391 protein-coding genes, 1 tRNA gene, 1 other RNA gene, 11 pseudogenes and 1 riboswitch (2 of these 405 running past the window's edge) are annotated in these 461,373 nt (G+C 59.5%); of the genes and pseudogenes, 175 read left to right on the forward strand and 229 right to left on the reverse strand.

The genetic code is table 11. The annotated features are described in order from the left end of the window. Positions 1 to 461: the start of a histone deacetylase family protein gene (locus ACRWA7_RS28585; protein ID WP_060856081.1), read on the reverse strand. It extends 463 nt beyond the left edge of the window; the window shows 461 of its 924 coding nt (coding positions 1–461); it begins with the start codon at positions 459 to 461; its stop codon lies beyond the left edge, outside the window. A gap of 321 nt (positions 462 to 782) precedes the next feature. On the opposite strand from ACRWA7_RS28585, the gene mltB reads away from it, so the two are divergent. Next, complete coding sequence (mltB, locus tag ACRWA7_RS28590) at positions 783 to 1,967, forward strand: lytic murein transglycosylase B (protein WP_060856160.1); 1,185 nt, start codon at positions 783 to 785, stop codon at positions 1,965 to 1,967. Between the two features lie 78 nt (positions 1,968 to 2,045). Here mltB and cysM read toward each other — a convergent pair whose 3' ends face one another. From cysM to gyrA, 17 genes are all read right to left on the reverse strand, one after another. After that, a complete protein-coding gene (gene cysM, locus ACRWA7_RS28595; RefSeq protein WP_060856082.1) occupies positions 2,046 to 2,948 on the reverse strand; it encodes a cysteine synthase CysM in 903 nt (300 codons plus the stop codon). Between the two features lie 169 nt (positions 2,949 to 3,117). Continuing rightward, a complete protein-coding gene (locus tag ACRWA7_RS28600) occupies positions 3,118 to 3,471 on the reverse strand; it encodes a ComEA family DNA-binding protein (RefSeq protein WP_060856083.1) in 354 nt (117 codons plus the stop codon). Positions 3,472 to 3,545: 74 nt separating this feature from the next. After that, entirely contained in the window at positions 3,546 to 4,538 is a 993-nt protein-coding gene (gene rfaD / locus ACRWA7_RS28605; protein ID WP_438393805.1) for an ADP-glyceromanno-heptose 6-epimerase, read from the reverse strand. A gap of 18 nt (positions 4,539 to 4,556) precedes the next feature. Further along, positions 4,557 to 5,540, reverse strand: a complete 984-nt coding sequence (gene rfaE1, locus ACRWA7_RS28610; RefSeq protein ID WP_060856085.1) for a D-glycero-beta-D-manno-heptose-7-phosphate kinase — start codon at positions 5,538 to 5,540, stop codon at positions 4,557 to 4,559. Beyond that, a complete protein-coding gene (locus ACRWA7_RS28615) occupies positions 5,518 to 6,909 on the reverse strand; it encodes a UDP-glucose dehydrogenase family protein (RefSeq protein ID WP_438393806.1) in 1,392 nt (463 codons plus the stop codon). Before ACRWA7_RS28615 ends, rfaE1 begins: the two co-directional genes overlap by 23 nt. 143 nt (positions 6,910 to 7,052) lie before the next feature. Continuing rightward, a complete protein-coding gene (gene lapB, locus ACRWA7_RS28620; protein WP_060856087.1) occupies positions 7,053 to 8,228 on the reverse strand; it encodes a lipopolysaccharide assembly protein LapB in 1,176 nt (391 codons plus the stop codon). Between the two features lie 78 nt (positions 8,229 to 8,306). Then, positions 8,307 to 8,600: a LapA family protein gene (locus ACRWA7_RS28625; RefSeq protein ID WP_060856088.1), complete on the reverse strand. Its 294-nt coding sequence runs from the start codon at positions 8,598 to 8,600 to the stop codon at positions 8,307 to 8,309. 278 nt (positions 8,601 to 8,878) lie between these two features. Further along, positions 8,879 to 9,220: an integration host factor subunit beta gene (locus tag ACRWA7_RS28630; RefSeq protein WP_060856089.1), complete on the reverse strand. Its 342-nt coding sequence runs from the start codon at positions 9,218 to 9,220 to the stop codon at positions 8,879 to 8,881. Between the two features lie 20 nt (positions 9,221 to 9,240). Beyond that, a complete protein-coding gene (gene rpsA, locus ACRWA7_RS28635) occupies positions 9,241 to 10,956 on the reverse strand; it encodes a 30S ribosomal protein S1 (RefSeq protein WP_047844853.1) in 1,716 nt (571 codons plus the stop codon). 199 nt (positions 10,957 to 11,155) lie between these two features. Beyond that, positions 11,156 to 11,836: a (d)CMP kinase gene (gene cmk, locus ACRWA7_RS28640; RefSeq protein ID WP_060856091.1), complete on the reverse strand. Its 681-nt coding sequence runs from the start codon at positions 11,834 to 11,836 to the stop codon at positions 11,156 to 11,158. A 55-nt stretch (positions 11,837 to 11,891) separates the two neighbouring features. Then, on the reverse strand, positions 11,892 to 13,196 hold the full coding sequence (aroA, locus tag ACRWA7_RS28645; protein ID WP_438393812.1) for a 3-phosphoshikimate 1-carboxyvinyltransferase: 1,305 nt from the start codon (positions 13,194 to 13,196) through the stop codon (positions 11,892 to 11,894). 16 nt (positions 13,197 to 13,212) lie between these two features. Further along, positions 13,213 to 14,193 (reverse strand): prephenate dehydrogenase, encoded by a 981-nt coding sequence (locus ACRWA7_RS28650; RefSeq protein ID WP_438393815.1) that lies wholly within the window; start codon positions 14,191 to 14,193, stop codon positions 13,213 to 13,215. Between the two features lie 27 nt (positions 14,194 to 14,220). After that, positions 14,221 to 15,336 carry a histidinol-phosphate transaminase gene (gene hisC / locus ACRWA7_RS28655; protein ID WP_438393817.1) on the reverse strand — a complete coding sequence of 372 codons (1,116 nt, stop codon included), beginning with the start codon at positions 15,334 to 15,336 and terminating at the stop codon, positions 14,221 to 14,223. A gap of 27 nt (positions 15,337 to 15,363) precedes the next feature. Next, the gene (gene pheA / locus ACRWA7_RS28660) at positions 15,364 to 16,446 is read right to left on the reverse strand and encodes a prephenate dehydratase (RefSeq protein WP_060856095.1); all 1,083 of its coding nucleotides are present in this window, start codon (positions 16,444 to 16,446) and stop codon (positions 15,364 to 15,366) included. 60 nt (positions 16,447 to 16,506) lie between these two features. Then, complete coding sequence (serC, locus tag ACRWA7_RS28665; RefSeq protein ID WP_438393819.1) at positions 16,507 to 17,589, reverse strand: 3-phosphoserine/phosphohydroxythreonine transaminase; 1,083 nt, start codon at positions 17,587 to 17,589, stop codon at positions 16,507 to 16,509. Positions 17,590 to 17,791: 202 nt separating this feature from the next. Next, the gene (locus ACRWA7_RS28670) at positions 17,792 to 18,397 is read right to left on the reverse strand and encodes a DUF2059 domain-containing protein (protein WP_060856161.1); all 606 of its coding nucleotides are present in this window, start codon (positions 18,395 to 18,397) and stop codon (positions 17,792 to 17,794) included. Between the two features lie 133 nt (positions 18,398 to 18,530). Further along, positions 18,531 to 21,209 (reverse strand): DNA gyrase subunit A, encoded by a 2,679-nt coding sequence (gene gyrA / locus ACRWA7_RS28675; RefSeq protein WP_060856097.1) that lies wholly within the window; start codon positions 21,207 to 21,209, stop codon positions 18,531 to 18,533. A gap of 675 nt (positions 21,210 to 21,884) precedes the next feature. Here gyrA and ompA point away from each other — a divergent pair. The 5 genes from ompA (at position 21,885) to ACRWA7_RS28700 (ending at position 27,286) form a co-directional block, all read left to right on the forward strand. Beyond that, the gene (ompA, locus tag ACRWA7_RS28680; RefSeq protein ID WP_060856098.1) at positions 21,885 to 22,544 is read left to right on the forward strand and encodes an outer membrane protein OmpA; all 660 of its coding nucleotides are present in this window, start codon (positions 21,885 to 21,887) and stop codon (positions 22,542 to 22,544) included. 158 nt (positions 22,545 to 22,702) lie between these two features. After that, positions 22,703 to 23,401, forward strand: a complete 699-nt coding sequence (gene ubiG / locus ACRWA7_RS28685; protein WP_060856099.1) for a bifunctional 2-polyprenyl-6-hydroxyphenol methylase/3-demethylubiquinol 3-O-methyltransferase UbiG — start codon at positions 22,703 to 22,705, stop codon at positions 23,399 to 23,401. 95 nt (positions 23,402 to 23,496) lie between these two features. Then, on the forward strand, positions 23,497 to 24,213 hold the full coding sequence (gene gph / locus ACRWA7_RS28690) for a phosphoglycolate phosphatase (protein WP_438396815.1): 717 nt from the start codon (positions 23,497 to 23,499) through the stop codon (positions 24,211 to 24,213). A gap of 74 nt (positions 24,214 to 24,287) precedes the next feature. Further along, positions 24,288 to 24,656, forward strand: a transfer-messenger RNA (tmRNA) gene (gene ssrA / locus ACRWA7_RS28695). 209 nt (positions 24,657 to 24,865) lie between these two features. Beyond that, positions 24,866 to 27,286, forward strand: coding sequence for an FG-GAP-like repeat-containing protein (locus tag ACRWA7_RS28700; RefSeq protein WP_438393820.1), 2,421 nt, complete (start codon positions 24,866 to 24,868; stop codon positions 27,284 to 27,286). 79 nt (positions 27,287 to 27,365) lie between these two features. Here the strand turns inward: ACRWA7_RS28700 and ACRWA7_RS28705 are convergent, their stop codons facing one another. From ACRWA7_RS28705 to ACRWA7_RS28715, 3 genes are all read right to left on the reverse strand, one after another. Then, complete coding sequence (locus ACRWA7_RS28705) at positions 27,366 to 28,442, reverse strand: glycosyltransferase family 4 protein (RefSeq protein WP_060856100.1); 1,077 nt, start codon at positions 28,440 to 28,442, stop codon at positions 27,366 to 27,368. Between the two features lie 470 nt (positions 28,443 to 28,912). Continuing rightward, positions 28,913 to 29,179 (reverse strand): hypothetical protein, encoded by a 267-nt coding sequence (locus ACRWA7_RS28710; protein ID WP_060856101.1) that lies wholly within the window; start codon positions 29,177 to 29,179, stop codon positions 28,913 to 28,915. 198 nt (positions 29,180 to 29,377) lie between these two features. Then, positions 29,378 to 30,469, reverse strand: a complete 1,092-nt coding sequence (locus tag ACRWA7_RS28715) for a substrate-binding domain-containing protein (protein WP_060856102.1) — start codon at positions 30,467 to 30,469, stop codon at positions 29,378 to 29,380. 130 nt (positions 30,470 to 30,599) lie between these two features. Between ACRWA7_RS28715 and ACRWA7_RS28720 the strand changes: the two genes are divergently transcribed. From ACRWA7_RS28720 to ACRWA7_RS28735, 4 genes are read left to right on the forward strand one after another with little or no spacing between them, the layout of a single operon-like run. Then, on the forward strand, positions 30,600 to 31,106 hold the full coding sequence (locus ACRWA7_RS28720) for an NAD(P)H-dependent oxidoreductase subunit E (RefSeq protein ID WP_438393822.1): 507 nt from the start codon (positions 30,600 to 30,602) through the stop codon (positions 31,104 to 31,106). Continuing rightward, a complete protein-coding gene (locus tag ACRWA7_RS28725) occupies positions 31,103 to 32,659 on the forward strand; it encodes a formate dehydrogenase beta subunit (protein WP_438393824.1) in 1,557 nt (518 codons plus the stop codon). Before ACRWA7_RS28720 ends, ACRWA7_RS28725 begins: the two co-directional genes overlap by 4 nt. A gap of 16 nt (positions 32,660 to 32,675) precedes the next feature. Next, the gene (gene fdhF / locus ACRWA7_RS28730) at positions 32,676 to 35,585 is read left to right on the forward strand and encodes a formate dehydrogenase subunit alpha (protein WP_060856105.1); all 2,910 of its coding nucleotides are present in this window, start codon (positions 32,676 to 32,678) and stop codon (positions 35,583 to 35,585) included. A gap of 2 nt (positions 35,586 to 35,587) precedes the next feature. Further along, the gene (locus ACRWA7_RS28735; protein WP_060856106.1) at positions 35,588 to 35,830 is read left to right on the forward strand and encodes a formate dehydrogenase subunit delta; all 243 of its coding nucleotides are present in this window, start codon (positions 35,588 to 35,590) and stop codon (positions 35,828 to 35,830) included. A 4-nt stretch (positions 35,831 to 35,834) separates the two neighbouring features. On the opposite strand, the gene ACRWA7_RS28740 is transcribed toward ACRWA7_RS28735, so the two are convergent. The 3 genes from ACRWA7_RS28740 to ACRWA7_RS28750 form a co-directional block, all read right to left on the reverse strand. Next, positions 35,835 to 37,541, reverse strand: a complete 1,707-nt coding sequence (locus tag ACRWA7_RS28740) for an FAD-dependent monooxygenase (RefSeq protein ID WP_438393826.1) — start codon at positions 37,539 to 37,541, stop codon at positions 35,835 to 35,837. A gap of 74 nt (positions 37,542 to 37,615) precedes the next feature. After that, entirely contained in the window at positions 37,616 to 38,635 is a 1,020-nt protein-coding gene (locus ACRWA7_RS28745) for a cation diffusion facilitator family transporter (RefSeq protein WP_438393829.1), read from the reverse strand. Then, a complete protein-coding gene (locus ACRWA7_RS28750) occupies positions 38,636 to 38,977 on the reverse strand; it encodes an ArsR/SmtB family transcription factor (RefSeq protein ID WP_060856109.1) in 342 nt (113 codons plus the stop codon). It abuts the gene before it with no gap. A 129-nt stretch (positions 38,978 to 39,106) separates the two neighbouring features. Between ACRWA7_RS28750 and ACRWA7_RS28755 the strand changes: the two genes are divergently transcribed. Beyond that, positions 39,107 to 40,972, forward strand: coding sequence for a tetratricopeptide repeat protein (locus ACRWA7_RS28755; protein WP_438393832.1), 1,866 nt, complete (start codon positions 39,107 to 39,109; stop codon positions 40,970 to 40,972). A 77-nt stretch (positions 40,973 to 41,049) separates the two neighbouring features. Here ACRWA7_RS28755 and ACRWA7_RS28760 read toward each other — a convergent pair whose 3' ends face one another. Further along, positions 41,050 to 42,348: an MFS transporter gene (locus tag ACRWA7_RS28760; RefSeq protein ID WP_060856111.1), complete on the reverse strand. Its 1,299-nt coding sequence runs from the start codon at positions 42,346 to 42,348 to the stop codon at positions 41,050 to 41,052. Between the two features lie 376 nt (positions 42,349 to 42,724). Between ACRWA7_RS28760 and ACRWA7_RS28765 the strand changes: the two genes are divergently transcribed. From ACRWA7_RS28765 to ACRWA7_RS28775, 3 genes are all read left to right on the forward strand, one after another. Next, positions 42,725 to 43,213, forward strand: coding sequence for a GNAT family N-acetyltransferase (locus tag ACRWA7_RS28765; protein WP_060856112.1), 489 nt, complete (start codon positions 42,725 to 42,727; stop codon positions 43,211 to 43,213). Positions 43,214 to 43,568: 355 nt separating this feature from the next. Continuing rightward, complete coding sequence (locus tag ACRWA7_RS28770) at positions 43,569 to 44,807, forward strand: hypothetical protein (protein ID WP_438393836.1); 1,239 nt, start codon at positions 43,569 to 43,571, stop codon at positions 44,805 to 44,807. 90 nt (positions 44,808 to 44,897) lie between these two features. Further along, complete coding sequence (locus ACRWA7_RS28775) at positions 44,898 to 45,593, forward strand: DUF2968 domain-containing protein (protein WP_082850489.1); 696 nt, start codon at positions 44,898 to 44,900, stop codon at positions 45,591 to 45,593. Positions 45,594 to 45,680: 87 nt separating this feature from the next. Here ACRWA7_RS28775 and ACRWA7_RS28780 read toward each other — a convergent pair whose 3' ends face one another. The 5 genes from ACRWA7_RS28780 to ACRWA7_RS28800 all read right to left on the reverse strand — a co-directional run bounded on the left by ACRWA7_RS28780 (position 45,681) and on the right by ACRWA7_RS28800 (position 53,178). After that, positions 45,681 to 47,177: a gamma-glutamyl-gamma-aminobutyrate hydrolase family protein gene (locus ACRWA7_RS28780; protein ID WP_438393839.1), complete on the reverse strand. Its 1,497-nt coding sequence runs from the start codon at positions 47,175 to 47,177 to the stop codon at positions 45,681 to 45,683. Positions 47,178 to 47,298: 121 nt separating this feature from the next. After that, complete coding sequence (locus ACRWA7_RS28785; protein ID WP_438393842.1) at positions 47,299 to 49,056, reverse strand: cation:proton antiporter; 1,758 nt, start codon at positions 49,054 to 49,056, stop codon at positions 47,299 to 47,301. Between the two features lie 225 nt (positions 49,057 to 49,281). After that, complete coding sequence (locus ACRWA7_RS28790; RefSeq protein WP_056355876.1) at positions 49,282 to 49,620, reverse strand: P-II family nitrogen regulator; 339 nt, start codon at positions 49,618 to 49,620, stop codon at positions 49,282 to 49,284. Between the two features lie 193 nt (positions 49,621 to 49,813). Further along, positions 49,814 to 51,865 carry an NAD(+) synthase gene (locus ACRWA7_RS28795; protein ID WP_060856164.1) on the reverse strand — a complete coding sequence of 684 codons (2,052 nt, stop codon included), beginning with the start codon at positions 51,863 to 51,865 and terminating at the stop codon, positions 49,814 to 49,816. 173 nt (positions 51,866 to 52,038) lie between these two features. Continuing rightward, positions 52,039 to 53,178 (reverse strand): GNAT family N-acetyltransferase, encoded by a 1,140-nt coding sequence (locus ACRWA7_RS28800; RefSeq protein ID WP_060856117.1) that lies wholly within the window; start codon positions 53,176 to 53,178, stop codon positions 52,039 to 52,041. A gap of 156 nt (positions 53,179 to 53,334) precedes the next feature. On the opposite strand from ACRWA7_RS28800, the gene ACRWA7_RS28805 reads away from it, so the two are divergent. Next, positions 53,335 to 53,646, forward strand: a complete 312-nt coding sequence (locus tag ACRWA7_RS28805) for a GIY-YIG nuclease family protein (protein ID WP_060856165.1) — start codon at positions 53,335 to 53,337, stop codon at positions 53,644 to 53,646. Between the two features lie 70 nt (positions 53,647 to 53,716). On the opposite strand, the gene ppa is transcribed toward ACRWA7_RS28805, so the two are convergent. Further along, a complete protein-coding gene (gene ppa / locus ACRWA7_RS28810) occupies positions 53,717 to 54,244 on the reverse strand; it encodes an inorganic diphosphatase (RefSeq protein ID WP_060856118.1) in 528 nt (175 codons plus the stop codon). Between the two features lie 316 nt (positions 54,245 to 54,560). On the opposite strand from ppa, the gene ACRWA7_RS28815 reads away from it, so the two are divergent. From ACRWA7_RS28815 to ACRWA7_RS28910, 20 genes are all read left to right on the forward strand, one after another. After that, complete coding sequence (locus tag ACRWA7_RS28815) at positions 54,561 to 56,000, forward strand: aldehyde dehydrogenase family protein (RefSeq protein ID WP_438393844.1); 1,440 nt, start codon at positions 54,561 to 54,563, stop codon at positions 55,998 to 56,000. 21 nt (positions 56,001 to 56,021) lie between these two features. Beyond that, entirely contained in the window at positions 56,022 to 56,780 is a 759-nt protein-coding gene (locus ACRWA7_RS28820; RefSeq protein ID WP_438393846.1) for an SDR family oxidoreductase, read from the forward strand. A 127-nt stretch (positions 56,781 to 56,907) separates the two neighbouring features. After that, positions 56,908 to 58,227 carry an MFS transporter gene (locus tag ACRWA7_RS28825; RefSeq protein WP_060856121.1) on the forward strand — a complete coding sequence of 440 codons (1,320 nt, stop codon included), beginning with the start codon at positions 56,908 to 56,910 and terminating at the stop codon, positions 58,225 to 58,227. A gap of 357 nt (positions 58,228 to 58,584) precedes the next feature. After that, positions 58,585 to 59,886, forward strand: coding sequence for an urea ABC transporter substrate-binding protein (gene urtA / locus ACRWA7_RS28830; RefSeq protein ID WP_438393848.1), 1,302 nt, complete (start codon positions 58,585 to 58,587; stop codon positions 59,884 to 59,886). Positions 59,887 to 59,999: 113 nt separating this feature from the next. Further along, positions 60,000 to 61,619 (forward strand): urea ABC transporter permease subunit UrtB, encoded by a 1,620-nt coding sequence (gene urtB / locus ACRWA7_RS28835; protein WP_060856123.1) that lies wholly within the window; start codon positions 60,000 to 60,002, stop codon positions 61,617 to 61,619. Between the two features lies 1 nt (position 61,620). After that, complete coding sequence (urtC, locus tag ACRWA7_RS28840; protein ID WP_060856124.1) at positions 61,621 to 62,811, forward strand: urea ABC transporter permease subunit UrtC; 1,191 nt, start codon at positions 61,621 to 61,623, stop codon at positions 62,809 to 62,811. Positions 62,812 to 62,867: 56 nt separating this feature from the next. Next, positions 62,868 to 63,686, forward strand: coding sequence for an urea ABC transporter ATP-binding protein UrtD (urtD, locus tag ACRWA7_RS28845; protein ID WP_244164064.1), 819 nt, complete (start codon positions 62,868 to 62,870; stop codon positions 63,684 to 63,686). Between the two features lie 23 nt (positions 63,687 to 63,709). Beyond that, on the forward strand, positions 63,710 to 64,402 hold the full coding sequence (urtE, locus tag ACRWA7_RS28850; protein WP_438393851.1) for an urea ABC transporter ATP-binding subunit UrtE: 693 nt from the start codon (positions 63,710 to 63,712) through the stop codon (positions 64,400 to 64,402). A 43-nt stretch (positions 64,403 to 64,445) separates the two neighbouring features. After that, positions 64,446 to 65,321 (forward strand): urease accessory protein UreD, encoded by an 876-nt coding sequence (locus ACRWA7_RS28855; RefSeq protein ID WP_438393853.1) that lies wholly within the window; start codon positions 64,446 to 64,448, stop codon positions 65,319 to 65,321. Positions 65,322 to 65,518: 197 nt separating this feature from the next. Continuing rightward, the gene (locus ACRWA7_RS28860) at positions 65,519 to 66,322 is read left to right on the forward strand and encodes a transporter substrate-binding domain-containing protein (protein WP_060856127.1); all 804 of its coding nucleotides are present in this window, start codon (positions 65,519 to 65,521) and stop codon (positions 66,320 to 66,322) included. Between the two features lie 48 nt (positions 66,323 to 66,370). Beyond that, on the forward strand, positions 66,371 to 67,048 hold the full coding sequence (locus tag ACRWA7_RS28865; RefSeq protein ID WP_438393857.1) for an amino acid ABC transporter permease: 678 nt from the start codon (positions 66,371 to 66,373) through the stop codon (positions 67,046 to 67,048). Beyond that, positions 67,045 to 67,695 (forward strand): amino acid ABC transporter permease, encoded by a 651-nt coding sequence (locus ACRWA7_RS28870; RefSeq protein ID WP_060856129.1) that lies wholly within the window; start codon positions 67,045 to 67,047, stop codon positions 67,693 to 67,695. Before ACRWA7_RS28865 ends, ACRWA7_RS28870 begins: the two co-directional genes overlap by 4 nt. After that, positions 67,682 to 68,401 carry an amino acid ABC transporter ATP-binding protein gene (locus tag ACRWA7_RS28875; protein ID WP_056355909.1) on the forward strand — a complete coding sequence of 240 codons (720 nt, stop codon included), beginning with the start codon at positions 67,682 to 67,684 and terminating at the stop codon, positions 68,399 to 68,401. Before ACRWA7_RS28870 ends, ACRWA7_RS28875 begins: the two co-directional genes overlap by 14 nt. Before the next feature lie 79 nt (positions 68,402 to 68,480). Beyond that, positions 68,481 to 68,783 (forward strand): urease subunit gamma, encoded by a 303-nt coding sequence (locus ACRWA7_RS28880; RefSeq protein WP_060856130.1) that lies wholly within the window; start codon positions 68,481 to 68,483, stop codon positions 68,781 to 68,783. A gap of 19 nt (positions 68,784 to 68,802) precedes the next feature. Next, on the forward strand, positions 68,803 to 69,108 hold the full coding sequence (locus ACRWA7_RS28885; RefSeq protein WP_060856131.1) for an urease subunit beta: 306 nt from the start codon (positions 68,803 to 68,805) through the stop codon (positions 69,106 to 69,108). Between the two features lie 22 nt (positions 69,109 to 69,130). Beyond that, a complete protein-coding gene (ureC, locus tag ACRWA7_RS28890; protein WP_438393861.1) occupies positions 69,131 to 70,837 on the forward strand; it encodes an urease subunit alpha in 1,707 nt (568 codons plus the stop codon). A gap of 7 nt (positions 70,838 to 70,844) precedes the next feature. After that, a complete protein-coding gene (gene ureE / locus ACRWA7_RS28895; protein ID WP_438393864.1) occupies positions 70,845 to 71,447 on the forward strand; it encodes an urease accessory protein UreE in 603 nt (200 codons plus the stop codon). Then, positions 71,434 to 72,114, forward strand: a complete 681-nt coding sequence (locus ACRWA7_RS28900; protein ID WP_438396817.1) for an urease accessory protein UreF — start codon at positions 71,434 to 71,436, stop codon at positions 72,112 to 72,114. The genes ureE and ACRWA7_RS28900 overlap by 14 nt, the downstream gene beginning before the upstream one ends. Before the next feature lie 9 nt (positions 72,115 to 72,123). Then, positions 72,124 to 72,774, forward strand: a complete 651-nt coding sequence (gene ureG / locus ACRWA7_RS28905; protein WP_060856135.1) for an urease accessory protein UreG — start codon at positions 72,124 to 72,126, stop codon at positions 72,772 to 72,774. 219 nt (positions 72,775 to 72,993) lie between these two features. Then, positions 72,994 to 74,184 carry a glycosyltransferase gene (locus ACRWA7_RS28910; protein WP_438396818.1) on the forward strand — a complete coding sequence of 397 codons (1,191 nt, stop codon included), beginning with the start codon at positions 72,994 to 72,996 and terminating at the stop codon, positions 74,182 to 74,184. Between the two features lie 27 nt (positions 74,185 to 74,211). Here the strand turns inward: ACRWA7_RS28910 and waaA are convergent, their stop codons facing one another. From waaA to ACRWA7_RS28930, 4 genes are all read right to left on the reverse strand, one after another. Then, positions 74,212 to 75,567, reverse strand: coding sequence for a lipid IV(A) 3-deoxy-D-manno-octulosonic acid transferase (waaA, locus tag ACRWA7_RS28915; RefSeq protein ID WP_438393866.1), 1,356 nt, complete (start codon positions 75,565 to 75,567; stop codon positions 74,212 to 74,214). 55 nt (positions 75,568 to 75,622) lie between these two features. Further along, positions 75,623 to 76,507, reverse strand: coding sequence for a Kdo hydroxylase family protein (locus ACRWA7_RS28920; RefSeq protein ID WP_060856137.1), 885 nt, complete (start codon positions 76,505 to 76,507; stop codon positions 75,623 to 75,625). A 227-nt stretch (positions 76,508 to 76,734) separates the two neighbouring features. Continuing rightward, a complete protein-coding gene (waaC, locus tag ACRWA7_RS28925) occupies positions 76,735 to 77,730 on the reverse strand; it encodes a lipopolysaccharide heptosyltransferase I (protein ID WP_438393869.1) in 996 nt (331 codons plus the stop codon). An 801-nt stretch (positions 77,731 to 78,531) separates the two neighbouring features. After that, on the reverse strand, positions 78,532 to 79,947 hold the full coding sequence (locus tag ACRWA7_RS28930) for a phosphomannomutase/phosphoglucomutase (RefSeq protein ID WP_438393872.1): 1,416 nt from the start codon (positions 79,945 to 79,947) through the stop codon (positions 78,532 to 78,534). A 565-nt stretch (positions 79,948 to 80,512) separates the two neighbouring features. Here ACRWA7_RS28930 and ACRWA7_RS28935 point away from each other — a divergent pair. From ACRWA7_RS28935 to ACRWA7_RS28955, 5 genes are all read left to right on the forward strand, one after another. Next, complete coding sequence (locus tag ACRWA7_RS28935; RefSeq protein ID WP_438393874.1) at positions 80,513 to 81,769, forward strand: oligosaccharide flippase family protein; 1,257 nt, start codon at positions 80,513 to 80,515, stop codon at positions 81,767 to 81,769. Then, the gene (locus ACRWA7_RS28940) at positions 81,766 to 82,566 is read left to right on the forward strand and encodes a glycosyltransferase (RefSeq protein WP_438393877.1); all 801 of its coding nucleotides are present in this window, start codon (positions 81,766 to 81,768) and stop codon (positions 82,564 to 82,566) included. Before ACRWA7_RS28935 ends, ACRWA7_RS28940 begins: the two co-directional genes overlap by 4 nt. Before the next feature lie 29 nt (positions 82,567 to 82,595). Next, positions 82,596 to 83,762 carry a glycosyltransferase family 4 protein gene (locus tag ACRWA7_RS28945; RefSeq protein ID WP_438393879.1) on the forward strand — a complete coding sequence of 389 codons (1,167 nt, stop codon included), beginning with the start codon at positions 82,596 to 82,598 and terminating at the stop codon, positions 83,760 to 83,762. A gap of 24 nt (positions 83,763 to 83,786) precedes the next feature. Beyond that, positions 83,787 to 84,821, forward strand: a complete 1,035-nt coding sequence (gene galE, locus ACRWA7_RS28950; protein ID WP_438393880.1) for a UDP-glucose 4-epimerase GalE — start codon at positions 83,787 to 83,789, stop codon at positions 84,819 to 84,821. Between the two features lie 74 nt (positions 84,822 to 84,895). Continuing rightward, positions 84,896 to 86,005, forward strand: coding sequence for an MraY family glycosyltransferase (locus ACRWA7_RS28955; protein ID WP_060859091.1), 1,110 nt, complete (start codon positions 84,896 to 84,898; stop codon positions 86,003 to 86,005). A gap of 61 nt (positions 86,006 to 86,066) precedes the next feature. Here ACRWA7_RS28955 and ACRWA7_RS28960 read toward each other — a convergent pair whose 3' ends face one another. Next, positions 86,067 to 86,888, reverse strand: coding sequence for an alpha/beta fold hydrolase (locus ACRWA7_RS28960; protein ID WP_060859090.1), 822 nt, complete (start codon positions 86,886 to 86,888; stop codon positions 86,067 to 86,069). Between the two features lie 695 nt (positions 86,889 to 87,583). On the opposite strand from ACRWA7_RS28960, the gene ACRWA7_RS28965 reads away from it, so the two are divergent. Then, positions 87,584 to 88,981 (forward strand): L-lactate MFS transporter, encoded by a 1,398-nt coding sequence (locus ACRWA7_RS28965; protein WP_060859089.1) that lies wholly within the window; start codon positions 87,584 to 87,586, stop codon positions 88,979 to 88,981. Positions 88,982 to 89,010: 29 nt separating this feature from the next. Beyond that, entirely contained in the window at positions 89,011 to 89,157 is a 147-nt protein-coding gene (locus tag ACRWA7_RS28970) for an MFS transporter small subunit (RefSeq protein WP_438393884.1), read from the forward strand. 87 nt (positions 89,158 to 89,244) lie between these two features. Here the strand turns inward: ACRWA7_RS28970 and ACRWA7_RS28975 are convergent, their stop codons facing one another. Both ACRWA7_RS28975 and ACRWA7_RS28980 read right to left on the reverse strand, forming a co-directional pair. Continuing rightward, positions 89,245 to 90,324, reverse strand: coding sequence for a glycosyltransferase family 4 protein (locus ACRWA7_RS28975; RefSeq protein WP_438393885.1), 1,080 nt, complete (start codon positions 90,322 to 90,324; stop codon positions 89,245 to 89,247). Beyond that, positions 90,324 to 91,571 carry an oligosaccharide flippase family protein gene (locus tag ACRWA7_RS28980; protein ID WP_060859097.1) on the reverse strand — a complete coding sequence of 416 codons (1,248 nt, stop codon included), beginning with the start codon at positions 91,569 to 91,571 and terminating at the stop codon, positions 90,324 to 90,326. The genes ACRWA7_RS28975 and ACRWA7_RS28980 overlap by 1 nt, the downstream gene beginning before the upstream one ends. 359 nt (positions 91,572 to 91,930) lie before the next feature. Here ACRWA7_RS28980 and ACRWA7_RS28985 point away from each other — a divergent pair, with 359 nt between their 5' ends. After that, a complete protein-coding gene (locus ACRWA7_RS28985) occupies positions 91,931 to 93,136 on the forward strand; it encodes a glycosyltransferase (RefSeq protein WP_438393887.1) in 1,206 nt (401 codons plus the stop codon). Between the two features lie 6 nt (positions 93,137 to 93,142). Here the strand turns inward: ACRWA7_RS28985 and ACRWA7_RS28990 are convergent, their stop codons facing one another. Together ACRWA7_RS28990 and ACRWA7_RS28995 are read right to left on the reverse strand one after the other, a co-directional pair. Continuing rightward, positions 93,143 to 94,321 carry an acyltransferase family protein gene (locus tag ACRWA7_RS28990; protein ID WP_438393889.1) on the reverse strand — a complete coding sequence of 393 codons (1,179 nt, stop codon included), beginning with the start codon at positions 94,319 to 94,321 and terminating at the stop codon, positions 93,143 to 93,145. Positions 94,322 to 94,488: 167 nt separating this feature from the next. Then, positions 94,489 to 95,637 carry an acyltransferase family protein gene (locus ACRWA7_RS28995; RefSeq protein ID WP_438393892.1) on the reverse strand — a complete coding sequence of 383 codons (1,149 nt, stop codon included), beginning with the start codon at positions 95,635 to 95,637 and terminating at the stop codon, positions 94,489 to 94,491. Positions 95,638 to 96,286: 649 nt separating this feature from the next. Between ACRWA7_RS28995 and ACRWA7_RS29000 the strand changes: the two genes are divergently transcribed. Together ACRWA7_RS29000 and ACRWA7_RS29005 are read left to right on the forward strand one after the other, a co-directional pair. Beyond that, a complete protein-coding gene (locus ACRWA7_RS29000) occupies positions 96,287 to 97,741 on the forward strand; it encodes a hypothetical protein (RefSeq protein ID WP_438393894.1) in 1,455 nt (484 codons plus the stop codon). A gap of 55 nt (positions 97,742 to 97,796) precedes the next feature. Beyond that, on the forward strand, positions 97,797 to 99,002 hold the full coding sequence (locus tag ACRWA7_RS29005) for a glycosyltransferase (protein ID WP_438393895.1): 1,206 nt from the start codon (positions 97,797 to 97,799) through the stop codon (positions 99,000 to 99,002). 193 nt (positions 99,003 to 99,195) lie between these two features. On the opposite strand, the gene ACRWA7_RS29010 is transcribed toward ACRWA7_RS29005, so the two are convergent. Next, entirely contained in the window at positions 99,196 to 99,498 is a 303-nt protein-coding gene (locus ACRWA7_RS29010) for a hypothetical protein (protein ID WP_157766733.1), read from the reverse strand. A gap of 1 nt (position 99,499) precedes the next feature. After that, a complete protein-coding gene (locus ACRWA7_RS29015; RefSeq protein ID WP_438393897.1) occupies positions 99,500 to 100,396 on the reverse strand; it encodes a hypothetical protein in 897 nt (298 codons plus the stop codon). 565 nt (positions 100,397 to 100,961) lie between these two features. Between ACRWA7_RS29015 and ACRWA7_RS29020 the strand changes: the two genes are divergently transcribed. Continuing rightward, complete coding sequence (locus ACRWA7_RS29020) at positions 100,962 to 102,032, forward strand: IS30 family transposase (protein ID WP_438393106.1); 1,071 nt, start codon at positions 100,962 to 100,964, stop codon at positions 102,030 to 102,032. A gap of 235 nt (positions 102,033 to 102,267) precedes the next feature. Here the strand turns inward: ACRWA7_RS29020 and ACRWA7_RS29025 are convergent, their stop codons facing one another. Together ACRWA7_RS29025 and ACRWA7_RS29030 are read right to left on the reverse strand one after the other, a co-directional pair. Beyond that, on the reverse strand, positions 102,268 to 104,013 hold the full coding sequence (locus ACRWA7_RS29025) for a GMC oxidoreductase (RefSeq protein WP_060857041.1): 1,746 nt from the start codon (positions 104,011 to 104,013) through the stop codon (positions 102,268 to 102,270). Between the two features lie 344 nt (positions 104,014 to 104,357). After that, positions 104,358 to 105,011 (reverse strand): DapH/DapD/GlmU-related protein, encoded by a 654-nt coding sequence (locus ACRWA7_RS29030; RefSeq protein ID WP_060857042.1) that lies wholly within the window; start codon positions 105,009 to 105,011, stop codon positions 104,358 to 104,360. A gap of 250 nt (positions 105,012 to 105,261) precedes the next feature. On the opposite strand from ACRWA7_RS29030, the gene ACRWA7_RS29035 reads away from it, so the two are divergent. Then, a complete protein-coding gene (locus ACRWA7_RS29035; protein WP_060857043.1) occupies positions 105,262 to 105,738 on the forward strand; it encodes a hypothetical protein in 477 nt (158 codons plus the stop codon). 89 nt (positions 105,739 to 105,827) lie between these two features. On the opposite strand, the gene ACRWA7_RS29040 is transcribed toward ACRWA7_RS29035, so the two are convergent. The 9 genes from ACRWA7_RS29040 to ACRWA7_RS29080 form a co-directional block, all read right to left on the reverse strand. Then, positions 105,828 to 107,177, reverse strand: coding sequence for a glycosyltransferase WbuB (locus tag ACRWA7_RS29040; RefSeq protein WP_063493241.1), 1,350 nt, complete (start codon positions 107,175 to 107,177; stop codon positions 105,828 to 105,830). 149 nt (positions 107,178 to 107,326) lie between these two features. Next, positions 107,327 to 108,469: a glycosyltransferase family 4 protein gene (locus ACRWA7_RS29045; RefSeq protein ID WP_060857044.1), complete on the reverse strand. Its 1,143-nt coding sequence runs from the start codon at positions 108,467 to 108,469 to the stop codon at positions 107,327 to 107,329. 62 nt (positions 108,470 to 108,531) lie between these two features. Then, a complete protein-coding gene (locus ACRWA7_RS29050) occupies positions 108,532 to 109,488 on the reverse strand; it encodes a GDP-L-fucose synthase family protein (RefSeq protein ID WP_060857045.1) in 957 nt (318 codons plus the stop codon). Between the two features lie 6 nt (positions 109,489 to 109,494). Then, positions 109,495 to 110,613 carry a GDP-mannose 4,6-dehydratase gene (gene gmd, locus ACRWA7_RS29055; protein WP_060857079.1) on the reverse strand — a complete coding sequence of 373 codons (1,119 nt, stop codon included), beginning with the start codon at positions 110,611 to 110,613 and terminating at the stop codon, positions 109,495 to 109,497. A 70-nt stretch (positions 110,614 to 110,683) separates the two neighbouring features. After that, a complete protein-coding gene (locus ACRWA7_RS29060; RefSeq protein ID WP_060857046.1) occupies positions 110,684 to 112,915 on the reverse strand; it encodes a polysaccharide biosynthesis tyrosine autokinase in 2,232 nt (743 codons plus the stop codon). A gap of 87 nt (positions 112,916 to 113,002) precedes the next feature. Next, positions 113,003 to 114,184: a polysaccharide biosynthesis/export family protein gene (locus tag ACRWA7_RS29065; protein WP_438393903.1), complete on the reverse strand. Its 1,182-nt coding sequence runs from the start codon at positions 114,182 to 114,184 to the stop codon at positions 113,003 to 113,005. 16 nt (positions 114,185 to 114,200) lie between these two features. Then, a complete protein-coding gene (locus ACRWA7_RS29070; protein ID WP_060857047.1) occupies positions 114,201 to 115,577 on the reverse strand; it encodes an undecaprenyl-phosphate glucose phosphotransferase in 1,377 nt (458 codons plus the stop codon). 44 nt (positions 115,578 to 115,621) lie between these two features. Next, a complete protein-coding gene (locus ACRWA7_RS29075) occupies positions 115,622 to 117,097 on the reverse strand; it encodes a mannose-1-phosphate guanylyltransferase/mannose-6-phosphate isomerase (protein WP_438396820.1) in 1,476 nt (491 codons plus the stop codon). A gap of 167 nt (positions 117,098 to 117,264) precedes the next feature. Next, on the reverse strand, positions 117,265 to 118,266 hold the full coding sequence (locus ACRWA7_RS29080) for a GlxA family transcriptional regulator (RefSeq protein ID WP_060857081.1): 1,002 nt from the start codon (positions 118,264 to 118,266) through the stop codon (positions 117,265 to 117,267). A 1,356-nt stretch (positions 118,267 to 119,622) separates the two neighbouring features. Between ACRWA7_RS29080 and ACRWA7_RS29085 the strand changes: the two genes are divergently transcribed. From ACRWA7_RS29085 to ACRWA7_RS29095, 3 genes are all read left to right on the forward strand, one after another. Beyond that, positions 119,623 to 121,860, forward strand: a complete 2,238-nt coding sequence (locus ACRWA7_RS29085; RefSeq protein ID WP_438393908.1) for a hypothetical protein — start codon at positions 119,623 to 119,625, stop codon at positions 121,858 to 121,860. Positions 121,861 to 122,364: 504 nt separating this feature from the next. Next, complete coding sequence (locus tag ACRWA7_RS29090; RefSeq protein ID WP_157766662.1) at positions 122,365 to 122,505, forward strand: hypothetical protein; 141 nt, start codon at positions 122,365 to 122,367, stop codon at positions 122,503 to 122,505. 69 nt (positions 122,506 to 122,574) lie between these two features. After that, positions 122,575 to 123,057, forward strand: coding sequence for a GDP-mannose mannosyl hydrolase (locus ACRWA7_RS29095; RefSeq protein WP_060857049.1), 483 nt, complete (start codon positions 122,575 to 122,577; stop codon positions 123,055 to 123,057). 221 nt (positions 123,058 to 123,278) lie between these two features. Here the strand turns inward: ACRWA7_RS29095 and galU (ACRWA7_RS29100) are convergent, their stop codons facing one another. Then, entirely contained in the window at positions 123,279 to 124,220 is a 942-nt protein-coding gene (gene galU, locus ACRWA7_RS29100) for a UTP--glucose-1-phosphate uridylyltransferase GalU (protein ID WP_438393912.1), read from the reverse strand. A gap of 493 nt (positions 124,221 to 124,713) precedes the next feature. Between galU (ACRWA7_RS29100) and ACRWA7_RS29105 the strand changes: the two genes are divergently transcribed. Together ACRWA7_RS29105 and ACRWA7_RS29110 are read left to right on the forward strand one after the other, a co-directional pair. Then, positions 124,714 to 125,724: a helix-turn-helix domain-containing protein gene (locus ACRWA7_RS29105; protein WP_060857083.1), complete on the forward strand. Its 1,011-nt coding sequence runs from the start codon at positions 124,714 to 124,716 to the stop codon at positions 125,722 to 125,724. A gap of 100 nt (positions 125,725 to 125,824) precedes the next feature. After that, positions 125,825 to 126,415, forward strand: coding sequence for a phosphatase PAP2 family protein (locus ACRWA7_RS29110; RefSeq protein WP_438393913.1), 591 nt, complete (start codon positions 125,825 to 125,827; stop codon positions 126,413 to 126,415). Positions 126,416 to 126,474: 59 nt separating this feature from the next. Here the strand turns inward: ACRWA7_RS29110 and galU (ACRWA7_RS29115) are convergent, their stop codons facing one another. After that, positions 126,475 to 127,404 (reverse strand): UTP--glucose-1-phosphate uridylyltransferase GalU, encoded by a 930-nt coding sequence (gene galU / locus ACRWA7_RS29115; protein ID WP_438393916.1) that lies wholly within the window; start codon positions 127,402 to 127,404, stop codon positions 126,475 to 126,477. A gap of 89 nt (positions 127,405 to 127,493) precedes the next feature. Beyond that, positions 127,494 to 127,637: a hypothetical protein gene (locus ACRWA7_RS29120; RefSeq protein ID WP_167353931.1), complete on the reverse strand. Its 144-nt coding sequence runs from the start codon at positions 127,635 to 127,637 to the stop codon at positions 127,494 to 127,496. A gap of 283 nt (positions 127,638 to 127,920) precedes the next feature. Here ACRWA7_RS29120 and ACRWA7_RS29125 point away from each other — a divergent pair, with 283 nt between their 5' ends. After that, positions 127,921 to 129,099: an acyltransferase family protein gene (locus ACRWA7_RS29125; protein ID WP_438393919.1), complete on the forward strand. Its 1,179-nt coding sequence runs from the start codon at positions 127,921 to 127,923 to the stop codon at positions 129,097 to 129,099. Positions 129,100 to 129,188: 89 nt separating this feature from the next. Here ACRWA7_RS29125 and ACRWA7_RS29130 read toward each other — a convergent pair whose 3' ends face one another. From ACRWA7_RS29130 to ACRWA7_RS29140, 3 genes are all read right to left on the reverse strand, one after another. Next, the gene (locus ACRWA7_RS29130; protein WP_438393922.1) at positions 129,189 to 131,696 is read right to left on the reverse strand and encodes a glycosyltransferase family 4 protein; all 2,508 of its coding nucleotides are present in this window, start codon (positions 131,694 to 131,696) and stop codon (positions 129,189 to 129,191) included. Positions 131,697 to 131,711: 15 nt separating this feature from the next. Then, positions 131,712 to 133,205: a flippase gene (locus tag ACRWA7_RS29135; RefSeq protein ID WP_438393925.1), complete on the reverse strand. Its 1,494-nt coding sequence runs from the start codon at positions 133,203 to 133,205 to the stop codon at positions 131,712 to 131,714. A 696-nt stretch (positions 133,206 to 133,901) separates the two neighbouring features. Beyond that, a complete protein-coding gene (locus ACRWA7_RS29140; protein WP_438393926.1) occupies positions 133,902 to 136,103 on the reverse strand; it encodes a hypothetical protein in 2,202 nt (733 codons plus the stop codon). Positions 136,104 to 136,828: 725 nt separating this feature from the next. Here ACRWA7_RS29140 and ACRWA7_RS29145 point away from each other — a divergent pair. Further along, positions 136,829 to 137,797, forward strand: coding sequence for a GDP-mannose 4,6-dehydratase (locus tag ACRWA7_RS29145; protein WP_060857053.1), 969 nt, complete (start codon positions 136,829 to 136,831; stop codon positions 137,795 to 137,797). Here ACRWA7_RS29145 and ACRWA7_RS29150 read toward each other — a convergent pair. The 11 genes from ACRWA7_RS29150 to ACRWA7_RS29200 form a co-directional block, all read right to left on the reverse strand. Beyond that, positions 137,787 to 138,788 carry a LysR family transcriptional regulator gene (locus ACRWA7_RS29150; RefSeq protein ID WP_438393928.1) on the reverse strand — a complete coding sequence of 334 codons (1,002 nt, stop codon included), beginning with the start codon at positions 138,786 to 138,788 and terminating at the stop codon, positions 137,787 to 137,789. The two genes, ACRWA7_RS29145 and ACRWA7_RS29150, sit on opposite strands and share 11 nt — an antisense overlap. Before the next feature lie 802 nt (positions 138,789 to 139,590). Beyond that, positions 139,591 to 140,757, reverse strand: coding sequence for a glycosyltransferase family 4 protein (locus ACRWA7_RS29155; protein ID WP_060856802.1), 1,167 nt, complete (start codon positions 140,755 to 140,757; stop codon positions 139,591 to 139,593). A 53-nt stretch (positions 140,758 to 140,810) separates the two neighbouring features. Next, positions 140,811 to 142,013: a glycosyltransferase family 4 protein gene (locus tag ACRWA7_RS29160; protein ID WP_438393930.1), complete on the reverse strand. Its 1,203-nt coding sequence runs from the start codon at positions 142,011 to 142,013 to the stop codon at positions 140,811 to 140,813. Further along, positions 142,010 to 143,539 carry a glucose-6-phosphate isomerase gene (locus tag ACRWA7_RS29165; protein WP_438393933.1) on the reverse strand — a complete coding sequence of 510 codons (1,530 nt, stop codon included), beginning with the start codon at positions 143,537 to 143,539 and terminating at the stop codon, positions 142,010 to 142,012. The genes ACRWA7_RS29160 and ACRWA7_RS29165 overlap by 4 nt, the downstream gene beginning before the upstream one ends. A 3-nt stretch (positions 143,540 to 143,542) precedes the next feature. After that, positions 143,543 to 144,682: a glycosyltransferase gene (locus tag ACRWA7_RS29170; protein WP_060856907.1), complete on the reverse strand. Its 1,140-nt coding sequence runs from the start codon at positions 144,680 to 144,682 to the stop codon at positions 143,543 to 143,545. Positions 144,683 to 144,738: 56 nt separating this feature from the next. Continuing rightward, the gene (locus ACRWA7_RS29175; RefSeq protein ID WP_438396822.1) at positions 144,739 to 145,725 is read right to left on the reverse strand and encodes a glycosyltransferase family 2 protein; all 987 of its coding nucleotides are present in this window, start codon (positions 145,723 to 145,725) and stop codon (positions 144,739 to 144,741) included. Positions 145,726 to 145,752: 27 nt separating this feature from the next. Continuing rightward, the gene (locus tag ACRWA7_RS29180) at positions 145,753 to 147,978 is read right to left on the reverse strand and encodes a polysaccharide biosynthesis tyrosine autokinase (RefSeq protein WP_438396824.1); all 2,226 of its coding nucleotides are present in this window, start codon (positions 147,976 to 147,978) and stop codon (positions 145,753 to 145,755) included. A 32-nt stretch (positions 147,979 to 148,010) separates the two neighbouring features. Continuing rightward, positions 148,011 to 149,186, reverse strand: coding sequence for a polysaccharide biosynthesis/export family protein (locus ACRWA7_RS29185; RefSeq protein WP_060856798.1), 1,176 nt, complete (start codon positions 149,184 to 149,186; stop codon positions 148,011 to 148,013). Beyond that, on the reverse strand, positions 149,180 to 149,635 hold the full coding sequence (locus ACRWA7_RS29190) for a low molecular weight protein-tyrosine-phosphatase (protein WP_438393937.1): 456 nt from the start codon (positions 149,633 to 149,635) through the stop codon (positions 149,180 to 149,182). The genes ACRWA7_RS29185 and ACRWA7_RS29190 overlap by 7 nt, the downstream gene beginning before the upstream one ends. A gap of 127 nt (positions 149,636 to 149,762) precedes the next feature. Beyond that, a complete protein-coding gene (locus ACRWA7_RS29195; RefSeq protein ID WP_438393940.1) occupies positions 149,763 to 151,154 on the reverse strand; it encodes a UDP-glucose dehydrogenase family protein in 1,392 nt (463 codons plus the stop codon). Between the two features lie 51 nt (positions 151,155 to 151,205). Then, positions 151,206 to 152,576 (reverse strand): undecaprenyl-phosphate glucose phosphotransferase, encoded by a 1,371-nt coding sequence (locus ACRWA7_RS29200; protein ID WP_438393941.1) that lies wholly within the window; start codon positions 152,574 to 152,576, stop codon positions 151,206 to 151,208. Positions 152,577 to 153,043: 467 nt separating this feature from the next. Here ACRWA7_RS29200 and ACRWA7_RS29205 point away from each other — a divergent pair, with 467 nt between their 5' ends. Further along, positions 153,044 to 154,549 (forward strand): mannose-1-phosphate guanylyltransferase/mannose-6-phosphate isomerase, encoded by a 1,506-nt coding sequence (locus tag ACRWA7_RS29205; RefSeq protein WP_438393944.1) that lies wholly within the window; start codon positions 153,044 to 153,046, stop codon positions 154,547 to 154,549. An 80-nt stretch (positions 154,550 to 154,629) separates the two neighbouring features. On the opposite strand, the gene ACRWA7_RS29210 is transcribed toward ACRWA7_RS29205, so the two are convergent. The 4 genes from ACRWA7_RS29210 to ACRWA7_RS29225 all read right to left on the reverse strand — a co-directional run bounded on the left by ACRWA7_RS29210 (position 154,630) and on the right by ACRWA7_RS29225 (position 161,884). Continuing rightward, the gene (locus ACRWA7_RS29210) at positions 154,630 to 155,589 is read right to left on the reverse strand and encodes a transposase (RefSeq protein ID WP_060856792.1); all 960 of its coding nucleotides are present in this window, start codon (positions 155,587 to 155,589) and stop codon (positions 154,630 to 154,632) included. A gap of 385 nt (positions 155,590 to 155,974) precedes the next feature. Beyond that, a complete protein-coding gene (locus ACRWA7_RS29215; protein WP_438393945.1) occupies positions 155,975 to 156,997 on the reverse strand; it encodes an ADP-heptose--LPS heptosyltransferase in 1,023 nt (340 codons plus the stop codon). Between the two features lie 1,265 nt (positions 156,998 to 158,262). Beyond that, positions 158,263 to 160,296 (reverse strand): PAS domain S-box protein, encoded by a 2,034-nt coding sequence (locus ACRWA7_RS29220; RefSeq protein WP_438393948.1) that lies wholly within the window; start codon positions 160,294 to 160,296, stop codon positions 158,263 to 158,265. 871 nt (positions 160,297 to 161,167) lie between these two features. Beyond that, on the reverse strand, positions 161,168 to 161,884 hold the full coding sequence (locus ACRWA7_RS29225) for a FadR/GntR family transcriptional regulator (protein WP_438393951.1): 717 nt from the start codon (positions 161,882 to 161,884) through the stop codon (positions 161,168 to 161,170). A 142-nt stretch (positions 161,885 to 162,026) separates the two neighbouring features. On the opposite strand from ACRWA7_RS29225, the gene ACRWA7_RS29230 reads away from it, so the two are divergent. Next, entirely contained in the window at positions 162,027 to 163,553 is a 1,527-nt protein-coding gene (locus ACRWA7_RS29230) for a UxaA family hydrolase (protein WP_438393952.1), read from the forward strand. Positions 163,554 to 163,611: 58 nt separating this feature from the next. Here the strand turns inward: ACRWA7_RS29230 and ACRWA7_RS29235 are convergent, their stop codons facing one another. Both ACRWA7_RS29235 and ACRWA7_RS29240 read right to left on the reverse strand, forming a co-directional pair. After that, entirely contained in the window at positions 163,612 to 164,301 is a 690-nt protein-coding gene (locus tag ACRWA7_RS29235; protein ID WP_438393954.1) for an MBL fold metallo-hydrolase, read from the reverse strand. Then, complete coding sequence (locus ACRWA7_RS29240) at positions 164,298 to 164,990, reverse strand: GntR family transcriptional regulator (RefSeq protein ID WP_438393956.1); 693 nt, start codon at positions 164,988 to 164,990, stop codon at positions 164,298 to 164,300. The genes ACRWA7_RS29235 and ACRWA7_RS29240 overlap by 4 nt, the downstream gene beginning before the upstream one ends. A 226-nt stretch (positions 164,991 to 165,216) precedes the next feature. On the opposite strand from ACRWA7_RS29240, the gene ACRWA7_RS29245 reads away from it, so the two are divergent. The 7 genes from ACRWA7_RS29245 to ACRWA7_RS29275 all read left to right on the forward strand — a co-directional run bounded on the left by ACRWA7_RS29245 (position 165,217) and on the right by ACRWA7_RS29275 (position 172,645). Next, positions 165,217 to 166,017, forward strand: a complete 801-nt coding sequence (locus ACRWA7_RS29245; protein WP_438393957.1) for an alpha/beta fold hydrolase — start codon at positions 165,217 to 165,219, stop codon at positions 166,015 to 166,017. 23 nt (positions 166,018 to 166,040) lie between these two features. After that, positions 166,041 to 166,799, forward strand: coding sequence for an SDR family NAD(P)-dependent oxidoreductase (locus tag ACRWA7_RS29250; protein WP_438393960.1), 759 nt, complete (start codon positions 166,041 to 166,043; stop codon positions 166,797 to 166,799). After that, positions 166,792 to 168,321 (forward strand): sugar ABC transporter ATP-binding protein, encoded by a 1,530-nt coding sequence (locus ACRWA7_RS29255; protein ID WP_438393961.1) that lies wholly within the window; start codon positions 166,792 to 166,794, stop codon positions 168,319 to 168,321. Before ACRWA7_RS29250 ends, ACRWA7_RS29255 begins: the two co-directional genes overlap by 8 nt. Continuing rightward, entirely contained in the window at positions 168,318 to 169,337 is a 1,020-nt protein-coding gene (locus tag ACRWA7_RS29260) for an ABC transporter permease (RefSeq protein WP_438393964.1), read from the forward strand. The genes ACRWA7_RS29255 and ACRWA7_RS29260 overlap by 4 nt, the downstream gene beginning before the upstream one ends. After that, the gene (locus tag ACRWA7_RS29265; RefSeq protein ID WP_438393967.1) at positions 169,334 to 170,413 is read left to right on the forward strand and encodes an ABC transporter permease; all 1,080 of its coding nucleotides are present in this window, start codon (positions 169,334 to 169,336) and stop codon (positions 170,411 to 170,413) included. Before ACRWA7_RS29260 ends, ACRWA7_RS29265 begins: the two co-directional genes overlap by 4 nt. Continuing rightward, on the forward strand, positions 170,385 to 171,674 hold the full coding sequence (locus ACRWA7_RS29270; RefSeq protein WP_438393970.1) for a sugar ABC transporter substrate-binding protein: 1,290 nt from the start codon (positions 170,385 to 170,387) through the stop codon (positions 171,672 to 171,674). Before ACRWA7_RS29265 ends, ACRWA7_RS29270 begins: the two co-directional genes overlap by 29 nt. Before the next feature lie 89 nt (positions 171,675 to 171,763). Next, positions 171,764 to 172,645, forward strand: a complete 882-nt coding sequence (locus ACRWA7_RS29275; RefSeq protein WP_244164102.1) for an amidohydrolase family protein — start codon at positions 171,764 to 171,766, stop codon at positions 172,643 to 172,645. A gap of 111 nt (positions 172,646 to 172,756) precedes the next feature. Here the strand turns inward: ACRWA7_RS29275 and ACRWA7_RS29280 are convergent, their stop codons facing one another. The 8 genes and pseudogenes from ACRWA7_RS29280 to ACRWA7_RS29315 form a co-directional block, all read right to left on the reverse strand. Beyond that, entirely contained in the window at positions 172,757 to 172,915 is a 159-nt protein-coding gene (locus ACRWA7_RS29280; RefSeq protein ID WP_438393973.1) for a hypothetical protein, read from the reverse strand. 190 nt (positions 172,916 to 173,105) lie between these two features. Beyond that, positions 173,106 to 173,339, reverse strand: a pseudogene (locus ACRWA7_RS29285) (IS6 family transposase); the annotation flags it as partial. Between the two features lie 239 nt (positions 173,340 to 173,578). Then, positions 173,579 to 174,466, reverse strand: coding sequence for an aspartate dehydrogenase (locus ACRWA7_RS29290; protein WP_082850529.1), 888 nt, complete (start codon positions 174,464 to 174,466; stop codon positions 173,579 to 173,581). 10 nt (positions 174,467 to 174,476) lie between these two features. Next, the gene (locus ACRWA7_RS29295) at positions 174,477 to 175,559 is read right to left on the reverse strand and encodes a porin (RefSeq protein WP_438393974.1); all 1,083 of its coding nucleotides are present in this window, start codon (positions 175,557 to 175,559) and stop codon (positions 174,477 to 174,479) included. Positions 175,560 to 175,638: 79 nt separating this feature from the next. Continuing rightward, positions 175,639 to 176,829, reverse strand: coding sequence for an LLM class flavin-dependent oxidoreductase (locus ACRWA7_RS29300; protein ID WP_438393976.1), 1,191 nt, complete (start codon positions 176,827 to 176,829; stop codon positions 175,639 to 175,641). Between the two features lie 41 nt (positions 176,830 to 176,870). Then, positions 176,871 to 178,016 (reverse strand): MFS transporter, encoded by a 1,146-nt coding sequence (locus ACRWA7_RS29305; protein ID WP_438393979.1) that lies wholly within the window; start codon positions 178,014 to 178,016, stop codon positions 176,871 to 176,873. A 207-nt stretch (positions 178,017 to 178,223) separates the two neighbouring features. Beyond that, positions 178,224 to 179,525, reverse strand: coding sequence for an NtaA/DmoA family FMN-dependent monooxygenase (locus ACRWA7_RS29310; protein ID WP_438393980.1), 1,302 nt, complete (start codon positions 179,523 to 179,525; stop codon positions 178,224 to 178,226). Between the two features lie 41 nt (positions 179,526 to 179,566). Next, positions 179,567 to 179,983: an OsmC family protein gene (locus ACRWA7_RS29315; RefSeq protein WP_438393982.1), complete on the reverse strand. Its 417-nt coding sequence runs from the start codon at positions 179,981 to 179,983 to the stop codon at positions 179,567 to 179,569. A gap of 276 nt (positions 179,984 to 180,259) precedes the next feature. Between ACRWA7_RS29315 and ACRWA7_RS29320 the strand changes: the two genes are divergently transcribed. Beyond that, positions 180,260 to 181,657, forward strand: coding sequence for an aminotransferase class I/II-fold pyridoxal phosphate-dependent enzyme (locus tag ACRWA7_RS29320; RefSeq protein WP_438393985.1), 1,398 nt, complete (start codon positions 180,260 to 180,262; stop codon positions 181,655 to 181,657). A gap of 288 nt (positions 181,658 to 181,945) precedes the next feature. On the opposite strand, the gene ACRWA7_RS29325 is transcribed toward ACRWA7_RS29320, so the two are convergent. Next, complete coding sequence (locus ACRWA7_RS29325; RefSeq protein WP_438393987.1) at positions 181,946 to 182,473, reverse strand: hypothetical protein; 528 nt, start codon at positions 182,471 to 182,473, stop codon at positions 181,946 to 181,948. Between the two features lie 345 nt (positions 182,474 to 182,818). Here ACRWA7_RS29325 and ACRWA7_RS29330 point away from each other — a divergent pair. Then, positions 182,819 to 182,992, forward strand: a pseudogene (locus ACRWA7_RS29330) (IS5/IS1182 family transposase); the annotation flags it as partial. Between the two features lie 587 nt (positions 182,993 to 183,579). Further along, positions 183,580 to 184,731 (forward strand): porin, encoded by a 1,152-nt coding sequence (locus ACRWA7_RS29335; protein WP_438393989.1) that lies wholly within the window; start codon positions 183,580 to 183,582, stop codon positions 184,729 to 184,731. Between the two features lie 212 nt (positions 184,732 to 184,943). On the opposite strand, the gene ACRWA7_RS29340 is transcribed toward ACRWA7_RS29335, so the two are convergent. The 4 genes from ACRWA7_RS29340 to ACRWA7_RS29355 all read right to left on the reverse strand — a co-directional run bounded on the left by ACRWA7_RS29340 (position 184,944) and on the right by ACRWA7_RS29355 (position 189,737). After that, positions 184,944 to 185,486 (reverse strand): DUF2889 domain-containing protein, encoded by a 543-nt coding sequence (locus ACRWA7_RS29340; RefSeq protein WP_438393991.1) that lies wholly within the window; start codon positions 185,484 to 185,486, stop codon positions 184,944 to 184,946. An 86-nt stretch (positions 185,487 to 185,572) separates the two neighbouring features. Then, the gene (locus ACRWA7_RS29345; RefSeq protein ID WP_438393994.1) at positions 185,573 to 186,532 is read right to left on the reverse strand and encodes a D-2-hydroxyacid dehydrogenase family protein; all 960 of its coding nucleotides are present in this window, start codon (positions 186,530 to 186,532) and stop codon (positions 185,573 to 185,575) included. Further along, positions 186,529 to 188,454 (reverse strand): ABC transporter permease, encoded by a 1,926-nt coding sequence (locus ACRWA7_RS29350; protein ID WP_438393997.1) that lies wholly within the window; start codon positions 188,452 to 188,454, stop codon positions 186,529 to 186,531. Before ACRWA7_RS29350 ends, ACRWA7_RS29345 begins: the two co-directional genes overlap by 4 nt. Before the next feature lie 20 nt (positions 188,455 to 188,474). Then, positions 188,475 to 189,737 carry an ABC transporter substrate-binding protein gene (locus ACRWA7_RS29355; RefSeq protein ID WP_438393999.1) on the reverse strand — a complete coding sequence of 421 codons (1,263 nt, stop codon included), beginning with the start codon at positions 189,735 to 189,737 and terminating at the stop codon, positions 188,475 to 188,477. A gap of 120 nt (positions 189,738 to 189,857) precedes the next feature. On the opposite strand from ACRWA7_RS29355, the gene ACRWA7_RS29360 reads away from it, so the two are divergent. Continuing rightward, complete coding sequence (locus tag ACRWA7_RS29360) at positions 189,858 to 190,691, forward strand: ABC transporter ATP-binding protein (RefSeq protein ID WP_438394002.1); 834 nt, start codon at positions 189,858 to 189,860, stop codon at positions 190,689 to 190,691. Next, entirely contained in the window at positions 190,684 to 191,376 is a 693-nt protein-coding gene (locus ACRWA7_RS29365; protein WP_438394004.1) for an ABC transporter ATP-binding protein, read from the forward strand. The genes ACRWA7_RS29360 and ACRWA7_RS29365 overlap by 8 nt, the downstream gene beginning before the upstream one ends. Positions 191,377 to 191,424: 48 nt before the next feature. Here ACRWA7_RS29365 and ACRWA7_RS29370 read toward each other — a convergent pair whose 3' ends face one another. Together ACRWA7_RS29370 and ACRWA7_RS29375 are read right to left on the reverse strand one after the other, a co-directional pair. Beyond that, the gene (locus ACRWA7_RS29370) at positions 191,425 to 192,285 is read right to left on the reverse strand and encodes an oxidoreductase (protein WP_438394006.1); all 861 of its coding nucleotides are present in this window, start codon (positions 192,283 to 192,285) and stop codon (positions 191,425 to 191,427) included. A gap of 174 nt (positions 192,286 to 192,459) precedes the next feature. Then, the gene (locus ACRWA7_RS29375) at positions 192,460 to 193,176 is read right to left on the reverse strand and encodes a FadR/GntR family transcriptional regulator (protein ID WP_438394008.1); all 717 of its coding nucleotides are present in this window, start codon (positions 193,174 to 193,176) and stop codon (positions 192,460 to 192,462) included. A gap of 169 nt (positions 193,177 to 193,345) precedes the next feature. On the opposite strand from ACRWA7_RS29375, the gene ACRWA7_RS29380 reads away from it, so the two are divergent. Continuing rightward, positions 193,346 to 194,476 (forward strand): thiolase family protein, encoded by a 1,131-nt coding sequence (locus tag ACRWA7_RS29380; protein WP_438394010.1) that lies wholly within the window; start codon positions 193,346 to 193,348, stop codon positions 194,474 to 194,476. A gap of 2 nt (positions 194,477 to 194,478) precedes the next feature. Continuing rightward, a complete protein-coding gene (locus ACRWA7_RS29385; RefSeq protein WP_438394011.1) occupies positions 194,479 to 194,889 on the forward strand; it encodes a Zn-ribbon domain-containing OB-fold protein in 411 nt (136 codons plus the stop codon). Between the two features lie 54 nt (positions 194,890 to 194,943). Here the strand turns inward: ACRWA7_RS29385 and ACRWA7_RS29390 are convergent, their stop codons facing one another. The 10 genes from ACRWA7_RS29390 to ACRWA7_RS29435 form a co-directional block, all read right to left on the reverse strand. Beyond that, positions 194,944 to 196,143: an acyl-CoA dehydrogenase family protein gene (locus ACRWA7_RS29390; RefSeq protein ID WP_438396825.1), complete on the reverse strand. Its 1,200-nt coding sequence runs from the start codon at positions 196,141 to 196,143 to the stop codon at positions 194,944 to 194,946. Positions 196,144 to 196,189: 46 nt separating this feature from the next. Then, on the reverse strand, positions 196,190 to 197,572 hold the full coding sequence (locus tag ACRWA7_RS29395; protein WP_438394014.1) for an MmgE/PrpD family protein: 1,383 nt from the start codon (positions 197,570 to 197,572) through the stop codon (positions 196,190 to 196,192). Positions 197,573 to 197,596: 24 nt separating this feature from the next. Next, on the reverse strand, positions 197,597 to 198,655 hold the full coding sequence (locus ACRWA7_RS29400) for an amidohydrolase family protein (RefSeq protein WP_438394016.1): 1,059 nt from the start codon (positions 198,653 to 198,655) through the stop codon (positions 197,597 to 197,599). Position 198,656: 1 nt separating this feature from the next. Continuing rightward, positions 198,657 to 199,964, reverse strand: a complete 1,308-nt coding sequence (locus ACRWA7_RS29405) for an MFS transporter (RefSeq protein ID WP_438394018.1) — start codon at positions 199,962 to 199,964, stop codon at positions 198,657 to 198,659. Between the two features lie 130 nt (positions 199,965 to 200,094). Then, positions 200,095 to 201,621 carry a UxaA family hydrolase gene (locus tag ACRWA7_RS29410; protein WP_438394020.1) on the reverse strand — a complete coding sequence of 509 codons (1,527 nt, stop codon included), beginning with the start codon at positions 201,619 to 201,621 and terminating at the stop codon, positions 200,095 to 200,097. 367 nt (positions 201,622 to 201,988) lie between these two features. Beyond that, entirely contained in the window at positions 201,989 to 202,642 is a 654-nt protein-coding gene (locus ACRWA7_RS29415; protein WP_438394022.1) for a GntR family transcriptional regulator, read from the reverse strand. Between the two features lie 474 nt (positions 202,643 to 203,116). Continuing rightward, complete coding sequence (locus ACRWA7_RS29420; RefSeq protein WP_438394023.1) at positions 203,117 to 203,554, reverse strand: Zn-ribbon domain-containing OB-fold protein; 438 nt, start codon at positions 203,552 to 203,554, stop codon at positions 203,117 to 203,119. Between the two features lie 20 nt (positions 203,555 to 203,574). Beyond that, the gene (locus ACRWA7_RS29425; RefSeq protein WP_438394026.1) at positions 203,575 to 204,759 is read right to left on the reverse strand and encodes a thiolase family protein; all 1,185 of its coding nucleotides are present in this window, start codon (positions 204,757 to 204,759) and stop codon (positions 203,575 to 203,577) included. After that, positions 204,756 to 205,973 carry a CaiB/BaiF CoA transferase family protein gene (locus ACRWA7_RS29430; protein ID WP_438394028.1) on the reverse strand — a complete coding sequence of 406 codons (1,218 nt, stop codon included), beginning with the start codon at positions 205,971 to 205,973 and terminating at the stop codon, positions 204,756 to 204,758. The genes ACRWA7_RS29425 and ACRWA7_RS29430 overlap by 4 nt, the downstream gene beginning before the upstream one ends. Positions 205,974 to 205,982: 9 nt before the next feature. Continuing rightward, positions 205,983 to 207,128 carry a CoA transferase gene (locus tag ACRWA7_RS29435; RefSeq protein ID WP_438394031.1) on the reverse strand — a complete coding sequence of 382 codons (1,146 nt, stop codon included), beginning with the start codon at positions 207,126 to 207,128 and terminating at the stop codon, positions 205,983 to 205,985. A gap of 216 nt (positions 207,129 to 207,344) precedes the next feature. On the opposite strand from ACRWA7_RS29435, the gene aldA reads away from it, so the two are divergent. The 4 genes from aldA to ACRWA7_RS29455 all read left to right on the forward strand — a co-directional run bounded on the left by aldA (position 207,345) and on the right by ACRWA7_RS29455 (position 213,176). Next, positions 207,345 to 208,778 carry an aldehyde dehydrogenase gene (gene aldA / locus ACRWA7_RS29440; RefSeq protein ID WP_438394032.1) on the forward strand — a complete coding sequence of 478 codons (1,434 nt, stop codon included), beginning with the start codon at positions 207,345 to 207,347 and terminating at the stop codon, positions 208,776 to 208,778. A 137-nt stretch (positions 208,779 to 208,915) separates the two neighbouring features. Further along, positions 208,916 to 211,528 (forward strand): CoA transferase, encoded by a 2,613-nt coding sequence (locus ACRWA7_RS29445; protein ID WP_438394035.1) that lies wholly within the window; start codon positions 208,916 to 208,918, stop codon positions 211,526 to 211,528. A 34-nt stretch (positions 211,529 to 211,562) separates the two neighbouring features. Then, the gene (locus ACRWA7_RS29450) at positions 211,563 to 212,201 is read left to right on the forward strand and encodes a flavin reductase family protein (RefSeq protein ID WP_438394036.1); all 639 of its coding nucleotides are present in this window, start codon (positions 211,563 to 211,565) and stop codon (positions 212,199 to 212,201) included. Between the two features lie 63 nt (positions 212,202 to 212,264). Continuing rightward, on the forward strand, positions 212,265 to 213,176 hold the full coding sequence (locus tag ACRWA7_RS29455; protein ID WP_438394038.1) for an SMP-30/gluconolactonase/LRE family protein: 912 nt from the start codon (positions 212,265 to 212,267) through the stop codon (positions 213,174 to 213,176). A 55-nt stretch (positions 213,177 to 213,231) separates the two neighbouring features. On the opposite strand, the gene ACRWA7_RS29460 is transcribed toward ACRWA7_RS29455, so the two are convergent. The 12 genes from ACRWA7_RS29460 to ACRWA7_RS29515 all read right to left on the reverse strand — a co-directional run bounded on the left by ACRWA7_RS29460 (position 213,232) and on the right by ACRWA7_RS29515 (position 225,919). Further along, on the reverse strand, positions 213,232 to 213,843 hold the full coding sequence (locus tag ACRWA7_RS29460; protein WP_438394039.1) for a dihydroxyacetone kinase subunit L: 612 nt from the start codon (positions 213,841 to 213,843) through the stop codon (positions 213,232 to 213,234). A gap of 2 nt (positions 213,844 to 213,845) precedes the next feature. Next, on the reverse strand, positions 213,846 to 214,847 hold the full coding sequence (locus tag ACRWA7_RS29465) for a dihydroxyacetone kinase subunit DhaK (RefSeq protein WP_438394041.1): 1,002 nt from the start codon (positions 214,845 to 214,847) through the stop codon (positions 213,846 to 213,848). Positions 214,848 to 214,872: 25 nt separating this feature from the next. Beyond that, entirely contained in the window at positions 214,873 to 215,583 is a 711-nt protein-coding gene (locus tag ACRWA7_RS29470) for an ABC transporter ATP-binding protein (RefSeq protein ID WP_438394043.1), read from the reverse strand. After that, positions 215,561 to 216,343, reverse strand: coding sequence for an ABC transporter ATP-binding protein (locus ACRWA7_RS29475; protein WP_438394045.1), 783 nt, complete (start codon positions 216,341 to 216,343; stop codon positions 215,561 to 215,563). Before ACRWA7_RS29475 ends, ACRWA7_RS29470 begins: the two co-directional genes overlap by 23 nt. Further along, on the reverse strand, positions 216,340 to 217,371 hold the full coding sequence (locus tag ACRWA7_RS29480; RefSeq protein WP_438394048.1) for a branched-chain amino acid ABC transporter permease: 1,032 nt from the start codon (positions 217,369 to 217,371) through the stop codon (positions 216,340 to 216,342). Before ACRWA7_RS29480 ends, ACRWA7_RS29475 begins: the two co-directional genes overlap by 4 nt. Continuing rightward, positions 217,368 to 218,237 (reverse strand): branched-chain amino acid ABC transporter permease, encoded by an 870-nt coding sequence (locus ACRWA7_RS29485; RefSeq protein WP_438394050.1) that lies wholly within the window; start codon positions 218,235 to 218,237, stop codon positions 217,368 to 217,370. The genes ACRWA7_RS29480 and ACRWA7_RS29485 overlap by 4 nt, the downstream gene beginning before the upstream one ends. Before the next feature lie 80 nt (positions 218,238 to 218,317). Continuing rightward, complete coding sequence (locus ACRWA7_RS29490) at positions 218,318 to 219,496, reverse strand: ABC transporter substrate-binding protein (RefSeq protein ID WP_438394052.1); 1,179 nt, start codon at positions 219,494 to 219,496, stop codon at positions 218,318 to 218,320. Positions 219,497 to 219,544: 48 nt separating this feature from the next. Then, positions 219,545 to 220,444 (reverse strand): MBL fold metallo-hydrolase, encoded by a 900-nt coding sequence (locus ACRWA7_RS29495; protein WP_438394055.1) that lies wholly within the window; start codon positions 220,442 to 220,444, stop codon positions 219,545 to 219,547. Between the two features lie 234 nt (positions 220,445 to 220,678). Then, complete coding sequence (locus tag ACRWA7_RS29500) at positions 220,679 to 221,992, reverse strand: MFS transporter (RefSeq protein ID WP_438394057.1); 1,314 nt, start codon at positions 221,990 to 221,992, stop codon at positions 220,679 to 220,681. A 521-nt stretch (positions 221,993 to 222,513) separates the two neighbouring features. Further along, positions 222,514 to 223,221 (reverse strand): LysR family transcriptional regulator, encoded by a 708-nt coding sequence (locus ACRWA7_RS29505; RefSeq protein ID WP_438394060.1) that lies wholly within the window; start codon positions 223,219 to 223,221, stop codon positions 222,514 to 222,516. Between the two features lie 559 nt (positions 223,222 to 223,780). After that, positions 223,781 to 224,425 carry a hypothetical protein gene (locus tag ACRWA7_RS29510; protein WP_438394061.1) on the reverse strand — a complete coding sequence of 215 codons (645 nt, stop codon included), beginning with the start codon at positions 224,423 to 224,425 and terminating at the stop codon, positions 223,781 to 223,783. 339 nt (positions 224,426 to 224,764) lie between these two features. Next, on the reverse strand, positions 224,765 to 225,919 hold the full coding sequence (locus tag ACRWA7_RS29515; RefSeq protein WP_438394064.1) for a mandelate racemase/muconate lactonizing enzyme family protein: 1,155 nt from the start codon (positions 225,917 to 225,919) through the stop codon (positions 224,765 to 224,767). Positions 225,920 to 225,974: 55 nt separating this feature from the next. Here ACRWA7_RS29515 and ACRWA7_RS29520 point away from each other — a divergent pair, with 55 nt between their 5' ends. Next, positions 225,975 to 226,955: a LysR family transcriptional regulator gene (locus ACRWA7_RS29520; RefSeq protein WP_438394066.1), complete on the forward strand. Its 981-nt coding sequence runs from the start codon at positions 225,975 to 225,977 to the stop codon at positions 226,953 to 226,955. Here the strand turns inward: ACRWA7_RS29520 and ACRWA7_RS29525 are convergent. Further along, the gene (locus ACRWA7_RS29525) at positions 226,941 to 228,272 is read right to left on the reverse strand and encodes an MFS transporter (RefSeq protein ID WP_438394069.1); all 1,332 of its coding nucleotides are present in this window, start codon (positions 228,270 to 228,272) and stop codon (positions 226,941 to 226,943) included. The two genes, ACRWA7_RS29520 and ACRWA7_RS29525, sit on opposite strands and share 15 nt — an antisense overlap. Positions 228,273 to 228,613: 341 nt before the next feature. Here ACRWA7_RS29525 and ACRWA7_RS29530 point away from each other — a divergent pair. After that, positions 228,614 to 229,105 (forward strand): annotated as a pseudogene (locus ACRWA7_RS29530) (IS701 family transposase); the annotation flags it as partial. On the opposite strand, the gene ACRWA7_RS29535 reads toward ACRWA7_RS29530, so the two are convergent. Further along, a complete protein-coding gene (locus ACRWA7_RS29535) occupies positions 229,048 to 229,200 on the reverse strand; it encodes a hypothetical protein (RefSeq protein ID WP_438396873.1) in 153 nt (50 codons plus the stop codon). The pseudogene ACRWA7_RS29530 and the gene ACRWA7_RS29535 sit on opposite strands and share 58 nt — an antisense overlap. A gap of 640 nt (positions 229,201 to 229,840) precedes the next feature. Between ACRWA7_RS29535 and ACRWA7_RS29540 the strand changes: the two genes are divergently transcribed. Next, on the forward strand, positions 229,841 to 230,269 hold the full coding sequence (locus ACRWA7_RS29540; protein WP_438394072.1) for a PRC-barrel domain-containing protein: 429 nt from the start codon (positions 229,841 to 229,843) through the stop codon (positions 230,267 to 230,269). Positions 230,270 to 230,631: 362 nt separating this feature from the next. On the opposite strand, the gene ACRWA7_RS29545 is transcribed toward ACRWA7_RS29540, so the two are convergent. The 3 genes from ACRWA7_RS29545 to ACRWA7_RS29555 form a co-directional block, all read right to left on the reverse strand. Further along, the gene (locus ACRWA7_RS29545; protein WP_438394073.1) at positions 230,632 to 231,258 is read right to left on the reverse strand and encodes a nuclease-related domain-containing protein; all 627 of its coding nucleotides are present in this window, start codon (positions 231,256 to 231,258) and stop codon (positions 230,632 to 230,634) included. Between the two features lie 156 nt (positions 231,259 to 231,414). After that, on the reverse strand, positions 231,415 to 232,629 hold the full coding sequence (locus ACRWA7_RS29550; RefSeq protein WP_438394076.1) for an integrase domain-containing protein: 1,215 nt from the start codon (positions 232,627 to 232,629) through the stop codon (positions 231,415 to 231,417). A 1,759-nt stretch (positions 232,630 to 234,388) separates the two neighbouring features. Then, positions 234,389 to 234,682 carry a hypothetical protein gene (locus tag ACRWA7_RS29555; protein ID WP_438394078.1) on the reverse strand — a complete coding sequence of 98 codons (294 nt, stop codon included), beginning with the start codon at positions 234,680 to 234,682 and terminating at the stop codon, positions 234,389 to 234,391. A gap of 1,013 nt (positions 234,683 to 235,695) precedes the next feature. On the opposite strand from ACRWA7_RS29555, the pseudogene ACRWA7_RS29560 reads away from it, so the two are divergent. The 3 genes and pseudogenes from ACRWA7_RS29560 to ACRWA7_RS29570 form a co-directional block, all read left to right on the forward strand. Continuing rightward, a pseudogene (locus ACRWA7_RS29560) lies at positions 235,696 to 236,606 on the forward strand (IS110 family transposase); the annotation flags it as partial. Between the two features lie 16 nt (positions 236,607 to 236,622). After that, positions 236,623 to 236,919: pseudogene (locus ACRWA7_RS29565) on the forward strand (transposase); the annotation flags it as partial. Between the two features lie 2,179 nt (positions 236,920 to 239,098). Continuing rightward, complete coding sequence (locus ACRWA7_RS29570) at positions 239,099 to 239,554, forward strand: hypothetical protein (RefSeq protein ID WP_157766713.1); 456 nt, start codon at positions 239,099 to 239,101, stop codon at positions 239,552 to 239,554. Positions 239,555 to 240,300: 746 nt separating this feature from the next. Here ACRWA7_RS29570 and ACRWA7_RS29575 read toward each other — a convergent pair. From ACRWA7_RS29575 to ACRWA7_RS29595, 5 genes are all read right to left on the reverse strand, one after another. Next, positions 240,301 to 240,480 (reverse strand): hypothetical protein, encoded by a 180-nt coding sequence (locus tag ACRWA7_RS29575; RefSeq protein WP_157766714.1) that lies wholly within the window; start codon positions 240,478 to 240,480, stop codon positions 240,301 to 240,303. A gap of 1,381 nt (positions 240,481 to 241,861) precedes the next feature. Continuing rightward, the gene (locus ACRWA7_RS29580) at positions 241,862 to 243,730 is read right to left on the reverse strand and encodes a polysaccharide biosynthesis protein (protein ID WP_438394080.1); all 1,869 of its coding nucleotides are present in this window, start codon (positions 243,728 to 243,730) and stop codon (positions 241,862 to 241,864) included. Further along, the gene (locus tag ACRWA7_RS29585; RefSeq protein WP_438394083.1) at positions 243,720 to 244,745 is read right to left on the reverse strand and encodes an MraY family glycosyltransferase; all 1,026 of its coding nucleotides are present in this window, start codon (positions 244,743 to 244,745) and stop codon (positions 243,720 to 243,722) included. The genes ACRWA7_RS29580 and ACRWA7_RS29585 overlap by 11 nt, the downstream gene beginning before the upstream one ends. Before the next feature lie 9 nt (positions 244,746 to 244,754). Beyond that, positions 244,755 to 245,714 carry a UDP-glucose 4-epimerase family protein gene (locus ACRWA7_RS29590; RefSeq protein ID WP_438394084.1) on the reverse strand — a complete coding sequence of 320 codons (960 nt, stop codon included), beginning with the start codon at positions 245,712 to 245,714 and terminating at the stop codon, positions 244,755 to 244,757. 213 nt (positions 245,715 to 245,927) lie between these two features. Next, positions 245,928 to 247,073: a glycosyltransferase family 4 protein gene (locus ACRWA7_RS29595; RefSeq protein ID WP_438394087.1), complete on the reverse strand. Its 1,146-nt coding sequence runs from the start codon at positions 247,071 to 247,073 to the stop codon at positions 245,928 to 245,930. An 878-nt stretch (positions 247,074 to 247,951) separates the two neighbouring features. Here ACRWA7_RS29595 and ACRWA7_RS29600 point away from each other — a divergent pair. The 8 genes from ACRWA7_RS29600 (at position 247,952) to ACRWA7_RS29635 (ending at position 257,992) form a co-directional block, all read left to right on the forward strand. Further along, entirely contained in the window at positions 247,952 to 249,367 is a 1,416-nt protein-coding gene (locus ACRWA7_RS29600; RefSeq protein WP_438394089.1) for a mannose-1-phosphate guanylyltransferase/mannose-6-phosphate isomerase, read from the forward strand. A 54-nt stretch (positions 249,368 to 249,421) separates the two neighbouring features. Beyond that, complete coding sequence (locus ACRWA7_RS29605; RefSeq protein WP_438394092.1) at positions 249,422 to 250,264, forward strand: ABC transporter permease; 843 nt, start codon at positions 249,422 to 249,424, stop codon at positions 250,262 to 250,264. Continuing rightward, the gene (locus ACRWA7_RS29610) at positions 250,254 to 251,699 is read left to right on the forward strand and encodes an ABC transporter ATP-binding protein (protein WP_438394095.1); all 1,446 of its coding nucleotides are present in this window, start codon (positions 250,254 to 250,256) and stop codon (positions 251,697 to 251,699) included. Before ACRWA7_RS29605 ends, ACRWA7_RS29610 begins: the two co-directional genes overlap by 11 nt. Then, positions 251,696 to 253,009, forward strand: a complete 1,314-nt coding sequence (locus ACRWA7_RS29615) for a hypothetical protein (protein ID WP_438394096.1) — start codon at positions 251,696 to 251,698, stop codon at positions 253,007 to 253,009. Before ACRWA7_RS29610 ends, ACRWA7_RS29615 begins: the two co-directional genes overlap by 4 nt. Positions 253,010 to 253,034: 25 nt before the next feature. Next, positions 253,035 to 253,871, forward strand: coding sequence for a class I SAM-dependent methyltransferase (locus tag ACRWA7_RS29620; RefSeq protein WP_438394099.1), 837 nt, complete (start codon positions 253,035 to 253,037; stop codon positions 253,869 to 253,871). Beyond that, complete coding sequence (locus ACRWA7_RS29625; RefSeq protein ID WP_438394101.1) at positions 253,868 to 255,484, forward strand: methyltransferase domain-containing protein; 1,617 nt, start codon at positions 253,868 to 253,870, stop codon at positions 255,482 to 255,484. Before ACRWA7_RS29620 ends, ACRWA7_RS29625 begins: the two co-directional genes overlap by 4 nt. An 88-nt stretch (positions 255,485 to 255,572) precedes the next feature. Beyond that, positions 255,573 to 257,141 carry a glycosyltransferase family 4 protein gene (locus ACRWA7_RS29630; protein WP_438394103.1) on the forward strand — a complete coding sequence of 523 codons (1,569 nt, stop codon included), beginning with the start codon at positions 255,573 to 255,575 and terminating at the stop codon, positions 257,139 to 257,141. Beyond that, positions 257,138 to 257,992, forward strand: a complete 855-nt coding sequence (locus tag ACRWA7_RS29635; RefSeq protein ID WP_438394106.1) for a glycosyltransferase family 2 protein — start codon at positions 257,138 to 257,140, stop codon at positions 257,990 to 257,992. Before ACRWA7_RS29630 ends, ACRWA7_RS29635 begins: the two co-directional genes overlap by 4 nt. A 1,874-nt stretch (positions 257,993 to 259,866) precedes the next feature. On the opposite strand, the gene ACRWA7_RS29640 is transcribed toward ACRWA7_RS29635, so the two are convergent. Continuing rightward, positions 259,867 to 261,138: a class I SAM-dependent methyltransferase gene (locus tag ACRWA7_RS29640; RefSeq protein ID WP_438394108.1), complete on the reverse strand. Its 1,272-nt coding sequence runs from the start codon at positions 261,136 to 261,138 to the stop codon at positions 259,867 to 259,869. 1,135 nt (positions 261,139 to 262,273) lie between these two features. Between ACRWA7_RS29640 and ACRWA7_RS29645 the strand changes: the two genes are divergently transcribed. From ACRWA7_RS29645 to ACRWA7_RS29665, 5 genes and pseudogenes are all read left to right on the forward strand, one after another. Further along, positions 262,274 to 262,708: a hypothetical protein gene (locus ACRWA7_RS29645; RefSeq protein WP_438394110.1), complete on the forward strand. Its 435-nt coding sequence runs from the start codon at positions 262,274 to 262,276 to the stop codon at positions 262,706 to 262,708. A 318-nt stretch (positions 262,709 to 263,026) separates the two neighbouring features. After that, complete coding sequence (locus ACRWA7_RS29650) at positions 263,027 to 265,084, forward strand: hypothetical protein (protein ID WP_438394112.1); 2,058 nt, start codon at positions 263,027 to 263,029, stop codon at positions 265,082 to 265,084. A 148-nt stretch (positions 265,085 to 265,232) separates the two neighbouring features. Continuing rightward, on the forward strand, positions 265,233 to 265,412 hold the full coding sequence (locus tag ACRWA7_RS29655; RefSeq protein ID WP_438394114.1) for a hypothetical protein: 180 nt from the start codon (positions 265,233 to 265,235) through the stop codon (positions 265,410 to 265,412). Between the two features lie 50 nt (positions 265,413 to 265,462). Continuing rightward, positions 265,463 to 266,188 (forward strand): transposase, encoded by a 726-nt coding sequence (locus ACRWA7_RS29660; RefSeq protein ID WP_438394117.1) that lies wholly within the window; start codon positions 265,463 to 265,465, stop codon positions 266,186 to 266,188. Between the two features lie 872 nt (positions 266,189 to 267,060). After that, a pseudogene (locus ACRWA7_RS29665) lies at positions 267,061 to 267,267 on the forward strand (IS3 family transposase); the annotation flags it as partial. A gap of 233 nt (positions 267,268 to 267,500) precedes the next feature. Here the strand turns inward: ACRWA7_RS29665 and istB are convergent. Together istB and istA are read right to left on the reverse strand one after the other, a co-directional pair. Further along, the gene (istB, locus tag ACRWA7_RS29670; RefSeq protein WP_438394119.1) at positions 267,501 to 268,271 is read right to left on the reverse strand and encodes an IS21-like element helper ATPase IstB; all 771 of its coding nucleotides are present in this window, start codon (positions 268,269 to 268,271) and stop codon (positions 267,501 to 267,503) included. Continuing rightward, positions 268,268 to 269,903: pseudogene (istA, locus tag ACRWA7_RS29675) on the reverse strand (IS21 family transposase). The gene istB and the pseudogene istA overlap by 4 nt, the downstream one beginning before the upstream one ends. 248 nt (positions 269,904 to 270,151) lie before the next feature. Here istA and ACRWA7_RS29680 point away from each other — a divergent pair. Next, entirely contained in the window at positions 270,152 to 271,171 is a 1,020-nt protein-coding gene (locus ACRWA7_RS29680) for an IS110 family transposase (protein ID WP_438394121.1), read from the forward strand. Between the two features lie 374 nt (positions 271,172 to 271,545). Here ACRWA7_RS29680 and ACRWA7_RS29685 read toward each other — a convergent pair whose 3' ends face one another. After that, positions 271,546 to 273,933 carry a hypothetical protein gene (locus ACRWA7_RS29685; RefSeq protein ID WP_438394123.1) on the reverse strand — a complete coding sequence of 796 codons (2,388 nt, stop codon included), beginning with the start codon at positions 273,931 to 273,933 and terminating at the stop codon, positions 271,546 to 271,548. A gap of 478 nt (positions 273,934 to 274,411) precedes the next feature. On the opposite strand from ACRWA7_RS29685, the gene ACRWA7_RS29690 reads away from it, so the two are divergent. Next, positions 274,412 to 276,385, forward strand: a complete 1,974-nt coding sequence (locus tag ACRWA7_RS29690; RefSeq protein WP_438394126.1) for a radical SAM protein — start codon at positions 274,412 to 274,414, stop codon at positions 276,383 to 276,385. Here the strand turns inward: ACRWA7_RS29690 and ACRWA7_RS29695 are convergent. From ACRWA7_RS29695 to ACRWA7_RS29705, 3 genes and pseudogenes are all read right to left on the reverse strand, one after another. After that, positions 276,363 to 278,060: an aminotransferase class III-fold pyridoxal phosphate-dependent enzyme gene (locus tag ACRWA7_RS29695; protein WP_438394128.1), complete on the reverse strand. Its 1,698-nt coding sequence runs from the start codon at positions 278,058 to 278,060 to the stop codon at positions 276,363 to 276,365. The two genes, ACRWA7_RS29690 and ACRWA7_RS29695, sit on opposite strands and share 23 nt — an antisense overlap. Beyond that, complete coding sequence (locus ACRWA7_RS29700; protein ID WP_438396827.1) at positions 278,033 to 279,583, reverse strand: aldo/keto reductase; 1,551 nt, start codon at positions 279,581 to 279,583, stop codon at positions 278,033 to 278,035. The genes ACRWA7_RS29695 and ACRWA7_RS29700 overlap by 28 nt, the downstream gene beginning before the upstream one ends. 520 nt (positions 279,584 to 280,103) lie before the next feature. After that, positions 280,104 to 280,365: pseudogene (locus tag ACRWA7_RS29705) on the reverse strand (ATP-binding protein); the annotation flags it as partial. 754 nt (positions 280,366 to 281,119) lie between these two features. Between ACRWA7_RS29705 and ACRWA7_RS29710 the strand changes: the two are divergent. After that, a complete protein-coding gene (locus ACRWA7_RS29710) occupies positions 281,120 to 281,404 on the forward strand; it encodes a hypothetical protein (RefSeq protein ID WP_438394131.1) in 285 nt (94 codons plus the stop codon). Positions 281,405 to 281,624: 220 nt separating this feature from the next. Here the strand turns inward: ACRWA7_RS29710 and ACRWA7_RS29715 are convergent, their stop codons facing one another. The 8 genes from ACRWA7_RS29715 to rfbG all read right to left on the reverse strand — a co-directional run bounded on the left by ACRWA7_RS29715 (position 281,625) and on the right by rfbG (position 291,533). Further along, positions 281,625 to 283,064, reverse strand: coding sequence for a hypothetical protein (locus ACRWA7_RS29715; RefSeq protein ID WP_438394133.1), 1,440 nt, complete (start codon positions 283,062 to 283,064; stop codon positions 281,625 to 281,627). Positions 283,065 to 283,225: 161 nt separating this feature from the next. Continuing rightward, the gene (locus ACRWA7_RS29720) at positions 283,226 to 285,316 is read right to left on the reverse strand and encodes a hypothetical protein (RefSeq protein WP_438394136.1); all 2,091 of its coding nucleotides are present in this window, start codon (positions 285,314 to 285,316) and stop codon (positions 283,226 to 283,228) included. Positions 285,317 to 285,327: 11 nt separating this feature from the next. Then, positions 285,328 to 286,683: an NAD(P)/FAD-dependent oxidoreductase gene (locus tag ACRWA7_RS29725; RefSeq protein ID WP_438394139.1), complete on the reverse strand. Its 1,356-nt coding sequence runs from the start codon at positions 286,681 to 286,683 to the stop codon at positions 285,328 to 285,330. 26 nt (positions 286,684 to 286,709) lie between these two features. Beyond that, a complete protein-coding gene (locus ACRWA7_RS29730; RefSeq protein WP_438394140.1) occupies positions 286,710 to 287,756 on the reverse strand; it encodes a lysylphosphatidylglycerol synthase transmembrane domain-containing protein in 1,047 nt (348 codons plus the stop codon). Then, a complete protein-coding gene (gene rfbF, locus ACRWA7_RS29735) occupies positions 287,756 to 288,532 on the reverse strand; it encodes a glucose-1-phosphate cytidylyltransferase (RefSeq protein ID WP_438394143.1) in 777 nt (258 codons plus the stop codon). Before rfbF ends, ACRWA7_RS29730 begins: the two co-directional genes overlap by 1 nt. A gap of 18 nt (positions 288,533 to 288,550) precedes the next feature. Further along, positions 288,551 to 289,519 carry a glycosyltransferase family 2 protein gene (locus ACRWA7_RS29740; protein WP_438394144.1) on the reverse strand — a complete coding sequence of 323 codons (969 nt, stop codon included), beginning with the start codon at positions 289,517 to 289,519 and terminating at the stop codon, positions 288,551 to 288,553. 20 nt (positions 289,520 to 289,539) lie between these two features. After that, positions 289,540 to 290,451 (reverse strand): NAD-dependent epimerase/dehydratase family protein, encoded by a 912-nt coding sequence (locus ACRWA7_RS29745; RefSeq protein WP_438394146.1) that lies wholly within the window; start codon positions 290,449 to 290,451, stop codon positions 289,540 to 289,542. Continuing rightward, positions 290,448 to 291,533, reverse strand: coding sequence for a CDP-glucose 4,6-dehydratase (gene rfbG, locus ACRWA7_RS29750; RefSeq protein WP_438394148.1), 1,086 nt, complete (start codon positions 291,531 to 291,533; stop codon positions 290,448 to 290,450). The genes ACRWA7_RS29745 and rfbG overlap by 4 nt, the downstream gene beginning before the upstream one ends. A gap of 669 nt (positions 291,534 to 292,202) precedes the next feature. Here rfbG and ACRWA7_RS29755 point away from each other — a divergent pair. Genes ACRWA7_RS29755 through ACRWA7_RS29765 form a run of 3 tightly spaced genes read left to right on the forward strand, consistent with a single transcriptional unit; the run spans position 292,203 to position 295,034 of the window. Then, complete coding sequence (locus ACRWA7_RS29755; RefSeq protein WP_438394151.1) at positions 292,203 to 293,156, forward strand: GDP-L-fucose synthase family protein; 954 nt, start codon at positions 292,203 to 292,205, stop codon at positions 293,154 to 293,156. Between the two features lie 11 nt (positions 293,157 to 293,167). Continuing rightward, positions 293,168 to 293,917, forward strand: coding sequence for a glycosyltransferase family 2 protein (locus ACRWA7_RS29760; RefSeq protein WP_060858436.1), 750 nt, complete (start codon positions 293,168 to 293,170; stop codon positions 293,915 to 293,917). Position 293,918: 1 nt separating this feature from the next. Continuing rightward, positions 293,919 to 295,034 (forward strand): glycosyltransferase family 4 protein, encoded by a 1,116-nt coding sequence (locus tag ACRWA7_RS29765; RefSeq protein WP_438394155.1) that lies wholly within the window; start codon positions 293,919 to 293,921, stop codon positions 295,032 to 295,034. Between the two features lie 2 nt (positions 295,035 to 295,036). Here the strand turns inward: ACRWA7_RS29765 and ACRWA7_RS29770 are convergent, their stop codons facing one another. Together ACRWA7_RS29770 and gmd (ACRWA7_RS29775) are read right to left on the reverse strand one after the other, a co-directional pair. After that, the gene (locus tag ACRWA7_RS29770) at positions 295,037 to 295,630 is read right to left on the reverse strand and encodes a hypothetical protein (RefSeq protein ID WP_438394158.1); all 594 of its coding nucleotides are present in this window, start codon (positions 295,628 to 295,630) and stop codon (positions 295,037 to 295,039) included. 11 nt (positions 295,631 to 295,641) lie between these two features. Beyond that, the gene (gene gmd, locus ACRWA7_RS29775) at positions 295,642 to 296,679 is read right to left on the reverse strand and encodes a GDP-mannose 4,6-dehydratase (RefSeq protein ID WP_438394160.1); all 1,038 of its coding nucleotides are present in this window, start codon (positions 296,677 to 296,679) and stop codon (positions 295,642 to 295,644) included. 847 nt (positions 296,680 to 297,526) lie between these two features. Between gmd (ACRWA7_RS29775) and ACRWA7_RS29780 the strand changes: the two are divergent. From ACRWA7_RS29780 to ACRWA7_RS29790, 3 genes and pseudogenes are all read left to right on the forward strand, one after another. Continuing rightward, positions 297,527 to 298,010, forward strand: a pseudogene (locus ACRWA7_RS29780) (adenylyl-sulfate kinase); the annotation flags it as partial. A gap of 5 nt (positions 298,011 to 298,015) precedes the next feature. Further along, positions 298,016 to 298,207 (forward strand): adenylyl-sulfate kinase, encoded by a 192-nt coding sequence (locus ACRWA7_RS29785; RefSeq protein ID WP_438394161.1) that lies wholly within the window; start codon positions 298,016 to 298,018, stop codon positions 298,205 to 298,207. A gap of 554 nt (positions 298,208 to 298,761) precedes the next feature. Further along, positions 298,762 to 299,616, forward strand: a complete 855-nt coding sequence (locus tag ACRWA7_RS29790) for a symmetrical bis(5'-nucleosyl)-tetraphosphatase (RefSeq protein WP_438394162.1) — start codon at positions 298,762 to 298,764, stop codon at positions 299,614 to 299,616. A gap of 35 nt (positions 299,617 to 299,651) precedes the next feature. Here the strand turns inward: ACRWA7_RS29790 and rfbD are convergent, their stop codons facing one another. From rfbD to ACRWA7_RS29840, 10 genes are all read right to left on the reverse strand, one after another. Then, entirely contained in the window at positions 299,652 to 300,554 is a 903-nt protein-coding gene (gene rfbD, locus ACRWA7_RS29795; protein WP_438394163.1) for a dTDP-4-dehydrorhamnose reductase, read from the reverse strand. Between the two features lie 8 nt (positions 300,555 to 300,562). Beyond that, on the reverse strand, positions 300,563 to 301,114 hold the full coding sequence (gene rfbC / locus ACRWA7_RS29800; protein ID WP_438394164.1) for a dTDP-4-dehydrorhamnose 3,5-epimerase: 552 nt from the start codon (positions 301,112 to 301,114) through the stop codon (positions 300,563 to 300,565). Then, positions 301,099 to 301,992 carry a glucose-1-phosphate thymidylyltransferase RfbA gene (rfbA, locus tag ACRWA7_RS29805; RefSeq protein WP_438394167.1) on the reverse strand — a complete coding sequence of 298 codons (894 nt, stop codon included), beginning with the start codon at positions 301,990 to 301,992 and terminating at the stop codon, positions 301,099 to 301,101. The genes rfbC and rfbA overlap by 16 nt, the downstream gene beginning before the upstream one ends. After that, the gene (gene rfbB / locus ACRWA7_RS29810) at positions 301,982 to 303,049 is read right to left on the reverse strand and encodes a dTDP-glucose 4,6-dehydratase (RefSeq protein WP_438394169.1); all 1,068 of its coding nucleotides are present in this window, start codon (positions 303,047 to 303,049) and stop codon (positions 301,982 to 301,984) included. The genes rfbA and rfbB overlap by 11 nt, the downstream gene beginning before the upstream one ends. A 1-nt stretch (position 303,050) precedes the next feature. Then, positions 303,051 to 303,854, reverse strand: a complete 804-nt coding sequence (locus ACRWA7_RS29815; RefSeq protein ID WP_438394170.1) for a lysophospholipid acyltransferase family protein — start codon at positions 303,852 to 303,854, stop codon at positions 303,051 to 303,053. A gap of 18 nt (positions 303,855 to 303,872) precedes the next feature. Next, positions 303,873 to 305,174, reverse strand: a complete 1,302-nt coding sequence (locus ACRWA7_RS29820) for a dihydroorotase (protein WP_438394171.1) — start codon at positions 305,172 to 305,174, stop codon at positions 303,873 to 303,875. A 3-nt stretch (positions 305,175 to 305,177) separates the two neighbouring features. After that, the gene (locus ACRWA7_RS29825) at positions 305,178 to 306,209 is read right to left on the reverse strand and encodes an aspartate carbamoyltransferase catalytic subunit (RefSeq protein ID WP_060858447.1); all 1,032 of its coding nucleotides are present in this window, start codon (positions 306,207 to 306,209) and stop codon (positions 305,178 to 305,180) included. Between the two features lie 77 nt (positions 306,210 to 306,286). Beyond that, positions 306,287 to 306,802, reverse strand: coding sequence for a bifunctional pyr operon transcriptional regulator/uracil phosphoribosyltransferase PyrR (gene pyrR, locus ACRWA7_RS29830; RefSeq protein WP_060858448.1), 516 nt, complete (start codon positions 306,800 to 306,802; stop codon positions 306,287 to 306,289). Then, the gene (ruvX, locus tag ACRWA7_RS29835; protein ID WP_438394174.1) at positions 306,799 to 307,263 is read right to left on the reverse strand and encodes a Holliday junction resolvase RuvX; all 465 of its coding nucleotides are present in this window, start codon (positions 307,261 to 307,263) and stop codon (positions 306,799 to 306,801) included. Before ruvX ends, pyrR begins: the two co-directional genes overlap by 4 nt. After that, on the reverse strand, positions 307,260 to 307,838 hold the full coding sequence (locus tag ACRWA7_RS29840; protein WP_060858450.1) for a YqgE/AlgH family protein: 579 nt from the start codon (positions 307,836 to 307,838) through the stop codon (positions 307,260 to 307,262). Before ACRWA7_RS29840 ends, ruvX begins: the two co-directional genes overlap by 4 nt. Before the next feature lie 29 nt (positions 307,839 to 307,867). Between ACRWA7_RS29840 and ACRWA7_RS29845 the strand changes: the two genes are divergently transcribed. Further along, positions 307,868 to 309,352 (forward strand): cryptochrome/photolyase family protein, encoded by a 1,485-nt coding sequence (locus tag ACRWA7_RS29845; protein ID WP_438394177.1) that lies wholly within the window; start codon positions 307,868 to 307,870, stop codon positions 309,350 to 309,352. Between the two features lie 3 nt (positions 309,353 to 309,355). Here ACRWA7_RS29845 and ACRWA7_RS29850 read toward each other — a convergent pair whose 3' ends face one another. Together ACRWA7_RS29850 and ACRWA7_RS29855 are read right to left on the reverse strand one after the other, a co-directional pair. After that, positions 309,356 to 310,711 (reverse strand): hypothetical protein, encoded by a 1,356-nt coding sequence (locus ACRWA7_RS29850; RefSeq protein WP_060858452.1) that lies wholly within the window; start codon positions 310,709 to 310,711, stop codon positions 309,356 to 309,358. Between the two features lie 403 nt (positions 310,712 to 311,114). Further along, positions 311,115 to 311,285, reverse strand: a complete 171-nt coding sequence (locus ACRWA7_RS29855; protein WP_025527884.1) for a rubredoxin — start codon at positions 311,283 to 311,285, stop codon at positions 311,115 to 311,117. Between the two features lie 351 nt (positions 311,286 to 311,636). Here ACRWA7_RS29855 and ACRWA7_RS29860 point away from each other — a divergent pair, with 351 nt between their 5' ends. From ACRWA7_RS29860 to ACRWA7_RS29870, 3 genes are all read left to right on the forward strand, one after another. Further along, positions 311,637 to 312,506 carry a hydroxymethylpyrimidine/phosphomethylpyrimidine kinase gene (locus ACRWA7_RS29860; RefSeq protein WP_438394179.1) on the forward strand — a complete coding sequence of 290 codons (870 nt, stop codon included), beginning with the start codon at positions 311,637 to 311,639 and terminating at the stop codon, positions 312,504 to 312,506. Between the two features lie 103 nt (positions 312,507 to 312,609). Next, positions 312,610 to 313,350 carry a DUF72 domain-containing protein gene (locus ACRWA7_RS29865; RefSeq protein ID WP_438394182.1) on the forward strand — a complete coding sequence of 247 codons (741 nt, stop codon included), beginning with the start codon at positions 312,610 to 312,612 and terminating at the stop codon, positions 313,348 to 313,350. Between the two features lie 55 nt (positions 313,351 to 313,405). Beyond that, positions 313,406 to 313,765 (forward strand): hypothetical protein, encoded by a 360-nt coding sequence (locus tag ACRWA7_RS29870; RefSeq protein WP_438396828.1) that lies wholly within the window; start codon positions 313,406 to 313,408, stop codon positions 313,763 to 313,765. A 127-nt stretch (positions 313,766 to 313,892) separates the two neighbouring features. On the opposite strand, the gene groL is transcribed toward ACRWA7_RS29870, so the two are convergent. The 4 genes from groL to vapB form a co-directional block, all read right to left on the reverse strand. Continuing rightward, complete coding sequence (gene groL, locus ACRWA7_RS29875; RefSeq protein ID WP_060858456.1) at positions 313,893 to 315,536, reverse strand: chaperonin GroEL; 1,644 nt, start codon at positions 315,534 to 315,536, stop codon at positions 313,893 to 313,895. Positions 315,537 to 315,642: 106 nt separating this feature from the next. Then, positions 315,643 to 315,933, reverse strand: coding sequence for a co-chaperone GroES (locus tag ACRWA7_RS29880; protein ID WP_031362728.1), 291 nt, complete (start codon positions 315,931 to 315,933; stop codon positions 315,643 to 315,645). A gap of 206 nt (positions 315,934 to 316,139) precedes the next feature. After that, positions 316,140 to 316,565: a type II toxin-antitoxin system VapC family toxin gene (locus ACRWA7_RS29885; protein ID WP_438394187.1), complete on the reverse strand. Its 426-nt coding sequence runs from the start codon at positions 316,563 to 316,565 to the stop codon at positions 316,140 to 316,142. After that, positions 316,562 to 316,825, reverse strand: coding sequence for a type II toxin-antitoxin system VapB family antitoxin (vapB, locus tag ACRWA7_RS29890; RefSeq protein ID WP_060858472.1), 264 nt, complete (start codon positions 316,823 to 316,825; stop codon positions 316,562 to 316,564). The genes ACRWA7_RS29885 and vapB overlap by 4 nt, the downstream gene beginning before the upstream one ends. Positions 316,826 to 316,989: 164 nt before the next feature. Between vapB and ACRWA7_RS29895 the strand changes: the two genes are divergently transcribed. Then, entirely contained in the window at positions 316,990 to 317,709 is a 720-nt protein-coding gene (locus tag ACRWA7_RS29895) for a DUF2242 domain-containing protein (RefSeq protein WP_438394190.1), read from the forward strand. 8 nt (positions 317,710 to 317,717) lie between these two features. Here ACRWA7_RS29895 and ACRWA7_RS29900 read toward each other — a convergent pair whose 3' ends face one another. The 3 genes from ACRWA7_RS29900 to ACRWA7_RS29910 all read right to left on the reverse strand — a co-directional run bounded on the left by ACRWA7_RS29900 (position 317,718) and on the right by ACRWA7_RS29910 (position 321,251). Next, positions 317,718 to 319,838, reverse strand: coding sequence for a D-(-)-3-hydroxybutyrate oligomer hydrolase (locus tag ACRWA7_RS29900; RefSeq protein ID WP_438394192.1), 2,121 nt, complete (start codon positions 319,836 to 319,838; stop codon positions 317,718 to 317,720). Between the two features lie 249 nt (positions 319,839 to 320,087). Continuing rightward, positions 320,088 to 320,450 carry a BON domain-containing protein gene (locus ACRWA7_RS29905; protein ID WP_060858460.1) on the reverse strand — a complete coding sequence of 121 codons (363 nt, stop codon included), beginning with the start codon at positions 320,448 to 320,450 and terminating at the stop codon, positions 320,088 to 320,090. 450 nt (positions 320,451 to 320,900) lie between these two features. Next, positions 320,901 to 321,251 (reverse strand): hypothetical protein, encoded by a 351-nt coding sequence (locus tag ACRWA7_RS29910; RefSeq protein ID WP_438396874.1) that lies wholly within the window; start codon positions 321,249 to 321,251, stop codon positions 320,901 to 320,903. On the opposite strand from ACRWA7_RS29910, the gene ACRWA7_RS29915 reads away from it, so the two are divergent. The 6 genes from ACRWA7_RS29915 to ACRWA7_RS29940 all read left to right on the forward strand — a co-directional run bounded on the left by ACRWA7_RS29915 (position 321,172) and on the right by ACRWA7_RS29940 (position 327,427). Next, positions 321,172 to 322,635, forward strand: coding sequence for a TAXI family TRAP transporter solute-binding subunit (locus tag ACRWA7_RS29915; RefSeq protein ID WP_438394195.1), 1,464 nt, complete (start codon positions 321,172 to 321,174; stop codon positions 322,633 to 322,635). The genes ACRWA7_RS29910 and ACRWA7_RS29915 overlap by 80 nt on opposite strands. 74 nt (positions 322,636 to 322,709) lie before the next feature. Beyond that, positions 322,710 to 323,360, forward strand: coding sequence for a 2-hydroxychromene-2-carboxylate isomerase (locus tag ACRWA7_RS29920; protein WP_438394196.1), 651 nt, complete (start codon positions 322,710 to 322,712; stop codon positions 323,358 to 323,360). 133 nt (positions 323,361 to 323,493) lie between these two features. Continuing rightward, complete coding sequence (locus tag ACRWA7_RS29925; RefSeq protein WP_438394198.1) at positions 323,494 to 324,447, forward strand: LysR family transcriptional regulator; 954 nt, start codon at positions 323,494 to 323,496, stop codon at positions 324,445 to 324,447. Between the two features lie 199 nt (positions 324,448 to 324,646). Further along, positions 324,647 to 325,861, forward strand: a complete 1,215-nt coding sequence (locus ACRWA7_RS29930) for an MFS transporter (protein WP_438394199.1) — start codon at positions 324,647 to 324,649, stop codon at positions 325,859 to 325,861. Between the two features lie 131 nt (positions 325,862 to 325,992). Next, positions 325,993 to 326,574 (forward strand): DinB family protein, encoded by a 582-nt coding sequence (locus tag ACRWA7_RS29935; RefSeq protein ID WP_438394201.1) that lies wholly within the window; start codon positions 325,993 to 325,995, stop codon positions 326,572 to 326,574. A 106-nt stretch (positions 326,575 to 326,680) separates the two neighbouring features. Next, positions 326,681 to 327,427 carry a GntR family transcriptional regulator gene (locus ACRWA7_RS29940; protein ID WP_060858466.1) on the forward strand — a complete coding sequence of 249 codons (747 nt, stop codon included), beginning with the start codon at positions 326,681 to 326,683 and terminating at the stop codon, positions 327,425 to 327,427. Positions 327,428 to 327,439: 12 nt separating this feature from the next. Here ACRWA7_RS29940 and ACRWA7_RS29945 read toward each other — a convergent pair whose 3' ends face one another. After that, positions 327,440 to 328,843: a CoA transferase gene (locus ACRWA7_RS29945; protein ID WP_438394203.1), complete on the reverse strand. Its 1,404-nt coding sequence runs from the start codon at positions 328,841 to 328,843 to the stop codon at positions 327,440 to 327,442. A gap of 173 nt (positions 328,844 to 329,016) precedes the next feature. On the opposite strand from ACRWA7_RS29945, the gene mdtD reads away from it, so the two are divergent. Both mdtD and ACRWA7_RS29955 read left to right on the forward strand, forming a co-directional pair. Further along, positions 329,017 to 330,465, forward strand: coding sequence for a multidrug transporter subunit MdtD (mdtD, locus tag ACRWA7_RS29950; RefSeq protein ID WP_075643363.1), 1,449 nt, complete (start codon positions 329,017 to 329,019; stop codon positions 330,463 to 330,465). A 968-nt stretch (positions 330,466 to 331,433) separates the two neighbouring features. Further along, positions 331,434 to 332,708 (forward strand): EAL domain-containing protein, encoded by a 1,275-nt coding sequence (locus ACRWA7_RS29955; RefSeq protein WP_060858069.1) that lies wholly within the window; start codon positions 331,434 to 331,436, stop codon positions 332,706 to 332,708. Between the two features lie 44 nt (positions 332,709 to 332,752). Here the strand turns inward: ACRWA7_RS29955 and ACRWA7_RS29960 are convergent, their stop codons facing one another. Further along, the gene (locus tag ACRWA7_RS29960) at positions 332,753 to 334,810 is read right to left on the reverse strand and encodes a response regulator (protein ID WP_438394206.1); all 2,058 of its coding nucleotides are present in this window, start codon (positions 334,808 to 334,810) and stop codon (positions 332,753 to 332,755) included. 2 nt (positions 334,811 to 334,812) lie between these two features. Continuing rightward, positions 334,813 to 336,321, reverse strand: a complete 1,509-nt coding sequence (locus ACRWA7_RS29965; RefSeq protein ID WP_060858067.1) for an ATPase domain-containing protein — start codon at positions 336,319 to 336,321, stop codon at positions 334,813 to 334,815. Positions 336,322 to 336,747: 426 nt separating this feature from the next. Between ACRWA7_RS29965 and ACRWA7_RS29970 the strand changes: the two genes are divergently transcribed. From ACRWA7_RS29970 to ACRWA7_RS29980, 3 genes are all read left to right on the forward strand, one after another. Beyond that, positions 336,748 to 337,686, forward strand: coding sequence for a sterol desaturase family protein (locus ACRWA7_RS29970; protein WP_438394208.1), 939 nt, complete (start codon positions 336,748 to 336,750; stop codon positions 337,684 to 337,686). Positions 337,687 to 337,791: 105 nt separating this feature from the next. After that, on the forward strand, positions 337,792 to 338,541 hold the full coding sequence (locus tag ACRWA7_RS29975; protein ID WP_438394209.1) for a YqcI/YcgG family protein: 750 nt from the start codon (positions 337,792 to 337,794) through the stop codon (positions 338,539 to 338,541). 209 nt (positions 338,542 to 338,750) lie between these two features. Further along, positions 338,751 to 339,809: a methyl-accepting chemotaxis protein gene (locus ACRWA7_RS29980; RefSeq protein ID WP_438394212.1), complete on the forward strand. Its 1,059-nt coding sequence runs from the start codon at positions 338,751 to 338,753 to the stop codon at positions 339,807 to 339,809. Between the two features lie 200 nt (positions 339,810 to 340,009). Here ACRWA7_RS29980 and sodB read toward each other — a convergent pair whose 3' ends face one another. Both sodB and xseA read right to left on the reverse strand, forming a co-directional pair. Next, on the reverse strand, positions 340,010 to 340,591 hold the full coding sequence (gene sodB, locus ACRWA7_RS29985) for a superoxide dismutase [Fe] (protein WP_060858063.1): 582 nt from the start codon (positions 340,589 to 340,591) through the stop codon (positions 340,010 to 340,012). Positions 340,592 to 340,842: 251 nt separating this feature from the next. After that, positions 340,843 to 342,231 carry an exodeoxyribonuclease VII large subunit gene (gene xseA / locus ACRWA7_RS29990; protein ID WP_438394215.1) on the reverse strand — a complete coding sequence of 463 codons (1,389 nt, stop codon included), beginning with the start codon at positions 342,229 to 342,231 and terminating at the stop codon, positions 340,843 to 340,845. A 499-nt stretch (positions 342,232 to 342,730) separates the two neighbouring features. Between xseA and lpxK the strand changes: the two genes are divergently transcribed. From lpxK to ACRWA7_RS30015, 5 genes are all read left to right on the forward strand, one after another. Continuing rightward, positions 342,731 to 343,747, forward strand: coding sequence for a tetraacyldisaccharide 4'-kinase (gene lpxK / locus ACRWA7_RS29995; protein WP_438394218.1), 1,017 nt, complete (start codon positions 342,731 to 342,733; stop codon positions 343,745 to 343,747). Beyond that, complete coding sequence (locus ACRWA7_RS30000; RefSeq protein WP_060858061.1) at positions 343,728 to 343,934, forward strand: Trm112 family protein; 207 nt, start codon at positions 343,728 to 343,730, stop codon at positions 343,932 to 343,934. The genes lpxK and ACRWA7_RS30000 overlap by 20 nt, the downstream gene beginning before the upstream one ends. Before the next feature lie 7 nt (positions 343,935 to 343,941). Beyond that, a complete protein-coding gene (gene kdsB, locus ACRWA7_RS30005; protein WP_438394220.1) occupies positions 343,942 to 344,751 on the forward strand; it encodes a 3-deoxy-manno-octulosonate cytidylyltransferase in 810 nt (269 codons plus the stop codon). A 298-nt stretch (positions 344,752 to 345,049) separates the two neighbouring features. After that, positions 345,050 to 345,712 carry an adenylate kinase gene (adk, locus tag ACRWA7_RS30010; protein ID WP_060858059.1) on the forward strand — a complete coding sequence of 221 codons (663 nt, stop codon included), beginning with the start codon at positions 345,050 to 345,052 and terminating at the stop codon, positions 345,710 to 345,712. Positions 345,713 to 345,827: 115 nt separating this feature from the next. Beyond that, a complete protein-coding gene (locus ACRWA7_RS30015; RefSeq protein ID WP_438394223.1) occupies positions 345,828 to 346,586 on the forward strand; it encodes a 3-hydroxyacyl-CoA dehydrogenase in 759 nt (252 codons plus the stop codon). 53 nt (positions 346,587 to 346,639) lie between these two features. On the opposite strand, the gene ACRWA7_RS30020 is transcribed toward ACRWA7_RS30015, so the two are convergent. After that, entirely contained in the window at positions 346,640 to 347,485 is an 846-nt protein-coding gene (locus ACRWA7_RS30020) for a SirB1 family protein (protein ID WP_060858057.1), read from the reverse strand. After that, entirely contained in the window at positions 347,485 to 349,035 is a 1,551-nt protein-coding gene (gene murJ, locus ACRWA7_RS30025) for a murein biosynthesis integral membrane protein MurJ (protein ID WP_060858056.1), read from the reverse strand. The genes ACRWA7_RS30020 and murJ overlap by 1 nt, the downstream gene beginning before the upstream one ends. A 438-nt stretch (positions 349,036 to 349,473) precedes the next feature. Between murJ and rpsT the strand changes: the two genes are divergently transcribed. Next, a complete protein-coding gene (rpsT, locus tag ACRWA7_RS30030) occupies positions 349,474 to 349,749 on the forward strand; it encodes a 30S ribosomal protein S20 (RefSeq protein ID WP_047845158.1) in 276 nt (91 codons plus the stop codon). A 174-nt stretch (positions 349,750 to 349,923) separates the two neighbouring features. On the opposite strand, the gene ACRWA7_RS30035 is transcribed toward rpsT, so the two are convergent. Further along, on the reverse strand, positions 349,924 to 350,250 hold the full coding sequence (locus ACRWA7_RS30035; protein WP_060858054.1) for a DUF3579 domain-containing protein: 327 nt from the start codon (positions 350,248 to 350,250) through the stop codon (positions 349,924 to 349,926). A gap of 542 nt (positions 350,251 to 350,792) precedes the next feature. On the opposite strand from ACRWA7_RS30035, the gene argF reads away from it, so the two are divergent. After that, positions 350,793 to 351,722 (forward strand): ornithine carbamoyltransferase, encoded by a 930-nt coding sequence (gene argF / locus ACRWA7_RS30040; protein WP_438394225.1) that lies wholly within the window; start codon positions 350,793 to 350,795, stop codon positions 351,720 to 351,722. A 122-nt stretch (positions 351,723 to 351,844) separates the two neighbouring features. Beyond that, positions 351,845 to 353,074 (forward strand): argininosuccinate synthase, encoded by a 1,230-nt coding sequence (locus tag ACRWA7_RS30045; protein WP_438394228.1) that lies wholly within the window; start codon positions 351,845 to 351,847, stop codon positions 353,072 to 353,074. 113 nt (positions 353,075 to 353,187) lie between these two features. On the opposite strand, the gene murB is transcribed toward ACRWA7_RS30045, so the two are convergent. Beyond that, positions 353,188 to 354,207 (reverse strand): UDP-N-acetylmuramate dehydrogenase, encoded by a 1,020-nt coding sequence (murB, locus tag ACRWA7_RS30050; RefSeq protein WP_438394229.1) that lies wholly within the window; start codon positions 354,205 to 354,207, stop codon positions 353,188 to 353,190. Between the two features lie 123 nt (positions 354,208 to 354,330). Between murB and ACRWA7_RS30055 the strand changes: the two genes are divergently transcribed. Beyond that, positions 354,331 to 354,816, forward strand: a complete 486-nt coding sequence (locus tag ACRWA7_RS30055) for a YajQ family cyclic di-GMP-binding protein (protein WP_060858079.1) — start codon at positions 354,331 to 354,333, stop codon at positions 354,814 to 354,816. A gap of 76 nt (positions 354,817 to 354,892) precedes the next feature. Here the strand turns inward: ACRWA7_RS30055 and plsY are convergent, their stop codons facing one another. Both plsY and ybaK read right to left on the reverse strand, forming a co-directional pair. Next, positions 354,893 to 355,513, reverse strand: coding sequence for a glycerol-3-phosphate 1-O-acyltransferase PlsY (gene plsY, locus ACRWA7_RS30060; RefSeq protein WP_060858050.1), 621 nt, complete (start codon positions 355,511 to 355,513; stop codon positions 354,893 to 354,895). 50 nt (positions 355,514 to 355,563) lie between these two features. Next, on the reverse strand, positions 355,564 to 356,055 hold the full coding sequence (ybaK, locus tag ACRWA7_RS30065; RefSeq protein ID WP_438394233.1) for a Cys-tRNA(Pro) deacylase: 492 nt from the start codon (positions 356,053 to 356,055) through the stop codon (positions 355,564 to 355,566). A 125-nt stretch (positions 356,056 to 356,180) separates the two neighbouring features. On the opposite strand from ybaK, the gene ACRWA7_RS30070 reads away from it, so the two are divergent. After that, positions 356,181 to 357,332 carry an acyl-CoA dehydrogenase family protein gene (locus tag ACRWA7_RS30070; protein WP_438394236.1) on the forward strand — a complete coding sequence of 384 codons (1,152 nt, stop codon included), beginning with the start codon at positions 356,181 to 356,183 and terminating at the stop codon, positions 357,330 to 357,332. Position 357,333: 1 nt separating this feature from the next. Next, the gene (locus ACRWA7_RS30075) at positions 357,334 to 358,854 is read left to right on the forward strand and encodes a class I adenylate-forming enzyme family protein (protein ID WP_438394238.1); all 1,521 of its coding nucleotides are present in this window, start codon (positions 357,334 to 357,336) and stop codon (positions 358,852 to 358,854) included. 17 nt (positions 358,855 to 358,871) lie between these two features. Here the strand turns inward: ACRWA7_RS30075 and xerD are convergent, their stop codons facing one another. Beyond that, positions 358,872 to 359,795 (reverse strand): site-specific tyrosine recombinase XerD, encoded by a 924-nt coding sequence (xerD, locus tag ACRWA7_RS30080; protein WP_099050600.1) that lies wholly within the window; start codon positions 359,793 to 359,795, stop codon positions 358,872 to 358,874. A gap of 23 nt (positions 359,796 to 359,818) precedes the next feature. Beyond that, positions 359,819 to 361,063: a tRNA epoxyqueuosine(34) reductase QueG gene (gene queG / locus ACRWA7_RS30085; protein WP_438394240.1), complete on the reverse strand. Its 1,245-nt coding sequence runs from the start codon at positions 361,061 to 361,063 to the stop codon at positions 359,819 to 359,821. 17 nt (positions 361,064 to 361,080) lie between these two features. On the opposite strand from queG, the gene tsaE reads away from it, so the two are divergent. Together tsaE and ACRWA7_RS30095 are read left to right on the forward strand one after the other, a co-directional pair. Beyond that, entirely contained in the window at positions 361,081 to 361,635 is a 555-nt protein-coding gene (gene tsaE, locus ACRWA7_RS30090; protein ID WP_060858045.1) for a tRNA (adenosine(37)-N6)-threonylcarbamoyltransferase complex ATPase subunit type 1 TsaE, read from the forward strand. Then, positions 361,617 to 363,161, forward strand: coding sequence for an N-acetylmuramoyl-L-alanine amidase (locus ACRWA7_RS30095; RefSeq protein WP_438394243.1), 1,545 nt, complete (start codon positions 361,617 to 361,619; stop codon positions 363,159 to 363,161). The genes tsaE and ACRWA7_RS30095 overlap by 19 nt, the downstream gene beginning before the upstream one ends. A 16-nt stretch (positions 363,162 to 363,177) precedes the next feature. On the opposite strand, the gene ACRWA7_RS30100 is transcribed toward ACRWA7_RS30095, so the two are convergent. Both ACRWA7_RS30100 and ACRWA7_RS30105 read right to left on the reverse strand, forming a co-directional pair. Then, positions 363,178 to 364,059: an EamA family transporter gene (locus ACRWA7_RS30100; RefSeq protein ID WP_438394245.1), complete on the reverse strand. Its 882-nt coding sequence runs from the start codon at positions 364,057 to 364,059 to the stop codon at positions 363,178 to 363,180. A 232-nt stretch (positions 364,060 to 364,291) separates the two neighbouring features. Beyond that, the gene (locus ACRWA7_RS30105; RefSeq protein ID WP_438394246.1) at positions 364,292 to 364,567 is read right to left on the reverse strand and encodes a hypothetical protein; all 276 of its coding nucleotides are present in this window, start codon (positions 364,565 to 364,567) and stop codon (positions 364,292 to 364,294) included. 178 nt (positions 364,568 to 364,745) lie between these two features. On the opposite strand from ACRWA7_RS30105, the gene ACRWA7_RS30110 reads away from it, so the two are divergent. Beyond that, a complete protein-coding gene (locus tag ACRWA7_RS30110) occupies positions 364,746 to 365,645 on the forward strand; it encodes a pirin family protein (RefSeq protein ID WP_438394249.1) in 900 nt (299 codons plus the stop codon). 13 nt (positions 365,646 to 365,658) lie between these two features. Here the strand turns inward: ACRWA7_RS30110 and ACRWA7_RS30115 are convergent, their stop codons facing one another. Further along, entirely contained in the window at positions 365,659 to 366,393 is a 735-nt protein-coding gene (locus tag ACRWA7_RS30115; RefSeq protein WP_063493277.1) for an AraC family transcriptional regulator, read from the reverse strand. 245 nt (positions 366,394 to 366,638) lie between these two features. Between ACRWA7_RS30115 and ACRWA7_RS30120 the strand changes: the two genes are divergently transcribed. The 6 genes from ACRWA7_RS30120 (at position 366,639) to trxA (ending at position 375,328) form a co-directional block, all read left to right on the forward strand. After that, positions 366,639 to 368,873: a TonB-dependent siderophore receptor gene (locus ACRWA7_RS30120; protein WP_082850621.1), complete on the forward strand. Its 2,235-nt coding sequence runs from the start codon at positions 366,639 to 366,641 to the stop codon at positions 368,871 to 368,873. A 31-nt stretch (positions 368,874 to 368,904) separates the two neighbouring features. Further along, a complete protein-coding gene (locus tag ACRWA7_RS30125) occupies positions 368,905 to 369,822 on the forward strand; it encodes an iron-siderophore ABC transporter substrate-binding protein (RefSeq protein WP_438394250.1) in 918 nt (305 codons plus the stop codon). Next, positions 369,819 to 371,825: a Fe(3+)-hydroxamate ABC transporter permease FhuB gene (fhuB, locus tag ACRWA7_RS30130; RefSeq protein ID WP_438394251.1), complete on the forward strand. Its 2,007-nt coding sequence runs from the start codon at positions 369,819 to 369,821 to the stop codon at positions 371,823 to 371,825. Before ACRWA7_RS30125 ends, fhuB begins: the two co-directional genes overlap by 4 nt. Positions 371,826 to 371,902: 77 nt before the next feature. After that, a complete protein-coding gene (locus ACRWA7_RS30135) occupies positions 371,903 to 373,561 on the forward strand; it encodes a cyclic peptide export ABC transporter (RefSeq protein WP_438394253.1) in 1,659 nt (552 codons plus the stop codon). 18 nt (positions 373,562 to 373,579) lie between these two features. After that, positions 373,580 to 374,365 carry an ATP-binding cassette domain-containing protein gene (locus tag ACRWA7_RS30140; RefSeq protein WP_438394255.1) on the forward strand — a complete coding sequence of 262 codons (786 nt, stop codon included), beginning with the start codon at positions 373,580 to 373,582 and terminating at the stop codon, positions 374,363 to 374,365. Between the two features lie 114 nt (positions 374,366 to 374,479). Continuing rightward, entirely contained in the window at positions 374,480 to 375,328 is an 849-nt protein-coding gene (gene trxA / locus ACRWA7_RS30145; protein WP_060858035.1) for a thioredoxin, read from the forward strand. Between the two features lie 135 nt (positions 375,329 to 375,463). Here the strand turns inward: trxA and ACRWA7_RS30150 are convergent, their stop codons facing one another. Next, positions 375,464 to 376,336, reverse strand: coding sequence for a tRNA threonylcarbamoyladenosine dehydratase (locus ACRWA7_RS30150; RefSeq protein ID WP_060858076.1), 873 nt, complete (start codon positions 376,334 to 376,336; stop codon positions 375,464 to 375,466). A 287-nt stretch (positions 376,337 to 376,623) separates the two neighbouring features. Here ACRWA7_RS30150 and pdxH point away from each other — a divergent pair, with 287 nt between their 5' ends. The 3 genes from pdxH to ACRWA7_RS30165 all read left to right on the forward strand — a co-directional run bounded on the left by pdxH (position 376,624) and on the right by ACRWA7_RS30165 (position 379,855). Then, on the forward strand, positions 376,624 to 377,280 hold the full coding sequence (gene pdxH / locus ACRWA7_RS30155; RefSeq protein ID WP_060858034.1) for a pyridoxamine 5'-phosphate oxidase: 657 nt from the start codon (positions 376,624 to 376,626) through the stop codon (positions 377,278 to 377,280). 233 nt (positions 377,281 to 377,513) lie between these two features. Next, the gene (locus ACRWA7_RS30160; RefSeq protein ID WP_060858033.1) at positions 377,514 to 378,728 is read left to right on the forward strand and encodes an SAM-dependent methyltransferase; all 1,215 of its coding nucleotides are present in this window, start codon (positions 377,514 to 377,516) and stop codon (positions 378,726 to 378,728) included. A 92-nt stretch (positions 378,729 to 378,820) separates the two neighbouring features. Further along, entirely contained in the window at positions 378,821 to 379,855 is a 1,035-nt protein-coding gene (locus tag ACRWA7_RS30165; RefSeq protein WP_438396829.1) for a DUF72 domain-containing protein, read from the forward strand. A 33-nt stretch (positions 379,856 to 379,888) separates the two neighbouring features. Here the strand turns inward: ACRWA7_RS30165 and msrA are convergent, their stop codons facing one another. Continuing rightward, positions 379,889 to 380,449, reverse strand: a complete 561-nt coding sequence (gene msrA / locus ACRWA7_RS30170; RefSeq protein WP_060858032.1) for a peptide-methionine (S)-S-oxide reductase MsrA — start codon at positions 380,447 to 380,449, stop codon at positions 379,889 to 379,891. A 270-nt stretch (positions 380,450 to 380,719) separates the two neighbouring features. Between msrA and ACRWA7_RS30175 the strand changes: the two genes are divergently transcribed. Beyond that, positions 380,720 to 381,229, forward strand: a complete 510-nt coding sequence (locus ACRWA7_RS30175; protein WP_438394256.1) for a flavin reductase family protein — start codon at positions 380,720 to 380,722, stop codon at positions 381,227 to 381,229. 3 nt (positions 381,230 to 381,232) lie between these two features. Here the strand turns inward: ACRWA7_RS30175 and ACRWA7_RS30180 are convergent, their stop codons facing one another. Then, positions 381,233 to 381,721, reverse strand: coding sequence for an Lrp/AsnC family transcriptional regulator (locus tag ACRWA7_RS30180; protein ID WP_060858030.1), 489 nt, complete (start codon positions 381,719 to 381,721; stop codon positions 381,233 to 381,235). A 96-nt stretch (positions 381,722 to 381,817) separates the two neighbouring features. Further along, a complete protein-coding gene (locus ACRWA7_RS30185) occupies positions 381,818 to 382,633 on the reverse strand; it encodes an IclR family transcriptional regulator (RefSeq protein ID WP_438394257.1) in 816 nt (271 codons plus the stop codon). A 98-nt stretch (positions 382,634 to 382,731) separates the two neighbouring features. On the opposite strand from ACRWA7_RS30185, the gene ACRWA7_RS30190 reads away from it, so the two are divergent. Continuing rightward, positions 382,732 to 383,922 carry an acyl-CoA dehydrogenase gene (locus ACRWA7_RS30190; protein ID WP_438394259.1) on the forward strand — a complete coding sequence of 397 codons (1,191 nt, stop codon included), beginning with the start codon at positions 382,732 to 382,734 and terminating at the stop codon, positions 383,920 to 383,922. Positions 383,923 to 384,034: 112 nt separating this feature from the next. Here the strand turns inward: ACRWA7_RS30190 and ACRWA7_RS30195 are convergent, their stop codons facing one another. Continuing rightward, positions 384,035 to 384,673 carry a peroxiredoxin gene (locus ACRWA7_RS30195; protein ID WP_060858027.1) on the reverse strand — a complete coding sequence of 213 codons (639 nt, stop codon included), beginning with the start codon at positions 384,671 to 384,673 and terminating at the stop codon, positions 384,035 to 384,037. Positions 384,674 to 385,074: 401 nt separating this feature from the next. On the opposite strand from ACRWA7_RS30195, the gene ACRWA7_RS30200 reads away from it, so the two are divergent. The 3 genes from ACRWA7_RS30200 (at position 385,075) to ACRWA7_RS30210 (ending at position 386,534) form a co-directional block, all read left to right on the forward strand. Then, a complete protein-coding gene (locus ACRWA7_RS30200; RefSeq protein WP_056355014.1) occupies positions 385,075 to 385,377 on the forward strand; it encodes a DUF883 family protein in 303 nt (100 codons plus the stop codon). Positions 385,378 to 385,580: 203 nt separating this feature from the next. Then, positions 385,581 to 385,961 carry a phage holin family protein gene (locus ACRWA7_RS30205; protein WP_438394263.1) on the forward strand — a complete coding sequence of 127 codons (381 nt, stop codon included), beginning with the start codon at positions 385,581 to 385,583 and terminating at the stop codon, positions 385,959 to 385,961. A 75-nt stretch (positions 385,962 to 386,036) separates the two neighbouring features. Then, the gene (locus ACRWA7_RS30210; RefSeq protein ID WP_060858025.1) at positions 386,037 to 386,534 is read left to right on the forward strand and encodes a DUF3318 domain-containing protein; all 498 of its coding nucleotides are present in this window, start codon (positions 386,037 to 386,039) and stop codon (positions 386,532 to 386,534) included. A 23-nt stretch (positions 386,535 to 386,557) separates the two neighbouring features. Here the strand turns inward: ACRWA7_RS30210 and ACRWA7_RS30215 are convergent, their stop codons facing one another. The 7 genes and pseudogenes from ACRWA7_RS30215 to glyA all read right to left on the reverse strand — a co-directional run bounded on the left by ACRWA7_RS30215 (position 386,558) and on the right by glyA (position 391,167). Continuing rightward, the gene (locus tag ACRWA7_RS30215; protein WP_438394265.1) at positions 386,558 to 387,004 is read right to left on the reverse strand and encodes a type IV pilin protein; all 447 of its coding nucleotides are present in this window, start codon (positions 387,002 to 387,004) and stop codon (positions 386,558 to 386,560) included. Beyond that, entirely contained in the window at positions 387,001 to 387,492 is a 492-nt protein-coding gene (locus ACRWA7_RS30220) for a pilus assembly PilX family protein (RefSeq protein ID WP_438394267.1), read from the reverse strand. Before ACRWA7_RS30220 ends, ACRWA7_RS30215 begins: the two co-directional genes overlap by 4 nt. A gap of 41 nt (positions 387,493 to 387,533) precedes the next feature. Continuing rightward, positions 387,534 to 388,328: pseudogene (locus tag ACRWA7_RS30225) on the reverse strand (PilW family protein). Continuing rightward, a complete protein-coding gene (locus ACRWA7_RS30230; RefSeq protein WP_060858021.1) occupies positions 388,325 to 388,732 on the reverse strand; it encodes a type IV pilus modification PilV family protein in 408 nt (135 codons plus the stop codon). Before ACRWA7_RS30230 ends, ACRWA7_RS30225 begins: the two are co-directional and overlap by 4 nt. Further along, entirely contained in the window at positions 388,729 to 389,280 is a 552-nt protein-coding gene (locus ACRWA7_RS30235) for a GspH/FimT family pseudopilin (RefSeq protein ID WP_060858020.1), read from the reverse strand. The genes ACRWA7_RS30230 and ACRWA7_RS30235 overlap by 4 nt, the downstream gene beginning before the upstream one ends. Positions 389,281 to 389,433: 153 nt before the next feature. Beyond that, entirely contained in the window at positions 389,434 to 389,916 is a 483-nt protein-coding gene (gene nrdR, locus ACRWA7_RS30240) for a transcriptional regulator NrdR (RefSeq protein ID WP_060858019.1), read from the reverse strand. A 3-nt stretch (positions 389,917 to 389,919) separates the two neighbouring features. Further along, positions 389,920 to 391,167 carry a serine hydroxymethyltransferase gene (gene glyA / locus ACRWA7_RS30245; RefSeq protein ID WP_438394270.1) on the reverse strand — a complete coding sequence of 416 codons (1,248 nt, stop codon included), beginning with the start codon at positions 391,165 to 391,167 and terminating at the stop codon, positions 389,920 to 389,922. Between the two features lie 158 nt (positions 391,168 to 391,325). Continuing rightward, positions 391,326 to 391,425: riboswitch (ZMP/ZTP riboswitch) on the reverse strand. A gap of 305 nt (positions 391,426 to 391,730) precedes the next feature. Between glyA and ydfG the strand changes: the two genes are divergently transcribed. The 9 genes from ydfG to ACRWA7_RS30290 all read left to right on the forward strand — a co-directional run bounded on the left by ydfG (position 391,731) and on the right by ACRWA7_RS30290 (position 398,557). Next, entirely contained in the window at positions 391,731 to 392,477 is a 747-nt protein-coding gene (ydfG, locus tag ACRWA7_RS30250; protein ID WP_438394271.1) for a bifunctional NADP-dependent 3-hydroxy acid dehydrogenase/3-hydroxypropionate dehydrogenase YdfG, read from the forward strand. Between the two features lie 117 nt (positions 392,478 to 392,594). Next, complete coding sequence (gene ybgC / locus ACRWA7_RS30255; RefSeq protein WP_060858016.1) at positions 392,595 to 393,077, forward strand: tol-pal system-associated acyl-CoA thioesterase; 483 nt, start codon at positions 392,595 to 392,597, stop codon at positions 393,075 to 393,077. A 213-nt stretch (positions 393,078 to 393,290) separates the two neighbouring features. After that, complete coding sequence (gene tolQ, locus ACRWA7_RS30260) at positions 393,291 to 393,968, forward strand: protein TolQ (RefSeq protein WP_060858015.1); 678 nt, start codon at positions 393,291 to 393,293, stop codon at positions 393,966 to 393,968. Between the two features lie 10 nt (positions 393,969 to 393,978). Further along, positions 393,979 to 394,425, forward strand: coding sequence for a protein TolR (gene tolR / locus ACRWA7_RS30265; protein ID WP_060858014.1), 447 nt, complete (start codon positions 393,979 to 393,981; stop codon positions 394,423 to 394,425). Then, positions 394,425 to 395,522, forward strand: a complete 1,098-nt coding sequence (gene tolA, locus ACRWA7_RS30270; protein WP_060858074.1) for a cell envelope integrity protein TolA — start codon at positions 394,425 to 394,427, stop codon at positions 395,520 to 395,522. The genes tolR and tolA overlap by 1 nt, the downstream gene beginning before the upstream one ends. 138 nt (positions 395,523 to 395,660) lie before the next feature. Beyond that, positions 395,661 to 396,956 (forward strand): Tol-Pal system beta propeller repeat protein TolB, encoded by a 1,296-nt coding sequence (gene tolB, locus ACRWA7_RS30275; protein WP_060858013.1) that lies wholly within the window; start codon positions 395,661 to 395,663, stop codon positions 396,954 to 396,956. Between the two features lie 44 nt (positions 396,957 to 397,000). Next, complete coding sequence (gene pal / locus ACRWA7_RS30280; RefSeq protein WP_047845194.1) at positions 397,001 to 397,507, forward strand: peptidoglycan-associated lipoprotein Pal; 507 nt, start codon at positions 397,001 to 397,003, stop codon at positions 397,505 to 397,507. A gap of 27 nt (positions 397,508 to 397,534) precedes the next feature. Continuing rightward, a complete protein-coding gene (gene ybgF, locus ACRWA7_RS30285; RefSeq protein ID WP_060858012.1) occupies positions 397,535 to 398,284 on the forward strand; it encodes a tol-pal system protein YbgF in 750 nt (249 codons plus the stop codon). 197 nt (positions 398,285 to 398,481) lie between these two features. After that, positions 398,482 to 398,557, forward strand: a tRNA-Lys gene (locus tag ACRWA7_RS30290). Between the two features lie 63 nt (positions 398,558 to 398,620). Here the strand turns inward: ACRWA7_RS30290 and proX are convergent. The 9 genes from proX to ACRWA7_RS30335 form a co-directional block, all read right to left on the reverse strand. After that, positions 398,621 to 399,658 (reverse strand): glycine betaine/L-proline ABC transporter substrate-binding protein ProX, encoded by a 1,038-nt coding sequence (gene proX / locus ACRWA7_RS30295; protein ID WP_060858011.1) that lies wholly within the window; start codon positions 399,656 to 399,658, stop codon positions 398,621 to 398,623. 86 nt (positions 399,659 to 399,744) lie between these two features. Next, positions 399,745 to 400,692 carry an ABC transporter permease gene (locus tag ACRWA7_RS30300; protein WP_060858010.1) on the reverse strand — a complete coding sequence of 316 codons (948 nt, stop codon included), beginning with the start codon at positions 400,690 to 400,692 and terminating at the stop codon, positions 399,745 to 399,747. Next, positions 400,685 to 401,878, reverse strand: coding sequence for a quaternary amine ABC transporter ATP-binding protein (locus ACRWA7_RS30305; protein ID WP_438394275.1), 1,194 nt, complete (start codon positions 401,876 to 401,878; stop codon positions 400,685 to 400,687). Before ACRWA7_RS30305 ends, ACRWA7_RS30300 begins: the two co-directional genes overlap by 8 nt. Beyond that, positions 401,875 to 402,231, reverse strand: a complete 357-nt coding sequence (locus tag ACRWA7_RS30310; protein ID WP_060858008.1) for an NIPSNAP family protein — start codon at positions 402,229 to 402,231, stop codon at positions 401,875 to 401,877. Before ACRWA7_RS30310 ends, ACRWA7_RS30305 begins: the two co-directional genes overlap by 4 nt. Then, entirely contained in the window at positions 402,228 to 403,052 is an 825-nt protein-coding gene (locus ACRWA7_RS30315) for an alpha/beta fold hydrolase (RefSeq protein ID WP_438394278.1), read from the reverse strand. Before ACRWA7_RS30315 ends, ACRWA7_RS30310 begins: the two co-directional genes overlap by 4 nt. A gap of 3 nt (positions 403,053 to 403,055) precedes the next feature. Continuing rightward, complete coding sequence (locus tag ACRWA7_RS30320; RefSeq protein ID WP_438394280.1) at positions 403,056 to 404,150, reverse strand: LLM class flavin-dependent oxidoreductase; 1,095 nt, start codon at positions 404,148 to 404,150, stop codon at positions 403,056 to 403,058. Between the two features lie 52 nt (positions 404,151 to 404,202). Continuing rightward, on the reverse strand, positions 404,203 to 405,714 hold the full coding sequence (locus ACRWA7_RS30325) for an aldehyde dehydrogenase (protein WP_438394283.1): 1,512 nt from the start codon (positions 405,712 to 405,714) through the stop codon (positions 404,203 to 404,205). Positions 405,715 to 405,731: 17 nt separating this feature from the next. Then, positions 405,732 to 406,712 (reverse strand): flavin reductase, encoded by a 981-nt coding sequence (locus ACRWA7_RS30330; RefSeq protein WP_438394285.1) that lies wholly within the window; start codon positions 406,710 to 406,712, stop codon positions 405,732 to 405,734. Positions 406,713 to 406,804: 92 nt separating this feature from the next. Then, on the reverse strand, positions 406,805 to 408,634 hold the full coding sequence (locus tag ACRWA7_RS30335) for a helix-turn-helix domain-containing protein (RefSeq protein ID WP_438394287.1): 1,830 nt from the start codon (positions 408,632 to 408,634) through the stop codon (positions 406,805 to 406,807). Positions 408,635 to 408,778: 144 nt separating this feature from the next. Here ACRWA7_RS30335 and ACRWA7_RS30340 point away from each other — a divergent pair, with 144 nt between their 5' ends. The 4 genes from ACRWA7_RS30340 to ACRWA7_RS30355 all read left to right on the forward strand — a co-directional run bounded on the left by ACRWA7_RS30340 (position 408,779) and on the right by ACRWA7_RS30355 (position 411,617). Continuing rightward, a complete protein-coding gene (locus ACRWA7_RS30340) occupies positions 408,779 to 409,378 on the forward strand; it encodes an amino acid synthesis family protein (protein ID WP_438394290.1) in 600 nt (199 codons plus the stop codon). A 368-nt stretch (positions 409,379 to 409,746) separates the two neighbouring features. After that, positions 409,747 to 410,691: a 2-hydroxyacid dehydrogenase gene (locus ACRWA7_RS30345; protein WP_438394291.1), complete on the forward strand. Its 945-nt coding sequence runs from the start codon at positions 409,747 to 409,749 to the stop codon at positions 410,689 to 410,691. 27 nt (positions 410,692 to 410,718) lie between these two features. Continuing rightward, complete coding sequence (locus ACRWA7_RS30350) at positions 410,719 to 411,186, forward strand: Lrp/AsnC family transcriptional regulator (RefSeq protein WP_062876909.1); 468 nt, start codon at positions 410,719 to 410,721, stop codon at positions 411,184 to 411,186. Positions 411,187 to 411,269: 83 nt separating this feature from the next. After that, positions 411,270 to 411,617 carry a DUF3293 domain-containing protein gene (locus ACRWA7_RS30355; protein ID WP_438394293.1) on the forward strand — a complete coding sequence of 116 codons (348 nt, stop codon included), beginning with the start codon at positions 411,270 to 411,272 and terminating at the stop codon, positions 411,615 to 411,617. Positions 411,618 to 411,659: 42 nt separating this feature from the next. On the opposite strand, the gene ACRWA7_RS30360 is transcribed toward ACRWA7_RS30355, so the two are convergent. The 5 genes from ACRWA7_RS30360 to ACRWA7_RS30380 form a co-directional block, all read right to left on the reverse strand. After that, the gene (locus ACRWA7_RS30360) at positions 411,660 to 411,983 is read right to left on the reverse strand and encodes a DUF4148 domain-containing protein (protein WP_060857998.1); all 324 of its coding nucleotides are present in this window, start codon (positions 411,981 to 411,983) and stop codon (positions 411,660 to 411,662) included. A gap of 202 nt (positions 411,984 to 412,185) precedes the next feature. Beyond that, positions 412,186 to 412,584 (reverse strand): hypothetical protein, encoded by a 399-nt coding sequence (locus tag ACRWA7_RS30365; protein WP_438394296.1) that lies wholly within the window; start codon positions 412,582 to 412,584, stop codon positions 412,186 to 412,188. Between the two features lie 26 nt (positions 412,585 to 412,610). Next, entirely contained in the window at positions 412,611 to 413,165 is a 555-nt protein-coding gene (gene bamE / locus ACRWA7_RS30370) for an outer membrane protein assembly factor BamE domain-containing protein (protein ID WP_060858073.1), read from the reverse strand. A 32-nt stretch (positions 413,166 to 413,197) separates the two neighbouring features. Continuing rightward, positions 413,198 to 414,160, reverse strand: coding sequence for a peptidoglycan DD-metalloendopeptidase family protein (locus ACRWA7_RS30375; protein WP_438394299.1), 963 nt, complete (start codon positions 414,158 to 414,160; stop codon positions 413,198 to 413,200). A 425-nt stretch (positions 414,161 to 414,585) separates the two neighbouring features. Next, positions 414,586 to 415,245 carry a VTT domain-containing protein gene (locus ACRWA7_RS30380; protein ID WP_060857994.1) on the reverse strand — a complete coding sequence of 220 codons (660 nt, stop codon included), beginning with the start codon at positions 415,243 to 415,245 and terminating at the stop codon, positions 414,586 to 414,588. Positions 415,246 to 415,488: 243 nt separating this feature from the next. Here ACRWA7_RS30380 and mutL point away from each other — a divergent pair, with 243 nt between their 5' ends. Further along, complete coding sequence (gene mutL, locus ACRWA7_RS30385) at positions 415,489 to 417,483, forward strand: DNA mismatch repair endonuclease MutL (protein WP_438396832.1); 1,995 nt, start codon at positions 415,489 to 415,491, stop codon at positions 417,481 to 417,483. Next, positions 417,480 to 418,424, forward strand: a complete 945-nt coding sequence (miaA, locus tag ACRWA7_RS30390; protein ID WP_438394302.1) for a tRNA (adenosine(37)-N6)-dimethylallyltransferase MiaA — start codon at positions 417,480 to 417,482, stop codon at positions 418,422 to 418,424. The genes mutL and miaA overlap by 4 nt, the downstream gene beginning before the upstream one ends. Positions 418,425 to 418,592: 168 nt before the next feature. On the opposite strand, the gene ACRWA7_RS30395 is transcribed toward miaA, so the two are convergent. From ACRWA7_RS30395 to mpl, 18 genes are all read right to left on the reverse strand, one after another. Next, positions 418,593 to 419,726 (reverse strand): hypothetical protein, encoded by a 1,134-nt coding sequence (locus ACRWA7_RS30395; RefSeq protein WP_438394303.1) that lies wholly within the window; start codon positions 419,724 to 419,726, stop codon positions 418,593 to 418,595. Then, a complete protein-coding gene (locus ACRWA7_RS30400; protein WP_438394306.1) occupies positions 419,726 to 420,484 on the reverse strand; it encodes a Cap15 family CBASS effector in 759 nt (252 codons plus the stop codon). Before ACRWA7_RS30400 ends, ACRWA7_RS30395 begins: the two co-directional genes overlap by 1 nt. Before the next feature lie 163 nt (positions 420,485 to 420,647). After that, entirely contained in the window at positions 420,648 to 421,463 is an 816-nt protein-coding gene (pyrF, locus tag ACRWA7_RS30405) for an orotidine-5'-phosphate decarboxylase (protein ID WP_438394308.1), read from the reverse strand. 75 nt (positions 421,464 to 421,538) lie between these two features. Continuing rightward, on the reverse strand, positions 421,539 to 422,672 hold the full coding sequence (locus tag ACRWA7_RS30410; RefSeq protein ID WP_438394310.1) for an aldose 1-epimerase: 1,134 nt from the start codon (positions 422,670 to 422,672) through the stop codon (positions 421,539 to 421,541). A gap of 142 nt (positions 422,673 to 422,814) precedes the next feature. Beyond that, a complete protein-coding gene (locus tag ACRWA7_RS30415; protein ID WP_438394312.1) occupies positions 422,815 to 423,681 on the reverse strand; it encodes an SMP-30/gluconolactonase/LRE family protein in 867 nt (288 codons plus the stop codon). Next, on the reverse strand, positions 423,678 to 424,469 hold the full coding sequence (locus tag ACRWA7_RS30420; protein ID WP_438394315.1) for an SDR family NAD(P)-dependent oxidoreductase: 792 nt from the start codon (positions 424,467 to 424,469) through the stop codon (positions 423,678 to 423,680). Before ACRWA7_RS30420 ends, ACRWA7_RS30415 begins: the two co-directional genes overlap by 4 nt. Before the next feature lie 15 nt (positions 424,470 to 424,484). After that, a complete protein-coding gene (araH, locus tag ACRWA7_RS30425; RefSeq protein ID WP_060857987.1) occupies positions 424,485 to 425,477 on the reverse strand; it encodes an L-arabinose ABC transporter permease AraH in 993 nt (330 codons plus the stop codon). A 26-nt stretch (positions 425,478 to 425,503) separates the two neighbouring features. Next, the gene (gene araG, locus ACRWA7_RS30430) at positions 425,504 to 427,021 is read right to left on the reverse strand and encodes an L-arabinose ABC transporter ATP-binding protein AraG (RefSeq protein WP_060857986.1); all 1,518 of its coding nucleotides are present in this window, start codon (positions 427,019 to 427,021) and stop codon (positions 425,504 to 425,506) included. A gap of 76 nt (positions 427,022 to 427,097) precedes the next feature. Continuing rightward, positions 427,098 to 428,108 carry an arabinose ABC transporter substrate-binding protein gene (locus ACRWA7_RS30435; protein ID WP_438394319.1) on the reverse strand — a complete coding sequence of 337 codons (1,011 nt, stop codon included), beginning with the start codon at positions 428,106 to 428,108 and terminating at the stop codon, positions 427,098 to 427,100. A gap of 111 nt (positions 428,109 to 428,219) precedes the next feature. Beyond that, on the reverse strand, positions 428,220 to 428,990 hold the full coding sequence (locus ACRWA7_RS30440; protein ID WP_438394320.1) for an SDR family oxidoreductase: 771 nt from the start codon (positions 428,988 to 428,990) through the stop codon (positions 428,220 to 428,222). Next, on the reverse strand, positions 428,987 to 429,667 hold the full coding sequence (locus tag ACRWA7_RS30445) for a 2-dehydro-3-deoxy-6-phosphogalactonate aldolase (protein ID WP_438394322.1): 681 nt from the start codon (positions 429,665 to 429,667) through the stop codon (positions 428,987 to 428,989). Before ACRWA7_RS30445 ends, ACRWA7_RS30440 begins: the two co-directional genes overlap by 4 nt. A 13-nt stretch (positions 429,668 to 429,680) precedes the next feature. Next, the gene (locus tag ACRWA7_RS30450; RefSeq protein ID WP_438394324.1) at positions 429,681 to 430,664 is read right to left on the reverse strand and encodes a 2-dehydro-3-deoxygalactonokinase; all 984 of its coding nucleotides are present in this window, start codon (positions 430,662 to 430,664) and stop codon (positions 429,681 to 429,683) included. Beyond that, entirely contained in the window at positions 430,661 to 431,581 is a 921-nt protein-coding gene (locus tag ACRWA7_RS30455) for an IclR family transcriptional regulator (protein ID WP_438396834.1), read from the reverse strand. Before ACRWA7_RS30455 ends, ACRWA7_RS30450 begins: the two co-directional genes overlap by 4 nt. A gap of 355 nt (positions 431,582 to 431,936) precedes the next feature. Beyond that, entirely contained in the window at positions 431,937 to 432,659 is a 723-nt protein-coding gene (mtgA, locus tag ACRWA7_RS30460; RefSeq protein ID WP_438394326.1) for a monofunctional biosynthetic peptidoglycan transglycosylase, read from the reverse strand. Positions 432,660 to 432,710: 51 nt separating this feature from the next. After that, entirely contained in the window at positions 432,711 to 433,580 is an 870-nt protein-coding gene (aroE, locus tag ACRWA7_RS30465) for a shikimate dehydrogenase (RefSeq protein ID WP_438394328.1), read from the reverse strand. Then, the gene (locus ACRWA7_RS30470; RefSeq protein WP_438394329.1) at positions 433,577 to 435,667 is read right to left on the reverse strand and encodes a ribonuclease catalytic domain-containing protein; all 2,091 of its coding nucleotides are present in this window, start codon (positions 435,665 to 435,667) and stop codon (positions 433,577 to 433,579) included. Before ACRWA7_RS30470 ends, aroE begins: the two co-directional genes overlap by 4 nt. Positions 435,668 to 435,773: 106 nt before the next feature. Continuing rightward, positions 435,774 to 436,361 (reverse strand): YqiA/YcfP family alpha/beta fold hydrolase, encoded by a 588-nt coding sequence (locus ACRWA7_RS30475; protein WP_060857978.1) that lies wholly within the window; start codon positions 436,359 to 436,361, stop codon positions 435,774 to 435,776. Beyond that, complete coding sequence (gene mpl / locus ACRWA7_RS30480) at positions 436,358 to 437,758, reverse strand: UDP-N-acetylmuramate:L-alanyl-gamma-D-glutamyl-meso-diaminopimelate ligase (RefSeq protein WP_438394331.1); 1,401 nt, start codon at positions 437,756 to 437,758, stop codon at positions 436,358 to 436,360. Before mpl ends, ACRWA7_RS30475 begins: the two co-directional genes overlap by 4 nt. A gap of 811 nt (positions 437,759 to 438,569) precedes the next feature. On the opposite strand from mpl, the gene ACRWA7_RS30485 reads away from it, so the two are divergent. The 10 genes from ACRWA7_RS30485 (at position 438,570) to ACRWA7_RS30530 (ending at position 447,317) form a co-directional block, all read left to right on the forward strand. Next, entirely contained in the window at positions 438,570 to 439,217 is a 648-nt protein-coding gene (locus ACRWA7_RS30485) for a hypothetical protein (RefSeq protein WP_060858329.1), read from the forward strand. Next, complete coding sequence (locus tag ACRWA7_RS30490; protein ID WP_438394333.1) at positions 439,214 to 439,762, forward strand: TlpA family protein disulfide reductase; 549 nt, start codon at positions 439,214 to 439,216, stop codon at positions 439,760 to 439,762. Before ACRWA7_RS30485 ends, ACRWA7_RS30490 begins: the two co-directional genes overlap by 4 nt. A gap of 202 nt (positions 439,763 to 439,964) precedes the next feature. Next, the gene (aroQ, locus tag ACRWA7_RS30495) at positions 439,965 to 440,417 is read left to right on the forward strand and encodes a type II 3-dehydroquinate dehydratase (protein WP_060858331.1); all 453 of its coding nucleotides are present in this window, start codon (positions 439,965 to 439,967) and stop codon (positions 440,415 to 440,417) included. Between the two features lie 155 nt (positions 440,418 to 440,572). Beyond that, positions 440,573 to 441,061 (forward strand): acetyl-CoA carboxylase biotin carboxyl carrier protein, encoded by a 489-nt coding sequence (gene accB, locus ACRWA7_RS30500; protein ID WP_060858332.1) that lies wholly within the window; start codon positions 440,573 to 440,575, stop codon positions 441,059 to 441,061. 172 nt (positions 441,062 to 441,233) lie between these two features. Then, a complete protein-coding gene (accC, locus tag ACRWA7_RS30505; RefSeq protein ID WP_060858333.1) occupies positions 441,234 to 442,613 on the forward strand; it encodes an acetyl-CoA carboxylase biotin carboxylase subunit in 1,380 nt (459 codons plus the stop codon). A gap of 17 nt (positions 442,614 to 442,630) precedes the next feature. After that, positions 442,631 to 443,542 (forward strand): 50S ribosomal protein L11 methyltransferase, encoded by a 912-nt coding sequence (gene prmA, locus ACRWA7_RS30510; protein WP_438394336.1) that lies wholly within the window; start codon positions 442,631 to 442,633, stop codon positions 443,540 to 443,542. A gap of 45 nt (positions 443,543 to 443,587) precedes the next feature. After that, positions 443,588 to 444,886, forward strand: coding sequence for a DUF3426 domain-containing protein (locus ACRWA7_RS30515; RefSeq protein WP_438394338.1), 1,299 nt, complete (start codon positions 443,588 to 443,590; stop codon positions 444,884 to 444,886). A gap of 122 nt (positions 444,887 to 445,008) precedes the next feature. Then, complete coding sequence (gene tpx, locus ACRWA7_RS30520; RefSeq protein WP_060858336.1) at positions 445,009 to 445,509, forward strand: thiol peroxidase; 501 nt, start codon at positions 445,009 to 445,011, stop codon at positions 445,507 to 445,509. Positions 445,510 to 445,757: 248 nt separating this feature from the next. Continuing rightward, a complete protein-coding gene (locus ACRWA7_RS30525; protein ID WP_438394340.1) occupies positions 445,758 to 446,693 on the forward strand; it encodes a carbohydrate kinase family protein in 936 nt (311 codons plus the stop codon). A gap of 147 nt (positions 446,694 to 446,840) precedes the next feature. Further along, positions 446,841 to 447,317, forward strand: a complete 477-nt coding sequence (locus tag ACRWA7_RS30530; protein ID WP_060858338.1) for a glycine zipper 2TM domain-containing protein — start codon at positions 446,841 to 446,843, stop codon at positions 447,315 to 447,317. Positions 447,318 to 447,529: 212 nt separating this feature from the next. Here ACRWA7_RS30530 and ACRWA7_RS30535 read toward each other — a convergent pair whose 3' ends face one another. From ACRWA7_RS30535 to ACRWA7_RS30545, 3 genes and pseudogenes are all read right to left on the reverse strand, one after another. Beyond that, a complete protein-coding gene (locus ACRWA7_RS30535; RefSeq protein WP_438394342.1) occupies positions 447,530 to 448,243 on the reverse strand; it encodes a histone H1-like repetitive region-containing protein in 714 nt (237 codons plus the stop codon). 30 nt (positions 448,244 to 448,273) lie between these two features. After that, positions 448,274 to 448,587, reverse strand: a pseudogene (locus tag ACRWA7_RS30540) (hypothetical protein). A gap of 178 nt (positions 448,588 to 448,765) precedes the next feature. Continuing rightward, a complete protein-coding gene (locus ACRWA7_RS30545) occupies positions 448,766 to 450,037 on the reverse strand; it encodes a ribonucleotide-diphosphate reductase subunit beta (RefSeq protein ID WP_438394344.1) in 1,272 nt (423 codons plus the stop codon). Between the two features lie 307 nt (positions 450,038 to 450,344). On the opposite strand from ACRWA7_RS30545, the gene ACRWA7_RS30550 reads away from it, so the two are divergent. Then, positions 450,345 to 450,668: a hypothetical protein gene (locus ACRWA7_RS30550; protein ID WP_438394346.1), complete on the forward strand. Its 324-nt coding sequence runs from the start codon at positions 450,345 to 450,347 to the stop codon at positions 450,666 to 450,668. Between the two features lie 74 nt (positions 450,669 to 450,742). Here the strand turns inward: ACRWA7_RS30550 and ACRWA7_RS30555 are convergent, their stop codons facing one another. Continuing rightward, the gene (locus ACRWA7_RS30555) at positions 450,743 to 450,961 is read right to left on the reverse strand and encodes a DUF3820 family protein (protein WP_060858398.1); all 219 of its coding nucleotides are present in this window, start codon (positions 450,959 to 450,961) and stop codon (positions 450,743 to 450,745) included. Positions 450,962 to 451,096: 135 nt separating this feature from the next. Here ACRWA7_RS30555 and ACRWA7_RS30560 point away from each other — a divergent pair, with 135 nt between their 5' ends. Beyond that, on the forward strand, positions 451,097 to 452,494 hold the full coding sequence (locus tag ACRWA7_RS30560; protein ID WP_060858341.1) for an MFS transporter: 1,398 nt from the start codon (positions 451,097 to 451,099) through the stop codon (positions 452,492 to 452,494). A 181-nt stretch (positions 452,495 to 452,675) separates the two neighbouring features. Here ACRWA7_RS30560 and ACRWA7_RS30565 read toward each other — a convergent pair whose 3' ends face one another. From ACRWA7_RS30565 to ACRWA7_RS30580, 4 genes are all read right to left on the reverse strand, one after another. After that, a complete protein-coding gene (locus ACRWA7_RS30565) occupies positions 452,676 to 455,696 on the reverse strand; it encodes a ribonucleoside-diphosphate reductase subunit alpha (protein WP_438394350.1) in 3,021 nt (1,006 codons plus the stop codon). A gap of 544 nt (positions 455,697 to 456,240) precedes the next feature. Further along, on the reverse strand, positions 456,241 to 456,825 hold the full coding sequence (ampD, locus tag ACRWA7_RS30570; RefSeq protein ID WP_438394353.1) for a 1,6-anhydro-N-acetylmuramyl-L-alanine amidase AmpD: 585 nt from the start codon (positions 456,823 to 456,825) through the stop codon (positions 456,241 to 456,243). After that, positions 456,822 to 457,118, reverse strand: a complete 297-nt coding sequence (locus ACRWA7_RS30575; RefSeq protein ID WP_438394356.1) for a PP0621 family protein — start codon at positions 457,116 to 457,118, stop codon at positions 456,822 to 456,824. Before ACRWA7_RS30575 ends, ampD begins: the two co-directional genes overlap by 4 nt. Positions 457,119 to 457,151: 33 nt before the next feature. Next, positions 457,152 to 458,075, reverse strand: coding sequence for a cytochrome C assembly family protein (locus ACRWA7_RS30580; protein ID WP_438394359.1), 924 nt, complete (start codon positions 458,073 to 458,075; stop codon positions 457,152 to 457,154). A 126-nt stretch (positions 458,076 to 458,201) separates the two neighbouring features. On the opposite strand from ACRWA7_RS30580, the gene ffh reads away from it, so the two are divergent. Together ffh and ACRWA7_RS30590 are read left to right on the forward strand one after the other, a co-directional pair. Further along, the gene (gene ffh, locus ACRWA7_RS30585) at positions 458,202 to 459,569 is read left to right on the forward strand and encodes a signal recognition particle protein (protein ID WP_060858346.1); all 1,368 of its coding nucleotides are present in this window, start codon (positions 458,202 to 458,204) and stop codon (positions 459,567 to 459,569) included. Between the two features lie 141 nt (positions 459,570 to 459,710). Then, entirely contained in the window at positions 459,711 to 460,262 is a 552-nt protein-coding gene (locus tag ACRWA7_RS30590; RefSeq protein WP_060858347.1) for a hypoxanthine-guanine phosphoribosyltransferase, read from the forward strand. 100 nt (positions 460,263 to 460,362) lie between these two features. Here ACRWA7_RS30590 and ACRWA7_RS30595 read toward each other — a convergent pair whose 3' ends face one another. Next, the gene (locus ACRWA7_RS30595) at positions 460,363 to 460,974 is read right to left on the reverse strand and encodes a MarC family protein (protein ID WP_060858348.1); all 612 of its coding nucleotides are present in this window, start codon (positions 460,972 to 460,974) and stop codon (positions 460,363 to 460,365) included. Continuing rightward, positions 460,975 to 461,373: the final stretch of a proline--tRNA ligase gene (locus ACRWA7_RS30600; protein WP_438394363.1), read on the reverse strand. Its footprint extends 1,350 nt past the window's final position; the window shows 399 of its 1,749 coding nt (coding positions 1,351–1,749); its start codon lies off the right edge, out of view — the gene reads right to left on this strand; the stop codon is at positions 460,975 to 460,977.

Genomic DNA, 461,373 nt, shown 5'->3' on the forward strand with positions numbered 1-461,373 from the left:
AGGCCATGCACCTCGAGCGCGTGACGCGCTGCAATGGCTATGTTGTTGAAGAAACAAAAGCCCATGGCGCGCGCCGGTTCCGCGTGATGTCCGGGCGGGCGCACGCTGCAAAATGCGTTGTCATAGGTGCCGGCGATCACGGCGTCGGTGGCCGCCACCGCCGCGCCCGCTGCGCGCAGAGCCGCGTGATATGAGCCGGGCGACATCAGCGTGTCGGGATCGATCTCCGCGTAGCCCGTCAATGGCGCCGTCTGCTTCACGAAGTCGATATGCGCCTGTGTGTGAACCCGCGCCAGATCCTCGACGCTTGCGAACGGCGCTTCTTCGCGCTCGATCAACGAATCGATACGGGCTGCAATCAACTGGTCCTCGATTGCCTGAAGACGGGCGGGACACTCGGGATGCCACGGCCCCATGTCGTGAAGAAGGCAATCTGGATGGGTATAGAAGCCGGTAGCCATGATGGTTTGCCGCGCCGGACGGCCGCGCGTGTCTCTCGAAACGTTCAGATGTTTTTGTCATACGCGATGCGGGACTTCGATTGCCTTTCGATCTGTCCTTCGACCTGCCCAAGCCATGGCAAGAAGCGATATCGCGCGGTTTCCCGTTAAGTTACCACACTGAAACCAATACGCATGTTGGATACGGGTTTGCGGACTCCCGCGCGTGAGCCGGCTTTCGGGATAGCCTTGAAAACACGTCGGTTATACTGACCCGAATCTTGTATGCACTGTGCGCATTTCCCGCGCGCCTCGCGTTATTCCGCCATAACTTCGCTCACTATGACCTTCAAGTTTGCTTCGATCAGCTTGCCTCTTTCGGCGCGAACCACGCGCCGTGCGACCGCGCGCTTCATCTCAATCGCCTGTCTTGCTGGTGCGCTCGGCGCGTTAAGTACTGGCCGGGCAGCGGCGCAAGGCTCGCCGCAACCCGCGGTGCCGCAAGGGCAAGACTTCGAAGAAGAAATTGTGCCGCAGCGCTACGCGAACAATCCGAATGTAGACGCGTTCATCAACGATCTCGTCGCGCGTTATGACTTCGATTCCGGCTCGCTGCACGCACTCTTTAACCGCGTGAGCTACTCCGCTACCGCCGTCAAGCTGGTCTTGCCCTCGCCCACGCCCGCCACCAAGAACTGGCGTGCCTATCAGGCGCGTTTCATCGAGCCGGTACGCATAGCCGCCGGCGTGAAGTTCTGGCGCGCGAACCAGGCCGCGCTGCAACGTGCGTCGGATCAATATGGCGTGCCGCCGGAGGCGATCGTCGGGATTATCGGCGTGGAGACCATCTATGGCCGTTACATGGGCAATTTCCGCGCGCTCGACGCATTGACCACGCTGACCTTCGATTACCCCAACACGCCGAATCGCGAAGAACGGCAGGCGACATTCCGCAAGAATCTGGAGGATCTGCTGGTCTGGACACACGATCAGCAAATCGATCCCACCACGGTGCTGGGCTCGTACACCGGCGCTATCGGCATTCCGCAATTCCTGCCTAGCAGCATCGTGAAATACGCCGTCGATTTCGATGGCAATGGCCATATCGATTTGCGAACGAGCAGCGCGGACGCCATTGGCAGCGTGGCGAATTACCTGAAACAGCATGGCTGGGAGTCCGGACGCCCGGTGGTCTGGAAGATCGCCGGCGATGTGGGCAGTCAGGGAATTGCGCAAGCCGCAGCCGACGGCCAGCCCGAGCCGCACTGGTCGCTCGCGCAGCTCACGAAAGCGGGCATGCTGATGGGTGAGCCAGGGCTCAATACTTCCGCAGAAGCGGGAACGCCCGTAACGGTCGTCGATTTGCCGACGCCGGGCCGCTTGACGGAATACACGCTTGGACTAAAGAACTTCTATGTGCTGACCCGGTATAACCGCAGTTTTTTCTACGCGCTCGCCGTGTATCAACTGGGCGAAGCGGTCAAGGCGCAAATGGCAGCGGGTGGAGGAGTATCTGCTTCGCAATGAACGACGCCTCATTCAGACGTTAAAAAGCCCGGACTTTTCCGGGCTTTTTAACGTCCTTTCTTCGGCTAATACCAGGCATCAGGCCGGAAACACGCCTGTCGACAAATAGCGGTCGCCACGATCGCAAACCACGAACACGATGGTCGCGTTCTCAACCTGACGCGCCACGCGCAGCGCTACTTCGCATGCGCCGGCGGCGGAGATTCCACAGAAGATGCCTTCCACCGATGCCAACCGCCGCGCCATGGCTTCGGATGCTGCCTGACTGACACTTTCCGTTCGATCCACGCGGCTACGATCGAAGATCTTCGGCAAATACGCTTCAGGCCATTTGCGAATGCCAGGAATACGCGAACCCTCTTCCGGCTGCGCGCCGACAATCTCGATCTTTTCGTTCTGCTCCTTTAAATACTGCGATACACCCATGATCGTGCCGGTCGTGCCCATTGCGGAAACGAAGTGGGTAATGCGCCCTTCCGTATCGCGCCACAATTCCGGACCCGTGGTCTCATAGTGAGCGACCGGATTATCAGGATTGGCAAACTGGTCAAGGATCGTGCCTTTGCCGTCGCGCTGCATTTGCTCGGCCAGATCGCGCGCGTATTCCATGCCGCCCGTCACCGGCGTGAGCACGATTTCCGCGCCGTATGCGGCCATGCTCTGGCGGCGTTCAATCGACAGATCCTCCGGCATCAGCAGCACCATCTTGTAGCCGCGAATAGCGGCCGCCATGGCAAGTGCAATGCCCGTGTTGCCGCTGGTCGATTCGATCAGCGTGTCGCCGGGCTTGATACGGCCACGCTCTTCCGCCTTCTTGATCATGGACAGCGCCGGGCGGTCCTTCACCGAGCCCGCCGGGTTGTTGCCCTCCAGCTTGCCGAGGATCACGTTGTTTCGCGCGCGGATTTCGTCGTCCGGAATCCGGACCAGTTGCACCAGCGGCGTATTGCCAATGGTGTCTTCAATAGTTTTGTAAGCCATAGCGGTCTTGTCTGCTGCGAAACGTAGAGCTTTTGATTGTAGCCCACGGGTTCTTTTGATGCCGCCGGCCCTATTGGGCTCAGGGGTGCACAGGCATTGAGAGCATGCGCTCAAAAGCTGCGCGAAAAACCGCATCGGCCGACCGGCGCGCCGGCCGATGCGTACGGCACTACTTCTTCACGACAACCGCGCCGGCAGCCGGCTTGGCTAAGGTTCCCCCAGCGGGTTTGCCAGCGGCTCCCGCCGCAGCTACCGCTGCCCCGCCCGAGCCGATGGTCAGCCCTTCGGCCTGCAGTCTCTCGACCGTCTTGCCGCCCATTCCCTTGACGCGCTTACTGAGCTCGGCCGCGTCCTTGAAAGGGCCGTGCGCCTCGCGTTCGTCGAGAATGGCTTTTGCCTTTGCCGGGCCGATGCCCTTGATACCGCGCAAGGCGTCGGAATTGGCCGCGTTGATATCGACGGCAGCGAACGCCGACGCCATTGATACAGCCAGCGCAAACGCGGCAACAAATTTCTTGATCATGTGAGTCTCCCTTGAAAACCGGTCCGCGCTGATCGCTGACCGGGAGACCCAGTGTAGAAAAACGGCAAGCGCTTTTATAGCTGACCGAATAGCCAACGCACGTAGCGATCGACGCCTTCCTGTACCGTCAGGAACGGTGCGTCGTAGCCTGCATTGCGCAGCTTCGACTGGTTCGCCTGCGTGAAGCATTGATACTTGCCGCGCAGTGCGTCGGGAAACGGAATGTATTCGATCAAGCCGCGCTGCACGAGCTCGGCGAGCGACAGCGGCGGCTCGCCGTTGATTGCGCGCAACGAGTTCACCACCGTCGACGCAATGTCGTTGAACGGCTGCGCGCGCCCAGTGCCGAGATTGAAGATTCCCGACTTCTCCGGATGATCGAAGAAGTGCAGGTTCACCTTGGTCACGTCTTCCACGGAAACGAAATCGCGCGTCTGCTCGCCCGCGCCATAACCGTTGTATTCGCCGAACAGCTTCACTTTGCCATCGGCACGAAACTGGTTGAAGTTGTGGAACGCTACCGAAGCCATGCGCCCTTTGTGGGTCTCGCGCTGACCATACACGTTGAAGTACCGGAAGCCCGCAATCTGGCTTTTTGCGGTCGGCAGGATCTGGCGAATGATTTGATCGAAGAGGAATTTCGAATAGCCGTATACATTCAGCGGCTTCTCCAGTTCGCGGTTTTCCACGAATTCGCTCGATCCGCCATAAACCGCCGCCGACGATGCATACAGAAACTGCACGCCATTTGCGAGGCAAGTATCCAGCACGTCTCGACTGTAGCGGAAGTTGTTTTCCATCATGTAGCGGCCGTCCGTCTCCATGGTGTCGGAGCACGCGCCTTCGTGGAAAACGGCTTTCACCTTGCCGAAATCGCCGCGTTTGAAGCGCGCGACGAACTCGGTTTTATCGAGATAATCGTCGATCTCGCAATCGACCAGGTTCTTGAATTTATCGGCGCGCGTCAGGTTGTCGACCGCGATCACCCGTTGTTCGCCACGCTCGTTGAGCGCCTTGACGATATTGCTGCCAATAAAACCGGCCGCGCCGGTAACGATGATTGTCATGGTGGTTTTAGCCGAATATCAGGCGAAAAGTTCGTTGTAGTCCACGGTCGCCGTACCCAGTTTTCCGACGACGATTCCCGCCGCCCGGTTGGCGTAAGCGATGGAGTCAATCAGCGGCACGCCCGCGCCCAGCATGGTTGCAACGGTTGCAATGACCGTGTCTCCCGCACCCGAAACATCATACACTTCGCGTGCATCGGCCTGCGTGTGGACGACTTTGTCGGCGGTGAAAAGCGTCATGCCTTCTTCCGAGCGCGTAAGCAAGAGCGCGCTGATTTCCAGCGATTCGCGCAACGCGGTCACGCGCGCCAGCAAATCTTCTTCGGAATTCCAGCGCCCGACCACTTCGCGCAATTCGGCGCGGTTCGGCGTGATCAGCGTGGCGCCGCGATAACGGTCCCAGTCGTCGCCCTTCGGATCGACCAGCACGGCTTTGCCGGTTCGGCGGGAGTCCGCGATCATCTGCGTGACGTGCGTCAAACCGCCCTTCGCGTAGTCCGACATCAGGATCACATCGTGTTGCGGCAAAAGTGTTTCGAAGCGTGCAAGGCACGCGCTCAACACTTCGTGCGTGGGCGAGTTCTCGAAATCGACGCGCAGCAGTTGCTGCTGCCGCGATAAAACGCGCAGCTTGATGGTCGTGAGCAACTCCGGATCGCGCTCCAGATGAGCCGTCACGCGGCTCTCGTCCAGCAACTGGACAATGCACTCGCCGGGCTCGTCGTGCCCGACCACGCACAGGAGGCCGGCTTGCGCACCGAGCGCCGCCGCGTTGCGCGCGACGTTGGCCGCGCCGCCAAGCCGGTCCTCCTTGCGCTGCACGTGCACGACCGGCACCGGCGCTTCCGGGGAGATACGGTTCACGTCGCCAAACCAGTAGCGGTCGAGCATCACGTCGCCGACCACCAGCACGCGCGCCGCGGCAATGCGAGCGCGCGGAACCGAAGCAATCCGGCTCACCGACGCACCCGATGCGATTTCAGGCGTGAGTGAGTTCGACATGGGGACGTCCTATTGCAAAATAATCGATGCCGAGTTCCGCCATCGCCTCGGGTTCATACAGGTTGCGGCCGTCGAAGATGACGGGCATCTTGAGTTCGCTCTTCAAATGCGCGAAGTCCGGACTCTTGAATTCCTTCCACTCGGTCACGATCACGAGCGCATCCGCGCCCGGCAGCGCGTCTTTTTGTGAATCGACAAAAAGAAGGCGCTCGAGTTGATCGGGTTTGTCGGCGAGATCGAGCGCGAAAACGCGGCGGCTTTCCGCCAGCGCCACGGGATCGTAGGCACGCACCGTCGCGCCCCGCGCAAGCAGCGCGCCGATCAGCGGGCGGCTCGACGCTTCGCGCATGTCGTCGGTATTCGGCTTGAACGCGAGCCCCCACACGGCGAACGTGCGCCCGCGCAAGTCTTCGCCCATGCGCTTCGTGATCTTCGTGACGAGTATTTCCTTCTGCAGATCGTTCACTTCTTCGACCGCTTCTAGAATCCGCAGCCGATGCCCGTTTTCGCGCGCCGTTTGTGCGAGCGCCTGCACGTCCTTCGGGAAACACGAACCGCCATAACCGCAACCTGCGTACAGGAAGTGGTAACCGATGCGCGGATCCGATCCAATCCCACGACGCACCGCCTCGATGTCCGCACCGACTGCATCGGCGAGATTCGAGAGATCGTTCATGAACGAGATGCGCGTGGCCAGCATGGCGTTGGCCGCGTACTTCGTGAACTCGGCCGAGCGCACATCCATATAGAGCGTGCGCTCGTGATTGCGGTTGAACGGCGCGTAAAGAACCTTGATCTTTTCGCGCGCACGCTGGCCGGCTTCATCGTCGTCAACGCCCAGCACGATGCGATCAGGACGCATGAAGTCATCAACGGCCGCGCCTTCTTTCAGGAACTCAGGATTCGACAGCACGGAGAACCCGTTCTGTCCGGTCGGCTCGATGCCGCGCTCCCGCAACTGCTCTTCGATCACCCGGCGAACGTGCTGGGCCGTGCCGACCGGGACCGTGGATTTATCGACGATCACTTTAAAGCCGTTCGCATATCGCCCGATGTTTCGCGCCGCTTCGAGCACGTATTGCAGATCCGCAGAACCGTCTTCGTCGGGAGGCGTTCCCACGGCAATGAACTGAATCTCGCCGTGCTCGACGCTCTCTTTTATATCGGTCGAAAAGCGAATCCGCCCAGCGGCCCGAGTGCGCTTGAGCATTTCGAGAAGGCCCGGTTCGTGGATCGGCACGCCGCCGTTGTTGAGGATGTCGATCTTGGTCGGATCGACATCGAGGCAGAGCACGTCGTTACCGATTTCAGCAAGGCACGCGCCGGTCACAAGTCCGACGTAGCCCGTCCCGATGATGGATATTTTCATATGCGTTCCGGAGGATCCGGTGAGTGTCGAAAATCAGGCCACGACGGCCACGAAATCCGATCGATTTAAACATTGCATGCACCATGCGGGACCTGGGTCCCTGGCGCGCAATTGGCCCGCACGGGCGACCGATGCGCTCACCTTCAGGCGGCTGCGGTGATCGGTTCCACCCGACGCGGTGCATAGGTTTCCCAGCCACTGCAGCCTGGGCATTGCCAATAAAAAAGACGCGCGCGAAAACCACAATTCTGGCACGTGTAGCGCGGCAGGTTTTTGGTCCGCTGCTTGACGAGCGCACGCATGAGTTCGAGTTCGCTACGGCGCGGCTCCTCGGCGGTCGCCACTTGCGCCTCCAGCAACCGCGTCATGCCTGCGAGGTTCGGCGACGTCTGCATCTGATGCCGCGCGAGCGTGTGCGCAGCATCTAGCCCGCGCAGTTCGGATACATGCTTGAACGCGACGTCGAGTAGATCATTGGTCGGATAGCGGTTTACAAAGTCGACCAGCAGATCCACGCCTTCGGCGGTCCGGCCAAGTTGCGTGTAGGCTTGCACCAGCTTTTCCGCGACCAGTGGCAGATAGGCCGGGTTTTGCGCCTCCACCCGGCGCCAGCACACAATTGCCGCTTCCAGGTCGCCGCCGGCTGCATCCACATCGCCAACTAGGATAGTCGCGCGCACGTTCTCCGGATTCGCCGCGAGCGCAAGTTTCAACTCGGCGCGCGCATCGGCAGGGTTCTTGCGCTGCAGCGCTTCCTGTGCGAGCTCGCAATGAAACTGCGCAACTTCCTTGGCGAGCGAAGCCGCACCCATTTGCTCGATGCGCTCGGCCGTGGCAATCGACTTGTTCCAGTCCTTTTCGATCTCGTAAATGGTCAGCAGCGCCCGTTGCGCACCAAGCGCGTACTCACCCGCCTCGAGCGAGCGGAACGTCTCTTCCGCACGATCGAGCAGGCCCGCTTTCAGGAAATCCTGCCCGAGTTCGTACAGCGCGTGATCGCGCTCGGCGACAGGAAGATCGGGACGACTCAGCAAATTTTGATGCACGCGGATCGCGCGGTCGGTTTCCCCGCGCCGGCGAAACAGATTGCCGAGTGCAAAGTGCAGTTCGATGGTTTCAGGATCGAGCTTCGCCACTTCAATAAACGCATCGATGGCTTTGTCGTGCTGCTCGTTCAGCAGGAAATTGAGGCCGCGAAAGTACGAGCGCGGCAGATTGGCGTTTTCGGACAGTAGCGTTTTCAGGTCATAGCGGGAAGCCATCCAGCCAAGCGCAAACGCGACGGGAATGACAAGCAACCACCAGAAATCTAGATCCATGCGAATTCTTGTTTAAGTTAGGGGCGAATGGGGCGATTGCGTGACGCCGGCGCCAAGCGCATTCACGCTTGCGACCCGTTAAATCAGTGGCGGCATGGGCGGGTCCTGCGGGACGACCGGCACGTCACGCACCGTGCGCAATTCCCGCTTGAGCCGGGCATTTTCCATCCTCAGGCGAAATACGGTCGGCAGCGAGGACAGCAATCCGGCCAGTAAGCCGACCACAAAAAACGCCAGCCCGATCAGGATAAGCGGCGCACTCCACGAATAGCCGGCAAGGAAATTAAGCGTCGCCGTTTGCGTGTTGGCGAGCGCAAGCACCAGCAACACGATGAAAACGAGGATACGAATCAGCCAGACAAAAAATTTCATAAGGGTCTCTTTGACGGCAATAACCGGATGAAGCGGCTCATAACCAAGCCACGGCTTTCGCTGACGCGCAATGCGCGCGCCACGTCGCCGGAGGTGGGTGAGCGTCCGGTATTGTAATTGATGCGTATGGAGCGAAGCGCAAAGCTTGGGGCGTTAGGCCGATCGGTCTACCCGGACACATTGCCGCGCAGGCATAAAAAAAGCACCCGGATGGGTGCTTTTTTCGGTCATTTGCCGCTGGCTATGCGGCGCTTGAACCGCCAGGAATTGGACGTTGATCAAACGATATCGTCGTCTTCGTCGCTGTCCGGTTCATTCGACTGCTTCAGCGGCTCGCCCGCCCGCCCATCGACGCGTTCACGCAACTCCTTGCCCGGTTTGAAATGCGGTACGAATTTCTCCGGTACCAGCACTTTTTCCCCTGACTTGGGATTGCGGCCAACGCGCGATGGCCGGCGATTGAGCCCGAAACTGCCGAAACCGCGAATTTCGATGCGATGGCCATTTGCCAGGGCGTCCGACATCGCATCGAGCATCGTCTTCACTGCGAAATCCGCATCTTTAAGAACAAGTTGCGGAAATCGCAGCGCCAGTTGGGCGACCAATTCCGATTTGGTCATGCTGCAGCAATACCTGCGGCTTAGCCGTTCTGGCCGTCGAGCTTGGCCTTCAACAGCGCGCCAAGGTTCGTCGTGCCGGTTGCGGCCGTGCTCGAGTCAGCCGAAGCCAGACCACGGATAGCTTCCTGTTGCTCAGCCGAATCCTTGGCCTTGATCGACAGGTTGATGCCACGCGACTTGCGATCGATGTTGATAATCATCGCGTTGACCTTGTCGCCTTCCTTCAGCACGTTGCGAGCATCTTCCACGCGGTCCTGAGCGATTTCCGAAGCACGCAGATAACCTTCCACGTCCGCCGTCAAGGTCACGACTGCGCCCTTCGCGTCAACCGACTTGACCACGCCGTCAACCGTCGCGCCCTTGTCGTTCATTGCCACGAAATTGCTGAACGGATCGCCTTCGAGCTGCTTGATACCCAGGGAAATGCGTTCCTTCTCCACGTCGATGCCCAGAACGATTGCCTGAACTTCGTCGCCCTTCTTGTACTTGCGAACCGCTTCTTCGCCCGTTTCGCTCCACGACAGGTCCGAGAGGTGAACCAGACCGTCGATGCCGCCCGGCAAACCGATGAACACGCCGAAGTCGGTGATCGACTTGATGGCGCCTTCCAGCTTGTCACCCTTCTTGAAGTTGCGGCTGAAGTCGTCCCACGGGTTCGGCTTGCACTGCTTCATGCCGAGGCTGATACGGCGGCGGTCTTCGTCGATTTCGAGAACCATGACTTCGACTTCGTCGCCAAGCTGCACAACCTTCGACGGTGCAACGTTCTTGTTCGTCCAGTCCATTTCCGACACGTGAACCAAGCCTTCGATGCCCGATTCCACTTCAACGAATGCGCCGTAGTCGGTGATGTTCGTGACCTTGCCGAACAGACGCGTGCCCGACGGGTAACGGCGGGAAATGCCTTCCCACGGATCGTCGCCGAGTTGCTTGATACCCAGCGAAACGCGGTTCTTCTCTTGGTCGAACTTGAGGATCTTCGCGGTGACTTCCTGGCCAACCGACAGCACTTCGCTCGGGTGACGCACACGACGCCATGCGATGTCCGTGATGTGCAGCAGGCCGTCGATACCGCCGAGGTCCACGAATGCGCCGTAGTCGGTGATGTTCTTGACCACGCCTTCCACGATCGCGCCTTCCTTCAGCGTCTCGAGCAGCTTTGCGCGCTCTTCGCCTTGCGTGGCCTCGATCACGGCGCGGCGCGACAACACCACGTTGTTACGCTTGCGGTCCAGCTTGATCACGCGGAATTCGAGCGTCTTGCCTTCGTACGGGGTCGTGTCCTTGACCGGACGCGTGTCAACCAGCGAACCCGGCAGGAACGCGCGGATGCCGTTGACCATTACGGTCATGCCGCCCTTGACCTTGCCCGTGATCGTGCCGGTCACGAGTTCGTTGTTGTCCAGCGCTTTTTCCAGCGACAGCCACGAAGCCAGACGCTTCGCCTTGTCACGCGACAGGATGGTGTCGCCATAACCGTTTTCCAGCGCATCGATAGCCACTGAAACAAAGTCGCCCGCCTGCACTTCTACCTCGCCCGCGTCGTTCAGAAATTCTTCGAGCGGGATGTAGGCTTCGGACTTGAGACCAGCGTTGACAACCACGAAATTGTGGTCGACACGCACGACTTCTGCGGAGATGACTTCACCCGCACGCATGTCCTGCTTGGTCAACGACTCTTCGAACAGAGCCGCAAAAGATTCGGTATTCGGGGTAGATGTTTGCAGGTCGGACATAAAAATCTATAGTTGCGCGGCTACTTCGCGTTTGCCTGCCCGAAACATTCGGGCTGATTGCAAGAAAAAAGCGAGCGCCACACGGGGTTGAGGGGTTAAAACATGCTCCATGTTTCTCATGGAGCTCCAACGAACTTCCAGAACTTCGGCCGACAAATCTGTCGGCTTTTTGCAACACGTAAACAACGAATACAGCGCCTTAAACGTGAATTGCCTTGTACCACCCGATGATCTGATCGACCGCCTGGTCGATGGAGAGTCCGGAAGTGTCCAGGGTCTTCGCGTCCACTGCGGGCTTGAGCGGTGCGGCCGCGCGGCTGCTGTCCCGTGCGTCCCGCTCGCGCAAATCTCGCAGCAAGTCTTCCATATTAGCAGAAAAGCCTTTTTGTATCAATTGCTTATGCCGCCGCGCGGCGCGCGCTTCCACGCTCGCCGTGAGGAATACCTTGAGCGTTGCATCGGGGAAAATAACAGTTCCCATGTCGCGGCCATCCGCGACGAGCCCCGGAGGCTTGCGGAACGCGCGTTGGCGGGCAATCAGCGCCGTCCTAACCTGACTGTGCACCGCAATCGCCGACGCGCGGTTGCCGACTTCCTCGGCGCGAATCTCGGTGGAAACGTCTACGCCATCGAGTTGCGCGCAGCCTTCGCGAAACGTGATGTGAAGCTCGGCCACGAGTTCCGCGAGTGCATCGCCGTTATCGGGCTCGATGTTGTAACGCGCGCTCGCCAGTGCGGTGAGCCTGTACAACGCGCCGCTATCGAGCAAATGGAAGCCCAGTGTGGCCGCGACCACGGCGGCCACGGTGCCCTTGCCCGAGGCCGTTGGGCCGTCGATGGTAATGACCGGCGTTTGATGAAAGGGACGGGTCGGTTTCATCGCGGGCGTCCCGGGCGGCCAAGAACGGCCCGTCTATATATATAAGTCACAGTCATCACGCCCTCGCCAGCCGGGCAAATTGCTCGAAGTAATCCGGGAAAGTCTTCGCCACGCATTTCGGATCGTTGATGCGCACCGGCACGCGCCCGAGGCTCACGAGCGAGAAACACATGGCCATCCGATGATCGTCGTAGGTGTCAATAGCCGCATTCGGCGTGAGTTGCGCCGGCGGCGTCACGACCAGATAGTCCGCCCCCTCCTCCACCGTTGCGCCGACCTTGCGCAGTTCGGTGGCCATTGCGGCGATGCGGTCGGTTTCCTTCACGCGCCAGCTCGCAATATTGCGCAGCGTGGTCGTGCCGTTGGCGAACAGCGCCGCGACTGCAATGGTCATGGCGGCATCCGGGATCAGGTTGAAATCCATGTCGATGGGCGTCAGGCGGCCGTCGTCGGATTCCACGCCGCGCACTTCGATCCAGTCGTCGCCGAGCATCACGTTCGCGCCCATGCGGATCAGCGCATCGGCGAAATTCACGTCGCCCTGAATGCTCGCGCGGCCCACGCCTTCCACGCGCAGCGGCCCGCCGCCCAGCGCGCCGGCCGCGAGAAAATATGACGCCGACGACGCGTCGCCTTCCACCGCGATCGCGCCCGGCGATTGATAACGGGCGCCCGCCGGCAGCGTGAAGCGCGACCAGCCGTCGCGCTCGACGGTCATCCCGAAACGCTCCATCAGCTTGATCGTGATCTCTATATACGGTTTCGAAATCAGTTCGCCTTCAACTTCGATCACGATCGGGCCGCGCGTGCTGTGCGCAAGCGGCAAGCTCATCAGCAGCGCGGTCAGGAACTGGCTGGAAACGTCGCCGCGAACCTTGATCGGCTGATCGACGGAAATCTGCGCCGGGTGGATGCGCAGCGGCGGGAATCCAGCGTTTCCTTCGTAATCGATCGCGGCGCCGATCTGGCGCAGGCCATCCACAAGATCGCCGATCGGCCGTTCGTGCATGCGCGGCACGCCATGCACGCGATATTCGCCGCCGTTCAACGCGAGCGCCGCGGTGAGCGGCCGCACCGCGGTGCCGGCATTGCCGAGAAACAGTTCCGCCGCTTTCACGGGAAAGCCGCCGCCCGTGCCCTTCACGACGCAACGCTCGCCATCGTTCTTGACTTCGACGCCGAGCGTATCGAGCGCGGCGAGCATGACGCGGGTATCGTCGGAATCAAGAAGATTGGTGATGACCGTTTCGCCTTGCGCCAACGCGGCGAGCAGCAGAACGCGGTTAGAAATGCTCTTCGATCCGGGCAGCCGGAGCGTGCCGGACGCACGTGAAAAAGGTCCGAGATCGAGATGTTCCATGTGCAAGTCCAGTTAACTATTGTGCGGAATCGTCGGCGGTTTTGATCGCGCCGCCTTGTTGCCATTGGCTTCGCGCCTGGCGCGAGCGCTCGAATGCGGCTTCAAGCGCGGCGGCATCGAAAGCTTCGATAGCCTGGCGAAAACGCGCCAGTACGTGGGTATAAGCATCGATTTCGGTAAGCAACGCCGTCCGGTTCGCGATACACACGTCGCGCCACATTTCCGGGCTCGATGCCGCGATCCGCGTGAAATCGCGAAAACCGCCCGCCGCGAACGAGAATTTCAGCGCGGCATCCGGCGCTTCCAGAATCTGTTCGACGAGCGCGAACGACAACACGTGCGGCAAGTGGCTCACCGCCGCGAACACGCCGTCGTGCTGCTCGGCGCTCATCCGATGCACGCAGGCGCCCGTTTCACGCCACATTTCGGCGACGCGTTCCACGGATTGCGGCGCGTTCTCCGGGAGCGGACAGAGCACCACGTTTTTATCGACGTAAAGATCGGGCAGCGCGGCATCAACACCGCTCGACTCACGGCCGGCTATGGGATGGCCCGGCACGAACTGCGCGGCGCGCGCGCCAAGCGCTGCATGCGCTGCGGCAACGGCGTCATTTTTTGTGCTGCCGGCATCGGTGACTATAGTGCGTGCGCCAAGGAACGGCACGATCCTTCGCAGCAGCGGCTCGGTTTGCGCAACGGGCGCCGCGATCAGGACGAAATCGGCATCGTGCAGCGCTTTTTCCAGCGCGGCGTCGTCGTCAAAAAGCACGGCGGAATCGATCACGCCAAGTTCCAGCGCGCGTTCGACGGACCTTGCGGAGCGGCCAACACCGATGATTTCGCCCGTCGCGCCGGCGCGTTCGCGCAACGCGCGCGCAAGCGATCCGCCGATCAGGCCGACACCGAAAATCACGAGTTTATTGAATGAGAACGCAGCCACGGCACATCGATAAAAACGCGCCCGAAGGCGCGAGAGTGAAAAATCGAGGGCTCGCATGCAAGCCCCAGGCGAACCCTGAAACGATCAGGCTATTGCCGCCAACGCTTTTTCGAGCGCGGCAATAAACGCCTCGTTTTCTTCCGGCAAACCAATCGTGACACGCAGCCACGGCAACAGGCCATAGTTCGCTACCGGGCGCACGATCACGCCCTGCCTGAGCAACGCGAGATTGACGCGCTGGCCGGCGGCGTCGTCCTGGCCCACGCGCACCATCACGAAGTTGCCGTCTGAGGGCACGTATTCCAGGCCGAGTTTATCGAACGCTTCGGTCAGCCGGCGATAACCCGCCGCGTTGATCTCCGCGCTCTTCACGAGAAACGCCGTGTCCTTCAACGCAGCGATAGCCGCGGCTTGCGCGAGCGAATTCACATTGAATGGCTGACGCAGCCGGTTCAGCAAATCGGTCTGTTCCGGCTGGGCGATTGCAAAACCCACGCGCAATCCAGCCAGACCGAACGCCTTGGAAAAAGTCCGCGACACGATCAGGTTCGGATAACGACGCACCCATTCGATGGAATCGTAGCGCTTGTCCTGCGCCAGGTATTCCGTGTACGCCTCGTCCAGCACGATTGCCACGTGCCGCGGCACGCGCGAGATAAATGCTTCGAGCGCCGGACCTTCAATGAAGGTACCCGTTGGGTTGTTCGGATTCGCGACGAACACGAGCCGCGTGTCGTCAGCGATTGCGGCGAGCATCGCATCCAGATCGTGACCGTATTTCACAGCCGGCACGACAATCGCGCGCGCGCCCAGGCCTTGTGTGGCAAGCGCATAGACCGCGAACGAGTATTGCGAATAAACCACCGACTGGCCCTTTTCCACCAATGCATGCGCGGCAATTTCGAGAATATCGTTGCTGCCGTTGCCAAGCGTGATCCACTCCGGCGGCACGCCATAGCGCTCGCCGAGCGCGGCCTTCAACTCGAAGCCGTTCGAATCCGGATAGCGGCCGAGTTCGGCCATGGCTTGCGTCATCGCGCGCTTCGCCGATTCGGGCATGCCAAGCGGATTTTCATTCGATGCGAGCTTCACGATGTCCGCTTCGTTCAACCCAAATTCACGCGCCACTTCCGAGATCGGCTTGCCGGCAATATAAGGCGCGATCGCACGCACGTAGGAAGGGCCGAATTGCGATGTCATAGTTTCTCCAGCGTTTTTTATCAGGACTCAACGAGCGCGCGGATACGATCCAAGGACCTTGAGGAACTCGGCTTTTTCGCCGAGTTCGGCGAGCGCGGCGGCGACGGCGGCATCGTCGCGATGGCCTTCGACGTCGATATAAAAGTAGTATTCCCACGTGCCGACGCGCGCCGGGCGCGACTCGAAACGCGTCATCGACACACCATGCCGTGCCAGCGGTTCAAGCAGTTTCAGCAATGCGCCGGGCTCGTTCGCCACCGAAACAATCAGCGAAGTCTGGTCGAACCCGCTCGCGCCGGTGCGCTCCTTGCCAATCATTACAAAGCGCGTGCGGTTATGCGGGTCGTCCTGAATCATGGAACTGACCACGCCCAGGCCGTAATGCGTTGCGGCCCGGTCGCCGGCAATCGCGGCAATGGTCGGGTCGTCGACCGCGAGCCGCGCCGCTTCCGCATTGCTCGATACCGCCTGGCGCGTCAACGTGGGCGCATTCGCGGTCAACCAATGCTGGCATTGCGCGAGCGCTTGCGGATGGGCAAACACACGCGTCACGCCTTCGAGCGAGCCAGTTGCGCTCAACAAATTATGGTGAATCGGCAAGGCCAGTTCGCCGCCGATCACAAGCGATGTCTGCAACAGCAGATCCAGCGTCCGCGACACCGCGCCTTCCGCCGAATTCTCGACCGGCACGACACCAAACTCGGCCGCGCCCGCTTCAACGGAACGAAACACTTCGTCGATGGAGGGACACGGCAAGCCTTCAATGGAATGTCCGAAATACTCGAACATCGCCTGCTCGCTGTACGTGCCAACCGGTCCGAGAAACGCGGCCCGAAGCGTCTGTTCGAGCGCGCGGCTGGCCGCCATGATTTCACGCCAGATCGCGCTGATGTGATCGCCGCCGAGCGGTCCTTCGCTCATGTCCTGGAGCCGCGCGATCACCTGCAGTTCGCGTTCCGGGCGAAACACCGGCGCGTTGAAATGCTTTTTCACTTCGCCCACTTCGAGCGCGACCGCGGCACGCTGGTTCAGGAGCGCGATGAGTTGCGCGTCGAGCGCATCGATGCGTTCACGCAGTGGTTTGAGTCGAGAATTAAGGTCGTCGTCCATGCAATGTTTGTTTGAGTCGGTCAGGCAAGGTGAAGCATCAAAAAGAAAACGCCGCCAGCGTCAAGCGCTGGCCTGCTCGAATTCCTTCATATACTCAACAAGCGTCTTCACCGCTTCGAGCGGCACGGCGTTATAGATGGACGCGCGCATGCCGCCGACCGACTTGTGGCCTTTCAGCTGCAGCAGGCCGCGCGCTTTCGCGCCGGCCAGGAATGCTTCGTTACGGGTTTCGTCGGCGAGAAAAAACGGTACGTTCATTCTCGAGCGCGACTGACGCTCAACTTTGTTCAGATAGAAACTGCTCGAGTCGATGGTGTCATACAGCAACGACGACTTCTCGATACTGCGCGCCTCCATGGCTTGCAGTCCGCCCTGCTTTTTCAGCCACTTGAAAACAAGGCCGGCAATGTAGATGGCGTAGGTGGGCGGCGTGTTGTACATGGAATTGTTTTCGGCGATGGTCTTCCATTCGAACGCCGAAGGACAAATAGCCAGCGCGCGATCGAGCAGATCCTCGCGCACGATCAAGACCGTCACGCCCGCCATGCCGATATTCTTCTGCGCGCCGCCAAAGAGCACGCCGTATTTGGCGATGTCCATCGGGCGGGAAAGAATGTGCGACGAAGCGTCGGCAACCAGCGGCACGGAACCGAGATCGGGAATCTCGAACGTTTCCACGCCGTCGATGGTTTCGTTCGTGCAGAGATGGACGTACGCGGGGTCGTCGGAGAGATGCCATTCGGCGATCTTCGGGACGTGCGTGAAGCCCTGGTCCGTCTTGCCGTTTGCCGCGATGTGCGGCGTGCCGTATTTCTGCGCTTCCTTGAACGATTTCTGCGACCAGGAACCGGTCACCACGAAATCCGCCGTCTTGCGCGATCCAAGCAGGTTCAACGGCACGATGGCGTTCTCGCCAATCCCGCCGCCCTGCAGGAACAAGATCCGGTGCGACGCGGGCACCTTGAGCAGATCGCGAAGATCGGTCAGCGCCGCTTCATGAATCGACATGAATTCGGCACCGCGATGACTCATTTCCATCACGCTCATTCCACTGCCGTTCCAGTCGAGCATTTCGTCGGCAGCTTGACGGAGTACTTCTTCGGGCATTGCAGCAGGACCAGCGGAGAAATTGAACACGCGCATGAGAATAGAGACCCCGAAAAGCCGGACGCGATGGCGAACACGTCAGCGATAACGCTGAATCACGCCAAAACCGCGCCTTGAAAAAGAAATGGCTGTTTGCGTATGCACGCAAACAGCCATTATCGCACCGTCCCGAAAACCCGCCAAACTACGACCGCGCTGGCAACCTCGCTCGCGGCCTCCGGTTGGCGAGCCGGTAACTTTACTTAGCCGGCTTGACGGCTGCCACTTCCCTGTCTGCTTGCGTACGCGTTGCCTTGATCGATTGCGGCATGTACTTTTGCATCAGGCCGTTCACCACGTCACGACCAACCTGGTCCTGAACCTGGATGAACTTGCGTCCTGTCGGGCTCTTGTAGAACGTCGTCAGGTCGTTGATTTCAGCCGTGGTGTAGTACTTCGCGTAAGCGTCGTACTGAGCTTGCATGGCGTCCTGACGGAACGAGTCCGTGGCGAACACCTGACCTGCCGAGTCAACCAGCTTCGGTACCGTGTCCTTCTGGAGCTGAGGAACTGCCGCTTGTTTCTGCTTGTCGTTCAGCGTCTTGTTTTCGCTCAGAGCGTCGGACAAGATGGCCGGAACCAGTTGCTTCGACTGCATTTGCGCGCTGTTACCAATGGCGCCGACGAGCTTTTGCGCGTCGATTGCATCCAGCAGGCTCTTGATCGCAGCTTGCTTCGCCGGATCCGGAGCCGCTGTAGCCGCAGCCGATGCCGGCGCTGCCGATTGGCTCTGGAGCGATTGAGCCGATGCGAAAGCCGGTACCAAAGCAGCCAGCAAGATCCATTGTTTAAACTGTTTTTGCATCATTACTCCCTTAAAAAATTTTCGTTTCTACTGCTGCGCGAGTCGGCATGTAACGTGGACATGCCTCAAGTTCGCGCAGCTTATAGATTCAAGCTTTCAGAAACAGAACGAGTGCTCGTCACCCAGGCGGCGCTCAGGACGGTGTGTCCTCGCCGCCTTCGGACGTGTCATCGGGACTGTCGCCAGCGTCGCCGGCTGATGGCGTGTCGAGCGAGTCAGACGCATCACCTTCCAGATCCGCGTCGAGTTCGACCGCCACTTCCGCCTCGGCGATGTGCTGCAGGCCGGATAGCTTCGTGCCGTCGTCAAGACTGATGAGTGTAACACCTTGGGTTGCACGGCCCATCTCACGAATCTCCGACACGCGAGTACGAATCAGCACGCCCGTATTGGTGATCAGCATGATCTCGCTCTCCGGCTCCACGAGCGTTGCGGCGACCACCTTGCCGTTACGTTCCGAAGTCTGGATGGCGATCATGCCCTTCGTGCCGCGGCCATGACGCGTGTACTCGCCAATCGGCGTGCGCTTGCCAAACCCGTTCTCGGTCGCGGTCAGTACCGACTGGTTCTCGCCGCCCGCCACCAGCAGCGCAATGACCTGCTGCCCGTCTTCCAGTTGCATGCCGCGCACGCCGCGGGCTTCACGGCCCATGGCGCGGACGTCGTTTTCGTCGAAGCGAACTGCCTTGCCCGAATCCGAGAACAGCATCACGTCATGCTCGCCGTCCGTGATCGCCGCGCCGATCAGGAAGTCGCCCTCATCCAGCCCAACCGCAATGATGCCCTTGCGCAGCGGCCGGCTGAATGCTTCCAGCGGCGTCTTCTTGACCGTACCCAGCGAGGTCGCCATGAAGACGTACTTGTCGGCCGAAAATTCCTTGATCGGCAGCACGACGTTGATCTTCTCGCCGTCCTGCAGCGGAAACATATTGACGATCGGACGGCCGCGCGAGTTCCGCGAACCTTGTGGAACCTCGTACACCTTGATCCAGTAGACACGGCCGCGGTTCGAGAAGCACAGCATGTGATCGTGGGTATTCGCGATGAACAGCGTGTCGATCCAGTCGTCTTCCTTCATCTGCGTGGCCTGCTTGCCGCGCCCGCCGCGCTTTTGCGCCCGATACTCGGAAAGCGGCTGCGACTTCACATAACCGGTGTGCGACATGGTCACGACCATTTCCTGCGGCGTGATCAGGTCTTCTGTGTTCAGTTCCGTGGCGTTCAGTTCAATGCGCGAACGGCGCTCGTCGCCGAATTCGGCGCGAACCGTCGTCAATTCCTCGACGATGATTCCGCGAATCCGCTCCGGCCGCGCGAGGATATCGAGCAAATCGGCGATCTGCGCCATGACGTCCTTGTACTCGCCGACAATCTTGTCCTGCTCGAGCCCCGTCAGGCGTTGCAGGCGCATCTGCAGGATTTCCTGCGCCTGAACGTCCGACAGCTTGTACAGGCCATCCGCCTGCATGCCGTACGCCGGGTTCAAACCTTCCGGCCGATACGCCTGGCGCCCGCCCGACGCTTCGGTTTCCGCGCGCGACAGCATTTCGCGCACGATTTCCGAGTCCCAGGCGTTGTTCATCAAGTCCTGCTTTGCGATCGGCGGAGTCGGCGCGGCCTTGATGATGCGGATGAATTCGTCGATATTCGCGAGCGCCACCGCCAGGCCTTCCAGCACGTGGCCGCGATCCCGCGCCTTGCGCAGTTCGTATACAGTGCGCCGCGTCAGCACTTCCCGCCGATGCGACAGGAAACACTCCAGCATCTGCTTCAGGTTCAAGAGGCGCGGCTGGCCGTCGACCAGCGCGACCATGTTCATGCCGAACGTATCCTGAAGCTGCGTCAGCTTGTACAGGTTGTTCAGCACGACTTCCGGCACTTCGCCGCGCTTCAGCTCGACGACCACGCGCATGCCGCTCTTGTCGGATTCGTCGCGAATGTCCGAGATGCCTTCGATCTTCTTCTCGTTCACGAGCTCGGCGATGCGCTCGAGTAGCGTGCGCTTGTTCACCTGATACGGAATTTCGTCGACGATGATCGCCATGCGCTGGCCGCGATCGATCTCTTCGAAGTGCGTGGTCGCGCGCATCACAACGCGTCCGCGTCCCGTGCGATAACCGTCGCGCACGCCCGAGACGCCGTAGATCACGCCGGCCGTCGGGAAATCCGGCGCGGGCACGATCTCGATCAGTTCGTCGATGGTCGTGTCGGGATTGTTGAGCAGATGCATGCAGGCATCGACGATTTCGCGGAGGTTGTGCGGCGGAATGTTCGTCGCCATGCCCACCGCGATACCGGCCGAGCCATTGATCAGGAGATTTGGAATACGCGCCGGAAGCACTAGCGGCTCGCTTTCGCTGCCGTCGTAGTTCGGACCGAAGTCGACCGTTTCCTTGTCGATATCCGCCAGCAATTCGTGGCCGATCTTCGCCATCCGGATTTCGGTGTATCGCATGGCCGCGGCGTTGTCGCCGTCAACCGAACCGAAATTGCCCTGCCCGTCCACCAGCATGTAGCGCAGCGAAAACGGCTGCGCCATCCGCACGATGGTGTCGTAGACAGACTGGTCGCCGTGCGGATGATATTTACCGATCACGTCGCCGACAATACGCGCCGACTTCTTGTAAGCGCGATTCCAGTCGTTGTTCAGTTCGTGCATGGAATACAGCGCGCGACGGTGAACAGGCTTCAAGCCGTCGCGGACATCGGGGAGCGCTCGCCCCACGATCACGCTCATCGCGTAATCGAGATATGAGCGGCGCATTTCCTCCTCGAGGGAGATTGGCAGGGTCTCTTTGGCGAATTGATCCATTTATCCGTGTCTTGAACTGTGCGGCGCCGGCGCGGAATAAACGTCCCTTTCGCGACGTTTTCCCCTCGATTCACCGGCGTTCAGCATCGGCATTGCGAACGCAACGCATCACGCGATTCTAACATGCGCGACATCCGCGCCCGGCAGTGCTGCGTATATACATATAGTCAGTGAGAAGTCACCGGGCAATGGCGCGGGATCACAGGGAACTTTTTCGACAATTTGAAATACATTCGTAGCGAAAGCTTACAATTTGCTTCACGCAACTATGTGAAAACGTCAGACTAACCGGCTATGATCGCGATTCCCGGGTTTTTGACGCTGCTACCAAGGCGCGAAATACCGTCGAAAAAAATGTATTGATGTTTTGCCAAAAAGTTCCGTCGTGGCACGTATCATGCGCATAAGACGCGCATATCAAACCCTGCTTTTCCCATGCCCCGTCTTGTTGCGCATGCACCACATAAGGTTGCGGGCGTTGGGGGCCCGGGGATATTTTTATCGTTGCAAGGGAACGATATGGCAAAATGCCAACGCACAAAGTTAGACACTGCTCGAAGTCTACACACAGCGTTTTGTTCCGCGGTAATGTTATACTTCGAGCAATGTATGACTTGTCTTTGTCAACAAGGCTCGCAGTAAACCTGCGGTAATCTCAATTTCGAGAGGAGAAATATGAATAAACTTTCAAAGCTCGCGTTCATTGCAGCTACCGCAGTTATGGCTGCATCGGCTATGGCGCAATCGGTCCCGGCTTCACGTCAGGCAGTCAATGACAACTGGGTGAACGGCACGGGCGAATATGTGTGGATGAACGGTACGAACGAGCTTTGCTGGCGCGATGCGTTCTGGACGCCGGCTACGGCAAACGCAAAGTGCGACGGCGCGCTGGTTGCACAAGCACCGACGCCGCCGGCACCGGCTGCTCCGGTTGCTCCGGTCATCCAAAGCCAGAAGGTTACGTATCAAGCTGACGCTCTGTTCGACTTCGACAAGGCAATCCTGAAGCCGGCTGGCAAGGTCAAGCTTGACGATCTCGCTTCGAAGATTGGCGACCTGAACCTGGAAGTCGTGGTCGCGACGGGTTACACCGACCGCATTGGTTCGGACAAGTACAACGATCGTCTGTCGCTGCGTCGTGCGCAAGCTGTCAAGGCATACCTGGTCAGCAAGGGCATCGAAGCCAACCGTATCTATACGGAAGGCAAGGGCAAGCGCAACCCGGTTACCACCGGTTGCAACCAGAAAAACCGCAAGCAACTTATCGCCTGCCTCGCACCGGATCGTCGCGTGGAAGTGGAAGTTGTTGGAACCTCGCGTCAGCCGCAGCAATAAGCGACTGTTTGCCGCAGGATCAAAGCCCCGCTTCGGTGGGGCTTTTTTTATGGGCGCTCGCCGCCCCCGAGCCGGCTGCCCCGTTTTACCCGGTCGCGCCACCGCCTATATACTGGGTGCCTGACCGTTTACGACTTTCGTTTCAAGGCTATGCGCACATGATCAACGCCGATCCCCACGAGCTTCAGAAATTCAGCGAGCTGGCTCACCGCTGGTGGGACCCGAATGCCGAGTTCAAACCGCTGCATGAACTGAATCCCGTGCGCCTCGACTGGATCGACGGCCTCGCCCATCTGCCGGGCAAGCGCGCGCTGGATATCGGCTGTGGCGGTGGAATCCTGTCCGAATCCATGGCGGTACGCGGCGCGAGCGTGAAAGGCGTGGATCTGTCGGCGAGTGCGTTGGGCGTGGCCGACCTGCACAGCCTCGAGAGTGGCGTGGAAGTGGCGTACGAGGAAATCGCGGCGGAAGCGCTCGCCGCGCGTGAACCCGCCACGTATGACATCGTGACGTGCATGGAAATGCTGGAACACGTACCCGATCCCGCTGGAATCGTCCAGGCCTGCGCCACATTGGTGAAACCGGGCGGCTGGGTGTTCTTCTCCACGCTGAACCGGAACGCCAAGGCGTACCTGTTTGCCGTGATTGGCGCAGAGTACATTGCCCGGATGCTGCCGCGCGGCACGCACGACTACGCGCGCTTCATCAAGCCGTCAGAACTTGCGCAACACGTGCGTTCGGCGCAATTGGATATCGTCGAGATCAAGGGGATTACATACCGGCCGCTCTCGAAGCGCTTCGGCCTCTCCGACGACACCAGCATCAATTACATGATGGCTTGCCGGCGCGTGGCATGACGGGAACGAACATGAACGATCGCCCAAAGGACAACTCGAATTCCACAGACGCGGACCCGGTGCAGCCGAACGTCATCGAACCGGTACGGACAGTGATGAGCGACGATCCAACGCCTTATCCCCAGCACGAGAAGGATCGGGACAGGCTGAAACTATGCCAGGCGATCCTGTTCGATCTCGACGGCACGATCGCCGATACCGCGCCCGACCTCGTTGCCGCCGTCAACAAGATGCGCCACGACCGCGGGCTCGAGATGCGGCCGCTGGAAACCTTGCGGCCGCTGGCGTCGGCGGGTGCGCGGGGTCTGCTCGGCGGCGCGTTTGAGATAAGTCCGGAGCATCCGGATTACGCGTCCATGCGCGAGGAATTCCTCGCCAACTACGAAGCGGATTTGTGCATTGAAACCACGCTGTTTCCGGGTATCGATGAACTGCTCGATCAGCTCGATGCCCGCGGCGTGCGCTGGGGCATCGTGACGAATAAGGTGACCCGGCTGGCGGAGCCGCTCGTGGCGTTGCTCGGGCTGGCCGAACGTGCCGCGTGCCTGGTTTGCGGCGATACCACTTCGCACTCCAAGCCTCACCCGGCGCCATTGCTGCACGCCGCCGAGTTGATGGAAGAGAAACCGGAGCAGGTTGTCTACGTGGGCGACGATCTGCGCGATGTCCAGGCGGGTTTTGCGGCCGGCATGGTCACGGTTGCGGCAGCCTACGGATACTGCGGCACGGACTTGCCGCCCACGCGATGGCACGCCGATCATGTGGTGGAAACGACCATCGAACTGCAGGAATTGCTCAGGGACGTGCAATGACTTGCGATGTCTTTCAGGCTCACTGGCGCCGGCGCTATGCGCGAATGGTTCTGTGAGATAATACGCAATGCTTCGGGGGCGACCTGGTTTCGACAGGGGTTGCGAAGCGGCTAGGGCATACCGAGGACCCGTCACCTCGTAAATCAATGGGAAAAACGTAACTGCAAACGACGAAACGTTCGCACTGGCAGCCTAAGGGCCGCCTGCCTCTCCCTAGTTTACTGACGGACTAGAGTCGCAAGACCGGTAGCAATACCGAGAGAGGTCATATACGTCAGATAAGCCTTGTCGGCGTCACGACGCCAAGGTCGAAAATCTAGTGAATCGCCGAAGCGAAGCGTGTTCGTCCGCGTCGCCAGGTTAAATCAAATGATAGAACTAAGTATGTAGAACTGGTCGTAGAGCGCTACTGGACGCGGGTTCGATTCCCGCCGCCTCCACCAATACCGCTTCCGGTTTTCTTGCCGGAAACAAGACCCCGCGTGCCGCAAGGCATGCGGGGTTTTGCATTTCAGGTCCGCACAATCGGCCAACTCCTTCCTCCATGTTCGCTCGGCAACGGAACGTCCCGCCGCTACACTTCAAGCTGCCAGATTCGTCGATTCAGCAGACAAAAATGCCATACGGGGGAATCATGCAAGGAAGCCGTTCCATGCGCAGGTTGGCGGTTGCGTGCGGGTTGCCGTTGTTATCGATCATGCTCTGGGCCATCAGCGCCCTGCTTTCCCCGGTCATGGCCCAGACGCCCGCGCCCGCCGCCGACTGCCACGCCGGTTCGCTCATCACCGTTGTCGCCCATCTTGACGACGACCTGCTTTTCGTCAACCCAGGCATCAGCGACAAGCTCGCCGCCGGCTGGTGCGTGACCACCGTGCACCTGATCGGCGGCGCGAACGGCGCCAACTTCGACTACGTGAAACTCCGCGAGAAAGGCACGCGCCTCGCCTACGCGCGCATGGCCGGCGTGGCCGACGACTGGATTGAATCCACGGTCGATTTCGCCGGCAAACCCGTGCATCAGATGCTGCTCAGACAACAACCGCGCGTGAAGCTGCTCGAAGTCCGCCTGCCCGGCGGCGGCGTGCGTGGCGGGCGCGTGCCGCTTGGATTGCTGTGGGACAAGGGCGAAAGCATCGAAACGTATCCTTTGAACGCCGATGGCTCGAACACGATCAAGTACGACCGCGCCGCGCTGATCGCGAGCGTGCGCGCCATGCTCGCGCCGGCAACCGAGATCTATACGCTCAACCCGGACACCGTCCCGTTCATCGAGCATCCGGATCACATCTACGCCGCGCGCATCACGCGGGTCGCGGCGCAAGGACTCGGCCGCGATATCCCTATCGGCTATCACGTGACATATCCGACCGGCGGCCTGCCCAAGAACCTGAGCGCCGCCGATACCCAAAAGAAACGCGACGACGTGGCGTCGTATTTCGCCATCGACGGCGACGACAACGGCGGCCATGTTTTCGGCGAATATCAGTGGGACGGCAACTGGGTCGCGCGCCGCTACTGGACACGCGCGCACGCGAGCGATCCGGGGCCGGATTTCCAGCCGCGCCCGATGCAGATCGTCAATGAATATTCGAGCCAGTGCGTGACGTCGGCGGGCGCGGGCGCCGCGCCCGCCCTCGCCGCTTGCACGGGCGCAAAGACGCAGGACTGGCACTGGCAAGAGGTATCGGCGGCGCCGGGAACCAAGAACACGGCGCAACTCGTCGATGAAACCACGCGTCAATGTGTCGCCGAACGCGACGGCGGCTTGATCGAGGAAGCGTGCTCGCCGCCGGATTCCGCCGATGCCGCCCAGAAGTGGACACCCTGGGATTTCGGCTATGTGTACACGCCTCTTGGCCATTGTCTTGCCGCCCGCAATGGCGCGCTCGCGGCGGGCGGGTGCTCGTCGCTCACGGCCGAGTCGCGCTGGGCGCCATCGGCGCGAACGCAATGGACCGATAACCGCGAGGAAGGCGCGCTGTTCGGCGACGTGCGCGGCGACACGGTGGACGGCGGCGTGGACGAGCGCCGCCCGAGCGCGGTCTATGTGCAACGTCGCAAGGACGGGCCGGGCTTCAACGTTTGGGTCGCGGACATGTCGCGGCTGGAAACAGCGGAGCCCTGGTATCTGAACGCCGTGCCCTTCGACCCGCGCGCCACCGCGCCCACCTGCACGGCGAACACGCTGTGCTTCGACAGCGTGCGTTTCCTGCTCGGCGACTTCGATGGCGACGGCCGAGACGACCTGATGGTGATCTCGCCGCGCAACGGCGGCACGGCGTTCTGGCTCATGCGCAGCACAGGCACGCGCTTCGAGGCGCCACGGCTCTGGTATCAGACGAGCACGGCATGGAAGCCCGCAAATGCACAGCAATATGTAGCGGGCAATTTCACGGGAAGCGGACGCGCCGACGTCATGATCGCGCATAAACGCGGCGATGGCGGACTGAACCTGTGGCTGCTGGCGAGCACAGGCAAAACTGGCCGCGCGCCCGCATTATGGATGCAGGCAAGCGGCATTAGCGCAAGCGCACGTTTCCTGCCGGTTCATACGGCGGGCACGTCGCGAGCCGGTCTTGTCGCGCTTGAAAATGTGGATGGCGCGATCGCGCTCACGCAATTGACGAGCTCCGGCAGCGCGTTCGAGGGTGCGTTGCGCGGCAATACGTATCCGCAGTTTTCATCGGCGATGACGAAGGTCGCGGCCGGCGATATAGACGGCGACGGAACCGATGACCTCGTCATGCTGCAGCCGCGCGGCGATGGCCCTGATATCGATGTCTGGACGATCCGGCGCGGGGCCACGCTCGCCACGCCGGTGCTTGCCGGGACGCTGAAGGAATCGTCGTATGCGGACGCGCTGCCGCATATTGTGCAGCGTGATCGTCAGGCGACGCTGGTGCTGTTCAAGCGCGCCAACGCGAAGCTCGGACCGTTCTATTACACGGGCGGTGCGCCAATGTTGATTGGCTATGACTTCGACACCACACGTAAGCTCGGCGCGGCGCAAATCTGGAGCGAGATGCCCGGGCTCTTTTCCGAGTCGCTGTGGCTGAGGAATCTGTCGCAGTGAACTCGCGGTAAAGCTGTCCCGCCAATAAAAAAGCGCGCCGCCGATAGCCCCCGGCGGCGCGCTTGTTAGTACCAGCAAATCAACCCATCCGCACCTGCAGATTCAGCACGTCCGACGCAATCGCGAGATACCGGTCAGCCGTGCTTTGCAACGTCAGCCCATTCAGCGGACGCGTTGCCCGCGGCTGAGAAAGCGCGGCGAGCAGCGCGCGGCCGTACGCATCGGCGTCGCTGGTATCGAGCAGCGCGACGCCCGCAAAAGCATCGGCGAACGCAAACGACGGAATCGCGTTCCCAACCACAGGAATGCCGGAAGCCAGCGCCTCAAGAAACCCGATGCTATGCGCCTCGAAACTGGAAGGCATGGCGAACGCACGCGACTCGCGCAGGATTTCGGCCACGTTGTTCTGCGGTCCCGCGATCACCACGCGATCGTTCAGGCCGAGTTCATCGACAAGCTTCACGATCGCCGCGTGATACGCCAGATTCTCGATCACGCCGCACAGCAGCAGGCGCACATCGGGATCGACTGCCGCCACGCGCGCGAATGCCTGCACCGTCTGCAACTGATTCTTCTCGGGGATATAACGCCCGATCTGGACGATCTGCCGGATTCCGGTGGACGGCAGCGGTTCGCTTGCATGCGTGAAACGCGAAATATCGACGCCATTAGGCACCACGATCATGGAGGGATGAGAACCGACTTCCTTCACGTAATCATCGATATTCTTCTGCGACACGCCAATCACCGCTTTTGCACGCCCCGACAACAAGCGCTCTGCAATCAGCAGCGCGTTGTTTGCGAAGTCATTGGCGCCAGAGTGCATGACCCAAACAATAGGCACGCGCGTGGGCAACGCGCGAACATACAGCGCGGGAATGGTGGCGTGGGCGAAAATGATGTCGGGTTTGAAGCGGCGAATGGCGCGATGCAGGAACAACAAGCGGCCGAGCTTGCCGAGCGATCGCTGAGGGAACAGACACAGGACATTGTTCGCGCGCAACTCGGCGCTGATGTGCTCGAAATCGTCGTGTTCCGGCATCAACGAAGTGATGCAAACATCGTGACCGCCTTGCTGGTGTCCGATCGCCACGCCCTTTGCCAATACCTCGGCCCCCGATAAACGGGGTGCAAGAACGACTTGAAGAATTCTCATTTGGCTGTCTTCCCCTCGCCTCTCTAAAGCGTTCTTCCTGCCCATCCGCCGGATGGACTGTGTCCGTCAGAGTGACCTTCCCAGCACGCTTTCTATCGCGCGCGGCCACTCAGCCGGCTCGCTTCATTGTTTTTTATGAAAGTTAAGTGTTCCGATCACTGAAGACCGTTCAACGCACGCAACGATAAGATACCCGAGCGCATGCCGTGCACGCCGCCATCAAGTAGCATTAATCGGTCGGTAATGAGTGGTAGCAGACGCTAAGACAAATGAAGCGTCGAGTCGGCGCCGACCCGAAGAGAAATCGCGGAATGGAAACAGGGTTAACACTGGGGTTCCAGCCTTGGCGTGAACCTGGCGGCCGGAAGCAAGCACAAGACATACGCCGCACACGTAATTCGCTATCCATGCCACAAGCGAAACCGTGTGCGTCTGAAGGTGCGCGTTATGCTTTGGTTACTTACTACGGGTTACTCGCCATCCTTCGGGCATTGCAGGTTGCAGCCGTTCGGATCGCCCAGATCACCGCGCCGGCGCTTGGCGGTCACATTGTTCTGGTACTTGTCGGAAGGCGCGGACGCAGCGAACTGCAACTGCGGATGTTCCTTCAGCCTGAACTGATCCTGCAGGATACCGCCCGGAATACCCGGCGAATTCTGTGCAAACGCAACGGGCACGAAGGCGACGGCGCCAGCAATAAATGCGATCAACGCGGCAATACTCAAAAGCAATTTCATGGCAGCAGTACGGTCAGTAAGCGGATCCCTGAGCGGGTCAATAATCGAGTCTGTGAGAAAGAGTTCGATTAAACGTTCGGCCTGATGTTCCTGCTGGCCTGCGAGGAGACACCGGAGCGCGAACCCCGATTCTAAACGCAAGCTCCGCAATCGGCCCGTTGCGCGGGCTTCGGGGATGTATCGGTGTATTACATTGGCTTACAACGTACGGGTTTCGCTCGCGCCGCCAAGCGCCGCTTCCACGTCGAGCAGTTCGCCACAATGCAACGGATCGTAGCCTTCGAGATGCGCCACGCTGCCCTTGAACGCGGCGCTGCGCAGGACGTCGAGCACGCCGGCAAGCTGGGTATCGTCGAGCTTGTCGCGGTCGCAGGCGAACAGATAATCCTCGTCGATGATCGGAATGAAATCGAGTGCGAACTGCTGCGCCGCCGGCTGCACGCCGAAGCCGAGATCGGCCATGCCGCTCGCGACAAACGCGGCAATCGCCGAATGCGTCAGTTCGGCCGTGGCATAACCGTTGATGGTCGCGGGATTCACGCCAATCTTGCGCAGCGCCAGGTCCAGCAACATGCGCGTGCCCGAACCGGGCTGGCGATTGACGAAGCGGATGTCGTCGCGCGCAAGGTCGCGCAACCCGCGTATGCCTTTTGGATTGCCCTTGGCCAGGAAAAGCCCCTGCGTGCGTCGCGTCAAGTGAATCAGCCTGTGCCGCCCCGCGTCCAGCCACGGCCGATAAATTTCCCCGCACGCCTCGCGAAACTCGCCAATCGGCAAATGAAAACCCGCGAGTTCGCACTCGCCGCGCGCCAATGCACTCACGGCTTCGGCGCTTTCGCGGTATTTGATATCAGCGGGAATTCGCTTTTCGGCCAGCGCGCCAACGAGCGCGGCAACCGCATAACCATGCGACGCGTGAATCCGGATCTCGGTGACCGTGCGCGATAAACGCCGGTTCAACTCACCGGCTACCTCGCTCGCTACAGCCTGAAGCGGACCATCGAGCCGTTCGTTCGACAAGCGCTGCGCCCGCAACACAGCCTCGCCCAACTCCGACAACACCGACCCGCGCCCGCGCGACTTGGTGATCAGCGCGCCGCCCAGCCGCGTCTCGATTTCGCGCAACAGGCCCCATGCGTGCCGATAGGATAAACCCTTAGCCGACGCGGCTTGCGCGATGCTTCCAGTCTGGGAAACGAGCAATAAAAGCGGCACAGCCGCGCTGAGACTGGCTTCGCGGCCTGCCGCATCGCGCAAGACGAGTTCGGTTCGGCATTCGACGTCGATCATATGCAGTTGTTGTTCCTATTGCCATCGACTGGATAGCCTCGTATCTTGCATATCAGAGGCTCGGTAAAGCGATTATAAGACCGATATATGCATTTATAAAACATATGCCGAGCGATGGAGACTTTCCCACATGATCCAGATTGCCAGCAGTCACCAGAATGACCCCGCGCTCACGCCAGACGAGCGCGTCGCACGCCATTTGAAACCGGGCGCGTCGCTGATCGCCGTGCTTCACGCGATTCAGGACGAGGCAGGCTATGTTCCAGCCGATGTCATCGGCCCGCTTGCACAGGCGATGTCGCTTTCGCGCGCCGAAGTGCATGGCGTGATCACCTACTATCACCACTTCCGCTCGGAACCGCCCGCGCGCGTGACCGTGCAGCTTTGCCGCGCCGAAGCATGCAAGAGCATGGGAACCGAGGCGCTGGCGGCGCATATCGAAGGACATACGGACTGCAAGTTCGATTCCGGCCATCACACGGATACCGAACTGGAGACGGTGTATTGCCTCGGACAATGCGCGTTGTCGCCGGCCATGACGATCAATGGCGAGTTGTACGCCCGCGTCACGCCGCAAAAGTTCGACCGGCTGTATGAAGAGGCGCGCGTCCAGTCGAGCGCGGAGGATCTGGTATGACACGCATCTACGTCCCTTGCGATTCGTCGGCGTTGGCGCTCGGCGCAAATCGCGTCGCGCTGGCTATTGCTGCCGAAGCCGATAAACGCGGCATTGAAATCGAAGTCGTGCGCAACGGCTCGCGCGGCATGTTGTGGCTCGAACCGCTCGTTGAAGTGGAGACGGCGGAAGGCCGTATCGGCTATTCGAATGTCGATGAAGACGATGTCGCCGCGCTTTTCGATGGCGGTTTTGTGAATGGCGGCTTGCATGAAAAAAGCGTCGGCGTGGTCGACACCATGCCGTGGCTTGCCAAGCAGCAGCGCCTGACGTTCGCACGCATTGGCATCACGGACCCGCTTTCCACCGATGACTATGTCGCCCACGGCGGCCTGGAAGGTCTGCGAAAAGCGCTGGAAACCGATGGCGACGCAGCCTGCGAAGCACTGCTTGAATCGGGCTTGCGTGGACGCGGCGGCGCGGCGTTCCCGGCAGGCATCAAGTGGCGCACGGTGCGCGCGGCCCAGGCGCCGCAAAAATACGTTGTGTGCAACGCCGACGAAGGCGATTCCGGCACGTTCTCCGACCGGCTGGTCATGGAAAGCGATCCGTACATGTTGATCGAAGGAATGATCATCGCGGGGATCGTGACGAACGCCACGAAGGGATACATCTACGTGCGCAGCGAATATCCGCATGCGATCACGACGCTGAACCGCGCAATCGAGCGCGCGCGTGAGGCCGGTTGGCTGGGCGAGAACGTGCTCGGCAGCGGCAAGGTCTTCGAGCTCGAAGTCGCCAAGGGCGCGGGTTCATACGTGTGCGGTGAAGAAACGGCGCTGCTCGAATCGCTTGAGGGCAAACGCGGCGTGGTGCGCGCAAAGCCGCCAGTGCCCGCGCTGGTCGGTTTGTTCGGCCAGCCGACAGTAATCAACAACGTCATCACGCTCGCGACCGTGCCCATCATTTTCGCAAAAGGCGCGGCGTTTTATCGCGACTTCGGCATGGGCCGCTCACGCGGCACGCTGCCTTTCCAGATTGCCGGCAACGTGAAGCAAGGCGGCCTGGTGGAACTCGCGTTCGGCGTCACGCTGCGCGAACTGATCTATGAATACGGCGGCGGCACGGCGAGCGGCCGGCCGGCGCGCGCGGTGCAGGTCGGCGGTCCGCTCGGCACGTATTTGCCCGAAAGCCAGTGGGACATCCCCATGGACTATGAAGCGTACGCGGCGGTCGGCGCGGTGGTCGGGCACGGCGGCATCGTGATCCACGACGACACCTCCAACCTCGCCGATCTCGCCCAATACGCCATGCACTTTTGCGCGGTCGAATCCTGCGGCAAATGCACGCCCTGCCGGATCGGTTCAACGCGCGGCGTTGAAGTCATCGCGAAGATTCGCGACGGCGATACATCGCCGAAACAGGTCACGCTGCTGCGCGAACTGTGCGACACCATGCTCGGCGGATCGCTTTGCGCGATGGGCGGCATGACGCCTTATCCGGTGATGTCCGCACTCGATCATTTCCCCGAAGACTTCGGTCTCTCGCGTAAGCCGTCGCAGAAAGCGGCTTAAAAGAAGGAGCACACACATGTCCAGTTCTTCCTGCGGTTCCGGCAATTGCGCCTGCAAGACCAAGCTGCGCGATCCCTTCGACGATACCGACTACGGCACGCCGCTGCGTCATGCGGATATTGACGTGACACTCGATATCGACGGCCAGTCGGTCACGGTTCCTGCCGGGACGTCGGTGATGCGAGCCGCTATTGAAGCCGGTGTAAACGTGCCGAAACTCTGCGCGACGGATTCGCTCGAGCCTTTCGGTTCGTGCCGTCTATGCCTGGTCGAGATTGAAGGCAAGCGCGGTTATCCGGCGTCGTGCACAACGCCCGTTGAAGCGGGCATGAAAGTGCGCACACAAACGGACAAGCTGCAGTCGCTGCGCAAGAACGTGATGGAGCTGTACATCTCCGATCACCCGCTCGATTGCCTGACCTGCCCCGCCAACGGCGATTGCGAACTGCAGGACATGGCCGGCGTGGTTGGCCTGCGCGAAGTTCGATATGGCTATGAAGGCGCAAACCACCTGAAGGACAAGAAGGACGAATCGAATCCGTATTTCACGTATGACGCGTCGAAATGCATCGTGTGTAATCGCTGCGTGCGCGCGTGCGAGGAAACGCAAGGCACGTTCGCGCTGACTATCGCGGGACGCGGCTTCGAGTCGCGCGTGGCCGCGAGCGAAAACCAGCCGTTCATGGAGTCGGAATGCGTGTCGTGCGGCGCGTGCGTGGCTGCGTGCCCGACCGCGACGCTGCAGGAAAAGAGCGTGATCATGCTCGGCCAGCCCGAGCATTCGGTCACGACTACCTGCGCGTATTGCGGCGTTGGCTGCTCGCTGAAAGCGGAGATGAAAGGCAGTCAGGTCGTGCGCATGGTGCCAAACAAGAACGGCCAGGCCAACGATGGTCACGCGTGCGTCAAGGGCCGCTTTGCGTGGGGTTACGCCACGCACAAGGACCGCATTACCAAGCCGATGATCCGCGCGAAGATCACCGATCCGTGGCGCGAAGTGACCTGGGAAGAAGCGCTTTCGTATGCGGCGAGCGAGTTCCGCCGCATTCAGGACAAGTACGGCGTGGATTCGATTGGCGGGATTACGTCGTCACGATGCACGAACGAGGAAACCTACCTTGTGCAGAAACTCGTGCGCGCGGCATTCGGCAATAACAACGTCGATACCTGCGCCCGCGTTTGCCATTCGCCAACGGGTTATGGCCTGAAGACGACGCTGGGTGAATCGGCGGGAACGCAGACTTTTGCATCCGTCGAAAAGGCCGACGTAATCATGGTGATCGGTGCGAATCCAACCGATGGTCACCCGGTGTTCGCATCGCGCCTGAAGCGCCGCGTGCGTGAAGGCGCGCAACTGCTCGTGGTGGACCCACGCCGTATCGATATTGTTAACACGCCGCATGTGAAGGCGTCGCATCATCTGGCGCTGCGTCCAGGCACGAACGTGGCGATGGTCAATTCGCTCGCCCACGTGATCGTCACCGAAGGGCTCGTGGACGAAGCGTTTGTTGCCGAGCGCTGCGAAGCGCGTGCATTCCAGCAATGGCGCGACTTTGTGTCGGCGGAAGAAAATTCGCCCGAAGCCATGGAAGCCATCACCGGCGTTCCGGCCCAATCCGTGCGCGAAGCGGCGCGCATCTATGCGAACGCGGCCAACGGCGCGATCTACTACGGCCTCGGCGTGACGGAACATGCGCAAGGCTCGACGACCGTCATGGGTATCGCGAACCTCGCGATGGCGACGGGCAACATCGGCCGCGAAGGTGTGGGCGTGAATCCGCTGCGTGGCCAGAACAACGTGCAGGGTTCATGCGACATGGGTTCGTTCCCGCACGAGTTGCCGGGCTATCGCCATATTGGCGACGCGGCCGTGCGCGCATTGTTCGAAGAAGCGTGGAGCGTGAAGCTGCAGTCGGAACCGGGCCTGCGCATTCCAAACATGTTCGATGCCGCCGTTCACGGCAGCTTCCTCGGCCTTTATTGCCAGGGCGAGGACATCGTCCAGTCGGACCCGAACACGCAGCATGTGTCGAAGGCGTTGTCGTCGATGGAATGTATTGTCGTGCAGGATATTTTCCTGAACGAAACCGCCAAGTACGCGCACGTGTTCCTGCCAGGTTCGTCGTTCCTCGAAAAGGACGGCACGTTCACGAACGCGGAACGCCGCATCTCGCGCGTGCGCAAGGTCATGCCGCCGCTGCCGGGTCTCGCCGACTGGGAAGTGACGATCAAGCTGGCGCGCGCGCTGGGTTATGAAATGGGCTACACGCATCCGTCGCAGATCATGGACGAGATCGCAAGCCTTACGCCCACGTTCACGGGTGTGTCCTACAAGCGTCTCGATGAGCTTGGCAGCATCCAGTGGCCATGCAATGCGCAGGCGCCGGACGGCACGCCGACCATGCATATCGATGAATTCGTGCGCGGCAAGGGCCACTTCGTGATCACGAAGTTCATTGCGACGCCGGAGAAGGTCACGCGCAAATATCCACTGTTGCTGACCACGGGGCGGATTTTGTCGCAGTACAACGTGGGCGCGCAGACGCGGCGCACGGAGAACTCGCGCTGGCACGACGAAGACCGGCTGGAGATTCATCCGCACGACGCCGAGGAACGCGGTATCAAGGCGGACGACTGGGTGGGCATTGAATCGCGTGCGGGGCAGACCGTGCTGCGCGCGAAGATCACCGAGCGCATGCAGCCGGGCGTGGTGTATACGACCTTCCATTTCCCGGAATCCGGCGCGAACGTGATCACGACCGATTCTTCCGATTGGGCCACGAACTGTCCGGAGTACAAGGTGACAGCGGTGCAGGTGATGCCGGTTGAGCAGCCGTCGCAATGGCAGAAGGATTATTCGGCGTTCAATGTTCAGCAGCTCGAGTTCCTGAACTTGCGCGAGTTGCCGGTCACATCGGGGAAATAATCATGGATGTGAACAGCCTGGTGGAAATGGCGAATCAGATTGGCGAATTCTTCGACTCGATGCCGGATCACGAGGAAGCGGTCGATGGCATCGCCAATCACATTCACAAGTTCTGGGCGCCGCGCATGCGGATCGCGCTGCTTAACGGACTGGACGATGCGGAGGTTAGCGGGCGGCTTGAGCCGATCGTGCTGAAGGCGTTGACCAAGCATCGGGAGGCGTTGACGCCGGCGGTGACAGCTTGATCCCTTACTCGTCCTTCCCCGCCCCGAACCACGTCTCGCAGTGCCTCAACAAAGCCTGCGTATCCGAAGGCGCGCGCCCGCGCGCCGCAATGTACCCATCCGGGCGCACCAGATAAAAGCAAGGCCGCGTTCGCCCATACGCTTCGGTGAGCGATCGCGCGCCGTCACCGCCTTTATCCGTGATACGCCAGACGCGCACCGAATTCGGCAGCACCTCTTCCACGGATTTCGCGAGATCATCCAGATCCTTGTCGCGCAGCGCATGCGCGACGGTCAGCGTCGCGGGCGCCATCGCGATGTCGTCTTCCTCCGACGGCTTCACCATCAGGAACAGCGAGAAATACGCGGGGTCGTGAAGGTCGAAAAGACAGCCGACACCCGGCGCCCGCCCGAGCGGTCCATCGACGACATGCACCCACGCATCCGGTGCGCGCTCGCCGGCTCGCGGACCGCCGTCGAGTCCGCGATCAAGCGTCAACGGGCTGCGCCTATACTGAATAGACAACTCGCTGACCGTGCGCCGCGCGGCATCGCGCAAGGGACCAATCGCCGATAAAGCCGGCATCACGTGATCGCGGATCAGCTTCATCGGACCATGTTCTGCAGCGGCCATCTGCGTCATGAAACTCGATGTCCGCAGCACTTCCCGCTCTATGGGATGACGTTCGGTGTGGTACGTATCGAGCAAACGGTCGGGCGCCACGCCCGTGAGCATCCGCGCGATCTTCCAGCCAAGATTGAACGCTTCCTGAATGCCCGTGTTCATGCCCTGAGCGCCGGCCGGACTGTGGACATGCGCGGCGTCGCCAGCGAGAAATACGCGTCCCGAGCGCAGCCGGTCCGCCACGCGATTGTTCAATCGAAAATTCGATGACCACGCGAGATTCGTTACCGTCACCCGATGATGAATGCGCCGCGCCACAATCTCGCGGCATTCATCGAGCGTGGGGGCCGCGCTTTTGGGCGGAATGTCCGCCGCGTCCGGCGACTGCGCCGCCGCGCGTTGATCCGCGATCAGCCGCGTGCGGCCGTCGCCCATCGGGAATAACGTGGCAATGCCCTCGCCCGATGCAAAAATATGGAACTCGTCGTCGGGCCATTCGGTATCGGCCTGGAGATCGGCGAGCAGGAAAGTCTGCTCGAAGGTTTTTCCCGTGAACTCGATATTCAAGCCATGCCGCACCATGCTGTGCGCGCCGTCCGCACCGATCAGGTAAGACGGGCGAAGGTGTTCTTCGGCGCCGTTCGGGTGACGCAAGGTCGCTTCCAGACCTGCCGATCCCTGGTTGAAATGCACCAGTTCCACGCCACGCTCCACGCGCACGCCGAACGTTTCAACATGCTCGGTCATCAGGCGTTCGGTGACGGCCTGGTCAAGGAAAAGAAGATACGGATAACGCGTTTGCAGCGGATCGAAATCGAGCCGCATGAGACGCTGTCCGTTCGAATAGAGATTGCCAATGCGCGCCCGGTGACCACGCTCAAGAAACGGTTCCACCAGCCTGTGCTGCTCGAACAGTTCAAGCGTGCGCGCCTGGATGCCGATTGCGCGCGACCACGGCGAAGGTTCCGGGGCTTTGTCGACCAGGCGCACGGGAATGCCGGCGCGCGACAGGCTCATGGCGGCGGCGAGCCCCGTTGGACCAGCGCCCGCGATGAGCACCGGCGCTACGTCGAGTGATTTGTGTCGGTTCGGCTGCGGCGGGTGCATGCGCTTCTCCATCAAACGTCACTGGCTCAAGTGTACGCCGGTCCGAAATGCGCAAACGCCGGAGAACCACGCGCTCAGTGCGCGTGCGCCTTCGCGCCCATCTTTTCTCCCAGCGCGCAACCGTGTTCCGTCGTGCCCATTTCTACCTGCAGCGTCGCGTGATGCATCGCGTAGTCGCGACGCAGCGTTCCCACAATCGAATCGACAAACACATCGCCCGGATGCCCCGCCGGCATGACGATATGCGCGGTCATCGCGTTCTCCGTGGTGGAAAGCGCCCAGACGTGGAGATCGTGGACATCGGTCACGCCCGGCAGATCCGCCAGATACTTTTCAATACGCGGCTTGTCCACGCCCGGCGGCACGGCAGCCATGGCGAGCCGCATGGCGTCGCGGCCCAGTCCCCACGTGCCGGCCACGATCACCGCGACCACGACAATGCTCATTGCCGGGTCGATCCAGCTCGCGCCCGTGAAAAGGATCACGAGGCCGCTGATGGCGACCGCGGCGGAAATGCCGGCGTCGCCCGCCATGTGCAGGAACGCGCCGCGTATGTTCAGGTCTTCCTTGCTGCCGCGCATGAAAAGCCACGCGGAAAAGCCGTTGACCACGAGACCTATGGTGGCAACGACGAATACGTCGAGTCCCGCGACCGGCGCCGGATTGAACAGGCGCTGAACCGCTTCGAGCACAATCGCGCCGCACGCGAACAGCAGCAGCGCGGCGTTGGCGAGCGAAGCCAGGATGGAAGAACTGCCGAGCCCGAACGTATAGCGTTCCGACGGTTTGCGCGCGCCGAGCCAGACCGCGCCCCACGCGAGCAGAAGGCCGAGGACATCGGAGAGATTGTGGCCTGCGTCGGCAAGCAGTGCGGTGGAATGCGCGATGAACCCGTACACGGCCTGCACGATCACGATCACCATGTTCAGCCCGACCGCAATGGCGAAAGTGCGGCCCTGGCCGGCCTGCGGCGCGTGATGGTGATGGTGCCCACCCTTGTGATCGTGGTCATGCTCATGCGCGTGATCGTCCTCATGAGCGTGCGCATTCCCGTGGTCGTGATGCTCATGGTGGTGTGACGGTTGAGGTGCCATTTATTCGTTGTCCGGTCTGAAATCGGCGTGAGGCTCGGCGACATGTTCGAGCAGTTCGGCGAGCATGCCGCTGATGTGTTTATCCGCGGCAAGATAGAAAACCTGCTTGCCTTCGCGCTCGGCACGCACAATCCGCGCCGCCCGCAACAAGCGCAAATGGTGGCTGACAAGCGACGCCGACAACCCCAGCGATTCCGCAATCGCGCCCACCGGCGAACGCCCTTCCACGCACGTCAACACAATGCGCAGACGCGTGGGATCGCCGAGCAGGCGGAACAGGTCGGCGAGGGGAACGACACGCTCGTCGGTTGAAACTTCGCTCAAAACCAGCGGAGAAGACACGATTGGCTTTCATCCAACATATGAACAGGTGTTCATATGTTATTGACACAACCTTCGTGCGTCAACGCAAAAATCGCGATCGGCGGTGAACGTGTGGGAAAATGGCGTGTTCGCATTCGATTTCCCTCAATGGATACAGTTTTTGCACGCGGCTTCGCGGCGCATCGCGACGGCCGCCTGACCGAAGCGGAACGCGACTATCAAGCCGCGCTCGCCGCAGAGCCCTCCCACGTCGACGCACTTCATCTGCTCGGCGTGCTGCGCCACCAGCAAGGCCAGCACGCGGAAGCGGCTGATCTGGTGCGTCGCGCAGTGGACCTGCGTCCCGCCGATCCCGCGCTACAGCTCAACCTCGGCAACGCGCTGAAAGCGCTCGGCCGAATAGACGACGCCATCGAACGCTTTCGCAATGCGCTGGATCTGGAACCCGGCTTTTCGCTCGCGCAATACAACTTGGGCAACGCGTACGCGGCAGCGGGACGCCACGAAGACGCCGCCGACGCCTTCGAAAAAGCCCTGCGCCTGCAACCCGGCGACGCGCCCACCTGGAACAACTTCGGCAATGCGCTGCTCGGCATGCGCCGTTTCGAGGAAGGCGCGAAGGCGTTTCGCCGCGCGCTGCAAATCCGGCCGGGCCATGCGGGCGCGCACAACAATCTCGGCATGGCGCTCAATGCGCTCGGCGACACCCACGGCGCCATCGGACAATTTCGCGAAGCCATTGCTGCCGAGCCGAACTATGTCGCGGCGCATTTCAACCTTGGCAATCTGCTCGATGCTGCCGGCCGTCCGCACGAAGCCGTGCCGGTGCTGCAGAAAGTGCTGCGCATGCAGCCGCAATTCGCGCCCGCGCACTTCGGGCTGGGGCATGCGCTTGCGGCTATCGGCGAATACGAAGCCGCCTTGCCGCAATTCGAGCGCGCGGTAGGACTCGATCCAAAGTACGGCGTGGCGTGGCTTGGCCTCGGCAACGCGCATCTTGCACTCGGCGCGCATAAACCGGCGCTGCGTGCCTTCGATCAGGCGTTGCGCCTCGATCCCGGTCTTGTCGCGGCGAACCTGAATCGCGCTATTACACTGCTCGCCCTTGGCGACTACGCTCGCGGACTGCCGGCTTATGAATGGCGCCTGCGCGCGCCGACCACCCTCCCGCCACCTGCGTTGCCCGTGTGGAAAGGCGCGCCGCTGCCACGCGAAACGCTGTTGATCCGGGCCGAACAAGGTTTCGGCGATACCTTGCAGTTCGTGCGTTTCGTGCCGTTTGCCGCCAGGCTCGTTGGCCAGATCGTGCTCGAAGTGCAACCGGCGCTGGTCGCGTTGCTCGAACCCGCGGCCCACGCCGCAGGCGTCACGCTGAGAAGCCTGGCTGCATCGACACCCGCAACGCCCACTGACGCCCACGCATTTGTTCCGCTGCTCAGCCTGCCGCTGGCGCTTGCGGTATCGACTATGGAAATGGTGCCGGCACGCACGCCGTATCTCGTGGTCCCGGCGGCGTACCGAAAAAAATGGCGCGGGTCGCTTGGCGGCCAGTCGAAGCGCAAGCTGGGGATCACGTGGTCCGGACGCATTCAACCGGGCGAAACGCGGAGCGCACCGCTTGCGTCGCTCGAGCCGCTGTTCAGCCTCGAAGGCATCGACTGGATTGTGCTGCAACCTACGCTCACCGCCGAAGAGCGCGACCTTCTCGACGCCCATCCGCGCGCGCGTTTTATCCAGCGGCTCGAAAACAAGCTCGAGAGTTTCGCCGATACCGCCGCGATCATCGATCGTATGGATGGTGTCGTGTCCATCGATACCGCTGTCGCCCACCTGACCGGCGCGCTCGGAAAACCGCTGTGGCTGATGCTGCCGTTCGCCGCCGACTGGCGTTGGGGTATCGATACACCTTCGAGCGCGTGGTATCCGAAAGCGCATCTGTTCCGGCAGGCGAAACCCGGCGCGTGGGATGAAGTCATCGAACGGGTGGCGAAGGATGTCGCGGCGTCGTCATAGCGTTGAGACGCGCCCCGGCCCGAAATGAAAAACCCCTCGTCGAGGGGTTTTTGTTCCAGCGTGACGGGCAGAAACCGTCAGGCCGTCTTGTACTGATTGCGCGCCTCGCTGGACCGATACAACACCAGCGTGGCGATCAGTCCGCATACCGCCGCGAGTCCCATCCATACACCGGGCGCCGCCTTGTTGCCGGTCGCGTGAATCAGGTACGTGGAGATGGCGGGTGTGAATCCGCCAATGGTCGTCGCCAGGCTGTACGCAAGCGAGAAACCCGTGGTACGCACTTCCACCGGCATGACTTCGGTAAGCGCCACGACCATCGCGCCGTTATAGCTGCCGTAGAGGAACGAGAGCCACAACTCCACGCCAAGCAGGCGCAGGAACGACGGATCCGCGACCAGCCATTGCACCGCCGGATACGAAGTGAGAATGGTCAGGATGGTAAAGAACAGCAGCACCGGCCGGCGCCCCACGCGGTCGGACACCGCGCCGGCAAGCGGCAGCCAGACGAGATTCGACAAACCGACGAACACCGTCACCACCAGGGTATCGAGGGAAGAAAGCTTCAGCACTTCCTTGCCGAACGTCGGCGTGTATGCCGTGATCATGTAGAACGACACGGTCGTCATGATCACCATGCCCATGCCGGCGAGCACGACGCCCCAGTTGGAGGCCATGGACGTCATGATTTCGCCCATCGACGGACGGTGTTTACGCGCGAGGAACTCATCGGTTTCCTGCAACGAGCGCCGGATGATGAACAGGAACGGCACGATCAGGCAGCCGATGATGAACGGCACGCGCCATCCCCAGGCGGTCATCTGGTCGGGCGGCAAAATCCGGCTCATGACCACGCCGATCAGCGCGGCGAACACCACGGCCACTTGCTGGCTGCCCGACTGCCATGAGCAATAGAAGCCCTTGTTGCCCTTCGTCGCGATCTCGGACAGATACACCGACACGCCGCCCAGTTCCACGCCCGCCGAAAAACCCTGCAGCAAGCGGCCAAGCAACACGATGATCGGCGCGAAAACCCCGATGGTCGCGTATCCCGGAATCACCGCGACCAGCAATGTGCCAATGGCCATCATGGTCAGCGTGAGAATCAGGCCCTTCCTGCGGCCATGATGATCGATATACGCGCCAAGCACGATGGCGCCGATCGGACGCATCAGGAAGCCGGCGCCAAACACCGAGAGCGCAAGCATCAGCGAAGCGAATTCGTTGCCGCTCGGAAAGTACGTCTTCGCGATGGACGAGGCGTAATAGCCATAGACCATGAAGTCGTACATTTCCAGGAAATTGCCGCTGACGACGCGAAACACCGATTTCGCCTTCGACTCTTTCGCGGGCGTTGCATGTGAAGGGATGGACATGACTATCTCTAAAAACTCTATCTAAGGATGCTGGCCGGATTGCGCTGAAAGCGCGTCGCCCGATGCAGAATGAAATGTTGGAGTGGTAGCAGCCGGTTTGCTTGCGCGGTGCAAAATGCCAAGAGCCTAGCTACGCTTCGTTGCTAGGGAAGAGACGAAACGCCTCGAAACCGCTACAAAAACGCACAAGAAGCTAATTTATCAGGGTTAACCAGTACATTTACCTAAACACCACAAGTGTCAATGTTACAGCGCGAATGTGAAATGCGCCCGCGCCGTACTCGCGTATTTGCACTTAAAATTGCTTAAATTTGCCTTACATATGCATATAAATCAGCCTTCAAAATATGTTTCGCAAACGGGGTTCCTTTTGCGAATGGCGACATCCAACGACTCCGCGCTTATCGCGAGCATGCATGCGCGGAGTTGGGCAGCGGCATATCGCGGCATCCTGCCGGACACATTTCTCGACAAAGAATTGGCCGATGACCGGGCGGCGCACTGGAACACACGCTTCAACGAACTCGCCGGCGGTGCGGGCGAGGTTTTTATCGCTGTCGTCAATGATCAGCCAGCAGGGTTCGTATGCGTGATCGCCCCCGACGAAACGGGCAGCGTGCTCGTTGACAATCTGCACGCCATGCCCGAAGCCAGAGGCACAGGATTGGGCACCGCGATGCTCGCGACCGCATCGCAATGGGCTGCGGATCGTGGCGCGAAGAACATGCATCTATATGTGCTCGAACCGAATGTTGCGGCAATCGGCTTCTATGAATCGCACGGATGGCGTTTGGCGGGCCGTGAAGATGACACGATGGGCGGCATAGATATCATCGCGTTGCGCTATACCCTGCCGATCGGCTGATGCCTCGGCGTTTGCTTTGCCTTCGTGCAATCGCTGGCGTAATCTCGTTCAACGCCTCTTGCTGGATGCATGACAACGCATCCAGCACAGATTGGCCTGTCTCGCTGAAACGTACGTCGCGTCCGTATCCAATCAGCGTTTTTTTCACTCCGAGCGCCATCGAATGATGGAACTAAGAAGGTTCTGAGCGACGCCCAAGCTGGCGCTGGGTATGATCGAGGGCTGTTCTGTGGCGGGTCCGGCAAGGTGAGGTATCTGGCACCTTCGTAGCAACATCCGGACGATGCCCACACGGCTGCCCCGCTTGTTAATTCGTTGAGCAGTCCTGACGCCCGCTTTCGGATATGAGAAAAAGATGAATGCTCCTCTGGTCGTTGTACAAGGCGATCTGCTTCTGCCAACCCTGTACCCGCTCGCCGGTATGCCTAACGCCGTGTATGGCGAAGAGTGGACGCTGACTCGCGCGCGTCCGGCTTTAACCGAATATGAAATTCCGTTTTACGCGGCGCGATTTCTCACGGCTTATGTCAGTCCGCTGTCTCTTCCCAACGAGCATTTTCCATACACGCCAGCGAGTCTGTGGGGCAAGTTCAAACGCAACGATGAAATCGCACAGATCGAGCAGAATCCTCTCGCCGATTCCGTTCATGCGTCTCCTTCAGTCGAGGAACCGGCGCAGTTCGAGTTCGAACCGTTTACCGCGCCTGTCGATCATCCGGTACAGAAACAGCCTGCAAATGATCGTCACAAAATGGCGGCCGGAGGTGCAATTGCACTGGCGTGCGCTGCGTTTATTGCATGGGCACTGTTCGGGACTCGAATTGGTCATCAGAGTCCGGAAGTAAAGCCAGCGACGGTTGCGTTGAATGCAACGCCCGTAGCGAAGCCCATGGCCGACGCGACGATTGGTCATGCTTCGCCTGTCGTGCCCCCTGTTTCCATGTCTGCAGCTTTGGACAGTTCCGCTTCCGTCGCGACATCTGCCAAGCCTTCGACCGTCGTGGTTGCGGCTTTACCTGCATTGCAGACACCTTCCGCGACAACTGTTGCAAAGCCAGCGGCCGTCATTGCCGGCGCAACCGCCAAATCATCCGTACACACAAGCGAAGTCGCCAGCGACAACGCGAAAACCACCGCCAAGGCAACGGCGGAACGGGCGAGCAAGCCGCGGCTTGTTGCGCAAGCGCAAGACCGGGAACGGGCGAAGGTTCGCGTCAAAGGCAAGCGTCCGGCAGCAGTCGTCCGCGAAGCGAGAAACTACGAAGTCGTGCAACGGCGCCACGGTCATGAATATAGAGGCACGCCGGTTTATCGCAGCAGTGGATACGACACGCCGCTTGCGTCGCCAAGCCGTCGCACCTATGCACACGATGACATGCGCACGAGCTCAACGGGTTCGTCGCTCAGCGTGGCTGAGATGTACAGCATGCTCGCGCACTCGGCTGTCCTCGACGACAACAGCGGCGCCACTCGCCAGACGGTTCGCGCAACTTCCGTTGCCACGCCGCGCGCAGGTTCCGGCGATTCATCGAACTGGAGTTCCGACCTGAGCCAACGCCGTGTCACCGACGCGGGATCGCAATTCGCCAAGTAACCAGACGGTATCGTGGCGAAAGGCACGGCACGCATTTTTAATGCGCCGCACCTGGCACCGGACCCTCACCTAATTTAGAAGCCCCGCACCATGAAGTCCTGCTCCATCTCCACCGTTCTGCAAGCGTTGTTCGTTGTTGCCATCGGGTTCGGCTCGACCGTCGCGAATGCTTATCAGCCCGTGGGCACACTGCTCTCGGCAACGGGTCTTGCAGACCCTGTGCGTCCCGTACCCGCCTATGGATCAATGGACGATTTCCAGGACGGCACGTCCAGCGGACAGGCTACGGGGAATGTATCGGAGCTCAGGCAGATGGTCCAGGCGAAGAAGCTCACCGAGTTGCGTGTCACGTATAACGGCAACTATGGCGCTGCGCTCTTTTTCTATCCGCAGGAGATGGTGTATTACGTTGCGTTGTTTCAGGACAAGAATTTCTGGCGCGTGGTGAAGTCCCAGGACAATGTGCACGCGGAAACGGTCTACGCGCAATTTGCGAGAAAGAGTTACGCGCTCGCCGAGGGCGAAATCCAGCGCACGCAACTGCAGGCACAAAAGGCGCTGCTGGAGCGTGTGATCGCGGTATCGAACGATCGGGCGCAACGGCTCACGGCCGATCTTTCCATTGCCCGAGCGCAGGAAAGTGAAGTATCACAACGTCAGCAGCAAATGCAGGCAGAATCCATGGCGTTGCAGAACGACAAGTCCAACGCCGAGCGTCGTTTGCGCGCGCTCCAGCAGCAGGTCCAGCAGCTTCAGGAACAAAGCGAAGCGGGGATCGCGCAGTAACTCTTTCACAACAGCACAAAGGCCGCTTCAACTGACGTTGAAGCGGCCTTTATGGTTATGGTTGCTGCGGTTTTTGCAGAAGCTCGCCTAGAACCGCGTTTCACGCGCCACGCGCAGGAACGTATCGAGCAGCGGCGTGCAATCCAGCAGTTCATCCCCGCCCGCGCGATGAAACTCCGGGTGCCATTGCACACCCATCACGAACGGCGCGCGCCGGTAACGCACTGCCTCGATAATCCCGTCCGCCGCCGATACCGCCTCGATGTTCAGATCGCGGCCAATCGTCTTGACCGCCTGGTGGTGGATCGAATTGACGAGCGCTTCGCGATGACCGGGAAACATGTTGACGAGCGTGGAGCCATCGGGGAAACGAATCGGATGACGATGCTGGTCGTATTGCTCATTGACGTGGATGCCGGCCGTCGGGACATCTGTGGCAATGTCCTGATACAGCGTGCCGCCGAACGCCACATTGATCAACTGGCAGCCTCGGCACACGCCCAGCACAGGCTTTCCCGATTCGATGAACTCATGCAGCAGTTCCAGTTCGTACATATCGCGAACACGGTCGCCGGGCCATTCGTGGCGCGTCGCCGCTTCCGTGTAGGACTGCGGCGAAACATCCGCGCCGCCTTGAAGCAAGAGGCCATCAAGATGCTTCGCGTAATCACGCAACCGGATATTGCTCGGATGCAGCATGCCCTGATGACCGACCGTGGGAATCATGAATACAAGCACGTCACGCGACATCACCCAATGCGCGATGGACTCTTCGAGATATTGCAGCGTCTTCCCGCGCAATCCTTTCGCGCCCGGCTCCGGATGAAAAATGCGCGCGGATACGCCAATTCTGAGCGTCCGTTGCGTGATGCGCTGCCCCGCGCGGTCGAATATCTGCCGGGCGCGCGCCTTGATCACGCGGCCGAACACCGACCATGCGGAATCGCTCTGGCGCAGATAAGGAGGCGGCGCTTGCGTGCCGGAGGGCGCTTCCGGTGGTATGGGCGGAGGATGAAACGTGCCGAAATCAGGCGCGGCCGTGAATTCGGGAGGCAGTGCGCTCGTGCGCGCCCGTACCGTTTCCGCATCGATTTCCGCCTTTGTTTCAGCGGTTTCCGCAGCCTGCGCTTCAGTCGCGATTTCAACCTCTTCCGCGAGACTCGCTTCGGCTTCGGTTGCCGACTCGATTTCTTTCGCCAAGCCTGCTTTCAAGTGAAGGGGCGAATTCGGAGCAGCCGGTTTTTCGATGCCCGCCTTCGCGCCGCCCGTGCGCGCCGCGCTTTCTTGCGCAGACGTGGCGGCCGCAGCCGCTTTGCGGGCTTCGGCTGCATCTTCACGCTGGGCTTTGGCTGTATCGACAGGTTCTACCGTTGATGCGCTCGACGGCGCATCTGTCGATGCACGCTCCGCCGCGCTCGCCGCCGGGCCAGGCTGTGCGGCCGCGGGGACATGGGTGACTTTCTGAGATGACGCGGATGGGACTGCCGGATCAGGATTGGGAATCTGCGGATTTGAGTCCGTGGACGCCACGGCAGGAATTGCGGTGTCGGGCGTACCCGAATTTGACGACTTGTTTTCGCTCATTCCGATAGAGGCGCTGTGCGCTTTAAGAATGGTCAGAGTTCAATTATCCGCCTCTGGTCCGGGAGCGGCAAACCATCAAACAATTGGTCACATTATCGGAGGAAACAAACATTTCGTGCCGTTAATGATCGCGGGGCTCTTCAAAAGTTTCTCGGAGTGCGATCTGCATGGTCGCGTGGATTTTCACGCACCAGCGCCACAGCACACTCAGCAAAAGCGCCGCGCAAATCAGGACAGCGATCATCAGCCCAAACGGAGGAAGAATGCCGCCCGACAGCACGGTGACCAGCAAGAAGACGCCGAACATGGCAAGGATCGGGATCAGGCCGGAGATGGCGGAACGCAACGCGCTAGTGAAGCGGCCCGCCTTCGCGGGTTGCACGCTCACCTCGGCGAGCATCAACGCAAGCGACTGCAGCTTGCGATAGACCGCGACGAGAAACGGCATCGACACCAGCAACGCCGCGCTCCAGATGGCCACGCGCTGCGCGTCGTTGGTGGGCAGCCAGCGGGCAAGATATCCGGTGGCGATGGGCGCCGAATACGAAGCGGCGAGAAAAATGGCGGCAACCAGCGCAAGATTGACTGCGATCTGCACCACGATGCGCCGGGTCATGCTGAAGAGCGTTGGGCCGCCGGTGTCGGGCGACAGGCTCCCGAGCCATTGCGAATAGAGTCCGAAGGTATTGGCGACCGGAACCGGCATGGAACCGGCAATGCGCCGGGTGATTGGATCGGCAGCCTTGATCAGATATGGCGTGAACAAGGTCGTCAACGCGGAAACCGCAACCGCGATCGGATACAGGAAGCTGCTGGTCACTTTCAGCGACACCCCCAGCGAAGCAATGATGAACGAGAACTCGCCGATCTGCGCAACGCTCATGCCGACGCGCATCGACGTGCGTCCATCCCTGCCGGCGAGAAACGTCCCGAGCCCGCATGACACAATCTTGCCCAGCACGACCGCGATGGTGATGACCGTAATCGGCCACCAGTAATCCACAAGGACGGTCGGATTCAGCATCAGCCCGATGGTCACGAAAAAGATGGCGGAGAACATGTCGCGAACCGGCGCGATCAGATGCTCGATACGCTGCAGATTCCGCGATTCGGCCATGATCGCGCCGATCAGAAACGCCCCGAGCGCGATGCTGTAGTCGAGCTTAACCACCAACAGACAGAAGCCGAAACAGAAGCCAAGGACGGTGACGAGCAGCATTTCGTCGCTCTTGGCTTTCGCCACATAGTCGAGCGCACGCGGCACGATCAGGATGCCGACGACCATCGACACAGTCATGAACAGCAGCAGTTTGCCCAGCGTGACAAACGCCACGCCCGCCGACACCGAACCCGTTTGTGCGATGCCCGAAAGCAGTACGAGCATGGCGATCGCGAGAATGTCCTCCACGATCAGAATGCCGAAGATCAGTTGCGCGAACGGCTCGCCCTTCATGCCGAGATCGGAAAGCGCCTTGACGATAATGGTCGTGGAAGAAATGGCGAGCATGGCGCCGAGGAACAGCGAATCCATCGCGTTCCAGCCGAACCATTGCCCGATCTCATAGCCGATCCAGATCATCAGCACGATCTCGGACGCCGCCGCCACGAAAGCCGTTGCACCAACCTTGAACAGCTTTTTCAGACTGAATTCCAATCCGAGGGAAAACATCAGGAAGACCACGCCGAGTTCGCCGAGTGTCTGGATGGTGGCTTCGTCGTGGATAAGCTGGAAAGGCGGCGTATAGGGACCAATGATCACGCCCGCCACGATATATCCCAATACGACCGGCTGCTTCAGGCGATGAAAGAGCACGGTGACCACGCCCGCAATCGCCATGATTACCGCCAGATCCTGAATGAAGCCAATCGCGTGATGCATCCGCAAACCCTTACAAAAAGCACACAAGGATGCTGATAGTACCGCAACAAGTTTTTACATTGATGACCGGGACGTTCAGAACAGGGACAAATGACATACGCCATCGGACTGGGCCGACGACGATTTAAATGACAAGAACGACCGCTGGCCGAGCCTTGGAGATTTTGAAGACTTGAAGCGAATACGGCCTGAAGCTGTGTCAGGCCGCCCTTGCACGAAGTCCGCTCAGACGGCGGCTTCGTCTTCCTCGCCGGTACGAATGCGGATCACGCGCTCGACGTCGGTCACAAAGATCTTGCCGTCGCCAATCTTGCCGGTCCGCGCTGCGCCAATGATGGCGTCGATAACCTGATCCGTCTGCGCGTCCGCCACCACGACTTCAATCTTGACCTTGGGCAGAAAGTCGACGACATACTCCGCCCCGCGATATAGCTCGGTATGGCCTTTCTGCCGGCCGAAGCCCTTGACCTCGGTGACGGTCAACCCGGTAAGACCGGCGGTGGCCAGCGCTTCACGTACTTCGTCCAGCTTGAACGGCTTGATGACTGCGGTAATGCGTTTCATGGCGCGCCTCGTTAAATGATGTCGCCACATAGATGGCGAATGGTGCGGATGGGTAATTAACGAACTACAAATCGATGCTTTGATTCTAGCTGCGTTTTCGCGGTCCACAGCAAGCATCTCGCATTAACGTACCGATCCCACGCCAAAAGCCATCGATATTCGCGGATTTACGCGCAAATATGGTGCAAACGCCTCACTCCGCAGGAATGTTCTTCAAATCGTTCATCCAGACGATGGATTCCGAATCGCTCGGCGCGCGCCAATCTCCGCGCGGTGAAAGCGAGCCGCCCGTGCCTACCTTTGGCGCATTTGGAATGCATGAGCGTTTGAACTGGCTGGTCCTGAAGAACCGGTCAAGGAAGATACCAAGATTGCGTTTCAGGTCCGCTAACTCGTACTGGTTTCTCGCAACGTGCGCGCCTTCCGGCCACTCGCCGGCGTCGCGATCTTTCCAGGCCGTGTACGCGAGGAACGCCACCTTGGAGGGCGCGAAGCCGAAGCGCAGCGTGTAATAAAGGTTGAAGTCCTGCAACTCATATGGGCCGATCACGCTCTCGGTCTTCTGCTCGGGAGCGCCATTCGCCTTGCCTGGAACGAGTTCGGGGCTGATGTCGGTATTCAGGATGTTGATCAGGACGTCCGAGCCCGAATTGCCGATCTGTCCCGTCTCCGCGACCCAACGGACCAGATGCGTAATCAGTGTTTTCGGAACGCTGGCGTTCACGTTGTAGTGCGACATGTGATCGCCCACGCCATAGGTGCACCATCCAAGCGCAAGTTCGCTCAGGTCGCCCGTGCCGATCACAATGCCGCCCTTGAAATTCGCGAGCCGGAACAGATGATTTGTGCGCTCGCCTGCCTGCACGTTCTCGAACGTGATGTCGTAGTCTTCCTTGCCGGACGCATAGGGATGACCCAGGTCCTTCAGCATCTGCTCGCAGCTCGGCCTGATATCGATCTCGCTTGCAGAACAGCCAACCACTTCCATCAGTTGCCGCGCCTGGGACAGCGTCCGGTCGCTGGTCGCGAAACCGGGCATGGTCACGCCGAGAATATTCGTGCGCGGCAGCTTCAGACGGTCCATTGCCTTGGCGCAGACAAGCAGCGCATGCGTTGAATCCAGTCCTCCCGAGATGCCGATCACCACCTTCGAAATACCGCTTGCCGACAAACGCTGCACGAGCGCCTGCACCTGGATGTTGTAAACCTCGTTGCAGCGCTCGTCGCGGCGCTTCGGATCCGATGGCACGTACGGGAACCGCTCCACGGCGCGATCGAGCGGCAATACGCGGCCGAGCGGAAGCTCCAGAGCGAACCGGATGGTCTCGAACGCGGAGACTTCGTCGGCGTGCCGGCGTACCGACTGGCCGAACGTGGTCTGGCGCATGCGCTCGCGCGAGAGCCGCTCAAGATCGACATCGGCGAAAACGAGGTGCGACGTGTCCAGGAAGCGCTCGGATTCGGCGAGCAACTCGCCGTTTTCGTAGATGATCGCCTGGCCGTCCCAAGCCAGATCGGTTGTCGACTCGCCCCTTCCCGCCGAAGTGTACAAATAGGCGGACAGGCATCGGGCGGACTGCTGCGACACCAGTTGATGCCGATAACCGGCCTTGCCCACCACCACGTTCGAGGCCGACAGATTCACCAATACCGTCGCGCCCGCGAGCGCCGCAAAGGACGACGGAGGAATGGGCACCCAGACGTCCTCGCAGATTTCCACATGAAAACGCAGCAGCGGCAAATCGGCGATTTCGAACAGCAGCGACGAACCGAATGGCACGTCCGAGCCCAGCAGATTGACCCGATCAACCTGCGCGTTCTCGGCCGCGCTGAACTGCCGCGCTTCATAGAACTCGCCGTAGTTCGGCAGATAGCTCTTCGGCACGACGCCCTGAATCCGGCCGCTCGCGACCACGACGGCGCAGTTGAAAAGCGTGTGCTCCACGCGCAACGGCATGCCGACGATCATTGCAATCGACACGCTTTTCGATGCCGCCACCACCGTTGCCAGCGCTTCCTCGCAAGCGTCGAGCAAAGCGCGCTGATGGAACAGGTCGTCACAGGAATAGGCCGAGATACCGAGTTCCGGGAATGCCACGAGAACGGCGCCATTCGCCGCCGCCTGCTTCGCCAGTTCAATGGTTTCAGCCGCGTTGAACGCCGGATCGGCGACTTTGCAGCGCGGCACGCCCACTGCCACGCGCGCGAAATCGTGACTATAAAGATTGAAGAATCGGTTTTTCATCTTGAGCTTGTCCATACGATGCCCCGTATTCGGGGTCCTGTTCCGGCGCATGACGGGTTGAGAACTACGGTTGAGAAACGAAAGCATTTCGACATGATGATAAGTCGAGTTGCCATTTCCAGGCACGTATTACCGTCGACGTTGGCCATTCGGCCAGGTTTTCAGCAAAAACGTCAAACCTTTTTGCGGAATGGCGTGTGCGCTTCGAGCTCTTGAATATGCTGGTCCATTGCGGCCGTTTCTTCATCGAGGAACTCGCTGATCGCATGCGCGAATCGCGGGTCCGCAACCCAGTGCGCGGACCATGTCGGCGTGGGCAGCATGCCGCGCGACATCTTGTGCACGCCCTGCGCGCCGCCTTCGAAGCGCGCAAGTCCATGCACGATGCAATATTCAATGCCCTGCATGTAGCAGGTCTCGAAATGCAGCCCCGAGACAAACTCTTTCGTGCCCCAGTAACGGCCGAACATCACGTCGCCGCCGATCATGTTCAGCGCGCACGCGAGCCGCTTGCCATCGGCTTCGGCAATCACGAGCAGCATGCTTTCGGGCGCGGCCGCGTGGATCTGGCCGAAGAATTCGCGCGACAGATATGGCGGATTCCAGTGCTCGCGATACGTGTTTTCATAGCACGCGTAGAAGAAATCGAGCGCGTCAGTATCGATTTGCGCACCGCGCAGCCAGGTGTAGCTCACGCCTGCATCGGTTACGCGGCGGCGGTCCTGTTTCACCTTTTTGCGCTTGTCGTGGCTCATGGTGGCGAGAAACGCGTCAAAGCTTTCGTATCCGCCGGCTGCGTTTTCCCAGTGGAACTGCACGCCCTCGCGCAGCATGTAACCGGCTTCCGTCAGCGCTTCGAGATCCTGCTCCTGCGGAAAAAGCACGTGCAACGACGACAGTTCCAACTGCTTTGACAACTCTATCGCCCCGCGGGCCAGCATCACGCGCTCCGCGTGCGTGCCGGCGATCAGGCGGGGCCCGGTCACAGGCGAAAACGGCACCGCCGATAACCCTTTCGGATAGTACGGAATGCCGTTGCGCTCGAAGGCGTCGGCCCAGGCGTGATCGAACACGTATTCGCCGCGCGAGTGTTTCTTGAGATAAAGCGGCATGACGCCGGCAAGCTGGCCGTCGCGTTTGAGCAGCAGGAAATGGGGACGCCAGCCGGTTCGAGCCACCGCGCAGCCCGTATCCTGCAACGCGGAGAGGAATTCGTGACGGACGAACGGGTTGTCGCCGGCGAGACGGTTCCATTCGTCAGGGCTCACGGTATCGAGCGAATCGACCACATGTATTTCGACCGTGCGGTTCAACGGGCTTACCTCGCTTCGAGCTTGTTCATGGCTGCTGCCGTGCGCCTGGTGCGGCGCGGAACGGTTATTCTCGCCGAAGTCGCAGGTTTTTGTCGGAGCGGGGTGTGTGCGGGCTTGAGGGATAATGCGCGGCATCCGGTTTTCATCTTCTGCCTCATGCCCTGGTTCCTGTACCTCATCGAATGCGCCGACGGAAGTCTCTACACCGGGATTGCTACGGATGTCGATGCGCGGTTCGCCAAGCACCTGAGCGGCGATGGCGCGAGATATACGCGCTCGCGCAAGCCCGTGGCCGTGCGGGCTTCGTTTGAGTTGAGCGGCCGCGCAGAGGCATCGCGGGCGGAATATTGGGTGAAACGGCTGAAGGTGGCGCGCAAATGGGCGTTGGTGGCGGGTGAACTGGCGCTGTCGGAAGTTATGCCGGCAGAAGACATTGAGGATGAAGGCGCCCAGCAGGTCGATACATAAAAAAACCGCCCGGTCCTGCCATCAGGCAGGACCGGGCGGGTCTACTGTATTTCGAAAGTTAGCGGCTGAATTACTTCTTGAAGTTAGCCACGCCTTCGGTAATTTCCTTGTGGGCTGCTTCCACGCCCTGCCAGCCTTCGACCTTTACCCACTTGCCTTTCTCGAGCGCCTTGTATTGCTCGAAGAAATGCTTGATCTGGTCCTTCAGGTATTCCGGCACGTCATCGACTGTTTTCATGTGCGCCGTCATTGGGCAGATCTTGTCGTGGGCAACGGCAACCAGCTTCGCGTCCACGCCGGACTCATCCGTCATCTGCAACATGCCCAAGGCACGCGCGCGGACCACGGAACCTGCCAGCAGCGGGAACGGCGTGATTACCAGCACGTCGACCGGATCGCCGTCGCCCGAAAGCGTCTGCGGAATAAAGCCGTAATTGGCGGGATAACGCATACCCGTGCCGATGAAACGGTCAACCACGAGCAGGCCCATGTCCTTGTCCGCCTCGTACTTCACCGGATCGCTTTGCGCCGGGATCTCGATGATCACGTTGAAGTCCTGCGGAAGATCCTTGCCTGCGGGTACGTTGTTAAAGCTCATATGCACTCTCTTCGAAGTGGAAATTCAGGGTCGGGAGACAGGCGAATTCGACGAATCCGGTACACGCCAAAGCGGCGATTTGCTGCATCGCGGCGATACACGTGAAGCGTCACCGTTCGGCCACGGCGCGCTTTTCATGCCGCCTGCGCGCCCATCACGCCGCGTATTTGCGTCATTATAGCCAATCGAAGCGCGCACTCCGGTGGCTGCGGACGGCCGGGAAAACAGCGCAAATCACGCTAGAAATATCGCGCGCGGGCGGCAAACCAGCCGCATGCGTCCATTCAACCAATCGACGAAAACAGGAGACAGGCATATGGAAGAGGCAAAGCATTTCATTGGCAACAAGTGGGCCGCGGCGGCAAGCAATGAGACGATTCCCGTCCTCGATCCGTCCGACGGCCAGGTCTTCGCGCAGCTCGCCCGCGGCAACGCGACGGATATCGATCGCGCGGTTCAAGCGGCGCGGCGCGCCTATGAAGGCGCCTGGGGCAATGCGAGCGCGGCGGAGCGCGGCCGCGTGCTGTATCGGCTGTCGATGATCATTGCCGCCCATCAGGACGAACTCGCGCATCTCGAAGCGCGAGACACCGGCAAGCCGCTCAAGCAGGCGCACGCCGATGCCGCCGGTATCGCGCGGTATTTCGAGTTCTATGCGGGCGCTGCCGACAAGCTCCACGGCGAAACCCTGCCCTATCAGCACGGCTTTACCGTGCTGACCATTCGCGAACCGCACGGCGTGACCGGGCATATCGTGCCGTGGAACTATCCGCTGCAGATCTTCGGGCGCAGCGTTGCCGCCGCGCTCGCGGCGGGCAACGCGTGCGTGGTGAAACCGGCGGAAGACGCGTGTTTGTCCATATTGCGCATAGCCGAACTGGCCGCCGAGGCGGGTTTGCCGGAAGGCGCGCTGAACATTGTCACCGGTTACGGATATGAAGCCGGCGCCGCGCTCGCGCGTCATCCGGGCATCGATCACATTTCGTTCACCGGCTCGCCCGCCACCGGCGCGGCAGTCGTCAAGATGGCCGCCGATAACCACGTGCCCGTCACGCTGGAACTCGGCGGCAAGTCGCCGCAAATCGTCTTCGCCGATGCCGACTTTGACGCCGCCCTGCCCGTCCTTGTCTCGGCAATCGTGCAGAACGCGGGGCAAACCTGCTCGGCGGGCAGCCGCGTGCTGATAGAACGAGCCGCTTACGAGCCGCTGCTGGATCGCTTGAGCGAGGCCTTCAGCGCGTTGAAGGTCGGGCCGAGCACGCTCGATCTCGATTGCGGCCCGCTCATCAGCGCAAAGCAGCAGCAGCGCGTGTGGGATTTTCTCTCCGATGCCCAGCACGATGGCATTGCAATGGCCGCGCACGGCGAAGTGGTTGCCGAAGCGCCGGAAGCGGGGTTTTACCAGGCGCCGACGCTTCTGCGCGATGTGCCACCGTCTCACCGGCTGGCGCGAGAAGAGGTATTCGGTCCGGTCCTGTGCGCCATGCCGTTCGACGACGAAACCGATGCCCTGAAACTCGCCAACGGTACGGACTTCGGGCTGGTCGCGGGCATCTGGACACGCGATGGCGGAAGGCAAATGCGCATTGCGCGCAAGGTGCGCTCGGGGCAAGTGTTCATCAATAACTATGGCGCGGGCGGCGGTATCGAATTGCCGTTTGGCGGAGTCAAGCATTCGGGGCACGGCCGCGAGAAAGGCTTCGAGGCGCTGTATGGATTCACGGTGCTTAAAACCATCGCCATCAAACACGGTTGAATAATCAAACCAGGAGACGACATGAGACTGCAAGGCAAGACGGCAACTGTGACGGGCGGCGGATCGGGATTCGGCGAAGGCATTGCGAAGACGTTTGCGCGCGAGGGCGCGAATGTCGTGGTGAACGACCTCAACGGGGCATCGGCGGAACGGGTCGCGAGCGAGATTGCGGTGAATGGCGGCAAGGCGATTGCCGTTGCCGGCGATGTGACGAAACAAGCCGACTGGAAGACGCTTTTCGATGCCGCCATTGAAGACTTCGGCAGCGTTCAGGTCGTGGTGAACAACGCGGGCACGACGCACAGGAACAAGCCGGTGATGGAAGTCACAGAAGCCGAATTCGACCGCGTCTACGCGGTGAACGTGAAAAGCATCTATCACAGCGTGACGCAATTCGTGCCCTATTTCCGCTCGGTTGGCGGCGGGGCGTTCATCAATGTGGCATCGACGGCGGGCGTGCGGCCGCGGCCCGGATTGGTCTGGTACAACGGCAGCAAGGCGGCGGTGATCATTGCGAGCAAGGCGCTGGCGGTCGAACTCGGACCCGACCGGATCCGCGTGAATTGCATCAACCCGGTGATGGGCGAAACCGGCTTGCTGTCCGAGTTCATGGGCATGGAAGACACGCCCGCGAACCGTCAGAAGTTCCTGGCGACGATTCCGCTGGGACGCCTCTCCACACCGCAGGACATTGCGAACGCGGCGTTGTATCTCGCCTCCGATGACGCCGAGTTCATTACCGGCGTGGCGCTCGAAGTCGACGGCGGACGCTGCGTCTGAATTCTCGGGGAAAGCCTCTGGCGGATGCTTGGCGCTTGGTGTTTTCCCCATATAAAACAGACGCTTGCAGGCGATGCCTAACGACTAGAATCGTTACTCCCACCGATAAAAATATTCAGGAGACAGCATGGCCAGTACCGCGGATGAGTTTCACCGGCCGGGCGCGGGCGCGCCGCTTTCAGCGTTCGAAGCCGCAACGTACAAGAAAGTCGCGTGGCGGCTTTCGCCGTTGTTGCTGCTTTGCTATGTCGTCGCGTATCTGGATCGCGTGAATGTGGGCTTCGCCAAGTTGCAGATGTCCACCGACCTTGGCCTGAGCGACGCCGTTTATGGCTTCGGCGCGGGCATCTTTTTCTTCGGCTATTTCATCTTCGAGATTCCGAGCAACATCATCCTTCATAAGGTCGGCGCGCGGGTCTGGATTGCGCGGATCATGATTACGTGGGGCATCATCTCGGCGCTCACCATGTTCATCACCACGCCCACCATGTTCTACGTGATGCGCTTTTTATTGGGCGTGGCCGAAGCCGGATTTTTCCCCGGCATCATCTTGTATCTCACGTACTGGTTTCCGGCGGAACGGCGCGGGCGCATGACGACGTTGTTCATGACCGCGATCGCCGTGTCGGGGCTGATCGGCGGACCGGTGTCGGGCTGGATCATGAAGAGCTTCGATGGCGTCAACGGCTGGCATTCATGGCAATGGCTGTTCTTGCTCGAAGGGCTTCCTTCGATCGTGGTCGGGATTCTGGTGTTTATCTTCATGGACGACCGGATCGCCAAGGCGAAGTGGCTGACAGCCGAAGAGCGTGAACTGCTGGAGAGGAACATCGCGAAGGACAACGTCGAGAAAGTCGATATGCCCGTGCGCGAAGTGCTGAAAAATGGCCGCGTATGGTCGATGAGCCTGACGTATTTTTCCTTCGTGATGGGCTTGTATGGCGTGAGCTTCTGGCTGCCAACGATCATCAAGGCGACCGGGGTGACGGATGCGCTGAATATCGGGTTGTTATCGGCGATTCCGTTTGGCGCGGCGGTGATCGGGATGCTGCTGGTCGCGCGCAGTGCGGACAAGCGGGGCGAACGGCGGTGGCATATTGCTGTTCCGGCTGCGGTCGGCGCGTTGGGGTTGGTGCTGTCGGTCGTGTGGTCGACGAATACGCCCTTGGCAATGCTCGGCCTTACTTTGGCGACAATGGGCATTCTCACGACGCTGCCGCTGTTCTGGAGTTTGCCTACAGCCATGCTGGCCGGAACCGGCGCTGCTGCGGGAATCGCGATGATCAATTCGCTTGGGAATTTGGCGGGATTTCTGAGCCCTTATCTCGTTGGATGGTTGAAACAGGTGACCGCGTCCAACGCCAGCGGCATGTATATGCTCGCGGCGTTTATGGTTTTGGGCGGATTGCTCGCGTTGAGCGTGCCTAAGCGGGTAGTGAATCGTTAAGCGCTGCCTTGCGCGTCACCGGACCCGGGCATCCGGTGACGGCGTGCACAGTAATTGCTCGTCTTGCCTTATCGAGACCTTCTGGCTCATCAACCGTTGCAATAGCGCTGCGCGCTCCACCTCTAAGCCTCCCGCACCGCCATAAGGCGCTCTCCCTGCCCGCGCACCAAAATCATGCATCCGACGAATTCCGTCGATGCGCATCATCGCCCCGCAGCATCTGAAACCCCCGCCCATCCAGCATTCCGCTCCAATTGGCATACCCCTTGCAGTACCTCCTTAACTGACTCTCCGTCAGCGATATCAAAAACCACCAGACACCCGCTTTAAAACAAACATATCGGCAAGGGGAAATACATGAAACGACGCAGTCTTCTGAAGTTCGGCTCCATGTCGGGCGCACTCGCCATTGCGGGACAATTGCCTATTACCAAAGCGCAAGCCGCCGATACCGGACCGATTAAAGTCGGCGTTCTCCATTCGCTCTCAGGCACGATGGCGATTTCGGAAACGTCGCTGAAAGACACTGCGCTAATGACCATCGCCCAGATCAATGCAAGCGGTGGCGTGCTGGGGCGTCAACTTGAACCGGTCGTCGTGGACCCGGCATCGAACTGGCCGCTCTTCGCCGAAAAAGCCCGCCAACTGATCTCGCAAGACAAGGTGGCCGTGACGTTCGGCTGCTGGACTTCCGTGTCGCGTAAATCGGTGCTGCCCGTGTTCGAGGAACTCAACGGCCTGCTCTTCTACCCGGTGCAGTACGAGGGCGAAGAGATGTCGAAGAACGTGTTCTACACAGGCGCCGCGCCGAATCAGCAAGCCGTCCCCGCAACCGAATATCTGATGAGCAAGGAAGGCGGCGGCGCGAAGCGCTTCTTCCTGCTCGGTACCGACTATGTGTATCCACGCACTACAAACAAGATCCTGCGCGCATTCCTGCACTCGAAGGGCGTGAAGGACGACGACATCCAGGAGGTCTACACACCGTTCGGCCACGCCGACTATCAGACCATCGTTGCGAACATCAAGACGTTTTCCCAAGGCGGCAAGACGTGCGTGATCTCGACAGTGAATGGCGACTCGAACGTGCCGTTTTATAAGGAACTCGGCAATCAGGGATTGAAGGCGACCGATGTGCCGGTCGTGGCGTTCTCGGTGGGCGAAGAGGAACTGCGCGGTATCGATACAAAACCGCTCGTCGGCAATCTGGCCGCGTGGAATTACTTCATGTCGCTGAAGAACCCGGAGAACACGAAGTTCAAGGCCATGTTCGCCGACTGGGTGAAGAAGAACAACCTGCCGGGCGGCACGAAGCGCGTGACGAACGACCCAATGGAAGCAACCTTCGTCGGCATCCACATGTGGAAGCAGGCGGTTGAAAAAGCGAAGAGCGTCGATGTCGATAAAGTGCGCGTGGCCATGGTCGGCCAGAAGTTCGCGGCGCCGTCGGGCTTCACGCTCGAGATGGACGGCAACCACCACCTGCACAAGCCGGTGATGATCGGCGAGGTGCGTGCGGACGGCCAGTTCAACGTCGTGTGGCGCACGAAGACCGCGATCCGCGCGCAGCCGTGGAGCCCGTACATTCCGGGCAACGAAGGCAAGCCAGATGTCGTCAGCTCGATTCCCGAGTTCCTGCGCCGCCGTCGCGTTGCTTAAGGTTTCATAGAGTTTCACAAGCTTCACTAAGTATTCAGTCGAAGACCGGACCGCCGCGCTCGAAGCACAACTACAAGAGCGGCGGTTCGTATGTTCTACCTGACAGGCCATTCATGACTGATTCGATTCTTCGCTTCGCTCGCCGTGGCCTCTGCGCAATCCTGATTGCCTGTATGCCGCTTGCCGCGTTCGCGGCACTCACAACCGATGACCTCGCGCCGCTCGCCGCCGACGATTTCGACGCCAAATCCGCTGCCATCGACAAACTGATCGCCAACGCCGACGCGCCCTCTATCGCTGTTTTGAACGCGCTCGCCGACAGTTCCCTAGTCGCCACCGACGCTGGCCGTGTCCTCATCCAGACCGATGACGGCAACAAGGACCCGCTGACCAGCAAGACCGTTGAAGCGCCCGACGCACAACCGGTCACGCTGAACAACCTGCTGCGCTCGAAGGTATCGGGCGCGTTGTCGGGCTTGCAACTGGCATCGCCGGATATTGAAAAGCGGCGCGCCGCAATCGATGAATTGCTGAAGAACGCCGATCCGTCCATCAAACCGCTCGTCGACAAAGCCCGCGCGAAAGAGACCGACCCGACGCTGAAAAAGCGCCTCGATACGCTTTGGGCAACAACCGCCCTTCACGATACCGACGCCAACAAGCGCCTCGAAGCCGTGCAACTGGTTGCCGCGCGTCACGACCTCGACATGAATGAACTGCTGCGTCCGATCGTGGTGAAGAACGCCGACGGCACGTTCGCCGAACCCGACGCGCGCGTGCGTGCGGCGGCGCAAGCGGGCATAGAAGAACTCGACTCCATTCAGCGACGCGGCCAGATTGCCGGCACGATCTTCGCGGGTTTATCGCTGGGCAGCGTGTTGTTGCTGGCCGCGCTTGGGCTTGCGATCACGTATGGTTTGATCGGCGTGATCAACATGGCGCACGGTGAATTCCTGATGATCGGCGCATATGCCACGTACGTTGTCCAGAACCTCGTGCAGCATTACGCGCCCGCTGCGTTCAACTGGTATCCGCTATTTGCCGTACCCGTTTCATTCGCGGCGGCGGCGGTGGTTGGCATTGTGCTGGAAAGGCTTGTGTTGAAACATCTCTACGGGCGTCCGCTCGAAACGCTGCTGACCACGTTCGGCATCAGCCTGATTCTCATACAGGCAACGCGCACTATCTTCGGCGCGCAGAACGTGCAAGTGACCAATCCATCATGGATGAGCGGCGGCGTGTCCGTCATGCAGAACCTGATCCTGCCTTATAACCGCCTGACGATTCTCGGCTTCTCGCTCGTCGTGGTGCTGCTAGCGTGGGTCGTGCTGACGAAAACGCGGCTTGGCCTCTTCGTTCGCGCCGTCACGCAGAACCGCCGGATGGCGGCTTGCGTGGGCGTGAAGACGGCGCGCGTCGATTCATATGCGTTCGCTTTCGGCGCGGGGATCGCCGGACTGGGTGGTTGCGCGTTGTCGCAGATCGGCAATATCGGGCCGGACCTGGGGCAGAGCTACATCATCGATTCGTTCATGACGGTGGTGCTTGGCGGCGTCGGACAACTGGCGGGCACGGTGATCGGCGGATTCGGGCTCGGGCTGGTCAGCAAGACAATCGAGCCGTTCTGGGGCGCGGTGCTCGCGAAGATCGCGGTGCTCGTGCTGATCGTGCTGTTCATCCAGAAGCGTCCGCAAGGCATGTTTGCCCTGAAGGGCCGAAGCGCGGAGGCTTGAGATGAATACACCCAACGTCTCCGCGAATCTCGACGTCGCGCCTCAACCGGACGAGCAGGCGAAGCGCGAAGGTTTCGCGCTCGGCCTGCCGCCGCGCGCCGCGCTCTTGCCACGCAGCGGCTGGATTGCGCTGATCGCGTTCATCATTGCGATGGGAATCTGCGTACCGGTCGCCGCTTTAGTGCTGCCGGAATCGAGCGCTTTCCATCTCAGCGCCTATTCGATGACGCTCGTCGGCAAGCTGATGTGCTATGCAATCGGCGCGTTGGCGCTTGATCTCGTCTGGGGATACTGTGGCATCTTGAGCCTGGGTCATGCGCTGTTTTTTGCGCTCGGCGGATACGCAATGGGCATGTACCTGATGCGCTCCATCGGCCGCGAGGGAAATTATCAAAGCGACCTGCCCGACTTCATGGTGTTCCTCGACTGGCACAAGCTGCCGTGGTATTGGCAAGGCACGGAACATCTCTGGTATGCATTGTTGCTGGTGATCGTGGTGCCGGGCGTGCTGGCGTGGGTGTTCGGCTTCTTCACGTTCCGGTCGCGCGTGAAAGGCGTGTACCTCTCGATCATCACGCAAGCCATGACGTTCGCCGCCATGCTGCTGTTCTATCGCAACGAAACGGGCTTCGGCGGCAACAACGGTTTTACGGACTTCAAGCGCATCGCGGGCTTTCCGATCACCGCGGCCAGCACACGAACCGTGTTGTTCCTCATGACGCTTGGCGTGCTGATCCTTGCGTTCATCGCGGCGCGGGCGATCGTCACGTCGAAGCTCGGACGCGTCGTGACCGGTGTGCGCGATGGCGAAGCGCGGCTGATGTTCCTCGGCTACAGCCCGCTTGCCTACAAGCTCTTTATCTGGACCGTCTCGGCCGTGTTGTGCGGCATCGCGGGCGCGTTGTATGTGCCGCAAGTCGGGATCATCAACCCGAATGAGATGTCGCCGGGGAACTCCATCGAAATGGCGATCTGGGTGGCGGTCGGCGGACGTGGAACGTTGATTGGGCCGATCATCGGCGCGTTTGCTGTGAATGGCGCAAAGAGCTTTTTCACGGCGAATTTCCCCGAATACTGGCTGTTCTTTCTCGGCCTGATCTTCACGCTCGTGCCCTTGCTGCTGCCAGGCGGAATCATGGGTCTCATCGACATGGCGATGCGCAAGAAGAAAGCCGGAGGACATTCACATTGACCACCTCACCTAATGCGTATAACGCCCTGATTGTGGACCTGCCGCCCTTACCCGAACTGAACGAACGCAATCAGAACGGCATCACGGGACTCGGCCACGTGCTCGATCCGGGTGCTATCGATGTCTCGCACGGCACGATTCTTTATCTCGAAGACGTGACGGTGAGCTTCGACGGTTTCCGTGCGCTGAACAAGCTGACCTTGTCGATTGACGTGGGCGAACTGCGCTGCGTGATCGGTCCAAACGGCGCAGGCAAGACCACCATGATGGACGTCATCACCGGCAAGACGCGTCCGGATTCAGGCAAGGTTTTTCTCGGCCAGACGTTCGATCTCGCGCGCATGTCGGAGCCGGTGATTGCACGCACGGGCATTGGGCGCAAGTTCCAGAAACCGACCGTGTTCGAGAATCATCCGGTCTGGGAGAACCTCGAACTTGCGATGAAAACGGACAAGGGCTGGCTTGCATCGTTGCGTTCAAAACTGGATCGCGAGGCGCAGGCGCGCATCGAGGAAACGCTCGAACTGATCCATCTCGAAGCCGACGCCACGCGTTTTGCCGGCGAGCTGTCGCACGGCCAGAAGCAGCGGCTCGAGATTGGCATGTTGCTGATGCAGCAACCGGCGCTCCTTTTGCTCGATGAACCCGCCGCCGGCATGACGGACCACGAGACCATGCAGCTTGCCGAGTTGCTCAACAAGCTGCGCGGCACCTGTTCGATGATGGTCGTGGAACACGACATGGAATTCGTCGCGGCGCTTTCCGGCGACACGGGCCGCGTGACGGTCATGGCCGAAGGCAGCGTGCTTGCGCACGGCACGCTTGACGAAGTGAAGCGCGACGAGAAAGTGATCGAGTCGTATCTCGGCCGCTGACCGGGCCACCACGGAACCCCAAAATGCTCGAAGTCGATTCACTCAACCAGTTCTACGGCGGCAGCCACATCCTTCGCGATGTGAAGATGACCGTGCCCGATGGAAAACTGACGGTATTGCTCGGCCGCAACGGCGTAGGCAAGACAACGCTGTTGCGCTGCCTGATGGGCGTCGTCCCGACCAAAAGCGGCACGATCTCATGGCGCGGCGCGAAGATTTCCTCCATGCCGACTTACAGGCGCGTATCGAGCGGTCTTGCTTATGTACCGCAAGGACGCGATATTTTCGGCCGGCTCACCGTCGAGGAAAATCTGCTGGTGGGCGCGGCGAGCCGCAAATCTCCATCGAAAGTACCGGATCGCATCTACGAACTTTTCCCCGTGCTCAAAGAGATGAAACACCGGCGTGGCGGCGATTTGTCGGGCGGTCAGCAACAGCAGCTCGCGATTGGCCGCGCGCTGATGAGCGAACCGCAACTGCTGATTCTCGATGAACCCACAGAAGGCATTCAGCCATCGATCATCCAGGATATCGGGCGGACGTTGCGCCAGCTTGTGGACGAAATGGGCATGACCGTGTTGCTCGTGGAGCAGTATTACGACTTCGCGCGTGAACTCGCCGACCGGTATTGGGTGATGAGCCGCGGCGAAATCGTGGCGGGCGGTGCGGGCGCCGATATGGAAGCCGAAGGCGTGCGGGAGTTGATTGCTGTCTGACGCACGCCTTAAGATGGCGGCTCGTTCCGATCATTGAAGCCTCATGCACCACGACCCTGTCGCTGCACTTTTACCGTTGTCCGACGCTCACGAATGGCACGGCAAGCTCGAGCTTGGCTTCACACACCAAATGCCCGGGCGAACCGCGCTGACGCATCGCAGGCACGTTGGTCCGTTGCGCATGCAGCGCGCCTTGTACCCCGAAGGCGATGCCATTTGCCACGCGGTGATCGTGCATCCGCCGGGCGGCGTGGCGGGCGGAGACCGGCTCGCAATCGATATCGACCTGGCCGCGCAGACTCACGCCGTCATCACGACGCCCGGCGCGACCAAGTGGTACAAGGCGAACGGCAAGCTCGCGACGCAGCGCATCGGCATCCGCGTTGGCGCGAACGCCAAGCTCGACTGGCTGCCGCAGAACAACATCGTGTTCGAATCGTCGAATGTGGCGCTCGATTTCACGCTGACGATGCACGAGACGGCAACGGCCATAGGCTGGGACGCGATGCAATTGGGCCGTCAGGCGGCCGGCGAAAGATGGTCGGAAGGAAAGCTGGCGGCGATTGCACGGATCAAGGACAGCGCAGGCCGCTTGCGCTGGTACGAGCGCACGCTGCTTACCGCGGGCGACCCGTTGCGCCACGCGCCGCAGGGTCTCGCCGGTTTCCCCGCCTATGGCACGTTATGGGCGCTCGGCCCGGCTTGCGACGACGCGCTGGCGGAATCGATCACGGCCAACCTTCCGTTCAACGGAACCGTGCGCGCCGCCGCGTCTTGCGCGGCGCCCGGCGTTTTGATCGTGCGCGCCGCCAGCCATTCCATGGAGGCGCTGCAACTTCTGATGACGCAATGCTGGACGACGTTGCGCCCGCTGATTCACGGTATCGATGCAAAACCGTTGCGGATCTGGACAACTTAGCCGGATAAGTACGCATAAAACGGGCACCAAAAAAGTTCATAAAAAAGCCCACAATCAGTGCATCTCATAAATATGTCCGACTTGGAGCCTTACCCATCAAGGCTTTAAACCGATGGCACGACTCTCGCTTTATCATCTTTCCGACGTGCATCCAACAACGACCGCACCGCACCACACCGCCTCAAGGAAAGCCAACAATGACCAGCACGTTTCGCCGCAACGCCCTCCGTACGCTCGCCACCGCCCTTCTCGCCCTTCCGGCGCTCGCTTTGACCTCGATTACCGCCCACGCCGACGCGCTCGATAACATCACGAAAGCCGGCACGCTCAAAGTCGCCGTGCCGGAGGATTACCCGCCGTTCGGCGCGGTTGGCGGCGACATGAAGCCACAAGGCTATGACATCGACATGGCCGCGCTCCTCGCCAAATCGCTTGGCGTGAAGCTGGAACTCGTACCGGTCAACAGCGCGAATCGCGTGCCGTATCTGACGACAAACAAAGTGGATCTGGTGATCTCATCGCTGGGAAAAACGCCTGATCGCGAAAAGGTCATGGACTTTTCGGCCGCGTACGCGCCGTACTTCCAGGGCGTATTCGGCCCCGCCGACATCAAGGTCGCGGGCCCCGCCGACCTGAACGGCAAGACCGTAGGCGCCACGCGCGGCGCACTGGAGGAAATCGCGCTCACGCAAATGGCGCCGACCGCGAACATCAAGCGCTTCGAAGACAACAACGCGACCATCCAGGCGTTTCTATCGGGTCAGGTCCAGTTGATCGCGGCGGGCAATATCGTGGCGGCGGCAATCCTCGCGAAGAATCCGCCGCGCCGTCCGGAACCGAAATTCGTGATCAAGAACTCGCCGTGCTTTGTCGGGATGAACAAGAACGAACCGCGCCTGCTTGCGAAGGTCGATGCCGCCATCGCGCAGTCGAAGAAGGACGGCACGCTTGAAGCCATGTCGCAAAAGTGGTTCAAGGCGCCGCTGCCTGCCGGCCTGTAATCTCCAATCTCGCTCGAACACCGAAATCAATCAACAAGGCGCCGGTCAATGGCATATCAACTTCAGTTCGGCGACCTCGGGCAGTACGCGGGCATGTTCGCGAGCGGCGCGGCGATCACGCTCGGACTCACGGCTGTATCGACCGTGCTTGGCCTCGCCGTCGGCATTCTCGGGGCGGCGGGCAAAGGCAGCAAGTATCCGGCGTTGCGATCGTTCGTGGGCGGATACGTGGAGGCGATCCGCAATACGCCGTTCATCGTCCAGTTGTTCTTTGTGTTCTTCGGACTGCCGGCGTTGGGTATTCGCATCGATGAATACGTCGCCGCCGTGCTCGCAATGACGCTCAATCTCGGCGCGTATTCGGTGGAGATCATCCGCTCGGGAATCGCGGCGGTGCCGAAGGGACATCTGGAAGCGGCGGCATCGTTGGCGATGACACGTGGCGAGACCTTCCGGCACGTGGTTCTGCCGCAAGCCATAGCGAAGGTGTTTCCTGCGCTCACCAGCCAGATTGTGATCACGATGCTCGGCTCGGCGGTGGTGTCGCAGATCTCGGTGTCCGACCTGACCTATGCGGCGAGCTACATCCAGTCGCGCAACTTCCGCGCGTTCGAAACCTACTTCCTGATTACCGCGATGTACCTCGTGATGGCGATCATCCTGCGCTTCCTGCTCAACGAAGCCGGCAAGCGCATGTTCGCCCGCAACCTGCGAGGCGCGCGATGATCGAATTTACGTTCGAGCAAATCCTAGAGAATCTCCTGCTCGCGGCGCGCTGGACAATCGTGCTGTCGATTGTCTCGTTCGTGGCGGGCGGGATCGTGGGTTTCGTGCTGCTCGTGATGCGTGTATCGAGTTCGCGGGTCTTGCGGACCATCGTAAAGCTCTACATCGAAATATTCCAGGGCACGCCGCTCCTGATGCAACTGTTCCTCGTGTTCTTCGGCTTGCCTTTGCTTGGCGTCGAAGTCCAGCCGTGGATTGCGGCAACGGTCGGCCTCACGCTTTTCACGAGCGCGTATCTGGCGGAAATCTGGCGCGGCTGCGTGGAAGCGATTCCGAAAGGCCAATGGGAAGCATCGTCGAGTCTTGCGATGAACTACTTCGAGCAATTGCGCCACGTGATCCTTCCTCAAGCCACGCGCATCGCGATTGGACCCACGGTCGGTTTCGGCGTGCAGGCCGTGAAGGATACGGCGCTTGTTTCGATCATCGGCTTCACTGAGCTCACCAAGGCCGGCACGATGATTTCGAACGCGACGTTCCGCCCTTTCGTGGTCTACGGTCTCGTTGCAGTGATCTACTTCGTGATCTGTTATCCGCTCACCCGTTACGCGCGCACGCTCGAAAGGAAATGGAATGCCGCTCGTTGAAACGCAAAACCTCAAGAAGCAATTCGGCGCGAACCAGGTCCTGAAGGGCATCGATTTTTCGGTGGAACCGGGACAGGTGGTCGCGATCATCGGGCGCAGCGGTTCGGGCAAGAGCACGTTGCTGCGGACCTTGAACGGTCTGGAAAGTATCGACGAAGGATCGATAGAAATCGACGGCGAACATATCGATGCACGTCACGCCGACCTGCGCGCATTGCGCCTGAAAGTGGGCATGGTGTTCCAGCAATACAACCTGTTTCCGCATCTGACGGCCGGGCAAAACGTGATGCTCGCGCAAACGGTGGTCAAGAAAGTCCACAAGGCGAAGGCGCGCGCAACAGCCGAACAAGTGCTCGAACGCGTCGGTCTCGCCGATAAATTCAACGCGTATCCCGAGCAACTCTCCGGCGGCCAACAGCAGCGCGTGGCGATTGCCCGTGCGCTCGCCATGAAGCCAACCGTTCTTCTCTGCGATGAAATCACCTCCGCGCTCGATCCGGAACTCGTGGGCGAAGTGCTGGCCGTGGTCGAAAGTCTCGCTGCCGATGGCATGACGCTCATCATGGTCACGCATGAGATGCGCTTTGCGCGCCGGGTATCGAACAAGGTCGTGTTCATGCATCAGGGGCGCGTGTGGGAAAGCGGCACGCCGGAAGAGATTTTCGAGCGGCCGACGACTATCGAACTGCGCAAGTTCATTCAGTGAAGCGCCAATGATTCTGTAGGGAAGCGATGCTAGGATTCGCACCGAAAAACCGCGCCCCACTCAAAACATCTTCCGAGCCATGAAGCTAACTCACCGCGAAAAAGACAAGCTGCTGATCTTCACCGCCGCATTGCTGGCGGAGCGGCGCCGCGCACGCGGACTGAAGCTGAACTATCCGGAAGCCGTGGCGTTCATTTCGGCCGCGTTGATGGAAGCAGCGCGCGACGGGCGCACGGTCGCCGACGTCATGCACTACGGCACCACCCTGCTCACGCGCGACGACGTCATGGAAGGCGTGCCGGAAATGATCCCCGACATCCAGATTGAAGCGACCTTCCCCGATGGCACCAAGCTCGTGACCGTCCACCATCCGATTCCCTGATTCACCGAAGGAGCCGCACATGATCCCGGGCGAATATCTCATCGACGATGGTGAGCACGAACTCAACGCGGGCCGCGAAACCGTGTCCGTGACGGTATCGAATACGGGAGACCGGCCGGTTCAGGTCGGCTCGCATTTTCATTTCTTCGAAGTCAATACGGCGCTCACGTTCGAGCGCGACAAGGCGCGCGGCTTCCGGCTGAACATTGCATCGGGCACGGCCGTGCGCTTCGAGCCGGGCCAGGAGCGCACGGTCGAACTCGTGGCACTGGCGGGCGAACGCCACGTCTATGGTTTCAACGGCCTCGTGATGGGCCCGCTTTGATCTCAACTTCAGGATTATCGACATGACGCTACGCATCGGACGCCGCGCCTACGCGGAGATGTTCGGCCCGACCACCGGCGACCGCGTGCGTCTCGCCGATACCGACCTCGTGATCGAAGTCGAACGCGACTTCACCACCTACGGCGAAGAGGTGAAGTTCGGCGGCGGCAAGGTGATCCGCGACGGCATGGGCCAGTCGCAACGCGTGCATGCCGACGTCGTGGATACGGTCGTGACGAACGCGCTGATCCTCGATTACTGGGGCATCGTGAAGGCGGATATCGGCATCAAGGATGGGCGCGTATTTGCGATCGGCAAGGCAGGGAATCCGGATATCCAGCCGGGCGTGACGATCGCAATCGGCGGCGCGACCGAAGTGATTGCCGGCGAAGGGATGATCGTGACGGCGGGGGGTATCGACTCGCATATTCACTTCATCAGCCCGCAGCAGATCGATGAAGCGCTGGCTTCAGGCGTAACGACCATGCTCGGCGGCGGCACCGGTCCCGCGACCGGCACGAACGCGACGACCTGCACGCCGGGTCCGTGGCATCTCGAACGCATGCTGCAAGCCGCCGATGGCTGGCCCGTGAACCTGGGCTTTCTCGGCAAGGGCAATGTCAGCGTGCCGGCGCCGCTGGTCGAACAGATCAAGGCTGGCGCGATTGGCCTGAAGCTGCACGAGGACTGGGGCACGACGCCCGCCGCCATCGACAATTGCCTGTCCGTTGCCGACGATACCGACACACAAGTCGCCATTCACACGGACACGCTGAACGAAGCGGGTTTCGTGGAAACGACGGTCGCGGCGTTCAAGGGCCGCACCATCCACACGTATCACACCGAAGGCGCGGGCGGCGGCCATGCGCCGGACATCATCAAGGTATGCGGCGAGTCGAACGTTTTGCCGTCTTCCACCAATCCCACGCGTCCGTACACCATCAACACGCTCGACGAACACCTCGACATGCTGATGGTGTGCCATCACCTGGACCCATCGATTGCGGAAGACATTGCGTTCGCCGAATCGCGCATCCGGCGCGAGACGATTGCCGCCGAAGACATCCTTCACGACCTGGGCGCGCTGTCCATGCTGTCGTCCGATTCGCAGGCGATGGGCCGTGTCGGCGAAGTCGTCATGCGCACGTGGCAGACCGCGCACAAGATGAAAGCGCAACGCGGCGCGCTACCCGAGGACAACGCGCGCCACGATAATTTCCGCGCGAAACGGTATGTCGCCAAGTACACGATCAACCCCGCGATCACGCATGGCATTGCGCACGAAGTGGGTTCCATCGAACCTGGCAAATGGGCCGATCTCGTGTTCTGGGAACCGGCGTTCTTCGGCGTGAAACCCGCGATGATCCTCAAGGGCGGCATGATCGCCGTCGCGCAGATGGGCGACCCGAACGCATCGATTCCAACGCCGCAGCCAGTTCATTATCGCGAGATGTTCGCCACGCGCGGCGGGGCGCTTGGCAAGACGTCGCTGACGTTTGTATCGCAGATGGCTTTGGACGCCGGCATCGGTGAGAAATATGGCCTGAAGAAACAGGTCGTCGCCGTGAAGAACTGCCGGAACGTCTCGAAGGCCGACATGATTCACAATGCGTACAGGCCGTCGATTACCGTCGATCCGGAAACCTATCAGGTGGTAGCCGACGGCCAGTTGCTCACCTGCGAGCCGGCAACCGTCCTGCCGATGGCGCAGCGCTACTTCCTTTTTTGAGACCCAAATGCGCACGATCGACAAACGTATCGAAGCAAAACTGGCCGCACCGCTGATCAAGCGCGCGCCGACGCTCACCCTTGCCTTCGACGACCGCTGCAAGAGCCGTCTCGCCGCCCGGCTGGATAACGGCGAGGAGATCGCGCTGGTGCTGCCGCGCGGCACGGTGCTGCGCGACGGCGATATGCTCGTGGCCGACGACGGCGCGCTGGTTCGCGTGATCGCCGCCGAACAGGATGTGCTGGTCGTGCACGCGCATGACGCCGTTACCTTGACGCGCGCCGCTTACCACCTGGGCAATCGCCACACGCCGGTGGAAGTCGGCGCGGGACAATTGAAACTGGAAGCCGATCCGGTGCTGGAAGACATGTTGAAGCGCCTCGGCGCGCATGTGGATCACGCGCTGGCGCCGTTCCAGCCCGAAACCGGCGCGTATGGCGGCGGCCACAAGCATGGCCACGACGAAACCTTCATGGAAGACTACGCGCTAGCGCAAAAGGTCTTCGATGACCATCACGGCCATTCGCACGGCCACGATCACGGCGACCATTCGCAATGCTCGCACGGGCACGAGGGCCACGATCACGACCACGGTCATGCGCACCGCTGAGCTCACGGCGCTGCTTCATCTTGCGTCGCCGGCGTTGCCCATTGGCGCATTCAGTTACTCGCAGGGTCTGGAATCGGCGATAGAACATGGTTTTATCCGCGACGGCGACAGCGCCCGCGACTGGATTGCCAACGGCCTGGCACATGTCCTCGCGCGCGGCGAACTGCCTTTTCTTGCGCACCAGATGAACCGCTGGCGCACGCACGACGCGGCCGGACTAACCCAGGCCGATGAAGAATTCCTCGCCAGCCGGGAATCGGCGGAATTGCGCCGCGAGACGCAGCAAATGGGCTGGTCGCTCGCGCAGTTGTGCACGCAGCTCGAATGGGGCGACGCCGCGCGCCTCGCCACGCTGAACGCCATCAAGCCAATCTCCCAGCCAACGGCGTTCGCGTTCGCCGCTTTCGCCCACGACGCCGCGCCCGACGCCGCCCTCGCCGCCTACGCTTTCGCGTGGGTGGAAAACCAGGCGGCGGCTGCCTTGAAAGCCGTGCCGCTCGGCCAGATCGCGGGACAACGGATCATCGTGGCGCTGCGCGTTGCAATCGACCAGGCGGTCGAACACGCGCTCGCCACCTCGCCGGAGGAAATCAACACTTTCGCGCCGCAACTCGGCATTCTTTCAGCGCGTCACGAGTCGCAGTACTCGCGCTTATTTCGCTCCTAGCTCAAAACCATGAACGCTCCTGTCTATTCCGCGGCCGCCCGCCGCACCAAGAAACTGCCGCCGTTGCGCGTGGGCGTGGGCGGCCCCGTCGGTTCGGGCAAGACCACGCTGCTCGAAATGCTCTGCAAGGCGATGCGCGAGAAATACGACCTCGTCGCCATCACCAACGACATCTACACGAAGGAAGACCAGCGCCTGCTCACCGTGGCCGGCGCGTTGCCCGCCGAGCGCATCATGGGCGTGGAAACGGGCGGCTGCCCGCACACGGCCATTCGCGAGGACGCGTCGATCAACCTCGAAGCCGTCGACCAGATGATCGAACGCTTTCCGGACGCGGATATCGTGTTTATCGAGTCGGGCGGCGACAATCTCGCGGCAACTTTCAGCCCGGAATTGTCGGACCTGACCATTTACGTGATCGATGTCGCCGGCGGAGAAAAAATTCCGCGCAAGGGCGGACCCGGCATTACGAAATCCGATCTGCTGGTGATCAACAAGATCGATCTCGCGCCGTACGTGGGTGCAAATCTCGACATCATGGCCTCCGATGCCAGGAAAATGCGCGGCGAACGCCCGTTCGTCATGTGCAACCTGAAAGCGCTGGACGGGCTGGATCAGGTGGTGAGTTTCATCGAAAAGAAGGGTTTGCTTACGGTTTGACGGCGCTGGAGGCGCAAGTCCGGTCGGCGCGCGGCGGTGAAACTGCGTCCGCTTCACCGAGTGCGTTAGGATATTGCCTTAAATATTCCAATGGCTGCCGCCAGTACCGGGAGAATTTCGATCGACAGTCCCGCCGATACCACCGTCCTGCTGGAACGTGCTTCCATGGCCTCCCTGGCGTCCCGAGAGCGCGTCGGGCAATCCTCGCCGCGCGTTTCAGTGCTGTTTCATGTCGCGGATTTCAACGATGGCGGCATCGAGTCGTCGCTGATGCAGTGGTTGCGCATCTTCGACCGTGCGCGTTTTGCGGTGACGCTTTCGGTGATGTTTTCATCGCCTGCGTTCGAACAGCGCTTTCGCGCGCAGATTCCGGCGGATGTCACGGTCGAGATCCTCACCAACAAACCCTGGCTCAACGTCTTCCAGAAGCGCCGCTACGCGCACACGCTGAGCAAGCTCGGCCGCGTTGGCCGCGACGTGTTCAACACACTCGCCGTGCGGCCGCACGTGAAAGCGCGCGTCTCGGAACTGGCGCTGCGTCACGACATCATCATCGACTTCGACATGTCCTTGCGCCGGCTCGCCGGGCGTTTCGGCAACGCGTGGCTCGGCGTGAATCATTTCAGTTTCGACGCACGGCTCGGCGGCCGGCGCCGGAAAATGAAACGGTTGCTGACGCAGTACGGCCGTTACGACGGCATCGCGGCGCTGAACCGCCATATGGCCGAAGAAGCAACCGCGCTGTTCCACGGGCGTCTGCGCAACGTGTTCGTGCTGCCGAATGCGATCGATATCGACCGGATTCGCGAGAATGCCGCGGCCGCGGAAGCGCCGCCGTGTCCCAGGCCGTACATCGTTTCCGTGGCGCGGCTCGATGAAATCCAGAAGGATCATCGGACCTTGCTGCGCGCGTACGCGCAGTTGGCGGCGAAACATGGGGACCTGGAGGAAGACCTCGTGATCGTCGGCGACGGCGGATTTCGTGCCGAACTGGAAGCGCTTGCGGCCGAACTGGGTGTTGGCGCACGCGTGCATTTCACGGGGTATCGGAACAATCCGCACGCGATCGTCGCGGGCGCGAGCGCGCTGGTGCTGAGTTCGCGCTATGAAGGCATGCCGATGGTTTTGCTCGAGGCGCTGGCGCTGGGAAAACCGGTGATTTCCACCGATTGCCCGACGGGGCCGCGCGAGATTCTCGACGATGGCAAGTTCGGCTTGCTGGTTCCGGTCGGCGAAGTGGACGCGATGGCGCACGCAATATCGCGATTGATTCTGGACAATGCACTGCGCGATGGATTTACGCGCACGGCACTCGCCCGGGCGCGGGAATATGGCGTGGACGCCAGCAACGAGCGGTTTGTCGCGTGTATGGAGCGGCTGCTGGCGGGACGCGGAAATGAAGCTGGTTAGCGTGGTTTGACCAAACCGCAGCGCTGATCAAGCCGGATCGTGGAGTGAAAAGCCGTTTCCCGATTCCTCTGCATTGGTCTGCAACAACGTCCCCAACGCCTCCACCGTCCTCGCCGTCGCCCCCCGATGCTTCGCCGCGAACGCCGATGCCGCCGCGCTCATGGCCTGGCGGCGGGGTTTATCGGTGAAAAGATCGCGCAGGCCGCGCGCCAGCGCCGCCGGATCGCTCACGCGCAACGCCGCGCCTTCAGTAATCGCGTCGTTCGTCGCCTGCGTGAAATTGAAAGTGTGCGGCCCGATCAGCACCGGCACGCCCGCCGCGCACGCCTCGATCAGGTTCTGCCCGCCGAGAGGCAACAAACTCCCGCCGATAAACGCCACATCCGACGCCGCGTAGTACGCGCCAAGTTCGCCCATCGAATCGCCGAGCAGCACATTGATGTCCGATGGCAACGGCGGCGCGGCATCGATACCCGATCCTGCCGCCGCCGCGCGTCCCGTCCACGTCGAGCGCCGCACGTGGTTCAGCGCCGCGCCGTTGACCAGCGCGGCGACTTCGTCGAAGCGCTGCGGATGGCGTGGCACGAGAATCAGCAATGCGTCGGGCACGTGGTTACGCAGCGCGGTGAACGCCTGCAGCACGAGCGCTTCCTCGCCTTCGCGCGTGCTCGCCGCCACCCAGACAGGCCGCCCGCCAATCGCCGCGCGCCACGCGTGGCCGCGTGCGCCGAGTTCGGGCGGCGCGGACATGTCGAACTTGAGGTTGCCGAGCACCGCGACATTGCGCGCGCCCAGGGCGCTCAGGCGCTCGGCGTCCGACGGCGTCTGCGCCAGCACCCGCGTGAAACCGCCGAATACCTCGCGCGTCGCATTGCCGAACTTCGCCGCGCGCTTGAACGATCTCGCCGACATCCGTGCGTTCGTCAGCACCAGCGGGACGCCGGCGCGCTTGCACTCATCGATAAGCGTTGGCCAGACTTCCGTCTCCATCACGATCCCAAGCGAAGGCCGCCACGCGCGCAAGAATCGCCGCACGAGCCAGGGTGAATCGTAGGGAAGATAGCTGCGCGAAACGCGCTCGCCGAACAACTGCTCACCGGTTGCGCGGCCGCTCGGCGTCATGTGCGTGAGGAGGATCCGGGCATCGGGAAACGCGCGCTGCAACGCTTCGATCAACGGTTGCGCCGCACGCGTCTCTCCAACCGAAACCGCGTGAACCCAGATCAGCGGCGCGACGTCGTCGCCACGGCGAACGGGGCCAAAACCAAAGCGCTCGCCAATATGCTCGCGATACCCGCGCTCGCGCCGCGACCGGATCAAAAGCCGCAGCACGGCGAGCGGCGCGACGATCCACCACAACGCGCGATACACGAGCCTCAGCATCGGCGATCCGTCAAGGGACAGCGCGCGACGTGCGCATCCAGCGGCCAGGCGGCGCTCAAACCAGCGCCCGTCCCTTCAGGCGCTGCAGGATGCCGAGCGGCGCGCAGTCGGGCTGGACCATCGCGTTCACTGGAAGGAAGAAGGTCTGCTCCATCATGTACTGGCCGGCCATTACGGCGTGGGAGGTTTGATCGGAGAAACAAACCCATACGCAGCCGGGCGGAAACGGCATTTCCTCCTGCGGCGATGTCTTTTGATAACCAATGTCGGCTTTCATTGCGTCATGCAAATGAAGCATCAGGTGATCGTATTCGCTGCGCGGCGTTTTGGTGATCTTCAGCAAGTTCATGAGCCAGGCCGAACCTGGAACCGGCGGTTTGATCGACGGCAGGAAGCGCTTCGCCATGTCCTCGAACGGCTCGCCGACGCGCCACACGCGCGGTGCGCCATCGGGATTGACGTTCGTGAACACGCGCAGGATGCGCTCGCCGTAATTGGGCCGCGACGGGAAGGCATCGACGTGAAGGCGGCTGTCGTCCTTGCGCCACGACGTCTCGCGCGTTTCCACGCGATGCAGCCGCAGGCTGGTCGGCGCCACGCGCAGCTTGCCGCGATATTCGGGGAAAAGACCGTCCACGAGCGAGCGTGCGTTCGCCTGATATCGGGCGATCAATGCGCGCACGGCGGATTGCGTGACCGCGTCGCCGAGTACGCCGGCGAGCGCGCCGCCATTGGGCGCGAGACTGATGTTCTTGCGCTCGGGATCGGCGACTTTCGGGTCGAGCAGCGCGCGCTCGCCGCCTTCTATGGCAAAGGCCAGATGCGGAAAGTACAGCACCTTGCCGCGTTCCACGCCGGCCAGTAGCGCCTCGCGCGGCACGGAGAGCTGCTGGCCCTGCCAGTCGGCGGAAGCGACTTCGATGATTTGAGATTCGGTCATGAGCCTTCGATTGTTTGGATGAGCGAGTGAGCGGTCAAGCTATCAACATGCCGAAACGGCTTTGAATCGATCCGAAATCAGTTTCGATTCGCCGTCCGTTCGACGAGCGAGCCGCATTTTCGCTCAAACCGGCCGCAAAATCCGCTGCCTGCAACGCTGGGCTTGATAGGCCTCAAGAATGAGCAACGCTGCGGGCAGGCACTCGCGGCTATGCCCGACAAAAGCCCTCACAGCAACCCGAAACTCGCGAGCGTCGCCTTGACCTGCTGCAAGGTCGGATGCTGCGCGGCGCTGCCAAGATTCACCACGCGCGGCGACCAGTAACCGCCCGTGCGCCATGCGGTGGAGAAATTGTACAACTCGATGGTCGGACGCTTGAGCGCCGCTGCGATATGCACGAGTCCTGTGTCCACGCCGACCGTCGCCGCGGCGCCGTCGATCAAGCCGACCACCGCCGGCAACGAGAGCCGGGGCGGCACCACGGCGGCCGCGCCGAATTCTTTGGCTAATTTCTCGCTCGTTTCGCGTTCGGCGGCGCTGCCCCACGGCAATACAATCGATACCCCTCGGCGGATCAGTGACTGGCCGAGTTCGATCCAGGCGGTATCGGGCCATTGTTTATCGGCGCGGGACGTGGCGTGGACGAACACCACATAGGGCACCGGCAGGTTGAGATCCGCTTGCGACAAAGCAAGCGCGGCGCGGCGCGTGTCCATTCCGAAGTCGATGTTGTCGGTGGGTTCCGGGCGCGGGTCGCCGAGTGCGGCGGCGACCAGTTGGCGCGTGCGTTCGACCACGTGCGTGCGCGGTTCGATGGGAATGCGTTTGTTGTAGAAGAAACGTACGGGCCATTCGTAGCCGGCGCCGTCGGTGCGGTTTCCAAGGCCGACCAGGGTGCCGCGCGCCCAGCTTGCGACCCAGGCGGTTTTGATGAGGCCCTGGCAATCGATGACCAGATCATAGTTTTCCGCGGCGAGCATGTGCCGGAAGCGCCGGATTTCGCGCCAGTTATCGAGGGAAAAAAAGCGTTTGCGCCAGCGCCGCAGGGAAAATGGGATGGCGCGGCGCACGCCGTGGACGAGTTCTACCAGGCTGGTGAAGCTTTCTTCGACTAGCCAGTCGATTTGTGCATCCGGGTGGATGCGGCGGATATCGGCGATGGCCGGCATGTTGTGGACGACATCACCGAGGGATGATACCCGGACTATCAGGATCTTTTTCACGCTGGACGGGGTGGGGTTTTAATTGAGCGGAGGTTGGCGCTCGGGGCCCGGTAGGGGTTGCTGGCGCTTTTGGTGGGAGGTGCTGCTGGGTTGCTGCTTTTTAGCTCTGCGCGCGGTTTTTGTTCGTTGATCTTTTTAGCACTGTTAGCCACTGTCCGTGGCGGGACTTCATTTCTTTTTCCAACGGCGAAAAAGAAACGAAGCAAAGAAAACGCCTTCCAACCGCTAATTCTTAAGGAGACCAAGCGTGCACGCAGATCTGCTTGGGACTTCAAAAGAACCCTCGACGCCATAACCAACAACACCTGAAACCCTCCCCCTCCGAACCCCTACATCCACACGCTTCGCCACTAGCGCTCTCGGGCAAGCACACAACTCCACAGAACCGCCACGGCCAAACACCGCGTTTGTGTTCAAGCACGCAAACCAGCGCGCGACGTGCGCCGCGCTTTTCTGTTTAACGGCTACTCACACTGGTGGCGAAGCGTGTGGGTATCGGTAAACGGAGCGGGAGGGTTTCCAACTGTCCGGGGTTTTACGCTGGGCGTTCTTTTGAAGTCCCAAGCAGATATCACTGCACGCTCGGTCTCCTTAAGAATTAGCGGTTGAAAGGCGTTTTCTTTGCTTCGTTTCTTTTTCGCCGTTGGAAAAAGAAATGAAGTCCCGCCACGGACAGTGGCTAACAGTGCTAAAAAAATCAGCTAAAGCAGACCGCGCGAAGACCCAAAAAGCAGCAACCCAGCGCCAACTCCCCCGACAGCGCCAGCAAACCCGTCAAGGGTCCACTAGCGCCAGCGAAAATCAAAATGGCAATTGGGCGTCGGCCTTCTCCGCCAGAATCACCCGCCGAAAATCTTCCTGAATACGTTTCAGCGCGTCCTCGCTGTCCGCTTCAAACCGCATCACCACCACCGGCGTGGTATTCGACGACCGCGCAAGCCCGAACCCATCCGGATACTCAACCCGCAACCCATCGATAGTCACCACATCATCCGCGCCAGTGAACTTGGCATTCTTCTGCATCTTGCCGATCAACTCGAAATTCTCGCCTTCTTTCAATTTCAACTGCAACTCAGGCGTGGAAAGCGAATTCGGCAAGTCATTAAGCAACTTGCTAGGGTCCGCCACCCGCGAAAGAATTTCAAGCATCCGCGCGCCGGTATAAAGGCCGTCATCGAAGCCATACCAGCGATCCTTGAAAAACACGTGACCGCTCATCTCACCCGCCAGCGGCGCACCCGTCTCACGCAACTTCGCCTTGACCAGCGAATGACCCGTCTTCCACATCACCGGCTCACCACCCTGGTCACGAACCCACTTCGCAAGATTGCGCGTGCACTTGACGTCATAAATGATCTGGCCACCCTTGTTGCGCGACAACACTTCCTGCGCAAACAACATCAACTGGCGATCCGGATAAATGATCTGCCCATCTTTCGTGACAACACCAAGCCGGTCACCGTCGCCATCGAAAGCAAAACCGATTTCCGCGTCCGTTTCCTTCAACGCCTTGATCACGTCCTGCAAATTCTCCGGATGCGCCGGATCAGGATGGTGATTCGGGAACGTGCCATCAATATCCGTGAACAACTCAACAATCTCGCAGCCCAGCGCCTTGAACAAACGCGGCGCAAGTTCACCCGCCACGCCATTACCGGCATCGACGACAATCTTCATCGGACGCACAGGCTTGATGTCGCTCACAATGCGGTCGAGATAAACCTGCTGGATATCGTATTCCGTGTATGTGCCCGCGCCGCTTTCGAAATCGTTATTCACGATGCGCTGATACAGTGCCTGAATCTGCTCGCCGTAGATGGCGGCGCCGCGCAAGACCATCTTGAAGCCGTTGTAATCGGGCGGATTGTGGCTGCCCGTCACGACAATGCACGAATCCACACGGCGCTCGCCCGAAGGCAGCGCGAGCGGCACGCTGGCCGCGAAATAGCCGACTGGCGTTGGCACCATGCCGACATCGACCACATCCACACCTGCTTCGCGCAGGCCGTCAGCCAGCGCGCCAACGAGTTCCGGGCCGGACAAGCGCCCGTCGCGCGCCACGACCGCAGAGTCGCCGCCAAGCTTGCGGATCTCGCTCCCGAACGCGCGGCCGATACTGCGGGCAACGCCGGCATCGACTGTCTTGCCCACAATGCCGCGAATGTCGTAAGCCTTGAAAATGGACTGGGTAACTGATGCTTGCGGTGACTGACTCATGGAATGGCTACCTGACTAATAATTGAAATGGTTCCGGGGCATCCCGAAGCGACCCGGGTCACGAAGACCCTCTGATGCGGACTTGCTTGAAACCTGCTTTGAATCCCACTTGCGCCGGTCCGGAAACAATATCCGGACGTCGCGCGAAAAAATAACGAAAGAAATTGACCCGCGCGGTTCGACTTCCGCCTGTTCCCACCTGTGCGTTCCTGCTGAATTCATCAAGCCGGCTATGCAACACCGTCGGGTGGTATCGAACACAAGCGTTTGCACGCACTGTTCGCACCTATAATCGCAGTCTTTCGAAGCGCCCAAGCCACGCCTGGACCCGTTTCAGGTCTGCAAGGCGTCCGCAAGGTCACGCGGACCCGCGCAAATATTCTAATCCAATGCTCCAACGCTTTTTCACTTCGAACAACAAAGGTGATGACAATCGCGCCCTGAATGGGCGGGACAACGCACATTCACGAACAGCACGGATCGGTTTCAGCGGCGGGGGAAAGGTAGCAATTGACGTACCCGTTCCTGACAGGTTTCGTAAGCCCGCTGCGAGCGCCGCCGACGCATGCTGAAACGGATCAAGAACCCGGACGTTGCCCGAGCGCTTGCGAATATTGTCTGGCTTGGGCTTGAGCGGCTTACGCAAATTGCAGTCGCGATCGGCATCAGCGGCCTGCTCGCCCGGTATTTCGGTCCCGATGTCTTCGGCAAATGGCAATACGCCAACACGCTCCTGCTCGTAATCGCACCAGTCACCTGGGTCTGCGGCGCGGAGATCCTCGTGCCGACCATCGTGCATCGCGATCCCAGGCAGATCGGCACGGTGCTCGGCAGCGCGTTCGTGCTGCGCATCGGCATTTCGGCCGCGGCGCTGGTCCTGACGTGGATTGGCATCGCGGCCGGTTTCACCGATCCCCTGGTCGGCGCGATGCTCGCCGGACTCGCCGTTACCATGCTGTTTCGCGAACCGTTTGTCGGCGTGATCAACGCGTGGCTGCAGAGCATGACTTACAGCAAGCCGCAACTGCTGACCAGCATGGTCACGGCCATTCTCAAGGCGGCGCTGGTGTTCCTGCTGGTGCGCGCAGCGGCGAATCCCGCGCGCTTCGGCTGGCTTTGGGCGCTGGAATCGGCAGCGATCGGCGGCGTGTTGGTGGTGTATTACATGCGCCGCAATGGCGGCACGCTCGGCTGGCGTCTCGACTGGCCGCTTTTCAAACATTTCGCCAGCGCGGGCACGGTATTTTGGCTCGGGCTGATCTGCATGTCGTTATTCATGAAACTCGACCGGCTGATGCTGGAGCGTCATGTCTCCTTCGCCCATCTCGGCGTCTACTCCGCCGCGCAGCAGCTCAACGAGAACTGGATCGCGCTCGCGCTGATGCTCGCGCAGACCATCGCGCCGGCCTTTGTCTACAAGGTGAACGATGCGCCGCAGTTGAAACGCAATATCGTGCGGCTGTTCGCGATGACCGCGCTGCTGATGATCGGCGGCGCAATCGTGCTCGACCTGCTCGCGGCGTTCATCATTTCGCATGTGTTCGGGCCGGCGTATGAGGATTCCATCGATATCTTCCGTTGGGCCGTCTGGCTTTCGCTGCCGGCCGGAATTGAAGCAATCGGTAATCTGGTCGTGCTGAAATACCAGGCGAAGTTCGTATTGCTCGCAAAGTGGCTGCTGGCGCTGGTGGTCGCGGCTATCGTCAACCTGATCGCGATTCCGCGCATGGGCAGTTACGGCGCGCTGGCCGGACTGGCCGCGGGATATCTGGCGGCGGCGTCGGTGAATCTGTACTACATCCGCTTCAGGCTGCAGGCATGAGCACGCCCTTTCTCGATGACGTCGCCGTGCTGCTTCCGGCGTTCAACGCGCAACACGATGTCGAGCGCACGCTTGCATCGTTTTGCGAACGCGCGCCGGTGCGCGTGCTGATCGTCGATGACGGCAGCTTGCCGCCCATCGTCGCGCCAGCGGCGGCGAACATGTCCGTTGAAGTGCTGCGGATGGCGCGCAACGGTGGTATCGAGCGTGCGTTGCAGGCGGGCATGGATGCGCTGGCCGCGCGTGGGATCAGGTACGCGGCGCGCATCGACGCGGGCGATCTCGCCACGCCGCACCGGCTGGAAAAACAGCGCGCCTATATGGAAGCGCATCCGGAAACGGCCGTGCTCGGCATGTGGACGCACGTGGTCGACATGCAAGGCGCGCCGCTTTTCGACTTGCAGCCGCCAACCGAACCCGCCGATATCCGGCGTGCCATGCTCATGCGCGCGTGCTTCACGCATCCTTCGCTGATGCTGCGCGTGGACGCGGTGATCGAAGCAGGCAATTACCGCGCGGAGTATCGGGCGGCTGAAGATCTGGACCTGATCCTGCGCCTGATGAAGCACCACGATGGCGCGAATCTTCCGGAATTCGGCGTGTATTACGAACTCAATGAACACGGGATCAGCGCCACTAAACGCCGCTCGCAAGTGTGGTCCACGCTGCGGCTGCAAATGAAATATCTGCGTGTGACGAACCTGCCGGACTGGATCGGCGTGGCGAAGAACGCGGTGCATCTCGTGCTGCCTTATCGCGCGTTGCGCGCCTTGAAAACGCGCCTGCTGGGTGCCTGAAACAACGCCACTATTTTCAAATGGAACGAATGAACGCAGAGAAATCCCGCCTTCGCATTGCCCTCGTGTGCAACACCGGCTGGGCAATCCATACCTACCGGCGCGGTTTGCTGCGAATGCTGGTCGAACAAGGCGCCGAGGTGTCGATCATCGCGCCGCGCGACCGCACGTTCCCGCTGATGGAAGACATGGGCTGCCGTTGCGTCGAATTGCCCATGGCCTCGAAAGGAACCAATCCCCGCGATGACCTGAAGACGCTCGCCGCGCTGTATCGCGAGTATCGGCGGACGCAACCGCACATTGTCTTTCACTACACGATCAAGCCGAACATCTACGGAACGATTGCCGCGAAACTCGCGGGCGTTCCGTCAATAGCCGTCACCACCGGCCTCGGCTATGTGTTTATCCAGCAAAGCGGAACGGCGAACATCGCGAAGAAGCTCTACAGGTTCGCATTCCGCTTCGCGCGCGAAGTCTGGTTCCTGAACAAGGACGACCGCCAGGCGTTCATCGATCAAAACCTGCTCGTGCATCCCGAACGCGCGCGCCTTTTGCACGGCGAAGGCGTCGATCTCGCCGACTACGCTTTTCAGCCGCTACCGCGCGCCAACCCGCAGACGGAAGGCTTTTTTTTCGTTTTAATTGGCCGCCTGCTGTGGGATAAAGGCGTGGCGGAATACGTCGAGGCAGCGCGCCGGATACGCGCGAAATATCCCTACGCCCGGTTCCAGTTGCTGGGGCCGGCAGGCGTCGACAACCCAAGCGCGATCACGCTCGACGAAGTCCAGGCGTGGCAGCGTGAAGGCGTCATCGATTACCTCGGCGAAGCGACCGACGTCCGCGCATTCATCGATAACGCGGATTGCGTGGTGTTGCCGTCGTATCGTGAAGGCGTGCCGCGAACCTTGATGGAAGCATCGGCAATGGGCCGCCCGATTGTCGCCACCAACGTTCCGGGCTGCCGCGAAGTCGTTGAAAACGGCGTGACCGGCTTTCTTTGCGAGGCGAAAAGCGTGGACAGCCTTGCGCAACAATTGGAGCGCATGCTGTTGCTGAGTCACGCGGCGCGCGCAGAAATGGGCGTGGCGGGCCGCGCCAAGGTCACACGGGAATTCGATGAAAACGGCGTCGTTGAACGTTATAAAGGCACAATACGCGCGATTACCGGATTCTCGGCGACCGGCGTTTCACTTTAAAAAGCATCTCCGGGAGCGTCACATATGACCGAACCTACCAGCGCAAAAGGCACCATTCTCGTTACCGGCGGCGCGGGTTTTATCGGCTCGCATACCTGCGTTGAATTGTTGAACGCGGGATTCGGCGTTGTCGTGATCGACAACCTCGTGAACAGCAATGCTCAGTCTCTGAAGCGCGTGGAGCAGATCACGGGCAAGCAGCTTGCGTTCTACGAAGCCGACGCGCGCGACGAATCCGCGCTCGCCCGCATCTTCGACGAACACACGATCACTGGCGCAATCCATTTCGCGGCGCTGAAGTCCGTGGGTGAATCCGTGGCAAAGCCGATCGAGTATTACCGCAACAACGTGGACAGCCTGCTCGTGCTGCTCGACACCATGCGCGCGCGCAACGTGAAGAAGATTGTGTTCAGCTCGTCGGCGACCGTGTACGGCATGCCGAAGAGCGTGCCTATCGACGAATCGTTTCCGCTGTCGGCGACCAATCCCTACGGTCAGTCGAAGCTGATCGCCGAGCAGATCCTGCGCGACCTGGAAATCTCCGATCCGTCCTGGCGCATCGCCACGCTGCGCTACTTCAACCCGGTCGGCGCGCATGAAAGCGGCTTGATCGGCGAGGATCCGGCCGGCGTGCCGAACAACCTGATGCCTTATGTGGCGCAGGTCGCCGTGGGCAAGCTCGAACGCCTGCGCATTTTTGGCAGCGATTACCCCACGCCCGATGGCACCGGCGTGCGCGACTACATCCACGTGGTGGATCTGGCGCGCGGCCATATCAAGGCGATCGACGCGCTGCAATCGCTTGATCGAAGCTTCGTGGTGAACCTGGGCACGGGTCAGGGCTACAGCGTGCTGGGCGTGGTGAAGGCGTTCGAGGCGGCTTCGGGCAAGCCCGTGCCGTATGAACTCGTGGCGCGCCGCCCGGGCGATATCGCCGAGTGCTACGCCAATCCCGCCGCGGCGGCCGAGTTGATCGGCTGGCAGGCGGAACATGGCATTGAGCGGATGTGCGCCGATCACTGGCGCTGGCAGTCGCAGAATCCGAAGGGCTTTGCCTGACCGGTCTTGTCCGGGCCGCGCTTTCGCAAGACTGAAAGCGCGGCCCGGCGCATTCCTTTTAGCGATTATTTTTCATGCTTAGCTTTGCGCTCGGTTTTCTGGTTTCGCTGTTCATCACGCTGTTGATCGTGCGGTTTGCGCACTTGCACGAAGGCATTTCCGGCGATACCGATCTGACCGGCGTGCAAAAATTCCACGCGCGGTCGGTGCCGCGCATCGGTGGCGTAGGGATACTGCTTGGGCTTTCGGTCTCCGCCGTGCAGCTTCGATGGAGCTACCCGGTTGTATCGAGCGGCATTCTTGCCGTGGTCGCCTGCGGATTGCCCGCTTTCTTTTCGGGGCTCGTTGAAGACCTGACCAAGCGCGTTACGCCCGTCGTGCGCCTTGTCTGCACCATGGCCGCCGCCGCGCTCGCGTATTTCCTGCTCGGCATTGCGGTGACGCGCATCAGCGTGCCGCCGCTCGACTTCCTGCTGACCTACAGCCTCATTTCATGCCTCGTGACCGTGGTCGCGGTGGCGGCGCTGGCGAACGCGATCAATATCATCGACGGCTTCAACGGGCTTGCATCCATGGTCGCGTTCATGATGTTCGCGTCGCTCGCCTACGTCGCGTTCCAGGTCCACGATCCGGTCGTGCTGTCGGCGTCGCTCATCATGATGGGCGCGGTGATGGGCTTTTTCATCTGGAACTTCCCGGCGGGGCTGATCTTTCTCGGCGATGGCGGCGCGTATTTCATCGGCTTCATGCTCGCCGAACTGTCGATCATGCTGGTGATGCGCAACCGCGATGTATCGGCGTGGTTCCCTGTGCTGCTCTTCATGTATCCGATCTTCGAGACCTGCTTCTCGATCTACCGGAAGAAATTCATACGCGGTATTTCACCGGGCATTCCCGATGGCGTGCATCTGCATATGCTGGTTTATAAACGCCTCATGCGATGGGCCGTCGGTGCACAGAACGCACGCGAACTCACACGCCGCAATTCGCTGACGTCGCCGTACTTGTGGTTGCTGTGCCTGGTCGCCGTGATACCGGCCACGCTGTTCTGGCGGCATACGGTGCATCTGTTCTGTTTTGTCGTGGTATTTGCTTTTACGTACGTGTGGTTGTACGTGAGCATTGTCAGATTCAAGTCACCGCGATGGATGGTGTTTCGCCGGGCACATCAGGCGAAGAAATAACGCGCGATGAAAAAATTGCGCCGGCGTTTTAAGCCGGCGCACACGCCTGTTTCAATGCAATTTACTTCGATGCAAACTCCAGCAAGTCCGCGTTCACCTTGTCCGCTTCCACCACGCACATGCCGTGCGCGCCGCCCGGATACACCTTGAGCGTGGCGTTCGACACGATCTTCGCCGACATGCGTCCAGCGGTATCGATAGGCACGATCTGGTCGTCGTCTCCATGCAGGATCAAGGTCGGCACATCGATCTTCTTCAGGTCTTCCGTGTAGTCCACTTCCGAAAACTCGCGGATGCACGCGTATTGCCCCACGATTCCACCGAGCATGCCCTGCGCCCAGAAGGAATCGATCACACCCTGCGACTGCTTCGCTCCGTCGCGGTTGTAGCCGAAGAAAGGAATCGCCAGATCCTTGTAGAACTGCGAGCGATCGGACGCGACGCCGGTCCGGATTCCATCGAATACGTCTTTTGGCACGCCGCCCGGATTCCCTTCCGTCTTGAGCATCAGCGGCGGCACGGCGCCAATCAACACCGCCTTCGATACCCGCCCCGTCCCATGACGCCCGATGTAATGCGCGACCTCGCCGCCGCCTGTGGAATGGCCCACCAGCATGGCGTCTTTCACGTCGAGCGCATCCATGACGGCGGCCAGATCGTCCGCGTAGGTGTTCATGTCATTGCCTTGCGCGGGCTGGCCGGAGCGCCCGTGACCGCGCCGGTCATGCGCGATGACCCTGAATCCCTTCTGAACCAGAAACAGCATTTGCGAATCCCAGGCGTCCGCGTCCAGCGGCCAGCCATGTGAAAAAACCACCGTCTTGCCCGACCCCCAGTCCTTATAAAAAATCTCCGTGCCGTCCTTCGTCTTGATCGTGCTCATCGAACGTGCTCCTTAGGGTGAGATTGCGCGTTGCGTCCACGTTGAGAAACGCTCTTTTCGTGTGCGCAACGCGAGGGACCTGCAAAGGTATTCGTATTCCCCGCCATGAGACGAGCCGCGCCGTTCATACGGCGTCTAGATGTTCATTGTTGCCTGGAATTTCGGGGTTGCACCGCGTGGAACTGCATCAGGTTACGGCAGGAACGTGTCGCTGGAAAGACTTCCACAATTCACACGAATGGCGGGATATGGAGCGCCACCGCATCCGGCGAGCGATTTAAATTACCGCGGATATGCCGCGATTAATCGATGCTATTAGACGCATAGTGATTTTAATGTTCGCGGCGCACTGCGCCTTTTTTACCGGTGGGCTTCGGATAATCCCGAAGCCCGTGTTTAGTCGATGCCGTAAAAACAGCCGAACACAGGGCTTGCCGCATTAGTACAAACACTTATGTCTGACGATATCCTATTGCATTGATTCAATGGCTTAACTATCGTGGTAGCAACGCTTCCATGCGTGAAAATTATGAATATTCAAAGCCTATTCTTTGCGCATTACCTGTCCATTTTCTCTTTCACCGCACTACGGCGATCGAATCGGCTTTCCGGAAATTCTGCCGGAAAACCGGATAAGTCATGCAATAAGAAAAGCAAACGATAAACAGCGCAATAAACCCAGTTTGGAGACCACAATGAGCTCTCGCTCAGATAGCGCAATTCACGCATCACCCGGATTTTTTTCTAAAGAAGCCACCGTAGCCAAGCCAGGATTTTCGCGCTGGATGGTGCCGCCCGCCGCGCTCGCGGTGCATTTGTGTATCGGTCAGGCATATGCGTTTTCCGTATTCAACGCGCCTCTCACCCGCGTGATCGGTATCACGGAGTCAGCGCCCGACGACTGGTCGCTGACCACGCTCGGCTGGATCTTTTCGCTTGCCATCGTGTTCCTGGGTTTGTCGGCGGCGTTCGCGGGTAAGTGGCTCGAAAAAGTCGGCCCGCGCCGCACGATGTTCACGGCTGCCTGCTGCTTCGGCGGCGGCTTCTTGGTCGCGGCGCTCGGCATCCACCTGCATCAGATCGTGCTGGTGTATCTCGGGTACGGGGTGATTGGCGGAATCGGGCTCGGGCTTGGATATGTATCGCCGGTTTCAACGCTGATCCGCTGGTTCCCCGACCGCCGCGGCATGGCGACCGGCATGGCGATCATGGGCTTCGGCGGCGGCGCGATGATCGCCGCGCCCGCCTCGGTCGCGCTGATGAATCACTTCAAGAGCGCGACCAGCAACGGCGTGACCGAGACCTTCGTGGTGCTGGGCATTGTCTATTTCATCTCCATGTCCATAGGCGCGCTCGCCATCCGCGTGCCACGCGCCAACTGGACGCCGGCGGGCTGGACGCCGCCAGCGGCGAACGGCAACAAGATGATCACGCGCAATCACGTGCATATCGATCAGGCGTTGAAGACGCCGCAGTTCTATCTGATCTGGCTCGTGCTGTTTCTCAACGTGACGGCGGGTATCGGCGTGCTGGGACAAGCGTCGGTGATGATCCAGGAGAGCTTCAAGGCGACCATCACCGCAGGCGCGGCGGCGGGGTTTGTCGGCTTGCTGTCGCTCTTCAACATGGGCGGACGGTTCGTGTGGGCGTCGGGTTCGGACTGGCTGGGCCGCAAGAATACGTACTTCGTGTTTTTCGCGCTGGGCGCCGTGCTGTATTGGCTCGTGCCGCAATTCGCGCAGAGCGGCAACGTCGCGCTCTTCGTGCTTTCGTATTGCGTGATCCTCTCCATGTATGGCGGCGGTTTCGCGACCGTGCCGGCCTATCTCGCCGATATCTTCGGCACGAAGTTCGTTGGCGGCATTCATGGACGGCTGCTTACCGCGTGGGCGGCCGCGGGTATTGCGGGGCCGGTGCTGGTGAACTATATCCGCGCGTATCAGGTGGCGCACGGCGTAGAAAAGACGCAGGCCTACACAACCACGCTGCACATCATGGCGGGTCTGCTGATTCTCGGGTTTATCTGCAATCTGCTGGTGAAGCACGTGAACGAGAAACATCACATGAGTGCGTCGGCGCTTGCGTCGGAATAAAGCCAGAACACAGATAACCGGAGAACACGATGAACACGCGTATCGATCAAAATCATTCGTCGGATGGCGTTCCGACCAACAAGGTGCTGCTGGGGGTGTTCTGGATTTACGTGCTCGTGCCGCTGGCGTGGGGCGTGATCAACACACTTGTCCAGGCGACGAAGCTGTTTCATTGAGCATGTAGAGGAAAAATAAAAACGCCGGCTGCAGTTCAGAGCCGGCGTTTTTCATTGCTGATATTTTATGCAACAGCGACCGTCAGATCACGCCGGCGCCGCCGCCATCCCGTTCGTCACCTCCCGCGCCACCGCAAGATACCGCTCAGCCGTATCCGCAAGCGTAAGCCCACCCAGCGGCCTTTGCGCCCGTCCTTCGCTCAATGCCGTCACCAATGCCCGGGCGTAGCTCGCGGTGTCCTCGGGATCGAGCAAATGCACCGCCGGGAAATCCTCCGCAAAACTGAACGGCCGGATCTGGCTAGCGACGATCGGCACGCCCGACGCCAGCGCTTCCAGAAACGCAATGCTATGCCCTTCAGACCGCGAAGGCATGGCGAATACGCTGGCCTTGAACAAGATGTCCGATACATCCGAGCGCGGCCCCTCCACCGTCACATGCCGTTCGAGTCCGAGCTTCGCCACGAGATCGTTCACCGCCGTGAAATACGCAGGGTCTTCGATCACGCCGACCAACAGCAGACGCGCGTGCGGCACGGCCTTCACGACCTCCTTGAAGGCATGCACGGTCTGCAACTGATTTTTCACCGATGTATACCGGCCGATCTGCACGATCTGCGCGTGGCCATCGATGGGATTCGCTGTCAGGCCTTTCGCGAAACGCGCCATGTCGACGCCGTTTGGAATCAGTTGCATCGATGGATGGCGGCCGACCGCCGCCACGTAATCATCGATATTCGCCGGCGACACCGCGATCACCGCGCGCGCGCGCCGCGACAACACACGTTCAATGCGCCTGAACAAACCGCGCTCGAAATCATTGGTCGCCGAATGCATCACGTACACCACGGGCGCGGCAATGGGCAACGCGCGCGCGTAAAACGCCGGAATGGTCGCGTGCGCAAACACCACGTCCGGCCGATAGTGATTCACCGACTGGTACAAATGCCACAACTTGCCGAGCGTTCCGTGCGTTGCCACCGGGAACATGCACTCGACGCGGTTCATATCGAGTTCGCGGCGAAGTTCGGTGAAGTCTTCGTGCTGAGGCCGCAGCGACGTCATGCCGACCGTTTCGCCGCTGTTCTGCTGATGAATCGCCAGGTCCTTGGCCAGCACTTCCGCGCCCGAAAGCCGCGGTGCCAGTACGAGATGAAGGATGCGCATCACGCCTCCCTGACGATTCGGAACAGCATCCAGCCGGCCGCGGCAGCAAGACCGCCCGTCATGGCCCAGGCAATGCCCGTCACGCCCCACATATGCGTGGCGACCGGCACCGTGGCGAGCAACACCACCGCCTGGATGATCGACGCGTGCGTGGCGACCTTCGGCAAGCCGACCGCGCGCAGGTAGGACACGAGCACCGCAATGACCGCGCCAATCGCCATGTTGACCACGAAGATGCGGAACAGCGGCACGGCCGGCAGCCATGCGCTTCCCAGCACGATCTGGAAGAGCGGTTCGGCGGCAAAGCGCAGGATCAGCACCAGCACCACAAGTCCTCCCGCGATGAGTCCGAGATAGCGGCGAAAGAGCCGCGCCGCGAAGTCCGCGTCCCGGCGATGATGCGCCGAGAACGTCGGAAAAAGATATTGCGACATCGCGATTGCCGCATCGGCCAATAGCATTTGCGCGAGCTTCGACGACATCTGATACGCGCCCAGCTGCGCCGGGCCAAGCAGCTTCGCGACGATCACTTTGTCGAACTGGTTCAGCAGCAGATTGACCACGCTGCCCGCCCAGATCCAGCGGCTGAAATTCACGTAATGGCCAATCCCTTTCCACGATGCACGCAGCGGCGGACGCGGCCCCATGGTGGTCCAGGTCAACACGGTTTTCAACGTCTCGCCCGCCAGCATGCCGAGCAACACCGAATATGCGCCCGCGCCGCCGAGCGCGAAGGCCAGGCCAATCGCGCAATCGAGGAATGCCGACGACATCTCCACGCCCGCGATCCGCATGAAGCCGCGCTCGCGCGTGACGATGTAATACGCTGGCGACGCCACGCCGCGAATCAGCGGCAACAGCGCGGCCATCTGCAGCAAAAGCAGCGATCCGCCCAGATGGAATTGCTGATCCATCAGCGGCGAGGCGCAGACAATCAATACGGCGATCAGCGCGCCACGCGAAGCCAGCGTGGTCCAGACCGCGCCGAGTTGCGCGCGGTTGGGTGTTTCGCGGCCCTGTACCACGGCTTGCGCAAGGCCGGTATCGCTGAGCGCCTCGGCAATCGCCACCGCGAGCAGCGCCACGCTGACGCTGCCAATGGCGGCCGGCCCGAGAATGCGCCCTATCGCCAGGAACTTGACGGCGACGAAACCCCGCACCACGATTTGCTGCAGCAGGACCCAGATCGCGGCGTCCTGGTCGAAGCGCACGCTCGCGGTTGAAAACGGTAAGCGAACTGCTCTCACAGACATTCCTCGCGTCGGGTCGGTTTTTTGTATTTAGAGCACGACAAACGGATTGCCGGCCAGACTTGACTTTTCATTAGCGATGCATGCCCCAAGGTTTTCCGCAAAGGTAACGTGCCGCGCCATGTGTTGTGCGCCATCTCGTAGTTGATATCGGCCCTCATGTACGCTCGCTCACTGTCTTTTTTCGCCAGAGGAATACCCTGAGTTTGGCGCTTGCAAAACTTGCAGCAATGCTAGTGTTGCCCTTGTGCGCGAATGCGCCGGCGCCTGACATCTGTTTTACCCACGAAGACGCCGGCGCTCTGCGCCTTACCGCTCCAACATCGCGACCTTTTTGCACGCTTAAAAAATAGACCATGGCCAATGACACGCGGGGCACCGTGCTGATTATCGAACCGAATTTCACCGGGCATCGGTGGCGGTATGCAGAGTGGGCAGCGGCGGCTTATGCGGAAGCGGGGTATCCGTGCGTGATCGTGACCGATCCCGCTAACGCGGATCACTCGCTTAGCCAGCGCATTGCGCGTGAAAAGCGGCCGGAACTCGACATCCAGTTCGTCGCGCCGCTCGCGCATGGTGGAAAAGGCTTCGCGAAGGTCAGTTACGTGCGCTTTTTCCGCGACTTCAAGCACGCATTCGATATCGCCAGCCGGGGCCGCCGAGTCTCGCTCGTGGTGGTGCCTTACGTCGATTATTTCTTTTACGCGTTGCCGTTCACGGGTTCGCCGTTCGGCGCAACGCCGTGGGTTGGCATCACGATGCGCGCGAATTTTCATCATGCGAAAGTCGGCGTGAAAGCGCCGCGCGAGCCTTTGGTGAACGGCGTGAAGGCGCAGCTTTTCCGCCGCGCGATACGTGTGCCGGGTTTGAAGACGCTGCTGACCATCGATCCCACGCTTACCGAATGGTGCGCCGGAAAGCCGGGGCAACGCGACCGGTATCAGGCGAGCCGGGGCGCAGCGGTGCAGTATCTGGCGGACCCGTTTCCCGACGCCAAGGCGACCGAGCCCGCCATCGCGCGTCAGCGTCTGGGCCTGGGCGCGGGCAAGCACGTGCTCGTGTATGGCGCGATCACCGAACGCAAGGGCATTCAGGAGCTCGCCACGGCGCTGGCCCAGAGGCAGGGCATGGATAAGCCTACGCTCGTCGTGGCCGGCGCTCAGGACGATGACATCCGCGCGTTCTTCGGATCGGCGAACACGCTGTCTCCGCCGCCGGTTTTCATGGACCGCTTTATTACCGCTGAAGAAGAGCTCGATCTGTTTTCAGCCTGCGATGTCGTGTGGCTCGGCTACAAGGGACATTACGGCATGAGCGGCGTGCTCGTGCAGGCATACCGGTTCGGCAAGCCGGTGGTCGCGACGGCCGATGGATTGATCGGCTGGTTCTGTCGTACGGGCGAACTGGGACCGGTGGTTGAAGATCTGTCGGCGGCTTCGATCAACCGGGCGCTCGATCAGGTCTTCGAACCAGCAAAGCAAACGGCCGACAAACAACCGCATCTGCTTGAGCGCAACACGTTGAGCGAATTCAAGCAGACGCTCAGGCAAGCCATCGCCTGAAAAAAATCAAACGCCCTCGGTGCCGTCCACCACGGCACTTCTCGCGGGCACTCGCGTCGAGTCCTTGCCCAACCATTCGCGGACCCATTGCGCGCAGGGCGCTTCAACCCGCCGTGCAGTTATCTTTGCGCCGATATAAGCCAGGGTCGTCGCGGCGATCATCGATACAGCGAAGACCACGACCGCATGATCCTCGGCGAAATCATCCACTGCGTCGAGCCTGACCACGGCGCGCACGGCGAGTATTGCTATGAAGTGCCACACGTAGATGCCGAAGCTGTATCGTCCGAGCAGCACCGTGGCAGGCGCCCTCAGCAGCCGTGGCGAAACACGCGTCAACAAGAGCATTAATGCAGCGGTTGCGAGCGCAGCAAACGTGGGCGCTGCGCCATGGGCCATGCCGCGTCCCGTACCGGCCAGGAACAGCGCGGCCACCATGGCGATTCCACCCAGCGCGAGCCGTATGCAGGCACGCGAAGAAAGTTGCTTCTCGCCGAGCAGATAATTCCGCGCCATCCGCCAGACCCAGAATCCGACGATAAAACAGGGCAGTTGCATTGGCGGCCAGAAATAGAAGAACTCGTTGTTCACGACACGGCATGCAGGACCGCCGCCGCATGCGCCGAAGTACCAGCACGACACCGCTAAGAGCGCCGTCAGCAACGACACCATGATCAACCCGCGCAGCGTGCGGCAAGCAAATACGAGCGCCGGCGCGATCGTGTAGAAGAACATTTCCACGCCGATGGACCAGCCGCCCGGCACCACGCTATCGGCAGCGGATGGAAACCATGCATGGATGAAAAGGACGTTCAACAGGACATCGGACAGGTCGTGTGGTGTCTGCATATGTCCATGCAGGAAATGCAGCAGAAAATCGATGCCGGTGTAACCCAGGATCGCAAGGTAGTAGAGCGGCGCGATGCGAGCGATACGCTTCACATAAAAGTGACGCACTACATCGCGCGTATGGGCAAGAGGCTGCGCGTCATGTTCGATTGAAGCCATGATCGTGATCGCGCTGATCACGAAGAAACACTGCACGCCGTATTGCCCGAGATTGGCAAGGGCATCGAGCCAATCGGGACTGGTCACCATCCACGGCGCGAGATGAACCGCAATCACGCCGATCACCGCAAGGGTACGGCCGGCGTCGAGCGCTGCAATGCGCGGGGGCGCTGTCATCGGCATATCCTCGCGACGTTCACGCAACAGTAATGAAGTGCTTCCATGGTCGGCATCAAGCAACGATCTGACACGGCCGGGCGTGGCGCCCGGGCAGTCGGACAATCAAAAAACGAAGGGAAAACCGCGTCAGGCAGGCACGTGCCGCGCGGTTTCAGCAGATACGCTCAGGACACGTGGGTGCTCACCACAGGCACTTCCATTTCGCCCTTGCGTTGCTTGGCGGGGAACAATGCGTCGCGGATCTTGAGGAACGGGAACTCCACCGCGCGCGTGGTCACGTAGCCGATCACGATTGCAATGCCGAACTGCGCGGCCAGCACGAAGAACCACGCGGCAAGCGGCGGCACGTGCATGGCGGCAGCCTTGCGGATGAGGATATCGGCAGGCGCCAGCGCCAGCGAATGCCAGAGATAGATGCCATACGAATACACGCCGATCCACGCGACCACGCGATAAAGCAACGAGTCGCGAATGCCCTTCGAGTATTCGACCGCCAGCACGATGGCGGCGGTGAAACCAATTGCCTGGATCGTGAAGCCGATGCTTTCATCGAGCGCGACGTGCGTTGTCCCAAGCACGAGCCATGCAGCCAATACGGCCACCATGCTGAGCAGGAGCCATTTTTTATCGGCAAATTTCTTGTAGACGTCCGGCTTCATCCAGTAGAAGGCCGCGAGAATCACGCCGAACAACAGGCTGTCTATGCGGTACTGCGTCTGGAAGAATGCGGCGTCGATGTCCCCGTTCGATACCACCGCGCAACGCGCCAGAAGCACAATGCCGCAAATGGATAGCAACGTACCGATGATTGCGTTCACGCCCACCTTGAAGCGCACGAAAACAAGCAGCAACGCGGGCAGGAACAGGTAGAAATGTTCTTCCACCGCGAGACTCCAGGTCTGGCTGATGGAGGTGCCCAGATAGTTCTGCAAGTGGGTCAGGTTTTGGAACAGAAAAGTATCTGTTGGGTGACGCCCGGCGAACAGGTGAAACAGGATCAGCACGTAGTACGCTGGCCAGATCTTGAAGATGCGTCGAATGATGAATCGCCACGCGTCAATGCGCCCGTGCTCGGAATACTGCTTGAGCAACAGGCCGCCGACCAGAAAACCGCTTAGCGTGAAAAACAGGTTCACGCCTTCACGGCCAAAATTCTTCAGCGGATATTCGATCGCGCTGACGAACCAGTAGCCCGTCTTGACGGAATGGAAATGAAAACCCATCACGGCGATGATCGCAATGCCGCGGACGAAGTCTAGCTCGATCGTCCTGTTCGATGTTTGTTGTGTACGTGGTTTGCCGAACAAGCCCATGGTGATCCCCTTTGCAGCGGCGTGCGCTCCGCGTTTCCTACCTGATATCCGGTAGTTATTTCCAGCGTGATTATTTGATTCGCAGGCAAAACCGCCCGACAAACCAATCCATCTGGCGGTCCCTGAATAATCTTCTTCCTGACCCGGTTTCATCCGCCAACATCGCGCCGTTCGCGGACAGTGAATGCGGCGTGCCGAACGCAGCACAGCAGATGTTGTCGGGCAGACATTGCACTGCGGCAGCGCGCGGGCCATTGAAACATAGGCGATACATCCTGTTCAAAGGAATCGCGTGCGGCGGCGCACATGCCGCGCTCCGTTGATTCACGACGAAGACTAGTGCTTAACCGCCTGCCCCGATGCAGCCGATTCGGCCACTGCTATATTGCCAGCGAGGTGTCGCCGGGCCGCCGGCGCATGTGCGAAACGAATGTTCGTTCGCGCACCGAGGCAGTGTTTTTCATGCGGATATGAGCGACGCTATGCGATACACGCAACGGAAGAAGCACACCGGGTGCTGCATGCTGGACTGACAACTCCGCTCTGCACCGTGCTGAAGCAACATCAAGCAGAGGCGGGGCCGCCGCTCGATGAACAAGCCGCGCCTTGAAGCGAAGCCTCAAAACCGAAAGCCGAAGAGAGACCCGCCATGCGCAACAAATATACGAACCTGTGGATCTGGCTGTTTCTAGTCCCACTGGCACTTGACTACAAGGCAGCGGAAGACGCGGGAAGCCACGTCATACAGGTCCTCATGACGCTGCCGGTAGTAGGCGCGGGCGTCGTGCTCTGGCTGATCGCGCCGAGCTTCACGCGGCGCTCCCGATTCCGCTCGATCATTACCGCGGCCACCATCATGACGGTGGTCGGCAGCATTGTTGCGCAGGTTCTTCAGGGCAATGACTTCGGCAACTACCTGCGCACGCTGCTGCCTTTTGGATTGTTCCTGCTGGGTTATCTCGCGGCATGCCGGCCATGGGAAGGCGACCGTCTTGCGGCCTTTGAAAAGGCGCTCTTCTGGTCGATGGTCATCTCGCTCGTCTTCAGCTTTGTGTACGGCATGGTCACGAGCGGCGGCCCACTTGATGACGTGCGCTACCGGATCGTATCGGTGACGTTTCTTGGCTTGCAGGGTGTCATCCTGCATCAGTTCGTGGTGGCCAAGCGCATTACGAAATTCACGCTCGCCATCTTTCTTGGCACCATCCTGATCGAGTTATTGAGCGTCACGCGAAGCCTGCTGGTCGGCACCGTGGTGCTGTTCCTCTTTGCCACATGGCTGTCGGCGCCTTCGCCGCGCCATCTGGTTCGGGCAGGCATGCGCGCGCTGATGACCGGCGTACTGATCGCCGTGATGACGGCCGGCGCAGCGTCGTTCTTCCCTGAAGTTGCCGATCACTGGACGCAGCGCATCTTCGCTTCGAAAGAGACGACCTCCGGCCGAGATCCGACCACGATCACCCGGCTTGCCGAGATGAAGGACCAGTATGACCAGGTCACATCCACTCCATCCGCGCTGATTGCGGGCAGAGGGTACGGGGCGGTTTATCACTACTCGCCCGACTACCTGCCCTACCTTGCCGGCCAGTTCTCCAAGAAGGACTTCTATGCGATCCGCGAGTTTGCCGCGGGCCACAACTTCTGGGTGTACCAACTGTTTGCTGGCGGCCTGATGTTCGGCTTGTGGATGCCGCTTGCAATCCTGTTCGCGCTTACACTGGGTGGCATTGCGTATCGTGTGTGGCGCCGCCGCGCACCCGACCTGCTGTATTTGCCGGTCATGGGGCGTTCGCTGTTGCTGCTCGCGGCGTTGCCGGCCACTTCCATTGGCGGCAATCCGCTTGGACCTCGCTATTCGGGTCTCGTGTTTGGCGTTGCGCTCGGCTTGCTGGTCGCGACCTACACGCGTCTTTCTTACGCGATGAAGATTCGCAACGCCGAGCTTGCCGCGCAACGCGGCATGCCAAAGAAACGCCGTCCTGGAACACCTGCGCCGACGCCTGCGCCGGTTGTGACGCCGGTGTCCATGCCGATGCATCCATCGGGCCGCGCGTCCACGCTGAAAGAAAGCCGCGACGTGCTGTCGCGCTTCACGTCGGCGTGATGGTGGCTGCAGCTTTTTATCAACTGACACGATTCATCATCGAGCGCGCCTGGCAATGAAGATCCTGCATCTGTTATCGACTATAGACCCGCGTGCCGGAGGCCCGACGGAAGGCGTGCGTCAAAGCGGCATCAACATGGCGGCGCTCGGCCATGAAGTGGAAGTCGTCACGCTCGACGACCCGGCCGCGCCCTGGCTTTCAGCTTTCCCGCTGACCGTGCATGCGCTGGGTCCATCGAAGGGCAATTACGGCCTGACGCCGAATCTCGTGCCGTGGTTGAAGGAGCACGCCACGCGTTTCGATGCCGTCATCATCAATGGCTTGTGGCAATACCACAGCTACGGTGCGTGGAAGGCGCTGCATGCCATGCGGGTGCCTTATTACGTTTTTCCGCACGGCATGCTGGACCCGTGGTTCAAGCGCACGTATCCGCTGAAGCATTTGAAGAAGTCGCTCTACTGGCCGTGGGCGGAATATCGTGTTCTGCGCGATGCGCGACGCGTGCTCTTCACAGCAGAAGAAGAGCGCATGCTTGCGCGCCAGTCGTTTCGCTTGTACAAGGCGCGCGAGGAAGTCGTGGCGTTCGGCACGAACCCGCCGCCGGTTGCAACGTTGTCCATACGCGATGCGTTTCTCGTGGCTTATCCTGAACTCAATGGCAAGCGATTGTTGCTGTTCCTTGGGCGCATTCATGAAAAGAAGGGATGCGATTTACTGATAAGGGCGTTTGCGCAAGTCCGCGATATTGATCCCTTGGCGCATTTGGTGATGGCGGGTCCGGATAGTGGCGACTGGACGCCTGAGTTGCAAAAGCTCGCGGGCGAACTTGGCGTTGCCAAGCGTATTACGTGGACTGGCATGCTGGAGGGCGATCAGAAGTGGGGGGCATTCCAGGCGAGTGATGCGTTCGTGCTGCCTTCGCATCAGGAGAATTTTGGCATTGCGGTAGCGGAGGCGTTGGGATGTGGATTGCCGGCGCTGATATCGGACAAGGTCAACATTTGGCGTGAAGTGGAGGCGGACGGTGCGGGTTTCGTTGCGACCGATACGGTAGAGGGAACGGTATCAAGTCTGACGCGATGGCTGGAGCTGGAACCGTCGTTGGCAACCGCGATGCGAGCACGGGCGAAGGACACGTTCCATCGCCGGTTTACGGTCGACGCCATGTCGAAGGATTTGCTGCGCGTATTGCAGGCGGGTGCAAAAGAAGATGAAGGAATGCTGCACAAAGCGGGTAAAGAGCGTCTTCGAGGCGCTTGAGCCTGCCCGAGAACAGGGGTGGCGAAGCAAAAGAAATGAAGTCCCGGCGCGCGGCTGAAAATGCGAATAGTAAAACGAGAGCGAGCCGCGAACAACAATGCGAATGGCGTCAGTAACCGCCTTACCACGACGGCACAAGACGAAAAGGCCCGCGCGAACGTCCGGACCGATGCCGCAAACAGGTGGCGACGGACTATGGCTCAAAAGGCGATTTGCGCCCTCCATCAGTCCGATCCATCAGCGTGCGCCCGTTTCCATCGGTTATCAATGCAAGCGGGCGTAGTTCGGGATATTGCGAAACGAGCGACATTAAGACCATCCCGCCAATCCGCCGCGCCACTTCGTCGGTCAGTGGATTTTGCTCATTTACTGGACATTCTATAAGCGTTCGCTCGGAAGAAATACCTGCGCTCTTAAGTGCATCTGCCGATACGCGAAACTGGCGAAGTGTTTTTGTGCTCGAGTCATAGCCCGTTAGCAGATATTGCAAGGTCATCTTAATATCCTCGACAAGCTTGATAGTTGGAAAACGCGCGTTGCTTACACATGGCATAAGTGCGTGGGTCGTTGTACAACGCCCCGGCAAAATTGCACAATTCCAAGTCAGTTTCGTACTCTGCAAAACATTCCGCCTCATGCGATTCGCTCACACCGCGCGCCGCAATCGACATTACATCATTGCTGGTCGCGTTTTTGACGTACTCGAACGGCGCGGCGTCGCCTAGCGGTGTGCTGCCCGAGCCAATCTCCGACACTTCGCCCAAGTCGAAAACATCATCATCGCGCGACGGCAGCGAAGATGCGACCATAGACGCCGCCGAAGCGAGCGCAGCAAGTGCGTCGCGCTTCGCCCACGCGGCCAGATTGCGTTCCCCTGCCTCGGTGACGGTTTCGATATGCCGGTACGGTTTTAGCGCGTTCGCTTCGCGCCTGATACGGTCATCGATCGCCTTGTTATACGCCTTCAGGTCGTCGGAGTACGCTTTCGAACGCGCCATGTAAGCGCGTCCGCGTTCGTCCTGGTCGCGTTTATACGCGGCATAGTCGAACTCGCGCTTTGGAACAAAGCCATCATGCGCGATGTATTCTGGCTTGGCGCGCACGATCACAACCGCTTCGTTTCGCACTTCCCAACAAAGCGCCTTGATGATGTCGCCGGGGCGATCACCGTAGGGACTGGCCCGGTAGGAGGGAATCGACTCGACAAGAAACTTTTGAACGCGTGCAACCAGTTCTGGCTGGCTCGCCCAATGCTCGAAATTGGCGGCTTTGAACAGCGCTTTACCGGCTTCAAGCGCTTTCGTTTGTTCTGGGGTCCTGCCATTCGGCGCGTAGTCCCATTTCTTATAAAGCAAGAATCGATGGCCCTCGTATCTCATGAGTTCCGTTGTCATTCTTGTTATTTTCGTTGTTGCGACAGCCGCTACGCTAACGCACTTTTCCGCGCGTTCATCTCATGAAAGAGCGTGTGAGGTTGACGGTCAGGAATTCAAATTTTGGAGTAGTGCGCGGATATCGCTGACGCGCCAAAAGCTCTTATGCGAGACACATACGTTAGCGGGAAAAATCCCTTTTCTCACACCGCGCCGCCACGTCAAACCGAGACCGGAATTAACGCCGACACCTGAGCAACGCTTAGCAACTGATTGGACGGCAGGCATTCGCACCCATTTGCGTGCAAGCACGCAAATGGGTGATTGGCCGAACTGGTTCTGTGGGGTTGTGTGCTTGCCCGAGAGCGCTGGTGGCGAAGCGTGTGGATGTAGGGATTCGGAGGGGAAGGGTTTCAAGTGTTGGTGGTTATGGCGGCAACGGTTCTTTTGAAGTCCCAAGCAGATATACGTGCACGCTTGGTCTCCTTAAGAATTGGCGGTTGGAAGGCGTTTTCTTTGCTTGGCGTTTTCTTTGCTTGGCGTTTTCAAGGTACAAGTGCAACACCTTTGAAATAGGATATGTTGCATGGGACAAAGCTATGAACAACTCAGTGCTGAGGAGCGTGGCTCAATATTTGCCATGAAACTTGCCAACGAAAGCACGCGCGCGATCGCGCGTGCGCTCCGACGTTCGCCAAGTACGATCAGCCGCGAACTCAAGCGCAATGGCTGGAAGTCCGATGAAGAGCGCGGCGACAGAGGACGGCCTGCGATCGCGGGCGCTTACTGCGCGATCCGTGCTGGTCGACGCGCGGGACGGCTTCGCCGCAAACCGCGTTACGAGCGCAAACTGCACGTTGACGGCGCGTTGTGGCCCGAAGTGCGGCAGTATCTGCAAAAGTGTCACTCACCCGAGCAGATCTCAGCCGCACTCAAACTTGCCCACCCTGATGAGCCTGCTTTGAACGCTTCGCATGAAACCATTTACCGAGCCATTTACGCCGCGCCCCGAGGCGAGTTGCGCCGGGAACTCGTCAGCCTGTTGCGACAGGGACGTGGCGCACGCAGGCCGCGCACGCGAGGACAGGACCGGCGCGGCAAGCTCTCCGACATGCTCAGTATTCACGTACGCCCTCCCGAAGCCAACGACCGGCTCATCCCGGGTCACTGGGAAGGAGATCTGATCAAAGGCCTGGCTAACCGTTCGGCAGTGGGTACGCTGGTGGATCGCAGCACGTTGTTTGTGATGCTGGTCAAGATCGATGGCAGTACGGCGCAGGCAGCGCTGGAAGCCTACAGTGCCGCGTTCGCGCCGCTCGATCAGGGACTGCGTCAAACCCTGACCTACGACCAGGGCAAAGAAATGGCGTTACACAAAAAGCTGGCTGAGGCGACGGGCATCAAGATCTACTTCTGCGATCCACACAGTCCGTGGCAACGCGGCATCTGTGAAAACATCAATGGGCTGCTTCGCCAGTTTCTACCCAAGGCGACCGATCTATCGGTATTCTCGCAGCGACAACTCGATGCGATCGCGCTGAACATGAACACCCGCCCTCGAAAGACGCTCCAGTGGCGCACGCCTGGTGAGGTCTTTATTGAAAACTGCGCCAAGCACGGCATTGTCATTGACCCCGCTGTTGCACTTGGAGTGTGAAAGCGCCCTTCGTTTCTTTTTCGCCGTTTGGAAAAAGAAATGAAGTGCCGCCACGGACAGTGGCTAACAGTGCTAGAAAGATCAGCTAAAACAAACCGCACTAAACCCCAAGAAGCAGGCCCCAAACGCGCCGCGCAAAACAAAAAGAAAACCCGCCGATGTCCCCACCGGCGGGCTCTAAAACCCGGCTACGAATACCAGAAGGGCAACCACCCCTCCCGGCAAACAAGCCGTCCTACTTCTTCGCCATGAAGGCAAGATCCGAAGGCGCATGCAGCGACGATGCAGCAAACGGCATCGGCTCTTCGGAAACGGACACGCGCCGCTCGGCGCCGGCCCCTATCGATGTCACCGATGCCAGCGGCGCAACTTCGCCCCGCAACGCCTTCAGAATATGTTCCGACAGCCGCAAGGTCATTGCCGCGATCGTGATGGTCGGGAAATTCGCCCCGACCGTGGGAAATACCGAACTGCCCGCCACATACAGGTTGCTCATGCCATGCACCTGGCAGTTGCGATCGACCACGCCTTGCCTGGGCGAATCATGCATGCGCGTCGTGCCCATGTGATGCCACGTGCCTTCGAGTTGCGCCGGCCACGGCTTGCCTTCCAGCGGCTCATCAAGCTGAACGTCAGCCACACCCGTGCGCTGCATTTCTTCCGCCAGCAGCGTGACGGTACGATCGAACGTGCGCTTGACCAGTTCGGTCAATTGCCAGTCGACCTTCACGCGATTCATGCCGAGCGCATCTTTCTGCGATGACAACGTGACGCGGCTATCGCGATTCGGCTCGGCTTCGACGATGGTCTGAAACTTGACGTCGGTGATAAGCGGACGCGGTTGCAACAGCCGTGCAAGACCGAAGCAAGCGGTATCGACCGGATGCATTGCCATGGTGAGCAGGTCCTGCGAGAAATTCCAGCCAGGCTGATCCTTCTGCAAAACAGCCTGCTTGCAACGGATCAGCGCCTCCGCGCCTTCCGTGTTCTCGCCACGAAACACCGAATAGAACCACACGCGCGCATTGAGCAGACGCTCGCGCTCGAGCACCTTTTGCGTCAGCGCGAACTGAGACGAGATGAACTGCCCATGCGCCGACACCGACGCATTCTGATAGTGATACTTGATGTCATAAAGCTTGTTGCGCGCCCACGGCTTCTTGAACTTGATGCTGCCCTGCATGGTGCGCGGATGGTCCATGAAATAGCGGCCGACAATGTCGTTGCCGTTACCCAGTCCTTCTGCCTGCACCTTGTTCGACGCAAGCAGCAGGCGCGCATTCTCAATCCCGCCTGTAGCCAGGATGAATAGCTTCGCGGAAACGGAAAAGCGCCGCCCGCTCAGCGTGCCGACATCGATTTGCGATACGTGCTTCGCTTCGCTGTCGGTGCCTATGTTCATTGCGTTGGCGTTGAGGAACACACGCACGTGCGACGACGCGCCGAGCACGGCTTTGTACACCTTGCCAAAACGCACCGGCGGGCTGAACTGCGAGATCGTGTCGCGCACCGTGCCGCTTGGCAGCGGATGACGTTTTACATCATCACGGCCAATGGCAGCTTCCCAATATGCAGGTTCGAAATTGTTTTCGCCAAGCTTGAGCAACGCATGCGTGCGGGCATAGTATGGGCGCAACTCGTCGAGCCCGAAAGGCCAGCCGCTGTCGTTCACCCAATCGCGTTTTTCAAAGTCCCATGAATCGAGTGGACGGCACCACCCGCCCCAGCAATTGCTGCTGCCGCCCAGGAAACGGCTGCGGCTGCCGTCCGCATAGGTGTATGGAATACCGACGTTCTCGCCGCGATACAGATCGCGCGTGGCGTCGTCCGGCTTATAGCCGCCGCTTTCAAGCAGGACGGTATCGATCCCGTGCTTATCCATTTCGAGCGCGAGCGTAATACCCGCGACGCCTGCCCCGATGATGCAGACCGTGGTCTTCACCACCGCGCCCTGCTCTACATTTCGGCTGTCAATGAACATTCCCCGTGCTCCTTCTCGTGTGCAGCGGTTCGCCCAATCGTATTGTCGGCTTATCCGCTGTCGCCACCCGTTATTGAAACGCTTCGCTGCCGTGGCGCGTCGCGCGGTTCACTGTGCCGCCAACGCCCGGACAGAAGCCGTCCATCTTTCATCTAACGAAACACCAGGCGGGTCCGAACAATCCACATGCGCTCAGGCGCTCATGCCAGCCTTACCTGCGTGTAATAGTCGTAGGACGCGCGCTTCGTTACCCGCCAAGATAAAGGCGCATGCGGCCAAAGCGCGCTGGTCGACGCGCCCGGCCCGGCGAACCACCTCATGCTTCAATGCGGCCCCGTTTCGGTTCAGGCATCAAACCGCTTTCTGATAAACCGTACCGGATTACCGCCATATACACCCTCTGCTTCCAGTGACCGATGCACCACCGACAGTGGAGTCACCACTGCCGAGCGACCGATGGTCACGCCCATTTGCACAACGCATTTCGATGTGATCCACACCCCGTCTTCAATCACGATCGGCTTGACATGCAGGTCCATGTTCGTCGCGAGATCGTGTGAACCGGTTGTGAGAAACGCGTCTTGTGAGATGCAGACATTCGAGCCAATACGAATCGATGTCTGGTTGTAGATCCACGCATTCACGCCGAACCAGCAGTTGTCACCCACTTGCAGATTCCACGGCGCTTTCACGCGGATCGGGTGCGGCATGCGGCAACCCGTGCCAATGCGCGCGCCAAAGCGGCGCAGCAGCCAGACACGTATGGCGGACACCGGTATGAATTTGTTATTGATGATTGCGGCTTCAAGGAAGAACCACACAAGCTCTATAAGCGTGCTGCGCTTCGCTACGTAATTGCCCTTGCCCGCAAGGCTAAGATCAATGACCCGCGCGCCGCCGTCCGATTGGGCCGATACAGCGCCCGGCGCAGCGTTGCGAACGCCCGCATCCCTGGCAACATCTTCTTCAATGCAATGTTCGTCGATTGTTCTGTGCATGATTGCCGGCCCCCGAGCCCGTAGCGGCGAATGCATTGCAACGCCGCATGAAACCGATTATGGGCGATGAGTGCTGTGGTTCTCGTGTGCCAGCCCACTAATGGCCGCAAGGGAAAGACTTTTGGCGGCATCCGCATGACCGCCCCACGAAAGATTTGCTACCTTGAAACAAGGGGTGCCAGCCGCTCGACAGCGCTGCAACTTTGGGATAACAATCAATCTTCATATCGGCGATACATCGGAGTGCGTCATGAAATCATCCATTCACCGGCTGGCCTGTCGTCATGTATTGCATCGCGTATTGGCGATGCTTGTTGCTGGTGCAGCGTGGTCCATGTTGCCATGCGCCCATGCTGCCGCAGGCGACGCGGGCGCGCGCGACTATGCCGCTGAAGACAAGTTATTGGGAGGTCCCTCTTCGTACGCAGGGTATGCCGACCCCTACGGCCAGGCGCCGAACGCCAACGGCAACGGAGCCAAAAACGGTGCGAAGCAAGGCGCCGCCACCACTTCCGCCGAGAACATGATGAACAACAACGCAGACCCGGCGCAGACCAACGCGTCATTCGTCAAGCCGGGCACGGTCGTCATGAAGCGCGGTGCGCGCGTGCGGGACGCCAACGGGAAGCTGGTTGCGACGCCCGACGCCGCTGCCCAGTCGGTATACGGCGCGAACGGCGTGAAGGCCGCGAAGAAACCGCTGGAAATCTACAAGTCACCTTACTGAAATCGAAAACGAGCTGCGCCAAAGGAAAAACCGCCCGGCAACGTATGCATCGGGCGGCTTGCAAGAGAGCCGTATGGTTTGGCAATGCTTCAATCGATCTTCTCGATCTCCACCATCGTCACCGCAGCACTCGCTTTGGGCGTGGCAGCGGCCCCTGAATTTCCCGTCTTGACGTCCATGCGTTCCACCGCATGCGCGCCCACCCGGTCGCCCGCACGGTCTCCTCTGAGTGCTCGCAGCTTGTCGTCAAGCCGTCCCAATACCCACGCCGGCGACAAATGCAGTTCCGCGAAAACACGGCCTTCAGCGCCAAGCGCCGCACGTTGTTCCGGGTTGGCCACCAGTTCTTCGATAGCAGCCGCCAACGCATCCACGTTCTCGGGCGGCACGACTACGCCACGCGTCGAAACCACGTTGTACAGTTCCGTGCCCGGACGCGCCATTGCAATCACTACGCGGCCGCTGGCGAACATGCCCGTGAGCTTGGACGGCATCACGAGATCCGCGGCATCACCGCGTTGCGGGAGGACGTGGATATCGGCGAGATTGAGGAGTTCGTTGAGCCGCTCGACCGGCTGCAGTGCGATGAACCGGCAATTGCTCAGGCTCTCGCAGCATTTCTCCAGATCGACCTTCGTCGCGCCGTTGCCGCAGAAAACGAACGTGATGTCATCGCGTTTGGCAAGCGCCTGCGCCGCGCCGGCAAGCACTTCCAAGCCCTGCTTCGATCCCATGTTGCCCGCGTACAGAACAACTTTTGCGTGCTCCGGAATGGCAAGTTCATCGCGAAACTTGTTCGGGCGCTGCATTGGATAGATCGCGCTGATGTCGACCCAGTTCGGCAACCGGAAGATCCTGGAAGACGACACGCCCTTGGTCATCGCACGCTCGATCATCTTGTCGGAGATCGTGGAAACCATGTCGAAGCGACGCAGCAACACGCGCTCCATGAATCGCGCGATCCGCCCAGCGCGTTCGCTCTTCAGCAAACCAAGTTCGAACGCTGCATCTACTTCGAAATCCTGAATATGCAGCCACGAATGAGCGCCGGTCATTCTTGCGAGCATCAATGCGGCAGGCGCGTTGAGCATGGTCGGCGCGATGGTCATTACCACGTCGGGACGCCACCATGCCTGCTTCAGGAGCGCGGGCAATGAAGCCGCCGCAAACGAAGCAAGATGAATCATGCGCTTGAGACCACTCGGATGTGCAGGTACCCACAAAGGCGCACGCCAGATCCGCACATGATTGCGCGTTTCGCACGCGTTGCGCCATGCCGAATAGTCCTTGGCAATTTTCCATTCCGGATAGTACGGAGGCGCGCACACGACATGAACTTCGTGGCCGTGCTGCTGCAGCGTCTCCGCCATCTCGGCGGTGTACTTGCCCGTACCCGTCAGCTCGGGCGCGTAGTTCAGCCCGTAGATTAGGATTCTCATCGTGCCTCCACTTTCGCCGGACAAGCGCAATCCGGCGAAACGGATTTATGCAAACATCACTCACGGGATTAGCCGCGGCGCGCGTGCGCCGCGGGGACCATGCGTGGCTCTCTTGGTTGTTGGAGTGAAAATAGAAGCGGTTGCCGCAGTCAGTCGCTGAGCATCATTGCGCAGCCCCTTGCAATGTTTGCAGCCGCCGAAGGCGGATCGAAACGCTGGATCACATCCATGCAGCGCCTGGCCGTCCCGGCCGTATCGGCGAACGCTTCAATGGACTTGAGCATCGTGCGCTGCAAGGCAGGCACGTCGCCGGCCGGAAATGCATACCCCGATACACCATCGATCACCAGCTCGGGCACGCATCCGCAACTCTCGCTCACAATCGACGGGCAGCCATGGCTCAACGCCTCGTTGACAACGAGACCCCACGGTTCGCTCATGCTTGGCAACACCATGCAGGTCGCGCTGAAGTACTCGACCGAGAGCGGCTCGTCCTGCAGGCTGCCAAGAAACGTGATCGAATCCGTGAGGCCCAGGTCCGCTACCTTGGCCTTGAGTTCGTCGCCCATTGGACCGGTGCCGACAATGCGCAGCAAGGCGTCGGGAATGCGTTCTTTCAAGCCCCTGAATGCCTCGATCAGCGTGCCAATACCCTTCTCCGGCGACAAGCGTCCCACGTAGACAAAGATAGGCTTGGACCCGGCCCGGTAATGCATCCGGTCCGACAGCGCGCGCTCGGGCGAGAACGATCGCGGCAGCGCCGCGGCCTGGCAGGGGATAAAAATCTTCTCCTGCTTCGCGCCGAGCGACATCAGGTATTCGCGGCTGCGTTCCCCGAAGCCGAAATAGCCGTCGCAGAGCGAGAAGAACACGCGCTTCGGAATCGATGTAATCATCTTGCGTGGCCGGTCACGTCCGGTGGAATCGCAGAACACCGCGCGCCGCTTTCCCGTCAGGATGCACGCGGCCATCATTGCCCAGTATTCGGGACGGTGATAACCGGGCAGCACGACAAGATCGGTCTTCGCCTTCAGCACTTCCCAGGTGAGGCGCGCCGTCATGCGCCAGGTCGGCACGTCTTCATAGCAGCCGTTGTAGAGCTTGCGCATCGGGTAGCTGTGGAACGAATAATCCACGTCCGAGAAACCAATGCGGTCGTGCTCGGTATCGGCGATCTGGACCATCGAATACTTGATCGACCCCGAGCCCGAAATGTTGTGCAGCGCGGACAAAACAGCCCCTTTGTGCCGCGACCAGACGACATTATGGAAAATGGTGACCGTTGCATTCATGTTCTAATTATCCCTATTGATAGCGTGTGCTTCACGAGGCATGAGGCGCTGCCGTCCCCGTGTCATGCGTGAGCCGGCTGCCGGCTCAGCGCCTCGTAGTGCTGCAGGAAGTCCTGATAGGTTGCGCGTATGCCTTGCTCGAGCCCCGTAGATGCAAGCCATCCCATGTTGCCGAGCTTCGACACATCAAGCAGCTTTCTCATCGTGCCGTCGGGTTTGCTTGCGTCGAATACCAGTTCGCCTTCGAAGCCCACCACGCGACAGACCGTTTCAGCAAGTTCGCGAATGGACAGGTCTTCGCCCACGCCCACGTTGAATACGCCTTCATCGTGTGCGCTTTCCATCAGGAACACGGCAGCGCCGGCCAGATCATCCACATGCAGGAATTCACGGCGCGGCGTGCCCGAGCCCCATACGGTCAGCGTGCTTTCGCCATTGAGCTTCGCCTCATGCGCCTTGCGGATCAGCGCCGGCAGCACATGGCTGCTCTTCAGATCGTAGTTGTCGTTCGGGCCGTAAAGATTGGTCGGCATCAGCGAGATGAACTTGCAACCGTATTGGCGGTTGTAAGCCTCGCAGAGCTTCAAGCCCGCGATCTTCGCAATGGCATATGCCTCGTTGGTCGGCTCCAGCGCCGAGGTCAACAGATACTCTTCCTTGATCGGCTGCGGGCAGGCCTTCGGGTAAATGCACGACGAGCCGAAGAACACCAGCTTCGATACATTCCAGCGGCATGCCGCATGGATCACGTTCGTTTCGATGGTGAGGTTTTCATAGATGAACGATGCGGGCAGCGTCGAGTTCGCGAGAATGCCGCCGACCTTCGCCGCCGCGAGCAGCACCACGTCTATGCTTTCCTTCTCGAAGAACATGTTCACGCCGACCTGGTCTGTCAGATCGAGCTGCGAATGCGTGCGCGTGATGATGTTGCGATACCCCGCGTCGGTGAGCCGGCGCACGAGCGCAGAACCCACCATGCCCCGATGACCCGCTACGAAAATGCGTGCGTTTTTGTCCATGATCTCTTACTCGTGGTGTTCAAGAGCTTTGAATCCAGCCATCGTGACGAGCGCGTCACGCCGTGCGATCTGATAATCCGAACGAACCATCTCCTTGACGAGCGAGGAGAAGGTTGTCGTCGGACGCCAGCCAAGTTTTGCATGTGCCTTTGAAGGGTCGCCGAGCAAGGTTTCGACTTCGGTCGGGCGGAAATAGCGCGGGTCGACACGGACGATCACGTCGCCCTTGACGAGCTTTGTTTCGCGCCCCTCGACCCGATCCACAATACCCACTTCATCCACGCCCTTGCCTTCGAAACGCAGGTGTACGCCCAGCTCCGCGGCCGCCTGCACCACGAAATCCCGCACGCTGTGCTGTTCCCCGGTTGCGATCACGAAATCTTCGGGCTTGTCCTGCTGCAACATCAGCCATTGCATCTCGACGTAATCGCGCGCATGACCCCAGTCGCGCAGCGCCGAAAGATTGCCGAGATACATGTTCTCCTGCATGCCGACGGCAATGCGCGCCATAGCGCGCGTGATCTTGCGCGTGACGAAGGTCTCGCCGCGCACCGGCGACTCATGGTTGAACAGGATGCCGTTGCACGCGTACATGCCATACGCCTCGCGATAATTCACCGTCATCCAGTACGCGTAGAGCTTCGCAGCCGCATACGGGCTGCGCGGATAGAACGGCGTGGTCTCGCGTTGCGGAGACTCCTGCACGAGCCCAAAGAGCTCGGACGTCGACGCCTGATAAAACCGCGTCCGCTTTTCCATGCCAAGAATGCGGATCGCTTCGAGTATGCGCAGTGCGCCAAGACCATCGGCGTTCGCCGTGTATTCGGGTTCTTCGAACGACACCTGCACGTGGCTCTGCGCACCCAGGTTATAGATCTCGTCGGGCTCGGTACGCTGCACGATATGCATGATGCTCGAGGTATCCGTCAGGTCTCCGTGATGCAGCACGAACTTCGGGCCATCCTCATGCGGATCGCTGTAAAGATGGTCGATGCGGTCCGTGTTGAAAAGCGAGCTACGGCGCTTGATGCCGTGTACCTCATACCCTTTTTCCAACAGCAGTTGAGCCAGGTAGGACCCGTCCTGTCCAGTCACGCCGGTAATCAAAGCGACCTTGTGTTTCATCTTGTGCCTCTCGTCTTTCTCGGTGAAAGTGGCGCGTCCCGCGCGCCGCGGCGTCATTGTGTCCAGGGCATCACTCGGGGATGCTCTCGTAGCCGTAGTAGTTGGTATAGGAACTGCCCGACATCAGTTTCGATTGCGGTACGTCAGTGAGAAGCACGCCCTTCATGTTCACGCCGCCGTGCTGCAAGCGCTTCATGGTTTCGCCAATCTCTTCAACCTGGTTGCGGCCATGGCGCACCACGAGCAGGCTCGTGCCGGCGTGCTTGCCGATCACGGTCGCGTCCGTGACAGCGAGCACCGGCGGGGTATCGATGATGACGAGGTCGTACTTGTGCTTCAGGAACTCAAGCACTTCGTGCATGCGATCGCTCATCAGGAGTTCCGACGGATGCGACGGCAGCGAGCCCTTCGTCAGCAAGTCCACGCCCGGCAGCACGTCGTGCAGCACGGCCGCTTCAATATCCGAACCCATCAGCACATCCGACAAGCCCGGCATGTGACGCACGCCGAAATGCGAGTGCACGTCGCCACGACGCATGTCGCCGTCGATCAGCAGCACGCGCTTGCGGGTCGATGCAACCAGCGTCGCCAGGTTGACCGAGAGGAATGACTTGCCGGCATCCGGACGCGAACCCGTGAGCATCACCACGTTGTTGCGCGCGTCGGCCATCTGCAGTTGCAGCGAGGTACGCAGGCCGCGAATTCCTTCCACCGCGGCGTCTTCCGGCGAGGTCGCGGCAAGCACATGCAGCCCTTGGGTGCGCGAACCGACCTTCTGCTGCAGGCGAAGCTGCTGGTTGCTGCGCGGCACAATGGCGAACACACGCACGCCGAGCCGGTTTTCAATTTCTTCCGGACGCTCCACGCCGCCGAACAGCGACTTGCGAATGAAGGCCACGATGATGCCCAGCACCAGGCCCGTGCCCAGACTGATCAGGATCACGATCAGGCGCTTCGGACGCACGGGGTCGTCGGCGGCTTCGGCAAAATCGACCACGCGCACGTTGCCTACTTGTCCCGCCTTGGCAACCCGCAATTGCTGCGCGCTGTTCAGGAGATTCGTATAGAGCTCGGTGTTCACGCGCACGTCACGCAAGAGGCGCAAGGCGGTCTGCTCGGTATCGGGCAGCACGGAGACGTTCTTCGTGAGCGAACCTTGCGCGGCTTGCAGCGCGCCGATCTGCGCATCGAGTGCCGCCACGGACGGATGGTTCGCCGTGAAGCGCTGCGAAAGTTCGGCGCGTTGCTGTTGCAGGTCCATCAGCTTCGTCTTGTTGTCGACGACTTGCTGCAGCAGCAGGCGGCTTTCTTCGCCGAGATCGACCGTGCCCTGCTTGTTGCGGAACGTGTTGTACTTCTGCTCGGCCTGATCGAGTTGCGCGCGCAGTTCCGGCAATTGCTGCTCGAGGAACGCCAGCGTCTTGCCGGCTTCCGCGGAGCGCGTATCCATGTCTTGCTGGACGAAGCGGCGCGCGATGTTGTTCACGATCTGTGAAGTCAGCTTCGCGTCATGACCTTCGAGACTCAACGCAATGATGCCGGACTGCAGCGTTGTCTCGGCTACTGTCAGGCGCTTTTGCAACGCGTCCACGGTGCCGAGCGTCGATGCACGCGACAGTTCGAACTTCGCGCCCGGTTCGCCCGTCATCTGCTCCACCAGCAAGCTCACCGGACCCAGCGCGCTTGCGCCGTTCGCTTCCTGGCCGACCTTGCCGTTCAGGATCGCGATGCCGTCAGGGTCGCTGAGCACGTAGCTGCCGCCTTCGCCGGCGGTGAGAATGTAGGTCTTGTCGTAGGCTTCTTTTGGTGTGTCGAACTTCGGCACGGAGATGCTTTCGTTGCCCCACGCAAAGCCCGACAGCCAGCTCACCGGCGCCTGACCGTTGCGCGCCCCGAGAATGTCGCCAATCAGGCCGCCGACAATCGGGAAGTAGCGAGGACGCGCCGTGATATCCAGATGCAGCTTGTTGACCGTATCCTCGACCACTAGCCGCGAGCGCAACAGCTCGATCTCGGCGGCGGTCGTCGACTTCGCGTCGAACATCTGCGACACGGTCTGCACCGCGTTCGCATTGTTATTGTTGTTATTTCCCGCGTTGCTTTCGGTGACCTGGATCATCGCATCGGCGCGATACACCGGCGGCGCGATGAACGCGTACGCCGTGCCGAGCAGGACCACTGCGAGCGTGACCATGACGATGATCCGCCAGCTTCCCAAGATGGCCGCCAGGTAATCGGACAAGCGCAGCTCGTCCCCCGTCGACACCACATCCGCATAGCGGTTTTCAAAATTGATGGCCATTTTTGTCGCTCACTCAAACGATCACACGATCAAACGAAACGCGCCGGCGCCTTTTGAAAGGCATGGCGCCGGACGCTGCTTCCAGAACTACTTGGTAACGATCGCGGCAGTCAGGCCCGCGTTGATGGCTGGCAGGAACAGGTTCAACACGCGGTTCGCACGGACCAAGCCACTGTTATCGACGTAGACAATGTCCTTCGATTCCAGCGGGAACTGGTTCGCAAGCAGCATGGAAACCGGCGAGCGCGCATCGAGCCGGTAAATAACCGGCGTGTCGCCCGCGGTCGAGCGCAGCACGAACAGTTGCTTCGGATTCGACGTTTCCTGGTTGAGCTGGCCCGCTTGCGCAAGCGCCTCGGCAAGCGTGAGCGTGCCATCGCGCAGCGGCGGTACAGGCGCCGGCTTGTTGACTTCGCCCATCACGTAGACCGTGTTGTCTTCGCGCGCATCCACATGCAGCATGTCGCCGGGTTGAAGCATGATGTCGGCCGGGTTCTTGCCGTTCTTCATCATCTGTGCGACGTTGACCGGGTAGGCCGTGCCGTTGCGGGTGATCGTCACGCGGCTTTGATCGGCGGTCGGTGCAAAGCCACCGGCGCGGTTCACTGCTTCGGTGAGGGTCATCGGAATGTCGTTCACGGTCTGAGCGCCAGGTGCGCGCACATCGCCATCCACATAAACCTGCGACGACCGGAAAGACGCTACCCGAACCGTGACCTGCGGCTTCACGAACACCTTGCTCAGCTCGGAATAGATTTCGCGCTGGATCTGTTCAGCGGTCTTGCCGGATGCGTGGATTGCACGGTTCACATACGGGAACTGCACGTTGCCTTCGCTATCCACCACGAAACCGGGCGCTGCGTCCGACGCCTTCGTGTTCTGCGCCGGCTGGCCGAGCGCCGCCGCGAGTTCCGGGTGATCCCACACCGTGATCTGCAAAACGTCGCCCGGTCCGAGCTTGTATCCGGTCGCCTTCGCGAACAGATTCAACTGGCTGGCCGTCTTGTCCATGTTCTTCTGGTCCGCGCGAATCTGGCGGATCAGCGTCAGGTCGATTTGCTTGATCGGAATCTGGATGTCGCTTGTCGTGTCGCCGTTGTCGGCGCTCGTGACAGGCAACGCGGCCGGTTCGATCATGTGCTGGCCCGGAGCCAGCGAGCATGCGGACAGCATGGCGGCGATCGCGAGGCAAAGGGCCACACGCGTTCCAGGCACGGCATGGCTGTTCTTGTTCGGCGCCGTGGCACCGGATATTTGTTGGCTGTTCATGTTGTCGTCCCCTGCTTCAATAAGCGTTGGTGTGGCGCAAACCTTTGAAGATCGTCGCAAAGATAATTTTCATATCGAGTCCGAACGACCAGTTACCCAGGTAATACAGATCGTGTGCAACGCGTCCCTCCATTTTTTCGATGCGATCAGTCTCGCCGCGAAATCCGTTGACCTGGGCCCAGCCGGTAATACCGGGCTTGATCCGGTAGCGATGGATGTAACCCGAAACGACCTTCTGATATAGATCGTCGTGCTCCAGTGCATGCGGGCGCGGTCCCACCACCGACATGTCGCCGCGCAGCACGTTGAAGAATTGCGGCAACTCGTCAAGACTCGTGCGGCGCAGGAAAGCGCCTACGCGTGTGATGCGTGGGTCATCGCGCGTTGCCTGCCGCAACTCGCCCTGCTTCTCCACGTGCATGCGCATGGAGCGGAACTTGTAGATGCTGAAGACGCGGCCATCGGCGCCTTTCCTGCGCTGCTTGAAGAACACAGGACCTGGTGAGCTGAGCTTCACTGCAATCGCGCAGCCGATCATGACCGGCGCCACGGCAATCAACGCGGCGACAGCAAACGCGCGATCGAAGATTTCCTTTTGCATCAGCGCATTCGGCGGCAACGGCGACGCGGCGAGGTTGATCGTCGGTACGCCAAGCAGGTTCGTCACGCTGCCTTCGAAAAGCGAAAGCGTGCGTACGTCCGGCATGAAACGAATATTGATGAGGTCGTTGCGGAATTCGTCGACGAGCTTGAGGATCGTGCGTTCTTCAGTCAGCGGCAGCGCAAGCCACACTTCGCGCACGTTCTGCGTGCGGACATAGTTGGCGAACGCTTCATGTTCTTCGAACACCGGCACGCGAGTATTCATGTTCGCACCGGTCTGGACGTTGTAAGCGGCAGTCGCACGGAAACCCGCGGCCGGCGCCATGTCGATCTTGCGCACGATCTCGTCGCAGTGTTCGCCGCAGCCGGCGACCGCAACCTGCTTCAGGTTCAGGCCCGCGTTGCGAACCCGGCCGAGCACCGTATGCGTCACCATGCGGCCCGCGATCATTCCGGCGCCCGCCATGCCGGTCCAATACACGAACCAGAGGCGGGACACGAAGTCGATCCGGTGGAGCGAGAACATCAACACCATCGCGCATGCCTGCACGATGAGCCAACTCAGCGCGACCTGTCCGGCGAGTGCGCCTTTGGAACGCCCACGCCAGGATTCGTAGACGCCCAGCGCAGGAAACACAGCAAGCGAAAACGCCGCCGCGAAGGCCACGAACGCCAGGTAGAAACTGCGCTGCGATGCATCGTCGAAACGGATTTGCGACGCCACCAGCGCGCCCGCCACGATCATCGCGACGTCGAACAGTCTCGCCAGCAAGTTGGTCATTACGCGCATTTTTATTCTCCCCGAACCGCTCAAATCTTTTGCTTGACGGTTAATTAACTGCACCGGCCATACTTGTCGTCAAATCTGACGATGTCGTCTTCGCCGAGGTAGGTCCCTGACTGCACTTCAATGATTTCAAGCGGCACGCGACCCGGGTTTTCCAGGCGATGACGCACGCCGAGCGGGATGTAGGTCGATTCGTTTTCGCTCAGCAGAAACTCTTCTTCTCCGCGTGTCACGAGCGCCGTGCCGCTGACAACGACCCAGTGCTCGGCGCGGTGGTGATGCATTTGCAGCGACAGGCGCGCACCCGGATTCACCACGATGCGCTTGACCTGGAAGCGTTCGCCATGATCGATGGAGTCATAGAAACCCCAAGGACGGCGAACCTTTCTATGTGTATCGGCTTCGGGCGCTTTCTCACGCTTGATCCGCGACACGAGACCCTTGATGTCCTGCACGCGCGAGCGGTCAGCCACCAGAACAGCGTCGTCGGTCTCCACCACGATCAGGTTGTTCGTTCCCACGCACGCCACCAGCCGCCCACCTTCAGACCGCGCATAACTCGCGGTTGCCCCTTCGAACAAGACCCGGCCGCTTGCCGCATTGCCGTCTTCGTCCTTGTCCATTGCGTCCCAGACCGCGTCCCAGGAACCCAGATCGGACCAGCCGGCTTCAAGCGGCACGACCACGCCCATGAACGGCGAATCGGGCTTGCCCAGATGCTCCATCACCGCATAGTCGATGGAGTCGGAAGGCGACTTCTGAAACGAAACAGCGCATGGACGCAAGTATTCGTCAGTGTTATTCGCTTGTTCGTGCGACAAGACACATGCCGCGTACATCTCCGGCTGAAGCTTTTCAAGAGCGGCAAGCCATACCGATGCACGCACGACGAAGATGCCGCTGTTCCACCAATAATTACCGGAGGCGACGTATTGCGTGGCAAGTTCGGCTGCCGGCTTCTCGACAAAGCGATCGATGCAATGCGCGCCGTCATCCAGTGCGTCGCCCAGGCGGATGTAGCCAAAGCCGGTATCCGGCCGTGTCGGCGGAATGCCTAGCGTGGCGATTTCGCCGGATTGCGCGTGACGCGCTGCGGTGTCTATAGCTGCGTGAAGCGCGGGCACATTTGCGATCGCGTGATCGGCCGGCATGGCGACGAGAATCGCGTCCTGGCCGTCGGCGCAGGCAGTGAGTGCGGCAAGCGTGAGTGCGGGCGCGGTGTCGCGCCGCGCGGGTTCGACCACGATGCGCGCGCTCACGCCGCTGTCCCTGATCTGTTCCGCTGTCGCAAAGCGATGTTCGTCACCGCATACGATCACGGGTTCGGCGGCAACATCCCACGCGGAGGGAAAATCCTTCATGCGCAATACGGTCGCCTGCAGCAAGGACTCGGCGCCCACTACGCCAATCAGTTGCTTCGGAAAGTTTTCGCGCGATACCGGCCACAAGCGCGTGCCCGAACCGCCAGCCAGAATCACCTGCACAAGACGCCGGCAGTCGGCCGCGAGACCTTTTTCGCCCATGACCACTGCTCCTTCGTCCTGCCCCGTTTTCGTAATCATTTTAGTAATCCTATATTCCCGAACGTCTTCCCCGGGTGACGCCGTGCATATGCCCTGCACCGGCTGCACCGATAATCCCGCGCGGCTCGCTTTCGAACCGTCTGATATGTCTGTAGTGCTGGTCTCCCTCAGACGCCCGCGTCGCGCCGGCTTTGCATCCGGTATTCGGTTGGCGAAATGAGAAGGCGCTTGCGGAAGATCTTGGCGAGGCGATCGCCGTTGCCCATGCCGCTGCGGCGCGCGATCTTGTCGACCGGCAGTTCGGAATCAGTGAGCAGCGTGCAGGTCACCGCAAGACGCGCTTGCAGCAGATAGTCCGACGGCGTGATGCCCATCTCGATCTTGAAACGGCGCAGGAAGTTGCGCTCGCTCATGGCTGCCACTTGCGCGGCGTCGACCACCGAGATCGGCCGCTCGCAGTTGTCCTGCAGCCAGCGGGCGGCGGCGCGAATCTTGTCGCCGGCGGAAGCCGTGCCGCTGTCGCCGAGCAAGGGGACCAGCTTCGAGGCGGAGCCCGGCATCAGGCGTTCGGCGACACCACGCGCTACATCGACGCCCAGATCGCGCTTGATCATCAGCAGTGCGCCCTTCATGGATTCGTAGCGGTCGCCGGCTTCGCTTGCCTGCTCCTCGCGAACCGCGTTCATCATCGAATGTCCGATGTGAATCTGCGATTCCGCCGCATGGCCGATACCCGCCGCATCGAGCACCTTGCGTCCCTCAGCAATCGACTTGACGAGGGTAGTCTTCGAGTGAACGCGCCGCAGCCACTCGACGATGCGCTCGTCGCCTGCGGCGTTGTCGGCGCCCTTGCCGCCCGCCACGAACAGTGCGTCGAAGCCGCCGTAATGACGCGCGTCGAGCCCATCGGTCCATACGCGTACCGACGACGAACATGCCACGTTACCGCCTTCGACGGAGAGAAACCGTACGTCGTAGTTCCAGTCGTTGCGGGCTTTCAGGACAGCCAGTTCATTTGCAACATGGAAGACTTCCGCGACAATGCCGGCGCCAAGCAAAGAGAATCCGTCGTACAACAGGATCGCGATGCGGCGAATCTCGGCTTGCGTGCTTCTGGGCGCCGGTTGCAGCCAGCCCATTACGGCGGGTTCAAGACTGGCGTAAGGCATGGCATTCCCCTGCGAACTTGTTGAATCCAACATGATTGGATAGTGCGTTCTCATTGCGGTGCATCATAGACACCCTCAAGTTTGATTAGGTTGTCGTGACTGAAAGTAGCGAGATGTTGGCGGAAAAATTCCAGCGTCGCCATTTAAATCCTTTCAGTGCGTGCGGTGCCGATCATTTACCCTTTTTCCAATACGGCCGTTCGTTTTAAACACCGTGAAATTGGGTTGGGTCGTTTGATTTCGAATCCGACATTGCAAGACGAATGCCAATCCAATCCGGTAGCGCATATCGGACAGGGCTGTCAAAACCTGCCAACGTCATACAAATCAATGCTCAGCGCGGTTTCTGGCGGCCCGCGCCACGCGGCTTTCCAGCACCGTGGCGGTCCGCCGCGCGGGACATTCCAGGCGTCGAGCAGCGTAAACGTTTCGTCTATGAAACATCGAAAAAGCCGATTAACGAACCGCTTCGAGAGAAAGCCGTGTTTAAACGCGGCTGAAACGAGGTCATAAAGCGACTTCAAATTAAATTACAAGCTTTGAAGAACGCCTTTAATGTTTTGCCTCAATTAACAACAAGATCGCCGATGGTGCGAAAGCGCACAGACATTCTCTGGCTCGATAAATTCCCTTAAATCGCGTTTCACACAAGTAACGATTTTATTTAATCTTACAAAATGCGGGATATATTTAAAAACCACTACCCGGAGCTAATGGCGCTCGGCTAAATGGGCTGCGTGCGGGGTCGGCAATGCATGTGGCGATCGAGACGCGCGGATGCATGGCGAAAGGAACCAGTCACTTGGCGGTTCGGTCCGCCCCGCCTCAACCAGTTCCATACCAGCTATATTGAACTGGTCTGCCTCCTACCCGTGTGTCGGAATGCTTACCGGCTGTGTGCGGAAACCGCCGCTTAGGGTGTCAGTGCGATTTGATACAGATTAGTTACGCACCATTCCTTACAGTCAGGCCACATTTCGCCACGCCCGATCAGCCATTGAGTCGCGCAATCCCGCCATCCATATGAGGTTCAAGCCCCTATGCAGTGAGCATCCGCCAACGTTCATCGCGATGACTGGCGCGATTGTTTCGCCTCACCTATCCTCAGCGCCATTGGGGAGCCTTGTTGGACGAGGCGCAGCATGTCTTTACACAGGTGCTGCCACTCATGGAGCATCGCTTTTTGCGGCAGTGCGGCATCGAAAGTTTCCGGCTTACGGCATGACGAGGCGCACGGCGTAGAACCCGCCGAAAACGTTTCATTCAGGTAGCACGAAGGTGGCGCGGCAGCACTTTCATCGGTGGAAACACCAATGCTGCGAATTGGACCACCCGGCTTTGATTCTTCGGGGCGTAATGAAAACGACATCAACAACACAGTCGCCGCGTCGGGTTGTAGCGCTGGCTCGCTGCACGAAGATCGCGCTAATTTGCGTCATGGGCCTGGTTGTATCGAGTTGCCGGGGCGAATCGGCAACTGACCAGGATGCGAACACCACGGACGGCTCGGTCAAGATAGACGGCGCATCCTGGACGCCGTGCGCGGCCGAGTACGAGCGCTGCTCATTCGATGGCGCGAGAAAAGTGCTCTACGGCACGCCGGAAAAGCACACGGTCAAGACCTTCAGCGGCGGGACGGGCTGCGACAACGGCGTATTTGACGACCCGGCGCCAGGAGCCACGAAGCATTGCTGGGTCGAAGCGCCGGCGCAAACCGGCGGCCAGCGCAAGGCGAGCTTTGTCGCCGATGCACCGCCGCCCTCCACGCCGCTTGCGATGCAATGCAGCCCTGCCGCCGCGCCGGTCGACATCCCCGGTTCAAGCCCCGAGGCAGACAGCATTGAAGCCGATACGCCCGGCAGCAACGGCACACGCATGTTCGCGTTGCACAAGCCGTTCGAGATCGCGCTGACCACGCGGTCGAAATCCGCCGGGACGCTTGCGTGGCAAATCCAGGATGCGTGGAACACCGTCAAGGCGAGCGGCCGCGTTGCCGTCACGCCTGGCGCACATGTATCGACTATTCGATGCACATCGCAGGCGGCCGGTTACTTCGCCGTCGCGGCACGGCTCGAATCTGGCAACGCTGCGCCGGTGGCGCTTCCTTCGAAGGGCACGCGCCCTGCGGGAATCGCGACCTTCGGCGTGTTGCCCGATCTCTCCGGCGTGTTGCCGGGCGTCACGTACAGGAACGCCGACCTGCACCGCTTCGGCGGCCAGGGCGCGGCCTATTTGCGGCCGGGCCAGTCGTGTTGTTCCGGGGATGGCTACAGGCCGCTTTACACGGACCTCGGCCTGACGTGGGTGAACGACAACCGCAACTGGTACATGACGGAGCCCAAGGCGCCAAACACATTCGACGCCACCGCCGACAACCTCCAGCCCTTCTTCAAACCGGGCGACCTGCTGCGGCTGATCCAGCTCGATGGCATTCCCGGCTGGGCGAACAAGACGGGCAAGGATACGCATAGCTACGCGCCTTCATCGCTTGCCGACTACAGCGCCTATATGAAGCGCGTGGGCGAGGAATCGAACCGCGTGCGCTCGACCGTATTCCCGACGCAATCGAGCAATTACTATCAGGTGAGCTGGGAACCCGATTATGAAGGCGGCCTGCCGTGGCGGGACTCCGACGCCAACCTCGTCGCCATGTACAAGGCGACCTATGAGTCCATCCATGCAACTGATCCGCATGCCGTGGTCATGGGCCTGACGCTGTCGTCGCTCGGGAAGAATGCCGAGTGGCTCAAGCGTCTCGCACCGCTTGGCATTGCCAAGTATCTCGATGGCGTGAGCGCGCACGGTTACTACGACGTCGGCACATCGCCATCTCATCCGCCGGAACGCATGGCGGACAACAGCGATCCGCAAAAGGCCGCGCAAAGCCTGCCCGCGATGATGCGGGCGTTGCGCCACACCATGGCGCGGATGCTCAAACCCGGCGCGAAGCTCTTCATCACGGAGTCCGGAATCAGCTACGACATCGGCACGAAATACGGAAGCGCGACGCCATCGGCGAATGTGCTGTATGCGCAGGGCGCGCTGGTTTCGCGACTGCATCTGATCCTGCTCGGCGAAGGCGCTGACATGAGCTATGTTTTCTATGCAACCGATCCGCCCGAAGTGGGTTATGGCATCTTCTTCGATCTCGTGAACGCCGAAGGCGGCTTCGGCCAGACGCAGATCAGCCCCAAGCCCGCAGCCATGGGCGTGGCTGCAATGACGCGCGCCATAGACGGCACGGTCACGCTCGGCCCCGTGAAGGACACGCCATCCGGCGTCTACGCGTATGCATTCCAGCGGCTGAACGGCGGCAAGGTCGTGACCGCGCTATGGACGCACGACAACGCCGCGTGGCCCGGCGCATCGGGCTTCAGCGCTACGCGTGGCGTACGCTATTCGCTTGCGGTCGATACACCCGGCTCATCGGGATCGGTCACCGTGCTCGACATGATGGGCAATCCGTCGACGCTGCCTTATGCAAACGGCCGCGTCGCGCTGACGCTCACCGAAGCGCCGGTGTACGTGATTTCGCAAAACGCCGACGTGATGAAGCAGAACGTCAACGTGCCCGAAGGGTATGTGGCGAGGTAGCGCTTTGTGCCTGACGGCGTGTCAATGTGTTTCGATAAAGCTGCCCGGTCTTTACGAAAACTCCGACAGATTCACCTCTCGCCGCGCCTTAAATTGGATATCCCCATGACCATTTAGGGCAGCGGCGTGCGCCGTTGTAATTGCATGAACCCACTTGATCCATCGACTGCTTCGGCATCCACAAGCAAACTTCTTCTGGCCATACTCATTGGTTGTTCAACCGTGCTGACCGCGTGCCCGCCCAAGGCGCCTGAAACACCTGACACCACGCGCGTTGAAAGCACGTCGCTCGTGAAGGGCGACCTGCGTTGACGCGACTCAAGCTGCGTATTGGCTTACAAGCACGGTCTTTAGTCGGTTTAAGCCAGCCCATTGCCAATACGGAGGCTCAGGCCCCGCGCTACACTGAATTGCATGCATAAAGTGCCGAAGCAATCAGAGATGCGCAGGAAAACTTTGCCCTCTTGGCCAGCAACAGCGCAACCCAGCCTATTCGGAAACATCATGGAAAGCCTGCGCCTGATGCCGATTCTTGTCGTCGCAATGCTCGGCGGCGGGTTGGCCGTATGCGCGCTGCTTGCGTTGGCCGTGTTTGTCGTCAGTCACACCTGCACACGCCTGTTCAAAAACAACGACCATGATTGAGGTAATTCGAGCGTGACAGACCTTTCTTCATTCAACGTGGTCGCCGCTGTGCGTGAGCCGGAGCGGCCCATGCAAAACGCGCCGTCCCGTCTCAATCCTCATCTGGGCAAAGCGGATTTTCTCGACGTCGTCCGCCTGACTCCACTCGTGTCCATCGACCTAATCGTGACCGACGGAAACCGCCGCGTGCTGCTCGGGCAGCGGCGCAACCGTCCCGCGCAAGGTTCGTGGTTCGTGCCCGGCGGACGCATCATGAAAGGCGAAACGCTCGATACCGCGTTCACGCGGGTGGTTCGCGACGAACTGGGCATAGCGAGCGTTGAACGCTCGGCGTCGCGTCTGTTCGGCGTGTTCGAGCATCACTACGATGAAAACTTCGCGGGCGTCGCGGACATTCCGACACACTACGTGGTGCTCGCCTACTCCATCACGTTGGGCGGCGCGGTACCCATCGGCCGCTTCGACCAACATAGCGGATATGCGTGGCTGCTGCCTACTGAAGTGCTCACTAGAAGCGACGTGCATCCAAACGCGAAAGCTTATTTCCGTTAAGCCCTGGCAGCACGTCCAGGCAATCTTCAAGCGGCTCGCAAAGCCGCTTTTTCATTTTGCGCGAAACAATTGGCGCAAAAAAAGCCCGCACGAGGCGGGCCAAAGACCATAGCGCGCACCGGGGGGCTAGCGCTACTTACAACACGGTTCATGCTGCATTAAATTACGTGTCCCCGCCACGGCCGGAATTGCCTGCAGCTAGCTTGATTCCGGCGCTGTCGTCATTCGGTGTCGACAGCGAGTTCAGGTGTTTCATCGAATCGTTCAATCTCGGCCTCGTTCGCGGGATGGCGGCCCGCGAGGAACGCGCGCAGATACGCCTCGAATGGCTGCGCGACTTCAGGGTGGCGCAGCGCGAATTCGACGGTTGCCTTCAGATATCCCAGCTTGCTGCCGCAATCGAAACGCTTGCCTTTATATCTGTACGCCAGCACTTGTTCGTCAGCGAGCAACGCCTGGATCGCGTCGGTCAACTGGATCTCGCCGCCCGCGCCCGGCTTCTGCGTGCGCAAATGCTCGAAGATGCGCGGCATCAGCACATAGCGGCCCACCACACCGAGATTGGACGGCGCCAGCGCCGGTTCCGGCTTCTCCACTACACGTGCGATCTTGAAGAGATGTTCGTCCCACAGGCGGCCATCGATCACGCCATACGATCCCGACTCGCCCGGATCGATCTCCTCGACGCCCACCACCGACGAATGATAGTGATTGAACACCTCGACCATCTGCGCCATGACGGGCGGCTCGCCGTCGAGCAGATCGTCGGCGAGCATCACGGCGAAGGGCTCGTTGCCTATGAGTTTTTCCGCGCACAGCACGGCATGGCCCAGCCCCAGCGGTTCAGCCTGGCGTACGTACACGCAGTCCACATGCGACGGCTTGATGTTGCGCACGAGGTCGAGCAATGTGCGCTTGCCGCGCGCCTCGAGTTCGCTTTCTATTTCGTATGATTTGTCGAAATGATCTTCTATGGCGCGTTTGCCGCGGCCCGTGACAAAGATCATTTCCGTGATGCCGGCAGCGACTGCTTCTTCCACTGCGTGCTGGATCAGCGGTTTATCGACGATGGGCAGCATTTCCTTGGGACTTGCCTTCGTCGCCGGAAGAAAGCGCGTACCGAGCCCAGCGACGGGGAACACCGCCTTGCGAACTTTCAGCATATCCGACCCCTTGTTTGTCCGGCGCTCGCGAACGGGCCAGGATTTCATGTCAACGTGATTTATGTGTTTTATGCGACTCGGCAAACACGTTTCAACTTGCATGCCTCGATAGGCGCGAGCCCGGCGACGCAATCTCGATCACTGATGGTCAGCTTATTACTCGAATATCGAAACCATCTGCCAACATCTCGTGCTTTTCAGACGACCGTCATGACGCTTCAATCCCGCCGCGTATAGTGCGACGCATACGAGACCAAATACCCGCCGCTCTGGCCGGCAACGGAGAAAGCTGATGGGACACGCTAATGGCACGAGCCGGTTGCAGGTTGTACGCCCGGCTGGTGCGGACCCCGCGCTGGTGCACCATGAGCACGATGCGCACACTGAACACGCCAAGCCGCGCACGAATACGCCCGGATCGTGGCCCGGTGCACATGCCCGGGAAGCGTCGGCCGAAGGACGCGATCCGGGACAAGAAACCGCCAACGAAGCCATGCAAGACGTCATGCACGAAGCCAGACTCGAAGGGACGCCGGCGCCCAGGCGCATAGGCATTCTTATCTTCGAAGATTTCTCGCTGGTCGAAGTCAGTTCGATTTCCGAAGTGTTTTCGCTCGCCAACGAAATCCATGAACTGTCGGACTCGGCCGCCATCAAGGGCGGCGAAACGCCGGACTACGCGCTGCTGTTTTTATCGAGCGACGGAGGGAGCGTGGCCAGCAGTTGCTCCATGCGTATCTGGACCGAGAGCCTCGATACACGCTGGATGAGCGATTGCGACGCGCTGTTCATTGCGGGCGGCGACGGCGCACAACGCGCGAAACTCGACACGCAGTTGCTGCGCCGCCTGAGCCGCGTCGCGCCGAAGATATCGTTCGTGAAAGCGATAGGCGAAGGCTCGCAAATCCTGGCGGCGGCGAACCTGTCGCTGCAAAATCGTGCGCCCGACTTCGAGGATCCGGCAGCGGCGTCGGCATTGACCAGCTCGCTGTTCATCGCGGAACAGACGCTTACGCTCGACGACCCCAAGGGCCCGATTGCGGCCGCGTTATCGATCATCAAGCGCGACTATGGCCCCGCGTTGGCGCGGGAAGTGTCGGAGCGCTCCATCCCGGGCGCGTGGCCAAAATTGTCCGCGGTACTCGAAGATACGGATGTGGGCGGCGTGCGCCAGAAGATCGACGCAGCCGCGCGATGGATGCGCGAAAATTACATCCGCCCCATTTCGATAGCCGACGCCGCGCGCGTCGCCGCCATGAGCGAGCGCAACTTCCTGCGCCGGTTCAAGGCGCAGATTGGCCTGACGCCATCGGAATATTTATTGCGTGCAAGGCTGGATGCAAGCTGCATGTTGCTTGCGGCGACCGACCTTCCCGTGGACAAGATCGCGCGCCGTTGCGGCGCGGGCAGCGGCGACGGACTGGCGAAGATTTTTCGCAAGCGCCTGTCGATCTCGCCAACGGAATACCGGCTTGCCGGGCGCAGAAAAGCGGCGGAGGACTGACGCGGCTGCAGTAACATCACATACGAAGTCAAGGCATTGCGCGACAAGCCAAGCGCGACGTTTTGCAGTCGCAGCGCGGCGCGCGCTTTTCGGGGGAAGCATGACGGGTACCACTATTCTGGGTTTGATCACCAATCTCGGTGACGTTGCGCTCACCATTCCAATCGCGGCCGGTTGCGCGATCTGGGTGCGGGCAACGGACAAGCGCGAGGCGCTGGTCTGGATCGCCCTGCTTGGCGGCGCGCTGGCGCTGGTCGGGGTCAACAAGATTCTTTATGCGGGCTGCGGTCTGGAAATTCGATCGCTCGAATTTCGCGTGATCAGCGGCCACACCATGCTGACATCGGCGGTATGGGGCGTGACGTTCGGATTGCTGGCAGGGAGCTGGCGTGCGGACTGGTACGGGCTTGGTGCGGCAGTGGGGTTGGTACTTGGCGCGCTGATCGGGTTTTGCCGGGTCGTGCAGGATGCGCACACGCCAATTGAAGTGGTCGCCGGATGGTTTCTGGGCAGCGGCGTGGCGCTCATTTTCCTGCGGCGCTTTTTCGGGCAACCGCGGAAGATGACCGGGTCGTTGTTCGCCGGGCTTGGGCTGCTGGCGGTATCGACGATTGCTTATGGGCATCACGCGCCCGTCCAGCAAATTCTCGCCGCGTATTCGCCGTGGTTATGCCGGTGGTTCGATTTGTAAGCTGTCTTTTTAGGCCTTCATGAGCCCGCGCCAGATGATCCGATGACGCGGGCGAACGCCTACTCAAGCACGGTCAGTTCCGCCTGCTCAACCTGTTCGACCTCCGGCGCCGGCAGCAACTCCGCCATGCACTCGCGCAGATAAGCCTCGAAACCGTCGCGCACCTCCGGGTGCTGCAGCGCGAGTTGCACGGTCGCCTTCAGGTATCCCAGCTTGCTGCCGCAATCGAATCGCGTGCCGTAATAGCGGTACGCCAGCACCTGTTCCGCCGACAGCAGCGACGCAACAGCGTCGGTCAACTGGATCTCGCCGCCGCTTCCCGGCTGCGTCGCGCGAAGATGCGCAAAGATCCCCGGCATGAACACATAGCGGCCGACCACGCCCAGATTCGAAGGCGCCAGCGCCGGCTGCGGTTTCTCCACAATGCCCGAGAGCTTGATGATGTCTTCTTCCCATTCGCGCCCTTCAATCACGCCATACGACGCGCTATCGACGCGGTTGATGCGCTCCACGCCAATCACCGAGCTATGGTAATGGTTGAACACATCGACCAGTTGCTTCATGACCGGCTCTTTGCCGTGAAGCAGATCGTCGGCAAGAATCACGGCGAACGGGTTGTCGCCGATCAGCTTCTCGGCGCATAGCACCGCGTGTCCCAGACCGAGCGCGGTCGGCTGGCGGACATAAAAGCAGTCCACGTTTGCCGGCTTGATCTTGCGAACGACGTCGAGCAACGCTTCCTTGCCGCGCGCTTCGAGTTCCGCCTCGATCTCATACGACTTGTCGAAGTGGTCTTCAATTGCGCGCTTGCTTCGGCCCGTCACGAAAATCATTTCCGTAATGCCGGCCGCAATAGCCTCTTCTACCGCGTATTGAATAAGCGGTTTATCGACGACGGGCAGCATTTCCTTCGGACTCGCCTTGGTGGCGGGCAGGAAACGCGTCCCAAGTCCGGCGACAGGAAATACGGCTTTGGTGACTTTCAGCATCGCGCGCTTCCCAAATGATGATTGATTAATGCCCGAGCGCGTGTTCGCGAAATTCATGCGCTCAATGCACGACCGTTCATTTAAAAGACTTATTCGTGATCGTCGGGCTGTGGAAAACGAATGCCCGATGCATTCATTGTCGACATTGGATCGTTGCGCAGCGCGTCCCTGTATGCCGAAACGGCGGCAAGGACCAATAAAACAGCAATACCGGCAAGTGCGTGCATGTCCATGACGTAATCCCTGTATGCGAATGGTTTGAGACGAAGTTATCAGAAAAAAAACGGCAAATAATTGCCGAATAAAAATCGTCATTTTCGATACATGCCTTGGCAGCTTTTTTTCGATCCCGCGAAAGACGGGGTTTTTTCGCGCATATTTTTCCATTATTTGCGGGACTAACATCACTCTCGGGACTTTACGAGTGAGCACGCCTCAAACGGCGCGGGGAAGCCGGGGTTCAGCGCCTCGGCCTCGCTTGATACAAACAGAATCAACCCGGACACGAGGTTTTAAATGAGCGACTCTTCCTTGCTCAATCCAGGAGCTTCCCGCTTGCGGTTATCGCCGGAGCGCGCGGCCACGCTCAGCTTGGACGAAAAGGACATCGCCATCAACGCGTGGCGGGGTTTCGCGGCGCTGCTGGTCGCGTATTTCCATTGCCGCCAGATCACGTGGATCGGCATTCAGCAATTTCACAAGACGGCCGCCGGGTTCGATCTCAACACGCTGTTCAGCTATCTCACCTTTCCGATTGCATGGGGTTCGGCCGGCGTGCCGATTTTCTTTGTGATCAGCGGCTACTGTATTCATCGCGGGACGGCGCGTAAGCTGATCGCCAATCCGTCCGCGCCCTTCGATACCCGCAACTTCCTCATGCGCAGGTTCGCGCGGATTTACCCTGTGCTGCTCGCCGCGCTGGTGCTGACCTATCTGCTCGATTCATGGAGCCGCAGCTTCACGCCGACCAGTCCGAAGATCGGCACGCTGGACCTGCATTTATTTATCGTCAATCTGCTTTCGCTGCAGGGCGTGGCGGGCAAGACGTTCGGTTCAAACGGCGCGCTGTGGACGCTGTCGCTCGAAGTGCAGTTCTACCTTGTGTATCCGCTGCTGATTGCCTTGCGGCGCCGGATCGGGATGAAGGCCGTGCTGGTGAGCGTGGGAATCGTCAACGTGGCGTCCGCACTCGTATTCGAGCGTCACGAGATCGTCTTGTTCGCGTCGTACTGGTTCTCGTGGACGCTCGGCGCGTGGATAGCCGAAGCGAAAGCCGCGCCCAATGCATCCAGATCGGCCTCCGGATCGTGGAAATTGCAGGTTGCGGCGGTTGTGGTCGCGCTGCTCGGATGCGCGGCGTTTCAGATCGGGCAGTACCTGGCGTTTCAACTCTGGGCGGTCGCGTTCGCGCTGTACCTGTATCAGGTACTCGATAAACCCATGCGCAACTCGCTGCCCGTGAAAGGGTTTTCATGGCTCGGAGAGTTCAGCTTTTCGCTGTATGTGGTGCATATTCCGATCCTCGTTTTCCTCGGATCACTTTTGTTTCGCTCGGCGCTGCAGACCGAGATCTGGCCGTCGTTCGTCTTCATGCTCGCGCCGGTTGCGGTAGCGTTCGGGTTTTACAGGCTCGTGGAACGGCCGGCCATGCACTGGTCGGCGAGTCTCAAGCGCAAGCAGGCAAACGTGACTTGAGGAGTTGGACGCGCGTTGGTCGATCGACAAAAACACGAAGCCCCGCATGATGCGGGGCTTCGTGTTTCAGCTACTAGCTTTCGAAGAACTCAACCGCGTTTCGACCGCCCCTTCCCGGCGACATCCGACAGAATCTTCTGCACGCTTTCCACATACCGCTCCGTGCCGAAGCGGTTGATCGCGTTTGCGTAACCCTGCTCGACCAGACGGTTGCGCAGGTCGGCATCGGCGGATAGTTCACCCAGCACGCCCGCCAGTTCGTTCACGTCGCCCGGCGTGCACAGAATGCCGTTCTCGCGGTTCGTCACAATATCCACGACACCACCCGCACGCGACGCCACGACTGGCCGCTTCGCCAGCATGCCCTCGATGATCACGCGACCGAACGGCTCGGGGCTGATGGACGTGTGGGCGATGATATCGACTGCTTTCATGCACGCCGCGATGTCATGCTGGAAACCGAGGAAATGCACGCGGTCGCCGAGTCCGTGCTCGAGCACGTAGGCTCTCAGTTCGGCCTCGTAAGCGTCCTCGCCGAAGAGCGCCGCGCCGACCAGCACGGCGTGCATATCGGGCGCATCCAGCAGCGCTTCGAGCAGCACATGCTGGCCCTTCCAGCGGGCAAGACGACTGAACGAGCCGACAAGAAACGCATCCTGCGGCAAGCCGAAACGCGAGCGCAATTCATGTTGCGCGACCGCTTCGAGCTCGGTGAACGGCTCCGCTGAAATGCCGTTGAAAACAACGTCCAGGCGCTCTTCCTTCATCCGCGTCAACGCGGTAAGTGCGACGGCGGACGCAGTCGAATTCGCGATCACGCGTTCCAGCATCAGCTTCGTGCACCACTTGATGATGGTGAGTTGCGTCTTGCCGAAATGCTCGGGACTGACGATATCGCGCAAATGCCACACCACCGGACGCCGCGAGATCAGGCCCGCGATTGCGCCAACCACCATCGCGCGTTGCGTGTTCACATAGATCACATCGGAGTTGCGCGATTTTTCGAGCGTGCCGCGCACGAGTCCCATCACGCCGCCGATCATGCCGGCGCTCGGCCGCTTCATGCCGCTGTCCTTGCTCACGCCGCCAAGCGCGGCGCCGTCGAGTACATCGACCTTGATGCCGACTGCTTCCAGTGCAATGCGAAACGGGCCGTCATCGAAGAGAACGGTCTCGTTGTTGCCGCGCATGTTCTTCATGACCTCCAGCAGCGAGAGCTCCGCGCCGCCGAGCACGCCGCTTTGATCGACGGCGAGCACGCGCATGCCGTCGGCGGCTTCATTGTCTTCATCCTGCTTTGGCGTGGTCGTCTTGATCTTGCGAACGAGCGGCACGGGCGGCAACGCCGGCGGCGGCAGCGTGAACTGCGGCGCGACGCTTTGCACGTAGGCGCGCAGGCCGTCGCGGAAATGCCTCACCGAGAAACGCTCGGCGTTCGCGCGGCAATCCGCCGGGTCGATCTTCACCGCGCCGAGCTCGAAACCCTCCACGGCGTCGATGATCGATTCGGTCGTCTGTTCATCGAAGAAGAGACCTGTCGGGCATGCATTCGAACTGTCGAGCACGGTTTCCAGCGCGCCGCCCTTGCCGTATGCGATCACCGGCGTCCCGCATGCCTGCGCCTCGACCACCGAAATGCCGAAATCTTCTTCGGCCGCGAACACGAACGCCTTCGCCCGCCGCATCTGATCCTGCAGCACTGAAAACGGCTGATAACCCATGATCTCGATGTTCGGTGTAACCTTGTCGCGGATCTTGCGCATGTCGGGACCATCGCCGATCACGACGAGACGGCGCCCGGGCATCTTTGCAAACGCCTCCACGATCAGGTCGATCTTCTTGTACGGCACCATGCGCGACGCCGTCAGATAGAAGTCCTCCTTCACCTCGCAAAGCTGGAACGCATCGACGTCCACGGGCGGAAAGATCACATGCGAATCACGGTGATAGACCTTGTTGATCCGCCGCGCGATGAACTCCGAATTCGCGATGAAGTGATCCACCGAGTTCGATGTGCGGATGTCCCAGTTGCGCATGTAATGCAGCACGAGGCGCGCGAGCATGGACTTCGGCCCGGCGGTGAGATTCGATTGCTGCAGGTACTGGTGCTGCAGATCCCATGCATAGCGGATAGGCGAATGCACATAGCTCACGTGAACCTGATCGGGACCGGTCAGAATGCCCTTCGCCACGGCATGACTGCTCGATATCACGAGGTCATAACCCGACACGTCGAGTTGTTCGATCGCGAGCGGCATCAGCGGCAAATATGATCGATACCGTTTCCTGGCCTGCGGCAGTTTCTGGATGAACGACGTGGTCACCTTCTTGCCGCGCATCCACGCGCGCTCTTCCATGAAGTCGACCACGCTGAACAAATCCGCTTCTGGAAAACAGATGAGAATCTGTTCGAGCACCTTCTCCGCGCCCGCGAATGCGACCAGCCAGTCATGCACGATCGCCACGCGCGGCACCCGCTTGGCAACGCGCGCGCGATGCTTCGGCGGTGCGTCCATCACGGCAGGCGGATTCTCGTCGATACGGCCGGCAGGTTCCTGCACCGGGTCGATGAGCACTTCATCGAGGTCATGTCTCATGCGCCACTCCTCACCTTAAACCGTGGATTTCGCGCGTCGTTTAAGACGCGCACTCAACTCTCGAACGAAGCCGCGCGCCATGGAGCGCAAGGCGGGTCGCGTCAACAGGGAACAAGCGGCATTGAGGCCTGCGATAAAAAACGCGGCGGCAACGGATTGCAGCGGGTATTCGATTGGATCGACGAGATAAGCCACGCCGAGCCCCGCGACAAGAAACGCGAGGTGCAGCAGCATGTCGGCGGCGATCGGCCGGGCGTTGACGCGTGAGATCCACAGCAGCAGGCCGTAGTCGGCGAGTGAGCGCAGCACGACCACGCTTGCCGCACCGATAGGACCAAAGTGCGCAATGCCGAACCACAGCGCCGTCACGAAGAACGGCAGTTGAACCAGGCCGATACGCGCCGCCGTAGCGGGATTGATTTGCGACTGGATCATGATGCGTGTCACGCTGGCTTGCCCGACGAGCCACACGCCGACGATCAGAATGCGTCCAACGGGTGCGCTTGCAATGGCGATTTCCTGTCCGACCCAGATGTGCAGGAACGGGGCGAGCACGAGCATGACGAAGAGCGCGATGGGCGTAAACACACCGTTCAGGAACTCTAACGATTGTCGGACCATGGCGTCGGCGTGATCGCGCTTGACGGCCGAGAGGCGCGGAAACAAGGTCCGCACAAGCGAGTTGGGCAGCATGTTCAGCCGTGTGACGAGGTTCTGCGGCACGGTGTAGTACGTGACGAAACGCGCGCCGAGATTCGCGCCGAGCAGAATGCGATCGAGCGAGTCCGTGATCATGCTGGAGATGGTCGCGACCAGCATCCACCCGCCGAATTTGAACAAGCCGCTGGCGACACCCAGTTGCGGCCATTCGATGCGTTTGAGATCGAGCACCTTGATGCTTGCGCGTGCGAGCAGCACGACCGCAATGACGCGCGCGAGCACTGCGGCGGCGAGTACCGTTTGCAGGTTGGGGGCGATCTTCCAGGCGGCGGCGAGCGGCAGCAGTTGGAACAGGAACGTGCCGATTGTCTGGTTCGTGTTGTAGATGCCGAAGCGTTCGACGCCGTTGATTGCGCCGGCGCACACCCATGAGACGTTCGCGATGGGGATGGCCAGTGCGAGCCATGGGAGCGCGTGATAGACCTCGCGCTGCATGTCGGGGGATGTGTGCGCGACATAGGCGGTGTAGGCGAAGGCGCCGAAGTAGATCAGTGCTCCGCCGATGATTCCTGTGCCCAGGTTGAGCCAGATTGCGCTCCAGAAAACGCGTGAGCGTGCTTCGGGGTCGTTTGCTGCGTGTGCCTTCGATATTTGATGCTGGGCGGCCATGCCCATGCCGAGATCGAGAATGCCGAAGTAGCCTATGAGTGTCCAGACCAGGCTGATCACGCCATAGCGTTCTACGCCCACGAGATGGATGTAGGCAGGGACGGTGATCAGGGAGACGAAGGTCGGTAGCACCAGTCCCGAGAAGTTGATCGCCATGTTTTTGATTAACGATTTTTCCATCAGGGGCGGGTCGTTGGCACTTGGGGTTAAAGGGGTTTCTTTCTTTAGTGAACGGTTTTGGTCAATTCAGGGTTGCTGCTTTTTGCGCCTGCGCGCGGTCCCTGTTTGTTGTTCCTCTTTAGCACTGTTAGCCACTGTCCGTGGCGGGACTTCATTTCTTTTTCCAACGGCGAAAAAGAAACGAAGCAAAGAAAACGCCTTCCAACCGCCAATTCTTAAGGAGACCAAGCGTGCACTGACATCTGTTTGGTACTTCAAAAGACCGCACTGCGCATAACCCCAGACACCTGAAACCCTCCCGCTTCGTCCACGGCTACCCACACGCTTCGCCACCAGTGTTTGTGGCAGTCAATAAATAGTGCGAATGAATTTTTGGCGGCAGTTTTCCCCTGGTTCTCGTGTTGGCCCGAGAACGCTAATGGCGAAGCGTGTGGATGTCAGGATTCGGAGGGGAAGGGTTTCAGGTGTTCTTTGTTATGTGGGCTCCGTTCTATTTAAGGGCCAAAAACGTGTGCTTGCGCGCTGGGGACACTTACGTGCCCTCGTTTGGAAGGCGTTTTCTTTGCTTCGTTTCTTTTTCGCCGTTGGAAAAAGAAATGAAGTCCCGCCACGGACAGTGGCTAATAGTGTTAAAAAAATCAACGCACATGGAACGCGCAAGACCCTGAACAGAACACCCCCGCGCCCCCAAGACCTTCACGGTCGCCACCTGTACATCATCACCTTCCCCCGCGCATCCTCTTCAACGAAAATCAGATACTCCCCATCAGCCTGCCGGCTCGCACTAATGCCATTCGGCACATCCACCCACCCCGACGCACGACCCACCTCCGGGCCAGGTTTGATCACCCCAACCTCACGCGCAGTATCCTTCTCATAGACATGCACCATCCCATACGGCTCAACCGTAAAGAGATACTTGCCCTCCACCGTCAATCCAATCGTGGTAACAAGCGGCTTACTCTTCGTATCCCACGGCAAGGCAATCGAATAACGCTCCCGCGGCGTTCCCGACCAATGGTCGTATCGCACCAAACGCCGCCCCACCTCCTTCCAGTACCCACGATCAAACGGCTCATCCGCCGTGTAACCCGTCAAATACATCGTGTCCGTATCCGCCTCGTACACCGCACGCTTCACCACGTTGAACGGCGCCGGCATCGGATAGTTCTGCGCATTGTCATAGGCGTAAAGCGGATTGCCCACCTTGTCCACACCACCATATCGAAAACGATTGATGCCGCGTGTGTCACTCGTGTGCCAGATGTCACCCTTCGTGTCGACCCACCATCCCCAACCACCCGGATTGGGCAGCAAGCCACTGTTTACCTCGAACTCGTTCGCCTCGAACCGTCCGTTGCCGTTATCGTCGTGCCAGATCCAGTCACCACCCGCCGGACGATTCGGAATGTTCACCGCGGCACGCTCCCGGCCCGCGAAGTAACCCGAAGGAATCGCCAGCTCACCGTCGCGCTTCGCATCGAATCGATAAATCTTCAGATGATCCGAATACATGTCGACCAGATACAAAAACGTGCGGCCATTCAACCTGCGAGCGATCGGCTGGCCAGGCCAGTCATCGACGCTGAAACTCGGGTCCTCGGGATACTTGAAACGCCCCGAAAGGAAGCCCGCATATTTCCATTCCTGTCCCACCGGTTTGGATAAATCCAACTCAAAACGCTTGTTCCCGGTGTACACGCTGTTGGGACGCGCCGGGTCCATCCATGCACCGTCGACGAACAACAAGCCCTGCACCTGCCACAACTGCTTGCCATCGGTTGCGTAACTTTCGAGCGTGGCGCCCAATCCCGCGCCGGTCGAACCTTGCCGCACACCAATCCCATTCGTCGATACATAGATGTTGCCCCCGGCATCCGTACCCACTCCAGTCAGTCCGTTGAAACGCTGCGGACCCGGCCGCCCTGGAACGCCCGAAAAGATTCCGCCGCGCTCTCCCAGCGCACTCGTCTCGCGATACGTGTTGGCACCGCCCTCACGCGTGAAGATCAACACCTGTTGACGCGGACCGTTGTCTGCAACCAGCAACCGCCCTTGTCCGTCGATAGTCAGATCGACCGCATCGGTTCCCGCCGCCAAAGCGGGTGCATCGTCAATGGGCGCGCCCGCCGGCGTGTAGTGCGCGAGCCGTGCCTTCGCGCCTTGCGTATTCACCAACGCCCACAGCGTGCTGTCCTTCGCGAGCGCGAGACGCCCCGGTTGCGGCGCGCTCCAGTTGTTCTTTTGTTGCATCGACTCGGCGTCGTACACTTCAATACGATTCGCCGATGTATTCGCGACATACAGCAGCGAGTCAGTCGCGGCCAGGCCGCCAACGTCCTGCCTGAATTCGGTCTTCGGCGCGCCGCGCTTTTCCTCCGGCGCTTCATTCACCATCAGGAACGCGGCCGCAAGCCTGGCTTGCTCGTCCGCCTTGTCCGCAGCGGGATTCGCCTGGAACGTGGCCGCTCGCTTGATGTCGCCTATCTCGCGTCGTGACACGCCAAACCACTGCTTGCCCTTCGGCGGCCATATCCCTGGCCTCGACAAGACGCCGCGCTCATTGCCCACCGCAACCGCAACGAAGACGTATCGCTGGTTCAACGCAATCGCGTTGCCGCCGTAATGGCCCCAGCCGTGCGTGCCGTCGGCCGTTCCGAGCACCTTGCCATTCTTGTAGATGCTGACTTCAGCACCGCTCTCGTCCCACGGCGCGTTCGTGAACACGCGGCCGTCCGGAGCAACGGCGATCGCGGTTATGTTGATCTGCGTCCACACGCCATCGCCGAAACCAAAGGTGTTGCCAATCCATGATGTGCGCGCCGGCAGCACCGTCGGCGGTGCCACGTACGCTGCATATGCCGGCGCCACGGCAGCCATGCCAAGCACACTCACCATCCAAAACCGCGAAACCAAAACCTGAATACGACGCAAAGTGCGAACCAAGAGGTTTTCTCCATCTGAGAGCGGCCAGCTATGCTCGGTCTGCCAATGGCATAGGTAAGGCGTCACGGCCGTTACTCGGGTTAATCAAGCCTACCGTTCAAATATTGCAAAAAAATCTGAAATAAATGGATTGATGAAATCTGCAGATACGTTGCATGAATTCCAGATCGACTTATTTTGTTCAAAAAATTGTTTCGAAAAGTAAGAAACTGGATGGTGCCGTTGACGTGCAATGGGGCCTTCAGAAGCCGCAAAGCGCATGGGCCGCCTCAATATTTTCTTAATTGTTTCGCCATAGAATTAATGACGATTTTTATTGGTTTTTCTGTGCGGCCCGCATCGGAAGGCGTGAAAATCGGGTCAACGAGCGCATATTCAGCTCGCAACGCATGCGATTGTGCAGAACATGCGTTAAATTTTTCCAAACGCTTCCGGGTCGAATCCGCCGGCGATTTCTTCGATGGACACGATGTGTTCTGTCCCCTTGCAAAAGGACGCGCATGTTAAAATTCTGTCCTGAATTGACGCGGAAAATGGCTTGGCGTCTCATTACATGCTGCACCAGGCTTGTCGGGCAGTGAACTTGCTCAACGGTCGCCATGTCGGAATGGCTGAAATATGGGCGCTGCACTCCACCCGCGACATGAGCGACATGATCGCCGCACACACCAAGCGCAATGAACGACACAAAACATCCTGATGGCGGCACGAAGCGTCGCCGCGCTCTCATCACGGGTCTTTCGGGCTTCACCGGACGCCATATGGCCGAGCGGCTGCTCGACGAAGGCTACGACGTGTGGGGCACGACTTCGCCGGCGTCGGAAGCGGACGTGCCGGGTACGACCGGCCTGCCTGTCGACCTGCTGGATCTCGACGCCGTGCGTGCTTGCGTGGCCGATGCAAATCCGGATGTCGTGGTGCATCTGGCCGGACTCGCGCACGTGACGGGCAATCCGCCCACGCAGAGTTATCTCGTCAACATCATGGGCTCGCGCAATCTGCTCGACGCGCTCGCGCTGCTCGACAAGAAACCTCGCGCGGTGCTGATGGCGAGCACATCGAATGTGTATGGCAATGCGAACGTGGAAGTCATCGACGAAAACGTGCCGCTCAGTCCCGGCAACGACTATGCGGTCAGCAAGCTCGCCATGGAAAACATGGCGCGCTTATGGCTCGACCGTCTGCCCATTTTCTTTACACGGCCATTCAACTACACGGGCGTCGGTCAGGGCGAGGATTTCCTGTTGCCCAAGATCGTCAATCATCATGCGCGCCACGAGCAGAAGATGTCGCTTGGTAATCTTGCGGTAAGCCGTGATTTCTCCGATGTCCGCGACGTGGTCGAGGTCTACGCCCAGTTGATCGAAAAAGCGCCCGCTGGCGAAGTGTTCAACACGTGTTCCGGGGTCGGCCATTCGCTTGGCGAAATCCTGGGCATGATGCGGCGCATTGCCGGCTACGAGATCGAGGTTTTCGTCGATCCTCGTTTCATGCGTCGCAATGAGATTGCGAAACTCGTTGGCTCGAACGTCAAGTTGCGGCGCGCGATTGGCCGCGTGCCGGTCACGCCCATTTACGACACGCTCGAGTGGATGTACAAGCACGCTCGTGCAAAATTCGAAAGCGTCGCCGCCGTCAAGGCGTAACGCGCCCGGTCGGGACTTGCCCGTTCGAAAAGTGGCGTGCTTGCGGCATTGCTCTTGTCTGGCCGGCGAGCGGATCGTCCTCGGAGACTTGCAGCGATGATTGCCGCCTGTAGACCTCTGCAATCCATTCAATAAATACTTTCACGCGCCGCGGCTGGTGGCGGTTCGCTGCATAGAGAATCGACACGACTCGCGGATAAGACGGATACGCCTGCAGCACTTCGCGCAAAGCCCCGCTTTCCACATACGATGCGAGCGTATAGCTCGACGCCTGGATCAGTCCGAGTCCGTTCAGGCCACACTCTACGTACGAATCGGCGTCGTTCACGGCGAGCATTGCCTTGAGCGCAACGGCGCGGGTTTCGCCATTCACCACGAATTCCCAAGGCCTCACGCGTCCCGTCTTGCTCACGAGATAGTCCACGCAATAGTGATTCTCGAGATCCTCGAGCGTCTTTGGCTCGCCGTATTTTTCGATATACGAGGGTGCGGCGACTGTGATTTGCGAGTATCGGCCGATGGTTTTTGCGACCAGGCCGATATCGCCGACTGCGCCTACGCGGATCACGCAATCGACGCCTGATTCGATGATGTCGATTTGTTTATCGGTGAGGCTCATTTCCACGCGGATATCCGGGTAGGCCGCAAAAAATTCGGGAAGCGCGCCGATGATCGTGCTTTTTGCCATCAGGGCGGGGAGGCTGACGCGCACTGTTCCTTTAGGGCTGAGTTTCGAGCGCGAGAGCACGGACTCCATGTCGTCGACTTCGCCCAGGACGCGCACGCAGCGCTCGTAGTAGATTTCGCCGTCTTCGGTGATGCTGATACTGCGCGTGGTGCGGTTGAGCAGACGTGCGCCGAGGTGTGCTTCGAGGGCTTGTACGGTGCGTGAGACGCTGGCGGCGGGGAGGCGCAAGGCATCGGCGGCCTTGGAGAAGCTGCCGCTTTCGACGACACGCACGAAGACTTTCATCGCTAGGAAACGGTCCATGGACAGGGGTTCCAGGCTGGGGTTTTACGGGGTAGCGCGGGGCGGTTGGGCCTTGGGCGTGATTATTATGATGGAAATTAGGTTTTGATGCGCTGAGGGGGGCTGGCGCGGTTGGGGTTAGGGCTCGTGGGATCCTGCTCTTTGGGTCTTCGCGCGGTCCTTGTTCGTTGTTCCTATTTAGCACTGTTAGCCACTGTCCGTGGCGGGACTTCATTTCTTTTTCCAACGGCGAAAAAGAAACGAAGCAAAGAAAACGCCTTCCAACCGCTAATTCTTAAGGAGCCCGAGCGTGCACGGACATCTGCTTGGGACTTCAAAAGAACGCTCAGCGCATAACTCCGCACAGTTGAAACCCTCCCGCTCCGTTTACGGCTACCCACACGCTTCGCCACCAGTGTGAGTAGCCGTTAAACAGAAAAGCGCGGCGCACGTCGCGCGCCGGTTTGCGTGCTTGCACGCAAACGCGGTGTTTGGCCGTGGCGGTTTCGTGGGGCTGTGTGCTTGCCCGAGAGCACTAGTGGCGAAGCGTGTGGATGTAGGGGTTCGGAGGGGAAGGGTTTCAAGTGTTCGTGGTTTTACGCTGAGGGTTCTTTTGAAGTCCCAAGCAGATGTATGTGCACGCTCGGGCTCCTTAAGAATTAGCGGTTGGAAGGCGTTTTCTTTGCTTCGTTTCTTTTTCGCCGTTGGAAAAAGAAATGAAGTCCCGCCACGGACAGTGGCTAACAGTGCTAAAGAGGAACAACGAGCAGGGAACGCGCAAAGCCCTAAAAAGCAGGTCCCTACCCCACCCCACCACGCCCCTCTAATGCAAAACCCCCACCTCAATAGCTTCGCTATAAACAGAAGCCACCCGCCGAGCGATAACCGGCGTATCGAAATTCGCCTTGGCATATGCCCGACATGCCTGCTCGCTTGGCAAAACAAGCGACCCATCGAGTGCACCGATCAACCCGTCAGCAATAGCATCAACGCCAGTAGAAGCCAACACAAGATTCCCTGACAATGGCGCCACCGCCTCCGGCAACCCGCCCACCGGCGTCACAAGCACCGGCGTCCCCGAGGCCAGTGACTCCACCGTAATCAACCCAAACCCCTCAAGCGCCACAGTCGGCACAATACTCACATCCGCCGCCCGATAAAGCGCCGCCAAATGCCGATCCGGCACGAATCCCAGAAGACGCACGTTATCGTCGAGATCAGCGTCCGTGATGCGCGCCTGCAGCTCCTCAGCCAACCGCCCCTTCCCCGCGATCAGCAATAACACGTCCGGCTGCTTCGCCTTCACGCGCTTCATCGCTTCAATCAGATCCTCCAGCCCCATGCGCCGCACGAGCCGCCGCACAGCCAGCACGACCGGACGATCCTGCGGCAACTGCAAGCGCCGCCGCGCATCGGCACGGCTTAACGGCAAGTTGAACTGCGAGACATCGACACATCCCGGCACCACGCGAATCCGCTCAGCAGGTATGGAATAACGCGACTGCAAGATCTCGCCAAATGCCTCCGATAAAACAATCAGCCGCGTAGAACGCGCATACACACGCTGCTCAAGCATGCGCTTGGTTCGTTGTCCAATGGAATCCGCGCCCTCCACATGACTCTCGTCAGCCCACGGCCCCTGGAAATGCGAAACCTGCGGAATGCCACGGGTCACATCGAGACCAGGGAACGTGTAAAGCGCGAAATGCGACGAGACCACGTCAGGCCGCTCACGGCTCAACGAAGCGCGCAACGCACGGCGCGCCGCCATCAAGCGGCGCGGCAACGACTGCGCCGCCGGGCCGAAACCGCGAATGGCACCCTCGGTATCGGCGGCAACCCGCGCCGACCCGGCAACCACGCCTCGCACCGTGACGCCCGCACCCGGCAACGCGCCAACCAGCGTGTGATACATGCGGTCCAGACCGCCCGCGCGCTCAGGAAACCAATGCATCCCGATCTGCAGCGACTTGATGGCTTGTGTGCTCATATCACCGACCCCGCTCAATAATGTTAATGAATAACGACAGCGCCGGAAGCACGCTATACGGCCTTCGCGGCTCCGCCTTCGACCTGCTGGACATCGCTCGATGTTGCCGTGGCACCCGCCTGATTCGCAAAGCCGCGATACAAATCCAGATAGCGCCGCGCCATTCGCGCCCAGCCGAACTGATCAGCCAGCAAGCGGGCGGCAGCGCCCATTTCGCGGCGCAAATCCGGCGCATCGGCGAGTTTGGCAATCGCTCCCGCGAGCGCGGTTGCATCGTCTGGATCATCAAGCACGATGCCGCAATCCGTGTCGATAATCTCCGCCCCGCCTGCCGTCTTCGCCGTGATGATCGGCAAGCCGGCCGCGAGCGCTTCGAGCAGCGACAGGCTCATGGCTTCGTATCGCGAGGGAAAGACGAAGGCATCGACCGAATGCATGAGCGTTGGCATGTTCTTCACAAGTCCAAGAAAATGCACGCGCTCGCCAATGCCAAGCGCCTTGGCTTCTTCGGGATAGGGACTGCCCGGAATGTAGCCGGCGACCGCCAGATGAACGTTGGATGGAAGCTGCAACAGCGCTTTCATAACGGTATCGAGGTTCTTGCGCGGTGTGCGCAGGTCGCCAACGAAAAGGAGCAGACAGGCATCGCCGGGAAGCGAGAACGACGCCCGGTCGCTGCCCGCGCGCCGCGCCGCTACGAACGCGCTTGTGTCCACACCGTTATAGACGACTTCAATCCGTTCGCTATCCGTACCATTCGCACGAATCTCGACAGCCACCTTCTCCGACACCGCCGCAATGACCTTCGAGCGTTGATAGGCCCAATGTTCGAGCCTTGCGTTCACGCGGCTATAAAGAACCTGGTAAGCGGACCACAAGCCGCCGGTCAGTTTGAACGGATAATAAGGACTGCGCAGCCACCCGCCATGTACGAAGTGCGCGGTGTTCACATCGGCTCTGGCCCACGATATGAACCCATTCACATGCAACACGTCATATTCTTTTTTATGTTTCTTCAGCCATATCGCGGTCTTCAGCGCGAAAACCTGCTGCTTGAAAAGCTTTGTCGGCCAGAAGCGTCCGACCTTGATCTCAACCCACTTCAAACGCGGTTCGGCGGCCAGTTCCGGCGCCACGTGAGACGCGAGCAGCGTGACCTGATGGCCTTCCGCCAGCGCGGCACGCGCGATCTCATAGTTCACGCGGCCTTGCCCGTCGTTATGACGCACGACATGGGTGACGACGGCAATTCTCATCGGAGTGCCTTTTGTGGAATGGATTGTTCGAAGAGCGCGCGCGCCCGCCTCTTTTCGAGCCGCATGTGGTGGCGTGCGGCAAGGACGGAACACAGGCCCATGTAAAGGATCATTCCGCCAATCGACGTGAACGTGTTGGTGAAGACCAGCATGCCGACAATCGCAAACGCCACGCTCAACGAGGCTTGCGCGTATTTGTCGTCGCGCAGCGAGAACGAAGCGCGAAAGGCGCGCATCAGCAGCAGGCCAAGCCCCGCGAGATACATCAGCGAACCCGGCCAGCCGAGCACGAACGGCACGTTCATCACGCCGCTGTCGAAGCTGCCGTATTTGCCGAGGTCGCCGTTGGAACTCGACAGCTTGGTCGACGCGCCGGTCGCGCCGAATCCTTCGCCGGATACATCGGTGAAAGCGGTTTTGGCAAACGATGCGTAGAACTCGTTGCGCGCGGCGTAGCTGTTGTCGTCGCTGAGATTGGTGATCGACTGCAGGCGCGTCGCCATCTTGTCGGCGATCGGACCGAAGGTGAGCAGCGGCACGGAGAGCGCCACCAGCACCACCGCGCCAATCAAAATCCGCACGCGCACCTTGTTGCTTGCCTTGATCAGTTGCAACACCATGGCGATGACCCAGCCGCCCCATGTCGAGCGCACCATGCATAGTCCGAACGATATGAAACCAAGACCGCCCGCGAGCCAGCGCACGCTCTGCGTGCCGGCCATGGTGAAGGTGAGCGCGGCCATCATGGCGAGTGCGAACGGGCCTGATGAATTCATGGTGCTGAACACGCGCACGCCGAGGCGCACGGGGTCGCCCTGCGACGCCATTTGCGAACCGATCATCCACATGGCGTCCCACGCCGGCATGACGAAGAACTGCACGAGGCCGTAGCCGCCCATGAAGAGCATGCCCCAGATGAAGGTATCGAGGATCGCCTGGCGATACTTCGGATACTCGCGTGCATGGACCATGATATGAAAGCCGATCAGTACCGGATAGAGCCATGCAGCGAGGTCGTAGGTCGCCGCCATCGGGCCATTTGACATCACGCCGATCAAGTACGCATAGGCGAGCCCCAAAAGAATCAGGAGCACCGGCAAGCCGCGCCGCTCGGCAAGCACGCGGTAATGCCGCACGACGGTCAGCGCGCAGATCATGGTGACGACCACGGGCGCGATCTGGATCAGGCTGGTTGGCGTGAAGCCGCCCTTCGCGTAGTCGGCGAGGCGTCGCACTTCGGGACTCAGGAACCACTGCCACCACACGAAGCCGATGTACCGCGCGGGACTCTTGAAGTAAAGCCACACGCCAACCGCGGTCGATAAAAACGGAAACGCAAGCGTCAGGATCGTGCCCTGATGCGCAAGTATGAGCAGCAGCGTGAACGCCCAGAATCCGGTCTGCGGCACCCAATGTTTGGGGTCGTCGCGAAACAGGCCAAGGAATCCGGCACGCGCGGGCTTCCCGCCGTTCTCGATCAGATCGGCGATGAACTTCGGCGTGCGCGGTGCGGCCGGCGTGCTCATCGTTCAGTTTGCTCCACGCGAAGGCGCAACGTTGCCAATGTCCGCATGCAACGGAGCCTCAACCGGGCGCACCCTATGCATGAAGTCCTGCGTGATGCGCACATGCTGCATTGCAAATTGACGCGTGGTGTAATCGCGCGCCGCAAAATGACGGCTCGCCGCCTGCGCGCGCTGCAACGCAAGCGCGGGATTGGCGACGATTACATCAAGCGTTCGCTGCAACGCCTGCACGTCGTGCGGCGGCACATAGAACACATGTTCCGAGCCAAAATAATCGCGCAATGAACCGACGTCGGAGACAATCACCGGCTTGCCCAACGCGACCGCTTCCAGCACGACCGTAATACCCGATACATGCGTGTTATGCCGCAACGGCACGACGATCACATCGGCCCAGTCGTAGAGTTCACGCGCTGCCTTGAGACCAATGGCGGGCGCGATTTTCACATTGCCGGCATGCAGTTCCTTCGATACCCGCCGGCGCGTCGCTATGCGCACCTCATGCGCCGGATTCTGGCGGAATGCCTTCACGAGCGACTCCCAGTCGCGGTCGCGATCATTCCCAATCGCACCGATCCGAACGGGCGTGTTCGGTTGCCACGCAGCCGGTTCCAGCAGCGGGAAGTCGCGCGGATTGATGCCGTAGAAAACCTGTTGCACGTCACGCTTCAGATAGTCGCGCGCCATTTGTGCGTTCTCCGTGGCATGCGTGGTCAGTACATCGGCGCGTGCGAGCAGTTTCCTGTAAAAGAACTTTCTTAACGCGCCAAAACCCGCCCATTTATCGAAGAGCCAGACGCTTTGCGCGAGCAACATCGGATTGCCGCGCGCGCGTCCTTTTATCAAGAGCAACAATGCCGCCGATAAATGCTCGTGTTCCGTATGCGTCCACACCACATCCGAATTCAGTATCTCGGCGCGGTTGCGCCACGTATGGATGAAGTCGAAGCCGAGCGCCGCTTTTAATCCGCGTCTCACGAGACGCACGATCTTGTTCTCGGGTTCATCGCGGGAATACGTCAGCGCCAGTTCCGGCGACTCCGCATGGTGATACCCATAAAGGCAACCGATGTTCTCGCCCTTTCGATAAAACCGCGGGTCCGCGCCATAGAAAAGATGGACGTGGACCTTCGTCGGCTGCACGAAGGAAGTCTCCGCGTCGCCGTGCTGCTTGGTATTGCGGACTCTCGATACGCGGCTCATGCGGCTTTCGCTCCATCGGAATGGCCGCGCATGGCGAGCGCGTAGGCCGCAGGCTCGTGCTGCGCGTCGCGGCGGGCGTCGTGCGCGCCTCGACGCATGGAGCGATAACGCGTCCAGCAAGCGGTATCGCGGGTGCGCGCGAGCGCGAGCAGCGTGTGCGCGAATCCCGGCATCGCGCGCGTGCCGATGAGCGCGTACCAGTACCACGCAATGTGTCGCGCGACCGGCCCAAGATGTTCACGCAGCACCAGATGCACGTTGTATGCGGTGTCGGCGAGCGCGCCTAGCGTTTGTGCGTCGCGGCCGTTGTCATCGAAACGTTCTGCCGGGAAATGATCGACCGCGACGCGCGGATCGTAGACCATCTTCCAGCCCGTGCGCTTCACGCTCAAGCTGAACGACAAGTCGTTGCAAGGCTGCGCGCCCTTGCCTCGCAAGCGCGTATCGAAACGCAGACCGCCCACGGCCGCGCGCCGATAGATCATGTTGGCGCCCTTGAGCAACCAGACTTCGCGCGGCTCGCCAACGCCCAGGTGATGGTTGCCAATGACCTTGCCCGTGCGGCGGATCTGGCCGACTTCGGTCCGTGCGCCATCGAGCAACGCGCCGCGCTCGAAGACCCAGTCGCGGCCGCCCAGCGCGCCGAGCGAAGCATCGTTCGCGAACGCATGATCAATGCGCGCAAGCCAGTCGATGCGCGGCGCGGCGTCGTCGTCGGTGATCGCGACAATATCGCCACGCGCCGCATCGAGGCCACGATTCAACGCCGCAACCTGACCGCCCAGTCCTGTTTCGATCACGCGCAACTCGAACGGATTAGGCGCGGCCATTTCAGTTTCTATCGCGCAGTGCGTGGCCTCATCTTCAGGGCGAGCCACGATCAGCACTTCATTCGCCGGACGCGCTTGCGCACGCAACGCCGCGAGGCATCGCTGCAAATCGGTGGGACGGCGATACGTTGGAACCAGCACGGAGATGGTCAGGGTCGATGTCATGCGCGCTCCGATGCGTCAAACGTTCAGGTAGTCTTCAACCGCCGCATAGTGCCCGCGGTTATAGCCGCGCGAGCGCTGCGCCATGCCGTTCATGATCGCGCCGGCAAGCGGAATGCCCGCTGTACGCAAACGCCGGATGGCGTCGGAAATTTCCATTTCGTTGTGTGCGCCCGAGCGCATCACAAGGAAGTTGCTGCCCGACAGCTTGCCGATAATCGATGCATCCGTGACCGCGAGAACCGGCGGGGTATCGATGAAGACCACGTCATAGACACGCCCGAGGCCATCCAGATACTGCTGCAGGCGCGGCGACATCAGCAGTTCCGAAGGATTCTCCGGACGCTTGCCCGCAGGCATGAAACTGAGCAACGGCGTGCGCGTGGTGCGAATCGCCTGTTCGAGTCCAATGGTTCCGGCAAGCAGTTCAGCCAGTCCGTTCGCACGCTCGAGCCCGAACGAACGCTCAAGTTTGCCGCGCCGCATGTCGGCGTCGATCAGTAGCACTTTCTTGCCCGATGCCGCGAGCAGCACCGCCAAATTCACCGCCAGAAAACTCTTCCCCACGCCCGATGCCGGCCCCGTCAACATCACGGTGTGGTTGCGTGCTTCCATCAGCGTGAATTGCAGCGACGTGCGCAAGCTGCGCATGATTTCCACGCAGACATCGTTCGGGCGCATGGTCGCGAGAATTGGCAGGACACGATCGCGGTCGCGCTCGGTGCGCTTCGCTTCAGCGTCGAGCTTCACTTGTTCCACGCTCAACGGCACGAGCCCGATCAGCGGCAAACCTGCCAGACGCTCGACCTTGTCCGGGTCCACGATGCCCTTGAACATCGCGCGACGAAGGAACACAAAGCCCGTGCCAAGGATCACTCCCAGGATCACCGCAGCCGACATGATCAGCACTTTCTTCGGCTTGATCGGCGCACCCGGGCGCAGCGCGGCATCGACTATATGCACGTTGCCGCCCGTGCCCGCCTTCTGCACCGACAACTCCTGCACGCGGTTGAGCAGCAGCACGTAGATGTCTTCGGCCACTTTCGCGTCGCGTTGCAGCGACACGGCCTTCACTTCCGATGCCGGCAGGTTACGAAAGCGCTCGCCAAAACGCGCGCGCTCCGCTTCAAGCTGGCTCAACTGCTGCTGCGCGACAATCAATGCCGGATGCGCGCTGTTGTAGCGCTGGTTCAACGTTGCGATCTGCAACTTGAGCCCTGAGATTTGTGCTTCGTAGCTGATGCTGCCTTCGAGATAAACCTTGGCTTCATCGCTTGCATTGATTGAGCCGGATTTGCTTTGATACTCGGTGAGCGCAGCCTCCGCATGCTCCAGATCGCTCTTCAGACGTGGCTGCTCGCTCTTCAGGAACGCGAGCATTTTTTCGGCATCGGCTTGCTTGCTTTCTATGTGCTGATGCAGATACGAATCGGCCAGCGCGTTCGCAATTTCCGCAGCGCGCGCCGGGTCACCGTTTTCGAGCGATATCTGGATCACGCCCGTCGCCTTGCCCTGTTCCGCGACCGTGATGCCCGACTGAAACGAAGCGATGGCGTCGAGGTCGTTGGCACGGACCACCGTGAACCGCGTGCCCGGACGCGCGACCAGTTTCGCCACGTTGATGTTCACGCCATTGCCGCTTTCCATCGTGCCGACCGTGCCTTCAAGCAACTGACGTCCATCAGGCGTCGCGAGCGAATAACGCTTGTTGGCAAGCGCGGTCAGCGTGAGCTTCTGCCCTTCCAGCGGCTGGACGACTTCAATGGAATCGATCGCGGCCTGCTCGCCACCCCATGCGTAAGACGTCATGCCGAGCCACGGCTTCGAGGGCTTGCCTGGCGTCGCGAGACGCCCTGCGAGACTGCCCAGCAGCGGCACGGTCATCGGCGTCACGGAGAAATTGAGCTTGCACTGTGTGACGACCGGCGCGACCACGCCGCGGCTCTTGATGATCTCGATCTCCGCGTCGGTTGGCAGCGCGCCCGACGAATTGCCAATAGCCGCGCCGGTCTGCGTCTGCGTGAGCGCTTGCGACGTGTTGTCGGACTGCTCGACACGCACGTGAGCATCGGCGGAATACACAGGCTTGGCGACGTAGCAATATGCGCCCGCCGCGAGCACGATAAACGCTGCGATCCCGGCGAGCCACCAGATGTCGTCGATGATCACCTGCAGCAACTGCCCGAGAACGACGTCCTCTTCTTCTGTCTTGCCCTGATAGGAATGTGCTGGCGTGCTCACGATTCAATCCCGGTTGATTTGACGCGTCATGACGATCAGCGCGTCAGTTGCTTCAGGTAGAAGATGGTCTGCAACGTCGGCAGGACCTGGTTGACCAGACGGTTGAACTGCACCGAGCCGGCCGTGCCCACGTACACCACGTCGAGCGGTTGCAGCCGGAACTGCGTGGACAGCAGCAAGGAGTCCGGTTGGGTCAGGTCGAGCCTGTAGATATCGGGCGATTCAGGTTTCTCGCGCGCGCCGCGCACCACGTAGATCTGCCGCGCGTTCGCGTCGGTATCCAGAATGCCGCCGGCTTGCGTCAGCGCGTCAGCGATCGTGAGGCGGCCTTTCATCATCGACACAGGCAACGGCGTCTTGACTTCGCCCATCACGAACACGCGGCTGTCGGTACGGTCAGGAACGTTGACAATATCTCCGGCCTGAAGCATCACGTTCTGATCTATTTCGCCTCGATCGAGCACGCCATCCGCGTCGAGCTGATACAGCTTGCCGTTGCGCGTGAGGCGCACGCGCTGCAGGTCGGCGTCCGCCGTCGTGCCGCCGGAACGCGTGATGGCATCGACCAGCGTGAGCGGCACGTCGCTCATTGCAAGCGGCCCGGGCGCCTTTACTTCACCCGTCACCGACACCTTCTGGCTTCTGTACGCGAGTACGCGCACATCGACTTGAGGCTTTTTCAAATACGGCGACAAAGCCGCGGCAAGCTGATCGCGAATCTCGCCCGCGGTCTTGCCCGCCACGTGAACCTTGTTGAGAAACGGAAAGAAGATGGTGCCGTCGGGCGACACGGTCTGCCCGAACGGATCGGCCTGGCCCGGCAACGCCGTGGTGTACGGCTGCGCGAGCGCGCCGGCCACGGTTTGCGTGGTGTTGCCGCCCGCCGACAAGGTCTGCCCCTGCTGCGTGGTGAGCTCCGGATGATCCCACACGGTGATGCCAATAATGTCCTGCGGCGCCACGCGATAAACATACTGCGCAGGGTCGGCAAACCGCGCAGGCGGCAACGGCGCGGCTGTCGCCGGACGGTTCTGCTGCAGGATGACGTCGGCCGAAATCAGGCGCACCGGATAGGTCGCCGTCGGCGTGGGATCGTTGTCCTGCAGGCGCGATGTGTTCAGGCTATAACCTGGCAGAGCACCGCAAGCCGACAAAAAAGTCGTCAGCGAAAAGACCGCGGAAACAGTAAAAGCTAGAGACCGGTTCACCATATTTTATTCAGCCATCCCTGGACCAGACGTTCAATAAGCCCGAAGCTCTCGCGATAGGCGGTTTCATGGCGGCCATAAGGATCGGCCACTTCAGCGTCCTCCCACTTGCCGAGCAGATGCACCTTGCCGCGCGTGACCGGTTCCATCTCTTCAATCGCGGCGATGTGCTTGCGCTCGGGCACCAGAATCAGATCGACGGCGCGCGCCATGGCGCGATCGAGCTGGCGTGCTGCGTGCCCCGATGAATCGACATCGCGTTCCATCAGCAGGCGCGACATGGTTGAATCGATAGTGCGGCCCTCTTGCACAACGAGCCCCGCAGAGCTGAATTCGATCCCGCGTCTCGCATGCGTGGCTGTCGTCCGCGCCGAGTGCGCGCGAAACAGCATCTCGGCGACCGGACTCCGGCAGACATTCGCATGGCAGACAATCAAGACGCTTTGAAACATGTGAGCGGTGTCCTTGAACGAGACCGTGAGTGTGTCCAATAAAGCGGCGCATGGCGCGAACGCCGGGTCCTTGAACCGGTCATCGCGCTTCGCTCAAACTTGCTTTTTATGCTGCTTTTTAAGGCGTTTATGCGGTGACCGGCGACTTGGCCGCCTGCCGTACACCCCGCCCGATTGCGTGATATTCGATACCGATTTCGGCCATGGTTTCTGGCTCGTAAAGATTGCGGCCATCGAAAATGAGCGGTGTTTTCAGACGGCGTTTCATGCCGTCGAAGTCCGGGCTCTTGAACGCCTTCCACTCCGTCACGATGATCAATGCGTCCGCGCCGTCGAGCGTTTCGGCGTGGTCTTTTGCATAGCTCAAGCGTGAGAGCTGCTCGGGTGTATCGCGAAGATCGAGCGCAATGACACGCTGCGCTTCATCGGTCGCAACCGGATCATAGGCGCTGATTGTCGCGCCGCGTTCCAGCAATGCCGCGATCAATACGCGGCTCGGGGCGTCGCGCATGTCGTCGGTATTCGGCTTGAACGCGAGGCCCCACAGCGCAAATTTCTTGCCGCTCAGGTCATTGCCAAGGCGCGCGACGATCTTGTTCGCGAGGGTTTGTTTTTGAGCCTCGTTCACCGATGTCACGGCCTTCAGAATTTCCATCTGCTCGTCGTATTCGCCCGCCGTCTGAATCAGCGAGCGCACGTCCTTCGGAAAACACGAGCCGCCATAACCGCATCCCGCATACAGGAAGTCGTAGCCAATGCGCGGATCAGAGCCAATACCCCGGCGCACCGCTTCAATATCCGCGCCCACGCGATCAGCGAAATTCGCAAGTTCGTTCATGAACGAGATCCGCGTGGCAAGCATCGCGTTCGCTGCGTACTTGGTGAACTCGGCCGAGCGCACATCCATGTATAGCGTGCGTTCGTGATTGCGGTTGAACGGAGAATACAGGCGCTTCATGCGTTCGCGCGCGCGTTCGCCCGGGACGTCGTCGTCGCAACCCAGCACAATGCGATCGGGCCGCGTGAAGTCGTCGATAGCCGCGCCTTCCTTCAGGAATTCCGGATTCGATACCACCGAGAACATGTGCGATTCGCCGCGCTCGGCGAGTTCCTGATCGATCGCCGCCTTCACGCGGCGCGCCGTGCCGACCGGCACCGTGGATTTATCGACGATCACCTTGAAGTTGTTCATGTAGCGGCCAATGTCGCGCGCCGCCGCGAGCACGTACTTCAGGTCGGCGGAGCCGTCTTCGTCCGAGGGCGTACCCACTGCAATGAACAGCACTTCGCCGTGCTCGACCGCGGCTTTCACATCGGTGGAAAACGTCAGGCGTCCCGCTGCGCGATTACGTGCGATGACTTCCTGCAAGCCTGGTTCATGGATCGGCACGCCGCCGCCGTTGAGGATGGCGATCTTGCGTTCGTCGAGGTCGAGACAGAAGACGTCGTTGCCAATATCGGCGAGGCACGCGCCCGTCACGAGGCCTACATAGCCGCTTCCAATGATGGTGAGTTTCATAGCACGCGCTCCAGGGTTGGCAAGTTGTTCAAGCGTTCTTGGTTGATTGTTTTAATAAGCGTTCGCACCGGCGAAACCCTTCCACAAGGTCATCGCGACAATCTTCATGTCGAGTCCGAAGGTCCAGTGCTGCATGTAGTACAGATCGAGTTTCACGCGCCCCATCATCTTTTCAATGCGGTCGGTCTCGCCGCGAAAACCGTTCACTTGCGCCCATCCGGTAATGCCGGGTTTGATGCGATACCGGTACATGTAGCCCTTCACGAGGTCCTTGTAGATGTCGTCGTGTTCGAGCGCATGCGGGCGGGGTCCGACGACCGACATCTCGCCGCGCAGCACGTTGATGAACTGCGGCAGTTCGTCGAGGCTCGTACGCCGCAGGAATGCGCCCACGCGCGTCACGCGTTTGTCGCCCTTCCTTGCCTGCGTCACGTGCCCCGCCGTTTCCTTGTGAACGCGCATGGAGCGGAACTTGTAGATCTCGAACTCGTTACCGTCTATGCCCTTGCGTTTTTGCTTGAAGAAAACCGGCCCCGGCGACGACAGCTTCACGGCCACCGCGAGCACGATCATCAGCGGCGCGAGACTCAGCAGCACGACTGCTGCAAACATCCGGTCAAAGACGCGCTTGGGCAGCACCTTCAAATCCGTAATCGGCGACGCCGCCAGATTGATCGCCGGCACACCAAGCAAATCCACCACGGCGTGATTGAAGAACGACAGGCTGCGCACGTCGGGGATAAAGCGGATGTTCACGAAGTCATCGCGGAACTCGGCGACGAGTTTGTGAATGGTCCGTTCCTGCGAAATCGGCAAGGCAAGCCATAGCTCACGAATCGCGCGGCGGCGAACCAGTTGCGTGAGGTCGGCCAGATCGCGGCTGACCGGCACGCCCGCAAGGGTTTCTTCAGCAAGAGCCTCGTCAAATACGTACACCGGGCGGAAACCCGCTTCTGGTCGGCTGCGCATCTGCTCGATCAGGAACTGTCCGTAGGGCGCCGCGCCCACAATGGCGACCGCCTTCTGGTTGAAGCCTTCACGCCGCAGCGACTTGAGCGTGGCGTGCACGGCCGCCTTCGAAATCATGAGCAGCGCGGCAGCGGCCACGCCCCAGTAAAGCAACCACAAACGCGACAACAAATCCGCACGGTGTACGCTGAAGGTCAGCAGGACGCCCGCGCCCTCCACCATCAGCCACGCTACCGTCACGCGTAACAGGAGGTCGTAGACGGGCTTGCCGCGCCATGACTTATAGATTCCGAACGACGGGAACGTCATGATCACCAGCACGCAATTGAATGCAAGCAGCGTGCTTTGCATGTCATCCAGCCATACCGCATTTCCCGCGTGCAGCGACGCGGCGAGCCACGCGCCCAGCGCGACCATCGCTATGTCGATCATTCTCGAAAGCACGCTCAACATGTTGGACACCTCGGGTGGAAATCCCAGGGCGGTGGCACAGCTTCGCCAAATGGTTCGCCACACGCCTTGGTACATACCCGTATAAGGCTGGAATTAAATTCATGCTGCAACCGCAAAATAATGCGCGAATTAATTCCAGTTTTTAACCGATTTATTTTTGTCACGAGAGGGATTGAATTGCGCGTTGAGCGTCGTAAGCCATGAGGGCAAGAGGATTTTTTGTCGTTGCCGAGGACCGCCGGAAGGCTTGTTCAGAAAGGCTTTCAGCAAGTCATCCAGCAATTATTTTTCGAGAAAAAATTCTCGAAGCGTAAGAAAAAAATTCATCTCCCCGGTCCGTTACGTTTAATGACGCTCTTACCGGTTTGCATATGGTTATCGATTATTTTCTGGTTTTTTGATTTATCGCCTATTAACTACGTGCTAAAAATTGCAATACCCGTTCAAGCTCAAGGAGTCACCCCTTCATGACCGCCATCGATACAACCCTTGTCAGCGCTCCGCACACGCCTGCCGCATTGGAAACCAGGCTGAGAATCCAGCCGGTCATCCTGGCCGGTGGCGCGGGAACCCGCCTGTGGCCCATGTCGCGCGAGCATTTTCCGAAACAGTTGATCGGCCTGATCGGCGACCAGTCGCTGTTGCAATCGACGGCGCAAAGGCTGGACGGCCTGACATACGGCACGGCGCGCGTCGACAATGCGATCATCGTGTGCGGCGAGGATCATCGCTTCACGACCGCCGATCAGTTGCGCTCCGCCGCCGCCAAGGCGGACCTCCTGCTCGAACCGGTCGCGCGCAACACCGCGCCTGCGCTGACCGTCGCCGCCATGCACGCGCTGTCCGCTGGCGGCGACGCCATCCTCGTTGTCATGCCTGCGGATCACGTTGTTACGGATAGCGAAGCATTTCACAAGGCAATCGGCGCGGGGGCCAAATGCGCGGAAGACGGAGCGATCGTCACGATGTGCATTGTGCCGACGCATGCGGAAACGGGATACGGGTATATCAAGGTTGGGCAACAGATGCTTGGTTCGGGCGCATGGCCGCTCGAAAAGTTCGTGGAAAAACCGCATCTCGAACTTGCGCGCCAGTATGTGAGCTCGGGCGAATACTGGTGGAATGCGGGGATTTTTATCGTGCGTGCATCCGTGTGGCTCAAAGCCATCGAGCACTTCCAGCCGGCCATTCACGCCGCCTGCCGCGCCGCCTGCGACGCGGGCACGCGCGACGGCGAGTTCTTCCGTCTCGACAAGGACGCGTTCGCGGCTTCGCCTTCGGATTCCATCGACTACGCGGTGATGGAACAACTTGCCGCCGATCAAAGCATCTGCGCGGGCGCCGTTGTGCCGCTTAACGCGGGCTGGTCCGACGTCGGTTCATGGGACGCAATCTGGAAGATCCTGCCGAAAGACAGCGAGGAAAACGTCGCGCGCGGCCGCGTGATGTTCCAGGGTTCCACATCGACCTATGCGCATTCCGAAGGACGCCTGATTGCCTGCGTGGGAACGCACAACCTGGTGATCGTTGAAACCGCGGATGCCATTCTCGTCGCGGACAAGGCGTGCGTGCAGGACGTGAAGGCCATAGTCGGGCGCATCAAGGCGGAGCAAGGCAAGGAAGCGGCGGATCACCGCAAGGTGCACCGGCCGTGGGGCCATTACGATTCCGTCGATAACGGCGAGCGTTTTCAGGTGAAACGCATTGTGGTGAAACCGGGCGCGCGGTTGTCGCTGCAAATGCATCATCACCGCGCGGAACATTGGGTCGTGGTGCGTGGCACGGCGCTCGTGACGCGTGGCAAGGAAGAGTTCATTCTCGCCGAGAACGAGTCCATCTATATTCCGATTGGCGTGCAACATCGACTGGAGAATCCGGGAAAGATGCCGCTCGAGATCATTGAAGTGCAGTCGGGCACGTATCTGGGCGAGGACGATATCGTCCGTTTCGACGATAAATACGGCCGGCAATAAAGAGCGCCATGCGGTGCGCGATTTCAGCGCGCCGCATGGCGTGACGTATTACTTCTTCATTATTGCCAACGCGTGACGATCTATCCCTGCACGTCGGCCAAGCTCCGGACTTCAACCGGTGTGGCGCGTTCGCCTTGCGGCACATGATTCAAAGCCTCGGCGGACGCCGTTTCAGGCGTGGCAAGTTGCACATCGTCCGAGTCGGCCTGCCCCGGATGCGTGATTCGTGTGGACTGCGACGCGATCCATCTACGCGACCAATCGAGCGCGTAAGCCGCCGCTTCCTCGGCGATGCCGTATCGCGGTCCTATCAGACCTGAACGCTCCACGCGCCGCCCATCCTTGACGATCTCGGCCCAGCCGCGAAACATGCTGCCCGCGACGGGACGCGCGATGGCATAGATGGTGTAGCCGTGACCGTCGTGAACCGGGGTGCAGTCCGGTTCGAAAGCCATGGGTACGGGGTCAAGCGGACGTCCCACGCTGCGCGAAGCGTCGTAATACGCCGCTCGCGGCACGTTCATGATCATTGCCTTTCGACTAGCGGACAGCGGCACGGGCGCATTGGCGCGCGCGATGTCGTGCGCTTCCGGCAAGCGGCGCGGCACGGCGGCGAACAGTGCATCCACCGCGTTCGCACCGCGGCCGTCGCCAGCGCCCCACGACTCCGGGTTCTGCCAGAACACGCCGCGAAGGCGATCGCATTCATATGCGGTTTGCGCCTGGCGCTGCGGCGCTTCCACCGGCACGGTTGGAACGATGGCGAACGACCGGCCGCGTGCAGCGAGCCGCGTCACCATTTCAATCAGCGTGCCATCCATTTGCCAGTCGTTGAAACGCCGGCGGCAGGTCGGCACGGTTGGATAGTGACTGGGAAGCTTCGACCATGTGTCGCCAGTCGTGAGAATCCACAGCACCGCGTTCACGATAGTGCGCGGATGTGCGCGCGGCCGTCCCCGACGATGTTCACGGATTTCGCCTTCGGCCACAAGCGGCGCAATCAGCGCCCACTCTTCATTGCTGAGTTCGTCGAAAAACATTGGGTTGCTCCATGCAGTCGGACCGCGCTGCGAATGTTGAACCGAGCGTAAGGAGTGAAATTAGGTGAAAATCACTCGCACCACGCTGAATCAAGAAATTCGAAGTGTTCGCAAACGTTTGCTAAAAACAACAAATTGGTGCATGCGAAAAGGCTTTCAATCTGCGCCGTGGTGCAAAACCGGTTCATTGCGGCGCACGATCCACCCTTTGTCATAGGGTATGAAGAATACGTGCAGGAAGCATACCATCCTAATGGTTTGCCCGAATATGACAAAGCAGTAGATTTTCAGCGACCTATATCATTTTTAATTCTTACAATTATAGGTAATTTATTCCGAATCCACGTCGAAGCTTTGAGGTATGCACTTAACAAATGTTAAGTAGTTACCTAAAAAAACGATCTGCACTCAGCGCGTTATATGCACGCTCGATCAGTTCTATATCTTTCGTCCGATTGCTTGCATGGATACCTGCTAATTGCGGAAGCGATAGATCTATCGAATGACAATGCGGGTAGTCGCGCACACGCAAGTCCGGCGCAATTGTGGTGAAAAACGCTGTAGTGGGAATGTCGAATCCGGCAGCTATGTGCAGCGCGGCTGTGTCGGGCGTGACCACGTAACGCGCGCCCTTTATCCAAGCGATGAAATGCGCCGTGTCGGGTGAACGTGGCGTGAGATCAGTGTAATGGGCGTGGTCGATCGCGCCAAACCCCGCCACAGGGAGCCTGAAGTGTTGCCACAGCGCTTCAGCTAGACGCGCGCGCTGCGACACCGGGATACTCCGTACCGGAGTGCTAGCGGTGGGACACAGCAGCACATATTCGCCGTTGATTACTTGCGGGGTCGGTAGGCTTATGCCCTTGAGCCATTGGTTGCGCTTACGTTCGGCAGAAATTGATTGGGGCGTTATACCCATTGCATCAATAAAAAAATCGATCATCGGCAACTCAGCGAATTTCGGCCAAAACAAATGGTTACCGATATCGATGCGTAACTCCCCTTGCGCCAGCGGGTAGAGTTTAACGGGCAAGTCGACAATAGTTCCTAATAACGGCGAAGCAAGTTCATAAAGCTGCTTTACAAATTTGGCCGTATGTCGCGGCCGAAAAATCTTAAAGGAAATATTCGGAAAATTTGCCTTAATCGCGAGAAGCGCGGTTATTCCGACAATAGAATCCCCAAGCGTCACGCCCATGCCATTTATTACTATTACCTGCGATATAAACGCATAATCAAGTCTGAACGCAGCCAGCGCCGCGTTGAAAATTCCATTTGAAAGTCCGAGCGCCCGGTAGCCGGTCATCGGTCCATTCGAAAATTCGAGATCGTAAGGCGCCACAATTTTGCCATCAAGTGAAAGCAAAGACCCCAGATTACTAATTGCGGAAACATCGTCAAGTGGCATCTCAGATAATCCAGTCTAGTTGTGAAAAAAACAGAAAAACTGATGGCTCAAATAGTCAAGCTCTTAACATTAGAACGTAACTCTTACCGGAAAGCATTATTTAAGCTGCATAATACTACGCCGCAAGTGTCACAGTTGGGAGAAGTTCCTGCACGGTCTGACGCAATCAAAAACTGAGTGTTACTCGACACCACGTAGAACTCTATGTATCACGCAAGTTTGCAACTTTAACCGGCCTGTTTACAGCGACGACATCATGAGGACAGCTTTTTCTGGTAATCAGCAGTTCGTTAATCCGGAGGCCGCCACGCCTGCGCGACGATTCAAATGAGTAGATTTCGATTCAGCACAGTATTGACACCTCCCTTGTCAGTTCGTCGTTCTTGACCGCTTTACCCGACGACTAAGACATGCTATAAAATACAAGAGAATAGTAGGTTTCAAGATCAGCATAAAGCCAACGGCTCGGTCTAAACCGAAGTTTAAAAGCGTTCAACAATAATCCCTGCACCTCTACACGCGATTGCAAAAATAAATAGCCAGTGGCTTTACGGAAAGACCAGGCTTAGAAGGAAGTAACCACTCAGTTACACAGACGACAGCATGCGTCTCATCGCAATCATGTTTAAGTCGTTCACGAGGTCAGTCAAAACAGTTTACTTCCAACGGTCATTGGGGAATCGGTGAATTAAAAAATTCTATGAATCTACGGTAATCTATTTTTTGAATTTGCAAGATTTTATCGCTCAGGCGAACACAAAGCAGAAGCTTAATCAACGATCGAGCTTGCGTTCTCACTTACGAATGTGTGTTGATGCTAGCCACCGCTATAAAATCGGCAGCAATTCGGGCGTCTTTGATAGCAAGCAACAAATACAGTTATTCAAAAAGCGATTCGAGACTTGCCCCCGCACAACTCCGACTTTGAAAGTCATTTCACAGCTACTCGCTGACCTCGATAGAGCCCTTGTCCTGCGGCGGCACGTCATAATCCACCGCATTTCTGTACTACGAGACTGCTGATCGCTGCGTTGGCGTGTACCGGGGACTGCTACGACTAGTTGGATCGGTCGCTTGCCGAAAGGCGTCGTAACCCGTCTCACAACATTCAGTCCAGAAAACGACCCCGATGCGCAAACAGCACGACGGAAGTTCTAAGCGCTTTTACCGTTGCCTCACCTTAGGAGATGTATCGAGCGAATTCGCTTCTCGAGAAAAGCAAGAGGTTATCGAAACCAGTGAGTTTGTTTGCCTTGCCACTGCCCTTAACGTGCGCGGAAGCATGTTTGGACATCGTGAGTGGTTGTTTCCAAAAATGCGCTTTTCCCATCAGATGCGACGCTTTTACCAGGGCTGCCGAGAACGCGACGGACTTTCCATGCAAGCTCTTCTTGACTATATGGCTTGCTTAGCAGCTCGACTCCTGCGTCAAGTCGCCCGCCGTGGACGATCGCATTCTGCGTGTAACCTGAAGTGAACAATACTTTAAGATGAGGAAGTAACTGCACTGCCTGACGGGCCATCTCCGGACTGCGCAAGGTGCCGGGCATTACTACGTCCGTAAACAGCAAATCAATATTGACTCCGCTACGAATCACGGCCAGGGCCTGTTCTGCATCGTCGGCCTTGAGTACCGAGTATCCGAGCCCCGCGAGCATCTCGACGACCGTCGATTGAACCTTAACGTCATCTTCTACAACGAGAATAGTCTCCTCGCCACCTACCATGGTCGAGCCCATCCGTTTCAACGGCATCGCTTCGGCTTTCTCGGTAGATCGAGGAAGATAAATTTTTACCGTCGTGCCGTGACCGACTTCGCTGTAGATCTTGATATGGCCACCACTCTGTTTGATGAATCCATACGCCATACTTAAGCCAAGTCCCGTACCGTGCCCCTCTGGCTTTGTCGAATAAAATGGATCGAACGCATGTTCGGCAACCTCTGCTGTCATGCCGGTTCCCGTGTCTGTTACGCCGAGCATGACGTATTGCCCGGGCGGGACGTCAGTAAGTGCGCGCACGTAACGATCATCCAGCATCGTGTTAGACAACTCGACAGTTAACCGGCCTCCGAGCGGCATCGCATCACGTGCATTGATGGCGAGATTAAGTAGCACGTTTTCCAGTTGGTGTGTATCGACCAACGTGTTCCAAAGACCCGCAGCGATCACCGTCTCGACACGGATCATCTCGCCAAGGGCACGTGCGAGCAGGCTATCCATACTGCGTACCATCGCTGCAAGGTCGACGACGGTCGGGCGCAAAGCCTGGCGGCGTCCGAACGCCAGAAGTTGCGAGGCGAGCTTCGCGCCGCGTTCGACTGCATCAATCGCGTGCGCAAGGCGCTCGACGCTCCACGTGTCTCGCCGGTGGCGATTTTCCAGCAACTCGAGGTTTCCTCTTAATACCTGCAGCACGTTATTGAAGTCATGGGCGACGCCCCCGGTCAGCTTGCCGACAGCCTCCATCTTTTGGGCCTGAAATAATGCTTCGCGCGTCTGTTCAAGCGTCTCGCTCGCCCGGCGCTTTTCCGTAATATTGCGGGTGATTTTAGCGAACCCGATGAGTTCGCCATCGTCATCTCGGATCGCATCAATGACGACATGAGCCCAAAACGTTTGGCCGTCGTGACGCACGCGCCAGCTTTCGGTTTCGAAACGACCATCGCGGGCAGCCGTGTCAAGGCTTCGTTGGGGCAAACCGGCCGCGGCATCGTCTGGCGTATAAAAGCGAGAAAAATGCGATCCCGTTATTTCTTCAGCCCGGTAACCCTTGATACGTTGTGCGCCGCTATTCCAGTTGGTCACGTAACCCTCCGGAGTGAGCATGAAGATCGCATAGTCAGTAACACCCTCAACAAGCAACCTGACACGTCGCTCGCTTTCGATCACCGCTTCGTGAGCCTTGCGATTTTCGGTGACGTCGCGAACGATCTGGACCGCTCTGCGCTCATCACTGTTAGTCTTGCGCAGTCCGGAGGTAACGACGCTCGCCCAAAACTGGGCGCCGTCTTTTCTCAGACGCCAACCCTCCCAGACATGTCGGCCAGCACGTTCTACCTTTGCTAAGACTGCCGCGGGCAGGCCCGCCTGACGGTCCTCGGGCGTATAAAGTTCGGAAAAATGTCGGCCTACGATTTCCTGCGCTGCGTAACCCTCGAGCCGAACACCGCCCGAATTCCAGCTCAGTATTTCACCTTGAGATGTAATAAGAAAAATCGAGTGATCGACCGTCGCATCGACCCATTCCGCGGTCCATCCAACATTAGATGGGCTGAAATCACTCTCGAGTTCTCGCATTCATACTCTCCGTGTCCGTCAATCGCGGTGAATTCACGGCCATTTTAACCATTTCTCTTTACGGATACGGCACAGGCTCAATGTTCATCCGAGGCTTTTTCCTAAATCCTGGATTGGTCTAATTTCGAACAACCGCCCTCGACTTTGGAACAGTCAACCTCCCGCAAACACAGCCCGAGCCCATGGGTTAAAGCAATAGGGTTGCACTCTGGAGTCAATACAGGGTACGGTTGATCAAAAAACCCGCGCGGCAATCGCAGCGTTGCTTCCATGTGAAAAACGCAGTCTCGACTGTAAATCGCTCACCGTTTGCCGGCTCCGAAGTGGGCGCCAAGTATGAATCGAGCGCGAGAGCAAGATTCTCGGCACCCACAGCGTTGACGAGCAACTTGAACGCTCGCGTTTTGATAACGGATGCCGTCTGCGCTGACTCCCGCGGCGGCACAGGCTTTATGCAGTGCTTTATTGGTGCGTTGCGCCGGCTTTCCCGTTGGGGGTTGACGCGACGCTTGCAACCTCTTCCCCGCGCTCTGTGAACGCCCGTATGGTTGGCCCATCGAGTAACTCCAATTTATGTGTGCTGCTGCGATTTCAAGACTGACAGCACGAGCACAGTACGCCACGATCAAAGGAGTAAGGTATGAGCACTCGTAATTAATGCAGCAAAGCGGGCGGCAACTATCCTTTTGTTCGCATTACCAGAATGAGGTTTTCAAACTCACTACAGCGCAAACAAAGACGGCAACTTGCACCGATGGCAATCGCGCGCCGCTCGACTCAACCATATCCCATGACCCGGTCGCCTCAGTCATTCGAACCCTGCCATAAAACTCACATCCTGCTCCCAGCCAATGCTTGGCGGTACCAACCATCATGTCGCTGCGAACTGCTTGCCGACAAAATCAATGTGCGCATGCATGGCCTTGAAGGCCGCGTCGGGCCGGCGAGCGCGTATGGCCCGATATATCGCCTTGTGCTGGGCGAGGCGTGTCAGTGCCAGTTCTCCCCCGTCGAGCTGGATATGCGACGCCTCGTACGTATTGTTCGTGATGTGCTCGCGCAATAAAGTGATCACGCTCGCATAGAAATGGCTCAGCATCAGATTGTGCGACGCCGTTGCAAGGACCGCGTGAAATTCGGCATCGGCGCGCGCCTCCGCTTCGACGTCCCGTGCGTGCACCGCATGATGCATCCGCTCCAGAATCGATGCCATCTCAGTCAGTTGATCGGGAGTCGCGCGTGTCGCCGCGAAACGCGCGGCGGCGCATTCGAAGACCAGGCGAAACTCCAGCGTGTCCCCCCGCACTGGCGGGTTTTCCGCGATCAACTGCAGCCAAGGCGCGCTTAGGCGCGCCGGCTGCTGGGCGCTTACGAAGAGGCCGCTGCCGCGACGGGTCTCCAGCAAGCCGCGCGTGACGAGACGCTGGATCGCCTCGCGCACGGTGGCGCGTGAGGTGGCGTATTCGGCTGCCAGCTCCCGCTCCGAAGGCAGGCGCGTTTCCTTGCGCCAGTTGGCGTCGAGGATCCTGTCTTCCAGTTTCCTGATTACATGCGCAAGCGCCGCGCGAGTGATGCCAGCCGTTGCCATGAGTCCTCCGCCTTCCCTTGTGGTCCGACCAATTTCCTGTCGACACGTGATTATCGCAGTATGACTCCCAGCCGACGGACCTGCCTCAGGTGTCCGCAAAAATCGGCGCCCACACTACATTCGATGGATCTGGAGAACGATGATGGACCCACTTTCACGCGCGCTCAAACTCGACGACGCAGACGACGTCGCCATTGCCCGCGATGCACTCACCAGCGGCACGACGCTCGCCGAATTCGGCGGCCTGGTTGCGCGCGCCGACGTCCCGGCTGCGCACAAGATCGCGCTGCGCCCGATCGCCGTCGGCGAAGCCGTACGCCGCTATGGTCAGATCATCGGTTTCGCCACCGACGCCATCGTACCGGGCGACCACGTCCATACGCACAACATGTCGATCGGCTCGTTCGACCGCGACTACGCGTTCAGCAGCGACGTCAAGGCTGTAGCCCCGGCGGCGCAGCCGTTGACGTTCCAGGGCTTTCGCCGTGCCGACGGACGCGTCGCGACGCGCAACTACATTGGCATAGTCAGCACCGTAAACTGCTCCGCTACGGTGAGCAAGCGCGTGGCGCAGCACTTCGCCGCACCCGGCGCGCTCGCTGCCTATCCGAATGTGGACGGCGTCGTGCCCATCACGCACAGCTTCGGCTGCTGCATCGACCATAACGGCGAAGGCATCCAGCAACTGCGCCGCACGATCGGCGGCTACGTTAAGCACGCCAATTTCGCTGGCGTGCTCGTGATCGGACTCGGCTGCGAAGCAAACCAGATGGGTGCTCTTTTCGTTGCGGAGAACGTGGAAAGCGGCTCGATGATCGTGCCCCTCGTCATGCAAGAACTCGGCGGTACGCAGAAGACCATCGACGCGGCCATCGCCGCCGTCAACGAGATGCTGCCAGCGGCCAATCGCGTCGAACGCGAACCGCTGCCGGTCTCGCACTTGAGCATCGCGCTGCAATGCGGCGGCTCGGATGGCTACTCCGGCATTACGGCGAATCCGGCGCTGGGCGCGGCCGTCGACTTGCTGGTGCAGCACGGCGGCACCGCTATCCTCAGCGAAACGCCCGAAATCTACGGCGCCGAGCACTTGCTGACCCGGCGCGCCGTCTCGCGTGAAGTGGGCGAAAAGATCGTCGAGCGGATTCACTGGTGGGAGGACTACGCGCAGCGCGAGAAAGGCAGCATCGACAACAATCCGACGCCGGGCAACAAGACCGGAGGCCTCACCACGATCCTCGAAAAGTCGCTTGGTGCGGTCGCGAAAAGCGGTTCGACGCCTTTAATGGGCGTGTACCGCTACGCCGAACCGGTCGATACCCACGGCCTCGTTTTCATGGATGCGCCCGGCTACGATCCAATGGGTGCGACCGGCCAGATCGCGAGCGGCGCGAATCTCGTGGTCTTCACCACGGGACGCGGCTCGTGCTTTGGCGCCAAGCCCGCACCCTCCATCAAGCTCGCCACCAACACGCAAATGTTCAACCGCATGCGCGACGACATGGACATCAACTGCGGCGACATCATGGACGGCAGCGCCACGGTGCGGCAGAAGGGTCAGGAAATCTTCGATGCGATCCTGCGGGTCGCATCGGGAGAACCGAGCCGCAGCGAGGCTCTCGGCGTGGGCGATGACGAGTTTGTGCCTTGGATGATCGGCGCACAGATGTAGTACGTAGTGCGTTGTGAACGGGCCGACTCGTGGCGGCCCGTTCGCTTTTCAAGCGGCGCTAGCGAATCAGCAGTTCGAACGGCGCGGACTCTTCCCAACTGAAGTTGCCGTCCGGCTGGCGGATCAACTCGGGGAAATGACCCGGCACAATCCGGTCGGCTCGTTCGAGGATCCGCTTGATCGTGCGCGTACCAACGTCGATCTCGTCGAAGGCCATGTCGCAGCGCTTGAGGATCGCTTCCTTAGCGTATTTGATCGCGTCGCCGGCGATGATCACGCGGCCCCGGTCGGCGGTGTCCAGTTCAAGTCCGTAGCAGCCGGGCGTATGGCCGGGCGCCGGAAAGAAGTGCACGCCCCGGTCCAACTGCCCTTCGCCCTTGATGAACTCGACCTTGCCTTTCGAGAGCTGCTCGCGAATTCCCCAGGGCAGCAACAGATCTTCCGGATGCGGACACGCCGCGTATTCCCACTCACGTTCGCTGACGACAAAGCGCGCATTCGCAAACAGGTCGATATTGTGCGCGTGGTCGAAATGCAAATGCGAGAGAAAGACTGTTTTGATGTCGGCGGGCTCAATGCCGCGGTCGCGCAGCGCCTTCAGCAGACCCAGGCGCGAGATATAGCCGCCGGTGTCGAACAGCGTCAGGCCGTCATGTCCGCGAATCAGGGTGACGTTGGCAATGCCCAGGAAATCGTTCTTCAGGCGCAGGTTGTTGCCCTGCACCAGGATCTCGTAGGTCGGATTCATCCGGTTTCACGCTCTTGTAACACCGCCGCGCCGAACATGGAACTGGCCCGGTGCGCGCGTCTGAATGCGTCCAGCGGCGGCATGATGTGATCAACGGCGAGCGCCATGAAACCGTCGCGGTCGCCGCTTCGCAACTGTTCGATCATGGTGGCGTGATGCTCGCGCGAATGCGACAGTAATTGCGGATCGCCGACGCCGTACCAGCGGATCCCGGTCGTCTCGACCCACAGCTTCTCGATCGTCTCGGCCAGGTAAAGATTGGGACAGGTCGCCCAGATGCGCCGGTGGAACGCGTCGTTGAGCACGTTGACCTGCAGCAGGTTGCCCGCGTCCAGCTCGCGGCAGTATTCCGCATGGATCGCTTCGATCTGCGCGAGATCGTGGGGCCGCGCCGGCATCGGCACACGGCTCGCTGCCTCGCGCTGCAGGATCATCCTGACCTCATAGATCTGCTCGACCTGTTCCATGGAAAAGTCGCGCACGATCACGCCGCGATTGGGTCGACGCGTGACCAGTCCCATGCGTTCAAGAAGCACGAGCGCCGCTCGCGACACATGCCGCGAGACGTTGAACTGCGCGCTGATCTCTTCCTCGACCAATCGCTGATGCGGACGCAGCCGGCCGATGATGATGTCCGACTTGATGCCTTCTACGAGTTGCGCCGCCTGTGCGTCCGTTTTCGTGACCAAACCCTTTCCCTCGTTAGTTTCTCGTCGTTCTCGCCGCGCCACTCTCCGACGCTTCCGGCTGCCTATACGTCCGCGCATTCTACCTCCATCATGTCGCGCCAATATTGGCGTTTACCTTGACGCAAATATGTTTGACAAAATTGGCGACAAAATCGACACTCGGTTTTCAGTAGCTCCAGCGCGCTGGAAAAGCGCTGAGCAAAACGCTTATCGGGGAATCGGAGACATGGAAGCACGGGCCGACACTAACGGCATTCAGACCCATTACACGCTGACCGGCAAGCCCGGCGCGCCGGTCGTCATCCTGAGTCACGGGTTCGCCGCGAATCTGTCGATGTGGGCGCCGCAGCTCGATACGCTGTCGCGCTCTTTTACCGTACTCTGCTATGACATCCGCGGCCACGGCGGCTCCAGCGCCACGCCCGGCGACTACTCGCTCGCCCTGCTCGCCGCCGATGTGCTCGCCCTCATGGACCACCTCGGCATCGAGCAGGCGCACTACGTCGGGTTGTCGCTCGGCGGAATGATCGGCCAATACGTGGGCGCATGGCACGGCGAGCGGTTGATGAGCCTCACGCTGTGTGCTACCACGAGCGAGGCGCCGAAGGGGTTGTGGGAAGCGCGCGTGATAGAAGTGCGCGATATCGGCGTAGCGCCGCTCGCCGAAGCATCGGTCGACCGCTGGGTCACGCCCGCGTTCAAGCGCGCGCAGCCCGAACTGATGCAGAAGATGCGCGCAATGGTCCTCGGCACTTCACTCGACGGCTATGCCGGCTGCGCCGCCGCCATCCGCGACATGGATCTCGCCGCCGCTGTGATCGGCCGCATCGCCGTCCCCACGCTGGTCGTGGCGGGTGAAGACGATACTTCGACGCCGCTACCTGTCCTAGAACGCATCGCTCGTCCTATCCCCTACGCCCAGCTGATCACGATTCCCGGTGCGGCGCACATGCCGACCATGGAGCAGCCGCAGTTGTGCAATCCGGCAATCGAAAGCTTCCTGCTCGCGAATTCGCGCAGCCGGTAACCCATTCCATTCAGGAGTTCCTCATGGCAGGCCGTCTCTTCGGAAAACGCATCATCATCACGGGCGCTATTGGCAACATTGGCAAGGAAGCGGCGCGCAGCTTCATTGCGCAAGGCGCGCGCGTGGTGATCGGCGACATAGCCGAGGAAGCCGGCCGCGCGGTAGTTGCGGAACTCGGCGACGCCGCACATTTCGTACAGGTCGACGTGACAAGTGAAGCGAGCGTCGCCAACCTGATCGGGCGCGGCGTGGAGTGGCTGGGCGGCCTCGACGCGCTCGCACAGAACGCCGGCTTGCAGCGCTCGGGCGCGATCGCGGAATTCGATCAGGCCAACTGGGATGCGCTCTTTGCGGTGAACGCGCGCGCGCATTTCTTTGGCGCGAAGCACGCGATCCCGCATCTGAAGCAGTCGGGTAAAGGCTCGATCATCAATATGTCGTCGCTTGCGGGCAAGCGCGGCGGCCCGGGACTGGTCGCTTATTCGGCCTCAAAGGGCGCGGTGATCGCCTTCACGACGGCGCTCGCGCTCGAACTCGCACCCCACAACATCCGCGTGAATGCGATCTGTCCCGGCTGGGTGGATACCGCGTTCAACCAGCCGGCCATCGACTTCATGGGCGGCGCGAACGCGCAGCACGAGAAGATCGCGGCACTCGTGCCACTCGGCCGCCAGGCCGGCGCCGACGAAATCGCGCCACTCTTCGTCTACCTTGCTTCCGACGAATCGGCCTACGTCACCGCGCAGTCCTTCGGCATCGACGGCGGTGTCTACAATGGCTGACGCTCTTGTGCAGTCCACGGGCGCACCGGCGATCCTCGGCATCCAGAACATCGCCAAGTCCTACGGCGCGACGGTCGCGGTGCGCCGCGTGTCTTTCGACATCGAGCCGGGTGAGATCCATGCGCTGCTCGGCGAGAACGGCGCGGGCAAATCGACTATCGTCAAGGTTCTCTCGGGCATTGTCGCTCCCGACACCGGCACGCTCACGCTCGACGGCCGCGCTTATACGCCGGCTAATCCGATGGCCGCCCGCGCCGCCGGCGTCTCGACCGCATTCCAGGAGTTGAGCCTGCTGCCGAACCTGAGCGTGGCCGAAAACCTGATGCTGCCCCGGCAGGCAAAGGGCGCGGCCGGCCTTGTCTCGGTGAAGGGAAGCGAAGCGAGCGCCGCTGCAATGCTGGCGGAGTACGGCCTCGCTCACATTCATCCGGGTGTGTACGTACGCGCGCTCTCGCTAGCCGAAAAACAGCGCGTCGAGATCATGCGCGCGGTGGCTCGTCAGCCGCGTCTTCTGGTGCTGGACGAACCCACCGCGGCGCTCTCCGATCCGACCTGGCTCTTCGATATCCTCGCGCGCGTGACCGCGGCCGGCGCCGGCGTGCTGTACATCTCGCACCGGCTTTCCGAAGTGCGCCGGCTATGCCGTCGCGGCACGGTGCTGCGCAACGGCGAAAGCATCGGCACGGTGTCGCTTGCAGGCATCGAGGACGCCGGCATCTTCAAGATGATGGTCGGCTCCGCCGCGCGCGAATCGCACGCGGCGCGCAGCGTATCGACAGTGGCACGAGCGGAAGCGTTCGGGGTGACCAAGCTCGCGGGCGGTACGGTGAACGACATCACGCTGTCCGTCGGCAAGGGAGAAATAGTCGGCGTCGCAGGTCTGGAAGGCCAGGGACAGCGCGACCTGTTCCGCATGCTCGCGGGCCTCACGCCCGTGCGCGGCGGACAGATCCGTATCGACGGCAAGTCCGTACGCCTGGTTACTCCGGCTGACGCGGCAAAAGCCGGCATCGGCTTCGTGCCCGAGGAACGCAAGACCGAAGGCGTGTTCCTCAGCCTGCGCACCGACAGCAACATGACTCTGCCCATTCTCGGCCGGCTGGGCCACTTCGGCGTGGTCAACGGCGCACGCGAGCGGGCCGCCGTGAACCAGGAAGCGGCACGCGTCGACCTTTCGAGCCGATACCTGAAGCTGAAGATCGGCGCGCTTTCCGGCGGCAACCAGCAAAAGGCGCTGATTGGCCGCGTGCTGATGTCGGGCGCGCGCTACCTGGTCCTGTTCGACCCGACGCGCGGCGTCGATGTCGGCACCAAGGCGCTGATCTACGACGTCATCCGCGCGTTCGTCGCAGAAGGCGGCGCGGCGCTGATCTATTCCACCGAACTGGCCGAACTCATCCATCTTGTCGACCGCTGCGCGGTCGTCTACGGCGGACGCATCGCGGGAGAAGCGTCCGGCGACGAACTTTCCGAGGCGCGCCTCGTCGCCCTTGCGGCTGGACACGGAGCCCACGCATCATGAACCAGGCACGTCCCTCTTCCGGCCGCTCGCGTGCGGCCGCCATGCTGCGCCCCGAGCCGTTGTCCCGGCGTCTGCTTGGCGACGGCACCACGATCATTGTCGTGATCCTCGCGGTGATGACCGTGATCTTCGCGGCAACGCAGTCCGACGCGCTGAGCGCCACGGTCATCACGGACATCTTCAACAACAGTCTGCCGCTCGCGCTGGCGGCGGTCGGCGGCACGCTGGTCGTGCTGACGCGCGGCTTCGACCTCTCGGTAGCGGGCGTGGTTTCGCTCACCAACGTGCTGGTCGCGGTGCACGGCGGCGACGGCCCGTGGGGCGCGCTGCAGGGCGTGGCCATCGCGATGGCGGCCGGCGCCGGCGTGGGTGCGATCAACGGCTACCTGGTGGCGTACTGGAACCTGCAATCCATCGCGCTCACGCTCGCGTCGATGATCGTCTGCTCAGGCGCCGCGCTGCTAATCCTCGACGCCCCCGGCGGCAACGTCTCCGACTTCATGATCTACACGATGACTGACCGCATTCACGGCATCGTGCCGGTCTCGCTTGTGATCGCAGCGGTGACGTACGCGATCTGGCGCGTGCTGCGCCGCACCGACTGGGGCGTCGGCCTCTACGCCACCGGCGCCGACGAAACCGCTGCGGTTCTGGCCGGCGTGCCGGTCAAGCGGATCAAGCTGGTGGCGTACATGCTCGCGGGCGTCTGCTATGGGCTCGCCGGCTTCATGCTGAGCGCCCTCACCTCCACGGGCACGCCGAACGCGGGCGAACCGTATTTGTTGCTGGTGTTCGCGGCTATTGCGCTGGGAGGCACTTCGTTCTCGGGCGGACGCGGCGGCGTGGCGGGATCGATCCTCGGCGCGCTGACCCTGACGCTGCTGCAGAAGGTGCTGTTCTCCACCGGCGTGTCATCGTTTTATACCGGCATCTTCCAGGGTGTAGTGATGATCGCGGCGGTGGTGGTAGCGGTGTTCTTCGCCCGCTTCAGCTCACGCGAAGAGGTGCACGCATGACCGAGACACCCTTGACCAACGGCAGCAACGGCAGCAACGGCGCCAATGACACCAGCGGCCGCCCCGCCGATACCCGTGGCGGCGACGCCGCGCCAGGCTGGTTCAGCCGGCTCGACCGCGACGTGCGCACCGCCATCGCGCTGTTCGCGATTTCCTTCGCGCTGATTGCCGCCTCACGCGTGCTCGGCCCGAACTTCGGCAGCCTCGCGCAGATGAAGGCCATCCTCGTGATCTCGAGCTTCCTGATGGTGGTCGCGTTCGGCCAGCAGATGGTGATCCTGCTCGGCGGCCTGGACCTGAGCGTCGCCTCGATGATGACCCTGGGCGGCGTGCTCGCGTTCAAGTGGATCGGCGGTGCGGATTCGGCCGTCGTGTGGGGCGTGCCCGCGATCCTCGCGGTCACCGCCGCGCTCGGTGCGTGCAGCGGCATCGGCGTGAGTCTCGTGAAGATTCCGCCGTTCATCATGACGCTGGCGATGGGTGTAATCCTCTATGGTGTCACGCTCGGCTTCACGCAAGGCACGCCGGCCGGCCAGCCGTCTGCTGCCCTCTCTTCGTTGTTCGTGAGCACGCCGCTCGGCGCCCCGATCCTGTACCTGATGGTGCTCGGCACTGCGGCCGGCTGCTTCCTGCAGATGCGCACGAGCTTCGGCCGCAAGGTCTACGCGCTCGGCACGAACCCGACCGCGGCGCGCGTGGCAGGCCTGCCCGTACACCGGCTCACCATCGCGACCTATGCCATCAGCGGCGCAAGCGCGGGCCTCGCCGGCATTCTGATGCTCGGCTACGTGCGCGGCGTCACGCTCACGCTCGGCCAGAGCTACCTGCTGCCGTCGGTTGCGGCGGTGGTGATCGGCGGGACGTCGATCGTCGGAGGACGCGGCATCTATCTGGGCGCCGCAGCCGGCGCGATCCTGCTGACCACGCTGTCCACCATCGTGTCGTCGCTCGGTATTGCCGAAGGCTGGCGCACGATCATCTACGGCGCAGTGATCTTCGTCGCCCTGGTGTTGCTGCGCGACGATCTCGCACTTCTCATCAAACGCAGTGGTTTCAGAAGCAGAACACAACCCTAAAGACCGGCCTACCCGGACACCATCAGGAGGAAACATGAATTCCAGCACACGCTTGAAGACCTGCTCGCTCGCGCTCGCCGCCGCCATGCTGGTCGGCGCAGTCGCGCCTTCTCAGGCGCAGACGCCGCCGAAGAAATACAAGGTTTACCTCAGCATGAGCTACAGCGGCAACGGCTATCAGACCGAGACCTCGAACCTGATCAAGGCGCTCGCCGCGACACCGCCTTACGACAAGCTCGTTGATCTGAAAACCGTCATTTCCGGCACCGACGTACAAGCGCAGGCGGCCGCATACCAGAGCATGGTGTCGGCGGGCGCGGACGCGATCATCACCTTCCCGATCTCGTCGACCGGCCTGAACCGCGCGATCCACGAAGCTTGCGAAAAACACGTGCTGGTCTACACATACAGTGCCACGGTGACCGAGCCATGCGCGCGCACGGTCAGTTACATCACAGCCGGTTTCGCACCAAATACCGCCCAATGGCTCGTCAACAAGCTTAACGGCAAGGGCAATGTGTTCATCGATCGCGGCGTCGCGGGCAACTCTGTCGACAAAATGAACTACGACGGCGCGATGAGTGTGTTCAAAAAGTATCCAGGCATCAAGATCGTGGCCGAGTACTACGGCATGTGGAACAGCCAGACTACGCAGCAGGAGACAGCGAAGGCGCTTGCGGCACACCCGGACGTCGATGCTATCTTTGGCGAAAACGGCGAGGACGGCATCGTGGCCGCGATGCTCGCAAGCGGTCAGAAAAAGCTCGTGCCGGTAACGGGCGAGAACACCAACGGCTTTCGTCTTGCGCTCGCCAACGCCGATCTGAAGCAGCGCGGCCTTGATGGAATATCGTCGGGAGACCCGATCAACGTGTCCGGTTACGCGTTCAAGTTGATGATGGAAGAGCTGACCGGCAAACGCAAGGTGGCGGTGCATAACATCGAGTATCCGCTGCCGTGGGTACCGGCGGCCCAGGTGAAGGTGTGCACAGGGGACACCTTCACCAACGGCTGTAATGCCTTCCCGTCGACCAAGGTACCCGATTCGTTTAACACCGAAGTGTTTGATCCGGTGCTCACACCCGAGCTGTCGCTCAGCTCTGCGTTGCACGGCACACCGACGCCAAGCGCGACGATCCAGCCGCTGCCTGCCGATGTCATCAAGCAGGCGCCGAACGTTCCTGGCGTAAATTGTGCGCATTGCGAGGCGCCCGCGGACCTGTTCAAACTGACCAAGGTGGCCGCGACGGTCAAGCCTTGAAGAAGCCTTATGAAGCCCCGAGCGTCGCACCAAAGGCGCGGGCGTCTGCGACGGGCTTCCTGATTCCCCGCGCCAAGGAACATTGAATCGTGATCAATCCCGTGTGTGAGCCGGCGCGTGCGATTTCACGCGCGCCAAGAAGTCCATTGCCGCCCGGTACCGTCGACTGCCATTTCCATGTATTCGGACCGGCGAGCGAATGGCCGTATGCGCCGGCACGCAGCTATACACCGCCCGATGCGCCGCTTGCGGACTATGAGCATCTGGCGCAGACCCTGGGCATCGCGCGGTCGGTGATTGTCCAGCCAAGCCCATACGGTATGGACAACCGTCGCAGCCTGCAGGCGGTGGCCGCGAGCCGGATACCGATGCGTGCGGTCTTAGTGGTCGAGCCGAGCGTCACGGATGCCGAACTTGCTGAATTTCATCGTCTCGGCACGCGCGGCGTGCGGCTGAACCTGCTGTTCGGCGCGGGCCTGGCGATGGACACGGCAAGCACGCTCGCGCAGCGCATCAGCGAACTCGGCTGGCACTTGCAGTTTCTCGCCGACGTCTCGACGATCGACGATCTCCCCGCGCTGGTTCAGCGCTTGCGCGTGCCGGCCGTGTTCGATCACCTGGGCCATGTGCCGGCGAACAAGGGCATCCGCAATGCGGGTTTCCAGAATCTCCTTGCGCTGGTGCGCGAGGGACGCGCGTGGGTGAAGTTGTCGGGAACCTATCGAAGCACGAGCCGACAGACTACGCCTTTCGAAGACACCCGGCCCTTCGTCGAGGCCTTGATCGGTGCGAACCCGCATCAGCTCGTATGGGGCACCGACTGGCCGCACCCATCGATACCCGTACCCATGCCCGACGACACCGATCTTGTCGACCAGTTTGGTGAATGGGTCAACGACGCGTCGCTACGACAAGCGATTTTTGTCGACAACCCGGAGCGGTTGTATGACTTCGAGCCATACACGGTTTAGCCGACTTCGATCATTACTTGATCCCCTCTCGTAACGCGCTCCCGCCCTCAAATCCGAACGAACTGATATGCACACAGTCGAGGGTCGGCGCATAACGCACGTGCTTGCCCACTACGGCGTCATCATTTCGCGTGCGGCTTGCATCACTGGCATTGAATAAACTTCATCAAATGTTCCATTCATGTCCCACACCAGCAGTCCACGAAGCGCCGGACCGAGCATTGTGGTCGCCAGCATGGACAGCGCTTTAAGGCAATAACGATGCGTCATCGGAGGGTTCACTTTCGTTCATCTTCTCAATACTTACCTGCCATCCTCAACGGCTGACTTTTCCACGGTCGCTCACTACCACGCCTTTTGAACGCAGCAGCACCGGGCGGTTTGAAGCATGCCCCTGCAGGCCGGCTTCGGAAAGCCAACTTCCGTCTTTAGTACAGCATCACAAGCTCCTCGCTTGTGTTCGTGACACACACCTCCATTCGCCCTTGACCTTGATGTAGGTCTCGTCCATTCGCCAGCTTCGACCAATCTTTTTCTTGCGCGGTCCGAATGCCTTACCGAGCGCAGGCGGCTACTGGATAGCACACCGGTGCACCGTCGAATGATCGACCGACACTGCCCGCTCGGACATCATTTCTTCCAGATGACGTAGACTCAATGGATAGGCCACATCCTAACGCACGCATGTCAGCATTATGTCCAGCGGATAATGCCGCCGTTTGAGCGCCTTGCTCACAGCGGCGTTGGGTCTTAATCATTCGTTACATTGCTCGTCTCGGGACCGGCCACCATAGCAGATCGGCTACTGCGCCAGAACCCCAGTAATACGTGGTTAGCGCACATACGTTCATCGACGCCGGTGCAGGAGGTTTGGGACTTGGCGGGGCACTTTAATCGACCTGGGGTACGATGCCGAACGCGTCACTAAGAATGCTAATCTGAATCCCGCGTGTCTTGAAAACGCTCTTTCCTGGACGTCCGGACCGTGTGTGGTCCAAGACATTGGTCGCGCAGAAAACGAATCGCGCTGAATGCCGTCAACGCGGAAGTTTTCCGGTTCTGCGCTGACGGATTCCCGTCGATCTCCACGCGCAGCTCGCCGAATACGCCGCGTGCCCAAACGATGTGAGTATTGGTTGTTGCAGCAGGATCAGCGATCAACTGCACACGTGTACGCCCGAAGCCGATGCCTGCCAGCGCCACCGCCGCGGCGACGTTCGCGTTCTTAGGGTAAAGCCGCGCTGCCTCGCCAGCTGTGCCATCAAAAATCACGGTCGCCCCACAAACGGCATTGAGCCTGCCAGCGGCATCGGCGAGCGTGCCGCGCCAGGCGTCAACCGGCTTGCGGCCGGTGTAGCGAACTTCGTGAAGCACGCCGACCGCCGCAGCCGACAGCGCGTCGATACCGCCGACCGCCCCTGATAGGGGCGCCGCGCGCGTGCCTCCAGCCACCTCGGCAGCGTTGAGTGCTTCGCGAAGGGCATCGTCAGTGAGCGCCCCGACGGAGGCAATCGCGCAGTCAACGCCGCGACGTAGAAGCGGAATTACGTGGTCGCCGATTGCGCGATGCCCCGCACATTCGAGCGCGAACTGCGGCCTTTGAGGTAGTTCGTCGACTGAGCTGACCACCACCACCGACGTGCCGACACGGCGCTGCACCGCTTCGACGCTGCGTGGCGATGTGATTATCTGGCTGATGGCAATATCAGGATCGTCAACGAACGCGTCGAACACAGTCGAGCCTATTGCGCCGAAGCCGATCAACGTAACGAGCGCGCGGCGACTCACACCTGGTATGTCTGCAGACGCTTGAGTATCCATTGAACGCTCGTCAGAAGAAGTGATGCATGCCGATGCGCAACGCCGCCTGATTAGCGCTGGACGACGGTGCGAGCAGGGGGATGGCAGCATTGCCTGAGCCGCTTGCGTGCTGCCACGCGAGCTGCGCATAGACCGTGGTCCGCACCGAAAGCTTGTACATATCGCCGACACCCACCTCCGCGTACCGTGTATCAGTCAGCCATGACAGATACCCGCCGACGTTGACGGTGTTTGCTACAGTGGTATGGAAATCAGCGCCCGCCTCGACCGTACGCATGCGACCCGAAGCAGTGTCCGTTCCCAAGTTCACCTGAGTCAGCATGCCATGCAGGTCCACTTTCTGGCCGATTGAATAGAACGCGGACAGGCCGCTGATGCGCTGTGTCCTCGCACTAAAAACAGCCCCAGTGGCGAGCGATTGTCCGAGGAAACTCGAATAGCCGAGCTTCGACCCCACATCGATCGCGTGGTTGCGCCAACTGCTATACACCGCCGATGCACGGAACGGACCATTCTTATACAACACGTCGGCGGAAAACACATGCCCCGGTTGCGTGACCGTGTCGTCCAGGCCGTAAATAGCACTCGCAGTCAGTCCACCGATTTCCGGTGTCGTATAACGCAGCGAATTGTTGATCGAATCGCCCATGATCCCGATGTTGTCGAGATTCGCCGGGTGGAACAGATAGAACGTGTACTGAATACTGCCGTTCGAATTGAGCCGCAGCGCCTCGGTCGTCAGGTCAAGTTGCCGACCCATCGTGAACGTACCGTACTGGGGTGAAGACAAGCCCACGTATGCAAAATGGCTGAACGCCTCATTACCGATCGTTCCGGCGCCGGTATTGGAGAGAAACCCGTGCTGCAACGCAAACACCGCTTTCAGATGATTCCCGAGATCCTCGCTGCCGCGCAAGCCAAAGAAATCAGGCACAGCGACTGGACCCGCGAGTGCCGTGCCACTGCCTTTGGCATTCGTGTTGTACGTCACCCCCTCGTCGATACTGCCATACAGCGTCACACTGCTTTGCGCGTGGGCGCCAGCCGCAAACCACGCCAGTGCGGCAGCACTGTATATTTTTCTTTTTATCATTAGTTATCCTATTTATTTAATATGTAAAAAGACGTGACCGGCTTCTAGATAAGCCGGTCCGCGCCGTGGTTCCGGATTCCTACTCGTGCTCGAGCCTCAGTCCTCGCGCTCGGAGCAACGGCAGCACGTTCGCAGCAAAGAAATCCAGTTCGGGCGCATAATCATAGAAGCCGATCTGCGCGCCGTCGATGCCCGCTTCATGCAGTTTCTGCAGCGCGTCGGCCACGTCGTCGGGGTCGCCGACAATCTGGATGTGACCGCCGAGAATCCGGTCGGCCGGCACGTGTTCCTTCCATCCCTGCGCATCGCCGCCCGAGTGACGCGCGGTGTACGCCCTGACCGACTCGTAGTCTGCCTGCGCCAGGATCGCGTCGCGATACGCGAACGCCTCTTGCCGCGTCGGCTTGCAAATGACGAGGGGGAAAATGATCACTTTTGGCGAGCGCCCCGTGTCTGCATACGGTGCGCGAATCCGCTTCACATGCTCTGGCAGCGCCTCGATCGCACGCTCGAACACCGCCCCGGCCGGACTCGACGTGAACACCACGTCCGAATGCCGAGCTGCGTACTCGAAACCGGCCTGGGACGCGCTCGCTGACACCATGATCGGGCGGCCGTAGCGCGGCCGCGGCGACACATACGCGTTTTCGAGCTGATAGAAGCGACCTTCATGGGTGACGTTTTCGCTGCCCTCCCACAAGGTCTCCATCACCGATGCGAACTCGTCCGCACGCTCATAGCGCTCGTCATGCGCGATCCGCTTCATCCCAAACATCAGCGGTTCGGCCGCATCGTAACCTGTCACGATATTCAGCCCGAACTTGCCGCCTGAAATATGATCGGCGGTCGCTGCGAAGCGCGCGAGATGTAGCGGATGCCAGCTGCCATATAGGATGTGTACTGTCGAGATCGTGATAATGCGCGTAGTCAACGCACTCAACGCGACGGTCGACATGAAAGGATCAAGGAAGTTTTCCCGGTAATGTGAGGCGCCACCGAAACCGCCCTTGGGCACCCATTGCTGCAGGCCGAACACGAAGTCAAAACCGTGCGATTCCGCTTTCAGCACCAAGGCACGGTTGTAGTCGAAAGCCCAGTCCGTACCGCGCGGATAGGTCGATTGGGAAAAACCGCCGGTCTGCGTCGGCAGGAACAGGCCGAGCATCAGCGGCTCACGGCCGGCCTTCGACAGAGGGCTGTCCGGAAAATCGAGCGGGCCTTGTAGCGCTGGCGCGCGGGGTGTTGATTGTGTTGCGGGTTCTGTTGACATGACTCTTGGACCACAGGAAGAAAAGGATTTGCGGATGTCGGTCAGTCCGGCAGGCCACGGCCGCGAGTTTCCGGCAGAAATAGCATTGCGACGACCCCGAGCAGGTAGATCGGAGCAAACCAGACGGCGACCTTGCCGAAGCCACCGAGCACCGCGGCGAGTGTGCCGGCGGTGATGGCACCTGCCATCGCCAGATAGCGAGCACCGGAGAACACAATGCTAATAGCCGTGGCGCGGATCCGCGTCGGGAACAGTTCCGGCGTGTGGATTGCATACCAGCTATACAGGCCACCTGTGAAGAAGCCCGCGACCAGTTGCGCGAGCGTCACAACCTGCGCGGACCCGAGACCGGCGAACACCACCGGCACGATCAGCAGCGATCCGAGCAGGTAGACAATCGTTGTCGGTCGGCGTCCCCAGCTCTCCGCCAGAAAGCCCATCGCAATGCAGCCGACGATCTCGCCGAGGTTGTACAACGCACCCGCCCAACCTGCTAGCGAAGCTGCGGTGCGCGGATCGTGTGCGAGGCTGCCGACGAAGGTCGGCAGAAAGGACGTTACCGCCCACCAGCCGCCCGTAATCGATATGGATACCGCGAGCGCGGCGGCCAGATGCCTGCGGACCGCGGGCGTGGCAAAGAGCGCGAACGGTTTCGCGTCGTGCTGAGCCTTGGTCCATCGGGTCGACTCGGGAATGTGCCGGTACACAGCGAGGATTATCACAAGCGGCACAACTCCGAAGAGGTACATCCAGCGCCACGACAACCCGAGCGTCGAACCGATCAGCACCCACAAGCCGGATACCAGCAATCCACCGACCGAAAAACCTGCCTGCAACAGCCCTGCTCCGCGCGTACGCCACTTCTCCGGCCACACTTCCTGCAGCAGCGAGGTGCCGACGCCCCATTCCGCCCCGATGCCCACACCCGTGAAGAAACGCGCAAGCGCCAGCCATTCCCATGACGAAGCCAAAGCCGATGCGGTGGTCGCTATGCTGTAGAGCGCGACGCCGAGAATCATCGTCCTCCGGCGGCCGATCCGGTCGCCCATCACGCCGCCAAGCACGCCGCCCGTTGCCCAGCCCGCCAACGTGATTGTCACCAGGTATCCGAGATATCTCGCAAATGCATGGCCCACCTCTGGGCGCAGCAATTCCGCCAGCGCGGGCCGCCCCGTCACGAGCAACACGAAGGTGTCGTAGCCGTCCGCAATCCAGAATGTCGTGACGATTGCCAGTACGCCCCAAGCCTCTCGTGTAATCGAGGCCTGTGATGATGGGGAAATTTTTTGAACGGACTGGTTCGCGTACATATTTTTATATGGATTACTAATCTGTTAATGGAATATGAGTTTTGCAGATCACCAAGTCCACCAGCAACGTGCGAAACGCCTGCACTAGAAAGCCATCAGGTTTTCCCTGAAACGCTTGTGCTCGTAACGCGTGCGCACCACGCCAAGACGCTGCAACGCGGGCACGAGGCCATCGGTGATCTCGGCGATGTAGCGCCGCGTCAGGTCCGGGTCCATCAGGAGGAAGCCGTCACCGCCGACTTCATCGACGATTTCCGACAGCCGCGCGGCCACGTCCGACGCGGTACCAACCAGATTGACATCCGAGAGCATCTTGCCGCTGCCGCTAATCTCGCGCAGCGTACGGCCCGTGTACTGCGCGACGAGTGTCTGGTGGCCGTTCGACTTTAGCTCCGGCAACGGCTCATCCAGGTCGAACTTCGAGAAGTCGATCCCGCTCGTGCGCGACAGCGACGCGAGATGCGCGTCCAGATGCCGCTCAGTGTCCTCGAGCTGCGCGCGCCGGCGCAGCTCGGCGCTCTCTCGCGACTCGTCGACGATCGGCGTGATCAGGAACAACACCTTGATGCCGTCCGGGTCGCGCCCCGCCTCGCGTGCCTTTGCCCGGATGTCCTCGCGAAACGCCTTCATTGAGGCCACGCTGCGCGCGGTGCCGATGACTGTTTCGGCCCAGCGGGCTGCGAACTGGCGGCCACGGGGGGAACCACCCGCCTGGCAGATCACCGGTCGCCCCTGCGGCGAGCGGGGCGCACCGAGCGGTCCTCGGGAGCGAAAATATTTACCCTCGAAGTACACCGGCCGAACTTTCGACGAATCCGCGAAGATCTCGTTTTCCTGGTCCATCACGACGGCGTCCTCATCCCACGACTCCCATAGCCGTGTGACGAGATCGGCGTATTCGTCCGCCATCTCGTAGCGCTCATCGTGCGGATACTGGCGCTCGAGCCCGAAATTCTGAGCACCCCCATCGTTGCTACCAGTCACGAGATTCCACCCAGCGCGGCCAAGGCTCACGTGGTCCAACGTGTTCGTCAGGCGCGCGAGTTGAAACGGGTGATATTCAGTGGTCGAAAGCGTCGTCACGACGCCGAGGCGGCGCGTCGCCTGAATCAGGAACGAGGCGAGCACGGCCGGATCGAGCTTCGGCGAATCGACCGCATAGCGTAGATAGGTATCGTGCGAATTGCCGTACGTGTAAGGGATGTTCGATGAATCCTCGATCATTACGTAGTCGAATGCGGCGCGCTCCAGCGCGCGCGAAAGATCGACGAACAGGTCGGGCGAAGTCCATCCCTTCGGGTTCGGGCCGCCCCACGGCAGCCGCCATGCTTTCGGGCCGTAGCCGCGGGAGATGAACCATGCGAGGTGAAACGGTTTGCGTGCCATGATTGCTTCAGGTCAGGTCGGGCTGCGAGGCCGCAGAGGGGTTACGGGTATGCCCGGACCGCGACCGAAATCGGGCCGCCGCGCCGAACTGTGTTGTAGATCACGCAGCCACTGGTGAAGTGGTCGATCAGTTGCTGTGCCTCAACCTGCGTAACGCCATATACCGCGACATCGATATGCACGCGCTCAAAGCGGGTCCGGTCTTCCGCGTCGCGCACTGAGTCGACGGCCGCCGTGGCGTGCTTCACCGTGAGATTCAATTCGCGGGCGGCCTTCTCAACGCTTCCGAGCGCGCACACGCCCAGCGCCGATAACAGCAGTTCTGAGGGTTCTGTCGCGACCGTGTCGCCATCGCGCGCCGACGGAGAATCCGACGCGAAGAGGTTGCCGCGACTCTCTACCAGATAGCGTCCCATGACACCGATGGTGGTTGTCGTTGCACTGCGTTGCTCGCTCATGAGTAGACATCCTTCCAAGATCAAAGAGGGTTTTCCGTGATGAAATTAGATACGACCACGTCCGTTTCTTCCAGTAACATATTCAGATATGTTTATCTCATAAAAATATGTTCACCTGCTCCGGTACTACCCACACAATGGAACGTCGTAACCTGACCTATAGGACGAGACTCGCGGTAGACTGCCGTTCCCGGGGCCGTCTCAGCAATGGGCAGACCCCGTCCAGCGGGCCTTCCGACCGGCATCAAGATTTGGCCACGACAATGGATTGATTGAATGACCGCGACAAAAAGCGCGCTTGAGAACCTGGATTGCGACACCGGCCAACTGGCTGAGGCTGACTGGTTGGCCCGTTATGTTCAGACTGACGGCGGCGGCAATCTGGTCAACAGCATCCGGGATCTGATCCAGTCTGGACGGCTGCAGACCGGCGCACGCCTGCCGACAGTGCGTATACTGGGCTCCCTTCTAGGCGTCAGCCCGGCGACGGTCGCGGGCGCCTGGTCCCGGCTGCGTGAGCTCGGCCTGATCGAAACGCGCCGACGCGGTGGGACGGTTGTGACGGACATCGGCGCTCGGGTCGCTCTGCGCTCGGGGGTACGCGACGAACAATCGTGGGATCTGGCGCAGGGGCTCATCGATTACTCGCTACTGCCCGATCTCGGTCAGGCGTTACTGGCCGGGCTGCAGGAATCCTCGATTCATCGGGCGTCGAAGGAACACGCGATCCCGAGCCTGGTGGCCGCGGTGAGCCCGACCTGGCCGTTTCAGCCAGAAGCATGGAGCACCGCGGGAAGCGGCACCGAAGGCACGCTGCTCGCGATCCAGGCTGCGGCCGGCGAACGAAGCGTCGTCGCCATCGAGTCGCCGACCAGCCCCCGGCTGCTGGACATCTGCGCGACTCTCGGGCTTGAGCTAATTGCCGTTGAATGTGACGAAAGCGGCCCCACGCCCGAGTCACTGCGCGAAGCCCTGACGCGGCAACCGGCGGCATTCGTCTATCAGCCGCGCGCACAGGTGCCGCTTGGCCACGCGGTCAACGCGGCGCGATTGAGTGAATTGGCTCAGGAATTGAAGCGGAGCCCGAACACACAGATCGTCGAAGACGATTTTATCGGTATGATTTCTTTGGCCACGGCACCAAGCATGGGGGCGCTTCTTCAAGGCCGGACACTGTTGGTGCGTGGGTATTGCAACACATACGGAATTGATCTTCGCACCTGCGTGATCGGCGGTTCGTCCAGACTCGTGGATCGGGTACGACGTCTGCGCAGCTTCGGCGCCGCGATGAACAGCAGGATTCTCCAGGGCGCGCTCGCATGGCTACTGCGCGACGAGCGAACTGGTAAGGCCGTCGCCAACGCCCAGCAACGTTACGCCGTGCGCCGCCAGAACCTTCTCATGCTGTTGCGGGCACGAGAACTGACTGTGCAAGGTAACGACGGTCTCAACCTATGGGTATCGGTGGCTCACGAGGAAGCAGCAATCGTCTCACTGGCCGCACATGGAATTTCGGTTGGAAGTGGAAGCCGCTGCCATGTAGGTCAAAAGACGGGTGAATTCCTCCGCCTGTCCACTGCCCGCTTACCCGATGACATCAAAGCACTTGAACAGATCGCAGACCGCTTTGAAGAGATAAAAGGCAGTCCGACGGTCACGATCCTACGCAATTAGCAGCGCTTATTGCTTCCAGGCGTGCCCTGTGTGTTGCCCGATGAATCATGCAGACCGCAAAGCCACCCCGTATCGTGCATGTTAAAACTGTCACCTTTTCGTCACATTGGTGACAATGCACTGCAATTCGTGCGAGCAACTACTTACACAGGAAGGATCTGCCCCGCCCCACTCCGCGCTTGCGCCCGTCGGTACCCCCGGAAGCTGCGACCGATGCTGCGCCGACCTGTTCTCATTAGTTGGTACCGCTGTTGTACATGCGGGACAAACTGGATCCGCGAGATGGACTCAGAGCCCGCTGGCAACAGACATTGGATCTGTCTGGGCGGTGCTACCAGTATTCTCGAATCCGATCGATTGCGGAGCCTGACCTCCGAGGCCGCCTTCGACGTCGGGAACGTCAGCGCATAATGAAGGTATCAAGGTTTCATGGATCCATAGCGAATCCCCAAGCGCTTCGAACAAGAAGGGCGCGGCGTGACTCTCGAACTCCTTCCCTTGAATACGCCGACCCATATCGCCGCACTTGTCGACGGCCGCCTCGGTGGTGGGTTCGTCTATCTGCTGAACGGGACACCCGATATCTGATCGGAATTGCCGAACCGCAGGATTCGTTCTTAACGTAATACCGAAAGTAACAACAGAAACAGCAATCTTTTCCCTTGTTTCGGCTGGCATCGATGTAGCGACCGTGAACGGGGCCAATTGTGCGGGGTCACCTGCGCTCGTGCGGCTTGCGAAACTAAGTCGCCAACTCGGCCGATACATCTCCCAGTCAATGGTTCTCGATCCGGACAACTGATCGCCGTTAATCATGAGTTTTCAAAAATTCTACGGGCTGAGTGCCCAGGTGCATTCCTTCCGATTCGCGGAAATCCCGGAACAGGCATATGAGCCGCTGTCCAAGGGGTAATCCGCGCGCGCTTAAAAAGATCTAGATGAATCAGAAGGAGATGTCCGACACGAGTTGTTTTCGAGTTCTCTTCCTTACTTTGGAAGCCGCGTACGTGTAGCCAAAACGCGTCCACGCAGCGGGGTCAAACAGGATCGGATTCGTTCTCCCAGTAGCGAGGTTTACGAAGACGCCTGAAAACGGCGCTGCCCCGTCCGCAACATCGTCCCCTATAGGTTGAACGCCCGTACCGCGATCGCCTGATTGACCAGACTGTCGAGCACCCGTTTGGCACGATCAAGGCATGGATGGGCGCCACTCATTTCCTGACTCGGACCATAGCGGGTGAGCACTGAGACGAGATTGCAAGTGCTGGCGTACAACATGAAAGAGTGATCACGCTACTCGGTTCAGAAGCAGTTATGAGCGCGGTGCAGGCGTGACGCCAGTACGAGATTGTTGAGCCTTTGCGATATCTTCGGCTGTGAATCGATATTCATTCGCGCTGATTCACTGACTTTTGATCGGCGCCACTGCCGTGATTAGCATCGTCCTTTCTAGTTTTTAATAATCGGAAATAAAAAAACGCGGCCCGAAAGCCGCGTGAAGAAAGATGAAAAAGACACCCTTGTCAGAGGGTAGCTCATTTTAAAAGTTAAGCCCGCTGCCAGCCATATTCGGCATCCGGAAGAATGAATTGCGTTAATCGACAGGGAACTTATTGGCGAATTTTCATTCGCGCAAAAAACCCGCAGAGCCTTATGGCAAAAGGCTTTCAATCGACGTCGTGTGAGTGCAACAGTTCTCTCCGCTTACCGGTGCAACCTTACGATGCGCAGAATGATTTCTTCTTTGTTTACCCGCACTTAATTGTCGATGCTTTCGCTATTCCCAATTCAGGAATGCATTATTGCTTGAGACAAAGATAAAGATTTGGAATGCCGGAATACACTGCGCAGCGAGTCGTCAATAAAACATTGGCTATCACTCGAATACGATTCTTCCGCAATGTTTCGGAGCATTACAGATCATGAAGAAAACTGTCATCGCAGCGGGCCTCATGGGCGCTTTCGCCATCACCGCTCACGCACAAAGCAGCGTCACGCTCTACGGCACACTCGACGCCGGCCTCGTCTTTGCAAACAACGAGGGCGGTCACAGCAGCTGGCAACAAGGTAGCGGTTCAGTATCGAATACATATTTTGGCTTGCGCGGCAGCGAAGACCTCGGCGGCGGTCTGCACGCGATCTTCACGTTGGAAAGCGGCTTCAACTTGAACAACGGCGGATTCACGGAAAACAACACCGTCTTTAATCGTCAAGCCTTCGTTGGTCTGCAGAGCAACCAGTACGGCACGCTGACACTCGGCCGTCAATACGACTCGGTGGTCGACTATTTGGCGCCTCTGTCGGCTGCCGGCGGGGGCTACGGCAACAACCTGGCCGCTCACCCGTTCGATAACGACAACCTCGACAACTCGTTCTCGGTCAAGAACGCAGTGAAGTACCAGAGCGCGAACTACGGCGGCGTGAAGTTCGGCGGCCTGTATGGCTTCAGCAACGACGCCGGCCAGTTCTCGAACAACCGTGCATGGAGCGCAGGCGCTTCATATGGCAATGGTCCGTTGAGCGTCGCAGCGGCTTACCTGCAGCTGAACAACTCGGGTAGCAACAACGTCGGCGGGGCTGTATCTCAAGGCGACGGCACCGCAGCCATTGCCGCGCAGCAGCAGCGCACTTACGGCGCGGGCCTCAACTACGCTTACGGCCCAGCGAACGTTGGCCTTGTGTACACGCATACTCAACTGGATGGCATTACCGGCGTGAATGTTGGCGGTACGACACTCGCAGGTGTGGCCGGCACGAACCTGCATATGGACAACTACGAAGTGAACGGCCGCTATGCGCTGACGCCGGCCATGAGTCTTGCTGCAGCGTACACGTTCACTGACGGCAAGGTCTCGGGCTCGAACGGTTCGGGCGATCCAAAATGGCATACGGTCTCGCTACAAGGCGACTACTCGCTGAGCAAGCGTACCGACGTCTATCTCGAAGGCGTGTATCAGCATGCATCGGGTGAACTCGGCAACTTCGGTGCGAACGTTGCATCGATCAATACGCTTTCGCCGTCATCGACAGTTAATCAAACGGTGGTCGCGGTGGGCATGCGTCACCGGTTCTGAGCCTGCCTAACAGGACTGCCATCTGCCGCGCGCATGAGACGATCATGCGCGTTTTTTGGCTGGTGCGCGCTCCTTCCCCTTGCGATGAACCTCGCGTCATGCAAGACAAAACAATATCCCTGCGCCGAAGAATATGGCGTTTTCCAAGGAGACGTCGTGGTCAGACCGTTAGTTGATTTTTTGGTTGTCCGCAGCTTTTCCTGTGGCCTCTGCTACTCAGCCTTGATGCTCCATCGCGGATAGTATTTCGCCACAACCGGACCGCTCGTCGATAACGCGTGGCAGCGGTTCAACTGAAACGGCTGCTTGACGTCCTGCTGTTCACGCGCACGGCGATTGGCCATCGTCTGGAATGCGAGCGTCGCGAGGATGCCGATCATGTCGGTGACGTGGGTACATCCCTGAGTGCCTGCGAACAGGGATCGCACTTGCGACGAAAATCCCGGCGCGATGCGCAAGCCTGTCAGTTGTCCATAGTCAGGAGCGATTTGCTCGCAGTGCCCCACATAAGGCACGGCATCGAACGCGGCTTCAGCGGCAGTGATGGTCAGCGTTTCGTCGACCGTGATGCGCAACCACATGTCGTGAATGGGCTCGCCCGCCATGCGATTGCCCGCGGGCGATTCCTTGGTGTGCGTCTTGGTATCGACAAGATGCGCTTCGAGGTCGTAGAGGCCCCCCGGCCGGGAGTAGCCGTTGGCTTCTATCTTGCGAGTGTGGAGCAACTGGCGTTCACTGGCGGGCGAAAGAGGCATAGAAGTTTGAAGAGTGGAAGCGAGTTCCGGCGGCACTTTCATTTTGCAAGCTAGTGCATGACGAGCCGCCGCACGTACGATCCCGCTCAGGATAAAGTATTGAGCGGCCGCACGGTTTTTCCATCGAGAAACGCCACGATATCTTCCAGCGCGCCACTATAGATTAGCTCGTAGTTTTCTTTGGTGACGTAGCCAACGTGCGGCGCAAGCACCACGTTCTCCAGCGTCCGAAACGGATGATTGGCCGGCATGGGTTCTATGTCGAACACATCGAGTGCGGCGCCGCCAATCTGCTTTTGCGCAAGGGCCGCGACGAGCGCGCTTTCATCCACGATAGGACCACGCGCCGTGTTCACCAGATAAGCCGTCGGCTTCATTAGCGATAGTTCGCGCGCGCCAAGCAGGCCTCGTGTGCGATCCGACAATTTCGAATGAATCGATACAACGTCGGACCGCGCCATCAACTCGTCGAGCTCCACGCGCAACGCACCGGACGCCGCGGCCGCCTCATTCGTGAGGTTCTGGCTCCAGGCAAGCACCTTCATCCCGAGGATATTTCCGTAACCCGCCATTTGACGCCCGAGATTCCCAAGGCCGATCACGCCGAGCGTCTTGCCGTGCAGCCCGACGCCCAGCGTTGTTTGCCACTGACCGGCGCGGATCGCACGATCTTCCCGCGGAATGGCGCGGGCAAGGGCAAGCATCAGACCGAGCGCCATTTCGGCGGCGGGCGTCGGAAGGTCGTCGGTGCCGCAGACTTGTATGCCGCGCTCGGTGGCGGCACGTATATCGACCGATGCGTTCCACATTGCCGCCGTGATCAGCAGCTTCAGGTTCGGCAACCGTTCAATCAAAGCGCGCGACACGCGGGTTCGCTCGCGCATCAGCACGATGACCTCGAACGCATGCAAACGCTCAGCGAGCGCATCCACGTCGTCGAGATGATCGGGGAACGCCGTCACTTTCGCGCGCGGCGCGAGGCTGTTCCAGTCCGCCATTTTCATGGCGACGTTCTGGTAGTCATCAAGCAGGGCTACGTTAATCACAGTTCGGAACTCCGGTGGATCGCAGTATCGTCAGCGCTGGTTTGCATGGGCTGCCTGGCGCGCGATTGCGCACGTTCAGCACGGCGGTCCTGCATGGATGGCAGACGGAAAAGAATCTCGCCGAGCACGCCGCGCCGGAACACCATGACCACGATCACGAACGTCACGCCGAGAACCAGGCTTCCGCTGTCCGTGAGCGTACTCAGAAAGTCCCTGAGGAACACGACGATACCCGCGCCGAGCATTGGCCCGAACACCGTGCCCACGCCGCCAAGCAGCGTCATCATGATGGGCTCGCCGGACGCACGCCAGTAGACCGATTCCAGGCTGACGAACTCATGGTTGAGCGCAAAAAGCGATCCCGCGATGCTGATCAGAAACGCCGACAACGCGTACGCGCGCAGCCGCAGCCCTTGCACGTTGTAGCCCACGCTCAGCATGCGCCTTTCGCTATCGCGCGCACCGCCGAGCGAGAGTCCAAACGGTGACCGGATCACGAGGAATACAAAGCCGATTGCAAGTGCGACGATGAACAGCGCGAGATAATAGTAGATGATCTGGTTCTCGAGAGGGAAGCCGAATAACGAGCCGCGCGCAATGCCATGCAGCCCGTCTTCGCCCCCGGTGTACTGCGGCGTCTGGTTGATGACGAAGTAGACAATCTCGGCGAGCGCGAATGTCACCATTGAAAAATAGATACCCTGCTTGCGCGAGATCAGCGCACCGAAAGCAACCGCGATCATCGTGCTGATTGAGACGCCCGCGATAAAACCAATCCACATTGGATAATGCAGCTTGGCGATCATGATGCCGGTGATGTATGCGCTGCCGCCCCAATAAGCCGCCTGACCGAACGACAGCAGGCCTGCGAACGCAAAAAGGATATCGAAGCCAAGCGCGCACAGACCCCACAGCACGATGTCACATGCAAGCACCGGATAGACGAACCACGGCAATATGATCCCCACGGCAAGTGCAACCAGTTTGAGTTTCCAGCCCATCACGAGCCTTCGCGCCGCAGGCGTGATCGGCGTGTAGTGCAGCGGAAAATGCGCAACGTCGATACCCCGGAATATGCCGCCCGGACGCACGATCAACACGGCGATCATCAAAATGTAAGTTGCCGCATTGGCTGCAGGTGGATACCAGATTGCGGCTACAGCCGACAGCACACCGACCGCAAAGCCCATGACAACCGAACCGGCGATCGACCCGAGCCCCCCGGCCACGACGACCGCAAATGTAGTCGCGATCATCTCCTGGCCCATGAACGGCGATATGTTTCGCAATGGCGCGGCAAGCACCCCGGCGATAGCAGCGAGGCCCGCCGCAAACGCGAACGTTCCGGAGACCAGCACTGGCACGCGCACGCCAAAGCAACGCAGAAGATCCGGGCGCTCGGTTCCTGCGCGCACCAGCGCGCCGAGCCTCGTGCGTTCCAGCAGCAGCCACGTGGCGCCGCAGACCACCATCGAAAATACGAGTACGAAAAACCGATACTTCGGATAAACGATAAACCCCAAGTTGATGGCGCCCGCAAGCGCACTGGGGACAAGAAACGGCGCACCTTGTACGGCGAAGAAGTGCCGCATCGAATCTTCGATGATCAGCGTGAGCCCGAACGTCAGCAGTAAGTTATACGATGGGTCGAGTCCGTAGAGACGCCGGAGAAACAATCTTTCAAGCACCAGCCCGAAGCCGCCAATAACGATAGGCGCAACCAGCATCGCGACCCAAAGCGAGAGGCCGAAATCCGATCCCACGCTGAATGCAATGAAGGCGCCCAGCATATAAAGCGCGCCGTGGGCAAAGTTGACGACCCGCATCATGCCGAAGATCACGCTCAGGCCCAGGCTCATCAACGCGATAAAACCGCCGTTGACCAGCCCGTTGAACAGCTGCGACAAATAGTATTGCGACATGGATAGCTCTCCGCCGATGTCTATTGCCAGTCGTGCTTGCAGGTACTTTCCGAAGCGGGCATGAATGCGTCCTTGCCGCTGACCGTGGCGAGCACGGTGAACACATCATCGGGTGTCTTGACCTCATTGGCCTTCTTGACCTGCTCGAGGTACATATCGTGGACAACAATATGATCAGCTTTCCTGAACGTGGCGTTACGCGCGAAAAAATCATCGAACGTTGTCCCTTCCAGCGCGGCCGCAATCTTGTCCGGATCGTCTGAACCAATCCGCTTGACCGTGCTCAGGACTTGTGTCACCGCCGAATAGTTGCCGGCATGAAGGCTGCCGGGCGCGGATCCGTATAGCTTGCGGTATCGGCTTGTCCAGTCGCGCGTGCGGTCATCGTAGTTCCAGTACCACGGGTCCGCGAGAATCGCGCCCGACCAAGCCGATATACCGAGTGCGGCCACGTCGGTCAGATTCATCTGTCCGGGGACCAGACGCACCGACCCGCTCATCAGCCCGAATTCCCCCGCTTGCTTGACGGCATTACGCAAGTCCTGTCCGGATTCCAGCAGGCCGATAGCATCCGCGTGCGCAGCCTGGGCCTTCAAGAGGAAGCTCGAAAAGTCATCGTTTGGAAACGGCACCATGTCGTTGCCGACCACCGTCCCGCCGGCAGCTTTCGCGGCGCGGCTGAATTGTTCGAGCAGGGAGTGACCGAACGCATAGTCGGCTGTGATGAAGTACCAGCGTTTGGCGCCAAGCTTGGTGACCTTCGTGGCCGCAAGGTTTGCCAATGCATACGTGTCCCACGCATAGTGCCACGCGTATTTGGTGCAGAACTCGTTAGTCAGAGCGGTGGTCCCGGGACTCACGAACGTGGTGGTCACCTTGTATTTCTTGGCGAGCTTCGCCACTTCGATTGCCGCCGCTGACCCGGTCACATCGGTGATCATGTTCACGCCCTGGGTCTCGATCAGCTGGCGCGTCTTGTTGACTGTGATACCTACATCTAGCTTGTTATCCAGCACGATCAACTTGATGGGCACACCATTCACGCTGCCACCAAAATCGCTGATTGCCATCTTCGCTGCATTCACCGACCCCTTGCCTGACGTATCCGAATAGACCGTCGACAGATCGGTGATTACCAGAATGGTGAACGCCTTTCCCGTCATTTGTGCATGAGCTGAAGCCGCGCCTCCCAGCGCCGCAGCGACCGCGGCAGCGCACGCAATTGCTTTCGCCGACACGCTGCGCAGCCAGCCTGCGCGCAGCAATCCGCCTCTGTGTTTCATGGTTGCGTCTCCGGAATTTTTTGATGTAACTTCAACCACCCCACGAGAATGCATTGTATATTAGCTCTGTCAAATATTTTTATTTTTTATATTTTTAAGGGTTTCAACGGAGGTTCGGCGATGTCAAAGAGTGCTGAATACGTAAGGGGCGAAGCTGGAAAGGCTCCGAGCATTGCAACGCGGGAACCCGTGATCGAGACGCGTGGACTGCGCAAGGAATTCGATGGTTTCGTGGCCGTTGCGGGCGTGGATTTGCGATTTGCCGGAACGGGTGTGTTCGGCATCATTGGCCCCAACGGTGCGGGCAAGACGACCTTCTTTAACCTGCTCAGCAGTTTCCTAAAGCCGTCTGCCGGAAAGGTGCTGTTCCATGATCAGGACATCTCACGCCTCAATCCGCAAGCTGTGTCGCGGCTTGGCATTGTGCGCAGCTTCCAGATCAGCAGCATTTTCAGCCACATGAGCGTCGCCGAAAATCTGCTTCTTCCCATGCAGCGGCGAGCAACCAGCGGATGTGAGTTCTGGCGGCGCAGTCATGGTCTCGATGTGCATCGCCAAGAGATCGACGACATCATGGATCAAGTCGGTATTGCGTCTGCGTGGCGTGACCAGCAGGCATCTGCCCTGCCCTACGGACTCAAACGCTCATTGGAACTCGGCATCAGCCTCGCGACGCGGCCGCAGGTTCTTCTGCTCGATGAACCGACGGCGGGCATGTCGTCGCAGGACATCGGCAGGATCATCGACTTGATCCGCACCATTGCCTATGACCGCATGGTGATCATGGTCGAGCACAATCTGCGCGTTGTGTCCGACCTCGCGCGACAGATTATTGTGCTGCAACAAGGTAGCGTACTGACCGTAGGTTCATACGATGAAGTGCATTCGGACCCGCGCGTGATTGAAGCGTATCTCGGCGGCAAACGCGGAGTTGGAGGACACGGCCATGCTTGAAGTGCGCAACCTGCACGCGTCGTATGGCGAGACGCAAGTGCTGCACGGCATCGACTTCGACGTCCAGCCCGGTGAAGTGGTCACGCTCATCGGCCGTAACGGTGTGGGCAAGACTACGACACTGAAGTCGATCATCGGCGACATGCGGCAGCGCAGCGGAACGGTGAAATACAAGGGCGTTGACGTATTGCCGCTCGGTCCAGAACGCACGGCGCGCTCGGGCATTGGCTACGTTGCCGAAGATCGTGGCATCTTCGCGACGCTGAGCGTGCAGGAGAACCTTGTGATCTCCCCGGTTCATGGATCGGCAGCATGGCCGCTCGAGCGCATTTACGAGTTGTTCCCCGTACTACGCGAACGGAGTCACCAGAAGGCGTCGACGCTTTCGGGTGGAGAGCAGCAGATGCTTGCCATCGCACGCCCCTTGCACATGGGCTCACAACTCATTCTTCTAGATGAACCTACGGAAGGTCTTGCACCTGTCATCGTCGACCGGATTGGCGACGTCATCCTGCAACTCAAGGCGGATGGCCGTACGGTTCTTCTTGTAGAGCAGAACTTGCGATTCGCTATATCCGTGGCGGACCGTCACAACCTCATGGTCGACGGCAAGATCATCCAGACCCTGACAAATGACGACGTGATTGCACGCGAAGACGAACTGCTCGAACATCTTGGTGTTTGAGTGATGGCGCGCTTGAGTGCGATACAAAAGCGCGCCCCAACAACATGATCAGTCAGGAAAATCTGCACCGACCGTTGTCGCTTCCCATGTGTCCAGATCGTTGATCAGCCTGCCAAGTTTCTTGCGAACCACGCCGAGTCCCTGGCGACCGAGCACGAGGTTCGAAGGCGGAGACTCTGCCTCGACCGCGGCGATAATCGCCAGTGCCGCTCGCACCGGGTCGCCCGGCTGGCGACCGCTGTTCGCGGCAACGTCCGCGCGGCGTCTCCCCGCAATCGACGCGTAGGCATCGAGTGTCTTGCTGGTCTGTTTCAATGACCGCCCCGCCCAGTCCGTCCGGAATGGTCCCGGCTCGACCGTCGTGACCTTGATGCCCAATTCGGCAGTCTCGCGAGCGAGCGCTTCGCCAAGGCCTTCCAACGCGAACTTGGTTGCGGCGTAATAACCGCTGCCGGGATTGCCGACCAGGCCACCGACAGACGTGATATTGACGATATGTCCCGCGCCCTGTTCACGCATTACGGGCAATACGGCTTTGATCGCGGTGACCGCGCCGAAGAAGTTGACTTCGAACATGGCGCGCACTTCGTTGTCTTCGCCTTCTTCCACAGCCGACAAGTAACCATATCCCGCATTGTTCACAAGCACGTCGATGCGGCCGAACTTTGCCTTCGCTTCGGCTATCGCTTCACTTACGGCCTCTGGAGACGTGACATCGAGTTTGAGCGCGAGCGCGTTTTCGGGGTTTGAGCTTGCCAGATCGGCGACGCTGCCCGGGTCCCGCGCGGTAATGACTGCGCGCCATCCGCGCGCCAATACCGCCAAGGCTATTTCGCGGCCGAAACCGGTCGAGCAACCGGTGATAAACCAGACTGGAGATGCGGACGAACTGGAAGAAGCAGTCGACATGATGGTCCTTGTTCTGTGCTGCGGCGACGCGCGAACCCTTGCTTACAGCCTTGTTTACAGGCTCGCACAGGTCGATGAAAGGAAACGATACAAGAGTATCGCAATACAATGAAACGCGTGAACCGCCGTCTTAAGGGTCGTCGTCACTTGCCATGGTTGACGCTCGATAGTCCACTACGCGGATGCAAATTGCTTCCCTACAAAATCGATATGCGCATACATGGCGTCGATCGCTGCTTGTGGCGCGTGCGCACGAATGGCTTCGTAGATGGCACGGTGCTGGTCAAGACGCATCAACGAGAGGCGCTTCGCATCTGCGTCGATGTGTGCGGCATCAAACGTGTTGCTCGTGATGTGCTCGCGTAATTCCGCAATCACGCTTGCGTGAAAATGACCCATCGTCAGGTTATGCGAGGCGCCCGCGAGCGCCGTGTGAAATTCTGCATCGGCCAGCGCTTCGGCTTGCACGTCCTCGCCGCGAACCGCCTGGACCATTTTGAGCAGAATCGTATCCATGTCGGCCAACTCGGCTTGCGTGGCCCGCTCCGCGGCAAACCGTGAAGCAGCGCACTCGAATACGAGCCGGAACTCGAGCGTGTCGGCGCGCATTGGCGGATTCTCTGCGATCAACTGGAGCCACGGCGCGCAAAGCCGTGCGGGCGGATGACTGCTCACGTGCAAGCCACTGCCGCGACGCGTTTCGAGCAACCCTCGCGCAACCAGACGCTGTATGGCCTCTCGCACTGTTGTACGTGAAGCGCCAAGAGACGCGGCAAGTTCCCGCTCCGAAGGAAGCCGCGTTTCCTTTCGCCACGACGCGTCGAGAATCTTGCCTTCCAGCTCCGCAATAACTCGGGTCAACGTTTTCCGGCCAGTGCTGGTGGATGCCATATCCATCTAGCTCCTTCTCATGGTCCGCCACTTTTTATAAATTATATTACATGCATGCATTGGAGCCAATCAGCAAACATTCTCAGCTTGACCACCTCACTGCGCGACACATAAAATACATTTTATATTTATAGAAATGATGGCTGGTCCATTCGACGGAGATACAGGCATGAATCCCTTGCAGGACCTGAGCAATCGCGTGGCCGTGGTCGGCGTTGGCAATACGCGATACGGCGATTTCCCGGATGTCACGGACTATGCGTTGGGTGCGCAAGCATTCAAACTTGCGCTGGACGATTGCGGGCTTGAAAAAAGCGCCGTCGACGGTTTGCTTTGCTGCCGAGTGCCGTTTTACGCGCACATGGGCGAAATCCTGGGCCTGAATCCCCGCTGGACAATCACCCTGCCCGGTCACGGCCGGATGTCGGGCATGGCGATCGCCGAAGCCATGCTCGCATTGGAAACGGGCGCCGCAAATTATGTCGCGCTGATCTATACGAACATTGGCCGGTCGCGCCGGATGAATTACGGTGGCGACGAATCCGCTTCTTTCTGGGACCCGTGGGGGCTCACGTCTCCGGGTGCATCGCATGGATTGATGTTCCGCATGCACATGGAGCGGTACGGCACGACCACCCGTCAGCTTGGCGAAGTGTCCGTCGCGTTTCGCAACAACGCCATCCTCAATCCCGACGCCGTGATGCGCAAGCCAATCACACTCGACGATCACGCCGCCGCGCGCAGAATAGTCGAGCCGCTCGGGTTGCTGGACTATTGCCTCGTCAACGACGGCGCCGTTTGCATGATCCTCACAACACGCGAGCGCGCCGCCGACCTGAACAAACCGCCGGTGCTGATTTCCGGCGTGGGCGCACGCGACGCATTCGAACGAAGCGCGATCGGCAACTTCGACCAGGAGTTCTGGTATGACGAAGTTCGCGAGGCAGGCACAAACGCGTATGAAATGGCAGGCGTCACGCACGATGACATAAACGCGCTTATGTGCTACGACAACTTCACTCCCACAGTCCTGTTCAGTCTTGAAGGCCTGGGCTTCTGCGAGCGCGGCGAAGCGGGAGCGTTTGTCGAGAATGGTGCGCTCGGAATTAACGGTCGCCTGCCAACCAACACGGACGGAGGCCATCTTTCCAACTCCTACATGCAGGGCTGGGCGCTGAATGTGGAAGCCGTGCGGCAGTTGCGCGGAGAATGCGGCGCACGTCAGGTACCGGATTGCGAAGTCGTTCAGTACATTGCTGCTACGCCATGCACGCGCTCCATCATCTACACGAAGGGGTAACCATGCTGACTTCCTATGACAAGCCATTGCCTGTTATCGATAAGGATTCCAAAGGCTATTGGGATCATGCGCGCGCTCACAGGCTATCGGTGCAAGTATGCAACGCTTGCGGTCACCGGCATTTTCCGCCAACGCCGGTTTGCCCATCCTGTCTTTCCGATGCACAAACCTGGGAGCCCGTCAGCGGGCGCGGCACGCTGGTTTCGTGGGTAACGTTCCATCGCGCATACTGGCCTGCGTTTCGTGATGATCTGCCGTATCACGTCTGCCTTGTTCAGCTCGATGACGGTCCATTGATCGCTGGCAATTTCGCGGGCAACATTCCGGATGGCGCCAAGATGGGCATGCCAATGAAGGTACAGTTCGACGATGTCACTCCCGACATCTCGCTTGCGAAGTTCGTGCCGGCTTGAGCTGCAAACTCGCGAGCGTATGCCGGCTATGCATACGCTCGCTAAAAACGTTCTTCAATAAGAGCGCGGCAGTCCCAGCACATGTTCGCCAAGAAATGCCAGAATCAGATTGGTCGAAATCGGCGCGGTTTGGTAAATCCGCACTTCGCGCCATTTGCGTTCCACGTCGTATTCCTGAGCGAAGCCGAAACCACCATGCGTTTGCAAGGCTGTATCGGCTGCATGCCACGTTGCTTCGGACGCAAGCAGCTTTGCCATGTTCGCCTCCGCGCCGCAAGATTTGCCGCTTTGGAACAATGCAGCGGCTTTGCGTGACATAAGATCGGCAGCCTCGAGCTCCATATGCGCGCGCGCCAGCGGAAACTGAATACCCTGATTTTGTCCGATAGCGCGCCCGAACACCTTTCGCTCATTGGCATAATCGACCGCTTTCTTGAGAAGCCAGCGGCCATCTCCAATACATTCCTGCGCCACGAGAATGCGCTCGGCATTCATACCGTCGAGGATGTATCGGAATCCCTTGCCCTCCTCGCCCACCAGATTTTCAACGGGCACTTCAAGGTTCTCGATGAACACTTCCGTGGTGTTGTGGTTGATCATCGCGGGGATCGGCCGGATCTCGATGCCGTTGCCCTTGGCCGTTCTCAGGTCCACCAGCAAGGTTGACAGTCCGTCGGTCTTCTTCTTGCATTCTTCAATAGGCGTGGTGCGAACCAGCAGCAACATCAGGTCCGAGTGCAACGCACGAGACGTCCATACCTTTTGCCCGTTGACCACGTACACATCGCCCTTGCGCACCGCGCGGGTTTTGAGTTGCGTCGTGTCCGAACCGCTCGTGGGTTCGGTGACGCCAAATGCCTGCAACCGCAGCGCGCCTGACGCAATGTCCGGAAGATAGCGCCGCTTTTGCTCTTCGCTGCCATGACGAAGCAGCGTTCCCATGATGTACATCTGCGCATGCGCCGCGCTCGCCACGCAGCCGCTCGCATTGATCTCTTCCAGGATCACCGCAGCGGCACGCAAAGGCATGCCGGAACCGCCGTACTCCTCAGGAATGAGTGCGCCGAGAAAGCCCGCCTCGTTCAAAGCCCGCACGAATTCGGTCGGATATCCGCTTTCGTTGTCGAGCTTGCGCCAATATTCACCTGGATAGTCGCGGCAGATGCGGCGTACCGCGTCCCGCAGTTCGCTGAAGTCCTGGCTTTGCAACGAGACCATGAACTGGTCATCGGTCTCTTGAGGGGTTGATGTCATCATTGCTAGGTGTATTGAATGAAAGAGGGGTAGGACCCGCAGCCGGTCACGACAGATCGCGTGACGATCCGGAAAACATTCGCAAGTCGCGTACGGTCGACAGATCGTCGAGCGCCCAAAGTTGGTTGAATAAATTCTCCGCGGGTGCCAGATCAAGCGAACGGACAGCGCAATCGATGAATTTGTCGCGCAGTTCATCGCATGTCATCCGCCGCTGCCAACTACCCTTCGGCCGTTCGACCGCTTGCGAGCGCAACTCGCGCCCGGACTTGAGCACCACGGTCACTTGATCTGCGGGTGCGAAGGGTTGATCCCAGCCTTGCACGCGTTCAATTGTGGCCGTGCATCGAATGCGGGGCATCAGGCGGCGCACGTCCTCGCGTTGCACGAATGCATCGGTCAATTCCTCGAGTCCAACGCGACGCGATATCAATGCCGCAGCCATTGCGAACTGCATGCTGAACTTCGCTTCGAGACCCGTTTGCGGCGCATGATTTCGCAGCATCAGCATCTGCGTATCGCCGGTGTGGACGCGGACTTCCTCCACATCTTCCGCGCTGATTGTTTCGAACGCGACGAGGTCCAGCATTGCGTCGATAGAGCGGTGAGTCGCGTAACAAATCGGATAGCGCTTGATATGCACGCCGCTTTCTGGAAGCCGCCAATGTGAGCCGAGCTTGAAATCACGGGTTTCTATATCAGGCCTTCCAGAGGGCGAATGAGCGACCATGAAACCGGCACGATGTTCGAGAGCGTCAAGCGAACCCGTATAGCCTGCCTTTGCCAGTCCGGCCGCGAGCACGCCCGATTGCGCGGCGCGGCCGACCTGCAGCGACTTGGTCATTGAACCGAAGTTGGCGACCGTGCCTGCCGCCATGGATGCACTGATCGCAATCGCATGTGCGGTTTTTTCGGCGTCGAGCCGATGCAAGTTCGACACCGCCGCCGCGCACGCCAACGCGCCGTACACTGCGGTCGGATGAAACCCAGCTTCGTGCAACGCGCCGGGTTCGAGCGCGTCGAGAAGCGCCCAGGTCTCGTATCCCGCAACGTAGGCGCTCAGTAGATCGCGGCCGCTGCTGCCGAGTGTCCACGCTTGCGCAAGTATCGCGGGCGTCAAGACAACGCTCGGATGGCCCGACAATGCGACATCGTCATAGTCGAGCACATGCGCGGCTACGCCGTTGGCAAGCGCCGCATCGGCAACGAAGAGGCGCCGCCCCGTGGGGATCTGCGGCGCAGCGTGGGGTCCATCGAGTTCGGCAAGCATGCCGGCGACAAGCGTTGGTGCTGCTTCACCGGCGCCCGCAAGCAAAACGCCGACGCAGTCGGTCATGCCAATTCGCGCGCCTTCAATAGCTGCATTGGGAATGTCATCCCGACGCAGCGCGGCGGCAAACGCACCCACTTGCCTGGTCAAACCGTCCATATCTCTCTCCTTGACCAGATCACACTACGCTGGCCCGATCCGATAAAACCGCGCTGCAGTGTCATGAAAGAGCGCCGCCCTTTCAGCATCCGCCATGCCGATGGTCAGCCGTTTATAAGCATTCCATAAGATGCTGTAACTGAAGCAACCTTTATCCACGGGGAAATTGCTCTCGAACATGCAGCGCGTCGCGCCGAACAATTCAACGCATGTTTCTACATAGGGCCGGATAGCCGCCGCGATAGCTTCTGAATCTGGCGGCAAAGGCAATTCCTGAAAGTCAAAGCCAAACAACGGCATGCCGAAACCGCCCAGTTTCATGCTGACATTGTGGAAGCGCGAAAGCGCCGTGACCCCTGTCTTCCACACTTCGAAGACCTCCTCACGATGTCCTCGATACGGCCCCAAAGCAAGCGGGCCACCGACGTGATTGAGCACTATCTGGGTATCAGGAAACGCCTCTGCAAGCGCGCACAGCTCATCTATCTGGGTATGAACCAGCCACGCATCGAAACTCAAACCAAGCGGCGCGAGATGTTTGAAGCCTTCCCGGAAGCGTATGTCTGACACCAGGCCTCGCGGGGGCGTTGCTGCCGAAGCGCGAACGCTTGGATCGGCGTGCCATACAGCGATATTGCGAATTCCCCGCACGCGCTCGCCCGAGATCTTAAGCATTCGTTCGAGCACCGGGCGTGCGCCATCGCCCAGCAACAGGTCGGTATTCGCGACTATCGCCGCAGCCACTTTTGTACGAATGCCCATGGCCTGCGCCTTGCGCGCTTCATCGCATGCAAATCGCACTTCACCCAAAGGCTCGAATCCGGCCGGCGCGGCCGCATCGTAATGAGTCTTGCACTCGATGAAAACCGTCGCCCGAATGTCATGGCCGCCGCTCATGTCATCGAGCAGATCGTTTACGCGATACACCTTGTCAGGCAGTTCCCAAATATGATGATGGGCATCGACGATCGGCAGCGCCGGCTCCAGAACCGGTTCGATGCGCAGCGCCAGCCATTCGGGCCGGATGCTGACGTGCGGCGGTGCGAGGGGCTTTCCTGCAATAGTGGAAACAGTTTCGTTCATATCAACTCTCAGCGGGCTGCGGGGCGCTTGCCGCCGCGCCCGCGTTTTTCCTTGCGCCAATTGGCGAACGCGTCAGGAACCACGAAGACAACGCACCGATCACGAGCAGCACACCCGCTGCAACGAAAGCAGCGGCGAAGTGTCCCGTCGCCTGCACGACGTAGCCCGTCACGATGGGCGCGAGAAACCCCAGCACGTTCCCGCCAATGAGCAGCATTCCCGTACCACGTCCTACGTCCGACTTCGACGGCAGCAGGTCGCCCAGTAACGCGATGTTGAGCGCGTTACCGGTCGCAACGCCGCCCAGCGCAAGCGTGATCAACGCAACGATGATCCAGACGCTCGATATCCACGGCACGAACAGAATGGAGGCGCCGCCGATCATCACAATCCCGATCAGCGTACGGCGGCGTCCCGCTTCCACGGCTTGCTCCGTCAGCATGCGATCGCTCAGCACGCCGAGTGCAATCGATACAACAATCGCGCCGAGATAAGGCAGCGCCATGACGGTGCCGCTGGCAAGCATCGTCATGCCGCGCTCGGTTTGCAGGTAGTTCGGCAACCACGTGAGGAACAGGTACTGCGTGTAGGAATTGCAGCCTTGCGTGATCATCAGGCCGATCATGGTCTTGCTGCGTATCAGGCCCGCAAGCCCGACAGGCGGCGCGGCGTTACCACGTACTTGCCGGGCCGTTTCACGATCACGCTCGATGATGCGGCGCTCCGCTTCGGGTAGCCACCTTGCCTTCTCCGGCGTCCGGAAAAATACGAGCCAGAAAGCGAGCCATACGAAGCCGACCAGCCCACAAATTGCAAACGACCAGCGCCACCCTGCTACTGATACGAGCCACGACAGTCCGACTGCTCCCAGCGCGGGACCGAAGTACGCGCCCGAGTTGAAGATCGTCATGGCGGTCGCGCGCTCGCTGTTCGGCACCCATTCGCGGATGATGCGTCCCGCCGCAGGATAACAACTGGACTCGCCGATGCCCATGACGACGCGCGCCGTGATCACGGCGCCCACGGACATTGCGGCGCCAGTAAGTGCCGTGGCCGCCGACCACACCGCCATGCTGACGGCTGCAACCGAGCGCGACCCAAACCTGTCCACCAACATACCCACCGGGATCAGGAAGAGCGTATAGCCCCATAAGAACGATGAAAACAGATAGCCGAGCTGGACCTTTGTTATCGCGAGATCGGTGGATATCCGGCCAGCGGAAATGGAGAGCGCAACGCGGTCCAGGTAGTTGATGGTCGCGAGCGCGAACAACATCAAGAACACCCAATAGCGGGATTTCCAGCTCACGTTTGTCTCCGTTGCGACGCGGCGGTTATCTTGGAACTTCAATATAATTTATATTTTGTTAAGCGACAACTGATAAACCCCTTGCTTCAGGGTTTGCACTGAGCGTCCGATCGAGACCCAACAGCTCCGTCTACATCTGCGCGCCGATCATCCAAGGAACGAATTCTTCGTTGCCGACACCCAGCGCTTCGCTCTTGCTCTGCGTGCCCGAAGCAATCTCGATGATCGAGCGGAAAATTTCCTCGCCCTTCTCGCGCACGCTGACGGAGCCGTCCATGATGTCGCCGCAATTGATGTCCATGTCGTCGCGCATGCGGTTATACATTTTCGTATTGGTCGCGAGATTGATCGATGGGGCGGGTTTCGCGCCGAAACACGACCCGCGGCCTGTCGTGAATACAACAAGGTTCGCACCGCTCGCGATTTGCCCCGTAGCACCCATAGGATCGTAGCCGGGAGCATCCATGAACACGAGACCGTGTGTATCGATTGGCTCGGCGTAGCGGTACACGCCCATCAGTGGCGTGGAACCGCTTTTAGCGACCGCACCCAGCGATTTCTCGAGAATTGTCGTCAGGCCGCCGGCCTTGTTTCCGGGCGTCGGGTTGTTATCGATACTGCCCTTCTCGCGCTCCGCACACGACTCCCACCATCGGATGCGCTCAACAATCTTTTCTCCGACTTCACGCGACACCGCGCGACGCGTGAGCAAGTGTTCCGCACCATAGATTTCCGGCTTCTCGGAGAGGATTGCGGTTCCGCCATGCTGGACCAGCAAGTCGACTGCCGCACCGAGCGCCGGATTGGCCGTGATGCCGGAATAACCATCCGAGCCGCCGCATTGCAGCGCAATGTTCAGATGCGAAATAGGCAACGGCTCGCGGACCACGTCGTTGGCGAGCGGCAACATGGTCTCGATTGCCTTGATCGCGGCATCGACGGTTTTCTGCGTGCCGCCCTGCTCTTGCATGACGAGCGGCACCATCGTGGGGCCGGTTGCAATGCCGCCCGTCATGAAGATCGCGCCCATCTGGTTCGCCTCGCAACCCAAGCCAATAACAAGCACGCCCGCAAAGTTGGCGTGCTTGACGAAGCCGCCGATCGTACGTCGCAATTGCTGGATGCCTTCGCCGTTGTGATCGATACAACAGCCGAAACTGTGCGTGACCGGGACCACGCCATCCACGTTCGGATAGGCGTCGAGGCGGCCGGGCGCCGAGAAGTGCTGTGCGACCATTTTGCTGACTGTCGCCGAGCAATTGACCGTGCTGACCACGCCAATGTAATTGCGTGTCGCCACGCGGCCATCCGCGCGGCGAATGCCTTGAAACGTCAGCGTATCCGGCGCTTTGTCGATCAACTTCATGTCTGCGCCAAACGCGTAATCGCGCTCGAAATCGCCCATCGATACGTTGTGCACATGGACGTGCTCACCCCGTTCAATACGGCACGACGCGCGCCCGATGGTTTGTCCGTAACGGCGCACGAGTGCTCCGGCTTCGACGTCCCGTAGCGCTACCTTGTGTGCGGCGGGAATCTCGGCGCGTACTAGGAGCCCATCGAGCTCATTGAGTACCGTGCCGGCCGGCAACGTGTTGCGGGCGATCACAACGTCGTCGTCTTCGTGCAGCCGGATGATCTGCGAAAGCGTGTCCATGGTGTTCTCCAATGCAGGGAAATTTCTTCTGAGCAACGCGTGTTTTTTGCATGCGCTGCTACCTGCAATCATGAGTAACGCGAGGGGCGCGGACAAATTGGTCCGACCAAGTTCTGGTTGTGTTTTATCGGCTATACACTACGTATCAACGATCGAAAGCAGCCGCGATGTGAGGCTTGCTTAAGCGTGGAGAGGCCGTGAATGAACCAGGGAAAAAAAGGGGGATGTGCCAGCCCGGGAGGATTAGAGCTGGCGGTAGGATCTGGGAATTCTGCGAATGGATTGCCCAAGCGCAACAGTACAACGGCTAGTGACCTGGCGCTTTAACCAGCGTTACGTACGTCTTTGATGCCGTACCGGTCACATACTACGTATGCTTTGACGACATCACGTTTTCGGAAACACGGTTCCAACCGCTTTCAATATGATTGATCATTGCTGCAAGCGCCGTTTTCTTGTCACCCGACTCGAGCGCACGAATGATTTCTCCGTGTTCCTGCAAGAGTTGCTTGAAGCGTACCGCCTGGTCATCGTGAAAATTGAACGGGTACTTCGCCCACAGCACGCGTACGAACTGCAGGGTTTGCGGACAATCCGCGATTTCGTAAAGCCGGAAATGGAAACGCACGTTGGCCGCGCGCACTGGATAAACTTCGCGCGCCTTCACCAGCGCCGTCAGTTCACGATGTTGAGTACGAAGCTCGGCGATTTCTTCTTTCGTGATCCGCGCGAGCGCCTTTTCGGTGAGGCTCCGCTCGAGCATCACGCGCAATTCGAATATCTCGCGAGCGCGTTCCGGCTCGATCTCAGGAACGGAAAGCCCTTTATGCGGGACGCTCACGACGAAGCCTTCCATCTCGAGCACCTTCAGCGCTTCGCGCACGGGCGTGATCGAAACGCCAAGTTCGGCGGCAATATCAGCTTGCTTCAGCTTGTCGCCACGCTTGTATTCGCCCGAGATGATACGTTCGCGCAATCGCTCGGCAACCTGATCGAGTTTCGTCCAAAAAGTCATATGCATTCCAAGGGTTTCCAGTGCACGTCCGCCAAAGGTCGACAAGACCTGGGCGCTAAGGCGCCGTGACGGGGGGCGGTAATCATCTCGGCCGGGTCCGCGGTCCGATTGCCGGTATTGTACGAGGCCGCGCCGTCAATAATGAGTGATTGCTATGGGCGACTTGTGCTGTGCGTGCGTTCCTCGGTACTTTTACTCGTTTGCCTCGCGCGCATTAGCGCCTGCGTGCCTGGATTGGCATGCCTGGCGGGAAAATGGGGATAAGCGGAATGTTCGCCGCAGTGCGACGCAAATCACCGCGCCGAACCGACCGCATATTTTATACATATAAAATAAATTATCCTACTGCCGGCGGCAATGCGGGATTTTACCCGAGCACATTTGATGCCTCAAGGTCGCGGAACTGCTCGGACGCGAGCACGCTTCCCGGCAGGCTTACCGCCAGCAGCGCGTGATCGCTTCATGCATCTGGAATCGGCGTTACGCTGACTTCTGCTCTTGGGAATCGATGACAAACCGCGGAAGCACCAGTTCATCCGCCATGGTCACATACGTCATGCGCACCGGCTTGCCAATCCAGCTGCCCTCCGGAAGAGGGGATTCCAGGTTGGAAATCATCACAGGGCCTTCCGCAAGCCTCACCGCAATGACGTTATACGGCGCGGGGTAGGCATCAAGGTAGCTCTTGTGGAATACCACCCACGAGATGATGCTGCCTTGCCCGGACAGCGCACGCCATTCAAGCTCCGTCGACAAGCAATGCACGCAAACAGGTGCTGGCGGATATTGATACCCTCCGCACCCGGTGCAGCACTGCAGTTTCATCGCGTGTTCTCGGATGCTTTCCCACATGGGCCGGTCGTAGAGGCCCATCACGGGCTGCGGCGTGCGTGCCGCTTCAGATGTTGCCTGGCTCATCGCGCGTTCCTGTTGATTGCCTATCGGCTATAAATGATCGACACCGCCTTGCCGGCAACGTCTGACGTGTAATGCGCGTGCCGGCAATCGGGCACCTGCCGCTCGCCGCACTCCCCGCGCAACTGGCGCACGCACTCGATCTGATGCGCCCAACCCTGCATGTAGGTTTCGGACAGATGGCCGCCGCTTGTATTGGTCGGCAACTTTCCGCCCGGGCCGATGCCCTCTTCCCGCAGAAAACGCCCCACCTCGCCCACATCGCAATACCCGTAGCCTTCGAGCGCAAGCGGCACATGGACCGAGAAGCTGTCATATACCTGAAACAGGTCCATGTCGCGCGGTCCGAAACCGGCCATGTCATACGCCTGACGCGCACAGTCCTGCTGCGCCGAAAGATAGAAGTCCGTGAGCCTCGGCTCGAGGCTCGTCGCCCCGCGGTTCAGGTCGCGCCGTCCCAGCGCTTCGATATACACCGGCGGCTTGCGTAGTTTCTTCGCGCGCTCGGCGGTCGTGATGATCAATGCCACGCCGCCATCGTTGATCATGCAGTAGTCGTAAAGGCGCAAGGGTTCGCAGATGTACTTTGCTTCCCGATAGTCGTCGAGCGTGATGCGCTTGCGCATGACTGCGTTCGGATTCATCGACGACCATCCGCGCTGCGCTACGGCTACATGTCCAAGGTCGAGCGGGTCGAAACCGCGCGCATGGCAGTACGCGCGAAACGTCAGCGCATAGAGCGCACCTTGCGAGGTCAGCCCCCAAGGCGAGTGATACACGTAAGAGAGGAACGCGTCGCCGCCCATCGCTTGAGGTCCGCCGTATTGGATCTCGGCGGAGCGCTGGTCATTTCCATAAACCAGTGCGATGGTCTCGGCGAGCCCTGCCTCAATCGCCGTGACTGCCTGCGCGACGGAGAGCACCGCGTCCGCCTGATCGCCCCAGCGTGGATTGATACCCAGCACCTCGGACATGCGTTCGTAAGCCGTGGTCGGGCCAACAATCAGGCCGTCGATATCGGCTCGTGTCAGGCCGACGTCGGCCAGTGCTTCGCGAAACGCGCGTGCACCATAACCATAGCTGTCGGTCGGCTTTTCGCCAGCGCGAACGCGTTTCCAGTCGCCGACCCAGTCCGTATGCCCCACGCCGACGACGGCCGCCGCCCGACGCAGGTTTGAACTCGGCCGTTTGATTTCCGTCTCGCTCATGACAGCGCTCCAAGTTCATTCAACGCGTCGATACGCTCGGCGGAAAGACCAAGCAGCCCGCCAAGCACCGCATTCGTGTGCTCGCCAAAGAGCGGCGGACGCTCAAGCTGGACGCGTTCGCCGTCGATGGTGAACGGCAATGAACTCAGCAGCACGGGCCCTACTTCAGGATGCTCGACATGCTGCCAGTAATGACGATGCGCCAGTTGCGGATCGTTCTCGATCAACTCGCGCGACGATGACACCCGCGCCACCGCAATGCCACGCGGACGCAACGCCGCGATGATCTCCTCGATATCCTGCTGGCGCGTCCAGCCAGTCACCGCTTCTTCGACCCGCGAGAGCGCGGCGAGACGCCCAGCCGCCTTTGACAGGGTCGTGTCAGCGGCAAGATCCGTGCGGCCGATCGCTTGCGTAAGCGCACGCCATTGCGCGTCGTCCGTCACTGCAATTGCGACCCATGCGTCGTCGCCACGAGCCCGGAAGATATTATGAGGCGCGTCGTTGCGGCTGCGATTGCCGATCTGCGGCGGTTCGATACCCGTTGCGGACGCCTCCACTATTGAAGGCCCGACAAAGTTCGAGGTGGACTCGACCTGCGACAAATCTATCTTCATGCCACGACCCGTTTTCCGCCGATGCGCGAGCGCAGCGAGAACGGCAAACGCCGCGTGATAAGGGTTCGCCGCATGGTCGGGATAATGCGTGCCAGGGCCGACGGGATCATTGGGGCCGTAAGCGGTCTGCCACATGATGCTCGTCACCGCGCTGATCGTCATGCCAACGCCCAGCAAATCCGCGCGCGGACCGTCCTGGCCGTACATCGGCATGGAGAGATAGATGATGTCGGGCTTGATTTCACGCAGCGCCTCATAACCGAAGCCGAGACGATCCATCGCGCCCGGCCCGAAGTTGTTGCAGACCACGTCGGAGTGCGCCACGAGATCGCGCACGATGCGTCGCGCCTCTTCAGTTTTCAGATTGAGCGAGATGCTGTTCTTGCCGGTATTGCGCGACGCGAAATAACCGCTGCGGTTTGTGCCGACAATGCCGTCCTTGAACGGTCCGGCGGTCCGTACCGAATCGGGCCGCGTCATGCTTTCAATTTTCAGCACCTCGGCGCCGAAGTCCGCGAATACTTTGGTGCCGAACGGCCCGGCGCCGGCCCACGTCAGGTCTGTAAAACGGATGCCCTTGAGAAAGTTGGGTCGCATGAAAGGTTCCTAGGGTCGATCGGAAGTCTGGCCAAGAGGCGCTGCAGGACTGACCGACCACACCGGTTCGGACAGACGATAAGGCGCGCCGGGAAAACGCGCGGTCGCGTTCAGGTGGGTCAGCGCAACAGACTCGAAAAAATGCCGGTGCCGCAATTGCGGATCTTCCAGGACGTCGAGCACGGTGCTAACCGGCCCCATGACAATCTTGCGCTTGAGCGCTTCCTGCGTAAGCTCTTCCTTGGTGTACTGGCGCGTGAACGACTCGAGTGTTTCGCGCAAGATGTGCTTGGCTTCCCTCGTCAACCGCCACACACGGTCTGCCCAGCGCTCTTCGGACAACACCTCGCCGGCAGGATGTCCCGTCTCGCGAATCCAGCCGACCAGCGCATTCCACGACACCCCCAAGGAACGTGGCGCCGCGAGAAAGATCAGCCCATCCTTGCACGCGAACATGTCCTCGCTCGCGTCGCGCGTGCCTTCCCCGCCCCGCATGGAAATCTTCTTTTCGAAGTCCCACATCTGTATGGAGTTCTGCAGCGAGTGCGCGATGCACTCCTGCGCGGAGACATCGACGACATGGCCTCGGCCCGTGGCCTTTGCGTCATGCAACGCGAGCGATGTAGCAACGGCTGCATAAACGCCGCTGATCATGGTCGCCTGCGATCCCGGAAGACGCAGTGGCGCGTCGTCGAGCCGCCCCGAGAGCCACGCAATGCCGCCCGCTGCCTGAAGCGTCAGGTCGGTCGCCGGGGCGTCGGCCCACGGCCCCGTTCTGCCAAAAGGCGAAACGGATGTCACGACGACGGAAGGCGATAGCGACCTGAGCCAGTCGACCTCGTTGTAAAGAGGACCACCGCGTTCGAGCAACACCACCTGCGCGATCTTCGCGAGTGCCGCAAATTCGGCGCGCCCGTTATCTGTTTGTAAGTCGAGCACGCGACTCTGTTTCCCCGCATTGAGGAATTCGAATTCGTAAATGGCGGGATCTTGACCGGCAACGGCGTCACCATTGGACGACTCGCGGTCAGGCAACCCCGCCGGCGGTTCAATGCGCGTGACCAACGCGCCGAGATCTGCAAACAGACGCCCGACATAGCGCCCCAGGTCGTACGTCATATCGAGAACCCGTACGTCGTCGAACGGCCTTTCCATCCTCCCTCCTAGTTGCTCATTGTTTTCAGTGAGAAGAATATAATTTATATTATATGGACGCACAAGGGGTGGATTTGTCGCCGTTCGGCGTTGACGGCGCTCTCGAATACAATGCATTATATAATTTATATTCAATATAAATATCCTAAGTCTGACTCAGCGGATTCCGCATGGCCGACCTCTGATGCCGGCTGTGCATACGACATGGAGAGACACATGCACCGTAATTACATCGATGGCCGTTTCGTCGAATCGGACAACGGCGAACGCATCGCCGTCCTCAATCCCGCCACGGGCGCAGTCATATCGGAGATACCGAATTCGGCGGCATCGGTTGTCGATGAAGCTATCGAAGCGGCCAAGCGTGCTCAGCCAGGCTGGGGACGGCTGCCTGCAATCGAGCGGGCCGGGCATTTGCGGCGCATCGCTGTGAAGATCCGCGAGAATGCCGAAGCGATTGCACGCGTGATCTCGGAAGAGCAAGGAAAGATCCTGTCGCTCGCGCGCGTCGAAGCGTCGTTCACGGCGGACTACCTCGACTACATGGCGGAATGGGCACGCCGTCTTGAAGGCGAGATCCTCACGAGCGACCGCGCTGGCGAAAACATCCTGCTGTTCCGCCAGCCAATTGGCGTGATCGGCGGGATCCTGCCGTGGAACTTCCCCTTCTTCCTGATTGCTCGCAAGATGGCGCCGGCGCTGATCACCGGCAACACGATCGTGATCAAGCCAAGCGAAGAAACACCGAACAACGCGGCGCTATTCACCGAGTTGCTTGCTGAAACCGAGCTGCCGAAGGGCGTCTTCAATCTTGTCTACGGCAACGGCGCGCAAGCAGGGAGTGCGCTTGCTGGACACCCTGACATTGGCATGATCAGCTTCACCGGCAGCGTGGAGACCGGCTCGCGCATCATGGCCGCCGCCGCGAAGAACATCACCAAAGTCAATCTGGAACTTGGCGGCAAAGCGCCGGCAATCGTGATGGACGACGCTGACCTCGATCTCGCGGTCAACGCGATCAAGGATTCGCGCGTCATCAACAGCGGCCAGGTCTGCAATTGCGCGGAGCGCATTTACGTGCATCGCAAAGTGGCGGATGCATTCAGCGAGAAGCTCGTGCGTGCGATGCGCGCGACCACTTTCGGCAATCCGCTCGGCTCGACCGATGTCAACATGGGCCCGCTTATCAACACCGCCGCCGCCGAAAAAGTTCATGGGCTCGTTGATCGCGCGCTGAAGGACGGCGCGAAACTCGCGGTTGGCGGCAATCGAATTGAGCGCGACGGCGGTCAATATTTCGAACCTACCGTGCTGCTCGACTGCCGTCAGGACATGGAGATCATGCGCCGGGAAATCTTCGGCCCGGTCGCTCCGGTGACGATATTCGACACCTTGGATCAGGCTATCGACATGGCTAACGATTCGGATTACGGCTTGACGTCATCTATCTACACGCATGACCTTGGCAACACCATGCGCGCCTGCAATGAACTGCGCTTCGGCGAAACCTACGTCAATCGCGAAAACTTCGAAGCGATGCAGGGCTTTCACGCCGGCGTGCGCAAGTCGGGAATCGGCGGCGCGGACGGCAAGCATGGCCTCTACGAATATACCCAAACGCATGTGGTGTACATCCAGAACTCGCGCTAGAGCCAACTGACCAGCACTGGCTCGATCTCACGCAACGCTATCGCGGCACGAAGAACACCACCCTTCCCCAAGACGGTGTTGTACGCGCACGCATGGCTATCGATGGTTGATCCTGCCCTTTCGATACAAGGAAATCCATGTCGCATCCCGCTTCCAGCCCGCCCGCCTCCGCGCGTTCGCCGATGCCCGATCAGAAGACGCTCCCCGGCATGCTTGCCGGCTTGCGCGTCATTGAAGTTGCCGACGAACTGGGCGAATACTGCGGACTCGTATTAGCTGGACTGGGCGCAGAAGTCATCAAGGTCGAACCGCCGGAAGGCAGCCCGACCCGCAAGATCGGGCCGTTCTTCGAGGATGAACCGGGTGCCGAACGTTCCTTGTTTTACTGGGCGTACAACCGTGGCAAGAAGTCGGTCGTCATCGATACAACGGCCGCAGATGGACGCAAGCAATTCCTCGAACTCCTCGCCACCGCCGACATCTTGCTCGACAGCAGTTGCGACCGTCTCGCGCGAGACCTGCAGCTTAGCCTGCCGCTCACAGAGAAGTTTCCCCGTTTGATCGTTGCGCGCATCACGCCCTTCGGCGACAGCGGCCCGTGGAAAGACTATCAAGCGTCCGACCTAATTCATCTCGCGCTCGGCGGCGTGATGATGAACTGTGGGTACGACCCCGAGCCGGACGGCACCTACACGAAACCGCCTATCGCGCCGCAGGTCTGGCATGCGTACCATATCGCGGGGGACCAGACCGCTGTGGCAGTCGTCGCGGCACTCTTGCACAGAAAGCAGACGGGCGAAGGACAGGATCTTTCGTGCGCAATCCATCAGGCCGTCGCCATCAATACCGAGCTGGACCTGATGTCATGGGTGATGCGCCGTGCGCCGCTTTTTCGCCAGACTGCACGACATGCTGCGGAAGCGACGAACAGCATGCTCAACATCAGCCGCACCGCCGACGATCGCTGGAACATGACGTGGGGTGTATCGGCTCGCGACAAGGCGCGGCTTGTACCGTTCCTGCAGCATTACGACAAGGCGGAAGACCTGCGCCCGCCCGCGCTCGACAGCGACCTCTCGGCAAGAGATACGCCGGGATCGGCCAAGCTCGACAAAGAAACCGAGCACATGCTCGAAGTGATCCAGCGGTTTGTTGCATCCTATGACTATGCGGACCTGCCGTGGCATGAAGCACAAAACGCGGGATTGTTGTGGGCACCTGTACGCAAGCCGCATGAGAACGCGCAGGACGAGCACTGGCTGATACGATCGACGTTTTCGGAAGTCGAACATCCCGAGCTTGGACGCACGTTTCAATATCCAACCAGCAAGTGGCTGAGCACAGCGACGGCGTGGCAACGGGGCAAGCGAGCGCCGCTACTCGGCGAGCACAACGGTGATATCAGTTTTGCGCGTCACGCCGACAAACCCGCCAGCGTCCCCGCAGAACCGCGCACGCCAGTGCTGTCGGCGCACGGCAAACCATTTCCGCTGCAAGGCATCCGCATCTTCGATTTCTCGTGGTTCCTTGCGTCGGCGGGCGGCACGCGATTCCTGAATTCGCTTGGAGCGGAAAGCATCAAGGTCGAGTGGAAAGAAAATCCGGACACTCGCCTTGGTGCGATGGCGCCGGTTGGCGGACGCGAAGCACGCGTCACGGCAACCGCGCCGTTGCAAGCCGTCACCGATCCCAACATGGGTGGCCAGTTCAACAACAAGAACGCCGGCAAACGCGGGATGTCTCTCAACATTCGTCATCCAAAAGGGCTCGCCATCGCGAAGGACCTGATACGGATGTCGGATATCGTGGCGGAAGGATTTTCTCCGGGCGTATTGCAGCGGCTCGGGCTCGGTTATGACGTACTGAAGTCGATCCGTCCCGACATCATCTATGTGCAGCAGGCCGGCATGGGCGCCATCGGCACATATGGAAGGTTTCGTACGGTCGGTCCCGTTGCGGCGTCGTTTGTCGGCAGCACGGAGATGTCCGGCTTGCCCGATCCCGCGCCGCCTGCGGGTTGGGGTTATTCGTATCTCGACTGGATCGGCGCCTACGGTTTCGCGCTCGCCGCGCTCGGTGCGCTTTATCACCGCGAGCAGACCGGTGAAGGACAGTGGATCGATTCATCGCAGTGCGAATCGGGCATCTTCCAGACGGCGACGGCCGTGCTCGACTGGTCCGCAAACGGCCGCGCGTGGTCGCGTTATGGCAACAGGTCGCCTTACAAGCCGGCTGCGCCGCACGGTGCGTACAAATGCGCGGGCACTGACCGCTGGCTAAGCATTGCTTGTTTCACCGATAAGCAATGGAACGGCTTCGTGGAAGTCTCCGGCCTGTCGGCGCTTGATTTGGATCAGCGCTTTGCAACGCTCGAACTGCGCCTCGCTAACCAGGACGCGCTCGATGCAATCGTGGGCGCCTGGACATCGACGCAAGATGCTTACGCTGCCATGGAGCGTCTGCAACGCGCCGGTGTGCCGGCAGGGGTATGCCAGACAGCGGGCGACCGTTGCGACAGCGACCCGCAACTGGCGTCGCTCGAATGGCTGACTGAAGTTAGCGGATCGCGCATCGGGCGCTGGCCAGTCGCCGAGTTTCCCGTGAAGATGAGCGCAACGCCGGCATATAGCGGTGGAGTGATCGATCGCGGCGCGCCGTGTTATGGCGAAGACAACGAAATCATCCTAGAAGAGTGGCTGGGGTTTTCGAAAGCGCAGATTGAAGGACTACGCGAAGAAGGCGTGATCTAAGCGGCGGCTTTCCCATTCACCGAGAGGATCTAACGTGTACTTCGATTTTGCAAACCACACGCCGCATGAGCGCTACAAGCTGCTTTCATCGACGGTGACCCCGCGTCCTATTGCGTGGGTATCGACCATGGACGCGAACGGTCAGCCCAATGCCGCGCCGTTCTCGTTCTTCAACGTCTTTGCCGAAGATCCGGCCACGCTTGGATTTGCAATCAATCATCGCTCCGATACCGATCGCAAGGACACTGGCGAGAACGTGCGCCTGCAGAACGAATTTGTGGTCAATCTCGTCAGCGACGACACGGTCGAGCGCATGAACATCACGGCGATCGAATTCGCGCCCGACGTCGACGAATTCGTCGCAGCGGGACTGACCCCTGCACCGTCTACATTGATCCGCACGCCGCGCATTGCGCAGAGCAGCGTCTCGTTCGAATGCAAGCTCATGCAGATCGTCCCGCTCGGCACGCGCCGCTCGTTGATCATTGGCGAAGTGCTCGCCATGCACGTAAGCGACCACGCAGTGCTTGACGCCGAACGCTGCATGATCGATACACCCCGCTTGCAACTCGTTGGACGCATGCATGGCCATCACTACGTACGCACCAGCGAGATTTTCAACATGCCGACCATTCCCGTCGATACCTGGAATTCTAGAACCGCGACCGAATGATCGCGGGTCTGCGGGCGTTCTCTCTCGCCTCTCGCCCGCATTCATTTTTAATGGAGACACGTTGTGAGCCCGGAATTCGAGATCATCAACTACGCACGCTTTCGTCATAGCCTCGTCGCCAACGCGCGCATTGAAGTGCTGCACACAGGCATGCGCTGGCCGGAAGGCCCCGTCTATTTCGCCGATGGCGATTACCTGCTGTGGAGCGACATCCCGAACGACCGCATCATGCGATGGGTGGAAGGCGGCCCGGCAACGGTGTATCGCAGCCCGTGCAATCACGCTAATGGCAACACGCGCGACCGGCAAGGCCGGCTTGTCACGTGCGAGAGTGGCGGACGTCGCGTGACGCGTACCGAACTCGACGGCACGATCACCGTGCTTGCGGATAAATTCGAAGGCAAGCGCCTGAATTCGCCCAACGATATCGTGGTCAAGTCCGACGACACCATCTGGTTCAGCGATCCTGACTACGGCATTCTCAGCGACTACACGGGTCATAAGGCGAAGAGCGAGATTGGAGCCAACAATGTGTATCGGCTTGATCCGCGCAATGGCGAGATGTCGGTTGCAACGGGCGCGCTGGTCAAGCCTAACGGCCTCGCGTTCTCGCCCGATGAAACCATTTTGTACGTCGCGGATTCAGGTGTCTCGCACGATCCGGCCGGACCGCATCATATCGTTGCGTACGATGTTGTCGACGGTCACCGTCTGGAGAATCAGCGTGTGTTCGCGACCATTTCGCCGGGCGTGGCGGACGGTTTCCGGATCGATACGGAAGGCAACATCTGGACAACAGCAGGCGACGGCGTGCACTGCTACGCCGTCGATGGCGAGCTGCTTGGAAAAATCCATTTGCCTGAAGTTGCGACCAACCTGACGTTTGGCGGCCCGAAGCGCAATCGCCTGTTTGTGACGACGGCTTCGTCGCTGATGGCGGTGTATGTGGGTCAGTGCGGCGCGCAGCGGCCGTAAACTCTGGTTGCTTGAAGCGCACAAGAATTGTTGTGCGCTTCATCCATGACTGCGGCTACGCGTCCGCAAGGCTTGCCAGCATGTAGCGGAACGCGATCATGCCGGGATCATCCAAACCGATCGATTTCTGGTCAAACATTCGCGCGCGGCCAATGCGATTCGGCTGCGTACGGAAATGTTCGATGGTTGCGTCCACCGCTGCGCTCGCCGCTGCGTGCTGCACCTTCGGATCCGACGATCCTTCAATCGCTTTCAGCGCGGCATCCAGCGTATCGAGCACGGTCTTGTCGCCGAGCTTCGCACCGCCGCGCTGCGACATGGCATCGAGCGCCGCCTGCAGTTCGGCGGGCAACGCATCCCATTCGAGGGTCGCGTGTCCGTCGAGACGCTTCGCGAGCGTCATGAACGTCAAGGTCAACAAGGTGCCAAAGCTCGAACCGGAAGCACGCGCGCAGCCCATTGCGCACGCTTTGAACAGCTGGCCGAGATCGATGTATTGTCCGGCATCGAGCGCGTTGCGTACCGCCGCTGCGGATTTGACAAGTGTCACACCCAGGTCGCCATCGCCCAGTTGGCCGTCGAGACGATTCAGTTCTGGCGCGGCGTGATCCATTGCGTCAGCCCATCGGCGTAACGCGTGGCTGGTTGCATCCACGGTTATCGGCATGCTCACGACCTCCAGAACGGACAGTTCGCCGGCGCGCGCAACAGCGCTTCGAGCTCACCGTCAAGCCGTTGCAACGTGAGCGATGCGCCCGTCATTTCCATCGATGTCGCATAGCGGCCAACCAGCGGCGCAACAACGCTGACGCCCTTCGCCTTAAGCTCGCGAGCAACCGCCCGATACAGGATATAAAGTTCTTCGTAAGGCGTGGCGCCCAGTGAGTTGACCAACACCGAAACGCGCTCGCCCGCTCCTATTCCGAGGTCGCTCATCACGCGCTCGAGCATCTCGGCGGCAAGCGCGTCAGCGCGTTTCAATTCACCGCGCCAGATGCCCGGCTCGCCGTGAATGCCCATACCCATCTCGATCTCGTTATCGCCAATCTCGAAGCTCGGCACGCCTGCTTCCGGCACGATGCAAGACGTCAACGCCACGCCGATGGAAGCGCAGGCGTCGACGGCTTTGCGCGCCACCTTCGTTACTTCATCGAGCGTCGTACCCTTCTCTTCGGCCTTCGCGCCGGCGATCTTGTATGCGTAGACCACGCCCGCCACACCGCGCCGCTTCGCTCGCTCTTCGTGGCTTGCGCTCGCGACATCATCGGCTACGAGCACCGTTGTGCTTTGCAAGCCGTCGAGCTCGGCCAGTTCGCCTGCCATGTCGAAGTTCATGCGGTCGCCGCCGTAGTTTCCATAAAGACGCAGCACGCCCGCGCCGTGATCCGCGGCGCGCATTGCATCGATGCAATCGCCGATTGCCGGGCCGGCAAAAACGTTGCCGACCGCGCATGCGTCAAGCAGGCCCGTGCTGACGTAGCCGGTAAATAGCGGAAAATGTCCCGAGCCGCCGCCCGACACCACGCCGACCTTGCCATCGAAACCCGGTTCAGCGCGCGTAATCACTCGACCCGTTTCACCCGTTCGCCGATAGACATCCGGATGCGCTTCGCACATGCCGTCGAGTGTTTCGTCGGCGTAGTCGCCCGGTTCATTCAATATTTTCTTCATTGATTTCCTTCGCTCACGTGAAATCTCACACGCCAAGATAGGCGTTGCGCACGGCGGGGTCTTGCAACAAGGCCTCGGTCTGACCGGTATTCACCGAGCGTCCCAGTTCGAAGATCGTCGCCCGGGACGCGAGGTGCATGGCCCAGTGCGCGTTCTGCTCGGCAAGAATCACGGTCAACTTTTCCTCGCGCCGGATTTCGTCGAGCACATCACCTATACGTTCCACGATGATCGGCGCAAGCCCGAGCGAAGGTTCGTCGAGCAAGAACAATTTGGGCCGCGACATGAGCGCCCGCCCGATTGCCAGCATCTGTTGTTCGCCGCCGCTCAGACTGCTCGCATGCTGCTTGGAGCGCTCTTTCAGACGCGGAAAATAGCGGTAGATCTGTTGCATGCGTTCCTGGGATTCGTCGCGTGATCGCGTGAATGCGCCCATGCGCAAGTTCTCTTCAACCGTCAATTGCGGGAAGACGCGCCGCCCTTCCGGCGACAACGCAATACCGCGACGGACGATGTCACTGGTCTTCATCCCGCTCAGGTCTTGCCCTTCAAACGTGATCTTGCCGCTGCTGTAGTGCGCCATGCCGAGGATGGCCTTGATCGCGCTGCTTTTGCCCGCACCGTTGCTGCCTACAAGGGCGAAGATCTCGCCTTCGTCCACGGTGAACGACACATCCTGCGTCCCGATCACGCGCCCATACCGCACATTCAGGTCAGATACGATGAGCTGCGGCATGGCCCCTCCCAAGATAGGCTTCGATGACCAGCGGGTTGGCAAGCACTTCGAGCGGCATGCCCGTAGTCAGTTCGTGTCCCTGATTCATCACCATGACGCGGTCGCATAGACCTTTCATGAAACGCATGTTGTGGTCGATGACCACCACCGTGATCCCTCGTTCGCGGATCTTCAGGATCGTGTCGCGCACATGGTCGGCCTCCTCCGCGCTCAAGCCCGCAACGGGCTCGTCGAGCATGATGATGCGCGGCTGCGCGGCAAGCGAGATGACCATGCCAAGCGTCTTTTGATGCCCATACGGCAGGCTTCCGGCCTTGAGATGCGCAACATCGGCGAGATTGAGCCATTCCAGCAGTTCGTTCACGAGACGCTCGGACTCCGTTCGGAGCTTGCGAGCGCGCGCGGTGTTGAAGAATGCCGCGAACGCACCGGGATACATGCCGAGATATGCGCCGCGCATCGCGTTCTCGCGAACCGTGCGCTCGCCGTAGACCGTCGTCGACTGGAAGGTGCGCACGAGTCCCTTGCGCGCCAGCACATGAGGCAACAGCCCGGTCACATCCTCACCCGCCACGCGCACGTGACCGCTGCTCGGCCGGATCACGCCGCTCACCAGATTGATGGCCGTGGTCTTGCCCGCACCGTTCGGCCCGATGATCCCGAGGATCTCGTTTTCATCGACGTGGAATGTCAGGTCGGATACTGCAGCGAGGCCGCCGAAGTGACGCGTCAACTTTTCGATATCGAGTAAATGCGTCATCGGGTTTCCCTCCGCGCGCCGCGCTCTTGCGAGAGCCGCCTGAACAACGTGCCAATATCCGCGATACCACCCGAGAAAAACGCCATCACGAGAATCAGCACGATGCCGAAGAACACATGCTGCAGTTCGACATATCCACGCAGGAATTCGGGCAACAACACAATGAACAGCGTCCCGACAATCGGGCCAATCAACGTGTACATGCCGCCAACCACGTTGATGACGACCAGATTCAACGACTGATCGACAGAGAATGACGTGGGATCGATGTAATGAACGAAGTGGCCTTGCAGGGCGCCGGCTACGCCAGCCAATCCGCAGCCGAGCATGAAGATTGCCACCTTGGTGCGCAGAACCGGCACGCCCGAACAGCGCGCAAGCGGTTCACTCTCACGAATCGATTCAATCGTGCGGCCAATCTCAGATGTAAGAAGCCGCCCGATAAAACCGATGATCACGACCACGAACACCAGCGCGAGGTAATAGAACGCAATGGGCTGCTCAAACAGAGGGCTGGGAGACGGCACGCCGGAGATGCCACTCGATCCACCCGTCACGCTCGACCAGTTCACGAAAACCGTCCGTACGATCTCGCCGAACAGGAAAGTGACCAACACGAAGTACTTGCCGGTCAGCCTCAACACAACGGGGCCGATCACCAGCGCAATGGCGGCTGGTGCGAGAAAACCAAGCGCGAGCGCGACCGGAAATGCAAGGTTCAACTGCATGGTCGCAATCGCCGATACATAAGCGCCAATGCCCATGAACGCCGCATGCCCGAGCGAGACATGCCCAGTGCGCACGATCAGGTGCAATGACGCGGCGGCAATCGCCGTAATAAACGTGGTTACCGCAACGGACAGGATGAACTTGTTGGGGAACACCAGCGGCAGCGCGACGAGCGCCAGCACAATGACCGCAAGCACGCCCGGATGCGTAAGCCAGCGGCGTAAAGGTTTCTCGGCAAGCGCCCGCGGCCGGATGCTCTCGCGCATTGCGCCCGAATCGATAGTCGATGGTTTGCTCATGCTTCCCTCGTTCCCAGCAGGCCCCAGGGCCGCACGATCAGCAACAGGATCACCGCACCGAACGACACAAAGATGGATGTCGCGCTACCGTAGAACGTCCCGAGAAAACTATTGGCGAAACCGAGCAGCAAGCCGCCCAGCGCGACGCCGGGGATGCTGCCCATGCCGCCCAGGATCACCACCACGAACGCGATCATCAGTTGAGGTTGCCCGGCGAACGGCGAGAGCGCATAAGTCTGTGCGTAAAAGCCGCCAGCAAGCGCCGCCATGAAGATCGCGATGAAGAATGCAAGCCGATAGATCGACGTGCTGTTGACGCCCTGTGCCTCGGCAATATCAACGTCTTGCGACGCGGCGCGCATGGCAAGGCCATATCGGGAATAGTGCGTGAAGAGATAAAACGCCAGCAGCGCAACGGCGGCAATGCCCGCAATGATCAGCTTCTGCTCGGGAAAGACGAGTTCGCCGAGATGCATCAGACCGTCGGTGCTGGGTGGCACGGATCGCTCCTCGGCGTTCCACGCAATGACCGCGAGATACATAATCGCCATGTCGAGCCCGAGCAAGCCGATCATGCTCTGGAACATCTTTTGATAGAAAAAACGGTACACGAGACGCTCGAGCACCAGCGCGCCTGTAGCAACAATGAGCGCCGCGAGCGGCGCCGCCACGAGATAAGGCAAGCCCGCATTGCCGTAAAGATAATAGAGCGCGTAACCACCGAGCATCGCAAATGCTCCATGCGCAAAATTCACCACACGCATAATGCCGAACAGCAAAGTGAACCCGAGCGCGATCAGGATATAGATCGCGCTCAGGCCAATGCCGTCCACAAACACTTGCGCTAATACAGATAGAGAAAACATGAACGCTCCTGGAAACGCTTCTCACCGTTCGCCGCAACGCTGGCTTAGAAGCTGACATCGCGGACGATACGGAACTGCCTTTACGGCGTGATCACCGCTTTCACCGAGGCCTTGCCGTTCTCCACTTCCTTGATCACGAACGTATGCAGGAGTTGGTGATTCACGCCGTAGTTCTTCTCGCCGGTCCACTTGACCTGACCGAAGATCGGTGCGTCATAGCTGCCGCTGAGCTTTTCAAGCTGGTCGCGGATCTGGGTGGTATCGGTGGAATTCGCGCGACGCATGGCTTCGAACAGCATGTTTGCAGCGTTGAAGTAGACCGGCGCGAGGCCGTTCATCACGCCCGTGTATTTCTGTTTGTAGAGTGCCACGAATGGCTGCACACGGGGCAGCGATTCATCGATCACGTCGTACTTCAGCATGTTGTTCGCAAGCGGTCCGGCGATGGCGATCAGTTCATCTATACCGGCGCCTCCCGACTGCACGATCAACCCTTTATAACCAACCTGACGCGCCTGCTTCACAAGCAGTCCCGCTTCTCCCGGTGCGTTGGCGTTGAGGTCGAAGACATCGACGTTTTGCGCCATCATGCGAAGCACCAACGGCGTGAATTCTTTCGTCCCGCGTTCGTAGTGCTCGGTCCATACATCGAACCCTTTGCCCTTGTAGGCAGTTGCGAGAATTGGCACGCCGGCCTGGCCCGTCGCATCGTTCGGCGCGATCATGCCGACCTTCTTCGCATTCGGATAAGTCTTCTTCAACCAGCCGACAATCGGCTCGGAAAATTCGAGCGTGCTGTTGTTAATACGAAATACGTACGCGCCCTGCCACTGGTTCTTCAAGATGGCCGGAGCGTAGCCGTCGACGAACTGCAGCACCTTCGCCGGCTGCGTGACCGGAAGCGAACCCATTGCGCCGGGCGAGCCGACCGGTCCGAAAATGACTTTTACCTCGTCACGATTGACGAGCCGGTCCGCTGCTGTTTTCGCCTGCGCTGCGTTGTACTGATCGTCATAGGGAATGACTTGCAGCTTGTAGGTCTTTCCTCCGAGCTTGAGGCCGCCTTGCGCGTTGATCTGGTCGGCTGCGATCTGTACGCCGCGCTCGAGGCCGAGGCCCCAGGCAGTGCCGCCGCCAGACAGCGAAGCGATCACTCCGATCTTCATCACTTCCTGCGCTTGCGCCGACAATGCAATCGCGCACACGGCACTCGCGCACAACACGCGTGTAGCGATCGCCCCTAACGTCCTCTTGCTCATACCTGTCTCCAGTTGAATATATTTGTGCAACTGCGTATTTCTTAACGCTCAGCCTTGCTTGAACGCGAAGCGGAACTGGTCGCCGTGACTCACGATGCGGCCCGCGGTGGGCGAAGGAAAATGTCCTGTCATCACGAGCGTGTCGGTATCGGCGTAGCGGCGCATCAGCCCGAGGCGTGTATCGCGTGCTTGCTGGGGATCGAAGTCCGCGAGGTTGGCCACGCTAGTATCAATGAACTGAATCGGGTGATGAATCACGTCGCCGGTGAACACCGCGCGCTCATGCCCGTGATCGCCGATGTTGACGAACACGTGCCCCGGCGTGTGGCCGCATGCGGGAGACAGCCAGATGTTCTCACCAAGTTCGCGCTCGACCACGTGATCCATCTCGACCATGTCTGCGCGGCCATGTTCGACCACCGGCAGCACGCTGTCATCGAACGAACCGCGATTGACCAGCGTCTCGGGATTGGCGCGCTTCTGGTTCACGAGATGCTCGTATTCCACGCGGCCCATCAGATAACGGGCGTTCGGAAATGTCGGCACCCATCGGCCATCCTGAAGACGCGTGTTCCAGCCGACATGATCCGCATGCAAATGCGTGCACAGCACGATATCGATGTCTTCAGGCCGCAAGCCGATCGCCGCGAGATTGGCCAGATAAGGCGTATCGAGGTTATTCCAGGCCGGCATGGACGGGCGCTGCTTGCGATTGCCGTTGCAGGTATCGACAAGAATATTGTGGTGCCTCGTGCGGATCACATAGCTGTGGAAGCTCATGTACAACTTCGTGGATCCCGGCTCCACGAGCAAAGGTCCCAGCGTCTCGCGATGCGCCTCGACAAGGCTCTCATCTATCGATGGAAACAGCCACTTCGCTTCCAGCGCCATTTGCGCGATTTCATCGACCTTATGAATTGCTACGTTGCCTATTTGCTGTACGTTCAAGTCAGTCTCCCGAGTCTCTTCCTACAGCGGGTTCACTTAAAAAGATGCGAGCGTCGCCGCTCGATCGTGTAACTGGACCACGCTTGTGTCTTGCCGCGCGCTATCGGCGCACGGCCCCATTTATATCACCGCACTTCACAGAAATATTTTTTATTTTTTATATTCTATGGGTAGACCGGCTTTGTCAAGCGACGATTCCCACGCATGACACCCGGGCGAACCGGGCGTGTATCGCTACCGGTTCACCAGCTTGGCCGGGATGGAAAGGATCAAGAAAGCGCTTAAAACAAGCCACGCTGCAAGCATCCACACGCCGTAGCGCGCGTCGTGCGTTGCGTCGTTCAGCCAGCCTGTCAGGAAAGGGCTCACAAAGCCCGCCAGCCCGCCCACCGAATTGATGAGCCCGATACCCGCGGCGCCTGAAGCGTCCTTGAGGAACGCGGTGGGAAGGCACCAGAAAAGTGGCAGCGTTGTCATGACGCCCGCAGTTGCAAGCGTCAGTGCAGCGATGGCGAACGGAGGATGACCCACCAGCAACGTGCTGAGCACAAAGCCCAGCGTTCCGATCAACGCGGGGCCGGCCACATGCCAGCGCCGTTCACGCCGCCGGTCGCCGCTGCGGCTGACGAGCACCATGGCGATGACCGCGACCGCGTACGGAATCGCGCTCAAATAACCGATTTCGAAGTTGTCGTGAATGCCCAGTTTTTGCACCAGCGTGGGCAGCCAGAAGCCGATGCCGTATTGCCCCATCGCGTTGCAGAAATTGATCGCGACACAGGTCCAGACACGACGATCCAGTAGCATCTGCGTGAAAGTGGCATCGGCTTTTCCGCGCCGTTCGCTGGCGAGCTGAGAGCGGACGTACTGCTTCTCGTCCAGGTTCATCCATTTGACGTCGTCGAGGTTGTTCGGCAGAAAAAAGAACAGTACGAATCCAAGGACAATGGACGGGATGGCCTCGAGAAGGAGCAGCCACTGCCATGACGCGAGGCCGGCGGCCCCTCTCATGTGCTCCATGATCCAGCCCGACACCGGCCCGCCAAGCACGCCGGCAAGCGGTATTCCGATCATGAAGAAGGTGATGACTTTGCCGCGTTGCTCGGAGGGAAACCATTGCGTCAGGTAAAGCACCACGCCCGGAAAAAATCCGGCTTCCGCAATACCAAGCAGAAAGCGCATGGCGTAAAACATGGTGGGCGTATGCACGAAGAGCGTTGCGGCCGAGACCAGTGCCCACGTGATCATGATTCGCGCGAGCCACAGGCGCGCCCCTACCCGGTAGAGAATCATGTTGCTCGGCATCTCGAACGCAAGGTAGCCAATGAAGAACATTCCCGCGCCCAACCCATAGACGGTATCGCTGAAGCCAAGGTCCGCCGCCATCTGCAACTTGGCAAAACCCACGTTCACCCGGTCCAGATAACACGCGACATAGCAGATCAAGAGCAGCGGCAACAAGCGGCGGGCAATGCGTCCGTAGACTTGCGGGTGGTCGCTGGAAACGGCGGTCGGGAAAACAAGAGAAACGGGATCTGTGGACGGCACGAATGTCTCCTGCACGCTGTTTGTTTTCTAGGAACGGGTCCGCTTTCAGATCGGAGGCACGCTGTAAGTCTGTCTCGGACGACTGCGGCATAAATGATCGATCGTGCGTGGCGCAGTCGATTTGTCGACGGCAGCGCACAATCAGCATCTAGTCGATACCGATAAATTATATTTTATATAAAATATGCGCGTCTGCACAATCGTCAGTGCGTTAGGTGTTTGCCCTGAGCGGGGTACATGAACGAGACGTCGAGGCCGGTGGACCGGCGTCTTGTTTTAAAGGCGGGAAGTGGGCCGCCTATGCGCATTCAACGCACATAGGCGGCTTATTAAGAGCAGCGTTTTTAACCGGGCTGCTCAATCCGGTTGCGGCACAGATCGATGAACATCAGCACCGGCGGCGTAAGCGTTGCGCCCTTGCGCGTAGCAATGCCTTAAGGCGCACCGGTGCGCGTAATCTTGATTGGCAAGATACCGATCAACCTGCCTTGCGCAAAGTATTTGCGCAACGAGAACGGAACTCAGGCCGACCGCGCCATCGCCTGAACGTAGTAGCGCCAACGTCGCGAAAGTGGACGTAGTTTCGGTTGCGTAAGCGGGGAACGGCAAGCCCTCGTCCTCGAAACTTGCTCCAGCAGGGAGCGCAGCGGCAGATATGCCTGCGGCACGATCCACGGATTCGCGGCAATGTCCTGCAAGCTGACGTGCGGCTTGCGGGCGAGTTCATGCGAGCCATCCACCACGATGCACATCTCCTCCGCTTCAAGAAGAATGAAGTCGTAAGCCTCCGGATGAACGCTAACACTGGGCCGCCCGAGCACGAGGTCCAGCGTGCGCTGAGCCAACATGGAAAGCAGGCGCGCGCTGTTGTCCTCCCATACTTCCACGGACACATTCGGTTCCTCTTTGCGCAGCGCCCTGAGCGTGGGTGTGAGCCAGCCCGGGACCGCGCCCATGACGGCGCCAATGGCAAGCGTGCCGCCCCTGCCGCGCATGATTGCGGCAAGCTCGTCGCGCAACGCGCCGACTTCCGCGCGCAGCGTGCGCGCGTGACGGATCACGCAGCGGCCGAGTTCATTGGCCACAATGCCGCGCGGCGATCGCGCGAACAGTTCGGCGCCGAACATCGACTCGATCTCGCGCAGGGATTTGGTCGTGGCAGGTTGCGACAGCGACACCTGCTGCGCTGCGCGACGCAGCGAGCCGTGGTCGTCGAGCGCAATCAGCAAGACGACATGGCTGCCGCGTAAGCGCCTGAGGATTGCATCAATACTGGTTATTACCGATATAACTCCACAGTCTCACGTGATCGAAAGGTTTCATTATCTGCGCACGCCACAGCTCACTACACTCGTCAAATCAATAGCAGGGCAAGCGGCGAGCGTTTGACCATAGCCGATCAAACGCCGCGCCATGCAACCCGCAAACCGTTGCGATGAAATAGCGTGAGAAGAATTGGAATCGACGTGGGGGCACCTTGGTTCTGTCGCGGTAAGGAAATTAGGTGGAGTTGATACAGAACGTATAGGAATGCTTATTTCGCGAGATCGTAGAATTGCTCGGCGACTGAACGTCACCGTCCATCGGCACTGCTCATATACCTTTCGCTATCATGTGCATGAGTTCGATAGCCCCTAAAATGATGCGGGCGCAACGGGAGCGTCGACTGGCCAAACTGTTGCCGAGCAGTTGTACTCGTTAGCTAAATAAAGCATTGCATATCATATCGCTTTTGCTTGCCTCGCCATCCTTCTTGCGGCAGAACCCCCGCTCAAACGGTTGAACCAGTCAGTGCCCGCCAATCGTGTTTCTCAAAGACCTCGCTCCAAGCGCGCTGTGGGGCGATAGGTTCAGCACGCGTATACCGCGATTCTTCAACAGCGGTGCAGCATGGCGAAATGACGGCTCAATGAGAGTATTGAAATCATCATCCAGCGAACTCGGCTGCATGTCTTCTTTCGTCTCGTAAAAGCGTGGGGTTCTCGCAGAGTTCATCAAATCGAGCCCATGCAACAGGATCTTGTTAAACCCGAGCGAAGTGAGTACTTGCAAACCGGTGTATGCGACCGTGCCACCGTCGAACGTGCCCCGTCTGATGTCGAAGCTAAATCCCAAAGGGAGAGCTTCCTTGAACAGTACAAGGTCGGCGCTTGGATGCGCTGCAAGCAGTTCCTGCTTGTTTAGTGCGCGCCTGCAAGCCGGGTATTGGATATCTTCGATCAGGAAGAATCGGCAGCGCAAATTCGTTAGCGGAAAGTACTGCGCGATGTGCCACAACACGAGAGGCGTCGCAAACAACGTCAGTCTTTCTTGAACGACACGCGTGACCAAATCGGGGCGTCTGCGGACAAACCCCGGGTCCACGATGCAATAGTAGTCGAATCGAAGCTGGTGCTTATCTTGCAACGTGATCGCACCATTTACTCCCATCACGTTGCGAAGGTCCAGCGCGTCGTAGTCAATGTCGTTGACAGATGGACCCGTGGCAATCAGATGGCACGTACCTCTCTAGAACATTCTCAAACCCGGATCTGACTTCCCCGATCGAGCCGGCATCGCGCGTTGTTTACGCGACTCCGTTCAAGGGACGGCGGCGGAACCGACGTCCCTCGGATAACCGTTTCGTGGAAAAGTAAACAACCCCCTCCGGGCTCTTTTCGTATCAGCCCTTAAAAGCTCAGCCGATGACGAGGAGAAGTGGCAAGAGGGCATCGCGATAGCATAGCTCACCCCGTCCCCCAAGCGACTACGACAAAGAAAGCATCTAGTGCGTCACTTATCGCAACGGTAACGTTCGATCACGTCGGGCCTTAACTTAATGCCCAGTCCGGGGGTCTGCGGCACGGTCATATAGCCGCCCTGAATTTCTGGAAAGCCATCGGGTAGTTCCCACAGCAGCGGATCTCGTTTTCGATTCGCGAATATCTCGACGAACAATCCGTGAGGATTTGCCGCGATCAAGTGAATCGCAACCTGCGGTTCCTCATGGTGTGCCATTTCCACATTCATGAATTTCGCCATGCCCGCGACGCGTTGCCACTCGGTAATGCCACCGCACAAGGTGCAATCAAGATTCAGTATATTTATGCCGCCCTTTTCGATGAGATCACGGCAAGCACGCCCGCTGATCTCGCCCTGCCCGACATTGATCGGGATCGACGTCTTGCTTGCGACAAGCTTTAATCCATCGGTCTGGTCATACCACTTCACAGGCTCTTCCATCCAACGAACATCGAGTTGCGCCCGGTCCATGGCGACGCAGAATTTGACCGCATCCAGCGGGTCCCACCCTTGGTTCGCATCGACCGTGATGACGAAATCGGCGCCGCCAGCGCGCCGTGCCGCACGCACACGCTCAAGATCGAGTTCGAGGCTTGCCCGTCCCACCTTCATCTTGATGCCCATGCAGCCCGCATCGCGGACCATCGCGACTTCTTCCGCAATAGCTTCAAGCGGATCTCCACCGTCTTTCGGATAGTAACCGCCGATGGAAATGACCGGCACCTTGTCACGTACGCCGCCGAGCAATTTGTAAACCGGCGTGTTATAAAGTTTGCCTCGTGCATCCCACATGGCGTTATCGAGCCCGCTTATCGCCTGGAGCAAAATTCCGCGGGGATGCATGTCCAATTGATGAAGGCCCCGATTGCCCAAGTCGAGATTGATGTTGAACATGGCTTCCCACAGGCGTTGGAAGTCGCGAACATCCTGACCGACAAGCAGTGGGCCAAGGTGATTGCGCATTACATCGACTATCTCTTTTTGGGTGTGGAATTCGTCGCCGCCATACGTTTCTCCCATGATGCCGTTCGCGAGATACACTCTCGTGATTATCGTCGGCCGAGAAGCAACCTGATATGTGCCACCTTTGAATACTTCGCTTAACGACATGTCGAGCGGAATAACTTCAATATGATCGATTTTCATGACGACTCCTGTTAGCAGACGATTAATGGTGGTGGGTGAGAAGTGGAGACTTTGCATGGATAGATTTCCGGAACTTCGCGATCTCCAAATTTTTTGTGCGATCGTGCGTCTCGCCAGCTTTACGAAAACCGCGACGGAACTCGACACGTCTTCGTCTTACATCAGCAAACGCATCAGCATTCTCGAACGCGATCTTCGCTGCACGCTGCTGCATCGCACAACGCGTCACGTAATTCCCACGGAAGAGGGAGAAGTCATACACCGCTGGGCACTCGAGATCCTTGATACTGCCGGGCAGATGCATCGCGCCGTCACCAGCATCCGTAGCGACCCGACCGGCACGCTGCGTATCAGTTCGAGTTTTCGATTGGGACGCAACCTGCTCGCTCCCGCGCTCTCGGAACTGTCGATACGGTATCCACGCATGGAAATATCGCTGATCGTCATGGATCGCCCGGTCGATCTGATCGCTGAATCGATCGACCTCGATATTCGGATCGGCGAGGTGCCCGAGCCCCATCTGATCGCTCACTGTCTTGGCGTCAGTCGACGAGTTCTCTGCGCTTCTCCCGATTACATCTCCCGCAGCGGTGCGCCGCAAACGCCCGAGGACCTGCGCGACCATGCGTGCCTGGTATTCCGGGAACGCGATCAGCCCTTCGGTAATTGGCGACTGCGCACCCTTGATGAAGTCGCGGCGGTCAAGGTGGGGGGGCCCCTCTCCTCCAATAACAACGACATCATCTGGCAGTGGGCGCTGGCCGGCCACGGCATCATGCGCGCTTCGGCGTGGGACTGCGAGGCCAGTCTGGCGTCGGGGCAGCTTGTCAGGGTGCTCCCTGATTATCATTGGCCCGCCAACGTGTGGGCCGTTACCACCAGCCGCCTTTCGACATCCGCCAAGATCCGCGTCTGCGTCGAGTTCCTCAAAAAATGGCTTGCCGCCGGACCGCTTGGCGAGGCGCCTGAGCTGCCTGACTCCCAGCACGACGGCATCATGCGTGAAAATGTCCATTTGGCATCAGACCACGGCTAGCTGACGCGCGCTTCGGCCGGGACGGACCAACAGCATTGAACACATCGCGAGGCCGGCCACGACCGACGCACCGGTGAAGATGGCGGGATAGCCATACTTGGTCGCGAGAACACCCGCGAGCGTGGGCGCGATTATCGAGCCGGTATTGGCTATACAGTGGGTGATGCCACTGACCGTTCCGACTCGTTCAGCAGGGGTCGAGTCGATGACAACAGCCCAATACACCGAATTCGGCAAAGCGCTGAACGCATTGGCAAGCGCCATCAATGCGATCACAGCCGCGGCGGTGGTGACCTGGTTCATCAGCCAGAACGACAGGCCGGCCATGAACAGCGAGCCGGCGGCGACACAGCTCCTTGCGAGAAAGAAATTTCCGGTGCGTCGGAGAATCAGGTCCGAGAGACGACCGCCAAAAACGACGGACACACATGCGCCAAGCCAGGGGATCATGCCCACGTACCACAGCGACTGCAAATCGAAATGGAATTGGTCGTGCAGGTACTTTGGCGTCCACGTCACGAGCAGGAATGTTACATAGACATAGGCAAAGTAACCTAGCGCATTAAATATCAAAGTCGGAGTACGAAAGAAGTACCACCACGGCCATGCATCGTTTGACGCAGCGAGCGCGTTGGCATCAATCCGTCCGTCCTCGGCGCCTTCCTGGATCATTGCAAGCTCAGCGGCTGAAACCCGCGAGTGCTCTTCAGGTCTGCTCGTGAAGAACCTCATGATCACCAGTAAGGCAGCGAGGCTGACAATGCCTAAGACAACGAACGTCGTGCGCCAGCTACCGCTCAGCAATAACAAACCCACTGAAACCGGTGCTGTCAACATGGCACCCAGCGGCGAACTCAGCATAGCAAGCGCGACCGCGGAACCGCGCTCCCGTTTTGGCGCCCATCGCGACATGGTCTTATTGATAACCGAATAAGCGGGACCTTCGGTCAATCCAAAAATGATCCGAACCGCAGCAAATCCCGCAATAGCGCTGCCACCAAGGAACGTCAGTCCGAAGTCGCCGGCCCAGGCGGTGAGCATTTCGAATATCGACCAGGCGACGCCAGCGACAATCCATAGTCTCTTCGCCCCGATCCGGTCGACGACAAATCCGCCGATCAATGCGCCGAACATGTAGCCGTAGCCGAAGTACCCGAGGATGGTGCCCCACGTCGACTTGTCAAATCCGTATTCGTCGATGATGCTGGTCGACGCGAATCCTAAGGCACCCCGGTCGATGTAGTTGATTAATGCGAGAACGAATACCGATGTAAAAATCGCGTAACGGTAGCGGCTCGTCGCCGGCCGATTAGTCATGGTTTGTCTCCGTCTTTGGATTTGTTTATTGGCTGGGTTAATCATCTCGTTGAGAAGGTGCCGCTGGCAATGGCCTAAGCGGCAAACCGCAGATTACGAATCGTGGATAATTGGCGTGCCAACCGGCAGCATGGGAGGGTGCGCTATTGAAAGCGGTCAAAGGGTGTCCAACTCACCTGCTGAAGCATTCAGCAGGGGTTCAAGGTGATCACTACGGACGTGATCGATAAGGTCGGGCGCAGGCAGTTAAGTAGCCAACTTTCCCGAATACGACAGGGGTAACTATTTCGCACTATATTGAGCTACCGATACCATGCGATTCATGCGACCTAAAGATACTCATGAAGGAACGGGAGCGGGAGCCTGAAGCATTGCACGAGCGGCTCGGGGGCCAGTTCAGTCGCTCGGAATCGCGGCAGCGCTCGCTGTCCTACATGAAGGGAATGCTGGGGTACCGCTGAGCGCAAGAACGAATGGCAGCTCGGGGAAATGAGATCGGCGACTTGACCCCAGACGGGGTGCAGTACCTGCTCGAGCGGGCGAGATGGGATGCAGACGCCGCGCGCGATGTATTGCGCCAGTATGTGGTTGAACACTTGGGTACAAGCGACGCGGTGCTGGTTGGGGATGAGATTGGCTTCGTCAAGAACAGGAAGCACTCGGCGGCTGTGCAGCGCCAGTACAGCGGAACCGCTCGGCGTATCGAGAACAGTCAGGTCGGGGGGTTTCTCTAGTATGCGAGCCACGGAGGTAGCGCGTTTATCGACCGGGAGCTTTATTTAACCCAATCCTGGATCGATGATTCCCCGCGTTGCAAGGCGCGGGCATTACCGATGCCGAAAAACTCCATCACCATTGTTGGCAACGCGGGCTCGAAGGTCGCGATCATTGTGACGTTTTTGGCACGCGTCAGTGCATTGGTGAACATCGCTGCATTCGGTTCGCAGACCGATACCGGAAGGTCGGCATCGGCGTTCTCAACTGCGGGACCGAGTGCGGAACACACCACAAGGATGGCATCAGCGCCGCTTTCGTAGCCGTATCGCGAGATTCACAAAGCGCGTTCGCACGACTCGGACGGGCGATTGCTGCTCCCCGGGCGGCGGTCAGGCTGTCCCCGAGCAGGTTGGTCAGTCGAGCCTCTGGCAAATCGGCCAAAAATGCTTCGTGAATTGGTGCGATCGCCACGGGTGTGGCGTACAGCAGCACGACGGAAAGGTCTTGTCTCATGGAATGCTCATTAGCCGCTCGTTGGCTGTCCGATAACGGGGCCTGCAACGATTCAGAGCGTGTCAATAATGACGATCGATTCACCGAACGTCCCATGCCAGTGGCCTAAAGTAACTGGATCATGCGACTGATCACAGTTGCGCTACCGCCGAGCGCTTATTCCCTTTTAAAACGATAATATGGCCCGCGTAAGAAACCGGCGCGTAACCCAAGCCTACATCTTTCAGCGAGCGACCGGCAGTTTTCAGGACTGAGCCGCCACTTTTTAAGTACGTGATAACGCAGGTCTAAAAATTGCGTCGCCTCGCGAAGGCCTAACTACACGAGGAGAACACCATATGAAAATTTTGACTTGTATCACCGCAGCTACCGTCATTTGCTTGGCAAGCATCGGCACGCAAGCGCAAGTTGCTGGTACCCAGCCTTTGAGCGTCACCGTTCAACAGTCCGAAGCATTGCTGCAAGGGTGGAGCGCTAAAAAAGCGATCCTCGGCAAAGCGGTCTACAACGATAATAATGAGAAAATTGGTTCGATCATGGATCTGGTGATTTCACCCGACACGACAGTATCCGCCGCGATCATTTCCACGGGCGGCTTCCTCGGTGTCGCGACCCATGATGTCGCAGTGCCGATCGGGTCACTCGACATTCGCAACGGCAATTTCTATCTGGCCGGCGCAACGAAACAAGCACTCAAAGACACGCCCGAATTTCAATACAACAAAGTGCAAACGCCAGCCAAGCCGAGAAAGCTTCAGCCTAAATAACTGGCGTTGGTCGCATTTGTGAGGCTGCCTAACAGCGGCGATTAATTACCAAGTCTGATCCATGAAGTCGCGTCCTGCAGAGGCCGCGACTTTTTTTCACACTTAGACGAGCGTTGGAACTTCTCAGCGAAGGGGAGAACACGGCGCCTCGCCGTTTTATGAGCTCGGCTCGCACCACTGCAACTCACCCCATTTTTTACTCATCGTCCGAGCGCAAACGTGTCGAGTAATTCGAATAATGGACCTGTGCGAGCATCCGCTTACCACGCGATCGCCGCGTGGCGCCTTCGGCCTTTACGACAGTGCGCACTTGCCGTACGGCTCGCTCCGGCAGATAGCCGACTCGTGGCGCCTACGCTTACCTAGGCTTGCTTCTCGGATCTCCTGTCGATCGCATCGACAGCCTGCAACACAACGACGTGCGGCCTTCCAGTTTCGAAAAATTTAAGTAGGCGAAGCCGCAAATAGTGGTAGAGCTCATCTGGCGCGAGGATTGACTCGGTCAGCAGCGGATGGATTTCGCAACGTGTCGCCGCAGCGATCGCGAGTCCTTCAACCGGACACTCGTGCACACTCAGGAGCGAACGTAGCGAGCGCAGGACTGCTGCATGCCGTCGCACCGGTGAGGTGAGAAGCACGGGTTCGCCCTCGCCGCCCGCGGCGATCAATGTCTCGACGTTGGGGCCTGGCTCGACGCTTCCCTGAAACGACATTACACATACGACGAACGCGCCGAATGGTGTCACAACCACGATATCCAGATCCGTAGTTGCGCACTGCGCATGTAGCGCATGGACAAAGCGCAGGCCACGTCGTATCACATAGTCGCCTATCCCCAGGCGACGCAGCGCTTGCTTGAAAACGGTCAAGACGAGCTCCGCTGCCTTGTCCCCATCGGGGATACGCGAAGGTGCATTTACTTTACGTTGTTCCGTTGCACCTTCGGCCCAACGCCGACCAATGCAATCGCTCAAAGCTGTTCCGGCCAAAACAATCTCCTCTTCGAAGTAGACCGTACTAGCCTAAGCAAAGAAGAAGAAAGTCAAGCAGCCGGCGAGCCGCGTCGATCGCCCTCCATGCAAAAGTGGCTAAACATCAAGCTGCCGCTCCAACGAAAAGGACGACACGTCGTGGGACTCGGAGCTTTAGACCGTCAAGCTCTCCTCGGAATCGTCATCGTCGTCACGCGTTTCTGGCCCGCTGCTCACGTGAGCGCTTGGATCGCTTACCTTAGAAAGCACGCGATACAGCGCCTGGCGAGAAATGCCCAGTGACTTTGCAGCGTGCGACTTATTGCCTTTTGCTGCCGCGAGCGCAACGAGCGCCTGCTCGCAACTCACCACCGGAGCATCAATCCTCCGGATTGCCGCAAACGAAGAGATGTAGGCACTCGCCTTGGTCGCCAATCCATGTCCAGCCGCAGCGACAATCTTTTCCATCGCTAACTGGTGCAATTGCGGATCGGGTTTGTGATCAGGCCGCTTGATCGGCGCGGGCACGCCGGTGACTTGCTCATACATGCGCTGCAAATAGGCGTGGCGCAAACCGTGCACCGTCACCCCTAAGCCCTTTTGCGATACGCCCTCGTCACCCAACACCTTGTAAAAATGGCGATACCATTGTTTGAGCGTATGGGTTTCGGGGATCATCGAGCCTGTGCGGGGGTTTGCCATCTGCGCAGCCCGAATAAGCAAGTCATACTGCCACTCAGCATCAATGGGCACCACACGCGCACGCCCGCCTTTGGTCCCATCGGCCACGTGAAGATGGCCAGACACGCGCAGACACTGAAGTGGGCGCAGCAGCATGCTCTCTTGTGCGCGCAGGCCAAACGCAGACTGCAGTTCGACTTGAAGTGCGACCCACCGGTCGTTGTGCGTTAAGCGTGCAATGACCTCGTCAACATTCACGTTAGCCGCCTCCCACGATTTGTCCCGCTGCGCCACGTAATACCGCCGGTATCCTTCGGGGCGTGTAATGTAGTCGTCGACCGTACCCACCAACTGGTGTTTGCCCATCCATGCAGCCAGCGTGCGCCAATACGTGAGCTTGTTTTCGACCGTCCCTGGGCTCTGTTTATTTTTAATCACCCACACATTAACCAGATGCCGAATATGCTTGCTCGAGATATTCCACGGTGTCTCGATTGCAAAGCCATCGCGCCTTAGCTCTTTGAAACCAGCGATCAAAGACAAGAGGCGCCGCTCCTGTGTTTTAATTGAGATGGCATTCGCCGTCACCCGTGTTTTACTATGCGCTTGAGATAAAAATTTTTGGAAAAGCTTTTCAAGCTCCTCCGTTAAGCGCTTGGGGAGACCAGACCGTTCGAGTAAGGTGCGAAAATTGATAACGACTTTCACTTGATATGCCTCTGATTAAGTTGGAGCCGCATCAAGGCGGCACACATCGGAATAAAAAGACTTACTTTGACTGAAACTTTTCAACATCCGAGGCCACGATTCGTGAAAGGGGCACTCGGTTGGCAGCGGATGCGACCCGGCCATAAGACCCGAGTCAGGCCTAGCATGTCCGCACAAGAAAGTGCACTCAGTAGAGCTTCGTTTTCTGTCAATGGTTGAAAAGCACGTCACACATACGTGGCCAAGGCACTCAGTTTCCGAAACCAAGCGACAAGCGTGTTTCGTCGACGCGCCGACGCGAAACTAACCGCACTTAATACACCCAGGGTGGCCCGTACGTGAACGTGCCATAAGCATGCGGCTATCCATCGAACAGAAGCCCGGTCTGATTATTTTTAGCCATATTTAAATTCGATACTTTCAACAAGTGGCGCGACGCTTTAAATCGGACGTGTCTGTTGTCGTAAGCTTTTGGGTAAACCGTCGTGCCAATCGATACGACGGTTGGGTTGCAGGAACTACACGCTTGCATTCCGGGACTTTAGCGATAATTGTTCGATCCACCCGACGCAGGGAAGCGGCTGCGTTCCGATGGTCCCAAGTCGATATACCGACTTAGGCTACTCAACCGACGCACGCTAGGGCGGCAGTTAAGCAATACTTTTTGCGCATTTTGGTTCGGCTGCGCGTGCCGATCGATTAGTTCTCGGAAACTCGTACATGCTTCGTACATGAAGTTTCCCGCCCCTGGCAAGCCGGTGCATCGTTGCCGCGGTGTATCGGGCAACCCACACCATGCCCAGCGACAATGCTGAAGGGGCGAGCTGAATGTCCTCGAGCGCAGTGAGTCCGGTCACACGCTCGTTCTTAGTCGCACGCTCCGCGCTTAGCTGCGGATCATGGGCGGTCGATATGCCTAGGACGTCCAGGTGTCGGGACGGCGGCACGTGATGCAAGTAGCGGACGTCTGGGACGTCTTTCATGAGGATGACGTTCATTGGAAAGCGTTGTAACGGAGTTGGGGCCCTTAGGCTCGGGTCGATGCGTCGATGGCGCGGTGTATGAATGAATCGTACCGCTACGTGCGGCGCGCACTGACTTGCAAAGCTCACGAATTTGCTATGTCTTTCGCCGCAAGCGGCTGAAATTAGCGTTATCTGTGAGCCACGAAGCCGCTACGCGCGCGTTTTTGGGTTTCCCGACACGACCCATAGGGTGATGCAGGGGCATACACGGCGCTCAATGGCGGTGACACGCCCACTGCGGTGCCGCAGCGTCCGCCCAAAAACAATACGGAGCAAGTTGCGCACTCAGTTGTCGCGTCGCACCACCAGTTGAATCGACGCCAAGCCTTGTCAAAAAGCTCCTGCGCATGGGCTGGAGATACCCTTATGCGGATAACTACAAGGTTTCCCTTTTAAAGGCTTCAATGGGTCATCCTCTGAATTGTAGAGAAGGAAAGCTCGTCGGGTTGGGCTCCGACACCGCGTCGACGCTGTGGTTGTGCCGCCGCCTGAACGCCATCGCAGGAGACGCCGAAAGCCCCGAAAGCACCAATGCGGGAGAGCGGACCCATCGCAATCACCGAACCGAACGACCTGCAATGGGCCCCGGATGTTGTGACGTTCCGCACGGTCCGTTTCGGCGACGCCACAAGGACGCTTTTCTCGCCCGACTTAACGCAGGCGATGCCCCTTAAGTTGACGCGATGATCTAGACCGCGTTTACGCGTCATCCGATTTGGACAAGCCCCGCCAGGTCATTTGCATCGGTCATAGTTAAACGGGGCAAGTGCATCTTGAGCCAAATCCAAGAGTGTGAGGATTCCCTTGAGACGCATGCGTTGAGCCGGAACAAGCTCGTATGTATGTGCCAAGTTTCGAATTCGTTCGCGCCAGTAGTCGGGGTTGAGATTGACAGGACGGCCGCCTTCGGCCTGCACGACGGCATATCGAATCACAGCGTCCAGGTGCCTGAGTTCTGCATCAGCGAACATTGACGGCTGGCGTTTCGGTTGATTCAGGATCAACCGACGTTTAATAAGGCCCCTCATAGTACTGCCTCCGCCCGCCGGATCATCGCGGACAATGCCTGCGTGACCCAATTAATGCGATGCGATTGTTCGTGCTCGTCAGTACGTCTAACTCGATCTGTAGTCCTATTGAAATATCTTAAAAAATCTTTATATGAATACGATTGCGTCCTACTGATGGTGAGTGCTTGATGAAACCGACACGAGGCGACGACGTTACGTTCAAATAAGGCGAGGCATGAAGCGGAGGCAGAAACATGATTTGTGCGCATTGGAAGAAAGATTTATTGGTGATAATCCATCTTCTCGGCTTGGCGGCAATGTCAAGGTGACGACAGCACGCCAAACCTGCAGTGGCCTGCGGCACTCGCGTCTTTGGATTGAATCACTCATCGCCGGCCACGGCCGTCGTCGTTTTTATTTTTTCTCGTCGCTCATTGCCCACCGTCTCAAGAGGGCAATCGGATTGCATGCCGCGACTGTGCATAGTCCGCGATTTTTTTTGGATGTACGCCAGTGCGCCATGTATTCTGGAAGCGGAATATCGCGTGCAGACGTCCAATTGCGCATCCGCCTGTGCCAACGTCGTCGAGGGCGGCTTTCTTAACACCCATCCGGATACTTCGAGCGCAAATGTCGATAGCCCGTCATAGCTGGCCTTAGCGGTTCAGAGACTTGGATGCGGCTGCTGGGGGGAATCGAGCGCCCCTTTGCACCTTGCGTGGTTTGAAAGAGGCGACACCCTGATCGCCGTACAGGGTCTTTCTCACAAAGACGCTATAAAACGTATCTCTTTTGCAGCACCCGACCGGTCAAAATAGATGACGGACGCCCGGAATGCCCGAAAAGAGTTTTCCAGATTTTTTATTTTGTTATCCGGTGGGTTTTCCGAATCTTCTTGTTTATAATCAAACACTTAGAAAAAACAACGTGCCGCGAGACCCTGAGTGCCGATCAGGGTCTCCTGAAACCCAGATCACCATACGCGTCACCCGTCCGGTCAAGCCGTTACCTCAACGTCATTTGCCAATACTGGCGAACTTGCCCGGGTAGGCATTGAGTGCACCGGGACGTATGGAGCGGGCCTGCTTCGATATCTACAGCAGGCCGGCGTGACGGTGCTGGAGGTGACGACGCCTGACAAAAGCGACCGCCGAAAACGCGGCAAGGACGATACCCTGGATGCCCAAAACGCAGCCCATGCTGCCTTCGCCGGGGTTCGCACAGTAACTCCGAAAACCCGCGACGGCATGACCGAGTCGTTGCGGGTGCTGAAGGTTTGCCGTAAGACGGCAATGAGCGCGAGACGGGTTGCGCTGCAACTGATCCAAAACACAATTGTTTGCGCGCCTGACGAGTTGCGCGAACCACTACGTGCGATGACCCGAATGCAGCTTATTCGTACGTTGGTCGCTTCGCGCCCGGATCTCTCCGACTACCGAAACCTGGCCTCGGCATATCGGATCACCCTGAAGTGCCTCGGGCGACGCTATCTTGAACTGCACGATGAAATCGCCGATCTCGACGTCATGATAGCGGCTCTCGTCGACGAGCTTGCACCTGACCTGATATCTCGTGCATCGATCGGCTACGAGTCCGCTGCGCAGTTGTTGTTGACCGCTGGCGACAACAACAACCGTCTCAAGTCAGAGGCGAGTTTCGCTGCGCTGTGTGGTGTGAGTCCAGTGCCCGCGTCATCTGGGAAGGTCACACGACACCGGTTAAACCGAGGCGGCGATCGGGCAGCCAATAGCGCCTTGTACATATTGCCATTGGTCGGTTGAGGACTGACGCTCGCACCAAGGCTTATGTCGCTCGGCGTATCAGCGAAGGTCACTCAAAGCTAGAAGCCATACGATGCCTCAAGCGCTACATCGCGCGGGAGGTCTACTTCGTCATTCGACAGCGTAACAGTGAGATTGCAAAGACTCAAATTTCCACTTGACCTTTAGAAGGGCGTCCAGGGCAGCCAGTTCACAGCGACAGCGTTCACCGAGGCTGTACTCAGCCGGGGCATCCGCTTGTCCATGGACGGCAAAGATGCCTGGCGAGACAATGTGTTCGTCGAGCGCGTGTGGCGAAGCGTGAAATATGAAGAGGTGTATCTGAAAGCCTATGAATCGGTCGGCCACGCCCGGCGCTAAATCGGCGATTACATCAATCTGTACAACCAGAGACGACCTCATTCGAGTCTGGAAGACCGCACGCCGGATGAGGCATACTTCGCGACGCTGCCTGCGATCAAATTGGCAGCATGACTGCCCCGGACGTTACACTTAAAAATCTCTGAAGACTGTCCGAACGAGCGAGGCCACCTCTTTTCGCTCGGAAAAGGATATGTTTTTCCATAGCTTTCTCAATTACCCCTTATACGCCGTATAAGGGGTCTCGGGAAAGGCAGACCATCGATTGGCGAAGGAACGCGAGGCGTGAGATTCGTCCACTTTGGCTAGCGTGCACACAAGTGTGTAAATTGCACACCGAGCGTGATTGTGCCCGAGACAGCAGATTAGAATGCCGGGCCACGACTATCTCGTGCTGAGAGCTTGACGCGCGATCGGCCCAGATCTATTTCTTCGGGGCTTGCTTTAGTGTTCGGTGCTCGCGAACGCGCTAGGAAGATATCGAGAGAACCGCACATTCTGCATCCGGCGGGCAAACCAACGAAGCGCACGACGCCACCCATGCCGTACAAGGTATGGGAGGTGTAAGCGCGCGGGATTGTCCAGATGAACGAATGAGCAAATCCGAGGTTGCTTTATCGGCAACCTCACGACCGCCTCGCCCGCAATTCGATTTGCGGGCTTTGGCAATGATGACCGTAACCGGTATGGGTGGGTCAAGTGGTGCGGCGTTTTGAGCGTGTTGTGTCCAGACCGCACCACGCTAGAAATCCTGTCAATCCCTATAATATTCAAATACTTATTAATTTTTGCACGCAAAAACTGACCACATCATGATGTGTTCCAAAGTGGTGCAGACCGTTCACTTTGCATCTGGGCCATTACAGTGCTTGTCATTGCGTGGAGAGCTTAGGATGAGCCGTAAGGCTGGCTTTGTGAATATTTCCAAGGGGCAACTCTTTGCGGAGCCTGTGCGCGGCGTGAGGATATCACCCTAGGTTACGGCGCGGGCATTGCGCAAACGGCGGCGCGCATTTCCCTGTCGTCAGACGTTCGAGATAGCGGATCAAGAATAAACGGCGCGTCAACAGCGGCACTTACGTGCGGGTCAAGTCACGAAGGTACCAACCCAGTGGGCACCAGATTTCATTGACTTTGTCTAGGCTCGTGGCCCGACCTTTTTTGAATGCCTCCTTGTGGGCACGCTCGGCGGCACGCCATATTTCGCGCAACGTCGAGCGCGTCCCTCCTCGGCTACAAACGCAGCGAAGATAAGAGCCTCGGTTAGTGACTGGCTTACCGGCGAGCCGCGCGATAATCTACGAGCGCTTGCAGTGCAAGTGCGCATGCCGCGATGGAGTTTGGCCTCCCAAGTTTGGATTGGGAAAAGCCTTGGGTTGGACTGCACGCCCACACTGCTTGAGCAATGCGCATGAAAGGGAACAGTACAGGCCATCTCGGGAGGGTCGATCGTATGTGCGGGCTACTAGACGCGTGGCGTTTATCTGAAGGGTTGATGTCAACCACTGTCAGCGGACGGCTATCAAGCGGTGGGCGCTTTTGCCGGACAAATATCCACAGCTTTCTCCGACTAGCACTTTTTTTAACGAGCGATTTCGCTATAAAAACAATACCTTACGGCGACGCCGTTTTTTTATGGGTTATATGCCGTGTGGGGGCAGCTTCAAACTAGCCAAATTAAGCGCGTCTGCCGCACCGAAAACGTAATTAAGTTAAAAAAGCACGTCACATGAAGCCAACTACGCGGCCACAGCCACATCGGCGGATAACAAACAGGACGCACACAAGCCAATCTCGCTTCCGCTTATTTACAAGCATCGACTCAAGCCTTCGCACACCAAGATGTGGGTAATCATGAGGTATAAGGGGGCTGAAAATTGGGCTAGTAGGACCGCGCAGATCGTCCGCCTTCGGTATGCCGAAGTGCCAAAATCGATGATTCGACGAGAAAGGCATGTGGTTTTTGCGAGCTTTGCAAACTAAGACACGTCGTCGGAACTCTATACTCTGTGAATCCCCGCGCTGACGCGCATCGAACTCCGGCGAAGCTTTTACGTCTCGTCACTCGTATTTTAAGCAATCTTTTAGATGGTATCGACTGAAGCTCCCAGCGACTAGGCGACAGCGGAAGTGCGCTCGTTGCGACGATCCTGCAGTCGTCGCTCCGAAGATTTATCTCTTGTAATTGGCCAGCGCTTCAGCTTTTTTTCCGCGCTATGTAATTTGTAGCGCTAACCCCGCGGGAGAACTCCCGTCGGGGAGAATGCTCGCATTTCCGAAGAGGTTTAACGTAATGAAGCTTGTTCCAGTGACGATCCGATATTCATGCGGCACTATCATTAAAGACCGCGTTTCGCTGGACCCAACGACCCGCGAGGTGCATTTCAGCTCCCGCCTGACAGTAATCTTTCTAGAAATGGCGAAAACCGAAGCCGCACCCTTTATCTCGATCAGTTTGAGCGGGCACGATTTCTCAGTGGTCCAAGGCAGTGACGGAAAACATATCCTCGCGCGCGAGAAAGATCGGATTCATGTCGAAGGATTTCGATCAATCTTCGCGCCTAATCGACCCCAGCGGCACTCAAACGGGCACCTGGCCCATCTGCTTAGCGTCGCCTCGTTGGCGGGGGCCTGCTGGAGCGCAGCTTCTGTAACGAATTGGAATCTCGCCGCAGTTGAGGATGTCGCTAGTTTCTTGATTTGCGCTGCTCTTCTTGGCATCGCAGGTTTTTACTGCAAGAGGGATTAACGATGAACTTTTCTATTGGGGTGATTGGTGCAGCAGCTTTAATAGCTTTATTTTTCGGATGGACTTCTCACAACGGTCGCAGGATCGAGCAGGACCATCGGCGACGAGCGCGTCAAGAAGAGTAGCGCCCGTTTTTGTTACCGCCAATAGGTGAATTAGAACGCGCCGCGCCCTGTACGGGCGCGGCTTTTTTTTAGATGTCCCGCGCCCAAATCCAAAACATAATATATCCGTTCCCGGCGTCGCGTCGCTGTACGCAAACCCAGCAACTGAGACGGCAGAAATATCACTACCGCATTTCCCGAGGGTTGCGCACGCCGCTTTGTAGACAGACGCTTTCGGCGCGGTCGTGACGGCAGCGATACCATGGGTTTCATGCCTGCCGCCAAGAGCGGGGTAATTTGCTTACCGGTCAACGGTTTTTCGATAGTTTAGCTATCATTCCCACGATTTGGCCAACGCCCTACTACAAGAAAAGCAGGCGCTGGCTGAACATCATCCTTCTCTTTCTAGATTATCGATTCACCCAATAATGCAAGATGATCATGACCTTGAGCAATAGGCGAATGAAGATGAGTGTTGGTCGACCTAGGCCGATCGCGAGATACAGACCGCCCAAAGAAACTAGCATAAGCGAAACTGTGAAATCGCTTTTAGGGAAACAACCGATATCGACCGCGAAAATCACATAGAACATCACGGCGAGAATCACGCGGCGAACGATCCAATGTAGTCCTATAAATCTACTATACATTGTCGCCCCCGCCCTTACGATGCATGAGCGCCGCACGCCGGAATAAAAATGCGGTTTCTGACGTGGCGAAAATCGCTGCGACAAGAATCCAGAATCGAATGCCGCGAGTCCAGTCAAGCTCGCGAAGACTTGTTAGTAACGTCATAGTGTTGCTCCAGTCGATGGTTGACATCGGGTGCTCCAATAGCAGACCCGATTTCTTCATCGTCGCAGGCCACGGCGAAAGTCAAGGCTGGAACAAGTACGGTATAGAGGCATCTTTTTTGAATCCCGATTAGTCGACGCGTGGTCGCAAACCTCGACAAATTCATGCGTATTTAACAAATCGAAATATCTAATAGATAGGATAACTAAATTTTTTAAATATCGACGAAGTTCCCGCGCAGCTCAACCAGCTTTGAGAGAGATAAGAATTATCCTAACCGTGGGAATTTTTTTATGGAACGGGAGACGGCAATTCAGCACGAAGATGGGCACCGCCTTATAAGGTTCAACGACACCTTCCTCCTTTGTTTTGCATAACGAAATTTCCGACACAACCTGATTCAGTGTGAATTTTGTTTAGGTTAGCGAAGATGCAATACACCACTTGACGTCTGTTATCTCAGCAACATCACGTGCGACGCAAAAAGATGAAGTGGGCACAGAGTTCTATCACTAGCGGGCCCTCGCAGCGAGCGCTGCGTTAGCGGCATTAGAAAGGAGACGTATTAATACATATAGCCGTGATGCTCTGACGGGGACATTCTGAGTGGACGACAGGGTACTTCCAAACTATTTCTGAACATTTTCGAAAATTTGAATGCGTAAATGTGCGTTTCGTCGACCACTGCAGGGCAGTGTTGATGATCGAGGATCACCCGTCTTCACCGGCTGGCCTCTGGACTCATCGCAAGACGCAGTCCAAGACTGACCCGGTCATTACGTGATAAGTGACAATTACAGCGAGCGCCAATAACATAAGTAGTTCAACCGCGAGCTTACGGCGAAGGCGATATGCGGCACGTACGTACTCGAAGGGCGACATAGGTTTTCCATCCGGTTGTTTTCGTTCACCATATGGAGAGCCGACTTATGATGTCCCGTCCAATATGAAGTCAAGTATTCAGAGGCTGCTACCAACGTTGCGAGAAACTAGGTCGTAGCCCTGACACTTTTCGGAGATCCTTGCCAAATCCCGGAGCTAAGATGCTGTCGAGTGCCTTTTACGGTAGCTTCCTTTGAAACCTCTACGAAAAAAATCTCCGGCGCTTTAGCGTTGAGTAGTGACCTATCAATCGGGACTACATAATATCTACTATATCCTCAGGTCCATAATCGAACTCCGTTGACTTTTTGATGAAGGGCTTTACTAACGCGAGCGAGCCGATGGACGGGGCTGCGTCGAAAAGAAGGTTGCATGTCCCCGACGATGCGGACTTTGTGGAAAACGTCCTAAGTAACGTGCTGGGGCGCCTTACGGTAAAACAGAGGTGAGTAGGATCTGAACAGACTCTCCCTAGCGGCTAAGCCTGCCGAGCCTGGACCTTATCGAAATCGCATGCGGAGGTGGATTACCGATTCGCAGACTGAATCGATTGCAAGACCGGCTGCATAGACGTTTGATATTCAGGCACCCAACGCCGCAGGTCACGACGCACTTCTTCGTCGGCCAACACGCGATGCTGCATTAGCCACGGCAGCAGTTCATCGAGAAAATGATCAGCAACTCCGCGCGCTTGCGCGATGCGTAATTTTGGATGCGGTGTACGGGTGGTGGTCTCGTCATCGGCGAGCAATTCTTCGTACAGCTTCTCGCCTGGGCGCAAACCCGTGAAAACGATTCGGATCTGCTCCTCCGTGAAGCCATATAAGCGAATCAAATCGCGCGCGAGATCCACGATCCGCACCGGCTGGCCCATGTCGAGAATAAAGATCTCGCCGCCGCGCCCCATGCTCGACGCCTGCAACACCAATTGCGCGGCCTCGGGGATCGTCATGAAAAAGCGCGTGATTTCCGGGTGTGTCACCGTCACCGGTCCACCCTTCGCAATCTGCTGCTGGAATTTCGGAATCACGCTGCCCGCGCTGCCTAGCACGTTGCCAAATCGCACTGTCTCGAACTGCGTGCGCGGCGCGGTTTGCTGCAGCGCCTGGCACGCCATTTCCGCAAGCCGCTTGCTCGCGCCCATAACGTTGGTCGGGTTGACGGCTTTGTCGGTGGAAATCAGCACGAAATGGCTGACTTGATGACGAATTGCCGCGCGCGCCACCCGTAATGTACCCAGAACGTTATTGCGCACCGCGGCCCATGCATTCTGCTCTTCCATGAGCGGTACATGCTTGTACGCCGCCGCGTGAAACACAATATGCGGCGCGAAGCGCGACATGGTCTGGTCGAGCAGCAGGGAATCCTTGGCGTCGCCAATAACTGGAATCACCGACAATTCCGGGAACCGCTCATGCAACTCTTCGACCAGCAAATACATCGCGTATTCGCTCAGGTCGTACGCAACCAGTTGCGCCGGCGAAAAGCGCAGGATCTGCCGACACAGCTCCGAACCGATAGACCCGCCCGCCCCCGTCACCATGACCACGCGGCCATGCAGCAGTGCTTCCACGTGCGGCATGTCGATCTTCACCGGCTCACGGCCAAGCAAATCTTCAAGGTCGATTTGACGAACGCGCGAAAGGAACGCCTGGCCTTGCGTGAGCACGGTTAGTGCGGGCAAGACCATCGCCTTAACACCCGCGCGTACACACATTGTCGCGACGCGGCGCTGGGCACCGACTGATGCGGAAGGAATCGCGATGATCGCGGTATCGGCTTTGAGCTGTTCGGCCCAGAGCGGTAATTCGCCAATTGATCCCAGAACCTTATGACCAAGGATTTCGCGGCCGCACTTGGCGGGGTCGTCGTCGAGAAGGCCGACAAGGCGCCATTCGCTGGAACGCGCGAGTTCGCGCACGAGGTTCGCGCCGGCGGTGCCGGCGCCAAGCACGATCACCGGCTTGCCCTTGCCGATCAGCCCGCCGTAAAGATAAAACTCCTTCACGGCCCGATACAACGCGCGCGAGCCGCCCGTTGCCATGAACAGCAGCAACGGCGACACAATAAGAACTGACCGCGGAATGATAGGCAACGGCTGCAACATGGCCGCGCCGATCACCACTATCAGCGCCCCGCTCGCGACGGCTTTCGATATCCGCATGAGGTCTGGCAAGCTCGCGAAGACCCACATGCCGCGATACAGCCCGAAAATGCGAAACATCACCGCATAGATGACCACGACCCACACAAGCGCGGTGATGGCGCCGTGCCAGAAATCGTCGGGAACCGAGCCATTGAAGCGAAGGGAATACGCAGCGAGCCACGCGACGACCACCGCTACGACATCGAATCCAAATGCCGCCAAAGAGAGCCATGAAGGCTTAATTCGCATCGTTATGCTTATCTTGAGTGAGGGTGAATTGCCGCCAACGGCGGTCGATCTGCCAGCCAACCATCGCCAGGGCACCGTACCAGGCCCCGAACAGCACCCATTGGACTGCAAGAGGCACGTGAAGTGCTATGAGTGCCGCCCCGCCACTTCCCAACATAAGCAAGTAATACGCCACGGCAACCCGGACATGGCTTCCGGTCATTTGCACCAGCCGCTGATAGTAATGTTCGCGATGCGCCAGCCACACCTTTTCACCCCGCGCCAGGCGGCGGCCAAGCGTCACAGTGGCGTCGACGACGAATGGCGCGAACGCCATCGCCGGGAACCAGATAGGCCACGCGCCGTGTTGCCAGCCCCAGAAACCCAGCGCGCCGGCGAGGAAACCGAGCGGTATGGAACCTGCATCGCCTAGGAATATCTTGGCCGGATGAGAATTAAAAATCAAGAATCCGATACCCGCCCCCGCGACACCCGCTGCCGCAGCCGCCAAAGAAGGCTGAGCCGCAAGCGCGGCAACCGCATAAAAACCGAAGCCCGATACCGCCATGCCGCCGGCCAGCCCGTCAGAACCGTCCATGAAATTGTAGAGATTGACTACCCAGACCAGGGCAACTACCGCGAGCAGCGCTAGCCACCAGGCGGTATCGACGGTGCTCCAGGCGATCGCCGCGGCGACCACCAAGACATGAGCCGCAAAGCGGACGCGTGCCGGCAAGCCACGCCGGTCATCGATCTGGGAAATCATGCCAAGCAACAACGCGCCGAAAGCAATCAGGCGAAAATCGGGTGCATAGAGAAAAATGGCCAGCGCTAGCGCGGGCACTACGCCCCATCCACCTACGCGTGGCGTGGGACGAGTGTGCAGAGAGCGGTCATTCGGGATATCAGTGGCCAACTGCCACGCCAGCCCGGTCTTAAGTAACGTCCACAAAATGACCGCACTCACGCACACGCCTATGAGTACGCAAATGAACGCGTCGGCCACCGTACCGGCGTGTGACAAATCAAGCTGCATGCGGATGTCTCAATGTGTCGAGCGATACCAGGCCGCCGTCAACGACAGACCTTCCTCGGTCGAATAAGGCGGGCGCCAGTTCAGGACTTCGCAAATCAGGCTCGTATCGAGTTGCAGGCTGCTGATCAGCCGCTCCACTTGTTCTGTCTTGTGGATCAGCGTGCCCGCGAAGCGAAGCCACGATGCCGGAACGGCCAAGAGCCGCGCGGGCGCGTTCAACTTCGCCGCCAGCATGCGAGCCAGTTCGGTTACCGTGAGGTCGTGGGTATCTGTGACGTTGAAAGTGCGGCCGGCTGCGCGCGGATCAGTTGCGCACTGGATCAGAACGTGGGCGAGATTCCCGACAAAAATCATGCTTCGCCGCGCAGGAATTGCGCCGAGGGGCAATGGAACGCCCGCGGCGATCCCGTGCATCAACCGAAGGAAGTTGGCCCGCACCCCGGGGCCGTAAACCAGGGGCGGCCGCACGATCACGATTTCCAGACCGCTTTCAACACCATACGCAAGCAACGCCTGCTCGGCTTCCAATTTAGACACGCCGTAAGGGTCATTCGGAGCGGGTTGGTCGAACTCGCGGAGCGGTCGGCCATGATCGCTGTCGCCCACCGCCTTGACGCTACTGACAAAAACAAAGCGCTGGGCGCCAGCCGCATGGGATGCTTTTGCAAGCCGCAAAGTCCCTCTGACGTTAGTCTCCCGGTACGCGGCCAGCGGGTCGGTAGCAGTGTCCTGCATCATGTGCACGCGGGCGGCGAGATGAATGACCGAGCCGCATCTGTAGCTTGGAGGCCAGCTATCCTCGATGCCGGCAAAACCGTCCCCTTCAAGCACCCATTCACGCACCCCCAGCATATCTGATTGCGGACGCCGCACCAGACCGATGACGTCATCGCCTCGTTCGATCAATGCTTTTACTACTGTGCGCCCAACGAATCCGTTGGCGCCCGATACGAGGACGGCAGCGCTCATGGACACCCTTCACGGCCACTGCGGATGCTACGAGACGCAGGCGGAGGACAACAGGACCTGCTGGCATTGGTACTGAAACATGGCATCGATAGACCTCAGTTCTGTAGTATCCCGAAAGGCTGCTTTGCAAACGGCCGGAAATAACTGCGATGATCTTCGAGAGTCTATCAAGCGGCATTGACTATAAGGTAACCACTGCTCTCATTTCGTTACCTATCGTTTCGGCGCTGCCACTGCATCTTCGTAAAGCTGCAGCAGATCGCCTGCACTCCGCTGCCAGTCGAACTGCCCGGCCCGCTTCACGGATGCAATGCTCAGTGCGTCCCGCTCGTTGCGATTCGCTACAAGTCGAAGCATGGCTTGCGTCCAGCCATTTGTGTCCTCGGGGTCCAACAGGATTGCAGCATCGCCAGCTACCTCGGGTACCGAGCTCGAAGTGGTGGTGATAGTCGGCGCACCAAACTGCATCCCTTCGAGGACCGGCAGTCCGAAGCCTTCAAACAGTGACGGGTAAAGATTCGCGTAGCAGTTCCTGTATAGCCAGATCAACTCTTCGTCCGTCACATAGCCGGTCATCACGACCTGCGCTTCAATACCAAGCTCGGCCAGATGCTTCTGGAAATCCTCCATGAGCCAGCCCTTGCCACCGGCCAGCACGAGAGGCATGGGCTCGCCGCCAGCTTCGAGATAGTCAGCGTAGCTTTGCGCCAGACGCCGCTGGTTCTTTCTGGGCTCAACCGTACCCACATTCAACCAGAAACCCTCCGCCGGGATACCGTCGAGCGCCTTTGGGCGCTTGCCCACCGCCGATGAATCCGCGAAGCGCGAACACGGATAGATCACGCGGATTCGATCTTCCGGGAAATGCGGAAAGACCTTCAGGTAGTGCACACGGGAAGCTTCGGAGATCGCCACGACCCAATCGGCCGTGACCGATGAACGAAAGACGCCCTCAAAGCATCCAAGCCGGTTGGCCTCGGTGGTCCACGTTGGGTCGATGAGAAAACCCATATCGTAGAACGTGTAGATCAGCCGGCTTGACGTCATTTGCAATGGCGACCAGAAGTTGTTCGAATGGACGATATCGGGCGAGCCGATTGACTGCTCGGCGTCCGCGCTGGTCCAGAATGCGCGTGCGGTCTCTCGCGTGAGATGGCGGGGACCATACTCAACGCTCCTTCCCGAATAAGGATTCATGACCGGCATCAGGGCGTCAAAGTAGAAATCGCCGAAGCTCGGATAAAGCGAAAAATTGTGCTCAGGCGCGATGTTGATCATGGCGTGGGCCAACGCATGCGCAAAATAACCGCAGCCAGCCTTCCCGGAACCGGTCTGCGAAATATCAAATCCGATGTGCATTCTCAAGTCCTGTTGCACGGCTGATCCCAGGCACGAGTGGCCCGACGATCTTCTTCCGAAAGCCTTAATAGCTTCAATCGTGCGTTTTCGTTTTTATGTGTAAACCCGCGCAAAACAACTCTAGGTACGTACCTGCGGCGCTGACCGACCACGGGGGACACGATGCGGCAACCAGCAAGCGACGCAAAGCGTGGGTACGAAAGCATCTGTTGCCGACCAGTACCGCGGCTGATTTTACCGCAGGTAACTATTTTAGAAAGAATTACGCAATGGCGCCAGCAAGTGTTGTGCGGATTGCAATCTGCGCAACTTTTAAGCAAAGAGAGATCGCAGTTAAAGCAAACAAGATTTTTTTTGTTACAACTGAGACGTAACTGAGACGTTTCTGAGTGAAATCCGACGTCTACAGAGCGCCCGGAATTGCCGGGCTCTAATTGCGTTTGCTATACTCCAAGCTTAGTCAGCAAAGGGTGTTAGCGCGAAAACCGATGCGGGAAACGCCCCAGCGAGTTCGCCCGACCCGTTTATTGTGACACGCGCCGGTCGTTGGCCGCGCGCGGCTGGCAAGTTATCGACCCGTTAATCCGGTGCGCTGCACTGCCCCGCTGGATCTCGAAATGCTGCGTCCCTTTTGTCAACGCTCCACTGGTCGCATGGCTGAATGACCGTTCAGCACACAATCCTATGTCTTATTAAACGACGCGGGCTGCGTTGGTCGCAAAAGGAACTTTCCATCATTACCCGTTCCCCAGTTATATCGCGCGTACGCGGTCTTAAGCGACGACCGGCGCGCTCGATAGTGAAAGTGCATCTGACTTTGTCCCTCGATCAATAAGCACATTTACGGCGTACAGCCAAGAGACCTACTAAGGACGTCCATGCAGTTAATTACGACCATTCTTTGCGGCGGCGCTGGCTCCAGATTGTGGCCCGTTTCGCGCGAACTTCACCCAAAACCGTTTATCCGACTGGCGGACGGACAGAGTCTCTTGCAAAAGGCTTTCCTGCGGGGTGCACAGCTTTCAGGGTTGACGGAAATTTTGACCGTCACGAACCGTGAATTGCTGTTCGCCACGCAAGATGAATTTCGCGAGGTCAATACGACCGGGATACCAGTGTCTTTCGTGCTGGAACCTTGCGGGCGCAATACGGCCGCAGCCATCGCGATTGCCGCACTGCAAGTCGCCGAGAAACACGGCCCGGACGCGCTCATGCTGGTGCTCGCTGCAGATCATGTGATCGCGGACCAAGCGGCGTTTGAGAAGGCCGTACGGACGGCGAGCCAACTAGCGGCATCAGGCAAGCTGGTGACCTTCGGCATTCATCCTGATAGCCCTGAGACGGGTTATGGCTACATCGAGGCGGAAGGCAACACGGTGATTCGATTTGTCGAAAAACCATCAATCGAGGTAGCTCGGGAATATGTGGACTCTGGGCGCTTCCTCTGGAATTCGGGCATGTTCTGTTTCGCTGCGGGCGCAATGCTGGCGCAGATGAAGCTGCACTGCCCGGACATTCTTGACGCCACGGCCGCTTGCGCCAGGCAGTCGCGGTCGGCCGAAGGCAAGGGATACACCCAGTTGGAGCTGGACGCCAACACATTCAAGCTGGTGCCGGACTTGTCGATCGACTACGCCATCATGGAGAAGTCTGATCAAATCGCTGTTGTTCCGTGCAATGTGGGCTGGAGCGACATCGGCTCCTGGACTGCGCTAGGTAATCTGGACGAGCCGGATACAAACGGCAACCGAATCCAGGGCGACGTGCTCATGCACAACACCCACAACTGCATCATCCACAGTAATGACCGGCTCATGGGCGCGGTTGGCGTGGACGATTTGATCCTGATCGACACCCCGGACGCGGTTCTTGTCGCTCACAAGTCAAGCGCCCAGGACGTCAAGCAGATCTACTCACAGTTGAAGGTCAAGGGCCATGAGGCTTACCGTCTGCACCGGACGGTGCACAGGCCATGGGGCACGTATACCGTTCTCGAGGAAGGCAACGATTTCAAAATCAAACGCATCGAAGTGAAGCCGGGGGCGAGCCTGAGCCTGCAAATGCACCATCACCGCAGCGAGCATTGGATCGTCGTGCGCGGCATGGCGAAGGTGGTGAATGGCGACGCGGAACTGCTCATCAATACCAATGAGTCCACCTACATTCCTGCAGGCCACAGACATCGGCTTGAAAACCCGGGCATCCTGAGCCTCGTCATGATCGAGGTTCAAAGCGGACCGTACTTGGGTGAAGACGATATCGTCCGATTCCAGGACATCTACGGGCGCACCTGATAATCGCAGTACGGTCGAGCAACGGCATCTCGCCGGGGCTTGCGGTTTCCATTATTGAGGCCGATTAGTTTAATGAGTGATAAATACGCTGCATCACCAGCCGCGATGCTGAGAAGTCTCGCACAGCACCGGCACTTGCTGCGTGATCTAGTGAAGCGGGACTTCATTGGTCGCTACAAAGGCTCAATGCTCGGTGTCGTCTGGTCGCTCTTCAATCCGCTTTTCATGCTGGCAATTTATACGTTCGTTTTCAGCGTGGCATTCAAGGCACGCTGGGGTGGTCACAGCGATGAAAGCAAGGTCGCTTTCGCCATTGTCTTGTTTTCGGGAATAATCGTTCATACGTTCTTTGCGGAATGTCTGAATCGTTCTCCGGGGCTTATCACTGGCCACGCAAACTATGTTACGAAGGTAGTGTTCCCGCTCGAAATGCTGCCTTGGATGGCATTGCTTTCAGCCTTGCTGCACTTTCTCGTGAGCTTCGCCGCGTTGATCGGATTCTGCCTAATTTCCGGCGCAACACTACATATAGAAGGCTTGCTGATTCCGATCGCGCTAGTTCCTTTGGTCCTGATGATCCTTGGCTTGTCATGGATTCTTGCGTCGCTGGGAGTGTACTTGCGAGATCTGTCGCAAGTGATTGGCATGCTCGTCACGATATCAATGTTTCTCGCGCCGGTGTTCTATCCAATCGAATCGTTGCCTAAAGCATATCAGGGGTTCCTGATATGGAATCCGATTACCCTGCCTGTGATCCAGGTACGCAATCTACTACTGTGGGGGAAGTCGTTTGAGTGGCAAGCATGGGGCATCAGCCTCATAGCAGGCCTCGTCGTTTTTCAGACGGGATATTGGTGGTTTCAGAAATCGCGTCGGGGTTTCGCTGATGTCGTCTAAAGAAATTGTCATCGATATTCAGAATCTCAGCAAACGATACGAAATCTACAAGACGCCGCGAGACCGACTCAAGCAGCTCGTCCTTCCGCGCTTCTTCCGAATGATCAATCGGACCATGAGTGCCTTCAGACTCTCAAAGCTCAAGCCACCGCCGCATTATTTCCGCGAATTCTGGGCGCTGACCAATGTTTCGCTACAAGTGCGCGCGGGAGAAACGCTCGGGATCGTTGGCCGGAATGGCAGCGGCAAAAGCACGCTGTTGCAACTCCTCGCGGGAACGCTAACGCCCACAAACGGCAGTGTTGCGGTCAACGGGCGTATCGCCGCCTTGCTCGAACTGGGCAGCGGCTTTAATCCAGAGTTCACCGGTCGCGAAAATGTGTTTCTAAACGGGCGGATTCTCGGACTAACGCAAAAGCAAATAGAGGAGCGGTACGATCAGATAGTCGACTTTGCCGATATTGGCTCGTTCATCGATCAGCCGGTCAAGACCTATTCGAGCGGTATGTTCGTGCGCCTTGCGTTTGCAGTGCAAGCACACATCGACGCATCGATCGTAATCATTGACGAGGCGCTCGCCGTGGGCGACGTGTTTTTCACACAGAAGTGCTTTGCTCGTCTTCGCGAACTGGTGGACGGTGGCGCTGCAGTGGTTCTCGTGACGCACGATATGGCAACGGTTACGCAGTTCTGCACGCGCGTGCTAGTACTCAACAATGGCGAGGAGATGTTTAGTGGGGAGCCCGTACCCGCCATCCGTCGTTACATGGCGCTCCAACGTGATGCGGTGCCAGGCATCACGGCGCGTACGCGAATTGCGGAGAAGTTGAAACTGCGCGGCGATCAAAAGCCGGCCTCTCGGGGTTTCGACTGGCCTTCCGACGACGCTTTTTTCGAAACCGACAAAGTGGATATCGTAGGTACCGGGCAGGCAGAATTCATCGGGGTAGCGCTCTGCGATGAAACCGGTGAAGCGGCACGCGTTTTCCAAATGGGCGACACGGCCGACTTTTTTGTCGAATATCGGCTGCTCAGGGATATCGACGTTCCAATCCTCGGGGTTACGATCGCGAATGAAAAAGGCTTGCTTGTTCATGGCAAAAACTCTATTCAGCATAAACTGAATGCGCCGGACTCCGCACGCGTTGGACAAACGCTGCGGTATCGGCAGCGCATTGCGCTTGATCTCGCACCGGGGGAATACAGCTTTGTAGTTGGACTGGCGACCACCGATGCCGACACATACCGGCACAGCGAACATATGTCTCACGGCGACCTGTCTAACTCGATACACCGCGTACTCTCTGTGGGTAATGCGGGGACTTTTACCGTCGGCCTGCGCCGCGACGGGATCGCGTTGACTCATCACGGTCTCGCGAACCTACCTGGCGCGTGCGACCTGTTTGTTACAAGCGTTGAGAAGGAAGGCACATGATAGAACTCCATGCTGATCAAATTCGATTCGAATCTAGTTCCGTGGTTGATCCAGTAGGCAAAGTCTTCCATTTCGACAACCGGGTTTTCCGAGCCATCTCCCCGGCCTATGCCGGTTTTGTGAAGGACACAATCGAGCTAGCTGGAAGTCAAAACCTGTTCGATGAAGGTCTGGTACCTACTTGGCCGAGCGACTTCACTATAAAGGGCTCGCCGCTCGTCATTGAGCATCAGAGGGTTCCGTTCGTGACTTTGCGTGGAGAATGGTGCGGCGAAGCGCTCCGCGAGGCGGCGCTTTGCATATTAAAAGTAAGTGCGGCTCTGCTCAAATCGAACCTCTGCCTAAAGGATGCGCATCCGTGGAACGTTTTGTTCGATGGATCGCGGCCGTACTTCGTGGACTGGGGATCAATTGCGCCCGTCAAGGAGATAAACTGGTCGCTTTGGTACAAGCAGTTCAGACAGTTCCTCCTCGCACCGTTGCATGCGTTTTCCATCGGGCATGCTCCAATCGCCCGCGCGATGCTGCGGGAACACAAGGTAGGCGTCGGCAATCAGATCATCGAACAACCTTTTTTAGTTAACGAGCCTGCCGAAGCGAACGCGATCGCACACGCGGCGTGCGAGGCGCTAACAGCCCAGACGTTCGAGGCGCTTGCGGACTATGTCGCCAACCTCGTGCTGCCACATGTCGAGGGCGAATGGTCGGCCTACGCACAGCCTCGTCTGTCGAGTCTCGTAGACATGTCATCGTTGCGTGAAAAAGACCGCATTGTTCATCGGATACTTGAGGACGACCAGGGCAGAACCCTGATCGATATCGGCACTAACAATGGTTTGCACAGCGAACTTGCGGCTTCGCTTGGCAAACGCGTGCTCGCCTGCGACATCGAGGAAGCGTGCTTGAATGCTCTGTATTCGCGGACTCGTCAGAGCGGAGCAGACATTCTTCCATTATTCCATGATTTGCTTTGGCCAATAGGCACATCGGGAATTTTTAACAGTATCCAGGGAGCGGAGGATCGTCTTTCATGCGACACGGCGATGGTCATGGCGGTCACGCATCATCTGGCGTTTAAGCAGCGGGTATCCTTCGAAGGAATGGCGGGCGCCATTGCGCGACTAGCGAAGCGGCGCGCGATCGTGGAGTTCGTTCCGGCCGACGACGAACACGTGGCGCTTTGGTCGCCTGAGCAGTTGCCTTGGTACACGCTTGACAACTTTATCAAGGCGCTGAGGCTGCACTTTCGGACCTATTCGATCGTACCGTCCGACCCCCATCCGCGGTGCATCATCCTGCTCGAAAAGTAAACACTATTACCAGGCAACCCTCGAAATGAAAACTCTCACTCTTTCAATCGACTCTTTGTTGGAAGGCTATGATGCGGTCAGCGTCCTTTATCCGCATGTGCCTTCGCTCAGCCACTGGCGCGCCTGGGAATATGCTGCTTATCAAAATTTTTCGATCGTAGGCCGCGTTCTCGATCTCGGCTGCGGCGACGGCCGATACTTCAACCTGATCTGGCCGGACGCGAAGAATGTTGTCGGTGTTGACATGGAACCGGTAGTCGCCGAACTTGGCCGCAACAGCGGCGTTTATCGCGATGTCTATGTCACAGCCGCGCACAATGTCCCCGAACCCGACGCAAGCTTCGATCACGTATTCGCTAACTGCTCGCTCGAGCACATGGATCATCTCGACACGGTCCTGGCGGAGATTTATCGGTGTCTCAAACCCAACGGCACGCTGGTAGGCAGCGTTGTGACTAACAGGTTTGTCGAGTGGTCTCTTTTGTCGAATCTGGTTGCAATGGCAGGACACGACAAGATTGCCGATTCGCTCCAGAAAGATTTCCTTGAGTACCACCATCTCGCGAATCCACTCACTATCGACGAATGGACCAAAAGCTTCGAACGTGCGGGACTGGAGGTGGAGGCGCTCGTACCTATCCTGCCGAGAATCAATAGCGGAATCTTCCTATTGATGGACAGCCTCTGGCACCTCAAGCGAAAGTCCGGTGGCGAACTGGGCGACATTATCTATCCGTTTCTTTCGGCTAACGCAAATTTCCCTGCGGCATTTCGCAAGGTATTTGAGGGCCTGCTAGATATGGAGACCGACTGGCAGGACACTTGCGGCGCGGTTTTCGTGATTCGCAAACCCGGGGGATGATCATGCGCGCATGCTGGTGCGGAAACACCGACTATCAACCATTTGGTCCTGATTATGGCGAATGCACGGTTTGCGGCACGTTGGTGTATCTGTTGGAAATGCCGCCTGAAAAATTGTTAGTTCATGACGACGAGTCTGACTTCTATGGCAAGAACTATTGGCTCGAGCGTCAGAAAGACGAATTTGGTACGGCCGACATATTTTCCAGAGCACGTACTGACCTGACCGAGCGAAATCTACATTGGCTAAAAACGCTGCTCAAATATCGCTCGCCATCTGATGGAAAAGCGTTAGAACTGGGCTGCTCACACGGCAGTTTCGTCGCTTTGATGCGAATGGCCGGGTTCGACGCGTCGGGTGTCGAATTAAGCCCGTGGGTAGTTGACTTCGCGCAAAAAACGTTTGGCGTACCCATTTCGCTGGGGCCGATCGAGAATCTAGACATCACGCCCGGCAGCCTTGATGTGCTTGTCGCAATGGACGTTCTCGAGCATTTGCCCGATCCGGCAACTACCATGGGACGTTGTCTCGAGCTTTTAAAGCCAGACGGATTGCTATTGTTGCAAACGCCGCAGTTCATTGGCGGTGCTAGCTACGAAGAGTTCGTTGCGGGCAAGAATCGCTTCCTTGAGATGTTGATTCCAGAGGAGCACATATATCTCTTCACCCGGGAATCGGTCACGAGAATGTTCCGTGGGTTGGGCGCAAGGTTCATCCACTTCGAACCCGCAATATTTGCACACTACGACATGTTTTTCGTTGTAAGTAGGACTCACTTGACATGGCGGCCGACAGATGATGTAAGTGCCACGCTGGAGTCGCGTCCAGTTGGACGGATGGCCCTCGCGTTGCTTGATCTACGTGAGCGCGAACTTGCTTCGGAGTCAGATCGCATTGCGCGGGGCGAACAAATTGATGAATTGACCAGCCTTTTGAAAGAGGCGGAAACCGACCGAGCTGCACGAGGCCAGCAAATCGAGATACTGACGAGACGGCTCAATGAATCTGAGGAGGATCGCAGCGCGCGAGGTGAACAGTTGAAGACGTTGACAGATTTGTTAAATAAAGCGCAGGAAGATTCCGCCCAGTCCACTGAACAAATTGCGACGTTGCATAGCTTGCTAAAGGAAGCTGAAGAGGATCGTAGCGCGCGAGGTGAGCAAGTCGAGACGTTGGCAAGGATGTTGAAGGAGGCTGAAGAGGACCGTAGTGCGCGAGGTGAGCAAGTCGAGACTTTGGCAAGGATGTTGAAGGAAGCCGAAGAGGATCGTATTGCTCGAGTTGAGTATGTCGAGACCTTGGCAAGGATTTTGAACGAATCGGAAGCCGATCGCGCTACGAAAGGCGAACAGCTTGAGCGTTTAACCGAAATGTTGCGGGCGTGTGAAGAGGATAGGTCTGCGAAGACCGCACAAAGGTCAGCCTTGGAGATAGTGCTAAGTCAATCAGTGAGCGATCGCGCTGCCCAAAAGGCACTCCTGGATCAAGTGCGACGTTTCTTTCATCATCGGACGATTCATGCGGTGGTAAAAGTTGCGGGCGGCGAACAGTTCCGGATATTGGAAAAGCTACTTGAAAATAGTGCTGAAGATCGAATTGACGAGCGGGATTAAGAAGTAAATGAGCCAAGTTCCCCAAAAAATAGCGGTAGACCTTACCCCGGTACTGCCAGGCGGTGAAAATGGCGGCGCAAAAATATTTGTGCTCGACTTGCTGAGTCAGTTGGCGGAGATGAGGCCAGATGCGCAGTTCATTCTGTTAACGCAGGCCGCTTCTCACGATGAACTGGCCAAACTCGACCGGCCGAACGTACAACGTCGCATGGTTCTGGGCGCACTGACAGCGAATTCCGGCCGCTCGCGCCTAAAGAACCTTGCCGGACGCGTTGTGCCGAAAGTACCTGCGAGGTTCCAACGGGTTCTCAGCCGGGGGATTTATCGGCTTAACACGAGACTCAAGCGCCGTGGAACTGAAGGACTTTTGCGCCAGCTCGGCGTCGATCTGCTCTTCTGTCCGTTCACCGCGCCAACGTATTTTGAACCCCGCATTCCCACTGTCTGCACGATCTACGATCTGCAATACAAGACCTATCCGGAGTTTTTCACGCCGGAGGACGTGGCGCAACGAGCCCAGACGTTTTTAGACGCAGCACGTCGAGCCGATGCGCTGGCCGCCATCTCGGACTACTCGCGCCAGTCTGCGATCGATCATGGCGACCTGGAGCCGGACCGCATTCGAACGATCCACTTGCGCATGGCTCGCCGGATCGCACCTGACGCATCGCAAACTACGCAGGTACTGGATCGTCTCGAACTCACGCGCCAGAGGTATCTCGTCTTTCCGGCAAATTTTTGGAAGCACAAGAACCATGAAATGTTGCTGACAGCGTTCGGCATGGCGTGCAGGGAAGGCGGACTCGGTCCTTATATCAAGCTCGTCTGCACGGGTGCGCCGGGTGCGCGACGCGACTGGCTGATGCGGGCTGCTCGCGCCCTGAATTTGAGCGATCGGATCATCTTTCCGGGTTATCTGCCGAACGCGGAACTGGCCACGTTGATCTCTTGCTCCAGCGGCGTCGTTTTTCCATCGCTTTACGAAGGGTTCGGCCTACCGGTGATCGAAGCCATGACGGCGGGCGTGCCAGTGGCTTGCAGCAATACGACCTCGCTGCCTGAAGTCGCAGCAGACGCCGCCATCATGTTCGATCCGCGCATTCCGGAGCAAATTGCCGCGGCCATGATTACGCTCGTCACGAACGAATCCTTACGCGCAAAATTAATTGAAGCGGGACGGCGACGCGTCGATGAATTCTCGGATTCGAAACGCATGGCGAACGAATACTGGGATCTGTTTGTCTCTGCGCTAGCGAATTCGAGACACGAGAACCTGATTACCGGCGTGCACGTGGACGGCTGGGTCGGGGGAAACCTGAGAATTCAGACTGCCCCGCTCCTTGGCGCCCGCAGTGTGGAGGTGACGCTCCTCGCGCCCGAATGGGCGCCGCAGCGCTCGGTTACGGTTCAGCGTTTTCGTGAAGGTAAGCCGGATGGTGATGCCGTCAGGATCAAGCGTGGATCTGAAGTGGTAGTGTCATTACCCATGGACGGCGCAGGCGGATTTTACGAGCTACAAATCAGACCTACCTTCGTTCCCGCTCGCCACAAGCTCGGCGACGATCAGCGCGAGCTGTCCGCCATGTTGCAACGCTGCAGTATCGTTGCCGACGACAACACTCCCATCGAATTGTTCCCAGAGAAGGTTTCTGCATGAAAGTCAGCGTCGTCACTCCCTCTTATAACCAGGGACAATTTATTGAACGCACGCTGCAAAGCGTCGCATCGCAAACGGGCGCGGAGATCGAGCACGTCGTGTTCGACGGCGGTAGCACGGACTCGACAGTGTCCGTTCTGAAGGCATTCAAGCCACCGGTGCGCTGGGTATCGAAGAAGGACAAGGGACAAACCGACGCCGTCAACCAAGGGATCGCCGCGACCGATGGCGAGATCATCGGCTGGCTGAATTCCGACGATGTCTATTACCCGGGTGCGATTGCGAAAGTGGTGGCTTTCTTTGAACAGCATCCGGAAATCGACGTGGTCTACGGACTGGCTGATCACATCGATCTGGAAGATCATGCTTTTGAAGCCTATCCGATAGAGGACTGGGATCTCGATCGATTGAAGGAAACGTGCTTCATCTGCCAGCCGGCACTATTTTTCCGCCGGCGTGTCGTCGACCAGCACGGCCCTCTTGATGAGTCGCTGAACTACTGCATGGACTACGGGTACTGGTTACGGCTTGGAAAAGTCGGTGTCCGCTTCGCACTGCTCCGTGAAAAGCTCGCCGGCTCACGCCTTTACGCCGATAACAAGACACTCGGCGCACGAATCAAGGTTCACGCTGAGATCAACGACATGTTCGTCAAGTTGTTCGGCACAGTCCCGGATCGGTGGTTGTTCAATTATGCGCATGCGGTGGTAGAGAAACGGCATACGCGCGAAAGCGCCGGGAATAAGTTCGCGTTGCGAGTTGGCGCCGCGGCGGTTGCCGCCGCGCTTAAGTGGAACCACACTGTCTCGCGCGGAATGATAAAGGCGATTTACTCGTGGGTCCTGAAGTAATCCGAACAAACGGAAAACGACAATACCGCCCCGATCTCGCCTTGTTATCTGACACAGGAGAGCCCCTTGGCTGGGGCTTTCTTACTTCCCGCCCCAGAACTCGCTTAGTTACCCTCGACGCCCAAATGGAGTTCGATATTGTGCGACCAGGCTATCCGGGAACAGAGCGATTGAAATCGATATAGAACCATCAACGTACCGACATTCTCCTGCAATAGACATATCACCCGCTTATTTACGCCAACTTCAAATCGAAAGAGTGTGCATTCGGGAAACTGGTCCCAGCGTTGATCAACTCCATGATTTTGTAGTCGTCGTTTTGGCATACTATCGGAATGTCTTCCGTCTCGCAGATGCTGGAAGCCAATCTTGCGAAAGAAGCAACACTTGAGATGGCATTGGGTAGGCAAAGCAATGATATGTACTCCGCATCGACACGGTATCGCAACTCCGTGCTCTCTGACTAACTATGGGCGGGCAGACTTGAATCGTGGAGTGCCAGTACCTCAGTGATAAACGTGTGCTATCAATCTGCCCAATCGTATATTTGACACGGGTGACACACAAGTTCGTACGCAGCAAACTCGGCCAGAGACAAACCTCGCCGCTACAGTCCGCGCCGTTCGTTCTTTAACGCCCTGTTCAGGTCCGATTTATCAGACATGACTCAGTTGTGGGCTCAGACGATTGGAGGGGTTTCTTCAATTCTGAAGGAGGCGCCAATTTCCCATATTCGGGCAAAAATTTTCCTTCATATTGCAGCCGCATGTTGCACCCGGGGAACGCGATGTGCTGAATGTATCGATGCGTGGATTCAACGCCCTCCCAAGCGTCGTACTCCTCCTTACTGACAACCATATTACCGCCGCCATAGAAGCTAACTACGTATCGCGGAAAGGCGTTGGGATCGCAAATCGGATAATCCGAACGAATCGGCTCGTCTTTAGTACGAGGCGCTACAACTGAATCAGCCATTATAGAACTACCCTCCGAATACGGTTTGAGAACAACGATCAGCCGTTTAGGTGCACGGAATTCGACATGAAATCGAGTATTACGTGTTTTAATATAAAAACTTAAGTGATTACATGCAAGCCTAGCGCCACGCTATTATTTTATTGATCTTTCGCATCGATTCACACCCGCACAGAATGGATTCGTTTGTCGAATAGGTCTAACAAGCGGTGTGCATGGCTTTTGCGGCCATGCGCGATCGCACGCAGTTGTCACCGGTAGGCGACGAGTAATGACAGACACCGCAACACGGCCAGATTCGAAGGTTATCCGGCCTGGATGCATCGCTAGGACCATGCAGAAACGGGCGTGTTGTTCAAACTAACGGCGATGGCCCAAATACTCGAATGCTCGACCGCCACCGTTAGCCGTGAACTGAAGCGAAACAGCATTGCGGTTGGCATTTCATCCCAGCCGGCTGAAATACCAAGCGTCCCTGCCGTAGCGCGAGCAGATTGCGAGAACGGCAGGCTTCGTTTGATCAACACCTGGAGCCCGCAAGTTCGACATGACACCGGATGGGCCCGAAACCACGTGCAACCGAGCGGCGCGATGAGCCAAAGTGTTATCGCCCGTTACGAGGCATGAGCTGTCGACAACGTTAAAAGTGCCCCCACCGGCGACGCTTTTTGTGCAACTCGGCGAGACATCTCGCAAAGGGAATGCCGTGATCGCTATCGCCACCGAACCGGGCACATAGGCGAGACTCGCTACAGTTCAATTCAAACCTTCGCGGGAAAAAGCCGCAGCGACCTTCCGTCGTTCAGCCAGCCCTATTACAACGAGATCAGAGCCGGTTGAATAAAGATGTCACCTGAAACTGCCAACCTTGCCGGGTGGTGCCACGGACGAATTCCTTGCTAAATCCAGTGGAAGCCGACCGCCAACATCCCGACGACACCCAGCGCGGCAACTGCGAAACCACCCGCAAGCAGTCGGAATTTTCGCGTGAGATTGATCGCGATTTCGATCCGAAATGCCTTGATGCTGTCCTTGATCTCGATGGAATCGACGGCTCTCAGCTGCCAGAGGGTAGCCTTCAGCTCGGCGAGATCGGTACCCGACAAGGCCTGCATCGTCGCTTTCAATTCACCGACCTCGTCTTGCACCTGATCTATAGTGCTTCGCACGTGGTGAAGCTGTTCGCATTGTTCGACAATGACGGCTTCAGTAGCCAAACCCTGCTGTTTGTCGATCCTCGCTACCCGCTGGTCCAGCTGTTCGAACCTGTCATGAAGTCTAGCAGCGCTCTGTTCAATCAGTGACAGTTGCGCCGTCATTGCGACCTCGAATGCCGGTGGATCGATTGCCGCGGGCGGGTTCAAATGTCTTTCGTGTGCCTCGGACAAGTCAAGCAACGCCTTACTTCTTTCGGACTGCGCGTCTGACGGATCAACAGGCTCAGCAGTTTTTTTTGCGACCGCGATGCTCGTCAACCCGGTCGACGTCTCGTAGGCGAGCGAAATAGCATGTCGCACTTGCTCCAGGGAACCGTCCGTACTGCTGATCTCAGTAAGCGGCATCTGTGTAAGACGGAGATACTGTCCTACGCTTCCAAAACCCGCCTTCTGCATCAATTTTTGCTGTAGCGACCACGGCATATCCTTTTCAGTCGTGCCGTATTTCTTCATGACCGCAATGCTGTCTTCAGTAGTCGAGTGACCGGCGCCCGGTTCAACGGTTACGAGAACCCCGCCGTCGTTGAGCGCGGCAAAGATATTCTTTACGACCTTGAACTCATCCTCCGCGTGGTGAAGTGAGTCATAGATTACGGCTATATCGAAACCGGTGGGGATGGTGCCAGCTTCGTAGTCGCAAACCTGGAACGAAAGCCCCTCATGCGCTCGACGGTTCGCAAGCTCAATCATGTCAGGACTGATATCTAGCCCAAGCACCTCGTAACCGCGGCTGGCGAACAGCTCACTGGTCCATCCGCTTCCAACACCCACATCTAACAGTTTGGCAGGCGGCGGAGGAAGAAGCATCATCACCTGGGCAATGTCCATCAGATACTCACCGCACCGTGCGTCCGAGAACGGTTTGCGCGCAAGGTAGTCTATGAAGTCATCAGTAGAAAACGCTTCAACCTCCGCCACTTTCTTAATGTAATCAATTTCGTCAGCTTTTGCCATGTGTTTTCACTGCGGTGTCGGCTTACGGTTACTCGGGGGCGGGCGGGTCTTAAATCTGGTTCGCGCACAGCCATTGTAAGCCGAGATCATAACAAAATAATGCAATAAGATCATCGACCTGCTGCATCAGCTCGTTTTAAGATACCTACAGTCTGGCCTCGCCTTTAGAACGCTATAGCATTCACCAATGCTTAATAATAGTCTTCGCATAAACCAAGGAACATTAGAGCATATAGAAATTCGGGGCAGCAACACCATGGTGGTCTAGTTTCCTCGGACAGGTCGATCGAAAGGACAATCCCGAATCGAAAAGGAAATGCGCTGGATGACAAGAAGGACACACAATTTGCTGCCAACATCGTGCTGAAGTGGTGAATACAATACAAGCCCAGGGGTCGCCGCTAAACAAGGTGTACCGGTCGATGAACCTCGGCGAGACAGCCATATGTCGCTGGGTTGCGCAGCATGATGCCGAGTCGAGCGGGGGCTGGCGCAGACAAAACTACTGACGACCGAGCAGCGCATCCACCAGCTTGAAATAGGGAGTCGGCAACTGCGTGAGGACAATACATAGCTGCAAAAGTCATCGGCCTTCGTCGCCGGACTGAAGTGATTTACCGCGTGGTAGCCCACTTTTAACTGGAGGCTGTATCGGTCAGTGACGCCTGTCGCGTTTTGAAGGTGCGCACTCTGGCTACTCCTCGCACCGGCCTTCCAGACCGGGCTTAAAGCGTCTGCATGATCAGACCGACGCCAAGGTAGTATCTGCCGCAAACAGCGCGAGATACACCAATCCGTGCGCGGTATAGTCGATCAAGAAGCAAGCAGTAAGTATTGAGCGCTGCCGGATGCGTACGTTGATGCGCAAAGTGGATTTGTGCACAAGCAGAAAGCGCAATTTCGTCTCAACGACTGCCAGTCGGCATCCGCTATCAGTGGGCGGGGGAGGACGTGCCGCACCGGCAGTTTGACCAGCGAGCCTAATCGCGCGTATGTTTTAGATATCACTTAAATTAGCATAGGTCCAGGCTGGATGTACTTGGCGGTCGTGCCAGACCTGTATTCAGGCTCATGCGAGGTGGGAGATTATAGTCCATGACGCCCACTACGCCGGCCAACCTAGTCATATCCGGCCATGACCATCGCGCTGCAATTGCGTCACCCAGCACCGGGACTGCTACTGCATTCCGACCAAGGCAGCTCGTACGCGAGTGATGAATACGAAGCCTTGCTTAAGGAGCACCGTCTGATTTTCAATAAGAGCAGCAAGGGAAATTGCTGGAACAACACGGTGACGGAAATCTTCTTTCTGAGTCTAAGAATGGAGCGCGTTTGGCAGTGCCAATATGCCAGCCACAGCGAGGTGCGGCATCAGCCAGTACATCGTCGGTTTTTGCAATCCCGTGCGTCTGTACTTGGCTTCGGACTATTTGTCGCACGCGGCCTCAAGGCGAGACTGACAGTGGAAGAGCCATCTGCCTGCCGAAATAACTCGACCACCACACGGAATGCCAAATTGCGAATGAGCACCCAAAGAAGCTTCCAACAATTCGCGGCCTCGCTTTTCTAACCGAAGACAGGATCGGCGAGGATGTCACCTTAAGTCTCGCTAGGGCTCATACCCTTTGTGAGATCGTCTCGAACCATTTAATTCAACTAGCCTTTTATGCCGAGTGTTTACTGGAAGACCATCCTCATTTCCTCCGCAATGCTATGCCTTTCTACATTTCTGGGCCGGGTTCTGACGCGTTTTTTGCCGCTCAGACTGCAAGGCGCTGCGCGTTTCTATCTAGCCCCGATCTTGGGCCTTAGCATGATTGTAATATGTGCCAGCATCATCGGACGACAATTGCCCCTTGGCAACCCAGTCGTCACGCTATGCATCGTCATGACTTTCGCGGCGGTCATTCTGATATTTGAAAGGGAAAAAAAACGGGCGATAGAACAAGCCTTTCTGGTGAGTTGCTTCGGGTTAATCTGCGGCGCTGCGTTTCTGCAGCGCCTTCTGATGCACGGCGCTTACATGCTCCACAACGATACATTCACGTACCTTGCGCATAGTGACTGGCTCCAGGGTCACGCATTTGCGAAAGCTATTCCGCTCGACGCGGTGACTCCGTCTTCAAGTCAGATCTACATGTATCAACACGCCGGTCTACGCATGGGCGGCAGTTATCTGCTCGCGTTTGCCCAGGCAATCTCTGGCCAGCGCTGGGCGTTCGACGTATACCCATCAGTAATCATTCTCGGGATGTCGGCATGTTGCCTGTCTGCGGGATTTCCGGTCTCGCGATATCTGCGCCGGGTCTCTCGCATTCACCGGCTGGCACTACTTTTGGTCCCAACGTTTACCATTGGAGGCCTGATGTTCGGTTCGACATCAGGTTTCATGCCGCAAACACTAGGGCTGGCGCTTGGCGCCGGGTTGCTGTTTTTGGCCGGTCCGGTCATGAAGCAAATTGCAACTCGACAGGTAACTGCGGGCGAACGTGCAAATGCAGCCGTCCCCCTCGCCGCATTGTTTGGCGCCATGACTTACACCTATTCGGAAGTCATGCCGTTCGTAGTCGTCGCAATGGTCGCCAGCGCAGGACTAGTTGCTTCGCGCTATCAAGCGTTTAAGACGATTGTCACGTATGGCTTCGAGGTCGCGGGAGCTTCAATCCTGCTGCTTAATACGGAAATGATGCGTACAGTCAACGCAGTGATGCTTCAGTCGCACGCGGTCGTCGGTATGCCAGTCGATTGGGCGTTAGTCGGGTTTGTTGCACATGCATTCGGCGTTCACGGCGGTCCATGGGATGGACTTAACTGGGCCCTTCAACCAAACGTGGGCTCTTCGTCGTTCTGGTTAGGGGTCGTTGTGCTGGCGATCTCTTCCGTTTTGGTAATCACGAGCTGGCGGACGATATGGCGAAGCACAAGTGACGGCGAACTATTGCCTGCAAGCGTGATGCTGACACTGTTTGCGGCCGGGCTCGTTTATTTCCGATACTTTGTGCCGTCACCGTTTCCAACAGGCATCGGTGCGAGTTGGAGCGAATTCAAGCTATCCGATTGGGCCGGTCCATTCATGTCGGTATTTATCTTGGTCGGAATGATTCGCCTGAAACGTCCCTTGGGAAAGCAGTTCAATCACGCAGTGGTAACCGTCTTTGCCCTTGGCCTAATACTTACTGCCATCGCGCCACCCCGAGTGCTCGCTGGCGCATTCAATCCTTTCATCAGGTATTACGGTTCACCGCCAGACCTGGGCCAACTCTATCTTAATCTCCGAAATACGGCCCTAGATATCTGTCCCGGTAACAGAGCAGTGTATTTGGCTCTCAATGGCGAAGATGTGAAAGCGCGTGAAATCGTTGCGCTTTTCTTGGCGGATCGTGATCTTCGATCGAATTGGACAGGTGACGATTACCTCAATGACATGACCCGCGCCCATGGCAATCAAGACATCGCCGCAGGTGATTGCGTCGTGGAAGCGCGGAACAAGCCGCGATACGTCGAGCAAGGCAAAGTAGTGGGTCCGTTCAAAGTAGGCATCTACGACGGGCACGGTGCAATCACTATCGCAACAATTAAAGGCGCATACGCGCGCGAGAGCGACGGCGACAACTGGTGGCAATGGGTACCTCACAAGATCGAATTCACATTCGACACAAAATCCGTGCAGTCAACGACTGCACACACCAACCTGTCGTTCGGCTACAAGACAGTTGGGAAGCAGACACTTACAGTACGGCTTGTCAAACGAGACGGTGCAGCTCAGGAATTCACGTTGGAATCAAACGGCGGTGCTCCTATGCAGTTCTCAACCACGATAAATACAGATCCGAAAGACATAACGGAAATCAGCATTGAAACGAATGGGGAAGCAAAAACGCTTGGACCCACCGACAACCGATTGGCCGCGTGGAACGTTCGGAATCTGTCAGTGACGGGGCAGTGACGCAACAGCTCCGTCTGGTGGAGATAGCGCGATATGAGTCGTGCGTGTTGATGGCCACGCAAACTGATAGTCATCTAGCCATCCTCACTTCGGCAGAGCTGAGGAATAAAGTCACGGTACGAATCCGAACTTTATCGAGGAGGACGTCATGTTATCTTGTGGCATTGGTCTTCATTCCAACAACGGCCTTGTTGTCGTCTCCGACGACGCCGACAAGGCCGTGTATTCCAAGCGGCTACCGAACGATCTCGCACCGATATGTGCCGCGCTGAGTCCTTATCAACACGAGCTGTTTGGCGTGCTCGTCGAATCTACTTACAACTGGTAATGGCTGGTTGACGGGCTGATGGTCGCAGGCCATTCAATACACTAATACACTTGGCCAACACCACGGCTATCAAACAATACGATGGTCTTAAGCACCGCGGCTGCGAATCCGATGCACGTCATCTTACGCACGTTATTCGGCTTGGTTTGCTGCCAGAAGGCCACATTATGCCCAAAGCTAATCGCGCGTTCCGCGACCTTGCGCATCGGCGCATGCAGTTAGTTGGGCAACGGACCTCTCAGATCGTTTCGATCGAAACAAGCATGGCCCAGCACATGGGCGCCGCAATTTCTGGCAGCAGCGTCAAGGAGCTGACCTCAGATGATATCGATGCGATGCCGATTAGACCGACAGGGACGCTAGGCATGAAAGCAAACCTCCCGGTTATGCAGGCGCTCCAGGTGCAAATCGATGGAATCGAAGCGACGTTGTCAAAGCACTGCCGTCGCCACATAGATTACCGTCTCTTGTGGTCCGTAGCTGGCATCGGGCCGATCCTGGCGACAGTCATTTTGTTGGAGACTGGCGATATTGGTCGCTTCGCCGACGTCGGAAATAACACGTCGTATTATCGCTGGGTCGGAAGTGCTCATATGTCCAACGGAAAGAAAAAGGGAGAAGGCAATACCAAGAAACGGCAACCGCTTCTTGGCATAGGCATATGTCGAAGCTGCCAATTTTGCGATCCGTTATTGCGAAGCCGCCCGCAAATTTTATCAGCGGAAAAAAAAAGCCAAACGAAACAGCGTCGTGGCCATCAAAGCGGTGGCCCATAAGCTCGCTCGCGCTTGCTTTCATATGTTGAAGACTGGCGAGAAGTTTTCTGTGAAGCGATGCTTCACATAATTCTTGGCAACGGCCGGTGAGCCCGCAAGCGGGTTGGATACTGAGCCAGCAAAACTGATTGGACGCCGTGTCGTTTGCCATCGTTGTTGCTTTAGCAGGAAATGAGTCGTCCGGATTGTGAGCCACAAGGGTTTGGAGCCACCAAGCGGCAGCCAAAGAATTGACCATCACTTGGACGCAGGACAGAACCGAGATGACTCTGGAGCAGTTCCCCGTCGGGGCGGAATAGCGATTCGGACGTCCGCTTGACACCACATGGGTGACTGGTGCGATTCACGTAACCACACGATGAGGCGCAAGGCACGATTTGTTACTGAGAGAAGACAGCATTGGCGATGGGGCAGTAGCTAATCGCGGAGCAGCGGAGGATTTAATTCGTGCTCTTGGCGGAGGACGGCTAATGGGTGACCCACTTGCGCTAAGGGGGATGCGGACAAAATCTTGGACTACCTGGAGATAGCTCATGTCTTCATGCGAAGACCGCCTCCGCAGCGGCGACTATCTGACAGCTTGAATATCCGACCAAGAATGCTCTTAAGAGCTGGCACCGGGATGCAAACTGCGTCTTGATCTGCCTTAGGCTACGCACATTTGAAGCCGCGATATTCCCAGCAGCAGAAGCGGCTCGCCATCGAACACTATCTTGACCACGGCCGCTGCATCTCCGCGATACTCAGAGCATTGGGCAATCTTGTCCGCACGTCACTTAACGTTTGGATACGAGAATTGACGCCCGCGGGACACACGCGCGTTGTTAGTCGATCAGAAGGGACATCCCAGGACTCAAACGGTCATCTGTCAAGTTCCGGATCTTCTGAAGGAGGTAGGCCCGGCACGCAGCTCTTACTTCTACTTTCGAGCAAGACTTGATGCCATGGACGAATATATTGAAGCGCATCGCACCATTGCAGACATCTTTGAAGACAATCACCGTTGCTATGGCTATCGACGCATTCAGGCATCGTTGGGCCGGCAACAGATAATGATCTCGGAGAAGGCCGTGCAACGTAAACGGTCGCCCGCTGGGGCATTTGGCACGCGCCCTGACGCGGACCTTGCCGCGGAGTACACTGAGCCCGGTCGAATACCGGAAAAGTCTGGGACCCATAGCTTAACCAGTCCAAGATTGCATCCTCATGCCCAAAAACAACAGTCCAGCTTGTTTCCCGGATGGTCACTTCAAACTCCTCCACTTATGGTCGCGCAAACTCCTCCACCTAAAAGCAGGACAAAGATGGTTTTTTAGCTCGCTTTGGATTTGCGCGCAAGGGTTTCCGCAGCTTCTTTCAAGCGATAGCTTCGGCCGTCGAATTCGAGTGAATGGCAGTGATGCATGAGGCGGTCCAGAATCGTGCTGCTCATGGTGTTGTCGCCGAGGTAGGCGCCCCAGTCTTGAACGACGCGGTTTGACGTGACCATGACGCTACGGCGCAGTTTGTATCGTTGATGAACAAGGGTTTGCAGCAAAGCTCCAGCGACGTCTGGAATCGACCGGGATAAAAACAGGTCGTCCAGCACCAGCAAATCGCATTCGAGAATGCTCCGCAAACGCTTCTCTTGTTGTGGTGGTTCACTAAGCTCAAAGCGTGTGAAGAAGTCGTCGGTCTCAAGATACTGGACCTTATAGCCTTGCAGGACCGCCTGGTTGGCGACCGCCTTCGCGACGTGCGACTTGCCAGTGCCCGGTTTGCCGATAAGAAGCGCGTTCTCGCCGGCCGTGACGAACTTCAACGTCCTCAACTCCAGACAGGCTTGGCGTGGAAGCTTTGGATTGAAGGACCAATCGAATTCGGCGAACGTAAGCCTCTCTTCCAAGCCCGACTGTTTGTGCCGGCGCTCGACGAGCCGTGATTGGCGGCGATCGAGTTCGTCTTGAAGAATCATTGAGAAGGTTTCCAGAAAGGGCTGGTTTGCCGCTTGCGCTTGCAACACGCGTGTTTCTAGCGTGTCGCGAACACCAGACAAATGCAGTTGTTTGAGCGATCGCTCGATTTCGGGCATCGACATGGTCATTTGTTGGTCTCTCCAGTGGTCAAGGACGGTTCTTTGAGCTGCTGTTGCGCGCCGAGATTGAACAGCTCGCCGTATTCGGCGGCTGGACGGATTAGCGCGTGATCCTGGGTAAGAGGTAAAGCGAGTTGCGGCGCTTCGCTGAGCCGCTCCAGCGCTTGGTCGAACAGCCGCTCGACCAGTCCGCGAACTTGTTTATACGAACGCAGGCGGTGCTCCTGTGCCTGACTGCAGGCTTGCTCGACGATGCGGGCCGGATACTTCTTCGCGAGGCCGACGATGCCCCACATGCCGCGCTGACCGACGCGCTCTTCGGAGTCAAACATCCGCTGGCAAAGCGCCTTGGTTTGCGGCCCAATGTCGCCAGCGGCCGATAGAAGAAAGGCTGTTTGACGGGATGGATTGAACGGACGCTCGTCTTCAGGCAACAGCAATTGGCCCGGCTGTTTAAAGCGCGGGTGAATACGAAGCAGCGTCTGTGTCTGTCGGTCGCGAACCTCAATGGTTGAATCGAAGATGCGCACCAGCACCATGCTGCCGATCGCGGCGGGTCGGGCTGCGTACCAGCTGTGGTCGATTCGAACGGTCGTGTCGTCGGATACGGTGCGAACGACCTGCTCGAAGTAGCGGAATCCTGCCAGGAGCAGCGCCCGCAAGTGCGGCTTCTCCTCCTGGAACATCGCCTCGACCTGACGGCGGGCGCGGCCGTGCAAGCGCTTGGATGCCCAGTTCGCTTCCCAGCGCACGAGAAACGCGTTCTGTTCCTCAATAGAGTCGAAGCGTCGGCCGCCAAGCGCGGTGCCTTGCGTATGCTGGATTGCGTTCTCAACGGTCCCCTTGCGGTTCGGATCCCGCACGCGCGCCGGGTCAGCAACCACGCCGTAGTGTTCGAGCATCGCGGCGTAGAGGTGATTGATCTCCGGTTCGTATAGATCCGGCGTGATGACGCCTTCCTTAAGATTATCGAGGACGATGTATTGAACACAACCACCGAAATATCTGAACGCTTCTTCGTGAAGTTGCGCCCACACTTGCTGGCTGGATTTCCATACGACCCGGCGGAAACTGTGACGCGAAAAACGTAAAGTCATCACAAATAGCCGTGGTCGCCGATAGCGTCCCGTCTTCGGATCGAGGGTCGGCGCACCCTCGCCATAGTCAACCTGAGCCTCCTCGCCTGGCAGGAACTCAAGACGGTCGAATTGTTCCGGATCGATATGGCGCAAGGCACGCACGAACCGTTTGACGCTCTCGTAGCTCGCGGCAAACGCGTATTGATCAACGAGATCCTGGTAGATAGCCTGAGCGTTTCGTTGCAAGCGAACTTGCTCTTCGATCCATTGCCGATGGGGCTCGCACAATGAACGGGCGAAATCGAAGTTGTGCTCCTTGACGGCCGCTGCCTGAAAAGCCGGTGGTCGCGGCGGTGGAGGAGTTTGGCCCGCGTCTTCTGAGCCGATGGTCGCGGGAGGTGGGGGAATTTGCGGGCGTAAACGCGCGCGCCGCGAAGATCGCCATGTAGCGGCGAATCGTCTTGCGGTCGATTCCGGTGATCCGGTGAATCTCACGCTGGCTCTTCCCGAGCTCCAGAAGCGTGAACACGGTACTTTGCTGATGCTGCTTCAAGACGTTCAACTCCCACCTCCAAGGCTGGCCAAGGAGGTAAAAATAACGTCCTGCTACACGGCGCGACCAGCGGCTACAAATTGCCTAGCTCGAGCCCAAGGGTGGAGGAGTTTGAAGTGACCACACCCGGAATGAAATGAACGGCCCCCACCCGTCGACAAGATCGTGCGGGGGACGCACTTCCGTCGGCCGACCGCGTAAAAGTGCCCAAATCGTTAGATGATGGAGATCTTCACAGGCAAACCGGAGAATCCAAAATGAAGCATACGACCGTTGGTGTGGACATTACGAAAAACGTCATCCAGTTGCACTGGGTCGACCTAGACACCGGTGAAATCGTGAACAAGCCGGTTAAGCGCGCAGTGTTCCTGGAGCATTTCGCAAATCGTGCGCCTTGTAGGATCGGGATGGAAGCCTGTAGCGGTGCGCAACATTGGGCACGGCGGCTCATCGAAATGGGTCACGAGGTAAAGCTGATGCCAGCTAAATTCGTTAAGGCTTTCAATACCGGCAACAAAAATGACGCTGCCGATGCGCGCGCAATCTGGATGGCAACGCAAATGCCTAGCAAAGCGGTTGCAGTGAAGACGGAGGCACAGCAAGCCGTTCTTGCGCTGCATCGGATGAGGCAGCAACTCGTGAAGTTTCGCACGATGCAGATCAATAGCCTCCGTGGCTTGCTGACTGAGTACGGTGAAGTGATGGCCCAGGGGCGCGCCGCGTTGGACAAGGCGATACCAAGTGTGTTGCAACGGTTGGTCGATCGTCTACCGGCGATTCTAATCAACACCCTGCGTGAACAATGGAACGGGCTGACAGCACTGGATAAACAAATTGCCGAAATTGAACGACGCCTGCAGACATGGATGAAAGAGGACAAGGCGTGCAATGCAATCGCTGCCATCCCCGGCGTTGGCCTGCTGACCGCGACAGCTGCCGTTGCTACGATGGGTGATCCGAAATCGTTCAGATCGGGACGCGAGTTTGCAGCGTGGCTTGGTCTGGTGCCTGGGCAAACAGGCTCAGGCGGCAAAATAAAACTGCTTGGGATCAGCAAGCGTGGCGACACCTATTTGAGAACCTTGCTAATTCATGGCGCTCGTAGCGTGTTGTTTCACACGAAGGAGCCTACAGAATGGATCGAACAGATGAAAAAGCGCAGACCACTGAACGTGGTGATGGTCGCGCTCGCTAACAAGATGGCGCGAATCATCTGGGCAGTACTGGCGCACGCCAGACCGTACACGAAAGATCATGTCAGCCTGAAGTCGGCTTGAGCAAGCATTCCGCTTAACGAGCAGTTCAATCGAGTTGGATAATCCCGTCGTAAAGTTGCGTTGGCAATCGAGTGTAATGACAGCACAGGTAAGACCGGGATTCGTGAAACCTGGAAATTCCAGCGAGCTTCGAGCTCTCACCCGGAATGAGGCACGAGTCAGCGGATTTCATAGAGACCCGCAGCGGCTATACCGGCTGCAAGAAGGTCGCATATAGAGCTGCAACCTATCCTGTTCTTCAACGCACAAGAAGCCTGGCGCAAAGGGGGCCGTTCATATAGAGGAATTTGGGTGACCGCCCGGGGTTTTTCATATTTCTTTCCTGGATTTTTCTTGCAGTCTATCGTGGAGCGAAAGACTGCCTCCGTTCTGCTTCAATGGGGCGCTGGCGGCCAGACCAGCCCAAAAGAGATATTTCTGTAGTCGTCGGGAAAGTGCTGAGCAGGCTTGTTTGATTTCACTTCAATCGTTTCGTCATGGCTTGCCAGCGCTACGCAAACCTGTTTGGTCAGCGGGTTGGCGAAAGTCGCATCGAAGGGGACATCGACTGTCTGCTGTTCTCGCGAAGTCGTGATCGTAGCCGACAGCGATTTGTCGCCCCATGGATTGATCAGTTGGAGAACAACGCAAGTTTGCTCGCCTCCTCCCAGAATGCTGTTCAAGGTCAGTTTGCTGTCAGGCCCGATCCACCGGAATGTTCTTCCTTGGGCATGTTCTATCGGATAGGCGCTGTCGTCGATGCCAACGGAAAGCTTCGGCACATCCGATGCGGTAAGCTTTGCGCTTCCGTCGAATTTCAAATGGACGATATATGAATCGCTCGATAGGCCCAGAACGTTCACGTCTGCATGGTGTTGGCTGCCGAACTCGACCGCCTTCTTGGCATCCTTCCCGTTCACAAAATAGGCAACTGCTTTCTCATCGGAAGCTGAGAGCGATTCATCGCTGAAATAAGCAACCCGGCGCGCCCCGTACATCTGATAGATCGGAAAGGTGGTGCCAAGCGCGGATTCCTGGCTGACGAATACCGGCTCTCCTCGCGCTTCACGCCAAAGAAAGTCTGATGCGCGCGCCGTAGGGGCATCCAGATATCCTCCTGAGCTTGTCATCGTCACGGGCTGATTTAAAAGCCACGCAAAATATTTGAAGGTGGCTTGCACGCCCACGAGGAAAAGAGCAGCGGCAACAGGCACTACGAGAACGCTGGCCGCTGGGGAAAGCCTTTCACCGATAGCTGCTAATCCGATCAAAGCGATGATCGCGGCGAATGCGCCGACGTACCATTGGACCGTGTCGCGGGTCACGTCCCATATGTTGAAGTCCGGCAAGATATGCAATCCGAGCCGGAGGTGAATCAGTACAAGGAATGCCGAGGTCGGCAGGAACGCAAACAGTGCAATAAAAAACGGTGACCGGAATCGCTTGATAACCAGCGGAGCAAGACTACACATGATAAGCGCCACCGTCGAAAGCCATGGGTTGTTCATCGGAGTCATCTTGTAGAAGTATCCGAATGCAGTCATTACCCCATCCAGTGGTGGATAAGACATCACAACCGGCGCCGTACCCCTGTAGCCTTGAATGATGTGTGCTTTCGCAGGCAACAGCAGCACAATACCGATGATTGACACAGCAGGTATGCATGCGAGCACGAAGCGCCACCACTGGGGCGTCTCAACTTGTTCATGTCTTAGCTTCCGGAACGTATACGCGGCGATAGCGAGCCCTGCGATCTCCGCGATGAATGCTGGCAGCAAGCCTATGACATGGCTTCCGGCCCCAGCGAATGCCGCGCGCACACCGACAACAGCGATTGTCAAGGGGTACACGCACCATATGGCCTGCCGGAATACCCTGCGCGCCGTTGTCCATGGAGAGACAAAAAAGTAAATAGCCCAGAATAATAAAAGGTAGGGAACGACGACTGCACCAAGTAGTACGGCTGCCGACATGAACAGTCCTGGCTCGTTCGAATCCGGATCATTATTATAGATAGCAGCTACGGAAGCGATCGCCAACAGCACAGCGAAGATGGAATCTTTCCCGACAAAGAACATGCCGTAGAGACCATAGTGGCTAAATACAAGGTTTGCAAGAATCAACAGTGCGGCAGCAACTCGGAGGCGAAAGCCAAATTGCTTAGCGGCGTAGTCGGACACTACCGCTGCCAATGCGAACAGGATAACCCTCATGCCTGCCGCCGACGTCGCTACCGGTAAATCCGGTTGAAGTAGCGATGGAATGAAGATCAGGCCAGCAAAACCAGGCTGCGTCGGTACAGTCATCCCACCCATCAAGATGTGATACGCACGGGCGAGAACTGTTGGGAAAGTGGCCACTCCTCCGACCCATCCCTGCAGATATTGTTGCACTTCAAGGATCTGCACAGAGTCCAGTACATTGGGGAATTGGAATGAAGCGTACTCGCCCACGACAAGTCCCAGCGTAATTAGCGCCCATAGGGAGCTTCGTACCGGACCAACTGGACCTTTCAAGATCAATCCGCTGCAGCCAATTGCGAGATCAAGGACGAGGAGGGATATACCAATCGTGCTCGGAGACCCACTTACAAAAACCCAACAGAAAAGAAACATTAGCGCGTTGACATGGATCCCGAAGGAAAACGAGGTCAAGATCGCCGACGCCGCATCGGATTGCCATCGCAGGCCAAACTTCGCGAGGATCTGTTTGGCTCCCCACCCAGGGAAAAGTACTAGCAGAACTCCGGACAGGGCGCTCATCATCGGGATCGTTGCATTCATGCCGCGTCTTCTTTCAAGAAAAGTCGCAAAGATACATTATTTTTTGTATCACCTGCTACGATTTCGCCTAACCCGCTTGCAAGCGGCTTGGCACCCATGAAAACGGAAAAGCCCCGAGCGCGATTAGTGCTCGGGGCTTTTAACCGCCGATTCCGGAATGGACCCGGTTCCAACAGTCGGACGTCATTGTATCAATATGAGCGCAGGTCTTCGAACATTGCTGCAGCGAGGTAATCGATGATCTTGCGCGCAAAAAAGAACTGGAATTCACTAAAGATATCTCACGATTTGACCTCGAACCGAGTATCGTGCTTCTATCGGAGCGTTAGATCCGAAGCGGTCAGGCGAGCAACAGAGGGGCTGTTCTATAGCGCCAGCTGGCTCCAGATTATCCGTACAAGCGCGTTCAGGATAAAGTTCAGGCGATCCACCGCCATGCGAATAATTGATCGGCATAGCATCCGTTTAAGGAACGATAATGAGACTACTCCGCCGGCGGGATGCTAACGAAACCTACTGCTATGTTGTGCTACCGGCGCGCGTACCTTCACCTCTTGGGATTTCCGCATGGGCCGCGCGCCTTATCCAATATCTCCAGGCAAGAGCGCAGGTTTTTGTGCCCAAACATACGGAAATATTGTTAATCAACAATGACACAAAACGCATCTTGCGTCTGAGTGACGGAAAATACCTCAAGCCTCAACATCTGAAGGTCTCCGGTACTCACGTCATTGTTAATCCGAGTTTTCTTTTGCAAGACGTTCCCCCAATCGCTGCACTTCTGGACCAAGTGAGTGATGAAATACCGGCAGTTTGTACGAACCCGGGTACTCAAGATTATTACGGAATTGCATGGCGGAATAATACCGTCTCGTCTCATGACGTATGGACTGCTCTGCACGCTCTAACTGCCACCACAGTCTCTCGAAAATTTAGTTTGAGCAACAATCTGATCGCCCACCAGATTCCACCATCCAGCACGTCAGCGTACCATTCACCAACGCTGGACGATATCGAGATAAAGATGGGTCGGTCCTATAGCGATGCTCCTATCTACATCAACGCTGCATTTTATGAATTACTTGAATCTCAACAGGATGAAGATCATCAAGGAGCTAGTACAATCGACAATACGATCGACGCGCTATTAAAACACCGTAACAGGTCACAGATACCCTGGGTATTCAACGCCTTGATCAATGAAATAGAATACCGACAAGGGATCACGGAACCTGACAGCCTTCCGCCCGAAATTCATCTTTCACTCACCGGCGCATGCAATCTGGAATGCCGTTTCTGCGCTTATACAGACAGTAACGCCATCTATGAATTCTCGGATTTAACAAAGATCATGCGACTGGATTTTTTACGCCACGTCCAGATTCTGCGTCTATCGAGCGGTTTGGGCGAACCCGCTCTAAACAAGCATTTACCAGAGATAATCAACTACCTTGCCAGAAGTTTCCCGCACCTCGGCCTCAATTTCTTTACCAATGCTGTTGCGTTGCATCGCCCCGGTCTCATCGATGCCTTGCTGAACCAGGTGAGGTGGATCAACGTCTCTCTCAATGCAGCAAGCGCAGAATCCTGGCAGATGCAGCACCAGGAGGATCATTTCGATCGAGTTTGCGCTAACCTGGAAAAATTAAAGACAGCGAAACGTGAGAGCGGCACACTGTTTCCACTCGTTTTCGGATCGATGGTCTTGAATGGCAAGAATATTTCAGATTTACCCAAAATGCCCGCGCTGTGCCGAAAACTCGGAATTGACCGATTAACCGCTTTTCCCTATGCCGCATTGGGATATCACACCGTTGCCCATACTTTTGGTCCAGAAGAAACCTTAGAAAACTTCAGGGCTGAATACGATGCTATCTATGAGGAAACTGTTCGGGAAGCCGGTATTCACCAGGTGTCATTGGAAATTCCATCACCCTCGGCTGAGAAAACAGTTCGGTATGGTCTGGAGGTCCGTGGATTCTATGATTTCGCGAAGATTGAGAAGAACGAATGGCAGTTAAGCAAGCTGGCGGATGCTTTCCTGCACTCCGAGACGCAGGACAACTTCTGCAGATTTCTTTGGCGTATGGGATGCATTGGCAGCACGCACAAAGGTAGCAGGGCACGCAATGTGTCTAACTACATGTACCCCTGCATCGGTCCGCTGTCGAGCGCTGAACTTTCACAGATGACAACATTCAATTTTCCAGGAGAAAACGAATTTTTGAATTTATGGAAAAATCCGGTTTTTAAACATTTACGCAGCGCACAAAAACAGAGCGACGTTTGTGCCGTTTGCGACAAGTGTCGCTGCAGTGATTCACGCGATGCTGAAACATTCCCGGATTTCGAGCGTCTTGTCGCAAAATTCACAACAGAAATGGATACGCTAATGTCCGTCAATAAAAAAACCTCAACAATAATTTCGTTCAAAGTAGTGGAATCTCGATAGTGCGGTCCAGCGTTCCATACCGCTCCGCCCGCGCAACGCACTCAAACGCCAGGCCGGCGCACTCGAGAAGCTGATTCAGCATGTGATCGTCATGCGCATAGCTGGGCAACATGAAGCCGTTGTAAGTCATGATTCCCCGTTTCAGCAACTCTTGAAAATAGAGCGTTCTCTTGAGTCGCAGGAGACCAACGTCGTTGTCCGAGAACACTACAGTCGCACGAAAGGCGGGTCCGACGCACTGCGCGTTGACGCCCAGTTCTGAACACAACCGGTTGACCCCTTCCCGAAGCTTGTTTCCATGCGCCCAAACGTGTTCGGCAACTGGTTCGGAACGATATATTCCCAGTGCGACCTTGGCGGCGGCAAGCGAGTAAATTTCGCCTTTGAATGTCGGTCCGTAGTGCGTGCGATGCATGGCGCTTTCCATGATCGCTGCACGTCCCACAAGAGCGGACAAAGGCATGCCACCTCCAAGCGCCTTGCCCAAACAAGTCAAATCCGGAATAACGCCGGTCGCCTTTTGAACAGTTCCGCCGGGATATCTGAAGCCCGTCATGATTTCATCGTAGATGAGCAGCGCCCCTGCCCTCTTCGCTGAATCAGCCAGGAACAGGAGGAAGGCGGGATCCGCGTCCTGAGGAGAACCTTGCGGTCCCTCGGCTGGTCCAGACGGCTCAAGCATGATAGCGGCGAGGTCACGCTTATACAGATCAAACAGTTGTTGAAAATCCGCTCGGTCATTGAATTTGAACCGATGAATCAATGGAGTCGGGCGATCGGGCACGCCGCAATTTTCGGAACCAACTTGCTCAACCCACCAGTCCTGCCAGCCGTGATAGCCCGAATAAAGAATGACATTTCGACCGGTGTACGCTCTGGCAAGCCGTGCGGCCACAGTGCAGGCATCTGAGCCATTCTTCCCAAACACCACGCGTTCCGCGCAGGGAATGTCTTCGGTAAGCATTTCTGCCACCTCTACCTCCAACGCATGTGGAAGGGGCACGACCGCGCCGCTTTCAAGCGCGCGCCGAACTGCTTCCTGCACACGAGGCTCGCCGTATCCAAGCAACGCGCAACCCCATCCCATCACATAGTCGATGTACTGCCTGTCCTCCGTATCCCAGAAGTGCGCCCCTTTCGACCGGGCGACAAACAATGGGTAATGCGCCCCGCCCGCCCCCGCCTGAATTCCGGCAGACGGTTGATAATTCCAAGGACAAAGCCGATTGGCTTTCTCCTGCAGCACGGCGCCTTGCGTCACAGGCGCGGCAAAAACTTTAATCCTGACCTTAAGGGGCGCCGAGCCTTTGTCGCTAAACAGTGCGACATTCTGCTCGATCATGTCTATCACAATTTCATGCAGCCCGACCTTGCCTGGAACTTGAAAAGACACGCGAAAGTCGACGCGTTCACCAGGGTGCACCTCCTCAACAGGCAAACTTTTTGTCACTGCAATCTGACCGTCGATCCACACCGTCAAATCCACGTTTTTCGCTTCAGGGTCGTGACGTCGCCAGATCCAGCTGGACCGGTTCTGGACCCCCACACGCAAGCTCCACATTGCACCTGACGCCAGCTCGGCAGGAAGATTAACTTCGCCAAACGCCGCATCATAAATTCGGGAGAGCTGCGTGGGTTCTTCACCGCTTACTTTACGTCGACTGGAAAGGAACATATCGCAATATCCTCTTCGGGCATGGGTGAAATGGCATCGCCAACCGACCGCAAGAAAACTTCAAGATGATGGTTGCCCGGCTGCGCCGGGGCCTTTATCTCAAAGGTAAAATGGGTCCGCGTATGGGGTTCTACTTCATGCCGCAAAGGGACCGTTTGATGCACGCCGCCAATCCGCGCAGATAAGATCAAGCCGCGCCCATTGGTCCAGCCACTTGCCGGTATCCATTTTTTTTCGCCCGCATTTTCACACCAAAGCCGGCACGTCCTGGACTGCCCGCGCGCTAATGCATCCGGGACTTCAGTCTGGAACAACCTGACGCGCCAGGGGCCGCGTGGTTGCTGCAACGCGCTTTGAGCAGGCGTCAGCGGAAGTAGTCCTTTTTTCCTAATGTCAAGCATGACTGAGTGAACCAGCGTCAAACTGTGTTTAATGTCTAACCCGGACGGACATTTGCAGGTCACATCATTGCACGTGCTACATGTCGATACTTCACCCGGATGCAAGTGAAAGTACTGGAGCCGATCCAGGGTTTCAAACGTCTCCGCAGCAATAGTAGAAACGTAAGCATCACGAAACAACCAGGAAACAGGGAGATTGTGGCTGCACAGAGAATCACAGTGTCCGCACCGCGTACATAAGGTCTGTTGCATCTGTGCACTGGACGCCTCTACCTGTCGTGCCTGTTCTGGGCCAAATGGCGGTTTGGTGAATCCTGCCTTGGCATTTTCTTCGGCCTCTTCCACGGACGCGGTACCCGGCACCACTGCTGTGATGTCAGGGTCAAGCAGCAGGTGGCGCAGCACATCGCCGGCGGTTGGCGTCTGCTCTTCCGTACTGAAGCGGGCGTGAGGCGCAAAGGCTTTCCCTTTGCACAGCAGTCCGCCCCCCAGGGACTTCATCAAGAGGATCGAGACCCCATGCTCGCGAGCCAGAGGGAAAATTTCGAGCTTGTTTCGAGATAGAGTCTCGAAGGTGGCGGGAGGCTCCGGATAGTAAGACAGGGCGTGAAAGCCGAGCGTGTTGTAAGCGAGTAGAATCGAATCAAACACCTTCGATTGAATCAGTCTCTTGATATATTCCGGCGCGCCATGCGACTCGGCGAATATCGAACGCAATCGGCCTTCCCGCTTTTTCTCGAGCAGGAACTCGATCATTCCGCCTGCGCCCCAAACGTTCTCGTTCAGGCTTTCCCTATCTTCAACGCAAGCTATTCCAAACACGTCCAGTGTGCTGGTCCCAGCACGCCTGCACGCCATTTCAAAAAGCCATTCGAAATGGGAAATTGCGCCGTATCCCTGGGTGAATACCAAGACTTTCCGGCCGGATTCCTTGACGGCCTGCGCTACCAGGTCTTCTGCCCCCTCATAGTCGGGTGCGGTATGGACAAAATTTACGCCTAGATCAAACCCGCGCTTTAAGGTGTCGATTGCTTGTTGATGTGGAATCATGCGCAACTGACATGTCCCAAATCCGACGGCGCTTATTTGCAGACCGCTCCCCCCTAGAGGCCGGTAGCGCATTTCTCGACTCAAACCGCGCTGCTTCCATTTCGAAAAAATCCAAGCCAATTTTTGACCTCGCTAAGGGCCGGCGCGTTATCCGCCTGAACGTAAGATAAACGTAGTTCGATTCGAGCGCTATAGCCTGGGCACAGGACTCTCATCGCGCACTGGTGTAAATTGAAATGGGGCCGCCCCTGACTTTGGGTTTATTACGCGTCCTGCTGAAGTTATCTGCTTCGCCAAGCATTGGCTTTCACTCTGAAGAGACAAGCCCACCATGCCAACTCCAGGGCTTGACTTGTTGCTGCATGCGCCAAGTCGCAGGGGATGGGTTCGCCGTCATGCGTGTGGTCAAATTTACGCGATCTGCCTAGTCCTAGTTACGCTGATCTGTGACATCGACACTGAGATTGTAGATTTTTGCGCCATTGTCGTTCGGCTATACGAACGTTCTGCGTATTCGGCGACGTGACCGCGGATCTGGAATGTGACCGATTCGGCGGTTTGGGCGTTGCGGTGTCGATTGTAGATTTCCTGGTCAGTTCTGGTCGAGTTGGAACTCCATGACCCTGGGCTTTAGGGCTGCTTTTCTAAGTGATTCACCGGTGAACGTGATCCGGTGATGTCGCTGTACAAGACGGTCGACCATCGCATCGGCGATGGTCTCATCGCCGATGCAGCCGTGCCAGTGCTCGATCGGCAACTGACTGGTGACGATGGTCGCCTTGCCCCGCCGCGCGATCTTCGATCATCTCGAGCAGATCGTTTCGAACCATCGCATCGAGGGGAGCCATTCCCCAGCCGCCCTCCCTTCGAGCGCGAGACGGTGGTTGCAACCCGGAAAATGGCAATGCTGAACATTGGGGTGGACATTATCTACGTTCACGTAAGCCTCGTATAGTTCTTTTCTTACAGTTGCATTACTTCTAGCGAAGAAACTCATAAGATAACGAGGAAAAGAGGATGGATCGGCAACCGGGTAGTCCGACTCCAATGGTGCGACCGCCACCTTTCCGTCCACCGTGGGTAGAAGCGATCCGCGCATCTAGTTTTTGTGTTCACGCTTATGTCAGAAAACCCCGCAAAGTAAATTTACCTATTTTTTTTACATAGCTCTTATAACTCCGGAGATCTTATGTTATCGACTTTGTACATGTTAGTTTACGAGGAAGAACCGGTCGCTGCTCGTGCAACGCGAGCGGAGGCCGGGATGAAACGATGCCGCAGCAGAGGCGACAGCCGCATGCTAAGGGGTGTGATCTGGAAGGGGAATTCAGCTTTTGTGAACGGTCTCCCAACTAGTCCTCTTCCGACAGTTTTCCTGACGCTTGGCCGCAGCCGAGTTGCGGAGGAAACTCGATCGAGCAATGCACATAGCCGACACCGTTATTGACCGGTATCTGCATGACCGCGAGATTATTGCGGCGTGTGGATAAATTAGTGGCCGCGAAATACAATGTCTGCATCGCCTAGGTCAACCGGTCGTGCTTGGCCTGATCGTCAGTCTCTCAATGGAGTACTTATACTCTCGACAGAAAAAAGGGATGCTGATCAATGAACGACAATATGCACGAAGCCAAAGCTGCGATCAAATGCGATCTGTATGTGCTCGGTTGGGTGTCCGTTAGCCTAGGTGCGGCATTGGGGCTTTGCGTGCTGATCGGCCCCGCTGGACTCGGCATAGCGGCCATTGTTGGCGTTGCCGGAGTTTGGAAGGCTTGCTGGAGCAAGCATCGCGTTTCCAAACGACTCTGGTGGTATTTCTGGAGTGGGCTGCTCGTGCTGGATGCAGGCATGGCCTTTTTCGAAACTCACCCTTGGTTCTTCAGCGTAAAGTAGGAGAAAGAGTTCCACGCAAGCGACGCCGGCCTCCAAATGCTCACCAACACGATGAAGAGTGGACACGGAGCTCGTTCACTTGTACATGAGCGGCTATCTTAAATCCCAGTCCTGATAAGCCACCCCATTCAGAACTTTGCCGGTGCCATCATCATGCATTGCGTCAACTACGTCATCGACTCCGCAGCAGGCATGTAAAGGTGGACGGAAGGCATTTTCGCTAAGGCTTCATGCAGTCGGGCATGACCATTACATAGGTCGCGCTTTCGGCGAACCGATCCTTGCATCGCGCGTCGATCTCCGGGCTACGCCGAACCATAACGTATTGCGCGTCAACAGTTGGATCCCCCCCGTTAAGCCAAACAGTCTGCTTGTCCCCGAACGGATGTTGAAATGACGTGTTGGAGATCATAAGGTTGATTTCGGGTGATAATTCTTTATCGTATGACACCGTATTGCCCGGCCGGAATCCAGGTAAATCGAATTGCGCAACGTGATTTGCATACTCGATAGCGCGGAGTACCGGGACGACAGGAACACTAAAGGGTTCCAAGATATGGAAAGCCGCGAATCCCGCGAGGACTGGCGCAGCGAGCCATCCATACCGCCACGGACGCGGCCACCGATCACCCACGAACCTTACGCCGTTAATCATCGCCAGGGTCACGACTACAAACATGTGTTTCTTGACGGCATAATCGGAGCCGGCGTGCATGACGTGCAAGACAATATATTGCACAACCGCGAGTATGGCCGTCGCAAGTCCCGCGCATCCGAGTACAGCGTCAACTTCGCTCAGCGAACGGCCGCTGAAGTTTCTCCACAACGCCAGCAACGCGATCGCTCCGCAAACTGTCGCTGCCACAAGAGTGAAGGAATAGCTGAATTGCACATAGCCATTCGTTTCCGCCGCAGCACGCATAGCCTTGAATGAGGGATGGAAGAGCAGGATTAGCACGGTCCCTGCTCCGGTTATGCCGAGCGCGCGTGCGATCACTACTGGCGACCGGCCCGCGTGCCACGCCCGAACGCCCTCATAGAACATCAGCAACAAGCCACAACCAAGGATCTGGATCGCAATCAGCGCATGCACCCACATACTGACAACGCCCACCACGAGCACAATAAACGCTCGAGCCCATACATTTGTCATACGGGCAAGGGTGCCCAGGGTCATTAGAAGCAAAACGTCAGCCACTTGTTGCGAGTAGAAGAAGTTGAGTACTACTTCCCACCCGATCAGCGAGTGAGTGTGCGCAAGCAGGATAAATGCGACCGCGACCAGGACTAAGTTTACGGGGGAATCTTTTCCAACCAGCTCGAGCACGAGCAGGTATGACACGTACACAGATGCGATAGAAATCAACACGATTGCCACAAGCCCAGAGCCGCCAATCCAGCCCCCCACAGCAGCAAGCCAATGCGCACCCGCCGGATATATGCTCATGATCCCGATCTGTACCTCCGGGCGCCGCTCGCCATGCTTCATGATTTCATCGACGAGCATGAAGTGCTGGACGAAATCCATGCTTAGCTCGATGAAGCGTCCGAAGTCCATTAGAAGGGCGATACCGACTAGCGATGCCAGCAGATAATAGGGGACGCGAGGCGTTGTTTTTTGCATTGGGAAAATATCAGCTTTAGGCAAGAGCGCCATCATAAACACCTTGCGCGAATTGCCCGATAAGGAAGCTCTCCGGGTCACCATGCTTGACGTCTAACGGCTGCTCGAGATCGGGACCATTGTGCCAGGCCCTGTTCCCATATCGGCTGACAAACGAGATGTGAGAATCACATTGATGCCATGAATCGCACACAGGTCTAAAGGCCATTACCTGAAACACGCCCTTCACCATTGAAACTCACACGCACCAAATAATTGCGGTTGCGAGTGGCTGAGACCGACATGGACGCTTTGGACGAACGAGCGAAATCTTCGACTTTCGCAAGATCGTTAGCATTGAGCAGAAAAGAAACACTTGGATAAGACTTGGGGAACTCGGCATTCAATAAGCGCTGATCGAATTCGAATGTGCTGCCCGCCCCAAACATCTGGTATAGATAAAAACCGCCCATGAAAATGGACGCGTGCGAGACAAACACCGGCTTGCCGCGTGCGTTAGCCCATACAAATGCCATCGCCTGCGCAATATCAGGGTCCACATATCCCCCCGCTGCCGTCAGCGTGGGGCGCGTCAGCGTATGGACACGTATCGCATTACGAAAGTCTCGGTTACGCGCCGCGACAACGAGCACCGCGAGCACAAGCATCACACCGGCAACTGCGACCGGTCCCCGTCTCATCCATGCGCCGCCAATTCCTCTTGCGATGAGCAGACCTTTCAGCGCCGAAAATGTCATAACGGCGAACCCAGTAAATAATGGACCGACAAACCACTGAGGGACGTTCTTGGCGATGTCCCATATATTGAAGTCAGTCAGACCATGCAAACCCAACTTCAAATGCAAAAGAACGAGCACCAATGTCACTGGTAAAAACGAAAAGAGTGCGACAAATCCGGGTTGCCGATATCTCGGGTTTGCAAACGGAAGAAACATGCAGCCCAGAACAGCGACCAGGATCATCGGTGACAAGTTCTCTTTAAAAGAACGAAGCAGGTAGGTGACAAATCGCGTGTGGCCATCGAGCGGGGCCCGTTCTTCCATCACGGCATGCCCGAATGCGTCAGTCCAAACTGCGATGTGAGCAACCGCAGGCATCAGGCATAAACAGAATATGAAAGCGACCAGCGGCACGAAAGGCGTAAGGCGCTGAAACAGGGCGCGGTCGTGGCCGGCACTGCGCATATAACGTCGCAACAGACAAAGTCCGAGAATCAGGACCGCCTGACAAACGATTAAAGTCAGCAAAGGCTGATGACTGCCCTCCCCAGCCTGCAGAGACGATTGAATCCCCGAAATGGAAACAGGCAGGGCCAAAAGTGTCCACGCCAGCAACGAAACGAGATCGGGCAATACACGAGAACGGCCCAACGACAGCGTCAAGTAGATCGCCCAAAACACGAGCCCATACGGCACAACCACGCTACCGAGAAAGATAGCCGCAGAAAAATAGACATTTGACTCGTGCCGATGGCGCCCGGTTTTGTCACTGGCCAGCGACACCGCCGCGGCGATGAACATTGGCACGGCAAAGATCGAGTCCTTGCCCAAATTGATCATGCCATACATGCCGAACCGGCTTAATACCAAACCTGCGAACAACACTAGCGTGACCATCAGACGCGGTCGAAGTCCGAGGCGCTCGCCAACATGCGCGGACACGAAAGCTGCCATTAGCACGAGCAGCACTTTCATGCCGGCGCTGGTCGTAGCGACCGGCAGAGCTCCTTGCAACAGAGCGGGTAGCAGCATGATGCCGGAAAAACCCGGCATTGGAGGACAGGGAATGGTCCCAGTCAACAAACCTACCGCCCGGACAAGAGCCCCGGTCGCCGCATTGTCCGCGGCATTCCATCCCCAACCCAAAACAAAGTGTTGGATTTGCAGGATCTGGATCGAGTCGAGCACGCTCGGAACCTGAAAGCACGCAAACGTGCCAACGAGTAACCCGAGAATTGCGACCGTCACAAGGTATGCCGGAATGGAGCCTCGTTTTCGAGCGGGAGTCCTACGCGACAGCATGATGCCGCCGCCAATGATGATCAGGTCGAGAACGGCGGTACCGACAGCCAGATATGGCTTCGACCCGCCTGGAAACAATACCCACGCAAACAAAAACCACACCGCATTCAAATGGACACCCAGTGCAAACGGTGTCAGGAAGCGACTTGCGCCGGTTCTACGAAACTTGAGCCCCAGCGCCCCAACCATTTCACGAAGCGCCCAGCCGGGCAACCATACATGCAGTAATGCGGTCAGCAGTGCTATCGAGTAGATCGCTACTGTCATCTCATCACTGTTCAGCTGGCATCCCGTGCTTCCCGCATCGGGTCGCTGGCCGCAAGCGTACTTTCAATAACACCGGCCACTTCCTTCCCGTCCCGAATCGCGTAGTTCGTGCCGCGGTCTTCAGGGTAGATCTGAGCCATTGTTGAAATCAGCGCGTTAGCAAAAGGGGTCTCACGCCCCGGTACGTACTTCGAATAGTCGCGTTCAGTGACCGGCTGCGCATAATCAGCGCGCCAGAGCCGGAAATCCTTGATCCAGGAACGCTGCATCTCGGGGAACATACGCTTCAAATGATCCAGCGCATATTGAAGATACTGCTCGTCGCCGTATTTCCAGACAGGGTCGGCCGTCGCAATGTAACGCGACAGGAACACGATGTGATTGCCAGCATAGTTAGCCGGCGGATCGAAGTTGGTATGTTCAATAACTCCAACAAACGGAAAACCAGGATCGTTGACGTTGAGCCAGTAGGTGTCGGAAAGACTCCGATCCATTTCAAGCACGAGGCACATATTGCCCAGGTAGTTCACGCGGCGCAACGACTCGATCCATTTCGGGGCACTCACCTTCTCGAGCAAATCCGCGATTAGAGGGAAAGCCGGCGTAAGCAAATATTGTCGGGCACTAACTTCCTCCGTCCCCAACTGCAGCGCTTCAATACTCCCGTTCGCCGCACGCACTCCGGTTGCTCGCACGTTATAGCGCACCTCGCCACCGCGCTTTACGATTTCGTCGGACATCGCACGTGCGAGACGACCAAACCCGCCACGGAAATAGGCTAGTTGCTCGCCGCCCTGTTTGTCTCGCGTGCTGCCGCGCAAAACGAGTTTTTTCCAGAACCACACGGCGTTGACGGCATCGGCAAACACAGAAAACTTTGCATCAATCAGGGGCTGCCACACCACACGGTACACCGTCTTGCCGCACAGCGGCTCGAGCCACTCGCGGATTGTCAAATGCTCGATCTGCCGCCAGTCCTTGATCTTGCGGACCTGGAAAACCAGTAAGCCTAATCGGATCCGGTCAATGATCGACAGCGGCGAGAAGCGCAACAAATCAAGCGGGGTGGACAGCCGCCACATCTTTCCGTTGAAATACATGCCAGTCCGCGAAGGCAGCGTCACGATCTCGCCCTCGAGACCCAACTCCTTCACAAGCTGCGGCACATAAACATCGTTGTTAAACCAATGATGGTAAAACTTCTCGATGGTTACGCCATCCTGAAACTGGAAGGTTCCAGCGAGGCCGCCCGGATGGGCATCGCCCTCCACGATCAGCACTTTCCGGCCTGCGCGGCTCAAAGCCAAGCCTGCGGTCAAGCCGGTAAAACCCGCGCCCACAATGGCGACGTCATATTGTTGATTCATGGAACACATCCAGTATTGATTTTCAGCTAAGAAACCGAACTGCGCGCACGCGCGGCAAACAGCTTCGGATTCAACAGGATTGCAATGCCTCCGGCGACCGTGGTCGGCAACCAAAGAGACAAATGAGCGAGAACAGCAAAGCTGGCGGCCTGTGCCTCAGTACCGCCGAGCGCACGAACAGCTGCAAAGGCTGCAAGGTGAAACGGGCCAACATAGCCAGGCGACGATGGTACCAATGTCGAAAGCGTAGCGATGGCCATGACCATGAGGGACGAAGCATAGTCCGCGTGCATCTCGAGGCCTCTGAACATCGCCCAGAACAACCCTGCCTCGCCCGCCCAGACGATTGTCGACAGAAGCAGCACGTGCAACATTGTTCGCAAGCTGCCCATTGTGCTCAACTGCTCTATCAGCGACGCGGCCAGTCGGATCAGTTTCGCTAGCGCTGGCATGCGCTCGAAGCGGCGTGCGATCCATTCCAGCATTGAGATCAACGAACGTCCGAACACAACAATAGTCGCCAACCCCGCCACACCCGCGATTGCAACAATCATCACCGTCTTGCCAATCCACTCGGGCAGCGGCATCGGTGAAATGAGCAAGCCAATTCCCAAAGACAAAAGCAACGTCAGCAGATCGATCAACCGCTCGAAAACGAGACTCGCGGTCGCGGTCACGCGGCTTACTCCGATAGCCGATGGAAACACAAGCGCGCGCACCAGGTCACCCGCACGCAACGGCAGCACGTTATTCAATGCAATTGACCCGAGAAACGGTGCAATGCATTGGCGAGTGCTTACGTTCGCGCCCGCCGCGCGCAGCATCACCTTCCATCTCTCGATGCGAGCGGAATAGTCAATTGCAAGCGAAACAAGTCCAACAACAAGGAAATGCCAGCGAAAATCCGACAGAGCAAGTTTCAGTGCATCGAAATCTACCCGCCGGAAAACTAGAACAAGACAGACGAGGGAGATCCCCACGCCAAGCACCTGTCTGATCCATGATTTCCAGCCGGCCTGCTGACGCGGAACGCCCGGCAACGGTCGGTCGACGCCCGCCTTTTCATCGTTCATCATCGGATCCATGTCGCCCAGGGCGCTTTGCCGGATTCCCACAAAGACTCAAGATGCCGCTTGTCGCGCAAAGTGTCACAAGGTTGCCAGAACCCGTGATGGGTAAATGCCGCGAGCTTTCCGTCACGGGCCAGATTCTTCAACGGATCTTGTTCCCAAGGCATCTCATCGCCCGATACGTAGTCGATAGCGCTCGGTTCAACAACAAAAAAACCACCGTTGATCCAGCCGATTTCGTCGCTAGGCTTCTCTTCGAAGCTCGTTACGCCACCGTCGGACGCCAAGTTGAGTACACCGAAGCGACCTGGTGGCTGCACAGCAGCAACCGTTGCAAGTCGACCGTGCTTTCGGTGAAAAGCGATTTCGGCGGTGATATCAACATCTGAAAGCCCGTCACCATAGGTGAGACAAAAGGTTTCGCTGCCCAGATAAGGCGCCGCACGTTTCAACCGGCCGCCTGTCATCGTATCTGCGCCGGTATCAATGAGCGTGACCTTCCAGTCCTCGGATTGCGAGTTAAGAACCTCGTGCGCACCCGTTCGCAAATCGATCGAAAGATCTGCTGTGTGACGGTAGTAATTGAAAAAGAATTCCTTAATCACATAACCCTTGTACCCAAGGCAGATCACAAACTCCTTGATACCGTGATGCGCATATGATTTCATGATGTGCCACAGCAAGGGACGACCACCTACCTCGACCATCGGCTTCGGCTTGTAATCCGACTCTTCGGCAATGCGCGTGCCTAATCCGCCGGCAAGAATCACAGCTTTCATAAAATTCTCCTCAACTTTCTAAAGTCTGATATCCGCCGGGGCGAGGTTCAGGGTCTCTTCCGCAATCGCGACGGGTTCAGCTCGTAATATCAAATAGATGCGCAGTAAATACTCGCCAAGAATGCCCAGCAGCAGCGACTGAAACCCTATGCCGAACAGCACAAGGATATGTATGCTGGCGAGGCCGCGTGGTAGGTCGGGATGAAATGCACGCAGGATAAGGTAATAGACCGTCCCGAAGGCCGACAGCCCGAGGAGAAACAGGCCACCATAAGTTGCTAGCCGCAACGGCAATACCGAGTGATTAAATACGCCCGCCAACCCGAGTTTGACCAACTGCGCCACGCCAAACTTGCTCGACCCTGCAACACGGGCCATACGCGAATATGGCACCCCGATCTGCTTGAATCCCATACCGGCAATTAACCCGCGCAAATAGGGATTCGACGAACGATACCGCTGCAATGCGTCAATGACCTTGCGGTCCACCAGACGAAAATCGCCAGCATCGCGCGGAATCGCGTGTTCACTGAGTTTATCGATGGTCCAATAGCCGAACTTGCGAAAGGTGTTGATCAGCCATCCCTCCGGCCGTTTTTCGCGCACACCGTATACAACGTGGTACCCGTCGCGCCACAACTGGAAGAATTGCTCCAGCAACTCAGGCGGGTCTTGCAAATCTGCGTCGATTTGCAAGACTGCATCACCGCGCGCATGCATATAGTTGGCGAGGATCGAACGCTGAAAGCCCACGTTTTTCGAGAAGCGGATCGCGCGAACTCTTTGGTCGACACTCGCCAAGGCGGTCAGCTTCTCCCACGTCGCATCGGATGAGTGATTGTCCGTGAACAGGAATTCGAGCCGGCACCTGTCGGCCATGGTCTCACTCAACTTTCGGAGACGGGCGTATAACAGGTCAAGATTGTCCGCTTCATTTAGTACAGGTACTGAAATTGAGATGAGCGGAAGATCTACCGAAGTGTCCATCGATATTGTTTCCATGGCAATTAATTCGATGCGATTTGACGCAACGTTGCACGCAGTCCGTCATCGAGTGAATGACTAGCGCGCCAACCGGTTGCCTGTTGCAGGCGAGCCGGATCACCAACAACAACCGGGAGGTCATCCGGACGCAGCGCGAGCGCGCCAAAGCGCAACAGGGATTCGTCTGCGCCCATGTGGCCCGCCAATGCGCTCGCAAAATCGCGGACCGATGTTTCAGTACCGGTCGACAGATTGTAAGCGCCATTTTTCATTCGGCCTTCTATCAACGCGAGCGCTGCAACGGCTAATCCGTCGCATGCATCGTCGACGTACAAAAAGTCCCGAATCTGAGTTCCCACCGAAAGATCAACGGCCTTGGAGCATTGCAGGTTATAGATCAGCGATGGCAACAGGCGGTGCGCAGCCTCGCCCGGCCCATACACGTTAAATGCGCGAAGCACTGCAACCGGAAGACCTTGTTCTGCAGCCGTCGCCAATGCCAACAAACCGCCTGCAGCCTTCGACGCACCGTAGAGCTTATGCGACTCGAGCGGCATGTCCTCGGTGAGCATGTCCATGTGCTGGGCTGCATATTCCGCGCTACTGCCCATCAGAACCACTGCACCGATCCCAGACGCGTTGGCAGCGGCCACGACGTCGGAAGGCAGCATTGCATTGACGCGGACCAACTCGGTCCGGTTTCGATCCTGAGGATGCACGCCTGCGGCCGCAAGATGGAACACAACATCGAAACGATGCGCCGCCATGACCTGCTGCAAAACGGTCGCGTCGAGCCGCGCGCTTTCAATGTTGAGTACACCCTCGACCGAACACGCGCGCCGCCCAATCGCGACCACCCGATGCCCTCGCGCTAGCAAAGTGCGCGCGAGATTCATGCCGATAAAGCCCGAGGCTCCCGTCAGCAATAGATTCACGAACGCATTCCTTCGCGCCAATCTGCCAACTGGCGCATGCAAAGCTCACGTGCTCCTGTATTGCCTGAATGAAAAGCGCGGTACCAGGCCGCGGTTTCCTTGACCACACGTTTGGTATCCCAAGGGGGAGTCCATCCAAGAACATTGCGTGCAAGGGAGCTGTCAAGCGCCAGTGCGACGGCTTCCGGTAATGGGTTCTGCTGGTAATCCAGGGTTGGGCGTTCCCAGCCGTCCGAGAGAATCTCGAGCACGTCACGAACGCTGAATTGGCGAGATTCATGCGGGCCAAGATTCCACGCGCGCGCAAATGTTGCACGGTCTCGCTCCAAACCAGCGAGCAGCATCAAATACCCTTGCACAAGGGCCAGCACATGCTGCCACGGCCGGGTTGCGTCGGGATAGCGAAGCGTCAACGAACCGCCGGTATTTACTGCTCGCGCAAAGTCAGGGATCAACCGGTCCTCCGACCAGTCTCCGCCGCCAATGATATTGCCGCCGCGTGCCGTTGCAATTCCTACCGGATGCCGGGAGTCAGATCCGAACGAATAGCGGTAACTGTCGATCACCATCTCCGCTGCGGCCTTCGACGCGCTATACGGGTCTTTCCCTCCCAGCGCATCGTTTTCCCGATAGGGCCACGCCCACTCGTTATTTTTGTAGACCTTATCGGTCGTGACACAGACAATCGAACGGCAACTGGCGGTAGCGCGTGCCGCCTCCAGCACATGGGCGGTGCCTGTCGCGTTGGTAGCGAAGGTCAAGACCGGCTCGCGATACGACCGCCTAACGAGAGGTTGCGCCGCAAGATGAAGCACTAGCTCTGGTTGAAAGCGCGTGAAACAGTCAAGCACAGCGTGGAAGTCACAGATGTCTCCTTCGGTTCCCGCTACGTCGTTCGCGACATCGGCTTCAACATAGAGCGAGGGCGAAGTTTCGGGCGCGAGCGAGAACCCTCCGACCTCAGCACCCAGTTGCTTGAGCCAGAGGCAAGCCCAACTTCCGGTGAAGCCTGTGTGGCCCGTTACCAGGATCCGCTTCCCGGACAGTACTGATTCAAATCCAAGCTGATTTGTCTCTCTCAAGAATGCTCCCTCACCACCTAATCAACGATTTTAGTTCGCCTGAAACCGGCACCCGGGCTGGCTTCACGTTTTGGTCTCCGATCAAACCGCTAGCTCCGCCAACTACTGCGCTTTAGAGCCATCACGGTCAAGATTACGGAATCTTTACGCAGCCGGCATAAGTTGCACAGTCCGGTCATTTCGAGGATATCTTCTAGTTAACGGATGACATCGCCCCTGCCGACGCACGGTTCCGGCAATGCGGCGCAATTATGCCATTACGCGTAATGTTTTTGACCATCAGACGTCAATAATGGACGCCATCTACCAATAAATGCCACGTCATTGATGACGCAACCGATTATGGGCGAACAGGTCAGCCGCGAACATCGTCCATCCATTTAATAAATCGACAGGTGTAACGCGGGCGCTAAAAGACGCTTTTGCGCGTTCCTACTCAATGGAATTTACCACGAACCCGGTGGCTCAACGTCCGCCGCGCGACGCTTTGATGATGACACTAATGTTATAATTGTTGATCGTTACCTGCTAGTGCGCCTAAGAGATCGCCTCTCGCCGAAACTGGAGCAGCTGGTATTTCCACCTCAGATGTGGCTTACCGCGCGACCATTCTGGCGCGACTCGAGGGTTCGGCTGGTCCATCCTTTTGATGAGTGAGAGATATCGACAATGTCGACGAGCGCAGCAACCATCACCAAGGCTTCTAAAATCTACGTCGCCGGTCATCGTGGCATGGTCGGCTCAGCAATTGTGCGCCGCCTGAATGCCAGCGGATATGAAAACGTCCTGAGTGCGACGCGCGCGGAACTGGATCTTGAAGATAATCACGCCGTGCGGACGTTCATGCAGCGCGAAAAACCGGATTATGTCTTCCTCGCGGCGGCGAAAGTCGGGGGCATCTACGCGAACAATACGTATCCTGGCGAATTCATCTTTCAGAACCTCGCCATCCAGAACAACGTTATCCATTCGGCCTACGAAGCAGGTGTCCAGCGGCTGCTGTTTCTCGGTTCATCCTGCATTTACCCGCGTGAGTGTCCTCAGCCTATCCGCGAAGACTACCTGTTGACTGGTCCGCTCGAACCGACCAATCAGCCGTATGCCATCGCTAAGATTGCCGGAGTCGAACTCTGCGACGCGTACAACCGCCAATATGGTACGCAGTACGCGAGCGCCATGCCGACCAACCTCTACGGTCCCAACGACAACTATGACCTCGCGACCAGCCACGTGTTGCCGGCGCTGATTCGCAAGGCGCACGAAGCGAAGTTGCGCGGCGATCACGAACTGGTCGTCTGGGGCACAGGTACGCCGCGCCGCGAATTCATGTATGTCGACGACATGGCGGACGCCTGCGTCTTCATGATGGAATCCGGTGTGCCGTCCGGCCTGTTCAACATCGGCCTAGGAACGGACGTCACGATTCGCGAAGTAGCGCAAGCGGTGATCGAGGCAGTCGGCTTCGACGGAAAATTGACGTTTGACACCACAAAGCCCGACGGCACACCGCGCAAGCTCCTGTCTGTTGACAAACTGAAGGCGCTCGGCTGGAAAGCGAAGACCGAGTTGCCAGAAGGCTTGCGCCTCGCCTATCAAAGTTTCCTGAACGGGGACAAGCGGTAGCTCACCAACGTATGCCCAATCGCAAGCCCGCCGTTACTGTCGTCGTTCCTTCGTTCAACCAAGGGCGCTTCCTCAAAGACGCCCTTCGATCGATAGCCTCGCAAAGTGTCCCCACCGAAATCTTCGTGATGGACGGGGGCTCGACAGACAATTCGGTTTCTATCATTCGAAATTGGGAATCGAAGCTTGCAGGCTGGCGTAGTCACAAGGACGACGGGCAGGCTGCGGCAATCAACGAAGGCATTGCCCTCGGTACAGCACCGTATGTTTGCTGGCTCAACAGCGATGACTTCTTATTGCCCGGTGGCCTCGGCAAACTCGTCGCAGCACTAGAGCGGCACTCCATGTGGCCAGCCGCGTACGGCAAGGCGCTGCATCTCGATGAGGTTACTGGTCGGCGCACTCCCGCGTGGGTCGAACCGTTTAACGAGCGCCGCATGGCAACACGCTGCGTCATCACCCAGCCAGCGTCACTGGTCCGGCGCAGCGCTTGGACCGCAGTCGGAGGCCTCGACACGTCCCTGAAGATGGCGCTCGACTACGACCTCTGGTGGCGTCTTTATCGCACCGGTGGTCCGCTTGGTTTTGTCGATGAAGAAGTCGCGGTCAACCGGAACCACGATGAAACCAAAACGCGTATTCATCGCCGCCTGCACTACAAGGAAGCGATGGAAACAGTGCGCCGCCATCATGGCCATGTACCGTTGAAGTGGTGGCTCGCCCAGCCTTACGCCGTCTGGTGGAAGACCCTCATCCGCTAGCATGCGAGTTCTTCATTTCTATAAGACCTATAAGCCGGATACGATAGGTGGCATCGAGCAGGTGATTGGTGAGATCTGCAGCGGCTCTGCACGTCGAGGTGTAGCAAGCGACGTACTCACTGTCAGTCGCAACACGTCAACAGTGGATCTGGGCGACCACATGCACTATCGGGCGCGGCTCGACCTCAATATTGCATCGTCGGCGTTTTCGCTGTCGTCGCTCTCCCGGTTGAAGGAACTCTCCCAGCACGCCGACGTGATCCACTACCACTTCCCGTGGCCGTTCATGGACATGGCGCATTTCCTCACACGTTTGAACAAGCCGACGGTCGTCACCTATCACTCGGATATAGTCCGGCAGAAAACGCTTCTGCACTTCTATCGGCCGCTGATGATGCGTTTTCTCGGCAGCGTCACGCGCATCGTTGCGACCTCGCCGCAGTACGCGAAGAGCAGCGTGGTATTGCAGCGGTTCGCAGATAAGGTCGAGGTGATCCCTTTCGGGCTAAACACACAAGCTTACCCTCCCGCAACTCAAGCCAGAGTGGCCGAATGGCGGGCTCGCGTCGGACCCAAGTTCTTTCTGTTCGTTGGCATGCTGCGCTACTACAAGGGCTTGCATGTCCTGCTGGACGCCCTGAAGGGCTCCGACTACACCGTCGTCATCCTGGGTGGTGGCCCTCTCGAGAATGAATTGAAGTCGCAGGCTGCAGCACTGGATTTGCGCAACGTGCATTTCGTCGGCGCACTGCCTGATGAAGACAAGGTCGCCCTGCTTACGCTGTGCTATGGGCTCCTCTTTCCGTCGCATCTGAGATCGGAAGCATTCGGCATTTCACTGCTGGAAGCAGCTATGTTCGGCAAGCCGATGATCTCGTGCGAAATTGGCACTGGAACGTCTTATGTGAACATGGCTAATGAAACCGGGCTTGTCGTGCCCCCATGCAACCGCGCCGCGCTACGAAATGCAATCGACCAGATGTGGCACGATGAAGCGCTCGCAGTGAGATTTGGATCTGCGGCGCAGCAACGATTCTGCAAGCTTTTCACTGCGGACAAGATGGCCGACTCGTATGTCGATTTGTATAGGCGAATTGCTTACGAGTTTTCACGCTGACGTCAGATATCCCAGGATTCGATCCTGACTACGCCAGATTCGGCAGTGCGAACCCGTGTAGCCGCAATGCCGGCGATGAGTGCTGAATTGCGAACGAAAGCGTTCATGGGGCCATCGTCGGTATCCGCAGCGTGAAAGTGCTCGCGCAAAGCCGCGTGACTAATAAGACCACGGTAAATCACCTCCTCAAACTCAAAGCGAAAGTTGACGGTCTCCGAAAACCAGTCGTTCGTCGGAAACAAATTCGTTTCCTCACTCTTTCCTTCGCGAGTTTGAACGCGCCTTGGATTCGAAATGAAATTCAAGCTGCGCGAGGTTACCCGGCTCATCGATGGTTGACGATGACAAAGTGCATAGATCGCCCTTTTTATGAGGAATCGCAGCATGCCGGCCGAAGAACCATTAACGGCGTGAATAAGAATTCGGGCATCGATTTGATCAGCATAACCGACCAAACGCTTGACAGTATTATCTTCGAGTCGCGAGTACTCTCGACACCGATCGACAGCAGAGCCACCTCCCACAAAATCAGTTGGGTTGGTGGTTCCACTGTATCTCGGCCGATCTGACGAAACACTAGCCTGGTCCCAATGCACGAATTACTCGTTTAGAACGAAAAACCCGCCTTATTGCGGCGTAGGTCTTCGTCGACCATCATTTTGCAAAGCTGCTCCAGTGTAGTCTTCGGTTCCCAGCCAAGCTTTTCCTTTGCCTTTGCGGGGTTGCCGATCAACAGCTCAACTTCGGCCGGACGGTAGTACTTCGGATTTACGCGTACCAGCACTTTGCCGTTCGAATCGACGCCCTCTTCCTTTTCTCCCGCGCCGCGCCAGTTCAATTCAACACCAGTTGCCTTGAACGCCATGGTGACGAAATCGCGAACCGTCTCTGTCCGGTTGGTGGCAAGCACGAATGTATCCGCCTTGTCGGCCTGAAGCATAAGATACATGCCCTCGACATATTCCTTGGCGAAGCCCCAGTCGCGTTTCGCATCGATGTTGCCCAGTTCGAGCACATCCAGCTTGCCAAGCGCAATCTTTGCCACTGAATCGGTGATCTTGCGCGTCACGAACTCGCGGCCGCGCAACGGCGACTCATGATTAAACAGAATGCCGCTCGAACCAAAAATATCGTACGACTCACGATAATTGATCGTAATCCAGTGGGCATACAGCTTAGCGACGCCATAGGGACTACGCGGATAAAACGGTGTGTCTTCCTTTTGAGGAATTGCCTGGACCTTCCCGAACATCTCGGAAGTAGAAGCCTGATAAAACCTAATCGATTTATCAACAACACGGATTGCTTCCAACTGGTTCAACGCGCCTACGCCGGTGATTTCTGCCGTGGTAGCCGGCTGGTCAAACGAGACTCCGACAAAACTTTGCGCCGCAAGGTTATACACTTCACGCGGCTGGGCCATTTCGAGCAAGCGGATGGTTGCGCCCAGATCGGTCAGATCGTGCTCGACTAGGTTCAGCTTCGGATGGTTCAGGACACCAAGCTCCTCCATGCGCCAGAAATTGACCGAACTCGTACGCCGGTAGGTGCCATGAACCTCGTAGCCCTTCTCAAGCAACAATTGCGTGAGGTATGCTCCGTCTTGCCCCGTAATGCCTGTGACCACTGCGCTCGTCAATTCCATCTCCTTTAAGTAGACCCATCTGCTCGATAGCACTATCGCGCTTGATGGAGAAAATGCTCAGGGCTCAATTGTAACCGAGCTAACATGGCCGCCCAAGCTTCCGACCTAAGTTATAAGATGCAAGGGCGGTACCTGGCAACCCGTCCGCAGCGCGCCTGGCTCTACCGACTTCTGACAAGCGCAAACGGCACATGACCGCATTTCGATATATGGACGTAACGCATAGCGCGTCTACACTTAAGCGCGAGACGTCACGAGAAATCTTAAACTCAGAAAAAAGATAAAAATCGTGTGAAGTACAAGCGTGTTCATCAATCAGTTCACGTCACGTGTTTTCTCATCGAATAGATCACTTGAGATCACGTGGCGTCTGCGTGGACGTTCGTCGCGTGACGCCCAGTTCCCAGGACAATCCGCGAGAGCATGAACATTTCTCAGTCAAAAAGCGGAGCCAAGCTTCTTCTGGACATCGAATTACGCCTCGGCATAAATAACCGCAGTAACTTCTAAGAGTTCCCGAAAATTTAAGATGTGAATTTTGATTCCACAAGCGAGTTTCAGAGACCATCCGATTGAAGTCGACTGAAAGGTTAGAAATATTATTTAAGCCGATAATAAAGAAATGGCCTATTGTCCATTCAAAAACTTATCCCAAACGTTTTATCAGACTTCTCGGAAATGAACTCACGTGGTTTAAACTTGAAGTTAGCTTTAAAAAAATTGCGTTGTCAAAATTTAAAATCGAGCGTTTTGACCAGCATTTATTACGAATAAAATATTCATTGCGACAAATTTGACGGTGAAAAGCCATAGGTAACGTAGCTGTTATTAATCGTGTGCGTACGCAATGCCGACCAGTTTGCGGACAGAACCGGAAATTTTACGCAGGACTTTTACGGCACCTCGTCAAAATTTCGCTCCGATCCTCGCCCGCTCTTCACTTCATGTCGTGAAGCAGACAACTACAGTCACTCGTGCCAATCGAGAGGCGAGAAATCATCACCGCAGTGCTGTCGTTTGGCTGACGGGGTTGCCAGGTTTTGGAAAGTCAACAATTGGGGATGCAACGGAACGCAATCTCTACGCGCCAGGCATGCAAACCGCTTCTCGACGGTGATAATGTTCGGCTTGGCTTGTGCGCTGACTTAGGGTTTTCCGAAGCGGATCGTAACGAAAATGTCCGGCGGGTCGCCGAGACAGCCCAACTATTTGTAGAGTGCGGCATACTTGTCATTGTTGCGCTGCTTTCCCCGATTCGGGAGACACGAGAACGGGTAAAACAGCTGTTTAACCCTGACGACTTTTTCGAAGCTTATTGTAGTTGTCCGTCCATAGTTTGCCCGGGGGCAAGATCCCAAGGGCCCACTATGCCCGAGCAACGCGTGGAGAGATCCACAAATTTACGGGGGTGTCTTCCCGCTACGAGGAGCCGCTGTCGCCAACGCTGTGTTTGAATACAGACCAGCAAACAGTAGAACAATCTGTCAAATTGCTCACTGAATTGTTAATCAAGCGTTGCAAGCTTTAAGCATTGCGAAACTAATAGTTCGTTCTCACTGTTACATAGTTTCAATGCGATGGCATGATGTGAAATTAGATCAGGTTGTTCGCATACCTTATGCGATCGCATTGACTAATGCGACCCTATTTCATTTACCACACTCAGGCGACGCGTACGTCTTGACCAGACACCTCCACTTCACGCACGCTCGTAATTTTTGATATGGATATGTGAGTTTCGCCGACGATGCTTTAGCTATCGCCTAGGTAGGTGCCAGTCCGTTTTGAGGCTCGTTTCCATTGCGGCAAAGTACAAGAAACACCAAGCGAATACATGCTAGGCACGGCGTCGATGCAATTAAGCGGTCAGGTCTCCGCCTAAGCGCCAACGCATCGACATCCAATTCTTAGTGACGCAACACCTGACCACGCCAAAAGCTTTTGCCAGTTAAACTACTTCCTTATAGCGCAACCGCATCCGCAATGACTTGCAACCGGCGGATGATACGTTGGCATTGCGAACACCGTTACGCGCCCGTCCTCCGACACTCCTTCACCGATTTTGTAGCCAGTGCCTCACTTATGCTGCTTTCCCCTGCCCAACGCCCCGTCCCCCTCGCATTCGGCGACATTCAGGGCTGCCGCGAAGCATTCCAGCGTCTATTGGCGAAGGCTGCGCCCGGCGAGACCACGCCGCTGTGGTTCGCCGGCGACATCATCAACCGCGGCCCGGAATCCCTTGCCACGCTGCGCGACCTGATCGCGCTCGGTGACCGCGCCGTTGCCGTCCTCGGTAATCACGACCTGCATCTGTTGTCCGTATCGGCGGGCATTCGTAAATCGAAGAAAGGCGACACTATCGACGATATCCTGGCCGCGCCCGACGCCGCCGATCTCCTCGACTGGGTCAGGCATCGTCCGATCGCGCATTTCGATCACGGCATGCTGATGGTCCACGCCGGCGTTCTGCCGCAATGGGACGTGGCGACCACGCTGGAACTCGCCGAAGAATTCCAGCGCGCCCTGCGCGCGCCGAACTGGAAGGAAACGCTCGCGAGTCTCTACGGCAACGAGCCGACCCGATGGAAACCGAAGCTCAAAGGCGCCGACCGGCTGCGCGTGATATGCAATGCGCTCACGCGCCTGCGCTTTTGTTCGCCCGAAGGCGACATGGATTTCTCGTCCAGCGGCGGCGTAGCTTCGGGTCCCCCCGGATTCATGCCGTGGTTCGACGTGCCTTCGCGCGGGACATCGGACGTAACCGTCATTTTTGGTCATTGGGCGGCGATCGGACTGATCGTTCGCGACAACATCATAGGACTGGACTCGGGTTGCGTCTGGGGCGAACAACTCACGGCAATCCGGCTCGCAAGCGACCCCGCCGACCGCAAAGTGACGCAGGTCGATTGCTCGAACTGCCGCGCTGTAATCGACTGACGCACGACTAACGCCCGATTAACGCAATCACCGCCTCAAAGCTGCGATTGCGCCATGCACTGGCGCAGCGCTTCGTCCCAAGGAGGCGGCTCGATGCCGAAAACATCCGCCAGCTTGCCGTTTGAAAGCCTGGAGTTCAACGGCCGCACGGTGGGAGGCAGGTGCGAAATCGTTGGAATCCCTTTGATCACGGGCTTGGCCGGCTGCCTCGAATTATCAAAGATCGCCTGCGCGAAACCAGCCCACGAGGTCGATCCCGCAGCCGTGAGGTGGTAGACGCCCGAGCGGCGAAACCAGTCTTCGCGCTGACCGCGAAGTAGCTGCGACAGCGCGATGGCCGTTTCGTCGGCGATGGTTCTCGACCACGTTGGCGCGCCTATTTGATCGTTCACCACGCTGAGTTCGTCGCGCTCGGCGGCAAGCCGCAGCATGGTCCGAAGGAAATTCGTGCCCTGGGCGCCGTAGACCCAACTCGTGCGAAAAACCAGATACGCGCAACCCGACGCCGCAATCGCCTGCTCTCCCGCCAGTTTGCTGACGCCATAGACATTCAGCGGATTCGTCGCGTCATCCTCCACGTACGCACCGGGTTTGACGCCATCGAACACGTAGTCCGTGGAGTAATGCACCAGCAACGCACCGAGACGTTTCGCCACCCGCGACAGCGCTTCCGGCGCTTCCGCGTTCAATCGCATCGCGCCAGCAACATCGGTTTCCGCTGCATCGACGGCGGTATAAGCTGCCGCGTTCACAATCACCGCAGGCGCGATATCGCTGACCACTTGCTCTATCCGTGCGATGTCAGAAAGATCAAGGCCCGCACGATCGAACGCCACGACACGACCCAAGCCTTGCAGAATGCGCACAAGTTCAAAACCAATCTGGCCGGTCGCGCCCGTCAGCAGAATGGTCGGCTTCGGCAAATCCCGGACTGTCATTGCAGCGCTCATGCGTAATGTTCGGCATCGGCCAGTCTCACCGCCACAGCATCTTTTTCAGAAAGCATTGGCTCGAAATCTATCGGCCACTGGATTCCGATTGCCGGATCGTTCCATGCAATGCTTCGCTGATGTTCCGGATACCAGTAATCCGTCGTCTTGTACAAGTATTGCGCCGACGCCGACAGCACCACGAAACCATGCCCGAACCCCGGCGGAATCCACAATTGCCGTCGATTCTCCGCCGATAAACTCACGCCCGTCCAATGGCCGAAGCGCGGCGAACTTTTGCGCAAATCGACGGCGACGTCGAACACTTCCCCTTCCACGACCCGAACGAGTTTCCCCTGCGGACGCTCGATTTGATAGTGCAGTCCGCGCAATACGCCGCGCGCCGAACGCGAATGGTTGTCCTGCACGAATTCCACGCCTGCCGCCACATGCTCGCCAAAATCGCGGCTGTTGAAGCTTTCGTAGAAGAAGCCGCGGGCGTCGCCGAATACTTCCGGTTCAACGATCACGACCTCCGGCAGCGCGGTGGCGATTACTTTGAGGGCCATGCGACTTGATGCGTGAGAAGGTTGAGCAAATATCGGCCGTAAGCGTTTTTCGCGAGCGGTGCGGCAAGCTTCGAGACCTGTTCGCCATCGATCCAGCCGCTGCGAAAAGCGATTTCCTCAGGGCACGCGATCATCAAACCCTGGCGCTTCTGCAACGTTGCAATGAATGTTGCAGCGTCGATCAGCGAGTCGGGCGTCCCTGTGTCGAGCCACGCAAAACCGCCGCCTAGGATTTGAACCTCGAGCTTCTGTTGCGCAAGGTACGCCGTGTTGACATCGGTGATTTCCAGTTCGCCGCGCGCGGATGGCTTGATGTTGCGAGCGATCTGGCAAACGTCATTATCGTAGAAATAAAGGCCTGTGACCGCGTAACTCGAGCGAGGCACCCGGGGCTTTTCATGAATCGATACCACTTGAAAGTCCGCGTCGAATTCCACCACGCCGTAGCGCTCGGGATCCTGCACATGGTACGCAAAGACCGTAGCGCCCTCTGTTCTCGCATCTGCCTGCGCGAGGCGGCGGTCGAGATCCTGACCGTAGAAAATATTGTCGCCGAGAATCAATGCGCACGGATCCGCGCCAATAAACCGCTCACCGATGATAAACGCATGCGCCAGCCCGTCGGGCGTTGGCTGCACGGCGTACTGGATATCCATGCCCCACTGGCTTCCGTCGCCCAGCATGGCTTCAAACAGCGGGGCGTCGTGCGGCGTCGAGATGAGCAGGACCTCGCGAATCCCAGCCGTCATCAGTGTGGATAGCGGATAGTAGATCATCGGTTTGTCGTACACGGGCAGCAATTGCTTCGAGACCACGTGCGTGATCGGATAAAGCCGTGTCCCGGTGCCACCGGCCAGAATGATGCCTTTACGCGCCATCGCCGAACCTCGCCATGTCGATGCATGCCGTTCTATAAGCGCCGGAAACCACGTCGCCAACCCACGCCTGATTGTCCAGATACCAGCGGACCGTTTTCTCGATACCCGTTTCGAACGTTTCCGCCGGCTTCCAGCCGAGTTCCCGCTCGAGTTTGCGAGCGTCGACAGCGTAACGCCGGTCGTGTCCTGGCCGGTCGTTCACGAACGCAATTTGATCGCGATATGACCCCGCCGCTTTCGGCTTCAGCCGGTCGAGCCAATCGCACACTGTGTGCACAACGCCGAGATTCGTCTTTTCGTTCCAGCCGCCGATGTTATACGTCTCCCCGATCTGGCCGCGCGACAGCACTTCGCGGATCGCGGCGCAGTGGTCGCTGACATGCAACCAGTCGCGAATGTTCATGCCGTCGCCATATACCGGCAGCGACTCGCCGGTGATCGCGTTCGTGATCATCAGCGGTATCAGCTTCTCTGGAAACTGATAAGGGCCGTAGTTGTTCGAACAATGAGTCGTGATGGTGGGCAAACAGTACGTGTGGTGATACGACCGCACGAGATGGTCGGAAGCGGCCTTGGTCGCGGAATAAGGGCTGTTCGGCGCGTACCGTGCGATCTCGGAGAAAGGCGCGTCGCCGGGCGCGAGCGAACCGAAGACCTCATCCGTCGATACATGCAGGAAGCGAAACGCCGCCTGTCCGGCGTCAGGCAAAGAGCGCCAATACGAAAGCGCCGCTTCGAGCAGCGTGAATGTGCCGGCCACGTTGGTTTGCACGAACTCGGCGGGAGCATGTATCGATCGGTCCACGTGGCTTTCCGCCGCGAAATGCAGGATTGCGCGAGGTCGATGGCGAGCAAGCAGCGCATCGATTGCCGCACGGTCGCAGATGTCCACGCGCGCAAAAACGTGATTGCCATTGTGCTGCAAAGGCTTCAGCGTGAGCGGGTTTCCGGCGTATGTCAGCTTGTCGACGTTGAGCACGGCTTCACTCGACGCGCGGAGCCACTCAAGCACGAAGTTCGCGCCTATAAAGCCAGCTCCGCCCGTCACAAGAATCATGTCAGTGCCCGGGCGTAAGCCCTTCAAGATCCGCAGAATGGGCCGCTTCTTCCTCGACCACTGCCGCACTCAACCCCGCCTGCATCCTGCGCAACGCCGTCTCCACCGCCGCCTGCGCATCCTTCGCGAGCACCCTTCGATCAGCCCCCGCGGCGATCGCGTCGCAGACGTAAAGATGCGCGGTCAGCGGCTTGTCGCGCAGCATGGCGTCGAGCGTAAAACCCAGCGTCAGGTCATCGATATAAGCCGGCGCCTCCGACTGCCTGCCATTCCCATCTTCGTACATGAGGCAAATCGGCTGTACGGGACATCCCGCCGACACTGCCGCCTGGAACAGATTGGAATGAAACGGCAGCAACTCCGTGCCCGCCGATGTAGTCCCTTCCGGGAACACGCACATCAATTCGCCGCGCTTCAGGCGCTCGGAAAGCTCATGCATGATGCGTTTTGCATCGCTGCGTTTTTCGCGCTGAAGAAAGATCGTGTCGAGTTGCTGTGCAAGCCACCCGACCATCGGCCATTGCCGCACTTCCGCTTTCGATACAAACGGCGTCGGCCGCCATGCATTGACCACGTAGATATCGATCCACGACACATGATTGCCGACGACCAGCGCGCCGCTGTCGAGCCGCGCCTGATCGTTGTGAACCACGAGTTTCATGCCGCATCGACGCAACATTTCAATGGACCATGCGCGGTTCAGTTCCATGCGCGTTTGCGGCGTCGCCTTGGGAAAGCGCGTCGCCACGGTGAACATGCCGTGCAGCAGATGCGCAACAATATGGAGCTTGCGAAAGGCGAACATGGTCAGGATCCCCAGCCGCTATCGCGTTTCATAAAGCGTTTCATGGGGCGCTTCATACGCAATATGTCCCGCGACAATCGTCGCCTTCACGCGCGCCGGCAGTTCATAACCAAGGAACGGCGAATTGTGTCCCTGGCTTTTCAGCGTGGCCGGTTCGACCAGCCATTCGGCGGCGGGATCGAACAGGCACAGGTCGGCCGTGTCGCCCACTGCAACGCGTCCCGCGTCCAGCTTGAGCACGCCGGCCGGCGCGTTCGTGATGCGCGTCAGCGCTTTGGACAATGGCACGTTGGCCTCGCGCGCCCACTTCACCGTCAGCGACAGCAGCAGTTCCAGACCCGTTGCGCCCGGCGTAGCTTCGGCGAAAGGCAGCAGCTTGTCGTCGTCATCGAGCGGTGTGTGGTCGGAACAGATCGCGTCGATGGTGCCATCGGCCAGTCCCGCGCGAATCGCGTCGCGGTCGCGCTGCGAGCGCAGCGGCGGATCGAGGCGAAACTGCGAGTTGAAATAGCCGATGTCCATATCCGTCAGATGAACGTGGTTGATGGTGACATCGCAGGTCACGGCGAGGCCTTCGGCCTTTGCCTGACGCACGAGCGCCACGCCCGCCGCAGAAGACAAATGCGACAAATGCACGCGCGCGCCCGACACGCGGACCAGCTCGAAAATGGTGTGCAGCGCGATGGTTTCCGCCGAAACCGGCACGCCCGACAAGCCGAGCCGCGACGCCACCGCGCCACTTGCCGCCACGCCGCCGCGCGCCATGTAGCTGTCCTGTGGCCGCAGCCACACGGCATAACCGTAAGTGGTCGCATACTGCAGCGCGCGCAGCAGCGTGCGGGTATCGACAATAGGCGTGTCGGCCTGCGAAAAGCCGATGCATCCCGATTCCGTCAACTCGACCATTTCGGTGATTGCTTCACCCTTGAGCCCTACGGTCAGCGCGCCCAGCGGATACACATGCGCCTGATGCAGCTTCTGCGCGCGAAAACGCAGCATTTCCACGAGACCGGGTTCATCGAGAACGGGATCGGTGTCGGGCGGACACACGAGGCTCGTCACGCCGCTCGCCACGGCCGCCGCCATTTCTGATTCGAGCGTCGCCTTGTGCTCGAATCCGGGCTCGCGAAGCCGCGCGCTCAGGTCGACAAAACCCGGCGCGATGGCGAGTCCTTTTGCATCGAAGGTGCGCGTTGCGTGAAAGTCAGCGGGCGCATTGCCAATACCCACGATCTTCCCCGCCGCGATAAACACATCGGCAAGGGTTTCCGTGCCCGCGGCCGGGTCAATGAGCGTTCCGCCCTGGATATGTATGTTCATGGATTAATCGCTATTGCCCGCAACAATGCCCATTACCGCCATGCGCACGGCGATCCCGAAGGTGACCTGATTGAGAATCACCGACTGCGGACCATCGGCAACCTGCGAATCGATTTCGACGCCGCGATTCATCGGTCCCGGATGCATCACGATGGCATCGGGCGCAGCCAGCGCGAGACGCTCGGGCGTGAGTCCCCACGACTTGAAATACTCTTGCGCCGAAGGCAGCAACGCGCCGCTCATGCGCTCGTTCTGCAACCGCAACATGATGATCACGTCGACGCCCTTCAGGCCTTCGTCCAGGTTGTGATAGACGTGCACGCCCATCTCGTTGAGGTTGCCCGGCAGCAAGGTACGCGGCCCGATAGCCCGAACTTCCGGCACGCCAAGCGTGGTCAGCGCATGAATGTCCGAACGCGCAACCCGCGAATGCAGGATGTCGCCGACTATTGCCACACGCAGATTCCGGAAATCCTTCTTGTAGTGGCGAATGGTGTACATGTCGAGCAGACCTTGCGTCGGGTGCGCATGGCGCCCGTCGCCGGCGTTGATCACGTGCACGTGCGGCGCGCAATGCTCGGCGATCAGATACGGCGCGCCGCTCGACGCATGACGCACGACGAACATGTCGGCGTGCATCGCGGAAAGGTTGTTGATGGTGTCGAGCAGCGACTCGCCCTTGCTCGTGGACGACGCGTTGATGTTCAGATTCAGCACGTCAGCCGAAAGGCGCTTCGCGGCGATCTCGAACGTGGTCCGGGTGCGTGTGGAATTTTCGAAGAACAGGTTGAAGACCGACTTGCCGCGCAGCAGCGGCACTTTCTTGATCTCGCGATCGGTCACGCTGACGAACTGTTCGGCGGTATCGAGAATATGCGTGACGATGGCGCGCGGCAGTCCTTCAATGGTGAGCAGATGCTTGAGTTCGCCGTTTTTCGTAAGCTGCGGATTGCCCTTGAGAAAGCCGGGACGCGTTGCCGCCGGCTTTCTGTCCGGCGCCCGGCTTTCGGCAGAACCCTGAGTGGCCGTGTTCATGTGGATCCTGGTCGTGCTTGATTCGTGACAAGAAGAGATGCTTATCGCGCGTGCCTGCGCGCGCTTATGGACGTGCTTTATTCCGTGCGTGCTTCAATGCTGAACGAAAGCGAACCGTCGTCGCGCTGCGTGAGCACGAGATTGGCGTTCGCCGGTACATCCACCATGCCGCCGGTGAAGCGTGCAGCCATGGGCAATTCGCGGCCGCCGCGGTCGGCGAGCACGGCAAGTTCGACCCGTGCCGGGCGGCCGTAGTCATAAAGCTCGTTGACGGCGGCGCGCACGGTGCGTCCGGTCGACAGCACGTCGTCGATCAGCAGGATTTTCGCGTTATCGATTTCGAACGGCAGGGAAGTCGGGCTGGCCTGGCTATGCAAGCCTTTCTTCGCGTAGTCATCGCGATGCAGCGACACGTTGATCACGCCGATTCCGGCTACGTTAAGATCTTTCGCCAGCCGCTCGGCGAGCCAGACGCCGCCGCTGTAGATGCCGGCAAGCACGGGAGCGCCGGCTTGCGAAAGCGATTCGCCATAAGCCGCGCGAACCTGCCCGAGCAACTCGCGGTACAACGCCTCGGCGTCAATGGAACTCATGATCGATCGTCGGAAAGTTGGTCGAAATACTGTTGGAGAATGACGCGGGCGGCTTCGGCGTCGATGTCGTCATAACGGCCCTTTGCGTTCGTCTTCACGCCGTTGCGCTTCAATTCGGCCTTCGCTTCCACCGACGAATACCGCTCGTCCACCCAGCTCACCGGCACACTGAACCGGCCGTTCAACTGGTTGCCAAAACGCGTGGCCAGTTGGGTCATTTCGTGCGGTGTGCCGTCCGGGTGCATGGGCAGGCCGACGACCACCGTGCGCGGATTCCACTCGGCGATCAACTGGCCAATCGCTTCGAACCGATACTCCCGGCTGCGGTTTTCGAGCACGGTGAGCGCCCGCGCATGCCGCGTCAACGTATTGCCGACCGCCACGCCAATGCGCTTTTCGCCGTAGTCGAAGGCAAGCAACGTAGCTTCAATACGTGTGTCACCCCCGCCGTCACCCGTCATGCGTGGCCCGCTTCGCCCGACAGCATGGACAGCGACACACCCAGCAACGACAACGCCGCCTGCAACTTGTCCTCGGCAGGCACGTCGAAGACGATGCGCGGATCGGCTTCCACCGTCAGCCAGCCGTTCTTGGAGATTTCCTCTTCCAGTTGCCCCGCGCCCCAGCCGGCGTGGCCGAGCGTGAGCAGGAAACGCTCGGGACCCTTGCCGCTCGCGACCGCTTCGAGCACGTCTTTCGACGTGGTCATGGCAAGGCCGCCGGGCACGCTCATGGACGATGTGTAGACATCGCCATCGGCGGGATCGTGCAGCACGAAACCGCGCTCCGTCTGCACCGGTCCACCGAAATAGACGGGCAAATGCACGAGCGGCTCGATCTCGAGCTTCAGGTCGATTCGATTGAAAAGCGATTGGAGGTCAATGTCGGTCGGCCGGTTGATCACCAGGCCGAGCGCACCACGCTCGCTGTGATCGCAAAGGTAGACTACAGTCCCCGAGAACGTGGGATCGGCCATGCTGGGCATGGCGATCAGGAACTGATTGGTCAAGTTGATGCGATCGGGTGTCTTGGACATGATTCGGATTTTAACAAAGGCGATACTTGATGGCCGACTTTGAACTGGGACTTGTCTGGTTTCGGCGAGACCTGCGCGTGGCAGACCATGCTGCACTCTATCACGCAGTAACACGCTGTCGCCGGGTGCTGTGCGCCTTCGTTTTCGACCGCGAAATTCTGTCGCCTTTATCGAAAAACGATCGCCGCGTGCCGTTTATTCATGCCAGCCTGATCGAACTCGATAAGTCGCTGCGCGAAGCCGGCGGCGGCCTGATCGTGCGTCATGGCGTGCCATTGCATGAAATTCCCGAACTCGCGCGCGAATGCGGCGTGAACGCCGTATTCGCCAATCGCGATTATGAGCCGTCCGCAAAAGCGCGCGACGAGGCGATCGGGAAAAAACTGGCAAGCGCGGACGTTGCGTTTTTCACGTTCAAGGACCAGACCATTTTTCATCAGGACGATGTGCTGACAGGCGCCGGCAAGCCCTACACAGTTTTCACGCCGTACAAGCGCAACTGGCTCGCATCGCTTACACCGGATGCGCTGAAACCGTATGCGTCGGAAGAGAATTTGTCCGCGTTGGCGAAGCCGCCGGGCGTGAAACACGGGATTCCGTCGTTGGAAACGCTGGGGTTCAGCAAGGAGCACGCGCCCGCGTTACCTGCGGGCACGAGCGGCGCCTATCAGCTATTCGATGATTTCCACGACCGTATGGCCGATTACGACCGGACGCGAGATTTTCCATCGGTGAAAGGTCCGAGCTACCTCAGCGTGCATTTGCGGCACGGAACGATCTCGGTCCGCGCGCTTGCCCGGACCGCGCATGACGCGCAGCGCCACGGCAACCGGGGCGCCGAGACATGGCTGTCCGAACTCATCTGGCGCGATTTTTACTTTTCCGTGCTGCACCATTTTCCGCAGGTCGGCGTGCCCGGCGATCACCAGGCGTTCAAGGCAGTGTATGACCGTATCGAATGGGAAACCGGCGACGCCGCCGACAGCAATTTCGCCGCGTGGTGCGAAGGCCGCACGGGCTATCCGTTAGTCGATGCCGCCATGCGCCAGATCAATTCGTCGGGCTATATGCACAACCGGCTGCGCATGGTGGTCGCGAGTTTTCTCACGAAGGATCTCGGGCTGGACTGGCGTCGCGGGGAACAGTATTTCGAAGTGCTGCTGAACGACTTCGAGTTGTCATCGAATAATGGCGGGTGGCAGTGGGCGTCTTCCAGCGGCTGCGACGCCCAGCCGTATTTCCGCATTTTCAATCCGATCACGCAGTCGGAGAAATTCGATGTCAACGGCAAGTTCATACGCCATTACGTGCCGGAACTCGCCGCCCTCTCCAACAAAGACATCCACGCGCCATGGAAAGCGAAGCCGGACGCGCTGAAGGCGGCGAAAATCTCGTTGGGCGCGGAGTACCCAATGCCCGTCGTCGATCACGATACCGCCCGCAAGACCACGCTGGCGCGGTATGCGGTGGTGAAAAGCGCTTCTTTCGGACCCGATGCCGCCGACGACGAATGAAAGTCAGCGCACCGCCAGGCCGCGCTCGATCATCACCGTCAGCGCCGCCACCGATGCGCCGCCCTCCGACGGCGCAATCCCGGCCGCCGCCTGATGCAGCATGGCGCCGAGCGCTTGAGCGGCGCGCTCGGGCACGGCGGCATCCAGCGGCTGCCCGCCGGTCATCATTTGCGCCTCGTATGCAATTCGCCGCCAAGCAAGGCCCAGTGTGTCGGCAAGCAGCGCGACGTGGCCCAGGCCCAGCGCGCATGCCGCCGAGCCCAGCCGGTATGCGGCGTCGGCCGCCTTGATGGCCGCCTGCACATCGATACGCCCCGCTTCCCGGGCTGCCGCCCCATGCTCGATCAACGCGCCGATGGCCGGCTCGGCGCTGGCCAGAAAATCCTCGTAGGCCGCCGCGTTCACGCGCAGCACGCCCAGGTCGCGAGTGGATGCATCGCGTGCCTGCTCCGCAGTTTTTTCCCACGCGTCCTCGGACGCCTGCGTACCCGCGACATGCCAGTGGACAGTCAGGCCGTAGTCGCGCAGCACGTCGACCTGGGCGGAATCCTCCGCCGACGCGCCATATAACGCGTAATCGCGCCACAGCAACGCGAGCGCCGCGCGCACGAGGGATTTGGGCGCGTGCGTCAGGCCATGCGCCTGATCGGCGAGTATCAGGTTGAAGCGTGCGTATAGGCGGCGAGCGTCGGCGGCGTTGTCGGCGTCTGGCTGCAAGCGCAGCGCCTGCACCACCGCGCCGGCAAGACGCCAGAAGTCGTAGGGATCGGGGCCGGCGAGATCGGCGAGACAGGCGTCGAGGATGGACGTGGTTTCGGCGCGCCCGGTCTCCTCGTCCACCCTGGAGCGCAGCAGCACCAGCAGCGCGCGTTCGTAATGCGCGCGCACGCGCGCAAGGCGCTCTTCGGACACGGCCCGCAGCGTGGCAGGCGCAATAGCGCGGCCAGCGAGCGCAAGGTCATCGAAGGAAACCGGTGCCGCGCGGGTATGCGTCGCCATCAGCGCGTGCAGCCCGCGATAGTGATCGAAGAGCAGCGTGGAGCACGCCAGTTCGCGCAAGTTGCGGCGCTCGACGGCGAAGCCGAAGTCGCGTAACGCCTCGGCAAACTGGTTGCGCGTTTTCTCCGATAACCCCGCGAGCGGCGACACCAGCACCAGCGTTTCGGCGAAACGCTGCGCGGGCAGCCAGCCCGCCGCCTGCAACGCGCCAATGGCGCGGCGCAAGACACCGAGCGTGTCGCCGTCGCGCATGAACGCGTGCTGCGCGTCGGTCAGCGCCATTTCTGCAATCCGCACCGCGCCGCCGCGCGGATTGGGCAATGCGTGGAACGTGTTGGTCAAGCCGGACAGAGTAGTCATGGAACGCTCACGAGCCGACAGACGGCGCAGGCCGTTTCGTCGGATGGATCAGGGTCGAACCCGGGCACATCCCGCTTACAACATGCTGCTCACATCTTGCTGCTCACATTTCGCGGTGTACACCCGGACCTACGTTTGCCGAATCGTTTTCCCTGGCCGAACACTTCTGCGGATTGGCGCTTTTTAGCGTGTCTGGCCGGATACTCCAAGCCAGAACCCGCGCCTGTGGTCGCGCTGCTTGCCGCCTCGTGGCGCCACGTTGTACCGCACGTCCTTTCCGCGCTGACTCAGCGCGTTTGAAACTAGAGCTTCTACTACTGTAAACAACGCGCGCCGCATGACGGCATCCCATCCATGCGGCGCGGTTTTTTCCGGTTTTCCTGAAACCCGCCCGAGCCTGTGCTCAGATCTGAACCATCTCGAAGTCTTCCTTGCGGGCGCCGCATTCGGGACAGGTCCAATTGATTGGAACGTCCTCCCATCGAGTGCCGGGCGCAATGCCTTCCTCCGGCAAACCGGCTTCTTCGTCATAAATCCAGCCACAAATCAGGCACATCCAGCTTCTGTATTCCATGCTTATGTCGCGTCGGGGAGTCGGTTAAATGAGTGCATGATGGTACCGGTTTGCCGCCGCGATGCCTAGCAATGCAGCAGCGTTAGACAATTGGCCGGTGTTCATCATGACGGGGATCAACGGCATGCGCCCGCACTGTCGCGACTAGCGCGCCCGTCATCGCAGCAAGTATTGCACCCTGTGCGCCGTTTCTGTTCGCTCAACTTCCGGGCCGATTGCGCCTGATCGCCGGAAAAAGTGCCTGCATGGTGTGGCGAGGCGACTTTAGGCCGCATAATCGTGCCGTTTGCACCAACCCATTTTTCCGGCTGCGCAGACCCGCTTTAGCCGAAAGACCAGAAAAATCACTCGATGCCCAGCGATACCCCTCCTATTGTTCTTACCTTCGGCCTGTCCGACCCGACCGGCGGCTCCGGCCTGCAGGCGGACCTCCTGACGCTCGCGAGCATGGGCTGCCACGGCCTGACCGTCCTCACGGGCTTTACCGTGCGCGATTCCGCGACCTGCGACGAAGTCACCGGTCTCGATCCCGAAACCGTGGGCACTCAGGCCCGCATGTTGCTGGAAGATATGCCCGTGGCGGCGTTCAAGATCGGCGCGGCAACGCGCGCGGAGGTCGTGAGCGCCATAGCGGAAGTCGTTGCGGACTACGATGACGTGCCGCTGATCCTCGCCCCTGATTTCACGCTCGACGACGAACACGTGCTGGCTGCGGACGAATTGCGGGAGTCGATGGCCGATTTGCTGGTGCCGCAAACCACCATGCTGGTCGCAGATCTGGCCACCCTCCTGCAACTCGCGCAACCTGACGGTGACGCCGAAGCGCCCACGCTCGACGCCGCGATTTCGCATCTGCTGTCACAAGGCTGCGAGTACATCCTGGCAACGGAAACGGGCACGCACCGGCACGTCAACACGTTGTATGGCGAGGAAGGCCAGATCCGGCAGGACACGTGGGATCGCACCGAACATCGCATGATGGGGATTACCGACACGCTCGGCTCGGCGATTGCCGCGCTGCTGGCGAACGGGCAGGAACCGGCGGAAGCCGCGCGCGAAGCGCAAGAATACGTTTTTCAGGCGACGCGAGCCGCCTTCAGGCCCGGCATGGGCGCTTATTTGCCGGATCGATTCTTTTGGGCCCGTTCGAACGATGACGAAGAGACGCCGCCCGTGGTGGTCGACACGCCGCCCGTCGCACCCGGCGAAGCACGCCACTGACACTGAACTGGAGCGAAACTAAAATATGCCGCTGCGCAAAGCTTCGCTCCCGTCACTCAAGAAACACCCCGGTGCAGTCCGCATAGGTTGCGCCGGATGGGGATTGTCGGATGCCGTCGGCGAACATTTCCCCGGCGACGGCACGCATCTCGCCCGCTACTCGCAGGTGCTGACGTGCGTTGAGATCAACTCGAGTTTTTATCGGCCGCATCGTCCCGAAACCTATGCCCGATGGCGCGACAGCGTGCCGGACACGTTTCGCTTTTCGGTGAAGATTCCGAAAGCCATTACGCACGATGCACGCCTTGTTTCCTGCGAACCGCTGCTCGACGCATTCCTCGAATCCGCAACCCAACTGGGCGATGCACTCGGTTGCTGGCTCGTGCAATTGCCGCCCAGTCTCGCGTTCAACGCTGACGAAGCCGAAGCGTTTTTTACATCGATTCGCGAGCGCACCCGGATTCCCATTGCGCTGGAAGCACGTCACGAAAGCTGGTTCGCGAAAGACGCCGCCACGCTGCTGAAGTCGAAAACCATCGCTTACGTAGATGCCGATCCGCAGCCCGACGATTGTGCGATCAGGCATCGGGCGGATACGTCTCTTGCGTACTTCCGGCTGCATGGCTCGCCGGAGGTGTATCGGTCATCCTATGAATATCCTTATCTCGATGCCCTCGCGCTCACGCTGCACGACCGGGCGAAGAAAGCGCGCGAGGTATGGTGCATCTTCGACAACACCGCCGCCGGCGCCGCGCAGTTCAACGCGTTACGCGTTAAAAGCCGCCGTGCAGTGAATGCCCGTCCCAAACGACCTGTTGCCGCAAAGGAGAAAATCGATGCGTGAGTACATGAAGTGGCTGAGCGCTGCTTTGTTTCTGGCTGGCGGTTTGACATCGGCAATGGCGCAGACAGCGCCCGCGCCGGGCGCAACGAATACGGCCGCGCCGGTCGGCGATGGAACTTTCCTGCTCACCATCTTCCTCAAGCACGATGAATCCAAAACGCTGCCGCAGATCAACCAGCAGTTGAAGGAACAGGGCTACTTCAAGGCATTTCCGCCACCGGGCGTTCAGGTTGTTTCGTGGTACGTGATGATGGGGATCGGCCAGGTTGTGACACTGCGCGTTCCCGCCGATAAATTGCGCGAAGTGAATCGCGCTATCGAAAGCACCGCGTGGGGCGGCTACAGGACGGAGTTCTATCCAACCTACGATTACAAGGCGGCCGCCGAACAGATGCGCGAGCAGAACGGCAAATAGCGCGCACCTCGCAGGTCAAATGAAATGAAAAAACCCGCATCGGTTGCCCGATGCGGGTTTTTTCTTGAGGCAAACGCAAGCTCCCGAAGAAGCCCACGTTGTCACGCAACTCCGGCAGACGCCGAAATTACATGTCCATGCCCATGCCGCCCATGCCGCCCGGCATTCCGCCGCCGCCCATCGGCGCATCTTCCTTCGGCAGTTCCGACACGGCGCAGTCGGTCGTCAGCAGCAGACCTGCCACCGATGCCGCGTTTTGCAGTGCCGTACGCGTTACCTTGGTCGGGTCCACAACACCGGCTTCCACCAGGTCGACGTACTCGCCCGTTGCTGCGTTGTAGCCAAAGTTGCCCGTACCGGCTGCAACCGCTGCCACCACGACGCTGGCTTCTTCGCCGCCGTTCGTAACGATCTGGCGAAGCGGCTCTTCCATTGCGCGCAGCACGATCTTGATGCCGGCGTCCTGATCGGCGTTCGTGCCCTTCAGGTCCTTCAGTGCCAGACGAGCGCGGATCAGCGCAACACCGCCGCCAGCCACGATGCCTTCTTCCACAGCCGCGCGCGTTGCGTGCAGTGCGTCTTCAACACGTGCCTTCTTTTCCTTCATTTCGACTTCGGTAGCAGCGCCAACCTTGATCACTGCAACGCCGCCAGCCAGCTTGGCCACGCGTTCCTGCAGCTTTTCACGGTCGTAATCCGACGTTGCTTCTTCGATTTGCGTGCGAACCTGCTTCACGCGCGCTTCGATGTTCACCGCTTCGCCAGCGCCGTCGATGATCGTGGTGTTTTCCTTCGCCACTTCGATGCGCTTGGCCGAACCCAGCTCAGCCAGCGTCGCCTTTTCCAGCGTCAGGCCGGTTTCTTCAGCGATGACTTGACCACCGGTCAGGATCGCGATGTCTTCCAGCATGGCCTTGCGACGGTCGCCAAAGCCCGGAGCCTTGACAGCAACGGTCTTCAGGATGCCGCGGATGTTGTTCACAACCAGCGTGGCCAGTGCTTCGCCTTCTACATCTTCAGCGATGATCAGCAGCGGACGGCCAGCCTTCGCAACTTGTTCCAGGATCGGGAGCAGGTCACGGATATTCGAAACCTTCTTGTCGTGCAGCAGCACGAACGGGTTTTCGAGCACGGCAACTTGCTTTTCCGGCGTGTTGATGAAGTACGGCGACAGGTAGCCACGGTCGAATTGCATGCCTTCAACCACGTCCAGCTCGTCTTCCAGCGACTTGCCGTCTTCAACCGTGATCACGCCTTCCTTGCCAACCTTGTCCATTGCTTCTGCAATGCGGTCACCAATCGACGAATCGCTGTTGGCCGAAATCGCGCCAACCTGGGCGATTTCCTTGTTCGTCGTGCAAGGCTTGCTGATCTTGCGCAGTTCTTCAATAGCAGCGGTCACTGCCTTGTCGATGCCGCGCTTCAGGTCCATCGGGTTCATGCCCGATGCAACGTACTTCATGCCTTCGCGGACGATCGACTGGGCCAGAACCGTAGCCGTGGTCGTGCCGTCGCCGGCGTTGTCGCTGGTGCGGGAAGCAACTTCCTTCACCATTTGCGCGCCCATGTTCTGGAGCTTGTCTTTCAGTTCGATTTCTTTAGCGACCGAAACACCGTCCTTCGTGACCGTCGGGCCGCCGAAGCTGCGTTCCAGAACCACGTTGCGGCCCTTCGGGCCCAGCGTGACCTTGACCGCGTTGGCCAGGATGTTCACGCCTTCAACCATCTTTGCACGGGCGATATCGCCAAATACGACTTCTTTAGCTGCCATATTCAAACTCCTTGATTCGTTTCAGTTTTCGGGCTTTTCCAGGCTGGGCGAGACTCGCATGAGCGACTCGATCGCACCGGCCCGGGAGCCGCAGGCTTGAAGGTGATTACTTGACCAGAACGGCCATGATGTCTTCTTCGCGCATCACGAGCAGTTCATTGCCGTCGACCTTGACGGTCTGACCAGCGTACTTACCGAACAGCACGCGGTCGCCCACTTTGACGTCGAGGGCGTTTTGCGTACCCTTGTCATCGCGCTTGCCCGGACCGACGGCCAGGATTTCGCCTTGATCCGGCTTTTCGGCTGCAGCGTCGGGGATGATGAGGCCCGAGGCAGTCTTGGTTTCCTGATCCAGACGCTTGACGATGACGCGATCGTGCAAAGGACGAAGGTTCATACACACTCCTCTCTTAACTGAGACTATAAAAACGCGGGAAACCCGTACGGCGGCTCATTGAACCGCATATGCAACCACCGGCCGGAAAACTGTTAGCACTCTCGTGCGACGAGTGCCAAGTATATGGCACAGCGATCGGTAATTTCAAGAAGGGTATGGGAGAAAGACGATAAATAGATGTACGGAGGCGCGAGGCTGCGGTTGTACTAGGGTGCGGGCGTCGCCCAGTCCTCGATCCGCAGGCCGGGCACGCGGATGAATTCTCGGACATTGTTCGTCACCAAGACAGTACCGGCGGCAAACGCATGGCCGGCAATCGCGGAATCGTTGTCGCCAATCGGCGTGCCTCTCCTTGCCAGTTCGACTCTCACGCGCGTTGTTTCATCGACGGCCGAGCCATCCCAAGGCAATATTCCGTCCAGCCGTGCAACGAATGCGGAAACCAGGCCGGCGTGTTTTGGCGAAGCCTTTTTCCCGATCGAGCCAAAACGCATTTCTGCGTACGTGATTGCAGAAATAAAGATTCTGTTCTGGGCATTAACGCAGTTTTGCAACTTGGCCAGGACTTCCGCTGGCCGCTCTCGCATGATGAACGAGCAAATATTTGTGTCGAGCATGTACAACTGTGTCACCGGGCAGGCTCTCCTGATTCATCATCCATGCCGGAGAGATCAAAGCGTCCGGTCTGGATAACGTTAGATCGCTCCATCAGGAAGTCGCTGTCCGCGATAGGTTCGGCAGCGAACGAAGTCCAGTTTGGCCGAACTGGGCGCAACAAAATGGTGTCCCCTTCACGTTGGATCTCAAGTTCGGTTACTCCTTCGAATTGCATATCTTTTGGAATTCGGACGGCCTGATTTGCATTGTTTTTGAAAATAGATACGGTTCGCATCGAAAACCCCTCCGTGTTGAAAACGCGCTGCGAGAAATCAAAGGTAAGGCGTATGTCAACATATGTCAAGCTAATGCCTTGTAAATTAATGCCTTTTACGTCCGCCCTCGCCCCGCACTACAATCTACGCCGCCGATGTCCTTTGTTTCGTCCCGCCGACTGTCATGTACAACCCGTTTTCCCGCCTCGTCCTCGCCCTGCCCGCGCTGATTCTCGTTGCATGCGGCGGCAAGGCCGCGCCCACGCCGAGTTATCAGGCGGAAATGTTCTCCACCGGCGTGAGTCCCTTCGCGCACAACTACGACGCGACCAGCCAGGAAACCTGCGAAGCGTCGCGCCGGGCGTTGCTGAGCCAAGGTTACATGACGACCATGGCGCAACCCGATACCGTCGATGCCACCAAGAACTTCCAGCCAACGCCGGAAACGCACGTCGTAGTGTCGTTTCACGTGGTCTGCACGCCCGGCGAGAACGCGAGCAATACGAGCATCGCGTATGTGAATGCTGTGCAGGACGGCTATACGCTGAAGAAAAGCGATACATCGGCGAGTGTTGGATTGAGCGTGCTCGGGTCGCTGTCGCTGCCGATCCGCTCGAACAGCGATTCCATGGTCAAGATCTCAAGCGAAACCGTGCCCGCAGGGAAGTTCTATGACCGGTTTTTTGGTCTTGTCGGCCATTATCTGCGCACCGTGCCGCGCAGTTCCCCCATTCCCGGCGACGATGTCACCAGCCGTCCGCTCGCGCCATCGCTGATATTGAATTCGCCTGAGCTCACGCCGACGCCTATCGTCGTGCAGACGCCGGTTGTGAATGCGCCGGCGACGGCAGCAACGGCCGCGGTACAGCCAGCGCCCGCGCCCGCGTCATCGCCAACACCTTGAACCGCTTCCTAGTTCGGCACATTCACCGCGCCGCCCCCGAACGTGATCTCATTTCCACCGGGCGCGGCGGAAATCGCCGGCAGATTCGCCACCGACAAAGCCGGCGCCGCCCCCGCCGCGCCGCCTCGCGGAACAGTACGCACGACCTGCGAAGGCGGCAGCGGCGCGCCGCTCTTCAAATGCGCCCACATCAGGTTCAACGCCTGCAGGTTGTAATAGTGCAGCGGGATGAAGCGATTATCGAAGCCCGCGACGCTTAAGAAAGCGTCGAAATGCTGGCCGTTCGTCACCTCGTAGAACGACAGGTTGCTCGCGTTGCCCTCGGCGAGCTTGTTCATGGCCGCGTACGGGCGCGACGCATGGTTGATCGGCACGAGCGTGTCCGAGCGGCCCTGCACGATGATCGCCGGCTTCCCGCGCAGATTCGCATTCACCCGGATTGCATCAACGCTCGCCGTCATCCGCGAGTCGCCATTCGTCCATAACCCGCGCACACAGAACGCGCCGGCAAAACTGGCATCGGCGGTGGCGAGCCGGTGATCCGCCGCGCCCGCATTCCCCGCGTTATAGACGAGATTGATGCCATTGGTCGGTGGCACGCCGTTGCCGTTGCCAAAGACCGTTGGCATGGGCGAAACGAGCGGCGTCACGCCCGCCACGCCCGTGAGCGCATTGGTCGTGCCGAAACTGAAGTTGCACAGGTTGTCGGTCACGCTCGACTGCGTGTAAGCATTGGCGTAAGTCACGGCAACCGCGGGCACGGCCTGCGAATCCCACATGGCCGCCTGCAGAAGGTCCGAGTCCGTCAGGTAGCCGGCCTGATGCAACTGGGCCAACGCACTGTTCGCCTGGCTCGTCACATCGCCGCCGGAAATCACGCCGTTGACCGCCAGGGACGCGCATCGGGCTGTGCGTGTGGCGGTCGTCGTGGTCAGCGGCAACGCGGTGAGATAAGGCGCGCCGGCGGCGGCCGGAGCGAGCGCCGCGCAAGGCTGCAGCAGGTTGGCGAGCGACATGTAGTCGGCGAGCGGCCGTCCGAACGACGCCACCGGCACGCCGCCCTGACGCACCGATACCTGCGACGGAACCTTCAGGTTGATCTGCGGCTCGCCGACCACGACAGCCGTGATCCAGCCCTGTGTGTCCTGCTCGGCTGCGGCAAGCGACGCGCCGCCGCCATTGCTCACCGAGGCCGCTATGGTCGTCACATCGCCGCGGTTGTAGCGCGTCTTTCGGGTGGTGCCGTCGAGTGGGCCGTAGGTATCGTTGAGCGCCCAGTATGCGAACTGGATCGCCTGAAGCGTATTCGTGCCCCAGTCTTTCTCCGGATTCTGCTGCGAGTGCGCGTGCTTGAAAGCGTATCGATTGGGAAATTGCGCATTGAACGCGGCGATGCTCGTCGCGCCCGGATTCGCCGTGAACTCGCTGGTCTTGCCCGCGGCCGCCGCGCCGGACAAGGTGCCGTCGATCAGCGTGATGAGGTCCGTCGCCAGTTCGTGCGCGCCGTTGCCGCTGCCTTTGTCGGTGTAGGCGACCGCGCAGCCGCGCTTCAAGCCCCATTCACCCGCCGCCGATATCGCCCCGTACACGCCGCGAGAACCCGACGATGTAGCCGTCACAATGCACGGCTGATCCGGATTGAAACTCGCCGGGATCTGCACGAGCAGGCTCACGTTTTTTTTGCCGCTGCCATCGTCGGCGAAGGCGAGATATTCCTTGCCGGCGATCTTGCCTTCGCCAAGAGTATCGTTGCCGTTCAGGTCCACGTTGGGTCCCCAGAAACGGCCGTAGCCGCCGTTCGCGGACATATCCACGAGCGCGCGATAGTTCGAATAGATCGCGAGCCGCCTAAGCTCCGCCGCAGTCGGTGACAAGGCGTTGGCAACCGCAGGCACGCTCGCCGATGCCAGCCCGGTCTTGCCAAGGCCCGCTGTCAGGAGGTCGTCGGTGTTGCCGTCGTAGGTTTGCGTGCGGACGCTACCCGAAATAAAGCTCGGCAATGAATTGGTTTGCGAACCATTGTTGTCGTCGTTGCCATGGCAAGCCACGAGTCCAACCGCCACGGCAGCAAGCGCCGTTATCCGTGCCGCAGCCACGACAGGCGTCGTGGCTACCAAGAATCGCTTCATGGCATCTCCCTGATTTCTTATTGGTCCGGGCGCGCTTGTTCTCCACGCACTGGCGTCACTCAAACACAAACCGGCGCGGCGCTGCTACCCGGCAATACCCGGCCACCCTTCAAAATCAGGACGGCAAATAAAAACGGGCTCCAGCGCATGAAGCGCCGGAGCCCGTTTTTGAACCACTTAACCCCTTCAACCGCCGCGTTGCCAACAGCAACGCGGCGGCATTCGGAAGGCGGCAGGTTCAGACCTGCATCACGAACCGTTTTGCGGTGCGAGCGACAGCTTGTTCGACACCGACTTCACGCCGGCGACGCCCTTCGCGACTTCTTCGGCTTGCGGAATCTGCGCGCCGTCCGGCACCGAACCCGTCAGGGTCACAGCGCCGCCGCGTGCGCGCACGAAGATGTTCGACACGTCGATGCCCTGCGCCTTGCCCAACGCACGACGCACATCCAGACCGAGCTTGCGGTCGGTCTTCTTGGTGGTCTTGGCCGTAGCCTTGGCGGTTGCCGCGTCCGTGGTGGCCGCGGCATCGCTTGATTGAGCATAAGCGCTCGACGCCACCGCGACGCACAGCACGACGCCCAGCGCCTTCAACATATCGACTGCTTTCATGGTTTCTCCTTTTGTTTCGCTTTGGACTTCGCAAAGTTGTACTTCTTTGTGCTTCTTTTGGACCGCATCAACCCAGCGGCTTGCTACGACATCTTGCAGCTCGCCCCATGAATCCCGACCTTCTAAAGTCGATACACACAGGTAAAGCCGGCGATGCTGGCGACACGGTGTTGCGAGAGACTGGCGAAAAAAACGAATGTCCGGCCGTTCTTGTACGGATATCACTCCGTTGACTCAGGACACGAGCTGCTGCACATCGCGCGACGCTGCCGGTTCTGCACGGAGCGTTTGCTCCGAAATGCCGGTTGGGCGGCGCGGACGCTGGTTCTGCGGCGGCGAACGTCAATTTAATCCAGCCTTGCAAGAAGCGCAAAGCATTTAACAAGAAGACACGCATCCGTGGGTTTATCGTGACGCTCGCGACAAAAATTCATACTGGATAAACACGGCTTAGGGCGTGCCCCTGATTCGGCCGGATTTCCGATCATGTACCATCGGCGACAATTCGGGCCGGCTGAAACAGGCATTGGGTCGTATCCGCAGTGCGCCCATTCTCCTTGCATTCTCCCGGCGATATTCACGCGAATACCGAATAACCCCTGTGTTTAGTGAATAAGGGTTTTCCCTTTTCCTTATCCGCTTTTTTATTTCCGTATTTAAAAGACTCGCGGCTTTAATGGTTTGGCGTGGCGCTTCAAGCCCCGCTTCAACGCACTCGACAATGATCCAATCTCCCGGCCAGAAACCTTCCGCTCCGGACGTTCCGCCAAAATCGCGCGCCCGGCGCATCAAGCCTTCCATGGCGCGTTTCGTCGCCATCTCCTGGCGCGATCTCGCGGTGTCATTCGGTCCAATCCTGCTGGTCAGCGCGGCGGCCATCTATCTTGCCGTGCGCCTGATCCAGCCCGCGCCGCCCAGCACGCTGACCATGTCGGCGGGAACCAAGGGCAGTTCCTTCTGGAACAACGCCCAGCAATACAAGAAGATTCTCGCGCGCAACGGCATCACGCTGAACGTGCTGGAATCGCAAGGATCGCTCGATAACCTGCAGAAACTCGAAGATCCGAATTCGAACGTGGACGTGGGTTTCGTGCAAGGCGGCATGTCGGCTGCCGCCGCCGGCGTGCCGGGCGGAGCGTCATCGGGCGCGGCCGACAAACGCGAGAACCTCGTCTCGCTCGGCAGCGTGTCGTACGTGCCGCTGGCGGTGTTCTATCGCGGAGCGCCGCTCACGCGGCTCTCCGAACTCAAGGGCAAGCGCCTTGCCATCAGCACCGAAGGCAGCGGCACCCGGGCGCTCGCGCTGGCGGTCTTGAAAGCGAACGGCATCGAACCGGGCGGCGACACCGAATTGCTGCCGCTCGCGGGCGACGCCGCCGCTGACGCGCTAACGAACGGCACTATCGACGCCGCGTTTCTCACGGGCGATTCGGCGCAGCCGCCGACCATGGGCAAGCTGTACAGGACGCCCGGCATCCATTTCTTCGACTTCACCCAGGCCGACGCCTACGCGCGCCGCTTTCCCTACCTGAAGGTGCTCGAATTGCCGATGGGCGCCTTCGATCTGGCCAAAAACCTGCCCGCGCACCGTATCCGCCTGATCGCGCCCACCGCCGAACTGATTGCCCGGGACGGCCTGCACCCGGCGCTTTCCGACCTCCTGATCGAAGCTGCGAAAGAAGTCCACGGCCGCGCCAATCTGATGCAGTCAGCCAACGAATTCCCCGCGCCGCTCGCGCACGAATTCCGCATTAGCGACGACGCCGAGCGTTACTACAAATCAGGCAAGGGCTTCCTGTATAGAACCTTGCCGTTCTGGATCGCGAGCCTGGCGGACCGGGTGATCGTGCTGCTGGTGCCGATTATCGTGGTGCTGATTCCGGGCTTCCGGCTCGTGCCGGGACTTTACCGGTGGCGCGTGAGATCGCGCATCTACAAGATCTATGGCGCGCTGATCGCCATCGAGCGCGAAGCGATGACCGACCCGGACACCGTCCAGCGCGACGCCTTGATCGAGCGTCTGGACGACATTGAAGGAAAGGTGAATCAGATGAAAATGCCGCTCGCCTATGCCGACCAGTTCTATGTGCTGCGGGAACATATCGGCTTCGTACGGCAGCGTTTGACCCTCGTTCAAAGCGCCGCGCGCGACACACAGGCAGACAGCGTTCAGCACACCACGTAATATCGAAAGCTGAAACGACGGCAACCTGAATTACAGGTGCCGCGTGAAGGGCACCACATGCCAGGGAGATTCAGATGAGCGCCTCGCCTTCCACCGATCCGCGCCAGCCGTACTTTTTTTTCGATTTCAATTCTCCCTTTTCGTATCTGTTGCTGGAACAGCATGAAAAGTGGCCGAACATGCCGTTCGAGGTGCTGCCGATCGATTATCTGCTGCTGCTCAAGCACTGGGGCCAGCCGATGCCCGGCTCCATCCCGCCCAAGCGCGTCTTCATGTACCGGTACGCGCTGTTTAGGGCTGAACAACTGGGTATTCCGTTCAAGATGCCGCCGTCGCATCCGTTCAATTCCAGCAAGGCGCTGCGGCTGGCAGTGGCTTCGGGCGGGGAAATTGGCTGTATCCGCGAGATTTTCCGGTTTATCTGGAAACAAGGCCGCGATCCATCCACGGAAGAAGGTTTTGACGATCTCTGCCGCCATGTCGGTCTGCCCGACGGCGCGAAAATGATCGAACTCGAGGATGTCAAGGCGACACTACAGGCGAACGTGGAGCGGGCAATCGAACTTGGCGTGTTCGGCGTGCCGACCTTCGTGGTGAACCAGCAATTGTTTTGGGGCGAAGACACCTTGCCAATGGTGCTCTACGTGGCCCGGTCACCAAACTGGCTCGACGGCGCCGAAGTACAGCGCATCAGCAACCTGCCGAGGACCGCGCCGCAAATCTAACGCGGCTCAGGCAACTGCTCCTATCCCGCGCATAGCGGCCACGCTATGGCGCGCGGGACGGGCCGGGCTTACCGTAGCGGCTCCGGCGTGCATCGCCATGTTTCACGTATGGGCCCGCCCGAGCGCCTCGCCAATGAACGATCCCGACGATTCAGCATCGACCGATTCCCTCGATATCTGGCTGATCCGCGTCCTGCAGACGCTCCTGACCGAGCGCAGCGTCACGCAAACCGCGCTGCGACTAAACCAGACTCAGCCGGCCATCAGCACGGCGTTGCGGCGTCTGCGCGACCTTCTGGGCGACCCAATTCTGGTACGCGGCAAGCAGGGAATGGTGCCGACCGAGTATGGCGCGTCCCTGCTGCCCGCCACGCAGCGCGCGCTGCGCGACGTTGAGTTCGTCGCGACGCCCCATGGCGTCTTCGATCCCGCCACCTCGCGACGCACGTTCCGTGTGGCCGCGCCGGATTATCTGAACGACTTTTTCATGCCGACGATGATCCGCGCATTCCGCACGGCGGCGCCGAATGCTCGGCTGGAAATCGAATCGCTCAGTCCCACGCTCGATCACGAACGCGCGCTGGACGACGGCGATTTCGATCTAGTTGTCGGCAACTGGGAAAACCCGGAACCGCGTTTTGCCCGCCGCGCGCTTTTCACCGATCGCTTCGTGTGCCTCATGCGGCGTGGGCATCCGCTTGCGCGGGAACCGCTGACAGCCGCGCGTTACGCGCTTGCCGCGCACCTCGCGCCGACCGCTTATAGTGGGGCGAAACGGCATCCCATCGATATTGGCCTGGCGAGCGCCGGCATCAAGCGGCGCGTGGTGGTCACGCTGCCCTACTTTGGTCTCGTGCCGCAAACGCTGCTGCAATCCGACCTCATCTTCACCGCGACACGCCGCTTCGCCTTGCACTATGCAGCGCTGTTGCCGCTCGTGGTGATGGAGTCGCCGATCGAGTTTCCACCCATCGAAAGCTATTTGATGTCCCTGCCCGATGTCAGCCGCCCAACCGATCTGACCTGGCTGCAAGCCTTGATGACCGATGTTTCCAAGGAGCTTACCGGCCAACCTGCGCCGGATTGAGCGGTAGGAATTTCGTTTTCGGTATCGATTCCGCGCCGCAGCAAACTTTTAATGGGACCGCGAAAATCCGCTAATCCCTTGCTGGTTAAGGATCTCCGCGTATTAAGAGAGTGCAGAAATATCGCACAGACCATACGGCTCGGCCAAACCTGTGGGAAAATCACGCTTCTTCAGCAATATCAACCCCGCACTTACCCCAATGCCCACCGAAGCTCCGCTGTCCCGCCGCGCCGATTTCGCCATTACCGGGCGAATTGTCGCTGTCGTCGTTTTCACGTTCATTTGCTACCTGACCATTGGCATTCCGCTCGCGGTGTTGCCGGGTTTCGTGCATCTGGACCTCGGCTACGGATCGATCATGGCGGGCGTGGCGATCAGCGTGCAGTACTTCGCGACCCTCGCTTCGCGTCCGCTCGCGGGGCGCGCCGCCGACAGCATCGGCCCGAAGCAGACCGTGCTGCGCGGACTGACCGCCTGCGCGATCAGCGGCGTGCTCCTGCTCTGCGCCGCGCTCGCCGAACAGTGGCATCCGGTGAGTCTCGCGCTGCTGATCGTGAGCCGCCTGGTGCTCGGTTTCGGCGAGAGTCTGGTCGGAACGGGCGCGATCACGTGGGGTATCGGACGGGTCGGGCCCAGCCAGAGCGGACGCGTGATCTCGTGGAACGGTATTGCGACCTACGGCGCGCTCGCGCTTGGCGCGCCGCTTGGCGTGGCGATGGAGCACGCGCTCGGATTTGCATCGCTGGGCGCGTTCGTGATTGCGCTCGGCGGCCTTGGCTACTGGCTCGCCACGCGCATGGGGCCCGTGCCGGTGGTTCATGGCGAGCGCATGTCGTACCGCAGCGTGTTCTTTCGCGTATTGCCGCACGGCATGGGGCTCGCGCTGGGATCGGCGGGATTCGGGTCCATTGCCACGTTCATCACGCTCTTTTACGCCGCGCATAACTGGCCGAACGCAGCGCTTTCGCTGACCGTGTTCGGTACGATGTTCGTCGGCGCGCGGCTGTTGTTCGCCAACACCATCAAGATGTTTGGCGGTTTTCGCGTGGCCATTGTCTCGTTCGCGTTCGAGTGCGTCGGCCTGCTGATGCTCTGGCTCGCCGCCGATCCGGCCTTCGCGCTGGCCGGTGCGGCGCTGACCGGCTTCGGTTTCGCGCTGATCTTTCCGGCGCTCGGCGTAGAAGCGGTCGGACTTGTTCCGCCTGCGAGCCGGGGCGCGGCGTTATCGGCGTATTCGGTGTTTCTCGATCTGTCGCTGGGCGTGACCGGGCCGCTGGCCGGATATGTCGCCGGCGAATTCGGCTTCAGTTCCGTGTACCTGTTTGCGGCGATTGCATCGGCGGCAGGCGTGGCGCTGACGGTCGCGCTGTATATGCGCACCGGGCGCGGACTGGGCGGCGCGGCAACGGCCTGAAGGTTTTGGCGAGTTCGGCGATTTGGTAAAGCACGTTGAGAACGTCCGCTTACGCGGACGTTTTGCATTGGCCGGCAGGACTTCGAGGCATGCCATAATTTTCCGGCGATCCTGCTTCGGGAGCCAAGCTCATGTCCAATCCGCTATCCCGCCATTTTCTCAGCATGGCTTATAACAACGCGTGGGCGAACCATCGTTTGTTGAAAGCGTGTTCGCAACTAAGTCAGGAAGCGTTCGTCGCGCCCCGAACGGGGTTCTTTCCGTCCATCAAGGCGACGCTCAATCACAACCTGACGGTGGACTGGCTTTACATCGATGCACTGGAGCGCGAACTTCACGGCAAGCCTCCGAACGGCGACATTGCGACGTTCTTCGAGCCGGAAGAACACTACGCGGCCTGTGCGGACCTGCAGCGCGAACAACGGCTCGCGGATCATCGGCTGATTGAATACGCCAAGCATCTCACCGATACCACCCTCGAGCGCCCCGTCACGCTCATACGCCCGCGCACCACGCAGCGCGAAACGCGCACGCGGCTGCTCGGCCATCTCTTTCAGCATCAGATCCATCATCGTGGGCAAGCGCACGCCATGCTCTCGGCAACCGCGGTCGCGCCGCCACAACTCGACGAATTCTTCTGCGAGATGGACACCGCGCTGCGCGCCGCCGACCTCGCCGAAATGGGCCTGAGCGAGCGGCAAGTCTGGGGCTGAAGCACTGGATCAATGGCAACCGACTGTTTGCACTTGCGAACGAAACCAAACCACCGTTGCGCTGCTTGTCTTAGAATCGCCGCTTGGTCCTCACTTCCTGCGCTCTATGAACTCCACATCGGAAGACCGCTGGCGCGACTTGCGCCCGGACCCGGACAGTGACACGCCGCTTTATCTGCAACTCGCCCGCAAGCTCGGCAACGCGATCCACGATAACCGCTGGAACGCTGGCGAAGCGCTGCCTTCGGAGCGGGTGCTGTCGGAAGCGCTGGGGGTATCGCGGATCACCTCGCGCAAGGCCATTGCGCTGCTGGTCGAACAAGGACTCATACGACGCACGCAAGGCGCGGGGTCATTCATCACGCCGCGTTATGAAGACCCGCTTTCGCGCCTGTCGAGCTTCAGCGAGATGCTGCGTCGACGTGGTTTCACGCCCGGCTCGAAGTGGCTTTCGCGCGTGATCGAACCCGCGAATCGCGACGAAGTGATCCAGCTTGGATTGTCGCCGGCGGCGGCCGTTGCACGCTTGCGGCGCTTGCGTACGGCCGATGGCATTGTCATGGCGGTGGAGAATTCGACCTTTCCGGCGGCGCTGATTCCCGACCCGCAAGCTGTCGGCGATTCGCTTTACAGTTTTCTCGAGCAGCGCAATCTGTCTATCGTGCGCGCCTTGCAGCATTTTCGCGCGGTGAATGCAAGCGATGAAATCGCGGCGCAAATGGGGATCGCGCCGCACGATGCGCTGTTGCTGATCACACGCGTAGGTTATACGGCCGACCAGCGCCCGATCGAACTCACCGATACCTACTGCCGCAACGACTATTACGACTTCGTCGCGGAACTGCGGAAGTAATCGAACCTGTTTCTATGTCCAGCGCGGCTCGTCCGTACCAATGGGCACCGGCGGCAGGCTCCAGAACGGCGGCGTCAGCGGCATGCGTTCTGGCGGCTGCGTACACGTGAGCGAGCCGAACGGCGATTCGATGGTTTGAAGCGCATCGCGAACGTTGTCGATTTGCGGATCGTGGATCTTCTGCCCGTCTTCGATCAATCCCAACGATTGCAGCCAGCGCCCCGTCCCCGCGAGCGACACACGGACATGCCAGCTTCCGCCTTCCTCTGCGCGGCGTTGCAGCGCAGTCATCGCGCCGAATGCCGCGAGATAACCGGTCGCGTGATCGAGCGCCTGACAGGGCAAATGGCGCGGATTCGTCTGGCCGGCCGCTTGCGCTTCGGTCCACGCAATGCCGCTCGCCGACTGCACGAGGCTGTCAAAGCCTCGGCGCTGTGACCACGGTCCCTTGTGTCCATACGCCGAGACCGTCACGTACACAATACCCGGCCTGTCCTTCGCGACTTCCTCCGGGCCGAAGCCTTTGTCCTGAAGCGCGCCGGGACGATAGCCTTGCAGAAACACATCGGCGTTCTTTAACAGCGCGCGCAGCGTCTCGCGGCCGGTTTCGTCGCGCAGATCGATTGTGGCGGAGCGCTTGCCACGGCCGTTATCGATGACAAGAGGCGCAATATTCGGCAGATGTGGGCCGTTGATCAGGAGGACGTCCGCGCCGTGCTCGGCAAGCGTGCGCCCCGCCACCGGCCCCGCGATGATGCGGCTCAGGTCCAGCACGCGAACGCCGGATAAAGGCCGTTGAATATCGCCTTCGTCAGGTTGGCCAATGGGCTCAGGCGGCGCATCGCCAATCTTCATGATTTCGAGCAGCGGCGTTTCCGCGATCGCCCGGGCTTGCGGCAGCATCGCCCATTCTTGCGGCGTGCGGATCAGCGCGGCGCAAAGGCCGGCACTGGCGAGCGCTTCATCGAGCGTGGCGCCGTCCCAACCGCGGATCGCCTTGCTCACGCCGGCGTGATCGTTCGCGCAGCCGAGCAGCTTTACCACGCCATCGCGATGATGCTTGAAGTTCGTATGAAGCTGGATCCATCGGCCATCGCGGGTCTCGTAGAAACCCATCAGCGGATCGCGCAGCTCGGGCGCGGGATCGGCATTGATGCGCAGGTAGCGTTCGCTGCGAAACGCAATTGCCGCGCGGCGGGCGTCGAGTTCGACATGCTGCATCTGGCCCGTGCGCTGCCGGAAGCAATCGGCGGCGGCGAGCGCCGCCGAGCCGATACTCGCCGACGCCAGCGCGCTCACCCGATACACCGACGGCAATTGCCGTTCGTCGCCGGACAGCGTGAGATGGCTGAGCGTTTCGGCATTGCGGCCGGCGAGTTGCCAAAGCGCCGTAAGCGGATTCAAGGCGAAATTCATGGCGGCTCCTTTCAGGATGCTCACTTAGTATGCTCACTTCGTACGAGTCTCGATTGTATGGCGTCCGGGTGGTATAGGCAGGCGGCACGTTACCTGCGGGGCCCGGTAAATCGCTGCCCGCTCCTCTTGCGCATCCACGTAAAATCACGTCACTCCTTCCGCCGGCCGCCTTCATGCCCGTCACAATCCGCTCGAACGTTGCATCCTCCCCTTCTCCGCAAGCGCTCACGATCATGCTGTGGCTCGTCGCCACTGGCTTCTTCATGCAGACGCTCGATTCGACCATTGTCAACACGGCGTTGCCCGCCATGGCGCGCAGTCTTGGTGAAGCGCCGCTGCGCATGCAGGGCGTTGTGATTGCGTATTCGCTGACCATGGCGACCGTGATCCCGTTTTCAGGCTGGCTCGCCGATAAGTTTGGCACCCGGCACGTGTTCTTCAGCGCCATCCTGATCTTCACCATTGGGTCGTTGCTCTGCGCGAACGCCCATACGCTGATGCAACTGGTGATCTATCGCGTGGTGCAAGGCGTGGGGGGCGCCATGTTGCTGCCGGTCGGACGGCTTGCCGTGTTGCGTGTGTTTCCCGCTGAGCGATATTTATCGGCGTTGTCGTTTGTGGCGATTCCCGGGCTGATTGGACCGCTTATCGGGCCGACGCTTGGCGGCTGGATCGTGCAGATTGCGTCCTGGCACTGGATCTTCCTGATCAACGTGCCCGTGGGGGTGATCGGTTGCGTTGCGACCCGACTTTTCATGCCCGATAGCCGCAATCCCGCCACCGCGCCTTTCGATCTTGCCGGTTATCTGCTGCTCGCCGTTGGCATGGTCGCGCTGACCATTTCGCTCGATGGCCTCGCCGACCTGGGCTTGCAGCACGCCATCGTGCTTGTGTTGCTGGTGCTGAGCCTTGCTTGCTTTGTCGCTTACGGGTTGCATGCGGTGCGGGTGCCGCAGCCCATCTTTTCGCTCGATCTGTTCAAGATCCATACGTTCAGCGTTGGCTTGCTGGGGAATCTGTTCGCGCGGATCGGCAGCGGCGCGATGCCATATCTATTGCCTTTGCTGTTGCAGATCAGCCTGGGTTATTCCGCTTTCGAAGCCGGCCTGATGATGTTGCCCGTGGCCGCAGCGGGGATGGTGTCCAAGCGCATTGTGACGAAGCTGATCATGGCGCGGGGGTATCGGCGCGTGCTGGTCGTGAATACGGTGCTTGTCGGGTTGACCATGGCGAGTTTTTCGCTCACGAGCGCCGGGCAACCGCTTTGGTTGCGGTTGATACAGTTGGCGTTCTTTGGAGGCGTGAATTCCATTCAGTTCACCGCGATGAACACGCTCACGCTCAAGGATCTCGGTACGGGAGGCGCTAGCAGCGGCAATAGCCTGTTTTCGCTCGTGCAGATGCTTTCGATGAGTCTTGGCGTGACCATCGCCGGGGCGGTTCTTGCGACATTTACAGGGATCTTGCCGAAGGTCACTGAGACGAATTCACTTCCCGCTTTTCACGCTACGTTCCTTTGCGTGGGCGTGATTACTGCCGCGTCAGCGTGGATTTTTGCGCAGCTTGCGCCGGAGATTCGAGCCGTTAAGAGTATGGAGACGGATCCTTCGGAAGCTCATTAGGTTTCGCTGGCGCTTGAGGGTGGGATTGGGTGGGGGTTGCTGCGTTTTGGGCTTTCGCGCGTTCTGTTTTGGCTGATTTTTTTAGCACTGTTAGCCACTGTCCGTGGCGGGACTTCATTTCTTTTTCCAACGGGGAAAAGAAACGAAGCAAAGAAAACGCCTTCCAACCGCTAATTCTTAATGAGACCAAGCGTGCACGCAGATCTGCTTGGGACTTCAAAAGAACCCTCGACGCCATAACCAACAACACCTGAAACCCTCCCCCTCCGAACCCCTACATCCACACGCTTCGCCACTAGCGCTCTCGGGCAAGCACACAACTCCACAGAACCGCCACGGCCAAACACCGCGTTTGTGTTCAAGCACGCAAACCGGCGCGCGACGTGCGCCGCGCTTTCCTGTTTGAGGCTACTCACACTGGTGGCGAAGCGTGTGGGTAGCCGTAAACGGAGCGGGAGGGGTTCAACTGTCCGGGATTATGCGCTGAGCGTTCTTTTGAAGTCCCAAGCAGATGTCCGTGCACGCTTGGTCTACTTAAGAATTGGCGGTTGAAAGGCGTTTTCTTTGCTTCATTTCTTTTTCGCCGTTGGAAAAAGAAATGAAGTCCCGCCACGGACAGTGGCTAACGGTGCTAAAAAGATCAGCTAAAGCAGACCGCGCGAAGACCCAAAAAGCAGCAACCCGGCATTAACTCTTAACCGCGGCCGCAAAAAACCGCTCTCAAAGCGCCAGCAAAAAAACCCCGAACAAGTGCGACAGCAACCACTTCCGCACTAGAAAAGTGCACTCGCTCACTCCGACCGCCAAGGCTCCAAAAACCCGCCCCCCGCCCGCGGCCCATTTCCCAAATTACCCCCAAATGCGCATATTTCTTGCTCTTCCGCGATGGGCCCTATCCTGTAAACTAGCGCAGCGCCCTACCACGTCCACCTCCGATCGAGCTGCTCTCGAACACCGGCCACTACACCATGAGCATGGTTGACATCGACCCTCCCCGCTTCCAACCGCCGCGCCCCGTCGCTGGCGACGACGGCTCGCGGCAAACCGTCCTGTACGGCGAATACACCGTATTCAGCGTGTTCCAGCCGGTATTCTCGGTGTCACACCGGCGCGCCATCGGTTACCACGCCTCCCTGCGCGCCCGCGACGACTCCGGCCGGCAAGTTCCTTCGCACGAGGTATTCACCCAGGCAGCCCGGCGCGGCGACCTGCTGGAACTCGGACGGCTCGCCGAATCGCTGCACCTGGGCAACTTCTTTTCCTTCGATAGCCACGACGAATGGCTCTTCCTGAGCCTCCATCCAGCCGCCCTGATGGACACGAGCTACGGCGACGCACTCCTCGCATCGCTGAAAAATGTCGGCCTGCCGCCGCAACGCGTAGTGCTGGAAGTGCCCGAACAAGCAGGCGGCGAAACGACGCGCTTCGCCGAAATCATCGACTCGTTGCGCAAGTCCGGCTTCCTGATCGCACTCGATGGCTTCGGCGTGAAGCACTCGAATATCGACCGCGTGTGGCATCTGCGCCCCGATATCGTGACGCTCGACCGATGCATCCTGCAGCAAGCAAGCGAGCATTCGCACATTGAACGCGTGTTGCCAGGCCTCGTCTCGCTGCTGCATGAATCGGGTCAACTGGTGCTGATGGGCGGTCTGAGCACGGAACGCGACGCTTTGATCGCGCTCGAATGCAACGTCGATTTCGTGCAAGGCGCGTACTTTGCAGGTCCGAGCGTGGAAGCAGTGAAACCGCAAGCAGCGCAAGGCGTGATGGACGCGTTGTCGGCCGCGTCGCGCGAACGGGTGGCCGCGCGCGAACGGGCGCAATCCGCACGGCTGGCGCCCTATGTGGGCGCGTTGGAAAGCGCGGCGGCGCGATTGATCGAGGGGGTGGGTCTGGTCGAAGCCACGCGCGGCCTGCTGCAACTAAACGAAACAGCACGCTGCTTTCTACTCGATGCCTCCGGCCGCCAGATCGGCGACAACGTATTGCCGGCGGCGCGCGCATCGCAGCGCGCCAAGCGCTTCAGGCCCTTGCTGCACTCGGAGGGCGCAAGCTGGGAACGCAGGCCGTATTTCATCGAAGCGTTGCGCACGCCCGATCGTGTCCATTTGACCGCGCCCTATTTGTCGATCAACGAAGCGCATCTGTGCGTGACAGCGTCGATCGCCGCACCGACCTCGCGCGGCCTCGAAGTGCTGTGCGTGGACATCAACTGGGACGTGACATCGCAACGGCGCTAGCCTCACGCATTCGGCTTCATCCATGGCAACTCACGCATGTCAACTCACGCATGCGAACTCATGAGCGCGGCCTTCACAGTGCGCGCCAGGTCGCCGATCTGAAACGGCTTGCGTAGCACGGCGTACCCGTCCACCCGCTCCTTCGATACATCCACGTCCGCGTATCCCGTCGCCAGGATCACCGGCAGGCGCGGGTGCGTGCGCTTCACCTCGGAGATCACTTCCAGCCCGTTCATGCCGGGCATCGCGAAGTCGACCATCACCAGGTCCGGATTGTCGTGATGCAGGCGCTCAAGTCCCGAGCGGCCCTGCGCCGCTTCCGTGACGGTGTATCCGAGCATCTTCAGGCAGTCGACAAGGAAGCTGCGCACGTCGACATCGTCTTCGATCACGAGGATCCGTCTGTCGCCATCGGAGCGCGCTTCGTCGGGTTCCGGTATGGCGGCTTCCGCTTCGCGCCGCTCGCGCAACGGCAGCCATAGCTCAACGGTGGTGCCCTTGCCCGTCTCGCTGTGAATCCGCGCCGTGCCGCCTGCCTGGCTGGCAATGCCATACACCTGGCTCAAGCCTAGCCCCGTACCCTTGCCCACGGGCTTCGTGGTGAAGAACGGATCGAATACGCGCGACAGCAGTTCCGGCGCGATACCCGTGCCCGTATCGCTCACGCCAATCACCACGTACTGCCCGGGCGGCATCGTTTCGTCCGGCGCGCTACGCTGGTCCACGTGAATGGTCAGCACGCCGCCGTCGGGCATGGCGTCGCGGGCGTTGATCCCAAGGTTCAGCACGGCAAGTTCGAGCTGGTTGGCGTCGGCGTCCGTCCAGGCTTCTTCCACGTCAAAGCGCGTGCCGAAATGAATTCCCGTTCCCAGCGATAACGCCAGCATGTCGCGCATGCCATGCAACATCGAAATGACATCGATGGCCTTGAGATCCAGATTGCTGCTGCGTGAAAACGTGAGCAGTTGCCCGGTGAGCTTGGCGCCGCGCTCGGTCGCGCGCTTGACCGTCTGCGCCATGTTGTTGACGCGTTCGTCGCGGCTCACGCGCATGATCAGCTCGGCGTTGCCCATGATCACGTTCAGCAGGTTGTTGAAGTCGTGCGCAATACCGCCGGTCAATTGCCCGAGCGCCTCCATTTTCTGCGCCTGAACGAGCACGGCCTGAACCTTCGAGCGTTCGTGAATCTCCTTCATCAACTGGTCATTGGCCGACGCCAGTTCCTGCGTGCGTTCGGCAATCCGGCTTTCCAGCGTATTGTTCAGGCGCTCGGCCACCAACTGGCTTGCGAGAATCTTTTCGTTCACCTCGTGCCGGTCGGTGACATCAAGCGACACGCCGATGATCCGCGTCGTCACACAACCGGTCGCATGGTTGACGGTGCGCATGGGATGACCGCGCGACTCGACCCAGTGGACCGATCCGTCCGGCCAGATCACGCGGTATTCGATCGTGAGATTCGTGTTCTCTGCTATAGAGCGGTCCAATGCACGCTGGCGCATCTCGCGATCGTCGGGATGAATCGATTCAACGATCTGCGCGTAATCCAGCGTCGGCCCCTTATACCCGAATATCTTCCGAAACGCCTCGGTGGAACGCAACGCGCCGGTCTCGACATCGAGTTCCCACGATCCCAAGCGGCCGGCCGCCAGCGCGAGGTGCAGCCGTTCCTGCGACTCAACGCGCTCCACGAGCTGACGCCGCGCTTCGTACTGCCGCAGCCGCGCCCGCAACGACGAAGCCACCGCGCGCCGCAACGTCTCGGCATGCAGCGGCCTTTCCAGCACGACCACGTTCCCGAGCTTTTCAAGCAGTTCGAGCGCGTGCTTCGGACGCCGTTCCGTGCGTTTCGTGGCGAGCACGATCAACGGAAAATCGGACCACGTCGGCTGCTGTTCGAGCCATTGGAAAAGCTGTGGCATGTCATCGTCGGAGAGCGCTTCTTCCGCAATCAGCGCCGTGCCCGCGCTCGTGCGCAATTCGCTGTTGAGCGTCGCCGCGTCGCGGCAGACAAGACATTTGCGGCCGTCGCGGCTCAGCACTTCGCCGATGACATCAGCATCTCTGCCACGGGGCGCCAGGATCAGAACGCGATTCTCCACGGTTACGCGTCCTTCGGGCCGGCAGCCCCAAGCATTGCACTGTTGCCACGATACGAAGGCAAGCCTGCGAGCACGCCATCGAAGTCGCGCAGCGCCTCGCTCACCTCAATGCCGCCCTGGGCGAGCCTGAATTGCCGGATCGTGCGCTCATGTGCGCTGCCGCGGCTTTTCACCGTCGCGAGCGCAGTCAGGACTTCGCCCTGATGCTCGAAGTAGCGGAACACGATCATGGCGTCGCTGAGATAGCTGATGTCGATATCCGTTTGCACCTCGCCCACAATCCCGTGCTGCCCCAGCACGAGCATGGTCGCCACTCCGCGCTGGTTCAGGTAGCCGAGCAGTTCGTGCATCTGAAGCAGCAGATAACGCTCGCCCGGCATGGCCTGCAAATAGGCGTTCAGGCTGTCGATGGCCACGTAGCGCACGCCGTCTTCTTCCACTGCAACGCGCACGTCGCTGGTGAATTCTCCCGGCGACATCTCCGCCGGATCGATCTGGCGCAAGGTCAACTGTCCATTCTCGAGGAACGGCGCGAGGTCCATGCCGAGCGCTTTCGAACGCAGCAGCAGCGTGCGGAGGGTTTCATCGAAGAGATAGTAGATGCAGCGCTCGCCGCGCTTTAACGCCGCCATCAGGCAGCACACCACCGTCGTTGTCTTGCCAACGCCCGAAGGCCCGATCAGCAATGTGTTCGTGCCGGGAATCAGTCCGCCGCCCAGCAAGGCGTCCAGCCCCTCCGATCCTGTGCTCAGCGGCGTGCTCGAAAACTCCACATGGTGCTCGGCCGCGACCAAACGCGGATAAACATCGATACCGCCCGTCTCCAGCGTGAAATCGTGAAATCCCTCGCGGAACTTCAGGCCGCGCATCTTCGCCACGCGCAGCCGGCGGCGCGCGCCGCCGTAGTCGTGCACGAGCTGATCGAGGCTGATCACCCCGTGTGCGATGCTGTGAAGCTGGAGATCGCCCGGGTCGGAGGTGTTGTCATCGAGCAGGATCACCGTGCAGTCCCGCGTCGCGAAGTAACGCTTGAGGGCAAGGATCTGCCTGCGGTAGCGCAACGTATTTTGCGAAAGCAGCCGCAATTCCGACAGACTGTCCAGCACGATCCGCACAGGTTTGACCGACTCGACCTGCTGCATCACGTTCTTGACCGTTTCACCCAACTCGACTTCTGCCGGATGCAGGATGGACTGCTCGTATTCCGGGTCCAGCCCTTCGTCCGAGAGCAATTCGACTATGGAGAGGGCGTCGACATCCCAGCCGTGGGCATCGGCCACGGCAAGCAGTTCCGAACGCGTTTCCGACAGCGTGATGTACAGCCCCGCCTCGCCCAGCTCGGCGCCCTTAAGCAGGAATTGCAGCGCCAACGTGGTCTTGCCGGCTCCGGGCGACCCCTCGACCAGATAAACCCGGTTTGGCGTCAGGCCACCGCCGAGGATATTGTCGAGCCCCTCCACCCCGGTAGACATGCGTGGAGTAGGAGGCAACGGTTCGCGTTTGTTTCTCATGGTCGATAGTGGCGGATAAGCAGGCTGTCGCGGTATTGCAAGGCGAGAGCAAGGAACAGGCCCACGAGGGAGCGCGCAGCGGCAACGCTCCGGAACGGCGGTCCTCGATCACGCGCGCTTGACGCAAAAGCCCTCCTTGCGGGCCACGTCTCTCCTCAGACAATTAACGTGCGCCGACGCATGTTGTCCACGATTTCAATGCTCGCCGACGGGTTTCCCACGAACACCGTTTCTGGCAAGGCTGTCATCGGCACGTCACCTGCTTGCCAGGAAACACGGACTATAGTGTGCTTGATGCAAGGTCTTTGTCATGTGCTGGGGTCGGACCGTTTTTGTATGTGGTTCTCGCTGCCGGATGGCGTTTCGTCCTGTCCGGCCCACGAGCATTGGCACTGGCCGACAGTTCGAACGCAAGGGAGTTTGCTCGTGTTGCCTGCGTTGTTTGCCTGCTCCGGCACCAATGCGATGGTGTCGTGCATTGCCGGCCTGTTTGGATCGGAGGTGCAGAGATCGACTGGCTGGGCGTGGCTGCTGTTCGCCGGATGCGGCGTGCTGCAGGTCACGCTCAGCTATCTGTTCTGTACCCCGCTCGAACGGCGCTGGCCGCTACTGCACTGGCCGGTGCGTCAGCCGATGGCGACCGACATCCTCTACACGTTCATCGTCCGGATCGTCTTGTTCCCGCTCGCGGCTTACTTCGAGTACGAACTCGCGAAGGCCGCGGTCGATCACTGGCTTCTCGCACATGAGTGGCCGGTGCCGTCCTTGCTCACGCACATCGCCGATGCCGCGGGAATGCCCCTTGCCGGATTCCTCGCCGGTTTCGTGATACTCGACTGTGCCGATTACTGGCGTCACCGGATCTCGCATCGTCTCGGCTGGTGGTACGGGTTGCACACCCTGCATCACGCAGAGCTGCAGATGACCTTCTGGTCCGACGACCGTTCGCATCTGCTCGAGGACATCATCACTTACGTATGGCTTTTCATCGTTGCGATTGCGATCGGAATGCCTGCGTTGCAGTTTCCGTTCGTGATTCTCGGCTTTCGTTTCGTTGGCAGCTTTGCGCACGCGAACACCCGCGCTCGCTACGGGTGGCTGGGCGAGAGGCTTCTGATCTCACCGCAATTCCATCGCGCGCATCACTGCCCGGAAATCACGCGGCGCAAGAGCTGCAATTTCGGCACGGTGTTCCCATGGTGGGACATGCTGTTCGGCACCGCGAATTTCACCCACGATGCACGCGAGACCGGAGATCCGAGTGCCGATCCGATCATCGCAACGGGCAACTGGTGGCAGCAACATGCGGCCGGCGTGCGCCGGATGATCCAGCTCGCGCGCAAGCGCCACCGGCCAGCCCAATGAGCGAGAACTGGCTGCGCGACGCTCCGGCGACCACCGACTTTCCACGCACGCCATGCGGGCGTGCACGACCTTGCCGATACATCTAACTTCGTCCGGAGCAAGCCTATGGCGACTTCACCCGAAGCTGAACAATCCAACGCGGCGTCCGATCAGTGGATCGCACGCATTCTGAACATCGAAGCGTCGAATGCCGGCGATCTACCGGCGTGGTGGCGCGATGCGTATCACAGCTACCGCAAGACGCTTGAGCAGCCGGATTACCCGTGCTTCTTCGGCCAGGCGGCCGAGCGGCGCGGTGAGATGTTCTACGCGTTCGAGGGCGAACGTCCTGAGACTGCGCGCGCGACAATGCAGCGCTTTGTCGAACTTGGACACGATCCAAAGCTCAGGCGGCATAGTCTCGCCATGTTCTGCACGCCGGACCCTGCGCTCACGTCGCACGCCGAATTCCTGCGGCGCTTCTGGACCCTGTTGCAGCAGTTGCAGGAAGCCGACAACGTGCCGATGCAGCCCGCCGATCCGGATGACCCGCTGTGGGAATTCTCGTTCGGTGGCCGCAAGATGTTTGTTGTCGGCACCGCTCCGACCTATCGCCAGCGGCGCAGCCGTGTGGTCGGCAGCGGAATCGTGCTGCTGTTCCAGCCGCGCGAGTTGTTCACTGACTTGGCGACCGGCAAGCCGATCGCCGCTGACATCCGCCGGCAGATCCATGCTCGGATGCTGGAGTACGACGCGATGCCGGTGCATCCGGACATCGGCTTTTATGGCGATCCGCATAACCGCGAATGGAAGCAGTATTGCCTGCCCGATGACAACACGCCAGTTACCGGACGTTGCCCATTCGGTGGCCGCTGAGCGGTCTGATATTGGCTCTTCAGGGTGAAGTCGACGTTTAGCCCAGTGCTCCGCGGTGACGCCCCGGTGAATTTCCGCGTTGTGAAACCGAGAGAATTTCCCCCCGGCACTCAAGCACTCGCTAAATGCGCCGTTAATACCTTTAGCGCGCTACCGCGCCGGTAGTGAATCTCAATTGGCAGCACCGTATCAATCGGAGCAAACAAGCCATGTCTGCAGTCTTATCGAAGCACGGTCAACCGTCGAAAGGCACGGTCATCGCCGAGTTGACGACAGCCGTTCGCAGGATTTCCAAGGACAAGATCGCGGAAATCGATCTGATCAACCGCGAGGCAACCTATCTCGCCATCAATGCGCTGATCGAGGCGGCACGCGCTGGGGAAGCCGGCCGTGGCTTCGCAGTCGTCGCAAACCAGGTGAAGGACGTCTCGCACCGGATCGGCCATCTTACTGGCGAACTCGGCACTGAACTCGCGACCATCAGCGAAACAATGGTGGCAGAGCTGGAACGGCAACAGGGGCAACGTCTCACCGATCTGGCACTGAACATGATCGACGTGATCGATCGCAATCTTTACGAGCGGTCATGTGACGTACGCTGGTGGGCAACGGACGCGGCGATCGTTGACGGTGTGACTCGCGGCCCGGAGGCGGCCGCTCATGCATCAAAGCGTATGTCGGTGATACTCGACAGCTACACGGTCTATCTCGACATCTGGATGCTGGATCTCGACGGTCGTGTCGTCGCGAATGGTCGCCCCTCGAACTTCCCGGTCGCGGGGATGGCAAACGCCGCAGGCGAGGAGTGGTTCGACGCCGCGCTCCGTACCCGCTCGGGCGACGAATATGCCACCGCGAACGTGGGCACGGTCGCGGAACTGAACGGAGCGCAGACGGCAACATACGCGACTGCGATCAGGGAAGGCGGCGCAAGCAACGGAAAGATCACGGGCGTTCTTGCGGTCTTTTTTGACTGGACGAAGCAAGCATCGGCGGTGCTGGACAACGTGCGTCTGAGTAACGAGGAACGCTCGCGCACGCGTTGCATGATTGTCGACGCCAATGGACGGGTCATTGCGGACTCCGGCCAAGCGTCCCGGGATGCGAAGCACTATGAATTGCGAAAGGGTAGTACAAATACCGGCGCCTACCGCACTGCGCAGGGATCGCTTGTTGGATACGCATTGACGCCTGGCTATGAAAGCTATCAAGGCATGGGCTGGTTTGGGGTGATCGAGCAAAATCCGCATCACGGCGCAGGTGTCTAGTACCGCCTTATCCGCACCGTGCAGCACTCCCTGGTGCCAGGTCTCCACCGAACCTATGGCAAATACGAAGCAATAAGCAGACACAAAAAAGCCCTCTCACGGAGGGCTTTTTTTGGCTACGGTTTTCAAAGTCTATTGCGTGGCATCGTGCCCACTTTCCAGACTTGTTTGCCGTTGCCAAACTTCATTGTCATGGGACTTCAGGCACCGAAATTCTTCGATGCAAATTCCCAGTTCGCAATGTTCCAGAACGCCTCAATGAATTTCGGGCGCGCATTGCGATAGTCGATGTAATACGCGTGTTCCCACACGTCGATGGTCAGCAGCGCCTTCGCATCCGTGGTAAGCGGCGTGGCGGCATTGCTGGTCGAGACGATATCGAGCGAACCGTCCGGCTTCTTCACAAGCCACGTCCAGCCCGAACCGAACGTGCCGGTCGCAACCTTCGCGAACTCTTCCTTGAATTTGTCGAACGAGCCGTACTTGGCGTTGATTGCGTCGCCGAGCGCGCCGGCCGGAGCGCCGCCACCCTTGGGCGACAGGCTGTTCCAGAAGAACGTGTGGTTCCAGACCTGGGCTGCGTTGTTGAACACGCCGCCCGATGCTTTCTTGACGATTTCTTCAAGCGACAGGTTTTCGAATTCGGTACCCGGAATCAGCTTGTTCAGGTTCGTCACATAGGTTTGATGATGCTTGCCATAGTGATACTCAAGCGTTTCTTCCGACATGTTCGGAGCAAGCGCGTTCTTTTCGAACGGCAACGGCGGGAGGGTATGTTCCATGGTGCGAGCTTCCTTCTATGTTGAATTATGGGGACGTGAGGAGTGAAGCAATGCAGCACTCGATTGTAGGCGAGTTGGGATAACCCCGCAAATTGCGGGTTTTTATGAGCATTATCGATTACGAAGCATTAGCAGCGGCGTAAAAAATGCTCCAGCAGTCACGCTATCCCGTCAAAACTACGGGCTGCCGCAACGTGCCGGAACGCACGCTCACAGCGGCAGTTTCATGCGGCGCATGGAGCGTGCCGCGCCTAGAATTCGTCCGACAAACGCGCTTGCACATCGGCGAGCAAAACATCTGCCGCGCCTTGCGCCAAGTGCACCGTTAATGGCCGCTTTGGCTTGAGCGCATTCGGCGAGCGCACTGCGCGCCCCGACTGCGAATCAATCAACGCGGCGTAGCCGCGCTCGAGCGTGCGCTGCGGGCTCAACACCTGCAATCTCGCCGATAGTTCCGATACCCGCGCCGCCGCCCGCTCGTGCCTGCGCCCTTGCGAGTCGCTCAGGCGCTGCGCGACACGCATCAGGTGTTCGCGCTCAGCGGCAAGATCCGGACGCCAGCGCTGCCAGCGCATCTGCACGAGGGCGAAGCGCGCGCGGGCGTCGCGCACCGGACGCGCTCCAGCGGAAGCAAGCCGCGTGGCCAGTTGATGCAAGTGGACGCGCTGGCGTTCGAGCCGCTCTGCCGGGCTGACCAGCCGGCGCGCGAGCCAGTCGAGTTGCTGCGCGCGCCGCTCCATCATCCGGCCAAAACTGCGCGCCAGCGATGCATGCCGATGATCCAGATCGCGCAGCAGCAACACGCGCTGCGGACTGACGAGTTCGGCCGCTGCCGTGGGCGTGGGCGCGCGGACATCGGCGGCGAAATCAGCGATGGTGAAATCCGTCTCGTGGCCAACGCCGCTGACAACGGGCATGGCGCTCTCGGCGATTGCGCGCGCAAGCACCTCTTCGTTAAAGGCCCACAAGTCCTCGATAGAACCGCCACCGCGGCATACGATCAGCACATCCACTTCCCGGCGTGCGCTCGCCTGGTCGACCATGGCGGCGAGTTTCGCGGCCACCCCGGCGCCCTGCACGGGTGCCGGATAGACGATCACCGGCACGTGCGGCGCGCGGCGTGAAAGCGTGGTGAGCACGTCGCGCAAGGCGGCGGCTTGCAACGACGTCACGATTCCAATGGCACGCGGATGTTGCGGCAGCGTGCGCTTTCGTTCAGCGGCGAACAAGCCTTCGGCTTCGAGCTTGGCTTTCAGCTTCAGAAACGCTTCATATAACCGGCCCTGTCCGGTACGGCGAACCGCTTCCACGCCGAGTTGCAACTCGCCGCGCGGTTCGTACATGGTGACAAGGCCGCGCACTTCGATCCGGTCGCCTTCACGCGGCGTGAATTCGGCATACTGCGCACGTCCGCGAAACATCACGCATCGCATTTGCGCCTGCGCGTCCTTGATCGAGAAATACCAGTGGCCGCTCGCCGCTTTCGTAAAATTCGAGACCTCGCCCGATACCCAGACCAGCGGAAACGAGCGCTCGAGCATAGAACCGATCGCGCGATTCAGTGCCGAAACGGGGATCACGGCTTCCGCGCCGGGGGCGCCGGTGGATTGTCCGGAAGGTGAGAAAGGATCGGGGCTCATCAAAGGAAAGGGTCGGTTGATTGCGGTGGCGCGACAGTGAACGGATAGCCAATCGGCCGCCGAAGTGTAGCAAGTGTCCACAATGCACACGGTATCGAAAGCAATGCCATAGGATTGTGAATCCAGCATGAATGATATTTAAGCTATTGTTTTTTATAATATTTTCACGTTTTCACTGACTTTTAACCGAAACAAGCGCGGCCCGATGCCGATTTCCGGGCGATGAACGCCGACTTGTTCACAGAGTTATCCACAGGATGTTCCGTGTAAAACTGCGCCGCTTGATTCCGGCCTTCGACTGGCGTCGCTCGCGGCACCGCGCTAGAGTGCCGGGTTCGAGCATCGAGCATCGACCGTCGACCGCTTTCCGTCCGCCCCCCATTTTGGAGAACCGCCCCGATGCAAAGGTGCTGGCCGTTACCCTCGGCATTATCGTCATGCTTTAAGCACCGGCCAATCCAGTCCTGCGCTTTTCTATCGAACGAGGGCGAGGAACGCCGTGTCTGATTTCAAACCGCCGATTGAAAATTTCCTTGCCCGCGAATGGCGCCGGCGCGGCTGGGTGGCGTGGTCGCTGACGCCGTTTGCCTGCGTATTCGGCCTGATCGCCGCCATTCGACGCGCGGTTTTTGCGCTCGGCTGGATCAAGCAAGTCGACCCGGGCGTGCCGGTCGTGGTGGTCGGCAACGTGACCGTGGGCGGCACCGGCAAGACGCCGACCGTGATCGCGCTCGTGGAAGCGCTTCGCGCCGCCGGCTTTCAGCCGGGCGTCGTCTCGCGCGGCTACGGCGCGAAGATCCACGAAGCAACGCGCGTCACGCCCGAAAGCAAACCGACCGAAGTCGGCGACGAACCCCTGCTCATCGCCCGCCGCACCCACGCGCCGGTCATGGTGTCGCCGGATCGCGTCGCCGCCGCGCGGGCGTTGTTGAAAGCGTATCCATCGGTGGATGTGATCGTGAGCGACGACGGCCTGCAGCATTACCGTCTCGCGCGCAGCTTCGAACTCGTGGTTTTCGACGACCGTCTGGGCGGCAACGGGTTTTTGCTGCCGGCCGGGCCGATGCGTGAATCCATGTCGCGGCGGCGTGACGCCACGCTCATCAACAGCCCATACGATCGCGCGCTGCCGCCGTGGCCCAACACGTTTTCGCTCGACCTCGCGACCAGCGACGCATGGCTGCTCGATGACCCCGCTGTACGCCGCCCTCTCGCCGCGTTCAAGGGCGAGCGGATCGTGGCGGCGGCGGGCATTGGATCGCCGGAACGGTTCTTCGCGTCGCTGCGGGCGGAAGGCCTGACGCTTGCGACCCGCGCGTTCCCCGATCATTACGATTACCACGACAACCCGTTTGCCGGCATCGAAGCGGATTCGATCCTGATCACCGAGAAGGATGCAGTAAAATTCGGGGCCTGGCGTGACGCGCGCATCTGGGTCGTCCCAGTGGAAGCCGTGCTCAAACCCCGCCTCATCGCATTAGTTGTGGAGAAACTTCGTGGACGCACGCCTGCTTGAAATCCTTGTCTGCCCGATTTGCAAGACCCAGCTCACGTATGACCGCGCGGCGCAGGAACTCATCTGCAACGTCGACAAACTCGCCTATCCCATTCGCGACGGCATTCCCATCATGCTGCCCGACGAAGCGCGCCAGACGGTGGAAGGCACGCCCGTCGATCCGTTGAAACCGGTCAGCGGGAACTGATCGCACAATGAACGCCCACACGCCGGTCGTGCCGCCCTTCATTGCCGTGGTGCCCGCGCGGCTTGCATCCACGCGGCTGCCGGACAAGCCGCTGGCGGATATCGGCGGAAAGCCGATGGTCGTGCGCGTCGCCGAGCGCGCGCGTTTGTCGGGCGCGCTGCAAGTGCTGATCGCAACGGATTCGCCGCGTGTCGTCGCGGTCGCAAAGGAACATGGCTTCGATGTGCTCCTCACGCGCGCCGATCATCCGAACGGCACGGACCGTCTCGCCGAAGTCGCCACGCACTTCGGCTGGAGCGACGAGACCATCGTGGTCAACGTGCAAGGCGACGAACCGCTGATCGACCCGGCGCTCGTGCGCAACGTGGCGGCGCATCTGGCGGCGCATCCGTCGTGCGCCATCGCGACGGCGGCGCATCCCATCCACGATCCTGCTGACGTATTCAATCCAAACGTCGTGAAAGTCGTGCTGGATTCAAAAAGTGTCGCGCTCTATTTTTCGCGTGCGCCGATTCCCTGGTCGCGCGATGCATGGCAGAAGGACTGGCCTAACGTGGCCGCGCTGGCATCGCGCCCTCCGATTCCGTCCAACGTCCTGCGGCACATCGGCCTGTACGCGTACCGCGCGAAGTTCCTGCGGGCTTATCCCGCACTGAGCGTGGCGCCCATAGAAGAGGCGGAAGCGCTCGAACAGCTTCGCGCGCTCTGGCACGGCGAGCGCATTGCCGTGCTGACAACAACGGATGCACCGCCGCCAGGCGTCGATACCCCCGCCGATCTGGCCCGCGTGCGCGCGCTGTTTCCGGCTTCGTCCTAACGCGCCTAAGCCGTTCCGGGCAACTCGCGTTAACCCCGCCACGCCCTGCATAACAAGCCTTTGCGGCCTTTTTTCGGGTCGCCATTGTGACGATGCATGGCATAATCGGCCGGTAGCGCGAGCCTTCCGGTCAGCGCCTTTGCTCCCGAGCGCCCATGTCGACTGGTGCCGCGCCGTCTCTCGAATTCGGCTCGTCGCGCCTCGTTTCGGGCTTCTCCCGGGCATTGCGTCAATAGCGGCCGGACGCCAAATAAGCCTCGCTGCGTGAGCGGTTTCTATTCGATTCGGAGATATCACCATGCGTTTGATCCTGTTGGGCGCTCCCGGCGCCGGCAAGGGCACCCAGGCCACCTTCATCAAGGAAAAGTTCGGCATTCCGCAAATCTCCACGGGCGACATGCTGCGCGCCGCCGTGAAAGCCGGGTCGCCGCTGGGCGTGGAAGCCAAGCGCTTCATGGACGCCGGCGAACTCGTGCCGGACGCGCTCATCATCAACCTCGTGAAAGAACGACTGCAGGAACCGGACTGCGCGAATGGCTATCTGTTCGACGGTTTCCCGCGCACGCTTCCCCAGGCCGACGCCATGAAGCAGGCGGCTGTCGCCATCGACTATGTGCTTGAGATCGACGTGCCTTTCGCGGACATCATTGAGCGCATGAGCGGACGGCGCTCGCACGCGGCGTCCGGGCGCACGTATCACGTCAAGTTCAATCCGCCGAAGCGGGAAGGCCTTGACGACGTGACCGGCGAGCCGCTCATTCAGCGCGACGACGACAAGGAAGAGACCGTGAAAAAGCGCCTGGACGTGTACGTAGCGCAAACCAAGCCGCTGATCGATTACTACAACAACTGGTCGAAGCACGGCGACAACAACGGTTTGAAGGCGCCGGAATACCGGCGTATCTCGGGCCTCGGCACGGTCGACGAAATCCGTCAGCGCGTGTTCGACGCACTGACCTGATCCCAGCGCCCGGCGCCGCAAGCACGCCTTCTGAAACCCGCTCGTGCTTCATTGGCCGAGCGGGTTTTTGCTTTTATCGATCTCTTGGCACATCACCATCATTGAGGAGCACAGCATGGATATCCAGGACAACGTTTTCCTCGTCACCGGCGGCGCATCGGGCCTGGGCGCGGCCACGGCGCAACTGATCCGCGATCATGGCGGCAAGGTCGTCATTGCGGACATGAACGAAACCGGCGGCGAGAAGCTCGCGAAGGAACTCGGCGGTGTGTTTGTGAAGTGCGACGTGAGCCGCGAGGAAGATGGCCAGCGCGCCGTGGACGCTGCGATCCAGCTCGGCAGCCTGCGCGGACTCGTGAATTGCGCGGGCATTGCGCCGGCTGCGAAAACCGTCGGCAAGGATGGTCCGCATTCACTCGATATATTCTCGAAGACCATTGGCGTGAACCTGATCGGCACGTTCAACATGATCCGGCTTTCGGCTGCGGCCATGTCGAAGAACGAACCGAACGCGGCCGGCGAGCGCGGCGTGATTGTGAGCACGGCGTCGGTTGCGGCCTACGACGGCCAGATCGGACAAGCAGCGTATGCGGCTTCGAAGGGCGGCGTGGTCGGCATGACCTTGCCTATCGCGCGTGATCTGTCACGTAACGGCATTCGTGTGATGACCATAGCGCCGGGTATCTTCGAAACGCCGATGCTGCTCGGCATGCCACAGGAAGTGCAGGATGCGCTCGGCGCGATGGTGCCGTTTCCGTCGCGGCTCGGCAAACCCAACGAGTACGCCATGCTCGTTAAGCACATCTTCGACAACCCGATGCTCAACGGCGAAGTGATCCGCCTGGACGGCGCGATCCGGATGCAGCCGAAGTAAAAACGAACGGCGGCGCATCTTGGTGGATGCGCCGCCGTTTTTGGGATGCCTGATCAATCGCCGTTGTGCTGCGTTCGCTGCCGGAGTTCGTGCAGTTCCGTTTCCACTACGGTGGCGTCTTCCGCATCGGGGCGGTCGTCCAGATATCGGCGCAAATCTTCCATTGCTGGGCGCAAGTAATCCAGGCGCGCATAAGCGAACCCGCGATCGCGCACTTCCTCGATGCTGCCCGGCATCAGGATCACGAGCCGTTGTTGCACCGCCAGTAACCGCTGCCAGCGCTCCGTCTGCAGGTAAATGCTCTTCAGGTTGCGCAACATCCTTCCGATGATTTCCCGGCGCGTCGCTGGCTGCAAGAGTACGCGCAACGCACTGCTGATCGATTCCCCCACCCGCTGTACATAAGGTTCGAGCATTTCGACCATCGCGGACTCGGACAACGAATGACCCGTGGTCGGATCGAGCATCACGTCGCCTTCCGGCGTGGTCACGCGCAACAGGAAATGCTGCGGAAACGACACGCCGCGCACTGGAATGCCAAGCTGCTCGCTCATCTCCAGATAGATGACCGCAAGCGAAATAGGAATGCCGCGCCGACGCTTCAGCACGATGTTCAGGTGGCTGTTGTCGGGATCGTAATAGTCGTTGAGATTGCTGGTGAAACCCAGCTCACGGAAGAAAAAACGGTTCAGCACGCCGACTTTCTGCTTGATGTCGGCGTCGTCCGGCATGCGGCGGCGCACCCGCAGCACCAGTTCGTCGATCTCGGCCAGCACGCCTTGCAAGTCGAGGTCGGGATACGCATCCTGCGCAAGCGACAACGCCGCCTCGGTGAGCGGCAGACTGTCGTCCTCCGCCACGAGCGAAGTGAAATAGTCGAGCATGCGCGTGGTCGTCATCACTGCGTTCGCCTTCTGAAATACGCGTATTTAAAGCCCATCGCGGAGAGCATACCGAAATATAGCGCAGCGAATACAACCAGGCTGGCCCCAAGAAGCGCAATGCGCTGCAGCGGTGCGGCGCGCATTCCGATCCAGTCGAACGCACCCGCCACCATGTGCATGACTCCTGCCAGCACGAGGCATGCCCCGAGCAACTGGATGAAAAACCGCGTCCATCCCGGCGACGGCTGGTAAATTCCGCGCATTCTCAAGCCGATGAACAGCATGGTCGCATTCACGCACGCGCCCAGTCCAATGGAAAGCGTCAGCCCGGCGTGCGCGAATATGGGCACGAAAACCAGGTTGCTGATCTGGATCGCGATCAACACCACAATGCCGATAATCACCGGCGTCTTGATGTCCTGCTTCGCGTAGAAACCCGGCGTAAGAATCTTGATCAGGATCAGCCCGACCAGCCCGATGCCGTACATTGCCAATGCGCGGCCGACCATGACCACCGAATTCGCATCGAATTTGCCGTAGCCGAAAAGCGTCGCCGTAAGCGGCTGGGCGAAGAAAAACAGCGCCACGGCGCTGGGCGCGGCCAGCAGGAACGTAATGCGCAGGCCCCAGTCGAGCAGCGCCGAATATTCGACCGTATCCTTGTCCACGTGCGCTTTCGAAAGGCTCGGCAGCAGGATCGTGCCGAGCGCGGCACCGAGCAGCGCGCTCGGGAATTCCATCAGGCGGTCGGAGTAATTGATCCACGACACCGCGCCCGCCCCAAGCCGCGACGCAATATTCGTATTGATGATCAGGCTCAGTTGCGCGACCGAGACGCCGAAGGTCATCGGCACCATCTTGATCAGCACGCGCTTGACCCCGGGATGACGCAGCGCCTTGACAAAATTCCAGCCGATGCGCGGAATCATGTCGATCTTTTTCAGCCCCGGCAGTTGCACGAGAAACTGAAGGATCCCGCCGGCGATCACCGCATACGCCAACGCATAGATGGGCACTTTCAGATGCGGCGCGAGGAAAACCGCCGCCGCGATAAATGACACATTGAGCAGCACGGGCGCGAACGCGGGCAGCGAGAACTTCCGGTACGTGTTCAGCACGCCCGACGCCAGCGACGTCAGCGAAATGAAAATGATGTACGGGAACATGATCTGGGTCATGGTTACGGCGTAGCCGAACGCGCGGCCATCGTGTTCCAGGCCGGAGGCCACGGCGAACACGACCCACGACGCGCCCGCCACGCCCACCAGCGACACCACGGCGAGCGCCCAGGCAAGCACTGTGGACATTGCATCGACGAGCGCCTTGGTTGCGTCATGGCCCTCGGTGTTCTTGAACTCGGCGAGAATCGGCACGAAGGCCTGCGAGAACGCGCCTTCCGCGGACAGGCGCCGCAGCAGGTTTGGGATGCGAAAGGCGACGTAGAACGCGTCGGTGAATTGACTGGCGCCGAAAGCTCGCGCGATCAGCGTTTCTCGGATCAGGCCGGTCACGCGGGAAAGCAACGTGAATCCGCTGACCGTCAGGAGGGCTCGGAATAGATTCATGGGGCGCTTATTATACGGGCGGCACCATGAACGCAACGCGTTGCAACAATTCCCCATTGGTTAGAATTTGCAACCGCGATTTGCGAACGTGGTGTTATCGTGCGCTGCGCGGTGGTTGCGGGATGTTGCCTGCAACAAGTCCGGAAAAACCCTTCGTGCTTGCCAGTGCCATGATTTCGTTGCTATAATCGCCGGTTTCGAAGCTCCTGAATCCGCTTTCGGCACGGGTACGCACATACCAGGCACTGCGGTTTCGCGTCTTCTTTCGACGTTTTTTGCGCTTTCGGGCAATCGATCCCGAGGGTTTGATCATAAACAGCGCATCGGATTGACCTCGTTTTATCTTGTGCGGAGCCGGGCCGGCATTGAGCTGGACTCGCTCCGGAAGCTAAACGGGAAGCGCTGAAACACATAGCTGGAACAGGATAAGGAACCGTCATGGCAAATACCGCACAAGCTCGCAAGCGCGCCCGTCAAAGCGCGAAGGCAAACTCGCACAACTCGGCGCTGCGCTCGAAGTTCCGCACCGCCATCAAGGCAGTTCGCAAGGCAATCGACGCCGGCGACCAGGCCAAGGCTGCGGAAATCTACAAGACGTCGGTCAAGACCATCGACATCATTGCGGACAAGCGCATCGTTCACAAGAACAAGGCTGCTCGCCATAAGAGCCGTCTGTCGGCTGCCATCAAGGGTCTGCAAGCACCTGCTGCCTAAGGATTCCGGTTGCGGCCTGCCTCGCTTCACGCGTGACAGGCAGTTGCTTTTGCGTTGAAGTCAAAATTGAAGTATGGAGACTTTGATCTGCAGAAGCAGCAATAGAAAAACCCGCCAATGGCGGGTTTTTTGTCGTGCTTTCGGGGCGTGCCTTGAGAGCACCGCCCTCTTCAATCAGGGCTGTTGCGTTCCGTGATGTGGCGGCAATTCGCAGGCTTCGGTCACGAGCAGATCGTTGTCCTTGGCGAAGTTCATCACAAAGTCGAAAGCCATGGGTTCGATATCGCGCAACCGCGAGTCGAGGATCACCGTCTTCACGTTGCCGAGCAAGGTAGGCCGCACGTAGATGGAATACTGCAGGCGCGCATTGGGTCCGCGCTTCTTCGGGCCATAATCCGACATCACGCCGCAAAGCCGCTCCGACCAGTCACTTGGCCGAAAGGTCTTGCCGTTCGACGTAACGCCCTGGATAAAGTATTCGGTTGGGGTTGTTTCGGCCATGTAGGAATACCTGTTTGACGACCGGCGGAGACCGCCGGCAAACGCGCATGCACGATTGGCAAGGTGACCCGGAAGAAACTGAGCCCGGCTTGGTGACCCTTGTCTCAGTGAAAACCGCGGTGAAACCTGGCGTTCAATAAGCCCCGACAAGCCCATTCTCGACATGATTCACGGCTTACCTTTGGCAGGCAGCGGTACGCGAACATGGATGCCCGCCTATGTCTGCAGAAGCGCAGACATCTGCCGCAAAAGGATACAAAAGCCGCTATGAAGCCGTGCTGAAAGCAGTCGAAAGGTATCAGGACTGCCGGAGAAACGAGGCTGATTATACAGCAGAGGGCCTTTTTCCGCACTGCACACAAAGCCGCTAAACCACGCCAGACGGGCTGCAGGACGGCATACCGCGACGCATGGGACAGCGAGCACTGGCTATTTGGCCACCTCGTCAAATGGCAAAATTTCCTTTATGCTGAAATTCGATACCACCACGACGGCGGCGCCGTCCGGCGAAATTTGCCGGCTGAAGCCGCCGTACGCATTTCATGACCGAAAAAAAAATTCGCCACTATCTGCAGTTCAAGGATTTCTCCCTCGACGATTATGATTACGTGCTCGAACGCGCACGCATTCTGAAGCGCAAGTTCAAGAGCTACGAAACCTATCATCCGCTGCACGACCGGACGCTGGCGATGATCTTCGAGAAGAACTCAACGCGTACGCGGCTTTCGTTCGAAGCGGGCATCTTCCAGCTGGGCGGACATGCGGTGTTTCTCAGCACGCGCGACACGCAACTCGGGCGAGGCGAACCCATTGAGGACGCGGCGCAAGTGGTCTCGCGCATGGTGGACATCATCATGATCCGCACGTTCGGCCAGCACATCATCCAGCGGTTCGCCGAAAATTCGCGCGTGCCGGTAATCAATGGGCTGACGAACGAATATCATCCGTGTCAGGTTCTCGCCGACGTCTTCACGTACTACGAATTGCGCGGCCCTATTGCGGGGAAAACCGTGGCCTGGGTGGGCGATGCCAACAACATGCTGTACACGTGGATCGAGGCCGCGCAGATTCTCGGCTTCAAGTTGCGTCTTTCCACGCCGCCCGGTTATTCGCTCGACCCGGCGCTCGTGGCCCCGGAAAGCGCGCCGTTCTATGAAGAGTTCGCCGATCCGAACGACGCCTGCACCGGCGCGGATCTGGTCACCACGGACGTCTGGACCAGCATGGGCTTCGAAGCCGAGAACGAAGTGCGCAAGAAGGCGTTCGCCGACTGGTGTGTTGACGCCGACATGATGGCGCGCGCAAACCCCGGCGCACTGTTCATGCATTGCCTGCCGGCGCATCGCGGAGAAGAAGTGAGCGCGGAAGTGATCGACGGTCCGCAGAGCGTGGTCTGGGACGAAGCAGAAAACCGCCTGCATGTTCAGAAGGCGTTAATGGAATACCTGCTGCTCGGCAAACTCAATCATTGAGGCCGGGTTGAGACGCCGTATCGTCCCGAAAATGCGGAATGGCCGCCATTTAGTGTCAAAATAGCGGTTTTCCGCGCGCTGTCAGCCCGGCGCACACCGTTTTCCAGCCATACGAGTTCACCATGAGCGATATCAAAAAAGTCGTGCTCGCCTACTCGGGCGGCCTCGATACCTCCGTCATCCTGAAGTGGTTGCAAGACAACTACGACGCTGAAGTCGTGACGTTCACCGCTGACATTGGTCAGGGCGAAGAACTCGAACCGGCGCGCAAGAAAGCGCTGCAACTCGGCATCAAGCAGGACAACATTTTTATCGAAGATCTGCGTGAGGAGTTCGTGCGCGACTTCGTGTTTCCAATGTTCCGTGCCAACACGATCTACGAAGGCGAATATCTGCTCGGGACGTCGATTGCGCGGCCGTTGATCGCAAAACGCCAGATCGAGATCGCGCGTGCCGTGGATGCGCAAGCCGTGTCGCATGGCGCGACCGGCAAGGGTAACGATCAGGTGCGCTTCGAGCTGGGTTATTACTCGCTCGAACCGGGCATCAAGGTGATCGCGCCGTGGCGTGAATGGGATCTGCTGTCGCGTGAAAAGCTGCTGGCTTACGCCGAAAAAGCGGGCATTCCGATTGAAATGAAGCACAAGCAAGGCGGCGCGCCCTACTCCATGGACGCGAACCTGCTGCACATTTCGTTCGAAGGCCGTCATCTGGAAGATCCGAAGGCGGAAGCCGAAGCCGACATGTGGCGCTGGACCGTTGCGCCGGAAGACGCGCCGGACGCGCCGGAATATCTGGATATCGAATTCGAAAAGGGCGATCCGGTTGCGTTGAATGGCAAGCGTTTGTCACCAGCGGACATGCTGACCGAATTGAACGCGATTGGCGGCAAGCACGGCATTGGACGGCTGGATCTGGTCGAGAACCGCTATGTCGGCATGAAGTCGCGCGGATGTTACGAAACGCCGGGCGGCACGATCATGCTCAAGGCGCATCGCGGGATCGAGTCGATCACGCTGGATCGTGAAGTCGCGCATCTGAAGGACGATCTGATGCCGCGTTACGCCTCGCTGATTTACAACGGCTACTGGTGGAGCCCGGAGCGCCGCGCGCTGCAAGTGCTGATCGATCACACGCAGGACAAGGTGAACGGCTGGACGCGCGTGAAGCTCTATAAGGGCAGCGTGACGGTGGTGGCGCGCGATTCGAAGGAAACGCTGTTCGACAAGAACATTGCCACGTTCGACGACGACGGCGGCGCGTACGATCAAGCCGATGCTGGCGGGTTCATCAAGCTGAATGCGTTGCGCATGCGGATTGCGGAGAATGCGCGTCGCAAGCGTGGTGGCTGAGCGCAGGGTTAAGTGCTGTGCTTAAGTGCTAATGAATGCTCGAAGGATGCTCGAAGTTGAAGTGAAAAACCCGCCTCCCGGCGGGTTTTTCGTTTGCAGCGGTCAGCGCCGCGTCAAAGACATACGGGTTCCGCCTCAAGCTCGACGGCGAAGCGCGCGTACACGTCGAGTTTAATGGCATCGGCGAGTTCGAGAATTTGTGCGCCCGACGCGCCGCCGCGATTGACCAGCACCAGCGCCTGCCGGTCGTGAACGGCAGCGGCGCCAATGGAGCGGCCTTTCCACCCGCATCGGTCGATCAACCAGCCTGCCGCGAGTTTGAACTGTCCGTCCGGCTGCTTGTAAGAGACAAGGTCCGGCTCGCGCGCCTTGAGCGCACTGAACTCGGCCGCGCCGATCACCGGGTTCTTGAAAAAACTCCCCGCGTTTCCAAGCACACGCCAGTCGGGCAGCTTTGCCTGACGCACGGCGACGACTGCGTCGAAGATCGCCTGCGGACCGTCCGATGAACCGTTCTCGAGTACCCGCGCGATATCCGCGTATTCCGCGCGAGGCACCCATTTTTTCGGCAAACGAAACGTTACCGATACGATCACAAAACGCCCGCGCCCTTCCCGCTTGAAAAAGCTGTCGCGGTAACCGAACGCGCACGCGTTGGAATCGAATTCGCGCATGTCTCCCGTCGATAATTCGACGGCCCGAAGCGTGTCAAAGCGCTCGCCCATTTCAAGACCGTACGCGCCGATGTTCTGGATAGGGGCCGCGCCCACCGTCCCTGGAATCAACGCGAGATTCTCCAGCCCGGGCAGGCCTCGCGACAAGGTCCATGCGACGAATTCGTGCCAGTTTTCTCCCGCACCCGCCTCCACGTAGACGGCATCCGCGTCTTCGCGAATGACATGGCGGCCGCGCAATTCCATCAGCAGGGCAAGACCGTCGAAGTCCTGCGTCAACACCACGTTGCTGCCGCCGCCAAGCACCAGCCGCGCCGCGTTCTTGACGCGTTCGTCACGGGCGAGCGATGCGATTTGTGCTTCTTCCGTCAGCCGAACGGCATATTTGGCGCGGACATCGAAACCGAAGGTGTTGTGCGCGAGCAGCGGGTAATCGGAGAGGAGTTCGTACTCGGGCATTGAGGCAACACTAGGAGTGGTCTTGGGCAAACGGCGACGGCATCGGTAGAATGACGTTGGTTAGTGATTATAGCGAGTGCGTGCGGGCAATCTGGCGCCTCGCCTCAACGAAGGGGAATGCAAATGCCATCGTTTGACGTCGTCAGCGAAGCAAACATGATCGAGGTGAAAAACGCCATCGAGCAGTCGAACAAGGAAATTTCCACGCGCTTCGACTTCAAGGGTTCGGACGCGCGCATCGAGCAAAAAGATCGTGACCTGACGCTTTTTGCCGACGACGATTTCAAGCTCGGCCAGGTCAAGGACGTGATGTTGTCGAAGCTGGCCAAGCGCAACGTGGACGTGCGGTTTCTGGATTACGGCAAGATCGAGAAGATTGGCGGCGACAAGCTGAAGCAGGTTGTCGAGATCAAGAAAGGCGTGACCGGCGATCTGGCGAAGAAAATCGTCAAGCTGGTCAAGGACAGCAAGATCAAGGTCCAGGCGAGCATTCAGGGCGACGCGGTGCGCATCAACGGCACAAAGCGCGACGATCTGCAAAGTGCGATCGCGATGCTGAAGAAAGACGTGACAGACGCGCCGCTGGATTTTAATAACTTCCGGGACTGATGGTTCAAGACGAGCGTAATGCATTGAGTCAGGAAAGCCGCCTTACAGGCGGCTTTCCTGTATGCAGGTCTGGCTATCAAGACGCTTCTGTCGCCGCCTTCTTTTGCCCGATCCTGCTCTCTTTCCCGTCGAGCAACTTCTTGATATTGCCGCGATGCCGCCAGATCAAGAGCGCGCTCATGGCAGCAACGGCTAGCGATATACGACTCGGCCCAAACAGGAATACGTCGAAGAAAGGCGCAAATACCGCCGATACCAACGCCGCCAACGACGAATACCGGAAGAAGAAAGCGATGATTACCCATGTCAGCAACGTCGCCAGCCCGAGCACCGGATGAATCGCCAGCAGCACGCCCGCCGCGGTTGCAACGCCCTTCCCGCCCTGGAATCTAAAGAATATCGGATAAAGGTGCCCCAGAAACACAGCGATGGCCGCAAGCGCAATGGCCGTGGAATCGAGCCCGAAGCGCGCGCCGAAGTGCACGACAAGCCATACCGCGAGCCAGCCCTTGAAGGCGTCGCCAAGCAGGGTAAGCACCGCAGCCAACTTGTTCCCTGTGCGCAGCACGTTCGTTGCGCCCGGATTTCCCGAGCCGTACGAACGTGGATCGGCGAGACCCATGGCCGAGCTCACCACGACCGCAAACGAGATCGACCCGATCAAATAAGCCAGCACAGCGACAATCACATTGTTCATCGATTTCTTCTTATCTTCGAATACAAAAGCGGAACTTCAGGACGCGCATTTTAATCGACGCTTGCGCAATTCACGGGCGTGGCTTTCAGCAATTCGGTCAATACCCGCGGCCTGATGCTCACCAGATACCCGCGCCGCCCGCCGTTGAGATAAATCTGGTCGAGATCGAAAATACTGCATTCCACGTAAACCGGCATGGCTTTTCGCGTACCGAATGGCGACGTGCCGCCGATCAGGAATCCCGAGTGCCGGTTCGCGACTTCGGGCTTGCACGGCTCGACGCGCTTGGCTCCAATCTGCCTCGCGAGATTCTTCGTCGACACGGTTTTGTCGCCATGCATGAGCACGATCAGCGGCTTTGCGTGCTCGTCCTCCATCACCAGCGTCTTCACCACGGAATGCTCATCTACACCAAGCTGACGCGCCGATTCCTCGGTGCCCCCATGCTCGACATATTCGTAAGGATGTTCGCCAAACTCGACCTTGTGCCGACGCAAAAATTGCGTCGCGGGCGTTTCGGAAATGTGTTTTACCTTGGACATGGCGGCATTGTAGCGGCGCGAAAGCCCGGCCACCATCGGCCAAACGGCCAATTGTGCGAGCCGATTTACTGTGGCACGATCGTTCGGAAATGCCTGCACAGGCCGAGCCACCCGGGAGATTTAACGTGATTCGCGATTCAGAAACCCAGACGCTGCTCGAAGATGCCATCCGCCGTTTCGTGCGCGAAACGCTCGTGCCGCGCGAAGCCGAAGTGGACGAAACCGACCAGATTCCCGCCGATGTCCTGGCCGCCATGCGCGAAATTGGCTTGTTTGGTTTGACGATTCCGGAAGCGTACGGCGGCCTTGGCCTGACCATGGAGGAAGAAGTGCGCGTGGCGTTCGAACTCGGCCAGACGTCGCCGGCGTTCAGATCAGTGATCGGGACGAACAACGGCATTGGTTCCATCGGCATCCTGCTTGACGGCAGCGAGGAACAGAAGCGCCACTATTTGCCGAAACTGGCGGCTGGCGATCTGATCGGCTCATTCTGCCTGACCGAGCCGGATTCGGGCTCGGACGCGGCGTCGCTGAAAACTACCGCCCGCCGCGACGGCGATGACTACGTGCTGAACGGCACGAAGCGCTACATCACGAATGCGCCAGAAGCAGGCATCTATACGGTAATGGCGCGCACGAGCGACGCTAAAGGCGCGAGCGGCATTTCGGCGTTTATCGTGGAGCGTGAATCGCCGGGATTGTCGCTTGGAAAACCCGACAAAAAGATGGGCCAGCGCGGCGCGCATACGTGCGACGTGATCTTCGAGAATTGCCGTATTCCAGCCGGGCAATTGATTGGCGGCGTGGAAGGCGTCGGCTTCAAGACGGCCATGAAAGTGCTCGACAAAGGCCGCCTGCACATTGCCGCCGTGGCTATCGGCGCGGCCAAGCGAATGCTGCGCGACGCCCTCGCCTATGCCACCGAACGCAAGCAGTTTGGCCAGCCTATTGTTGAATTCCAGCTCGTTCAGGCCATGCTTGCCGACAGCAAGACGGAGATTTACGCGGCCGAGTGCATGGTGCTCGACGCAGCGCGCCGCCGCGACGATGGCCGCGACGTATCGGTGGAAGCATCATGCGCAAAATACTTCGCGACCGAAATGTGCGGCCGGGTGGCGGATCGCGCGGTGCAGATCCATGGCGGCGCAGGATATATCTCGGAATACGGCATCGAGCGGTTTTATCGCGATGTGCGATTGTTCCGGCTTTACGAAGGAACGTCGCAGATTCAGCAGGTCATCATTGCGCGCGGCTTGATGCGCGGCACGGAGATTTAAGATGGATATTGATGTTGATGCATTGCTCAGCGCGCTGCCCAGGCGAATCTCGGATATTCCCGCGCGTCTCGCCGCGCGCGATCCGGACCACGTCGTGCTGACCGAAGACGGGCGGCGATTGAACGCCGCGCAATTGGTGGATGCCGTCAATGAGACCGCGAATCAGCTTGCCGAACTTGGCGTGAAAGGCGGCGATCGCGTGATGATCGTGAGTGAGAATTGCATTGCGCAGGTGGTGCTGATGTTCGCGGCCGCAAAGCTCGACGCATGGTGTTTGCTTGCGAACGCACGGCTTTCGCCAGGCGAAGCAGATGCCATTCGCGATCACGCACAGCCGCGCGTGGTGGCGTTTACCGTGGATGCATCGAAGGACGCGGCAAGCCACGCCGAGCGTCTGGGCGCTGTGCCGGGCGCTGCCGCATGGCATTTCATTGTCGATGACACCGTCTTGCCCGAACCCGTTCATCAAGATGCCGCCCGGCAATGCGCCGCGCTGATCTACACCACGGGCACGACCGGCGCGCCGAAAGGCGTGATGCTCTCGCATCGGAATCTGCTGTTCATCGCGGCGATTTCCAGCACATTGCGACGCGTGACGCCCGACGACGTGGTGTACGCCGTTCTGCCGATCACGCACGTCTATGGGCTGGCTTCCGTGTGTCTTGGCAGCTTGTATGCGGGCGCGACGCTCAGGCTCGCGCCGCGTTTCGCGCCCGATGCCGTGCTGTATGCGCTGGCCGAAGAAAACGTCTCGATCTTTCAAGGCGTCCCTGCCATGCACGCCAAGCTCGTCGAGCATGTGCAGGCGAGCGGCACGCCCTGGCGCGCGCCCGCGTTGCGCTTTGCCTATTCGGGCGGCTCTCCGCTCGATCCCGCGTTGAAGACCCGCGTCGAGGCGCTATACAACGTGCCGCTGCACAACGGCTACGGCATGACGGAAAGCAGCCCGACCATCGCGCAGACAATGCTTGACGCGCCGCGCGAGGATTGCGCGGCGGGTCATCCGATACCGGGCATCGAACTGCGTTTTGTCGGAATGGATGGCATTGATGTCCCCTCCGGCGAAGTCGGGGAACTGTGGGTGCATGGGCCAAACGTCATGCTTGGCTATTACCGGAACGAAGCGCAGACGCGCGCGACCGTCACTGAAGAAGGCTGGCTTCGAACCGGCGATCTCGCGCGGCTGGCGGCGGACGGCGCGCTGGTTATCGCGGGGCGCAGCAAGGAGCTGATCATCCGCTCGGGGTTCAACGTGTATCCGGCGGAAGTCGAAAATGTGTTAAACGCGCATCCCGGCGTGCTGCAGTCGGCCGTGATCGGGCGCACGGTCGAGGGCAACGAGGAAGTGATCGCGTTCGTTGAACTGCTGCCCTCGGTGCATGCGCTACCGGATGACATTGTCGCGTGGTGCGCCGCGCGGCTCGCGCCCTACAAGCGTCCAGCGGAGATTCGCGTGCTGGCCGCGCTGCCGGCGGCATCGACGGGAAAGGTGTTGAAGCACAAGTTGAGGGACGAGCTTTAGGCGATCACGCGGGGTGCTCACCCGCGCGGATGATGTTCCTTGTGCAAGGTCCGCAGCCGTTCGCGCGCCACGTGGGTGTAGATCTGCGTGGTCGAGATATCCGTGTGGCCAAGCAGCAACTGCACCACGCGCAAGTCCGCGCCGTGGTTCAGCAAGTGCGTGGCGAACGCGTGCCGCAACGTATGCGGCGAAAGCGGCGCGCGCACGTCGCCGGTGAGTGCGTGGCGCTTGATGATGTTCCAGAACTGCTGCCGGGTCATGCCTTCGCCGCGCGTGGTCACGAACAGCGCGTCGGCGGCACGAGCGCCGAGCAACGCAGGACGCGATTCACGCAGATACCGCTCGATCCAGTCGTGCGCCACCGCGCCGAACGGGATCAGGCGCTCTTTCGAACCCTTGCCCATTACGCGCACCACGCCTTCGTTCAATCCGACTTCAACGGTCTTCAAGGTCACGAGTTCTGTTACGCGCAAACCGCTTGCGTACATCAGTTCCAGCATCGTGCGATCGCGCAGGCCGAGCGCGGTTTCCACGTCGGGCGCGTTGAGCAAGGCTTCGACTTGCGCTTCGTTCAGCGTCTTGGGAAAACGCGGTGCCTGTTTGGCCGAGCGCAGCTTGAGCGTGGGATCGGCCAGCGCGCGATGCTCCCGCAGCGCCCACGCGTAGTAGCGGCGAAACACGGACAAGCGGCGGTTCGCCGATGTCGCCTTGTCGGCGCGGCGGGCGGCGAGATACCCATTCATGTCGGCTTCGGTGGCGGTATCGATATCCGCGCTACGCGTCTTCGATAACCATTGCGCAAAAAGCTTCAAATCCCGCCTGTATGCTTCCAGCGAGTTCTTCGCGAGGCCGTGTTCCAGCCAGAGGGCATCGCAAAAAAGGTCAATCGACGCGCTGCTCGACGTCATTTCCACCTTGCTTATGTCCTCGCTCAGATCCATTCGTACATCCTTTAAGCGTTGCGTCATGTTGCCTGCCGTAGCGCCCATTCCACATGCTCGCGCACAAGCGCCGACGCGTGCGCGGCGCGAGCGTTCAACGCGTCGCGTATTTCAGTGCGCGCGCCGGCATCGAGCGAAGTGGAGCGTAGCGCGTTGCCCATCGCCACCGCAATATTGCGCAACCATTGTTCGTGTCCAATACGACGAATCGCGCTGCCTTGCATGCGTTCATCGAACTCGGCGGCGCTCCAGGCGAACAGCATGACGAGCGACGCGCGATCAAGCCCGTGCCGGACGTCGAAGTCCGCGACCGGCGCGACCTTCGCGAACTTGTTCCACGGACATACGAGCTGGCAATCGTCGCAACCATAAACCCGATTGCCGATCAGCGGCCGCATGTCCTCCGGAATACTGCCCTTCAATTCGATGGTGAGATACGAAATGCAGCGCCGCGCGTCCAGCCTGTAGGGCGCTACGATCGCTTGCGTAGGGCAGACGTCGATGCACCTCGTACAGCTTCCGCAATGCGAACCGTCGTGCTCGGGCGCGTTCTGCGAATTGGTTTCGGCGTCGGCGGGAAGCGCGATATCGACCAGAATCTCACCGATAAAAAACAGCGATCCCGCGTCGCGCTGCAACAGCAACGTGTGTTTGCCGCGCCAGCCGTTGCCGGCCTTTTGCGCCAGCTCGACTTCCAGAACGGGCGCGGAATCCGTGAACACGCGATATCCAAATGGCCCGATTTCAGCTTCGATGCGATCCGCCAGATGCTGCAAGCGGCCACGCATGACCTTGTGATAATCGCGGCCGCGCGCATACACCGACACGACGGCCTCGGCAGGTTCGCCGATGCGCGCCCACTCGGCCGCGCGCCAGTCCGCTGCGTGGAGATCGGCTGTCGAGGCACTTTCCGGCACCTTGCCAATCAGTGTCGATGCCGGCAGATAGGCCATCCGAACTGTAATAACACGTCGCGTACCGGCCACAAGCTCGGCTGGCCTTGCGCGTTTCATCGCATGTTTGGCCATATAATCCATCTCGCCGTGATAGCCTGCTTCGAGCCACGATGCGAGGCCTTCTTCGGCATCCGTCAAGTCGGCGTCGCTGACGCCCACTGCACCGAACCCCAGTTCGCGCCCCCACGCCTTGATGCGCAGCGCGAGTTCAGCCAGCGCGGCTTCGTCATCAGGCCTGAAGCGGCGCAGGTTCCCGGCGGCGTTGTCTGACGCGCGCTCGTGTTCCACAGGGTGTTCCGGCAAACGGTTCATCACGACATTTTACGAGAATGCCCGACAGCCTCACTCGATCGATTGCAAATCCTCCCTCCGCGCTCCTCGAACGCCGCTTCGACCTGCCCGGCGAGGACGCAACGCTCGCGTTTGGTGGCTGCTTCGCGCAGGCCATTCTCAAGGTTCGCGGCGCAAATCCCAACGTGCCTGGCGAACGTTTTCCCGGTTTGCAGGTCCAGTTGACCGGTGACCTGGGCGCGGGCAAAACCACGCTCGTGCGCGCGACGCTGCGCGCGCTGGGTCATGCGGGCCGCGTGCGAAGTCCCACTTACACGCTGGTGGAACCGTATTCGCTAGCCACGCAAGCCGGTCCGCTCGAGCTGTATCACTTCGATCTTTATCGCTTCACCGATCCAGCCGAATGGGTCGATGCCGGCTTTCGCGAATACTTCGAATCAGGCGCGGTCTGCCTGATCGAATGGCCGCAGCGCGCAGGCGGATTGCTGGGTGTGCCGGATATCGAATTCAAGCTGGAACAGGAAGGCGAAGGCCGCGTGCTGACCGCGCGCGCGTTTAGCCAAACAGGAAAGTCATGTCTCGAAAGTTGTTGATCAAGCCTTTTCATTCGATCGAATCGACCGCCACCGCTTCGCACAACTGGCGCCGCCGCCAAGTGCTGCGCGCGGGGGCTTCGACCATTGCGCTGGCGCTGCTCGGGCCCAAGCTCGCGTATGCGAGTTCTGTGCTCGGCGTGCGCGTGTGGCCGGCGCGCGATTACACGCGCGTGACGATCGAGTCGGATCAACCGCTGCAGAACAACCAGCAACTGCTGCAAGGCCCGGACCGGCTCGTGGTCGACCTGAATGGACTGGATCTCGACCAGGCGCTGAAAGACCTCGTCTCGAAGATCACGCCGAACGATCCGCAGATCCAGTCGGTGCGTATCGGACAATATCAGCCGCACGTGGTGCGCATGGTGTTCGACCTGAAGGGCGCGGTGAAACCGCAGGTGTTCACGCTGACGCCTATTGGCAGCTACAAGTATCGGCTGGTCTTCGATCTGTATCCGGCGGTCGCTCCTGATCCGCTCATGGATCTGCTCGCCCAGTCCGAACACAAGCAGCAGGCTATTGACCAGAGCAACCCCAATCCGACCCAGCCGCCCGCTACCCTGGCTGGTCCCGCGACCGCGCCCAAGTCCAACGCGCCGGACAACACCGACGAGTTTTTCCAGAAATATGCGCAGGCCGACGACTTGCCGCGTGCGCCCGCGGGAGCGCCGGCTGCGCCCGCCGCGCCTCTCGCCAAGCCCCGCCCGACGATCAAGCCCGCGCCGCCAACGGCCATTGCAAAGGGCGACTCATCCGATAACGACACGAGCGACGACTACGGCTTCGCCAATCCGAAAGGCGGCAAAGCCGGTACGACGCGCCTGCTTACGGTGGCCATCGACCCGGGTCATGGCGGCGAAGATCCGGGCGCGATTGGCGGCGGCGGCACATACGAAAAGCACATCGCGCTCGACATTGCCAAGAAACTGCGCGCCAAGATCGATGCCCAGCCCAACATGCGCGCCATGATGACGCGCGACAACGATTTCTTCGTGCCGCTCAACGTGCGCGTGCAGAAAGCACGTCGCGTGGGCGCGGACCTGTTTGTGTCCATTCACGCCGATGCGTTCACCACGCCTTCGGCACGCGGGTCGTCCGTGTTCGCGTTGTCGGATCACGGCGCATCGAGCGCAGCGGCGCGCTGGATGGCAAACAAGGAAAATGCGTCGGACTCCATTGGCGGTATCAACGTGACGACGCAGGATGCAAGCGTGAACCGCGCGTTATTCGATATGTCCACGACCGCCCAGATCCGCGATTCCATGCGCTACGGCAACTTCGTGCTCAACGAGATCGGCGACATCAACAAGCTGCACAAAGGCTCGGTGGAGCAAGCCGGTTTTGCCGTGCTGAAGGCGCCGGACATTCCATCCATTCTGGTGGAGACGGCGTTTATCAGTAACCCGGAAGAGGAGCAGCGCCTGAACGACGACGCCTACCGCGACAAGATGGCCAACGCGATCATGAAAGGCATCAAGCGGTATTTCGCCGCGAATCCGCCGTTGGCGAAGAGCCGGATGACGTAACAAGCATGCCGGCGCTTCAGCGCGCCGGCATCAACCGCTGCGTGAGCCACCCGCCAAACACATTCACACAAAGTCCGGCCATCACAAGGACCGCGCCCAGAAACTGCATTGACGTGAGACCTTCGTCGAGCAGCAACGCGGCCGACGCCAGTCCCACAATGGGCACGAGCAGCGAAAACGGTGCGACCTGACTTGCCGGATAACGCCCAAGCAATTTTCCCCACAACGTATAGCCGAGCATTGTCGCGATAAACGCCAGATATACGATCGCGAAAACCGAGGTCAATGAAATGGCCGACAGGCTCGCCTCAATGCGGGCGGGCCCTTCCATCATCAGCGACAAAACCAGGAACGGCAGCGGCGGCACAAGACTCGCCCATACGACGAGCGACAGCAAATCGACCTTGCCCATGCGCTTGGTGATGACGTTCCCCATGCCCCACATTGCCGATGCCGCGAGCGTCAGCAGAAATCCCGCGACCGTCATGGCGTGACCCGCCTGCACGCCGATCACGGCCAGCCCGAACGCGGCAATCAACAAGCCCGCAACGTTCGGCCCGCGAATTTTCTCGCCCAGGATCACGGCGGCAAAGATCAGCGTGAAGAAGGCTTGCGCCTGCAGCACCAGCGACGCGAGACCGGCTGGCATGCCAACGGACATCGCGTAGAAAAGCAGCACGAACTGACCGAGGGAAATGGTCGCACCGTATGCGACCACCCACCAAAATCCGACAGCCGGGCGCTTGATGAAAAATACCGCCGGGAAAGCCACGAGCGCGAATCGCAATGCGCCAAGAAGCATGGGTGGAACGCCGTGCAAACCAACCTTGATCACGACGAAGTTCACGCCCCAGGCGAGAATCACAATCAGTGCGGACAACAAATCCTTGGGCGACACAGCCATCTCCGTGAGTTGTATTCAGTGCTTGCCGGATCCGATCCACCGCGTGTGGCGCGGCGAAAATCCGACCGGACAAGTCGACACTTTAGCGGACGATTTTGCAAACGCGTTGTACAAACTCACGTCATGACCCATTCGGACAAGGCGTGAGTACACCGTTTCGCGCAAAGAAAAAGCGCTTGTGCCGGGTTCGGCACAAGCGCTTGCTTTCAGCTTTTTGACTCAGGAATTACTTGCCCTGGCCGTTCTCCACCGCTGCGCTGGCGCCGGTTTCAACGGCCGGCGTCTTGCTCTTGTTAGCCGATAAACCATTGGACGACTTGTTGGTGCCGTGGCGTTGTGCACGGTGTTTCTTCGTCGGTGCCGCCGTGCCGTCGGTGCTTTGCGACATTGCGCCGGAAGTGTCCGCGCCCGTGGAGTTGCCGCTCGATGTTTGCGCGAAAGTGGCGCTGCTGGCAGCAAGAAGTCCAGCCGTAAGGGCAATCAAAAGCGTATTTTTGGTCATTGTGAGACTCCAATGTGTGCAAGGGACTGTCAAGTAGCGTGTTTCTTCGGGAATTGCGGAAATCATCGACACAACGACGAACCATAGACCTGATGGCCTATAGCCCGGATAACGCTTGCATGCTTCAACTCGGCGCCCAGTAGAATTGCAGTTCCAAATACGCAACCAGGCGTCCCACATGTCTTCCACAATCGAAGCGTTTCTCAAGCCACATCAGCACGACGTTGGCGGCCTTATCGTCCGGCGGGTGTTGCCCGCACTGGCCGTCCGCACCGTCGGACCGTTCATCTTCTTCGACCATATCGGCCCCGCAACGCTCGTGCCCGGCGTGGGACTCGACGTCCGGCCGCATCCGCACATCGGGCTTGCAACGGTGACCTATTTGTTCGAGGGCGCGATCATGCACCGCGACAGCGTGGGTTCCGTGCAGAAAATCTCGCCGGGCGACGTGAACTGGATGACGGCGGGGCGCGGTATCGTGCACTCGGAACGCACGCCGGACGAGGAACGCGCTGCCGGCCAGACCATGCACGGCATCCAGACCTGGGTCGGCTTGCCGGTCAAGGACGAAGAAGTCGAGCCGTCGTTCGAGCATCATCCGGCGGCGGCTCTACCGTTAATCGAGCGCAACGGCGTGAAATTGCGGGTGATTGCGGGCAGCGCGTTTGGCGAAACAGCGCCAACCACCACGTTCTCGCCAACGCTGTATGTGGCGGCGGAATTTTCTCCGGACAGCGCCGTCACGCTCGACACGGAGCACGAAGAACGCGGCGTGTATTTGCTGGAGGGCGACCTCACCATCAACGGCGACGCGTTGCCTGCCGGTCAGATGGCCGTGCTGAAAAGCGGGTTTTCAGCCGATCTGCGCAGCACGAATGGCGCTCTCGCCATGTTGCTGGGCGGCGCGCCGCTCGACGGACACAGGTTCATCGAGTGGAATTTCGTTTCGAGTTCGAAGGAAAAAATCGCGGCCGCGAAAGCCGCCTGGAGCGAGCAGCGAATGGGGCACGTGCCTGGCGAAACGGAGTTCATCCCGTTGCCGGCGCCGCGCCGCGAGGGCAATGCACCGGAAGCGTGAGCCCGTGGTGAGCTCAGTATTTCAGATAGCGCTGGGGGGTTTCGCCCATGGACTTCTTGAACATCGTGATGAAGGCGCTCGCGTTCTGGTAGCCGAGTTCCATCGCGATAGTGGCGACCGGCATCCCCTGAGCGAGCCGCGATACGGCCTCCACAAGCCGTAACTGCTGGCGCCATTGCCCAAAGGTCAACCCGGTTTCTTCCTTGAAAAGCCGGGCGAGCGTGCGTTCGCTTGCCCCGACCCTGTCTCCCCACGTTCCCAATGAATCGGCGTTCGCTGGGTCTGCGATCAGCAGCTCGCAAATCTGACGCAAGCGCCGGTCAGCGGGCAACGGCAGCTTGACGCCGTGGGCCAGCGGCGCGTTCTTCAGTTCGCTGACCAGGAGCGGCGTGATGAGCGTTGCGCGGCTCTCGTGCGGCGTGCTCCGGTCCTCGACCATCGCGGCAACCAGCGCCTGTAACAGCGGCGAAACCGCGAGAACGCGGCACTCCGGGCTCGTCCATGGCGCGGCATCGCCTTCGAAATACAGACTGTGCATGGTTACGTCGCCGACCGCATGCAACTCATGCGCAATACCCGGCGCGAGCCAGAGGCCCAATTGCGGCCCGAGTGTCCACACCCCGATAGGCGTCACCACACGCAGCACGCCATGCGCGCTGAACACGAATTGCGCCTCTTCGTGCAAATGCCACGGTTCGCGGGCGCCATCGGTGTAATCGCGTTTTGCGGCCACAACGGGACGCGACATCCGTCGCTCTTCCCGGCCGGGAGGCTGCAGTTGCATGGGATTGACCGGTAATAATTGCATCGTTTTTCAGCCAAAATTTGTCTGTCTTGCGAAACTTCTTGGCGATACTTTTCGGGATTGCGTCGCTTATCCTATTTTGCGACGAACCAAGGCAGTTTTACCAGCAAAAATAGAAATGATTCGCAATCGCGTTTGTTGAGTCATCCCAGATTGCGATCAACATCGATTTCACAAGGACCAGATAGATGAAGCGGGCGAAGTGCGTGACTGAGAAGCGGGCGGGAAGCATGGCCGGATGGCGGCTGTTGCCAATCGCAGCCGGGGTGATGTTCGCGAATGCGGGATGGGCGCAGTCATCGGCCACAGCCGCGAGTGCGTCCGACGCAACCAACGCCGCCGCGCCGCAATTGCCGCCGGTCGTCGTGCAGGAAAAGCGCGAAGCGCAAACCGGCACCGGGCCGGTTTCGGGTTACGTCGCGACACAGAGCACGGCGGGAACCAAGACCGATACCGCGCTGATCAAGACGCCGCAAAACATCTCGGTGGTGACGCGCGACCAGATGGACATCCAGAACGTGCAGAGCGTGGCTCAGGCGCTGCGCTATACATCGGGCATCAATCCGGAGCAACGCGGCACGAACACGGATTCGCTCGAGTATCTGTACGCGCGCGGTTTTCTCGTCGATGAATTCTGGAACGGCCTGCGCACGCCCGGCCCCGCCGGAGGCTTCGGCTATAACGTGACGAGCTTCGATCCGTATATGTTCGAGCGCATCGAGTTGCTTCACGGGCCGGCGTCTGTGCTGTACGGTCAGGGCTCGCCTGGCGGGACCGTGAATCTGGTCAGCAAGATGCCGACGGCCGAACCGCTTCATGAGGTTGGAATCCAGACGGGCAGCTATGGACGTCTGCAAGGATTCTTCGACTTCAGCGGTCCCGTGGATAAAGACGGCAAGGTCCTCTACCGCCTGACAGCCGACGGATTCAACACGGGCACGCAGACGGACTATGTGAACCAGCAACGTTTCGCCATTGCGCCGAGCATCACGTGGAAGCCGACGAAGGACACGACCTTTACGCTGTACGCCAACTATCAGGCCGACCCGGAAGCGGGCATCTATAACTTCGTGCCGGTCGTCGGCACGATCCAGACCGGCGTGGCGCAACTGCCGCGCAGCTTTTATCCGGGCGAGCCGAGCTTCGACAGTTTCCGCAAGACCCAGGAATCGATCGGATACCAGCTCGATCATCGGCTGAACGACGTGTGGTCGTTCAAGCAAAGCTACCGGTTCCTTCACAACAGCGAGACCGTGCAATACGTCGCCGACGACCTCGGCTACATCAACAACGGCACCGCCCTCGCTCGCGAGACCTACATGAACAGCGGCCGCGTGAACTCGCACACGGTGGACAACCAGGCAACCGCGCGTTTCAACACGGGACCGGTCGCGCATCAGGCGACGGTGGGTATCGATTACCAGAACATTCAGTTCGACCACGTTTTCCTTGGCGACTTTGGCGACACCACGCCGCCGCTCAACATCACCAATCCGCAGTACGGCCAGACCATTCCGTATCCGACAATCATGTTCGCCACATCGAACAAGCAGTCGATCAAGCAGCTTGGCGCTTATGCGCAGGATCAACTCGATATAGGCCGATGGTCACTGCTGCTCGGCCTGCGCGAGGACTGGACCAACGAGGATGCCCAGTCCTACAAGACCGGCGCGTTGACCAGCCAGTTCAACCGCGCATTCACCTGGCGCGCCGGTGGCGTGTACCAGTTCGAGAGCGGCATTGCGCCCTACGCCAGCTACTCGAAGTCGTTCCAGCCGCAGGTCGGTTCGTCGTTCAGCGGACAATCGTTCAATCCCACTACCGGCGAACAATATGAAGTCGGCGTGAAATTCCAGCCGAAGGGCTACAACAGTTTCGTCACGGTATCGGCGTTCCACTTGACGCAGCAAAACGTGCTGACGACCGATCCGGTCAACGTGAACTTCCAGGTCCAGACCGGCGAAGTGCGTTCGCAAGGCTTTGAAGTCGAGGCCCACGCGAGTCTGACCAACAACCTGCAACTGATCGCGAGCTACACATACACGAACTTGCTGAACACAAAGAGCAACTCGAGCAATCTCGACAAGGTGCCGGTCGGCATTCCGCGCAACACGGCCTCTCTGTGGGCGGATTATCTGATGGCGGCCGGCCCGCTTGCCGGTCTGCAGCTTGGCGCAGGCGTGCGCTACATAGGCGGGTCTTATGGCGATACCGCAAATTCATTGCTGACGTCATCGGCTACGTTGATCGATCTGGCGGTGCGCTACGACCTCGGTCGCTCCGTCTTCAACCTGCATGGATGGACCGCGTCGCTCAATGCAAGCAACCTGCTCGACCGCCACTACATGGCGTCGTGCAGTGCGGGTTCGTGCAACTGGGGCCAGGGGCGGCTCGTCCTCGCGGGGCTGAAGTACCAATGGTGATCCGTATTACCCGCTTTCGATGCGCGGCAGCATGAAGCGCCGCGCCTTGCTCACCTCGTTCGCAGCCGCGAGCCTGATGGCCGCGGCTTCGTCGTGCTGTGCGGCGGCCGGGGCTATGCCGACGCCGACGTCAAGGCGGATTGTCGTGCTCGACTGGAGTTTGACCGAGTTGTTGTTATCGGCGGGAATCGTGCCGGCCGGCGTCTCCAATCCGCAGGGCTTTCGCAAGGCGTACACGGCGTGCGACCTTCCGGCCGGCGTGGTCGACCTCGGGTTGATGTTCCAGCCAAACCTCGAACTGATGCTCGCGTTGAAGCCGGATGTGATCCTCGTCACGCCTGCGCACACGGCGTTGCTCGCGTCTCTTGAGCGCATCGCGCCGACGCTCACTTTCGGGCGATTCCACGGAAGTCCGGCGCCCTATTCCGCCGCGAAGACCGAGACGCTGGCGCTCGGCCAATTGTTCAGGCGGGAAAGCGCTGCGGCAAACGCAATCAAGACCGCGGACGCCGCGATCGCCCGCGCACGCGAGTCGATTGCAGCAACGCCGTCAACGCGCGCACGGCCGCTCTACTTGACGCGGTTTATCGATGAAACCCATGTCCGCGTGTACGGTCCGCGCAGCTTCTACGGGGAACTGCTGGCGCAGCTCGGACTTGATAACGCGTGGCGCGGGCGTGGCGCCTCTGCGGATTCCGCATATTCGACCACGAGCATTGAAGACCTCGATGCCGCGCCCGACTCCACGCTCGCCTATTTCGGACCGCTCGGCCCCGCTGCGTCCAGCATGATGAAGACCAGTCCGATCTGGAAAGCGATGCCATTTGCCAAACCCGGCGGCACGCTGGCCTTGCCGGGCGTGCCACCAGACGGTGGCACGCTTTCGGCCACCCGTTTCGCCGATGTCCTGGCCCGCGCGCTCGCCGGTCTGGAAAGGACGCGCACATGAGCGAAGCCATGACCGTGCGCAGCCATTCCGTGCATCGTTCCCCGGCATTGACGGCTGGCGTCATCGTGCTGATTGCGATCCTGCTCACCATCGCGCGCCTTGAGGAACGACTGCCCGCGTCGCTCTGGTGGCACGCTGTGATCGCGCCGTCACCCACGGATCTACGCCAGCTTCTCGTACATTTCAGCGACATGCCGCGCATCGGCGTGATCTGGCTGTGCGGCGCCGCGCTCGGATTGGCGGGCGTCTCGACCCAGCAAGTGTTGCGCAACCCGCTCGCCGAACCGATGACCCTCGGCGTCTTCTCCGGCGCTTATCTGGCGTTATCGGTGGCGACGGTTTATGCGCCCGTCTGGCTCGCCTTCGGACGCGATGCCGTCGCGCTTGGCGGCGCGGCTCTCGCGCTGAGCTTCGTCTTCGCGCTGGCGGCACGGCGCGGCCTGTCGCCTTTCGCGCTCATCCTCGCGGGCATGATTGTCAACCTGTGCTGCAGCGCGTTCAGTTTTGCACTGGCGATCGCCCACTTCGACTTGCTCTCGGGCTTGATGATCTGGGGTGGCGGCGTGCTCACGCAGCATGACTGGCACGTCGCGCAGGCATTATTGCTGCGGCTTGCGCCATGCACGGCGATCCTGATCCTGTTCCTGCGTCCAATGGCCGCCTTCGACGCCGGCGACGCCGTCGCCAGCAGCCTTGGCGTCTCGTTGCGCACCACGCGCGGCGCGGTCCTTGCCCTGACGCTGCTGATTACCGCGTTCGTGGTGAGCGCAGTCGGCGTGCTGGGTTTTATTGGACTGGGGGCGCCCATGCTCGCCCGTCTTTCCGGCGCGCGGCGGCTGCGCGACCGCATGCTGTGGTCGCCGGTTCTCGGCGCGTCGCTGTTGTGGCTCGCCGACCAGATGACGCAGCACGTCTCGAGCTTCACCGGCGTCCTGGTTCCAGCGGGCGCGGTGATGACCTTGCTCGGCGCGCCAATGCTGCTGATCCTGATGAAGCGTTTGCGCGGACGCCCGGACCTTTCCCCCTCGCCAATACAGTCAAGCACCCCGAAACGCGCCCGCCTTGTTCCGATGTTCATCGTCATGATGCTTGTGCTCGCCCTCGCCATCGGGTGTTCGCTGACGCTCGGCCGTGGCCTGGATGGGTGGCATGCCGCGCGGCCATCGGAAATCGTCGCGCTGATGTTTCTTCGCGGCCCGCACGTGGTCGCGGCACTCAGTACAGGCATTGTTCTGGCGCTCGCCGGAGGCCTGTTGCAGCGCATGACCGGCAATCCGATGGCGAGTCCCGACCTGCTCGGCATCACGTCGGGCGGTGCGGTCGGATTGATTGGCGCGTTGTTCCTGAACGCTCATCCGGGACTGCCGGTTTTGCTGCTGTGGTGCGCGGCAGGCTCGGTCGCAACCCTGGCCGCCTTGCTGCTGTTCGCGCGCAAATCGGACTACGCGCCCGATACGCTCGTGCTCGGCGGGATTGCAATCAGCGCGGCGTTCCAGGCTATATCGACGATCGTCGTGGCAAGCGACGATCCCCGCGTGATCGTGCTTTACAACCTGCTCGCCGGCTCGACCTACAACGTCAGCGCAACGGCCGCGGGAATGGTCGCCGTGGTCGCGCTGGCCGCCCTCGCGCTCGTACCGTTCGCGCGGCGATGGCTCGATATCCTGCCGCTGGGCGCGGTGACATCGCGCAGTCTTGGTGTGGATCTCAGCGTCGCGCGCCTGTCGCTGCTCGTGGCAAGCGCCGTCATGACCGCGGCTGCCACGCTCGTGATCGGCCCGTTGTCGTTCGTCGGATTGATGGCGCCGCACATGGCGCGGATGCTCGGCCTGCAACGCGCGCAGTCCATGCTGTTCATGTCGGCGGGAATTGGCGCGCTTCTGATGGTCGCGTCCGACTGGATTGGCCGATGGATCCTGTTCCCGCAAGAAATGCCGGCGGGCGTGGTGGCCACCGTGCTCGGCGGTTCGTATCTGATCCTGGTCATGCTGAAAAGAAACTGAGCACGATCAAGCGCAACACGCATCAACCAACCGATCGCGCGTCAAAGAACGCGCGGCATATGTCCTCAAGGAGCTTCATGTCTTTACTCTTGAATCTCGCCCGTCAGTCGCGATGGCTTCTGCTGCTCGCACTGCTGACGAGCCTCGCGAGCGGATTCGGCAGCGCCGGGCTGGTCGCGCTGATCAACCAGGCGCTGGGTGCTTCGAATGCGCGGCTTGCCGAACTGGGCTGGCGATTCCTCGGGTTGAGCATCGCCGTGCTGGTGACGCGAACGCTGTCGCAGACACTCTTCATGTACCTCGGCCAGCGCGCGAAAGCCATGCTGCGCATGCGCACGATCCACCGGATTGGCGAGGCGTCGTTCCGGCATCTCGAACAACAGGGCGCGTCGCGTTCGCTTGCCGTGCTGACGCAGGATCTCGACACCATCGTCATGTTTTTTGTGAGCATGCCGTCGCTCACGATGCAAGGCGCGGTCATCGCCGGCTGCCTTGGTTATCTTGGTTATCTGTCGTGGAAAATCCTGCTGCTCGCTGCCGTCACGATTGCGATTGGCTCAATCGGCTTCCGGCTCGCGAACGGGCGCGCGTTGTTCCATCTGCGCGCGTCGAGAAAACGCGAGGACGACCTGGTCCGCCATTTCCGCGCACTGTTCGACGGCGCCAAGGAACTCAAGCTGCACCGCAAACGCAGGCAGGCTTTTATCGATGAAACCCTCGCCACCAACGTGGAAGCCGTCCGCGTCCAGCGCACGCGCGGTTACGTTCTGTACGCGGCGGCTGCGAGCTGGGGCAGCTTCATCCTGTTTGCGTTTATCGGCGTGACGCTGTTTGTGATCGCGCGCATGTTCCCGGTCGATACACACGTCATGTCAGGCTACGCCATGATCATCCTGTACATGATCATGCCAATCGAAGCGCTGCTTTCCGCGATTCCCAGCATTGGGTCGGCGCGCGTGGCGCTTGAGCGCATCGAGCAGGTCAACGCCGATCTGCCGACTGAAACGGCCATGACAGGACCCGCGGCGAATGCGTTCGAGAGCATCGTGCTCGATCGCGTGACGCACAGCTATTTCCGCGAAAAGGAAAACGAAGTCTTCACGCTGGGGCCGGTGAATCTGCGTTTTGAACCGGGCGAACTGGTGTATCTGATTGGCGGCAATGGCAGCGGCAAGACCACGCTCGCGAAGATCATCGTGGGTCTGTACGCACCTGAAAGCGGCCAGATCCTGCTGAATGGCGAGCCGGTTGGCGAGAAGGAACGCGATGCGTATCGCCAGCATTTCGCGGTCGTCTTCAACGACTTTCATCTGTTCGATACGCTGCTCGGCATGAAGCTCGACGGCATCGACAACAAAGCCCGCGCCTGGCTCGAACGCCTTCAGCTCGATCACAAGGTGAGCGTGAAGGATTCGGCGTTCTCCACGCTCGATCTGTCGCAAGGTCAGCGCAAGCGCCTGGCGCTGCTGGTAGCCTATCTGGAAGACCGTCCGTTCTACGTGTTCGACGAATGGGCCGCCGACCAGGACCCGTTGTTCAAGGACGTGTTCTACAAGCAATTGCTTCCCGACCTGAAAGCGCGCGGGAAAGCAGTGATCGTGATTACGCACGACGACCGGTATTTCCATCTGGCGGACCGTTACATCAAGCTCGACTACGGCCAGGTGGTGGAAACCGGCGCGGGTTCCGATCTGCACGACGCGCGCGACCGGCAGTTGTCGGGGACGCGCTTTTGATCTATCGGGATATCACTCATGTCAACGCCTGAACCCTCCTTCACGCTCAACGGCGTTTCATTCGAAGCCGGCGACAGGACGCTGCTGGAACCAATCTCCCTGATCCTGCCGAAGAAGCGTGTATGCGGGCTGATCGGCCATAACGGTTCCGGAAAATCGACGTTGATCAAACTGCTCGCGCGGCAACAATCGCCGACGTTCGGCCTCATCCAGTTCGATGGCAGACCGCTCGCCGACTGGGGCAAACGCGAACTCGCCAGGAAGATCGCGTACTTGCCGCAGCAATTGCCCACGGCCGACGGCCTGACGGTGCGCGAGCTGGTGGCGCTCGGGCGCTATCCGTGGCATGGCGCGATCAGCCGTTTCACCGCGCTCGACCGCAGCAAGACGCATGAAGCAATGGAACTCACCGATGTCCTACAGTATGCCGATCGCGCCGTCGACAGCTTGTCCGGCGGCGAACGCCAGCGCGCGTGGATCGCGATGCTCGTCGCGCAGGACAGCGAATGCCTGCTGCTCGACGAGCCCATATCCGCGCTCGATATCGCGCATCAGGTCGACGTGCTGTCGCTCGTTCGACGCCTGAGCGAAGAGCGCGGACTCGCGGTCGTCGCAGTCCTGCACGATATCAACATGGCCGCGCGTTTCTGCGACGACATCGTCGCCCTGAAGGGCGGGCGGAAGCTGGCCCATGCGCCGTCGGCGCAGATCATGAGCGCCGGGACGCTCAGCGCCATCTACGATATCCCGATGGGCGTTTTCCACAGGCCAAACGGTGGAACGCCGCTCGGCTATGCGCACTGATCATCCGGTCTCGAATGGCCACCCCTTGTATCCACGGAAAATCGCACAAGCTTCGACGTAGAATTGTCGTAATCGCTTTGTGCCCTTTTCTGTAAGACGTTTATGAGGAACACCATGGATACAACACTCGCCACGTTCGAACAGGATGTCATCACCGCGTCCACACTCGCGCCGGTCCTCGTGGATTTCTGGGCGCCGTGGTGCGGTCCGTGCAAGACGCTTGGGCCCATGCTCGAACGGCTGGAAGCGGAAGGCGCGGGAAAGTGGAAGCTGGTCAAGGTCAACGTGGATGAAAACCAGGAACTCGCAGCGCACTTCCAGGTACGCAGCATTCCGCACGTGATCGCGTTCGCGGACGGCCACGCGGTCGACCAGTTCATTGGCGTGCTGCCGGAAGGTCAGTTGCGCGCGTTTATAGAAAAGCTGGTTCCGGACGGCGCGGAAGCCGAGCGGCGCGCGGCGCAAGCGGCGTACGAGGCGGGCGAAACCGATCTGGCAATCGACCACATCAAGGCGGCGCTGGCGCTCGATCCGGGTTACGACGAAGCCCGGCTGGACCTGATCGAATGGTTGCTGGCAGCGGGCCGCACGGACGAGGCGCGCGACGAGGACAAGCTGTTGTCGCCAAAGACCACGCAAGGAATCGACGCCCGTTATAACGCGCTGAAAACAGAACTGGACGCCGCCGATGCCGCTGCAAGCCTGCCGCCCGCCGACGCCTTGATCGATGCAGTGAACGCCAATCCGGACGATCTTGAAGCCCGCTTTGCGCTGGCGAACCGCTTGATCGCGGGCCGCGACTACAACGGCGCGCTGGAGCATCTATTCGCGATCGTCACGCGCGATCGGGCTTTCATGGACGATGTCGGCCGAAAAACCATGCTGTCGGTATTCGGTTTGGCCGCGCATCAACCGGACGTGGTTTCGTTCTGGCGACGCAAGCTCAGCAGCGCGATGAACTGAAGCATGAATGTGCAACCGCTGATTCTTTCAAATGGATTAAATCAGCTTAAAACGGCGTCCCGCTAAATCGTGCTGGAATTCTTTAATGGCCGCTTTCCTGTAAAGGCAAAAGCGGCCATTAATTTATATGCTTTTTCACGCTTTAATTTCAGGCCGCTTCGCGAGTTCTCTCAACACGTATGAAACCGCAGCCAGCCCAAAACTGGCGGTCACGCACACGCTCGAACCGAACCCTGCGCAATTCAATCCGACCGGCCCGGCATATCCCGGAGCGGTTTCAACGTGCTCGGCTTCCTCGCTGATGTCGCAGGCTGGCGCCTCCGGATAGATCAGCGGCTCCTCCGAGTACACGGCGCTCACCTTGAACCTGGACTTCGGCCCGCGCGGAAAACCGTGCGACTTGCGCAATTGCCCGCGTACCTTCGAGAGCAGCGGATCCTGAATCGTAAGCGCAAGATCGTCGATACGAATCCGGGTTGGGTCGAGTTGTCCGCCCGCGCCGCCAACGGTAATGAGCGGCTGATTGTGTTCCACGCACCACGCGATCAGCGCCGTTTTCGTACGAACGCTGTCAATGGCGTCGATGACGAAATCGAAACCGCCGCCCAATATCGCGTCGAAATTCGCGGGCTCCACGAAGTCCTCGACTTCCTCCACGCGGCAATCCGGGTCGATCAGCCGGATGCGCTCGGCCATGGCGCGGACCTTTGCCTTGCCGTAATTGCCGTCGAGCGCATGCACCTGCCGGTTGGTGTTGCTTTCGGCGACGTTGTCGAGGTCGATCAGCGTCAAGCGGCCAATCGCATTGCGCGCCAGCGCTTCGACCGCCCACGAACCTACGCCGCCAATACCAATCACGGCAACGTGCGCGCGTTCGAACGCGGCAAGCCCGGCTGGCCCGTAAAGGCGAGCCACGCCGCCAAAGCGCCGGGCACGGTCGGCCGCTTCAAACTCCGGCGCAGCGGATGTAACATTCAAAGCGTCGGCAGATGCAGAAAAAGCGGTCATGAACGTTTCACAGGCAAAAAGGCGGAACTGACGCGCTATCACAACGATAGAAGCGCATATGAGCAGAAATTCGCCGAATTGCGTATTCTGCCTTATCGAAGATTGGACGTCGGAAATCAACGGCCGGTTTTTGAAAGGAATATGAAAAATAATCGTCCGGGTTCGCGTCAATTTTTGTTGCACGGCTTCATGATCTGACTCAATAAAGGTCGAGGAGGCATTAGCCGTAAAGCGCAGGATTTGCAGACCTTGGCTATACTAATGCGATTGAAGTGCTTGCATAAAAAATGACTACCCTCGCTGACCTTCGAAAGAATTATTCCGTCGGATCGCTGGACGTATCCGACGTGGATCCGAATCCCATTCGGCAATTCGAAACATGGTTCGCGCAAGCGCTCGACTCGAAACTTCCCGAACCCAACACCATGACGCTTGCCACCGTCGACGAACGCGGTCGGCCTTCCGCGCGCATCGTGCTGATCAAGGGCGTTGACGATCGCGGGTTTGTATTCTTCACGAATTACCTCAGCCGCAAAGGCCATGAGCTCGCGAGCAACCCCACCGCGAGCCTGCTGTTTTACTGGATCGAACTCGAGCGCCAGGTGCGCGTCGAGGGCTCCGTCGTCAAAACAAGTCCGGAAGAAAGCGATGCGTATTTTGCGTCGCGCCCGCTTGGATCGCGAATAGGCGCGTGGGCGTCGGAGCAGAGTGAAGTGATCGAAAGCCGCGCGGTGCTAGAGGCCCGCGAGCGCGAACTGATCGCGAAATACGGTGACAACCCGCCGCGTCCTCCCCATTGGGGCGGATACCGGCTCGTTCCCGACACTATCGAATTCTGGCAGGGCCGTCCGTCACGGTTGCATGACCGTGTCGTCTATAAACGTGATGCACGCGAGCAAGCGGACAACGCCCGGCAATGGCGCATCGTCCGGCTATCGCCTTAGCGCCTGAAGGCGTCTTGAAGCGCTTTCGCAACCGTTTTTGCTTCGGTTGGCAGTAACAGACCTTTCGCCCGGTTCTTGACGAACCGACACCAGCGGCCGCGTTGAATCGCGTTTCGTTGCGGCGTGTCTGAATGGTTGATGTGCAAGCGGAAAGACATCACGCGGCGATATGCAAACGTGCAGTGCAAGCGACCCGGTTTGGCTTCAATTTCATCTGAGCGCGGAGAACAAGCATGTTTTGGGAGAAAAAGCTGACGCAGTGGGTGCAGGACATCCGGGACCGGGCAAACCTGCCCGCCCGCCTGGTACTGTGGGATGGACAGCAACACGACTTCGGAAGTTTCGCGGCGCCGCAGGTCACGTTGCACGTGAAGAGCGCGACCGCTCTGCCTTATCTGCTCGAACCGAGTCTGGACAATCTCGGTGAAGCCTATGTGAAGGGCAAGATCGACATTGAAGGCAAGCTGTCCGACATCATCAACATTGGGTACGGCCTCGCCAAGAACACGGTCACCAGCGCGAGCAAGCTTGCCCGCGTGCGGCGTTACTTCAATCATACGAAGGCGTCGGACAAGAAGGCCATTCAGTACCACTACGATGTATCGAACGAGTTCTACGAGCTTTGGCTCGACAAGAACATGGTCTACTCGTGCGCGTATTTCGAGAATGGCGACGAGGACCTCGCCACCGCGCAGATCAAGAAGATCGATCACATCCTGACCAAGATCCAGTTGCAACCGGGCCAGCGCCTGCTCGACATTGGCTGCGGCTGGGGCGCGCTCGTCCTGCGTGCGGCGCAGAAATTCGGCGCGCAGTGCGTGGGCGTCACCCTCTCGCAGAACCAGTTCGACCTCGCCACCAAGCGCGTGAAGGACGCGGGCCTCGAAGACAAGATCGAGATCCGGCTGCAGGATTATCGCGACGTGCAGGGCCAGTTCGACCGGATCACGAGCGTCGGCATGTTCGAGCACGTCGGCCGCAAGAACCTGCCGGGCTACTTTGCCAAGGTCCGCGAACTGTTGGTCGACGACGGCATTGCGATGAACCACGGCATCACGTCGACCGACTTCAACAGCGGCGAGACGGCGTTGGGCGGCGGCGAGTTCATCGACAGATACGTGTTCCCGGACGGCGAGTTGCCGCATATCGGGCTCGCGCTCGAAGCGCTGCAGGAAGGCGGCCTGGAAGCCGTGGACGTGGAAAGCCTGCGCCGCCATTACGCGCGCACGCTCGACATCTGGGCTGAGAACTTCGAGGCGAACGCGCAGAAGGCGAAGACGCTCGTGGACGATGAAAAATTCCGCATCTGGCGCGTGTACCTTGCGGGCTGCGCCTACGCGTTCGAAAATGACGACGTCTCGATCTATCAGATCGTCTGCCGCAAGGCCGGGCGCAGCGCGAAGACGCTGCCGTGGTCGCGCCGGTATATCTACGAAAAATCGCTCTGAGTTCAACGCACGACTCCGCCGCTTTCCATGAACCTGCGTCCGGTGATGAACCGGACGCGGGCGATTTCGATTCGTCCGCTGTTCAGGTCGATTTGTTTGGCGGCGTTGCGGAACCAGAACCGGCGTACTCTCGCACTTCTCCTCGTACGAAATCGCGCGGCGGCGTTTTGTCCGCGCTTGCATCGCCCGAACTTCATACGCTCGCGGAAGCACTTCCGGCGAAGGTTCACATCGGCACATCGACGTGGTCGTTTCCCGGCTGGCGCGACATTGTGTATGGCGACGACTATTCGTCAGCCAAGCTTTCCCGCGATGGCCTCAACGCGCTCGGCGCACATCCGCTCTTGCGGTGTGTATCCATAGACCGTTCGTTTTACGGGCCGCTCTCCGTAGCCGACTACGCGCGCTACGCCGCTCAGGTTCCGGCGCATTTCCGCTTCATTGTCAAAGCGCCCGCCTCGGTCACCGACGCCACCGTCCGCGGCGACAAAGGCGTACCCGCCGGCGACAACCCGGCGTTCCTCGACGCACGCATCGCCATCAGTGAATTCGTCACGCCGTGCATTGCCGGACTCGGCGAAAAGGCGGGCGCGCTCGTGTTCCAGATTCCACCGCTGCCCGATGCGCTGATCGTCGATCCAACCACGTTCCTCGAGCGCCTTGCCGCATTCCTGAACGCGTTGCCGCCGTTGCCCGGCGAAAGCTGTTACGCCGTGGAACTGCGCGACGCCATCATGCTGACGCCGCGTTTTATCCGCGTCCTGCGCGATGCAAACGTACGCTATTGCGTCGGCATCCACGCGCGCATGCCCGATCCACGGCGTCAGGCGAAGGCGCTCGCGCTACTCGATGAAGGTGGACTCGGACCGCTGATCGTCCGTTGGAGCCTGCATGGCGGCTTCAAGTACGAGCAGGCGAAAGCGAAGTACGAGCCGTTCGACAAACTCGTCGATGAAGATCCCGACACGCACGAAGCGCTCGCCGAACTTGCGCTACGCTACGCGCTCGCGGGGCAACCTGTGGTGATTGCGGTGAACAACAAGGCGGAAGGATCGGCGCCGCTGACGTGCTTCAAGATCGCGCGCAATCTGGTGGCAGCTTTTGACATCTGGCTGCGAAAAAAATAAGCGGGCTTCGATTTCCCGAAGCCCGCCCGGTTTTCAACGCTTGAGCCTGCTGGCAAACTTCTGCCTGAACTTCGCCACCTTCGGCGCGACCACGAACGCGCAATATCCCTGGTTCGGATGTTGCTCGAAGTAGTTCTGGTGATAATCCTCTGCCGGATAATAGTTGCCGTTCAACGGCGTCACTTCGGTAACGATCTTGCCATCGAATATGCCGCCCTTTTGCAGCTCGTCTATCACTTCCAGCGCGATTTTCCGTTGTTCGTCGGAGTGCGTGAAAATGGACGACCGATACTGCGTGCCAACGTCATTGCCCTGACGGTTGAGCTGGGTCGGATCGTGCGTGGCAAAGAAAATCTCCAGCACTTCCTTGTATCCGATCACCGCAGGATCGTATTCAACCTTGATGACTTCTGCGTGCCCGGTCGTGCCGTCGCAGACCTGTTCATACGTCGGGTCTTTCACCTGGCCGCCGGCATACCCTGATTCGACCGACAACACACCTTCAACGCCCAGAAACACCGCTTCGGTACACCAAAAACATCCGCCGCCGATGGTGGCGGTTTCGCGCTTCGCCTGCTCGTCATGTTGCGTCATGCTGGCTCCTGGTTCGTGTTCCGCAGTCATCAAGATGCGTGCGGAAGCCCTTTGAATCAACCCTTCCAGCTTACTGGTTTTCGGGTGTCCGTGTTGCGCGCGAGGCCTTTCACACGCCAGTGCCATTATTAGCGGCAGAGTCGATTCCGCTAGAATCGCAACAATCGCAATCTTCCGATGACTTCGAAATTTTCATCCGGTTCCTGAGCACGCAGCCTGTGTGCACGCCGCCTGGATTTCGCCGATACCATCGAAAACGAACCTCTCCCGATGAAACGCGCCAATCCGCCGAATTTCGATGCAACCGCTTTTCGAGATGCCTTGAGCCAGTTCGCCACCGGCGTCACCGTCATCACCACGCGCGCCGACTCCGGCCAGCTGATCGGCATTACTGCAAGCTCGTTCAACTCCGTATCGCTTGATCCACCGCTCGTGCTTTGGAGTTTAGCCACGAAATCAGCATCCATGCCGGTGTTCCAGGCCAATAGCCACTATGTGGTCAATGTGCTCGCCGCCACGCAAGTCGATTTGTGCAAGCGCTTCGCGACACTCAAGGGCGACCGCTTCGCCGGCGTGTCGCACGCGGCCGGCGACACGGGCATGCCCGTGCTCGATGGCGCGCTGGCGTGGTTCGAATGTCACAACCGGAGCCGCTATCAGGAAGGTGACCACGTGATTTTCGTGGGTCAGGTCGAACGTTGCGGCGTGCACGAAAATGCAGCGGACATAGCCCCGCTGGTTTTCCAGGCGGGGCAATTCCACACGATTGGTTCGCTGTGAATCTCAGTCTGTCCGGTCGATCAATGCAACCGGAACGCCCGCTTCGTCCTTCATGGTTTGAAGCACGATATTCGAGCGGATATCGATGACACCCGGCGCCTTGTAAAGCTTGCTCAGAATAAAGTCTGAGTAATGCTTGAGGTTGTGCGCAAGTACGCGCAGCACGTAATGCGTGTCGCCCGTGACCACGAACGCGCCCACGACTTCCGGCCATTCGCGCACGGCCGCCGCGAACTTCTCGTGCCAGTTTTCCTGATCGTTGCGCATGGACACGTGAACGAACGCCTCCAGCTCAACCCCGAGCCGTTCCCTGTCCAGACACGCGCGATAACTCGCGATCACGCCTTCTTCCTCAAGCAGCCGCATGCGGCGCAGACACGCCGACGGCGAAAGCGAAATCCGTTCGGCCAGATCGAGATTGCTGATCCTTCCGTCTTCCTGCAGCACCGACAAGATACGGCAATCCGTTGCGTCCAGCGAGAACCCTGTCATTTTTTAGTCTCCCTGCGGCTGTTTCATCGAATTATGTTCTAAGAGCGGCCGCTTTGGGAGGTTATTTCCAAATCAGTTTTCGATGGATTGGCGTCCCTAGCCAAGCCGTGCGGCCAAGGCACGGAGCTTCGGTCCGACAATATCGCGGAAATAGGCTTCACTCATGGACGACGCCGGTCCGCTGCTGCTCAAGACCAGCCAGCGGCCGTTGCGGACATCGCGTAACGGCGCGGCGATCGCATTTACATCCGCATGCCAGTCTCTAAACGAATAACAACAACCGTCGCGCGCGTAGTCGGCAATGGCGTCCCGCGCCGCTTTCACCAGTCGCGCGTCGTTTTCGCCGCTTTTATCCGCCGCCGCGCCGAGTTCTTCCAGCAATGCCGCTTGCAGGTCCGGCTCCTGCACGGCCAGATAGGCGCGGCCCATGGAACTGGTGAGCATGGAAAGCCGCGAGCCGGGCGCGAGGCCGAGCGTCAGCGCGGTTTCACTGCGAATGGTTTCGAGATAAATCATGTCGAGGCCGTCGCGGCACCCGAGCGAAACAGCTGCGCCAATTTCCCTCGCCAGCACGCGCATGTGCGGACGGGCCAGTTCGAGCGCGTCCGCGCCAGCCAGTAACGCGAAACCAAGCGACAGCACGCCGGTGTCGAGCGCGTACTTGCCGGCGGGTTCATCGAAGCGCAGATAGCCGAGCGTTGTCAGCGTGTAGGCAAGACGATTGACGGTGGCTTTGGGAAGCCCGGTCCGCTCAACGAAATCGCGGTTCGCGAGCAAGGTTTCGCCTGGTCGAAATGCGCGCAGCAATTCCAGCCCGCGAGCCAGCGCCACGACAAACCGGCGTTCATCGACTCCATCCGGCGAGGCTGAGGCTCCGGACAGGCCGGATTCCCCAATGGAAGTTGATGGCATCGAATGCTAGACTCGGTCGTTGATTTGCAAAACATTGTTCCGCTTAGCGGAACTTCCGTCAAGCCTGCAATTAGGAATAGAAGGAACAGGAGAACACCATGGCCGATGCTGCCCGTTTCAGTTGGGAAGATCCGCTGCTGCTCGATCAACAGTTGAGCGATGAAGAACGCATGATTCGCGACGCCGCGCACGCCTACGCGCAGGACAAGTTGCAGCCACGCGTGCTGGAAGCGTTCCGTAACGAGCACACCGACGTTGCGATCTTTCGTGAAATGGGCGAACTCGGATTGCTCGGCCCGACCATTCCCGAGCAATACGGCGGCCCCGGCCTCAACTACGTCAGCTATGGCCTGATTGCGCGCGAGGTGGAGCGCGTGGATTCAGGCTACCGGTCAATGATGTCCGTGCAGTCGTCCCTCGTCATGGTGCCAATCAACGAATTCGGCACAGACGCGCAAAAGCAGAAATACCTGCCGAAACTGGCTACGGGCGAATGGATTGGCTGCTTCGGGCTCACCGAACCGAATGCGGGTTCCGACCCGGCCAGCATGACCACGCGCGCCAAGAAGGTCGACGGCGGGTTTTCGCTTTCCGGTCAGAAGATGTGGATATCGAATTCGCCTATCGCGGATGTCTTTGTCGTCTGGGCGAAGCTCGAAGAAGACGGACGCGACCAGATTCGCGGCTTCATTCTCGAGAAAGGCTGGAAAGGACTGACCGCGCCCGCGATTCACGGCAAGGTCGGCTTGCGGGCATCGATCACCGGTGAAATCGTCATGGACGAAGTTTTCGTCCCGCAAGAAAACCTGATGCCGAACGTGAGCGGACTCAAAGGGCCATTCACTTGCCTGAACTCGGCGCGCTACGGGATCGCTTGGGGCGCGCTCGGCGCGGCCGAGGCCTGCTGGCACATGGCGCGGCAATACACGCTGGATCGCAAGCAATTCGGCCGGCCGCTCGCCGCGAATCAGCTCGTGCAGAAAAAACTCGCCGACATGCAGACCGAAATCACGCTCGGCCTTCAAGGCGTGCTGCGCCTTGGCCGCATGAAGGACGAAGGTACGGCGGCGGTCGAAATCACATCGATCATGAAGCGCAATTCATGCGGCAAGGCGCTCGATATTGCACGCCTCGCTCGCGACATGCTCGGCGGCAATGGTATTTCGGACGAGTTTGGCGTCGCTCGTCATCTGGTAAACCTGGAAGTGGTGAATACGTACGAAGGCACGCACGATATCCACGCACTGATCCTTGGGCGCGCGCAGACCGGCATTCAGGCGTTCTTCTGATTCGCTGGGATTCGCCCCGATTCCGCCCGGATCCACGCAGATTCGCCGATAAAAAAGCCAACGCATTTCAAGGCGTTGGCTTTTTCCCGACCTCAGCGTTCACGCAATGGCGTTATTTGTTGGGTTGCGGCGTGAGGCGCAGATACGGACGCACGGCCTTGTAGCCCTTCGGAAACTTCCGCTTGATCTCTTCTTCGTCCGTCAATGACGGCACGATCACCACGTCGTCGCCCTGCTTCCAGTTACCCGGCGTTGCGACCTGATGGCTATCGGTCAATTGCAGCGAATCGATCACGCGCAGGATTTCGTCGAAGTTGCGGCCCGTGCTCGCCGGATAGGTAATCGTCAGACGCACCTTCTTTTGCGGATCGATGACAAAAAGCGATCGCACCGTCAGCGTGGCATTCGCATTCGGATGAATCATGTCGTACAGCTCGGAAACCTTCCGGTCGCCATCGGCGAGGATCGGGAAACCGACGTTGGCCGCCTGCGTTTCGTTGATGTCCTTGATCCATCCTTTGTGCGACTCCACGTTATCCACCGACAAAGCGATCGCCTTTACGTTGCGCTTCTCGAACTCGCCGGCCAGCTTCGCGGTCAGGCCAAGTTCGGTGGTGCAGACCGGCGTGAAGTCGGCGGGATGCGAGAACAGTACGCCCCAGCTATTGCCCAGCCATTCGTGAAACTTGATGCGGCCAACGCTGGAGTCCTGTTCGAAGTCGGGCGCTGTGTCGCCAAGACGCAAGCTCATGGTGTATCTCCTCAAGTGAATAGATCGCGATTTTCATTTCGCGGCAAATCTGCGATAGCCACGCCGATTTCCAAATGGATGGACGAGGCGGCCCGATCAAAATTAAAGCATACGTGACCAAGCCTGGACAACGAACGAACATTCCGTCAGATCGTCATGCATTTTTGTAATTTTTTGGTCCACGACAGAAACATTTGCGATCGTATTTGCCATGAACGCGCGCGACGCAGACGCCGATCCTTCGATTGCGCAAGCTGAAACGGCTACAACAAGCCGATGACAGGCGGCCTTCGTGCATCGGGAACAAAAACTGCAAGCTCTGGTTTCGGGGCCGGATGGACGCTGGTCACCCGCCGCTTCTTTGGTACGATTGGCGTAGCCTCACCCGTTTGGAGCCATCAATGTCGGAAATCAATAAGGAGCGATTCATGTCGGATATCAAAACCGTTCTCGCAGACGCCGAAGACCTGTTGAAGCAGGCCGCGAGTGCCACTGGCGAGCGTGCATCCGAGCTGCGCGAGACCGCTCTGACTCGCTTGAAACAAGCGAAGGAAAAGGCCGCGGACGCACAGGTCGTGGTGATCGAAAAGGGCAAGAAGGCTGCGCGCGCCACCGATGACTTCGTGCACGAGCGTCCGTGGGCATCCATTGGAATTGCAGGCGGCATTGGCGTTGTCATTGGCTTGCTGATCAATCGCCGTTAAGCCTTTGTTGCCGTTGGTTCGCCGCGTGACTGCTTTTCCGATGCTCGCGCGAGCGGACCCGGCCCGAACCTTGCCTGTTTAGCCAGAACGAAGCCAAAAGCTGCCGCCGGCCTCCCGGCGCCTCGCTTCACAGACCGGCTGGATGCTACGAAGTCCACCCGGATATTTCGCGCCAAAAATAACGCGCTCTTCGCGCTCAAGCCATGACGACAGAAAGGCAATTTCAGCACGATACGCAAGGGCCGTTGCGCCGCATCGTCAGCTCCGTTTTCTCCATCTTCGAAACACGGCTGGAGTTGATCGGCATTGAACTTTCGGAAGAAAAAGAGCGGCTTATCGGCGTTCTTTTTCTCGGCCTCGCCGCAATGATGCTGACCATGATGGCGCTCATCACGCTGACGGTCCTCATCGCAATTGCGTTCTGGGACACTTACCGATGGCAATCGCTCGCCGCGATCACGGCGGTGTATGTCCTGGTCGCCATTGTCTGCGCGCTGCGGGCGCGCGCCGGATTGAGCAACGCGCCAAACGTGTTCGAGAGCACGCTCGCCGAGTTCAAGAAAGACCGCGACACGTTCAACTGATATGCAATGCGCGCGTCGCCGCGCTGCATGTCCGGTGCTGTATTTATCGATGACTTTCCACGAGCCTGCCACGCCATGAGTCAAACCGACGACACCTTCAAAGCTCAAAAGCGAGCGAATGCGCACAAGCTGAGCACGCCCCACATGCGCGCACTGCGCAAGGAGCTGCTGATCGCGCGGGCTGATGTCGAGCGCATGGAACTGGCGCAGGCAAGCGCCGATCTGCGCTACAAGGTCAAGCACTTCAGCGTGTTGAATCTGATCATGCCCGGGCGCGGCAAGCGCGGCCGTACTTCGGGAGCCGGTGGATTCATGAACCGCATGAGCGGCTTCGGCAATCTGTTCAGCGGCGGCAATCTGAGTTTGCTGTTCAAGCAATACCCCGTGGTGGGTTCGATCGCTTCGCTGGTGCTGACCAAACCTGTACGCACCCGGCTTCTTTCGAGCGCAAAGCCGATCCTCAAATGGGGAGGGCTCGGGCTGCTTGGCTGGGAGGCGTACCGCGTGTGGCAACAGATGAAATCGAATCCGGCTAATACCTCCACGGACACGGTGGTCGAGCCCGACGCCTGATCCTCTCGTTTGCATGAATGGGTTCATTTGCCGCTCCAGCACGCCGCCACTTGCGGCGGCGAGAGTTTTTCGGCGGCGCGATTCGACTTCACGCCGGTAGCATCGAGGGAAAAAGTGCCGCAGGCGTCGTTGCTGGCTGACACTGGCTCAGCCTCAATGGTGTAGCCGCCGTTCATCTCCGACTCCGCAAGTATTCGTAATATGTACACTGGCGCCCCGGTGGCGGGCGCCTGATCGAAACCCGCCGGCAATGCAGGCTCGACATCGTTACCCGACGTCGTCCGCGCGCTTTCCACGTATTGAGCAGCACGATAAAGCGCAGCAACAGCGTCCAGCCGCCGTCCCTTAAGCACTTGCTGCTGATAAACCGGCACTGCGAACATCGCGATGATGGCCGCGACACCGAGCGTGATCATGAGCTCGAGCAAGCTGAAGCCCTTGAACGCATTTGCAGTCGAGTTCATGTTCATGGTGAGCTTGTCTGAAAAGGTTTTGCGACCACTCGCCGCCAATGCCCGACCGCGCCGCTTTCAGTGATTTCGAGTTGCTGTTGCAGCCACGCTTCGCTTCCCGCGCGTCCGCCGAATCCACGAGCGGTAATAAGGAATGCGCTGCCCTCGCGCGATCTGGCCGGCCATGCCTCGATCAGACATTGCGGCGGCCTCGCTGCATGCGGCCAGGTCGCGAACGGAGTGATCGCGTTCGCCGATGGACCTTCGAACGATGCCTTCAGGCGCCACTTTTCCGGCTCGCTGCCGAGTACGCTCGTGACGTCTCTTGGCTCTGGCAAGGAGTCGAACGCAATGCGGGTGCAGCGCAGCAACGCGCTGTCGGCGCTATGGAAAGCCTTCACACGATCTTCCAGCCCACCGGTTGCCTTTGCACCAACCAAGGCCGCTTCGAGCCATGCGGCGGCGGTAACGAGCAGCATTGACGAGACAAGCAGAACGATGGGCAACGCAATTCCGCGTGTGTTTGGACGAGAACGATTACACGCCGTCATAGCGACTCCGGTCCGTTGCGCAAGGCGATGCGTCGGTGAAACGCGTGCCGGACGCGGCCATCTGCGGATACAGCCGATACGCCATCACAGTCCAAGTAACTCGGACGCGAATTTGCGCTCGGCACGTCGCCGCGCACGAGCACGCATAGATCGACCGCTGTGACGAGCCGCCAGCGATCTTTGGAAATCGCCACTGCATCGACGGAAAATGGCGCGTCTTTCAACCAATAGCCGATCCTGAGCCGTTCGATTCCCTCTACCAGCGGTTGTCCGGTTCCAGGTTTGCCGCTGCCTTCGCAATAAAGCTCAGGCTCGACGGTGGACGAACTCGCCTTGGCGTAATAACGATTCGTGATTTGTTCACCCGCCGATGCCTGTCCAAGACAATCAGTAGGCAACCCTGCCGATGAGGGCCATGTCGAGATCGTATCGGCGGCGTAGCGGATCAGGATGCCGTCCGAACGGCCCGTCAACGTCTCGCAGACCGGCGCGGAGTCGCTTCACATCGGACGGCCCGCCGAGCAGCCGAACAATGCCGCCGACGAATCCGGCCCACTCGACGCGCCCATCCCTGCCAGCGCGAAGCCCGCCATTCGAACCTGCTGCGCAATCAGGTCGAGGGCGTTGCTTGCCGCATCGCGCAACCGCGCCGTTTCGGCGGCGCGTTCATAGGCGAGCCGTTGCCCGCGATAGAGCGAAAGGGTCGCGAAGACGATAAGCAAACCGAGCGCCACCGAAATCGACAGTTCGAGCAGCGTATGACCACGCTGAGATGTGCCAGGCGTATTCATCGTGCGAACGCCACGGCCACACAGGCCAGTTTCGCACCGGCGCCCGGCTCGGCGCACGAAGCTTCGGCGTCCTTACCCGATGCCGGCGACCGCCACTTGACCACGGCAACATGCACGCCATTTCCGCGATCCAGCACGTCGATGCCACCATCCGGCAGCGCCGCCTCGGCCCGCGCGCGCCATTGCGCCACGACCGGATCGCGGTCAGAATCGCGGCGGATTCCCTCGACAACGGAATCTGCAATCGATACCGCCATCTCACGCGCCATCAGCGCGCGTTCGTTGCGAGCCAGCCACAACTGCGCGCCGATAATGCCAAGCGCCGTCACGGCACTCAGCGCCAGCGCAATCAACACTTCGATCAGCGAGTCGCCGCGGTTGGATCCGTTCGTCAAGGTCTTCATGCGGCTGCTCCACATGCTCCTTGCGTGAGACGCGCGCGCCCACCAGCAGCGATCCGGATACATCGGCGCCCGCGTGCGCCAAGCGATGCCAACGCGCCATCGCGCGCACTGAATTCGAAGCTGCGGAATCCGCCAATGATTTGCCCCGACGGGGGCGTGAACGACAACTCGCTTCCCGTTCCGCCAACAGCAACGCCTGCCAAAGCGGGCTGCATGCGGATCAGCACGCGGCCGTTATCACGCTCGGCAAAGAGCGCCCAGCCACATGCCCAGTCCGTCAGTCCCCCGTCGCACGCCTTGCCTGCCACGAGGCAGGCATGTGCGGCATTGATCCGGCACAAGGTCACGCGAGCGCCGCGCCGGATCGCCTCGGAGCGTCCCAGTGCAAGACTGGACAACATGGCGCGCGCCCGGGCGTCGACCTGATCGCGCTTGTGCCACACGACAATTGACGGTGCGGAAAACGTCGCGACGACCGCAATGACCGCAAGCACGACGGCAAGCTCGATCAGCGTGAAGCCAGGTGAATAACGAAAATTCATTTGCATCCCTCATCGATTGAACCGGACCAGCAACCAATCTAAAGAGAATTTTCGATGTCCGCCATTAGCCGATTGGCCGAGTATCGGACGCGCAAAAGCCTCGACATACTGTCGAAACGATCACGGTTTCATGCGAGGGGCAAAGAAATGCAGAAACGCTCAGCGTTTGCGGGGACTGGCTTTGCGCGGCGCGGCGCGGCGGAATTCTTCGAGCACGTCTTCGAATTCGGATACGTCTTCAAAACGCTTGTAAACCGAAGCAAACCGCACGTAGGCAATGGTGTCCAACTGGCGCAACTCGTTCATGACAAGTTCGCCCAGACGGTCGCTGCGAACTTCGCGTTCGCCACTGCCCAGCAACTGATATTCAATGCGAGCAACGGCGGCGTCGATGGCGTCGGCCGCAACCGGGCGCTTGCGCAACGCGAGTTGCATGCTTGCCACAATTTTCGCGCGATCGAACTCGGTACGGCTACCGTCCTTTTTAACAACCGACGGCAATGCGAGTTCCACGCGTTCATACGTGGTGAAGCGCTTGTCGCAGGCGGGGCAACGCCGCCGCCGGCGAATAGCCGCCCCATCTTCCGACACACGCGAGTCGGCCACTTGCGTGTCTTCGTGACCGCAGAAGGGGCAGCGCATGGCTTAGCCGTATACCGGGAATTGCCTGGTCAACGCAGCGACCTTCGCGCGCACGCGCTCGAGGTTCGCTTCGTCTTCCGGCGCGTCCAGCACGTCGGCAATCAGGTTACCGACCTGCTCCGCCTCGGCCACACCGAAGCCGCGCGTGGTCATGGCTGGCGAGCCGAGACGCACGCCGCTCGTCACGAACGGCTTTTCCGGATCGTTAGGAATGGCGTTCTTGTTGACCGTGATGTGCGCCTTGCCGAGCGCGGCTTCCGCCGCCTTGCCGGTAATGTGCTTGGCGCGCAGGTCGACCAGCATCACGTGGCTTTCGGTGCGTCCCGAGACAATCCGCAAGCCGCGCTTGACCAGCGTTTCAGCCAGCACGCGCGCGTTATCCACGACCTGTTGCTGATACGACTTGAATTCCGGCGAGAGCGCTTCCTTGAACGCGACGGCCTTGCCGGCTATCACGTGCATCAGCGGTCCACCCTGGATGCCGGGGAAAATAGCCGAGTTGATCTGCTTTTCGTACTCGGCCTTCATCAGGATCACGCCGCCGCGCGGGCCGCGCAGGCTCTTGTGCGTGGTCGTGGTGACGAAATCGGCGAACGGCACCGGGTTCGGATAAACACCCGCTGCAATCAGACCCGCGTAGTGCGCCATGTCGACCATGAAATACGCGCCAACGGTCTTCGCAATCTTCGAGAGCCGCTCGAAGTCGATCTTCAGCGCGAACGCCGAAGCGCCCGCCACGATCAGCTTCGGCTTGTGTTCCTTGGCAAGCTCCTCGGTCTTGTCGTAGTCGATGTCTTCGGCTTCATTCAAGCCGTAGCTGACCACGTTGAACCATTTACCCGACATGTTCACGGGCGAACCGTGCGTCAGGTGGCCGCCTTCGGCGAGGCTCATGCCCATGATGGTGTCGCCGGGCTTCAGCATGGCGAAGAACACGCCCTGATTAGCCTGCGAACCGGAGTTCGGCTGCACGTTCGCGGCTTCTGCGCCAAACAACTGCTTCACGCGGTCGATTGCCAGTTGCTCGACCACGTCGACATACTCGCAACCGCCGTAATAACGCTTGCCCGGATAACCTTCGGCGTACTTGTTCGTGAGCTGCGAGCCCTGGGCGGCCATGACGGCCGGGCTCGTGTAATTCTCCGACGCGATCAGCTCGATGTGATCTTCCTGGCGCTCGTTTTCCTTCTCGATCGCTGCAAACAATTCCGGATCGACTTGGGCGATGGTGCTTTTGGCTCTATCAAACATACGTTTTCCGTTGAATGGGTGTCAGTTGACCGGATCGCGCGTGCGCAAAATGTCTGCACCGCGAGAGCGAAGCACGATGGGTCCAGGCGAGGCGGAAGAGAGACGCTCCGTTTACGCAAGACGGACAGCCACCGGCAACGCGCTCAATGCGTGCGGATCTCGGCTGCCCAGGCGAACGGCAAAACGGCACCCCGCGCTTCCCGGTGGGTTAATCCACCTTGGACCCGAAGATCCTTGTCGCCAGTTACGCAGGGCTGGAGAGCCTTAGTTTAATGGGGCGTCGGAGATTAGGCAACAGCCGCTAAACGCTTGAAATTGTTCGATTCTGAAGGATCTTGCTCCGCGGCAAATCGCGGCCGATCGATGTTCGGGCACCAAAATTGCCGCTTAGCCAGCGGGCCGTTGAGCCGGGTACGCCGAATGCGCTTGCCGGGACGATGAGCAAACCCGGCTGACAGCTTGCCGCGCCGCATCAATGGAAGTACGCTGTTTGGCTTTCCCGCGCGCGCCCAGGCGTGTCGCGATCCTGACCCTTTCCGCAACCTGACAACGGGAATCCGCACATGATCGTATTTGTAACTGGCGCTTCCGCCGGCTTTGGAGCTGCCATCGCCCGTACGTTTGTTAAAGGCGGGCATCGAGTGATTGCCACGGCGCGCCGCAAGGACCGGCTTCTGGAGTTGTCGAAGGAACTCGGCGAAGCACTTTTGCCCGTCGAACTGGATGTCCGCGACGACGCTGCAATCAAGTCCGTCGCCGCTAGCTTGCCGGCTGAATTCGCGGACATCGACGTGCTCGTGAACAACGCGGGACTGGCGCTCGGCCTGGAGCCGGCGCAACGCGCGAGCCTCGACGACTGGAACAACATGATCGACACGAACTGCAAAGGTCTCGTCACCGTCACGCATGCGCTGCTGCCCGGCATGGTCGAGCGCAATCGCGGCCACGTGTTCAACCTGGGTTCGGTCGCGGCGACCTACCCGTATGCGGGCGGCAATGTATATGGTGCAACGAAAGCGTTCGTGCGCCAGTTCAGCCTGAATTTGCGCGCGGACCTGTCAGGCACGGCGTTGCGTGTGACCGACATAGAACCGGGCTTGTGCGGCGGCACCGAATTTTCGAACGTCCGCTTCAAGGGCGACGACGCGAAGGCGGCCAATGTCTATAAGGACGTGGAGCCATTGACGGCGGAGGACATTGCCAACGCCATCTACTGGATTGCCACGCTGCCGGCTCACGTGAATATCAACACCATCGAAATGATGCCGGTAGCGCAATCATTCGCCGGGTTGAGCGTTCATCGCGGCTGAAGCGACATTTTTTCGGCACGTCCCGATGAATCGTTCGCCAGTTGTTGCCTGGAAGCAGCACATTACAGCGCGTTTCGGCGGCCTGTTTACGGCTTCCGGTAAAATGCGTGGATGAATATGTCAACCAGCGAGCCTCAACTGGCGACCGGCCCTTTGACTTTCGACTGGCCGCTGCGTGTCTACTACGAAGACACCGACGCCGGCGGCATCGTCTTCTACGCGAACTACCTGAAGTTCTTCGAACGGGCACGCACCGAATGGCTGCGCGCGTGCGGCATCGATCAACGCAAGCTGGCGGAATCAGATGGCGTATTGTTCGTCGTCAAGCGCACGGCGGTGGAATATTCGGCGCCCGCGCGGCTCGACGATGTCATCCACGTGGTAAGCAGGATTGAAAAGATCGGCCGGGCTTCGGTGGACTTTCACCAGGAAGCGTGGCGCGATGGCGTGTTGCTGGCGGCCGGAAACATACGCGTGGCGTCGGTCAGTCTCGCGTCCATCCGGCCAGTGGGAATTCCCGCGTCGGTGCTGAGCGGCTTGCGCGGGGGTCCGCGCGCGTGCAGCGCGTCAACCGTGCCGGCAACAGTATCGTTTAAATAACTTTGTTCAGAAAAAGCTCATGTAGAAAAACTTTTTGGCTCCATCATCGAGACCCGAACCGAATAGAGCCTGCGAGCCTTTGCACGCAAGCACAGCAGCACCGAGTGCGTTCCAGCGGCTACATTGTTGACGCTTTCGGCTTTCCAACCGGAAATCCGACATTTTGACTGGAACCAACCCGGACGCCCCTTTGGGACGTAACAGCGGACTTTTATGAACACTACACAAGACCTGTCGATCGTTTCTCTCGTCATTCATGCCAGCCTGTTGGCGCAGGCCGTCATGGCGCTGTTGCTGATACTGTCGTTGTTGTCGTGGACGTACATCATTCGTAAATGGTTCGCCATCCGGCGCGCCCGCGCTCAGACGGAGCGCTTCGAGCGCGATTTCTGGTCGGGCGGCGACCTGCAGGCGCTGTATCAGAGCGCAGCGCACAACCGCCATACCATCGGCGCGCTGGAACGGATCTTCGAGTCCGGCATGCGCGAATTCCTGAAGGGCAAGGAACGCCGCATGAACGATCCAGCCGCTATTCTCGATGGTTCGCGCCGAGCCATGCGCGCCGCCTTCCAGCGTGAAATGGACGTGCTTGAAGTCAATCTCGCGTTTCTCGCGTCGGTCGGTTCGGTCAGCCCGTATATTGGTCTGTTCGGTACGGTCTGGGGGATCATGAATTCATTCCGCGGCCTGGCAAACGTCCAGCAGGCAACGCTTGCGAACGTGGCGCCGGGTATTGCCGAAGCGCTCGTGGCCACGGCAATCGGCCTGTTCGCAGCAATACCTGCCGTGGTCGCCTATAACCGTTACGCACACGATATCGACCGCCTCGCGATCCGCTTCGAAACGTTTATCGAAGAATTCTCGAACATCTTGCAGCGCCAGGCCCACTAAGGAGTTCAGAATGGCCGGAGGTTCAATGCGTTCCAGCATGCGCGGCAGTTCACGGCGCGCCATGTCCGACATCAACGTCGTGCCGTACATTGACGTGATGCTCGTGCTGCTCGTCATTTTCATGGTGACCGCCCCGCTCGTCTCGCCGTCCATCATCAACCTCCCGACGGTGGGCAACGCCGCGCCGCAGGAGCAAACGCCGCCGGTGGTGGTCAATATCAAGGCGGACGGCAGCATGAACGTGCGCTACAAGGAAGACGGCGGCGCGGCGCAACAGCAGAACATGTCGAAGTCGGAACTCAATGACTTCGTGCTGAACCGGCAGGAATCGCATCCGGACCAGCCGGTCGTAATCGCCGCCGACAAGACCGTGAAGTATGAAGTCGTAATGAACGTGATGTCCGATATGAAGGCGCGCGGCGTCAAACGGGTCGGATTGTTAGTCAAATCGCAATGATGAATCGGCAGCCAAGCGGGAACCCTGGCGCGCGAACCAGTGCGCGCCCCGTCCGTCCGCCGCGTGAACGCGGCACTTGGAAGGCGTTCGCGCTCGCTGCGCTGATGCACGTGCTGCTCGGCATCCTGCTCTATCACGGCGTGAACTGGCAGAACAACACGCCGGCCGGAGCCGAAGCCGAATTGTGGACAGACATCCCCGACCTGTCGGCGCCCACGCCGCGCATCGCTCCGCCACCTGCGCCGCCAGTGAGGGTGCAGCCCGCGCCGCCGCCCGCGAAGGACGAAGACGCCGACATTGCGCTGCAGGAAAAAAAGCGCAAGCAGGAAGCAGCGGCACGCGCCGCGCAGCTCGCCGAACAGCAGCGCGCGCAGCAACAAGCTGAGCAGGAAGCCGAAGCCAAGCGCCAGCAGCTTGCGGCCCAACAAGCCGCGCAGCAAGCCGCAGCGGCGGCAAAAGCCGCTCAGGATAAACAGAAACAGGCCGATAAACAGAAGCAGCTCGCCCAGCAGAAGCTTGAGCAGCAGAAAGCGGCCCAGCAGCAAGCGAAGGAAAAGCAGGCCGACGCCGAGAAAGCCGAGCAGCAAAAGGAACAGGCTGACGCCAAGGCGAAGGCGCAAGCGGATGCCAAGGCCCAGGCTGAAAAGGCACAAGCCGACGCGAAGGCCAAAGCCAAGGCGCAGGCCGACGCGCAAGCGAAGGCCAAGCTCGACAAGGAACGCAGCGCACGGCTGGCGGCCTTGCAGGGCCAGGCGGGCGGCGGCACGAACTCGAGCGGCGACGGCCTCGCCAAGGGCGGTACGGGTAGCGGCGCGGGCGGGACGGCGACATCGGCGGGATATGCCGAGAAGGTGCAGCGGCGCGTGCGTCCGAATATTGTGTGGGCGGGGGAAACGGCGGGACTGGAGACCGTGGTCGCGGTGCGCTGTTCGCCGACAGGTACGTTGTTATCGGCGACGATCCGGCGTTCGAGCGGCAACGAGCAATGGGACGAAGCGGCGTTGCGCGCAGTGCAGCGCTCGGACCCGATGCCCGTCGACACCAACGGTCAGGCGCCCTCCGCTTTTACGATCACCTTGCGCCCAGCGGGTGGCTGATCGGAATTTGAACGGTCCGGCCGAACATTTTTAGGACCTTGATGCCCTTCGTGTGAAGATTGGGAACGAATTGTGCGATTGGCGGTCTGTTGTGCAGCCATCGATAGTTTAAATATTGCATTTTCTGGAATCAGATACATGAGTTTGATGACGAAGCTTGGCTTGAAGACGCTTGTTGCCTCCTGCCTGATCGCGGCCGGTACATCCGCCGCGCAGGCTCAACTGAACGTGCTCGTGACCGGCGTGGGTTCGACTCAGTTTCCTATCGCCACCGCCACGTTTGCCAACGAAGCGAACTCGCCGCAGCAGGTCAGCGCGATCATTCGCCAGGATTTGCAGCGCAGCGGCAAGTTCACGAACATCGACGCGGGCGGCACGCCAGTGTCGGAGACGGATTCCGTCGACCTTGGCAGCTGGAAGGCAAAGGGCGCCGATGCTTTCGTATCGGGCAGCGTGACGCGTTTACCGAACGGCCAGTTCGAAGTGCGCTTCCGCCTGTATGACACGGTGAAGCAGGAAAGCCTTGGCGGCCTGTCCCTCGTCAGCCCGGAAAGCGGCTTGCGCATGAGCGCGCACAAGGTGGCCGACTACATTTACGCGAAGTTGCTCGGCGGCCGCGGCGTGTTCGCGACGCGGCTTTCATACGTAATCAAGACGGGCGGCCGTTATCAGTTGCAGATTTCCGACTCGGACGGCCAGGACGCGCGCATTGCGCTTTCCAGCCCCGAGCCGATCATCTCGCCGGCCTGGTCGCCTGACGGCACCAAGGTGGCGTATGTATCGTTCGAAAAGAAAAAGCCCGTTGTCTATATTCACGATCTGCCGACAGGCAAACGCGTGATCGTATCTAATCAGAAGGGCAATAACAGTGCACCGGCATGGTCGCCGGACGGCCGCAAGCTTGCGGTCGCCCTGTCCGCCACCGGCAACACGCAGATTTTCCAGGTGAACGCAGACGGCAGCGGTTTGCGTCGCCTGACCACGGGCAGCTCGATTGACACCGAGCCGGCTTACTCTCCCGACGGCAATTCGATTTATTTCACGAGCGACCGGGGCGGCGCGCCCCAGATTTACAAGATGTCGGCAAATGGCGAAAGCGCCGGGTCGGCACAGCGCGTCACATTCACGGGCAGCTACAACACCAGCCCGCGAGTGAGCCCGGACGGCAAGCAAGTCGCGTACATTTCGCGCGTTGGCGGCGGTTTCAAGCTGTATCTGCTGGACCTTGCGTCCGGTACGGCTACAGGCCTGACCGACACCGTGCATGACGAATCGCCGAGCTTCGCGGCGAATGGTCAGTACATCCTCTACGCCACCCAGGTGAACGGGCGTGGCGTGTTGGCAGCCGTGTCGACCGATGGCCGCACGCGGCAAGTCTTGTCGCTTCAGGGGGGCAGCGTACGCGAGCCGTCCTGGGGTCCGTTCATGCAATAAACCTGATGCAATAACTCAAGCAGCAACACACAAGGAGAGTAACCATGATGTCTAAAATTCGTATCGGCTTTGCAGTGGCGATGGTCGGTGCACTGGCCGCATGTCATTCGGGCGTGAAGCTTGATGAAGGTGCAAACAAAGGCGCGATCGGCACGCAACCCGACGCGAACGCGGTTCAGCAGGTCAACGTCGATCCGCTGAACGATCCGAACAGCCCGCTCGCGAAGCGCAGCATTTACTTCGACTTCGACAGCTACGCAGTTCGTGACGACTACCAGCCGCTGTTGCAGCAACACGCGCAGTATCTGAAGAGCCATCCGGATCGTCACGTCCTGATCCAGGGCAATACCGACGAACGCGGCACGAGCGAGTACAACCTGGCGCTGGGCCAGAAGCGTGCGGAAGCTGTGCGTCGCGCAATGTCGCTGCTGGGCGTGGCCGACACGCAAATGGAAGCCGTGAGTCTGGGCAAGGAAAAGCCGCAGGCTACCGGTCATGACGAGTCGTCGTGGGCGCAAAACCGCCGCGCTGATCTCGCTTATCAACAGTAATAGAACCAGTCACGGGTGAGTTGCCGTATGTTGTATCGCTTCCCTTCGCTGCGCGCGGTCGCAGTTGCTTGTTTGCTGGGCTCGGCCGTGGTTGGCGGATCGGCACATGCGGCATTGTTCGATGACAATGAAGCGCGCAAGGCCGTGCTCGATTTGCGCACGAAAACGGACAGCCTGGCTAGCCAGTTGTCGTCGGCTCAGCGCACTATCCTCGATCAGCAGAATCGTCTCGACCAGTTGAATCAGCAGGTCGCCACGCTTCGTGGCCAGAACGAGGATCTCGCCAATCAGTTGACCACGTTGCAGAAGCAGCAAAAGGACTACTACGCCGACCTCGATGGCCGGTTGAAGAAGTTCGAGCCGCAGCAGCAAACGGTGGATGGCGTGCAGGGTACGGTGCAGCCCGGCGAGACCGACGCGTTCAATGCGGCGTCGACGCAGTTCCGTAACGGTGACTTCAAGAATGCCGCGGCGTCGTTCAAGGCGTTCGTGGCGAAGTATCCGCAGAGTCCGTATCAGCCGACCGCGCAGTACTGGCTGGGCAACGCGCAGTACGCGTTGCGTGACTACAAGGGCTCGACCGCAACGTGGCAGAATCTGGTGAAGAGTTTCCCGACGCATCCGCGGGCGCCTGACGCGCTGCTCGCAATCGCGAACAACCAGATCGAGCAGGGCCAGAAACCGGCTGCAAAGAAGACGTTGGAACAAATCATCTCGCAGTATGGTGGAACCGAAGCCGCGCAGTCGGCTGAAAGCAAGATGTCGCAAGTGAAGTAAGCGTAAGAAGGGTCGCGTGGCACTGCTTTGCGGCCCCGAATTCGCGCCTCTCGTGAAGGAGCCCGTAGCGTTGTTGCTACGGGCTTTTTCTTTGTTTTTCCGGGCTTTTTCCTTGCTCTTTCTTTGTTTCGAGAGGCGACGGATTTTTACGCGCCGTTGACAACTACCGGCCGCCGTGACTATAATTTCGGCTCTTTGGGTCGTTAGCTCAGCTGGTAGAGCAGCGGACTTTTAATCCGTTGGTCACAGGTTCGAATCCCGTACGGCCTACCAAAGACAAAAAGGGCTCAGCTTTTGCTGAGCCCTTTTTCATTTCCCGCCAGCCTTAAAAGGCGCTCAATGCACCTTGCTGGCCGTAGCCACCCACTGATCGAATTGCGGTTTGTTCGCCGCCATCCATTCATCGGCGAGCTTGTTGATGAGCGGCGACGAACCACCGTTCTTGCTGATCGCGTACTCCCAGCCCGACCATGTCTTCACCGGAAACTTGATCTGCTCGATCAACGTCTTCACCGCCGGGTTCGCGGCAATGAACTCCTTGTTCCCCACCGATCCCCAGTTCCACGACGACATCGCCATGCGGCACGGATTCGCCCCGCCCGCGCATCCTTCCACGCCGTTCACCAGCGCCGACGCCTTGTTCGGCACATTCGGCGGCAGCGCGTCGGCGGGCGTCGGCAGCCAGACAACGTCCTTGCCCGGAACCAGCGCGTTTGTGGTCCACGACGGGTTCCAGGCGTAGAAAAACGCCGGCTTGCCGTCCTTGATGCGCGTGACGGCATCGACCATCAGGGCTTCGTATTTGCCACGCACGGCATGCACCGTCTGCTTCAGGCCGAACTTGTCGATCTGGTAGTCCACCACGTCGCCGCAACTCCAGCCCGGATCGCAACTGATCAGCTCCGCCTTGCCGTCGCTGCCAAAAAGTCCGGCGATCTTCGGGTCTTTCATCTGCTCGAGACTCGTGATGTTGTGCGCAAGCGCAGTCTTTTTATCGATGAGATACCCATTGATGCCGCCACCCACGATTAACCCGCCGCCCACGATCTCCGCCTGCTTTTCCACCGCGCGGAAGCCGGGCTCGCGCTGGGGAAAATTCACATCGGTGGCGAGGTCCACGTCGCCCTGCGCCGCGGCCTGGAAGAACAGCGTGGTGTTCATGGTGCTGAGTTTCACGTCGTAGCCAAGCGCCTTCATCGCTTTCATCACGATCTGAGCGGCGACGTAGTTGCCGCCCAGGCTATCGCTTTGCGCGTAGCGAATGGTCTTGCCGTTGCCCGGCAGCGTGTCGGCGAATGCGCCCACGCTCGCCGATGTCAAACCCACTACCGCCGCGACTGCGAGCGCCCGTCCTGCCCATGCAAATGGTCTCATCAACTTGTCCTATATCGTGATCGTTCGATCATCCGGCTCGGGCCGGACGCGCCTGGGTCTTGCCTCATTTTTCCTGATTTCCAAATTCACAACGCTTTCTTGGCTTCTCGCGGTGCGTCGGCTTCCGGGCTTCTCGGCACGCGCTCACCGCGCACAAACCGCATGAGAACCGGCAGCAGCGCGCTGCGTGTCCCGCCCTTCGACTGCGCGAGCTTCTGCGTGATGCGGTCGAGCATCATTGCGAGCAGCACGATGGCGATACCGCCAATCGCCGCCTGTCCAACATCGAGACGGCCCAATCCCTGAAGCACGACAAGACCAAGACCTTCGGCGCCGATCATCGCGATCACGACCGACATCACCATGGCGGTGAGCACAGTCTGGTTGAGACCGCCGAGGATGGTCGGAATGGCGAGCGGCAATTGCACTTCCCACAAAAGCTGCCGGCGATCCGCGCCGAACGCGAGACCCGCTTCCACGATTTCATGCTCGACCATGCGAATTCCGAGGTGCGTGAAGCGGATGAGCGGCGGCATGGCGGTGGTCACCACAGCGACTTCGCCCGGCACGGTGCCAACGCCAAACAGCATCACCACGGGCACGAGATACACGAACGTCGGCGTGGTCTGCATGATGTCGAGCACGGGCCGCACGATGCGCCAGACGCGGTCGCTGCGCGCGCACCAGATGCCAATAGGTATGCCGATCAGCGCGCAGAACACAATGGCCGTCGCGATCAGAGAAAGCGTGGTGATGGCCTGCGCCCAGACGCCCATGGAAGCAATGAGGACGAGTCCCACAACACTGAAGATCGCCACGCCCATGCTCGCGAGCCGCCATGCAAGCAGGAACATCAGCACGAGCATGAGCGGAAACGGAATGGCGTGAAGCACGGTGTCGTTAAAAGTCAGCAAACGCTCGACCGGCCACTTGATGACAAGAAACATGGGCCGCAGGTTCAGCGCGATCCATTGGACGCCGTGCTGGATCCAGTCGCCTATTGGCAGCACTGCAAGATCGTCGGCTTTAAACATGGCGTGCTCCCATGGCGCCCGCAGCGCCAATGCGGGCAAGAATCTGCCCTGCTTCCAGACGGCCGATCAGCCGGCCGGTGTCATCGATAACGCCGATAGGGCCGCCGTTCGTGTCCTTGTGATAACTGCCGGCGACATCGACGAGCTTGGTGGCCGCGGGCACGCACATGAAGTGCGTATCGGGCCGGGGCATCGCGCCGCCGCCGCGTGCGTGCTCGATTTCCGAGGCGGTCACGGTGCCGAGGATGCGTTCGTCGGCGTCGAGCATGAAGCCCGGGCCCGGCTGGCCGGACGCGTCGCCCATGAGAATGCCGTTCGGGCCGCGCAGGATCGCCGAGAGGGATGTCATGACCGACCCGGCATCGAACAATCTGCCGCGATCGACCTCGCGCGTGAAAGCGGCGACGTACTCGCTGCCGGGTTCGAGCACGATGGACTGCGGCGTGCCTTCGCGAACCAGCTTGCCCTCGGACATGATCGCGATGCGCGTGCCCAGTTTCAGCGCTTCCTGGAAGTCGTGCGTGATGAACAAAATGGTCTTGTTCAACGTGCGCTGAAGGCGCAGCAATTCGTCCTGCATCTCGGTGCGGATCAGCGGGTCGAGCGCGCTGAACGCTTCGTCCATGATGAGCACGTCGGCGTCGGTGGCGAGCGCTCGCGCGAGGCCCACGCGCTGACGCATCCCGCCGCTGAGTTCGTGCGGCATGTGGTAGCCCCAGCGCGCAAGTCCCACTACGTTCAGCACTTCCTCGGCGCGCTTGCGGCGCTCGGCGGCGGACATGCCACGCAGCTTCAACCCGAATTCGACGTTCTCGATCACGCGCCGGTTCGGCAGCAGCGCGAAGTGCTGGAACACCATCGATATGCGGTTGCGGCGCACATCGCGAAGACCGGCTTCGTCGAGCGTGCAGATGTCCTGATCGTCGAGCAGGATCTTGCCCGCACTCGGTTCGTTCAGCCGGTTGATACAGCGCGCGAGCGTCGACTTGCCCGAGCCGGACAGGCCCATGATCATGTACATCGCGCCGGAGGGAACGCTCAGCGAAACGTCGTCGAGCCCAACCACGTGACCCAGCGTTTCCTGCACCTCCGACTTGCTCTTGCCGGCCTTGAGCATGGCCAGCGCCTTGTCGGGCTTGTCCGTGAACACCTTGTACAAGTGCTCGATCTTCAAGCGCTCGGTCATAGCATCTTCTCCTCTGATGAGCCGGCGGAAACGGGCAGGCGCCGCAACGGTGAAAAGTCGGTCGGCACCAGAATCCTGTTTTCCGCCTGCTCGATGTTCTCTGAGAGCCTCGGCAGGAATTCCTGCCATCTGGGGTCGTCGGCAAGTTGCTGACGGCGACGCGCGCGCTCGTTCAGGTCGGCGTAGGCCCACAAGTGCGTGACCTGGCTGAGCGGGCCAATGTCCGTCGTGAAGTAGCCGATCAGGTGGCCCAGGATCGGCTGCTGGATCGCAAGACCCTCGTCGCGCACGAGTTGCAGGTATCGGCCCATCCTGCCGTTCCTGATACGGTAGATTCGCTCTTCCACGATCATGGCCGCGCCTCCCGATCATCGCTCGCCAGAAAACGGCGCATCATTGCGGCAACCACCTCTGGCGCTTCGATCAGGATCGAGTGACGCAGGCCGGGCAGGATTTCGAGCTGCGAGCCGGTAATGCATTGATGCATGAACTGCGCCATTCGCGGATTCGATCCCTGGTCTTCTTCTCCGGTCGCAATCAAGGTCGGCACGCTGATCTGATCGATAAACCCGCCGAAATCCGTCTGCGCCAGAACCCGGTAGGCGGCGGCATAACAATCGGGATCGTTCTCGGCGTTGCGCTGCCGCAAGCGCGCGACAAGCTCGGGGTTGCGCTGCTGGAAGCTTTCGGTGAGCCAGCGCGAAAGCGACGCGTCGTAATGCGATCCGCGGTCGCCAGATTGCAGCGCCGCAAGCCGCGCCGCGACGCGCTCGCGTTCTTCCGGCGTGCGCCCTGAAACGGTCGATAACAACACGAGCTTCTTCAAACGTTCGGGATGCGTCAGTGCAACACGCTGCGCGATCAGGCCGCCGAGCGAGAAACCCGCGAGATCGAACTTATCGAAGCCGACGTGATCGGCGAGCGCAAGGACGTCACCGACAAAATCATCGATCTCGTAGCGTCCTTTCACCAGCGACGAACGGCCGTGGCCGCGCAAATCGAGCGTCAGGATGCGGAACGTGTCCCGCAATCTCGCAACAATGCCTTCCCACGCTTCAAGATTCGAGCCCACGCCGTGGATGCAGACCAGCGGGCGCGAACCCTCGCCCTCGAGCCGGTAATTCAGCGTGATGCCACGGCCATCGAACATTGTTGAACTGCACGCGGCGTCCATGGTTCAGGCTCCCGCCGCGGCAACGCTGCGCTCGCGCGACAATTCGCGCTGGCGGTCGCGCGCAGCAAAATGCGGCATGACTTCATCGATGAAAAGACGCAGCGTCTTCACCTGGAGTTCAAACGGCAAGTTGAACGAGAGGCCGAGACAGAACTGATCCACGCCTTGATCCTCGTAAATCTGCAGCTTGCGGATCACTTCGTCCGGCGTGCCGAACATCAGGTTGTCGCGGATATTGGCCGGATCGTAATTCGCGCGGTTCGCCACCGTTTCGTAAGGCACGGGCTCGGGGAAACCATCGGTCACGGTGCCAATGTTCTGCATCAGGTTCTCGAACGTGCGGCCAAAATCGACGCTATGCCGCACAGCGGTTTGCCAGTCCTCGGGCCGATCGTAGACGCATGTGCGCCGCAACATCATGAAACGCGGACGCGCCCGTTCAGGATGATCGGCAACAGCCTTGCGGAACTTCTCGCCAAGCACGGCGACTTCCGCCGGCGGCGCAGACAATGGCGTGGACAAGATGTTTGCGCCCACGCTCACTGCCCAGTCGAAACTGCCGGGATCGCGCGTTGCAACCCAGATTGGCGGATGCGGTTGCTGCAGCGGCTTGGGCACCGAGGTCGCCAGCGGGAACTTCCAGTAGTGGCCATCGTGTGCGTAGTCGCCTGCCCAAAGCTTCTGCACGGCCGGCACGATCTCTTTCAGATACGCCACGCCTTCCTGCTGCGGAATGCCGCCTGCCATGCGATCGAATTCATACTGATACGCGCCGCGCGCAATCCCGAATTCGAGGCGGCCGCCGGTGAGGTGATCGCACATGGCGGCTTCGCCGGCGAGACGGATTGGCGACCAGTACGGCGCGACCAGTGTCGCGGTGCCGAGCCGGATGCGCTGAGTGTGCTGCGAGAGCCACGTCAGGATGGAAAACGGATTCGGCGAGATCGTGCATTCAATGGTGTGATGCTCGGCGGTCCAGAGCGTTTCGAAGCCGCCTTCGTCGGCAATGCGGGCAAGCGCGAGCATGTTCGACATGGCCGTGGACATGGAGTCCTTCGGCGAAAAACGCTCCATGCTCAGTGAGATGGCAAATTTCATGATGGGTCTCTTTTGGATTTTGTCAGCAAGCACAGCGGGTTCGACTTCTCATTCAGCGAAGGCGGATAACGAACGGGTCCTGCATTGCGCCCGAATAGTCGATCACCACGTTCTTCACGCGCGAGAATTCGCGCATCACTTCAAAGCCGCCACGGCGTCCGTAACCGCTTCGTTTCGTGCCGCCATTCGCGGACATATATGCGGCCGACCGATACGTATTGATCCAGACCGTACCGGCTTCAACATCGCGGGCAAAACGCAGCGCGCGGTCGATGTTCTGCGTCCAGATGCCGGAGGCGAGGCCGTATTCCGTATCGTTGGCGAGCGCGATGAGTTCTTCTTCCGTGTTGAACGGCACGACGCCCACGACCGGCCCAAATATCTCCTCCTGCATGAAGCGCATTTCATTGCGCGCCTGCGTCATCACAGTGGGTTCGAAATACCATCCCTTCGACAAAGCCGAGTCCTGCGGCTTGCGTCCGCCGACCGCGATCTTCGCGCCTTCGTGCACGCCGGAAGCAACATAACCTTCGACCTTGTCGAGCTGGCTTGCCAACGCAAGCGGCCCGATGTCGGTATCGTCGGCCATGGGATGGCCTACCTTCACCCGCCGCGTGCGCTCGACCAGCGCCTCCACAAAGCGCTCGTAGATGGGCGCTTCCACGAAGCAGCGCGAACCCGCCACGCACGTCTGCCCCGCCGCCGCAAATACGCCCGATACAACGCCGTTCACCGCGCGCTCCACATCCACGTCCGAGAACACCACGTGCGGCGACTTTCCGCCCAGTTCCATCTGGCACGGCACGAGGTTCTGCGCCGCGTTGCCCGCGATCTTGCGGCCGGTCATGGTGCTGCCCGTGAACACGAACTTCGCGATGCCCGGATGACGCGTGAGGGCGTCGCCGGTGGTGACGCCATCGCCGGTCACGACGTTGAACACGCCCGGCGGAATGCCCGCTTCGATTGCCAGTTCGGCAAGCGCAAGCGTCGATGCGGTTGCGTGTTCGGAAGGCTTCACGACCACCGTGTTACCGATCGCGAGACACGGCGCGAGCGTGCCCGTGAGCATCATCAGCGGCGAGTTCCAAGGAATGATCATGCCGACCACGCCGATGGGCTCGCGCAGGTTGAAGTTGAGTGTGTCGAGCTTGTTGACGGGGATGGTGTCGCCCTGCAGCTTGTCGGCCATGCCGGCGAAGTACTGGTACGAATCGGGGATGGCTCGCATCTGCGCGCGCATTTCCTTGATGAGCTTGCCGTTGTCGCGGCATTCGATCATCGCGAGTTCGTCGGCGTTGGCGAGCACGAGTTCGGCGAGACGGCGCACGAGCTTGCCGCGATCCGTTTGCGTGATGTGGCGCCATGCCGGGTTCTTCAATGCGGCTTGCGCGGAACGCACGGCAACGTCCACGTCGTCGCTGTTGGCCTGCGCGAACTGATACCAGGGCTCGGCTGTCGTCGGGTCGTAGCTCGGCACGTACTGGCCGCTGCGCGGCGGCGTGAACTCGCCATCGATGAATAGATTCTGTCTCGACCCTTGCAAACTTTCGACTGTCGTTTTCATCTGTCCTTGGTCCTTGTTCAGAGTTGCGGTTGCTGCAGCCGTGGCTGCGCGGCGCTGACCATCGCGATGCGGCCGCCATCGTGTGAATCCATGTAGATGCCAAAGCGGCCACCCGCGCTTTCATGCACGTAACGCTTCAACATGCCGCGGATTTCGGGCGTCGGGATGTCGTCGTAGGGAAGCTGGTCGAGCGGGAAAAAGCTGAAGTTCTCCGGGATCTCGCACGCGGCGCGCGGCAGCGCCAGGCGCGCGCGATAGATCAGGTATCCGGAGTCGCTGCCGGCGGCGTCGAAGACGGAATAGAGGAAGGTATCGTCGGGAAGCAGTTCCAAATCGTCGCCCCCGGCAATCGGCAAGCGTCCATTCACCAGCCGATGCGGCGCGCTCGGCAAGGTCCAGCCGTTCTTGCCATCTTTCGCGAGCAGCAACGACCCTTCCGCCTCGATCAGATAACCCACGATCATGTTGTGCGACGAAAGCCAGCCCGGCGGCAACGGGTTCTTCACCTGCGCATATCGGCCACGGCAAAAACCGAGCGGTGCGGTAGGACTCGTTCCGAACGCCTGGACCCGGCCGATAAGAATGGTGTGATCGCCCGCATCCACGCGGTCATGCACCGTGCAGTCGAACCACGTCAGGCAGTCGGATAAAACCGGCGCGCCGGTGTGCACGCCGTCATGGCTCACAGCGGCGAATTTATCGGCGGATTTGGAGGCGAAGAGATTCGATACATCCGTCTGCGCCTCGTGCAGCAGATTGACGGCGAAGTGATCGGTCTCCTGAAAGACCGGCGCGCTCGACGCGCCCTTTCCCACGCACACGAGGAGCAGCGGCGGATCCAGCGAAACGGAGGTGAACGAGTTCGCCGTCATGCCGCGCGGACGGCCCTCCGAGTCGCGCGTGGTCAGGACCGTCACGCCTGTCACGAAGGTGCCGAACGCCCGGCGCAAGGCCACGGGATCGACGGCGACAGGTTTATCAGAGACATCGGCTTGCATGTACTTCACCTCGAACGTCGTTACGTTGAGATAGAAGTTAAGCCATGCAAAAAAATGATTCTTCCGCTGGACCGAAGGACGATCGCGACTAATTACCCTCGCATTCGAGGGACCGCTTCTTGACGCGCTGCGGAGGAACTGGCGTTGTCGATCAGGCTGTGCAACTGCAGCGCAAGCTCGATCGAAAAGCGCTGCTCGGGCGTCTCCACTTCAATGCCGAACAGGTCCGAGATGCGCGACATGCGGTATCTGAGCGTGGTGACGTGAAGGCCCATCGCATCGGCACAATGCTGGCTGCGGCAACCCGAGCGCACGTAGGCCGCTAGCGTTTCGAGGTATGCCGTGTTGTGCTTTTTATCGTGCTCGACCACGCGGCCAATCGCACCGTCGATAAAGCTCCGTACATCTGACGAATCCGCCGCGCCCATCAGCATGGGCAGCGGCCCGAAGTCGGGCACGGTCATGGCGCCGCGCCGGCCGAAGGTGCGCGCTACGCGAATCATGCGCCAGCAACGCTCCCATTCTTTCGCGAGCGCTTCAAGTCCTTCGCATGTATCGCCGAGCACGACAATGGGCTCGCTGCCAACCGATCGCGCCAGCGTCTCCGAAATGCGGTGCGCGAGGCGCGTTACGCGATCAAGCTCGATGCCCTCTTCCTGTGGCACAAGACACACGAGCGCGCCGCCAACCGTGACGATGTGCGCCGCAACATGCTGCTGTGCAGCGAGCAGCGCGACGGCGCGATGTCCATCGACTGATAGATCGGCCGATGTGTTCGTGCGGTCCGGAAAGTCGATCACGAGCATGCGCATGGGCGCAGCCAGCGATAGCCCGAGTCTGCGCGCGCGGCGCAGCATGTCCTGCTCGTCGCGCCACCGCCGTTCCACGATCTCGAAGAACAATTCGGTGAGCGTACGAGTTTCGAAACGAAAGCGGATGACGCTGCGCATCAATTGCACGCTCAGCGCAAACTTCGCGCTTTCGATCAGCAATTTCTGCAGGTCGTTCGAACTGGATTGATCGAAGGTCAAGAGCGCGCCGACGGCTTCGTCGTCCACCATCAGCGGTTCGACGCGCGCATCGAGCGAGAGCTTTTCGCTCAGGCGCAGCGTGATAGTTTCGGTGCGGCGCGTGGTCACGGCGTCGCGCACCTCGGTGAGGATCTGGCGGCCCGCCGCGCCTTCTAGCATGGTGCGCCAGCCAGTGTCGTCATGAACGTTCGGCACCGGCGACGCCGACGCAAGCAGGCTGCTCGCGAAGAAATCGAGCACGAGCACGGGTGCGTTCAAAAGGTCGCCAAGCATGGCGGTCAGCGTTTCGATAGAACCGCCCGCCAGCACTTCCTGCAGCAGCGACCCTTGCGCGCCGAGCACGCGCCGCAGTTGCTCGGCCGCCGCCAACTGCGCGCGATGCCTGTGTGCGCGCTCGATCGCTATAGCCCCGAGATGCACGATGATCGACATGAACGCGAGGTCATCGGGCGACACGTCCACCACTTTCCTCGATGAAACCGCAAGCACCATCGGCCGGCCTTCCGCGTCGACGCTCGCCATTGGATGGATCAGCACGGTGCAATAGCCGCGCTCCAGCGCCTCGCGCCGGTAGCCGGGGAATTCGGTGGATTCGCGCGCATCGCGGATGTACACCGGCTCGAAGCGCTGCAATGCAACAAGCGCGGGACTGGTCGCGAGTTCCCATCGATCACCCGATGGACTGCGCAGCATGACGTTCGCCTCGAAGCGCGCGGTGACGAGCGCGTAACCGTGCGCGAGGTCAAGCGTCATGATGGAGCCCAGGTCCCATGAACCATGCCGGCATGCTGCCTGGATGAGGTCGCGCAGCAGTGTATCGAGGTCGCCGTCTGAGTTGATTTGGCTCGCGACATCACGCAGCGACATGATCCGCGACAATTGATCTGGCATTTACTTGCGTCCATTTGTCTCATCTCAATATACGACATAACGAAGTGAAAAATAAAAGATTCATCCCACGAAGCAACGGAAGATTCGGCCCGCGCGGATGGTTAGGATTCTTTCATGACGAACCGCCAACCAATGGAGTGAGCTATGGACGTGACCGGAACCGGACTTCGCAAGATCGCGACTTTTATCGAGGAAACGCATATTGAAGGCGGACGCGCCGCCGAACGGCCGATCACTACCGTGGTGGTTGCGGCGATTGTTCGTAATCCTTGGGCAGGGAAAGGATTTGTTGAAGATTTGCGGCCGGAGATATTGCGATTGGCTCCCGTGCTCGGGAGGGAGATGACGCAGCGGCTTGTCGCCATCATGCCTGCTGAGCGCGTGGAGGCTTATGGGAAAGCCGCTACCGTCGGCGTGAATGGCGAGATCGAGCATGGGTCGGCGCTTATTCATACGCTGCGGTTTGGGAATATGTATCGCGAAGCAGTTAATGGGACCGCGTTTCTTAGCTTTACCAATACTCGGTCCGGGCCAGGAGCCCTTATGTCTGTGCCCATGATTCATAAGTCGGAGACCGGGAAGCGGTCGCACTTTATTACGGCAACGTTTCAGATTGCCGATGCGCCCGGGCCGGATGAGATTTTGATCGCTATTGGAGCCGCCGATGGCGGGCGGGCACATCCCAGGATCGCCGATCGGTTTCAGGATATGGCCGAGATGGAGGCCGAGAAATCGACGGGGTGATTTTTTTGGGGGAGCGGTTTTGGGGCGGGCGGTGGGTCCTGCTTTTTAGGCTTTCGCGCGTTTCATTCTGGCTGATTTTTTTAGCACTGTTAGCCACTGTCCGTGGCGGGACTTAATTTCTTTTTCCAACGGCGAAAAAGAAATGAAGCAAAGAAAACGCCTTCCAACCGCTAATTCTTAAGTGTCCCAAGCGTGCAGTTTCATCTGCTTGGGACTTCAAAAGAACCCTCGACGCCATAATCAACAACACTTGAAACCCTCCCCCTCCGAACTCCTACATCCACACGCTTCGCCACCAGCGCTCTCGGGCAAGGTCTTACCTTCGCGGTATTTCTTGCGCCTCTTTTTTGTCCTTCATTTTCTTTTTTATGGCCGATCCCATTGCGCTGATTACCAATATTCGCGCCGACTACGAAGCCCGGTATCTGGACGCGCTCGCGTCCGCCATGCCCAATGAAAGCATTCTTCTGTTTCGTGATCTGGACAGCGAACAGCGTAGCCGCGTTCGCATCGCTATCGTTGCAAATCCAAATCCCGCAGATGTCGCCGCGCTTCCCAAGCTCGTCTGGATCCAAAGTCTTTGGGCCGGCGTCGAACAACTCGTTTCCTCTCTTCCCGCCAAGGGTCCCCCCATCGTTCGCATGATCGATCCCGAAATGTCTCGGACCATGGCCGAAGCCGTCCTCGCCTGGACCTATTATCTGCAACGCGATATGCCCACGTATATTCGCCAGCAAAGAGATCAGGTCTGGAATCAGCTTGCCTATAAAAAGCCGTCTTCACTTACCGTCGGGATCCTTGGGCTCGGTGCGCTCGGCGCCGCCGCAGCAGCACGGCTAGTCAACGCCGGATTTAACGTCGTGGGATGGAGCCGGTCCGAAAAATCGGTTTCGAATGTGCAGACGTTTTCCGGCAACAATGGGCTCGCCGGAATGCTGCGCATCAGCGATATCGTCGTTTGCCTCGTCCCTCTGAGCTCGCAAACACGCGGTTTGCTGAACGCGGAGCGTTTTGCCGCCATGAAACCCGGCGCGGCACTCGTTAACTTCGCGCGCGGTCCCGTCGTGGTATCGGACGATCTCCTTACCGCTCTCGATACCGGCCACCTGGCGCACGCAGTCCTCGATGTCTTCGACACCGAACCATTGCCACCGGATTCACGCTTCTGGCACCATCCCAATGTGAGCGTGCTCCCGCATATTTCGGCACCGACTGACTTCGATACCGCGGCAACCGTCATCGCAGAGAACATCGCCCAGTTCCGGCTATCCGGAATGGTCCCCGGCAGCGTGGATACCGCACGGGGTTACTGACCACTGACAATACAGACGGGCCCGGTGATCAAACTAGACCGCTATGACATCGCGATCCTGCGCATTCTCGCCCGCGATGGCCGAATTACAAAATCGCGGCTCGCAGAGGAAGTGAACCTCTCAATCTCGCCCGCATGGGAACGCGTGCGCAAACTCGAGGAAAACGGCGTCATCAAAGGGTATCGCGCAGAACTGGACTGGGTCGGCACCATCAAGGCAAGCCGGATCGTGGTCGAAGTGACACTCGCAAAACATACCGCGCAAGACATGCGGCGCTTCGAGGAACGCGTGCTGGCCGCGCCCGAAGTCACGCTTTGTTATGCAACGGGCGGCGGCGTGGACTACATGCTGCACGTGGTGTCGCGCGATATCGATCACTATCAGCGGTTTATCGACTCGTTACTGACGGACGATATCGGCATCGAAAAATACTTTACCTATATTGTCACGAAGGTCGTGAAGAGCATGCCCGACAGCGTGCCCGACTGGGAGTGAACGTGGACGCTCATTCATCAATCAGCACCAGTACAATCCGCGCCTACGAAGAAACGGAGTATCGGGTCTTCGGGAATATGCCCATGACGTTGCGCATCGGCGTACGTCATGCATTGCTCGCCTGCCTGCACCTCGAACACAACGTGGAGTGCAGCGCGTTTGTCACGGCAGCAAACCCATTGGGTATCCTTAACAGTGACGCTGAAAATGCCCGGTATCAAACAGCGCTCTCCGAAGAACTCACGCTCAAGGGCTTGAGGTTTATCAGTGGCGTGGGACAACATCCATCAGGACAATGGCCAGGAGAACCAAGCTTCCTGATCCTGGGTTTGTCGCTTGAGGCGGCAAGTCAACTCGGCGTGCAATACAAGCAGAACGCAATCGTCTGGTGCGGCAACGACGCCACGCCTCAACTCATTCTTCTCAGATGAAAAGACGGCTCACACGTGAACAGCGAGCCGTCCATCCATCGATCACGAACCCGCATACAGGTTGCAAAAGCTGACCGGGCCAACACACGCTTCATGGCTCGCGCCGCCAACATTGGCAATCCGCGAAGAACTCGCGCTCGTTCCCGCAGCCACGCCGCCATATGCGTTCGCGCCGTCTTTCTGCGCTACTTCGTTCGAATAGATCCGGGCGACATCGGGATACGACGCGTTGCTGACAAGACGCGATCCATCTTGCTCGGCTACCACGAGTTGTTGCTGCACTTCGGCACGTGTCAGACCTTGGGCAAAAGCGCCAGACGACACGAGAACAGCAGCGGACATCACGAACAGGGCAATCTTTTTCATTTTCGACTCCAGAGTGTTTAACGGGTTGGTATTAGGGCGAACCCATTTTTTCCCGGTCTATTCCAGAGATTTCGAAAATTGTTTGAAGCGGCGATCAATCAGCGCGAGCAGCCATGCATGAGCATCTCGCGGGGTTCGCTTGCATTGGGCGTTTAGCAAACGCGCAATATCACAAGCAATACCGAGCCAGGGCGGCTCGGATTCAGCAGCACATCGCCCGGCCGTAGACGCCTATGCGTGCGCACTCATTGCACCAGCATCGCGCTACGTCATCCGGCAGCGCTTCCCACATATGGCCGAACGCGCACTCCCACGCGAGCGGCGTGCTTGCATCCACGTATCCCGCCGATACCAGCTTCCCCCCGCGCTCCGCCGCCAGCGCTCTCAGCCGCTCCGTGCGCTGCTCGCGGCGTTGCGACGCGCAATTCATGCAGCGCACGTTTTGCGCCGCGCTCAACGCGTCATCCCACGCGTGGCCGCGCCCGCATTCCCAGTTGGCTTCGGTTGAACTGGCCGCTGTTGCCCTTTCCGTCCGATAACGCGTCGCCAGCGCCATCAAGATCTCGCGCTCTGGCGCGTCGTTGGATTTATCTGTATGCATCGGTTTGACTGGAATTCCTGTAACGCTCAATGTGCACCGCCGCCAAGCGCCTCGGATCGCGAAGTCGTGGTCACAATGCCATCCGGACCAAAGTGGGCGTTAAACATGGCGTCGCGCGTCACGCCGCCCTCCTCCCAATGCCAACTCCATACGCGTTCTTTCTTGAGCGGATATTCGGCAATGGTGGTCGGCTTACCCAGAATCCGGCGCACTTCGTCCTGCGTCAGTCCCGGCCGGATCTTCGCAATGTTTGCCGCCGTCAGCACCTGCGTCACGGAGACGAACTTGCCGCGTGCATCGATATCGACAAAATAGGTCGTCGTGCCCGCCGGCCCGCGCGGATATTCGAACCGTCTGGAACCGTCGGTGAAGTTGCGCGTGGTCTCGGGTTCGCCCATCTGGTCGCGGATCTGCGCTTCAGTGGTGACGCCCGGCGTCAGATCCTTCAGCAACAGCGTATCCGGCTTGACGGCATTGAAGATGGACTTCAACTTGTTCATGGCGTCCTCGCTCTGGCTCTCGTTGCAGCCAGTGAGCAGCACGGCCGCCGCGCAGGTGGCGGCAAGCATCAGTCTTTTCATGTGCGCCGACCTCTCGTTGCGCGCCGCGTTGATCATCCCGCCTTTTTCATCGACGGAACCGGGTCGACCGCCTGGCCCGACTTGCGCAACTCGAAATGCAGCAGCGGCTTGTTGCTCGGCCCCGTGCCCATTTCCGCGATCGGCGTGCCCTGGCGCACCGTGTCGCCTTCTTTCACCAGCAGCTTGCTGTTGTGCGCGTACGCCGTGAGGTAGTCGCTGCTGTGCTTGACGATGATCATGTTGCCGTACGCCCGCAAGCCATTGCCCGCATACACCACGCGCCCGGCTGCGGCGGCTTTGACCGGCTCGCCAACCTTCCCGCCAATATCGATACCCTTGCTGCCGCTTTCGCCGAACTTCGTGACCACGTCGCCCTGCGCCGGCCACGCGAGCCACGCGCCTTTTGCGCTGACCGCGGGCGTGCTGGTGTCGGGCGCTTCGGCCGCCTTGGCTGGCGCGGCGTTGCTGGCCGCTACGGCCGGCGCGGATGCCGTTGCCGCTGCGCCTCCAATGATCGGCGGCCCCGACTTCGACACATTCGCCGTTGCCGCCGCTTTGCTCCAGTCGTCGTTGCTGGCGGCCGGTGTGCTGCCCGGCGGCGCGACGCGCAACAACTGATCGATATTCACCTGCTTGCTTTCCGGCAGGTTATTCCACTTGATCAGGTCGGCTGGACGCTGCTTTTGCGCGCGCGCAATGCCGTAGAGCGTATCGCCCGGTTTCACGCGATAAAACCCCGGCCCAGCTTCGGGCGGCGCAGACGGCGCGACAACCGCTGGCCCGGCGACGGGCGGCGTAGTGGGAATGGATGCAGGCGCGCTCGCGCCGCCCGTGGAGCGGTCGACAATGGGCGCAGGCGTGATTGCCGACGAACACCCGGCGACCGACACCACGACCACGCCGATGGAAACAAGCGCCCCGAGCACGCCCCCGCGACCGTTGGCGGCCCAGCCTCCCGAAGCCCGCCCTGAATTACCTGAACGCAATACCGCCATGCTTGCCGTTTCCCTGACTTCCTGTTATCGATTTTTTCCGTGCCCAACGTCAGCGCTAGAACCGCATGCCGGCCCCGCATCCGCCGAAAGCCCCGCCGTTCGTCGCGCTGCCGCCGCAGCCAAAAATCCCGCAGCCGGCAAGCAGCGCCGTTACACCCAGCACCGCCACCGCCAGCCTGAGACGACGCCAATTCTCATTACGCGCCGATCCTGTTGTATGACTTACTCGTTCCAACATCTGCAACCTGCCTCGCCAACCTTCGCCAGCATAAAACATTTAACGTTCGTTCATGAAACACCGGAATCATTCATCTCGATATTCGATGCATCGATCTGACAATTCGGCATTCTAACCTTTTACGTTTTCGAGGCGAAAGAGCGGACGGCGGGCAGTGCTGGCGCATAAAAACGCGTGCCGGCTTTACTTACTGACGCGCCTTGCGCCGCATGACTTTCCACAGTGCGCCGAGCGCTATCGGGACAATTGCGGCGCACACGCCAACGAGCGCGATCACATTCAGATATTGCCGGATGAACGGAATATTGCCGAAGAAATAACCCAGCAGCACGAGCAGCAACACCCAGATCAGCGCGCCGAGCACATTGAAAAACTGGAAGCGCGACGCGTTCATGGCCGACGCACCCGCCACGAACGGCGCAAAAGTCCGGACGATAGGCACGAAGCGCGCAAGCACGATGGTCTTGCCACCGTGGCGGTCGTAGAAACCGTGCGTCTTGCGCAGCGCTTCGCGATCGAGAAAACGTTCCAGGATGGGAATGTGGGTATCGAAGACCTTGGGACCGATCGCACGGCCGATCAGGTAATTCACCGTATTCCCGAGCACGGCCGCGACCAGCAACAAGACGATCAGTGCGGAGAGACTCATCGATCCGCTCGCGGCGAACGCGCCGCCAATGAACAGCAGCGAGTCGCCGGGCAGGAAAGGAAACACCACCAGCCCTGTTTCACAGAACACGATCAGGAACAGGATTGCGTACACCCAGGCGCCGTAATGCTGGATGAACACGCCGAGCGACTTGTCGATGTGGAGGATAAGACTCAGGAATGACAGCAGCGTATCCAAATGGGGCCTCGATCAAGATGAATTAGCGGTGGCAACGTGCACGCACGGTGGGATCGTTGCAGGAAAAACAGTCGCGCCATGATACCGAACTCGTTGCCGGAAAATTCACGAACGGCGCGTTCCATCACGGGTTTTGGCGCGAATGTGCGCGCTTTTTGCATGCGGGCGGTGAGCGGCGCGGGGCTTTATGGAGACCGGCTGGCCCCGAAATCGTTCATCGGCGTGAGGCTTTATAATTTCGCCATGACCGATCTCATCGATTCATCCGGCGCGATTTCTCCTTCCGCAGCCTCGGCGGCGCCAGCGGCTTCTCTCGCTCCCGCCGCGCGGCTGCTGCGCGCCATTCAGCCATTGCCCGACCAGTTGATCAGCCAGATCGCGGCTGGCGAAGTGGTCGAGCGCCCCGCGTCCGTGGTGAAGGAATTGCTCGAAAACGCGCTGGACGCCGGCGCGACAAGCTTGCGGATCACGCTGGACGAAGGCGGCGTGAAGCGGATCGTGATTGTCGATGACGGCTGCGGCATTCCGCCAGACGAACTCCCGCTCGCGCTCCTGCGCCACGCCACCAGCAAGATCCGCTCGCTGGCAGAACTGGAGGCCGTGGCGTCGCTCGGGTTTCGCGGCGAAGCGATTGCGTCCATAGCATCGGTTGCCGAGCTTTTCATCACCAGCCGCACGGCCACGTGTGCGCATGCCACGCGCATCGATGCCCGGACCGGCGCAATCTCGCCGGCGGCGGGGACTATCGGTACGACGATGGAAGTGCGCGAGTTGTACTTCAACACGCCCGCGCGGCGCAAATTCCTGAAGAGCGAGCAGACCGAACTCGGGCATTGCCTTGAAGTCATCCGGCGCGTGGCGCTCGCGCGGCCAGACGTGGCAATATCCGTGCTTCATAACGGCAAGGCCGTGGAGCACTGGAACGCGTCCGATCCCGCCACGCGCGTGGCCAAGATTCTTGGCGAGGTATTCGCGACCGCGCACCTTCCGCTCGATGAGCGCGCCGGGCCGCTCGCCGTGTACGGCTGCGCAGGGTTGCCGACCGCGAGCCGGGGCCGCGCCGACCAGCAATACTTTTTCGTCAACGGGCGCTTCGTGCGCGACAAGCTGCTGACTCACGCCGTGCGCGCCGCGTATGAGGACGTGCTGCACGGCAACCGGTATCCGGCGTATGTGCTGTTTCTGGATTTACCGCCGGAATCCGTCGATGTGAACGTGCATCCGTCCAAGATCGAAGTGCGTTTCCGCGATTCGCGTTCCATTCACCAATATGTGTTCCATGCGGTGCAGCGGGCGTTGGCGAGAAACGCGGGGGCGTCGCCGGAGACTACGGCGGGCGGTCATGCGGCGCAGTTGCAGCCCACGGGCGTTGCGTCGTTCAGCGCGCGGCCTTATGCGGGATCGAGTGAATTGCAGCCGACGCCAAAAGCCGAGAACGGTACGAACTGGCTGCGGCAATCGCGGATGACGCAGGGAAACCTGCCTGTCGCGCAGCCGCTGGCGCTTTACGACGCGTTGTTCGGACGCAGGGATATCGGCGCGGGAACGCCTGAAGGAACGACATCGCTGGCGTCGTCCGAGCGATATTCGCCGACTCAGCCGAGCGCGCCCGTTTACGCCGAGATGCCCGGCGCGACGGCTACGGGCGAACACGCTCAGCCGCTTGGCTTCGCCCTCGGCCAGATCCACGGTATCTATGTGCTCGCGCAGAACGCGCAGGGATTGATCATCGTGGATATGCATGCGGCCCACGAACGCATTCTTTATGAGCAGTTCAAGAACTCGCTGGCAGATCGCGCAATCGCCGTCCAACCTTTGCTGATTCCGGTGACGATGACCGTCGATGCCGTGGAGATGGGCGTCGTGGAAGAAGAGCGCGAAGTGCTGGATGCGCTCGGCTTCGATCTCGCGATTTTGTCGCCGGGGTCGATTGCGATTCGCGCTGTTCCCGCCTTGTTGAAAGATGCAGATTTGCAGTCGCTGGCACGCGCGGTCATAGCCGATTTGCAGGCTTATGGCGGCTCACGCGTTCTCACCGAGCGCCAGCATGAATTGCTTGGCACGCTGGCTTGCCATCACGCGGTGCGCGCGAATCGCCGGCTGACGCTCGATGAAATGAATGGCCTGCTACGGCAAATGGAAGCCACCGAGCGCGGCGATCAATGCAATCACGGCCGCCCGACGTGGTTTCAATTGACGCTCGGCGATCTGGACCGGCTCTTCATGCGCGGACAATGAGCGCGCGTAAGGTTGCCTGCTTATTGGGGCCGACGGCATCGGGGAAAACCGCTGCCGCGCTTGCGTTCGCGCAGCGTTTTCCCGTGGAGATTATCAGCGTGGATTCGGCGCTGGTTTATCGCGGGATGGATATTGGCACTGCAAAGCCGACTGAAGAAGAACGCGCGGTGGCGCCGCATCATTTGATCGATATCATCGATCCGACCGAGGCTTATTCTGCCGCGCAGTTTCGTAGCGATGCGTTGAAGCTGGTTGTGGAAATTGAAGCGCGTGGACGGATTCCGTTATTGGTCGGCGGCACGATGCTGTATTACATGGCATTGACGCGCGGTTTGAATGAGTTGCCGGAAGCGAATCCGGAAGTTCGTGCGGCGCTTGATGAAGAAGCGGCGCGCGATGGATGGCCCGCTTTGCATGCGCGATTGGGTGCGGTTGATGCAGAGACTGCGGCGCGATTGGCGCCTAATGATTCGCAGCGAATTCAGCGCGCGCTGGAAGTGTTTATGCTGAGTGGCAGGGCTTTATCCGCGATATTGAAGGAACCAAAGAGGACGCGGGAAGGTGAGCCGGAGTTTGTGCCGATTGCGCTGGAACCATCGGATAGAAGCGTGCTGCATAAGCGCATTGAAAAGCGGTTTGATTCGATGCTTGAAGGTGGGTTTCTGGACGAGGTGGAACGGCTTCGGGCGCGAGGGGATTTATCGCCGACGATGCCTTCCATGCGATGCGTGGGGTATCGGCAGGCTTGGGAATATCTGGATGGGGTGGGTGATTATAAGACCATGCGGGATAAGGGGGTGTTTGCTACGAGGCAGTTGTGTAAGAGGCAGTTGACCTGGTTGCGGGGGATCCAAAGCCGACACGTCATAAATTGCACGGGCGAAGACGTGGCGGAAAAGGCGGTCAGCGAGATTGAGCGGACGATCCGCAACCAGCGATAATCTGCTGGCGAGGAATTCAAGTAATTAATCGGTCATTGGCGGCTGTCGGCCAGAAGCGGACGATTTCGAGCGTCGGCTTCCGGGTAGGCCCTCACCTTGCTCCGAGCGTGCGGGAACCCGAGGCGTTGGCTACTAATAGCTGCCCCTCTTCAGACGTCCCTAAAAGCGCTATTGGTTCAGGTACCGAATTGCATTGCGACATTCTTCCAGCGTTATAGCAATCGCGCCTTGTTCGGCAGCAACGCGGCGAAGGAGTTCGTCCATCTGGAGGGACAATGAAAGTAACCCTTGCAACTTAGCGGGTGTGTCGAAAATCTGTCTGGACCCATCGGGCACCATCAAAGTTTTTGCATATTCGTTGTTTCGAGCCAAGACATCCAGATGTCGCTGGGTCTCTGCCAAGATCGACAGCTCGAAGTATCGACCAAAAGCCAAGTTGGTCATATCGGCGTGATACATCGTCGAGGCAATGTCGAAGCTGGGGAGCGAGATCGCCGTTCCCTCCGATTCAGCGTCGGCCTTGATGTTTTTACATAGTCGAATTGCTTTCCGTAACCCTCCGCCAGCGCCATTACATCGATCGATGATCCTCCTGATGTGCAAAAACGGATAGTTCGTCAGTGTGACCGCTGCCTTCTTGTCGAGAATTTGGATGCCTCGATCTGCTTCAATCTTGCTCGCTTGGTAAGCATCGGTGTCGTACCAATGCGCCGGTACAACATCTACCATTCGCGGCAGCGAGCCGCCGTGGATTTTGACTGCTTTCGCGCCTGAGGTGTCCACGGTGGCCTGGGGATACGCCAGCGGTAACTCGACCTCTATAAAATTGCGAAGCGTTTGCAACACTGAGAGGGAAGTCTTGGGCGTCTGCACGTAATATCCATTTCTCCCTTGAACTCCAGAGGTGCTGTAGACCAAGAAATCCGTGTCGATTGTCAGCAGGTCGACGTCACTCACTCTACGGATATGAACATCCAACGGTACCGAGCCTTGGAGACGAAATTCAACGTTTAATCCCGCTTTGCCGAGCCTCGATTCAAGCTGATTCCCAATACGTTCCGCGGTTTCAACGCTTACTCGCGTGTAGGTTGCGCTAACGGCCTGCATGGCGCCCAACGCATACGCTGTGTGCTTGTTGTTGACGCTAGCTCGCTTCTCCCACGATTCTTGGACGGTTTCCGCGCCGCTACTCAACGCCTTGCCCAACCATTCACTTCGCGCGGCGCTGTCCATGGCTAGGCGATCAGACCCGTCGCGGCGAGCGCGCAGTTGCGCTAGGCGCTTGTTGATATCGGTCGCCATCAGATTCTCTTGGTCCAGTTCATGGTGCCGAAAGTCATACGACCCCGACCGTTGAAATATTCGCCCTCGGCCGATCGCAGGTCCTTTGCGATAGTCATGACGGCGCATCCAGTGTGAGGCTTGAGTTCAGCGGCGTCCGGCCGCGGATCGTTTCGGTAGTGATAGAGCAGGACGAACCCATCAACGCTGTCGTGCGCAAGCGCAGCTGAAATACTGCTAGAGCCTGAAGTTTTCGTTGCCAGCCGGATTCGTAGCTTGTCCCAAGACTGAATAATGATGATCTCTGCCAGCCAGTTGAACTTCGTCGACCCGTCAGCTGCAATTGTTTTACCCTGACAGTCCCAAGTGCCCGATATGTCAGGCACTTTAAGAAGCAGGCCAACGCCGGGCCATCTCCATGCCCATTTGTTCAAAACCCAATACAGAATGCCGAAGACTGCACCGGCGCCCACAAGGGACAGCAGGGTGGGGGGTGCGTTGACGTTCCACCCAAGTTTCTTTGCCAGATCAACTGTGTGCAGGATGGCGAAAACTAGCGCGCCCGAGATCGCGCTAGCGGCAAAACTGAGGAGACGTCCAACGCTAACTCGGTTCGCTCCGCCCATGACCGAGTATTCGTGTTCTTGTGGCGCGAGCATGCAGTCCTCTTGTTGTGAAAACAGGCCGACGGGCTTGAATGTCCTAAATTTGGGCGCGTATGTTGCGTCTTCAAGAGTTTCGTCTGCAAATTGGAGATCTCCCTTGTTCTGCGGAAGCATGCTTTCCAGATCCGCCTTAGCAGGTCTAGCGCGGGAGCGCCTTAATTGGATTGGCTTAGCGTCCGCTTCCGGGCGCCGAGTGTTGAGACGTCAATGGCGGTACTGGGTCGGACGCTGCCAGTCGCAAACAAATCCAATCCCGCTTCGTTAAGCGCTCCGAAACTCACCCCACCCCATTAATCGCATCCCTCGTCCGCCTCGCCACTTCCGCCGCGGCATCGGCGAAATCCTCGCCTTTCCCCGCATAGATAATCGCGCGCGAAGAATTAATCAGCATCCCGCCGCGCCCAGAAGCAACCCGTCCCGCCCGAACCGTAGCCTCAACATCCCCGCCCTGCGCCCCAATCCCAGGGATCAGCAGCGGCATATCCCCAACAATCGACCTGACCACCTCAATCTCTCGCGGAAACGTAGCGCCAACCACCAACCCCAACTGCCCGCTCCCATTCCACTTCTCAGCCGCGAGCCGTGCCACAACCTGATACAACGGCGTCCCATCGACTTCAAGAAACTGCAGATCCGACCCGCCGGCATTTGAAGTCCGGCAAAGCACGATCACGCCTTTCCCTTCGTGTTCAAGATAAGGCTGAACCGAATCAAATCCCATATATGGATTAACCGTCACGGCATCGGCTTTATATCGTTCAAACGCCTCAATGGCATATTGCTCAGCGGTACTCCCAATATCCCCACGCTTCGCATCCAGAATCACCGGCAATCCCGGATGTTCCGAATGAATATGCGCGATCAATTGCTCAAGCTGATCCTCCGCCCGATGCGCCGAGAAATAAGCAATTTGCGGCTTGAACGAACAGGCAAATGGCGCGGTGGCATCCACGATTTCGCGGCAAAAATCGAAGATCGAATCCGCGCGGCCGTTGAACGCACCCGGAAAACGGGACGGCTCAGGATCGAGTCCCACGCAAAGCATTGATTGGGTGCGCGACCACGCGGCGTTGAGCGATTCGATAAAAGACATGGGTATCCGTGAGCGAATTAGGCGTATCCCGCATTTTACCGCGCGAGCCATCGCTCCCCGCGCCCACCCGCGACGCTACCGAACCGCCGCCGCGTTCTTGCGCGCCTTCTGTCCCGCAGGCTGTTTCGGCCGCCCGCGCCGCTCGGCCTCGCCCGATCGCTCGACCGTAAAACTGAACTCGCGCGTCAGACTTTCGCCCGGCGCCAAAACGGTCATCCCGTTTGCCGCGCCGCCGCCCGGCAAATTCACCGCATTGATCGGATGATCGACTGGCTCAAAACAAAAGAAGTCTTTCCCGGCAGGCGCATAAAGCACGTAGTAGTCGGTATCGGCGGAAATGGTCAGCGACAAGCGCCGCTTCGGCCACATTACGCTCGTGCGTCCGCTCCATCCGGTGAACGCGTTGTTGATCATGGCCGTGGGCATCGGGTAGGCCACGCCGAATTGCCACGCCGGAGGCGCCGGGACGTGACGCACGGGCAGGAAGTCATCGCCGCAAAGCCAGACGCCATCGGCGGCGGCGGACAATTCGGTATCGGCTTCACGCGTCAGGAACGGATGCAAACCGAGTCCGAATGGCAACGCCTCGCGCCCCGCGTTCTCGACCGATAACGTCACCACCAGCGTCGCGCCTTCGAGCATGAACGACTGGCTCGCCTTGTACGAATAGGGCTTGCCATTGCGCCTGTCGAGCGTGAGGCGCACGTGTGTGGAGCTCTCGGACGCCACGTCCCATGCGCCAAGCCAGCCATCGCCATGAAGCGGCAGCGGTTCGCCGGGACGGTTGCACGGGACATCGATACCACGCCCAAGAAACTGAAAACGCCCTCCGCCAATTCGATTCGAATACGGCAGCAGCGGATAACACGCGAGTTCGTTGGGGTCGGTGGCGTCGCCGGGTTCAAGGCACGGCCGGAAGATCGGCACGAGCGTGCCGTCGCTGCGCCAGTCGAAGCGCGTGATGCCGCCGCCGAGCGCCGGTGCAATGTCCAGACGCAATTGCGCGTTGGCAAGCGTGATGCAGCCATCGCGGCCAGCGCCGCCCATCGCTACAACGGATGTGGATGGACCCGGCCGGATCGGCGGTTCAGTCGCGGCTGCAAGTTTGGAACGGCGAGTGGCGACCGTCGGACGTGGCGCGGCCTGCGGGGTCTTGGCGCTGGACGAAGCGCCAGGTGCAGAACCAGATGAGGAACGGGCAACGGTCATGTGCGAGTCTCCGAGAGGCGGACGTTTCCCGTGGTCCTGGCATAAAGCCCGGCATGCCCGGGAATCTGCGGGCGGCGCGTCGTGCGCGCCACCTCGGTTTTTAGGCATTGCGGTGCTGCAAAACCATCTCGATCAATGGCGCTCAGTTTCCACGAAACACGGGTTCCGCGATACCCCTCGCCGCCGGCGTCGCGATAAACACGCCGCCCGCGCGCAAGTCGTTCTGCAACGCGGCGTGGTCCAGCCCAATGCGCGCGCTCGTGATATACAGCGTGCCGAGTTGCGAGCCGCCAAACGCGACGCAACTCGGTTGCGTCGTCGGCACATCCACGCGCGCCGTTTCGCGGCCATCGGCGTCGTAGCGCACCACGCGCGCGCCGCCCCATTGCGCGTTCCACAAACCGCCATCGCGATCGATGGTCGATCCATCCGGCTCGCCGCTTGCGTCGGTGAGTTCGGCGAACACGCGCTGATTTGCGAACGAATCGTAGTCGCAGGCGCGAATCTGGCGCGTGGGGGAATCGCAGTAATACAGGGTCGATCCATCCGGGCTGAACGCAATGCTGTTTGGAATCGCGGCGTCGCCCAGCGGCAGGCGTTCCAGCGACAAATCCAGATTCAGCCGATAAAACCCGCCAACCTTCTCCGCGTTCGCCACATCGTGTTTCGTGCCGAAGACAAAGCGTCCTTGCCGATCGCAGCGGCCATCGTTCAACCGCGTGGGCAAGCCATCTTCGACCGGCATGATGGTTTCAATCTCGCCGGTTTGCAGATCGAGGAATGCTAGGCGCGAAGCCAGTCCGAGCAACAGCAAATCGGGTTCTGCGCACAGCGCAAAGCACGCCAGACGCTCGGGCATGTCAAAGCATTCGCGGCTGGAGTCGCGCGGATCGTAGCGCCACAAACGCCTGCCTTCTATGTCCGTCCAATAGAAACGCCCGCTCGCCGCGCACCACGTCGCGCCTTCGCCAAGCGCACATTTGCTGTCGATCAACAATTGCGCCTTCACGCCCAGCCTCCGTCGATCACGACTTCCTGCGCGGTCATCATGCGGCTATCGTCGGCGGCAAGGAACAACGCGGCGCGCGCCAGATGCTCGGGCAGCAATTCAGCATCGATGCATTGCCCTTCCTTGATCGCGCGTTTTCCCGCGTCGTCCAGCCACAGACGCTTCTGCTTGTCCGTCATCACCCAGCCCGGCACGAGCGTATTCACGCGGATATTGAACGGTCCCAGATCGCGCGCGAGGCCATTCGTCATGCCTTGCACGGCCGCTTTCGCCGTGACGTAGACCGGATATCCGCCGTTCTTCAGCATCCAGCTAATCGATCCCAGATTGATGATCGAACCGCCGCCAATCTGTTTCATGTCGTCCATGACCGCTTGCGCCGCGAAGAACTGATGCCGCACATTCACGGCAATGCCCGCGTCGTACAACTCGGGCGTCACGTCTTCAATCCTGTGACGCTTGTCGTTCGCCGCGTTGTTCACCAGCACGCCGATAGCCCCAAGCGTGCTGCGAACGTCGGCAATACCTTGCCGCAGCGCGCCAATATCCGTCAGGTCGACGCGCAGGAACATTGGCCGGAATTGTCCTTCCGCCAGTTCCGCGCCGAGCTGGTCGGCAAGCGCTTCGCCGGCGTTCGTATCGATGTCGAAAAACGCCACCTTCGCGCCTTGATCGAAGAAGTGCTCGACGAACGCCGCGCCAATTCCCGTCGCGCCGCCGGTGATCAGCACCACTTTGCCGGCGAGGCTCGGGTAGCGCGCGAGGGTTTTATCGACTGAACTGGCCATCTTTCACACACCCCTTTAATCTCGCGAGCCGCGGTTCTTCAACTGGTCGAGCAGCACGGCGGCAAGCAGGATCGCGCCGCGAACGAGGTACTGATAGAACGCGTCGATGTTCATCAGGTTCATCACGTTCTCGACCGTGCCCATGATCAGCACGCCGATCACCACGCCCGAAATGGTCGCGCGGCCGCCGAGCAACGACACGCCGCCAAGCACGCAGGCGGAAATCACGTTGAGTTCGAAACCGTCAGCCGCGTTCGGTTGTCCCGACGTGATCCGCGAAGCCAGGATCACGCCCGCCAGCGCCGCAACCGCACCCTGGATCAGGAAAATCCAGACGCGCGTACGTTCCACATTAATACCCGCCAAACGTGACGCTTCCGCGTTGCCGCCAATCGCGAGCGTATTGCGTCCATACACGGTCTGGTTCAGCAACACGCCGAACACGATGAAACACGCGAGCGTGACCCAGATTGGCAACGAGACGCCAAACATGGTCAATCCGCCGAGCGCGATGAACGTATCGGACGAGACGCCCACGGCCTGACCATGCGACACGATAAACCCAAGTCCGCGCACCACTTCCATGGTCGCCAGCGTGGTGATCAGCGCGTTGATCCGCAAGTACGCGATCACCGCGCCGTTCACGAAGCCAATCGCGGAGCCCGCCGCGACCGCCGCGATAATCGCAATGAAGGTATTGCCCGTCGCGTTCAACACCATCGCGCAGAGCACGCCGGCGAACGCGACCGTAGACCCGACCGACAAGTCGAAATCGCGCGATGCGAGGCAGAACATCATCGTGCACGCGACCATGCCGATCTGCGAGATCGACAGCGCGAGGCCGAGCATGTTTTCGATCGAGAAGAAGTGATCGACCGAGAGCGACATCGTGATGAACATCACGACGAAGATCACGATCAAGCTGTATTCGGTGATCTGCTGCCACCATTTCTGCTTGTCGTTTTTCGCTGGCACCAGCGTGTTGCTAATGTTTTCCCTGACTTCCATGATGTCCTCCGTCTCCACTTTTTGCTTCAGGCTGCCTGCGCAGTCGGTTCGGTTTGCACAGGCAGCGCAAGATTCAGCACTGATTGTTCGTTGGCTTGTCCGCGCGGCAATTCGCCCGCAATCCGGCCCTGCCGCATCACCACAATCCGGTCCGATACACCTAGCACCTCGGGCAACTCGGACGAAATCATCACGATCGCGCAGCCGCGTTCGGCCAGTTGATAGATCACGTTGTAGATCTCGTGCTTCGCGCCCACGTCGATACCGCGCGTGGGTTCATCGAGAATCACGACTTTGAGTTCCGGCTCGGCGAGCCAGCGCGACAGAATCGCCTTCTGCTGATTGCCGCCGGAAAGAAAGCGGATCTTCTGCTTGCGGCTCGGCGTCTTGATCTTCAGCAACTGGATAAAACGGTCGGCGGTCGCGGCTTCTTTCTTCCGGTCAAGGAACAATCCCGCGCGCAGATAATGACGGCGGCACGAGATGTTGATGTTCTCGGAGACCGTCGCCATGGCGACAATGCCCTCTTCCTTGCGATCTTCCGGGCACAGCACAATGCCGTGCCGGATTGCTTCGCCGGCGCTGCGGATCTTGATCGGCTGGCCGTCGAGTGCAATCGTGCCCGCCTTCTTGCTGTCCGCGCCGTACACGAGGTGCATGAGTTCGCTGCGGCCCGCGCCAACCAGTCCGAAAAATCCGACAATCTCACCGCGACGCACTTCGAAACTCGTCGGTTCGCGCAGCGCGTGACCTTCTATGTTCTTCACCGAAAAGCGCACGTCGCCAAGGGGGCGTGCCTTGTAATCGTAGATATCCGAAATCTCGCGGCCGACCATTTCCTGCACGAGCGTATCGCGCGGCACTTCGGCCAGATTCGCGTGCGAGGCGATCTTGCGGCCATCGCGGAAAATCGTGCATGTGTTGCACAACTCGTAGATCTCGTCCATGCGGTGCGAGATGTAGATCAGCGCGCGGTTGTCCGCCTTCAGGTCGCGCACGAGCTTGAACAGCACTTCCGTCTCGCGATGCGAGAGCGAGGACGTGGGTTCGTCGAGCGCAATTACGCGTGCGTTACGCAACAGCGCCTTGCAGATTTCCACCATCTGCCGTTGCGCGATGGAAAGCTTTTTCAGCTTCGCGTTCGGATCAAGATCCACGCCCATCTGCCGCAAGCGTTCGCTCACATGCTTCTTCGCTTCGCGCTTGTGCACCCAGCCGAACGTGCTCGGCAACGCGCCGAGCAGTAGGTTTTCGGCCACGGTGAGATCGGGCACATATTGCAATTCCTGGTGAATCACCGCGATCCCAGCCGCAATCGATGCCGCCGCGCTGGCGAACTTCACCTCGTTGCCATCGATCAGGACACGTCCGGAATCCGGTTGATATTCACCGCCCAGCACTTTCAGCAAGGTCGATTTACCCGCGCCGTTCTCGCCCATCAGGCCGTGCACTTCGCCGGCGTTGACGTCGAACGACACGCCGTCGAGCGCGCGCACGCCTGGAAAAACCTTGCCGATATTGTCAAAACGCAGCGTCGCTGACACATCGCCTCCTTGGAATTCGGGCGGACCGCGCGATTCGGTTCATGAAGCGCGCGGTCCGTATTGCTCTACAGAAAACTTACTTCGCCGACGCAAGGCCCATCTTCTCGCGCACGTCGGCCACGTTGTCACGCGTTGCCAGCATGCCGGTCGTGAGCGTCACGAGCGGCGGTTCCTTGCCGTCCTTGATCCACGTGTAGACCAGTTCCGACGTTTCCTCGCCATGACGCTTCGGGCTGATGATCACCGTGCCGTAGAAGCCGGTCGGGTTCGGTTTCTTGAACTCGTTCAAAGCCGAATCCGATCCGCCAATGCCCACGCCAATCATGTTGTCGGCTTTGAATCCACGGCCTTCCGCTGCACGCACGGCGCCGAGCACGGCTTCGTCGTTCAGGCCAAATGCCACCCAGTGCTTGAACTTCGTGTTCTTCGTCAGCGCAATGTTCGCGGCGTTGAAAGCGTTTTCCGTGTCAGTCTTGGCTTGCGGCGCCATCACGATGTTGGCCTTCGGGAAGCCCGCGGCAACCAGCGCTTCCACTGCGCCAGCGGTGCGGTCATGCGCCGTCGGAAGCTGCTCGTAGGTCACGTCGATCGCGCCGACGTCGGCCATGTTCCAGCCGCGCTTCTTGATCTCCGCGGCAATTCCGTCGCCCACCTGCTTGCCGATGTTGAACGCCGAAATGCCCATGTACGGCACCGATTCGATCGGCTTGCCCGAGCCGTCGACCAGACGGTCATCCACCGTCATCATCTTGAGCCCCGCAGCTTTCGCTTTGGCAACAATGCCCGGTCCGAGCTTGACGTCCGGCGTGCAGATCACGAAGCCCTGGGCTTTCTGCGCGGCGAGGTTATCGATGGCGCTCATGACCTTTTCACCCGACGGCGCGCCGATCTTCACCAGCGTGAAGCCCTTGTCCTTGGCGGCCATTTCCGCGAATTTCCATTCGTCCTGGAACCACGGTTCTTCCGGCTGCTTCACGAGAAAGCCGATCTTGACGGGGTCCGCCGCCTGTGCAATGGGCGCGGTGAACAGGGTTGCGCTTGCAGCCGTAGCCGTGGCAATCAGCGTGATGAACATTCTGCGTTTCATGGTCTGTCTCCTGACTTGAATGTCTAGTTGGAACAAAGGTGTTGGCCGCGTCTTGTTGTCATGACGTCGCACCACGGCCAGTGCGTCATCCGATACTGCTGAACCTGGTAACTAGTCGTGGTACAGCGCCGAGCGCCCGCCATCGACGGTAATGCAACTTGCATTGATGAACGGCGCTTCGTCGGACGCCAGGAACACGGCCGTCATCGCCACTTCTTCCGGGCGGCCGATGCGTTTCATCGGCTGAAGATCGAGCGTCGCCTGTTTCGCTTTTGCCGGATCGGCCTGCTCGTTCCACCAGTCGTGCGTAAGCTGCGTTTCTATGTAACCCGGCGCGATTGCGTTCACCCGCACCTGCCGCCCCGCGTATTCAATGCCAAGCGCCCGCGTCAAGCCGATCACGCCGTGCTTGGCGACCGGGTAAGGAAAACAGCCCGGGATGATCTTGAAGGAATGCGTGGAAGCAATATTCACGATACTGCCGCGCCCGCGTTCGACCATGCCCGGCAACACGGCGCGGCAGCCGTTCCAGACGCCGTCGAGATCGACGGCGAAGCAGCGGCGCCAGTCGTCGTCGGTCATGGTCAGCGGATCGCAGAACACGTTGATGCCCGCGTTGTTCACCAGCACGTCGATAGAGCCGAATTTCGCTTCGGCTTCCCGCACGGCGTTTTGCACCGATGCGCTTTGCGTCACGTCCGTCTGCACCGCGAGCACGTTGTCCGTCGAGCCGATCTTTTGCGTGGTTTCCTGCGCCAACGCAATGTCGAGTTCAGCCAGAACCACAGCCGCGCCTTCGCGCACGAACGCGGCGGCAATCGCCGCGCCAATGCCGCGCCCGGCGCCCGTGACCATCGCGACTTTTCCCGCGAGCCGGTTCATTTCTTCGCGCCTCGCGCCACAGCCAATCCATTGATGTACGCCTTCGCGTGCGCCAGCGTCGTCGCCGCGCTTTGACCCGGCTTGTACAACGCGGAACCGAGGCCAAAGCCATTCGCGCCGGCCGTCAGGAACGGTCCCATGTTGTCCGGCGCAATGCCGCCAACCGGCACGAGCGGCACTCGAGCCGAAATCACCGCGCGCCACGCCTTGACCACATGCGCGCCGAGTTGCTCGGCGGGGAACATCTTCAACACATCGGCGCCATTCTTCAGCGCGATAAACGCTTCATTCGGCGTTGCCACGCCCGGCGCGCACGCGAGACCTTGCGCCTTCGCCGCGCGCACGACGTCGCCGTCGCTGTGCGGCATCACAATCAGTTCGCCGCCAGCCTTTTTGACTTCATCCACATAATGGGGATGCAGAACCGTTCCCGCGCCCACGATGGCGTCGGCCGGAAGCGCCTGACGGATTGCCGCGATGCTGTCGAACGGCTGCGGCGAATTCAGCGGCACTTCCACGATCCGGAACCCTGCTTCATACAGCGCGCGGCCATGATCGGCGGCGTCGGCCGGACTCACGCCGCGCAGGATCGCGATCAGCGGACACGCGCCGAACGCGGCGGCAAGTCCGGCGTGCGGCGTATAGGCGCCGGGAAGGTTGATATCGATATCGCTCATGTTTTGCTCCTGATTAGTTCGCGCTGGCCGTCGAGCGGATCAGCCCGGCCTGCAGCGCGATCTCGTGCAAGCCACGCTCGGTGGCGTGAGCGACAGTGGGCGCCTGATGGCAGCCAAAGCGCGCAAGAGCCTGCCGATACCGCTCGCACAGCGCGTCGTTGCCGATCAGCCTGAGCGTCTTGCCCGCGAGGTCCGATTGCTCGCGCGCGAGCACTTCGTTCAGGCCGCGCAATTCGTGGCCAATCAGCAAACCGGAAAGATAATCGGCTTGCTGCTCGGGCTTGAGTTTTCCAGTCAGGCCCAGCGTGCGCGTGCTGAAAATGGTCGCGAGCATGCCGGCGTGGCCTGCGTCCTTGGCGGTATCGACGCCGCGTATGAACGACGCAATATCGTGCTGGCCGGTCGCGCGCATCGTGCGGCCAAGAATGGTGTGATCGCGCAGCGCGCCGAAGGTCTCGCCGGTCATGAATGTGTAAAACCGCTCGATCCGTCCCGCCGATACAAACGCCCATTTCGCATGCGTCCCCGGCAAGCCGATGAGTTCGCTGTGCGTGGTGTCGCCGCAAAGCGCGCCGAAAATTTGCGTTTCTTCACCGCGCATGACGTTCGGCAACGCACCGTTTTCCAGCACGCCCGGCACGATATGAACCGTGACGCCCTTTTGCGTGACAACGCGCACGATGCCCGCCACGAGCGCCGCCGAATCGGCGGGCGCGGTGACGTATGGCGCTTCCATCCAGCCTTGCGCGCTGCCGACCATGCCGGCGGCAATCACCGGGAGTTGCGGATTGGCGGCGAGCCACGCGCCGCAGGTTTCGTCGAAGACAATATCGAATCCGCCTTCCGCTGCAGGGCGCGGCAGCTTCATGATTCCCGCTGCCGATGCACGCGAATCCAGCACCGCGCCGTGTGCGTCGAGCAGATACGCGCGCAGCGCCGTCGTGCCCCAGTCGAGCGCGATCAGTGCCGCCGTGGATTGATCGTGGGCGGCGCTCATCGTTTGATCCTGCGTGTTGCGGGCTGCGGCACGCGCCAGCCGAGTTCTTGCGAGATCGCGCGCGCTTCGCGCTGCACGACGGGAATCAGTTCTTCCATGCGTTCCAGCGGCATGTAGGGAATCGTGCTCGCCACCGAAAGCGCCGCGACGATCGCGCCCGACGCATCGCGAACGGGCGCGGCGACACATCGGATGGAGGCTTCGTTTTCTTCCAGGTCGAAGGTGAAGCCGCCCTGGGCATAGCGCGTCATGCGTTGCACGAAGGTCTCGAAGTCGGGCTGGTGATCCGGCCTGAAGCTCACCTTCGCGAGCACGCGATGCGACGCTTCCAGCAGCGTGGACCACGTTTCGGGCGGCAGGTCGAGCATCATCGCCTTGCCGATTCCCGTCGATGCCAAAGGCATCCTGTGGCCGACGCGCGATCGCATTTCAAGACCGCGCGTGCCGGGAATCTTGTCGATGTAAAGCACGTCGTCGCCATCGCGCACGCCGAGGTGAATGGTGTCGTGCGTGTGGTCCGCGAGCACTTGCAGATGCGGGCGCGCGACGGCGGTCAGCGGCATTTGCTCGAGCGCGATGGTGCCGAGTTCGATCAGCTTCGGGCCGAGCAGATAACCGCCGCCAACCTGGCGCAGATAACGCGCTTGCACGAGCGAACTCACCAGACGATGCGTCGTGCTGCGCGTCGTGCCGAGCGCCGCGCCAATGCTGCGCAGATCGCGCGCGCCGGTCGCCGCCGCTTCGAGAATCGCGAGGCCGCGCAGCAGCGTTTGCGTGCCAGCTTGCTGCGGCGTGAGGTCGAGCAGCGCGGCAGCCGAGGCTTGTGCTTCGTTGACTTCTTCAGGCTCGGCCGAAGCGCTTGAAGCGCCCGAATCGCTGGCATCGCGCGTTTCCGGCTCGGCGCTGACGCGAGCCATCGGCGATTCTGCGTCGAGGGTGGAGTTCAGGGTCTTGGTCATGGCACTCATCGGCGCGCAATCGAGAAAGCGCGGGTTTTCATCGATAAGGAGTGCTGGACGCGCGGAAGCTCAAAGAGAGGCGATTGCGCAGGCGTTGTCATGACTTGTCTCCGATTGCTTTTTTCGTCGCACAAGGCCTTCGGGATTACCCGGAGCCTTATGTAACTGCCGTTTGGCTGTGATCGGATTTTAGAGCCGTGCGTAACGATTATTCAATATGTGATTGATGTGTTCACATATTGGGAGACAAGACGCTTGGCGCCGGAAATGAAAAACCCCGGCAAGCCGGGGTTTCGTTCTGCGTTTTAGCAAATCAATGCGGCAATTCCGCCGCTCCCATGCGCCTCGCGATCACGCCCGCCCGCTGCGACAAATAGGCGGACCCGCGATGTTCATCGAAATATTTCGGCCTCGGCAGCATGACCGCCAGCCGCGCCGATTGCCACGCGGTCAGTTTCGAAGCCGATGTCTTGTAGTAATAATGCGCCGCCGCTTCGGCGCCGTACACGCCGTTGCCCCATTCCACCGAGTTCAGATAGATCTCGAAAATCCGTTCCTTGTCCATCCAGAGCTCGAGCATGGAAGTAATGACGAGTTCCTGCGCCTTCCTCACATAACTCTTTTCCCGCGATAAAAACAGGTTCCGCGCCAGTTGCTGCGAAATGGTCGAGCCGCCCGCCACGATCTTCCCGCGCGCCTTGTTCTTCTCCCAGGCTTGCAGGATGGCGTCGGTTTCATAGCCGTTGTTGTTGACGAAGTTCGCATCCTCGGACGCAATGATCGCGCGCTTCAGATTGCGCGATATCTGGTCATAAGGCACCCACGTGCGCTGAATGGAAAGATCGGGACGATCCTGGGCGAGCCGCCAGGCGTCGGCGCGCATGAACGCCGTCGAGGGAGGATTGACCACCGTGTAAATCCCGACCATCGCGAAGAAATAGACCTGCGTGGCAATGGCGGCAATCGCCATGACGGAAATGCCATACAGGATCCATCGGGCCGGCCCGAGACGCGCGGGCGATTTTGTTCTTGTCATCGTGCTCGTTCTGTTGGAAACGCCCGCCGCTTCAAATTGACTTCCGCAGGATTACTTCGATAACTCCAGCCGCAACGCCCGCAGCACCGCCGCGCTGTCCGGACGCACCCCGCGCCACAGGAAAAACGATTCCGCCGCCTGTTCCACGAGCATCCCGAGACCATCGGCTGGGCGCGCGCCCAGGCTTTCGGCGTGACGCATGAACACGGTTGGCTGGGCGCTGTACATCATGTCGTAGGCGAGCGTGCCGGGACCGAACGACGCGTCGTCGCACGTGGGCAGCGCGTTGTCCAGACTGCCGGCGGTCGCGTTGACGATCACGTCGTACAGGCCCGCTTCCACGCTCTCCGCGCCGCCGCCCGAGAAACGCACGTTCGCGGCGCGGGCGGCATCGGAGAAATGATCGACCAGGATGTGCGCCTTCGACGCCGTCCGGTTCACGATAGTCAACGCCGCCACGCCGCAATCGAGCATGGGCAGCACAACGCCTCGCGCCGCACCGCCCGCGCCGAGCAGCAACACGCGCGCGCCCTTCAGTTCGACGCTCAGATTCCCTTCGATATCACGCACGAGGCCAACGCCGTCGGTATTGTCGCCAAGCACGCCGTCAGCGTTGAACGCCAGCGTGTTCACCGCACCCGCAGCCGCTGCGCGCGGCGTGAGCGTGTCGGCCAGCGCGTGCGCGTCCAGCTTGAACGGCACCGTCACGTTCATGCCGCGCCCGCCCGCGTTGACGAAGGCGCGGACATCGTCGGCGAATGCGCCGATGGTGCCCAGCACGCGTCCATATTCGATAGCCTCGCCAGTCTGCTCGGCAAAGCGCGCATGAATCCACGGCGACTTGCTGTGCGCGACCGGATTGCCGATCACGGCGTATAGGTCGACCGGGCGCGCGTCCCGGCTCGCGGCGCCCGATGTCATTGCGTGGGCTCCGTTGTATCGGGCGTGCTTTCGCTCGCGGGTTCTTCCGTAGGCGCGGGCTCTTCCGCTGCCGCTTCAGTCGTTGCTTCCGCCTGCGCCTCGGCCTCGCTTTCAGCGCTCAGATCCTCGGCTTCGATCAGATCTTCTTCCGCTTCGTCGGCCTCTTCCGGCTGCGCCGCCGCGCCTGAAGGCGCATCGATCACATGCAGCAAACGGCACGACGCCTCGACGGTGAGTTCATCGAGATTCATCACTTCCAGCATCACCTTCGTCCCGCGCGCGTGCACGCCGAGCCCCGGCACATGCAGCATCAGCGGGATTTCATCGAGGCGCACGAGGTCGTCCTTCACCACGGCCGCCGCAACCTGCTTCCTGTTTTCCTGCTTCAGCCAGCGCAGACACCAGAAGAACTCCATGCGCCGCTGATAATCGGCATAGGCGGAATACTGGTCATCAAATCCTTGAACCACGGCGAACAAATCCGCGTCTTTTGGCTTGAACGGCGCGACGAGCGCTGCGGTCACGCCATGCCGCACGCACGCGAGCAACTGCCATTGATTGACCAGATCGACGTATCGGCGCAGCGGCGACGTGCTCCACGCATATTGCGCAACGCCCAGACCTTCGTGCGGCGCGGGCGTGGTCTGCATGCGCGTGCGCTTCGGGCCCGGCGCGCCAAAACCGCGCTGCGACCGGTAGATGCCCGGCACGCTGTGATCGTTGAGAAACGCGCCCCACGACGAATTCGCGAGAATCGCCAGTTCGGCGACGATCAAATCGAGCGGCGACCCGCGCCGGCGCGGCGTAATGGTGATGTGCTCGCCTTCCACATAGAAGTTGAAGTCGTTGTTGCGCTGCACTTCGCGCCGCAAACCGTAACCCGCGCGCGCTTGCTGGCGCTTTTCGAACAACGCCTGCGCGAGCGGCCACAGCACCGCAATGTCATCCTTGTGCGGATATTCGCCCGTGCCCGCCGCGAGCGTTTCCTCGGTGACGTGTTCGTCCAGATAGTTGTGCCGCAGATTGCTCTTCACGAACACACGTTCCGCGCGCGTTTCGCTGGCCACGATCTCCTGCGTTTCCCGATTCACGATAATGTAAAGCGACAACGCCGGCCGCAACCCGCCTTCGGCGAGCGTGAACGCTTCAACCACGCTATCCGGCAGCATGGTGATCTTGTCGCCGGGCATGTAGACGGTTGAAAGCCGCGTGCGCGCGATCGCGTCGATCATGTCGCCGCGCGTGATTCCAAGCGCCGGCGCGGCAATATGCACGCCAATCCGGACACGGCCATCGGCGAGATGTTCGACGGAAAACGCATCGTCGATTTCAGTGGTGGTGACGTCGTCGATGGAAAACGCCTGCACGTTTGCTTCCGGCAGATCGTCGGGCAATGGCGGCACCGCGACCGGCGCAAAACCGGTCCCGTGCGGGAAGAATTCGGAGAGGAAACGCGCTTCGTGCAACGCACGCGCGGACGGAATGCCGCCCACTTCCAGCATGAGCCGCGCTTGCGAAATGCCGCGAGCCGCCGCAGCGCCCTCGAGCGCCTTGTATTCGATGGAATTCTTGTCCGGCTTCGTCAACAAGCCAATCGCCTTGCCCGCAAGCGCTTCCGGCAATCTGCCGGCGACCAGTTCCTCTTCGTAACCGGCTTGCACGAGCGCAAGCTGGCGTTTCTTTTCGAGTCCGGCGAGCGCCATCTGCAACTGTTCCTGCGGCGCGCGCTGATATTGCCCACGGCCTTTGCGGCGGAAATACACCGGCGAACCATGCATGCGCAATACGAGCGCGGCGCGTTCGGTCGCGCCGAATTTATCGCCGAAATAATCCGCGCCCAGTTCCGCAAACGGGAATTCTTCTTCCGGCGCGCATTCCCACAGGAAATCGAGATCGATGTCCTTTGCAATGGCGTCGGCCTGCTGCATCAATTCGGCGGCGTTCGGTTTATCGAACTCGATCAACACGTCTTTCGCGCGCACTTTCGCGCGCCGTCCGCCCGGCAATTCGACCTGAAATGCATCGTTCGCCTTCGACAACACAGCGCCGGCTTTGAAACTACCCGATTCCTCGAAAAAAACGTTCACTCAATACTCTCGAAAGACGGTTGGTCGACATGACGCGCGTTTCGGGCAAGTTCCCCGACGCCTTAGCGCCACGCCAACGAAAAATGGATGCTGCGCTCGACGTTTTTCAGGCCGCTGCCGCCGGAGGCCGCGCTGCGCAGAACGCGAGCACTTCGTCCATATAGCTGGAAAAGTCGCTGATGGCGTGATTGCTGCCCTGGATCAGCGTGGTCTGCACGCCCGGGTAATGCTCGAGCATGGTGCGGTAATCGAGGACTTCGTCGCCGGTGGCGGCTATCAGATAGTAGCGCTCCGGCTGCGTGATGGACGGTACGGAAAGCGCACGCAATTCATCGATATGACGCGGTTCAACCACGATGCTTCCGCCGCCATGCCACAATGGCTGCTCGCCAATGTACGCGCTCAGGTCTTCCTGCGGCACGACCGCCGGATTCAGCAGCACGGCGCGCCAGCCGTGCTGTTCGGCCAGCCACGTGGCGTAGAACCCGCCGAGCGAACTGCCGACCAGCGTGATGTCGTCGTGAGAAGCTTGCGCGGCGAGCGATTCAGCCAGCGCGATTGCGTCTCGTGGCGAAACCGGCAGCACCGGACAGCACCATTCGCTGACGAGTCCGAGCTCTTCCAGCCGCGCGCGCATCAATCGAGCCTTGAACGATTGCGGCGACGACCGGAAGCCATGCAAATAGAGAATCACTCACGCTCCTTCGTGGCAGGACGCGCGGACAATGCATCCAGCAATTTCTGATGCACGCCGCCAAACCCGCCGTTGCTCATGACCAGCACATGGTCGCCCGGTTTTGCCGCTGCAACGACCGACTTCACCAGGAGCGCCAGGTCGTCGAACGCGCGGGCTTTATCGCCGAGCGGGTTCAGTGCGGCTTGCAGATCCCAGCCGAGCTTGTCGCGGCCTTCGCGCGCGCCGTAGCCGAAAATCAGGTCAGCGCCGGCGAGACTGGCGGGAAGTTGCGCCTTCATGGTGCCGAGTTTCATGGTGTTCGAGCGCGGTTCCAGCACGGCCAGAATGCGGTTCTGCGCACCAATCCGTGTGCGCAAGCCCGCCACGGTTGTTTCGATAGCCGTCGGATGGTGCGCGAAGTCATCGTACACGGTCACGCCGTCCACGCTACCCTTCACTTCCATGCGGCGCTTCACGTTTCGAAACGTGGAAAGCGATTGAGCCGCCTGCGGGGGCGGAACGCCCACCGAGCGCGCCGCCGCGATGGCCGCCAGCGCATTCAGGCGATTGTGCTCGCCTTGCACTTGCCAGTCGACCACGCCCATGCGCTCGCCTTCCCAGTAGACGGCGAATTGTTCGTCGGCGGGAACGCCTTCTGTTGCGGGCTGCGCTTCCCAGCCGCCCTGCACGCCGAAGCGTTCGACGCCCGACCAGCAGCCGCGCGTGAGTACGCGTTCGAGCGCCTCTTCGCGCCCGTTCGTCACGATCCGGCCGATGCCAGGAACGGTGCGCACGAGGTGATGAAACTGCGTTTCGATAGCCGCGAGATCCGGGAAGATATCGGCGTGATCGAATTCGAGGTTGTTCAGGAGCGCGGTGCGCGGGCGGTAATGGACGAACTTGGAGCGTTTATCGAAGAAGGCGGTGTCGTATTCGTCGGCTTCGATCACGAAGAAGCTTGAATCCGTGAGCCGTGCCGAGATGCCGAAATTCAGCGGCACCCCGCCGATGAGAAACCCCGGGTTGAGTCCCGCGTCTTCCAGCAGCCATGCGAGCATGGAACTTGTGGTGGTCTTGCCGTGCGTGCCGGCGACCGCGAGCACCCATTTGCCGTTGAGTACGTGCTCGCCGAGCCATTGCGGGCCGGAGGTGTACGGCAGGCCGCGGTCGAGGATGGCTTCCATCAGGGGATTGCCGCGAGTTACCACATTGCCGATTACGTAGAGATCCGGTTCGAGCGCGATCTGCTCAACGCCGTAGCCTTCGATCAATTCGATGCCTTGCGCTTCGAGCTGCGTGCTCATTGGCGGATAGACGCCGGCGTCGCAGCCGGTGACGCGGTGTCCGGCTTCTCGCGCGAGGACCGCGAGACCGCCCATGAATGTGCCGCAAATGCCGAGGATGTGAATGTGCATAGACGTTTGTTAGCACCGGGGGTTGGGGAGGTTCCGGTGCCCGGGGGGATATTGTAGCTTAGGGGGTTTTGGGGGCGCTGGCGCTGGGGGCGGGTTGGGTGGGGGCCTGCTCTTTGCGCCTGCGCGCGGTCCCTGTTCGGTGTTCCTCTTTAACACTGTTAGCCACTGTCCGTGGCGGGACTTCATTTCTTTTTCCAACGGCGAAAAAGAAACGAAGCAAAGAAAACGCCTTCCAACCGCTAATTCTTAAAGAGACCAAGCGTGCAGTTTCATCTGCTTGGGACTTCAAAAGAACCCTCGACGCCATAACCAACAGCACCTGAAACCCTTCCCCTCCGAACCCCTACATCCACACGCTTCGCCACCCGTGTTCTCGGGCAAGCACACAAGCCCACGAAACCAGTACGGCCAAACACCCCATTTGCGTGCAAGCACGCAAATGGGCGCGCGCTGCGCGCCGCGCTTTCCGGTTTGACGGCTACTCACACTGGTGGCGAAGCGTGTGGGTATCTGTTGCCGAAGGGGAAGGGGTTCAACTGTCCGGGGTTTTACGCTGAGCGTTCTTTTGAAGTCCCAAGCAGATGTCCGTGCACGCTCGGGCTCCTTAAGAATTAGCGGTTGGAAGGCGTTTTCTTTGCTTCGTTTCTTTTTCGCCGTTGGAAAAAGAAATGAAGTCCCGCCACGGACAGTGGCTAACAGTGCTAAAGAGGACCAACAAACAGGGACCGCGCGCAGGCGCAAAAAGCAGGCCCCCCCCACCCCACCCTCCGTCCAAAGCGCCAGCGCCGGCCCCTTCCGGTATCATCCCAGAATGATTCGCAAACCTCATTTCGACCCACATCGCGTCCGCGAGGAAATCGCCATTGCGGCGGCGAGAATGATCGCAGAAGATGGCCTCGACTATTCCACCGCCAAGCGCAAGGCTGCTCGCCAGGTAATCGGCGAAACGCGCGTCGCGGGCGAATGGCTCCCTGATAACACGCAGATCGAAGAAGAAATCCGTGAATATCAGGCGATCTTTCAAAGCGAAAGCCAGCCCGCCGTCCTGCGCCGCATGCGCGAAGTCGCCCTCGAATGGATGCATCGCCTGAAATCTTTCAATCCATACGTCACCGGCGCGGTACTGAACGGCACTGCAGGCGAACACTCGGACATCCACCTGCAATGTTTCTGCGATAACCCGAAGGAAGTCGCCATCTATCTGCTGAACGCGAACATTCAATACGATGTCTCCGAGACGCGCCACTTCGCCGGCCGCGGTTATGTGGAAACGCTGAGCTTCCTCACCCGCCCGTCCCGCGACGAAGACCCGATGGGCCTGCACATCGCGCTCTACGATACAAACGACCTGCGCGGCGCCGTACGCGCCGACGGCCGCGGCAAACTCGCCCGCGCAAACGCCGCGGCAGTGCAGGCGCTGCTGGACGAACCCCCTTCCACACCCGCCACATCATTATGAAACCCACGCGCATTGTTGCTGCCCTTATTGTCGCCATCGCGGCGACCGGCGGCGGCTTTTATGCAAGCCGCCTGATCATGGGCGGAAGCCCGAGCGAAGCCGCCATGACGGCGCCGGCGAAAGGCAATGCCGTCGACGAACTCTGGAAACAGCAACTGCAAATGGCCGCCGGCACGCAGCAAAGCCTGGCGTCGTTCAAAGGCAAACCCGTGGTGGTGAACTTCTGGGCGTCATGGTGCGGCCCCTGCGTGAAGGAAATGCCCGATCTCGCGGCGCTGCACCGGGAATATGAAAAGAAAGGCATCACGTTTATCGGGCTCGGCGTGGATTCCGAAAAGAATGTGAACGCATTCCTTCAAAAAGTGCCTGTTGATTACCCTATCTATATTGCTGGCTTCGGCGGCGCAGACCTCGCGCGCAGTTTTGGCAACAACGCGGGTGCGCTTCCGTTCACAGTTGTAATCGATGCGAAAGGCGTGATCCGGTCGACCAAACTCGGCGAAGTCGATCCCAAAGAGCTGAAAGCGGCGCTGGACAGCCTGTAAACCCCGCGCTTAATCAGGTACAAATCGAAACGATTCACGGGAAGATAGAGGCAATTCGGCGCACTTTGCCCGAAAATGCATGCAAAATGTCCGCATACTCATGCGCCAGCCCCGAGTCGGGTAGCCGTGCGACGTTGTAAAACTAGACAAAATTCTCTAAAGGGCGCTAAAGTGCGCCCAACTCCGCATAAACCAAACCCCTATGTCCCGACTGCTGGTGCTTCACGGCCCGAATCTAAATCTGCTTGGCACCCGCGAGCCGGATGTCTACGGCCGCGTCACGCTCGCGCAGATCGATCAGGCGCTGGCAGAAAAGGCCAAGGAAGCGGGCGCGGAATTGTCGTCGTTCCAGAGCAATCACGAAGGCGCAATTGTCGACCGCATTCAGCAGGCGCGGACCGAACAAGTCGACTTCGTGCTGATCAATCCGGCTGCCTACACTCACACCAGCGTCGCGATTCGCGATGCGCTCGCAGGCGTGGCGCTGCCGTTCGTCGAGATTCATCTGTCAAACGTCCATAAGCGGGAAGCTTTCCGGCATCACTCTTACTTCTCCGATCTGGCCGAAGCTGTGATTTGCGGCCTCGGATGGAAAGGCTATCTGTATGCGCTCGACTTCGCACTCGAGCGCATCGCCTTGAAGACGCGCGCTTGAGCCGCGACCCGCTAGCAGGATCAGAACCGCCCGCACACGGTGACGAGGAGCCAGCATCTGCAACATCAGATGACGCGCCCGTCAGCGGCACCCAAAAACCAAGTCAAGCACCGGAAAACGCTTCCGGTCACCAAGCATTGAAAGGGGAATTTTCGATGGACCTTCGTAAACTCAAAACGCTGATCGACCTCGTCTCGGAATCCGGTATCTCGGAACTCGAAGTGACCGAGGGCGAAGGCAAGGTTCGCATCGTCAAGAATGCCGCGCCGGTCTACATGCAGGCCCCGCAATACATGCCGCAAGGCCAGATGGGCGGCCAGGCGCCGCAATACAGCCAGCCCGACGCAGGCAACGGCGGCGGCGCTGCAGCAGGCGCGCCGGCCACGCCGGCTCCCGTCGTGCAGCAAGGTCACGTGGTCACTTCGCCCATGGTCGGTTCTTTCTACCGCGCGCCATCGCCGGGCGCCGACGCGTTCGTCCAGGTGGGCGACACGGTCAAGGAAGGGCAGACGCTTTGCATCATTGAAGCCATGAAGCTGCTCAATGAAATCGAATCGGACAAGTCGGGCGTGGTCAGGGAAATCCTGGTCGAGAACGGTCAGGCCGTCGAGTACGGTCAGCCGCTGTTCGTGATCGGCGACTGATTTTCCATGTCTCACCGGAAGCCGCCGCAGATGTCTCGCGCGCCCGGTGAAGCGCAGCGCCCGGGCGCTCGCCACGTCTCTAATACAGACATCAGGCGAGACGCGCCGCCGATCTCCCAGGAGCGCCACGGACGCGAGTCCCGGCGATCCATCGATGAGTCGAAACCTTGCTATGTTTGAAAAAATCCTCATTGCGAACCGTGGCGAAATCGCGCTGCGAATCCAGCGCGCGTGCCGCGAACTCGGCGTCAAGACGGTTATCGTCTATTCGGAAGCCGATAAGGAAGCCAAGTACGTGAAATTGGCCGACGAAGCCGTGTGTATCGGACCGGCTCCGTCCAATCTCAGTTACCTCAACATGCCCGCGCTGATCAGCGCAGCCGAAGTCACCGACGCCGAAGCCATTCATCCCGGCTACGGTTTCCTCTCGGAGAATGCGGATTTCGCGGAGCGCGTGGAACAGTCGGGCTTCACGTTCATTGGACCGCGCCCGGAAACGATCCGCCTGATGGGCGACAAGGTCTCCGCCAAGCAGACCATGATCAAGACCGGCGTGCCGTGCGTGCCGGGTTCGGAAGGCGCATTGCCGGACGATCCGAAGGAAATCGTGAAGATTGCCCGCTCGATCGGTTACCCGGTGATCATTAAGGCGGCGGGCGGCGGCGGCGGGCGCGGCATGCGCGTGGTGCACACGGAAGCGGCGCTGGTGAATGCGGTAAACATGACCCGCGAAGAAGCTGGCCGCGCATTCGGCAACCCGCAGGTCTACATGGAAAAATTCCTGGAGAATCCGCGGCATATCGAAATCCAGATTCTCGCCGATTCGTTCCGTAACGCGATCTGGCTCGGCGAGCGCGATTGTTCCATGCAACGCCGTCATCAGAAGGTGATTGAAGAAGCGCCGGCGCCGGGCATTGCGCGCCGGTTGATCGACCGGATCGGCGATCGCTGCGCCGACGCCTGCAAGAAGATGGGTTATCTTGGCGCGGGCACGTTCGAGTTCCTGTATGAGAACAACGAGTTCTATTTCATCGAAATGAACACGCGCGTGCAGGTCGAGCATCCGGTAACGGAACTGATCACGGGCGTGGATATTGTGCAGGAACAGATTCGCATTGCCGCCGGCGAAAAGCTCGCGTTCCGCCAGAAGGACATTCAGTTTCGCGGCCACGCGATCGAATGCCGGATCAACGCGGAAGATCCGTTCAAGTTCACGCCGTCGCCGGGACGGCTTACGTCGTGGCATGCGCCGGGTGGTCCGGGAATTCGCGTCGACTCGCACGTGTACAACGGCTATTTCGTTCCGCCTAATTATGATTCCATGATCGGCAAGCTGATTTCCTACGGCGCGACGCGCGAGCAGGCGATCAACCGCATGCGCATTGCGTTGTCGGAAATGGTCGTGGAGGGCATCTCGACCAACATCCCGCTGCATCGCGAGATGATGATCGACGCGAAGTTCGTCGAAGGCGGCACGAGCATTCATTACCTCGAAAACAAGCTCGCCGCGCGCAAGGCGGCAGCCGCCGTCGCCGCGGAAGACGCAGCATAAAGTCAAGGCAGCAAGAGATGAGCTACCGGGAATTGATCGCCGAGCTGGACCGGGAACACGCGGAAGCGTTGTCGGATGCGTTGCTGGAACTGGGCGCACTGTCGGTATCGGTGGAAGACGCCGACGCCGATACCCCCGATGAGCAGCCCCTGTTCGGCGAACCCGGCCTCACGCCGGACCAGAAGGCGTGGAAGCGCTCGCGCGTGGTTGCGCTTCTCGGCAACGGCGCCGACGATACCGACCCCGCCGTGCTGCTCGCGGCCGCCGCCAACGAAATCGGCCTCCCGGACATTCCGGCGTTCGCGTTGCGCGATGTGGAGGACCAGGACTGGGTACGTCTCACGCAATCCCAGTTCGACCCGATTCCCATTGGCAAGCGGATCTGGGTCGTGCCGTCGTGGCACGCCGCGCCCGATCCGGACGCGCTCGTACTCGAACTGGATCCCGGTCTGGCGTTCGGCACCGGAAGCCATCCGACCACGCGGCTTTGCATGGAGTGGATCGAGCAATCGGTTTTCGAAAACCAGTCCGTGCTCGACTATGGTTGCGGTTCCGGCATCCTCGCCATTCTTGCGAGGAAATGCGGCGCAAATCCGGTGATCGGTATAGACATTGACCCGCAAGCCGTCGAATCCGCGCGCCAGAACAGCGAGCGCAATCATGCGGAAGTGACCTATGGTCTGCCCGCCGACCTGCCCGAAGGACAGTTCGACATCGTGGTCGCCAACATCTTGTCAAACCCGCTGAAGCTCATGGCTTCCATGCTTTCATCACGCGTGAAACCGGGCGGACGCATTGCGTTGTCGGGCATTCTTGCGCGTCAGGCCGACGAAGTTGCCGCCGTGTATGCGCGCTGGATCGACATCAGCGTGTGGCGTGAACATGAAGGATGGGTATGTCTTGCCGGTACCCGCCGCGAAAGCCTTTAGAATAGCGCCATCGTCCATCTACCGGCCTCTGGCCTTCGGCTAACCATGGCGCTGGCTACACGCTGTCCCCACTGCGATACGGTTTTCCGCCTTGACCCGCATCTGCTCGCGCCGCACGACGGCCGCGTGCGCTGCGGACATTGCCAGGAAATTTTCGATGCCGCGCATTACCAGTTCGACCGCGACGCAATCGCCATGACCGCGCGCGCCGCCGCCACGCCGAACTACGGCGTGGACCCGGCGAGTCCATGGGCGGAAAAATCGAGCGCGGAAGTTGCCGGTGGCAGGAATGAGGCGCTCGGCATTCCGCTGCACCCGTTCATTCCCGATACCGCGCTCGCCCCGCAGGCGGACGCTGAAGCGGGCGTCCATCCGAAGCACGTCGTCCCGCAGGAAGAGCCGTTTGCCGGATTGGCGTCGACGCAAGCGCAAACGTCGTCCCGCGCGCGCGAAGCGAGTGATTTCCCCGGCGACGGCGGCGCCGAATCTCCGTGGCAGGCGGTCAGCCGTCCGCGCGCTCAAGCCGAAGCAAGCGCCGCGTCGCGCAACGACCCATCCATTGGCCGCGTTGACTCCGAATCGCAAAGGCGCGCCGACCCGTTTATCGGTCGCCCGGAAAACGATGCACGGCAAGAGCCGCGTACCGAACCGTTCGTTGGCCGGACAGCGCCGCGCGCGGAACCGGAAAGGCCGGCGCCACGGCACGCCGAGCCTCCATCTGCAGCCTGGGGCACGGACGATCGCCGTGCTGATCCCTTCGCCGATACCGATCCCGAACCGCGTTTCGGCCGTCCGGCGTCGGCCGTCCCTCCTCCCGCTGAACCCTTCCCCGTGATCCGCGAAACACGTCCCGCCGCGCGCTCAGGGATGGTGTGGAAAATCATCGGTTCATTGATCGCGCTCGTGCTGCTGGTCGCGCTCGCCGCGCAAGTCGCGTGGTGGCAGCGCGAAACCGTCATGGTGTATTGGCCGGCATCACAGCCGCTGTTCGCGCAAGCGTGCGAGCAGATTGGCTGCGTGGTTGCGCCGCCGCGTGATATCGATGGATTGCAGATCGAGAATTCAGGTCTGCGCCAGGTGGATGGATCGCACAAACTCGAACTGAAACTGTCGCTGCGCAATCGCTTCGATCTCGCCATCGCATATCCGGCGCTGGAACTCACGCTGCTCGACGACAAGAACAACGTCGCGATCCGCCGCGTGCTCTGGCCGCAGGACTATGCGCGCCCGGGCACCCAGATTGGCATCGGCCTCGCAGCGCGCAGTACGCAACAGGTCATTGTTCGGCTCGATACCGGCGACGCCGTCGCGGCGAATTATCGTGTACAGATCTTTTATCCGTGACGCGGCATCACCCGCGTTCATTTTTCACTCTTAGCTAGTCGTTGTCTCCGTGCGCGCCGCCCGACCGTTCAGGCTGGACGACGCGCTCAATCCCTGAACATCAGACCCATTCTGGAGTAGACATGAGCCAAGTTACCCTCGGCGGCAAGCCGATCGAAGTCGCCGGCACGTTCCCGACCGCCGGCGCAAAAGCAGCCGATTTCACGCTGGTCGGCAAGGATCTCGGCAACCTGACGCTGGCGAGCTTCAGCGGCAAGCGCAAGGTGCTGAACATTGTGCCGAGCCTCGATACCCCCACGTGCGCCACCTCCACGCGCAAATTCAATGTTGCCGCGGCCGGCCTCGACAACACGGTCGTCGTGGTCGTTTCGGGCGACCTGCCGTTTGCGGCGACGCGTTTTTGCACGACGGAAGGCATCGAGAACGTGGTGACGGCGTCAACGTTCCGCGGCCATGATTTCGCCAAGGCATACGGCGTCGATGTAACGAGCGGTCCACTGACCGGCCTGACGGCGCGCGCGGTCGTGGTTATCGATGAAAACGACAAGGTGCTTTATTCCGAGCTCGTGCCGGAAATCAAGAACGAGCCGAATTACGATGCGGCGCTCGCAGCGTTGAAGTAAGCAGTAGAAATTGCAGGACGCCGGCGGAACGTGCGCATCGTTCGCCGGCAATGAATAAATCTGCGGCGTGTCCCGTTTACCGGGCAAGCGCCCAGTGTTCTATTAGTCAGAAGTCCGCAGCACGTGCATTCGTGGCGTCGAACACCGCGCGACGCGACGAATGCGCAGCGCCATTAACCGGGCATGCACGGTGCTCAGGAAATGCCAACCGCGCGTGCTTTTACCCATCATTTTCAGGGATCTTGCCAGTGTCTACGCTCATCTGCGGCTCGCTCGCCTACGACAACATCATGACGTTCCAGGGCCGCTTCGGCGACCACATCCTGCCGGACCAGGTTCATCAGCTCAATATCAGCTTCCTCGTCCCCACGATGCGGCGCAACTTTGGCGGCTGCGCAGGCAACATTGCCTACGCGCTGCAGTTGCTCGGCGGCGACGCAAAGATCATGGCAACGCTCGGTGAAGCCGACGCGCAGCTTTATCTCGATCGTTTCGATGCACTTGGTTTGTCGCGCGAGTACGTACGCGTCCTGCCCGGCCAGCACTCGGCGCAATGCTTCATCACCACCGACCTGGCGAACAACCAGATCACCGCCTTCCATCCGGGCGCGATGATGGATTCGCATTTGAATCACGCCGGAGAAGCCCGGGAAATCACGCTCGGAATCGTCGCACCCGATGGCGCCGACGGCATGCGCCAGCATGTCGAGGAACTGGCGGCCGCGGGCATTCCGTTCGTGTTCGATCCAGGCCAGGGCCTGCCGATTCTTGAAGGTGTAGAGCTTTGTCGCATGATTGAACTTGCCACTTACGTGGCGGTCAACGATTACGAGGCGAAATTGTTGAGCAACAAGACCGGCTGGTCGATCGATGAAATTCTGAGCCGCGTGGACGCACTGATCATCACACGCGGCGAGCACGGCGCGCAGATTTTGCACGCTGGCGGTATCGAAGAAATTCCGGCGGTGAAGGCGCAAAAAATTGTCGATCCAACCGGTTGCGGCGACGCATTCCGCGGCGGTTTGCTCCACGGTATCGAGAACAAGCTGGGCTGGGCGAAGACCGGACGTCTCGCAAGCCTGATGGGTGCGCTCAAGATCGAACATCAAGGACCGCAAACTTACGCGCCCACGCGTGCTGAGATTGCCGAGCGTTTTCAGTCGGCATTTGGGTCGGCGCTCTGAGATCTTGAAGTTCTTGAAGTAATACGGTTTGGCATCACAGGTAACGAAGGCGAAATGAAGCAGGCCGCACGCTGCTTCAGCAATGACACGATGTAGCCGGCTGCCAGCCGCACGCGGCAGCCGGCGGTAAATGAGCAGGAGCAGGAAATGAACATGACAAGTCGAATGGCGCTGGCAGCAGCGCTGATAAGCACCGTCGCCATGACGGGATGCGCTTATAACAGCAGCTCGCCAGACGTGTACACCGCGTCGCAGGCGCAACGTGAAGAAACCGTCCGCATGGGAACAGTCGACAGCGTACGCGGCGTGAAGATCAGCTCGAACAACGGCCAGCCGAGCGGGCTTGGCGCTATCGGCGGCGGTGCACTCGGTGCGGTAGCCGGCAGTGCGCTCGGTGGCGGACGCGGCTCCATCCTGACGGGTATTGTTGGCGGTATCGCGGGTGCCGTGGCGGGCAATGCGGTTGAAAACGGCGTGGCGTCGCAGAACGGCCTGGAGATCACGGTCCGCCTGGATAACGGCGACATGCGCGCGATCACGCAAACGGCAACGGGCGAAGTATTCCGCGCGGGCGAGCGTGTCCGCTTGTTATCCAGTGGTGGCGTGACGCGTGTGACGCACTGAACTCTGGATGTATCGGCACGATGAAACACATCGTGCCGGCGCTGCAAAAGAAAACGCATGGGTCCCATTCAGGTCCATGCGTTTTTTTCGTCCGCTTGCTGCGCTCATAAAAAACCCGCCGCCGATATGAACCGGCAGCGGGTTTGGACCGCGTAGCATTACACGGCCGCGAGACACACTGTGTGTGTCGAGGTACTGCGTTACACCTGCGCTTACGGACGGCTGCCCGTCGGGAACGGCCATGCAGCCGCCGGGTTCAACGCCGTCTTGACCGTTGCAGCCGGAGCCGGCGCTGCGGGGGTCGTTGCCGTCGTTGCCGGTGCTACAGCAGTCGTCTTCTTCGCAGCGGCAGCCTTCTTGGCCGGAGCCTTCTTGGCCGGAGCCTTCTTGGCAACCGGAGCCGGTGCTGCAGCGGGCGCTGCGGCAGAAGCGGGAGCGGCAGCTTTCTTCGCAGGCGCGGCCTTCTTCGCAGCAGGGGCAGCCTTCTTGGCGGGCGCAGCCTTCTTGGCGGCAGCCTTTTTGGCAGGCGCCTTCTTGGCAGCAGCCTTTTTAGCAGGCGCCTTTTTGGCAGCGGCTTTCTTCGCAGGCGCTTTCTTGGCAGGCGCCTTCTTAGCGGCAGCCTTCTTGGCCGGCGCCTTCTTGGCAGCAGCCTTCTTCGCCGGCGCTTTCTTCGCTGCAACCTTCTTCACTGCAACTTTCTTGGCTGCAACTTTCTTCGCAGGCGCCTTCTTGGCGGCAACCTTCTTCGCTGCAACCTTCTTGGCCGCGACCTTCTTCACTGCGACTTTCTTGGCTGCAACTTTCTTCGCGGCTACTTTCTTGGCTGCGGGGGCCTTCTTGGCTGCCGTTGCCTTCTTGGCAGCCGTCTTCTTGACAGCGGGTTTTGCTGCGGCTTTCTTTGCGACGGATTTCTTGGCTAATGCCATCATTTTCTCCTTCAGGTTTCAAGATGAGAGTCAGTTCAAACAACACCCTTCGTCAAAACCCGCTTCCCGCGTGGGCTTCTCACGACGCACGCTGCGAAGCGGATTATTCATCGGCGTACGCTGATGGAGCCTGCTTACGCTAATGAATACGGCAAGGCGGCGGTGCCATCAGGCACCGCGCGCCAAATTAAGTCAGCACCCTGAAGCGGCGCCGGCAATCGCTTGATCGGGCCGTCGGCACTGCCGACGGCATATTTCGGGGGGAAGTTTGCCCGTCCCACTGAAGGGTCCGCAAAACGCCTGTCATCTATATGGGCTGTCAAGCCACAAGGCGCACTTTGCATCAGGCGACCGTTCTCCTAAACCTGTTGGGCCGGTGCGCGCGCAATCGCGTTTCGCGCGCAAGAACACCGGTTTGCTATTCACCCGTCTACTCGGCGCCGTAATCGGCGCCTGGCCTGCATCTCATTCGTCGCGGCAATGCGTCCACTGCCGCAGTCCAGCGATGATTCGCTTTCCCGGTTATTCCCAGGTCAGCGCGCCGCCAGTTTGATACTCGATCACGCGTGTCTCGAAGAAGTTGCGTTCCTTCTTCAAGTCGATCATCTCGCTCATCCACGGGAACGGGTTTTCCTCGTTCGGGAACAGCGTGTCGAGGCCGATCTGCTGGCATCGACGGTTACAGATGAAGCGCAAATAGCTCTTGAACATGGATGCATTCAGACCGAGCACGCCGCGCGGCATCGTGTCTTCTGCGTACCGGTATTCGAGTTCAACGGCCTGCTGGAAAATCGCGCGGATCTCCGCGCGGAATTCCTGCGTCCACAGTTGCGGCTCTTCAAGCTTGATCTGGTTGATCAGGTCGATGCCGAAATTGCAGTGCATCGACTCGTCGCGCAGGATGTATTGATACTGCTCCGCCGCGCCCGTCATCTTGTTCTGGCGACCCAGCGCCAGAATCTGAGTAAAGCCGACGTAGAAGAAGAGCCCTTCCATCACGCAAGCAAACACGATCAACGACTTCAGCAATTTCTGGTCCGCTTCGAGCGTGCCCGTTTTGAATGCCGGATCAGTCAGCGTGTTGATGAACGGAATCAGGAACTCGTCCTTCGCGCGAATCGAGTCCACCTCGTGATACGCGTTGAAGATTTCGCTCTCGTCCAGACCCAGCGATTCGACAATGTACTGATACGCGTGCGTGTGGATGGCTTCCTCGAACGCCTGGCGCAGCAGGAACTGGCGGCACTCGGGCGCGGTGATGTGGCGATACGTGCCGAGCACGATGTTGTTCGCCGCCAGCGAGTCCGCCGTCACAAAGAAACCGAGGTTGCGCTTCACGATGCGGCGTTCGTCGTCGGACAGACCGTTCGGATCTTTCCACAACGCGATGTCGCGCGACATGTTCACTTCCTGCGGCATCCAGTGGTTTGCACAACCCGCCAGATACTTTTCCCACGCCCACTTGTACTTGAACGGCACCAACTGGTTCACGTCGGTCTTGCCGTTGATGATGCGCTTGTCCGCCACATTCACCCGCGCTTCGCTCGCAGCCGCGATGTCGCCGGCGCTCGGTGCTGCGGGAGCAACGAAGTCGCTCGCAAAAATATTCTGTGCCGCTGACGTTTGATGGGCAGTTTGAAGAACGCCATGACCGGCAGCATGTGCAGCACCCGGAGCCGCCGCACGCGATGCCTGACTGACGCCGGCAACCTGACCTGCCGGGTTGCGCAACGTGTTGTGTTGCGAACCGTTCGAGGGAGTTACGGCCGTGGTCTCGTCATCCCAGTTGAGCATAAATTCTCACCATCAATTTAGATCGGTTTGTACCATCTTTCCATGAGCGATAAAAGAGCTTGCTCATAAAAATCCTGTTTTCATGTTGACGCTGCTACTTGCATACAACACTTTGCATTGAGCTCAATGCCTGAAGCTTAGTGCGATGTCTTGCTGAGCACGTTCAAAGCAGTGCGCTTGCTCTGCAGTTTCGTGCGCTTCAGAGCGTTGCTTCAAAGCGTGAGCACGTCATTGCAAATCATCTTGCGTGTGTCTTTGAAGCGTGACGTCCAGTGACTTTCATTGCGGTGGACTTCGGTCGCCTTAGATGAAATCCTGGGTCGTCTGCGTGCTGAAGCGTGTGAATCAACTACCGGTTCCTGCGATGCGCGATGCATTCAGATCAGTTAAGTCGATCCTCGCAATGCACGCAAGCCAAGCTTTGAAACTGATCGTGTGCGGCGTGTTTCCGGATCATTCGAGCGCGGCTTCAGCGCCTTCGATCTCCGCCTGTTTTGCTGTGGAAACACGGCGCGGTTTGTGTCATGCCGCGCCGTGTTTCCATGATGAAAGTGTAGCATCCGATGCCTTCGTCGCAAAGGGTAAAAACACAAAATCTTGGGTGTCAGCCAGTCTTACCGACTACCTATAGTACAAGCGAGACCGATACGCAAGCGGGCATTTGCACCGCTGATTCATGCCGCAAACCCCTCGCCTGCATCACGCTCACTCCCGTTTGTCACGCAGCGGCACAAGCAGTTCGCGCAGGTTGTTATGGTCGATTTCGTGCATCAGCGCGAGCAGCCGGCCAAGCTGGCCTGCAGGAAAACCCTCACGCGAAAACCACGCAAGATAGTGACCCGGCAAGTCGGCAAGCAAGCGGTCCTTGTACTTTCCGTAAGGCATCTTTTGCGTGACGAGACGCTGCAAATCTTCGGGGTCCATCGCCTTGCTCCTTGTGTTTTCACCGCGCTTGGCGGGATCGAGCACCGCAGTTCGCAATGCCGCCGCCATCATATCGATGCATAATCGCACTTCCCGTCCAGGCTTCCCACCGCGAAGAGACCCCTTCCGTTCTCCATGTCGCTAGCCATCAAAGCTTTCGTTGCCCCTCTCATTGTCGCGTGTGCGATGTTCATGGAAAGCGTCGATGCCAACGTCATCGTCACCGCGATCCCCGAAATGGCCAGAGCCTTCGGCCGCGATCCTGTAACGCTAAAGATCGCCGTCACGAGTTACGTGCTCGGGCTCGGCGTGTTCATTCCAATCTGCGGCTGGGTCGCCGACCGCTTCGGCGCACGCACCATCTTCCGTCTCGCCATCGGCATCTTCGTTGCCGGCTCCATCTTGTGCGCTGCGTCCACTTCGCTGATTCCCTTCACGCTCGCGCGCTTCGTGCAAGGCGTCGGCGGCGCAATGATGGTGCCGGTCGGGCGGATCATCATCTTCCGCTCGGTGCGCCGCTCCGAATTCATCCGCGCGATGAACTACCTGTCGGTCCCCGCGATGTTCGGACCCGCCGTCGGTCCGCTGCTCGGCGGTTTCATCACCACATATCTGCACTGGCGCCTGATTTTCTTCATCAACATCCCGATCGGCATTGCCGGGATTTACCTGACCAACAAATACATCGCGAATGTGCGCGAGGCGCATCCGGGTCCGCTTGACTGGCTGGGCTTCTTTTTATCGGCGATGGGCGGCACGCTTTTCCTGCTCGGGCTTTCGTTGATTGGCGGCGAACTGGTCACGGATCGCGTCGCGGCGGGCATGGCGCTGGGCGGCGTATTTTTCCTCGTGTTGTATTTCCTGCACTCGCGGCGCATCAAGCTGCCGCTGCTCGATCTCAGCTTCCTGCGTGTTCCCACCTTCCAGGCAAGCGTGGCTGGCGGCTCGCTGTTTCGCATCGGCCTTGGCGCAGTGCCGTTCCTGCTGCCGCTCGCGATGCAGGAAGGACTCGGCATGAGCGCGTTCAAATCCGGCGCGATCACGTGCGCGTCGGCGGTCGGCGGCATGTTCATGCGCTCGCTCGCCTCGCGCGTGCTGCACCGCTTCGGCTTCCGGCAGACGCTGATGGTGAACGCGGCGCTGTCGGGCATTGCGATCGCCGCGTGCGGCATGTTTTATCCCGGCACGCCGACGTGGCTCATCTGGGCGGTCGTGCTGCTTGGCGGATTTTTCCCCGCGCTGCAATTCACGAGCCTCAATTCGCTGACCTATGCCGAGATCGAAAGCCGCGATGTTGGCCGCGCGACGAGTCTCGGCAGTTTTATCCAGCAGGTTTCGCTGGGACTGGGCGTGACGGTTGGCGGGATCGCGCTGCAGATTTCACACGATCTACAGGGCCATCCGCAAATGGTCTGGTCGGATTTCTGGCCAGCGTTTTTGGTCGTCGGGATGTTTTCGTTTCTTTCGATTCCCATTACCGCACGGCTTTCGCGCGATGCCGGGCATGAGATATCGAGAGGCACGCGGGGGTAAGCGGCGCTGCTTTGCGTTTCAAACACCGCAGCGATCGTCGCGCTAAATAAATACAGATGCAAAAAGACAAAAGGAAAAGGCCGGTATCGAATCCGGCCGCCCTTCCTGCTTAAGAAGAACAACCGCTTCGTACCGGCCTTTGGCTGGCGGCGGGTAACTTACGCCCGCCGCTGGGCTCCTCTTACTGGCAAGCCTCACATTCGTCGAACCCGGCATCGCCAGGGCGCATCATGCAAACCGGGCCGTCGGCTTCCTGTTCAGCCGCTGCCACCGCCGGCGCCGCGACCGCCGCTGCATTGAAACCACCCGTCGACGATCCGTGCGAACCCTGCGTGCCGAAGCCGCTGCCGTTCGCGCCGGAATTACCACCGGCACCGCCGGCGCCGTTGTCCGAGTTGCCGGAAGGCACCGAGTTCAACTGACCGTGAGCGACCGTCGACTTCTCGACGTGCGTGGCAGCCATTGTGCGGAGGTAGTACGTGGTCTTCAGGCCGCGCAGCCACGCAAGCTTGTACACCTCGTCCAGCTTCTTGCCCGACGCGCCCGCCATGTAAATGTTCAGCGACTGCGCCTGATCGATCCACTTCTGGCGGCGCGACGCCGCTTCCACCACCCAGGTCGCGTCCAGTTCGAACGCAGTGGCGTAGATCGCCCGCAGATCAGCCGGAACACGGTCGATGCGCGAAAGCGTGCCGTCGAAGTACTTCAGGTCGGAGACCATGACTTCGTCCCACAGCCCGCGTTCCTTCAGATCGCGCACCAGGTACTCGTTCACGACCGTGAATTCACCCGACAGGTTCGACTTCACGTACAGGTTCTGGAACGTCGGTTCAATACAGGCCGACACGCCGATGATGTTCGAGATCGTCGCCGTGGGCGCGATTGCCACGCAATTCGAGTTGCGCATGCCGTACGTTGCAATCCGCGAACGCAGCTCGGTCCAGTCCATGGACGCGCTCTCGTCCACTTCCACGTAGCCGCCGCGCTCGGCCGCCAGCAGCTTCAGCGAATCTTGCGGAAGGATGCCGCGATCCCACAACGAGCCGCGATAGCTCGAGTAACGACCGCGTTCTTCGGCCAGTTCCGTCGATGCGTAGTATGCGTAGTAGCAGACCGCTTCCATGGAGGTATCGGCGAATTCGACCGCTTCTTTCGACGCATACGGCGTGCGCAGCAAGTGCAGGCAGTCCTGGAAGCCCATGATGCCCATGCCGACCGGACGATGCTTCAGGTTCGAATTGCGTGCCTTGGCGACGGCGTAGTAATTGATGTCCACGACGTTGTCGAGCATGCGCATGGCCACGCTGACGGTGCGCTTCAGCTTTTCGTGATCGAGCGCCAGCGTGCCGTCGGCCTGCTTCTTCATGTGCGCGACGAGGTTCACCGAGCCGAGGTTGCACACGGCGATTTCCGTGTCGCTGGTATTCAGCGTGATTTCCGTGCACAGGTTCGACGAATGCACCACGCCAATATGCTGCTGCGGCGAACGGATGTTGCAAGGATCCTTGAACGTGATCCACGGATGACCCGTCTCGAACAGCATGCCGAGCATCTTGCGCCACAGTTGGGCGGCCGGAACCTTCTTGAACAGCTTCAGTTCGCCGCGCGCCGCTTTTTCTTCATACGCCACGTAGGCTTTTTCGAACGCCGCGCCGAACAGGTCGTGCAAGTCCGGCGTGTTGGCCGGCGAGAACAGCGTCCAGTCGCCGCCTTCGTGAACGCGCTTCATGAACAGGTCGGGAATCCAGTTCGCCGTGTTCATGTCGTGCGTGCGGCGACGGTCATCGCCCGTGTTCTTGCGCAGTTCCAGGAATTCTTCGATATCCAGATGCCACGTTTCCAGGTACGCGCACACCGCGCCCTTGCGCTTGCCGCCCTGGTTCACGGCGACCGCCGTGTCGTTCACCACTTTGAGGAACGGCACCACGCCTTGCGACTTGCCGTTCGTGCCCTTGATATGCGAACCGAGCGCACGCACGCGCGTCCAGTCGTTGCCCAGGCCGCCCGCGAACTTCGAGAGCAGCGCGTTTTCCTTCAGTGCTTCGTAGATACCGTCGAGGTCGTCGGCAACAGTCGTCAGATAGCACGATGACAATTGCGAACGGCGCGTGCCGGAGTTGAACAGCGTCGGCGTGGACGACATGAAGTCGAAGCTCGACAACACGTTGTAGAACTCGATAGCGCGCGCCTCGCGGTCGATCTCATTCAGCGCGAGGCCCATCGCCACGCGCATGAAAAACGCCTGCGGCAGTTCGATGCGCTTGTTTTCGTTGTGCAGGAAGTAGCGGTCATACAGCGTCTGCAGGCCCAGATAGCCGAATTGCAGGTCGCGGTTGGCGTCGAGTGCGGCGCCCAGGCGCTTCAGGTCGTACTGCTGGAGCTTTTCGTCGAGCAATTCCGCTTCCACGCCTTGCTTGATGAACAGCGGAAAGTATTCGGCGTAGCGCGTGGCCATCTCGCCTTGCGAGACATCTTCTTCCAGGATTTCGCGGCGGATGGTGTGCAGCAGGATGCGCGCGGTGACCTGGCTGTACGCCGGGTCCTTTTCGATCATGGTGCGCGCGGCGAGAATGGCCGAGTCGTAGACTTGCGCCATCGGCACGCCGTCGTACAGGTTTTTCACTGTTTCTGCGACGATCGGGTCCGCATTCACTTCGCTGCCAAGGTTCACGCATGCTTCGTTGATGCGCGCCTTCAATGCGTCGAGGTCCAGCGGATGCGACACGCCGTTGTCGATCACGTTGATGCCGAGCGCGTTCGCACGCGTTTCCGGTGCGTGAGCGCGTTCCTGCGCACGCTTTTCGCGATACAGCACGTAGGCGCGCGCCACGTTGTGCTCGCCGCCGCGCATCAGCGCGAGTTCGACCTGATCCTGGATATCTTCAATATGGAACGTACCGCCGTTCGGGCGGCTGCGCACCAATGCACGGACCACGCTCTGCGTCAGTTGTTCGACAAGCTCGCGCACCCGCGCCGAGCCTGCGCCCTGACCGCCGTTCACGGCAAGGAACGCCTTCGTCACGGCGATGGAAATCTTCGACGGCTCGAACGACACCACGGTCCCGTTACGGCGAATGACCTTGTAGTCGGCCAGCGTGGCGTCCGGCGCGAGCGAACTCGCGCCCGGCTGCTGAGCCTGTGCGCCGGTGGGCCGCTGGTAAGCGCCTTCGTGGGAAATCGTGGCGTTGTCGGTGGTTTGCATGTGCAAATCTCCTGGTGTTCGATGGTGCGGAACGTCCGCGGATTGAAATGCGTGCCGCACGCGCTTGGCGAGTTTCCTGTTGCCGGATACCGCTCTTGCCGACCGCGCACGACGATGAAATTTGAAAATGGTCAGCCGGGAAATTGCCGCTGCGATCCGTTCGATCACGATGGCAACTTCACTCGCTACGCCTATCTGCCCCGAGTGTTTCAACCCGACTCGCCGGCGGATTTCACGCGGCGAATCAGTCGCTTATGCGGCGTTTTGTTCTATGGCCGGACAAGCGTACGGCGCCGGCTCTATGAGCGGGGCGCCGCCTTGACAACACAACATATAGTGCGATTTCCGTCTCTGAGCACCAAGTATAGTGACATTCCGCACAGTCTCAAAAACTTTTATTTGCTGAGGATTTCACTAACCGGGGTTGACTTTTCGAATGCCAAAGTCGGACAAGGGATCGCGAGCAGAAGAGAGGCGAACGCGTTGCAGCGCAAAATTGGAGGACGTGAATGTCAAGCGTTGAATGGCCGCGGACGTGCGCGGCCTACGCTTTGGCGAGATAGGGAAAATACTGAAGCGGAAGTTCACAACCGTTTTGCAGGCGCAACCATTCGAAGTGCGGACCGGGATCGGTCTTGCGGTCCGGCGCGATATCCGAATGGCCGGCCAATGCATCGATCGGATAACGCTGCATGGTCGCGCGAACCACCTCGTTGAGCGACGCATACTGCGCCGCCTCGAACGCGCTCGAGTCGCTGCCTTCCAGTTCGATGCCCACTGAAAAATCATTGCATCGTTCACGGCCGAAAAAGCTCGACAGGCCGGCGTGCCACGCGCGCTCGTTGCACGACACGTATTGCTCGACCGCGCCATCGCGTCGAATCACGAAATGCGACGACACGCGCATGCCGCGCAACCGATCGTAATAGGGGTGCGCATCGTGATCGAGACGATTCTGGAAGAACTCGGTGATCGCGCCGCCGCCGAATTCGTCGGGCGGCAGGCTGATGTTGTGAATGACAATCAACGTCGGTTCGATACCACCGGGCCGTGCTTCAAAGTTCGGCGACGGCAAACGAAGCGCCGACGAATACCACCCATCGCCGCCGATGGAACCCGCTTCGCTCATCGTGCGTCGCGGCCAGTCGGGCGAGCGGCGTGGCGTTGAGCGTGATCGACGGAACAAAAGCGATGGCCCGCCGCGACGATCGCTTCACTGCTCGGCGTATGCACGCCACACTCGGCGCAACGCACGAGCGGATCGGGAAGTTGCGGCGCGCCCGAAGCCGCAGGACCGCGGGACGTGCGGGCGGTGCCCGCGCCGGCGTGAGCATTGCCTGCGGCGGCCTGGGCGCGCTTGAGCTTCTTGAAAAGCCACTGGCTCGCAAAGAATACAAAAATCAGCAGAAGGAGTTGGCGCATGATCTTACTAATAGTAGAGGCGAAGTAGACGCGTCAGACGACCGCGCGATGCAGCAGCACTTCGAACACAAAGCGGCTGCCCACATAGGCCAGCAGCAACGCCAGAAACGAAGCGAGCACCCAGCGCAACGCCGCACGGCCGCGCCAGCCGGACACCCGGCGCGCGGTCAGCAAAGCGCCAAACATCAGCCATGAAAGAATGGCGAACACCGTCTTGTGGTCAAGCTTGAACGCTTTGTCGACGAGTTGTTCATTGAACGCTACGCCCGAGATCAGCGTGAGCGTCAACAGCACGAACCCCGCCGAAATCAGCCGGAACAATAATTTTTCGAGCGTGAGCAGCGGCGGCAATGTATCGAGCCAGCTCGACACCCAGCTATTCGACGTATGCCGCGTCGCCGTGCCGCGCATGTTCTGCAAACGCCTTTCGACCATCAACATGAGAATGGCGTGAAGCGCCGCAATGGCAAACAACCCGTACGCAATGTTGGCGATCAGGAAGTGCAGCTTGAACATGGGCGCGGCCGAATAGGACAACACGCGCACGCCGCCGAAGATCAGCGGCATCACCGACGCCACGCACGCAAGCGGCAGCACGAGCAGCCGCAATCCGTCGAGCGGGAAGAAAAAACTTTCGATCCAGTAAATGCCCGCACCGAGCCAGAACATGGCGGAAAGCGCGAACGCAAACCCGAACACCATGGCGTTCTGCGGAAAGATGGTGGTGTGCAGCAAGATGCCGTGCAGGAGCAGCGCAACGCCGAGCAGCACGCGCCCCATGGAACTCATGCCCGACGCCTTCGATGCCCGCCCGCTTTCCATGCCTGCGGCAAGATGGGCGCCCGCGGGCACGCCCACAAGCGCCGGTTCGACGGCCGTGTGGCGATGCGCGCGCCAACCCGCTACGGCAAGTCCGCCGTAGAGAAGCGCAGTGAGGGCATACAGTACAATATCCATGTTTGAAGTTTACACCAGGCCCTGAAGCCGCGACGTCTTCCCCCTCCTGCCAGTAAGTCGCAGCAAGGGCAGTCAGGACGCCGCTACCGTTTACCTATATTCACCGGCCGCACTTTCACACGCCCCATGCTCGACACACTCACTACACGGATGGCGCGCGTCGTCAAGACGCTGCGCGGCGAAGCCCGGCTCACCGAGGCTAACACGCAGGAAATGCTGCGCGAAGTGCGCCTGGCGCTGCTCGAGGCCGACGTCGCGCTGCCGGTCGTGCGCGAATTCATCGCCAAGGTGAAGGAAAAGGCGCTTGGCGAAGAGGTGATTTCCAGCCTGTCGCCAGGCCAGGCGCTGGTCGGCGTGGTGCAGCGCGAACTGACGGCGATCATCGGCGGGGATTACGAGGGCAAGGCGGTCGAGCTGAATCTCGCCGTCACGCCACCCGCAATCATACTCATGGCCGGCCTGCAAGGTGCGGGAAAGACCACGACCACTGGCAAGCTCGCCAAGCTGCTGCGCGAAAAGCACAAGAAAAAAGTGCTGACCGTATCTGTCGACGTGTATAGGCCGGCTGCGATCGCGCAGTTGAAAACGGTGACGGAACAGGTCGGCGCGGATTTTTTTCCGTCGGAGCCTGACCAGAAGCCGGCTGACATCGCGCGGGCGGCGGTGGACTGGGCGAAACGCCATTTCCACGATGTGCTGATCGTCGATACGGCCGGCCGGCTCGGTATCGACGAAGCGATGATGAAGGAAATCGCCGAGCTTCACGGCCTTCTGAAGCCGTCGGAAACGCTCTTCGTAGTCGACGCCATGCTGGGGCAGGACGCCGTGAACACGGCCAAGGCGTTCAGCGACGCCCTGCCGCTCACCGGCGTGGTCCTCACCAAGCTCGACGGCGACTCGCGCGGCGGCGCGGCGCTTTCAGTGCGCCACGTGACCGGCAAGCCGATCAAGTTCGTGGGCGTGGCCGAAAAGCTGGACGGCCTGGAAGTGTTCCACCCGGATCGCATGGCGAACCGGATTCTCGGCATGGGCGACATTCTGGCGCTCGTCGAGGAAGCGCAAAAAGGCGTAGACAGTGCAGCCGCGCAAAAACTCGCCGACAAGGTCAAGAAAGGCGGCGATTTCGACCTGAACGACTTCCGCGCGCAACTCGCGCAGATGAAGAACATGGGCGGACTGTCGTCGCTTATGGACAAGCTGCCAGCCCAGTTCCAGCAGGCCGCGGCGGGCGCGAACATGGGTATCGCGGAAAAGCAGATGCGCCGCATGGAAGGGATCATCAATTCCATGACGCTCGCGGAGCGCGCCAAGCCCGATCTCATCAAGGCGCAGCGCAAGCGCCGCATTGCCGCGGGCGCCGGCGTGCAGGTGCAGGAAGTCAATCGCATGCTGAATCAATACGAGCAAATGCGCGGCATGATGAAAAAGCTCAAGGGCGGCAATCTGCAGAAAATGATGCGCGGCATGAAAGGCATGATGCCCGGCATGCGCTGAGTTTTTGTCCTTTTTTGTGCCCCTGGCAGCTTTGATTCGACTGGCCCGGGTTTCATCGAGGAACGCGGGTTTATCATGTCGTGGCGCGCACGTTGGCGCCCGTCTCTTCTACTTTAGCTTTACGCCCTCGCCGCCTGCCCTATGAATCGCGAAGAAGCATTCCATATTTTCAGCCACTCCGAAGAGATCGTTTCGGCGCAAGACGTGACTGCGTCCATCGTCAACATGGCGACCGCCATTGGCGCGAGCGTCGGCGAGGAGTTCCCGCTCGTGCTGTCCGTCATGGGCGGCGCGGCGGTGTTCACCGGCATGTTGCTGCCGCACCTCGATTTCCCGCTCGAGTTCGACTACATCCATTTGACCCGCTATCGCAACACGACCAAGGGCGGCGACAAGATGGAATGGCGCGTGGCGCCGGCGGAGTCGGTGAAGGATCGCGTGGTGCTCGTGCTCGACGATATTTTGGATGAAGGCGAAACCATGGCCGCCATCCGCGATCGGATCATGGCAATGGGCGCGAAGAAATTCCTCTCGGCGGTGCTTTGCGAGAAGCTCATCAGTAAAGCGAAGCCGCTGCGTCCGGACTTTTGCGGCTTCGAAGTACCGGACCGCTATGTATTCGGCTGCGGCATGGACGCTAAGGGATATTGGCGCAACCTGCCGACTATCCGGGCGCTGACTGAAGGCGCTTGATCCGTCGAATCGCTGTAGCAGCGAAATATGAAAGAAGGCCGTTTCAACTCATGTTGAAACGGCCTTCTGTTTTATGGACACCACTGTTGCACGTGGAGCGTCAGTTGCTCGCCGCCAGTTGATGCACGAAGGTGCGAATCCCGGTCAGGATCATTTCCACCGATATTGCAACCAGCACCAGCCCCATCAGCCGCTCGAACGCAGTCACCGCGCGCTCGCCCAGCCAATGCTGGATCTTCTCGGCCATCACCAGCACGACTGCGCAGACGAGCATGGTCACGGTCAGCGCGCCGACCCATTCCCACATCTGCCCTGGCGCCTGCGATGTCAGCAGCATCACCGTTGCCAGCGCAGACGGACCGGCGAGCGCGGGAATGGCAAGCGGCACGATCAGCGGTTCGCCGCCGCGCGAATCGCCGCCCATGGGGCCATCGGGATGCGGAAAGATCATCCGCAGCGCAATCAGGAACAACACAATTCCGCCGCCCAGTCTCAACGACAAATCCGTCAGGCTCATCGCGCGAAGAAAGCGGTCGCCAACAAGCATGAACAGCAGCAGGATCCCGAACGCGATCGCTACTTCGCGCAAAATCACGATCCGCCGGCGCTCCTTCGCCACACCCCGCAACGCGTTGATGAAGATCGGGATATTGCCGAGCGGATCGGTGATCAGGATCAGCAATACCGTCGCCGAGAGGAAGTTGTACTGCACTTACCGCGTCACTCCGCTCGCGAGCGCGGCGCGCACCTTTTCGATCACCACGTTGGCGGCGTCTTCCACCGGCAGCAGGGTCGCTTCGGTGTCGCGTCGCGCCTGATATTCGAGCTTGCCTTCCTTGAGCCCGCGATCGCCGATCACCAGCCGATGCGGCACGCCGATCAGCTCCCAATCCGCGAACATCACGCCCGGACGCTCGCCGCGATCGTCCAGAATCACGTCGATACCCGCAGCCTGCAGCGCCGCGTAAAGCGTGTCGGCCTGCTCGCGCACGGCGTCACTGCGGTCATAACCCATCGGGCACAGCACGACTTCGAACGGTGCAATCGATTCCGGCCAGATGATGCCCTTCGCATCGAAATTCTGTTCAATCGCAGCGCCCAAAACCCGCGT

It is taken from the genome of Caballeronia sp. DA-9 (assembly GCF_051615025.1).
Taxonomy (GTDB): Bacteria; Pseudomonadota; Gammaproteobacteria; order Burkholderiales; family Burkholderiaceae; genus Caballeronia; species Caballeronia sordidicola.

Coding starts and splice junctions, on each gene's coding strand:
- ACRWA7_RS29555 (WP_438394078.1), bottom strand. CDS start 234,682: ATGAGGGGCCTTATTAAACGTCGGTTGATCCTGAATCAACCGAAACGC.
- ACRWA7_RS30310 (WP_060858008.1), bottom strand. CDS start 402,231: ATGATCGTGGAAGAGCGAATCTACCGTATCAGGAACGGCAGGATGGGC.
- mltB (WP_060856160.1), top strand. CDS start 783: ATGACCTTCAAGTTTGCTTCGATCAGCTTGCCTCTTTCGGCGCGAACC.
- ACRWA7_RS29080 (WP_060857081.1), bottom strand. CDS start 118,266: ATGCCTTACGCCAGTCTTGAACCCGCCGTAATGGGCTGGCTGCAACCG.
- ureE (WP_438393864.1), top strand. CDS start 70,845: ATGCGCACGATCGACAAACGTATCGAAGCAAAACTGGCCGCACCGCTG.
- proX (WP_060858011.1), bottom strand. CDS start 399,658: ATGAGACCATTTGCATGGGCAGGACGGGCGCTCGCAGTCGCGGCGGTA.
- ACRWA7_RS30335 (WP_438394287.1), bottom strand. CDS start 408,634: ATGCCAGATCAATTGTCGCGGATCATGTCGCTGCGTGATGTCGCGAGC.
- ACRWA7_RS29515 (WP_438394064.1), bottom strand. CDS start 225,919: ATGAAAATCGATCATATTGAAGTTATTCCGCTCGACATGTCGTTAAGC.
- ACRWA7_RS28945 (WP_438393879.1), top strand. CDS start 82,596: ATGAACGCAGAGAAATCCCGCCTTCGCATTGCCCTCGTGTGCAACACC.
- ACRWA7_RS29140 (WP_438393926.1), bottom strand. CDS start 136,103: ATGGTGAGTGTGCTTGGCATGGCTGCCGTGGCGCCGGCATATGCAGCG.
- ACRWA7_RS29060 (WP_060857046.1), bottom strand. CDS start 112,915: ATGGCCATCAATTTTGAAAACCGCTATGCGGATGTGGTGTCGACGGGG.
- ACRWA7_RS29635 (WP_438394106.1), top strand. CDS start 257,138: ATGAAAGTCAGCGTCGTCACTCCCTCTTATAACCAGGGACAATTTATT.
- pdxH (WP_060858034.1), top strand. CDS start 376,624: ATGACTACCCTCGCTGACCTTCGAAAGAATTATTCCGTCGGATCGCTG.
- ACRWA7_RS29395 (WP_438394014.1), bottom strand. CDS start 197,572: ATGGACGGTTTGACCAGGCAAGTGGGTGCGTTTGCCGCCGCGCTGCGT.
- ACRWA7_RS29000 (WP_438393894.1), top strand. CDS start 96,287: ATGCGCAACAAATATACGAACCTGTGGATCTGGCTGTTTCTAGTCCCA.
- ACRWA7_RS29760 (WP_060858436.1), top strand. CDS start 293,168: ATGCCCAATCGCAAGCCCGCCGTTACTGTCGTCGTTCCTTCGTTCAAC.
- ACRWA7_RS29205 (WP_438393944.1), top strand. CDS start 153,044: ATGACCGCCATCGATACAACCCTTGTCAGCGCTCCGCACACGCCTGCC.
- ACRWA7_RS29015 (WP_438393897.1), bottom strand. CDS start 100,396: ATGACAACGGAACTCATGAGATACGAGGGCCATCGATTCTTGCTTTAT.
- ACRWA7_RS29820 (WP_438394171.1), bottom strand. CDS start 305,174: ATGAACATACATATCCAGGGCGGAACGCTCATTGACCCGGCCGCGGGC.
- ACRWA7_RS30455 (WP_438396834.1), bottom strand. CDS start 431,581: ATGGCTCGCGTCAGCGCCGAGCCGGAAACGCGCGATGCCAGCGATTCG.
- ACRWA7_RS30190 (WP_438394259.1), top strand. CDS start 382,732: ATGGCCGATGCTGCCCGTTTCAGTTGGGAAGATCCGCTGCTGCTCGAT.
- ACRWA7_RS29290 (WP_082850529.1), bottom strand. CDS start 174,466: ATGGATACTCAAGCGTCTGCAGACATACCAGGTGTGAGTCGCCGCGCG.
- ACRWA7_RS29400 (WP_438394016.1), bottom strand. CDS start 198,655: ATGAACGAAACTGTTTCCACTATTGCAGGAAAGCCCCTCGCACCGCCG.
- ACRWA7_RS29335 (WP_438393989.1), top strand. CDS start 183,580: ATGAAGAAAACTGTCATCGCAGCGGGCCTCATGGGCGCTTTCGCCATC.
- ybaK (WP_438394233.1), bottom strand. CDS start 356,055: ATGTCCAAGGTAAAACACATTTCCGAAACGCCCGCGACGCAATTTTTG.
- ACRWA7_RS29470 (WP_438394043.1), bottom strand. CDS start 215,583: ATGCCGCAGCTCATCGTATCTGACCTGAATGTGCGGTATGGGCGCGTG.
- ACRWA7_RS29190 (WP_438393937.1), bottom strand. CDS start 149,635: ATGTTTCAAAGCGTCTTGATTGTCTGCCATGCGAATGTCTGCCGGAGT.
- ompA (WP_060856098.1), top strand. CDS start 21,885: ATGAATAAACTTTCAAAGCTCGCGTTCATTGCAGCTACCGCAGTTATG.
- ACRWA7_RS28785 (WP_438393842.1), bottom strand. CDS start 49,056: ATGCATCACGCGATTGGCTTCATTCAGGATCTGGCGGTAATCATGGCG.
- ACRWA7_RS29070 (WP_060857047.1), bottom strand. CDS start 115,577: ATGCGCGTAATGACCAACTTGCTGGCGAGACTGTTCGACGTCGCGATG.
- ACRWA7_RS29585 (WP_438394083.1), bottom strand. CDS start 244,745: ATGCAGCTTGATTTGTCACACGCCGGTACGGTGGCCGACGCGTTCATT.
- ACRWA7_RS30580 (WP_438394359.1), bottom strand. CDS start 458,075: ATGGATATTGTACTGTATGCCCTCACTGCGCTTCTCTACGGCGGACTT.
- ACRWA7_RS29905 (WP_060858460.1), bottom strand. CDS start 320,450: ATGAAAGCAGTCGATATGTTGAAGGCGCTGGGCGTCGTGCTGTGCGTC.
- ACRWA7_RS29540 (WP_438394072.1), top strand. CDS start 229,841: ATGAAAATTTTGACTTGTATCACCGCAGCTACCGTCATTTGCTTGGCA.
- ACRWA7_RS29030 (WP_060857042.1), bottom strand. CDS start 105,011: ATGCACAGAACAATCGACGAACATTGCATTGAAGAAGATGTTGCCAGG.
- ACRWA7_RS28725 (WP_438393824.1), top strand. CDS start 31,103: ATGACACGCATCTACGTCCCTTGCGATTCGTCGGCGTTGGCGCTCGGC.
- tolB (WP_060858013.1), top strand. CDS start 395,661: ATGAGTTTGATGACGAAGCTTGGCTTGAAGACGCTTGTTGCCTCCTGC.
- nrdR (WP_060858019.1), bottom strand. CDS start 389,916: ATGCGCTGCCCCTTCTGCGGTCACGAAGACACGCAAGTGGCCGACTCG.
- ACRWA7_RS29850 (WP_060858452.1), bottom strand. CDS start 310,711: ATGACTACTCTGTCCGGCTTGACCAACACGTTCCACGCATTGCCCAAT.
- ACRWA7_RS29915 (WP_438394195.1), top strand. CDS start 321,172: ATGATCCAATCTCCCGGCCAGAAACCTTCCGCTCCGGACGTTCCGCCA.
- ACRWA7_RS29105 (WP_060857083.1), top strand. CDS start 124,714: ATGCAAGACGTCATGCACGAAGCCAGACTCGAAGGGACGCCGGCGCCC.
- ACRWA7_RS30410 (WP_438394310.1), bottom strand. CDS start 422,672: ATGACCGTTGCCCGTTCCTCATCTGGTTCTGCACCTGGCGCTTCGTCC.
- ACRWA7_RS29520 (WP_438394066.1), top strand. CDS start 225,975: ATGGATAGATTTCCGGAACTTCGCGATCTCCAAATTTTTTGTGCGATC.
- ACRWA7_RS29410 (WP_438394020.1), bottom strand. CDS start 201,621: ATGGACACGCTTTCGCAGATCATCCGGCTGCACGAAGACGACGACGTT.
- ACRWA7_RS29845 (WP_438394177.1), top strand. CDS start 307,868: ATGGCCGACTTTGAACTGGGACTTGTCTGGTTTCGGCGAGACCTGCGC.
- galE (WP_438393880.1), top strand. CDS start 83,787: ATGACCGAACCTACCAGCGCAAAAGGCACCATTCTCGTTACCGGCGGC.
- ACRWA7_RS28760 (WP_060856111.1), bottom strand. CDS start 42,348: ATGTCCATCCCTTCACATGCAACGCCCGCGAAAGAGTCGAAGGCGAAA.
- ACRWA7_RS29980 (WP_438394212.1), top strand. CDS start 338,751: ATGTCTGCAGTCTTATCGAAGCACGGTCAACCGTCGAAAGGCACGGTC.
- ACRWA7_RS28795 (WP_060856164.1), bottom strand. CDS start 51,865: ATGAAAAACCGATTCTTCAATCTTTATAGTCACGATTTCGCGCGCGTG.
- ACRWA7_RS28990 (WP_438393889.1), bottom strand. CDS start 94,321: ATGACAGCGCCCCCGCGCATTGCAGCGCTCGACGCCGGCCGTACCCTT.
- araH (WP_060857987.1), bottom strand. CDS start 425,477: ATGGAAGTCAGGGAAAACATTAGCAACACGCTGGTGCCAGCGAAAAAC.
- ACRWA7_RS30420 (WP_438394315.1), bottom strand. CDS start 424,469: ATGGCCAGTTCAGTCGATAAAACCCTCGCGCGCTACCCGAGCCTCGCC.
- ACRWA7_RS29680 (WP_438394121.1), top strand. CDS start 270,152: ATGAAGCATACGACCGTTGGTGTGGACATTACGAAAAACGTCATCCAG.
- mtgA (WP_438394326.1), bottom strand. CDS start 432,659: ATGACAAGAACAAAATCGCCCGCGCGTCTCGGGCCGGCCCGATGGATC.
- mutL (WP_438396832.1), top strand. CDS start 415,489: ATGACCGATCTCATCGATTCATCCGGCGCGATTTCTCCTTCCGCAGCC.
- ACRWA7_RS29765 (WP_438394155.1), top strand. CDS start 293,919: ATGCGAGTTCTTCATTTCTATAAGACCTATAAGCCGGATACGATAGGT.
- ACRWA7_RS30150 (WP_060858076.1), bottom strand. CDS start 376,336: ATGACCGCTTTTTCTGCATCTGCCGACGCTTTGAATGTTACATCCGCT.
- ACRWA7_RS28985 (WP_438393887.1), top strand. CDS start 91,931: ATGGCCAATGACACGCGGGGCACCGTGCTGATTATCGAACCGAATTTC.
- ACRWA7_RS29360 (WP_438394002.1), top strand. CDS start 189,858: ATGTCAAAGAGTGCTGAATACGTAAGGGGCGAAGCTGGAAAGGCTCCG.
- tpx (WP_060858336.1), top strand. CDS start 445,009: ATGAGCCAAGTTACCCTCGGCGGCAAGCCGATCGAAGTCGCCGGCACG.
- ACRWA7_RS29475 (WP_438394045.1), bottom strand. CDS start 216,343: ATGACGCATTTACTCGATATCGAAAAGTTGACGCGTCACTTCGGCGGC.
- ACRWA7_RS29435 (WP_438394031.1), bottom strand. CDS start 207,128: ATGGAAAGGCCGTTCGACGACGTACGGGTTCTCGATATGACGTACGAC.
- ACRWA7_RS30340 (WP_438394290.1), top strand. CDS start 408,779: ATGGACGTGACCGGAACCGGACTTCGCAAGATCGCGACTTTTATCGAG.
- ACRWA7_RS28755 (WP_438393832.1), top strand. CDS start 39,107: ATGGATACAGTTTTTGCACGCGGCTTCGCGGCGCATCGCGACGGCCGC.
- ACRWA7_RS28855 (WP_438393853.1), top strand. CDS start 64,446: ATGCACCACGACCCTGTCGCTGCACTTTTACCGTTGTCCGACGCTCAC.
- ruvX (WP_438394174.1), bottom strand. CDS start 307,263: ATGACGGGTGACGGCGGGGGTGACACACGTATTGAAGCTACGTTGCTT.
- ACRWA7_RS29415 (WP_438394022.1), bottom strand. CDS start 202,642: ATGCATATGACTTTTTGGACGAAACTCGATCAGGTTGCCGAGCGATTG.
- ACRWA7_RS29925 (WP_438394198.1), top strand. CDS start 323,494: ATGAACGATCCCGACGATTCAGCATCGACCGATTCCCTCGATATCTGG.
- urtA (WP_438393848.1), top strand. CDS start 58,585: ATGAAACGACGCAGTCTTCTGAAGTTCGGCTCCATGTCGGGCGCACTC.
- ACRWA7_RS29385 (WP_438394011.1), top strand. CDS start 194,479: ATGCTGACTTCCTATGACAAGCCATTGCCTGTTATCGATAAGGATTCC.
- ACRWA7_RS28940 (WP_438393877.1), top strand. CDS start 81,766: ATGAGCACGCCCTTTCTCGATGACGTCGCCGTGCTGCTTCCGGCGTTC.
- adk (WP_060858059.1), top strand. CDS start 345,050: ATGCGTTTGATCCTGTTGGGCGCTCCCGGCGCCGGCAAGGGCACCCAG.
- ACRWA7_RS30315 (WP_438394278.1), bottom strand. CDS start 403,052: ATGGACGCCGCGTGCAGTTCAACAATGTTCGATGGCCGTGGCATCACG.
- ACRWA7_RS28975 (WP_438393885.1), bottom strand. CDS start 90,324: ATGCGCATCCTTCATCTCGTACTGGCACCGCGGCTTTCGGGCGCGGAA.
- ACRWA7_RS29640 (WP_438394108.1), bottom strand. CDS start 261,138: ATGGCAAAAGCTGACGAAATTGATTACATTAAGAAAGTGGCGGAGGTT.
- rfaE1 (WP_060856085.1), bottom strand. CDS start 5,540: ATGTCGAACTCACTCACGCCTGAAATCGCATCGGGTGCGTCGGTGAGC.
- pal (WP_047845194.1), top strand. CDS start 397,001: ATGATGTCTAAAATTCGTATCGGCTTTGCAGTGGCGATGGTCGGTGCA.
- ACRWA7_RS30135 (WP_438394253.1), top strand. CDS start 371,903: ATGTCTTTACTCTTGAATCTCGCCCGTCAGTCGCGATGGCTTCTGCTG.
- xseA (WP_438394215.1), bottom strand. CDS start 342,231: ATGAGCCCCGATCCTTTCTCACCTTCCGGACAATCCACCGGCGCCCCC.
- ACRWA7_RS29025 (WP_060857041.1), bottom strand. CDS start 104,013: ATGTTCATTGACAGCCGAAATGTAGAGCAGGGCGCGGTGGTGAAGACC.
- ACRWA7_RS30485 (WP_060858329.1), top strand. CDS start 438,570: ATGATTCGCAAACCTCATTTCGACCCACATCGCGTCCGCGAGGAAATC.
- ureG (WP_060856135.1), top strand. CDS start 72,124: ATGAACGCTCCTGTCTATTCCGCGGCCGCCCGCCGCACCAAGAAACTG.
- gph (WP_438396815.1), top strand. CDS start 23,497: ATGAGCGACGATCCAACGCCTTATCCCCAGCACGAGAAGGATCGGGAC.
- ACRWA7_RS30320 (WP_438394280.1), bottom strand. CDS start 404,150: ATGAAATTTGCCATCTCACTGAGCATGGAGCGTTTTTCGCCGAAGGAC.
- ACRWA7_RS30375 (WP_438394299.1), bottom strand. CDS start 414,160: ATGGCGGTATTGCGTTCAGGTAATTCAGGGCGGGCTTCGGGAGGCTGG.
- hisC (WP_438393817.1), bottom strand. CDS start 15,336: ATGACATCGCAATTCGGCCCTTCCTACGTGCGTGCGATCGCGCCTTAT.
- prmA (WP_438394336.1), top strand. CDS start 442,631: ATGAGCTACCGGGAATTGATCGCCGAGCTGGACCGGGAACACGCGGAA.
- ACRWA7_RS30490 (WP_438394333.1), top strand. CDS start 439,214: ATGAAACCCACGCGCATTGTTGCTGCCCTTATTGTCGCCATCGCGGCG.
- miaA (WP_438394302.1), top strand. CDS start 417,480: ATGAGCGCGCGTAAGGTTGCCTGCTTATTGGGGCCGACGGCATCGGGG.
- ACRWA7_RS30545 (WP_438394344.1), bottom strand. CDS start 450,037: ATGCTCAACTGGGATGACGAGACCACGGCCGTAACTCCCTCGAACGGT.
- ureC (WP_438393861.1), top strand. CDS start 69,131: ATGACGCTACGCATCGGACGCCGCGCCTACGCGGAGATGTTCGGCCCG.
- ACRWA7_RS29340 (WP_438393991.1), bottom strand. CDS start 185,486: ATGCCTCTTTCGCCCGCCAGTGAACGCCAGTTGCTCCACACTCGCAAG.
- ACRWA7_RS29035 (WP_060857043.1), top strand. CDS start 105,262: ATGAAATCATCCATTCACCGGCTGGCCTGTCGTCATGTATTGCATCGC.
- rfbC (WP_438394164.1), bottom strand. CDS start 301,114: ATGGCCCTCAAAGTAATCGCCACCGCGCTGCCGGAGGTCGTGATCGTT.
- ACRWA7_RS28720 (WP_438393822.1), top strand. CDS start 30,600: ATGATCCAGATTGCCAGCAGTCACCAGAATGACCCCGCGCTCACGCCA.
- ACRWA7_RS28790 (WP_056355876.1), bottom strand. CDS start 49,620: ATGAAACGCATTACCGCAGTCATCAAGCCGTTCAAGCTGGACGAAGTA.
- ACRWA7_RS30110 (WP_438394249.1), top strand. CDS start 364,746: ATGTCTTCCACAATCGAAGCGTTTCTCAAGCCACATCAGCACGACGTT.
- ACRWA7_RS29315 (WP_438393982.1), bottom strand. CDS start 179,983: ATGAGCGAGCAACGCAGTGCAACGACAACCACCATCGGTGTCATGGGA.
- ACRWA7_RS29700 (WP_438396827.1), bottom strand. CDS start 279,583: ATGCGCTACCGGCCTCTAGGGGGGAGCGGTCTGCAAATAAGCGCCGTC.
- ACRWA7_RS29075 (WP_438396820.1), bottom strand. CDS start 117,097: ATGGGCGAAAAAGGTCTCGCGGCCGACTGCCGGCGTCTTGTGCAGGTG.
- vapB (WP_060858472.1), bottom strand. CDS start 316,825: ATGCGAACCGTATCTATTTTCAAAAACAATGCAAATCAGGCCGTCCGA.
- ACRWA7_RS29955 (WP_060858069.1), top strand. CDS start 331,434: ATGAGCATGGTTGACATCGACCCTCCCCGCTTCCAACCGCCGCGCCCC.
- ACRWA7_RS29210 (WP_060856792.1), bottom strand. CDS start 155,589: ATGTTTTTCGACGAACTCAGCAATGAAGAGTGGGCGCTGATTGCGCCG.
- ACRWA7_RS29320 (WP_438393985.1), top strand. CDS start 180,260: ATGACCGCGACAAAAAGCGCGCTTGAGAACCTGGATTGCGACACCGGC.
- ACRWA7_RS28670 (WP_060856161.1), bottom strand. CDS start 18,397: ATGCAAAAACAGTTTAAACAATGGATCTTGCTGGCTGCTTTGGTACCG.
- ACRWA7_RS28860 (WP_060856127.1), top strand. CDS start 65,519: ATGACCAGCACGTTTCGCCGCAACGCCCTCCGTACGCTCGCCACCGCC.
- ACRWA7_RS30590 (WP_060858347.1), top strand. CDS start 459,711: ATGAATCGCGAAGAAGCATTCCATATTTTCAGCCACTCCGAAGAGATC.
- ACRWA7_RS29295 (WP_438393974.1), bottom strand. CDS start 175,559: ATGATAAAAAGAAAAATATACAGTGCTGCCGCACTGGCGTGGTTTGCG.
- ACRWA7_RS29135 (WP_438393925.1), bottom strand. CDS start 133,205: ATGGAAAAATCGTTAATCAAAAACATGGCGATCAACTTCTCGGGACTG.
- ACRWA7_RS29010 (WP_157766733.1), bottom strand. CDS start 99,498: ATGACCTTGCAATATCTGCTAACGGGCTATGACTCGAGCACAAAAACA.
- ACRWA7_RS28865 (WP_438393857.1), top strand. CDS start 66,371: ATGGCATATCAACTTCAGTTCGGCGACCTCGGGCAGTACGCGGGCATG.
- msrA (WP_060858032.1), bottom strand. CDS start 380,449: ATGACGCAACATGACGAGCAGGCGAAGCGCGAAACCGCCACCATCGGC.
- tolQ (WP_060858015.1), top strand. CDS start 393,291: ATGAACACTACACAAGACCTGTCGATCGTTTCTCTCGTCATTCATGCC.
- ACRWA7_RS29120 (WP_167353931.1), bottom strand. CDS start 127,637: ATGGACATGCACGCACTTGCCGGTATTGCTGTTTTATTGGTCCTTGCC.
- ACRWA7_RS28770 (WP_438393836.1), top strand. CDS start 43,569: ATGAATGCTCCTCTGGTCGTTGTACAAGGCGATCTGCTTCTGCCAACC.
- aldA (WP_438394032.1), top strand. CDS start 207,345: ATGCACCGTAATTACATCGATGGCCGTTTCGTCGAATCGGACAACGGC.
- rfaD (WP_438393805.1), bottom strand. CDS start 4,538: ATGACAATCATCGTTACCGGCGCGGCCGGTTTTATTGGCAGCAATATC.
- ACRWA7_RS28710 (WP_060856101.1), bottom strand. CDS start 29,179: ATGAAATTGCTTTTGAGTATTGCCGCGTTGATCGCATTTATTGCTGGC.
- mdtD (WP_075643363.1), top strand. CDS start 329,017: ATGCCCGTCACAATCCGCTCGAACGTTGCATCCTCCCCTTCTCCGCAA.
- ACRWA7_RS28955 (WP_060859091.1), top strand. CDS start 84,896: ATGCTTAGCTTTGCGCTCGGTTTTCTGGTTTCGCTGTTCATCACGCTG.
- ACRWA7_RS30560 (WP_060858341.1), top strand. CDS start 451,097: ATGTCGCTAGCCATCAAAGCTTTCGTTGCCCCTCTCATTGTCGCGTGT.
- ACRWA7_RS29350 (WP_438393997.1), bottom strand. CDS start 188,454: ATGTCGCAATACTATTTGTCGCAGCTGTTCAACGGGCTGGTCAACGGC.
- ACRWA7_RS28960 (WP_060859090.1), bottom strand. CDS start 86,888: ATGAGCACGATCAAGACGAAGGACGGCACGGAGATTTTTTATAAGGAC.
- ACRWA7_RS29650 (WP_438394112.1), top strand. CDS start 263,027: ATGACTTTCGCGGCGGTCATTCTGATATTTGAAAGGGAAAAAAAACGG.
- ACRWA7_RS29040 (WP_063493241.1), bottom strand. CDS start 107,177: ATGAGAATCCTAATCTACGGGCTGAACTACGCGCCCGAGCTGACGGGT.
- ACRWA7_RS30330 (WP_438394285.1), bottom strand. CDS start 406,712: ATGCAAGCCGATGTCTCTGATAAACCTGTCGCCGTCGATCCCGTGGCC.
- ACRWA7_RS29485 (WP_438394050.1), bottom strand. CDS start 218,237: ATGTTTTCTCTATCTGTATTAGCGCAAGTGTTTGTGGACGGCATTGGC.
- ACRWA7_RS29815 (WP_438394170.1), bottom strand. CDS start 303,854: ATGTTCGCCTTTCGCAAGCTCCATATTGTTGCGCATCTGCTGCACGGC.
- ACRWA7_RS30185 (WP_438394257.1), bottom strand. CDS start 382,633: ATGCCATCAACTTCCATTGGGGAATCCGGCCTGTCCGGAGCCTCAGCC.
- ACRWA7_RS29825 (WP_060858447.1), bottom strand. CDS start 306,209: ATGAACACGGCCACTCAGGGTTCTGCCGAAAGCCGGGCGCCGGACAGA.
- ybgF (WP_060858012.1), top strand. CDS start 397,535: ATGTTGTATCGCTTCCCTTCGCTGCGCGCGGTCGCAGTTGCTTGTTTG.
- ACRWA7_RS30015 (WP_438394223.1), top strand. CDS start 345,828: ATGGATATCCAGGACAACGTTTTCCTCGTCACCGGCGGCGCATCGGGC.
- ACRWA7_RS29600 (WP_438394089.1), top strand. CDS start 247,952: ATGCAGTTAATTACGACCATTCTTTGCGGCGGCGCTGGCTCCAGATTG.
- ACRWA7_RS30535 (WP_438394342.1), bottom strand. CDS start 448,243: ATGGCATTAGCCAAGAAATCCGTCGCAAAGAAAGCCGCAGCAAAACCC.
- ACRWA7_RS29090 (WP_157766662.1), top strand. CDS start 122,365: ATGGAAAGCCTGCGCCTGATGCCGATTCTTGTCGTCGCAATGCTCGGC.
- ACRWA7_RS30035 (WP_060858054.1), bottom strand. CDS start 350,250: ATGGCCGAAACAACCCCAACCGAATACTTTATCCAGGGCGTTACGTCG.
- ACRWA7_RS30555 (WP_060858398.1), bottom strand. CDS start 450,961: ATGGACCCCGAAGATTTGCAGCGTCTCGTCACGCAAAAGATGCCTTAC.
- ACRWA7_RS29910 (WP_438396874.1), bottom strand. CDS start 321,251: ATGGAAGGCTTGATGCGCCGGGCGCGCGATTTTGGCGGAACGTCCGGA.
- trxA (WP_060858035.1), top strand. CDS start 374,480: ATGGATACAACACTCGCCACGTTCGAACAGGATGTCATCACCGCGTCC.
- ACRWA7_RS29580 (WP_438394080.1), bottom strand. CDS start 243,730: ATGCGAATTAAGCCTTCATGGCTCTCTTTGGCGGCATTTGGATTCGAT.
- ampD (WP_438394353.1), bottom strand. CDS start 456,825: ATGAGCGAAGCGGGTTCCATCGGCGGCGATGGGTGGTATTCGTCGGCG.
- ACRWA7_RS29720 (WP_438394136.1), bottom strand. CDS start 285,316: ATGACAGTAGCGATCTACTCGATAGCACTGCTGACCGCATTACTGCAT.
- ACRWA7_RS30195 (WP_060858027.1), bottom strand. CDS start 384,673: ATGAGCTTGCGTCTTGGCGACACAGCGCCCGACTTCGAACAGGACTCC.
- ACRWA7_RS29200 (WP_438393941.1), bottom strand. CDS start 152,576: ATGTTGAGCGTGCTTTCGAGAATGATCGACATAGCGATGGTCGCGCTG.
- ACRWA7_RS29620 (WP_438394099.1), top strand. CDS start 253,035: ATGAAAACTCTCACTCTTTCAATCGACTCTTTGTTGGAAGGCTATGAT.
- fdhF (WP_060856105.1), top strand. CDS start 32,676: ATGTCCAGTTCTTCCTGCGGTTCCGGCAATTGCGCCTGCAAGACCAAG.
- ACRWA7_RS29790 (WP_438394162.1), top strand. CDS start 298,762: ATGCTGCTTTCCCCTGCCCAACGCCCCGTCCCCCTCGCATTCGGCGAC.
- ACRWA7_RS29840 (WP_060858450.1), bottom strand. CDS start 307,838: ATGTCCAAGACACCCGATCGCATCAACTTGACCAATCAGTTCCTGATC.
- urtB (WP_060856123.1), top strand. CDS start 60,000: ATGACTGATTCGATTCTTCGCTTCGCTCGCCGTGGCCTCTGCGCAATC.
- ACRWA7_RS29535 (WP_438396873.1), bottom strand. CDS start 229,200: ATGTTCACCAATGCACTGACGCGTGCCAAAAACGTCACAATGATCGCG.
- ACRWA7_RS30565 (WP_438394350.1), bottom strand. CDS start 455,696: ATGCAAACCACCGACAACGCCACGATTTCCCACGAAGGCGCTTACCAG.
- ACRWA7_RS30300 (WP_060858010.1), bottom strand. CDS start 400,692: ATGTTTAAAGCCGACGATCTTGCAGTGCTGCCAATAGGCGACTGGATC.
- ACRWA7_RS28805 (WP_060856165.1), top strand. CDS start 53,335: ATGCCCTGGTTCCTGTACCTCATCGAATGCGCCGACGGAAGTCTCTAC.
- ACRWA7_RS29695 (WP_438394128.1), bottom strand. CDS start 278,060: ATGTTCCTTTCCAGTCGACGTAAAGTAAGCGGTGAAGAACCCACGCAG.
- plsY (WP_060858050.1), bottom strand. CDS start 355,513: ATGAACAATGTGATTGTCGCTGTGCTGGCTTATTTGATCGGGTCGATC.
- ACRWA7_RS30230 (WP_060858021.1), bottom strand. CDS start 388,732: ATGAAGACCTTGACGAACGGATCCAACCGCGGCGACTCGCTGATCGAA.
- ACRWA7_RS29245 (WP_438393957.1), top strand. CDS start 165,217: ATGGAAGCACGGGCCGACACTAACGGCATTCAGACCCATTACACGCTG.
- ACRWA7_RS29610 (WP_438394095.1), top strand. CDS start 250,254: ATGTCGTCTAAAGAAATTGTCATCGATATTCAGAATCTCAGCAAACGA.
- ACRWA7_RS29900 (WP_438394192.1), bottom strand. CDS start 319,838: ATGAAGCGATTCTTGGTAGCCACGACGCCTGTCGTGGCTGCGGCACGG.
- ACRWA7_RS28880 (WP_060856130.1), top strand. CDS start 68,481: ATGAAGCTAACTCACCGCGAAAAAGACAAGCTGCTGATCTTCACCGCC.
- ACRWA7_RS28995 (WP_438393892.1), bottom strand. CDS start 95,637: ATGGGCTTGTTCGGCAAACCACGTACACAACAAACATCGAACAGGACG.
- ACRWA7_RS28875 (WP_056355909.1), top strand. CDS start 67,682: ATGCCGCTCGTTGAAACGCAAAACCTCAAGAAGCAATTCGGCGCGAAC.
- ACRWA7_RS29895 (WP_438394190.1), top strand. CDS start 316,990: ATGTACAACCCGTTTTCCCGCCTCGTCCTCGCCCTGCCCGCGCTGATT.
- ACRWA7_RS29110 (WP_438393913.1), top strand. CDS start 125,825: ATGACGGGTACCACTATTCTGGGTTTGATCACCAATCTCGGTGACGTT.
- ACRWA7_RS30120 (WP_082850621.1), top strand. CDS start 366,639: ATGAAGCGGGCGAAGTGCGTGACTGAGAAGCGGGCGGGAAGCATGGCC.
- ACRWA7_RS30550 (WP_438394346.1), top strand. CDS start 450,345: ATGAAATCCTGGGTCGTCTGCGTGCTGAAGCGTGTGAATCAACTACCG.
- ACRWA7_RS29860 (WP_438394179.1), top strand. CDS start 311,637: ATGCCCAGCGATACCCCTCCTATTGTTCTTACCTTCGGCCTGTCCGAC.
- ffh (WP_060858346.1), top strand. CDS start 458,202: ATGCTCGACACACTCACTACACGGATGGCGCGCGTCGTCAAGACGCTG.
- ACRWA7_RS30365 (WP_438394296.1), bottom strand. CDS start 412,584: ATGCATACAGATAAATCCAACGACGCGCCAGAGCGCGAGATCTTGATG.
- gyrA (WP_060856097.1), bottom strand. CDS start 21,209: ATGGATCAATTCGCCAAAGAGACCCTGCCAATCTCCCTCGAGGAGGAA.
- ACRWA7_RS29260 (WP_438393964.1), top strand. CDS start 168,318: ATGAACCAGGCACGTCCCTCTTCCGGCCGCTCGCGTGCGGCCGCCATG.
- ACRWA7_RS30530 (WP_060858338.1), top strand. CDS start 446,841: ATGAACATGACAAGTCGAATGGCGCTGGCAGCAGCGCTGATAAGCACC.
- ACRWA7_RS29930 (WP_438394199.1), top strand. CDS start 324,647: ATGCCCACCGAAGCTCCGCTGTCCCGCCGCGCCGATTTCGCCATTACC.
- ACRWA7_RS29420 (WP_438394023.1), bottom strand. CDS start 203,554: ATGAGCCAGGCAACATCTGAAGCGGCACGCACGCCGCAGCCCGTGATG.
- ACRWA7_RS29250 (WP_438393960.1), top strand. CDS start 166,041: ATGGCAGGCCGTCTCTTCGGAAAACGCATCATCATCACGGGCGCTATT.
- ACRWA7_RS29855 (WP_025527884.1), bottom strand. CDS start 311,285: ATGGAATACAGAAGCTGGATGTGCCTGATTTGTGGCTGGATTTATGAC.
- ACRWA7_RS28815 (WP_438393844.1), top strand. CDS start 54,561: ATGGAAGAGGCAAAGCATTTCATTGGCAACAAGTGGGCCGCGGCGGCA.
- glyA (WP_438394270.1), bottom strand. CDS start 391,167: ATGTTTGATAGAGCCAAAAGCACCATCGCCCAAGTCGATCCGGAATTG.
- ACRWA7_RS29130 (WP_438393922.1), bottom strand. CDS start 131,696: ATGAGACATGACCTCGATGAAGTGCTCATCGACCCGGTGCAGGAACCT.
- ACRWA7_RS29300 (WP_438393976.1), bottom strand. CDS start 176,829: ATGTCAACAGAACCCGCAACACAATCAACACCCCGCGCGCCAGCGCTA.
- ACRWA7_RS30200 (WP_056355014.1), top strand. CDS start 385,075: ATGTCGGAAATCAATAAGGAGCGATTCATGTCGGATATCAAAACCGTT.
- ACRWA7_RS29310 (WP_438393980.1), bottom strand. CDS start 179,525: ATGGCACGCAAACCGTTTCACCTCGCATGGTTCATCTCCCGCGGCTAC.
- groL (WP_060858456.1), bottom strand. CDS start 315,536: ATGGCAGCTAAAGAAGTCGTATTTGGCGATATCGCCCGTGCAAAGATG.
- ybgC (WP_060858016.1), top strand. CDS start 392,595: ATGTCAACCAGCGAGCCTCAACTGGCGACCGGCCCTTTGACTTTCGAC.
- ACRWA7_RS29355 (WP_438393999.1), bottom strand. CDS start 189,737: ATGAAACACAGAGGCGGATTGCTGCGCGCAGGCTGGCTGCGCAGCGTG.
- ACRWA7_RS29370 (WP_438394006.1), bottom strand. CDS start 192,285: ATGTCGACTGCTTCTTCCAGTTCGTCCGCATCTCCAGTCTGGTTTATC.
- ubiG (WP_060856099.1), top strand. CDS start 22,703: ATGATCAACGCCGATCCCCACGAGCTTCAGAAATTCAGCGAGCTGGCT.
- murB (WP_438394229.1), bottom strand. CDS start 354,207: ATGCCCGAGTACGAACTCCTCTCCGATTACCCGCTGCTCGCGCACAAC.
- waaA (WP_438393866.1), bottom strand. CDS start 75,567: ATGCTGAGGCTCGTGTATCGCGCGTTGTGGTGGATCGTCGCGCCGCTC.
- ACRWA7_RS29880 (WP_031362728.1), bottom strand. CDS start 315,933: ATGAACCTTCGTCCTTTGCACGATCGCGTCATCGTCAAGCGTCTGGAT.
- ACRWA7_RS30095 (WP_438394243.1), top strand. CDS start 361,617: ATGTCTCGAAAGTTGTTGATCAAGCCTTTTCATTCGATCGAATCGACC.
- ACRWA7_RS28765 (WP_060856112.1), top strand. CDS start 42,725: ATGGCGACATCCAACGACTCCGCGCTTATCGCGAGCATGCATGCGCGG.
- ACRWA7_RS28885 (WP_060856131.1), top strand. CDS start 68,803: ATGATCCCGGGCGAATATCTCATCGACGATGGTGAGCACGAACTCAAC.
- murJ (WP_060858056.1), bottom strand. CDS start 349,035: ATGAATCTATTCCGAGCCCTCCTGACGGTCAGCGGATTCACGTTGCTT.
- ACRWA7_RS29160 (WP_438393930.1), bottom strand. CDS start 142,013: ATGAGAATTGCCGTCGTCACCCATGTCGTGCGTCATAACGACGGGCAA.
- ACRWA7_RS29230 (WP_438393952.1), top strand. CDS start 162,027: ATGGACCCACTTTCACGCGCGCTCAAACTCGACGACGCAGACGACGTC.
- ACRWA7_RS29445 (WP_438394035.1), top strand. CDS start 208,916: ATGTCGCATCCCGCTTCCAGCCCGCCCGCCTCCGCGCGTTCGCCGATG.
- ACRWA7_RS29685 (WP_438394123.1), bottom strand. CDS start 273,933: ATGAATGCAACGATCCCGATGATGAGCGCCCTGTCCGGAGTTCTGCTA.
- ACRWA7_RS29570 (WP_157766713.1), top strand. CDS start 239,099: ATGAAGCTTGTTCCAGTGACGATCCGATATTCATGCGGCACTATCATT.
- ACRWA7_RS29525 (WP_438394069.1), bottom strand. CDS start 228,272: ATGACTAATCGGCCGGCGACGAGCCGCTACCGTTACGCGATTTTTACA.
- ACRWA7_RS29065 (WP_438393903.1), bottom strand. CDS start 114,184: ATGAACAGCCAACAAATATCCGGTGCCACGGCGCCGAACAAGAACAGC.
- ACRWA7_RS29095 (WP_060857049.1), top strand. CDS start 122,575: ATGCAAAACGCGCCGTCCCGTCTCAATCCTCATCTGGGCAAAGCGGAT.
- ACRWA7_RS30175 (WP_438394256.1), top strand. CDS start 380,720: ATGAAACGCGCCAATCCGCCGAATTTCGATGCAACCGCTTTTCGAGAT.
- ACRWA7_RS29255 (WP_438393961.1), top strand. CDS start 166,792: ATGGCTGACGCTCTTGTGCAGTCCACGGGCGCACCGGCGATCCTCGGC.
- bamE (WP_060858073.1), bottom strand. CDS start 413,165: ATGAAAAGACTGATGCTTGCCGCCACCTGCGCGGCGGCCGTGCTGCTC.
- ACRWA7_RS29020 (WP_438393106.1), top strand. CDS start 100,962: ATGGGACAAAGCTATGAACAACTCAGTGCTGAGGAGCGTGGCTCAATA.
- ACRWA7_RS30325 (WP_438394283.1), bottom strand. CDS start 405,714: ATGAAAACGACAGTCGAAAGTTTGCAAGGGTCGAGACAGAATCTATTC.
- ACRWA7_RS29965 (WP_060858067.1), bottom strand. CDS start 336,321: ATGAGAAACAAACGCGAACCGTTGCCTCCTACTCCACGCATGTCTACC.
- mpl (WP_438394331.1), bottom strand. CDS start 437,758: ATGCACATTCACATCCTCGGCATTTGCGGCACATTCATGGGCGGTCTC.
- ACRWA7_RS28600 (WP_060856083.1), bottom strand. CDS start 3,471: ATGATCAAGAAATTTGTTGCCGCGTTTGCGCTGGCTGTATCAATGGCG.
- queG (WP_438394240.1), bottom strand. CDS start 361,063: ATGAACCGTTTGCCGGAACACCCTGTGGAACACGAGCGCGCGTCAGAC.
- rfbF (WP_438394143.1), bottom strand. CDS start 288,532: ATGAAAGCTGTGATTCTTGCCGGCGGATTAGGCACGCGCATTGCCGAA.
- ACRWA7_RS28920 (WP_060856137.1), bottom strand. CDS start 76,507: ATGACCGAATCTCAAATCATCGAAGTCGCTTCCGCCGACTGGCAGGGC.
- ACRWA7_RS28970 (WP_438393884.1), top strand. CDS start 89,011: ATGAACACGCGTATCGATCAAAATCATTCGTCGGATGGCGTTCCGACC.
- rfbB (WP_438394169.1), bottom strand. CDS start 303,049: ATGATTCTTGTGACGGGCGGAGCTGGCTTTATAGGCGCGAACTTCGTG.
- ACRWA7_RS29050 (WP_060857045.1), bottom strand. CDS start 109,488: ATGGACAAAAACGCACGCATTTTCGTAGCGGGTCATCGGGGCATGGTG.
- ACRWA7_RS29380 (WP_438394010.1), top strand. CDS start 193,346: ATGAATCCCTTGCAGGACCTGAGCAATCGCGTGGCCGTGGTCGGCGTT.
- ACRWA7_RS30575 (WP_438394356.1), bottom strand. CDS start 457,118: ATGCGCCAACTCCTTCTGCTGATTTTTGTATTCTTTGCGAGCCAGTGG.
- aroA (WP_438393812.1), bottom strand. CDS start 13,196: ATGGAACATCTCGATCTCGGACCTTTTTCACGTGCGTCCGGCACGCTC.
- ACRWA7_RS29625 (WP_438394101.1), top strand. CDS start 253,868: ATGATCATGCGCGCATGCTGGTGCGGAAACACCGACTATCAACCATTT.
- ACRWA7_RS29155 (WP_060856802.1), bottom strand. CDS start 140,757: ATGAGCACACAAGCCATCAAGTCGCTGCAGATCGGGATGCATTGGTTT.
- ACRWA7_RS30215 (WP_438394265.1), bottom strand. CDS start 387,004: ATGAACATGAACTCGACTGCAAATGCGTTCAAGGGCTTCAGCTTGCTC.
- galU (WP_438393916.1), bottom strand. CDS start 127,404: ATGCTGAAAGTCACCAAAGCCGTATTTCCTGTCGCCGGACTTGGGACG.
- tolA (WP_060858074.1), top strand. CDS start 394,425: ATGAATCGGCAGCCAAGCGGGAACCCTGGCGCGCGAACCAGTGCGCGC.
- ACRWA7_RS28900 (WP_438396817.1), top strand. CDS start 71,434: ATGCGCACCGCTGAGCTCACGGCGCTGCTTCATCTTGCGTCGCCGGCG.
- ACRWA7_RS29595 (WP_438394087.1), bottom strand. CDS start 247,073: ATGCACATCGGATTTGATATTTCGCAGACCGGTTCCGGGAAGGCTGGC.
- ACRWA7_RS29975 (WP_438394209.1), top strand. CDS start 337,792: ATGGCGACTTCACCCGAAGCTGAACAATCCAACGCGGCGTCCGATCAG.
- ACRWA7_RS29045 (WP_060857044.1), bottom strand. CDS start 108,469: ATGAATGCAACGGTCACCATTTTCCATAATGTCGTCTGGTCGCGGCAC.
- ydfG (WP_438394271.1), top strand. CDS start 391,731: ATGATCGTATTTGTAACTGGCGCTTCCGCCGGCTTTGGAGCTGCCATC.
- ACRWA7_RS30435 (WP_438394319.1), bottom strand. CDS start 428,108: ATGAAACGCAGAATGTTCATCACGCTGATTGCCACGGCTACGGCTGCA.
- ACRWA7_RS29935 (WP_438394201.1), top strand. CDS start 325,993: ATGTCCAATCCGCTATCCCGCCATTTTCTCAGCATGGCTTATAACAAC.
- galU (WP_438393912.1), bottom strand. CDS start 124,220: ATGCTGAAAGTTCGCAAGGCGGTGTTCCCCGTCGCTGGGCTCGGTACG.
- kdsB (WP_438394220.1), top strand. CDS start 343,942: ATGAACGCCCACACGCCGGTCGTGCCGCCCTTCATTGCCGTGGTGCCC.
- ACRWA7_RS29390 (WP_438396825.1), bottom strand. CDS start 196,143: ATGACATCAACCCCTCAAGAGACCGATGACCAGTTCATGGTCTCGTTG.
- ACRWA7_RS30395 (WP_438394303.1), bottom strand. CDS start 419,726: ATGGCGACCGATATCAACAAGCGCCTAGCGCAACTGCGCGCTCGCCGC.
- ACRWA7_RS29280 (WP_438393973.1), bottom strand. CDS start 172,915: ATGACGCATCGTTATTGCCTTAAAGCGCTGTCCATGCTGGCGACCACA.
- ACRWA7_RS29940 (WP_060858466.1), top strand. CDS start 326,681: ATGAACTCCACATCGGAAGACCGCTGGCGCGACTTGCGCCCGGACCCG.
- ppa (WP_060856118.1), bottom strand. CDS start 54,244: ATGAGCTTTAACAACGTACCCGCAGGCAAGGATCTTCCGCAGGACTTC.
- istB (WP_438394119.1), bottom strand. CDS start 268,271: ATGACCATGTCGATGCCCGAAATCGAGCGATCGCTCAAACAACTGCAT.
- ACRWA7_RS29375 (WP_438394008.1), bottom strand. CDS start 193,176: ATGGCATCCACCAGCACTGGCCGGAAAACGTTGACCCGAGTTATTGCG.
- ACRWA7_RS29195 (WP_438393940.1), bottom strand. CDS start 151,154: ATGAAACTCACCATCATTGGAAGCGGCTATGTAGGCCTCGTGACGGGC.
- fhuB (WP_438394251.1), top strand. CDS start 369,819: ATGAGCGAAGCCATGACCGTGCGCAGCCATTCCGTGCATCGTTCCCCG.
- ACRWA7_RS29465 (WP_438394041.1), bottom strand. CDS start 214,847: ATGAAGAAAATATTGAATGAACCGGGCGACTACGCCGACGAAACACTC.
- ACRWA7_RS28700 (WP_438393820.1), top strand. CDS start 24,866: ATGCGCAGGTTGGCGGTTGCGTGCGGGTTGCCGTTGTTATCGATCATG.
- ACRWA7_RS29325 (WP_438393987.1), bottom strand. CDS start 182,473: ATGATTAACGGCGATCAGTTGTCCGGATCGAGAACCATTGACTGGGAG.
- pyrR (WP_060858448.1), bottom strand. CDS start 306,802: ATGAGTTCCATTGACGCCGAGGCGTTGTACCGCGAGTTGCTCGGGCAG.
- ACRWA7_RS30125 (WP_438394250.1), top strand. CDS start 368,905: ATGAAGCGCCGCGCCTTGCTCACCTCGTTCGCAGCCGCGAGCCTGATG.
- accB (WP_060858332.1), top strand. CDS start 440,573: ATGGACCTTCGTAAACTCAAAACGCTGATCGACCTCGTCTCGGAATCC.
- cmk (WP_060856091.1), bottom strand. CDS start 11,836: ATGAAACCGACCCGTCCCTTTCATCAAACGCCGGTCATTACCATCGAC.
- ACRWA7_RS30355 (WP_438394293.1), top strand. CDS start 411,270: ATGACGTTGCGCATCGGCGTACGTCATGCATTGCTCGCCTGCCTGCAC.
- ACRWA7_RS30210 (WP_060858025.1), top strand. CDS start 386,037: ATGAGTCAAACCGACGACACCTTCAAAGCTCAAAAGCGAGCGAATGCG.
- ACRWA7_RS29220 (WP_438393948.1), bottom strand. CDS start 160,296: ATGCGAGAACTCGAGAGTGATTTCAGCCCATCTAATGTTGGATGGACC.
- aroQ (WP_060858331.1), top strand. CDS start 439,965: ATGTCCCGACTGCTGGTGCTTCACGGCCCGAATCTAAATCTGCTTGGC.
- ACRWA7_RS28780 (WP_438393839.1), bottom strand. CDS start 47,177: ATGAGCGAAAACAAGTCGTCAAATTCGGGTACGCCCGACACCGCAATT.
- ACRWA7_RS29945 (WP_438394203.1), bottom strand. CDS start 328,843: ATGAATTTCGCCTTGAATCCGCTTACGGCGCTTTGGCAACTCGCCGGC.
- ACRWA7_RS29185 (WP_060856798.1), bottom strand. CDS start 149,186: ATGGTGAACCGGTCTCTAGCTTTTACTGTTTCCGCGGTCTTTTCGCTG.
- ACRWA7_RS30205 (WP_438394263.1), top strand. CDS start 385,581: ATGACGACAGAAAGGCAATTTCAGCACGATACGCAAGGGCCGTTGCGC.
- ACRWA7_RS29755 (WP_438394151.1), top strand. CDS start 292,203: ATGTCGACGAGCGCAGCAACCATCACCAAGGCTTCTAAAATCTACGTC.
- ACRWA7_RS30075 (WP_438394238.1), top strand. CDS start 357,334: ATGGATATTGATGTTGATGCATTGCTCAGCGCGCTGCCCAGGCGAATC.
- ACRWA7_RS28820 (WP_438393846.1), top strand. CDS start 56,022: ATGAGACTGCAAGGCAAGACGGCAACTGTGACGGGCGGCGGATCGGGA.
- ACRWA7_RS28630 (WP_060856089.1), bottom strand. CDS start 9,220: ATGACCAAATCGGAATTGGTCGCCCAACTGGCGCTGCGATTTCCGCAA.
- ACRWA7_RS29085 (WP_438393908.1), top strand. CDS start 119,623: ATGAAAACGACATCAACAACACAGTCGCCGCGTCGGGTTGTAGCGCTG.
- rfbA (WP_438394167.1), bottom strand. CDS start 301,992: ATGGCGCGTAAAGGCATCATTCTGGCCGGTGGCACCGGGACACGGCTT.
- ACRWA7_RS29645 (WP_438394110.1), top strand. CDS start 262,274: ATGACCATCGCGCTGCAATTGCGTCACCCAGCACCGGGACTGCTACTG.
- ACRWA7_RS30140 (WP_438394255.1), top strand. CDS start 373,580: ATGTCAACGCCTGAACCCTCCTTCACGCTCAACGGCGTTTCATTCGAA.
- ACRWA7_RS28965 (WP_060859089.1), top strand. CDS start 87,584: ATGAGCTCTCGCTCAGATAGCGCAATTCACGCATCACCCGGATTTTTT.
- sodB (WP_060858063.1), bottom strand. CDS start 340,591: ATGGAACATACCCTCCCGCCGTTGCCGTTCGAAAAGAACGCGCTTGCT.
- ACRWA7_RS28650 (WP_438393815.1), bottom strand. CDS start 14,193: ATGCGAGCCCTCGATTTTTCACTCTCGCGCCTTCGGGCGCGTTTTTAT.
- ACRWA7_RS29165 (WP_438393933.1), bottom strand. CDS start 143,539: ATGAGCACGCCGGCCGCACCGCGCACGCCGAAGTTCATCGCCGATCTG.
- ACRWA7_RS30105 (WP_438394246.1), bottom strand. CDS start 364,567: ATGACCAAAAATACGCTTTTGATTGCCCTTACGGCTGGACTTCTTGCT.
- gmd (WP_060857079.1), bottom strand. CDS start 110,613: ATGAAACACAAGGTCGCTTTGATTACCGGCGTGACTGGACAGGACGGG.
- ACRWA7_RS29590 (WP_438394084.1), bottom strand. CDS start 245,714: ATGAGCGCTGCCGTCCTCGTATCGGGCGCCAACGGATTCGTTGGGCGC.
- ACRWA7_RS30045 (WP_438394228.1), top strand. CDS start 351,845: ATGAGCGATATCAAAAAAGTCGTGCTCGCCTACTCGGGCGGCCTCGAT.
- ACRWA7_RS30450 (WP_438394324.1), bottom strand. CDS start 430,664: ATGAGCGCCGCCCACGATCAATCCACGGCGGCACTGATCGCGCTCGAC.
- gmd (WP_438394160.1), bottom strand. CDS start 296,679: ATGGAATTGACGAGCGCAGTGGTCACAGGCATTACGGGGCAAGACGGA.
- ACRWA7_RS29730 (WP_438394140.1), bottom strand. CDS start 287,756: ATGAACGATGAAAAGGCGGGCGTCGACCGACCGTTGCCGGGCGTTCCG.
- ACRWA7_RS29365 (WP_438394004.1), top strand. CDS start 190,684: ATGCTTGAAGTGCGCAACCTGCACGCGTCGTATGGCGAGACGCAAGTG.
- rfbD (WP_438394163.1), bottom strand. CDS start 300,554: ATGACAGTCCGGGATTTGCCGAAGCCGACCATTCTGCTGACGGGCGCG.
- ACRWA7_RS29690 (WP_438394126.1), top strand. CDS start 274,412: ATGAGACTACTCCGCCGGCGGGATGCTAACGAAACCTACTGCTATGTT.
- ACRWA7_RS28930 (WP_438393872.1), bottom strand. CDS start 79,947: ATGAGTCAGTCACCGCAAGCATCAGTTACCCAGTCCATTTTCAAGGCT.
- aroE (WP_438394328.1), bottom strand. CDS start 433,580: ATGACATCGGGCGCCGCGAGCCGGGACGCGCGCCCGGTCGACCTATAC.
- ACRWA7_RS29740 (WP_438394144.1), bottom strand. CDS start 289,519: ATGGACACTTCGGTAGATCTTCCGCTCATCTCAATTTCAGTACCTGTA.
- ACRWA7_RS30160 (WP_060858033.1), top strand. CDS start 377,514: ATGTTTTGGGAGAAAAAGCTGACGCAGTGGGTGCAGGACATCCGGGAC.
- ACRWA7_RS29425 (WP_438394026.1), bottom strand. CDS start 204,759: ATGAGCGAGACGGAAATCAAACGGCCGAGTTCAAACCTGCGTCGGGCG.
- ACRWA7_RS30235 (WP_060858020.1), bottom strand. CDS start 389,280: ATGCAAATGAATTTTCGTTATTCACCTGGCTTCACGCTGATCGAGCTT.
- lapB (WP_060856087.1), bottom strand. CDS start 8,228: ATGGATCTAGATTTCTGGTGGTTGCTTGTCATTCCCGTCGCGTTTGCG.
- pyrF (WP_438394308.1), bottom strand. CDS start 421,463: ATGTCTTTTATCGAATCGCTCAACGCCGCGTGGTCGCGCACCCAATCA.
- ACRWA7_RS29920 (WP_438394196.1), top strand. CDS start 322,710: ATGAGCGCCTCGCCTTCCACCGATCCGCGCCAGCCGTACTTTTTTTTC.
- ACRWA7_RS30515 (WP_438394338.1), top strand. CDS start 443,588: ATGGCGCTGGCTACACGCTGTCCCCACTGCGATACGGTTTTCCGCCTT.
- serC (WP_438393819.1), bottom strand. CDS start 17,589: ATGCGCGTGTTCAATTTCTCCGCTGGTCCTGCTGCAATGCCCGAAGAA.
- ACRWA7_RS29870 (WP_438396828.1), top strand. CDS start 313,406: ATGGCGCAGACAGCGCCCGCGCCGGGCGCAACGAATACGGCCGCGCCG.
- ACRWA7_RS29265 (WP_438393967.1), top strand. CDS start 169,334: ATGACCGAGACACCCTTGACCAACGGCAGCAACGGCAGCAACGGCGCC.
- ACRWA7_RS28625 (WP_060856088.1), bottom strand. CDS start 8,600: ATGAAATTTTTTGTCTGGCTGATTCGTATCCTCGTTTTCATCGTGTTG.
- ACRWA7_RS28740 (WP_438393826.1), bottom strand. CDS start 37,541: ATGCACCCGCCGCAGCCGAACCGACACAAATCACTCGACGTAGCGCCG.
- ACRWA7_RS30020 (WP_060858057.1), bottom strand. CDS start 347,485: ATGACGACCACGCGCATGCTCGACTATTTCACTTCGCTCGTGGCGGAG.
- ACRWA7_RS29725 (WP_438394139.1), bottom strand. CDS start 286,683: ATGAATCAACAATATGACGTCGCCATTGTGGGCGCGGGTTTTACCGGC.
- rpsT (WP_047845158.1), top strand. CDS start 349,474: ATGGCAAATACCGCACAAGCTCGCAAGCGCGCCCGTCAAAGCGCGAAG.
- ACRWA7_RS29145 (WP_060857053.1), top strand. CDS start 136,829: ATGAACGACACAAAACATCCTGATGGCGGCACGAAGCGTCGCCGCGCT.
- ACRWA7_RS28705 (WP_060856100.1), bottom strand. CDS start 28,442: ATGAGAATTCTTCAAGTCGTTCTTGCACCCCGTTTATCGGGGGCCGAG.
- ACRWA7_RS30115 (WP_063493277.1), bottom strand. CDS start 366,393: ATGTCGCGTCCCGTTGTGGCCGCAAAACGCGATTACACCGATGGCGCC.
- ACRWA7_RS28935 (WP_438393874.1), top strand. CDS start 80,513: ATGCTGAAACGGATCAAGAACCCGGACGTTGCCCGAGCGCTTGCGAAT.
- ACRWA7_RS29710 (WP_438394131.1), top strand. CDS start 281,120: ATGAACGACAATATGCACGAAGCCAAAGCTGCGATCAAATGCGATCTG.
- tsaE (WP_060858045.1), top strand. CDS start 361,081: ATGCCCGACAGCCTCACTCGATCGATTGCAAATCCTCCCTCCGCGCTC.
- ACRWA7_RS30305 (WP_438394275.1), bottom strand. CDS start 401,878: ATGACCGAGCGCTTGAAGATCGAGCACTTGTACAAGGTGTTCACGGAC.
- ACRWA7_RS30345 (WP_438394291.1), top strand. CDS start 409,747: ATGGCCGATCCCATTGCGCTGATTACCAATATTCGCGCCGACTACGAA.
- ACRWA7_RS28715 (WP_060856102.1), bottom strand. CDS start 30,469: ATGATCGACGTCGAATGCCGAACCGAACTCGTCTTGCGCGATGCGGCA.
- ACRWA7_RS30360 (WP_060857998.1), bottom strand. CDS start 411,983: ATGAAAAAGATTGCCCTGTTCGTGATGTCCGCTGCTGTTCTCGTGTCG.
- xerD (WP_099050600.1), bottom strand. CDS start 359,795: ATGGATCTGAGCGAGGACATAAGCAAGGTGGAAATGACGTCGAGCAGC.
- ACRWA7_RS29655 (WP_438394114.1), top strand. CDS start 265,233: ATGTTATCTTGTGGCATTGGTCTTCATTCCAACAACGGCCTTGTTGTC.
- ACRWA7_RS28775 (WP_082850489.1), top strand. CDS start 44,898: ATGAAGTCCTGCTCCATCTCCACCGTTCTGCAAGCGTTGTTCGTTGTT.
- pheA (WP_060856095.1), bottom strand. CDS start 16,446: ATGGACGACGACCTTAATTCTCGACTCAAACCACTGCGTGAACGCATC.
- ACRWA7_RS29215 (WP_438393945.1), bottom strand. CDS start 156,997: ATGCCACTTGACGATGTTTCCGCAATTAGTAATCTGGGGTCTTTGCTT.
- ACRWA7_RS28615 (WP_438393806.1), bottom strand. CDS start 6,909: ATGAAAATATCCATCATCGGGACGGGCTACGTCGGACTTGTGACCGGC.
- ACRWA7_RS29490 (WP_438394052.1), bottom strand. CDS start 219,496: ATGAGCAAGAGGACGTTAGGGGCGATCGCTACACGCGTGTTGTGCGCG.
- ACRWA7_RS30445 (WP_438394322.1), bottom strand. CDS start 429,667: ATGAGCGATATCGATATCAACCTTCCCGGCGCCTATACGCCGCACGCC.
- ACRWA7_RS29235 (WP_438393954.1), bottom strand. CDS start 164,301: ATGAATCCGACCTACGAGATCCTGGTGCAGGGCAACAACCTGCGCCTG.
- ACRWA7_RS29460 (WP_438394039.1), bottom strand. CDS start 213,843: ATGCCGATAACCGTGGATGCAACCAGCCACGCGTTACGCCGATGGGCT.
- ACRWA7_RS29430 (WP_438394028.1), bottom strand. CDS start 205,973: ATGCGACCCAACTTTCTCAAGGGCATCCGTTTTACAGACCTGACGTGG.
- ACRWA7_RS29150 (WP_438393928.1), bottom strand. CDS start 138,788: ATGGACCGTTTCCTAGCGATGAAAGTCTTCGTGCGTGTCGTCGAAAGC.
- ACRWA7_RS30055 (WP_060858079.1), top strand. CDS start 354,331: ATGCCATCGTTTGACGTCGTCAGCGAAGCAAACATGATCGAGGTGAAA.
- cysM (WP_060856082.1), bottom strand. CDS start 2,948: ATGGCTTACAAAACTATTGAAGACACCATTGGCAATACGCCGCTGGTG.
- ACRWA7_RS30440 (WP_438394320.1), bottom strand. CDS start 428,990: ATGAACCGGCTCGCGGGAAAAGTCGCGATGGTCACGGGCGCCGGGCGC.
- ACRWA7_RS28735 (WP_060856106.1), top strand. CDS start 35,588: ATGGATGTGAACAGCCTGGTGGAAATGGCGAATCAGATTGGCGAATTC.
- ACRWA7_RS28870 (WP_060856129.1), top strand. CDS start 67,045: ATGATCGAATTTACGTTCGAGCAAATCCTAGAGAATCTCCTGCTCGCG.
- rpsA (WP_047844853.1), bottom strand. CDS start 10,956: ATGTCCGACCTGCAAACATCTACCCCGAATACCGAATCTTTTGCGGCT.
- ACRWA7_RS29125 (WP_438393919.1), top strand. CDS start 127,921: ATGAGCGACTCTTCCTTGCTCAATCCAGGAGCTTCCCGCTTGCGGTTA.
- ACRWA7_RS28825 (WP_060856121.1), top strand. CDS start 56,908: ATGGCCAGTACCGCGGATGAGTTTCACCGGCCGGGCGCGGGCGCGCCG.
- ACRWA7_RS29615 (WP_438394096.1), top strand. CDS start 251,696: ATGATAGAACTCCATGCTGATCAAATTCGATTCGAATCTAGTTCCGTG.
- ACRWA7_RS29715 (WP_438394133.1), bottom strand. CDS start 283,064: ATGATGGCGCTCTTGCCTAAAGCTGATATTTTCCCAATGCAAAAAACA.
- urtC (WP_060856124.1), top strand. CDS start 61,621: ATGAATACACCCAACGTCTCCGCGAATCTCGACGTCGCGCCTCAACCG.
- accC (WP_060858333.1), top strand. CDS start 441,234: ATGTTTGAAAAAATCCTCATTGCGAACCGTGGCGAAATCGCGCTGCGA.
- ACRWA7_RS30400 (WP_438394306.1), bottom strand. CDS start 420,484: ATGCTTCCGCAGAACAAGGGAGATCTCCAATTTGCAGACGAAACTCTT.
- ACRWA7_RS29575 (WP_157766714.1), bottom strand. CDS start 240,480: ATGTCAACCATCGACTGGAGCAACACTATGACGTTACTAACAAGTCTT.
- tolR (WP_060858014.1), top strand. CDS start 393,979: ATGGCCGGAGGTTCAATGCGTTCCAGCATGCGCGGCAGTTCACGGCGC.
- ACRWA7_RS29225 (WP_438393951.1), bottom strand. CDS start 161,884: ATGGCAACGGCTGGCATCACTCGCGCGGCGCTTGCGCATGTAATCAGG.
- argF (WP_438394225.1), top strand. CDS start 350,793: ATGACCGAAAAAAAAATTCGCCACTATCTGCAGTTCAAGGATTTCTCC.
- ACRWA7_RS30180 (WP_060858030.1), bottom strand. CDS start 381,721: ATGACAGGGTTCTCGCTGGACGCAACGGATTGCCGTATCTTGTCGGTG.
- ACRWA7_RS28745 (WP_438393829.1), bottom strand. CDS start 38,635: ATGGCACCTCAACCGTCACACCACCATGAGCATCACGACCACGGGAAT.
- ACRWA7_RS29480 (WP_438394048.1), bottom strand. CDS start 217,371: ATGAGCAAACCATCGACTATCGATTCGGGCGCAATGCGCGAGAGCATC.
- ACRWA7_RS29005 (WP_438393895.1), top strand. CDS start 97,797: ATGAAGATCCTGCATCTGTTATCGACTATAGACCCGCGTGCCGGAGGC.
- urtE (WP_438393851.1), top strand. CDS start 63,710: ATGCTCGAAGTCGATTCACTCAACCAGTTCTACGGCGGCAGCCACATC.